This window comes from Vibrio sp. EJY3, assembly GCF_000241385.1.
GTDB lineage: Bacteria > Pseudomonadota > Gammaproteobacteria > Enterobacterales > Vibrionaceae > Vibrio > Vibrio natriegens.
This window is the reverse complement of the sequence record NC_016613.1, coordinates 1,557,129-2,018,501: the sequence shown is the minus strand read 5'-3', so window position 1 is coordinate 2,018,501 and position 461,373 is coordinate 1,557,129. Positions and strand designations below refer to the sequence as shown.

The window sequence follows — 461,373 nt, the reverse complement described above, 5'->3', positions numbered from 1 at the left end:
GTTCAAAGCAGAGCGTTTTGGCCGCATTTTTCATTGACTTTGTGTTGAGACACTCGATTTCAATCAGCCCAGTTCTCGAAAAGCATCGGCAATTAGTCGATGGCGGTTTCTCTAAGACTTCGAAACTTACCACTTATCGAGAGTAAGTTACCGCTTACAAAAGCTAGTACCTGCTCTTCGTTAAATCAATCCTGTGGGTAGTATACTGCGGCGTTAGACATCTCTCGCCGCATTGACCATTTCTACTATATCCCTAGTTCTATGTGGTGCGCAGGCCACAGCACGAAGCACCATATCATTGTTTCGGTCAAAGTTATCCTTTAAGCTGCCATAACGAATAGTTTGCCCCCGTGATTGACGACCTTTAAGAGTGCCTTAAGTCACAGTTAACCCAATCGGTCATTTGTAATCTGCGGCGGGAGCCGCTTCCCGTGAACGAGCACTGTTTACACAGTGCATTGGTCAATAATTGAATAGTTTTAATCAAACCAAAGTTTATAGTGCAATTTACCCCCTCTAGAGGGTAAGTCGGCTTTTACCCCCGATAGGGGGTAAAGAGGTTTCCTCCCACTAGTCCATATTTCTTATTAGATATAAATAAGCTTAAAAGTAAATATAAGTCATTGTTTTTAATGTAAATAGTGGTTGGCTGGGCAGTTTTTATTGGTTTTAATATACCTGAAAACTTTCTATCTCTACTTGCGTAAAGATTGAGTTAAATAAATGAAACAATAATAAAAATATTCGTGCGTATTTCGGTGATTGCGATCGCTCGTTTCCGCTATTTTTCAAGCAATTCGTCACCCTAGCGGTGAGAAGGAGGGTATCACTAGTAAATAAATGGAGTAAATATTATGAATTTCAATGTAATTCAAAAGAACAGAAAGTACTTTGCTGCGACAACAGACAATACCAGAATGGACAAGAAATTGACCGTCATACCTCACCAAATGCATTTGAATCAGATGAGCACTACTACTGGTTAGATATCGCAATGAGTGTTTGTTAACCCCGATTTCAGATAATAAGTGGGACATTCATGGAAAGGTGTAGAAGAGGAAGCCAACTGCTGAAAGTGGTACGCTTTTCTCGCCAAAGAAACAAGCAGTACTACCATGAATTATCAGCAGTTGACCGAGGGCAGAAGATACCAGATTTCTGCTCTTTTGGAACGGGGAATTTCGGTTTCTGAAATAGCTAAAACCGTTCAGTGCCATCGCTCTACGGTATATCGGGAGCTTAAACGCGGCAGCAAAGGCAGTCATTATTGCCCAAGCGAAGCTCAGGTATTCTCAATCAAAAAACGCACATCAGCGCGTAAATACAAAATCCCAAAGGAGCGTGTTGATTTTATCCGCCTCCTTCTAGAAGCAGATTGGAGTCCAGAGCAGATTTTCAGTGTATTAACTAGAGTCGGTGCCGCTGTCAGTCATGAGTGGATCTACCGATTTGTCGCGCAGGATAAACGCTTGGGAGGCGAGTTATATCGCAACTTGAGGCAAGGTCACAAGCGGTATCGTCGCGGTAGAAAAGAGAAAGCACCAGCGATCAAGAATGCTGTTTCTATCGATGATAGGCCAAGCATCGTTGACAGTAAGGAGCGATTGGGTGATTGGGAAATCGACAGCGTATTAGGCAAACATGGCACTGGTGCTATGGTGACCATTTTAGAGCGTAAAACACGATTTTACGTGGTCAAGAAAGTGCCATCGAAGTCAGCAGATGATATCACCCAAGCCACCATAGAGCTACTCATGCCTTACAAGGAACATGTCCATACCATCACGGCAGATAACGGGAGAGAGTTTGCAGGCCACGAAACCATCGCAAAGGCGTTGGAGGCTGATGTGTACTTTGCCCATCCTTATAGCTCTTGGGAGCGTGGAGCCAATGAGAATGCTAACGGGCTTTTAAGGCAATATGTGAAGAAAGGAACCGACTTAACAACGGTAACAGACAGCGATATTGAATTCGCTGTATCACGGATAAATTATCGACCGAAAAAGTGTTTAGACTTCAAGCAACCAGCGATTGTCTTTAAAGAAATGGCATTGGCTGCTTGATATTGGAGAGTGTCGCACTTCGCAGTTGAATTCGGGATTACTCAACTTAATAGTTAGAATGCAAGCAACCCCCCTTAAAGTCTAGACGTTGCTTGCATCTTTAGTTAGATCAAAGTATTACCTTGTGCAATCCAGCCTTTCCTTGACCACCAAAAATCAACCCACCATCATTTTTGATATAAAATGTGCCTTTCTCCTTTTTGTTCATTTGTATGGTAGTGTTGCCTTCAACGCTATGATTCAACACATTCGGTTTCTCATGATTTGCGGTCAGTTTAATCACATCAAAGCCGAATTAGTATGAAGTAAATATATCGTATCGTGATGACAATATCTTCTTTTCAAGAACACACCTCAGTACCAATATAATTACGGTCAGATATAGAATTAGAGTATAAGAAACAAGTTTAGGTTTAAAAGAATTTAGCAAAGATATAATCTGACAGCTATTTAGTGTAAACGTCGTAACTGTCAGATCAAGTCTGCATTAGTACTGATTGTCAGATAGCTCGTACATACTCTGGTTTTTTAGCTCCGACTTTAGTCAAACTAAATTGCCACAGATTTAGACTTCTGCTCCGGAATGCGCCCGCACAACTCAATAGGTAGTAGCGCCACATACGATAAAATCGCTCGTCATATTTTGAACTTAAAAACTCCCAATTTTTGTCGAAGTTATCATACCACGAGAGTAACGTTTTATCATAGTCTGGCCCAATGTTGTGCAAATCTTCAATATTGTACAATCCATTGATACCACTACCAATCTGAGCAATTGAGGGGATGACGCCATTTGGGAAGATATATTTATCAATCCATGGATCTGTCTCGTTTGATGAAGTTGGACTACCTATAGTGTGAACTAAGAATACTCCGTCATCGACAAGCATATCGTATGCTTTTTCGAAGTATTCTCGGTAGTTATCTGGGCCTACATGTTCCAACATACCAACCGATACAATGCGGTCATATTTTAATTCTGGGACGTACTCTCTATAATCCTCTAAAATAAAATTAATAGGGAGTTCTTGATTCTTAATTAATTCTTTTCCATAATTTGCCTGTTCCTGGGACAAAGTCAAACCATCGCAAATAACACCATAGTTCTGTGCAGCGTAAACCATAAAGCTACCCCACCCACAACCTATATCCAATACACGCATACCTTTTTTTAGACCCAGTTTTCGACACAATAAGTCAAGTTTGGCTTCTTGTGCGTCATCAAGTTTATCACTGTCTTTCCAGTATGCACATGTATATGTCATGCGCTGATCTAACATAGACGAATACAAGTCGTTACCAATATCGTAATGATAACTTACGTCTTTTTTCGATCTCTCAATGCTCTGAAAATTAAATGCTTTCTTTAGCTTTCCTGCCCCTACCTTTAGCCCTAACGAAATCTTTTGCAAGGAACCTAATTTCGATTCCACATCGGATGAAAGTAAACGAGAAATCATTTCAGCCATATCTTTACATTCCCACAAACCATCCATGTATGCTTCACCAAAAGCAAGTGACCCGCCTGTTAAAATTTTATCGTACAGAGATTTATCATTAACAATTAGGTCCCAACTTCTATTTCCATTTATTTTTATATCTGCAGAAGAAAGAATGCCTTCGAATAAATCATGATTGCTCATAACTTTTACCATTATTACATACCTTTGACTAAAGTTATTAACTAAATTGATTATTAAACTAATCGTTTAAGTGGGGTTATGGTTGAATTATTTCAAACAAATACAATGATATTTTTTACGTAGAGTAAGTTTTATTTATAACCATCGTGGTTTAAGTATTTTGATTGAATAAAGTCATATGAAGAGTTTTAATATAAACTCAGGTTGTTTTTTGATTAATATACCTGCCTAGGAGTTAAACTAAGGATTTTATTTTTTCAAAAATTACTATGAAAAAGTCTTTAGGAATAGTTTTCCACAAACTATAATTTAGCAAACTCTCTAATTGATAGGGCTTTGTCAGTTTTCTCCCATGAAAAAGTTTCTCTGCCAAAGTGACCGTATGCAGCAGTCTTTTTGTAGATAGGTTTTAATAAGTCCAACATCATTTGGATTCCGAATGGACGTAAATCGAAGAATTGACGGATAGCGCTAATGATGACCTTATGTGGTACCTTTTCTGTTCCAAAAGTTTCAACCATAATTGATGTTGGCTCGGAAACGCCAATGGCATACGAGAGCTGCACTTCACAGCGTTCGGCTAGACCAGCTGCGACAATATTTTTAGCTACATATCGGGCTGCATACGCTGCCGAGCGATCAACTTTTGATGGATCTTTGCCAGAAAAAGCGCCCCCGCCATGGCGTGCTGAACCACCATATGTGTCAACAATTATTTTTCTCCCTGTTAAACCACAATCGCCCATTGGCCCCCCGACAACGAATCGGCCAGTAGGGTTTATAAAATATTTAGTTTTATTATTCATCCACTCATTAGGTAAAATGGGTTTAATTATTTCATCCATAACGGCATCACGAAGAGATTCCGTTGATATTTCATCGCTATGTTGAGTGGATATTACAACAGTATCAATACCAATGATCTTTCCATGTTCATACTGAAAGGTAACTTGAGATTTAGCATCAGGGCGTAACCATGGTAATGAACCATTCTTTCTAACTTCAGCCTGGCGCTCCATCAATCTATGCGCGTATGTTATTGGTGCGGGCATCATTACATCAGTTTCATTCGTCGCATAGCCGAACATTATGCCTTGATCCCCAGCTCCTTGCTCTTGTAGAGATTCTTTGTCAACTCCTTGATTTATGTCTGGAGATTGTTTGCCAATCGTATTCAATACCGCACACGTATTTGCATCAAATCCCATATCTGAGTGTATATAACCTACATTGCGAATTGTATCTCGAGTAATGTCTTCGATATCAACCCATGCCGAGGTCGAAACTTCACCTCCAACCATTACCATACCCGTCTTAATGTAAGTCTCACAAGCTACGCGAGCTTTGGGATCTTGAGCTAAAATAGCGTCTAATATAGCATCCGATACTTGGTCTGCAATCTTATCAGGATGACCTTCTGAAACAGATTCAGAAGTAAATAAGTGTTTGTTCATATTGGTTTCTCGTGTAAGTTTTAAATTAGATATGATCTTAGTTATATGTTTATGCAAAATTATTTGTATGCATTTACTTCAACTAACTCTGCGATGTATCTTATATTTTCTTGTCATGTAATAAAGTGTTTAACTTTATTGTTTGTGTCTAAGTTATGTTGATCTAGCCATCACTCTATTATCGTTATTACTGGTAGTTTAATGCTATTTAATAGTGTATCTCACCTTAAAGAAATAATTCTATCTTGCAGTGCTCTGCACATTTACGAAGTGCTGAAAGACAAGAACGAATGAATTTTTACAAGTTGTATCAGTTGCTAAAAATAAAGTCCCTTAAGCTAATTATTTATAAAATATCTCTATCATCTTCATCCCACTCCCAAGTGATGTTAAAATCACCAATGCTCATAAGGATTGATCGTATGTAGAAGAAGATTGCAATGATGGCGAACAGACCTAAAATATAAATTACCAAGGTAACCTCGTACCGTCATAAAGTAAAAAAGAACCAGAATCAGTATCCGTACATTTATTTATTAGTTCAATCATAGACTTCACACTTTCATTTGGACTTATTTTAGCGTTTACTCCCCCCATGTCTGTTTGAACCCAACCTGGATGAATAGCTAATGCTTTAATTTTTTCGTCAGATAAATCGACAGATAGCGTTCTAATGACTTGATTTAGAGCAGCTTTAGATGCTCGGTAACTATATCTACCGCCTGATTGGTTGTCATCGATACTAGCCATAATCGAAGTCATTCCTACAATAGTTTTATGCTTACCAATTTTTAGGTTTTCAACTAAAGCTTGGGTAACAAGCACGGGTGAAATAGTATTCGTGATCATTACGTTCATCCATTCCATCATATTCATTGTTCCCAAGCTTTCACATCGATTACCATCTATTCCAGCATTATGAATTAAAATGTCAATTTCTTTGCCTCTAAAATAATCAGACAATTGATTAATTTGATCTTCTTTTTTTACATCAAGTCTATATAGAGTTATATTGTCATTTTTTTCTGCAATACTAATTAAGTCTAATGAATTTGCTCGATTTCTGTAACATGCAATAACCTGCCATCCTAGATTTGAATATTGGTTTACAAACTCTAAACCTAGACCTCTATTGGCACCGGTAATAAATACTGTAGGCATGAATATATCCTATTTTAAATAACTTAATCATAGTCATAGCAACTGTTAACTTGGCTACTATTCAAATATCTAGTAAGTTATAAACCTCAATCTGTGTTAATTTACGATGTGATTCGTTATGTTTGTATTTTATCCATATTAAGCTGGTAGTAAAATAGCATTTATAACAAAAGTAATTATCAGTAATGGCAATAATGTCGATATTTATTCTAGCTATATTATATGAATTGTTGTTACAGCTGTTATGTGTAAATTGGATGTGTTAACAAGTACTTATTTTTCCAAGTGAAGAACTTGCTGATCATACGAACCTGCTATGCACTCAAACTATTGACTGAACATCTTCAAGATAGGGCAGTAGTAATTTGAGATTTATAGTCGTTAAAATAAATTGGATATTGCTTGTGTATGCTCCACTATACACAATGATTATACCTGTTCCGTTGATTATCAAATCGAGTAGGTAGTGGTTTCTTCGTCCAGATTTGGTGTTTTATCCATAATATTTAACTCACTTAACCCAGTAATTGTTAGGAGCTAAATAACATTAGTATTGTTTTTATACTTAGTAATTGAAAAGCATATTGGCGAATCAATCTGAACATCAATTATTTTTTTTAGTGTTCTTAAAAATGAAAAACCCAGTCTTAGACTGGGTTTAAAGTGACGAACTATGTATGTTCTGTTCGATTCTTATTTGTAAGAGGCTACGTATTTTTCGTTGCGTTTGTCCAAACTTCCACTGAATCGTGTAAGTAATAGGGCAACAAAAACAACTACTGCTCCAATCCATGGTGTGTGCATTAGCCCAGCATTTGAAACTACCAGACCTCCGCCCCATGAACCAAGTGCGATACCAACGTTGAATGCTGCGATATTTAGACCTGAAGCAACATCAACTGCATCTGGAGTGTATTTTTCAGCCAGTTTTACTACGTAGACTTGAAGGCCAGGAACATTGCCAAAAGCAAACGCACCCCATACTAGAATGGTAATAACTGCTGCAGTTTGGTTTGTTGCTGCGACATTAAATACAAGAAGAACAACGATCAAGCCAATGAAAATTGCAGTTAGCGCTTTGATCGGTCCCATCTTGTCGGCCATTTTTCCGCCCCAAATATTACCGATTGCTACAGACACACCATAAACTAGCATAATCAGACTAATTGCATTCGACCCGAAGCCTGATACCTCTTCAAGGATTGGGGCCAAGAACGTAAATGCAGTGAAAGTACCACCGTAACCTAATGCAGTGATCGCATAAACCAATAGAAGTCGAGGTTGAGTCAATACTTTCAGTTGTGATGATAGTTTAGTTGCTGGTGGTTGCTTAAGATTACTTGGTACCAAAATAGCGCTGCCAATCAGAGCAATTAGGCCGAGAATCGCAACAATTAAAAATGTTGATTGCCAACCAAATGTTTGTCCGATCCACGTACCAAGAGGTACGCCAGTAACTAACGCAACAGTTAGACCAGTGAACATAATAGCAATTGCACTAGCTGCCTTTTCTTTAGAAACCAAACCAGTTGCGATTGTGGAGCCAATAGAAAAGAACACGCCGTGAGCTAAGCCTGTTAAAATTCGAGCAGTGACCAATGTGTTGTATCCTGGTGCTTGCCACGCTAATAGGTTACCAAGCACAAACAGGGCCATTACCGCTATTAATACATATTTTCGTTTCCAGTTGCCTGTCAGCGCAGTTAAAACGGGAGCACCAATCGCAACGCCAAGTGCGTATAGGCTAACTAAAAGACCCGCTGAAGGTAACGATACATTTAAGTCTGTTGCCATTGTAGGGATTAGCCCGACAATAACAAACTCTGTGGTTCCGATAGCAAAGGCGCTAAGCGTCAATGCTAATAATGCTAAAGGCATAATATTTCTCTCTCTTAATCAGTGGACGTTAATAACCGAAACAGTTTCAACGTTTCAGTGGTTGTAATTATTGATTAGAATTTAATTGTAAAAAATAGTGTTTATTACAAAATACTTTTGCTACATTTGAAGTAAATGGTTCAGGGGGGAATAGAGCATGTTAACTAGGTCAGATGAACTTGAGATTCTTATCACTGTCGTTGATAGTGGTGGATTTTCTTCAGCAGCAAACTCACTCGGGATTCAGGTGGCACGGGTTTCCAGGGCAGTAAGCAAAATTGAATCTCAATTGGGTATCACACTTCTGAATAGGACAACGCGAAGGGTAGAAGTTACAGAGGAAGGCCTTCAGTTTGTCGAGTCTGTTCGTAAAGGATTACGTCAAATTCAAGAAGCTGAGGAAGATATAATTACAAGAGGTGAGCTACCGAAAGGACGGCTCAGAGTAGACGCGGCTAGTCCCTTTGTTTTACATCAACTGGTTCCATTAATTCAGCCATTTAAGGAGGCTTATCCAGATATACAACTAGATTTAACCTCTAATGAAGGATTTGTTGATTTATTGGAAAAGAGAACTGATGTTGCGATTCGAATTGGGCAATTAGCCGATTCTACATTGCATGCAAAGCCGCTTGGTACTAGCCCATTATTTATCGTTGCATCTCCGAGTTACTTGTCAAGAAAAGGGTTTCCTCAATCAGTTAGCGACTTGAAACAGCATAGTTTGATTGGCTTTTCAGGACCTAAGGTTTTAAATGAATGGCCTCTTAGGGGGTTTGATATTGGAACTCCAGAACTAATATCTAGTAGTGGTGAAACCATAAGAAAACTAGTACTTGAAGGGAATGGGATTGCTTGCCTTTCAGGGTTTATGGTGAAACAAGACTTAGATTCGGGTCGACTCGTAGCATTACTAGAGTCAGAAAAAACTGTCAGCACAGGGAGAGAGCAGGTAAATGCGGTTTTCTACAAGTCATCTTCTTTATCTAAACGAATAACAGCATTTATAGATTTTATTCAGCCTAGACTTACATTGCGGTGAGTGAATTTTTGTTAAAATAACAAAAGAGTTTTTTTATTATTGGCATAATCCGAGCGGGTCGTATAGCATGATCGTAAGCATTAATTGCATATGCTCTAATTTGGTTGGCTAAAGAGATCTTCTTTCCACAACATAGTAAGGTATTGGATGTGAGTTTAAAAATATTTCAAGTACTGAACAAGAGGTTTCAAGGGGGATTACCAACTCGATTTTTGGGAGCAGGCAATTGAAACCTCCTATTGTTCATGCAATGTGCCGCAATTGATTTAGTTGGCACATTGTTTCAATCAGCTTATTGGAAGTGAGGGAGGACTTCGCGAGCAATTTCTTTTAACGCATTTTCAATAGGCTGGTGATTTCTTCTGAAGTGTAAACCGATATGGTCCACCCCGATATTTTTCATAGCCTCTAGCTCGGTAATCAATCCTTTCACACCAGTCTGAACTCCAAAATGATGCCTAATGATAGGGGCATTAGGATCATCAACTAAGTCGAGGTGAATGAAACTGATATAAGGTTTATCTCCTGCAACCTTACGCCAAAGCTTAACGCGATTTTCATGGTCTTGTGGTGTACCTGGGTACGCAAGCCAACCATCTACATTTGCGCCGATCCACTCAGGATTTTGTTGAGCTAATCCCGCTACATAGATAGGAATGTCTTTAAACTCGGGGAGCAACTGAAGCCCGTCTTTGAGTTTAGAGTTATTCGTATCTTTTAGTATTTCCAGACTGTTGCGAAATACTTCACTACGGTTGTTAAAATCCACATCAAATAGTGGATACTCGCTCGGGCGATCTCCACTAGCAACACCAAGAATTAAACGATTGTTGCTTAGTTCATTGATTGTTGCGGCTGCTTTTTTAACAATCCAAGGCTCTCGTAACGGCAGAACAATAGCAGCTGTACCTAATAAGATGTTATTGGTACATGCTGATAGATAACCTAGATAACTGAACGCTTCAAAAACTTGAGCAGCATCACCAAAATTTGGATCATAAATCGGAACATCTCTAATCCAAGCTGCTTTGAAACCAAGTTCATCTGCCAGCATGATCCGTTCTTTATGTTCAGTCATATCAGGAACGCCAAATGGTTTATGATGGAGTAAACGTTTTGTTTGGCCTTCTCGAGTCCAATCGTTATCTAAGGGTAGCTCTACTCCAATAGAAAAAGAAGTATTTAGATTTTTATGCATAATATTGCCTACCAGAAAATGTTAATATCATTTAGTGGTGAGATTTTGATCTCACTCAATGAAATTATTTCATCTTCAAAGTAAGAAAAAGTGCCTAAACGACAAAACAGTTTTGTATAAATAGGCTACACACTAAAGAAAATTGAAATTCTTGACCAATAGTTCTTCCTTTATAAAGTTAATAAACGAACTTATTCTTCTCGAGGTTCCTGCGTTTTTGTAATAAACGGCGTGGATAGGTTGTTTTACCTCACGCGAATACTCGCTAAGTACCTCCACTAAGTGGCCACATTCTCTATCTGAGTGTGTCATGAAGTCCGATAAACATGCGATGCCTGCTCCTTGAAGTGCGAGGCATCGAATAGTCTCACCATTGTCAGACCTAAGGCTGCTGTTAATTCTTAGCAACTTGTTGTTCTTATCCATAATTGGCCACTCTTTTAATGATTCAGGTTGGCTAAATCCTATCAGTTTGTGATCAAGTAATTGTTCTACCGATGATGGTGTTCCGAAATTGCTGAGGTATTCAGGGCTAGCGACCATTCTAATTCGACTATTTCCTATGAATGTCGCTCGTAACGTTGAGTCTTGTAGTTCGCCTATACGAAAAGCTATGTCAGTTTTCGTTCCTAAGAGGTCGATGTTTCCTTCACTGGAAGTTAGTTCAAGGTCTACATCTGGATAACGGGATTGATACTGTGCAATATGTGGAGTCAATGCATGCAATAAAAATGGAGTAGCAGCATTTATCCTTAGTAAACCTGAAGGATTAGATTTTTGACTTTGAAGTTGCGCTTCAGCAAGTTCCACTGCATCTAAGATCTCTCTTACTTTGTCAAGATAGATTGCTCCTTCATTCGTTACATCTAACTTACGAGTAGTCCTGTTTAGCAATGTTGTATCCAACTTGCTTTCTAGTCTTGATACTGTGCGACTGACGGCTGAAACAGTCATTGACATTAGTTTAGCCGCTGCACTAACTGAACCAGTATCAACGACGGCTACAAAGGTTTTCATTTCATCTAGAGTTGCTTTCATTGTTGATAATTTCTCAATATAGATTTGATTATTATTAACTTTACGGAAATCTTACAAACTCGTAAAGTAAATTTGAATTTTATATATCGAATAATATCAATGAGTTTAGGAGAGTTATATGAAAGTACCATCATTTGGAGTAGGAACGTTCCGTCTAGAAGGAGACGTTGTAAAAGACTCTATTAAGAATGCATTAGAAGTTGGTTATCGTGTCATTGACACTGCTCAAATTTACGGCAATGAGAAAGAGGTAGGAGAAGTTATCACACAAGCGAACTTAGGTCGTGATGAACTATTCATCACAACTAAGATCTGGGTAGATAATATGAATTCTGAGCGACTTATCCCTAGTTTGAAGGAAAGTTTGGACAAGCTTAATACTGATTATGTGGATTTAACTTTGATTCATTGGCCAGGTAGCAATAATGATGTAAAAGAATATATGACGTCATTACTTGAAGCAAAGAATATAGGGTTGACTCGTGAAATAGGGGTATCAAACTTTAACATAGACCTACTACAACAAGCTATGGATGCCGTAGGTAAAGAAAACATTGCTACAAACCAAATTGAACTTAGCCCATATTTACAAAATCGCAGCTTAGTTAAATTTATGCAGGAAAATAATATACAAGTTACATCTTATATGACACTAGCTTATGGTAAAGTTTTGGGAGATCCTGTTATTGGCGAAATCGCAGAAGAGGTTTCGGCTACACCGGCTCAGGTAGTACTCGCATGGGCATTATCTAAAGGTTACGCTGTCATTCCTTCCTCGACCAAGCGCCATAATTTGGCTAGCAATCTTGAAGCACTAAACCTTAAACTTACAGATGAAGCCATCTTCAGAATTGACTCACTGGAAAGAAATGGACGTGAAGTAAACCCTGAAGGACTTGCTCCGAAATGGAATGATTAATATGAAGTATATAGATGAAATCCCAGAATTCGCAGGTGGGTCATATCTTGTCGAGTATGAGGGATTATCTGCGATTAATACCTATAACGCCGACGCTTCTGTTGTCAGCTATGAAATTATTAGTGGTGCACTAAAGGGGACCAGTGGACAAGCAGCCTGCCAATGGAAGGTCCTAAAACAAGGGTTATATGCGATTTCATGGCAGGAAGAAAATGGAGCGACTGTCGTACATCTGGACAACTTCACTAGCGGTCAGTCTTCATCTTTCTTTACATCTAGTGATCTTGATTTTTATAGATTAGAAGGTCGCTTAAGTAAGCGTAACGGAAAATAAAAATAGGCAAATAATACAAGCTCGCTTGCTTTTAGCATTGCGAGCTTATCATATTGGTTCTATTTAAGTGAGTACGAATTGTCACCTAGATTAATAACATTGGAAATTACTGAATCTTATTTACTAGATTGTAGTTGTACTATGTTTTAATGTTATTAAAAAGCAATGGTTTGGAATATATTTAGATGATGTAGGCTCTGGTTTAACATCAATAACTAGTTTGTTTCGTCTACCGTTAACTCAAATTAAATTTTCTCGAGATTTAGTCGTCTAAGCTATAAGTTCGGCTTGTTTTGAGCTAATTTCTCTCTTATGTCGTTACAGTAAAAATAAGGGAGTTGAAAGGCTTTGTTGCGGAAATCGAAGGAACTAAATCAGAATATTACGATCAGATCAGGGACATTCATTCACTGACTTTGATTTCATGCCGAAGCCTCGCTACAAAACCACTAACTGGTGCAAGTACAATAACTCCTTGATCAACAGAGGTTCACTCACGTTTTGGATTGACGAAGAGGCCATAACTGAGTGGAAACAATCTAAACGTGGTAGACCAAGATTGTTTAGTGATCTCGCTATCACGACTGCTCTCATGGTAAAGCGCATTTTTTCCTTACCATTAAGGGCGCTACAAGGCTTTATCGACTCTGTTTTTAGATTGGCGAGCGTCCCATTGGTTTGTCCCCACTATACTTGCATCAGTCGCCGAGCTAAGGATGTAGAGATCAATTTCAAAGCCTCATCACGAGGCGCTATCCAACACCTGGCTATTGATGCCACTGGGCTCAAGGTATACGGTGAAGGCGAATGGAAAGTGAAAAAGCACGGAACCGATGGTAAGCGTCGAGTCTGGCGTAAACTCCATCTTGCTGTTGATACTGACACTCATGAAATTATTGCAGCTGAACTGACACTTTCAGGCGTGACAGATGCGGAAGTACTCCCAAATTTACTCAAACAAACACGCCGATCCATCAAGAAAATTTCGGGAGATGGCGCATACGATACAAGGGAGTGCCACAGGGCGATTAGGGTTAAGAAAGCGATACCTCTAATCCCTCCACGTGAAGGAGCCGCCTTCTGGGAAAAGGGGCATCCACGTAATCTGGCGGTTGGTTGCCAAAAGCTCTATGGTTCGAACAAAAAGTGGAAACGAAAGTATGGTTACCACAGGCGTTCATTGTCGGAGACCGCTATGTATCGCGTAAAACAGCTACTAGGCGCTTCACTCACGCTTCGAAATTACAACGCACAAGTTGGGGAAACATACGCCATGATCAAAGCACTCAACAAGCTAACAGGGATAGGTATGCCCGAAACCCAGTATATCGTTTAAAATACAAACGATTTAGCTAGTGTTCGTCTTATGATGTTGTACAACGATGCCGCGTTTAGAGTGATTAAAACTGCTGGAATCCGATCCTGGGTTATCAGTTAACCTAATGGGCGGTATTATCTCCTAGATATTCCAGTTCGAATTACGTATTCATCATCGAAAAGGCTATTTTAAACGAACTATATTTCTCTTCGTAGTACTGGATTATTGCGAATTTAACAAATGTTATTTGTTTTTATAGCTATGAATGTTGTTTTGTTCGTCTGTTAGTATGTCCTTAGTTAATGAAGGGGCTTATTATGTCTAAATCACTTTTTCAACCTATTCAACTCGGTCAGTTGACCTTAAAAAACCGAATAGTTATGCCACCGATGACTCGCTCTCGAGCGAGTCAACCTGGCGACGTCGCTAATGAAATGATGGCGACGTATTACGCTCAGAGAGCCAGTGCAGGTTTAATTGTCTCCGAAGGAACACAAATTTCCCCAAATGCAAAAGGCTATGCGTGGACGCCAGGTATTTACACACCTGAGCAGATTGAAGGCTGGCGTAAAGTAACTCAAGCAGTGCATGCAGAAAATGGCGCAATTTTTGCGCAGCTGTGGCATGTGGGTAGAGTCACTCACCCAGATAACATTGGTGGTGAGCAACCGATTTCGTCATCAGCGTTAAAAGCGGAAAACGTAAAAGTATTCGTTGATAATGGCAGTGATGAACCTGGTTTTGTTGACGTCGTCCAGCCTAGAGCAATGACAAAAGCGGATATTCAACAAGTCATCGCAGATTATCGTCAAGCGGCATTGAATGCCGTTGAGGCAGGCTTTGATGGTATTGAACTGCATGCGGCGAATGGTTATTTGATCAACCAATTCATAGACTCCGAAGCTAACAGCCGTACCGATGAATACGGTGGTAGCCTGGTAAATCGTCTTCGTTTTCTTGATGAAGTTGTTGCAGCATTAGTTGAAGCGATTGGCGCTGACCGTGTTGGGGTGCGTCTGGCTCCTCTGACCACCTTAAATGGTACGGTAGATTCGAACCCTATCGAAACTTATACCGCTGCCGCTGCGGTACTAAATAAGCACGGTATCGTTTATCTGCATATCGCTGAAGTCGATTGGGATGACGCCCCTGATACGCCAGTCTCTTTCAAACGTGCCTTACGTGAGGCTTATCAAGGCATTTTGATTTACGCAGGTCGTTATAATGCGGAAAAAGCGGAACAAGCTATTGATGACGGACTGGCTGATATGATCGGCTTTGGTCGCCCTTTTGTTGCGAATCCTGATCTTCCTGAACGTCTACTTCATGGTTACCCGTTCGCAGAGCACGATCCAAACACCTTGTTTGGTGGCGGTGAAAAAGGGCTTATTGATTACCCAACGTATAAAGCTTAAGGGGGAAGTATGTTTAAGGTATTTAAAGGTCACGGACTCGAGACTAGCAACCGTATCGCTATGGCGCCGATGACTCGTTCACGCACGTCTCAACCTGGTGATGTACCAAACGAGATGATGGCAACCTACTACCGTCAACGTGCTAGTGCTGGTTTGATTGTCACAGAAGGCGCACCTGTCTCAGCCGTTGGTCGGGGCTACTCTATGACGCCAGGCATTTATACTGAAGAACACATTGAAGGTTGGAGAAAAGTGACCCAAGCTGTTCATGAGGAAGGGAGTAAGATATTTATCCAACTCTGGCATGTTGGGCGTCGTAGTCATTCTGATATTTCAGGAACGCAACCCATTGCACCATCAGCGATCAAAATTCCAGATCAAGTATTCGGCCCACTACCTGAAGGCGGGTTTGGGATGGTAGAAACTGAGCAACCAAAAGCAATGAGTGCAGATGAAATCCAAGCTACCATTGCCGATTTTGTTCAAGCAGCAAGAAATGCTATTGAAGCGGGGTTCGATGGCGTTGAAGTACACGCTGCACATGGTTACTTGTTCGATACCTTTTTACGCTTAGAAAGCAACCAAAGAATTGATAAATATGGTGGCAGCCAAGAGAATCGTATGCGTTTTTTGGTTGATACATTACAAGCTCTTACTAACGAAATTGGTGGTGGGAAAGTTGCCGTTCGTTTGTCTCCTCATATCGGAGAAGGTTTTGCAGGAGATGACGCTGAAATTGTTCCACTGACGTTGGCATTATTGGAAAAACTGCAACCGATGAACCTTGCGTATGTGCATTTTTCAGAAAACATTTCGCGTTATGTAGAGGTGCCTGAAGGATTTCGTCAGCAGGTACGTCAGATTTACACTAATCCGATAATGGTTGCAGGAAAATTAACAAAGCAATCTGCACAACGCTTACTTGATAATCAGTATGCTGATTTCGTTGCCTTTGGTACCCCTTTTGTAACGAACCCAGATTTAGTCGCCCGTTTTGCTCATGATTTGCCACTGGCTGAGTTTGATGCCGATGCTAGGTTGACCTTATATGGTGGCGGAGAAGAGGGCTACATCGATTATCCTACTTATCAGGCCTAATATATCAGGCATCAAGTACAACTCCTCGGTGCCTTATGTTTTTCAATAAGCGAACGGAATTTAGATGGAACAATATCCAATTTGGCAATATCAAACAGAGAAGCATAGCCTTATTTTAGGTAAGGCAGAAAGCCCACAGTTAGCTGACAATGAAGTTTTAGTGCAAAACAAAGCCATTGGTATTAATCCTGTAGATTGGAAATTTATCAAAGCAAACCCTTTGAACTGGCCTAATGGTCATGTCCCTGGTGTTGATGGCGCAGGGGTTATTGTACAAGTCGGTGCAATGGTTGACACGGATTTAATTGGGCGTCGAGTGACGTATCATTGCTCACTAAAACGAAATGGCAGCTTTGCTGAGTGTACGGTTTTAAATGTTGAGCGAGTGATGATGCTGCCCGAGAACCTAACATTTGAACTTGCAGCAGCACTACCTTGTCCCATGCTCACTGCGTGGCAAGCATTTGAAAAAATTCCGTCAACCCGACAAAGAGAAGTGCTTGTTGTTGGTTTTGGGGCGGTTAATAATTTGCTATCTCAGATCCTTGTTAATGCTGGCTATGTCGTTGATGTTGTGTCAGCTAGTCTTAGCGAAGAGCGTGCAATAAAGCTAGGTTTTCGCCGAGTTTATAGAGAGCAATCACAAATTGACATGAAATACTTCGCTATTTTTGATGCGATCAGTGGACAAAATGCGGCCCATTTAGTGCCACTATTAAGAGCCAATGGACATATTGTTTGCATTCAAGACCGCATCCCTGAACCAATTGACCCTCCATTTACTCGCACTATTTCTTACCACGAAATAGCACTAGGAGCCTTACATGATTTTGGTGATAAAGAAGATTGGCATGTATTAATGCAAAACGGTGAAGCGTTACTTGAACGTATTTCAAAAGGTAGTGTTGAAGTTGGTTTACCAGTTACTTTTAAATTTGAACAATTGCTTGATGCATTGGAAAATAGCGAAGTTACTAAACAAAAAACGGTAATTATATTAAGCTGAGCGACATTGAGCACGTTATTTTTATGGGGCCATTTCGTTGGGTCCCTTCAAGTTTTGTGTTAGTTTAGTTAATGAATAGTGTAATTATCTCAATAAAACTAAATTAAGTTCTTATTATAAACGTCTTATTATCACTTTTTATTCTATGCTATATATTGCAAGTTAAATTGTCATATAAATCTTTTTTATAATCTAAAGAAGAGTTGGCTAATATCGAGGAATACATATGATTCGACACATTTTGCTTCTAAGGTTTAATCAATCAGCAGAACTACCAGAAATAAATAGGTTAAAGGATGTTTTTACTTCATTACCCAACAAGATCGAGGGCGTTCTCTCTGTTGAGTGGGGAGAAAATGATAGCCCTGAGGGCAAGAATCAAGGTTACACACATTCTGTTTTGATGACGTTCGTTGATGATAAAGGTCGTGAAAATTATCTATATCACCCAGAGCATGATGCTCTCAAAAAAGTGTTTCACCCATTACTTGATGAGATAGTTGTCTTTGACTTTACAGTCTAGTGCTTAAAAGTCAGCTATTTAAAATCAAAATTTCGCCTAATAAGGAGTCATGTCTGACCGGTGCTAACATCTAAAGTCATAAAAAAGAGAACCACTGTCCATTTGTTTTTAATGTTGTGTATTTTTTGCCGGATACGATTATCCGGCATTTTTTCAATTGGTGATGTAATGATTCATATATTAGTTAAATTGGTTGTAAAACAGGAAAGCGTGAGTGAGTTTTCCGATGCCCTAAAAAAACTAGTTACTGAGAGTAATAAAGAACTAGGAGCAATAAGATACGAAGCGTTTAAAGCAGATGAAGTGACATTTTTTATATTTGAGGAATGGGAATCTATTGAAGCATTGAGTGAACATGAATCTTTACCACACTTTTTGCAATTTGGTGAAATATCCAAAAAATGGTTGGATAACGTTGAACTGTATAAAGATGCATCACCTCTCAATTCTTTTTAGAAAGAATAATTTTAAACCATATATCTAACTGTATTAATTCCGACTAGATCTGACACTTCAATTTGAAAAGAAGAGAGTTACCCACTTTGATTAAAGGTGCTCAATCACTAATCAAAGACACAAAGAGGTAACTCTCATGTTTCATACTAGCAATCCAATCATCAGATACAAAGCGGGCCTTCTTAATCTTACAGAAGAACTCGGAAATGTATCTAGAGCCTGTAAGGTTATGGGAGTATCAAGAGACACTTTCTACCGTTATCAAGAGTTGGTTGAAACGGGTGGTATTGATGCTCTTATTCACCAGAGCCGAAGAACACCGAAGTTAAAGAACCGTGTTGATAATGAAAGTGAGCAAGCCGTTATCAAATACGCCATCGACTTTCCAGCTCATGGATAAGTCAGAACGAGTAATGAATTACGTAAACTGGGTGAGTTTATCTCTTCAAGTGGCGTAAGCTCAATCTGGCTTCGCAATGACCTGAAGAACTTCAAGAAACGTCTTATCGTACTGGAGAAACAGGTCGCTGAGAACGGTATTATCCTAACGGATGAGCAAGTCGCGGTTCTTGAGCGCAAGAAGCACGACGATGAGGCTTGGAAGCTTTGGAAGAAGCTCTGAAACATTACTGATAGCTTACTCCACTTCCCGAGAGGCTGAGCTTGAAATTGGAAACTATATGGTGTTTTATAATGAGCAGCGGAATCATCAAAGCTTACACTTACACTTAAATGCTCCCACTCCTGACAAAGTTTATTTCGGTAAACAAAGGTTCGCTGCATGCGCTAGATTAGTCACTTAAGATGTTTAGCTTATGTGTCTAACTTCTGGGTGTAGTGTTTCCCTCCAATATAGTTCTTGGCGCGTTGAGCTCCATTTTATGTTTTTGGCGAAAGGGGCTACAACAGCACAACTGTGCCGTTCAAAAATCACTAACGAAAGAACCTTACGAATCCCCTCATAATTTCTATATAAAACAATGAGTAGACGCGCATCGCTCATTCTGATCTAATGAATTTCGCCAAAAACACACCTGATTAAATGGATTTAATAGGGAATCCTAACGATGCGCGACATTCAAATTCTACAGCAAACTCTCGAGAATCAATGCCCTGACATTCACAAAAAACGACTGAGATCTCTGATGCTTGCAACCAAAACTGTACTCGACGGCTCTGATCTCACATTGACCAAAATTGGGCGCGCACTCGACACCGATACCACCGTAAAGCATGCGATTAAACGTATCGACCGATTGCTCGGTAATCGCAACCTACACCGTGAAAAAGACGCCATTTATAGGTGGCATGCGTCCTTTATTACCCGTGCCAACCCTTTTCCTGTGGTGCTCGTTGATTGGTCAGATGTTCGCGAGCAGCTACGTTATATGACATTGCGCGCTTCAGTCGCCGTTAAAGGTCGAGCCGTCACGCTTTATGAGCAGGCGTTTGAATACAAAAACTACAACTCTCCAAAGAGCCATCAATACTTTCTCGATAAGCTTTAAACGCTCCTGCCCGAAGGCTGCACTCCTATCATTGTCTCGGATGCTGGATTTAGAAATACATGGTTTCGGCAAGTCGCCAACAAAGGTTGGTTCTGGTTGGGACGCGTACGTGGCGAAGTCTCGATCAAGTGTGGTGATGCACCTTGGCAATGGAACAAGACCTTCTATCCTCAGGCAACTGACACGCCGCAGTTTTTAGGGGAAAGCCAATTAGCACGGCGTTCGCCGCTCACATGCTTTGCCTACTTATACAAGAGTCAACCTAAAGGCAGAAAACCCCATCGACACAACCGAACCTGCCAAAAGCATTCAGCAGGAAAAGTATTCCACAAAGGTGCAAAAGAGCCTTGGCTTCTAGTAACAAACATCCCCAATCAGGCATTGAATGGCGTTAAAATCACTCGCTTATACGCCAAAAGAATGCAGATTGAAGAGTCGTTTCGAGATCTAAAAAGCCCCGCTTACGGATTGGCACTGCGCCACAATCGAACTCGCTGTACGAATCGTATCGATATCCTGCTGCTCATGGCGCTAATGGCAGAAATCATCATGTGGTGGAATGGCTTAATCGCCATGCAAGCTCAATGGCACTATGACTTCCAAGCCAACACCACCAAACATCGCCGAGTACTATCCATCCCTAGACTGGGTAAAGAGGTACGTTGTCATCGGAGATACCAAATAAAAGGATCCCAATATCATTGGGCTATGTTGGAATATCAACGTCTCACACACACTTGTGGCTTAGGTGAATTATGAGGGGATCCGCCAGCGAAAGAACAACTCGTCCTAGTTTTTGCAGTTAAATCGTACTTTGTATTAGTTAAAGGCACGAGCTAACGTGCCGCTACCTTTGCATAAATACTTAATGGAATGAGTGCTGACAAAGGCAGATTCTCCTGCTTTTAGATATATTTGATCCTGCTGGTTGGAAATGGTCACTTTTCCTTCAATACAAAATAGAATCTCTGGACTGCGAACGAATTGTATGATGTTTTGATTTGCGACAGGTACAACTTCAAATCCAAAATCGTCAACAGGAATTGGGTAGCTTAATTTCCCGTTTTTATGGATGGGATCAAGTTTTATATGTGCTGGATCAATGGGTATAAACGTCGTATTTTCAATCAGCTCTGGCACATCTATGTACTTTGTGGTTAAGCCTGCGCGTAGCACGTTATCTGAGTTCGCCATAATCTCTAAGCCGGTGCCTTGAACATAGGCGTGTGGTGTTTCCGCATGCAAAAACATAGCTTCACCTGGTTCAAGCTCAATAGTGTTTAGCATCAATGGTGAAAACAAACCGATATCATCGGCATAGTACTGACGAAAATCTTTAATATAACCATAAGCCTCACGAGCCATCGCTGTTTTTGCTGGGCGCTCAAGACTCGTGTAAAGCTCTTCCAGTGCTTGTTGCTTGCGTTCACCTTCCAGAGACATAATTGCAGAAAAAAAGCCTTTGAGACCGTCACTGTTTGGAGACGCTCTTAATGCACTGATTTCTGCTCTAAGCGTTGTAATATTCGCGTGCTCAAACAAAGTTAAAATTTGTTCTATTGGCCTGAAACCATTCATCGCTTTGTAAAAGGTCAGCGCATAAACTAGCTCTGGCTTATGGTTTGGATCTTTGTAATTACGGTTTGCCGCGTTAAGCGGAATACCTTGTTCATTTTCACGAGCGAAACCCATTTCAGCTTTGCTTTTGCTTGGGTGAACCTGGATCGAGAGTGGCATTTCTGCGGCCAACACTTTAAACAAGAAAGGCAGCTCGCCAAATCTTTCCTTTGTATAGTTTCCCAACGATTGAACTTTGTTTTGGTTTATTACATCGGATAGCAATTCATGGGTTTCGGCTTTGCGCGAACATCCGTTTGGGTGTGCGCCCATCCAAATTTCAGCTTGGGGTGAGTTGTCAGGGTTTTCTATACCAAAAAGTTCTTTAATCGCATCACGACTGCCCCAAGAATAGTTTTGAATGGTATTCTCAAGCTTAAAAAATAAATTTTTCATAGTGCAATCCTCTTTAGATTAACGTTTTACCTAGTTTGAGAGTTGCGTTTCTCAACGACTGAACTTTAGCTTTGCTTATTACATCGGATAGCAGTTCATGAGTTTCGGCTAGTGAAAATACGTTTGGGTGTGCACCCATCCACGATTCTGCTTGCGGTGAATGTCTGGGGTGTCAATATCGAACAATTCTTGCAAGGAAGTAACGTTCCCCCATTTATTGCTATGAATGACGTTGCTCAGTTTATATATTGACATGCTAAGTCTCTCTATTTAAACGTTAGCCATTCAAGTTGAACGGCTAACGTTTGGTTTTATTACTCTACATCCAACAACCATTTTTGAGCTGGAGTTAAGCGGCTTGCAGTGTGTTCAGTTAACCACTTTTGCTGATCTTGTTGCGCTTCATCGTCTCGGTCGATATACAGACCGTGAAGAACACGGCGGCGCGTTCCTGCGTAATTAATTGTTCCGCCATGCCAGGTGTGAGCATTGAAAATCATCACGCTGCCAGCCGGGCACTCTAGATAGATTTCGTCAGGGTGTGCGCTTTCGACATCATATAAAACTTCTTCAGGTAGCTCTGGACGCAGATGAGTGCTAGGGATAATTCGTGGAGCGCCGTTTTCACGAGTTAGGTCATCAATCGCCCAAATAGAGTTAACTAAGTGAACCTTAGGAAAGTCGGGGCGCGGCTTTTTCCAATCAGCATGAAGGGGTTGATGACCACAGTCTGGATGAGCTTCCCGCGCGTTGAGGCTAGATATTTTAAACGCGCCACCAAAGATGTGTTTACAGGCTGCTAGAACAAGTGGGTGCGCCCATATCTTTTCCCACACCGTGCCTTTGTTGATTAGGTTAGCTACTCTTGTTACACCTTCTTCTTGGTGATGTTCAATCGCCAAGTTTTCGCCTTCTCGTTCAACGAGCATGTCGATAGTTCGGCGCATTTCTTCGAGCCAATCTTTATCGACTACGTTGTGAATTACCGTGAAACCTAGGGTGTCTAGCTCATGAATCATCTGTGGAGACAGTTCAAGATCTGCACCGAGCGCTTTTAAATGCGTTTGAGCGGTTTGTGTCATGTAGGGTACCTTTTAATATTATTTCTAGTGGTGACTTCAACAAACAAAATAATGGACATTGCGGGCTTTATAAGTAGGGGAATTGTTCGAAATACTGGATATTTGTTGACTGTTGAATAAAGTGTGATTTAGCACATATCCTTAAGATTATCGCTCGCATATCTTGTTGTAAGTTAATAACTACAATGCTTTAAGGCATAATCATCCTACGCTTGGGTGTAGTGACAATTCATACAGATAATCAATCATGCTAGACAAAACATATTTATTAGAAGCACTTGAATATTATGCCAACCAGACGGAAGCGATCAGCGATGTCTACTTTGCTGGCAATCTGCCGACACCTCCGCCTTTGGCTTATCAGGTTCACTTTCCTCGTGTAGAAATGGTGCTAGTGGGCGAGTTGGATATGGAAGTGGGCAATAGCATGGGCGTTGATACCCAGTACACGCTAAAACAGGGTGGCGTGTTGTACCTGCCTGCGGAAAGCTGGAATAAGCCTGTGTGGAATAAGCCTGTCGTGACGCTAACTGTTATGGCGGGTAAGCAGAGCTTTGGTATGAGTTTATTGAGTTGGGATGGTGAACAGTTTGACTCCGCGATTAAAGAGAGTGTCCTTCGTCGTGGCCCTCGTATTGGTACCTTTATCCTCAATGCTATTGAAGAGCTGATCAAGCAGCCTGAGAGTCAGGGTACTAAGCGTCTATTGGTTGGTTCACTGTTTAGCCATATTCTTGATCTGATTGAACGTCCAGTTGAGACGCCATCTAAAAGTCATGCGCTATTCGAGGCGGTGAGGGAACATCTTGAGCAACACTATCATGAGCCGTTAACGCGTGAATCGGTGGCTCAGCATTTTTATGTGTCGCCGAACTATTTGTCTCAGCTGTTTCAGAAAGAGGGGCAGCTTAAGTTCAACGAATATTTAAACCATGTCCGTTTAGAGCGTGCTAAGTACTTGTTGATTGAATACGATATGAAGGTCAAAGAGGTCGCGCATCGTTGCGGATTTAAGGATAGTAACTACTTTTGTCGAGTGTTTAGAAATCAAACTGCACGCTCACCATCGGAGTATCGCGCGCAGTATCTTAGCTCAAGCGCTACACGTGCAGATTAGAGGATAAGCTCTGCATTAGGTGGCGCGTTGCGTATTTTTTCAATCGCCTGAAGAACTTCGACGCTATTTTTTAAAAAATGCGCTATGGAACAACGTACAATTCGCGTTTGGCTGAATCGCTCGACACCGTCAATATTGATATCGGCAATAATGACCGCAACATCAGCTTCTGCGATATCAGACTCTTCAAGTTGGTTTTCGCTCCCCAGTGCTCCTTGAGTTTCAACTGAGATTTTATATCCCGCTTTCTTACAGGCTTTTTCTAGTGCTTCGGCAGCCATGTAGGTGTGTGCTACGCCACTGATGCACGCAGTAACTCCAACGATTTTCATAATGCGGTCTTTTATTAGTTATACCAATCGAGATAAATACCTGATTAGTATTATATGTTAATGCCCAACGATTGTAATATCATTGGGCATGCGATTGGTTTCAATTTGTGTGTTTTATAATCCAGTGACCAAAAACTAAGGACTAGATCACATTATAGTACGTCTAGCAACGTGGTATCTTTCCCATAAACACCTTCCCAATCAGCCACAAAGCCTGCGACACCAGAGTCTGTTAGTGGATGAACCAACAGTTGGTCAAACACGTCTGGTGCAATCGTAACTGAATGTGCACCTACTAGAGACAATTGATGCACTTGCTGCACGTTTTTAAATGATGCACCGAGAACTTTAGCGTCCAAGTTATAAGTGTCGATCAGTGCCACCATCTCAGCAGCAACATTCACACCATCGCTACAGATGTTGTCTAGACGGTTTACGTAAGGGGCTAGAAACTCCGCGCCGGCAACTGCTGCCATTAGCGCTTGCTGAGGAGAAAGGATAGCCGTTGCGGTAATACGGATGCCTTCTGCGTGGATAAGCTTCATCGCTTTGATGCCCTGAGGAGTTGCTGGCACTTTTACGATGATGTTGTTATCAAATGCCTTCAGAGTTTTAGCTTCTTCAAGCATTGTCTCTGCGTCTTTACCCATCACTTGGGCATGTAGCATACGTTCTTCACCAATACACTCACGGATATCCAAAAGGATCTCTTTGAGAGGGCGGTTCTCGTTAGCGATAATGGATGGGTTAGTCGTTACCCCAGCCAGTGGGTAAAGATCTACCGCTTTGCGAATTGCGTTAAGGTCTGCGGTATCTAGCATGTAAATCATGGTATTGCTCCTAAATTGGGCTAGGCTACGCCCCGCGTAGCCAAACAAACTTAAATAAAGTGGAATTCTTTCAGACACTTGGCAATGGCATCTTTACTTTCAGTAAAGACCACCCCTTGGTCGGCGAGTTTGCTTGTGTCTAAGCGTACATCGCGTGTTTTTGGTGCATCTGCTGCTTCTAACAGTTCATTTAGACGCTCTTGTTGGCCTAATTCTGTGAGAATATGCTCTGCAATCTCATAACGGCTTGCTGGGTTATGTGCACCTGTGTGGTAGGTACCGTATGGAATAGTGAAAATTTTCGGGAACTGTTCGATAAGCTCGTGAACGTAAGTTAGACCACGGAATTCATTGCGACGCTCTTGCATCACCTGTCCGTTAACTAGCGCTTGTAGTGTGTTCCAAACCACGTTCGGGTTGATGGTCGTGTTACGCTCAGGAAGGCCAAATAGCCAGGTAAAGCGCAGTACCCACATATCTTCGAGAATACTTGCTAGCTCCTTCTCTGCCTCTAGTTTGTTCTGACCGTATACGGTATCTGGCACTGGTTGGTCTAATTCGCTGTATGGACCTTTCTCTGGGTTACCGTTAAACACTTGCTCCGTGGAGATAAACACCAGCTTGGCACCATGCTCTTTACACGCTTTTGCTACGTTGATTGCGCCTTGAACATTAACCTTGTGTGCAACATCAGGATGCTTGTTACAGAAGTCTGTCACCGCAATCGCCGCAGCGTGGATCACGTAATCTGGTTGGAAGTCAGCAAAAGTAGCGACGACCGCTTGGTTGTCTGTGATATCGAGTTGTTCAACGTCTAGGCCAAGGATTTCAAACTCGCCTTGGTAGCGGTTGATAAAACGAGTACCGAAGAAGCCTTTTGCGCCAGTAATGAGTATTTTCTTAGTCATGTTTATCCTCCAATGATGACGTGGTAGCCTTGTGCCGCAACGTGTTGGCGTATGCTTTCCACCTCTGATTTACTCGGAACCGGAACGTCTTCGAGTAGATACTCCATCCCCAAGGTTTGGTATTTGTTTGCGCCATATTGATGAAATGGCAGTAAATGAATTTCGCTAAGATTGAACGGGCGTAAGAAGTTGATCACCCGGTCAGTGTTAATTAGGTCTAAGGTGTAACCTGGGATGAGGGGTAGGCGAGGGATGACGTTCGTCCCTTGCTCTACCAATTGGCGGAAGTTGTCTAAAACCAAGTCCAGATTAATCCCAATCACGGTTTTGGCCCGTTGTGGGTCCATGATTTTAAAGTCAAACAGCACTTCATCACACAACTGACCAATTCTGAGTAGTTGCTTGGTGTTGCCGTGCCCCGAGGTTTCAATCGCGGTTCTAAATCCCATCGCCTTCAGTTTACTGAGTAACTCGATAGCAAATTTAGGCTGAGTTAACACCTCACCACCTGATAAAGTAATGCCGCCATTTGAAGTGTTGAAGAACACGTCATCCTTGGTCACTTCAGCAACAACTTCATCTAAGGTCATATCTGTGCCTACTTGCTCCCAAGCGCCACTTGGACACTCATCAACATCCATAGAACAGGTTTCACAATCAATGCACTTGGACTCTCGCCGCAAGTATGTAGTGCGGTGCGAACGCGACTCAGGGTTAGCACACCATGGGCAGCTTAATGGGCAGCCTTTAAAGAACACTACGGTACGGATACCAGTGCCGTCGTGCAGCGAGTAGCGCTGGATATTGAATATCCGACCGCTGCTCGCTTGATCTTTTGGCGTTGAATTACAGTTCATGTGCGGTTCGGCGAATGATGTCATCTTGAATCTCTTTCGATAATTCAACAAAGAATGCGCTGTAGCCTGCAACTCGAACTACCAGCCCGGCGTAATCTTCAGGTTTTTGCTGCGCTTTCTTGAGCGTTTCCGCATTGAGCACATTGAACTGAACGTGTTGTAGTTTTAGCTTCATAAACGCGCGCAAGAAGTCGGACAGTTTGCTTAGCCCTGATTGACCTTCTAGGGTTGCAGGAGTGAACTTAACGTTGAGTAGGCTGCCGTTCGAAAGTAGGTAGTTGTCTAGCTTACTTACGGATTTCAGTACCGCTGTAGGGCCAAGTTGATCTTTACCCAACATAGGTGACAGGCCACCATCTGCGAGCTGTTCTCCGGCTAAACGGCCATCTGCAGTCGCGCCAACAACAGCACCTAGCGGTACGTGAGCTGAAACAGTGTAAGAGCCAGGTGTAAACTGACCACCGCGTGGGTTGTCATACTTCTCTACCTCTTTACAGAACAGGCGAAGAAGCTCAGAACCCATATTGTCGACCTCATCAATATCGTTGCCGTACTTCTCGTATTTGTTCATTAAGCGAGTGCGAATCTTGTCACCTTCAGGAACATCAAAGTTGGCGTTTAGAACGTCAATAAATTCAGCAAAGCTCAGACGTTGCTCTTCAAAAACAAAGCGTTTTAGTGCCTGTAGTGAATCTGATAGGTTGGCAATACCGATACCTTGCACGCCAGAGAAGTTATAGCGAGCGCCGCCGTAAGTGATGTCTTTGCCGTTCTCGATACAGTCGCTAATGAATGATGACAGTAGGGGAACTGGAGCCCAGTCACGGTGGCCAACATCACAGATGTTAGAGCCTTCAACCATGAGTTTTACGTAGTGCTTAATGTCAGTGCGAATTTGCTCAACCAAGTTATCAAAGCTGATATCTGGATTGTCTTGATTGCGCTGCATGGTGAGTTCCATCACTTTGAGCAGGTTGAACATCGCAATGTCATGCAGGCCGTAAGTCTTACCTGGGATAGATAATTCAACGCAACCAACTACCGAGTAATCACGCGAGTCTTCCAGTGAAACACCACGGTTCAAGAAGGCAGGAACGACGACTTCATCGTTGAAGATCTGCGGGATACCGGTACCCAATCGAATGGTTTCAGCGGTCTTCATTAGGAAGCCCCGGTCAATGAACTCATTAACGCGTACACCAAGGTTTGGTTGTGGCAGTTGTACGCTTTGATACGCGTCTAAACATAGGCTAGATAGTGGGTTAACCGCACTTTTACCTGTGTCAGTCAGTCCGCCAAGTAAGATGGTGTAACCGGTAGGGAAACCTGCGAAGAACTTAGCACTGCCAGAAGAGCGTAGCAGAACGATATCGTTGGTTTTAATCCATAGGCTTTCTAATAGCTCTTTTAGGAATGCCGGAGATTCTCCTGCATCAATAGATGCTTGATAGAACGGCATCATGTACTGGTCAAAGCGACCTAAAGATAGTGAACTTGCATTAGATTCGTATTGCAGAACAATGTTCATGTACCAAAATAGCTGACATGCCTCGTAGAAACATTGCGGCTTACTGGTAGCGATCTTCTGAGAAATATTAGCGATTTTGACGAGTTCTGCTTTGCGCTCTGCATCATCACACGCTTCTGCCATATTCTGTGCAAGATCAGCGTATCGGTAGATATGACGAATTGAGGCTTCTAGCAATAGCACCACAGATTGATAGAACTCATTGTCTGGGTTACTTAACGCTAGGCCTTGCATCTCATCCAGCAGTGAACCTAAGCCGTGCTCTAACAAGCGATCAAAGTCGATGATGATATGACCTTGGCCTTTATCTGTTTGGTTGACGCTAAAGATCTTTTGCGCCACGGCATCTTTAACTTCAGATGGGATTTGTGCGTTGATGAAATCTTTCATTGAGCGTTTTGACCAGTAAGCCAATAGCTCGTCACGGTAAACGGCTTTATCTTGTTCTGAGATAAAAAACTTATCTTGAGGGCGAGTAGCGAAGATATCGAGCTCTTTCTCAATCCAGTATGGGTCCATCTCTGGAGAGACAATACCTGCGCGCGCTTTCACTGTGCGGTTGCCGGCAATCAACTCATCTTCACGGATAGAAATTTCGACATTATCTAGAACATAAGCGGTGGCTTTTGCACGACGAATAAGCGTGTGTTCACCTTCAGTTGTTTTATGACTTTCTGTGTAAAGCAACGCGCGCTCGAGTGAGATTTCACGTTGTGATTCAAACAGTGCTGACTTGAGGCGTTCAATTCTTGGGGTGCTCATTTGCGTGGCTCCTTGCATTACCAGTAATACGGTTGTTGAGCGTTTTGGGGTTTTGAATATTTATAACGAAGTCACCGTGTGCGGATTTCTCAGCGGCGGTCACTTTGGTATCACTACTCGTTGGTGTTAGGCGTCCCCTCCAAGGAGGAGGGGAGTGAGCCTATAGAGGAAAGTGTTTAATGCTATCTTAAGCCGTTACATTTGCTAGATGAGCTTCAATCTTATCCATTACTGCTGCAGCTCGTTTAACCGCGTCGCTAACACCGATACTCACTACTGTTTTACCTTCAAAACGTTCGCTGTTTTTGATGTCGATGTCTTTAGTTAGGATAACAACGTCAGCGGCTTCAATGGCTGCAGCAGTCAGTTCGTTTTCGATACCGATAGAGCCTTGAGTTTCCACTTCACACGTCCAGCCTTTTGCTTTTGCTGCTGCGTCGATCGCTTCTGCTGCCATGTACGTATGTGCTACACCTGATGGGCATGCTGTTACTGCTACGATACTAGTCATAATTTGGTTCCTTAATATTCAGCCTGGAGAGCAAGGCGCTAAGTAAAAGAGAGCGCGCCTTGCAAGTTTTGATAGGGTTTGTCGATTAACCGATTTTGATATCTAGGTCTAAGTCGTCAGATTCTTCGTTTGTCTCTTCAAGCACCGGGCGACGTGCCTTTAGGAAATTAACCAATAGTGCAGTGACGATTGAGCCAACGGCTAAAGCTGCGATAAATCCGATGCGTCCATCAACAACTGGTAGAACAATTAGGCCGCCCCAAGCTGCGTAGCTTTCTACACCGATTACTGCTGCAGTTACTGCGCCAGCTGCGGTACCGATCATGATCGATGGGATAACACGTAGTGGGTCGCCAGCTGCGAACGGGATTGCGCCTTCAGTGATACCCATAGTACCCATTAGGATTGATGCGCGACCTGCTTCTTGCTCACTTGAGTCGTACAGTTTCTTGTTGATGAAGGTTGCTAAGCCCATACCGATAGAAGGAACCGCTACTGCGACTGAAGAGATACCCGCTACGTTGTAGATGCCTTCGCCGACACACAAGATAACGAATGCGTAAGCAACTTTGTTAACTGGACCACCCATATCGAAAGCGATCATACAACCCATGATGATAGCAAGTACCACGATGCTTTCATTCTGCATGCTCTTTAGGAAGTCAGTTAGCGATGCTGTTGCGGCACCAATTGGCTCACCAATACCCCATACAATAGCGCCTGCTGTGATGAAGGTACCAATGATTGGAATAACAAAGATCGGCATGATGGAGCGAGCAAACGCGGGTACTTTTATCTTCTTCAAGTAGAAGACGACGATACCACCGAGTAGACCAGCGAAGATCGCACCGAAGAAACCAGTGTTGTACATGTTAGCGCCAATAAAAGCGGCGATGGCAGAAGGTGCTAGCGCTGAACGGTCCGCGATGGAGTATCCGATGTAAGCCGCTAGGATTGGCACCATAAGTTGGAAACCAGCCACACCAATGAAGAATAGGTCGTGTAACCATGTCCCTTCTTCTGGAACGGCACCTTCACCATACATCATAACTGACGCAGCAAGTAGGATACCGCCAGCTACCACAAATGGGATCATATGAGATACACCAGTCATCAGATGTCTTCTGGTGTCCTTCAAAATTGTGATTAAATCATTCATAGACCTCTCCTTGGGTCAAATTGTAAGTATTGAATCTGTTTCACGTTGGTTTAGCTGCCCGGGTTTTGAATCTAATATAGTGAGCATTTGTGCTGTCTAGTTAGAGGATTTTTATGCTATTTACTGGATAATTGTTAGAGTGAAGGCAAAGTTTGATCTCCATCTACATTTTTGTCCAGATTAGCGCTAGATAGTCTGGTTATGGTTTTTGTTTATTAAAAACAATAATTTATTTGATTTGTTTCTGATTTTTCTATCATTTAAAGTGTTCTGGTTCACAAAATGGATAGTAAATTTGATTTCGTTCACACTTAATTCCTGATAATACAAAAATCCAGTAATTAGTATTTTTGTCCAATGGCTGGAGTGTGATGATTTGTTATTGTTGTTACATCAACTCGGGCCTATCGCCTAGCAGTACAAGGACAATATGTAATGAAAACTTTCTCTTTCTCTTGCGAACTACCAAACGGTGTTCACGCTCGTCCAGCGAGTCATGTCGAAGCGCTTTGTAACCAATTTTCTTCTGACATTACTTGGCAAAATAAACGCACAGGTATGAGTGGTAACGCGAAGAGCGTTCTCTCTCTTATTGGCACTGATACGCTTCTTGGTGATGAGTGTTTAATTACCATTGATGGCCAAGATGAAGAGTCTGCCATTAACCAGCTTAAACAGTTCATCGTTAATGAGTTCCCACACTGTGACGCACCGTTACAAAACAATGAGAGTGCTGACGATGCTGAACTAGCACCGCTACCGCGTAATTTCTCAAATCTAGAAGTGGCAAATGAGCGTGGCCGTGCAGTGAGTGAAGGTATTGGGCGCGGTACCCTTACTATTATGGGGGCGGTTAACTTCGACAGTCTAGATAACCTTCCACCTGCGTTAACGCTCAGTGAAGAGCAACTGCAAATGCAAAATGGGTTGGAGTCAGTGATTAAGTCGATTTCAATTCAACTCAAAGCTGCTGAACATACCGAAGGGGAAGTGCTAAAAGCTCACCTTTCAATCGCAAAAGACGAAGAGTTTCAGCAAACCATCACAGGTAACTTGAGTGAAGGTCAAAGCTGTGCAGATGCTATCATCTCAACCGCAAAACACTTTGGCGAGATGATGAAGAACTCGTCTAGCAACTACATGCGTGAGCGTGAGTTAGACATTCGCGATGTTTGCTATCAACTACTGCAAAGCATCTATGGCGACGAGCGATTTGCTAGCCAAACTCAGCTAAATGAGCCAACAGTATGTCTGGCTGATGATCTAACGCCAAGTCAGTTCCTTGAGCTAGACAAATCTCTGCTTAAAGGCTTGATTCTATCTCACGGCGGCAGCACTTCGCACACTGTCATCTTGGCGCGCTCTTTCGCTATCCCGACGATTGTTGGTTTAGATGCGGCTAAGTTAAGTGAGTTTATGGGTAAGCAGGTGATTGTGGATGGTCACTTAGGTGCGGTAGTGACAGATATTACTGAGCCTGTAGAGCGCTACTATGCTCAAGAGCAAAAAGTAAAAGAGATTGTGGCGACACGCCAAGCAAAATACCGTGACTTAGCTGCGACAACGGCCGATGGCAAAGTGTTAGAAGTAGCAGCGAACATTGCTCACTCAGTAGAAGCGCCACAAGCCTTTGCTCACGGGGCGGAAGCTGTAGGTCTGTTCCGTACTGAAATGCTCTATATGGACAGAACATCTGCACCAGACGAGAACGAGCTGTACAACATCTTCTGCCAAGCTTGTGAAGCGGCGAATGGCAAATCTATCATTATCCGCACCATTGATATTGGTGGCGATAAGCCAGTGGATTACCTCAATATCCCGGCTGAAAACAACCCATTCTTAGGCTACCGTGCGGTTCGTATCTACCCTGAGTTTATTGAGATGTTCAAAACTCAGCTGCGTGCCATCTTACGCGCATCGGCTCATGGTAACTTGAAGATTATGATTCCAATGATCTCGTCAATGGAAGAGATCCTTTGGGTGAAAGATGTACTAGCAGAAGCGCGCCAAGAGCTGCGCAAAGAAGAAGTTCCTTTTGCCGAGCGCGTGCCACTAGGCATAATGCTTGAAGTTCCTTCCGTCGCTTTCATTATCGACCAGTGCTGTGAAGAGATTGATTTCTTCTCAATTGGTTCAAACGACCTGACTCAGTACTTAATGGCGGTTGACCGCGACAACGCTAAGGTTGCCAAAAACTACAACAGCTTGAACCCTGCATTCTTGCGCACCCTTGATCATGTAGTACGTGAAGTACATCGCCATGGTAAGTGGATTGGCTTTTGTGGTGAGCTAGGTGCGAAAGGTTCAGTTCTGCCACTATTGGTTGGCTTAGGCTTGGATGAAATCAGTATGAGTGCGCCAAGTATTGCAGCAACTAAAGAGCGAATTTCTAAGCTAGATAGTCGTGAATGTCGCCAACTGCTTAACCGCGCAATGGAGTGTCGCACTGTTCAGGAAGTCGAGCATGTTCTTGCTCAGTTCCGCATGACTCAAACTGAGGCACCTATGGTGTCGAAAGACTGCATCAGCCTTGACCGAGAACTGCGTAGCAAAGAAGAAGTGATTAAGACGCTTGCCGACAACTTGTTTATTACTGGCCGTTGTCGTTACCCGAATAAATTGGCTGATGACTTATGGGCTCGCGAGGATGTGTTCTCTACTGGATTAGGGTTTGGTTTTGCGATTCCTCATACCAAGAGTGAGCATATTGAGCAGTCTGCAATCAGCGTGTGTCGTCTAGCGAAACCAATTGCTTGGGGCGATGAAGAAGCACAGTTCATCATCATGCTGACTCTGAATAAACACGCTGCTGGTGACCAGCATATGAAGATTTTCTCTAAACTTGCGCGCAAAATTATGCATGCAGACTTTAGGGAGCAGTTAATGACTGCAAGCAATGATACTCAAGTAGAAGCACTGTTGAAACAAGAGCTTGAGCTCGCATAAGTTACCCCCGTTTATGCTTTGGCTGTGGCGCTCTCCGGAGTCACAGCCTTTTTTATAAGGATCATTTGATGCAAACAATTAAAGTCGGTTTAGTTGGCTTCGGTATCTCGGGGCAGTGTTTTCAAGCGCCAATTATCAGCGATTGTCCACAGTACGACCTTAGGGCGGTTGTCTCTAGCAAAGAAGAGAAAGTTAAAGCTCAACTTCCTAATGCAGAGGTTTATCCTAACCTCGAAACCATGCTTGAACGCGCCGACATTGAACTTGTCGTGGTCTCGACTCCTAATCACTTACATGTGCCGCAGGCGATGGCATCACTGCAAGCGGGTAAGCATGTGGTGGTAGAGAAGCCGTTTTCCGTCTCATACCAAGAGGGTAAAGCGCTGCTAGATATTCAGGCTACCTCGGGCAAGGTACTGACGGTTTATCAAAGTCGTCGTTTTGATGGCGACTTTATCACTATCAAAAAGCTGATTAGTGAAGGCAAGCTCGAAGGTATTCATACCTTTTATTCCAGCTACAACCGATATCGACCAGAGGTCAAAGTTCGTTGGCGTGAACAAGACGTTCCTGGTGCGGGCATTCTTTATGACTTGGGCGCGCACTTAATCGATCAATCTATCGCGCTGTTTGGCACCCCTGATGAGGTAACAGGCATATTGCGCAATCAGAGGCCGGGAGCAGAGGCTGTCGACCACTTTCATTTAGTGCTCCACTATCCAGAGCGCGAAGTGATTGTCCATGGCAACTGCTTGAGCACGACAGAAGGGCCAAGATTTCAGATTTTTGCCAACAATGGCAGCTTGATTAAATATGGCATGGATAGCCAAGAGGATTTCCTGCGCGAGAAGAAAGGACCGAGCACTCTAGGTTGGGGTAGCGAAAGCGAAGATCTTTATGGTCAGTATACAGATGCAAACGGCGTTCATAGTCTTATTGCGACCGAACTCGGTTGTTATCAAAACTTCTATCATCAGTTGGCCGATGCTATTCGTCATGGTCATCCTGATCCCGTTCCCGCACAAGAAGCTTTGAGTGTTATTGCTGTGATCGAAGCGGCTTATTTAAGTGCTAAAGAGAAGCGTCGAGTCAAATTACAGGAGCTACTATGATTACCGATCTAAACCAACTATTGGCGCAAGAAGCTGAACTGCAGTTCGAAGCGTTTAACAACCAAACTGCCTGGGAACTGGGCAGCTTGATTAAAAGCCGTGCTGAGGCGAAGCAGGTTAACGTGGCTATTGAGATCGTCCGTAACGGCCATCGTTTGTTTAGTTTTGCCATGCCTGACACGGCTCGTGACAATCAATGTTGGATTGAGCGCAAGCGCAATGTGGTCGACCGTTACGAGCATAGCTCTTGGTATATGGGTCAATACTACAAGGCAAAAGGCAAAACCATTGATCAAGCATCCTTAGTGGATGCCAAAGAGTTTGCTCCCTACGGTGGTAGTTTTCCTTTGATTATTCGAGGTGTAGGTGTGGTTGGCTCTATCTCAGTATCTGGCCTTCCTCAGTATGAAGATCACAAGTTAGTGGTAGATACCATTACTGAGTATCTGGCAGGTGAAAGGGCGTAACTATGGACATATTACAAAGGGCACGTGATGTAATCGCCCAAGAAGCGGCTGCTATTGCTAGTATCGAAGTTGATGATAACTACGAGAAGGTGGTAAGGCTAATCTTAGAGTGTGACAGTAAAGTCATTTCCACTGGGATAGGTAAGGCGGGATTGATTGCAAAAAAGATGGCTGCGACGTTAAGTTCAACGGGTAGTCCGGCTGTGTTCCTCCACGCAGCGGAAGCCGCTCATGGTGATCTTGGCATCGTCAATAGCAACGATATCCTTATCGCCTGTTCAACCAGTGGTAAATCGCGTGAGGTGATTGAGATCTTAGAGTTGGCTCGCCACCTTGGCGTCCGACACATTGTTGGTATTACCTCGCATCCAGACTCAGAGCTTAGAGCGCATTGTGAATATGTGCTAAACATGGGGCAGCACAAAGAGGCGTGTCACCTAAACCTAGCACCTACAACCACAATCGCCGTGATGCTGGCGATTTGCGATGCGATTTCAGTGTCTGTTTCACAAGCAAAAGGGTTTACCAAAAAAGAGTACGGCCTTAGGCACCACGGCGGCTACTTAGGAAGAGCGTCGCGAACCAACAACAATTGATTGCGTGACATCTCAATATTGGCAAGATCGCACATTTCTCTAGTTTATCGAACATCTAACCTACATATCGCAGCGCGTTGATAACTTAAACTATTTACAAATCCATAACAATTCATGCTTTGGGGTGCTTGCCCCTTGAGGTTGAGATTCCTTAACCAAGTATATTCCATATAAGGAGGGCAATTTGAATCCGATAAAATGGGTTAGCGTGACTCTAAATCCTGCGATAGACCTGTCTGCTGAAGCGGAAGATTTTTCGGTTAATCAAGTTAATATCGTCAAAGAGCAGCACCGCTGCGCCGCCGGCAAAGGGATAAATGTCGCTAAGGTGATGTCAGATCTTGGTGCATCAGTCACTTTGACAGGGTTCCTTGGCCACAACAATCAAGAGTTGTTTGATGAGATGTTTGACGCTAGTGGGCTAGATGCGCAGTTTGTTAGCGTGGATGGGACCAACCGAACCAATATCAAAGTCCACGCTAGTAACGGAGAAACAACCGACATTAATTTTGGTGGCTTTTTCGTATTGCCTAATGATATCGAACGGCTTCATCGCAAGCTTTTAGAGCTGGCTAGCGACCATGACGGGTTTATTTTCGCCGGTAGCCTGCCTGAAAATATTGATGAAAGCGTAGTTACTAGTTGGATGCAAGAGCTAAAACATCTCGGCAAAAAGGTCGTTCTTGATAGCAGTAAAGCCATGCTCAAAGCGGGTGTTTCTGCCCAGCCCTGGTTGATTAAGCCTAACGAAGTAGAAGCCTCTGAACTTCTTGGCCGTGCAGTTGACTCAATCGAGGATGGCGTCACTGCCGCCCAAGAGTTAGTAGAGTTTGGTATTGATAATGTTCTAATTTCTATGGGTGAGAAAGGGGTAATTTGGGCGACTGAAACAAAAGTATTACTTTCGACGCCTCCGACGGTTGAACCTGTCAGCACCGTTGGGGCTGGTGACTCTGTGGTCGCGGCATTCTGTTGGGCGAGTCAGTTTGACAATCCACACAGGCAGATTGCGAGTGCGACAGCGATAGGAGCCTTGGCGGTATCTCAAGTGGGGGTTGGCGTTGCCTCGATTAATTTACTTGATGAAATGCTCAAGCAAGTTCTTGTACGGCAATACGTGTTGTAAATGACATATGGGGCCAAGTATGACATTAAGTGATCTTGCTAAGTTAGCTGGAGTGTCTAAAACGACGGCGAGTTATATATTAAGCGGCAAAGGTGACCAATATCGAATCAGTTTACCCACGCAGAACAAAGTATGGGCATTAGCTGAGCAGCATAACTATCGACCTCATATTACTGCTAGAGCGTTACGTGGCGGCCGAAGTCAACTGGTTGGCGTTGTATTACCTAACCTTTACGAGCCAAAGGCAATGACATGTTTGGCGAGAATAGAAAAACTCTCCCGAGAACTTGGGTATCGTCTTCTCGTCAGCTGCAGTGAATCCTCAGATACGAGTGCGGAAGATTTGTATCGCGATATGTTGCTGCACGTCGATGTTGCGGTCTGGATAACTCAAAAACAAAACGAGTTAGGCCTACAAACTGAGGTGCAAGTGCAATATCCAAGAGCAGACCAACAGACCATTAAGTTGATGGAAGCTACTATTCGTAAAAAGGAAAATAGCAGTGACTTCGCTATTCTAAAGCGGTCAATTGGATAGCATTATTCCTACTAACAGCTGTGTCACAGAACACAAATTAGTGTTCAAAAATACTATCGAGTGAAGATTTGTACTATTCCCGCAGGATGAATTTGTTGTTCAAATGGAAGTAGAAACAGTATTTAAATCATTATCATAAGTAGAGGTGAATTATGATCACAACGACAGTATTTCCTGGACGCTATGTTCAAGGTAAAGGTGCAAGAAAACTTCTTGGTGAAGAGCTTCAACGGTTTGGAGACAAAGGTTTGATCATTTGCGACCCGTTTGTGTATGACAATATCTTGCCCGAGTTTGAATTCCATTTAAGCCAAGTAGAGGTGGATATAGTCTCTTTTTCTGGAGAGTGTTGTGATCAAGAGATTTCTCGATTAGTCGATCGCTTAAAGAGCAGAGGTGGACAGTTTGTAGCGGGTCTTGGTGGCGGGAAAACCATTGATACAGCTAAAGCAGTCGCGCACTTTGCTGAAGTAGCGGTCGCTGTTGTACCTTCTCTCGCTGCCAGCGATGCGCCATGTAGCGCGCTTTCGGTTATTTATACACCGCAGGGTGAATTCGATCGTTATTTGATTCTGCCACAAAACCCTAACCTTGTTTTAATCGATAGTGAAGTTATTGCTAAAGCACCAACCCGCTTGCTCGTCGCTGGAATGGGCGATGCACTAGCAACGTGGTTTGAAGCCCAGTCATGTCAGCAAAGCTTTTCCACCAATATGACGGGACGACTAGGCTCGATGTCAGCGTATGCACTGGCTGAACTCTGTTACAACACTTTGCTTGAGTACGGTCAATTGGCCAAAGTATCCAATGATGAAGGGGTCGTAACGTTGGCACTTGAACGTGTGGTTGAAGCTAACACACTACTTAGCGGTTTGGGCTTTGAAAGCGGTGGTCTTGCTGCATCACACGCTATTCATAATGGTCTAACTGTCTTAGAGCCTACCCATCAATATTTGCATGGTGAAAAGGTTGCGTTTGGAGTTCTCACTTCACTGTTTCTAACCGGTAAAGATCCGCAGACTATCGCGAAGGTCTATCAGTTCTGCGAGATAGTTGGTTTGCCGACTACTTTAGCGGATATTGGCTTGGAGAGTGTTGAAGATGAGGATTTACTTCGCATTGCACAAGCAGCGTGTGCACAAGGTGAAACGATTCACAACGAACCTAACCCAATCAATGTGGATTCTGTTGTAGCGGCAATTAAGTCTGCCAACGCAGAAGGACGTCGGCGTAAAGCTAACCAATAAGAACAAAACACAATCGATATTCTAGCGGTATTAACTACTATTTAATCTATTCATCTTACTTGTGAACGAGATGAGGCTCTACTTTTAGCTGTCTCTTATACACAAGTCCCCAAGCCATGGCTTGGGGACATTCTTGAACTAATTCTATGTTTCATGATCTATATAGAACCGACCCTTCGGGCACAGAAGCAATTCGGTCAAGCCCACCTCAATAACCTAAGACGCAAAGACTCGTTGCTCTAGCAGCCTCACTTGCCGAGCAACCTGGCGTACCAGTCTCGAAACTCATAATCTACTCTGCTGATATGGAAGGGGCTTATCGCTTTATCCGTAATGAGCAAATCAAAACAGAAGATATTGCAGAAGCTGGCTTTTATGTCACAGTACAAGAGACTTTAGTGTAACAAACGTCAGGCTCCGAAACGAAGATGGCTTCAAATCGAGTCTAATAGTGATTAGTCGCACAATTATTGGAGGGCGTTCAGTATTGTTGTTTTCTTGCTGATACTGCTTTCTGAAATGGGGCTCTATGCTCAGAGGCAATCAGCGTGCCATTATTTCGAAAAAGATAGTTTAAACAGCTTTCCTGCAAGAAAGCTGTATCTCTAGTTCTAATGCGATGTTTGAGGCGTTCAAGGAACCTAATTTGGTATTGTGGTGTTACGTGTATTTCTCTCAATCAGGGTTTTAAAATCAAGAATTTTTCTCTGATTTCTGAGCTTAGTCATGGCTTGAGCGTCATCCACTACACAAATCCCAGCGGCGGTGTTTTGACAAAATTTCGAAGCGAGGCAGCGCACCTCTATGACGGCGGCTTTATCGCGACGATGCGCTTGTAAAGTCAGGAGCGATTTCGATTCGTCATAATCAATAAACTCGTAGTCGCGGAACAGTAAAGCAAAACTCACCGCCGCTGCTTCGACGTCTGTAGCGGGAACGGTGGCGTAATGGCTTCGGGTGATAGGAACGGAGTGAATTGAGAAATCCTCATTGAGTAACACCGATAAATTTGGGTGCATGTCAGCAATATGGCCTTGAATGTAGTCTCTGCGTATATCTTGATAAAATTTCTGGTATTGGAAGTACGAGAGCGTAATGCCGTGGTTAATATCCCATTTGTTATCTCGCAGTAAATCGCTAAAACAATAATCATCAATCTTCAACAGTTGCTTGAAGTTGTCAAATCCACCCAACGTCCGTTGGATTTGTTTTTGGCTCAACCCACGTTCGAGCAGGTCAGTTTCATTGAGATACGGTTCAGTGCGTAATATCGTGGTGACCAGTTCAATTAGACCGATGTCCACGGCACTGATGCCTTGCATCAGAAGCGGTGCAAAGTAGTCTGAGTGGGAGTAAGCCAGACCGTCATCGAGTGCAGAAATGACGCTGAGGCGTATTGGGTTAGTCATCATCATGGTTAAACTCCTAATTAAGAGAAAAGGGGACGTATCAGTATTGGGGTAGTGTAATAGCCTCGATAGGTCAGCCAGCGGAAGTAAAAACGAATGGCGTCGATACGCTGTTTTTGCTCTTTGTGGCATATGTTCGATTGGCAGAGTGCCTTACGATATTGGCGAATGTCTCGCGTCTGTATGTATAACCTTCCATTGCTGTTGGAGTGGTTGCCATCAACGAAGCGTAAAAACTGATGAAGGTAGTCTGCAATCTGATTGAGCCTGAATCGAGACATCCCTGAATGCTCGCGCTCTTCCATCAATTCATTTAACCAGCTGAAGTATGGAAAACGAATGTCCTCTTCTGCAATGCTCAAGTCGAGAGGGGGCAAAGTTGGGAAATCGTCTGTTGACGGTTTGTGTTTGTACGCACGAATCACAGGAAAATGTTTAGCCATTAAATGGATTTGCACTAATAATTGCTGACTCAATGACAGAAAGTCGGGAAGGTCATGGGGGATGTTTTGGAAAAAGCATTTAGCTTGTAAGAACACTGCTTTCGCTCTGCTTATTGCATGTTGCGGTTCATCTGTTTTCAGTGCCACAAAATAATGAGACCTAGTGTGGCCTGAGATTCTTAAGGATAATGGCGGAGTGATTTTGACTTGATAAATGCCATGCTGATTGGTGGAGATATGATGGGCGCGAAGCTGGTGGTGTTGTTTTATTCCGATGTTTTCATTTTGGTGAGTCACGGTTTGGCGTCCCTTTCGACGTAAACGGTGCAGTGTTTGCATTTCACCAAAGCGTGGATGTTCGCTGATGGGTTTCACTTCTAATTGGCTTAAGTGGGTTTGATGTAAGTGTGAATGCGACATGGAGACTATCCTTCTTAGCTGAATTTAGGGTGCAGAAACCTGCACCCTAAACTGGTTGAGGGTGTCATAAGTGACGGTGAGTTAATTAGTTGGAGCTAAGCCGTTTAGGCTCAGCAGTAATATCTCAGGTAGAGGTGGGTTATCACGCGCTCCGTCTACACTCGGTACGGTACTGTCCTGCAATGGAATAGTATTTACCTGTCGATTCGACGATAAATTCACTCCAGTACTGATGAATCTCATATCGCTCATTGAGATACAACGCACTGTTGTATGAGGCACGAGTAGAATTTGCATCCAAATGAGCAAGACACATTTCGATGGCATCCACTTTGAAGTTAGTGCTCTCGTTGAGGTAGGTGCTTGCGATGCCTCGGAACCCATGGCTGACTAAGCGTCCTTTTAACGTGGTGAGATTTAATGATGAATTCACTGCATATGGGCTAATGTGTGGAAACTTAGTGTTCTGTTTATCAGATGGGAATACATACGCTTGGTCCCCCGAAATGGGCCTCATAAACGCCAATAAGCCAAGCGTGTACTGGTTCAGAGGAACGAGATGCTCACGCCCACCTTTAGTGTAAAACTTAGGCACCGTCCAAAGCTTCAACTTAAAGTCAATGTCACACCATCGCATCGCGGCGAGTTCAAACGCACGTGTCATCGTGTGCAGTTGCATTTCAAACGCGCAGCGAGTGACTAATTTCATATTGTGGTTTGACATGGTAGTCATTACCTCTGCTAACTCATTGGGAGGGACAGCAGGCATATGCGTTACTTTTGGTTTAACAAACTCATGTTTGATATATGCTAAGCAGTTACTATTGATGTAGTTTCTATTAAGAGCAAAATACATGACTTGATTAACAAAAGTACAAGCGCGTTTTACGTTTTCTAGTTGTCCTTTTGCTTGAAGTGGTTTGATGACTTCAATTACGGCGGTTGTGGTAATAAAGCTCAGCGGTATGTGGCCTAGCTTTGGGTATAAATGACGCTTCAAGAACAAGCGCTTTCGATGACTTGTTCTCACCTTATTCATAATGCGCTTGATTTCTTCTTCACCAAAATCTGTACCATTAATTTCTGCTTCCTTTTGAGCTTCTTCAAGTAACTTATTGCGAGTAGTCGTCTCTTTTCCTTCGTCTCGTTCAAGCATAAGCTCGGCAACCGACTCAAAGGTAAGCTCACTGACAATGGCACCGTCAAGTTTTTGCTTATCACGATAGATTTTCGGGTCAATGTTATTTGCCATCTGTTCACGAAGCTCTTCTGCTATTTTTCGGACTTTGGCGAGTGTTAGGTTAGGGTATGAACCAAGCCCGATTTTCTTGCGTTTTTTGGTGTTAGATTCTGTATAGATAAATAACCAGTTCTTTGAGCCATTATTACGTACTCTTAAGTAGAGGTTTCCTCCATCCGATAGTGTGTATTCTTTATCATTTGGTTCTGCTTTTTTAATTTGTGTGTCTGATAATTTATAGATAGCAGCCATGCTGTTACCCTCCTTTTCTTGTGTATGTCCCCTGAACTTATCAATCGATTTAGGGGTACGCAAGGGGGTACTAGAGCTGTGAGATGTAGTGAGAAATAATGATTATGAAAGAGTGTTATTCTATTTTAAATCAAGTGGTTAAGTTGTTGTATGAGAGTTGTTGAGACCTAGTGAGTCGTGTTTGGAGATTCTCAAGAGGGATTCGCAACGCGTGGCATTTTTACAATGCGTTGTTTTTAGTGATTAAGGTGGTTTGCAGCGGCTTTGGTATTGCGTTGCTCACCCCTTAGCAGGGCGTTATACGCAAAAGGAGACTGAGAAATAATATGTCATATTTACAAGAATTAAATGAAGCAATTGAAAGGTCAAAAAGGTTAGGGATCGCTGATAAAACATTTACACCTACTACTAATAGATATTATTCAGATGATAGGCTTGAAAATCTTATTGGTACCCTTAGCCATAAATACGGAGGTTTAAGGCCCTCGCACTTAATTGGCAAATGTTTACAAGTTCACTTCGACATTTTAAATGATGTTAAAGATATTTTCGGTGCTGAACCGTTGTTTACATTAGGTTATATCTACAGCGGAGAGCAGTATTTTTTCCAGTTCGATGAAAATGATGTTACAACGTGGCTCAATGAAAACATCGATAAAAATAATGTAAAAATTCATGCGTGGATAACTTTACCAAGCCTAGAGATCCTAGATCTTACTTTTCCGTTAACTTATGCAAAAGTAGCTGGTTTGGAAGAAAGTCCGATTGCAATAACTAAGCATGCAGACGAGTTTACTGGTGGTATGAAGTATCATCCAGTAATTGTAGGTGAAGAAGCTTTATTTAAATTAGGCGTAGTTGAAGCTTTAACAATTTGCGTATAACAAACTGTTTAAGAGTGATTCGCAACGCTTGGCATTTTTGCTATGCGTTGCGTTTAGTGTTTAAGGTAGTATGCGGGAGCTTTGGCATTGCGTTGCTCACACCTTAACAGGGCGTTATATGCCATTCGAGATTCATCAGTTCGATGAAGAATGAAGTTAAGACCTATATCTCAAACTACATATATCGACTGGTATATTGTTGTTGCCTTCAAAACCATATGAAGTAATCAAGGGGAAAGCGCATGAGCGAACAAAAGTGTACAGAGTGTAATGGCAGTGGTGTTGGCTCTGCTAATAGTGGTACTCAACAAGAATTTGAAGATAGTGGTTTTAGCTACGAACCGCTTGAGTGTCAGCATTGTGGTGGCTCTGGAATCGAACCTTAGCATACTATCAACGTTTGCGATTTAGGAAACCTGAAATCAGGCATATAACAATCAATTTAAGAGGGATTCTCAACGCTTAGCATTTTTGCTTCAACTTCAATTTTAGTGTTTATGGCACAATATTTTAGGTTGGGTGGCTGCGTTGTTCACCCCTTAATTGGGCGTTAGTACTGGATTGGCATCAACGGTAAAATTTTCGGAGTTTATCGGTTTCTTTTCCTAGCTTTACACCTGGTCAAATGTGCCTTTCACGTTCTTTCCGGTGGCACTATATGAGTTGTGTTCGCGTTGACTTCACCGTTTACGGTTTCTAACTTTCGGGCTATTTCTTTGGTGTGGTTTCTTTGATGCTGGTAAATTTTCGTCAACACGGAGTTTCTTTGGCGCTGTCGTTTAGTTCTGAGGCCCGTATCCTTTGTTAATTTGAAAACGATGAAAATAGGTCAGTTAAGCAAGTTTTTCTTCTAGCCAACTTGCGATTTGAGAGTGAGTTCTAGTTTGGCAGTTTTCCCTTTAGCTTCAGCATTTTAAGCCATAAGTTTCGATATCTTGGCATGTGCCAAATGTGCACGGGCAGGGTACTAACAAGTTGCTTAAGAGTGATTCGTAACGCGTGGCATTTTTGGTATGCGGTGTCTTTAGTGATTAAGGTATCGTGCGGTAGCTTTTGTATTGCGTTACTCACACCTTAGCAAAGCGTTAGCCTTCGTAGGAGAAATTTCGTGGATAATATTCCAAATACTTTTTTAACAAGAGCATCGGATATTCTTGGTGATACTACATCGGGTTTGTCTGGTTCAAACATCGTCAAAGCATTTAGCGGTTATGCGTATGATTTTGATGTTGAAATTCCCCATAGTATCTACCCATTTGATGCGCCAAATAAGAGAAGCGCATTGTTAGATAACTTAAAGGTTTTTGAGCCAGAGCTGCAATACAAAATTATAAGAGAGCTTTGTGAGCACCCTAAGCTACCTCAACCTGTAGCCGAAGATATTAATAACCTAAAAATTCAACTTATCGCGCGCTACAGTAGTGTTTTCGGTAATGTAGTCGATACGACTCTGAATCAGCCATTAGTCGAAGAGGTTAAGTCGTTTCTGTCTGACTTCCCAACTAGTGAGACTGTTTATCTAACAGCACTAACAAAGTTCAACAACAACGTTTTTGAACGTAACTTACTTGATGATTTACGTTTGTCTTTGGAGCTTCTCCTAAAAGAGGTATTTGGCAATGAAAAGTCACTAGAAAACCAAGTCCCTTCAATCGGACAGTTTATTAGCTCTAAAGGTGGATCAAAGCACTTTTCTAATATGTTTAGAACTTTGGTGGATTACTATACGAAGTATCAGAATGCATTTGTTAAGCACAATGATGCGGTAGTAGAGGAAGAGGTTGAGTTTATCTTTGAGATGACATCCTCTTTCATGAAACATTTAATCAAGATGCACCACAAAGGCTAACAAGAAATTTAAGAGTGATTCACAACGCTCGGCGCTTTCACTTCAAGCAAGTTTAGTGTTTATGGCACAATGCGTTAGGTAAGGTGGTAGCGTTGTTCACACCTTAATTTGGCGTTAGCCCAATCCGGTAAAAATGGAGATTAAGAGACGAATGGAAGTTGTATTTGTAAGGCATGGAGTGCCTGACTACTCGTTATCTGACGAGCGAAAAATGAGCCAGCTTGAAAAAGATTATGCTCCTTTACACCGAGAGCACATCCATGAGTTGCAAGCTGTTGCTCAAGAAATTCAACTCGAGAAAGCAGAAGTTATCATCTCTTCTCCGTATACAAGAGCACTACAAACTGCCGAAATCATTAATCGTACACTCGGTTTAGAACTCTTTGTTGAACATGACCTACGAGAGTGGCGAGCGGACTTGGATGGTGGTTATGTAGATCTTCAAGAACGAGATCGCCGTTGGCATGAGTATCGCGCTTCGCTGAAAAATAATGCGGAGCCCAATAATGTTCCGTATGAGTCTTGGATAGCGCTTAGAAATCGTGCAGAAAATGTGTTATCGAGGTACACGCATTATTCTAAGGTAATCGTCGTTTCGCATTTTAATGTGTTTGAAAGTTTGGCTGGCTACCAAGACAACGGTATTGGTTGTGGAAGCTATAGTTCGCTAACGTTGGGCAAATTGGGCTAACAAACAATTTAAGAGTGATTCCCCACGTTTGGCATTTTTGGTTTAGGTCAAGTTTAGTGTTTACGGCGTTCAGTTTAAGTGTCGTGGTCGCGTGGCTCACACCTTAATTGGGCGTTAGGTGCTTGGAGAAAATCATGAACTCAAAGGAAGTCGTCCTAGCTTTTTGGGATGCGATGAAAACAAATGACTTTGCCAAAGCAAGCGAGTGGCTTAGCCCAGACTTTGAGGGTTTCTGGCCGCAGTCTGGTGAACTTATTATTGGCCGAGACAACTTTACGGCTATCAATTCCTATTACCCAGCGAATGGTATTTGGGAGTTTACAATTCACTCTGTAGTTTGCGACGGTGAAACAGTTGTCACTGATGTATCAATTACAGATAGTGTCCAAAAAGCACGAGCTATAACTTTTCATACCGTTGAAAATGGCTTAATAAGTAAGCAAAAAGAGTTCTGGCCAGACCCAATGGAAGCACAGGCATGGCGGGCAAAATGGGTCAGATTAGTGCAAGATTAAGCTACGCACCTAACAAACAATTTAAGAGTGATTCGGCACGCGTGGCATTTTTCGTATGCATTGGCTTTAGTGGTTAAGGTGGTATGCGGCAACATCGGTATTGCGTGCCTCACACCTTAATTGGGCGTTAGAAGCCAACGAAAATCCACTTTAAAGTTATAGTGACTATTTAATATGTTGATATATAATGATTTTATATCATTCTATTCAAAGTTTGATATAGCCTTCTTTGTTGATGTGTAAAGTATGTTTACATAATTAACGGTAATTATAATCAATGTTATAAAGTGGTAAGAAATTGGATTACAAAAATATTGTAGTTAAGACCATTCAACTTCAGTTCAATACTAGCTCAAGCCGTGCCGAACAAGTCGTTGATAATCTTGCAACCAATTATGCGGTGGCAAATGCTTTGCCAATTAGCGATTTCTGGGCGTCAAATGGAGCGGTTTTTAAAAGAAAATTCGAATCCTATTTTGCGAAAGCTCACGTTGCTGGGCTTAACAGTGGACACCAAGATCTAAATCAACAATTAGATGTTTTTGAGAAAACGATGATTTCTTTATTCTAATTGCTTCACGATTGATCGTAACTAAAGCCTTACTTTTGTAACAGTAAGGCTTCTAACAATCTGTTTAAGAGTGATTCGTAACGCTTGGCATTTTTGCTATGCGTTGCGTTTAGTGTTTAAGGTGGTATGCGGGAGCTTCGGCATTGCGTTGCTCACACCTTAACAGGGCGTTAGTACTGGATTGGCATCAAAGGTTAAAAGTTTCTGTGTTTATTGGTTTCTTTTCCCAGATTTACACCTGATCAAATTTGCCTCTCACGTTCGCTCCGGTGGCACTAGATGTAAAGTTTTCGCTTTGATTTCATCGTTTACGGTTTTTAACTTTGGGGTTATTTCTCTGGTGTTGTTTCTTTGGTGTAGAGAAATTTTAGGTAAAAATGTGGTTCTTTGTCGCTGCTGTTCAGGTTCGAAGCCCGAATCCTTTGCTAATTTGAAAGCGGTGAAATAGGGCTGTTAGGCATGTTTTTCTTCTAGCTAACTTACGTCTCGAAGTTAGTTTTAAGTTTGGCAGCTGTCCGTTTTGCTTACGTGTTTTAAACCATATTTTAGTGCTATATTTCAAAATCTTGGCATGTACCAAAGGCTTTCAGGGCAGCGTACTAACAAACAGTTCAAGTGGGATTCAGCACGCGTGGCATTTTTAGTATGCGGTGGTTTTGTGTTGAAGTGCAATGCGGCAGCTTAGGTATTGCGTGCTTCACCCCTTAACTGGGCGTTATGTGATTGGAGTGGAGTAACATGGAAAAATTAGCGCATGAAATTTGGATATTTAATGGTGAACCTGTTCAGTTCTTAGGTTTGCCTTTTTCCACTCGAATGACGGTTGTTAGACTTTCTAGTGGAGATCTATGGGTTCATAGTCCAATCAAATTATCTGAGTCAATTGCAGAGCAAATTGACAGTTTAGGTTCTGTTAAATATCTAATTGCCCCTAATCATCTACACCACTTGTTCTTATCTGAATGGATTGCGGCTTATCCAAACGCAGAAGTTTATGGGACAAAAGAGGTGATAAAAAAGCGTAGCGATATTTCTTTTCATACATCTCTGAATAACCCGCAAAGTTATGCTTGGGAGTCTGACATTGAACAAGAATTGTTTTCTGGTTCTCCGTTAATGGAAGAATGTGTGTTTTACCATAGCAGTTCAAGTACGTTAATTGTTACTGACCTGGTTGAGAACTTTTTAGGTAAAGACTTTAACTACTGGCAACGGGTTGTGGCGAAAGGTGTTGGTATACTTGCCCCTAATGGGAAAATGCCTTTGGATTGGCGTTTAAGCTTCATGTTTGGTAAAGCGGACGCTAGGAAACACCTCAATAGGTTGTTGTCTTGGAACCCGCAAATATTGGTTATGGCTCACGGTGAAATCGTCAATGAAAATGCAGACAAATTCTTACAGAAGTCTTTCAAATGGTTAGTATGAGAAACCTTTGAGAAAATCACATAACAAAGCATTTAAGAGGGATTCACAACGCTTGGCAGTTTTGGTTTGAATTAGCTTAAGTGTTTACAGCACAATGGTTTAGTTTGGGGGGAATGCGTTGTTCACCCCTTAATGCGGCGTTATGCTCCAGAAACCTCATAGAATCACGGTTCTCATGTTGGCTAAAAAGCGTGTGTCAAAAATTTGAATTGATCATAAAGGATTAACTAGAGTGTATTTTTCAAAAACAAACATTGTTTACTTAATCATTTTTTTGGTCGGGTTTGTATGTGTTTACACTTATGTAAATATAGCCAGTGACTGTGTCACGGAAATCAGTACAACAGAGTGGGTAGATGATGAGGGAGTAAAACATATGATAAGTTCGTCGCAAAGAGAATGTGATATTTTCTAACCAGTAACTGACGTTGTCTAAACACTAAGAAAGGACTAGCCCTTAACCCATTTCCAGCAAAAGATGCTAAAGGTTTTAAGAAGTACATAAATTCATCAGAAGACCTGAAGTTTCATGCAAGAAGTTAATCTTGTTTTATTGTTTTGGTTTTAGCGTCGGGAGCATAACAAGGCGTTTAAGACGGATTCTCAACGCTTGGCATTTCTAGTTTGAATCAATTTTAGTGTTTACGGCACAATAAGTTAAGTTCGGTGGTGGCGTTGTTCACCACTTAACGCGGCGTTAGTACTGGATGGGCATCAAAGGTTAAAAGTTTCGGTGTTTATTGGTTTCGCTTCTTCGCTTTACACCTGAACAATTGTGCCTTTCACGTTCTTTCCGGTGGCACTATATGAGTTGTGTTCGCGTTGATTTTATCGTTTACGGCTTCTAACTTTCGGGCTATTTCTTTGGTGTGGTTTCTTTGATGCTGGTAAATTTTCATCAACACTGAGTTTCTTTGGCGCTGCCGCATCAGTTTCGAAGCCCGTATCCTTTGTTAATTTGAAAACGGTGAAAATAGGTCAGTTAAGCAAGTTTTTCTTATCGCCAACTTGCGTTTTGAGATTGAGTTCTAGTTTAGCAGTTGTCCCTTTAGCTTCAGCGTTTTAAGCCAGGATTTTCGTGCTATATTTCAATATCTTGGCGCGTGCCAAAGGATTTAGGGGCAGCGTACTAACAAACAATTCAAGAGGGATTCGTAACGAGTGGCATTTTTACTATGCGTTAATTTTAGTGATTAAGGTGGTTTGCAGGGGCTTTGGTGTTGCGTTACTCACCCCTTAATTGGGCGTTAGGGCTTATCGGAACTATTAGCAGTAGAGTGAGAAATAAATATGACTGATATTCTGTCATCAATTAGTACAGCGTTGTCTTTGACATCAAGGCTTCGCGAAATAAGTAAAAGCATAGAAGATGCAGAGTTTAAAAACTTATTGGCTGATTTGAGCTTAGAGTTAGCTGATGCGAAATTGAAAATCGCTGACCTTACATCCGAAAATGCAGAGTTAAGGGAGCAAATTTCCTAGTTAACGAGTGCTACAGGTGAACTTTGCCCAAAATGTAATAAGCGCACCTACGAATTAATCTCATCTGCTCCGGATGAAGTTTTTGGGGACTTAGGTGCGGTAAAAAGAGTTTATAAGTGCTCTGGTTGTCAGTTCTCTGAATCAAAAGTAGTTTCGCCCTAACAAACTGTTTAAGAGTGATTCGCAACGCGTGGCATTTTCACTATGCGTTGCGTTTAGTGTTTAAGGAGGTATGCGGGAGCTTAGGCATTGCGTTGCTCACACCTTAACAGGGCGTTATGTTTCCGTGCCTTTGAGCTCCTAAACTTAATGAATATAGTTGTCTATACTTGTTTTCATGATGCTCAGATGATAACGAGGTTAGGACAAATGTATAAGAAACTATTAATAGCTTACTTACTATTTTTCACGTTCAGTGTAAATGCATTGAACAAAGAAGATATGTCCGCTGTTGAAAGCACTGTGAAAAATCTTTGCCAAATATCGGATGGCGGCACCTCCGAATCCATTCAAGTCGGGGGGGAGGGCGATGTTAAAGTCAGAGTAGGTGCACTAGGCTTGGGATCTGTTAAAGGTAGCGTAGATTTTACTAAGCGCGAATGGAATGGTGTTCAACAAGTACTAAGGGAGCATCAAGCTCAAGATAGTAAAGATTATCGTGCATGTGTTAGATCTTTAACCCCTATTTTCCTAGAAAAATATAAACCTGAGCCAATAGTCAAAACATATAATATCAAAGTTAAAACTTTTCCAACTCGAGCTAATCAAGTCTCTGGAGTGACTCTTGAATTGTATGTTAACGATGATTATATCGACGAGATCAGTAATCTGAGAGGTACGCAGCGCGTTACAATTGGCGAGCTGCCAAAAGGTGAGCATGAGTTCATATTTGCAAATGTTAATGGGTACTTTGTTGATGGATTTGGAAATTATCAGAGACACCCTCAATTTTCTGATATGGAGTGCAATGGTGAATTTTACGTGAATAGAAATAAGACTTATCAATTGCAGGTTTATGTAGATAATTTTGGTAACCTCCGCTGTGGGTTAGAGTAAAGAAACATAACAAACGCTTTAAGACGGATTCGCAACGCGTGGCATTTTCACTATGCGTTGATTTTTGTGTTTAAGATGGTTGTAGCAACATCGGTATTGCGTTGCTCACCACTTAAGCGGGCGTTAGCAATATTTGGAGAGTTAAATGGAAAAACGAAATTTGAAAGACGAACTGTTTAGGTTTGTCGAAACTACGAAAAAACATAAGAATGAGGTGATTTTAGAAGCAGAAAGGTTCCTTTCGAATAAGCAACCAGCAGATGAGACCAATATAGAGTGGGGAAATGGAGACCTAGTCTTTATGTATCTGAACGATGTTTCATCACCAGTTTTAGTGCTTGAAAATGGCAATGAAACAACAGTTTGTAAAGAGTTGTCTAATGTCCTTGAAGTTTTAGAAATATACTATGACATGTCTAGTACAGAATTATTATCAAGCAAGGTTAAGTTCTCTTTTCTAGCTAAAGACGATTTACTCAAACTACGTCAAAGTACAGAAGATATTATCGAGTACTTCTCACCTTTCCTAAATAGCAAACCAAATCACGACTACCTTGTGCTTAATGGTAAAAGAAACCAAGCATGGAGGGAGACTTGGCAATAATAATATTGCTAACAAACTGTTCAAGAGGGATTCGCAACGCGTGGCATTTTTACTATGCGTTGTTTTTAGTGATTAAGGTGGTATGCGGCGGCTTTGGTATTGCGTTGCTCACCCCTTAACAGGGCGTTAGTACTGGATTGGCATCAACGGTAAAAATTTCGGTGTTTATCGGTTTCGTTTCCTAACTTTACACCTGGTCAAATGTGCCTTTCACGTTCTTTCCGGTGGCACTATATGAGTTGTGTTCGCGTTGATTTTATCGTTAACGGTTTCTAACTTTCCGGCTATTTCTTTGTTGTGGTTTCTTTGATGCTGGTAAATTTTCGTCAACACTGAGTTTCTTTGGCGCAGCCGTTCAGTTCTAAAGCCCGTATCCTTTGTTAATTTGAAAACGGCGAAGATAGGGCCGTTAAGCAAGTTTTTCTTCTCGCCAACTTGCGTTTTGAGATTGAGTTCAAGTTTGGTAGTTGTCTGTTTGGCTTCAACGTTTTAAGCCAAAAGTTTCATGCTATATTTCAATACCTTGGAGTGTGCCAAAGGATTTAGGGGCAGTGTGCTAACAAACAATTCAAGAGGAATTCGTAACGCGTGGCATTTTTACTATGCGTCAGTTTTAGTGATTAAGGCGGTATGCGGCGGCTTTGGTATTGCGTTGCCACACCTTAACGCAGCGTTAGAAATTACATGGAGAATTTATTATGGATGCAAGGTATGTGGATTATTTCCAAGCCTATGCAAGTACACTGTCTGAATCTCAACTTGCTGAGATTGGAGAGTTAGAAACTACTTACTTTTGTGACGATGAATACAATACAAATGAGTGCGCTCGTCTTGTCTCTATTGGTCAAAAACGTGCAACTTGCAGCCTCAAAGAAGCGTACCGTATTGAAGGTGAGGAGTTTCCTAAAGTTGGGCAGTACCAAATCGTGCTTGACTGGGAAAAGAACCCGGTTTGCATAGTAAAAATAACTAATGTGGACTTTTGTCCCTTTGGACAGGTTAGTCGAGAATTCGCTGAATCTGAGGGGGAAGGAGATGGCACCTATGAGTGGTGGTATAAAGCACATAACGACTTCTTCACTAGAGACTGTAAATCAGCTTATGGTTTAGAATTCAACGACTCAACAGAGTTGGTTCTTGTAACGTTTGAGTTAGTGCACAAGTAATTTCTAACAAAGCGTTTAAGACGGATTCGCAACGCTCGGCGGTTTTGGTTTGATTTGGCTTTTGTGTTTACGGTGTAATAATTGAATTTTGTGGTAGCGTTGCTCATCCCTTAATTGGGCGTTAAGTGCAATCAGCGAGAGTTACATCAAAAAGTAGGTAAGTATGAGTATTAATATAAAGTGGGATGGTGATTGTCGTTTTAAAGTGTCAACTGAAGGAGGCTTTACGTTTAATGTTGACGCTACAAGTGAGAAAGCCCCTTGTCCAACAGAAGTTCTATTGTCGGCTTTAGGTTCATGTAGTGCTACGGATGTCGTCTTGTTACTACAAGATCAAGGTTTTGAAGTTAAAGGCCTAGAAAATACGGTTACTTTCGCCCTAACGGAATCAGAACCTCGTTTATATAAATCGGCAAACTTACACTTTACAGTAAATGGCAGCGGTTTTAAGGAATCTGACATTTTGCGAGCAGCTCAAGATGCGGTGGAAAAGCATTGTCATGTTTGTCTTATGCTGAGTCCCACGATCGATATCACTTTTTCAGCGGAAGTGGGCAAAAATTGCACTTAACAAAGCGTTTAAGAGTGATTCACAACGCTTGGCATTTTCAGTTTTAATCTGCTTTAGTGTTTCCAGCACAATAGCCTAGGTTAGGTGGTAGCGTGGTTCACACCTTAATTAGGCGTTATATTTAAGGAGTAAGTTTTGCCTCATTGTATTATTGAGCATTCATCATCTATCGAACCGGTAGACTTGAATCAGAAAGTGTTTCTGGGTGCTTTAGAGTCGAATTTGTTTGAGTCAGATGGTAGCGATATAAAGGTTAGAAGTATTGCATATGAAAACTATCAAACAGGCTCCGCTAAAGAAGACTTTATTCACGTAACTTTGCGTATTCTTTCTGGTCGTAATGAACAAGACAAGTTGCTTTTGTCTAATAGTGTCATGTCCAGGCTGAAATCAATCCAGTTGGTTAGTGCTTCATTAACAGTAGAGGTTGTCGATATAGACCGAAACAGTTATGCCAAGCAGATAGTTTAAATATAACAAACTGTTTAAGAGGGATTCGCAACGCGTGGCATTTTTACTATGCGTTGCTTTAAGTGAATGAGTTGGTTTGCCGCAGCTCAGGTATTGCGTCGTTCACCCCTAAATAGAACGTTATATTTCACAAGTTACCCTTAAAGCCTCGAATCTGATCAGTCCGTTGCTTTTGTCCATTACTTTTGGGAGGGAAAGTCTGTACAAATCGGCAGCAATGCAACCTACGACTGAATAGCTTGGTGATCAGAAATGTATGATGCCCATTTTGTCCGTAAATGGCACATTTCAAAAAAGAGGTTGTTACTCAACACGGCACCTTTTGTGATTAAAATCACTACAGACGGCCAGGATGATTTGATCTGCTTCGCGTTATCTTCATCAGAACTAATACAAGTTAATAAAACATTTATTGTTTCACCACAAGAGAAACGTTGTTTCAGGTTTCCTTTGTTCTTTTGTCAGAATAAATGTGGAGTTGAAGTTGAAGAAGTTCAAATTATCGGTAATTACCGCATCGGTGCTAGCCATTACTGGATGTAATGGAATAATCAAAGAAGTCGAAAGTCAACATGCTTCCGAAGTTCAATCTCAGGCAGCCAATGAGTTCGAGCTGGTGCGCCAGAATATGCTGAGTGGTTTTGTTGAGCGCCAAACCGACATAGCCGCTAAACAACAGAAATCAGTGTCGGAACTAGCGCAAGAGTATGCTGACAGCATGGCCGCGGATGGCAGTTGGGAAGATATTGAATATGCCGACGAAGATCCAACTGGTTGGCAAGCCGGAGATCACCTAAGACGCCTGCGGATGATCGGCGCCGCTTTCGTGCAATCAAATTATGCCGATTTGGCGGATGCCGCTATCCGTGGATTGACCTATTGGCATCAACAAGATTTCAAAACCGGTTGGTGGTGGGCAGACATTGGTCAGCCTCAATTCCTGGGTGAAGTTGCTCTGATGTTGGGTGACCTTCTGCCGATGGAGCAGCGCTTTCAAACCGCGATGATCATGTCAGATACTCCAGGAGTCCGTAAGAGTGATAATGCTGAGACAACTGGCGGTAACCGCAGTGACATCAACCTGGTCGTAATCTACCGCGGCCTGCTGATCCATAGCAAATCTCTGGTTGGCGCCGCAGTAAAAGACATGGAAAATACCGTCAAACTCACCAATGGCGAAGGCATCCAGGCGGATTACTCTTTCCACCAACACGGCGCTCAATTGTACAGCGCAGGCTATGGCGAAGTCTGGTTTGGCGCAACCTTGCGAGTCGCCTATATGGTCCGCGATACCGAATGGCGGTTTAGCCAAGAGAAGGCCGATATTCTCACCAACTTCTTCCTGGATGGCTGGCGCTGGATGAAGCGCGGCAGCCGTCTGGACTACAACACCTGGGGACGCGGTATCAGCCGTAGCAAACCAGAACTGACTCCTCTGGCTGAGTTACCGCCGTTAAAACCAAGCAATAATATCACCCAGATGGATATGGTGGCTGCATTAACTCCTCAACGTGCGGCTGAAGCGATGGCCTTTAAAGCGCACGTTACAGGTGCCAGACATGGCGAACCTTCGGGATTGAATGGCTTTAAACACTTCTGGCGCAGTGACTACTCCACCAAAATGGCCGATGGTCACTTCTTCGGCATTCGTATGAACTCCCAGCGAACCTACCCTAATGAAAGTGGTAACGGTGAAAACCTGTTGGGCTATTGGCTGGGCTTCGGCAGCACATTCCTGGAACAGCGCGGCGACGAATACCACAACATTTTCCCAGTATGGAACTGGAAGTTGGTGCCGGGCGTAACCGCGCCTGAATATGAAGGCTTGCCGGATGACTGGGGTAAGGTTGAACAGCCGGAAGTTGCTTTCGTGGGTGGCGTGTCTAACGGCAATTATGGCGTAACAACCATGGATATGAACCTGGATACCAGTCCAGCCAAAGGTGATGCATTCAACACTAAAGCGAAGAAATCATGGTTCAGCTTTAAAAACGAGATAGTTGCGTTAGGCGCAGGCATCTCTTCAACATCCGCTGAAAATGTGAACACTACTCTCAACCAGACCCTGCTCAACGGTAAGGTGACGGTTGATGGTCTGGAAGTTGAAAACGGTGTACGTGAGATCAGCTCTGCCAACTGGGTGCACCATGATGGCGTAGGTTATATATTCCCGCAAAACGGCGAACGCCACCTATCCAATCAGGCGCAGAAAGGTAACTGGAAACGGATCCGCAGTGGATCTTCCGCCAATGAAGTCTCTAAGGATGTCTTCACCCTGCATATCAGCCACGGTGTGAAGCCAAGTGACGCCGACTACCAGTACATTATTGTGCCTGAGCTGACCGCAGAGCAGACGGCGTCCTATCAGCAGATGATGCCAGTGACCGTACTGCAGAACAGCACCAGCGTGCAGGCCGTGCGTAATTCCGATCTTAAGATCACTGGTGTCGTTTTCCATCAGGCCGGCAGCGTAGTGATCAGCGACGATCTTACGGTTTCTGTAGATAAACCGAGCGTATTGTTGGTAGATGAAAGTGGCGCTGAACCGATTGTAACCTTATCCACTCCTGGTTTGTCTTACGCCGAAGTTAAGCTGACGCTGGACTCTAAAGCCAAGGGCGAAGCGGTAACTCGCATGGTGATGACACACGGCAAAACTGCGGAACAAGGTAACAGCGTAACCTTCCCGTTCTACCAAGGTGCGGAGAAGATAAACCAAGCTTTCAGGGATGAAATCAAGCAAGCAGAAGAAGAAGCAAGAGCCGCAGCTGAAGCCCAAGCCGCAGTTGTTGCCAAAGCGGAAGCTGCAGCCAAAGAGGCATCTGAAGCCCAAACAAAAGCTGATGCAGAAGCCAGAGCTAAGGCCAAGCAAGATCTGGCAGCTGGCGGACTAGAGCTGAAAGTGACTCAGGACGCTTATGTGCGCGGTGGTAATCAGGCTGACAAATTCGACGGTATTGCTTGGGGGTTCATGGGGGTAGAAAATCACTACAATAACCCGGCACTGGATCATATAAGTATTCTTCGCTTTGATACAAACGGCCTGATGGGCTTAAAAGCGACTTCCGCCAAATTAAAGTTGCATATCCGAGGTGTTGACACCCGTCCAGACAAAACTGGCGGTAACAAGGATACCCGCTTGCAGGCCTTTGCTGCAGACGCCGGCGACTGGGTTGAAAAAGAAAGCATCACTTGGAATACTTTACCTTCCACCGACGGTGCCACAGCATCTGGCATTACCACAGCCAGCCATGGTCAAAGCCAGAAATGGATTGAGCTGGATGTAACTGATATCGTCAACAAATTGGACAGCAAGCGTTCACTGGATCTGGTTCTGGTTAATATCGACGAGAAAGGTCAAGGCGGTTATGTCGGTTTATCTACCAAAGAGCACAGTGGCGGTAAATATACCCCTCAGCTGCTAATCCAAGGTGAATTGGAAGAGCCGGTGAAATAAGTTCTTAAGGAGGAACTGCCGAAGAGTGGAGTGAACAGAGCATCAGTCTGACAATTGATGCTCTGTCTTATGCAGCTGATACATCAGGGTCTTCGTATGGTGGCCTGCGGTCAAAAACATTCGCTGATATTACAAGCAGCTAAGTCGTAACAGGGCTGATGGCATAGTCTACTGGAATGGACGCGGCTGTGATGTTGATGTTTCAGGGGTACTCATTTTTGGGTTAAGTTTTGATAATGTAGCTATGCGGCGCTTTAACACAGTGGTTGCTTTTAAAGGTCAAATATGGATATTTACCCGGAAATAGAATTATCGAGAGAGCAGCATTCTGAGATTCAGTCTTTGCGAAACCAGTCGTTTCCTGAAGATCAAGTGGCACGCTCTTATTACAAGCAACTTCCTCACATGAGAGCCCTGAAATATAAAGGTAATCAACTTGTTGGTTACATGGGCTTAGACTATCGAGTGATAGCCGTGGGAGAAGAAACCTACAAAGTCTTAGGTGTGATCGATTTTTGTATCGACAGCGCTCATCAAGGTAAAGGTATTGGCTCTTCAATGTTATCTCAGCTTGCAGATTATGCTTCTACTAAAGATGTCGATTTCATAATCTTAATATCTGATCTGCATAGCTTTTATACACAAAATGGATATCAGCGTGTTGATACGCTCAGTTCATGGTTGCGACTATCTGAACACAGAAATTATGGTGTCGCAGTGGAGCGAGTGAATGATTTGTATATAAAGTCAATGAGTGGAAAAACTTGGGCAGTTGGACACATGGACTGGTTAGGATATATGTACTAGTTGTATTTAACGTGGCTGCAGCGGCTTCAGTATTGTTTTGGAGTTTAGAAACTGAGTTTCTTACAGGGAGTTTTATGTTTAGAGTTGTGTATGAGTGGCGTGTACCAATCGAGAAAATGGACGAGTTTCAAGATGCCTGGCGTTCGGCGACCGAATCAATCCACCATTCAGTAGAAGGTGCGCTCGGTAGCTTTATGCTCCATTCCTATGATAAGCCTGAAAAGGTTCTCACTGTTGCCAAATGGCAAACGCGCGAAAATTGGGAACGGTTCTGGGAAAATCGCAATCCAGAAAAAATGCAGAAGATGCGTGAAATTGCTGAACGTATCTCCGTTGAAGCATTCGACGAAATTGAAGATAGAACTAAATAGTGTCAGCGACACATTGAGAGTATTAAGCGTGCTAAAGAAACTATAGCTAATCATGGCAAGGCGTTTCAATAGGTTGTCTCAAGCACAGTAGAGGCGCAAAGGGGGTAACCTTTGAGCCTCTTGCGTTATTAAGCAAAGCCCAACAACTCGATAGTCGCTGTGCGTCACAATGATTAAATCCAGTGTCTATCTCTACTATTGCCCCCGACCATCAAACATCACCACAATGGTTTTGGTAATGATGCTCATATCCATACTGAGCCAAGACTTCATCGAGCATAGAGAAAGCGCGTAACTGTGGTCATAGCCGACTTTTCTTCGCACGTCATCAATGCAAGTATCGTAACCCTGATTGACTTGCGCTAATCCGGTAATGCCCGGCATCACGCCATAGGTTCTATCAGCGAAATAAGGGATCGCACTCTCCAGTTTGCTATAGAAACTAGGGCGTTCAGGTCGTGGACCTATCAGTGACATGTCACCTTTAACTACGTTAAAAAGTTGTGGGATTTCATCCAAACGAGTCTTACGTAAAAATCGTCCAACTGGCGTGATTCTTGGGTCATTTTCCGTCGCCCAAACGGCCCCTGTATGTTGTTCTGCATCCTGGTACATAGTGCGAAATTTAATGATTTCGAAAAACATCATTTTCTCTGGTGTAGATTTACCGACTCGAAGCTGTTTATAAAACACAGGGCCCGAAGAGGAGAGTTTGATTGCTATCGCGATAAAAGGCATTACTGGTGACAGAAGCAGTAAACCAAACAGCGCGCCGAACAAATCAAAGAGACGTTTTGCAAACCAAATTGAAATATGTGCGGATACGTTGCTCATAGTACATCTCCTTTTTGGCCTACACGAGACCACTTTCCTGATTCAAGACCAAATAGGTATCGCATACCACCGATGAAATTTGCGCAATGACCAGCAACGATGTAAAGCAGTAGCTTGCAGGCTTTGTGACAAAATATATGTGGTAGGTGATAAATCACAATCGCCAGTGAATAGATCGCGATTTGAGTGACCAGTGCAGCCATGAAAAATGGGTTGTCCATCATGGCGATAGAACTAACAAAACAAAATAGAAGTAGGTAAGGGGTCATGAGCCGTAACCCTTTGCCGGAAAAGAATGCAAATGCGACACCTCTGTACTTCGGTAAGAACATCTCACAAAGCTGGATTGCCTGCTGCATGTTGCCAGCAGAGATACGCAGTCTTCGGCTAAAGTCATCTTTCTCGTTGGTGGCTTCCATCTCCAGAGCAACCATCTCAGGCTCATATTCAGCAATATATCCCTGACGTACGATCGACATAGGAATTATAAAGTCATCATTGATTGTATTGGCACTCATAGATTCAAACAGGTGCGTGCGGAATAGGTAAAATGCGCCATGTGCTCCAAGCGTTGAGCCAAGTGAGGCTTCACGCATCTTAAGCTGACTTTGGTATTTCCAGTAACTGGCTTCCCCTGCATTACCCGGCTTAAACAATTGATAGTGTCCATTGACGACGCCGACTTTACTGTCCTGAAAATGTGTATTTGCAATCCATAGCGCATCAATGGAAATAAGGGCGGAAACGTCGCTCAAGGCCGTAATATCACTGGTGATGGTTTTCATCTGTTCATTTATCAGGGCAACTTTGCCACGATTGGTTTTAAATGCCCGGATTTCAAAATGTGTATCGGAACAAATTGCTTCTTGGATGGTTTGTTCTGCAATACTCACTGTCTTATCGGTACAGCCATCACATGCGATAATGACTTTGTACTTATTTTTTGGGTAATCAAGCGCAGATAGGTTGCGAATTTTGTCCGCTATCCACTGCTCTTCGTTGTAGGCAGGTACGAAGATAGTGATGGTTGAACATCCCCGATCGCTTTTGATACTTCTATATCCACGCGTTTTATGGCTGCGCGCTTTGTAAGGATGATTTTTAGAGTACCAAGACAGTAGAACAGGGTAGCCAACGTGGTGATAGATAACCAACACGAAACTGATAATAAACAGTGTGGTAAGTAGTAAATCAATCATGCGCTTTTCTCCTCAGCTAATATTTCGTATGCACGCATCATGTCCCTGATGTCGTTATGCTTTAAGACAAACTGTCTTGGGGATGCTTTTACTGGTTTGTTTAAGGCGGTTTTTACACTGGCGGCCAACTGTTGTGAGTTTTCACTTTCAAACAACACTCCGGTACTCGGGCAAAGGGTTTCTTTTGTTGCACCAACGTCGCTTGCTAAAGTGACAATGTCACATGCTTGAGCCTCTAAAGTTGAGAGCGGGAAACCTTCACGACGTGAGGGCAAACAGAATAAGTCCAGCGTTTGATAAAACCGCGTCATGTCATCAACTAGACCAAGAAAGGTTACTCGACTGCTTAACCCAAGTTGCTGCACTTGCTGATCTAATTTGATACGTTGGCTACCATCCCCAGCGATAACTAGCTGTATATGATTAGGGAGTAATGCCATCGCGTTGATCAAAATGTCGTGGCCTTTGACTTGTTCTAATCGACCTGCCGTACCAATAATGGTGCTTTGCACAGGCAGTCCAAAAAGCTGACGGGCAAGGTGCTTGGAGCCAGTGGCGAATTTCTCGCAGTCGATACCGTTTTTGATCACCCTGACATCCTGATAATCAAAATGTTGATGAATTCGTTGTTTTACCAGGAGTGCGTCGGCAACAACGCAGGGTTTAGCGATTTTTAGTGCCAGGTTTTGTAAAGCGCGGTGCTTTTGGTCTGATAGATGCCATGCATCGTGTTCGGTATGAATTCGAGCTTTTACCCCGGCCAAGCGAGCAGCAACGGAGCCGTAAAGAATCGGACCAATATGATGAGTATGAACAACGCTTGGCTTTAACGTGAAAAACAGTTTAACAAGTTGTATCAGCGTCTTAACGCTATAGCCTGACGGCTTGTTAAGAAAGATTAATTGGTTTTCAACCGACTTCAGTTTTGACCATTTCAATACTGCTTCTTGTTTTGTACCTTCCAAACTAACAATGAGTACTTTCTGGTGTGGGGACGAAAACGCCAGCATGTTGAGTGCGAGCGCCTCTAATCCACCAGGGGAAAGGTGCTGAACCACGTGAATAATCGTTTTGGACTTTGTGCTCATACTCGCTCCTAACGGATGTTTAGCTCTGAACTAGTAATAGCATTATGTGTGCCAGATTTATTATCTAATTAATACAATGGTTTACGAGTTTTTCGTCGTATTTCTCAAGCTGAAAGTCAATTTGAAAATCGTTATGATTAATACGGCTTTATTCTTGGGATGTGCGTGAGTACAGGCGCATGTGTAATGGCTTCGATCTCTTCTTTGCGTCTGATCGATGAATCAAACAGCTCGATCAATAACGCAACACCGGCACCTAAACCAATCCCTGCCACCAATCCCGCAATGACAAATACAATCGCCGGAAGATTCGCCGGGCGACTAGGGGTATAGGGAAGGTCAATAATTTTGACGCGTTTGTTTTGCTCGAAAACCCCTAAAGAACCAGTGAGCTGAGCCATTTCGTAACGTTGAATTAATTCATCATAGAGTTGACGCTTAATTTCAGCATTGCGAACTAAACGATGCATGGTTTTCGCGTTATCACCGAATCGATTGGCTTCTTGCTCCAGGCTGGAAATCATTTCTTTTAAACTCTTTGTTTCTTCTGTGAGCGATTCATAACGACCTCGCACGAGTTGCAAGCTTTGTAGCTGGGTGACGAGTAAAGGTTGAATCTCTCCAAGATCTTTTAATTTATTGCTGCTGGCAATATCCCAAAGCTGATCGCTACTGATATTAGGTTGCTCCATTTTCAATAATAAGGCGCGTTCATTTTCTAAACGGCGTAACTCGCGTTCTTTGCCTTGAACAGCACTATGACTCTCAGTGTATTTCGCTTTGAGAAGAGTCAGTTCGCTACGAATCTCGATGATCTGATCTTCAATTTTTCCGACCACGGGGTTGGTTTTAGATAGTTGTTGATCGAGAGAACCCAGGCTCTTTTCAACCCCAGCGAGTTCGGCTTTTTTCTCTGCGTAGCTTTGTTTCAGAGAGGCCAGGCGACCTAGCGACTGACTTTGCATTTCTGGCGTTACCGATGCAAAGCGATTCTTAAAATCAGCCAGTTCGTTTTCCGCAATGTCGAGTTCCTGTCTGCGTTTCTCAATATGAATAGCGAGAAATTCTGACGAGTCCTGAATGGATGAACGCTCTGGTGCGAGAAGCTGCTCGATAAAATGCTCACTGATAGACTCTAATAACTCTTTCATACCGTCCGGGCGGGGAGCGGTCAGTGAGATTTTAAGAAAGTCTTTGCCCGGTTGAGTGATCGTTAAACTGTTTGAAAGCTGATTGATGATGTAATCACGCTTGGCTGGTGGCATAGAGTCGTTAATAAGCTGATGCTCATTCGCCACCGCAGTAAGTACATGGCGACTTTTCAGTAGCGTACTCAAGGCATTTAGACGTTCTTTTAGCATGGTTGAGACCGCGATATCTTCCAGAAACGGATTCATCTTCGCGGTTTCCTGAATCAGCATTGACGTATGCGACACGTAGTTAGTCGGTGCAATTTTGCCAATAAAGTATCCAACGAATGGAAGGATAAGAATCGGTATGACAATCACATACCGTTGTCGCCATGCTGAATTGAGTATGACGATAAATCTCCGTTTTAGCTCGTTCATAATGACTCCAACATACAGTTCAATTTAAGCGTACGTGCATCCCAACTTTCGTTGATGACTGACTTTTGTCGCTCAGAGGTTGATTCACGATCTAACTGATTTAATGCCTCAGTGAATTGCTCGCAATCAGTTACGGTTGAAACCAAGGCTTTGTAAGGCGATAACGCGGGAAAAGGAGTAGTAATGACGGGACAGCCTGCCGCAAAGTATTCCAGCAATTTTAAAGGGCTGCATGAAGCAATTTGTCCGTTGGATTTAAACGGAAGTAAACTCACATCCCAATGTTGACTGTAACCGGGTAAGTCGCGATGTGGCTTAGGGCCAAGGTAGTGCACATTCGCCAGTTTCGGTAGCGGATAGTTTGGGAGTTCAATTGGGCCGATAAACACAAATTGCCAGCTAGGGTTCGCGAGGCAAACTTGCTCGATGAGTTCGTAATCTAGCCAGTTAGACAGGCTGCCATAAAACCCAGCAATCTTGTGATTTGGAGAAGGTAAATCCGTGGCACGCTGGCTTGGCTGACTAAAGAGTGAGGTATCTACGCCATGGGGAAAGTAGTGAGTTTTGGTCTGTGGAAATTTCGCTAGCAAGGGTGCACTGGCTGCGAGAATCAGGTCCGCGTGCTCCACGAGTTTGTCTTCGTGCTGTTTGACCACCTTATGATCGACACCGGCAAGCGATGAGAAATCGTCTCCGCAATAGTAAACCACCGATGACTCACCGAGAGTTCCACATAAATCGGCTGCAGTCGGAAGTGAAGTCCATAAAATTGGTTTGTGCAGCTGAAGCCTCTCGATAACGGGTTTCAGCTGAAGACGCATCAAGGTTTTGGCGATATAACGCGCGAATGCTGACTTAGGAGCAGGAAGTGTTTTAAGGTTGATCACCGTAATATTTACGTGATGCTCTCGCTGGTCGGTGTAACCACCTTTACTTTTACCCACAAGCTTACTGCAAGCACGTTTAACATCGTGCATATTTAACTTGGGTTGACGGAGTCCTATCGAGTTAACCCAAAGTACCTTGCGTTGTTTTGCTAACCGGGTAACCAGATGTTGTGTACTCGATGGTAAGCCACCAAAATCTTCACCAAAAACAATAAGATCTCGCATAGTGAACTCCTTAGTGATTAAGTGAACGTATCACTCTGGCAGGATTACCAGCAGCAACTACAAAAGCAGGCAGGTCTTTAGTGACCACACTACCAGCACCCACGATGGTCCCTTCGCCAATCGTGACATTGGGGCAAACCGTGACGTTTGTTCCTAGCCATACGTCCTTTGCAAGTACGATATCTCCAACATCGCATTCGAGATCGCCAAAGCCTTTCGCTCTTAAATCAGCGTCAAGTGAGTGGCCAGAATACCCAAACAGAAAGGCGCGACCGGCAATTCGAACATTGTCACCAATTTCAATTCGTCTCCCAATCGCAAAAGTACTCTGCCAACCGATATCGACGTTACTGCCAACAATCAGTTGTGGATCACTGGATTGGGGTCTGGCGCTAAACGTTGTTTGACCAGAGATGCGGCAATCGTCTCCAAGAGTGATGGAAAGTGGCCCGGAAACAAAAGGCACACCACCAAAGAGATAAAGTCCTGGACCATACTGAGAAAGTCGTCCTTTAAAGGCGGGGGTATGGATAAATACCCTAACCACGTTGCTCCAAATGGAGGTACTCGCTGAATAAACGGTGCGAACCGTCTTGTTCATCCACATCGGTGTAGGAAGATCACATGCACGAATCGATTTCAAAATGAGAAACAATTTGCGATATGAAGGGTTTTCGTGGTGTTGTAACCATACTTTGAAGTCATTTAACTGCTGAGCCAACATGATACTGCCCCTTATGTTGAGGTGATAAAGAGACTATTTCACGTTGCGTGCCAAAAAATAAATTGTTTAAAAACAGTAATATAAAAATTATTTGTTGAGTGTTTTTTTGGTATTCTCAATTTGAGAACGGATTTGAGTAATTCGGGAGATAGCGATACAAAGCGCTGCGAGGATATAAATCGGCCACGTGAAGCCTTGGGTTAGGAAAGTACCGGAAACCACAGTGCCAATTACACCCGCATACACCGCAAGCGCTGTTGCTGTGAGATAAGGGGAAACCGAGCCTTTTCGCTGATTTAAGATAGAAAGCGTTTGTCGGCTCGTTTTAATAAGCGAAATGATCATACCAATAAACACAGCCAGACCAAGAAACCCGGTCTCAGCCAACACGCCGAACCAAGTGCTGTGAACCGCGTGGTTGAGCCCGTCCCAATGTGAGCTGTAATAGTAGTAATTCGAATAGAAATTGTTTAAACCCACGCCACTAAACGGGTTCACCACCGCCATCTTAAACGCGGCTTCCCATGCATATAAGCGTCCCATGGCTGATGCGTCGATGCCGTCTTCTGCTGCGCCGCCTGACTGACGGTCGGAAATTCCGGCTACGGCAAACAGTCCCAGCAACCCAATCACAGCGATGAAGATCAATAGTGATTTTGAGCGAATCAGACGCAGGCCGAAAATACCAAATACAGCAACTGATCCCAAAAGCCCACCACGGCTTTGTGTCGCGATAACGGCTGCCATTGCCAGTACTAGCCCGGTAACACCAAGAATACGTGAGAAGCCTATACCTTTTGTGGTGGCAAAGCTGATCGCAAACGCCAGAGGAAACATTAATACCAGCGACAAATCATTCGGATCACCAAGCACAGAGCCCAACTGACGACCGATGGTGACTCTCGTGCCCTCAACTAAACCAATCCCCGAAGCCGAATTATACAAAGCAACTACGGCGATTAATCCACCCGCTAAGATAATCAAGGTTGCGATTTTTCGCACTGCATCTTCCGTATTCACCAACCAAGCGATGGCTAGAGTCATGATGATGATTTTCCAATAGATATTTTTAAAATAGGTTATGGCTACACCCGGGTTAGAGGACAAGACAATGCCTATGACAACAAGCCCCCAAAATAGGACGAGCCACGTCATACTCGGGTGCCAGAAAGTTTGTAGCTGGCGACTGATCAAGGTGTGCCAAATCAAAGCGCCAAGCGCTCCTAAAGAGAGGAGTAAAGGGATTTTTAATGAATAAAGTGCGGGTAAGGCTTCGTGAATTCGAAAGAAGGAAAACAGTACAAATAGACTCACCAACCAGAATGTCTGATTGAGCACAAACAATGCCGCAAGCGGTAAAAAGCAAAGCACAACGACAATGGCTGGATGAGGTATAACATACCAAACCATGGCTAGCGTAAACGTAACCAGCGTCATTATCATTATTGGCCTGGCGTGTTTGACACTATTCATAGTGAGCGACCCACGTAATGAGTTAACGTGTTTGAAAGACGTTTGACTGAAGCACCTGAAATCAACTGGAACCGAATGGCGAAAGCGATAACGCCTAACGGCTGAAGCAGCAGCATTAACGCGGACACCTCGATACTTTGATGATACCGACTGGTTAATAGAAACAGCACCGTTAACGTTATCAGCGCACAAATAGGACCGGTTTGATAATCCAGATAATGCGCACGTTGGCTAAACCAGATTGTGAATATGAATCGACTTAATTGCCCCGCGATCAACCCGTAAAGCATTGCTTCAATGCCGAGGTCAGCAGAAAGGATACAAATCACCATCGCCAATGCGGTGGAGGCGAGGTTAATGTACAAAAGCTGAGAGGTGTGCTTTTGGTAGAGAATGCCAAAGTTAGTCAACTCGACCAGCTCTTTGAATAGCATCATTGTTATGGTCATTCCAACCAAAGTGATAGCAGGCTGGTAAGAGTCCGGTAAAGAGAACGAAATAAAAAGCTGACTAAGCCATGCCACAGTGACAGAAATAACGCACAACAGCAGTATCCCTTGAGTCGTCACGCTAGCGACATGTTCACCTCCATTTTTGTCCATGGTTTCGAAACGTTTTGGCATCCACCACATATGAAAAGGTTGGATAAGAATACCGACGCCAAGCGCGAATTTAGCCGCAATCGCATACATGCCTAAGGTTTCTAAATCGGTTGCTCCCGCGATCAGCCACCTTTCTGCACCACTTAAACCAAATGCCACCACACCGGACAACATTAGTGGCGCAGAGTAGCGGATATAACGAATAAAGCGTTGTTTGTTACGTAGGGAAAATGGAAAGTTGATGAAAACGTGCAAAAACAAAAACTGGATAAAGGTACACACGATATTGAGGGCAAAAACGAGTGTCACGTCCGGTTTGTATGTCAGGACGACAACAAGTAAAGAAACCTGAGCTAATACGGTCACGACACATATCTTAAAGAACAAGCTTGCTTGATTATGCAATCTTAACCAGGCAAGGCTGATAGCAAGGGGCGCTTCGTAACACAAAACCAAAGCCATAAATAGGATTTGCTCACTGGTGAACGTCGAGAGCTTAAAAGGGACCAGGTAATAAATGAACAAGATAAACAAACTCAGACTGAAAGAAACAACGAGCGATGCACTGTACAGTTGAGAAGCTTTTCTTTTTCGCACCGTGAAGCGACTGATTGTGCCTATAAATCGATAAAGATTTTCGTGCATTGCAATGCCCACAATCAGACTAAAGAATACCGTTGTGATACTGAGCAACTCGAGATGGCCGATTTCTTGCGGTGACAAGTATTGAGCCATGAGAGGCAAAGTGAATAGTGACACACCTTTAATGAGGAACAGGCTGACAGCATATAAACTGATGTTTTTCAGATGGCTAACATTCATTGCAAAATTTCCTATTCAAACTGAATTAGTTGCATGCGTGAAGGGCGGATGTAACCACGTCACCATTAATGTGTTGTGCAAACTTTTGGTAGCAATGTTCAGCTTTATAGCGGGTCGCTATTTCTAACGCACGCTGGCTGCAACGATGAAATGCTTGTTGGTCGTTACTGGCGTAGAGCAGAGCATCACACAAAGAATCAGGGTTTCCCGGCTGATACTTAATACAGTTTTCATTGTGGGTCAGTGTCTTGTCCCAATATGCGCCATCTCGAGGAATGACAACGCACATACCCGCAGCCAGAGCCTCTAGAATTGATAAACCGAATGGCTCATTACAGCTGGTTGAAACAAAGATGTTGGATTGACTCCGGATATCATCCAAGTTTTCAGGGTCTTCATACCAGATGGTGTGGGAGAGTAAAACCGGAGCATTGGAGATTGGTAAACACGTATCGACGGGGCGAATGTAGCAAACATTGAGTACGACAGACTGACTAATAGCGGCTCGTTTGGATGCTTTTATTAACGTTTCCAGACCTTTCCATTTCAGCAGCGATGCAGCCCAAAAGTAAACTGGCGTGTTTTTTTGACATTCCTGTGGCCAACGAGATGCCGGAATGCCATTCACAAATGACTGATATTGAGATGAGTTTAAGTAACTTTCAGCCATTGCCGAGGCGTCTTTTATTTTGGTCGCGGCTTTAAGGTAAGTTTCTAGTGCCGTTTTGAGGCTACAACGGGTAGAAGGTAAGTAAAACACGGCGTTCGCTCTGGTAAGACAGAAGCCAATAGAGCGTGACAGCCCGACGTTGCCGTGGATAAACTGAACGACTTCAATATTAAGAACCATCTGTAACAAGTAGACTGGCATATCCATACCCGGCCCTGAAGCGCCGATGAACGTAGTAATGCCGCGACGCCCAATCAATGTCTTTAGCAATACCAGTAGGAGATACAGTTGGTTTAGCCAGTAGAGAATCCCATTGTGCTGACTCATTAACCAAGGAACTGGGGAAATGGAAATCAAAGTAACATTGTGTTTGGCGTAGAACTCTGTTTGCTTCCAGAATGCCGTGTCTACTGTTGCGACAATGAAATCATTGGACTCAACACGGCATACATTGAGCGCATCACTGGTTGCAATCTTAGATCCGCCTTTAAATGCGATAGGGTCAAAAATAAGCGTTTTCTTGTTTTGACTAGTCATGCTGGCCTCCAAACGACAAACGATTTACCACATAGGTTTTGAGGGGGGATAAAGTGCTTATTAGAGACCGATTGGCTACAAATGGCTGTTCCAATAAGTCTCTATAAAGAAGTTCTATTTTTCGGCAACTGACAGATAGATCATGATTTTGGGTAATGTGATCAAAACCGCTCATTCCATACTGTTCACATAGTTCAGGACTATTGATGAGTACGCGCATCGCTTTTGCTATTGGGCCAATGCCCTGATTCGGATACAGAACTCCAGTTTTACCATGGGTAATGAATTCAGGAATTCCACCTTCAAGCGGCGCGATAACCGGGATTTTAGCAAGGGCTGCTTCTGCTACAGCCAGCCCAAAGGCTTCACTGCGAGCACCACTGATAAAGGCATCACATCCCTTTAGCCATCCAACGACATTGGATTGTTCGCCAACAAAGTGAATACGATTGCTTAGGTGCAAACGACTGGCTTGCTGAACAAGCTTGTCCATTAAATCACCATCGCCAATGACAACGAGACTAACGTTAGGATACTCAAAAGCCACGTGACGCATTGCGGTTATGATCCGGTCTACACCTTTACGGTGAATCAGAGAGCCAACCGTCGCAAAAACAAAATCCTGCTCTGGAATGGACAACGCTTGCCTAACATCGACTTTTTGCTGCGCGGAGAGTGAGACGGTATCAATACCGTTGTGAATAACCGATATTTTTTCGTTAGGGTAACCATCTTTAGTCATGAATTCAGCGACGTACTGACTGACTGAAATAATATGCGGAGAAAGGTGCAGGCCAAGGGTCAGGCGGTCGCGTGCTGGGTAAGGGCAGTGGAGCTGGGTAACGACGGGCACTTTCTTCATGCGTGCAGCGGCTAACATCCACTGGCAGGGCGCACCACTATTAATGTGTACAAGGTCTATTTTTTCGCGTTCGATGATCTCGCAACCTTGCTTAGTCAGACCAAGCCAACCTGATACGTTGTATTTAGGTGGTTTCCAGCCAAGCAGCAGTGGAAAATGATTAAGCTGAGTTGGAACACGCATCAGCTCTAACTGTTTTGAGAGTTCACAACTATTGGTCCAAACGTAACAAGCGTAGTGATGGTGTTCCATGTACTTAATGAGATCGAGCAAACATTTCTCGCTGCCTCGAATCCAGTCATCGCCATAATGTACAAATAGAATCTTTCTCTTCATGCCAACCCCTCTCATCGCATTTGCATAGAACCGTTAATTGCACTTTTCGATAGGACTAACGCAAATGTGATGCCAAGAAGATGGTGGCTGTATGTTATTGTTTTTAAGGTGATTTATAGGAGGCTTGAGGTGGGGCTTTATTGTTTCTCAATTTGACAATCAGATTGAGAGCTATTGGGGAAGTAGAGTTTTATTATTTTTGGGATGACGGCAGATTGAGAATAGTGCTGTTCAACGCTATCGATCGCCTGTTTTTTTATCACAAATTGCTGGTGGGGGGCGAGGGACAGATAGGTGTTTAAAGCCTCATTCAATTGATTGACGTTGTCGACTAAGTACCCGTTGGTTTCGTGTTTAATAAGCTTCGACATATTGCCAACATTAAGTGAGACAACAGGGATACCTCTCGCCATCGCTTCGAGCGCTGTCATGGGTAAGCCTTCATAACGAGAGCAAATGATCAAAATGCCAATATGTTGCCAGATGGCGTCCATGTTGTTTTGGTGACCATGAAACCTGACGTTTGCCGGAGCGCCTTGTGTTAGCTCCGATTGCATGGCCCCCGAGCCATAAAGATCAAACCGTTGTGTCTGATTTAGGCGCGCCAAGTCAATAAATCGGTCGGGACCTTTCTCATGGCTTAGCCTGCCAACAAACGCGATTTGGTTTCCTGTTGAGGTAGACAGCGTCTTGGTATCAATAAAATTATTGAAACTTTCTGATTTGGTTATCAGCTTTTGGGTGATTCTTTCACTCACGGCGATTGAGTGATTTGACACAAACGTGGTGAACCGGTCGGCACAGTCATATAACCACACCTTACCCGTTGGAGTTTCTCCTGCGTGATACGTAGATATTTGGCGAACTCCGGTCATTATTCTTGCTAGCTTGCAAACTAAGCTTGCTTTATAGCCATGAGCGTGGAGAAGAGCGGGTTTTTGCTTTCGTACCTGGCTAATTAAGTCGCTAAAGTAATTCGTGCCTGTAGAGCTCAAAAACTGGACAGCAATGCCGCTTGATTCCAGCTTGTCTTTGAGCAATTGCGGTTTGGAATAAGAGCGCAGAAACATGACTTTGACAGGAATTTCAAAATGCTTGAGCCCATTTGCGAGCTCAAGCACATGTGTTTCAATGCCACCGAAAGTCAGGCTGTCGATGACTAGCCAGACTTCGTTACACGAGTTGTTGCTCATCTTCAGCTTCCCAGGCTTGCTTCTTACGGTATACCGTAGAAGGGCTAAGCTCTAAAAGTACCGCCGCGTTCAGCACGTTTCCGTCGCAGTAATCAATGGCTTGCTGTATTGCCTCACGTTCAATTTGCCACATTGGCCTTATCGCTACAGGTCTTTCAATTTGCGGCTCAGTAACCGCGTCGTGACTATTTTCAGGAGCCTCATTGATCACGACGGGTTGTGGAGTGATGACTGGCTCAGGTTTAGCTACGCTGTTTTGCTTTGGCGCACGGCTTGATGTGACCTGAGATGGCAAATGCTCAAGGCGCAAATGACTATCGTCATTAAGGACCACGATATTGCGAATAATGTTTTGAAGCTGACGGACGTTACCCGGCCACGCATAGCGTTTTAGCGTTGGCTCTGCATCTCGGTGGATCGCGTTAAACTTTTTGCCATCTTCTTTAGCGTACAGTTTAAGAAAGTGAGTCGCTAACGTCGTAATATCATTGCCGCGCTCGCGTAATGGTGGCATGTCAATAGGCACTACATGCACGCGGTAGTAGAGATCTTCTCTGAAACGGCCTTCTTCTACTTCAACAAGAGGATCTCGGTTCGTCGCGCAGATGATACGAATATCGACTTTCATTTCTTTATTTGCGCCTAGCGGGGTAAAGGTACCTGTTTGCAAAAATCTGAGTAATTTTTTTTGCATCTCAAGTTCCATCTCACACAGCTCATCAAGAAAAAGCGTACCACCGTTGGCCATTGAGGCCGCACCTTTTCGATCGGCAGTAGCGCCTGTAAATGCGCCCCTGACGTGACCAAAGATTTCACTCTCCATGAGATCTTTTGGAATCGCACCACAGTTAATAGCGATAAACGGTTTATCTTTACGCTTACTCTCACGGTGGATGGCTTCGGCGCACACTTCCTTACCCGTACCACTTTCACCGACAATAAAAACACTTGCTGTCGTGGGTGCCACTGAATCGATGATCTTGTACACACCTTGCATTGGAAGGCTAGATCCGATGAAGCCGTGGAATCGGTTTCGATCGAATTTGTTTTCTATGTCTTCGACAAGGTTCTCCAGTTTAACTTGTTGCAAGTGCAGAGCGATGGAGGTCTTTAGGCGATCAGCATTAATTGGTTTTTCCAGAAAGTCTTTCGCTCCTTTTTGCACAAGGCTAACCGCCAGATCTACTGAGCCATGCGCCGTGGCAATGACGACGGATGTCGGGACTTGGTTCTCGTTAATCCAATCCAGAATTTGCTCGCCATCCATGTCGGGCAGTCTAAAGTCCAGAATAACTAATTGGGGAACATTTCTTTCAATAAAGGCGATGGCTTCTTTACCTGTCTCTACATGAAACAGGTCATAGGGCTCGTGCTGTACATACTGTTTGTACAAAATAGCAAGAGAAGTTGAGTCTTCGATTAGTAGTACTTTTGGTTTCATTGGAGCTGTCCTCTCTTAAGCCTTTATAGTTGTGTTGGTTCAATAAACCCTTGCTGTTTCCTTTCCTCTAATGCTTTTAGTGACTCTGAGGCAACAACTTCAAGTTTTTGTTTGTAGCTGAAAGCCTGCTCTTGTTTGCCGTCTAAGCAAAGATGCTCGATTTTTCGCGCGAAATTGGACAAAGTTCTATTACCGAGTGCCAGAGCTGAACTACCTAGGGTATGCGCTTCGAACTCTAATGTTTCTTTGTCCTGAGACTCCATAGCCAGATATATTTTGGCTAAACGCTGCTGAGATTCTTCAAGATAATGCTCGATCAGTAATGGAATGACATCGGCACTGGTGTCTGCGATCATTTGCTGCAAAATCTGTTCGTCTACTAAATCCAAATTTACTGCTTCCTCACGTTGGTTCGATTGACCTACGTTGGTATTTGTATATGAATTCTGATGCTTAATCAAATGACAGGGGTCTGATTTTAGATCTTTGTTTTCCTCTTGGTCATCATTTAAGAATAGGTTAATTTTTTCAATTAGTTGTGACAGCCTTAGGGGTTTTGACAAGTAGTCGTTCATGCCCGATGCAAGAAACTTTTCTTTATCACCAGCCAGTGAGTGTGCTGTTAGGGCGATAATTGGGATATCACACGCCTTACTGTCATCAAGGCTCCGAATCGCTTTGCAGGCTTGCATGCCATCCATTTCAGGCATGGAGATATCCATAAAAATCAGGTCATATTGATATTCCTGGACCATGGAAACCGCTTGTTTGCCATTTTCGGCAATATCGATAGATAGACCAACCCGCTTGAACATTTCACGTATGACGAGCTGATTTGCTTTGTTATCTTCTGCGACCAGAATACGAGCGTTCGAACGAATCAATTCCTGACGGAGTGAATCAATATTTGGAGAGGTCAACAACTCATCGGCTACCGAGAGCGTGATGTCAAATGTGAATGTACTGCCTACGCCGGGTGTGCTCTCGACCGTGACGTCACCATCCATAAGGGTGCAGAGTCGGCGACAGATCGCGAGGCCAAGCCCCGAACCTTCTTTGCTGCGTGAATAGGTTTGGTCCGCCATCGTAAACTCATCAAACAAGTAATCAATCGAGCTATTTTTGATGCCAATACCTGTATCTTGGATTTGGCAGGTGATTTTCACTCGCCCTTGTTCCAACGCCTCCGACCCAACTTTAACCGTGACGCTGCCTTCGTGAGTAAACTTGATGGCATTGCCTATCAGGTTGAGCAGTATCTGTTTGACGCGGTTTTTGTCTCCGCTGACTTTGCTTGGAACAGTGCCCTCAATGTAGCAATGTAAAATAAGGTTTTGACTCTTGGCTGCGGGCAAAAATGAATTCACCACGCTTTCGACACACTGTCTGAAGTCGAAAGGTTTATCTTCCAAAATAAGCGTATTGGACTCCATACGAGTGAAATCAAGAATGTCATTAATGACGGAAAGGAGGAAGTTGCCCGATTCAGTAGCGGTTGCGACCAGCTTTCTTTGCTCGTTGGTGAGTTTGGTCTCTTCCAGGATATTTAATATGCCCAATACGCCATTCATTGGAGTGCGTATCTCATGGGACATGGAGGCGAGAAAGCGGCTTTTAGAGTCGTTTGCCAGTTCGGCACCTTCCCGTGCTGCAGTGAGGTTTTGGTAGTCTTGTTCTAACTTAGCCGACATCTCATCGAATGCTTTGGTGACTTCACCAAGCTCATCTTTGGAATAGTGTTTAAGTTGAAACCCTGGGCCTTTTTCCCGAAGTGTTTGAGCGGCAGAGGTTAAGCGGGTGAGATTTTTAGTCAGATAGGTTCCAAGGATAAAGGAGAAAAACGCCACCAATATAACTTCGATGGTTGCAATACTGATAATTGCTTGCTGCGCGTCAATGAGCATATTGCTGATAGGGTGTGTCTCAAACCCCATATCTACATACCCATAGATATTACCGTTACTTTCAATGGGGGTACGTAGATCGAAGATACCGTCTTTCACGTCTTTTAGAGTTTCATCACTGACCATTGAGCGTGCAAGTAGCGCTGGGTCTCCTGCAGTGGCCATTTGGTTGCCACCGCGTAACACACGAACGTAAGCGACATCTTCTAACTCGATGAACTCTTGAGCTAAGTCGTCCAACGTCGCTAAATCAGTAGAGAGTAGTGCGTCTTTCGCAGCATGAGTAAACATAACTGCACTTGAATGAGCTCTTTGGAGTAACTGCTTCTCGTTGGAATCTGAGAGAAAACTCATCGCATTAGCCACGAGAATGATGAGGGCCGTAATTTCGATGAGAGCTATGCCAAGAATTGTTTTAGAACGCAACGTCATTAAAGCCTCCGGTTAGTCCAGTACTTTGATATTGAGTGCTCTTACATCGTCCCAATCTGTATCGACAGCTGATTCAAATCCGTTGATATTTAATAATTTTAGGGACGTTCTCCCTTCGAGTGTTTGATCTATAGACTTGAGCGCTTGTTGGATCAATTTGACTTGGTTGTGAGTCATTCTCGGGTGATGGGCTATGGCATGTGGTGTGTACGGTTTTGTTGTCCAAATCGGTTCTAGCTGAGATTTAACCTCGTCAGGTAATGAGTTAAAGGTTCTCATCACACCGCCGCCTGCTGGGTAAAAACCTCTCGCCACAGACAAATACACCGAGTCATGTGATGTTACGTAGTCAGACTCAAATTCGACGTTAGCCTCTCTCAAGTCACTTTGCGTTAATACCGTTGCAGCAAAGGCAGCAGGAGAAGGGAAGGCGAGCCTTTGTCCTTGCAGCGCTTGTAAAGACTCAATATTGTTGGCTTTCCTTGCTACCAGAATTCCGCTTATTTTTTTATCCTTGGCTTTGGCGAAGGCCCGATAGCCCGGCTGTTTGCTGTAGACGGTGTAATGATATGGGTTCATGTAAGCGATATCGTATTCGCCCGCCGACAAACGCTTTTCATACTCCGGAATGTTAGGAGCCGTGCTAAAGGCAATGTCGTAACCGGTTTCTCTGCTTATTTCAGCAACGAGAGGCTCCCACTGCTCGGCAAGTCGACTGGCAGATTGCTGAGGGACAACGCCAAATGTAAGAGTTTCAGCAACGGTTACTGCCGAAAGTAACAGAGTCGAAAGGGCGATAAAGGTTTTTCTCATGGCAACTCCTAAGCAGACTGAGCAAGGAACTCGTTGGTAAGAATATTCTGCGACCACTTTTCTCGCCAACTTTTGGGGATAAAGCGGAGCCGATTCAGCTCGCGCACCATCTCCTGAGCCAGTGTTGCCTGGTCTTTTAAATTGAGTATCGAGCCTAACAAGGTGATTGAAGGCGAATCAATCAATTGCATGGCTTTTTCAAGTTGACTGGAAGACGTTTTGCCACCCATCACCACGAGTGCTGTCTGGTCACAAGCGCTCGCAACGACTTGTGCAGGAATATTTCCTCTATTGACTTGAAGCAGCGGTGACGTGTCGCAAATAACGCGGTCGTATTGGCGAAGCCATTGTTTGACCGCGGCTCTCAAATGTGAGGGATCTTTGTACGCCAGAACTGCTGATTGGTTGTTCGGCACGGTTAACCCGGTAAACATTTGTCGCGTTGAAGCGTGCGCGACCAAAGAACCAATCTGATTGTCGATATCTGTTGTGATATCAATGCATTCGAAAGCTGGGTGGAAGGTATTAAGATCCACCACCAAGGTACGGTGACCCGCGAGCAGATAACGCTCAGCCAGTGCAGCGACAACGGAAGTCACGCCATCGCCAGATTGACATGCGGTAATACATAGTGAGCGACTGTCACGCATTTCTGCTGCAAGATAGATTTGCTCTATTTCTGTATGAGTTGCAGGAATAATCATTACAGAGCTCCTATTAACACGATGGTTGTCGTTAGGCGCAGAATGTCTTCAAGACCCACGCGTGCTTTTTCGATGATACTTTCGTTTCGATCGGGCACATAGATGGTATCGCCAGCTCGTAGTACCGGAAGTTTGTAAATGTTGGCAGTTTTACTAAAGTCTACCAAGTCAAAGGTTCTTGCTTGTCCTTGGCAACAAGACATATTGACGATCGAGATCTTCTCTAAATAGGCTCGATCAGACGGACCGCCCGCTTCGGCAAGTAAGTCCAGCAAGGTCATGTTGTCGTCAAATACATATCGACCTGGATTATTGACTGCTCCTAGTACGCGTACTGTTGACTCCTTAGAACGATCCAACCAAATCTTATCTTTTTCAGGGATGTAGATGGTGTCGCCCATGGTGACATTTGGAAGTAAGCTTTCATCCCCAGTCTCAAAGTATAACGATAGGTTAAGCTTGCTTACTTTGGAATAGCTTTTGTCACGATGTGTGATACGAATGTTGTGGATATCCGCGTCTTTTGTTGGGCCATCAGCCGCAGACAAAATATCGAGGAAATGCATATCCTTAGTGAAACGGTAGCGGCCAGGGGCATTGACTTGTCCAAATACATAAATGGATGCATCTGAGCTTTGGCGAACCCATTGCGATTTGTTGTCGGAAGGATCTTGAGGTAGATCGTGTACACGTACAATCGCACCAGCACTGATGTTAGGTAATTCGCTGTTCGGCGCGCCTTTTAGAATGAAATCATCGAGATCGAATATGTGTAGCTGATTATCAGCGGCGACTACTTCAATTTTCGAGGTGTCCGCGCGAAGGGTTGGGCCACCGACATGAGATAGCAAGTCCATAAGATCCATTTCATCTGACCACTCAACACGTCCGGGGCGAACCACTTCTCCAATCACACTGACGGCGCGATTGGGCGCAATTTTCAGCCAAGACTTTTCGTTCATGTCTGTCTTCTCAGGAACGAAGATCGCATCTCCCGGGCCAATCTTAGGCGGGCTTTTACGGGTCAGACCTTCAGTGAACGCGGTTAAATCAAATTTGATCACCTGACCATTGGACTTAATCACTCGAATCTGACGTGATTCTGCGTAACGAGTCGGGCCACCTGCGTTAGCCAGAATATCCATAAACGACGCATTCTTCTTACCTTCATAGGCTCCAGGGCTTGCCACTTCACCCATAATGTAAACCACGTTCGCGCCTGCCTTGATCTCTTCTTCTTGTTTAGGAACGAAGATGGTGGTTCCCGGCGTTAGTGGCGGCAGCAATGAGATATCACCGCTATCGAGATAGGTTTTCAGGTTAAACAACTTAGGAGTATTGTCTGAAATGACACGTATTTGTTCGACAGAGGCATAGCGAGTAACGCCGCCAGCTCGCATAATGATGTCAACCAGATCGCTATTGGCTTTAAAGCTGAATGAACCCGGCGCGTTTACTTCACCAAACACTTTAATTGCTGTTCGGCCGTCGGCGCTGTCACCCGCGTTAGCGAGTTTGTTCGCATCGAACTCTTGCTCGATATTACCGACCAGTGGAGACGCAGGAACAAATATCGTATCAAGTGAGATCAGCTCAGGTAGCAGTGATTCATCACCTGTATCGAGAAACGTTTTGTAGTTAAAGGTGATCTTATCTTTGCCGCGTTTGATAAACAGACTGTTGAGCTGCGCGCCGGAGCGTAATCCGCCCGCTGCGTGAATGGCCATTTGGACATCAGAAGACTTAGATAAAGTGTATTCGCCCGGAGAGGTCACATACCCCTGTACCGAGACTAAAATTTGTTGCTCAGCGATATAGACAGATGCAGAGGATAGGTCTCGATACACTTTTTCCAGCGATTCTTTAACGACTTGTTCAAGCTGAGCTTCACTGTAACCCGCGACGTATAGCGCGCCAACTTCAGGCAGAGTGATGCGGCCACGCTTGTCGACTTGAAAGCCTTTATTTAACGATGACTCACCGGGTAAGTTGACCTGAATGAGATCGCCAATTTGTACTCGTTCTTCATTCGCGTGCGCCACAGAGAAAATTGAAGTAAGAAGAAATAGGGCAATTAGGTTAATCCATTTCATTGTAAGCCTCCCTGCAAACGCTGCTTGGTTTGTTCTTGAGTATCCACCACTTCGATGCTTACGCGGCGGTTGGTAAGACGAACACCTTCCGATTCACCCTCATAGAGTGGAAGCGTGTCGCCGACCGATTGTGTTTCTATACGTTTCGGATTGAGACCAAAAATGGTCAGGTAGCGCTTGACTTGATTCGCACGTCCCATGGCAAGTTCCTGGTTGTACTGACCATCACCTACAGAATCAGCGTGACCAGTAACTTTGAGGTTTAAACTTGGGTGCTCATTTAAGATGTTCGCGGATTGGGCTAGATGGCCCATGTACTTTGGATTTACTTCTGTGGAATTAAAAGCGAACTGATTATCGACGTTAAGCAAGCTATAAAGTTGATCAATCATAGCTAAGCGCTTCTGAAATGCGTTTTCATCCATAGGAGGTACACACTTGGTCTGTGAGGTCGCATAGTCCAGTTGAAGTTCTAGCTCATTAAGACGCTTGCGCTGAATAACAATGTCGTTGGCAGCATCAAGCAGTAAACCACCTTCAAGCTCTCTAGCGATTCGGTTTTGTTTCTCCAACGCTTGTATAACTGCAGCCGGGAAACACCAACGCGCGCCTTCGCTGATCAAAGAGTCTAATTGCAGCTTAGTCAGTTGCCAGTCAAACCGAAGTCCGTGCTCCGGACCGAGGGGCTCATCTGGCATCACGGGGGTGAAGTTTGATTGGATGTAGTTTTCCCCAAGACCACCACGGCCTTCCTCTGGGTAACTACTGCATCCAACCACGGCAGTCATAGATACAGCTAGGGCTATGTGTTTGAAAGAAAAGTTCATGCCAACGTCCTTTGTCAGTGATCGTTATTTAGTAAGTTCGAGAGTTAACTGGTATTGCTTGGTTAATACGCAACAGATTCATTATTTCGAGAGGTTGGCCTGAAGCGTTTTCAATACGCATGCTTCTCTGGTTCTCGATAAGCCGTTTATACAGGTACACGATCGCACCTACGCCTGATGAATCAAGAAACTGGACTCGGCTGAAGTCAATTTCTATTTCTCGAGTAGATGGCTCAGCCAAAATTTCATCAATGTGTGGCTGCGCCTGGCGGCTACCGTCTGCGTCAAGGTTCCCGTTGATTACCCATGTCACGATAGTGTCGTTTGTTTCAATTTTACGAAGTTCCATAATCGTATCCCCTGCTAGTGTTTACAGCAGGATTGCAGGGAGTGTGCCAAGATTTATGTATTTAAATATCAATGACTTAGGTAGTGGCTGGAAGGGGTTCTCAAAATGAGAAAATGGAAGTTTCAAAATGACAATCAGAAAACGACGCTTATTTATGGCATCAATCTTTGTGTAATAACGTAAGTATTAACTAATCAGCAAGCTAATGGCTTATGCTTCTTTATTTCGCGTTAATCTAGATGATATTTTCTTCAGTTATAATTCTAAAGGGTACTTTCCCATCTGTATAAGTATCTGGAGAATAGCCGTTTGATAAGTGGTTGAACATAATATCCAGCGACAGTTCTGCATGTCGTTGAGCATTTTGGTCTAGCGAGAAAGAAAGCGTATTATTTTTTAATAGCTCTTCGGTAGTATCGTAAAGCTCATGAGTGATAAAAGCACAAGAACCAGCCTTACCTCTACTTGATATCCAATTACCGATGGTTTTGTTTCCTGCTCCCGAATTATAAATACCGATGATGTCACTGTTATTTTGTTGACTCAAAATACGCTGGATGGTTTCTTTATCGTCATTACCATACAAAACATCGCTCAACGTAATATTATCTCGTTTTCTTATCGCATCTTGGAATCCCTTCATTCTTTGTATGTGAGCCTGATAGTCGAATCGCCCGCTCATAAGAAGGATTTTTCCTTGCTCTGGCAGCATTTTAGACATCAGTGAAGCGGCCGTTCTTCCTATCTGATACTGATCGATTCCCACATGGCATAACCTTTTGCTATCAGGCAAATCGGTAGCTAGTGTGATAACAGGGGTTCCCTTAGAATGGCATTTCTCAAGCGCTTGATAAATGGTGTCATTGTCATTTGCAAATACGATGATACCGTCATACTTATCGGCGCTGTTCTCTAGGTGATTAGCAAGCTTTTCGGGCTGACTCTCAGGTACTAAGCTGCAACGTAAGCGAAAATTACGATACTGGTGTCCTTGAGCAACTTTACTAAATTCTCGGGTTAAAGATTTGAAAAATTGTGAAGGGTTCTGACTGAGGATAAGTTCTATCCTCCAGGGAGCTTGGTATATTTCTGGCAGTGTACGTTTAATCCCCAACTCTCGAGCTGCATTTATCACTTTCTGAACCGTTTTTGGAGAGACGCCTCCGCGCTCGTTCAGAACTCTATCTACGGTAGCAATGCCTACCTGCGCTTTTTCTGCAATTACAGCAAAAGTTGATTTCTTCATAACTCTATAGTTTGTACACGACAGTGGTTTGGTGTATCAATGGGTATTACTCAACGAATATTCGGTTTCCCTAGCGCTGACAATACGCTAGGCATCGTTAAATTTCTAGAGATAACTCTTTGTCTTCGCTTATTAGAATAATTACTTCATTCTCGTTTATCTTAATCGTCAAGCTGAAGCTAAAGCGTGCTGATTAATAACAGAACAACAAGCTGGTTGGGTACGCAAATAAAAATTAAAAAGCAATGGCTACTTAATTTTAAACTAGATCACATTTCATTGATGAAAACCCATCAAAACATAAGTACCAAAAACGATATGTAATCGCTACTATTTTTGGGTCGCCGATTACTAAGTTTATTACTTAGTTAGCCACATTTAATATTTTAATTTAATAAATACGTGAAATTATAACGAGGTAGTGAACATGACCACCCAAATTAAATTTGCTTTAAATCACATGCTTTGTCCAAAAGTATCGGCAGAAGCTCTTATTGATTATGCAGTGCAGCTGGGACTGGATGCTATCGAATTACGTAATGACGTAAACGAGAATAGCTTGGTTTCTGTTGAGCAAGCTAAAGTTATTGGTGCTAAAGCAAAATCCGCAGGTGTTCGAATTCTAACTATTAATGCCGTATACCCGTTCAATGTATGGGATAACGAATTAAAAGAGAAAGCAGAAACGTTGGCTGATTTAGCCGCAGCATGTGGTGCGGAGGCGCTGGTTCTTTGCCCTTTGAATGACGGTAATCAACGTACGAAGGAACAAGTGAAAGAGTCTTTAACTCACCTCAAAACTATCTTAGATAAACACGGCATCAAAGGCTATGTTGAGCCCCTAGGTTTTCCTATTTCATCCCTTCGCACTAAAGCTGAAGCGGTGGAAGCGATTAAAGAGCTCGGTTTCGAAGATACGTTCAAGATCGTTCACGACACATTCCACCACAAGGGTGCATCAGAAACTGAACTTTTCCCACAGCAAACGGGTTTAGTTCATATCTCAGGTGTTGAAGATGAATCCATCACGTTTGATGAAATGTTAGACGCCCACCGTCTGATGATTAATGCTCAAGACCGTTTGGATAATGTTGGTCAAATCAAACAATTGCTTGACGCTGGTTACACAGGCTATTTCTCATTTGAACCATTCTCTGCGCCTGTTTGGGAACTTCCAGATCACGTTGAAGCAGCGAAAGAAAGTATTGAATTCATCCTTGAGCGTATTTAACCCATTATTAACTCGTTAATAGTGGACTCTATATTGGGAGGCCGTTAATGGACAAAAATAAAGTAAAACTTGGTGCAGCGCCGATTGCATGGACAAACGATGATCTACCAAGTTTAGGGGCAGAAAATACATTTGCACAGTGTGTTAGTGAAATGGCCCTGGCTGGATTCACTGGTAGTGAAGTGGGTTGTAAGTTCCCTAAAGATACCAAGGTACTAAAAGAAAAACTCGCGCTTCGTGGCATTCAGATTTGTAACGCTTGGTTTAGTACTTTCTTTGCAGCTGGTAAGGAAGATCAATCAATTACTGAATTTATTGCGCATATGGAATTCCTACATGAAATGGGCGCAAAGGTTATTGGTTGCTCGGAGCAAAGTGGCAGTATTCAGGGCACTGAAAAAGCTGTCTTTGAAGAAAAACCGCACTGGACTGACGAAGAGTGGCAACGTGTTGCTGATGGCTACAATAAAATTGCTGAGCTTGCAGCCGCAAAAGGCATGAAAGTTTGTCTGCATCATCATATGGGTACCGGTGTTCAAACTCCATCAGAGATAGACCGATTTATGGAGATGACGAACGATAATGTTGGCTTACTCCTAGATACGGGGCATATCTACTACTCAGAAGGTACACAAGCAGCGATCCTTGAAGTTTTAGATAAATATGTTGGTCGTATTCCACACGTCCACTTAAAAGACATTCGTAATGAAAAGCGTCAACAAGTCATCGATGAGCATCGCTGTTTTCTTGATGGCGTTCGTTTAGGTGCTTTCACTGTTCCTGGCGACGGTGTAATTGACTTTAAACCGATATTTGACGCGTTAGATAAAGCTGGATACGAAGGCTGGATGGTTATAGAAGCAGAGCAGGACCCTAGCGTTGCCGATCCACTAGAGTACGCACAAAAAGCGCGAAAATATATTCGAGAAGTTGCAGGAATTTAAAATCAATATAATGCATTTATTATAAATTAATTCCGAACTAATTATTTTTTAAATGTAACTATTAACTCTTTATTTTATTAAAAATTATAAACACTATTTAATTTGAATCTGTATTGGTTTTATTCATATAAAAATAAAACTCTACAATTCAGACGGCGGTTTATTACCTCTAAAATAAATGAAAATTAAAGGACGAATATCATGACTTTAAAAGTAGGTGTGATTGGTTTAGGTGCAATTGGTAAAGAACATGCAAAAAGGATTCATAACCTTCTACAAGGTGCAAAAGTTGTTGCTGCTACCGATGTGGATCCTGACGCAGTAAAAGCATTTTTGACCGAAGAGAATATTCCGGCTGAAGTTTACGCTAATGGTAAGGATCTGATCAACTCGTCAGACGTCGATGCGGTTGTTGTGACGTCTTGGGGACCGACGCACGAAGAGTTTGTTCTTGAGTCGATCAAAGCTGGAAAACCTGTGTTCTGTGAAAAACCACTCGCTGACACTGCTGCAGGTTGCAAACGTATTGTTGAAGCCGAAATGGCTGCTGGCAAAAAACTGGTACAGGTTGGTTTCATGCGTCGTTACGATGCGGGCTACAAATTGCTTAAAGCTGCAATTGCAAATGGTGAGCTCGGTGAGCCTTTGCTCGTACACTGTGCTCACAGAAACCCTGAAGTTCCAGAAGCTTACCATGGCGATATGCCTTTCTCGGATACATTTATCCATGAAATCGATGTATTGCGCTGGTTAGTGGGTGACGACTACAAATCTGTTCAGGTTATTAATCCAAAACGTACGAAATACACCCACGCGAAGCTACAGGATCCACTGATGGTGATCGTAGAAACTCGAAGTGGCATTCATATTGATGCTGAAATTTTTGTTAACTGTAAATACGGTTACGATATTCAATGCCAAGTCGTTGGTGAAGAGGGGATTGCTAATCTGCCAGAGCCAATGAGCCTCTTGACTCGTAAAGATGCGAAACTTTCTACGAACATTCTGACTGATTGGAAAGACCGCTTCTTTGAAGCGTATGACGTGGAGCTTCAAGACTGGATTGATGCAACTCACGCAGGTGAAGTAAATGGCCCTAATGCATGGGATGGTTACTTCGCAGCGGTTACTTCAGATGCATGTGCTGAAGCACGCGTTTCAGGCAAGGTTGTTGATATCGACATGCCGGAAACGCCAGAGTTCTACAAATAGTACTCAATAAAATAGTTACTGCACAGAGTGCTAGGCAGTCGGTTACTTTTGCGATTTGATCGTTACTTTCCGATAGTCTTGGACTCTTAATTTAGTCGAAATCCCTCAATAAATTTTGAGGGATTTTTGTTTAAAGAAGCCAAAGATTTCCGTTTCCCCTAGTTTTCTCCATTTGTAGCGCCTTAGCCGCGCAGAGTAAGGAGACAGCGTTTAGAGCATCAATTATACGCTTAATCACGGATAAGTTACCTGTAATTGGGGAACGAGAGCCTTAGAGCTAGTTTACACAATTCCTTTTGCACAAAGGTTTAATTGCATAAAAATGAAATAAATTATTCGAAAATTTTCATCTTGTGGGTGTTTTTGATACACGGATCCCCCGTTTTTTGTGTGATTGGTCTTTTGTTTTAGCACAATGGTTTATTTGTAGAGCGCGTAACTATTACCACAATCTCACTAGATATAGCCTGTGTTGAATGATGTTTAATGTCTTTATTGGACATTGTTATAAGGAAGATTGGTCTTAACTTTATGATAACTATAAGTTATTCAAAAATGATGGTTTACATCATTTTTGAATATGAAGTATTGATGGAATTGATGCCAAAGCTTGTTAATGAAATGTTATGAGAGTCTTGTCACGGTCTCATCACTGTTTATCGTTTAGATTTCTTTTTGTGAACTAATATTTTCACTTTTCTTAAAAAGTAAAATTTAAGTTTCATGTAATAAGAAGGTTGTGTTAGCAAAAAAACATCTGGTCAGAAGTAATTGTCATCAGCAGATAGAAACGCGATCGTTGTCGATATCTGTATGTATTGAGAATGGCTTCTCAGATTGTTAATTGAGCCGAATACAATAAAGAACGAGTTGCACTTAACCTTGAAATAAAGTGAGTGGAACGACCCTAATCTAATTTTAAAAAAATAAAGAGCTTGATCTTTCAAGGAGGATGTATGTCCGCAATAAGCGATATATCAAAGCCTGTGATATCACAAGAGTACAACGTTAGGTACGTATTATTAATTTGTAGTATTGCTGCACTGGGCGGTTTATTATTTGGTTATGATACTGCCGTTATTTCCGGTGCTATCGGACCGATAAAACAATATTTCCAACTCGACTCATTTGGTGTGGGGTGGGCAGTATCAAATGTCGCGATTGGCTGTATTATCGGTGCGCTTGCATCGGGTCGAATTGGTGCTAAATATGGTCGAAAACGTTCGCTAATTTTTGCGGCAATTCTATTCACAGTCTCTGCGGTAGGTTCGGCACTTGCTGACACCTTCTTTTGGTTCATTGTATTTCGTATGATCGGAGGACTGGCTGTCGGGCTAGCTTCTTCCATTTCGCCAATGTATATCTCGGAAGTGTCGCCAAAGATAGTTCGTGGTCGAGCGCTCAGCATGCAAAACTTCGCTATTGTTGGTGGCCAAGTGGTGATATTTGTCGTCAACTACTTAATTGCAAAAGGTATGGCTGAAACATGGCTAGTTGATACTGGTTGGAGGGTTATGCTCGGTTCGGAAGTGATTCCTTGTGTGTTATTTCTGGTGGCTTCCTTGATCATTCCTGAATCTCCGCGCTGGCTAGTGATGAAGGGTGAGATGGCTAAAGCCGAGAAAATCCTTGCTCGTATATTCAATCCAGAAAAAGCGAAAGAAAAGCTTGTTACTATTCAAGAATCAATTGTTGATGAAAGCGTGAGCAAGCAAGTCGCTAGCAAGCAGACAGTAGTGCGTGAGAAACACTTTTGGTTTTTTGTCTTTATCGCATCTGCAATTGCAATTTTTCAACAGGCCAGTGGCGTTAACGTCATGATGTACTTTGCCCCGGTTGTTTTAGAAAAAGTAACTGGAAATGCAGAAATTTCTTTATTCTTAACCATCTGGGTTGGTGTGATTCAACTTATTGGTACATCAATTGGTTCTTTATTAATGGATAAAGTGGGTCGCACTCCGCTTCTCAAGGCTGGTTCGATTGGCGCGACTATTGGCTTATTACTCACCTCGTACTTCATCTATCGATCAAGTGGTCTAGTGGGCGAAGAAGCCATTCAAATGGGCTACTGGACATTATTCGGGATGATGGTCTTTATGATTTGTTTCGCATTTTCATGGAGCTTGGGCGCGTGGATTGTCGTTTCTGAAATCTTCCCAAATAGAATGCGTTCGTTGGGTATGTCATTTGCTATCGGAAGCATGTGGGTAAGTAACTTCTTTATCGGCCTTTTGTTCCCATTTATGAACGATAACGCATGGTTAAATGAGCATTTTAATGGTGCATTCCCTATGTGGGTCTTTGCTTCGTGTATGGCGATGTCTTACTTCTTTATTGCTCGCTTCCTGCCAGAAACTAAGGGCGTTTCATTGGAAAAGATGGAAGAGCATATATTAGGCAGTAAAGCATAAGAAGGATTAACGTTTTTGAATACGTAGCGCTAAGGTTATTAAACTTTAGCGTTATTTGTTTTTTGAACATACTAAGCCTGTGATCTTTTGTATCGGTTAGGTCACTTGGAATGTGCGCCATTCTCATGATCAGACCAGTTGAGCGTAGGTAGGCGCTTGACTCAATATCGTTTCAAGGCTATTGAAAGGCTACCCTTGTAACCAACTCTTAATAAAAGATATTTCATGACGAATAAAGCAAAGAATAGAAGAGTAACAATAGCGGATCTTGCTATGCATGCGGGTGTTAGTACCGCAACGGTTGATAGGGTACTGAATCGACGCTCGACGGTAAGACGTAAAACTATAGAAAAAGTACTAGCTTCAGCCGAGGAGATTGGGTTCCGTGCAACCCGTCTGGTCGAAACTGCCTTAAATGACACCTATCTGGAAAAAAATCTCGCAGTAATACTTCTTTCCCAAAACCAGCATTTTTATAAACTGTTAGGCGAAAGCATTCAAAATGAGGTCTACGATAAGTTTCCACATTGTAAGCTGAAGATATTTTATCTGGACGACTTAAACCATCTGACTTACACCACACTGCTCAATCGAATATCAGACGCATACGACACCATTGCACTGGTTTCTCCTGAACACCCCCAGATTATAGAAGCCGTTGACAAGCTAGCTAGCAATGGCGTCAACATCATATCGTTACTTAGCCAATTAAATACAACGGAAGAGATACATCATTTAGGTATTAATCCCAATGTGATGGGGAGGCTTGCAGCCTGGTACATTCATCATATGGCTAATGATAATGGGGCAGTGGGTATTATTTCCGGAAGTAAAAGGTTCCATTGCCAATCTGGGTATATGAGTGGGTTTTACTCCTATTTTGAGGAACATGCTCCTGATACTGAAGTCATTGAATCGACAATGAGCCTTGAAAATTATTCGCTTGCTTTAGAGTCGGCAGAAGAGCTTCTCGTTTGTCATCCAAATCTTTCTGCTATTTATTGTGCTGGAGGGGGAAGTGAAGGTGTTATTGAAGCGCTAAAAAATCATCGTACTAAAAAGGAAATTTTTACTGTTTGTCATGAGCTCACAGATGTAACACGAGACGCTTTGGATGAAGGTTTAGTTCACACCGTATTATCAACGAGAAAAGAGCAGCTGATCGAGCAGTTGTTTAAAGTAGTTTATCAGTCAGAGGGTAATAACCAGTCGCCATTAAGTTTTGAACCTGTGGTTATAGATACTTACTGTCGAGAAAACATATAGTAAACCTAAAGTGAATTTCATGCCCTATATGTGCCGTTAATTCTAATCGCTTATTTTTAACGGCACGTTTTATCTATGATTAAAATGAAATATTAACCAATATACTTTTTCATATTATCAAAGCATTGTTGTGCAATATCATATAAGTCATATTCCCAGTGCTTCGGACTCAGTAGTTCTGCTGACCACATACCGTCATAACCCGTCGCTTTAACTGCATCCACCCAAGCTTGAATATCGATATCACCTTCTCCTGGCATGTAACCACGTTGGACGAGTTGATCCCAATCTTCGCCTTCATAGGGTAATCGGCCATCACAAAAGTGAACGCCATAGATGAGGTTCTTATCTAATTTCGCGATGTCTTCTGGTTTAGATCCCGTTGCCCATAAATGCCAAAAGTCGACCACCATACCTACGTTGTCACGGCCTAAGCGACGAATAACTTCAAGCCCCTGTTCTAGAGAGCGAAACTTAGTAAAGGCAATAACTTCTATTTGATATCGGACTCCATATTCTTTACCGATATCAGCGATGGAACCAATATTCTCGGTCAGAATATCCATGATTTGATCGTCCGGGAGGTGATCGATACCATTGAGGGCAAGAATTTGCACCGTTGGACAATCAAGTTCGGCTGCTGCTTGAGTTAACCTCCTTGCCTCTTCGAGCATTTGCGTACGTTCTTCGCCTTGATGACGCTCTACAGAAAGAAGGGCATTGATACACCCAGCACTTAAACCATAGCCATCAAGAACTTCCTTTAATTTTTTATTCGTTCCACCGTTATCTTGGTAGCTAATAAGCTTATCGCCCAGAATTTCTAAGCAATCATAACCAATATCATGTGCAATACGAGCATCCGTAATAACGTTACTACTTTTTGTAGAAATACCATGTAGAGCTTTTAACATAAGGGAGTCCTTGTATTGATGTCATACTATTAGTATATTTTTTGGAATTTAAATTTCAAATTAATTGATTTTAAATATTAAATTTCATGAAATAGTGTGAGCTAGAAGTAAGATAGAAGGGTGAAGAGACCAATTCCCTTGCAATGAACAGCAAAGTACCACGGGAAAACTCGTACCAACCTTCGTTTAGTTAATGAATTAGCTGAGTTTAATTGATAAGTAAAATCAGGTTCTTGGCCGATTAATAAATCCATCGAACAATCAACTACTGACTGAGTGTGGATGTTTAGTGCTCTGCTCTGACATTGTTTGGCACTTTCTCGCTTTCAACACAGACAATCATTTACATTGACTGGAATTTCATTTTTGCTTTAAAATGGAATAAAATTTCCACTCGAACTATGAATTGATATAGCCTGATCATCTTTTGTGTAAATCCCGAACTTCTCGACAACACGTTTTTATGGCTGGGGGGGTATTTGTTGCGATGGTTGATGGTTGCCTTGTTCATAAAGTACAGCTTATTCCAAGGAGGGAATATGATTGCAGCAACAAACGTGAAAGAACTGCAAAGGGACATATACGCAAAGTATGAAGGTTTGAGTCAACGCTTACAACAAGTTGCTAAGTATGTCGTTGAAAAACCGGAAAGTATCGCGTTCGATTCGGTGTCCGAAATAGCACGTAATGCGGAGGTTCCGCCATCGACGCTGACTCGGTTTGCGCACGCATTTCACTATCGTGGATTCAATGACATCAAAAAAGTGTTTCGTATTAATTTAGCTGAACAGACGGAGAGTTACACCGGCTATGCCCGGATTGGTGCGGGCTTAGATGATGATCAGAATATCGAGACTCCAGCGAATATTCTTGCTCAGTTAGCTAAGGCGAACATCAACTCCCTTGAAGACTTAAACGTGCAAATTGAGCACGACACACTCCAAGTAGCGGTTACGTTGCTTAATGAGGCGAATAATATATATGTGGTTGGCTTCGGGCAAAGCTTTGGCATGGCATCATACCTTGTTTACGCACTGAGACGTATTGACCGCCGTGTGTTTCTTGTTGATGGTTTGGGGGCAATTTATCTGCAGCAAATGCAGACGATACACAGAGGCGATGTGGTCGTCATCATCAGCAGTGAACCTTACTCTGACGAATCGGTAATGGTTAGTGAAGTCGTGGAAGAAAAAGGCGTAAAGAAGATAGCGATTACTGACAGCCAGGTAAGCCCTATAGCAACCAATAGCGATGCCTGTTTTGTGATTAAAGAGTCGCAGTTAGAAAAGTATCGGACTTTATCCGCAACCCAATGTTTGATTCAGTCACTTGTGGTTGCACTTATTTACAACACAAATGAAGAGACGCAGGTCGACGCTCTGGATATTTAATAGGGTGTAGCTGGTTCTCCATAAACGTAGAGGCGGTAATGACTTCAAATAAAAAAGCGGAACTGTATCTGTTTTCTGCCACCATATTAGCGGGGTTGGGGTGGTTGTTTTCTAAGCAGGCTGTTACGGAGTTACCACCACTCGCGTTTATTGGATTTCGGTTTGTTTGCGCCGCTGTGATTATTGCGCCATTCGGCATGAAGCAGCTGGTTCGTGGAGATCGCCAGCAGTTTGTCACAGCGGGATGGATAGGGCTGCTGCAAGGTTTGTCTTTATCTTTGTGGATTTATGCCGTCTCGGTCAGTGATGAACTGGGTGTGGGCGCATTTATCATGAGCCTTTCTATGCTATTTGTACCTATCTGGGGGTGGATGCTGTTCAAGCAGCGGCCAACACGCCCTTTTTGGGCTTCTCTTCCATTCGTCAGCGCGGGACTGTATTTTCTATCCCTCTCGGGGAGTTTCTCAATGTCTACAGGGGAACTGTTCTTTTTTATTTCGGCGGCTTTTGTGGCGTTACATTTCATTTGTAATAGTCATCACTCTCAAACTATTCCCGTGCTTTACCTCACTTGTGTTCAGTTCTTTACTGGTGGCTTATTGGCGATTCTTTTTTCTGCCTGTATAGAGTCTTGGCCCACTTCAATCAGTATGTGTACGTTTGGTTGGTTTGCCGCTAGTGTCATTCCGGCGACTTGTCTGCGCTTTTTCATTCAAATCAAAGGTCAGAGCGGGACAAATGCAACCAATGCTGCTTTGTTGATGACATTAGAGCCTCTATGGACCGTGTTGATCAGCGTTGTTTGGTTAAATGAAGTGATGTCGACCAATAAAATTCTGGGTATCGTACTTATTTTAACCGCGTTGATGGTTTATCGATGCTGGGACTTAGTACGAGTGAAGGTGAAGAGGCTGCGTGCTTTTTAAAAACAATCAGCGCCCGTGTGATTGGGCGCTAAGTGAGTTATACCGCTACGTGGTCATAAAGCGGAATGTTGGTTAACGCCGTCACTTCATCAATATAGAGGCGAACGTTTGGTGGGAACTCCACGCCTTTGATTACGGTAAGGTTTCTCAGAGTAGGGTAGAAATTAATGTCATCGTAACTGAGAACATTATCGCGACTTGAAGGTAGCGTAAGCCATTCCAGATTACGCAGAGCGTGGTTCAGTTGAATAAGAAACTCATTACTTTGCGCCATCGCCTGCTCAAATGACATTCCAATCATTTTCGATTTGTTGGTGGTAAACCAAGCTTTGGCGTCTGCACTACCAAACTCGGGCAAAGTGATTTCCATCCAGCGTGGATGTACAAGTGGACCTTCAACACCTTTGACTGCCTGATTAAAACGGTCGATATCAGTTTGATGTACAGCCTGTGATAATACAGGGTTGCCATCCCATTCATCTAAATATTTCACAATATCAAGGCTTTCTGCCATATAGCTACCATCTTCTTTTTCAAGTATGGGAACCATATTTGCGCCAACTTTGTCGATACGGGCATCCACATCGTGGTTTTGTAAATACACAAACTCGACAGGCATGTTCTTTAAGTTCGCGAGCATCATCGCCTTGATACAAAACGGGCAATGTTCAAAAACAAATAACTTCATCTTTCTCCTACCTATTGAAAATATTTAAAGGAATTAATATTCAATTATAGATTAAAATGAAATTATTTTTTCATTTGTTTTATCTATTTATTTGGGATCTCAACAACAAATAGCGAAACAACACAGGAAAAAAGGGAGGAGAGGTGGACGCTGGGCGTATCTCAATACACCCAGAATTTTTGAGCGGACTATGCTGCCGAATTGTTTTCGCTTTCCTGAAAAGCCAGTGAAACCGCTAACGTTTGGGCCAGGCATAGTGACGCCACCTGAGAGCGGAATGCATCTACCTTGCCTTCTTTCACGACAAAGCAGACATCACTGAAGGCTGCAAGTGGGCTGATTTGACTGTCGGTAAGAATGATCTGCTTTGTGCCTGTGTTTGCTAACGCATCACTCACATCAGTCGTATCTTGCGCGTACGGATAGAAACTGATCGCTACGACTACGTCGTTTTCGCGAATCATGTTGATTTGCTCTTTGAACATGCCACCAAGCCCATCAATAAGAAACGCACGTTTGTTCAGGTGACGGAATGCGTACGTTAAGTATGAAGAGATACTGAATGAGCGTCCAAGACCGATGACGTAAATATTGTCTGCTTCAGAGAGCAGTTTTACCGCTTTGTTGAGGCTGTCTTCGTCGATTTGAGTCGACAGTTGTTGTATTGCACTGGTATTGGCGCGTGCAAAAGCTTGCAGAATATCAATAGGACGCTCTGGTGGCTCTTCGTCGGCATCCATGCTTTTTGAAAGTTTCACTCGATCAGTGTAGCTAGATGTCTCTTCAAGTAAGTTTGTACGAAATAGTTGTTTCATTTCGTTAAAGCCACTATAGCCGAAAGCGCTGGCAAAACGAATCAATGTCGATGGAGGAACATCAGCTTGTTCAGCAATAACAGAAACAGTTTCAAACGCGACACTGCTTTTATTATCAAGTACATAAGCTGCAACTTGTTGAAGACGTTTACTTAAATCACCGTAGCGATTCCTGATTTGGTCTTGCAATTCACTTAGTGTGGTTGGTGCTGACATTATGTTCTCCATAGATTCATTCTGTGACTTGCTTTAAGTGTTTCATTTTAGCTTAAAAATGAAATCGTTCATATAGCTGTCATATCTGACAAATTCGATCTATTTCTCATTTACTTCTAATGAATCAATTCAAATCATCTTTGGTGCTAGCTGATAGTTTTTAGATAAGTTTCTTGATGACACAAACCTTGTTGGCATTCATTTGCTTTCAGATGATTTATCGAGGTTTTTCGATATTGGGCGTGAGTTAATTGTTTTGATTTCTCGCCGATACGATAAAAGGGAGCCACAAGGCTCCCTTTGTCATTTCGTTTTGTAATAAGAATTATCCGGTGAAAGAATGGATTAGCTTATCCCTTCAAGGAGCAATTTGGTTCCGGATAAGAGTAAGAAGCCGTAACACAGTTGGTAGATAGTTTGCTGAGGGACTTTATCCAGTAACCACACCCCCATTTTTACGCCTATTGGTGCCAATGGCATGAGAACCAAAGAAGTCAGTAAGTTGGTGCTGTCGAAGGTGCCAAGCAAAGTAAATGGCACCAGTTTAAACAGATTGATAATGGCAAACAGGACGGCCATCGTTGCGATTAATGTGGTTTTTTCGAGCCGTAGCGGGAGCAGGTAAAGACTGGCAGGGCCACCTCCAGCATGAATGGCGGTACTGGAAAAGCCACATAACGTACTCCAGAACCAGGCTGAAAACGTTCCTCCGGGTTTTGGTTGTTTGCGCTGAAACAGGTGCATAAAGAAGAACAGTACCGACAACAGTCCAACAATCAGCTTCACGCTAGACTCGGTCATACTTCCTAAATACAACGCTGCCAGAGCTACTCCGAGGGCCGATGCTGGCAACATGCGTTTTATCACCCGAACATCTGCAAAATGGCGGTGGTGTTTAACGGCAAAGAAATCCATAACACATAAGATCGGCAGCAGTATCGCAGCGGCTTGGGTTGGTGAGATGGTCCAAGCCATCAGTGGTACTGAAATGACACCTAATGCGCCACCGAGTCCCCCTTTACCGATTCCGTAAATGAGGACTGCGGGTATGGATACGATATAAAACCATGGGTCTGTGATGATCATTTCTTCGCTCCATGTAAAAAGCGCCCAGACGGGCGCTTTGGGGTTGCTAAGAACAGGTACTTAAGTCCAACAGAAAAAGCTCTCATACCTATCTAGCGTTTTTATTGGGAATTAACCACGCTGACGCCAAAGTGCAATCAGGTTGTGGTAGTTCTGCTTGATATTTTCGATCAGCGTTTCATCGTTAATGCTATTCGCCAGCCATTGACGTGATGGCTCACCAAATAGCGTACGACCAACCGCGAACCCTTTTACGATCTCTTTACCCGCAGTTGCATTAAAGCCTTTTTGTAGCTCTTCCTGAGGTGCATCTAGGCCTAGGATGACTACGCCACGGCAGAATGCATCGCGCTCTGTGACTACTGAGCTGACCGTGTCCCAGCTATCGGCTTCAAGAGCAGGCAGTTTCCACCAGTCTGGCTTGATACCCAGGTCGTAGAAACGCTCCAGAGCCTGAATGTAAAGTCTGTCTTCTTTCTTCACGCCAGCAGGCAGGATGACTTCCAGTAGCAACTCATGACCAGATTTACAACATGCCTGGTAGACTTCTTGAACCAGTTCTTCTTGCTCTGTACGGATATCTAGCTCGTCTTCTGGGCTGTAGAACACCAAACACTTCACCACGTGCTCAAGAGGCCAGTCAATTAATTGAGAACCGATGTTACCGTGCTCTAAGCGCAGTGGGCGTGAACCCGGTAACTCGATAGGACGGCCAATCCACCAACCTTGTCCTGTCACTTCATTGAGTACATCTTGGCCGAATGTGCTATCACACAGTAAGCCTGCTTTACCCGCTAAGTTCGCTTCTTGTGCGACTTGTTGGCTTGCTTTAAAGATAAGTTTTTTCAGTGTCTTGATTCGTGCAGTGTCTGTACCCGCTTCACGAGCCATGTCTTCAAGTTGGCTTCGGTGGTCAAATGCCATCACACATAACTCATCCCACTGAGGAGCTTTACGTGTCGTAACGCGGTGTAGGTGGTTGAGCTCTACATCCAGATCAGGGCGTTTCACATCAGCAGCGCGAGTGATGTAATTATCAAGTTCTAACTTAGTTGGCATTGCCGGAGCACAGCCGTGACGAGAAACCACCAATGCACCACAGGCGTTAGCGTATGCACATGCTTTTTCCCAGCCTTCGTCGTTTAGGTAGCCACGTAGCAAACCAGACATGAATGCATCGCCAGCGCCCAGAACGTTAAGCACGTCAACGCGAACGCCGTGAATTGTCAGACCATCATCAAGATCGTTTGGCACTTCTTCGCTGTAAACAGAGCAACCTAGTGCACCGCGTTTACAAACCAACTCAGCATCAGAAACTTTACGTACGGCTTTTAGTGCATCGATAGTGTTATCTGTACCACCACAAATATGGAACTCTTCTTCTGTGCCGACAATAACATCGAACAGGCCAAGTACTTCTTGCAGTTCTTGAGTCACTTTGTCTGAAGCGATGTAACGAGTTTCGCCATCACCCAATGAAGTCAGCCCCCAAAGTACTGGGCGGTAGTCGATGTCTAGCGCCGTTTTTACACCATTGCGACGAGCGTATTTCAATGCGGTAAGTACGGCTTCGCGCGTTTTTGGATTGGATAGGTGAGTACCAGTGATTGCCAGGCAGCGAGCAGACGCGATGTACTCTTCAGTAAAGTCATCTTTGCTGATTGCCATGTCAGCACAGTTTTCGCGGCAGAAGATCAGAGGGAAAGTATCTTCGTCTTTGATGCCCAGAATAACCAGACCCGTCAAACGCTCTTTGTCAGTGATCAAGTGACTAGTATCACAGCCAACACGCTCGAGTTCTTCACGTAGGAAACGGCCCATGTGCTCGTCACCAACGCGTGCAAGCATTGATGATTTCAATCCTTGTACTGCTGTGCCGTAAGCCACATTACCTGATGAGCCACCAAGGTACTTATTAAAAGATCCCATGTCTTCTAAACGAGCGCCGATCTGTTGACCGTAAAGATCAACCGCAATGCGGCCCATACAAATGACATCTAGCTTTTTCTCAATACTCACATTCTTCTCCTCAGAGCTTAAACTCTTACCGTCATCACTAGGATGGTTCCAATGCTAAAGTTTTTGTGTCTGCGTTAAGGCAATGCCCATATGCGTTTCACGTTTCAATAAAACCTTTATACGGAATATTTGTTTCATTTTCAATTTAAAGTGGGATATTTGATTCGTTTTGTGATCAAGTCGGAAAATAAATTTCAAATGTTATTGGAAGTTGAAAAAATGGATTCGTGCAGCTGAAAGATAGGGCTTAAGTGCTGGTGGCTCGTTCTAGCCAAGACGATATTTCGAACTACGACAAATAAAAAAGCCCGTCTCAGGAGTCACGCTGGACGGGCAAACCGCTCGATTAAACTTATTGTTAGTATTTATCCTGAGCTCAGGGTGAGGAAGTGAGTGAGACTTTATTTACCCCGAGCTCTGGATCGTTTAGTACTGACGCGCTTTTTTCAATTTCTCTAAGTTTTCCTGAGCATTAGCTTCAATCTCTGGTTTCGCAGCGACTTGAGCCGTACCACAGCGCCACCATGACTCGTAGTCGTTTGTCATGGTTTTCGGTAGCACTTTTATATCAATCAGGGTTGATACCGTTTGCTGTTTAGCATCAGCCAATGCGGCGATGAGCTCTTCTTCTGTATGCACTCGGTAGGCTTTACAGCCGTAACTCTCAGCGTTTTTTGCAAAATCAACAGGCACTAATCCACCGCTCATCTTGCCTGTTTTCGGGTCTTTGAAACGGTTTTCGGTGCCGAAGCTGCCCATTTTATGGTTCATCTGCAAGTTATTGATACAGCCAAATGCCGCGTTATCAAACAAGAGTACGTTGATTTTCACGCCTTCCTGAATCGATGTTTGTAGCTCTGAATGCAGCATCATATAGGAACCGTCACCGACCATGGTATAAACAGGTTGCTCTGGATTCGCAATTTTTGCACCAATCGAGGCGGCCACTTCGTAGCCCATGCATGAATAGCCATACTCCATGTGGTAAGTGTCCGGACGTTTTGGTCGCCAAACACGCTGCAGATCGCCAGGGAGTGAACCGGCTGCACCGACAATAATGGCATCAGGTTCAAGATGTTCATCTAGCAAGCCTAGTACGCGGGTTTGGGCTAAGTCGGTATTAAGTGCTTCACGGTATTCCGCCAACTCATCATCAAAGTGACCACCGATTTCCGGAACGAAACCTTCGCCTATTTGAACATTGAATAAGCGGGTTAGTTCTTTGTCCCAAGCTTGTTTAGCTGCTTTAATTTCGTCGCTGTAGCCACTTACATAGCCAAGTTGAGCTAACTTTTCACCGATTGCTTCGAGAGCGATATGGGCGTCAGCGACAACCGAAGTTGCATCTAATTTGCTTGCATCAAACTCAGAGACGTTGATGGTTAAGAAATCCACATCTGGGTTCTGGAATAGTGATTTAGAGCATGTGGTGAAATCGGTAAAGCGAGTACCCACACCAATGACTAAGTCTGTATCACGCGCAATTCGGTTAGCAGCAAGACAACCTGTGGTACCTACGCCACCCAAGTTAAGTTCGTGGTCGTGGACAATCGCACTCTTACCCGCTTGAGTTTCACCGAAAGGAATATTGTGTCGCTCAGCAAACTGACGGAATGCATCGTGTGCTTCTGAATAACGTACGCCACCACCACAAATAAGCATCGGTTTCTTCTTGCTCTTAATTAGAGCAACCGCGTCATCAATCATTGGGTTAGTCGCTGGACGACGTTCAATGCGGTGTACGCGTTTTTTGAAGAAGTACTCTGGGAAGTCGTAAGCTTCACCCTGCACATCTTGTGGTAAACAAATCGTGACTGCGCCAGTGTCGGCTGGATCCGTCAATACACGCATCGCGTTGACCATTGCAGACATCAGTTGCTCTGGGCGAGTAATGCGATCCCAGTAACGTGAAACGGGTTTGAAGCAGTCGTTGGTGCTGATTGATGCATCGTGATACTGCTCAACTTGCTGTAGAACAGGATCTGGCTGGCGAGTCGCGTAAGTATCTCCCGGTAGGAAAAGCACTGGGATGCGGTTCGCTGTTGCTGTCGCTGCTGCTGTTACCATGTTTGCTGCGCCAGGGCCGACAGAAGAGGTGACGGCATAGATCTTTTTGCGCTTATTTTGTTTCGCGTAACCCATCGCGATATGAGCCATACCTTGTTCGTTACAGCCCTGATATACCTCAAGTGAGCCAGCGTCTTCTTCTAGTGCTTGTCCCAGACCGACAACATTGCCATGACCAAAGATGGTAAAGATGCCATGAATAAACTTGTGTTCTATTCCATCGAACTCAACATACTGTTGATTCATAAACTTAACCAGCGCTTGTGCGGTTGTCATTTTAATCGTGTTCATAACCACTTTACTCCAGATAATTTAGTCGACAGCAGGTGAGACGAAACTTGTGACCTGATGCCTTGCTAGCATATTAAATCTAATGATTTAGATATTATGGAACATTTATTTCATTGCAATGTTTTTCTGAAATGTTGTTGGCTTTTGTGATCCTGATTAGATTGTGGCGTGTTGATTCACTAAAAACAAAATAATGGTGTGATGGATGATACTTTTTGCAAAATTGCGAAATTTTCATTTCATTAGATAAAAGAGAGTGAAAATTTAAATTTGCCAACTTCTTGACGTTAGAGCTTGTGAAAATTCGATCTCCTAAGGCATTAATAAAGTCGATTGAAGCCGTTAAAAAGTTACATTAAAAGCGACGACAATAGTGTCATGTATCAAGGCATCGATTTTTAATGAGATAGGTAACGTATAGGCGTGGTGGACATTGAGAAGCAAGCGATGATGTACATTGATAAGAATGTTTGGTGGAGCTGTGACGTATCAGAGAGACCACTTTGATGGAGAGTATGTAGCCGGAGGCTAACGCCCCCTCAGACGTAGAGGAGGCGTGTTTGGGTGGCTATGCCAACGCAGCTTTGCTGGTTGCTTTTACGTTACGCTTTGCGGGTTTCTTTTCGGCCTCTTTATCGGTCACGCCGTTTTCTGTCTCTGACTCGGTATAAGCGCGTCCGTAGAAAGAGTCTTTGAGAATGTCTCTTAACTCACCAATGAGTGGGTAGCGAGGGTTGGCACCAGTACATTGGTCATCAAACGCCTCTATCGCTAGCTGTTCGACCTTATTCAGGAAGTCGGCTTCATTAATCCCCGCCGCCTGAATAGACATTGGGATGTCCAGGTTAGCTTTTAGCTCATCCATCCATGCTAGTAGACGTTCAATCTTCTGAGCAGTGCGGTCACCAGCCTGGCTTAGGCCTAGGTGGTCAGCAACTTCAGCGTAACGACGACGTGCTTGTGGACGGTCGTATTGAGAGAACGCAGTTTGCTTAGTTGGGTTGTCGTTCGCGTTGTAACGTACAACGTTAGAGATAAGCAGTGCGTTAGCCAAACCGTGTGGTACGTGGAACTCAGCACCTAGTTTGTGCGCCATTGAGTGACAAACACCTAGGAATGCGTTCGCAAATGCCACTCCAGCGATAGTTGCTGCGTTGTGTACTTTCTCACGAGCGATTGGGTCGTTTGCACCGTTCGCGTAGCTAGATGGTAGGTACTCTTTTAGCATCTTAAGTGCTTGCAGAGCCTGACCGTCAGAGTATTCGTTCGCTAGAACAGATACGTAAGCTTCCAGAGCGTGAGTTACTGCATCGTAACCACCGAATGCGGTTAGCGACTTAGGCATGTTCATAACAAGGTTCGCATCAACGATAGCCATGTTAGGGGTTAGCTCGTAGTCCGCTAGTGGGTATTTAGCACCAGTCTTGTCGTCAGTAACAACCGCGAATGGAGTAACTTCTGAACCCGTACCTGAAGTTGTAGTGATACATACAAGCTCAGCTTTTTGACCCATTTTAGGGAACTTGTAGATACGTTTACGGATGTCCATAAAGCGCATTGCAAGTTCTTCGAAGTGCGTTTCTGGGTGCTCGTACATTACCCACATGATTTTCGCAGCATCCATTGGTGAACCACCGCCTAGAGCTAGGATCACGTCTGGTTGGTAGCTCGCCATTTGAGCAGCACCTTTCTCTACTACAGACAGCGTTGGGTCAGCTTCAACGTCGAAGAACGTTTGAACTTCCATACCTTGTGCTTTCAGTAGTTTCACTACGTCATCTGCGTAACCGTTGTTGAATAGGAAACGGTCAGTTACCAGGAATGCGCGTTTCTTACCTTCTAGGTCGCCAAGCGCGATTGGAAGGCTACCGCGACGGAAGTAGATTGACTTAGGTAGTTTATGCCACAACATGTTTTCAGCTCGCTTCGCAACAGTTTTCTTGTTGATTAGGTGTTTAGGACCTACGTTCTCAGAGATAGAGTTACCACCCCATGAACCACAACCTAGCGTTAGAGAAGGAGCAACGTTGAAGTTGTACAAGTCACCGATACCACCGTGAGTAGTCGGGATGTTGATTAGGATACGAGCCGTCTTCATCTTGTCACCGAAGTAACGGATGCGGTCAGCGTTAACGTCTTGGTTAGTGTACAGACCAGAAGTGTGGCCGATACCGCCGATTTCAACCATTGTTACCGCTTGAGCAACCGCGTCTTCGAAGTTGTCAGCACGGAACAGACCTAGTGTCGGAGACAGTTTCTCGTGAGCGAATGCGTCGTCGTAAGAAACTTTACCCAGACCTTCACCAACAAGCACTTTAGTGTCTGCAGGCACTTTAACGCCAGCCATTTCAGCGATAGCCGCTGCTGGTTGGCCAACGATTTTCGCGTTTAGTGCGCCGTCGATAAGCAGAACTTTACGAACTTTCTCTGCTTCAGCTTTGCTTAGTACGTAAGCTTTGTGCGTTGCGAAACGCTCTTTCACTTCGTCGTATACTTCGTCAACCACGATTGCAGCCTGCTCAGAAGCACACACTACGCCGTTATCGAATGTTTTAGACATTAGGATAGAAGCCACCGCACGTTTGATGTCAGCCGTTTCATCGATAACAACTGGAACGTTACCTGCACCTACACCGATTGCTGGCTTACCAGAAGAGTAAGCGGCTTTAACCATGCCTGGACCACCAGTTGCAAGGATAAGTGCGATGTCATCGTGTTTCATTAGAGCGTTTGAAAGCTCAACTGAAGGTTGGTCGATCCAACCAATGATGTCTTTTGGTGCGCCCGCTGCTACTGCTGCATCCAGAACAAGTTTCGCTGCATCGTTAGTAGAGTTTTTCGCACGTGGGTGTGGTGAGAAGATGATACCGTTACGAGTCTTCAGAGAGATTAGAGATTTGAAGATCGCAGTCGAAGTTGGGTTAGTGGTTGGTACGATACCGCAGATGATGCCTACAGGCTCAGCGATAGTCATCGTACCCAGGTTGTCATCCTCTTCCAGGATGCCACAAGTCTGTTCGTCTTTGTATTTGTTGTAGATAAACTCAGAAGCGAAGTGGTTCTTGATTACTTTATCTTCAACAATACCCATACCAGATTCTTCAACCGCTTGCTGCGCTAGAGGGATACGAGCTTGGTTAGCGGCAAGAGAAGCGGCACGGAAGATTTTGTCTACTTGCTCTTGAGAGTAAGTAGAGAACTCTTCTTGCGCTTTCTTAACGCGAGTGACGAGGGCATCTAGTTCTTTAATATTAGTGACTGGCATAGATTACTCCAATAATTTAAGGTTTCATTTCTAAAAATCATGTGACAGGCCTGAATTTAAATATTCAGACCTCGTTAACTCATTGTTTAATTCAGAAAAATAAATAATTAAAATAAGAAAGTTTCTGTTTGTTTAATTATTTTACCCATACGGAATTTGCCTTGTTTTCACAGAGGTTATGGGGTGATCAATATTCACGGTTTACAGGAAAACGAATGTACGAGTTTACTAAGCTTATGACGCCTTATCCTTTGAATGTAAAAAAGGATAGGGCTAAATAACGTTAAGTTTCATATTAACAATGACTTAAGGTTGTTTAAGGCCGTTGGCTTGTGAAAGTTCAGGCGCGCCTCGTGCTGAGTAGTCTGAGTTGCACACCTGTTTTCCCATTTACTTGTTCAATTATTTTTCGCTCTAGCTGTTTGTATAAGATGATGTGTAATATAAGGGCACATTATCTTCAGGAATATTATCCTCTGTTTTTCCAAAGGTGGATTATTTCGTGGTAATTTGATTTTATTTTGTTAATAAACGCTTGGTTATTAATATTTCCAGACAACCATTCTTTAGATGGCTCGCCAAATATAGTTCGGCCAACCATAAAACCTTTAATTAAATCGTGCCCAGTTGTTTGGTCAAAGCCTTTTTTAAGCTCTTCTACAGGGGCATCCAGACCGAGAATCACCACACCACGACAATATGGATCTTGTTCGATGATTAAGCTGTTCATCGTGTTCCATGAATCGCTTTCAAGCGCTGGTAATTTCCACCAATCTGGCTTAATGCCCAAAGAGTAGAAGCGGCTTACAGCTTCAATGTATAAGCGATCTTCTTTCACTACACTCTCGGGCAGGATGACTTCGAGTAGCAGTTCATGCCCAGACTTAAGACAGGCGTGGTACGCTTCTGCTATTTTCTTCTCTTGCAGAGTGCGCATGCTTTCATCGTCTTCCGGGCTGTAGAACACCAGGCATTTCACCACATGCTCTAAAGGCCAGTCGATCAGTTGCGATCCAATGTTGCCGTGTTCGAACTCTAGAGGGCGAGATCCAGGCATTTCGATTGGACGACCGATCCACCAATTGTCACCCGTTACGTCATTAAGCACATCCTGACCGAAGGTGCTATCACAAAGGAGTCCTGACTGACCTTTTAAACCGGCTTCTCTACTTACCTGACGACTCGCTTCGAGAATGAGCTTTTTCAGCGCTGGAATTTTTCCAACATCTGCACCGACTTCTTTCGCCATATCGACCAATTGGCTGCGATGATCGAACGCTAATATACATAATTCGTCCCATGCTCCTGTTTTACGTGTCGTTACTCGGTGCAAGTGGTTAAGCTGAGGATCTAAATCAGGGCGCTTAACATCGTTAGCGCGAGTTAAATAGTTGTCTAACTCGACTTTGGTTGGCATTGCGGGAGCACAGCCATGACGAGATACCACCAGTGCGCCACAAGCGTTGGCATAAGTGCACGCTTTTTCCCATCCTTCACCGTTGAGGTAGCCACGAAGAAGACCAGACATGAATGCGTCACCAGCGCCAAGCACGTTCAACACATCCACACGCACACCGTGTACAGTAATGCCTTCATCCAGTGTTTCTGGGATTGCATCCGTGTAGACAGAACAACCAAGAGCACCGCGTTTACAAACCAATTCTGCGTCAGAAACCTTACGTACGGCCTTGAGTGCTTCAACGGTATCTGTTGAGCCGCCACAAATGTGGAACTCTTCTTCTGTTCCGACAATTACATCGAATAACCCCAAAACGTCTTGCAGTTCTTCGGTCACTTTATCTGATGCGATAAAACGGGTTTCACCGTCACCCAGTGACGTTAGGCCCCACAGCACAGGACGATAATCAATATCAAGCGCGGTTTTAACTCCGTTACGGCGGGCATATTCAAGGGCAGTCAAGACGGCGTCGCGAGTTTTTGGGTTTGACAAGTGCGTACCAGTGATAGCGAGACAGCGCGCTGATGCGATGTACTCTTCTGTAAAATCCTCTTTGCTGATTGCCATGTCAGCGCAGTTTTCACGGTAAAAGATCAGTGGAAAGGTGTCTTCGTCTTTGATGCCTAAAATGACTAGGCCAGTAAGATGTTCTTTATCGGTAATAAGGTGGCTGGTGTCGCAACCCACTTTTTCCAGTTCTTCACGTAAGAAACGTCCCATATGTTCATCGCCAACGCGGGCAAGCATTGAAGATTTAAGGCCTTGAACGGCAGTTCCATAAGCAACGTTACCGGAAGACCCACCGAGATACTTGGCGAACGTGCCCATATCTTCTAAACGAGAGCCGACTTGTTGGCCGTAAAGGTCAACAGCGATTCGCCCCATACAAATCAGGTCTAATTTCTTTTCAGTTTTCACTTTGAGCCTCTCACGGTATCGCGTTAACAAGCGAACTGCTTTAAATTTGTGGAATTTTTATTTCATTACTGATTGTAAGTGAAATTAAACTCCTGTTGTGTGATGGGTGTTGAATTCACAAATTATATGATGAAATTTTTATTCCATATCGTACAAATAGGTTGGAGTAGAGATTGGTTCACTACTTTCTGCCAGCTAGGGAAGGGGACCAAATGAGCGCTGGAAACCCTCTTACGCAAAAATGGAGCAACTCGTATGAGCTACTCCATTCGATGTAATTTCATTCAGCGTGTTTGTTGGGCTTCGATATCTTAGCACCTAAACAACAGAGAATAGCAATTACTGGCTGATTGTTGCTTTCAAAGCGTCGATAGAGGTTTCAACACCAGCATCCACTGTCATGGTCAGGTCTTCCATCTCTAGTGATACATCACCGTTGTAGCCCATCATATGACATACTGAGAAAAACTCTTTCCACCACTGAAGATCTTGACCACAACCTACTGCAACGTAGTTCCAGGTACGGTCTGCACTGTCTTCAACTGGGCGTGGCTCTAACAGGCCATCAATGTCAGCTAGACCACGTTCGATACGAGCATCTTTGCCGTGTACGTGGTAGATACAGCCTTTTAGAGCGCGAGCTGCGGCAATCGGGTCAGCACCAAGAATGATCATGTGAGATGGGTCAAGGTTGATACCGATCATTGGGTCAACCGCGTTACGCAGTTTAAGCAGCGTTGACGCACTCCAAACCATAGTGCCAGGAAACTCTTCGATCGCGATTTGTTCTACGCCGCACTTCTTGCAGTGATCGACATATTCAGACCAAAACTTGATGGTAACTTCCCATTGGTACTCGTAAGCTGGTGCCATGAAATCAGGCCAAGATACTGTCGATGTGATCCAGTTTGGTGTTCTGTCTTCAGGAGAACCAGCAGGTAAACCAGCCATAGCAACAATTTTTTTCACGCCAAGTTTGCCAGCTAATGTTGCACACTCGTACATGCTCTTCGCGTATTGCTCGCCCGTTTCTGATGGCCAAAGCGGGTTACAAGATGTATTCAAAGCAGAAATACGCATACCACGTTTTTCTAGCTCAGCTTGGAACGCCTGAAGTTTGGTTTCATCGCCCAGAAGCTCTTGAGTGTTCACATGCTTACGCGCACCCCAGCCACCGGCTGTCATTTCTACAGCGTCAATACCCATTGACTTTACTTTATCTAACATGTCTGTGAATGAAAGATCTGCGTATACATCAGTACAAATTGCTAGTTGCATAGTATTAACCTCGATATTCTAAATTGTTCACTTTTGATTCAAAAACTGGATAAATCTCTTAGCACCTTTTTGCAACCGGGTGCAAAGTTGGTTAGTTTCGCATTTGTTGACCAAAAAGATTGATCAACGGTGCGATTAATGACACTTTGTATTATTTCGTGATTTTATATAGTCACAGAGTCATGATTATTTTAAAATCAATTTAAATCCTATAAAAATAAACTGTCAATATAATTGTTGAGCCAATGAAAGAAAATAAAGACAAAGTCACAAAAAATATCACTGCTCGTGATGTGGCAAAACTTGCAGGTGTATCAAAATGGACTGTTTCCCGAGCATTTACTCAGGGTTCTTCAATTTCTGAGTCTAGTTTAAATAAAGTGCTAAAAGCCGCTGAAGAACTTGGCTATAAGCCTAACTTACTTGCAAGAAGCCTAGCAAAAAATAAAACAAATATGGTCGCTATACTTATTTCAGAGTTAGGATCTCCGGTTGTTTTGACTGTTTTTGATGAACTCACATCAAAACTACAAAATAAGGGGTTAATTCCGATAGTTCTCAATATTCATTCTAAAAAAGACTATAAGAATGCCCTTACGTTAGCAGGTCAGTTGCAAGTCGACGGCATCATATTTCTTGGCACCGACTTACCTCAAGAAATCGTTGAAAAAAACATTGAGCATATTCCTCTCATTTCTCTGTATCGTCATTGTGATACGCCAAACGTTCACTCTGTCAGCACTGATGGCATATCAGCGGGTCAGCAAGTGGCCAATCTTTTCATGAAATTAGGTTATAAAAGAATGGCTTACATGTCTGGCCCAGAACAAAAATCAACAGGGCTGCTACGCTTTCAAGGTTTTAACAGTCGACTTTCTGAGTGTGATATACCACTCGAGCACAGATTTAATATCAAACACTATGCCAGAGACCTCGCATTTAATTGCCTTTCTGACTACATAAAAACAACCGATGTTAATCAGAGAGTTGACGCTATTTTTTGTGAGAATGATATTTTAGCCATAGGTGCTTTGGATGCATTACATCACCACAAAATTGATAACACTATTGCTATTGTAGGATTTGACGATATAGATCTAGCGTCATCCCCTAAATATAGCCTCACGACATTCAGGCAGGAACTTATACCTTTGGTTAGTAAATCTGTTGAACTACTTAATTCTGATATTAATAGTAACAACAAAATACTTATGCCTGGAACGCTAATAACACGTCAATCACATTTAATAAATCGACAATAATAATATTCTAATGGTACGGGACAAATAATATTGCCCCGTGCCTGGATAATAGTTAGAACTATTATATTATCGAAGTAAGAATTCTCTTTCTAAACGCTCTCTTGCCGCTGGTGCTTGCTCGTCCATCTTTTCTGGGAATCCAAAATAAGAGACACAAGCAATTGAATCACCACCGACTGCGAATTTCTTATTCGCAAAATCCATATCTCTTAGTGTTGAGAACATAGTATCGAAATCTACATCGCCTTCACCCATCGCTAAGTGCTGGTGGATAGCCACATCACTGCGACCTTGATTGTTCAACCAAGGTGGGTTAGCGATATAACGACAATCCAATGTTTGGTTGAAGGTATCAGCGAACAATACATGAGAAAGATCGTCACCTGCATACTCTAGCATTGAGCGAACGTCACCTTTGCCTTGATCATAGAAGAAACCGTGAGGCGCAGAGTATACGTACTTTAGATTGTCCGAACGGTAGGACTTAACCAGGTCACAGGTTTCATTATTCAGTTCACAGAAATCCCATGGATGCGATTGCACTTCGACACGAATGCCTTCTCTTTCAAATAGAGGTAGTAATTCATCCATAGAGCGGAACCACATTCCGTTACAGATTTCTTGTTGGTTTGGATCACCCGAAAGTTCTGTGTTGATTACTTCTACACCCATGTTAACGGCGATTTCTACGATTTTTTTCCAGTTTGCTACTGCATGTTTACGTTGTTCTTCTGTTGGGCCTGACCAACGATAAACAACGATAAAAGAAGAGAGTTCAACGCCAGCCTGACGTAGGGCAGTTTTGTATTCTCTTTCACACTCACGAGAAAATAGTGGGTGCTTGTAGAACGGGTTGATACGTGGATGAGGCGATTGCTCGATATACTTGTAACCCCAATCTGCAACTTTGTGCACCATATCCGGGATACTCATTTGTTTTGCTAGTACATCAACGTCGAATGCGATTTTCATAAAAACCTCCAAATAAAGTGTATATCAATCAACCTATTATTGATTTCACGTGTAATTATTAAGTCGTTATTAGTTAGTCTGGCAATTTGTCTCTCATCGATACATTCCTAAGTATGAGCGACAAATTGCCAGTGGGTTTATTGGACCTATTAAGCAGGTACGTCTACTTTTTTGGTCTGTTGGCGGTTCCAGTTAGTCATAACATGCTCTTCCATTCTCTCTAGTGCTACACCATTGGTTTCTGGTAGGTAGCGATTTACGAAGAAATAAGAAACAATCATGAAGAAAGCAAATACCCACATCGGGAATGCGCCACGGAACATCTCATTGAGAAGCGGGCTGTCATTCATTACCGGGAAGATTAGCCCAATCAGGAAGTTAGTTACCCAAAGGCCACCGATAGCAAATGACATACCTAAACCACGGTAGCGGTTAGGGAAGATTTCAGATACGACAATCCATGCACCTAGGCTCCATGAGAACGCAAAGCAAATCATGAATACCATCATGCCAAACAGTGTCCAGTAACCCATTTGGATAGCGGCTTCACCTTGCAAACCTGCAGATTGGTAAATGAAGTAAGACGTCAACAGCAGGCCAAACGTGGCACCCAATGAACCAATTTTTAGCAGTGGTTTGCGACCAACTTTGTCCATGAGCAGAGAACCGATTAGGGTACCCACTAGCTGAATCACACCGACCCAAATAGTCAAGAAGAGCGCGACCTGGCTGTTACCTGTTACTTTTTCAAGTACAACTGGTGCGAAGTACATCATTACGTTTACACCACTTGCCTGTTGGAAGATAACAATCATGGTTGCGATGAAAACGAAAACCCAAAAGCGGCGTTGTTTGTGAACTTGAAGCTTTTCAACTTGCGCTTTGTTTTCTGCTTCTTCGTGGATAGAGTTATGAATCGCGTTAATAACCGTAGGCGCATAAGCAGGGTTGAAGATTTTACCAGTGACTTCAAGCGCTTCTTTTTCGCGTCCTACAAGCACTAACCAACGAGGCGACTCAGGGATGAAGAATGATGCAAGAACAAACAACGCACATGGGATAGCTTCAGAACCAATCATGATACGCCAGCCTACATCAACCAGCCATTCGTGAGTCATACCTTGAGCAATTAAGAAGTTAACAACGAAGATAACCACTTGACCGAATACGATGGCAAAGTTTTGCGAACTTAACGCACGACCACGGATTTTCTTCGGTGAGACTTCTGACATGTACATCGGTGATACGGAAGAGGCAATACCAACCGCTAATCCGCCAATCATGCGATAAACGATAAACCAGAAGAACGTGTCAACAAGGGCTGCACCAATCGCTGAAATAGTAAATAAAATGGCGGATAAAATGAGGGCCTTTTTACGGCCGTATTTATCAGCGACCTTACCGGATAGGAACGCACCGATAATACAACCAATGGCAACGTTTGATACAGCCCAACCGACGCCGATAGAACTTAGTTCAAAGTAGGTGGCAATAGGGGTAATTGCACCAGAAATTACTGCGGTGTCATAACCTAGTAGCAGGCCACCAAGCGCTGCAACAGCACAGATGACGAGGATATAACGTAAATTATAACTTGTATCTACAGTTTGATTATTAGTGGACATGAATCCTCCTAAATGAATTTTATTTTTCTGTGTAGGGCAACAGAACTGCTTTGTTGCAACCGGGTGCAAATCCCTGCACCCGTATACACTGTAGGTATTACTCGATATAAATTGTTTAGATTTTGAATTTGTAACCTAATGATTTATAAATCATTGATTAGTTGTAGAATTCAGGTTTTTCTGGAAGTTCGATTTTCTCAATGCCACCAGAGTATTTTGCTTTCACACAAGCATCGATCGTTACTGATACGCAGTAGCCGTCCCATGACGTTGGGCCTGTTAGTTGGCCAGCACGAGCGCCATCAATCCATTCTTGGAATTCAACGTCGAAGGCGTCAAAGAAGCGGTCTTTCCAATCTACAAAAATTTCTTGTTGTAGTGTCGCGTTGGTACGAATCACAGTTGTCGCAGGATCAGGAAGGGCAGCAACACCTTTCTCACCGGTAATCTGACATTGAATATCGTAGCCATACTGACAGAATACGAAGCTCTGAACCGAGATATGAACACCAGATTTAGTACTTAGAATCATGATGTGTGGATCTTGTAACTCTGGCTCAGAAGAGATTTGAGTTTTACGAGGAAGAATAACCTGTGCTGTCGCGTAGTCTTCATCCAATAGCCAGCGTAGAACGTCTGCTTCATGAACGAATGAGTCAGTAATCGCCATGTCACCACTAAACCCTGGTGCTTCTGGTGCATGGTGCCAGGCATTTAGCGTTAATGGCTCCCCAATGATCTTTTGATCAAGTACGGATTTGAGCTGGCGGTATGATTTGTCGTAACGACGCATGAAGCCAACCTGAACAAGGCGCTTACCGCAAGCCATTTCAGCATCAATGATACGGCGACAGCCTTCTTCCGTTACTGCTAATGGCTTTTCACACATTACGTATTTACCAGCTTCGATTGCTGCTAGTACGAACTCTTCGTGCGTTGGGCCCCAAGATGCGACAACGATTGCATCGACCATATCGGAATTGATTAGGTCAACACCATTATCAAAAACTTCCGCTTCAATATTTTCTTGAGTCAGCCATGAGCGTACTTGGTCATTATTCACGTCAAATACCGCGGTCACATGAGCACCCGTGAGATAGTTCACACGTTTGATGTGCTCTTTACCGATAGCACCAACACCAATTACACCTACTTTTAGATCAGTAATGTTTAAAGACATGATATTCATCCTTAATTATGTTTTTGTGCGGATAGTGATTTTTTTGTTTCACCATTCAGACTTTGATTATTGAATTAGTAAGTAACTTACTCATTTACCGATAATCTGGAGGCTAATATAGCATTCGCGTTGCCAAGCAAATGTGAAGTAGAACTTAAAATGGAATATTTGTTTTGTTTTTTATTTAAAGTGAATGTTCTATTTCATTAAATCACTGACTTAAAAGTAGAGCGTATAGCTAGATATAACGGTGTCTGCCGCACCTAAACAGAGTAATGGGGTAAGGGTATTCTCTTCAATAAACCGCTTGTTCAAAATGTGATCTTAAGCTGAAAGGAGAGTAAGAAAATTCTGATTGTGTGGTCTCGCAAATAGTCACTCAGTTGCGCAATAAGGCTTGTTTTCTGGACATGACGGGTTTTCACAGTGAATTGATAGCAGCGAGAATATTGCTATTGATTCTAAATACAGCGTATATGGGACGCTATTTATCTATACCTACCCATGGTTGGCCTACATTATACAGGTACGATGGATCGGACGACGACCAGAAGCTAAGTGTTATCAGTCACCTGGTTGCCTTCAAGTTATCTTTCGATGTGAAAATTTCATTTCATAAAATGTGTTAATAGAGGCTGGGCATCATTTTGTGATCTATGTTCAGTTGTGAAGGGAAAAATCTTAAAGAAGACTCTACATAAGGGTATTAGCCGATCTTTATCATTGTTTTTGAAATCTTCATTTCATATTATGGGTTAAATTGAAATGTAAAGCCCATTTGGGAAGTGCACATTAATACGCATAAGGAACAGTTGAATGTCTAATCTACTATCGAAATATCAAGCGTCTCCATCTGACGGTTGTACTCAAAACATTACCCCAGAAAATGCTGATTGGGGATATGTTGGATTTAAAGCTTATGAGTTAAAAGCAGGTGAAAGCCTTTCTCTGCCAGCTTCAGAAGTAGAGACTTGCCTGGTATTGGTTGCTGGTAAGGCAACTGTGGTGACGGACTCGGCAACATACGAGAATATTGGTGATCGCATGTGTCCATTCGAGCGCAAAAAACCTTATGCAGTTTATGTGACACCAAGTGATAACTGTGAAGTGAAGGCATTGACAGATATTGAGCTGGCAGTATGTACCTCTCCAAGTAAAGGCACTTATCCTACTCGTTTGATTGCACCAGAAAATATCGATGCTGAAGCGAGAGGCGTTGGTAACAACAAACGCTATGTTCACAACATTCTTCCTGATTATGCCGAAGCAGACACATTGCTGGTTGTGGAAGTTTACACTGATGAAGGCTGCACAAGTTCCTTCCCGAGCCACAAACACGACACGGCAAACGAGCCAAATGAGACTTATCTTGAAGAGACGTATTATCACCGACTAAACCCAGAGCAAGGGTTTGTTCTACAACGTGTTTATACCGATGACCGCTCATTAGACGAGTGTATGGCTGCTTATAACAAAGATGTAGTGAAGGCACCGAAAGGGTATCACCCTGTAGCGACGATTGCGGGATACGATAGCTATTACCTCAATGTTATGGCCGGCCCTTCACGTAAGTGGTTATTTACTTGGGAAGAAGACCATAACTGGGTTAATGGCCCAGAGTATGCGGCAAAACATGATTAATCTGCGATAGAGCAGGGCGATTTTGTCTCGGCTCCAACTGAATCACAAAGAATAAGTTCGCCCCAGAAGCCATGATTTTCATGGCTTCTTTGCTCTTATCAATAATGAAAATACCCACCAACGATGGCTGAGTGAACACCTGCTCAGTACTCCCTTTTACTTTTAGAAGAAGACTGTTATGGATACGACAACTCGAATCATACCTGCGAGTAAACATATCGCGTTAGTTGCGCATGATAACTGTAAGGCTCAACTCCTGAAGTGGGTTGGCGCAAAACAAGAGCAACTGAAACCTCACACACTTTATGCCACTGGTACTACGGGGCATATGATCCAGAAGAATACCGACTTAACCATTATTAGCATGATTAGCGGTCCAATGGGTGGCGATCAGCAAATTGGAAGCCTCATATCTCAAGGGAGTCTGGATATGCTGATCTTCTTTTGGGACCCGCTAAACTCGGTGCCACATGACCCTGATGTTAAGGCGTTACTTCGTATTGCCAGTGTGTGGAATATTCCTGTTGCCACAAATCAAGCGACGGCGGATTTTTTGTTTGCATCTGAGTGTATTTCGGGAGAGGTGGAAATCGAAATTCCTGATTATGAAAAATATTTGAGTAACCGGACCTAGCCTTTTCCTCAGACCCTAAATAAGAACATCGGTTATAGGAAATGAATGAAATGGAAACAAAAAAGCAGAGTAAGAATACTCTGCTTTTAGGTATATGAAGGACTCAAGAATTCTATCGATACTGAGAGTGAGAGTAGTTTTACACCACGCCCATGGACGCGAAAATTAAAACAACACCAGTAGCAACGACAGGAATCGCCAGCGTACAGACAAAAATATCTTTGTACGAATCGCGGTGAGTCATGCCACAAATCCCAAGCAGTGTAATCACCGCGCCATTATGAGGGAGTGAATCTAATCCGCCGCAAGCTATCGCTGCAATACGGTGTAAAGACTCAAGACTAATCCCTAACTCCAGAGCTTTTTGAATATAAACCTGGCCAAGTGCATCCAACGCTATACTCAGGCCTCCTGAGGCTGACCCTGTGATACCTGCAAGTAAACTGGTCGACATCGCAAAGGATAAAAGTGGGGTTCCTGGTATCGAAAGTATCCCTTCTTTGACTAATTCAAAGGAGGAGAGCGATTTGATCACGTTACCAAACCCGACAGCGGCGGCGGTATTCATGATCGGCATGATGGAGCTTTCACCGCCTTCGTTAAGAGAAAAGCGTATGTCCTTCATGTATTTCTTAAACAATAACAGTGCGACGATAATGGCGGTGGTTAGCGCGATGATAAGGCTCCACATGCCATTTACTTTTTGCAGCGTAGTATCGTAGTTGGCAAGGTAACTGGTATCGACACTTGGGAAATAGAAAGTCACGATCAGAAAGTTTAAAACCAGCACGATAACGATCGGGATAAAGGCAATGGTCGCAGAAGGAATGTTGTTATTCTCTTCGCTATCGTCACACTCCGACTCATCGTGAATGCCATAACCTTCTCCGTTTGTTCGAGCAATAGCTTCACGGCGTTTAAGCCAAAGCATGCCCAAGCCAAACATGGCACCGGCACCAACTAATCCAAGCGCTGGCGCAGCGTATGCCGTGGTACCGAAAAAAGGCATCGCGATGGTATTTTGGATTTGTGGTGACCCTGGTAAAGCGGTCATCGTAAAAGTGAAGGAGCCTAGCGCAATCGTCCCTGGAATCAGACGTTTAGGCACATTGCTGTCTTTAAATATTTGAGCGGCAATAGGGTAGACTGCAAATACCACCACAAACATCGATACACCGCCGTAGGTCAACACCGATACGGCGAGCACCACGGCTAAGATCGCATTATTGCTCCCAACCTTATTCACAATGACTTTAGCGATTGACTTTGCTGCGCCAGAATCATCCATCACTTTGCCAAAAATCGCACCAAGCAAGAAGGCGGGAAAATAGAGTTTTACATAGTTTGCCGCGCTTAACATGAAGACTTCTGTATAACTGGCCATCATGTACGTTCCGGCAGAAAACAGAGCAGCAACTAATGCTAAAATAGGTGCTAACCAAATGACTGACATGCCTCGGTACGCGAGGTACATCAACAAAACTAACGACAGCAATATGCCCAATATTCCAACGTCCACGGTAATCTCCAATATGTAATCAAATGTTATTTCCAAAATATATATAAATTGAAACATTCATTTTATTTTAAATAAAGTGAAAGATTGAGTTCATGTAGGTAAATCATCCGATATATTGATCAAAGACAGTAAAACACTAGATAAGGCGTATTTGGACTGTTCATTCTTCACATAAAATGAAAAATTCATTTCAATAAGTTTGTTTCGAATGGTACGTTTAAGAGCAAGTATTTCATCTACTCTTAGAATTCACGACCAATGTAATGATTAAGGAAATAGAATGAGCGCAAGAATCGTATTACCAAGGATTATGCATGTAGGCAAAGGGGCATCACTTCAGGCTGCGGATGTAATGGCAAGCGTAGGTGCATCTCGACCGTTAATTGTCACCGATAAGATGATGGTTCAACTAGGTTATGTAGCAAAAGTTCAAGAGGCGCTAATTGCCCAGGGCATCGAGGCTTCCGTATTTTCTGATACGATTCCAGAGCCAACAGTAAGCTCAATCGAGGCAGGTGTACAAATGGTGCGTGAAGGAGGATTTGACTCCATTATTGCTATTGGTGGAGGAAGCCCAATCGACAGTGCTAAAGCTATCTCGATAGTTGGTAAATTTGGTGGGCAAGTAAGAGATTACAAATTCCCTCGTGATGTTAGCGAAGCCGGGCTTCCGATCATTGCCATTCCTACTACTGCCGGAACCGGCTCTGAGGTCACTCGCTTCACGGTGATTACAGACGATCTACATGACGAAAAAATGTTGTGTTCTGGCCTTGGATTTATGCCTATCGCTGCGCTGGTGGACTACGAACTAACTATGTCACTTCCTCCACGCGTCACTGCTGACTGTGGCCTGGATGCGCTGACTCATGCTATTGAAGCGTATGTTAGTCAAAAAGCGAACCAATTCTCAGATACTCAAGCTCTGATCGCGATGGAAAAAATTGGTAAGAGTATTCGTCAGGCTTATCACAATCCAAAAGATGAAGCCGCGCGCTCTGATATGATGTTTGGTGCGACGTTGGCTGGAGTGGCATTCTCTAATGCATCAGTGGCATTAGTGCATGGCATGAGCCGACCGATTGGTGCGTTTTTTCATGTTCCTCATGGCTTATCAAATGCAATGTTGCTACCTGCTATCACCGAGTTTTCCATTCCAAGCGCTGAGCAACGTTACGCAGAGTGTGCTCGCGCTATTGGTGTTGCTTCTATGTCTGACACCAATGCAATTGCATGTAAGAAGTTAGTCAATGAACTGCGTGCACTAAATACAGAGCTATCCGTTCCTACGCCGTCTCAATATGGCATTGATAAAGAGCGTTTCTTTGAGCTTCTATCAACCATGGCGCAACAAGCACTGGATTCTGGGTCACCAGGTAATAACCCTCGCGTTCCATCTTTAGAAGAAACCATCGAGCTTTACAAAACGGTTTGGAACGAAGGCGAATAGAATAGTCCGAAGTCGACAATCGATTACCGACTAAGCCATACTATTTCAAATCATGTAGCGCGCTCTTCCAAATTGCTTTCCAGCAGCTGAAGAGCGTGTCTATCACCCTAAGCCTGCTTACTCTTGCCTAACTTACACTCACTGCTTTGCCACTCAGTATTACTTCTCTTTACTCGTTGAGAAATGGTGCTTTCCTGCAATTTTGCCCACTTATAAACAAACTTTTCATTTCAAGCTCGCCCAATTACGTAATGTATTTTTCTTACAAGAAGGCATTCCGGCTTAATTTTTTGCTGTGCGCTTACACGGCCTGGCATTCTTTAGCTGAAAAAGTGCTTTGTTTTCGTTGTCCTGAACGCCATGAAACATAGCTTCGGCAGGCTTTAAATTGAATTGTCCAATAAATTCAATTGATTATGCTCTGGCGTGGAAATGTTTATTTTATTTGCCTGTAAATATAAAATATCTATTGCATTTTGTGTGAGCTGGATCTATATTTACTCCCGTTGATGTAGGAAACTTACAAACATTTGGAGAATAAATTATGTACGCAGCTATCGCATATAACACTTACCACATGGTTAAAGACGCTCGCGAGAATCAAGTCGCTTCAGAAGTCGAAGCCGTGAAGAAAGAGAAAAAGCGTTTTTCATTTAAAGCACTTTTCAACAAAGCAGTACTAGAACCACAAACAACTCAAACTGTATAAGGAATAACGATATGTACGGAGCAATCGCATACAACACTTACTACATGGTTAAAGACGCGCGCGAGAATCAAGCTGTCTCAGAAGTCGAAGCGGTGAAGACAGAGAAAAAGCGTTTTTCATTTATGGCTTTTTTCAAAAAAGCAGTACCTGAACCACAAGCAACCCAAATTTTATGAGGAGAATGATATGTACGGAGCAGTCGCTTACAACGCGTACTACATGGTAAAAGACGCGGAAGAAAACCCAGAAACCAATAGCATTAAGATGAACGCGGACCAAAAGCCTTTAGCGTTTCTTTTTAATGAATTTGTACAAAACAACATACCGATGTTGACCAAGAGTAACGGTAGTGAGTTGTATTTTCTGCTACTTCTGGTGACATCATTTACAGTGTTACATGGATAAAATTTAATAAAAACAGTTAATTAAATGATTTTTTAATTTAGAGGTATATAAAAAGCTTACCTCGTATGCTGTCAGTAGTTTAATAGATAAATAGGCAGTAATACTTCGCGGGAATAGTGGAAAGTTGAGTAGTCTACCCGACTAGGGTGTTAAGGCGAGTCTCAAAGCTGGTGGCACTATGACCAAAGGACAGCACAACAGTCAGGTGAACTAAAACGCCAATGTTAGTGTTGATGATGAACTTAAATTACCACCAGATAGAAGCAGCAGGGCAGAATAGTGGCACAGTCCACTATGAAATACTGGATGTACTTCGAGTAGAATCATAACGTATCTCACCCAAAAACATGACTCGCCAGAGTCTGTTCATTTCCAATTTAATCAAGGACGTTCCTGCTGTCAGTCATTGTAGCGAACACCAACCACTCACATTGAATTAAACGCTCTGACTTCAGTGTACAGATTCGACGAGTACAGCGTTTCAGTCGTTTGCGAACCCACACCTAAAAAGTGTCCTTATTTCAAAATACTTTCCGTGGTCCTTAAATATTACCCTTCACTCCCTTAGAGAAACCAACCTAGTTGTAAAGGACTTACTCTGTTTCTAGCTGACGTATGTTTCTTTTTGTGATCTGGCGTTTCAAAAGTGTAAATTAAATTTTTCATAAATATTGAAAATGAAAAATTAATTTCATAGAATGGTTTCGTTCGATAAGGAAAAGCAAACCTGACATCAATAAACGAAGCTCAATTTGACGTTAGAAACCGCTTTTTAAAACAGAAATAGCCATAAGTACAACGCGAAACAAGTCGCTCAGTCAGTCTAAAATAGGAGTTGGTCATGGAGACTATTCATAACTATATCGGTGGAAGCATTCAGGAAAGCCAAAGCGGCAAATTTGCTCCAGTTTTTAACCCAGCTACTGGTGAACAAATTCGCCAAGTCGTTCTTAGCTCAAAGAGTGAAACGGAACTGGCAATTGAATCTGCTGCTAAGGCATTTCCTGCATGGTCGAAAATGTCGCCATTAAAACGTGCTCGAATCCTATTTAAGTTCAAAGAGTTAATGGAAGCTAATATGGACAAGCTTGCCAAAACGATTTCTACTGAGCACGGAAAGGTTTACTCAGATGCAATGGGCGAGCTAACTCGAGGCCTGGAAGTGGTTGAGTTTGCTTGCGGCATTCCTCATCTTCAAAAAGGTGAGCATTCAGCTAACGTGGGTACTGGTGTTGATAGCCATTCACTGATGCAACCACTAGGCGTTTGTGCGGGCATTACTCCTTTTAACTTTCCTGCGATGGTTTCAATGTGGATGTTCCCTATTGCACTTGCGACTGGTAACACATTCGTTCTAAAACCGTCAGAAAAGGATCCAACAACTTCTTTGATTCTGGCTGAGCTACTTTCTGAAGCAGGTCTTCCTGACGGCGTGTTTAATGTAGTTAATGGCGATAAAGAGTCTGTAGATGTACTACTAACGGATCCACGTGTTCAAGCGGTTAGCTTTGTTGGCTCAACACCAATTGCTGAGTACATTTACTCAACGGCATCAGCACATGGTAAACGTTGTCAGGCTTTGGGCGGCGCTAAAAACCACTGTATCTTAATGCCAGATGCAGATTTGGATATGGCAACGAACGCGATTATCGGTGCAGCATTTGGTGCGGCTGGCGAGCGTTGTATGGCTCTTTCTGTGGCAGTAGTCGTTGGTGACGAAACAGCGGATCACCTTATCGATAAACTGCGTACCGGCGTTGATAAAATGACCATTGGCCCTGGCATTGTCGAAGGTAAAGAGAATGATATGGGGCCGGTGATTTCTCAAATTCACAAAGAGAAAATCATTGGTTACATCGACTCAGGTGTAGAGCAGGGGGCTGATCTGCTTATCGATGGTCGCTCTTTGAGTGTTGATGGTTTTGAAAATGGATATTTTGTGGGTCCAACGTTGTTCGACAATGTGTCACCAGAGATGACTATCTATAAAGAAGAGATCTTTGGCCCTGTGCTTGCGATTGTTCGTGTTCCGGACTTTGAAACGGCTATCCAACTGGTTAACCGTCATGAATATGGCAATGGTACGGCAATCTTCACCCGTGATGGTGAAACGGCTCGTCAGTTTAGTGAAAATGTCCAAGCTGGCATGGTAGGTATCAATATCCCAATCCCAGTACCAATGGCATTCCACAGCTTTGGTGGTTGGAAACGTTCTGTTTTTGGTCCATTAAATGTGCACGGTAATGACGGTGTTCGTTTCTACACAAGAATGAAAACAGTATCTAGCCGCTGGCCTGCAAGTGATGTTCGCCTAGAGCAACACTCAAGCTCATTTAATATGCCAACATTAGGCTAATCAAACCTTTTATCCGTTTTGGTAGGGCATGGTAGGGGCCCGGATGGGTTAGCGCGTGGCAGAGCGCGCTACCTTTTTTTCTTTTTGCTGGCGAATAGCCAGCTTTTTTATGCCATTAAGAATATTTCCAGGGTTTATAGATTCACTATAAAGGCTGGTTAATCTCCCGTTGCCCAAACCCAAACCTATGCCTGTTGTTGAACTAAGCAATTTTGCATCTCATCCCGCTATGACCGCATACTCTATTGTCCAACCTTGGAATGAGCAAGGTATCGACGCAGCTTGATTTTATTTGCTTATATGGCCGCTTGGGCTTCCCAATACATGATAAGTTCTGCTATTAATGTTAAAAGTAACAATACTTTGACATAGGATGGGTTCACACAGGGTGTCAGTTGTCTATTCTATCCGATGTGCCAGATTCAATTGATTATAATAACGTGATTTGCGGATATTTTGCTGCTGCAAATCCTTTCTTAATGTGGGGTTAAGCTTTGGCTGGGGATATGAAAGTGGCAAGAATTGTTATTGTAATCACCTTGCTGATGCATGGTGTGTTTTTCATTGCGCTAAAGAATGTATGGCTCCAAGGTAGCGATCGTCACATCATAATGTTCACTGCAGTATGGTTTTGTGGTTCCGTGATATCTTTAATCAGGCTGCGTAAGGCGATTAAAGTTCAGAGTCTTACTTCACATTTTGATAAAATCGGAAGTGCTGTTTTGTGCGTAATTACGCTTATTCCACTCGGTGTGGGAGCTTATTTATTCTCCTCGCTATGAATAGCGTCGATTTGAGGTGGTTTCTGGCAGCGCTCATTTTTAGATACATCAGAGGCATTTTCTCAAGAGTAGATAATGGAACTTCAGCAGATAAATGAAAAACAACTTCATCAATTGATCGCGGATACATCGGGTATAGACATTGAGTTTTGTAACGGTTCTATCCCGCCAAAGCATGTTTTCAATCGTTCAGTTCAACACGCTCAAAACGCGATGGCTGATATATGGTCATTACCTTACATGATGTTATCCCAAGATCATGTCGTTGGTTTTTGCGGCTTTAAAGATGCTCCCAACGCTGGTGAGGTGGAAATTGGATACAATGTAGCGCCACAACAACAAGGTCGTGGGTTGGCAAAGTCTGCCGTTAACCAACTTTGCAATTTAGCGTTCGGCTCTGGTGCCGTTGAAAACGTAGTTGCTTTGATTTCGTCAACGAATCTGGCTTCACGGAATGTTGTCAATGCTAATAATTTCGTGTTTACAGACATGGTGGTTGATGGTGATAACGAAGAGCTCGAAAAATGGGTGCTAAACAAATCGCTTTGGATATAACACGCGTGTGAAAGTGGCGCCCAAGGCATGGGTTTAACATAGCATTCCTATCTACGGTTTAATGGGTTAGGTGGTATGCTACTTCACCACTATCAAAAATAGATGAGCCAACTAAACCTATTGTTATGACACCGATAGAAAGCCAACCAATCGGCTTTTTCGCATATAGCATTGATAATATCGATGCCGTGGCCATAGCCAGAGTGGCAGTCGGGGTCGATGTCATTCGAAACCACCAGTCGATCGTACTTTAATTCTATTGCCACACTATTGGCGCTATAACTAAAGGCATTTCTTAACACATTTTGTATCACGACATGGGCCAGTATTTTATTCACCGATTTTGAATTGAGACTGTATTGAACCGACAGTATGTCAGCCTTGTCTGTTCTTAACTGTTGTAAGCAGTAGTCCAGACTTTCTTGCAACGACAACAATTCTACCTGTTCGGTTTTGGACTCTCGGCTAATAGAAAGAAAAGTGTGAATTAAGGCCTGCATATCTTTATTTGCACTTTCAATTCTACTCAACGCTGGCTGCGCTTTAGCAAGATCCGGTGAGTAGGCGATGACTTCCAATGCCCCCTGTATAATAGTGACTGGCGTTCTGAGCTCATGGCTGGCAAACCGGGTAAAGTTGTGCTCTCGCTCGACGAATGCTCGTATTCGCTGAAATGCGTTAGTAAAACTCCGACTCAACTGACCTAGCTCATCTTGCCTATCCAATACGGCAGGAGGTGAATCAGGGCTGGCACATTCAATATTTTTCTGCAGAGTGGTGATGGGCTTAACAATAATCCGGGTGATGTAAAGACTGGCAATGAGTCCTATGCCCATTAACGCCATTACACCGATAACAACATAGTATTTGAGCCTATTCTGATAAAGGCTTCTCTCTAGATCTTTCTCAGGGAAATAGAGCAGATAAAGCAAGCCATCGGAAAATGGAGAACTGACTACTTGCACGTGCACTTTCGGGTGTTCAATTTCGAATACCCCTTGTTCTGTTAAGCCTGACAAATAAAGTGGTAAGCCTTTATCCGACCCCACAAAGCTGGAAAACATCGGAGAATTAACTTTGACCAGACGACCTTTTTTGATGGAATCATCTAATAAGAAGCGCATTTGCTGATTCAACTTTTGATTGACCAGGCTGTCTGTGTGCAGTTGCGCGTTAATCCAAGCCATTAGTAAAAGGCTAAGGGTTAATAATAAGACCAGCCCCATAATCAAAGCGAAAACTCGGTTATAAAGCCGTTTTTGAAAATATTGACTAGTTAATCTCATTGAGGCGATAACCCTTTCCTCGTACGGTTTCCAGCAATCCTTCAGGCAGTACCTTTCTCAGCCGATAAATATGTGTTCTCAGAACACTACTGTCGATGGTCTCACCATGCCAAAGTTCGTATTCAAGATCTTGTTTATGTACGATACGAGGAGCGGACAGCAGTAGGGTTTTTAATAGTTTGAACAACAATGGGTCCAGCTTTAATCGGTTGTTTTGAAAGAAAGCTTGTTCTGTTTCGGTGGAAAGGGTTAAACCGGAAAAAGTGATCTCGTGACTTCTGCCACCTTTGGATCTTAATGTGAGAGCCTCGAGCCTTGCTAGTAACTCCTGCATAGCAAATGGTTTGACTAAGTAATCATCGCCACCTGCGGCGAAACCAGCCAGTTTATCTTCCAACGTATCGCAAGCGGTGAGAAACAAAATAGGCAGGTGTTCACGACCTTGTTCCCGTATTTTCCTGCACGTAGATAACCCATCTAAGCCAGGCATCATAACATCCAAGATCATTACATCGAATTGGTTCTCGGATAATAACTCGAGAGCTGCTTGTCCTGTGTAAGAAAAATCTACCGAGTGACCCATTATTTCAAGGTATTCACCAATATTCGCCGCGATTTGAATACTGTCTTCGACGATCAATACACGCATCCATCTCCTCCGAAAATCAAATGATGTGCATGGAAAAAGGCTACCTGTGGGGTTAACCATCAGGTAGCCACAGTTAGCCAACTATAGGTTAGTTAACGACAATCTCCCGACCTGCACGACCTGTGCTGGCTATCGAACGTATCTTCACGCCAGCTTTCACTGTTGGCTTGTTTGAATGATCGTAGTTTTGCCAGTTTGTGCCATTGACCGAGTATTGAACGGTAACACCAGGGAAGGCGTTATTAATCGACAGCTTTCCGTTGTTGTCGATTTTCGCTCCAGGTACCGGAAGGCGGTAGGCCACACCTGCGGCATCTAACTTCGCAAACTCTTTATAACCCAGAGTATTGGCAAATTCGGTCCAGTCGTTATCACGGTTTACTATTCGTTTACCCATATGGTCGGTGCCTTTATACCCTGAGGTATTGGTTCGATACGCTTTTTCAGCATCGTACTCTAGTTCCCAGTCCGCTTTTGACCATGCTCGCTCTGCAATGCCTAAAATGCGAGGGAAAACACGGTGATCCAACTGTTCATCAGTACGAACCATTTCCGTCCATACGTGGCCTTGCATGCCTTTAAAGCGCTTTCCATCCTGAAGGGCTACCGTGCTGGCAGGGATTTCGAATGGGTTATTGTCTCTGTCCGTCATGGTCTCCGCATTGGCTGGTAAGTTCTCCGGCATAAAATTAAAGACTTTTTGCGTATCGGTATAACGTCCTGCCCAATAGTTCCCCGGTTCTCTTGGGTCGGCTTCGTATGGGTGGTCAAAGTAGGTGACCTCAGGCAATGACAAGATAACGTTATAACCCGCATTGGCGAGGGAGTGGGCTTCATTGGCACCACCCCAGAATAGGGCTGACCAGGTATAGGCTGAAGCGTCACCAGCAAGCTTGGTTGGGTCCATATAACTGCCATGTTTTAATCCGTCATTCCATGCGGCGAGGTTTAGTTGTTTGGCTTCCAGGATATGGCTGATCCGTTCAATGAAATACCCACCAAGGTCGGCCACGTTATCGATATTATTGGTCGGATCGACAAACAGTGCTCGACACACCGGGGAATCAACCCAAGCTCCGTGGGTTTCATCAGCGCCGATATGATAGTCCACCAGAGGTTGCCCCGCGTTTTTATGTTGTTTAGCAATCTCTGATATGACTTTGTCCATGAAGACAAAGCTCGATTCCATACAAGGGTTAATCGTGTTGTCAGTGTAGTTTTGAACCGAGAAATACTCCGAGCCGTCATGTCTGTCAGTAAGTAGGTACATTTCAGCCGCAGCCATATCTCCAAGTTCCGCATATTTGTGATAGCGCGCTTCCATTGATTTTACGGCTGCTCGAGCATGGCCGGGCATATCCATAGACGGGATAACCTGAATATTACGTGCTGAAGCGAAGGCTAAGATCTCCGCATAATCGTCAACGCTGTAGTAGCCAGAGCCAGATGTGGTGTCATCCGGACCTGAGCCAACTTGTGGTAACAGGCACTGACGTTCGCTCAAATCATGACAACGTTGTGCGCCAACCTCGGTGAGCTCTGGCAAGCCGGGAATCTCCAAACGCCAACCTTCATCGTCTGCGAGATGGAAGTGAAATTTATTCATTTTGTATGCGGCCATTTGATCGAGTACTTTCTTGATCTCAGCCTTTGATTTGAAATTGCGAGCTACGTCCAAATGCATACCTCGATGTTCAAATCGTGGTGCATCGTAATCAATAGTGACTTCAGGAATAGTCTGGCTGCCGACTGTGACGAGCGCCGCTAATGACTGTACACCATAAAATGCACCTGCTGGGTCAGCCCCAACGACCCGGACTTCTTTTGGTGTCACCTTCAGGGTATAGGCTTCCTGCTTAGTCTTTCCTTTAAATGCCTTGTGTTTAGGGTCGACAGAAATTACAACGGGAATCCCTTTATTCGGAGTGACGCCAAGCTGGTTGAAGCGGTGTTCGAGCGCATCTAGCTGGTCTGCCGTCAGGCTATCTTCTTCTATTTTCAAATTTAGCCCAGCGCTGATGTTAACACTGCTGTTATGCACCTTTATATCGATAGGGGAAGGGATGATTTTGGCAGAGACAGATGATAAGCCGAGATCTTTTACTGCAAGGTTTCTTTCATATCGTGTTCCAGCGGTTGCCATGATGCTGCTGTCTTCTGGGTAACGTTGCCACATATTGGCGTCTTCCGGTGCGGTACTGATCAAATCCAGGTAACCGGACAAGTCGGCTAGGCCGTCTCCTTCCTGCGGAATAGTATTTGGAATAACTCGAGCTTCAGCTCCTTGTGCTGCCACGTAGTAGCGAGGCATGTAGTCAGAATCGACGATTTTCCAGTGCTCGGCGTCAAACTGAATTGCGACGGAATCACCTGGTTTCAGGCCTTTAAATTTGCTGGTTGGTACGAGTCGATGAAGATCGCCATTCACGTGCGTAATTTCGAATAAATCTGATTTTGTATCCAAAATACGGCGAAGGTTGGAGAAGTAGATTTCCCAGTCTCCACCAATCTCTTTTTTGCCTTTATTTGTCAGGGTGATCTCAGCGCGATAGCAATATCCTCCGGGACATTTCGCCTTGGTATCAGCTGGCTGATGTTCAATTGATGCGATGTGAACTTCAAGCGAAGAGGCGACAGTATCGACTACCGATTGTATTACTTCTGTCTTTTGTTGATTTTGTTCTGAAGAATAAGCATTACCTGCCAAAAGAGACAGTGAAATTGCAGTCGCAACGGCACTAATATTTACATTCATGTGGAATACCTTAAACGTCGTATAACCTTATTATTTAAAAACCACCAAATCGGAGTCACTATTCGCGCGTTCAAAAACCATCCGCTTGCTCAATACCATTCTTTAGATATTGATAAACAATATGCTTGTATGGTCATATAAAAAGTAAGGACAAACAAGAGCATAGTTTCTTAGCGACCCATAACCTGATCGCATCCTTTTAAATTCCATCGCCTGATCAAACAAATGTTCAGTCGATGTTATCAGCACATACGTGCTCACCGGAATATAAGACTAAGGTGTTCAAGGTGGTGGGAATGTCAAAAAGTCTGTCCTTTATGGATGATTTATCACAGGCTGCGGGGAATGCGACGGACTTCAAATGTTTCCAATTACTAAGTGATTAAGTAATTAAAAATAAACATTTGGTTTTATGATTTAAATCATCTGTTGTTGTTAGGAGCTATCACTTTTTTAATCCGGTCGAATATTTGGAATTTTGTAGTAGTGATTTTCTAACAACTTACTAGCATGTCGTTGATTTCAGGTTGCTAAAGATGGTTAGAAATGAATAAATCACAGTTTGAGCATTGGTCAAAAACGCGGACCAAAGGTTTCCTCCAATATGTATTCTTTAATAGCATCAGTATCTTATTCGTCGTCTTCGCTATTCGTTTTATCATGCATTCTATAAATGGTGATGAAGTGTCAATGATAGACTTTATTATCGAACAATCACTCGAGATGGTAGTCATTCTTTTAGTTCTACCCTTTTCATTTTGGTGCTCATGGGTCATTAAAGAGGCACGATATGAAAAAGAAAAAAGACAAAAAGTGAGCCGTAGTTGATGTTAACTCAAGTTTATGTTTTTAATTGGTATATTGATACTTTATCTGGAGAGTTATGAAGTACTTTCTGTTTTATGATGAGAAGTTGATGAAAATTTATGACTTCTCCAATGCTAAGTTTATCTTTATTGTATACGCGCTAATGTGTACTTGGTCTAGTTTGACGCATAATACGCTGCTATCTGTTTCTACTGCAATCGACCATTATTTTGATATTGATTTAAGTTCTATTTATTCATACGCTGAAGTGTGGACTGGCATTGATTATTTTTCATTGGTTGTATTAGCTCCTGTTATTGAGACAATTATTTTCCAAGTCATTATTCAAAATATTTCTCGTAAAATCACAAGCAGTCTATTTTTATCTGTACTCATTGCGAGCTTTTTATTTTCTCTAACTCACCTGACTAATAATATTGCAAACGCGGTAAATGCGTTAGGTCTGGGAGTAGCGTTTGCAGTGACTTACGAATACTTCCGAGTTAAATATGGGCATTGTTGGGCCACATTGGTTACTATTTTACTTCATGCTTTTTGGAACGCATCTTTGTCTTATTCATTTTATCCAGAAAAACTGATGGGTTCAGGCATGTAAGTTGTGAATATGTATTAGTTCGTTATTTTTCACATAGAAAAGCGAAGTTAGAATTAAAGAAGTTTAAAATTCTATGATCCCAATTTTAAGGTGTGCCATCTTTTAGAAGACCTTCATAGGGTTAATAAAGCGATTCACTACTATTAAAAAAACAGTAATACTCAACGAATATCTCAAAAAAGCTATCCACCACAAATGATACATTACTTAATTGATCTGTGTCAGGTTGCGACCCATTCGTAAATTTATAATTCCTCAATATCGCAAATCAAAATGTGTTGAGAACTATGCAGTATACACTCCATGAGTACCTAGATATCGACCGAATACAAACATTGCAAAACAACTTCAGTCAGTCAATGGAAATCGCATTGGTTGTCGTTGATGCCTATGGTGAACCGGTAACTAAACCTAGTGGCTTTTGTGATTATTGTGCTCAATCTCGAAAAGATCCACAAAAGCAAAAACGATGCTACGAGAGCGATGACGCTGGCGGTCGTGTCGCGATGCAAACTGGTAAACCTGTTGTTTATCGCTGTTATTGTGGTTTTGTAGAGTGTGCCGTTCCAATTATGGTTAACGGCCACTATCTGGGGGCGATGATTTCAGGTCAAGTCAGGGTTGAAGACTGCGACAAAAGCACAATACCCCATATTTTAGAGAACAACAAAATTTGGGAAGATAATGCTGAATTGACTGCGTTGTATGATAAATCAAAAAAGATGGGCTACGAGAGGTTTGTATCGACAGCAAATACCTTGTTTGATGTAGCATCTTACTTGGTAGAACAAGCTCACTCTCGTATTGTGCAAGATGAACTTCATAGAAAAGAGTTAGAGCTAAAAAATGAATTACAAAAGAGTATGGAAATGGAAAGAGCACTGCGAGAAGCAGAGTTTAAAGCACTTTCTTATCAAGTAAGACCACACTTTTTGTTTAATGTCCTCAATACTATTGGGCGGTTGGCATATTTGGAAGAAGCACAAAGAACTGAGGCGATGTTACATAATTTCTCAGATATGATGCGATATCTACTAAGAAAAAGCTCTCGCGGTGTTATAACATTAGGCAATGAAATAAACTATGTGAAGAATTACATGTCCATTCAAAAAGTAAGAATGGGCGATCGATTTGAGTACTCATGCGATATTCCTGAAAAATATTCAAGCATTCCTTGTCCTTTTTTGACTCTTCAGCCATTAGTTGAAAACTTTTTTAATTATGTTGTTGAGCCAAGGGATACTATTAGCCACCTCAACATTACCGCGTTTGATGATGGTCAGGATGTATATATAGAACTACAAGACAATGGTGATGGAATTAGTGATGGTAAAATCCAAGAAATCATTACTGGAGTGCAAAGTTCAAATAATGGAAGTATCGGAATTTACAATATAATAAACAGATCGGAAATGTTATATGGTGAAGGATATAAGCTAAAAATAACCAGCCCAAACAAACCGATGCTAGGGACTAAAATCACGCTTAAATTCCCTATGTCAAATCAATAAAAGAGAGCTCTTATGTATAATATAGTAATAGTTGAAGACGAACTAATTGAAATGGAGTCCATAGAGAGAATTGTATTACAATGTGTCAACAATGCCTTTATATATAAAGCATCAACAGGTAAAAAAGCAATAAAGTTAATTGATGAAATTAAAAATATTGATATGATTCTTGTTGATATAAATATACCACTACCAAATGGTAAAGAAGTCATAGAGTATTTACGTTCTAGACATAAAGAATCCAAAGTCATTGTCACCACAGCTAATGACGATTTTGACATGTTACATGATATGTTTCATTTGAAAATTCAAGACTACTTGTTAAAACCTGTCAGGAAAAACATTTTAATCGATACAATTAAAAAATCACTTGGTGTTGATGAAGACGTGATTGAAAAGTCCAAAGCACTAAAAGTTAATATAGAAAGTATTGTCGAAGAAAAAAATTATGCTATTTGGAATGATTTTGTATTAAATATCATCAATGAAAGTTATCTAAAGAATAAAGAAGATGTTGATGCCAGAGATGATGTAAAGTATTTCTTAGATACATTATGCATCTATCTTGACTCTTTAAGTGACGATTACTCAACCAGTTGCTCTAAGCTATATTCACTGTCAGAAGTAGTAAGTCGTTCTGGTTTACGTGAAGATCTATACCCACAGCTTATCTTTTCTTTGTTTAAAGTGGGTGATGTCATTTTCACAAACTCGTTCAAAAAACATCCCTCTAGTATCGACTTTATAAATAGAGCAAAATTTCATATTGAAAAAGACATATTCAATAATATTACCTTGGATGAAATTGCAGAAAAAACGTTTGTTAGTTCTTGCTATTTAAGTAGGGCATTTAAAAAGAACGAGAATGTAGGATTTTCTAATTACATAACAAAAAGAAAATTAGCAATTGCAAGTGCACTATTAAAATTTAGTAATATGAAAATAAATAAAATATCTTTAGAACTTGCGTGGAAAGACTCTAACTACTTTTGTCGAATATTTAAAAAAGAGATTGGTATATCGCCTTCTGATTACCGAGAAGCATAGTATGAGCAAAGATTAGACATAGCGTTAATTGTATTATTTTGCCCTAATTGGGAGGTCGGACAGCAAAAAAATCCACTATACGGGCAAGATAATTTATTTATCTATCTATATTATCAATAGAAATGAATGATAGTATGAAAGTATAGATGATGGAAAGCTACTTATTTAGTTCTGAGTCCGTTTCAGAAGGCCACCCTGATAAATTAGCCGATCAAGTATCTGATGCGATTCTAGATGCTTTTTTACTCCAAGACCCTTTTTCTAAAGTAGCATGCGAGTGTTTGATTAAATCAGGGGTTGTTATTATTGCAGGTGAGATAAATTCATCGGCAATAATTGATATAGAGCCTATTGTACGAAGTACCATCGTCGGTTGCGGTTACAATCATTCTTCAGTTGGATTTGATGGTAATACTTGTGGTGTTATCAATTTACTTGGCGTTCAATCGAGCAATATATCTGAAGGGATTCGCAGTACCAACTTTTCAGAATTAGGCGCGGGTGATCAAGGCATCACATTTGGCTATGCTTGCAATGAAACGTCAGAGTTAATGCCCGCTACGATTAGCTATTCACACAAGCTAATGAAAAGGCAAGCCTTATTAAGAAAGGAAAATACTTTGCCTTTTCTACTCCCCGATGCCAAAGCTCAAATTACGCTTGAATACAATCAAAACAGAATACAGCAAGCCCATACCATTTTACTCTCAACACAACATTCACCCTCCGTATCTTTAAAAGATCTGCGTGAGGCTGTGATTGAAGAAATTATCAAGCCAGTTATTCCAGCGGTATGGATAACATCTAAAACCCGGTTTTTAGTTAATCCTGCGGGGGAGTTTCTTATTGGAGGGCCAACTGCAGATTGTGGCTTAACAGGTAGAAAAATAATTGTAGATACCTACGGTGGTGCTGCTTGTCATGGTGGTGGTGCATTCTCAGGAAAAGACCCATCAAAAGTCGATCGCTCTGCTGCTTATATGGCGAGATACATCGCCAAAAACCTAGTTGCAGCAAAATTGGTTGAAAAATGTGAAATCCAGCTTGCCTGGGCGATTGGTATTTCTGAACCAATTTCGATGAAAATAAATACATTTGGTACAGAAACTGTACCAACTTCTCGCCTATATCAGCTTGTTAACGAACATTTTAATCTTCGTGTGTACGAAATGATTCAGCACTTAAATTTACTGGTTCCGCGCTATCGCAAAACGGCATGCTATGGCCATTTTGGCCGAGATATATTCCCTTGGGAAGATACGACAATATCAGAACGATTGCGAAGTGGGGCTTAAATAGCCTCGGAATAAACTTATTGAATATTAAGGAGAAAGGTATGTCTATTTCTGGCCAAAGTCTAGGCTTAATAGAAACGATAGGCTTAGCGACTGCAATCGAAGCTGCAGATGCAGCGATAAAATCAGCAAATGTCGAATTACTTGGCTACGAAGCGGCTAAAGGTAACGGCATGCACACGGTAAAACTTGTAGGTGATGTTGGTGCAGTTAAAGCCGCCGTTGATGCAGGTGTTGCGGCAGCGTCGCGCATAGGTGAGGTATATGCGTACAAGGTTTTGGCCCGAACTGCCGAAGGCCTGGAATCAGTTCTTTCTAGTGATGGAAATGTGGGTGCCAAAGCCCAAGATGCAGCTCAGGAGCCAATAAAACAAGGGGAAGAAGTTAAAGAAGAACCAACATTGGAGTCTAAAGACGTAAAGACGCCACTTGCAGAAACTACATCCAAAGCTAAAGCTGAGGATAAAGAAGTTGTTACTACGAAACCTCCCAAAGCTGAGACAACTACTACAAAAAAGGCGACTAAACCAACCACACCGCCAGCAAATAAAGTGACTTCTGTGCGTAACAAACCCAATTCAAGAACAAGCCGCCGCACTGCATCAAATTAATTCACTATTTTCGTTTAGGCCACCCCCGAAAGCGTAGAGATTATGTGATCGGGGTGAGCTGTATTAACCTTGCAAAAGTCTAGTTATAGAATTGACTACTTTGTTTTAAGTACGTAATTATCGGAAGTGAAGTGTTATACTAATTCCAAATTATACCTAACCAATAAATTCTCTTGTACATATCTAACATATTTCCCTAGTGACAGAATAACAAGCTTATAAAAAACGCTGTTCTAAGGCGCTATTTTTACTTTATATCCACATACATAATTAGCGTTATCATCATTAAATATAACGTTATTACCTATAACTTTATGCGAATTCGATGGGAATGGATAGGTATAAGAGGGAAGAAATTGGTCACGATTAGATTAACTATGCCCAAGTCTTAATGAGCGAATACTATTCGAAAGTACTCTATTTAAGACTCAGGCATTATTGAAGGGAAGCTAACTTTCTAACACTTTAATACTTCAACTAACTGATTCTGATTCTGTACATTGCACTTCATCCGATGGCTTAGCTACATATTGATCAATTAAATAGCGATAACCAGCACCACCAATGCACGCACCAATAAGTGGCGCAACGATAGGAACGATCATGTAGGGAATATCTCTTGCGCCAGTGAATGTCATTTCTCCCCATCCGGCTAAGAAAGTGAACAGTCGAGGTCCAAAGTCACGAGCTGGGTTCATGGCGAAGCCGGTTAACGGTGCCGCAGCTGCACCAATGACGGCCACTAGAATACCGATTAACAATGGTGCTAAAGCGCCTTTTGGTACACCGTTACCGTCATCAGTCAATGACAATATCAACGACATTAATGTGGCCGTTAGGATTATTTCAACTATTGCAGCATGAAACACAGTGATAGAAGGGTGAGGAAATGTGGTAAATATGCCAGCTAACGCGAGGCTCTCTTGAGATCCTCTAACGATATTATGCGCAGTTTCATAATCCGAAAATAGATTTTGATAAATAAAATAGCATACTGTTGCACCAAAAAATGCCCCTGCTACTTGTGAAATGATATATGGTAGAACTTTTCTTTTCTCAAAATTAGCAAATAAGCATAAGCCAATAGTCACCGCTGGATTTAAATGTGCGCCGGATATGCCTGCCGTTAAATAGACGGCTAAAGCAATACCTAAGCCCCAAACAATCGCGATCTCCCATAGTCCAAACTCAGCGCCTGCCAGTATTGTTGCACATAAGCATCCCGCACCAAAGAATATAAATAATCCAGTGCCAAAGAATTCAGCAATGCACTGGCCTCTTAGTTTTTTATCCATAATTAAACCTTAATTTTTAAATTAGTAGGTAGGGTTTTACCAAACATTTGTGTTTGAATTATCACCAATTCAGTATATCTATGGTTATGAGTAAAATATTGTCTATTTGTGTTTTTTTATATGATTAATTTGTTCTTTACTCTTATAGTTCTCTAACTTTTCACAACACTATATTTTTTTGTCTTTCTACTACTTTGAACAGCAAAATTATCCTAGACGTAGTCAACTTCTTATAATCTTACTTATATCGATTGGTGTTAAATTAACAATAGTTATAAGTTTAATAGAAAGTGAGAATTTAATGACTCGTCGATTTTTTTCCGTACCTGATGTGTACTTTGGTACAAACGCTATTTCGTCTTTAGATCGTTTAAATGATAAAAAAGTCGCTATTGTGACAGATGCTTTTATGGTTTCTTCGGGTAAGGCTCGCTCACTTATTAAAGAAATGCCTTATGCGACTGTTTCAGTGTTTGGTGAGGTGAAACCAGACCCAAACACAACCGTTGTTATTGCTGGCGTACAACAGCTTAAGTCATTTCAACCCGATGTCATTATTGCTTTAGGTGGCGGTTCTTCTTTAGATGCAGCAAAGGGCATTAAAGTAACTTTAGAAGAATTCTACCAAGGTAAGCCCATCGAGCTGATTGCAATTCCAACCACAAGCGGCTCTGGTTCTGAAGTAACTTCGTATGCGGTTATTTCAGATGCATCCAGTGGTAAAAAATATCCGCTTGTTTCTACTGATCTATTACCAGATGCCGCCATTTTGGATCCAGAATTAGTGCTAAGTGTTCCTCGCCCAGTTGCTGTGGATACCGGTATGGACGTATTAACTCACGCAATTGAAGCCGTTGTTTCTATTAACGCAAATGACTTTAGTGATGCGCTTGCTGAAAAAGCTATCTATTTGGTTGCGACTTATTTACCACAGGTTGTTAAAAATGAGACCGCGATTGAGCCTCGTGAACATATGCACAACGCATCATGTATGGCTGGTATGGCATTTAATGGATCAGGGCTGGGCTTAGTTCATGGAATGGCGCACGCGTTGGGAGGCGTTTTGCATATATCGCACGGCAAGATTAACGCTATGTTATTGCCGTTAATTATTGAATTTAATGGTGAGACTGAGAATACAGATATCTTAGAAAAATATCATAAGTGTGCTCGTCTAATGGATATTGAAGTCGATTCTCCCTCACATGCAGTAATAGCACTATCTGAGGCTATTCGTAACCTAAACCGACAGTTTCAAATTCCTTCATCCTTAACTGAACTTGGCAAAAATCGACATGAAATCGAGGGTGCAAGACGGGCAATTATTGATTCAACTTTGTCAGATGCTTGCACGGCAACCAATCCGAGAAAGCCGTCAGCAAGAGACATTGATAAGTTGCTCACAAAAATAATTGGCTAATCTGGATCGTTTTGTCACAGCAGATTTTTGTTAGCAAAAAAGTCCTCATTAAAGGCAAACAATATGGCTGATTACAAATTATTGTAAGACGAGTCGCTTCCTCTAAGAATGGTAAAACTAATATGGACGCAATTAAGGAACAGGCAGAGTTAATTACTCAGCAAATAATGAAAGAGTTATTTGGACAATCGGCTACTCAATCTCCGAACCAGGATGTGGCAGCGCAAAATATAAGTAATCAATTAGTAGTACCTATTGGTATTTCAAATCGGCATGTCCATTTGAGCAGAGAAGATATGGATGCGTTGTTTGGCGTTGGTTCAGAACTTACTCGTTTTAAAGCGGTAAAACAACCTGGGCAATATGCCGCTGAAGAAGTGGTTACGCTAAAAGGTCCTAAAGGTGAGCTACAACGTGTTCGAGTACTTGGCCCATTACGCAGTGAAACACAGGTAGAAATTTCTATTGCTGATGGTTTTGCGCTGGGTGTGAGAGCGCCCGTGAGAATGTCTGGGGATCTAGACAGCTCACCGAGCATTGAACTTATTGGTCCTAGAGGAAAGGTTATTAAGGATCATGGCGTGATCGTGGCTTGGCGACATATCCATATTTCACCACAAGATGCCGAATCCTTTGGCCTTAAAGATGGCATGGAAATCGATGTAGAAACTCAAGGTGATCGTGCCGGAATTCTGCGTAACGTTGTGGTTCGCGTGAGCAACGATGCGGTAATGGAAATGCATATTGACGTAGAAGAAGCGAATGCATTTGGCCTGAAAAATAAAGATTGCGTGACGCGCTACCTAGTGGGATAAGCCATGTCTGATTCAACTTCTTACAAACGACTAAAAAAACTCGCCAAATTGGTCAAGGACGAAAAGTGCTTGAAGAAAAAGGGGCCATTTAAAGTCGGTGTTGACCTTGGCACTGCTAATATTGCGATCGTGGTTGTCGATAGGAACAACAACCCGGTAGCGGGCGCGAGTTATCCATCTAAAGTTGTCAAAGATGGCATAGTGGTGGATTACATCACAGCGACTCAAGTGGTTTCGATGTTAAAGCAAAAGGTCGAACAAGGGCTAGGCTGCACATTAGGAAAGGCCGCTACAGCCATTCCTCCTGGTGTATCTGAAGGCAGCGTAAAAGTCATTGTGAATGTGGTTGAATCTGCAGGGTTTATTGTAACCAATATCGTCGATGAGCCGGTGGCAGCCGCTTGTGCATTAAATCTGGAAAGCGGAGCGGTGGTCGATGTTGGTGGTGGTACGACGGGGATGAGTATTTTAGATAAAGGTGACGTCATTTTTAGTGCTGATGAACCGACGGGTGGCTCTCATATGACATTAGTTTTATCGGGTGCGATGGGGCTTGAATATGATGAAGCTGAAACAATGAAGAAAGACTCACAGCATGAACAACAAGTATTTTCTGTCGTGCGTCCTGTCGTAGAAAAAATGGCTAGTTTGGTTTCGTTATGGCTTAAGACAAATTCTGCACAGCAACTGTGGCTCGTTGGTGGTGCAACCAGCTTCAGTCAATTTCCAGAAGTGTTTACAAAAGTGACGGGTATTGAGTCACTCTCCGTGCCTGAGCCATTGCTGGTTACTCCGTTAGGAATAGCAATGAAGGCGACGGAGTAAGCCGTTATGGAAATAAAAGACTTAACCGTCATGATCAGCCAGATTGTTGATGACATCCTAGAGAAAAAACGCCAACGCTCAAAAGTGATTCGAGTGATTTTAACCGGTAATGAACAGGAATCATTGCTCGATACGCTCAACTGCATTAAAGCGCTATATCGTTCAGGTTATGGTATTGCAGTGACGCTTTCCCATACCGCTAATAGCTCAGTTATCAAATCTGTATTTTTACGTTGGCAGCAAGAAGGGGATATTGAGTTCTCGATGGACTCATATTTACCTGATGACCGATCAGACGATTATTATGGTCTCTTTTTTCCAGCTATATCAATGAACAGCTTAACGAAGCTGGCGTTATGTATTCGAGATAATTTAGCAACGAGTTGGGCTTTTCACGCTTTATTAAATCGAAAGCCGATAACCGCAACATTAAATCATGAATGTCAAACTATTGTAGAAAAAGCCTCGGGTCCGTTAATTGAGCAATTTTCGACTTATTTAAATAAGGTAGAAGATTATGGCGTCCGTTTTATTGGCAAGCCTAATGTATCTTCTGTTGCGAGTCACTCATTAATAACGTTAAAAGACGTAAAATTACTGCCAGAACACCAACCTTTAATCATTGAAAAAAATACGATCATTACGCCGTCAGCTAAAGACGAAATTGCCCGTCGTCGTATCTTTATTGAAAGAATCAATTAAGGGGAAATCATTATGTATTTAGCAAAAGTCACCGGAGCGATTGTATCAACCACTAAACATGAATCATTGAATGGCAATAAGTTGCTCATTGTCACGCGTTTAGATGAACAAAACCAGCCAACAAGCGAAACGGAAATTGCCATTGACTGTGTCGGTGCCGGTAATAGTGACATTGTTGTCGTAACGACAGGAAGTTCCGCTCGTAATAGCAGTACGCACTCTAATTCTGTTACCGATGCGGCCATTGTTGGCATTGTTGATTCTTTAGAGCTGTAAGCGTGCGAAGAGAGGACCAAATATGAGCAATGCATTTTCAGAGAGTCAGAGCGCGCAAGCAATAAAACTCGGTGACAGTAGCAAAAATACTCACCTGACTCTGCAAGATATCATGCGACTCGGTCAATTTGCCTGTCAGGCCGCAGAAAGAGTGGGCATTGATATTGTTTTCAGTTTTGTCGACCAGGTTGGGGCCGAGCGGTATTTCTTTGTCATGGATGATGCGCTTCTGGTTAGCCATGAACTGGCAACACAAAAGGCCTGGACAGCCGTAGCATTAAAGGTGTCTACATCAGATTTGGCCGGGAAGATATTACCAGGTCAAAGTTTATACGGGTTACAAAATACGCCCAAAGTATGTTGTATCGGAGGTGGGGTGCCAATCTGGAAAGACACTCAGCTACTTGGGGCCATTGGTATTAGCGGCGGAACCGTAGAACAAGATTGTGCTATTGCTCAGGCAGCGATTTCACTTTTCACTCGATAATTAGCCGTGAGCTAAAAAATCACCGTATTTAACCCCCCATTGTTTTTCAAATTTATTCGCTCTTGAGGTAATCATGTTGTCAGAATCTCGTGTCTTAGTTATTAATTGTGGCTCATCTTCGATGAAATTCTCTGTTTTACCAACAGGGAAAGATGAGCCTGTTTTGTCGGGCATTGCAGAAAAATTAGGCTTGTCCGATGCGTTTATTTCAATCAAAGATTCTGAAGGAAACAAGACGCTCTTTGAATTACAACAAGGCACCCATGCCGCAGCACTAGAAAAACTATTTGCAACCATGACGAGCTTAGAACTGATGGACTCGTTATGCGCCATCGGCCACCGAGTTGCGCACGGTGGTAGTGAATTTAGTGACTCTGTTCTTGTTACAAATGAGGTCATTGAGCAAATAAACCAGTTGTCTGAGCTCGCTCCTCTGCATAACCCTGCAAACCTGGTTGGGATTAAAACAGCGATGTCGCTATTGCCGAATATTCCAAATATTGCGGTATTTGATACCGCTTTTCACCAAACGATGCCAGAAGATGCGTATACCTACGCGATTCCTCTTGAGCTTAGAGACGAGCATAAAGTGAGACGTTATGGTTTCCATGGTACCTCTCATCGTTTTATTGCTTTAGAAACTGTTAAGCGTCTGGAACTTGATGCAAATAATCACGGCATCATAGTAGCGCATCTTGGTAATGGTTCTTCTGTTTGTGCGGTGAAAAACGGGAACAGTGTCGATACATCAATGGGAATGACACCACTGGAAGGCCTAGCGATGGGCACGCGCTGCGGTGATTTGGACTTTGGTGCGGCGGTTTATATCGCGAATCGTACCGAACAATCATTGGATTCTGTGTATAGCTTAACCAATAGCCAGTCTGGTTTATTGGGGGTTTCTGGTCTTTCAAGTGACTGTCGTGAGTTGGAGCAGGCTCGCTTAGAAGGTAACGAACGAGCAGCGTTAGCCATAGATGTCCTCGTTCACCGTTTAGCGCGTCATATCGGTGGTCATTTAGCGTCGTTAGATCGTATTGATGCCTTGGTATTTACTGGTGGTATTGGTGAAAACTCAGTATTGATCAGAGAGCTTACGGTACAAAAACTCGCGGTATTTGGATTTAAATTAGATAAAGAGAAAAACGCGTCAACAACAAGAGGTAAATGGGGCGTTGTATCAACACAAGACTCACCCGCGATTGTTGTTTTGCCAACCAATGAAGAAAAAATGATTGCGCAAGATGCCGCAGACTTAGCCAAGCAACAGGTAAATGAAATGGTCAAAAAAATTGCTTAATCGTTGAGGCAATATGATGAAAGAACAACACAATATCAGCCAGTCGTATCTAGACCAGTATGATAAAAATACCATTGTTGAAAGAGTGAAAAATGCAGCGGTTGTCGGTGCCGGTGGCGCAGGGTTTCCCACCTATGTGAAACTGCAATCTGACGCGGAAATTTTCCTCGTCAATGCGGCAGAATGCGAACCGATGCTAAAAGTGGATCAGCAGTTGATGGTCGTAAAAGCGGCTGAAATGATCCGTGGACTCAGTTACGCGATGAAAGCCACTGGGGCGAAAGAGGGCGTGATCGCATTAAAAGCCAAATATCAAAAGGCGATCGATTCATTAACCCCTTTATTGGCGCCGAATATGCGTATCCATATTCTCAAAGATGTTTATCCAGCGGGGGATGAAGTCATCACCATTTGGATGGCAACTGGGCGGCGAGTTCCGCCTGCACAGCTACCGATCACTGTCGGCGTGATTGTAAATAATGTACAAACCCTGATTAACGTATGCCACGCGGTAGAGCATGAACAAGGCGTTTTCGAGCGCACACTTACGATTAATGGATGTGTGAAAAATCCAATGACCATCACTGTCCCTTTAGGTATCCGTTTTCAAGAACTGCTTGATTACGCAGGAGGGGTAACCGTTGATGATTTTGCGGTAATTAACGGTGGGCCAATGATGGGCGTATTAGTTGAAGATTTAAATCAATGCGTGACTAAAACGACCGGCGCACTCTTAGTGCTGCCGCGCGATCACATTTTAATTCAGCGCCGCCTGAAAACGGATGAGCAAATTCTCAACATGGCGAAAACGGTCTGTGAGCAGTGTTCACTCTGTACCGAGTTGTGTCCGCGTCACTTAATTGGCCATGAAATTGCACCGAACCTGGTGATCAGAGCTACGAATTATAAGGATTTGGCCAAGCCATCCACCTTCTTATCTGCATTAACGTGTTCAGAATGCAGCTTGTGTGAGGGTTACGCCTGTCCGGTCAATATATCTCCGATGCGAGTGAACAAAATATTGAAGCAGCAACTGCGAGCTCAGGGCTCTCGATATAGCGGTGAGCTAAGAGACGCTGATCCGATGGCAGAATACCGTTTGGTGCCGACGTCGCGCTTAGTTTCTCGACTGAATTTAACACCGTATTACCAAGATGCACCGATGCTTCCGTTTGACTTACCTTACGAGCAAGTCAAGGTCGCGATTAGCCAACATATTGGTGCCGCAGGTCATCCGATTGTAACGGCTGGCGATAAAGTGGAAGCCGGGCAAAAGCTTGTCGAAGCGAAGCCAGGTGCTTTGAGTTTAGGTGTGCATGCAAGTTGCAGTGGCACCGTGAGTTCGGTTGACGCTCAATATATTACTATTCAAAGGGGTAGATGATGAAAGATACCATTGGTTTGCTTGAACTGAGCAGCATTGCAAAAGGCGTCGAAGTCACAGATAGCATGTTAAAAAGTGCGAGTGTAGAAGTGTTGAGTTCGAAAACGATTTGCCCGGGTAAGTATATTGTCATGATTACCGGTGATGTGGGCGCTGTTCAACAAGCGATCGATCATGGTGAAATGTTATCTGGGCACTTAAAGGTGGACAGCTTTATTCTACCTAAAATCGATTCGAGTATCCTACCCGCGATTTCAGGAGTAACGCCAGTTGAAGCAAAGGGCTCGGTTGGAGTTGTCGAAACCTTTAGTGTCGCAGCCTGTATTGCAGCGGCAGATGAAGCGATGAAAGCGGCGAATGTGACGTTAGTTCGAGTGCATATGGCATTTGGCATTGGCGGTAAGTGTTATTTTGTCGTCAATGGTGACATTGGTGATGTTAATAATGCCGTCAAAGTCGGTTGTAAGAGTGCCGGAGATAAAGGGTTATTGGTACATAGTATGGTGGTGGCTAAGCCACATCCAGATATGTGGCAACATCTTATTTAGGGTTGTTACTGCTGACTGTTACCGTTTTGTCTATTTTATTTTTCGTCTCAATGAGAACGATAAAATATCATTGATCTGTTATTTATTTTTGACTTTCGGTCACTCTGAATTACTCTCGCCATTATTAACAGGACAAATTTGTCCTGTTTTTTATAGTCTGTAAATATTAAATCTAATTTTTATTGATAAGCTTGATCGTCGAGCGCCAATTTATTTCACTTATTTCCCATCACCACAGCGCAAAACCCAATTCATTTGATTACCTAACCTAACTCCTTCCTTTAATTAACGGTTTAATGTGAGATAGATCGCTGTAATTTATTGCTTTTATCTTCTTTGTTCAACAAAAGAATCCTCATTCGAGGCAAAACATTTTGTCTCAGTACTTTTATTATGAAATCGCTTAATGAATAAGGCAAAGCCTACAAGCTCTTATAGGGATACTTTGCCAGAAAAGTCATCATTTAAAAACTCGAGGTATTTATGCAACAAGAAGCTCTAGGTATGGTTGAAACAAAAGGTTTGGTTTCTGCAATTGAAGCTGCGGACACCATGGTTAAGTCAGCAAACGTAACACTAGTGGGCTACGAGAAAATTGGTTCAGGCCTAATCACAGTGATGGTTCGTGGTGATGTTGGTGCGGTCAAAGCGGCAACGGATGCTGGCTCTTCTGCTGCTAGCAAAGTAGGTGAACTTGTTTCTGTTCATGTTATTCCTCGCCCACATACTGAAGTTGAAAAAATCTTGCCAAAAACAGTTCAGTAATAGAACGGAAGGAAATTGACGATGAAAGATAATTTTGTTGAGCAGATTATTTCTGAGGTCATGAGCAAACAACAGCCAGCACAACAAGAACAAGCGACTCCTGCTGTGGCACATCTTGCCAGCTGTGGTTTGACTGAATTTGTTGGTTGTAGTGAGTTAGGTCGTACAATTGGCCTTGTTATTGCCAGCGTTGATAGTCAGTTGCATGAAGTGATGAATATCGATAAGAAATATCGATCGATCGGTATTGTCGGTGCGCGTACTGGTGCGGGTCCTCATATTTTTGCGGCAGACGAAGCAGTAAAAGCAACCAATAGTGAAGTTGTAGCGATTGAACTTGCGCGCGATACCGAAGGCGGTGGTGGTCATGGGTGTTTAATCATCTTTGGTGCCGATGATGTCTCTGATGTACGTCGTGCAGTCGAAGTGACGCTATCTGATATCAACCGCACCTTCGGTGATGTTTATGGAAACGCAGCAGGTCACCTAGAGTTTCAATACACTGCGCGAGCAAGCTTTGCACTAAACAAAGCATTTGGTGCGCCAATTGGCAAATCATTTGGTATGACTTGTGCCTCACCAGCAGCGATTGGCGTTGTTATTGCTGATGCTGCTGCGAAATCGGCTGTGATTGATCCAATAGGTTATTCAACGCCAGCCAAAGGCAGTTGCTTTAGTAATGAAGTGACGTTTACGTTTGCTGGTGACTCTGGTGCCGTTCGTCAGGCAGTTCTTACCGCTCGCGATGTGGGCCTACAGTTACTTGGCACTATGGACTCAGCACCGCTTCAGTCATCTACAACTCCTTACATTTAAATTTCAAGCGACACCTGAAATTCAATTTTGTTGTAAGGAGTAGGAAGAATGAATGAACAAGAAATTGCTCATGCCGTTGAAAATGTATTGAGCAAATATACAAACGTTACGGCGCAGAACGCAGAGCCAGTTTCATACAGTTCCAACGCCAGTTTAGAGAACATCGTTTCTCAAGCTTTGGCCGGCAATATGGTGAAACAGCCAGAAACTCAAACTGCACCCGATTTAAACAGCAATATTGAGAATATCGTTTCTCAAATACTGGCTGAAAATCAGGCTAAGCCTCAAAGTGTTCAATGTCAGAGTGCTAATCATGGCACGACAGAATACTTAGGGTGTTTTGCGTCAATGGAAGAGGCGATCAGCGCAGCTTCACATGCTCAAGTCCAATACCGTCATTGTACCATGGGCGATCGCGCTTCATTCGTGAAAGGTATTCGAGAAGTGTTCACTCAAGACGATGTTCTTGAAAAAATTTCTCGCATGGCTGTCGAAGAAACGGGCATGGGCAACTACGCTGATAAGCTAACTAAGAACCGGATTGCAGCAACCAAAACGCCAGGTATAGAAGATCTTACTACTTCAGCACTAAGTGGGGATTCAGGGCTAACACTCACTGAATTCTCTGCTTACGGCGTGATTGGTTCTATCACTCCAACGACGAACCCGACCGAGACCATTATTAACAACAGTATCGGTATGTTGGCGGCAGGCAACACAGTTGTTTACAGCCCGCATCCACGTTCACGTAATGTCTCGTTAGTGGCCGTTGACTTGATCAATAGAAAGCTTGCTGAGCTAGGCGCTCCGGCAAACTTGGTGGTTACGGTATTAGAGCCTTCGATTGATAACACAAATGCAATGATGAACGACCCTCGAGTCAATATGCTCGTTGCTACTGGTGGCCCGTCAATCGTGAAAACCGTGATGTCTACTGGTAAGAAAGCGATCGGTGCAGGTGCTGGTAACCCTCCTGCTGTGGTTGATGAGACTGCAAACATTGAGAAAGCAGCAAAAGACATTATTAACGGCTGTGCGTTCGACAACAACTTGCCGTGTATCGCTGAGAAAGAAGTCATTGTTGTCAATGAAGTCGCTGACTACTTGATTCATTGTATGAAGAAAAGTGGCGCCTATCTACTGTGTGACAAACAGAAGATTCAACAACTGCAATCGCTGGTTTTGAACGAAAAGGGGACAGGTCCAAATACTTCTTTCGTTGGTAAAGGCGCACGATACATCCTGGATAAATTGAATATTCAGGTTAGCGATGACATTAAAGTGATTTTAATCGAGACAGAAAGAAATCACCCATTTGTTGTACATGAACTCATGATGCCGATTCTGCCCGTTGTTCGAGTTGAAAACGTAGATGAAGCAATAGACTTGGCAATTAAAGTGGAGCATGGCAATCGCCATACCGCAATCATGCACTCTACCAACGTTGAGAAATTAAGCAAAATGGCACGTTTAATTCAAACCACAATTTTTGTGAAAAACGGTCCATCTTACTCAGGTATCGGTGTCGGTGGTGAGGGTCATACCACATTCACCATTGCAGGGCCAACGGGGGAAGGTATCACGTCAGCTCGTTCGTTTGCCCGCTACCGTCGATGTGTCATGGTTGAAGCGTTAAACATTCGTTAACTGATTGAATATTAATGTGATTAAGTTAAGAGATAGGCAATAGAACTATGAAAACACGCATAATTAACGCGCCAGGGCCAGATACTCTTGCCATGCTCAAACGCCGTGTGTCATCAGAATTTCGTCAGCGCTTGGGTCTGATCCGTATTGATGCGATTGGATTAATCATGTTGCCCATCCCTGATCTTTACTACTGTGCCGATTTGGCGAGTAAGTGTGCGGATGTCGCGGTGACGGAAATTACAGGTACATGCCCTCAGCACGTCACCGCACTTGCCGTCTTTGGGGAAGTTTCAGCGGTGAATGAAGCGATGCGCACTATTGAAGATGACTTGAGCAGCTTTTAATGGATTAACGATAAAGAAATAGGTGAAGGCATCAATGCGGAAAGCACATCCTTCAATATTGCGTAATTTCTTTCGTTTTTCGTTCACGAAGCAGAAGCAATATTTACTCAAATACAGAAATAGCCGCACGACAAAATAATTGAAGTCTGATCTCGTGATCAAACTGAATAATAATTACGGAGTAACATTATGTTAGAGAAAGGTTTTTCTAATCCAACTGATCGCGTTCTGCGCTTAAAACAAATGATTCTTGACGCTAAGCCGTACGTTGAATCTGAGCGTGCAGTTCTTGCAACTGAAGCTTATAAAGCGAATGAGCATCTTCCAGCGATCATGAGAAGAGCAAGAGTTGTTGAAAAGATTTTTACTGAACTACCTGTGACCATTCGTAAAGATGAATTGATTGTTGGTGCGGTAACGATTAACCCTCGTTCAACGGAAATTTGCCCAGAGTTCTCTTACGATTGGGTAGAAAAAGAATTCGAAACAATGGAACACCGCGTAGCGGATCCATTCATTATTGAGAAAAAAACAGCGCAAGAGCTACATGAAGCATTCAAATACTGGCCAGGTAAAACAACCAGTGAGCTTGCCGCATCTTACATGTCTGAAGAAACCCATGAAGCAATGGGGGCAGGCGTATTTAGCGTAGGTAACTACTTCTATGGTGGCGTTGGCCACGTTTGTGTCGATTACGGTAAAGTCTTGCGTGTGGGCTTCCGAGGAGTTATTGAGCAAGTCAAAGAAGCGTTATCTAAACTCGATCGCACAGAGCCAGATTTTATTAAAAAAGAACAGTTCTATCACGCGATAATCATCAGTTATGAAGCAGGGATTGTTTACGCACATCGTTACGCAGATGAAGCCGCTCGTCTAGCTCAAGTCGAATCTGATCCACAACGCAAACGCGAACTGGAACAAATCAGCCAAAACTGTCGTCGTGTACCTGAGCATGGTGCAACAACGTTCTGGGAAGCATGTCAAACCTTCTGGTTCCTGCAAAGCATGCTGCAAATTGAATCAAGCGGCCACTCTATCTCTCCAGGACGTTTTGACCAGTACATGTACCCATACCTAGAAGCAGACAAATCAATTGATCCAGTATTTGCTCAAGAGCTGGTGGATTGCTGCTGGATCAAACTCAACGACATCAACAAAACTCGTGATGAAGTCTCAGCGCAAGCATTCGCCGGTTACGCGGTATTCCAAAACCTATGTGTTGGTGGTCAAACTTCAGAGGGTAAAGACGCGACTAACGCACTAAGTTATATGTGTATGGAAGCGACCGCGCACGTGCAGTTGCCTGCACCTTCGTTTTCTATTCGTGTATGGCAGGGTACGCCGGATGAGTTCTTGTTCCGTGCCTGTGAAGTAGTTCGCCTTGGTCTTGGTGTACCTGCAATGTATAACGATGAAGTTATCATCCCGTCACTACAAAACCGTGGCGTGTCACTCGCCGACGCTCGTGATTACTGCATCATCGGTTGTGTAGAACCACAAGCACCACACCGCACTGAAGGTTGGCACGATGCCGCGTTCTTTAACCTAGCCAAAGTATTAGAAATCACGCTAAACAGTGGTCGAGCAGACAACAAACAAGTTGGCCCTGTGACCAAAGATATGACTCAGTTTACCGATATTGAAGACTTCTTTGATGCATTCACAGCGCAAGTTAAGTACTTCGTTCGCAAGTTGGTAGAAGCTTGTAATAGTGTCGATATTGCGCATGCTGAACGTTGCCCGCTGCCTTTCCTTTCTGCTCTTGTTGATGACTGTATTGGTCGCGGTAAGTCGCTGCAAGATGGTGGTGCAATTTATAACTATACAGGTCCTCAGGCGTTCGGTGTCGCAGATACTGGTGACTCTGTTTACGCCATGCAGAAGCAAGTCTTTGAAGACCGCAAGCTGACAATGACAGAGCTTAAGAATGCGTTAGATGCAAACTTTGGCTATGCAGAAGGCGGTTGCGCACCAGCGGCCGGTCGCATGTCATTAGATGAAAAAGACGTCTATAACGTTGTTCAGCAGATTATCGCGCAAAAAGGATCGCTAAGCCCTGAAGCCATCAAACAAGAAGTGCTTCGTCAGCTATCGAACGCACCTGCACAAGCTGCGCCAACGTCCGGTAACATTTCCCGTCATGAAGAAATTCGTCTTATCTTGGAAAGTACGCCTAGTTTTGGTAACGATATTGATGATGTTGATTATGTGGCTCGCCGTTGTGCATCTATTTACTGTGACGAAGTAGAGAAATACACCAATACTCGTGGTGGTCAGTTCCAGGCTGGTATCTACCCAGTATCTGCTAACGTTCTGTTTGGTAAGAATGTATCCGCATTGCCAGATGGTCGCTTAGCGACTAAGCCTTTGGCTGATGGTGTTTCTCCTCGTCAAGGTAAAGACGTTTCTGGGCCAACGGCTGCGGCGAACTCAGTAGCGAAACTGGATCACTTCACTGCTTCAAACGGTACCTTGTACAACCAAAAATTCCTGCCTTCTTCTTTGGCTGGCGAGAAAGGATTGCGTAACTTCAGCGGTTTAGTAAGAAACTACTTTGACCGTAAAGGCATGCACGTACAGTTTAACGTTATCGACCGAGAACGTTTACTAGACGCACAGAAAAACCCACACCTACACCAAGATTTGGTTGTGCGTGTTGCGGGTTACAGTGCTCAATTCGTGGTACTAGCTAAAGAAGTTCAGGACGACATTATTAGCCGTACAGAGCAGAAACTATAATACTCAAAATAAAAAATAGGTCGCAATTTAGCGGCCTATTTTTATCAAAAATAACGAGAAACTGTCATGAATAAAGTTGATTACACTGCTGAAGGGGTCTTGTTTAATATACAGCGATATTCGTTACATGATGGACCAGGAATTCGAACCATTTCTTTTTTTAAAGGATGTCCACTTTCTTGTAAATGGTGTAGCAACCCTGAATCACAACAAGCCAAGCCGGAACTGATTTTCAAAGCGAGCGATTGTGTTAGCTGTGGGAAATGCATTGATGTCTGTAAAGCTGGAGCGATTTCTCGCTCAAACCCACATTTTATAGACCGAGAAAAGTGTATTGAATGTGGCGCTTGTGTTGATGTTTGCCCAACTGGTGCGCTTGAAATCAAAGGAAAACGAATGAGTGTTGAGCAAGTGTTGCTTGAACTCAAAAAAGACGAAAACCTATTCCGTAGAGCAGGTGGCGGGATTACTTTGTCAGGTGGTGAACCATTAGCTCAACCTGAATTTGCGAGAGAGCTACTTAAAGGATGTAAAGAAAAAGGCTGGCATACCGCGATTGAAACTACAGGCCTTGGTTCGAAACAAGCCATAGAAGAAGTGTTCCCGTGGATTGACCTAGCGTTAGTCGATATCAAAGCCATTAATCCTCATGTTCATAAAGAGGGCACAGGTGTTGAGAATCGAATCATTCTGGAAAATATCCTGCGCATTTCATTTATTACCAAAGTAGTCGTACGTGTTCCTGTTATTCCAGGGTTTAATGACAACGAAGAAGAAATCCAGGCGATTGGTGAGTTCGCTCAACTCATGTCAAATGTCGATACCATTCATCTTCTTCCATACCATAATTTTGGTGAGAACAAATACTCTCTTTTAGGGCGTATTTACCCAATGGAAAATACGGCATCGAACCCGGATGAAAAAATCGAGCAATTAAAACGCAAAGTTGAATCCATGGGGTTTGCCTGTCACATCGGTGGTTAATACGACTCTCAATCGGAGGAAGCCGATTCGGTGCTTGCTCCGTATTCACCCTTTGAATTTTGGTTATATTAGCAAAATATAAAATACCATATTACGTGCTTCACACCTTAACAAAGCATCAATAGACATAAGAAAGTTGATATAGCAGAGTAGGTTAAGTTCAACAACACTCTAAAAAGGACATATAAATGTTTAGTCACGTTATGGTTGGCTCGAATGATATCGATAAATCCAAGCAATTTTATGACGCCATCTTAGCCGTTCTGGGCTACCAAGAAGGTGTCTTAGATCCACATGGACGCTGTTTCTATTTTCATCCTGAGGGGACTTTTGCTATCACCGCGCCAATCAATGGTGAAGCTGCAACTTCAGGAAATGGTATGACTATTGGCTTCAAAGTGGAAAGCCCAGAATTAGTCGAGTTGTGGCATAAAGCCGGCTTGGAGAGTGGTGGTGTTGACTGTGAAGATCCACCAGGTGTAAGAGCGGTTGGTCCACGCGAAATGTACCTTGCCTATCTACGTGATCCTGCGGGTAATAAGCTTTGCGCTACCCATATCATGGCTTAGGTAATATCACGTAAAAGTTAGTACTTAAATTGATATTCGCAACGTGTAGCGTTTAGGTGTACGTTGCGTTTTTTTTGTCTGGCGAAGATATCAGACAGGGAACAAGGGTTAACGCTGGTGAAGTTAAACAAAGGAACCTGTATAACGCGTGGTTAACCAGGCTCCGAAGGCTGCTTAGTTTTGAGCGAATTTAACTCGGATTTTGCTCTTGGCTACGCTAGTGTGATGAAGGTTTTCAAGTGCATTTTTCGCTTCATCTTTATCTGGCATTTCAACGAATGCGAAGCCTTTAGATTGCCCAGTTTCTTGGTCTAATACTAAGTTGCACTCAGTGACGGTGCCGTAGGCTGAAAAAAGAACACGAATTTCATGTTCGGTCGTGGTTCGCGCAAGATTGCGGACTAAAAGTTTCATATTGTTTCGCCTGTAGTAAGTTGTGACCATTGTCTCAGGTAAGTTCTGACAAACCAAGTAAAGAATTGTTGTCACTAAGGTAGAGCGAGCCTAAAAGCGTGTTTGCTGTGCAGTTTATTTATAAATTAGCCATTCTTAATCAATGCTAACGTAAATATTTCTTATAAAGTTCCGAAAGTCATATTAGATTTAAGGTATCATGCACAATTGACGAAATTGTAGTTACCCATGAATATACCGATTAAAAATACCTCTCCAGAAGCACCGTCTTGCTCAAACTGCAAAGCGTGTTGCTGCCGCCTCGAAGTCATGATCATTTCAGATACAGGTGTTCCAGAACAATTCATTTCCCGCGACCAGTATGGTGGTGAAACCATGATGAGACTGGATGATGGTTGGTGTGCGGCTTTAGACAGAGAAACGTACATGTGCTCAATATATGAAAACCGGCCCTGGATATGTCGCGAGTTCGAAATGGGGTCTTATGAGTGTATTGATGAGAGAGTAAAGTTTCTATAGTTTAGTTACGTCTTGATGATGCCGTGTTTTTGCGATGGGGCATCGTTCGAACCGTCACAACTCAATAAACCCGCGTACTTTATTTACTCTCTCCAACTGCTGTTAACCGTCTATCATTTGGTTCAGAATTTGAATACATTGATGGGTAACATCTTGGTTATTTCCACTTACATGCGCAGTGACAATCGCGCCTTCTTTTAAAATGCAAATGGCATTTAGCAACGTACTCTCCGTACTTTTTAGATGACTGGCGATGATTTGTCGGACTTCTTCTTTGTGATGCCCACAGAAACGTGCGATCTCACCATTCAAATCGCTGAATTCTGCCGAAGTGTTGATAAAAAAGCAGCCTCTGAAATTCCCTAAATCTTGTTCCTGATTGTTGAACCAGCTTGCTAATGCTGGAAATAGTCTATTTATCAATTCTTTATCTGACTTCGATCCTGCTAGTTTTTGATCTAGCCAGTTAGAAAACGTGTCGTGCCTTTGCTGCAAAGCGGCCAGCACCAGCGCTTCTTTACTTGAGAAGTGAGTGTAAAGTGTGCGCTTAGCCACGCCAGAGACACTCAAAATTTCATTGATGCCAATAGTGTTAATTCCGTTGGCATAAAAAAGCGATAACGCGGTATCAACTAATAACTGACGTTTTTTACTCATAAGGCTCCTCCCGTAAAAGTAGTTTGACAAAAGTAGACCGATTTGTCTATTTTAGTTTAGTAGACAGGTTGGTCTACTTTTATTCGGAGAATAGTATGAAGAATTTTGGTTTATCTGTTATCGCAGGCATTGGGGCATTTCTGGCAATAGGGTTGCTTTCATTTTTTGATTCCACAATGAGCGATGTAGCGCTGCTCATGGCGCCTTTTGGAGCGACGGCTGTACTGGTTTTTGGCGTACCCGAGAGTCCGTTGGCGCAGCCTAAAAATGTCATCTTTGGGCACTTAATTACTGCATTTGTAGGGGTGTTTTTTACTCAATATATTGGTGTTTCACCTCTGACTCTGGCACTGGCTACTGGGATTGCAGTGAGTCTGATGCTAGTGACGAAAACCACGCATCCGCCAGCAGGGGCAAATCCGTTGTTGATTATGCTGTCAGGGCAGGGATGGGCTTTCCTTATTACTCCTGTTTTACTGGGAGCCGTTCTTATTGTGTTAGTCGGAAAGAGTATGCAAGGGTTGCTCAAGCAATGGGTAAAAAGCTAAAGTGCTAACAATAGCTTATGTGCATGGAGGCACTATGAATATAGGGATATACATCTATGACGGGGCAGAGGTGCTGGATTTTTCCGGGCCTTTCGAAGTATTTAGTACAGCAAAGCGATTAGAGACAAGTGATTGGAATGTGTTTCTCGTCGCAGAAACTAAAAACACCGTTGTCGCAAGAGGTGGCTTCAACGTCTTACCTGACTATTCTATTCATGATCATCCCGATATTGATTTGTTGGTTGTTGTGGGCGGTGTACACACTGAGGAAATGACGAAGTTACCGGTATTGAACTGGATCAAATCGGTTGATCAAGGTGCAAGTCGGGTGGTATCGGTTTGTACCGGTGCATTTTTATTAGCCAGTGCCGGACCTCTCTCGGGCTTAACGGTCACAACCCACTGGGAAGACATACCTGATTTATCGCGTCGCTTTCCTGACCTAATGGTGATTGACGATCAACGCTGGGTCACATCAGGAAAATACACCACTTCTGGAGGCATCGCTGCCGGTATCGATATGAGCTTATATCTGGTTTCACAGCTACATAGTCGTGAGCTGGCCGATTTGGTCGCGCGTCAAATGGAGTATACGTGGCAGGAACGATCATAATTGAGCGATTGATGGTTCAAGTAAGGGAAGAAAAATGAAGACAGTAGGCATGGTAGGTGGAATGAGCTGGGAATCCACCGCCAGTTATTACAAAGCACTGAATGAAGGCGTGAAGTCAAGGTTAGGTGGCTTGCACTCAGCAAAAATCTGCTTATACAGTGTCGACTTTGACGAAATTGAAAAACTCCAGCATCAAGGGAAATGGTCAGAAACCGCTTTGATCCTTGCCGAAGCAGCCAAGTCAGTAGAACGTGGTGGCGCAGATTTTTTAATGATATGCACGAACACAATGCATAAAGTTGTACCAGAAATTGAGTCACAGATATCTATTCCAATTTTACATATTGCTGATGCGACCGCAGAGAGCCTGGTTCAAAACGGTGTCACTAAAGTTGGTCTGTTGGGAACGCGTTTTACAATGGAGCAAGATTTCTACAAGGGCAGGATCTCAGAGAAATTTGGCATAGACGTGGTTGTTCCTACTGCCGATGAGCAAACCGTCGTTCACGATATTATTTATCAAGAGCTTTGCCTGGGTGAAATAAAAACCGAGTCGCGAGACCGTTACTTGAAAATCATTGCCAATTTACACGCTCAGGGTGCTCAAGCGGTGATTCTGGGATGTACTGAAATTGCATTATTAGTGAAGCAAAGTGACACGGCGGTTCCTTTGTATGACACCACGGAAATTCATGCAGCGCATGGCGTTGAATGGGCATTAGGAAATTAAAAAATAAGGACAATTTATGGCTCTACCAAGTAATGAAGATATCTCACGTTTACACCGATACTTTGCCATTGAGAGTAACAATGAATTTTGGTCTCTGTCTGAGAGTTCAGCAAATGCAGAAGAGAAACAGAGACTATTAACCGTTGCGTTTTCATCACTATATCATTGGTCAGAAGTAGGCACCGATGAGAATAAACACCTCGCTCATTTAGCCGTTGCGCGAGCACTGTGCGTGAATGAATCGAAGTTAAGCCTTCAGTTCGCAAAAATTGCTTTTGACTATTTTGATGGAACAGGTGCGGATTGGATTCAGGCGTTTACCAATGCCGTCTTAAGTCATGCATTTCAGATTGCAGATGAACAAACCAATGCGCTGGAATGTTATGAACGAGCGCTTGCGTTTCAAGGGCTGCTATCTGAAGAGGATAAAGCAATCTTTGATGCTACATTCAATTTGATACCTGTCCCTGAAGCGTAAAAAGTAAACATCCAGAAGCGGGCTAAGAATCCGTTAGCGTGTTAGTCTGTTTCTCTAAATACCTCGTTATATGCTTAAAGGAAGTTGGCATGGAAATCATTACTGGGAACAGCTCAGAGATCATTCAAAAAGCACAAGCTATTCGTTATCAGGTGTTTACTGTTGAGCAGCAGATACCGAGAGAGTTAGACCTAGATGGATTAGATGAAGGTTCCATTCATGCATTGGTAGAGGACAAGGACGTTCTAGTTGCAACGGCACGATTAACGATAAAAGATGACGGCTCTTCCGTTATGGCCAGAGTTGCGGTTACAGAGCCTTATCGAGGAATGGAAATCGCGTCTAAAGTTGTCCAAGCGCTAATGGATTACGCTCGAAATGATGGGGTAAGCTCTATCGAAATTCACGCTCATGGTTATTTACGCAATTACTATGAGAAATTTGGTTTTGAGTTTATTCGAGAAGTTGAAATTGTTGGTGAACATCAGCTCATCGAAATGCAGTATCACATCAAAACGAATGCATAACGATTGAAGGTTGAATCGCTACGTACGGCGCGTTTTGTGTCTGAGCTTCTGTTTAAGGAGCTCTCATTTAAAAGGATTTTTTCATGGAGTTAGTTGTACCATCAGTAGAATTTGAGTCTTCCTTTGCGCATTTTTACGATGACTTTGCTCAACATGACGTTGAAAACTCAGAGTACTACCAAGAGGGTAAATCCAATTTCGTTCACTACGTTCAACGACTGACTGATGAAGCGAATGGCGTTAACCTGAGAGAAGGATACGTACCCTGTAGTCATTTCTGGCTCGTCAATTCAGACAAAGCCATTATTGGTGCGATTCGTGTCCGTCATAATATCAACAACGATTTTCTGACATTAGAAGCAGGCCATATTGGCTACGATATTGCGCCTTCCTATCGGTCTCAAGGTCATGGAAAGTACATGTTAAGGCTGGCTTTGCGTAAAGCCAAAGAGCTAGGCATTGAGCAAGCGTTAATCACTGCAGATGACGACAATTTCGCGTCACGAAAAGTTATCGAAGCCAACGGTGGTCAACTTGAGAATGTAGTAATGGGTAAGGTGTTTCCCAATCTTTTGGCCAGATATTGGGTGGCTTGTAAGTGACGGTGTCACTAGCTTTGGTGCATCGAAGCGTAAAGTCCATTAAGAGAAAAATAAATGAAGATGGAAACCAGCAGATTGATTCTGCGTCAGTGGAAAAGTGAAGATTTCCAGCCTTATGCTGAACTATGTTCAGACCCCCATGTGATGAGGTATTTTCTCTCAACACTTTCCCAGCAGGAAAGCTTTGAACAAGCGGAAAAAATTCAAAACCTTATTGCTGACATTGGCTGGGGATTTTGGGCGGTTGAACTCAAATCAACAGGCCAGTTTATAGGCTTTGTTGGGCTGCATCAGCAAGATGAGAACAGTGGTTTTCCCAATGCGCCGTTCATTGAAATCGGTTGGCGGTTGTCATCTGAGTTTTGGGGACAAGGCTACGCGCCTGAAGCCGCTAATAAAGCTTTAGAATTTGCTTTTAAAGAACTGGATGCGCCATCTGTTTATGCGTTTACTGCTTTACAAAATGAGCCTTCGCAGCGCGTTATGCTGAAGATTGGTATGGTCGATACAAAGCAAAACTTCAATCATCCTAAGGTTGAAAAAGGGCATCCACTGGAAAGACATTGCTTATACAAAATCTCGAAAGATACCTGATGTGGAATCGAACAGTGAGTGATGTGTCGTTAAATATTTTAATGGAACGGTTATTAGTCGTGAGCTTTCGATGTCACTTAAAACGGATTTAACGCTAGGAGGAAGGGTTGCTTGATTTAATTAAAAAGGTACTGCTCATTAACATGGTTGCCGCATTAACTGTGTTTGTTCTGTCGAAGTTTGTGCCATTCTTTGCAGCAACACAGCTCGTCGATTTTTTATTTTTTGTGGTCATCGTGATTTGGATCTTGGCGAAGCTTATGTGGGAGCCGGGTGTAGACAGTAAAGCATCCAGACTCGCCAATCCCAGAACTGATAAAGTCTACAAAATGGTCAAAGGCCATGATTTTGACAAAGAACAGCAGGAACAACGTCGACTTAATTATCAAACAGGGCTAGTGTTGTTTATCGCGGGCTTACCAGCATTTGTGACTTGTTTGGTGCTGCAGTTTTTTTGAGTAAGAGTTGTACGTCTCGCATTGCTCTAATTATTAGATGCTCACATGAAGAATACATTTTTGTTCATTCGGTCTGCGGCAGCTAGACGGTAAGCATTCAATAAACTATCACTTGGTGTGGTAACGAATCAGACCATTAGGAATCGAAATGAAGCAAAATATTGTCCATATAGCGTTAGTAGTGAAAGACTACGACGAAGCCATCGATTTTTACGTAAACAAGCTTCAATTCGAGCTTCTCGAAGACACATACCAGCCGGAAGAAGATAAACGCTGGGTCGTCGTAGCTCCACCTAATTCTCATGGCGTGGCATTGCTACTGGCAAGAGCTTCAAAACCAGAACAGCTCGATTTTATTGGCAATCAAGCGGGTGGGCGAGTATTCCTTTTCTTAAATACTGACGATTTTTGGCGTGATTACGAACGAATGAAATCCATAGGAATCAACTTTGTCCGTGAACCTAAAGAACAAGATTATGGCACCGTTGCCGTATTTGAAGATTTGTACGGAAACCTCTGGGATCTTCTTCAGTTGAACCCTGACCACCCAATGGCCAAGAGATAAATTTTGCCAGATTATTGATTGCGATTCGTCACTCGTGGCACTTCCGTTTTTATAGTGGTGCTTATTTCGTTTTGAAGAGCGTTACATCGTGTATCCTCTTCTGAAATAGACAGTAAGAGAGGAGTACAAAATGGAATCGAACACTATTAAAAATGTCGTTTTTGACATCGGAAATGTGGTTGTTCGCTGGGCGCCGCTAGAAATCGTTAGGTTAACGTTTGGAAACATCGACTCCGCAGAAGAAAAGGTGAAAAGTATTTTTCAGTCAGACACTTGGTTAGATCTGAACAAAGGCATTATTTCTGAAAGTGAAGCAAAACTTCAATATCAACAACTTCTTGGTTTCTCCGAACTTGATTGCGAGCGATTGTTTTATTACGTGAAGCAAACCCAGATTCTAATTTATGGCTCGGTCGAGCTGATCAGGCGAGTTAAAGCGGCTGGCTATTGCGTGTTTGCACTCACGGATAATGTGCATGAAATTGTCTCGTACTTGAAAGAGACTTATGCGTTTTGGAATCTCTTTGAAGGGGCCGCAGTCTCGGCTGAGCTAGGGTTATTAAAACCGCAACCAGAAATTTATCAGTCTTTGCTAACTCAGTACGCATTGAAGGCGTCAGAAACCGTGTTTATTGATGATATGCCATATAATGTCGAAGGCGCTGAAACGGTTGGCATGGCGGCGATTCAGTTTGAAAACGCCGGGCAGTGTGAGGCAGACTTGAAATCACTTGGGTTAAAGTTTTAATTTACAGAGAGTTAATGCCTAATAGAATTCACAAGGAAATGTAAAAACCACATCACAAGGAATTAAAGTGATCGATCATTTTGAAATAAAAGTCGTTGATTTTGAAAATTGCCGCGACTTCTACCAACATACACTGTCTCCACTTGGTATTGAGTTAAAGTGGGCAGATGACTTTGCTGCAGGCTTTGGCTTAACCACGGAACCAAACGTCAGGTTTCTAATTGAAAAGGGTGATAACAACGCGAAAAGCCACATCGCTTTTTCTGCTCTTAATAAAGAACAAGTTATCGAGTTTCATCAGGCAGGCTTAACTCATGGAGCAAGTTGTAATGGGAAACCTGGGTTGAGAAAAAAGTACGCGCCTAACTATTACGCCGCCTTTTTGTTAGATCCTGATGGCAACAATGTCGAAGCTGTGGTTTACCTTTAGTGTTTCGCTGGAGAAAGGAGAATTATGAACATTTCATTTCGGCCAACGGCTGATTTTTCTGAGTCAGCTGAGATCACTTTTAATAATATGCGTTCTTATTATAAGCATTATTCGGTTGACTGGGGTCAACAGCAGATATTGGAACACATCGTCAAACTGGAAAGTTGGGATATCTTGTTTGATGATGAGGTCGTTGGCGCAATCCGCCTGGAATATGATGATGGGCACTGCTACTTACGTGACCTTCAAGTCCGATCTTCATTTCAAAACAAGGGAATTGGCGCGGCAGCATTGGCTGAAACTGAAAGAATGGCGAACGAAGCAAAACTAGCTCTTATTCGGCTCAAAGTTTTCAAAATTAGTCCGGCTTACTACTTGTACCAGAGGAGCGGTTTTAAAGTGGAAAAAGAAGACGACAGGTTCTTTTACATGTCTCGGGCAACCTCTTGATACTCTATAGTTAATGCGTTTAATGATGATTTTGGTGACGAAATTGTCTTTAAACCACTAATCTGAGTAGTCAACGGGTAGTGCTCAAAAATAGCGGTGTTTAATAAGGCGTTAGTTAAATCGGTCTGAATATAAGGAGATATCATGGCTGGAGAAATTATCAAATCAGCGGCTGCTACGATACAGGTTGGTGTAGCAAGAGCAGATGGGAAGTTGTCTTTGACAGACACAGAGGTCATTTTTAAACCCTATAGTCAGAAACTTGCATTTGGCCCCTACATTTTAAAGCGTGATGAAATTGTTTCGGTAGAAAAGTGCATTGGAAAAGGGGCTGGTATCATGCCTGTTACTAGTGAAGCAATTCGCATTACGTTATCTGATCAACGTGCCTACGAGTTTATCATTGCAGAACCTGATCAGTGGCTGGCGGCATTGGGTGAACTAAACGTTGATTCTTAAAAAAGAAGTGAACACTAACGCGAAGGAAACATTGTGCCAGTAGAGTTTAGTTTGGGGTTCATTGCGATGGTAACCTCGGCGATCGCTGGGTTTATTGGGTTTGGTGGAGGGATGCTATTGATCGCCGTTCTACCCAGTTTTCTCAGCCCGAGTTTAATCATACCAATACATGGTGTGACACAGCTCGCCAGCAACTCATCGCGTATGTTCTTCTCGCTCGCTCATGTAAAGTGGTCGTTACTTCCCAAGTTTTTGGCTGGCTCTTTAATCGGTATGCTGGTATTTGGTTTTTTTCTATCGAAACTCTCTTTCGAGTATGTCCCTGTCGCAATCGGTTCGTATATCTTATTGAATCTTTGGAGTAAGCGATTTGCGCACTTTATACGTCGGTACGAAAGCTACTATCTGATTGGTTTTCTACAAACGGGATTGGGGCTTATAGTTGGTGCTGTGGGCCCTTTGTCACTCGCTGTACTGACCAAACAGTTGAAAACGAATGACGCTGTTATCGCAACGAGCTCTATGTTTTTGACCATCAGTCATTTGGCTAAGATCCCGGTATACGCTGCGGTTACAAGTGATCTCGTGTCTAACTTAAATGTTATTGTTTATATGGTGCTAGGGTCGATTCTCGGCTCGTTTATTGGTACAAAGGCGAGATTTAGCGCGGGCAATAAGAAAGTCATTCTGATAATCAAAACGTTACTCACCTTATTGGCGATTAGGATGTTACTAGCAGTTTTCCTATAAGATTAGCTACGCTGACTAATATCAGTGCTGGTTTAGCATGGCTAGCGAATAAGTCTACTTAATACGCAAAGGAAGGCAAATGACAGAAAAGGTGTTTTGGAACAATCCATATCAACCCGAGATTATTTCCGTCGTTACGCAAATTACAGGTAATAACGTTGAACTCTCTCATACCATTTTTTACGCAGAGTCGGGCGGGCAGGAAAGCGATGAAGGAACCATCGCTGGTATTCCTGTGGTTAAGGCTGAAAAATCAGGCTCGCGTATTATTTATACTCTTGAAACCAGACCAACTTTTGCCGTTGGCGATGAGGTTGTGACTGAGATTGATTGGCCTCGACGCTATGCGCTTATGAAGTTACATTTTGCGGCAGAGGTTGTGCTTGAGCTGTTTACGCAAAACTTTAACTCGATAACTAAGATTGGCGCGCATATTTCAGAAGACAAAAGTCGCATCGATTTTGAATGGCCGGAGAACATCGCTCCGCTTTTGCCCGCACTTCAGTACAAAGCCCAAGCTTTAATTGATTCTGACTCGATCATTACAAGTGAATTTTCTGACCAAACAAAAGAAAGGCGTTATTGGAAGGTAGAAGGTTTCGCTCAAGTCCCTTGTGGTGGTACGCATCTGAAACGAACGTCGGAAGTGGGTAAAATCGCTTTAAAGCGTAAAAACGTTGGCAAAGGAAAGGAGCGGGTAGAGATAACGTTAGTGAGGGAAGACACCTAGGTATTGCGTGCATTTTTAGCGTGACGTATTAACATAGCATCCAGATTTTAACAGAAAAGAGATAACTATGGCTTTCCCTCCTTGTCCAAACTGTCAATCCGAATACGTTTATCAAGACCAAAACCATCTCATTTGTCCTGAGTGTGCTTATGAATGGAATCCGTCTGAAGTTGAAGAAGCTTTTAGCGTCAATGATGCGAATGGCACATTGCTAGCAGAAGGGGACAAAATCACGTTGGCGAAAGATCTCAAGGTTAAAGGCAGTTCTCTTGTTTTAAAGATTGGCACTAAAGCCGTGATTAGACGCATCGTCGAAGGTAAAGATCATCAACTGGATTGCAAAGTAGATGGCGCTGGTGAAATGATGGTCACCGCGAAATTTGTCAAGAAAGCTTGAGTTTCATCATTTATTAAGCGTTATGGAGAATAACTGAATGGCAGGGATAACCGAATTAGATGAGTTGCTTAAATCACTACGCCCTAAGCTCATCGACTCTGAGTTTGTGTTTTGTACCGTTTCAGGTGAGCTTAAAAACTATTTGTCACTTAATCCTGTTGCGACCTTTACCGAAGCTGAAGGGCTCACTTTGGTGATCGAAAAATCGGCTGCGCTAGAAGCTGGTTTATCGTTTGAAGGCTCGTTTAAGCAAATTACACTGACGGTTCATTCAAGCCTCGAAGCCGTCGGACTAACCGCTGCGGTGGCCACAAAACTTGCTTCAAAAGGCATCAGTGCTAATGTCATTGCGGCCTATTACCACGATCATATCTTTGTACAATCTTCAAAAGCTGATGCTGCAATTGAAGCGTTGTGCGAGTTATCTGCGTAACGCTTCATTTCTTAATGCCAGTCCTTGTGAAAAAGAGAATGTGCCCTACAACCGAAGTACACCGTAGGGCACATGTTGTGGAGCTGGTAAGAGTTTAGTAAATATATCGTCGAAGTTCGTGCGGGTAGACGCGCATTCCATTTGAGGTGTTTTCGTAAACGGATTGTTCTTCGATATAAGACCAGATATAAGGCTCTGTACTTGTTTGAGCGGCGAGTTGTGAGATCACCGTATCTACATCGTGACCAGAGTAATCTTTGGGATGAACCAACATTTCCTTGATAGCTGACAACATAATAATTCCCTTTTATGTAATTAAATTACCATTTAGTATGATTAAAACGTAGTTTGGTTTTTTAATGTGATCAAGTTTGGATTAAGTTTTAATTTAAAATTCACTTTTGTAAATTAGAAACACACTTTGAGGCGCGACCTCACTCACGTTGCTTAAGGCACTCAATTTTTCATTGTCTAGTCATCCAGTGATGCGTGGTGAGTTCTGTATTTGTGGTGTGATAAAAGAAAACGGCGCAGTTAGCTAGCGCCGTTTTGATTAAGAACTCGTTGAGTTCTTTTTAGTCTAATCGTTCATTGAGTGTAGACGAGTTGACCTTCTTTGTATGTTTTTCATACCTCAGTGGTGTCTGTTTTTACTACTGAACAATCAGTTAATGTAACCACTACCAATAGCACGAAACGGCATGTCTAAATCAAGCTCGGGAACTTGCTGACCGACCCACGCAGGGAAAGTATTACTGTTTGGACCCGGAAATAGCGTGTATTCATTCGCGTAAGGATAGTGCTCTACGACGCGCTGAATTTTAGGAATGAGATTACGGGCTTTTTCACCTTGAATAGAGAGCACTTTTTCGGGACGAGCGCCATACCAGTAACGATCAGGTGTAGCTGTTTGATAGGTATAAAGTGCGGGTTGTCCGCGGCCGACACGCCACCCAACCACTTCATAGACGGTATATTCATTCGCATTCTCTGGCTTAATCGCTAGCCAGGTGTGTACTGCAAACCAGCCACGCCATCCAAAAGCATCCGCAGCATAGAATTCGATCACTGCTTGTTTAACATCAGTAGGATTAGGAGCAATGCCAGCAGGCTCGCGGCTGGCAGTTCGCCAGTCACCCTGAGTGCAGGCGCTAAGTAACATGCAAGCAATTAACACAATAGGTTTAATTAAAGAACTCACTTTAAGTTTATATTGCATGATGCACTCCTATTACGTCCCTTTGCTACTGATTTAGTAATACATTTCGATTTCGCTTTTTACCCTGCGGCGAGCTATTGTCCAACTCGTAACACTAATACGATTCTTCCTAAACATAAAACTACAACGATTTGACCCATTTTGTCACTGCTTGCGCAAAAACTAAATTCTCTTCCTACGTTAGGCAGAGGCATGCAAGTTTAAGTCTATGCGTTAGGAACTCGTGCTCAAATTGCCAATAATTGAAGTGGGTAGAACTCTGACAGGAGCATAAGGGCGGTGGCTGAACTCAATACTGTTTAGCCGTTGTGTGATGGGCTAGTGGGGGGGGGGGGGAAAAAACAAAGCCCCGCTATTTGTCAGCGGGGCTTTTGGTATTAAAGGTCAGTGATTATCCAATAACAAGGAAGAAAATTGCTGTTGCGATAATACCGATCAATGCGTAAGGGAACTGGGTTGTTGCGTGTTGCATTGAAGTACAGCCTGAACCTTGTGCAGAAAGTACGGTTGAGTCACTGAAGAAACATGAATGGCTACCCGCAGCAGATGCAGAAAGTAGAGCCGCAACCGTTAGGTGTAGTGGTACGCCTAGTTGCTCACCCAATGGCAGAACGATAGGCATTGCTACTGCGAATGTGCCCCAAGAAGATGCTGTCGCGAATACCAGACCACCGGTAATCAGGAAGATGATTGCAGGGAAGTAAGACGCGCTCAGGTATGGGCTAACTGTCTCGATAACGTATTGTGTTACACCTAACGAGTCGTTGACATTTTTCAGCATAAAGCCGCCGATTACTGTCGCAAGCGGTAGTAACATGACTTTAATGCCATCATAAACAGCTTCAAACATGTCGTTCATCGAGATGAGTCGTTGTAGACCGTAGAAGCAAACCGTGAAGATAATTGCTACGAATACACCAGCCAATAGGTCAATACCGAAGTACCAGCTTGCTGCAACCAGAACAACCATAGGCAGTAAGAAGTTAATCAGGCCCATTGTTGGATTCGTATGAGCCGCAATATCAGAGCCAAAATCTACATCGGTCGCGCCGTCAGGACGAACTTGACCATTCTTAGCTCGTTGTTCTGCTGCTTTCATCGCACCTAGATCTGGAATCTTTTCCATCGCAACCAACAGAACGATGGCTAACGTTACCCAGCCATAAGCCATGTATGGGATCGCTTCGATATAGGTTTGAATACCTTTACCTGTCTCAGCAACGCCATTTGACTCAAGAAGAGAGCTAAAGAAGATAGCCCAAGTCGAGATTGGTACAAGAATACAGATCGGTGCCGCCGTTGAGTCAACAAGGTACGATAGTTTTTCTCGAGAGATTTGGTAGCCATCGGTTACCTTCTTCATTGATGAAGAGATAGCAATCGCGTTTAAGTAATCGTCGATAAAGATGACAATACCGAGCAAAAACGTCATTACCATTGATTGTTTGCGACTCTTAACTTTTGTTACCAGCATATCTGAGAAGCTTAAGATACTGCCGCCTTTCTCAAGGATAGCTATCAGGCCGCCCATCAAGCCACATACCAGGATGATCCAAGCAATGGTTTCGTCCATCATCACCGTCATTGAGATATCAACGATTTGTTCTACCGCTTCAGTTGGGTTAAGTAATAGAACCCCGGCAATTGCGCCGCTAAACAGCGCTTCTACAGTTCGGTGCGTCGTTAACGCGAAGACTAAAACCAATGCGGTTGGAAGAAGGCTCATCCATCCGTAGGTTTGCCCCTCTTCGTGATTTAATCCGATCGTCGTAAATAGTACGAATGTCGCAACACAAATTAACGAGATAATCATATGTTGCATGTTGAATTTTAACGGCGCATCCATCGCCTTTGTTTGCGTAGTCATAAATTACATTTCCTTTGTTTATGCCGAGTGCAACATCCAGTCAATTTCCAGTGGCGTGATAGCGCGCTCAAATTCAGCGAGTTCACTGCGCTTGCAAGCTAAATACATATCGATAAAGTCCCTTGAAATGTATTGAGCCAGCTCACTGTGTTCCAACTGCTCTAGAGCTTCTGACATACGCACAGGTAAGTCAATCGCGTCGTCGCTTAAGGTTGATGGACATTGGTCTTTGGTATAGTTTTCGCTCGCTAATACCGCGGAAAGTACTACTGCAGCGAGGATGTAAGGGTTAACGTCAGCTCCCGCGATACGATGTTCGATGCGACGGTTTTTACTATCGCTGATAGGAACACGTAATGCGACACCACGATGGTTTTCGCCCCAGTCCGCTTTTGTCGGAACGTAAGCTCCAGGAACAAAGCGGCGGAAAGAGTTAACATTAGGACAAATTAATCCCATGGCATCTGATGTTTGTTCCAGCATCGCCGCCATAGTTTGATAAAAGAGGGGACTCGCTTCGCCATCTTGTTGGCTAAAGTGGTTGTTGCCAGCGCTATCCATCAAACTTAAGTGGATGTGCATACCATTACCAGCTTGTTCGCCGAAAGGCTTAGCCATAAAGGTTGCGTCGAATCCGTGCTGGTGTGCCACCTGACGGATCAGGCGCTTAGCGATGATGATTTCGTCACACGCACGAAGGACATCTTTTGAATGGTTAAAGTTGATTTCAAACTGGCCTGGAGCCGATTCCGAAAGAGCGCCTGAGGTATTTAAGCCCTGTTCCAATGCGATTTTGTTGAGATCCGATAAGAAGTCAGCATAGTCATCAAGCCCATCTAAGTCGTACACCTCGGTATCTTTCTCACGTGTTTTCTTAGTAGGGTTGATGGCGGTTAAAGGGGTGCCATTCTCACCGCGCTGTTTATCAATTAAGTAAAATTCCAGTTCCAGAGCAACACAAGGGTACTGATCTTTAGCTTTTAACTTCTCAAGCATCGAAGCGAGGATATTGCGAATGAACAAAGGATTTGGTCGTTTTCCTGAATCATCCATCATGCTCAGTAGCAATTGGCCAACTTGTTCTTTCGCGGTTGGCATCAATGTACCGCTGATCGGGAAACAAAGATTGTCCGGTTCGCCCAAGTCTTCGCCTAACCCTGCCGTTTCTACCACATTACCTTTCGTATCGAGCGTAATGGTTGAAAGAGGTAATGCGACACCTTTGTTAAGCTTTTCCAGAGCCTCTACCGGGATACGTTTGCCTCTTGGTGTTGCATTGATGTCGGTAAAGATGAGGTCGACGAACTCGATGTTGGGCCACTGTTGTTTAAAATTTTGAACTTCCTGTAGATACGATTCCATTTTTTTCTCCAATAGCCAGATGAGTAGAAATTAGAGATAGCTAAATTAACAATTAAATTACAAAGCGTTAATTAATGTGCGTGTTAATTCAGTTATATTTAATTTAAACAACCACTTATCTTGTGTTCTGACTTTTTAATGGGTTATTTTTGTGCTTTGTTGTTAACTATTTTGTAACAGTCGTTTTTGTTTTGTTCAATATAATGAGCATAAATATTCAATTTAATGGCCTAAAAAGTGCTCTGTGTCACATTGTGGCGATAATATCGAACGTCGATGTTGATAATTTTGTACACGGTTTGTAGTGTTGATGTTAAATAAATTGAACACGGATATGTTATGACAACGACACGCAAACCCATCATTGGCGTTGTTAGCTGCACCAAGGAGTTAGGTGGTTACCAAATTCAGGCAGTCAATGATTTTTACCTACGCGCAGTGAAAGACTTTGGTGGTCTACCTGTTATGTTAGCGCCGGATATGTCGAGTGATGAAGTCGACTCAATCCTGGAGCTTTGTGACGGTTTCTTGTTCCCGGGCAGCCACTCAAATGTTGCGCCGCATCGCTATAACGCTAGCCATACTGAGAATAAGAAAGACGAAGCGCGCGATGAATTGGCACTGAACCTGATTCGACACGCGGTAGATAAAGACATTCCTTGTCTTGGTATTTGTCGCGGTTTCCAGGAGATGAACGTTGCATTAGGTGGCACTCTTAACCCTGCGGTTCACGATTCTGGTTTTAATGATCACCGCGAAGCACCTGTTGATGATTTCGAACAGAAATACGCACCAGCTCATGCAGTACTAGTTCAAAAGGAGAGCTTATTTGAACAATGGTTAGTTGAAAATCATTGGGAAAATACGACCTTCTTTGAAGTCAATACGCTGCACAATCAAGGTGTTGATCAGCTAGCGCCACAGCTTAAAGTTGAAGCGAAAGCACCCGATGGTTTGATAGAAGCTTTTAGCCTTGCTGGGCAAAAATATTTCGTTGGCGTGCAGTGGCACCCAGAATGGAAAGCAAAAACCAATCATTTCTCACAAATTTTATTCAAAGAATTTATTATGGCGGCTTCTCTTTAATTTTTGGAGCCACATGAATGGACAATCAAGAGATTGGTAGAAATATTGTTCAGTTAAGAAAAAAACATGGATTGTCACAACGAGAATTAGCCGAGCGAGCGGGCATTACTCACAGTGCTATTTCATCGATTGAAAATGGCAAAGTGAGCCCTTCGGTTAGCTCGTTGCAAAAAATAGTGAACGTATTTTCTTTATCTCTGTCGGAGTTTTTCATTTTTGAACAAACTCAGAATGATGAAGTGAAAGTTGTCGTTACGCCAGAAGAGCTGGTCGAAATGGGCAGTGAAACCGTTTCGATGAAACTGGTGACTAACGGCACGAAAGAGCAGGTAATTGGATTCCTGATCGAAGAATATGCACCACACGGAACAACAGGTTCAGCTGAAATAAAACACGAAGGCGAAGAAATTGGCACGGTACTAGAGGGTGAAATCACTCTGGAATACAAAGGCCGTTCGTTCGTCATCAAAGAAGGCGAGTCGTACGTTATTGACACGACCCAGCCACACAGATTTACGAATCACACAGACAAGGCTTGTCGAATGATAAGCGCGCATACGCCAACCACATTCTAAGTGGTGCTTGCCTTGTGTGATAACAAGGAGAGCGTATGAAAACTCAAGAACAATGGATTGAACTTAAGAACAATCTAAACATCGAAAACAGGGCGTACATCAACGGTGAATACAGCGCAGCATTAAGTGGAAAAACGATCCCTGTCGTTAATCCAGCAACAGACGAAATATTTACCGAAATTGCTCGTTGTGAAAGTGAAGATGTCGATCTTGCGGTGTCATACGCTCGTAAAGCATTTCAATCAGGTCAGTGGAGTGAAAGCAGCCCTGCACATCGTAAAGCGATTCTAAAACAGTTCGCTGATCTGATAGACCAAAACCGTGAAGAGTTGGCTCTGCTTGAAACTCTGGATACCGGTAAACCTATTTCTCACAGCTTCTCTACAGATATCCCTGGCGCAGCTTCATCATTACGCTGGTACGCAGAAGCGATCGATAAAGTCTATGGCGAAGTCGCGCCAACAGAAAAAGATGTTCACGCGTTTATTTCTCACCAAGCGATTGGTGTTGTCGCGGCAGTTGTTCCATGGAACTTCCCACTTTGGCTAGCTTGCTGGAAGCTTGGTCCAGCTCTTGCGGCAGGCAACAGCGTGATCCTTAAGCCGTCAGAAAAGTCCTCACTCACTGCTATCTTCTTAGGTCAACTTGCAGAACAAGCTGGTTTGCCAAAGGGAGTGTTCCAGGTCATCACAGGTTTTGGTCATGAAGCGGGTGACGCGCTGGCAACACACCAAGATGTGGATTGTATCGCTTTCACTGGTTCTACGCGCATCGCTGGCCAGCTGATGGTTCGTTCTGGCGAAAGCAACCTGAAACGTGTCTTTGCAGAAGCTGGTGGTAAGAATGCCAACATCGTATTCGAAGATTGTGACGATTTAGACCGCGCGGCGGCTGAAACGGCAGCGGGTTGTTTCTATAACCAGGGTGAAGTGTGTGTGGCAGCAACGCGTCTGCTGATTCATGAAAGCATTAAAGAGCAGTTCATCGAAAAAGTGATCGAAGCGGCTAAAGCTTTTGCACCAAAAGATCCAATGGATCCTAGTTCTTCTATGGGTGCGCTTATCGACCAAGACCACAAATCAAAAGTGTTGGAATACATTACATTAGGCCAGTCTGAAGGCGCTATTTTGCGCTGTGGTGGCAATGTTGAAGGTCAAGGTGCGTTCGTCGAGCCAACTATTTTGGATAACGTGGACAATCAATACCGCGTTGCTCAAGAGGAAATCTTCGGACCAGTACTCTGTGTGATTCCATTCAAGGATGAAGCACAAGCTATCGAAATTGCCAACGACTCTAAGTACGGCCTGGGCGCGGCACTTTGGAGCAGCAACATCAACCGTGTTCACCGAGTCGCTAAACGACTACAAGCCGGCTCGGTATGGGTGAACAACTACAACGAAGGTGACATGACGGTTCCATTCGGTGGATTCAAAATGAGCGGAAATGGGCGAGATAAATCGCTGCACGCCATTGAGAAATTCACAGAGACCAAAACCACTTGGATTCGCCTTCACGCCTAAAAAGGCACACGTTCTAACCCAGCTGACGATTAATAAAGGAATATCACTATGAACAAGCATACGGATTCGTTCTACGCGCACTCTGTGCCAAACATGCCGGACTACCCACAACTTCAAGACAACATCGAGTGTGATGTGTGTGTGGTTGGCGCAGGCTTCTCTGGTCTTTCTTCTGCACTGCATCTCGCAGAAAAAGGTTTCAAAGTAGTTGTGCTGGAAAGTGCAAAAGTAGGTTTTGGAGCAACTGGTCGTAACGGTGGCCAGATCGTCAACAGTTACAGCCGAGATGTTGATGTTATTGAAAGCCGTTACGACCAACGCCAGGCAAAAGCACTGTGCGACATGATCTTTGAAGGTGGCGACATCATCCGTGGTCTGGTTGATAAATACGACATTGAATGTGATTTAAAACAAGGTGGCTTGTTCACGGCGCTGAATAAGAAACAGCTTAAAGGTCTTGAAGAGCATAAGAAAAACTGGGAACGCTACGGCAACGATCAGCTCACTCTGCTGGACGCAGGTGAAGTTGAAAAGGCCGTAGGTACGAAAGTTTATACTGGCGGTCTGCTGGACATGCGTGGTGGCCACATCCACCCGCTTAAACTGGCGTTAGGCGAAGCGGCGGCTTTTGTTTCTCTGGGTGGCCAAATTTTTGAACAGTCTGCTGTGCTATCGATTGATAAAGGTATTAATCCAGTAGTGAAAACGGCGCAAGGCAGCGTTAAGAGCAAATACGTTGTGTTGGCAGGTAACGCGTACCTGGGCGGCCTGGCACCGAATATCAGTAATAAAGCGATTCCTTGTGGCACACAGGTTATTGCTACGGAACCACTGAATGAAGAGCAGCTAAAGCAAGTACTGACCAGTGACTACTGTGTTGAAGACTGTAACTACCTGCTGGACTACTTCCGCTTAACAGCAGACAAGCGAATGCTTTTCGGAGGCGGCGTCGTTTACGGTGCTCGTGATCCAGAAAACGTAGAGTCGTTGATTCGTCCAAAACTAGAAAAAGTTTTCCCTCAGTTGAAGGGCATTAAGATTGATTATGCGTGGACAGGTAACTTCCTGCTGACTTATTCACGTATGCCTCAGTTCGGTTCATTTGCAGACAACATTTACTACCTACAAGGCTACAGTGGCCACGGTGTTACGTGTACACACCTTGCAGGTAAGCTTCTAGCTGAAGCTTTAACCGGACACGCGGAACGCTTTGATGCGTTTGCAGCACTAAAACACTACTCCTTCCCGGGTGGCCGTCACTTCCAAATTCCATTTACAGCAATGGGTGCGGCTTACTACAACTTACGTGACAAACTAGCGATTTAAGAGATAAGGAATATCCAATGAGCAAAGTAGTTAAATTTGCAGCTCTTCAACTAACTAAGAGCTGGGATCTGGAAGATAACCTAGAAAAAGCAAAAAAGGCGATTCGTGAAGCGGCACAAAATGGTGCGAATGTGATTCTTCCTCAGGAACTATTCGCAGCGCCTTACTTCTGCAAAAAACAAGAAGCGAAATACTTTGAATTAGCGGAAGAAACAGAGAATTGTCGCCTTATCAAAGAGATGAGTGCTTTGGCTAAAGAGCTGGGTGTGGTTATTCCTGTTAGCTATTTTGAAAAAGCGGGTAATACCTTTTTTAACTCGCTAGTGATGATCGATGCTGACGGCACGGTACTGGAAAACTACCGTAAATCTCACATCCCTGACGGCCCTGGCTACAGCGAAAAGTACTACTTTAGCCCTGGTGACACTGGCTTCAAAGTATGGCAAACCAAGTTTGGTAAATTTGGTGCGGGCATTTGCTGGGATCAATGGTTCCCAGAGCTAGCACGTAGTCTGGCTTTGCATGGTGCAGAAGCGATTTTCTACCCAACGGCAATCGGCTCTGAACCACAAGATCCAACATTGGACTCTCGTGACCACTGGCAGCGTACGATGCAAGGTCACTCTGCGGCAAACTTAGTGCCGGTAATCGCTTCAAACCGAGTCGGTACAGAAGTGGATGACGGCATTGAAACGACGTTCTACGGATCTTCTTTCATTACTGACCACACGGGTGCAAAAATTGCGGAAGCGCCACGTGAAGGCGAGACGATCATTTACGCAGAGATCGATCTAGAAGCAACAGCAAAAGCTCGTCACGCTTGGGGTCTGTTCCGCGACCGTCGTCCTGAGCTATACACAAGCGTTGGAAAGTTGGCTGTTTAAAGAGGCGTTACTATGAAGTTATCTACAACACCAGCACAAGATGGCTTCTATTTTCCGGCTGAATTTCAGCCGGTAAGTGAAGTCTGGCTAGCTTGGCCCGAAAGACGTGATAACTGGCGTGACGGTGCGGTTCCTGCTCAGGAGACGTTTGCCAGAATCGCCAACGCAATTGTCGACGTGACAAAAGTCAGTGTTGCAGTGTGTTCTCACAACTTTGACCGCGCGCGAAAGTTGCTTCATCCCGACGTTCGTTTGGTAGAAATTCCATTTAACGATGCGTGGATGCGAGATATTGGCCCAACGGTTGTTGTGAATCAAACGGGTGATCGCCGTGGTATTAGCTGGAAGTTCAATGCTTGGGGCGGAGAATACAACGGCCTGTATGAAAACTGGCAGCAAGATGATTTAGTTGCAGGTTCCGTGTGCGACATCATCGGTATTGATTACTACCGTGCCCCGTTTGTACTTGAAGGTGGCTCGATTCATACCGATGGAGAAGGGACGCTTTACACGACAGAAGAGTGCCTGCTTAGTCCGGGTCGTAACCCTCACTTGAGCAAAACGGAAATTGAAGAGCAGTTAAAAGTTTATCTAGGCATCGAAAAAGTCATTTGGGTTCCAAATGGTTTATTCAATGACGAAACGGATGGTCACGTGGATAACCTGCTGCATGTGATTGCACCGGGTAAAGTCGTGTTGAGTTGGACTGACGATCCTAGCGATCCGCAGTACGAGCTTTCCAGACAAGCTGAAAAAGCGCTGAAGTCGCAGCAAGACGCAAAGGGACGCGATATCGAGATTGTCCGTCTACCAATACCAGGGCCACTGCACTACAGTGAAGCTGAAGCCAATGGCATTGATGCGAGTGCAGGAATGAGCCGACAAGCAGGTGAGCGCCTCAGTGCGTCATACGCGAACTTCCTAATTGTGAACGACCATGTATTTTTGCCGATGCTCGACGAAGAAACGGATGCGATCGCAATCGAAATTTTGCAAAACGCGATGCCAGAGCATCAAATCATTGCTATACCGTCAAGAGAAGTGCTGCTTGGCGGTGGAAATATTCACTGCATTACACAGCAGATCCCAGCTTAAAAAGCGAAATACATCGCCACGACTTGCTTCGTTAATGTGGCGCTGTTGAAAAGCGGTTAAAAGGAATAACCATGGAACAGATTAAAAACAAAAGCCTTCTTTCGTTCATGGTGGCGAGTGAAGTGCAAGGTACAGCGGTAACCAACCCAGCCACGGGCGAAGTGCTTGGCTACGCGCCAGTGACGACTGAAACCGACATTCTGGACGGTATTGAACGCGCTAGCGTTGCACAAAAAGAATGGGCGGCGCTGCCAGCGAAAACTCGCTCTGGCTTACTTCATCGTTGGTACCAACTTCTGCTAGAAAATAAAGAAGATCTTGGCCGACTGATGACACTAGAGCAAGGCAAGCCGTTGGCAGAGGCTCAAGGCGAAGTCCTTTACGGTGCAAGCTTTATCGAATGGTTTGCAGAAGAAGCGAAACGTACTTACGGTGAAACCATTCCATCGCCAAGTGCAGATAAGCGTTTGGTGACCATCAAGCAGCCAATTGGTGTTGCGTGTGCCATCACGCCGTGGAACTTCCCAATCGCAATGATCACCCGTAAAGCGGGTCCGGCACTAGCGGCAGGTTGTACTTTTATCGTGAAACCGTCAGAAGCCACACCATTTTCTGCATTTGCAGTGGCTGAACTCGCTTATCAAGCGGGTATTCCAAGAGACGTACTTCAAGTTGTTCTTGGGGAAAGCTCTCGTCAGATTGGCGCGATTTTCACGTCACACCCACTGATCCGCAAGCTTTCGTTTACCGGTTCTACTCAAGTCGGCAGTGTTCTGATGCAGCAATGTGCGGGTGACGTAAAACGCACATCTATGGAGCTGGGTGGCAATGCACCATTCATCGTATTTGATGATGCAGATATCGATGCCGCAGTAACTGGTGCAATGGCGTCTAAATTCCGCAATGCTGGCCAAACGTGTGTTTGTGCGAACCGTTTCTACGTACACAGCAAAGTGTATGACGAGTTTGTCACTAAGTTTGATGCAGCGGTACAGCAGCTTAAAGTTGGCAATGGCCTGGAAGAGGGCGTGAATATCGGCCCGGTGATCAGCGAGTCAGCGAAGCAGGGCATCCAAGCGTTAATTGATGGTGCTATAGAGCAAGGTGCGAAGCCAGTCACTGAGCTTAAAGAGCTTGATGGCTTGTTCATGCAGCCAGTGGTGCTAAAAGATGTGACTCACGACATGAAGATTGTCTCTGAAGAAATCTTCGGCCCTGTCGCGCCAGTGATTCGCTTTGATACTGATGAACAGCTTATCGAAATGGCGAACGATACGATTTACGGCTTAGCATCGTACTTCTATAGCCAGAACATTCACCGTGTTTGGAAGATCGCAGAAGCGCTTGAATACGGCATGGTGGGTATTAACGAAGGCATGATCTCTACTGAAGTGGCTCCTTTCGGTGGTGTTAAACAGTCCGGCATCGGACGTGAAGGAGCAAAACAAGGTATCGATGAATACATGGACGTGAAATATCTCTGCTTTGGCGGTAACTAAGGATAAAAACAATGACTAACCAACAACTACACGAAAGAAGAAACCAGGTAATTGCTCAAGGTATGGGTGCGTTATACCCGCTTTACGTAGAGAAAGCAGAAAACGCGCATGTTTGGGATATTGAAGGTAACAAGTACATCGATTTCGCGGCGGGCATTGCGGTGACTAATACTGGTCATTCTCATAAGCGCATCAGCGAAGCGGTAAAAGCTCAGCTCGATAACTTCTCACACACTTGTGCGATGGTGACGCCTTACGCATCATTCGTCGAGCTGGCGGAAAAATTAACTGAACTTGCTCCGGGTGAGACTAAGAAGAAAGCCATCTTCCTGACAACAGGCGCAGAAGCGGTAGAAAACGCCGTGAAAGTAGCACGTGCCCACACTGGCCGTAGCGGCGTGATTGCGTTTAAAGGTGGCTTCCATGGTCGTACCAACATGACAATGGGTCTAACGGGTAAAGTCGCGCCATACAAAGCAGGCTTTGGTCCTTTCCCGAATGAAATCTACCACGCACCATACCCAAATGCGTTCCACGGCATCAGCGTTGAGCAAAGCCTACAAGCGATCGATGATCTGTTTGCTTGTGATATCGAGCCTTCACGCGTTGCAGCGATCATTTTTGAACCTGTACAAGGCGAGGGTGGTTTCTACAAAGCGCCTGAAGCGTTTGCACAAGGCTTGCGTGAGTTGTGTGACAAGCACGGTATCATGCTGATTGCCGATGAAATTCAAACAGGCTTCGCCCGTACGGGTAAAATGTTTGCGACCGAATACCTGGGTATTGAACCAGATCTAATGACGATGGCGAAAGGCATTGCGGGTGGCTTCCCAATCTCAGCTGTGGTTGGTAAAGCAGATGTCATGGACTCTGCACTTCCAGGTGGCTTAGGCGGCACGTATGCTGGCTCTCCACTAGGTTGTGTTGCTGGTCTGGAAGTACTGAAAATCATCGAAGAAGAAGACTTGTGTGCGAAAGCGATGGGCATTGGCGAAGTGGTTAATGCACGTATGACTGAGCTGCAAAAATCTGTACCTGCGATTGGTGAAATCCGTACCACTGGTGCAATGATGGCGATTGAATTTACTGATCCAGAAACTGGACAGCCTCTGCAAGACATGACTAAAGCGGTCATTGCTAAAGCGCAAGAGAACGGTCTCATTCTGCTTTCTTGTGGGGTAAAAGCGAACGTTATTCGTCTGCTTCCACCACTGACTATCGAGTCAGAAGTACTGAACGAAGGTTTAGACAAACTGGAAAAAATCATTCTTGAGCTGGCGTAGTACCCAGTAAACAAATCGAGCCTTAATTCAAAGAGGAAGTCAGCTGACTTCCTCTTTTTGATCAATCTGTACCGTCCTAAATAAGGTTGGTCATGCCTACTTGAAAAATTTCATCACAAGTTGCGGTAGTAGCGATACCAGAATCATACCCAACATCAAGCTATATTGAACAGGCGTGAAGCTTTCTCCAAGCAGTAACAAGCCAGATAAAATACCGGCAATCGGATTAATGATGTTGCCAAAGGTAAAGTCAACCACAGACATTCTTTGCAGAAGCCAGACATACATGGTGTAGCTTAATGCGGTATTAAGAATGATCACCCAGAGCAGCCCCAGGATGTTAGTAAGCGATGTATTTCGTACCGCACTTAAGTATGGCTCCGGATCGAGGCTAGCCATCACAGCGGAAACAATCGTCAGAATCACGCCACCAATGATCAACTGCCAAGTCAGGACCGTCCACCAATGCATTCTTGTACCGAGTGCTTTAGTAACGCTGCTGCCGATCACAATACACATAATGGCAGAAAGCATGGCAATCAAACCAACCGGATTCAGTGTGATGGTTGCCGGATTAAATAGCAGCCACGCGAGGGCAACCAAAGCAAGGCCTCGGCATACCTGTAACGCGTTAGGTCGGCGTTTATAGACCACCCAACTGTACAGCATCGCAAATACGGGTAATGAAACCATACCCACGCCTGAAATTGCCGCAGGCAGTGTGAGTGCCATGACAAAGACAAGGCAGAAGAACAGCGCGATGTTGATCGTGCCTAATACAAGCAGGGCTCTCCACTCGTGCTTTTTCGGCAATGTCGGCTTTATCGCGAGCAGCAGTAAGCCCGCAGGCAGCGCGCGCAGGACACCCAGCAGAATAGGAGGCCAATCTGGCACCGTATACTGCGTAACCGCATAAGTCGTGCCCCAGAAAAACGCCGGGATCATGGCGAGTAAAATGTTCATGTCAAATATCTTTACGTTAAGATAATTAAGTGCAAAGATACGCCTTAGGTTACTTTTTGTAAAGTATCTTCATGTTAAAGTATTTAGACAAGCCGCGTTGCTTTGGAGAGAAGTAAGAAATGGACGCAATTGATAGACTGGTAGAGCAGTGGTTTAAAGAAAAGCCAGAGCTCGACACGCAGCCGATGGCCATCATGGGGCGATTAATGAGAATTGCCAAACACATGGAGACTCGAGTCGCAGAGCTTCATAAGCAGTATGACCTTAAAATGGGTGAATTTGATGTACTGGCTACGTTGCGCCGAGCAGGAACGCCATACTGTTTGACGCCTTCTGCCTTGATCGAGTCAATGATGCTCACGTCCGGAGCGATGACCAACCGATTAGATAAGTTGGAAACGAAAGGTTTAATTGTCAGAGAACATAGTAAGGAAGATAGACGCAGTGTCACGGTTGAATTGACGGCTAAGGGTTTGATGCTTATCGATAAGTTGATTGTTGAACATGTTGAGGTTCAACGAGGCTTTATGCATGGCTTGTCTGATGAAGAAAAGTTAAAGCTTAATGAGGCGTTAAAGAACTTGTTGCCACAGTTTGAATAAAATCAATTGCGGGGTGTGGGATGCAAATCAAAGCGTTAGAAACGTACCTTAATACGTTTATGTGCGCGGAAAGCGACTTTCCGTTTGGATCTGAAGCTTTAGTCTTTAAGATCAAAGGGAAAATGTTCGCAATACTTGCCCAAAGAGAGGGTCGAGACTACGTCAGTGTAAAAGTAAAACCCGAGGATGGTGAAGTGCTGACTTCTCAGTTCACTGATATCACCCCGGGTTACCATTTGAATAAAAGACACTGGGTCACGGTGTATTTCAATGGAGATGTCGAGGATGGACTTATTCAGGATTTATGCGAACGTTCATACGAGCTTGTCATTGCTAAGTTGACGAAAGCTCAGCGTGCTTCGTTAGGTTTCGCGTAGTTAGAGCACAGATAAATCAGAGTATTGGCAGGAGAAAGTGACGGATATCTCGCTCTTATCACCATGACCGAATTGAATTATTAGCTCGTGTTTCAGAAAAACTCGCGCCTTTATTAAGTACAGGCTATATAAAAAGTATAAGGGCAAAGAGGGAAATGCTATGCGAGCACTATCTGACTGGCTTAAAGCCTATGGGGAAAGTCATCAAAACCCAATCAATCGAAGAATTCACGCGATTGCCGTGCCCGGTATTTATCTTTCTGTCGTTGGGTTAATTTGGTCAATTCCTCAATTGTCTATCCTAGGTTTTCAAATAAATTGGGTATGGTTAGCCGTCATTCCCGTTTGGATATTTTATTACCGGTTGTCTCTCAGTGTCTTCATGATGATGTTGGGCTATACATTAGCGTGTATTGGCTTAATCTGGTCATTGGAAGTACTCCAACTCCCGGTTCTGTATATCTCTTTGCTTATTTTTGGTGTTCTCTGGATGCTGCAATTCATCGGGCATAAAATAGAAGGAACCAAGCCTTCATTTTACGAAGACTTACAATTTCTTCTTATTGGCCCTGTCTGGGTGTTTAGAAAGCAATAACCACAACGCATCTGGTTAACCCTGCATGAGCAAAGGCTTGGGTTATATCTTGTTTTGTCACTAGTCTGCATCGCGTCATGCTCTCCATAACGTTGTCCAAAATATTTAGGCTGATCGGCTGGTTTGGACAGCAATGCCTTGTTATTCACACTATGCTTAAAGTGATGTGGCGCACTGAAACCAAGTGGTTATGTGCTGAGTGACAATGTCACGTATGGAGGGGAGATGTATAACCGCGAGCACAAATATAGTTACTGGAAAGAGGAACGTAAAAAAGGCAAATGGCACTACATCTTAAAGTCGTTTTTTATGATTTGTTGTGCGTTGCTGGTCGGTAAAGTAATTGGTTTATTCATTTTTGGCGACTTGCACTCCTTTATGGATATCATTGAACAGTTGCCAGCGGATTTATTTATCATGATGCTGGTGGGATTCCCTATTAGCGTATTAGGTTGGTATCACGAAGAGTCGAAATTTTTTAGAGCGTTAAGGCGAAAAGATAAGCAACTCAAACTGAAGCAGAAAAGTGCCAATCAACAGAAGCAAAACTAGAAAACAAAGTTGAGCATTAACGTATACATGTTGGCATTATCGTCTTCCGGCATTGATGAGAAGGTACCTAATCCATCACCAAACGCCTTAAAATATTGCCATTCTGCATTAAGAGATACGTTGTATGTAATGTCATATCTTAATCCCAACAGGTAGCTATCTCCGGTTTTATTTTCATGTTCATCGAAGATTTGCCCGTAGACAGTGTACGGTGTGAATTTGTTCCTATTATAACTGGCGGTGGCGTACCAAGTGGTTGAGATATCACTGGTTTGGGCTTCTGCCGCTAGAGTGAATCGATCTATTTCATACTTAGCCCCCAACGAATACAGGTCTATCTTTGAGTCATTTTCTGTAAGCGTTAAACGGTCGACCACAATAGTGCCAAGGCCTGGAACGTCTTGTTCGGCGTTCGAAAGAATGGTGGTTTGGTCGTAGTCTCCATTTAAATAAACAAAGTTCCAGCGATAGCGGTCACCACTTAGCGTCACATTGATGCCAACGACATCATTCACATCCACTTTAAGTTTTGTATTGCCATTAATGGTGATATTGCTATGGTCTTTGAAGCCTACAAATGGCATGGCAGTAATCATTGCTTTGTCATTGAGGTCATAAAGCCAACGAACTGAAAATCCATTATAGGCCGTGATACCGAGTAAACTGTCATACACTTCTGTGGGAGCACGAGCGGGCGTGAGCGCATGCCCGACGTAATAATACTCGGACGCTAAAAATAAGGGCAGCCTTAAACGGCCTGCGTAAATATCGTAGTTTTTGTACGTATAGGCAAGATACGCCCATTCGAGCTGCGGGTCACTCCAGTGATCTTGTGGCCTTTTTACCACTTGTACTGACGACCGCAATGCACCGGAGAAATAATCAAGCTGCACACCAAACGTTGTATCACAATCAAAGCAGCTTTCGTCTTTGATGAATCGGTTGATCAGTAACGGCGTGTCGTTATCTGATCTCGCCCAGGAGGCTGAACCAAACCCACTCAATGAGAGGTTATCTGTTATTTCAATGGTTGCTAAGCTCGGAAAAGCGATGCTGGTAAGTAGTATTGTGGTCAGATATTTTTTCATATCAATTCTCCGAGCTTACAACATATAGAATGTGGACGTTAGATGGCAGACTGTTTACAGGTGCGTAGCCAATTCGATTGGGTTGTTCTTGCATCCATGCCAATAGAGCATCGATACTTGGCTGTTCGATGACTTTGGGCGGGCGGGCTTTACCTGAGAACGACAAACTCGCCCAATGTGCGTTCATTTGGGCAAGATTTTTATTAAGAAGGTAGCGATAAAACTCTGTCCGTTCGGTTGACGTTTCTGGCCAGTCAGAAAGCTCTACTCGCTCTCCTTGTAACAGGCTTGTTTTACCTCTGTAGAGTTTTCTTGCCTTGTTTATTGTTAGCGCATCAAACTTTGAATTAAATGAAAAAATGGCGTAGTTATCAGCGGCGTACAAGGGTGTACTCAGGATCAGAAGATAAACCAGTATCAACGTGCTTGTCGCAAGCAACCAAGAGGAAGGGCGATAACGAGGACCGAGACTCATCATAAGCCGTTAACCTAAATCATCGTTTCGATTTGATGCAGTAGCTTTTCTTTTCTCACTGGTTTTGGCACATAGGCATCCATCCCTGAGTCAAAGCAACGCTGGATATCATCATCTACGACACTGGCGGTTAACGCGATGATGGGCGTTTTTTTAAGCCCGTTTTCCTTTTCAAAAGCACGAATTTGCCTTGTTGCTTCGAAACCGTCCATCACTGGCATCATGCAGTCCATCAATATGACGGAGAAATTGGAATCTTGTTGGAATTTTTCCACCGCTATCTGGCCATTTTCTGCAATTTCATATTGATAGCCTGCCTTATTCAACAGTAACGACGCCACTTTTTGATTGACTCGGTTGTCTTCTACCAGCAAAACTCGTTCTGTTTTCAGTGACAAAGCATTAATCGTTGGCTCACCCACACGTTGAGCAGGCAAAGGTGAGGTTTCGGTTACGTCTTTTACTTCTGGTATATGCTCGGCGCTCAAAGGTTTCTTAAAGCGAAGACCAAATGCTTTATCCAACTTCTCCTTTAACATGTCGGCTTTAAAGGGTTTTGGAATGTAGTCGTCCATTCCAACAGCTAAGCATTTTTGAATATCATCATCGACCACGCTCGCGGTGAGCGCGATGATCGGGATACGAAAAGGTCGTTGTTCACTGGCTTCAATTTGACGAATGTGTTCGGTGGCTTCAAAACCATCCATTACTGGCATCATACAATCCATCAGTATCAAGCTGTATTGGTGCTTTCTGAACATATCGACGGCTTCCACACCATTCTCGGCAATATCAAAGTTAAACCCCGCTTTAGTCAGGTGCAGGCCTGCTATCTTTTGATTAACGGTGTTGTCGTCCACAATCAAGACGTTCGGCAGTGTGGGGACGTGAAGGGGAGCAGAATGAAGTGAGTTAGGTTCTGAGAAACTTGCTTCACATCTTTCAAGTGCTGCGAGAAGGCGTTGGCCGAGTAGTGGTTGAGTGATAATGACGCTGACCACTTTGCCAAAATCAAATTGGTCACTATGCAAATGTTTAATTAAACAGATGCGAATGTTTTGGTTTTCAAGCCTGCGCATATAATCGGATGTTGTGATCGCCACATTGGGTGCACCCTCAGCATATACAATGATGATATTTTCATTGTCGTTAATCCAGGTTGGTAAGGCGCTGAGTTTATTGACCGACTGATGAATGTCGATCTGATAGACGCTCAACTCATCACGGAGTTTCATTTCCAATTCGGCGTCATCACACACAAGCCAAACCTGACTTTGGTTTAACGTATGGTGAGGAGTAAAATGTTGCTGAGCCACCGAGGCGGTCACTTCAAAGAAAAAGCGGCTTCCGCGTCCCTTCGCTGATTCCAGTTGTATCGTCCCTCCCATTAAATCGACAAGTTGAGTACTGATGGCGAGTCCCAGGCCTGTGCCTCCAAATTGTCGTGTTGTGGAGTTATCTTCTTGAGCGAAGGGAGCAAAAATAATTTGTTGCTGTTGCTCATCAATCCCAATGCCAGAGTCTTCAACGGCAAATTCAATGGTGGCGCAAGAGTCGGTGAGCGTCTTAGTGGTAACCGAAAGCCGTACAAAACCTTGTTCCGTAAACTTTACTGCGTTGGACATAAAGTTCATGATGACCTGGCGCAAACGGTGATCGTCAACCATGACATGGTATGGCGTATTTCGGCTGATATTGACTTTTACATCAATGCCTTTCTCTTTCGCTTTAGGGCATATGATGGAGGCGATGTCGTAAATTGACTCGCGAATACACGTTGAATGTGGACTAATTAAAAGCATACCAGACTCAATTTTAGAAAAATCCAGTACGTCATTGATAAGGCCCAGCAACAGTTGAGATGAGGTTTCTATCGTATCGACGTAGTCGCGTTGTACCGCGGTCAGAGGCGTATCTGACAAGACTTCGGAGATGCCTATGACACCATTTAACGGCGTTCGTATTTCGTGTGACATGTTAGCCAGAAAACTGCTTTTAGCTTTACTCGCTTCGATCGCCTCATCTTTTGCTTTTTCTGCGTCTTCTTTCGCTTGAGTTAATTTCAGTTTGGTTTGCTCGCGCTCAAAGCTGAGCTTATCGACTTCACGGGCAAACCTGCTGAGCTCATCTTTGCCTTTTATCAATTCGGATAGCGGTGAGTCTGAGTTATAACTCTCGCGAGCAAGGAATTCGAGGACGACATTTAAATTTCCGGTCACTTTACGAATAAGTCGGATCGTCAGGCTAATCACTAAGATAGTAACGAGCGAGATGGCAGCGATAAAGACTAAACGATGCTGAGTTGTTCTGGTAATCGACTGACTGATACTCGCTTGCAACTGCTGCTCAATTTTGTTGTCGATATCGTGGATGAGAGAGAGACGTTTGTTTAGCGCTTCCAACCCGTCAGAAATTTGTTGAGGGCTGAGCATCTGGAGTTCTTGTTCTTGAAGTAAACTGGTTCGAAACTCTTGGCTTATTCGAAACACATCGTCGGTAAAAGTATCAATGAGCAAGTTGACCTGCTTTTGGTTGGCGTTCAGTGTCACGAAGCGCTCAATCAATAGCTGCTGGTTCTGAACCAGTGACTTAATTTCGTCACGAATATCCGAGTCGTAGTGCTGATCTTTTTCAACTGACTGGATGAGAAAATGACTGAGTTGATGCTCTTTGGTCGACCAAAACATAAGCCATTCCAGCTGGAGAATCGAAGACAGATCGTTACTGGTTTCATGGCTGATATTATCAAAGTAGATTTGATCTAGGCTCAGAAGGATCTGTTCATAAAGATCCGTTCGCCATTCTATAGCGTCCAGTCGATCATCATTTTCTTTGGCAGACAGTAATGAGGCATTTGCTTCTTCAAAGCTCGTTAACAGACTAGAAATCTCGGAATTTGATCCGAAAATCGCAGGCGTCCATTTTTTAAGCTCAAGAGTGAGTCGCTGCGCTTCCTCGGATTTATCGCTAACTTCCGGATTATTAGGTAAGTCATAAAGGTATGAGACGATATCGATATAGTCAGTAAATCGTTGCGCTCTGTGTAATTCTTGGGCTTGGGTTGAAAGGCGGTGTAAGTGCTGGCCTGCCAGTATAAGCAATAGCATAATTGGCAAAAGAACTAAGCCAAATAGTTTTTGCTTTACAGACAAGTTATCCCAGGAAAAAATTCCGCTCACAGTACACTTCCATATTCAAAAAGTTGATATGAAAAGTGTAGTTTATCTAACTAAATAGTTAGGCTGGTAAACAGAACTCTGACTAAATAGAGAATAGAAGTGTGACAAGACTTCAAATAGACTCCCTATTAAAAACAGGGACTTTCAGACTGATTCATCTGATTTGTTACATTTGGTCGAGTTGTGTTCTGTACCTTTTTTCCAGAGCCTCGTTTCCAGCAACACGTTCTAGCTCAACCATAAGTTGTAATGAGGGCTTTTTTACCCCATACATTTGATTGAATCGCATTAAGCGAATTCTGGCATCGGTAAAGTCACCCGACTCAATTTCCAGCTTCGCGAGTTGCAGTATTGATTTTGGTCTGTGAGGATCGTGCTCAATAGCGCGAGTAAAGTAATATCTTGCTTTATCGTTGTCTTTGGATTTAAGAGAGCAGAACGCGGCGTTTTCATAGCTCGCGGGGATCAAATAGTAGTAGGGTTGCTCAATGGCTCGTGTAAACATCAGATCTGCTTTTTTATATTCTCCACGTTTACACAAAAACGTGCCGTAGTTGTTGAGCACGTTACCGTTTTTGGCATGTTGGTTGAGTGAACGTTTATACATTTCCTCGGCTTTTGACTCTTCGCCGACAGACTCGTAATAGTGCGCCATAGAAAGTTGTGCACGGTAGTAGTTAGGTGAGTGAGTAAGCGCTTGTCGCAAATTGTCATGAGCACGGATAGTGCTGCCACCTTCCAGATAACCCAAGCCGAGAGCGATACGGGACTCTGCCATAGCGATAGGGTCGGGCTTAACGATCGGAGAGCCGTCTTCTTTTACGGTAACGCATCCCAGCAGTGAAAATTGAGTCATCAGCAAAAGTGTGCCCAGCTTAATCGTTTTCATTTCTCGTCCCTGTATCCCTAAATCTCACAGCATGATAAGAATTGCGAGATAAAAACCTATTGACGAAAAATTACTATGCGAGCGGGTTTGCAAACTGATATGAAAAAGCCGCCATATGGCGGCTCGGTTCACAAAGTTAACGTATTGGATTAGTCATCTTTAGTGAAAGCAGACTCACTGAAATGGTCAAGATCGTACGGTGTTTGTTGGTAAACACAGTAATTTAGCCAGTTGGCGAACAGCAAGTGACCATGGCTTCTCCAGCTTGCACTCGGAACATTGTCTGGATTATTGTTCGGGTAGTAATTCACCGGAATTGCCGGCTCCATTCCTTCGCCCAAATCACGAATGTACTCATTGTGGAGAGTATGAGAGTCATATTCAGGGTGGCCCGTCACAAATACGTTTCGTTTGTCTTTGGTTGTCGCTAGGTAAACGCCAGCTACATCAGAAGTCGCTAAGATATCCAGATCCGTATGTTCCTCAAGGAAGTGAGGTGAAAAGTCTGCATAGCGAGAATGCGGAGCCAAAAACGTATCATCAAAGCCGCGTAATATTGGATGATACTGGTTATGAATTTGATGGTGGTAAACACCTGAAAGCTTCTCTTTACGCGTCTTTTTCGGCAGGTCATACAGTAACTTTAACCCGGCTTGAGCTGCCCAACATACGTAAAGGGTAGAGGTGACATGATCTTTAGCCCACTCCATGATTGTTTTTAAATGGTCCCAATAAAGTACATCTTCAAACTGTACTAGGCCAAGTGGCGCGCCTGTGATAATTAAGCCATCAAAGTTTTTATTTTTAACCATCTCAAATTGACGATAAAAATTGTCCAGATGTTCGGTAGGCGTATTTTTACTCGGGCGATCATCAATCCGCAATAATTCGACATTGACTTGCAAAGGACTGTTTGAAAGCAAACGCAAAAACTGCGTTTCAGTCTCAATTTTTTTAGGCATCAAATTCAGAATCAGTACTCGCAACGGACGTATTTCCTGACTAGCCGCTCGAGTCTCACTCATCACGAAGATGTTCTCTGTCCTTAGTATGTCAGTTGCTGGTAATTGATCTGGAATTCTAATTGGCACGACTTTCTCTCCCTAATTCTAGTCATCTAGACGTCTATACATCTAAAGCTAACTCAAATCGTTATAGATGTCGATACGAAATGTGACTTAAAACAAGTTTAATGCCTGCGCATTGATCTGAACAATAAATACATCTGCGCTTTTCGTGTCTGGTATACCTTCATGGCTGGCTAATTGTGACTAAATCAGAAGTTTTGATGAGACATCATTGAAACACAGTGAACTGTATTTGAAGGTCATTATGTGATCACGCTAATATGGCTTTGTTGACTGAGTAAGCAAAATTCGAGTCATGTAAAACTTATCCATCTCAAAATAATACTGTGGTTTGCAGTTTGAGATGAATCGTCATTGGAGGACACTATGTTCGGTATTTTTAAGCGAAAAACGAAAATCCAGAGCATCGCTCAAGAAGTTCCCAGTTTACTGCTCAGCATGTTTGGCGATAAAAGCACTTATGCTCCCGATGAAATTGATATTGCCTTGCTGCAACTTGGTTACGATAAGCAGAAAGATATCCACCATCACCAATATGCTTATGGCATGTTCAGTAGTGAATCGAGTTATCGACAGCTGGGTTTAATCGATGAGCTTGGAGACTACAGACACTTTCAGCGTGAGGTTGGAAAGATGCTACTCAATACTCCCGAGCCTATTGATATGCATATCTATTTTGTTATCTCTCAGGAGCATCACAAAGCGGCTAATACGCTACATTAATGCTTTCACTGTGTCGCGACTGTTTTCAATAGCGTGGCACAGTTTTCTAGCTTGTTTTTCCAACACATTTTTCTAACACCTTTCTTTATCGTCCTTTCGAAAGCGTATGCGCTGCATTTTCGGGTAGGAAAATTCTATTTATTCAAAAGTTCATGAAAGTATGTAGGTAATTTACTCTAACCAATGTTAACGTGCTCAAATCTTTTGTCGCCTTTACAATTTAATTCGAAGTCAGTTTGGGTTCCCTGTGTAGTGTGTCGAAGATCCATAAAATATCCGCGCTTTAACTTTTTTTGAAGTGCAAACAATGATAAACGTTTATGCAATTATCATTAACTTTAATTACTTATAGATGGGCACATCTGGCGATTCTTTCATGAACAAACAAAAAGAGCCTGTTTTCGAGGCTCGGTTCCTAATGCCTCGGTACTGGGGAACTCTACTCATCATCGGGGTGATGTATTTACTTAGCCTTCTTCCTTTCAAATTTCAGTTATTCCTGGGACGTAACATTGGCCGTTTGGCCATGCGATTAATGAAAAAGCGTCAGGTCACCATTCGTCGCAATTTAGAGCTCTGCTTCCCGAAGATGGACGAGAGCAAACGAGAGGCGATACTGAAGGCCAACATCGATAATTCTGGCATTGCACTGTTTGAGACAGCGATGGCTTGGTTCTGGTCGGATCGCAGGGTTAATAAACACGTAACGATAAAAGGGATGGAACACCTAGAAGCGTTAGAAAAGGACGGTAAAGGGGTGCTGATGCTTGCCGTTCATTCCATGAACTTAGAGCTCGGTGCACGTGCATTTGGTATTCAAAAATCTGGAATGGGTGTTTATCGACCGAATAACAACCCTTGTTTTGACTATTTTCAGTACAAGGGTCGCTCGCGTTCTAATCGTACTTTGATCGATCGTAAAAATGTTAGAGGAATGCTGGACGCTTTGAATTCCGGCAAGCGTGTTTGGTATGCGCCTGACCATGATTATGGAACCAGAAGATCGACCTTTGCGCCTTTGTTTGCTGTCAAAAACGCCTGTACCACAACAGGCACCAGTTTACTTGTCGATGCAACAGATTGTGCCATTGTGCCGTTTACCATGGTAAGAGGGGATGATGGCCATTACACATTAACGATCAGGGAGCCAGTTGACGGATTTCCCAAAGGTGATCCCCGAAATGCGGCGATTTTTATCAATAAAATTGTTGAAGAGTCGATTATGGCCAGCCCTAGTCAATACATGTGGTTACACCGTCGATTTAAAACCAGACCGCAAGGTGAAGATTGTTTGTACAATCCTCAGTTAATCCCTGCGATGAGTTAGTGAATCGTTTTTAGCTGTTAATGCTAAGTAGTGGTTTAACATTTTGAAGCCCCCAATAGTTCACGATTGTTGGGGGCTTTTTATTTGGATAAGTGAAACGATACGGGGATTGAGCCTCTTTTTTCTCGATAGGCTAGATCACAGAGGCCTGTCATTTCTAACCTGTTTAATCTGCTATTTTTTTCACATTCATTGGGTTGTATAGTGAATGTACTAAGCTTTTCTAACAATCCGTTTTTATCAAGCCAACACCAAGAATCGAGAACTATGCCCTATGTTTGACGAGTTAGCTTTTGCCGGGCTTCTGTTTAGTCCGTTGGTGGTTTTTATGCCTCTTGCTTTTTTACTGTCATGGAGTACGCGTTTTGTGCTGCATAAATCAGGCTTATACGCAAAACTGTGGAAGGCACCTTGGTTTGAAGTCAGCTTGTATGTCTGTTATCTCGCGTTGGTCATTTATCTATTTGGGAGCTAATCATCTATGGGAAAATTCGTTCGCATCTCCCTCACGCTTACGACTTTGGTTATTGCCGTTATTCTTGGCCATTGGATTTGGCAACATTATCTGTATTCGCCTTGGACCCGTGATGGACGAATAAGGGCTCACGTGATAACGATTGCTCCGGATGTTTCTGGTTGGGTTAATGATGTTGAGGTCAGCGACAATCAGGATGTCAAAAAAGGCGATGTTATTTTCACCGTTGACGATGCTCGCTATAAAGCGGCGATAGCCGAACTGGAAGCGCAGGTTGAAAATAAAAAATATGCATGGGAATTGGCAAAACATCAGTACTCACGTCGTGAGACATTAACCAATAAGCAATTGATTAGTGAAGAAACGGCGGAGAGCGCCCGTATCACTACGGAACTCGCCAAGTCCAATTACAAACTGGCGCAGGCCCAACTTGCCAGTGCCCAAATCAACTTAGATCGTACCGTTATCAAAGCGCCAGCGGATGGCAGCATCATCAATTTGACTCTTCGCGTTGGTAATTATGTCAGCCAGGGTAAATCCGTACTTTCATTAGTCAAAGCGAACTCTTTTTATGTGACGGGGTATTTTGAAGAAACAAAAATCCCACTTATCAAACTTGGCCAAAAGGCAAAGATCACCCTAATGAGTGGCGGTAAAGCATTAACCGGAACGGTTACGAGTATTGGTGACGCGATTGCTGACAGTAACACGACCGCTAACAGCCAATTGTTACCACAGGTTCAGCAGACCTTTAACTGGGTCCGTTTAGCGCAACGAATCCCGGTGGATATCCAATTGGATGATTACCCTGATGATCTAAATCTTAGTGCCGGGATGACCGTTTCTATTCATTTAGATGAGAACATGCAGTAACCATGCAAGCACTGTTTAATAGTCTAATTTTCCCTGACAAACAGGCGATAAAGTTTGCTATCAAGGGCGTGATTGCGATGGCTCTGTCTCTGTACATCGCCATGTTCCTGAATCTAGATCGACCGTATTGGGCGTTAATTGGTGCGGTATTTCTACAAATTCGTCCTGAGGGTGGTTTGGTTGTTGAAAAGGGCATGTACCAGATTATCGGCACACTGGTTGGCGGGTTTGTCGGTATCACGATTCTTCAATGGTTCGCACCTTACCCTGAAATAGCACTCGGCTTATTGGCGCTCTGGTTGGGCATCAACTCTGGGCTATCAGCAATGGTGCGCCGCCAGAATTTAGTCTACGCCTTTGCGATGGCTGGCATGACAGCGTGTTTAGTCTGTTTGCTTGTTATGATTCAGCCAGAGATTGCGAGCAGCCAGCGCGTTTTCGACATTGCTCAGGCCCGAATTAGTGAGATAGTCATTGGTGTTATCTGTGCAACTCTGGTCAGTAAACTGATTTGGCCAGTGAAAGTGAAAGATGGTCTGGTAGTCAACGCGAGGAACGTGATTAACCAGACGTTAGGCTATTTAGTCATTGAGCTGGATAAAAATGGTACTCACCAGGAGCGTCACCACACAATTGATAGCATACTCGAATCGGTGACGGCTCTGAGTGATGACTCCAGTGCAGTGAGCTTTGAAGGGCCGGAAGGTTTAGGCCAAAGCAGAGCTGCCAATGCGATTGGTAATAGCGTGTTGTCGCTATTGGCTCTGGTGCAGATATTCGGGCGTTTACAACGTCGCCATCCGGAGCTTGTCGGCGAGGTTCTTGAGCCAGTACTGGACTCGATGCGCACGAGCTTTACGCAAATGGCAGCCTCAAGAGATTATGATGAGTGCTACACTATTGTCCAGTCACTGCGCCGTAAGCAGATGGAATATGCCAATCAGGTTAGTGAGAAAACTCCGCTGCAAAAACGGTTACTTAAGATTGCTCTTGAGTTGAGTGCTGAGTTGATTGTTTTGTTGAAAGGTTATGCCAAGTTATCCAGCAAAGAGACGACCAATTTGAATGCACCGAGTTTCCAAAGCCATCGTGATCCGCTGGTCGGAATTTCTACTGGGCTTCGCAGTGTGTTGCTATTTCTGGTTGGTGCCGGGCTCTGGGTGGGGACGGGCTCATCCTCGGTCATGATGATTATGATACTGCCTGTGGTATTTTCTATTATGATGGCTCGCTTACCAATGGCTATTCTTACCACAGTGTTGAAGCGGTTACTGGTAGGTATTGTTATCGCCTTACCATTGGCCGTTTTTTATGCACTACCGTTAGTCGCGGCAAGCAGTAAAGATTTTGAGCTGCTAGTGCTCATACTGGCTGGTCCATATTTCTTAGGCTTGCTGGCGTTAGCGAACCGAGCAACCTTACCGTACGGTCTTGGTATCTGTATCCCGTTTACTACTTTCGTTATGCCGAGTACAGATATGACCCGGGCACTAACCATTAACACGACGATTAGTAATGGAATGGCCATTTTTGTTGGTGTAACGGTGCTTTACTGGATTTTCAAATTAGTCACAGGCCCAAGCTTGCCACTCATGCAGTCTCGTCTGATGAAAGCGACTCAACGTGATCTTATTGATATGGATAAGCACGCCGCGCCAGAGCAGTGGTTCAATGCGCGAATGGGGGATCGGTTATTAAGAATTTCGACTTATGATAAAGCACTCAGTTCAGAGAGAAACATTACAGACCTGGCGTTAACCGGATTAAATTTTGGTCATGTTTCCATGCGATTGCATCGTATTATTCGAAGAGTCGCAGATAATCAATTGGATTCATCTTTGAGATTCTGGCAGGAGGCGCTGGCGAATGCGTACCTTAGCGCTTTTCATGGTAAAGAAGACCCGAGGTTTCAGCTTGCCAATGAATCACTGTTGTCGAGACTGGATGAATTTGGTTTTTTGCAGGAACAGAAAGACATACTGACTGGTATGTGTGAACGCATTCAACTGACTCTAGAACGTAGCGCACAAGCCATCGCGGCAGAAAAAGCCTAAATAGAGATGTGTAAGGCAAAGGACATCATTGGATGTCCTTTGTTACTCAGGAGGACTTTTACTCTCAAATTACTACAGGACTGATTATGTGAACGCGATATCGGCGCAGATGATGTTGCAGGCTTTGTTGCCGTTAACTAGTCCGAAAGGTTAACGTCAGAACTGTACGGGCTTTATGCTTAATTCGTCGGCGTTTACCAATAACCTGTAAATCAGTTCCGTCGTTTCTGCAGGTTGGCTGATTTTTCGACAATACTCGATCACCGGCCCGCAGATTTCGTTTACTTCCAAACTACGACCACGTTCCATATCAACTTGCATGGAAGTTTTGATGTCGCCAAAATTGCTGATTAAATCAAACATTTCTTCTACATCAGCAGCGGATATTTTTACGCCAGCCACATTTGCAGCGCGAGCCGTTTCTTCCATCATGTTGCGAACGGTACGACTGAAAATAGGGTCTGTGGTTACAAAGCCTGTTTTTTGAGCCGTCAATGCGGTCAGAGGATTGACACCATTATTCAAAACGAGTTTTCGCCATAGCGCATAACGGACATCTTCATAAAGACGAGTCTGTATGCCAGCACCCTTAAAAACAGCTTCTAGTGTATGACAAAGTTCAGCCATTGTTGGATTACTTTCTGTATTCGGCCACGCGCCAAACTCGATTTGTCCCGCTCCTTGTACTTTTACATGTCCCGGACTTTCAATATGGCCACTGATATAATTTCCTAACCCACCAATTGTTCGTTCTCGTCCCACTTGCAGCTCAATGTGTTCCTCATTGGTTACTCCGTTTTGAATGGACAACACAGGCGTGTTTCCTTGTGCTAACCAAGGCTTCATTTCATCAAGCATTGAACTTGTTGCGCCACTTTTTGCGCCAAGGATTAACAAATCAAAATGGTTACAAGCGTAGCCTTGACATAAACCGGCCACGTCAGTGCTTTCAACCGAAGAATGATACTGAAAGTCAGGGTGCTCCAGATGCAGTCCATTAGTTTGTAATGCTTCTAAGTGCTCACCCCTTGCAACTAATACACATTCATGGCCAGCATCAATGAGTCGGGCTGCAAAATAACAACCGATGCCTCCTGCACCTAACATCGCAAATTTCATGGTATTTCCTTTTTGCTAACGCTGTTGTATTTGTAATTTCAGTATTTTTTCTGAATCGATTTTCATCCAGAGCATCGACCGCCAGAAAGCTCCGGCGTACGCCATTTTATTGGGGTGGAGAGTCAGTATTTGACTCAAGCCTAATGTAATTTCTGAGTTAGGTGCCCAGTAGGACACCTAACTACTGGCTCTTATAAATATCGATTGACCAAGTGATGTTTGAAGTGGGTTGGATTCAGAGTTTCACCCGTCGCTTGCTGCACTAACTCTTCAGTTGTGAAGAGACTGCCTTTGCTCCAGATATTATCTGACAGCCAAGTGAAGATAGGGCTTAAATCACCACTTTGGATAGCACCGTCAACGTCCACCGTTTTCTTCATCGCCGCCATGAACTGAGCCGCATACATCGCACCTAATGTGTAACTTGGGAAGTACCCGAATGCGCCATCGGTCCAGTGGATATCCTGCATGCAGCCGTTTTTGTAGTTGTCTTTGGTTGATAAGCCCAAGTAGGCCTGCATCTTTTGATCCCACAACTCAGGGACGTCGGTATGCTTGATTACACCATTCATCAAGTCACGTTCGATCTCGTAACGCAAGATAACGTGAGCAGGGTAGGTCATCTCATCGGCATCGACACGGATGAAGTCTTTCTTCACTCGCGTGTACAGCTTTTGGAAATTGTCTTGAGAGAATAACTTAGGATCGTGATCGGTGAAGTGAGCGCCAGCAAGACGTGCTAAGTGCTCAATAAACGCATTACTACGACCAATCTGCATCTCAAAGAACAAAGATTGAGATTCGTGAATTCCCATAGAACGAGCCTGACCAGACGGTAACCCAGCCAGAGATTTCGGCAAGCCTTGTTCATAGCGAGCATGACCTGTCTCGTGAACAATACCCATCAGAGATTGCACAAACTCGCTTTCATCATAGCGCGTGGTGATGCGAACATCAGTGGGAACGCCACCACAAAATGGGTGGACACTTTCGTCGAGTCGGCCATGTTCGAAATCGAATTGCAGAAGCTTCATCACATCCAAGCCCAGGGCTTTTTGTGTATCGCTCGAAAAGGTACCTTTAGGCTCAATGAAATTCTCAGCAGATTGCTTTTCAATCGCTTGGTTAATCATTTCTGGAAGCCAAGTTTTTACGTCGCTGAATAAAGCGTCTAATGATGCAGTGGTTGTACCCGGTTCATAAATATCAAGCATTGCATCATAAGCGGAAAGACCAGTAACTTCAGCACGGATTTGGGCTTCTTCCTGAGACAGTTTGACGACTTCTGCCCAGTTCTTTTCAAAACCTTGCCAATCATTTTCACCACGTTGAGTACGCCAGGCATGTTCACACTTAGAACCGGCTAGCGATTTTGCTTGCACCAGGTCTTCTGGCAGAACATTCGCTTGCTGCCAGTTACGTTTTAGCTCGCGAAGCGTCGCGCTATCTTGAGCATTTAGCGTCTCTTGCTCTGCCTGCGCAAACCAGTCTGTGAGTTGAGGTTGCGTTTGTAAGTTATGCATATGAACATACAACTCTGCCATGGCTTCTGAGCGAGCCTGACTGCCACCGTTTGGCATAACCGCCGCTTGGTCCCAGCCGCAGATCGCCGCGAGGTGTTGAAAGTTTGAGAGTTTTAATGAGTGTTTTTTGAGTTTTTCGAATGCGCTCATGTGCCGCCTTCCATGACTATAGAAAACAAAAGTTTACCAACCCTACAAAGGCTTACCAAGTGATTCACGCAGAAAGTTGGATTTATTCCAATTTGTTTTATCAACATTTGCGAAAGGATTTTACGGGTAAGCAATCAAAATTCATTGAAATGACAGCGTAAATATGACAATAAAGGAGAAGTTTCTCTCTTTGCTTGGTGGATGTAAGCTTGATACAAAATTTTGAAGCGTTTTTAATCGCTATAACCATACTGACGCTCACTCCGGGATTGGATACCGCGTTAGTCATTCGTAATTCGTCGCGGGGTGGATTTACTGATGGAGCGATCACTAGCCTTGGTATTTGCCTTGGGTTATTTGTTCACGCGACATTTTCCGCGATCGGTATTTCTGCGATTCTTGCCCAGTCTGCAGAATTGTTCCATATCGTTAAAATGGTCGGTGCGGCTTATCTTATCTACTTAGGCTTTACGACGCTGAAAGGGTTATGGAACAACACGGCAGCACCGCAAGATGCTTCTAGGGGAATTACCCGTCACGAATTCAGCTTCTCTCGTTCATTGAGAGAGGGATTTTTGTCTAATGTTTTAAACCCGAAAACTGCGGTTTTCTATCTCGCATTCTTACCACAGTTCATCAACCCAGAAGGCTCGGCATTTTTACAGTCGACCTTTATGGCGGCAATCCATTTTGTTATCGCCATGGTTTGGCAATGTGGTTTGGCTGGGGCGTTAACGTCGGCGAAAAACTTACTTAAAAGTGCACGTTTCATGAACTGGATGGAAGGCACGACTGGTGTAGTGCTGGTGGGGCTTGGCATTAAGTTGATGTTAGAAGACAAGTAGTCTTTATACAGATAAGTGAAAGAGCGACTGGTTAGTCGCTCTTTTTTATTCTGGTTACTGCATTTGTTCACTTTTTAGCTCAGCGAGCAGCTCATAAGAACGCAGTTTTTTCTCGTGATCAAAGATGATCGAGTGGGCAATGATTTCGTCCGCTTGAGTACGTTCTAACAGCGAGTTGAGTTTCTCCAATACAAGGGCTTTGTCACCGTGAATCGACTCTCTGAGCTGATGAGTGACCTGATGCTTTTCATGTGGTTGCCAGAGCTGATCCATGTCGGTAACAGGGGCAGGAATTTTACCTTGGCCACCGCGAATCAACTGCAAGAATTTCTGATATTCCGTCGTCGCTAAATAATTGGCCTCTTCAGTGGTCTCGGCAACGATCACATTTACGCCAATCATCACGTAAGGTTTATCAAGTTGTTCTGACGGTTGGAAATTCGTTCGATAAATGTCCAACGCGCGTAGCATTGCATCTGGTGCGAAGTGTGCAGCAAAGGCAAAGGGAAGTCCTTTAACGGCGGCAAGGTGCGCGCTATACGTACTTGAGCCCAGTAACCAAATTGGAACCGATGAATTTGCGCCAGGGCAGGCTTTTACAGGTTGGCCTTTGGAGACTGGCCCCATAAAGAACTGTAACTCTTCGAGCAATTCAGCGAAGTCCGGGTCCATTCTTTCTGGATCTCGACGCAGTGCATGCATGGTTGGGTAGTCGGTGCCTGGCGCTCGTCCTAGTCCGAGGTCAATACGCCCCGGATACAGAGCTTCTAATGTGCCAAACTGCTCTGCAATGACTAAAGGCGCGTGATTTGGAAGCATGACGCCACCAGAACCAAGACGAATGCTTTGAGTTTGAGCGCCAATATGACTCATCAGCACTGAAGTCGCTGCACTGGCTATGTCTGGCATGTTGTGATGCTCTGCCAGCCAAAAACGGTGGTAGCCCAGTTTTTCTGCATGTTGGGCTAGGGATACCGACTTTTTATAGGTTTCCGTATAGTTGGAGCCTTCTGCAACGGGCGCTAGATCTAAGATGGAGATTCGTGGGAATGGCATATGACCTCAGAGTTTCTTTCTTCGTTCATATAAAGTGGAGCCTCTGTTGCACGAAATAAACCCCTAATTCGTCAATGAAACGCAATCAGGTTATCACTAAGGAATATGGTTAGAAGAAAACCGCTTGGTAATCAATACAATCCGACTAGGAATCATGTTTCACCAGTTCAACACTCTCTAGCCAATGGAGCAGGTAATTGGTAAGTGCTTTTGGCTGTGCTAATGGTAAGTCGTGCGCATCACAATCAAAACGTACTATTTCGATTTGCCAGGCTTTAGCAATGGCTTCCCCACATCGGCTATCAACCAGTTTATCTGCTGTGCTGACGATAACTTGACTCGGACAAGCAGGTGGCGAACTTTGGCCTTTAAATTGCGCAGCCGCATACAGCTGGCGAATAGTATTGCTGAAACTGACGGGGTGTTGTCGAGCGAGCTTGATATGGTGCGCGAGAACGTCAGACTGATTGACACTGACTGGACTTGTCCATTTTAGAATCGATTGTTGGAAAGCATCGCTTCCTTTTAACCTAGAAACTGCGATGCTGAGCAGCGCATTGATGTTGATTCTGAGCCAAAACGGACTGTAACGAGAAAAACTCGGATTGATCAGGGTTAAGCTGGCAACTTGATCGGGTAGGGTATGTGCCCAGTGGCTGGCCAGCATGGACCCCATTGAAATGGCGACCAGATGATAACGTTCACACTGGCCAGGGAGTTGCTCGAGCATGGATGGGAGCATCTGTTCAATGTTCCGCGGGCTTAGTTCACGATATTTTTCTCCATTCCCAGGTACGTTAGGCGTGATGAGAATCAGCTCTGGTGAGATTTTTGTCAGTGCATTGAGCATACTTTGCCAATGACCACTCTCTCTTAACAACCCTCTCACTAAAACTATCGGTACCATAGCTTTTTTGCCTTATCTGTATATTTCTTTTCTACATTCGCATCCATGTTTGGTATCAAATCATTATTAAGCACCTGAATTAAATAGCTTAAAAAAGTGCTGTGACGGCGCTGAACACGTTTAATACGGTGGGATTTGGTTGGATGAAAAAGCTGACTAAATCGCAGCATTTGAATTGGGTTTTTCTTCACCCACAGCCATGATCCTAACTCTAGGGTCAGCGGCAAAAAATGATGCTCGGATTGCGCTTGATGTTGGATCAGCATCCAGTCCCAGAAATCACCATGAGTGGTGTATTGATGCCACTGAGGTTCAAACTGATAGAGTTCATAGTGCGGATAGCTTTTGCGGAATAGCCGGTAAAGTAAATAATACTGAGCTAGGTTGCTCGGAGGATTTGTATGATGGGCATAAGGAAACCACAGTCGATCGCGAGTACCAAATCCGCTATGAAGATCCAAAAGAATGGTGGTGCGAGACTGCTTTGTAATATCTAGAACGTAGCGTGACAACACCTGTAGTTCTTGTTCCATCTGGTTTGGATTTCCTCGATACCAAGGCAAGCATGAGCTAAAACGTTGTCCGGCATAAAGTTGGTAAACAGGGTTGTCACTATTGATCGGTGAATTACGCATTAAGTCCACGCCATTGTGATTTGCACGCTTTTTAAGTGCCACCCCCCAGGGGTTAACCACGGGCACCGCGATGATTCGCAAATTATTGAGTGACTCTTTAAGTTGCTCATCCCATTCCAACCTTCTTAGTAAACTCTTCAGAAAGGCGAGAATTATCTGGCTACCAATACGTTCAACACCATGAATAGCACCGGTAAAAATCAGACAAGGTGCATCGTTGTTGGTTGCGCCTAATTCAAGCGCATAAATCGGTAGCGATTTGTCTTTATAATAGATGTCGCCAAGAAGGTGTAGGCGTATATGCTGAGGGTATTGCTCCGCGAGTTGCTCTATGTGCTGTATTTCACGAGGAATGTGTCCAGTCATCTCGATGCTCAGATAGGGTTTGAAGTGATACCATTCAAAATAAAGATTTGATCATTATCGCCAGTTGACAACGTCGCACACTGCCTAATTGCACTTGCTGTTCGTATAATGATCCGCTGCACTAATCGATTTCCTATACGAAAAAGAAATCATCTATTTGTCCAGACTGGCATAAGTGTAGAACGGGTTGAATGTTGGTTTGGTGAAGTATTTGTTTCAGTCTGAGTAACTAGGAATAAAAAATGCGAAGCTGGTAGGCTTCGCATCATGTTACTAACGTTTCTAAATTGGCAAAGAACTATGCCGTCACTTTCTCGCCCATAGCCGATGTAACGTGCGCAAAGTATCTTTTGGTTTCTTCTACAACGACTTGGCGGAGCGCAATCAAACCGATCAAGTTCGGAATGGCCATCAGTCCATTTACGATGTCAGCCAGAATCCAAATCATGTCCAGATGCAGGAACGCGCCTGAAGCGACTAAACCAACAAAAATCAGTTTGTATGGCAGTACCGCTTTAGTGCCGAACAAGAACACGACACAACGTTCACCGTAGTAGTTCCAACCAAGAATGGTTGTAAAGGCGAAAAACATCAGACCAATTGATACCAGCATTGGACCAAAGGTGTCAGCATTTAAACCAACCGCAAAAGCGTGGGTCGTCATTGCTGCGCCAGAGAAGTCACTTTGCCATGCGCCAGTCAGGATAAGAGCAAGACCGGTCATAGTACAAATGATGATGGTATCGAAGAAGGTACCTGTCATGGAAATCAGACCTTGTTTGACACAAGAATCTGTTTTCGCTGCTGCCGCCGCCATTGGTGCACTACCCAAGCCAGATTCGTTTGAGAATACACCTCGAGCGATACCCGATTGGATAGCCAGCATGATGCTTGCGCCCAGGAAACCACCTGTTGCTGCAGTAGAAGTGAAGGCTGATACCAACACTAATTCAATAGCGTTCAGTAGTTGGTCTGCATTCATGATAATCACGCTTAGACACGCCAATACATAGAATACAGCCATGGTTGGTACAACTTTACCAGCGACCTTAGCAATCGATTTGATACCACCTAAAGTGACAAAAGCGACTAATAGAGTCAGGATGAAAGCAGATAGCTCACGGTTAGCACCGAAAGAAATTTCTGTCGCATCCAAAATCGCGTTCACTTGAGGAAAAGTACCGATACCAAAACAAGCCACACCTAAAGCAAATACAGCGAACATGATCGCCAGTGCTTTAGATCCTACACCATATTGTAGGTAGTACATCGGGCCACCGATCATTTGGCCTTTATCATCAACTTGGCGGTATTTTACTGCAAGTAGACACTCAGCGTATTTGGTTGCCATTCCGAATAGGGCAGCAAGCCACATCCAGAACAAGGCACCCGGGCCTCCAAGTTTAATTGCAGTAGCAACACCAACGATATTACCAGTACCGATAGTGGCTGAAAGTGCAGTACATAATGCTGCAAAGCTAGAAACGTCACCCTGTTTATCAGATGACTTATCTTTACTAAATACCATCACTAACGCGGTCGGTAGATGTTTAAACTGGATTAAGCCGAGGCTAAAAGTGAAGTAAACACCAGTACCCACAAGCAAAAGCAGTAGTGGTGGACCCCAGACAAAGTTATCGATGGTTTGAAGTAAAGATTGTAGGTCGTTCATGATTTCCCCTTAATAAAACAACTAATAAGGAGAAGAGGGAAAGGGCGAGATACAAGATCTCTAATAGAACAAAGCTATTTAAAAGACGGGAACGCCAAATAGTTAGGTTACAACTTTCCACTCCTCTGTCCTTTTGCCTGAGAGTTTCACCCTGTGCATGACACAGGACTTGCTCCTTCGGCGACCGATTAAACGGTTCTCTCCAGAGGTTCCTCCAACTACAGTCCCCGCTACCTAAGTAGCACCTGAAATAGTTAATTCTTCGGCAGGTTATGCTAATCAAAAATTAAATTTTGATTAATAACCACTCTCCTGCAGTCTTCATCGGAACAATTACCTTTGATTTATATAAAGTTTCTTAGATGTTACTAAAATGTTATATAATTCTCGGATAATCAGATAGTTAGCCTTTAGCTAACAGCGCGTAATTTACCAATTATGATATATAGGTCAAGTGTTTTTTCACAGTATTTATCCCTATGTACCCCAAAATGTACCCCAATCTGTACCTCAGTTGCTTGGGTTAAAAGCATAAAAAGCCTCACCGAATAGGTGGGGCAATATCATGATTTTTAGTTCACACTAGGGCTAAGATTTTGGTAGAAACTAACCATACGGGCATTTTCGAAGAACAAAAAAAATTTGCACTATAGGCTATCCAAGCAGATTGAAGCAGGACATGACAGTGTTCTGGTGTACAAGGCTTCCTGTCATCGGGAGCACCGCTTCTTGAGTCGGTACGTGAAGTTAGATGCCGAAGCTTTAGCAGCAAGGCTTTTTGATTAGGGTCGAAGCAACAATAGGAAGTTTCTGAATTCAAAAATCAGGTAAGTTTCTGATGCCAACATATAGATGTGGGGGAGGGGTATTCGTGTTTGGTCCATACGTCCCCATAACCGGACATCTGCGGCAACCAAGATGTTTTAATTAGCCATATCTAGTTTCGAATAAGGGCAGCCTTGTCAGGTTCAAGCCAAAAAACTTTATTTATCTTGCTTAAAAGTAATTTGCACTGAAGCCTATTTATGTCTTGTTGCTGCTAATTTGCCTTACCAAACGTTATCCGAAGAATTTTAACAATCCACCTTTCTAAATGATGCGTTGTTTTTCAGTCTAACTCCCTTTGTAGTGGTCAACTAAAATTGGCCACGGTTTTAGAGTTTCCCAATACAGTCGTTCAGCCTCTTTGGGTGTCAGCCCACCATTATGTTGATGTGGCCTGAGTTAGCTCAAATAGCCATTATTGATAGGTATTGCTAGATCGCTTAAGTCACAGCCTAGTTTTGGCGGTGCAGATCAATATGGGTTACTCCTAAAAAACACTCAATTTACTAATCGCAAGAACAAGTTGAGCTTGAGAGTGAGTCTCCGTTTTTTTCAAAACTGACTTGAGGTGACTTCGCATGGTCGAAATGGATACATGTTGTTTCTCAGCAATATCCACCAAGGGCAGTCCTTCCATTAGCCCCGATACCAGTCGTGTTTCCGCTTTCGATAAGTGGTATACCTTCTGGGCTCGTTTGGTATTTGACGCTTCATTCATTTTGACGGCCACTAAGATCCCTTTAAATGGAATAGGATTACTTCCAGACTCTTTGCTTATAAATGGTGAAATCTCGATTGTCATCCCTGGGTATTGACCAAGAGGAGGAGACACTATTGTTTTAGGGCACGATAAAGATGGGCTTAGACTAAGTAACCGAACAGCATCACGAAGTTCCGTTTGTAGTCGACAGTTTAACATTGCATGACTTGAATAGATCTTCCCATTAAAACTCTGCAGTAAAGGAAACTGCCTAACCAAAATTTCGAACTTAATATTTAAAAAAAGGACATTTCCCGCTTCATTTAGTAGTGCCAACGCATAACTGCTTTGATTCATCAGAGCCTGATAGCACTGCGTAATTTTTTTTTGCTCTCCTAGTTGTAACTGTATCTGTAACGCTCTCTTTAGGTGAGGAATCAAATTTTCGATTAATTCGAAGTTACTTTTGTTAAATGATTCTTGAACGCTGCTACGGTTGAAGGCTAAAACACCATAAAAATTCAGATCGTTAATCAGATTCACACCAAGCACATAACGCGTGTCAACCGGAACATAAACTTCGTTAAAATAATCACTCTTGACCAAGCGTTCTGACTCTATCAACATTTTGTCATCGAAGACCGCCCCCTCACTTTGAGCTAGACAGGGCAAATACAATGGATCTGATTCCATCGTAGTTGAGTGTTTGTTTGCCATCCATTCCAGATCTGACCGCATATTGGGCTCTCGGTCGCCAACAGATAACTGATATAGTGGTACCTGCTGATTGACTTTATCAACTAAAGTTATGAATGCTTTATTGCTGTCAAGAGGGACGCACAAGTCATGTAGCATATTGTGATAGTTGCCTGTACATGCGCTTTCATAAATCAACTGTATAATATCTTCGGGCCTTTTCATTCTTACAGTTACCTTGATTATCCAAACAAAGTAAACGCCACCAATACACTAACTGGGAACCACGCCAGATAGACAACTTCCTTAATTCAGCAAACGCCCACATTTACGTCATCTACAAACTCAAACCTCTATAGATACACTATCGATTGGGGCCAACTCAATCGCACAGGTTACCACCACTCTCACTGAGGAAGTTGCCATACCGTTGATATTGTCCGCTATTGATAATTTTAGCAGTAAGGAAAGGTATCCTCCAATTTCCCCCATTTGGGGGAAGGAATAGAACTCTTCAAAAGCTAGACTCTTTTCAGTGTTCATGTAACAGGAGAATAAAATTAGCAATAGTTATCATAAGCAAAAACATTACTGTTTATTTTAACTCTTATGAAACTCTATTTATTTGAGTTATCAAAGTAAGTTTTGCTTCCTAATAAATCGAGAGTTTGAGTAACGGAGGGTTCTATGAAATTCAAACACATAGCTATTTTTGTATCCTCGGCATTTCTATCCACCCATATAGCGTTCGCTGAACCAGTATGTATGGCTGATATTGAAGTTGTTATTGCTGAACTGAAATCACAACATTACTCGCTTTCTGAAACAGATCATTTAGCTGTCGAAAACTCAATTGGCGACTTGATGTATTTGTGTAAAGAGGGAAGTACAGATTCCTTCAATGAAAAGTTAAGTGAAGTAAAAGCTATTCTCGGTATTTAATAAGTAATTGATAAAAAGGAATATTGCTTTAAGGAATATTGCCATGAAGATATTAAGCAAAATTATGCTAATTGCCTGTACAGGGCTAATGGTTTTGGGGCTAGCTAATAATGCTTTTGCTAGCCATTTTAGAGGTGCACACTTTACTTGGGAGAAAGTTAGTGGTAATACCGTAACTTTTACAATTAATCAGGCATGGAGAGTAAATTCACTCTCTAGTAGCAGCAGAACCATACACTTTGGCGATGGCACTTCTGTTAATAATGTAGGTTCAATAGTAGCTCAACCAACCGATCTATTCGGCTCTCCATATGAAATTTGGAAAGGCACCGTCACCCATACATACCCAGGGCCAGGACCTTGGGTCGTAAGCTTAGAAAGTTGTTGCCGCATATTTGAGGTACAAAATTCAAGTTCCTCCTCTTTTATTGTTAGAACAGACGTTGATCTGACAGACAGCCAAAAAGGCTCTTCTATTTCATCACTTCCACCTATATTACAGATGGTACAAGGTCCGAATGTTATACCTCTCGCAGTGGCAGACCCAGATAGCGACGATATTACTTGTAGAATGGCTACGTCAAGCGAATCAGCTATTTACAATATACCAAGTGTATCTTCAGGGACTATGACGGTGTCTAATAGTTGTGTCCTATCTTGGGATGCTAGTACTGCACCCGATAAATCTAAGTGGGCGGTTCAAGTTATTTACGAGGAAGGGCTTAAAAAAACCGCACATGATTTTATTGTTGAAATCAATGGTAACTTAGTGGCTAATACACCTCCACAGTGTTCCATTACGAGCGGTATGATCAATAATGTCGTTGCTGTAGGGACTCCCATTACAATTGAAGTAACAGCCACTGATGCAGATGGAGATAATCTAACGGTTAATCACCTTGGCTTACCAGTGGGTGCAACTTTAACTCCTATAACGGGAACAACACAATCTTCACCAATGGTAGCCACTTTTAATTGGACTCCTACATCAGTTGGCCTGACTGCGGTCACGTTGCAGTTCACTGATGATAATAATGCTCAGTGTCAGTCATCATTTACTATTGATGCTTCGAATCAAGCGCCTACAGCCGATGCGGGGGCTGATGACAACGTGAATGAAGGCATTGGATATAAGCTTGACGGTACAGGTAGCTTCGATCCCGACGGTTCCCCATTAAGCTATCAATGGAATCAGATCGCTGGTCCTACAGTGTCTCTAGATGATGCTACGCTTGCACAACCTAGTTTCACCGCACCTTATGTCGTTTCCAATCAAACTGTAACATTTGAGCTTGTCGTATTTGATGGCGCCTTATACAGCTCGGCTGACACTGTTGATATAGTAATCTTGCAGCACAATAATGAGCCTATAGCGGATGCTGGAGATGATATTAATATTAAAGAAGGAGCTACAGCTGAACTTGATGGTACAAGTAGTTATGATATAGATGGACAAGCCATTACTGATTATAGCTGGATTCAGGTAGGTGGACCCTCTGTCGTCTTGGTAGGTCACAGTACAGCCAATCCCACATTTACAGTACCATTTAGTGTAGGTGCTACTTTAGTTTTCCAACTTCAAGTAAGTGACGGAATGGAATACAGTGAACTATCTTCGTTACCGGACTCTCATATCGACGGTGATGACCTTATTACGGTAACTGTAACCGAAAACAATGCTCCTGTTGCAGATGCTGGCCCTGACCAGTCTAAGAATGAAGGTACAGTTGTCACCTTGAACGCTACAGCAAGCTATGACCCTGACTCTGATGGACTCAGTTATCTTTGGGAACAGCAGTCAGGAACTCCTGTATCATTATCTGACAGCACTATTGCTCAACCAACCTTTGCTGCGCCGGCAACTACTGGTGGTGAGGCTCTAGAGTTTAAAGTAACAGTAACAGATGATGATTCTGTGAATCCTAAATCTTCAACTGATACTGTTGTTATAAATATTCTTGATGTGAATGCTCCTCCAAGCTGTGAACTGGCAGTAGCTACACCTAGCATGCTATGGCCACCGAACCATAAGATGCTCTCCGTAGAAATCGCAGGCGTCACAGATACAGACGATATTCACAATGACATAACTCTCCGTATCACCGGTGTTACTCAGGATGAACCTATTGAAGGAACGGGTGATGGAGATAGCTCTCCTGATGCTTCTATTCAGGTTGGAGTGATGACGGACGGAGCACTAATTCGCACAGAAAGAAGCGGTGAAGGAGATGGCCGAGTGTACACTATTAACTTTATCGCTGATGACGGATTTGAAAGTTGTACCGGTGCAGTAACAGTAGGTGTCCCACATAGCCGAAAATCTACACCAGTAGATAGTGGTCAAGTTTTTGATTCAACAGGAAACTAGTTGTTTACTCGATTCGAGTGAACTTAGGTACTAAAGTGAAGGTATACCTTGCCTCTTTTACACAAGCCCCGGACTCTTTGGTTCGGGGCTTTAATTCTCCCATTGAAATACAAACGTTATCTAAAAACTGTTTATGGAGTATACGTAAGGCTGTAATGTCTGAGCTGCTTAAGCCAAACTGAAATATAAATAATGCGGTTATATACTTATGGCAACTCAGGGAATTACTTAAAAACGTAATAAGGATCATAGATGAGCTAGGATAACCTGTCAGATCTAATAAAACCTTGAGTTAACAGTTACAGATTGCGTCCTGATCAATCCATATATGGCAATTGATAGCGGTAAGGGCACGTCCCTTCTAAGGATGTGGTCATAGGTTCGAATCCTATAGGGCGTGCCATTCCTCCTCTCAGCACAGTCTTCCTATCCAAATCCGTTAGGACTGTGCCATGTATTTAGTGAACAATCTCACAAAAACTCCACCACAAAACCTTAATTTAAACACTCCAATTCCGTCTTGTATAGACAGCTACGTTCAAATTCGAGCGCAATACCATAAAACTTACATTGGGACGTTAAAGTACCGATTAGAGCGAATCAGCCGCTACTTTTCTTCTTATTTAATCAAAGATCTCACCACAAGCCCTTATGCTAGGGATAACATCAACTCTTTCATTACTCATCGTCTATCTAGTGTTAAGCCAGGTACTGTTCGGAAAGATGCCGCTGCCCTGCAAGCAATGCTCAATTGGCTTCGTCGGGATATTGGCTTACAAATCCCAGATATTTTTAAACAGATACGGTTACCAAAAGATTACGGCGTCCGCCAATTCATTCCAACCCATGAACAAGTTCAGGCGGTTGTTGCCAGATTACCCTCGGAAGAACTACGCGACATTTGTATGTTGTTGAGCGAAACAGCCTGTCGCAGGAATGAAGTTCTGAAACTGCGAAGGTGTGATGTGTACCTTGAGCATCGATACATACAGTTATGGAACACAAAGAACGGGGAAGACCGTAAGGTTCCGCTTTCTACTATGGCAATGGCGATACTCGGTAAAAGGATGGAGTTAACCACGGACAGGGCACCAACATACCCTGTCTTCAGCGCATTACCTGAATACGTTAGTAAGAAGTTTCGCAAAGCAGCTGATGAAGAAGGGCTACATGATTTTGTCTTACATTCTCTCAGGCATTACAGGTTATCCAAACTTATAGAAGCAGGACATGACAGTGTGCTGGTGTCCAAAGTTTCTGGTCATCGTGATCATCGCGTATTGAGTAGGTACGTGAAGTTGGATGCTGAAGCTCTAGCGGCGAGGCTTTTTGATTAGGGTAGAAGCGACATTGGGAAGTTTCTGAGTTTAAAAATCAGATAAATTTCTGATGCCAATATATAGATGTGGGGGAGGGGGTGTAACGTTTTGGTCCACCCCCTATCTAACAACATATATACCACAATTTTTAAATTTATTATTTAGTCGATTAACAAACTTCAGGTTTTGTGGAATTTTTCCTGTTGTAAGACTGCAGTTTTCTAGGTCTTAGTTTCTCCTAAAACTGATTAAAAGGTTGATTTTTAAGCAAAAATAAGAAGTGCATGATAACTCTTTAACATATGATGATTTAGCTCTAAAATGGATAGATTTTACTTAAATAAATCGAAACCAATTAGAGAAAAGTTTATTTGATTGCTATATATGAATGACTGTTAACGTATGTACAGATAAATAATATCACCTTTAATATTCATGTGCGTTTTTCCTGTCACTTTATCGAGTAGTACATTGTTGAAATGAATATCAGCCCTTTTCCAACCATATTGGTTAAAATGAGGTTTAATATAATGATTTTCCATGATCATTATATTTTTAAATGCATTATTCTGTGTCATATGAAATAGATATTCACTTGTTTTTATTTCATCCATTGTTATCACTAACTGTTTAAAATGATGTGGTTGTTTTAAATAACCGTAAGTATCATTCTCTTCTAAAATACTTCCCGTGATTTCTCTGTCTCTATTGTAACTGTAATTGTACTCATGTACTTGGTATGAAAATGGAATAAACATTGATACAAGCAATAATACTCTTCTCACCGGTTTTTTGATAAGGAGTGCCATTACTGCGATGCCCAAAGGCAAAGTAATTCCAGTGCGTAATGGTATGTTTACACCAATTATAACAACACTAGCGTAGACAGAAAAAATGACCATAAGGTTTATTAGGCAATATTTTAAATGGTATCTCAGCGCCCAAACGAATACTCCTGTTATTGGTAAATAAAACCAAGCACTTAACTCCGATAGATACAGTATATTTTGTTTAAAGTTGCCAGCACTTTTTGTCAGATTTACCAACAATGAAGATAAATCTATCATCGGTGTTGGATTGCGCCATTCAGCGACCTGAATAAACATCGCATGATCGGCAACCGATGCGGTAGCAATATAAACAAATAATTGAGCAAACGCATAGCCCAATATATAGCCTAGGATCCAGACTACTACAAATTTAACGGCACTGCCCCAACTCTCTTGATCCAATTGACGCATAAACAGCAAAGGCACCAAAAAGTAGAAAGCTGGATATGTAGCAAACATCACTATACCAGCAATTAGCATGAGGCGATAACGAGAGTGGCGTTGATAATCCAGTGCAAATAGAGCCAATATGAAAGATGCTGGTAGCAGTGTCATTGGCCATTTAAATAACATAGTGAAATTGGGAATATTTAAAACCAGTAACCCAAAAATTACGGAGCACCATGTCTCACTGGTTGAAGCACGTCCAACTTGATAAGCAAAAATAAATAAAAAAAGATTACAGAGTGATGCTGCTATCACAGGAGGAATAGTTCTTAGCCAATCGAAAAAAATGAAATTAATCCATCGTCCTTCTGTTACAAGCTTTACGACATAATTAGGTATATAATTCAATGCATCATGAGCTACATTCCCGACCATAGAAATATGTAGGTTGAATACTGTCACGATAGCTAATAATCCTGCGACGGTCCAAGCAGTTAAATCTACTCTCGACATTTTAGATAGTGATGAAGAGATAGAAAAAGTAGACAAAACTTGAAGCATAAATAGTCCTTAAGTAAAAACAGCCCTGTACCCTATATAGTTAATTATTGAAGAGCATGTAATCCCCACAACCTGCGCTAAATATACATATACTCCGAGATAGTTTACGCAAACGTACAATATGCCTGTAGAAGTGATCATTGAAATCAGGTTAACAAGGAAGAAATATAAAAATTCTCCATCTTTTTTATCGGCGTGAAAAACAATATTACGGTTTAATATATAACTACTTATCATACCGATAGTATAGGATAGAATCGATGCTTTTATATAACTCACCGACCATTGAAGCAGTAACACAAAAGAAAGATAAGAAATAAATGTGTTGAACACACCAACAAATATAAAAAGGACTTTTTGTCTGAGGTCTGAAAAAATCAGATTATTCAGCAGGATCGTCGGTTTGTTCACTCTCAAAACCTAACCTCTTTTTAGTAATATAGAGTGGACGCCTTTTGGATTCGTTATATATCCTTGCAATATACTCTCCTAAAATTCCAATTGAAATTAATTGAACGCCGCCCATAAAAAGAATAGAGACATGAAGTGATGTCCAGCCTGAAACCCATTGCTCCGTTGCAAGTCGAATGTATATAGAATAAAGTACCATAAAAAAAGCGATACCTGCACATGCAAAGCCCATTATTATCGCCAGCTTTAGAGGTTTAACGGAAAATGACAAAATACCATCCATTGCAAGGTTGAGCATTTTCGTCAAGGGGTATTTAGATTCACCGGCAAAACGAGGAGAGCGCTCATAAGTAACAGAGGTTTGGTTGAAACCGACCCAACTTACCATGCCTCGAATAAAGCGCGCTCTTTCCGGCATCGCTATAAGTTGGTCTACAACTTCCCTGTCCATCAAACGGAAATCCCCTGTATCGAGTGGAATTGGAACTTCTGAAAGACGATTTAATAGTCGATAAAATATCTTAGCTGATGCAAGCTTGAACGCGGATTCCCCTTCTCTTCTAGCTCTGATACCGTATACAACGCTATATCCTGCCTGCCATTTCACAATCATATCTTTAATCACCCTTGGAGGATCCTGAAGATCAGCATCAATAACTACTACAGCATCTCCTCTACTGGCATCCAAACCAGCACTCACCGCTTGTTGGTGTCCAAAGTTGCGAGAAAGTGAGATTATATAGATATTGTCATGGTGTGTACTATGTTTAAGCAGCTTACTTTCCGTGTCATCAGAACTGCCATCATTCACAAAGATTATTTCAAAATGTGTCCCTGATATAAGATTGGTTACATCCAGTAACTCATTTACTGTATGGTCTATCACTTCACTTTCATTGAAGCAAGGAACTACCACAGAAACTAGTTTTCTCATACCTTTCCCTAATTGGCATGTTAGTCAATATGATCAACCCGGGGCTTTTTAGTTCGCTAATTGGTTAAAAATATAACAAACTAAACACATATTGAAGCATTGGAGAAGTATAGTCAATCAACAGGTAAATTAGTTGACAAAGTGAATGACCTCAATGCAAAAGAAGCTAAAGTTAATTTGTCTGAAACCTATCTTTTTAGGGGTATTTAACTAAATTAATTATGATCGGACTGACTGGATTTTAACCAACGCCACCAACACCCTACGACAGTGCGCTACAGTACGACTAAGTGAAACTGTTTGGATGGAAAATGAACAAAAATGGGCGTGATGATAAATATTTATTTTAAATTGAAGCTTCTGGTCTTATAGGTTATAGGGTGCCTTAAAGACGCTTTTTCAACTACGAATTATAAACTGCAAGCAAGATTGTCACTTTGAAAAATTGGATAAATTTCCAACTCCGATATATTGAGGTGGGGGAGAGGGTATTAGTGTTTGGTCCACCCGCCCCCCTGATTATTTTATAGCCCTTCTCGTCTCAAGATTTCCTTTATGTCTCTCGACATCTCTATCTGGCGAGCATGATATTGGTCAAACCGCTTTGTCTGTGCTTTCATATATGTTTCCATCTGTTGTTCTAATGCTTGATTGAAGTGCTCGACTGCAGAGGTTAACTGTTGCTGTGATGCCGTTATTTCGATTTTAAATTGGTCACTGTCCATATGGACTTCATGATGTGGTGGCGCAGCTGCACCTACTGCGAACGATGCGAATGGCATTGTCATAAATAAAATCGAAGGTAGTCTTCGTCGGTTGGAATGTTCCATAGAAAGCCTCCTAAAACGAGAAAACCCCGCCGAGGCGAGGTTTGTTGGGTACGTAGAAAGCAAAGGAAACTTGCGAGGAACCGTTACTTTCCACATTAGAAATTATGGCGCAATTCAATAGGAAGTCTATCTGGGTACAAAGTGATTTAGGGTGTGGTCACAACAAAAGTGTTGAAAATGGCGCTTTCGTTCTGATTTTAAAATGCGTTCATTTATGCATGTTTTATGCACTTCCTATTCACTCGTATTTAGTGACTAAACATCGGGAAATAGACGTTTCGTGAGACATTTCAAAATGGGTGAACGCGTTTGGTTCAGATTATCGTTATTATGTTAAATTTGGTGGTTTTTTGAACAATTTACGGTAGTGGGGAGGCATCCTCTGCATCTTTCGCAATATCCGCAAGAATAAAGGCGAGTGGGTTTTCTTGACTGCCGGACAGTTCGACTTGTTGGCTCGGGTTCCAATTGCTACGACTTCGACATTTAAGCCAAAATTCCATCGCTCGAACATCGGGTGGTAACTCTTCCTGATACTCAACCACTTGACCAGAGCTTAACACTTTCTGCTTAGTTACGGTCACACCCATCGCTCTATTGTATAGGCTGTAGGCCACTTCGGCATCCGCAGCCAGTTTCCCACGCTTTCTTGCTTCAGCGAACTCTGGATAAAGGCTGACCCAATGGAAGATTGTGTCTCTATGAACTTCAAAGAAATCCGCTAAGTCCTGGTCACGGGCACCCACCAAACAGAGCTTATAGGCTTGCTTGGCATAAGTCTGTCGATATTTATTGTTGTTTTGGTTTCCAATGGGGGCGCCCATACGGTCATCTCCTTATGTAATCAATTATTTATAATATTAGTAAATACTAAATTAGCTATAGCTTTATTAATAGTAAGTAATTGCGAAAAAGAAACAAGTCAATTATTGACAAGTACCTTACTTTCTCTTTTGGCTCTTGAGTGGTTGGCGGTGAAGTAGTAGCTTCGTACCTTGTTAATTATCTGAAAATAACGATATCGTGTATCGTTACTTTTTGGTTGTTTTCTTATTCAATAATTAAATGGGTTGATGTGACTTAGAAATGGATATTTTAACTTGTAGTCCTTTTGAGCTAGCAGAGCTGGTTGTTTACAATAACAACAAATCGCTGATGGACCGGTTCCCTGATCTTTCTTTTGATTTTGAACAGCAGGAGCAACTTGCGACTTACCTTGTCATGGGAGGCTTGGTGAGACGTGTTATCAAATGTCGCCGTTCTTTCACTGCGGTTCGAGGTAAGTTTGACTTTAATCACGAGATCGAAGATAGCGATTTGTTGGACTTTAAACCAGGGTTCTATGTAACGGATTCAACAAGCTTAGATATCGATAGTCGACACCCGCACCTTTATGATCACGATGGTAATGTACTGACAGTGGTTGAAGTGACGGATTATAAAAACTTACCATACGACACATTTAACAGAGTTGAGGAAGTGGTAAACTTGGGGTACGTGGTAGAAGGCGGTGCTTCAGAAGGTATGAAACTGTATCTAAACGACGTCGATAAGTTTCTAGGTGTTAAAACCACTTATACCAGCCGTGTTAGCGATCTTCGCAGTAAAAGTGTCGATGGGCTTGGTTCACTCCTTAATATGCTTCAAGAACAAGTTGGAGCAAATAGCTACCCAGAAGCTATTGAAGTAGCGATCGCACTTGGCAAAGAGCAGGATAAAGAAACAGCTTACCAAGAACAGTCGCCATTTTACGCAGCACTAAAAAGTGAATTGAGAAAAGCTGCCTTATGGGGTACCGATACAAAAAACCTTAATGAATTGGAAGCACAGATAAAACGCACTTATCCTGATCTTAAATCACGTCAACCGAGAGTAATCGCCCAAACGTTAATAGAGATTACTTAAATCAAGAAATAGAATGTGAATATATTTTAAAACCCGCCAGTTGTGCGGGTTTTTGTCTTTTTGGCCACATATTCCCATCTCGAATCATCCATAAAAAGTCTTGAAATATCCAATCTTATGTCGAGTTGTCAACACTTGAGCCTATATACAGCAAGGTGTTGAGCAAAGTTGTCAACACTGGCTTGTCAACTACTGGTATTGCTTGTCAACTCTCTTTCTTGCCAATATCTGCCCGTCCGGACAATACGTGTTTTAACAACGAAGGGAGTGAAATGGCAGTATCTCTAAAAACGGAGAAAGATATCAAACGAACAGTACGTTACCGCACTTCAGATATTGAAGTTTGTTTAGGCGATGCGGTAGATAGCGAAACAAATAAGGAAGTTTAAATGGATTTAAGTACTGGAAAAACAATTACTAAGACCAAGGGGTTGAGCGCTTTGGCTTATGCGGAACTTCTGGAGAAAGTGCGTAGCCCAGAGAAGTTGCCGATGACGGTTCTTCAGTATCAAGAAATGTCGTCCCAGAGCCGCGGAGAACTGAAAAAAGAGCAACAGTACTTTATTACTAGCCCTGCTCGTTCCCGTAGCGACAACGCAGTTAAACGTGCGGGCTTGACAGCAATTGTACTGGATTTAGATGAACCAGAACTGGACATCAACGGTGTAGCGAAGGTGTTGCTCAATGTAAATATTAAGCGATTCTGTATTTATTCTTCATTGAGTCATACGGAGTCAAAACCACGCTTTCGTGCCGTAATTCCATTGGCTGAAAATTCGCAATCTGAACGTTGGTCTATCGTAGCGAGTTACCTGAACGATGTGCTTTTCTTAGATTCTGATCATTGTAGTAAAACGTTGGCACAAGCTTGGTTGCTTCCAGTTGTAACCGTCGACGGTGATTACGAACACTTAATTGTGGACGAAGGTACATCATTGAACATCGTGGACGATAGTCATCCTCTAGTTGCTGACGCCTTGGATTTTTACTCATTAAAGCTTGCATCGGAGACTGCGCAACCGGCTTCATCAAGAGCCTTTCATCTCGGGGAGGGTGAGTTGAGCCCGGTTGAAGCTTACAACCAAAAGTTCGCGATTCGTGCTTTGATGGTGAGTTATGGCTATAAGTTCACCTCTAAATTACGTGCTATCCACCCGCATAGCCAGAGTGGCTCAGCGGGAGTTTACCTTTTCCCTGACAGCGAGCGTGCTTTTTCACACCATGGATCGGATGTTCTCCATGGAAAGTCGTTCGACGCATTTGATCTGTTTGTACAGTATGAGCACCACGGTGACTTCAGAGTGGCATTAATTGAAGCGGGGAATACCATTTATACCAATGAAGGCATTAGCATCAACGAACACAATCGCTTGTTGTTTAAGAATAAAAAGCAGTATGCGGCAATACCTGAAGTAACAAAGGAATTATTGTTTGGTAAATCAGAACCAGAGGATTCTCCACAGCCGAAAGAATGTGAAGCCAAATACGATATAGCGCCACCTCCTGAACACTGCATGTCGTTTACTGGGGTAGGCAAAGATATCTTTGATTTCATTATGAAGTCGGCTATTTATCAACAGCCTACATTCGCCTTGGCCGCTACTCTTATGACTTTATCAATGCTAAGTGGTGGACGCCTTACAGGCACACAAACACGTGTACGAGCAAACATGATGTTTATTTGTACGGGGGAATCTGGTTGTGGTAAGCAACATCACATCAACAAGGTTGAAGAAATCCTACGACTAGCAAATAAAAACTTTGGTCTAAAGGTCCAGAATAAGTTCGCGAGTGGTCCGGCGTTTTGGAACTTTTTGAGCGACGTTAGCCAAGAGGTACTGTTGCTTGCAGATGAGTGTGGGTTCTTGTTTAACGCTATTAAGAATAATAAGGGCGATTACATGGCTCAGCTATACGATTGTTTCTTACAGGGATATTCTGCGAGTAGTTCTGTAATGAAGCCGACCGTATACGCTGACCGTGAACGTAACAGCGATAAGCTTATCGAGTTTCCTCATATTTGCATGATGGGATTTACCACGCCTAGTACCTTAGGTGACGCATTAACGCATGAAGATTCAGCCACGGGCCTATTGCCTCGTCTTACTCTGTTTCCAGCGGTTTTTGATGTTCCAGAGAAGCAAGGTTTTCGTCACGTGAAGTTTCAGCAGGAAGCTATTGAGGGGCTTTTGATGCTCGATAAATTTACGAATTGGCGCGGTAACTTGCCTTACAAACGTAAATTTCCTCTACACGTGCCAACAACTAAAGAAGCGGAAGCTTTACTAGACGAATTCGGTTATCAGAATCGCGAGGCCATGCGTTCAGCTGAGAGTATGGAGCGCAGCCTGTTAAATCGTGCAGAAGAAAATGCTCGTCGTTTAGCTTTGATTTATTGGATGGATTGCATTCCGCCCACGGACGGTGCAGGCAAGTTTGAGCAAGAAAACATGATTCAGGTAGTGCATGTGCAAAAGGCAATTGACCTTGTTAAGTGGTCGAATGCATACATGTCGGAGTTTATGAGTTCACAGGCAGGTGCAACGGCTACCAGCAAAGAAGTTGACCGCATTGTATCAATGATTAGCCAAGCTAAGCACTACGGTGAGGCACGAAAGGGGACCCTCTTTGACCGACACCGTGAGGCTTTGATGAAAGGTTACATGCCGCATGCTGTTCTTGTTTATCTTTCGAAGAAATCGTCCAAACATCTTATGGAGTTGTTGGAGACTGCGAATGCGATGGAGGCTATCGGTAAAGTCACCGACCCCGAAACTCACAAACATTATTACGTTGCGTTGAAAAATTTTCAAACGGGAGAACAAAGGGAACAAGAGGGAATGCTCTCAGCCTAAGTGGTGACTTAGGTGAACCACTTAGGTTCAAAACACATGCGTTCCCCTGTTCTTAGTAAATATATTACCCATTAGTAAATTAACGAACGATGTTAATGATTCTCGGATTAAATATTTTCCGGGGTATATAGGGGGAATAAGGGAACATAACACTAAATAACCCTGTAAGTACCGAATTTAAAGGCCTGAGGCATTCTCTTAATGTAAAGAGAACAGACGGGAACACGGGGAATATGACATAGGATGTTAACATGAAATATTTAATTTATCGCAATTTGGATGGCGATTACGTTTATGTTGAAGGAAACCTAACTTTAAAGTACGAAATCAACTTGACTGGCATGACATATGATTATTCAGGGAGACTGGATGCCACAGAACTATTTGAATTATGGCTAGAAGCAGCTCGTAAAAAATATCCGGATGGTATCGTGAAAATTGAGTGGCTATTAACTATGGAGGGGGAGTCTGAACCAGAATTGATCCCCGCGGAGGAATTAGAAAGTGGGATGTGTTTCCCTACGGCTTCTATTCACCCAGTGAGTCAATTAACTGGGTTGATAACTGATTGGGAAACAATGCCAATAGAACCCCAAAGATGGGCTGACGATACTCTAGAAGGACTAGGTTTTATTGAGTATGTTACTGGTTGGCAACCGAGTTTCCTGCAAACTCAGGTTCGTATTGACTTCTTGATTGAGGCGGCGAAGAAAAAATCAGAGGAAGTACAGTAAGGAATAATAGGCTTGCTCTCAAATGGGCAAGCCTTTTTTGTTCGTGTAAGTCTCGAAAAAAATATAAATATTGTCTGATAGTTATGTAGCCCAGTTATGGAAGTGAACGGTTTAGGGACGTAACACTAATCCGTTGACATCGGATTAGAAAGGTATTTTGGATGCCGTATTCGTTTATATGGAGTTGGAATGTCCATTAAGACTGAAAATACTTTCTCGTGCTGTTGTCCCATAGTTAGGTATGAAATTCACAATATGAAATCCGCGTCTATAACACGTATCTGGACAAAACCTTGCTAGTCACTTTGATAAATTAGAAGTTTACAAATAACTTAGGTATTGAAAAGTCGCTGTCTGGTTTTCGTTGTACAGTTCAGTTGTAACTGAGTTCAATGATATGTGGTTAAAATATCGGCATTATGATGCGCTTACACTAGAGGTTCTTTTAAATGCTAAAAACGCGAAGAAAACAAAATTTACTGGAGGGAAAAACGCAAAGATCAATGAGAAAATGGCACCTAGCTTTCCTTTGTTAACTTTACTTTTTCCTAAACGATAACCGACGATTACATTAAATAACAGGTACAGCAAGAACAATGGAATTATGATGAAAGAGATCGGAAACATAGTTGCCTCTTAAATTAATAAATTATTATTACTCAATCTAGAGCATATCAATTACAATCACAATATAAAAATTTAACAATAAAGTCACACGAAAATGCAAAGCGAGACAATCTCGATATGAGTCGTTCGATATTTGAATCTAGAAACCTATTTTTAAGCCAACCTTCGTTGTGTTGCGCAAACTCACTTCGGGGCAGAAATGTGCCATTGTCTCGATTTAAAACTATTCAAAGTGACCTTAAGTGTGTTAATTACCGAACAACCTTTCCAACCTTGGTCTAAACGCATTAACTAATCCATTGACCGTTTCCTGGAAAAATAAAGCGGTAGTATCGTCCTGGGTAGGTGGCCAGTTTCCTTCTACTGTTTGCGTTCTCTGAATTCTCCGTTTATTGTCGTCCCACACAACAGCGAATGGTAATTCTTTCTCAATATCAACTTTTTCCTCGATTAGTGCTTCGTACAGATCTCTACCTTGTGAGGTATTAGCGAATCGAATGAAGCATCCAACACTTTTTACTGATTTATCAAAATAGGTCGTAATCCAAGAAACTGAACCTGATGGTGGGAGAGAAAATGCAATGTTTCCGATAGAGACTGGTTTCGGCATCGGTTGTTCAGGGTCATCTAGTGCCAATGAGTCAAGGAATCTTGTCCAGAAATCAAAGTACTGTTGACGCCATGGTTCTACATTTTTTTCAGTGTTTTCATCGACTGTTGGAGGCTCTGTATAATCTAGTGCCCTGTCTATTATCTGGGTTTTTAGAAGTGTTCTTGGCTGAATTACATAAAGGTCTTTGTGCTGGTGTTTGTAAACTGCAGTCTCAACCATGGCCAGAACGAAGCGTAGATTACCTGCCTCTTGGAGGAACTGAACGATAGCATTAGCATCTCTTTTTATCCCGTCGCCTGCTATGATTAACATAAAGTCACCGCGACTGAGAGAATGGCTTACACCATCCACAAATAGAGCCTCATCGACATCCGGAAATCGTTCTGTGACTAGCTTGTAGGGCGCATTACCTTTAATCCCTGTTCTCCTACTCACTTCACGTTGCAAGTCAGCAAAACTCCATTGCGCGAGTTCTTTAGCGTAATCTAATATTTGCCCGATAACTTTACGGCGGGCTTCTGGATTCCGCCAAAGCTTCGTCTCTACTATTACTAATCGTCCTTGTGGCGTTACATACACGATATCAATTGGTCCTGCACCTGTGTTCATCTCCATACAAAGAGGGCAGACAGTCTGATAAGCAGGATCAATTTCCCCAAAGGGCAGAGATTGCGGGTTTTCAAATAACCTTTGTTGCAGCCAATACTCGGTAAATCCTCTTTCAAAAGAGATTCGCTTTAGGTGCTCGGTTTGGCCTTCTTCATTAAAAATAAACGGGGTCGAATACATTCCGCACATCCTCCATGACTGCTACCGATATATCACGTTAGCTTCCTATACTGATAGGTGGCTATTAATCAATCATGCTCATAATGGTGTATTGAAAGGTTGTGGTCAAATAACAGTCAGTGTAACTGCTAGCGCTTCAGCAAAAAGCGTTTGAAGTTGATGGCAATTATCTCTAATTCTAGTAGGCCGAGTTACCACTAGGTTAAAGGGATCTGGTTGGATGATATGGAGAATGTGCACTCGTTTTACGCACTATCAATGTCCAAAAACTAAGACTATATGCTTCATTTTTAAGCGTGGATTGGTTGAAAGCTCAGGCACAGTCCTGTACGATTCATCCCGCGTGACTGTGCTCACGGTAGAAAGCGCCCTTAGCTCAGCTGGATAGAGCACGTCCCTTCTAAGCATGTGTTCGCTCTGGACTCATCTTTAATACCACAATCGACATAAGCTTGTTTCCGATTCGAAATCCAGCTTCTCTATGATTTCCTGTAACAGCTTAGGCTTATAGTCCTTACCGTATCGACCATATGTCATTGTTTCATCTGTATGTCCTAGTACGTAAGAGGCAGGACTGTACTCAACACCCATCTGTTTGAATTCATTGGCTACAGTGTGTCGGAAGGAGTGGAATGTCTTTTTATAACGTTCATCCTTGTTTAGAACTTTATCACGCTGAATACTGAACCACTTAGAAGGGTACTTACCGTAACCATCCTCTGGTAAGTATTTGAGAGTAGGGAACACTAGCCCTAAAGGTAGGCTTTTAACGTAGTCAATAAAACCTAGCTTAATCAGTTTACGGTGTATCGGTATATTCCTAAACGCTGCTTTGATTTTGAGCTTCTGATCTGGTCTGTCTGCGTTGATAGAGATACACCACACACCATCTATTTGCTTGATGTTGTCGGTATATAACTGACACAATTCATTAATTCTAGCTCCCGTATACAAACCCAGTAACGGTATCCAGTAGTGCCAAGCTTCTTTGGGCGTGGTTTTGTATGGTTCTATATTGAATAGCTTTTTAATGTCTGAACGTGTGAAAACTTTCCTTTCTTCACTGGCTTTGATTTCTTTGCGTACTTGCAACTTAGTGAACGGGTTTTTATCGGACTTCTCATTTAATACCAGCCAGTCAAAGAATCCGCTAACCACTTTCAACGTGTCGTTAATCGTGTGAATACCGATAGGATTATCACCAAAAGCAATAATTTGTTTAATCGTTTTCCCTTTGTAACGTGAGTTGTTGTTGATATTGGGCGGTAGTTGCACAAGCTGGTGTTTAAACGATAAGGCATCATCACGGGTGAATGAGTTAATCCCTTTGTTTTTAACAATGCGCAGTAGCAGCTCAAGTCTAGATCTGTATCGAGCTAAGGCTTTTGCGGAGACTCTATCTACTGTTTTAGCTGCCATGAATAATTCAATACAGTCAGATAGTTTCGAGTCTTTCCTCTTGGGTTGCTGCTTAGGATTTAATTGTGGTTGTTCAGCTACAACTATATTAGTTACAACAGGAGTCTGTGACAATGTAATGTATTGGAGTTGAAAGAATTCTCTATCGTAATTGGCTGTGTGTTTAGTCGCTAAGATAGTAGCTTCACGAAGGTTGGTTGTATGAAGTGAGAAACGAATTCTTTTCTCATTTTTGTAGTGTTGTTGAAGGTGAGAAGGGATTCTTCTCTGATAGTAAAACGTAGTATTTCGTTTGGTGAGATTTCTCATTAAATGTACCCCAAATTGTGGGTCACATCTAAGAAAGTCAATAATATCAGGTAGGTAACTCTAGATTCTCATGGCTCCAGAGGTTCCTCCAACTACAGTCCCCGCTACCTAAGTAGCACCTGAAATAGTTAATTCTTCGGCAGGTTATGCTAATCAAAAATTAAATTTTGATTAATAACCACTCTCCTGCAGTCTTCATCGGAACAATTACCTAAAATGATTCATAAACTTAGCAAATGTTACTAAATTGTTAAAAAGTTTCAGGTAATCAGATAGTTAGCTTTCGCTAACGCAGGTAATCTATCAAAAGTGTGATGTAGGTTTCAAGTTGTTTTTGAGTGAAAAGCACAATTTGTACCCCAGTTTGTATGCCAACTTAAACTTGGTTTGAGCACAGTTCAGCAAGTCTTAAGTAGTCACCTTAACAAGCAACAAACCGTACTTGGTTTCGTTAATTAATTGATAATTAACCCTAGAGAGGCAGAAAAACTGCCAACTGAAGAATCCCACCCGGCTATTACATAGATTGCTCAAAAGAAATTATGGACAATTTATTCCATAATGATTGGCCAAAATGGCTCTGTTTCTGTTACCTCGTGATAGGTAATATGCACCGCATCGGTAACGCAATAAGGAATTATAAATGTCACATCCAATCATCCAAGATTTGAATCGTCGCTACACAGCGAAAAAATACGACGCAAGTAAGCGTATTTCGCCACAAGATATGGATGTAATCAAAGAAGCGATCCGTTTGTCAGCATCTTCGATCAACTCACAGCCATGGAAGTTCATCGTGATTGAGAGCGATGAAGCGAAGCAACGTTTTCACGATACTTTCGCGAACATGCACCAGTTTAATCAACCGCACGCGAAAGAAGCGTCACACATCATTTTGTTTGCGCACAACCCGAAGTTTACCAAAGATGATTATCGCAAAGTCGTCGATGTGGAAGTTTCTTCAGGTCACTTACCAGCAGAGATGTATGACAACATGCTCAATGGAGCATTCGGATTTGCAGAGTCGCAAACCAATGAACTTGGCTTTAATGGTCACTGGACTAAAGCGCAAACCTACATTGCCCTAGGTAATACTCTGCATGTGTTGGCACGCCTTGGCATTGCTTCAACACCAATGGAGGGCGTCGATCCTGAAATGATCGGCAAAATCTTCGAGAAAGAGCTTGATGGCTACGTATGTGAGTTTGCACTGGCGATGGGGTACCATCTTGAAGGCGAAGACTACAACTACGGTTTACCTAAATCTCGCCTTGCAGCAGAAGATGTTCTGGTTACCCTGTAATTAATAAAACAAGATAGAATCACTAAGCCACCCGAGTCATTCAGCTTGGGTGGTTTTTTTATCTTCATTTAGCGGAGTTTTGGCCTCGATATACTCAAGCCAGCGTGGTGGGTTGCCTATGTATGCCTCTACTGCGCTTATAAACGCTTGAACCAGCCGAGTTTGTTTACGGTGCGGATAGAGGGCGTAAATAGCCTTATCCTGCGTGACAATGTTGTGCTTGGGAAGCAGTTGTACCAATCCAAGCTCAGAGAGTGGTTGCGACAGGTTTGAGGCATCAAGACGCGCATAACCGACGCCATCTCTGACCGCTTCAATCAGGGTGCGCACATCATTAACCCGATAGCGTCCTTGCATCTTATACTCTTGATAATCCTCGCCATTGGCAGTTTCACTGATAGTAAAAGTATCCAAAGTGACATCATTATTGCTGTAGATCACCGCAGGCAGAGCGTTGAGTTCTTTCGGCGAGGCTGGCAAACCATACTCTTTAACAAAGCGGTTTGCAGCCACTAAGATAAAGTGAGATTTGGCTATAGTCTTGGCGATCAGGCTTGAGTCGGACAACTTACTAAAGCGAAAGGCGAGATCGTAATGATCAGAGATAATGTAAGATTTTCTGTCGTCCAACGAATGGTGGATCTGCACATCGGGGTGGGCGCGCATAAACTCGGTGATCACTGGCCGTAAATATTGATGACCAAAATAACTGGGCGACGTGATACGCAGGACCCCTTTGGGTTTTTCCTGATAGGCATCTGCGGAGAGTTGGATCTCTTGCAAGGTGTTGCGCAGAGTTAGTCCGTAACGGAAGATCTCCTCACCGGCTGAGGTCATCGAAAATGAGCGCGTAGAGCGATTCAGTAACTGCACGCCCAGATCGCTCTCAAGACGCTTGATCTGTTTAGAGAGCGAGGAGTTATCCATCTCATTGAGCGCTGCCGCTTTGGAAAACGAGCCTTGCTGTACGACATCGACAAACAGCAGAATTTGGTTGGAGTTGACCATGATGTTCCTATCAAATCAGGGGGAGTAAAAGCTAGAAAATAACAGTTCATTAGAACCAGATCATAGCTCGTATTTTGTGGAGCTAGCCACTTCCCGAAGCTAGTTCGAAACTGGGTACAAACCAGTTAGGCTTCTCTTAGCGTCTTGTTATGTTACCGTTTAAACCTAATATGTTCAGCGCTGCCGATGCCTTCCTTATCATTTGCACAATATGACTCTGAGTTATTCCATCTCTCTTTATTCATTCTGATTAAGTCACGATATAGCTCCTGGAGCAAGATACTCATGACAGGCGATGTTGCATTCTCTTCATCCTTTCACTTGGTTTTTATTTGTTGCGAAAAAGTAATGGGGATGTGGATTCATTACATTAAGGTAACATTTTGCAACCACTATCGAGTTCTGTGATAACGCTTCATTTTGTTACATCATAACACTACGTATTCATTTCCAATGCATTGAATGGATTAGCATATCGCCTTAGCATAAAAATAGACCTCGGTATCAAAATTATGCCTAGGTCTCAAAATTACGACAACTAATGGATTAGGAAAGTAAATGGAAAGTCTTAGTTTTAAAGCTAGGTTAGCTAGTTGTATAGTCGCGCTATCTTGTTGTTCAACAACAGCATTAGCGAATCAAATAGACGGTGATGGTCGTGTAAAAGATCGCTATATCATTGAGTTTAAAGGTAAGTCACTTGCTGATGTTACCGATGCAAATGAAAGCTCTCACCTAGAAGATATACAGGAAGAACAAAACGCTTTTCGTAGCCAAGCGAAGAAAAAGAAACTTAATTTTAAAGAGCATTCCAAATTTAACCGATTGGTTAATGGTGTTTCGATTGAAGCAGATTCTGAAACGATTAAAGCAATAGAACAGTTTTCAATGGTAAAGGCTATTCACCCTGAATACGTTTACTTCTCAGGCGAAGAAATCGAAGAAGCAGTACCTGATGCTACTCGTGAAACCATAACAGTAACTAACCTTACGGGTGTTCCAGAGGCTCATGCTGCAGGTTTTACCGGTAAAGGTATTACTGCCTGTGTGGTTGATTCTGGTATTGATGCCGAACATCCGGCATTCGCTGGTAAAATTTTAGGTGGTTATGACTTTGCCGAGGGTGATTCTGATTACTCAGACTCCGGCTACCACGGTACCCACGTCGCAGGTATTCTTGCTGGTAATGGCCCAAATATGGTGGGTGTAGCGCCTGATGCTAAATTACGTATTTATAAAGTATTTGGTGGTGAAAACAGTGGCTATACATCAACAATTTTGAACGCGCTAGAGCAAGCCGTTGCTGATGATTGTGATGTTGTTAACATGAGTTTAGGTTCAATCCGTGGTGGGGTGATTCAAAAGTCTATTTTACCGAAAGCGGTTGATAAACTAGCGGTAAAAGATATAGCGCCGGTCGTATCTATTGGTAATGCGTCTGCAGGTCCTTTCCTTCCTGCAGCGCCCGCAATTGCTAAAAAGTCAACAGCGGTAGCCTCTGCTATTGGTAGTTACTATGATGCGGCGTTAGCGTTCAAAATAGATGATTTAAAAGTACCATTTGTTATTGCGAATAATTCATCTGTCCCTCTAGGTGGCAGCAGTGAAGTGATTAACTATGGCGCATTTGACTGTGATGTTGAACCGGTTGGCCCTTTTGAAGGCAAAACAGTATTAGTTAAAAAGCCGAAAGGATCCATCCCTTATTCATGTACCTCTAAACAGGCTGCTTTGTTGGAAAGAGAAGGCGCAGGGGCAATTATTTGGTGGGATGAACCGCTGTATGATACAGACTTTTGGTTGTATCGTTGGGCCAGCAATATGATTCCATATAAACAAAACCTATCGATTCCTGTAGCGAAGATCAGACCAATTGATGTTCCGGCCTTAGAGGCCAAAATTGAAGCCGGAGAAACAACAGTTATTTGGGGTGACTATGTATCTATAGATAACCCGTATGCAAATACTCCTTCAATTACATCTACTTGGGGTCCAACACACGAGTTAGACTTCAAGCCGGAAGTAATGGCTCCGGGAGAAAGAATTTATTCTGCGATGCCAAGCCAGTATGCGCATTACGGCTTTTTAACTGGGACATCAATGGCTTCACCCCATGTAGCTGGTATTACAGCGTTAATGAAGTCAGCAAACTCTAAACTTAAGCCTGGCGATATTCGCAACATCCTTATGAATACTGCACAGCCACAAGTCATTGGTTGGACTGGCGAAGTTGGACCTGCATCAACAGCATTGCAAGGCGCTGGTATGGTAAACGCTATTCAAGCATTAACCACCGAAGTTACTGCGTTACCTGCTAAATTTGCTATCGGTGATTTGAACGGTCATAGTTTTGATGGGTCAATTGAGCTAAATAACGACTCTGATCAAACATTAACGTTCAATGTTCGTCATGAAGCAGCATTAACCGCAGCGCCACCTATGACTCAGCGATGGATTGCAAGGAAAGAAGCGGCTGAAGTAACGTTTAACGTTGATCAAATTGAAGTATCTGCAAGTGGTAACGGTACAGTCTATTTTAGTATTACAGAGCCTACCGACGTGCCAGAGGGTTCAGTGATTTCAGGTTGGATCGTATTTGATGCAGTTGAGACGGGCCAAATCATTCGTGTTCCTTATTTAGGTTTAAAAGGCGACTATCACGCCTTACCTATAGAAAATGAGACATTGACTGAAATTAACCCAAGTATGAGCTCATTCTTTACACGTCCAGAAGCAATACCGAACTGTAGTGGCCCTGTTTGGACGCAATCGCCATGTTGTAACCAAACCGAAATTGCAGGTTCTTGTGGTCCTTCATATGGTCCGGGTGTACCTGTCACTTTAGACTTTACTAACGACAGTGCAAAAGACGATACGGTGTTCATGGGGATATCACAAGCCTTCCCTATGTTGCGAAAATTTAAAGCACAAGTGCTAAACAACAAAGGTAAGGTTATTGCTCCTCTGGGTTGGCGTAATATGCCTGAAGGCGTGACGATGGAAGATGTTCAGTACATGGTGCGTACTAGTGGTGCAGGTACTGGATTAGAATTCGGTTTCTGGGATGGTAAACTCGCTGATGGCACCGATGCTCCAGCGGGAGAATACATAATCAAGCTGGAATTCCATAAGTTACTTGGTGAAAACGACATGTCACCAGACATTGAAACTTGGGAATCACATCCAATTACATTGACAAGGTAATTTCCTTTACGCCGTGTATACGCCCGCGAATTAGCGGGCGTTTTTATTAATGAGCCCAAGAAAAAGGGTCGTGACTCACAAGTGGATCGACCAATAGAACTCACGCTCGTTAAATGTTCCGATAACCTTTTCATGCATCTTGACTGACTTTGAACACCCAATGCGGATTTATTTTTCAAATAATTATTTGCCAAGAGCGTGCGTAATCATGGCTAGCTAATCGTTTTGCGTTATACACCGTATAAACTTCACTATTTTGCAGCGTAATGTCGACCAGATGTTCCATAGCGTCAGGTAATGGTTATTCTGTGACTCTAGGTAAGTAGTTCAATTAAGAGCACAAAATTGATCAAAACACCCGCACTCACCTTAAAATCTACGCTATGTTGACGTTGAGGAATATAGAAATAGGTTACAATAAACTTTTGTGAAACTGTCTATGGATTTAGACGAAGTCACAATCGGACAAGGAGGCTGTATGACCAGATTGTTAGCCATAGTGGTTTTGATCGTGTTTGCATTCGTGCTATTTCGTTATCGAACCAATGAAAAAGTCCAAAAAGCGACCATCATTATTTTGATAGGCGCATTCCTGATTTACACCGCATCAATAATGGTCGCGGAACTGATTCGCTAGCAAAATAACAAGATTCCTTGGAGTAATATACGGTGAGTTCTCAGAATAACATTGAAGAACATGAAGACGTGGTTGTGATAGAGCAGCGTGACAAGCGTACTCAAATTTATATCGCAATTGCAGCGGTCTTGGGCATTGCCTTGGGTGGCTTAGTCGGCTCCATTTTAACTGCGAACAAATGGGAATCGGCGTATCAAAGTTTAGAAGAGAAATATCAGGTACTTGCTCAGGATAAAACTCAGCTGGTATCGCAAGTGCAAGTTCGCGAAGCGGGCTTAGAAAAAGAAGTCGAGGACAAAGTAGCGGCTCTTCTTGCGGCAAAAGAAGCGGAGCATCAAAAAGAGCTGAAAGCGCTACAGTCACAACTTACCGAAGTCGAGAAGGTAAACTTGTCTCTTGAATCTCAGGTTAAGCAACAGAACGACAAGATTAGTACCACTAAATCAGAAAACGAAAAATTGACTCGCCAGAGTGGTATACAAGCGACAATGCTGGAACGTTCGCGCGAAGTTTTCCAAAAAGAGCTAAAAGTCTCACAAGAATTAGAATCTTTAGAAAAAGAGCGTGAAAGTTTACTGCCGAAAATTAGTAAGCTAAAGAAAGAGTGCGATGTGTACTTAGAAGGCAAGTCTTGGGATGTAAAATCTGATGTGTGCAACAAACATGACGAAGCCACATCACGCTTAAGCCAGGTTGATCAGCTGATTGAAGTCCACAAAATGGATTTAAAGCAGATCAAAGAAATGAGTGAAGACATGGGACTCTAATTAGTCTGACTATCGCTTCACATAAGCATAAACAAAAAGGAGCACCAATAAGTGCTCCTTTTTTCGTACTCTTGTTTGTTTAAAAAGCTAAATACGTGACGCGTCGTAGCCAGACGCCAGCAGTAGCTCTCTTTCGCGTTTAATCAATTGCGCACGATCTTCGATTAATTCGTTTAACGCTAGGGAAGGTTTACCCGCGAATGTTTTGAATTCAGCGAACGTTGTCGCCTTGGCAATTTCATCGATCATACCGCTGATGACGTTACGAGCTTCACACGGGTTATCAACGGTTTTGAAATATTCAACTTGTTGTGCTGCTGCTTTCATTTCTGTCAGTAGTTCAAGAGGACTACTATCCTTTGCCACTGCCATGTAGTTATCAAGCACGCGTTTTGCGTACAGTAGTTCGGTTAGTGGGATATCTCGTCCGCTTTCGATTAGGGACTCGCTAAGGATCATACTTGAGCTCATTGCCATTCCTTTTTTGTCTTCTACACAGCTGTTGGTTTTCACTTGAGTCTAATTTATTGAAGTCCCAATGGGAATGGTTGAATGGAAATTAAAATGATATTTTTAGTCTTTTTTGGTGAATAATAATTCATTTTGGGGTTGAAGACTAAAAATGTGGTTTTTCCGCTACGAACTTTACATTCGATGTCGAAAAGCTAAGGATCTTTTACAAGTAGAAAGAGGAGCTCAAATGGCTCCTCTTTTAATCAGTATTAACCCCCAATCTTCTTCTTATTGAGATGAGTACCAATCATGTTTATACGCTTTTGAAGCGAATAGCGCATTGGCTTTCGCTCTTTCAACAATGGCTTCTTCAACATCCAAAGGTTGCATTGTTTTGTTTTCAAAGTCGTATGACAAAGTAGTCACTTTTTCTCCAGGAGAGAACACGACCAAGTTATCACGCGTTAAGTAACCAAAGTTTTTGTCGTACTGCATCATAGCGCGTTCGTCTTCTCGTGCTAACGGCTTGGTCAGATCGCGTCCAATCATCGGGCTTTTGGCATCCACGCCAATCAGCGAAAGCAGTGTTGGTGGCATGTCGATGTTGTTAGAAATCCGATCGTCTTTGCGAGGCTCAATCCCTTTACCGATGATCAATGCAGGGATGTGGAAGTGTTTGACCGGCACTAAGTTAGCGCCTGATACACGAGCATCATGGTCGGCAATCACGATAAATATGGTGTCATCCCAGTAGCCAGATTTCTTTGCTTTTTCAAAGAAGGTGCCAAGCGCGTAATCTGAATACTTCACGGCATTGTTACGTGTCATGTAGTTCTCATCATACTGCTCAATTTTACCTTGAGGGTATTCGTACGGGCTATGGTTACTTGATGTGAACACTAAGCTGAAAAATGGTTTGTCATCCTTAGACAGCCGCTCGAACTCTTCATCCGCTTTGTTATAAAGGTCTTCGTCACTTACGCCCCATGATCCAACGAAGCCGGGGTTTCGGTAATCTTTTTCTTCAACAATTTGTTCAAAACCATTCCCAAAGAAGAAGGTCTTCATGTTGTCGAAGTTTGCCTCACCGCCATAGATAAACTGTGTGTGATAACCTTGATTTTTCAACAAATCAGCAATGGTAAAGAAGCCGGTTTGGCTTTTGCTCAGTTTCACAACCGAACGTGAAGGGGATGGTGGAAAACCAGTCGTTACCGCTTCAATGCCTCGTACTGATCGTGTCCCCGTGGCGTACATTTGGGTAAATAACCAGCCTTCCTCTGTTAATTTGTCCAGATTTGGTGTCAATGGCAGGCCACCTAAAGAGCCCACAAACTGCGTACCCAAACTTTCTTGCAACAGGATAACTAAATTTTTAGGTTTTCCTTTGTAAGTCGCAGAGTTGTGATTCATTGTTGGCAAGAGTTCAGGGTTAAAATCCGACTTCTTAGACGATTCGCGAACGATCTCCAACATTTTTTGGCTATCCATCTTGCCGTAAAACTGCTCAGCACTCTTTTCCGATTTCATGTTATTGACGGCGAACAACAGAGAATATGAAGAGTTGAGGGTCAGGTCGTTCAATAGAGGGTCGCTAGAGAAGGCTACCATCGCTGGGTTAAGAGGACGGTGACCCAAAGAAGAGCGCGCGCCTGCGACACCAATCAGTACAACCAAAATCGCCAACAAAGGACGCCACTTCCAGTGGATCTGCTGTGCAGAATCAGTCAGTTTTTTACTCCATTTCCAACCTAAAATAAGAGTAATAGCCGTACCAGCGGCACCAATGAACAGTTCTAGCTTATAGCCTGTCCAGAGCATGCTCATGACTTCTTTAGGATAAATTAAGTACTCGATGAACAGGCGGTTAGGGCGCAGGTCATACTCCTGAATAAACGGAGCGGTTGCCAATTCCATGTAGACCAAAATCCATAGGCCAGCGACCATCCATAGGCGCAGTATCCACTTCCAGCCATTGCCTATTTTTCCCTTCAAAGGCAGTAGTGCAGACAGCAGAGCAGGGAGAATAAATAACCAGCACAATGTAGCGAAATCTACGCGAACACCTTGGCCAAGAATATAAATGAGATCTTGAAATGATTCGATTCGGTCTGATTGCCAAAAGAGTAACAGAATTCGTGAAAGTGATAAGAAAGCGAGTGAAAACAAGGAAAAAACAGCAATTGGCTGTAGTGGCCCAAAAACGGGTCTATTAAAAGTACTTCTCATATTTACTTATTTGATAGATTTAAAAGTTGTGCGACGCAGTTTTTATCACGGGTGGCGTGAAATAAACGTGAAACATAACCGTAATCTATATGTGAAAGGAGAAGTATCTGAGTTTTTATTCGGGAATGCGACGAGCCTCACTGATAGTTGGGTCAATAACCGCGCAAGCTATGCGCAACTTGGCGCGGTTGGTTTGTTTGTTAGGTATTGGGGAAAGCGATCACAAACGTATTCATCCCGTTTTCCCGAGGCGCAATCTCAATCGTGGCATTGTGCAGTAATGCAATGTCTTTGCAAATTGACATACCGAGACCAGCACCATCGCCGGTTTCTGAGTGACCACGATAAAATTGCTCAAAAATTCTCTCACGAGTTTCTTGTGGAATTTCTGGCCCTGTATCCGACACAGACACTTTGATGGCATTCTTATTCTGGGTCACTTGCACCTGAATTTCGCTATTCTCACCGGAATATCGAATGGCGTTATCTATCAGGTTTCGGAACAGGACACCGAGCAACATCGGATCTCCGGACACCTGAACATCCAGAGAGGAGAGGCTGATGTCTTGCTCTTGTCTCAATGCCAGCGGAGCCAGATCGGCGACCACCGTTTGTAGCAGAGGAGTAAGCTCAATAGTGTTAAATACACGTTCCGAGAGACTGTCTACTTTGGCTAAAGTGAGAAGCTGATGAATAAGCCGGTCGGTTCGTTCTATGCCTTTGAGGATGTTTTCCAGATCACCGCGCAGCTGTTCCGGATCATTACTCTGAAGCGCATTTTCAGCGTTTAAGCGGAGTATAGTGAGCGGCGTTTTCAACTCGTGAGCGGCGGCGCGAGTAAAGCGTTTTTCACGTTGCCATGCCTGTTCCAGCTCAGACAGAAGGGAGTTTAGTGCATTTACCAAAGGGTCTAGTTCTACCGTGTGGTCCGTTACGTGAATTCGATCTAATCGATGTACATTTCTTTGCGTGATAGCACTACGAAGCTCATTGATGGGGCGAAAGTAGCGTTGAATCAACCAAATCAACAAAAGCAATAATGTTGGGATCAGCAAGATCTGTTCAATCAATGTCGACAGAGCAATTTCACGAATGATCTCTTGTCTTATTTTTTGTTTTTCAGCTACCACGACATATTCATTGTTATGGGTAGTATGAGGGAAGGAGAGTTGGAAGGTTCTCCACGCTGTGCTGTTTACTTTAATGTCAAAGTAGCCGTTGTTATTTGATGAAGACGAAAGCGGAGGCAGGCTGGGGGACGAACTCCAAATGAGTTCATCGTCCCTGAAAAACTGAAACACGAGGTTTTGTTCGTAGGGGTGTCCGAACTTGGTTGCTTCATCCCCATCGGCTTTTGCTAACTGCTTGATATTTTGCATCCATTGCTGGAACAACTCTTTATGATTGGCAAGAGTGCTCTCTTCTTTCGATACAGAAAGGGTGAGAAACATCAGTTTCGCGGATTGTCCAAGCCTTGCGTCATAAACCTCTTCCACTTCATGCTTGGCGGATTCAAAACTGAAATAAAGTGATATCAGGAGTAAGGTCGAGACCAGCAAGCCAACAGAGACGGTAAGCTTACGTTTTAAAGAGTAGGGCCTGCTATTTTTCAAGAATGTACCCCACACCACGAATGTTTTTAATCGCTACGTTTGGCGCTTTTTTACGTAAGTTGTGTATGTGTACTTCTATCGCGTTGTCACTCGCGCCTTCATCCCAGCCATGCAGAGATTGTTGCAGCTGCTCTTTACTTTGTACCCGACCAGCGTTGGTGATCAAACTCGTTAGAATTTTAAACTCATTGCGGGTCAGTTTGAGAGGCACGCCGTCATAACGAATGTTCTGTTCAGATAATGACAGGGATAACAATCCAACTTGAATAAGCTCATCGGCGCTGCCTGATTGACGTCGAATGACCACGCGCAACCGCGCAAGTAGTTCTTCCAGTGCAAATGGTTTGCCCAGGTAATCGTCCGCACCACTATCCAGACCCTGAACACGATCGCGGATATCATCTCGTGCCGTGAGTATCATGACTGGTAGTTTAAATCCGCCTTTTCGAATGTTACGTAGCACCTCTAATCCATCAATATCGGGTAAAGTGAGGTCTAAAATCACGGCAGTAAACGCTTCAGTTTTAAGTGCGCTAGTCACACCCGCCCCTTTTTCTAACCAGTCCACGGTGTATCCATGGCGACTAAGTGAAGTCACCATGGATTGGCCGAGTAGTTTGTCATCTTCTACCAGCAATAAGCGCATAAATTATTTTAGTCTCCCTAGCGTTGCTTCGATTTCTTGTCTTCTGCCTTTATCAGCTAAAGGACGGTCAGGGCGAGGAGAGGCTTGCATCGCGTGAGTCAGATACACTTTCGCTTCTTGATCTCTTCCTTCCTCGGCAAGGAAATCACCATAAAAATAGTTAGGATCGATGCCGTTTGGGTTGATCTCTAAAGCTTTTTTCAACATTTGTTCAGCTTTATCGTCATCACCAAACCCAATTGGCCACCCCGGGACTTTATAATACAGCGAACCCAGGCTGGTGTATGCTGATCCATCAAGAGTTTGTGGTGAAGTTTTAATGACTTGTTCTAGCAAAGACTTCGCTTCTTTCGCTAGAGACAGGGCACCCAATCCACCTTTAGCTCCCGCAAGAGACGCTTTATTGATAGCCAGCCAAACCGTCAGCTCTGGGTTGCCCGGTTCTCTGTCTAAGTAAATGCTGGTTTTTGCAATTGCGCGATTAAAACAATTTTCCTTTTCATCACCGCTAGGTGTGCTGTACTGACATTCTGCCCATTTCTTTTGCACATCTTGGAGTGGGGTGTTTCCTGCCAACGCCGCAGTTGAAGCTAACGCTGAACATACAGTTAAAGTGCATAGTAGTTTTTTAGTATTCATCGTTTCTGTCCTTCTTAATGGCTGGCGCGGTTTACAAATTGATGGATGGTGTCTTGCTGTTTTCTAATCGCGGATGACACGATGTTCGGCAGCAGTTGATTAATGCGTGCAAAAAGCTTTTCTGGCCAGCCGATCCATTTAGCTGAAATCTCTTTTTCCAGCATGGTGACGACATGCTCGGCCACCACCTGTGGTGAATCGGTTTTGTTTCCTAATTTCTGGTTCAGTTCATTAACGGTGTCGCTGTTTAATGATGTCTCGGTGGCTCTAGGCGCTAGGTACAAAGCCCGTATTCCAGTCGCAAACAATTCACGATCCAGTGCCTCAGTGAAACGGTGCAGGCCCGCTTTTGCCGCGCAATAGGAGGTATAACCTGGATAACCAATGGAGCCGAATGTGGAACCAATGTTTAGGATAACGCCTGGTTGCTTCAGCCAGGATAGTGCAGACTGACAAAGCAGCATGGGTGCGACCAAGTTGAGTTGAATATCCGCTTCAATCTGTGTCGGACGTTTTTGACTTAATAAAGAGAAGTCGTTACATCCGGCGTTATTGATTAACGCGTCCACCTTTTGTTTTTGTCGGGCTAGTTCACGTACGGCATTCAGTCCATCGGTAGTGGTAATGTCAGCGACTAACACGTCGTGGGATTCTGGATTGACTAGCGAAGCTTTAAGCGCGATCAGTTTTTCTTCATTTCTTGCAACTAAAATCAATGTCGCACCGCGATTGGCTAACTCGGTTGCAATAGACTGACCAATCCCGCCTGTTGCGCCAGTGAGTAGAATTTTACTGTCTTTGATGTTCATTATTTACCTCACGCGGCTTGCTGATTCGAGTAAGATGGCAATGCTCGAAGCATCTGGCCATAAAGAGAAAACACCATGTTTGCTGAGTCGATGATGACTTGCTGATCTTCCTCTTTGGTGATTTTGTTCATCAGTGACTCAAAAAACTGCAGGTGATCCTGATCCAACACGCTATGAGAAACGAGATAGGTCATTGCAGAAGGAGGAAGGCCCAGCACAGACTGGATTTTTTCTGCCATCTGCCCGCCGATGCCAACACTTGTACCCTCAAGAACCCAAACCATGCCAAAGAGGGCTAACGGGTTATTTCGATCGATGTTGTGGTAAAGGTAAGACACCATCAACTCGATTGCTTGTCCGACTCGGCCTTCGTCCTGATTGTTACGCACAGCGTCAGCGTTACCGCCACAGGCTTGGATATCATTGAGAATCCATTCTTGGTGGCCTTTCTCTTCCTCAATATATTCAGCAATGGCTTCACGAACCCATTCATATTCAGAAGATAGTATGCCTCCACAAGCCATCAGCAGTGGCACGGTGTGTTTAACGTGATGATAAGCCTGGGTAAGAAAGGCGATATACATCTGCTTAGAAATTTGACCTTGTTGCACGTCACCAATTACTGGTGCGCTAAGCATAACTTGTTGAGCTGCTGAAGTTTGTTGTTTTAGTTGTTCGAAAAAAAGGGTCATAACCTTCTCCTTAAGATGCGATGGGCTGCGGTAAAGGCAGGTCAAGTTTTTGAACCTTTTGACCTTGCAGCATGAATTCTGGATTTGTATTCGTGATTAGTTGATTAACACTGTGTTCGATTTCACTGCGTTTAAGTTTGCCGTTTTCGGTGTACCAACTTGCGATGGCTCGAGGATTATTGATGACCAGCAAAGTCTGGATTCGCGCGTAATCAGGCAGCGTGCTGTTTAACGCGGAAATTTTTTCTATCAGGTTATCGCTGGTGGCGACAATGGCGCACAATGCAAGCCGTCCGTCACCAGTGACAATGAGCGGAACATTAGGCAGAAATGCCAAGGCTTCAGATTCAATCCACTCAGGTGACACATTTCGTCCGTAAGCGGTGACGATAAGGTTCTTTTTACGACCAGATAAGGTGACAAACCCTTGTTTATCGAGCTGAGCTAAGTCGCCCGTTGCTAGCCATTCTTGACTAAAAGGTTCATTCAAATAGCCCAGTGCGATGTTGCCTTTAACATGCAGTTCGCCATCGTCTGCGATACGGATTTGTGTGTGCGGCAGTGGTTTTCCACACGTCCCCGCTTTGAAAGACAAAGGCGTGTTTAAACAAACGACCGAGCCACATTCCGATAAGCCGTAGCCTTCAAATGCGGGAATGTTCAGCGCGTGAGCTGCGTTAATCAGAGATGACGACACTCTTGCGCCTCCAACGGCGACAAATTTCAGCGAAGCAGCAAGAGCTGGCTGCTGTCTGACAATATGGATAAGCGCGAGCAACAGCGCAGGAGTGAGTACTAAGCTGTCTGGCTTAATTTCCGCTAACACTTTGGCAAATAACCCCGCGTCGAACTGACTGGAGCCCAACAAACCGGTTTTTTCGCCGGGCAGAATATGGGAAGTCGCGCCCAATAAAAGTGGTACATAAATCCCTGTGATGTTTTCCAGCAATGTCGATAAAGGAAGTAAAACCAAATGTGATTTGGCTAAACCGTCAACACTTTTTGCTAGCGATTGAGCCACTGCACAGAGATGTTCATTACTTAAACAGACACCTTTTGGCTGACCTGTTGAACCCGAGGTAAAGGTGATTTTCCCCGTTCCTGCTATATAAGAAGTGGAACCTTGAACGGCTATGCGTGAGACATTCAAGCCAGAGACTTTGGTGCTAGTATTTTGGTTCGCTTGAGGCTCTATAGATGCTGGCAGTGAAACTTGTTGCCAGTCGCCAATCAGTGCGTCGACGCGAGACTCTTTTAACGTGTGCGCGACTTGTGCGTTAGAAAAAAAAGTAGGTATAGGGACAACGACGATATTCGCTGCCATTGCCGCTAAATCGATAATTGCCCAGTTCACGCTGTTTTCAGCACGTAGCGCTAGTGCTTCTATATTCAGAGCCTTCAGCGCTTCAGCAGTCTGTTCTATTTCCTCCAGCAGTTCAGCATACGTAAATTGAACGCTTTGTCCCTGTTCATCGGTACCAACAAGTGCAATTTGATTGGGTTTTGTATTAGCCCACTGGTTAAGAGTATCGAAAAGAATATTCATATTTTACCTACGCTTGTTTGCTTTTGCGTTCGTGAACTAAACGAAGACGCTCTAACCCTTTGACCAGGTTTCCAGCGAGCACACGCGGTTGATGATCGTAGTAAGACCCCCAAGTCGACAGTGAATCCGGAACCTTGTTTGGATCGGCTTGAGCAAGGGTTTGTGGTTCTAATCCAAGACGAGCCATCATGGCGTGAAGAGGATCTGTTGCGGTGAAAATGCACCACTCAAAGCCAAGATCGACCAGCATTTGAGCGATCAGGTAAAAGTGCAGGGCAGACATGCCTTTCGCAAATGAGGCAAGGTGTCCAAACTCAACCAGATTGGAGCGCTTTACGTCACACTGAAAAACGGTAGAGACAAGGTTTTGCGCTTCGTCCTCTAAATATTGTTCGAGAAATAGAGGCTCTTGCTCTGCAATACGAAACCCACAAACTGAAATAATTTTGTCGTTATCGATGAGCGTTAAATACGCAGGCATGAAAACTTTAAGTTCGGCAAAAAATGCTTCTTGATAACGAAGAGAAACATGCTCGATCACATCATGCCAAAGAGGATGAGTAGGGATTACGATGTCTAAAGTAAAACCCTGAATAGAAGTCTGTTCATGTTTTTTCATTAGCGCTTCCATTTGTTGTTTAGTCACCAACAAAATAAAACGCGAAACTTAAGAAACTCTTAAGGAATGAAATTTAACTGAATTTTATCTTAGAAATGCAGTTTCAGTAGCTTAGAAGAAGTCGGGAGTGACATGTTTAGGCTGGAAAGGTCAAAAAATAAGAGCCAGTTGGATCAACCAATGGCTCTTATCATCGTGATTTGTGCTGTTACATCGCACTCTAAAAGTCGTTATCTGATGGTTTACATCGCTGCTTTCTTAGCTTCGGCTACCCAGCCATCGAACATTTTTTGGTGCGCTTTAATCCAGCCGTTAACATGAGACTCGATATCCGCGGTACTGTTTTTACCTTGGCTCATCATCATGTTTTGTGCACTTACGTCATTAATGTTGAGCTTCATGATTTCAAACAGCTTCGCTGCCGCTGGGTTTTTCTCAGTAAACTCTTTATTCGCAACGATGCGCATAGAGTTCATTTCGAAACCGTAGTTCTTACCGTTTGGCAGGGTAGTGTCGATATCGTTACGCTCACCAGGTAGTGAAGAGAATGGTACTTCTAACCAAACGACGTCTTTACCCGGGACCAAAACACCACTTACCCAGTATGGCGTCCAAGTGTAGTAAAGGATTGGGTCGCCTTTCTTGTAGCGAGAAATTGTGTCTGCGATGATCGCGGCATAGTTACCTTGGTTATGCGTGACGGTGTCACGAAGTTTGAAAGCATCCATCTGGTGTTCAACCACCATTTCACAACCCCAACCTGGGTTACAGCCAGTTAAATCGGCTTTACCGTCACCATTGGCATCAAACAGTTTCGCCAGTTTTGGATCTTTCAATTGGCCAATATTGGTAATGCCATATTTTTCTGCGGTTTTTTTGTCGATCAAGTAGCCTTGGGCCGCGCCGCTAACGTACTGGCCTTTGCGATAGAACTTATCGTCACCACCAGACATGGTGTACTTGTCGGCGTGAAGAGGGAACCAGCCAACGGCTAGAAACGTCGCGTCGCCTTTAGCAATGGAAGTGTAGCCAACGTTGTAGTCTACTTCTTTGGTTGGCTGAACGTCGTAGCCAAGTTCTTCCAACGCACGATTTACGATTAACGTTTGAAACGTCTCTTCCGCTACGGTTGACTGTACTGGTTGAACAGTCACACCTTCACCTGGTAGATCGGCTGCAATACCACTTGTCGAAAAAGCAATGGTACTTAGTGCCCCAATAGAAAGGGTTGTCTTCCATGAACTATTCATTCGTTTTTCTCCTAAGTTTTTTATCGTCTTGGTTCGTTTTCAGTTTTAACAGGTATGAAACAGGACCCGTGTGATACCAGCGCAGTTTGGTATTACCTGCGTTTAAGCCTAATACCTGAGTTATTCGGTCTAAAAGAATCGCAAGGATTACGATACCGATACCACCAACGGCCGCTAGACCCATATCAAGTCGCCCGATACCACGTAACACCATTTGACCCAAGCCTCCGACAGCGATCATGGAGGCGATAACCACCATAGAGAGCGAAAGCATCAGAGTTTGGTTTACACCCGCCATGATGGTTGGGAGTGCCAAAGGTAATTGGATGCGATAAAGCATTTGTTTTTTGCTTGCGCCGAACGAATGACCAGCTTCGATCAGTTCTTCCGGTACTTGTTGAATGCCCAGAATGGTCAAACGAACAACGGGCGGAAGTGCGAAAATAATCGTAACCACAACACCAGGAACATTACCGATACCAAACAGCATAACGATAGGTACCAGATAAACGAACGCAGGTGTCGTTTGCATGGCATCTAAGATCGGCCTGACAAATTTTGCCGCGGTGTCACTTCTTGCAAGCCATATCCCTAAAGGTAGCCCGATCAACAGACAGAAAAACACGGCTGTTAAGACCAGTGACAGTGTGGTCATCGCTTGAGACCATGCGCCAATCAATCCAATGAATATGAGGGATAGAGCGGTCGAGACGCCCAGTTTGAAGTTTGAGAATTGCCACGCGAGTAGAAACAGAACCAGTACCATAATTGGTGCTGGCGTTGACACAAGTGTGGTTTCAAATGAGGTCAGAATAAAGTCGATTGGAACTCGAATCGCCTGAAAAACCGGACGGCCGTGATCCACTAACCAGTTTAACCCTGTTTCTACCCAGTCATCGAGGGGAAGTACTGGTTCCTCAAATGGGTGCATGATATCAAAAGGTGCATGTTCAACTGTTTCTGAGCTGAGCCAGTCATTGCTGGTGGCTGCGTCCGAAGTTTGACCCCAGGGATCATCTTGCGCAGGAGCAGGCTGAGCCCACGGATCGTTATTTGTTTCTTCTGATGACATTGCCTTACTCCTTGTCTAGTGTTTGAAGAAGACGTGATTTCGTCACAACGCCAAAGTAAGTCCCTTGTTCATCGACAACGGGTACTGCATAAGGAACGTCAGCAACCACGCCTAAAATATCGTTAATCGACTGGTGTGGTTGGAGCGTGACATCGTTCTCTAACTGTGCGCTGGCTAAGGAGCGATTTTCTTTGTGCGCTGAGCGTAATGACTCGAGCGAAACAATGCCGGAGTAGCGGCTGGATTTGTCGATGACAATACCGTATTCACGATCATGGTCCATGAGTATCTGCATTGCAGATCCCGGACCGTCGTTATCCGATTTTTTAAACACGGCTGCTGGCTTTTTACGAGCGATATCTTTAACCGTCAAAACACTGGCTATGTTTACGCCGCGGAAGAAGGCTTCTACATAGTCGTTAGCGGGGTTGTGAAGGATTTCATCCGGTGTACCAACTTGAACAACTGCACCATTTTGCATTATCGCAATTCGATCACCGATTCGCATCGCTTCGTCAAGATCGTGAGAAATGAACACGATTGTTCGCTTATCGTCATTCTGTAAACGGATAAGCTCGTCTTGCATTTCAGTTCGAATAAGCGGGTCGAGGGCTGAGAATGCTTCGTCCATCAGAAGAATGTCAGGGTCACAGGCAAGTGCTCTTGCTAAGCCTACACGTTGCTTCATACCGCCTGACAGTTCATCTGGAAATGACTCAGCGTAAGTATCTAACCCTACGCGCTCTAGCGCAGACAGAGCGCTGGCTCGTCTTTTCTCTACATTAACTCCGGACAGCTCAAGACCAAAGGCGGCGTTTTCAATCACCGTCATATGTGGCATCAGTGCGAAGCTTTGGAAAACCATTGAGATGTTATTACGACGGACTTCTCTTAGTTCGTCTTCAGAGATGTGGGCAATGTCTTTACCTTTAAGGAAAACACTCCCTTTGGTTGGTTCAATCAATCTGTTTAGGAGGCGGACAAGAGTGGATTTACCTGAGCCTGATAGGCCCATAATGACGAAGATTTCCCCTTCATTGATAGATAGAGAAACATCGTTTACACCGACAGTTAACCCAGTTTGCTCAAAGATGTTGTCTTTATCGACACCTTTGTCGATAAGTGAGAAAGCACGCTCTGGGTTCTCACCAAACACTTTATAAAGTCCCTTAACTTCCAGTATGGGGTCCATGTAATCGTCCTTTTTTGTGTTCAACGTTTTGTACTCTAATTAATTTTTGAAAAAATATCAACGAACTAGGGTTGTGTGTGATCTTGGTTCCAGCTGGTTTTGGGTGCTTTCTTTGATATTTCCAATAACAATTAAATTGTTTAATAACAGTTAGTTATGTTTAGTGTGGTCTAGATTTTTTGGGCCTAAGACACGGCGCTAAATTAATCTTGAACTTTATTAGACATATTTGTGTACAGGTGTTGTGTGCATTTTAATCAAGATGAGCCCGCTTTGCTTAAGAAATAGAGATTAGAGGTCAAATGTTTAGATAACAAATGGCTGTCTTGTTGTTTTGATTTTTGATGGATTGGTTAGGAAAATGCTAGAGAAAATTGTTTGAAACTTAGATTGGTTGATTAGACAGTAAGGCATTTGAGCGCTTTCATACATGGAAGCGGCAAAACAGTGCGTCTCTAACCGTTGATGGGCTTTAGGTTATCCCGAAAAATAGAGTGTACGCGATATATTATTTTCTAATTTATAATCCCCCGCGCTATTAACAGCTTCTGAATAAGATTAGAACTCAAATATTTTAATATATGGTTAAATGACTATAAAGTGTGATTGGTATCACATTTATCAGGTTATAATCCGCGAATATTTGATTTTTGGTGGCGAGGGATGCCCATAATAATAGCGAATTTAATTAGACCTCAAAGGATATGAATTTTCACATGATCACATCAGCACCTTGGGTCCTCTATCCAGAAATTAAAGAGGAAACAAGAACCAAATGGATTTTTCGTGAACCTAAGATTTCTGACGGTGACGACATTTACAGCTTAATTGCAGACTGTCCGCCGTTGGATATGAATTCTTCTTATTGCAATTTCCTTCAGTCAACACATTTCAGCAAGACCAGTATTCTGGTTGAGTGCAATAACGATATCGCTGGTTTCATATCGGGTTATCAGAAACCAGACGAACAAGAAGTGTTATTTGTCTGGCAGGTTGCAGTGTCACCTCGTTACAGAGGACACGGTTTAGCGTTTCGCATGTTAAAAGAGCTTCTGACCAGAGAAGGTCTAAGTGACGTGAAGATGGTAGAAACGACTATCACGGAAGACAACAAAGCTTCTTGGGCTTTATTCAAAAAGTTAGATGCGATGAACGGCAATTCAGGCCAAGTAAGCACATTTTTGGATGAAAAAGCTCACTTTAAAGGCAAACACGATACAGAGTACTTGTATCGAATTCCCCTAAAATAATCCCCTAACAATAGGAATTAAAAAACGGTCTCATCATGGATATTTTCAAAAAGCAGGAATCCAACGTACGCTCATATTCAAACAACTTTCCAGTCGTATTTCGTAAAGCGAAAGGCTGCTGGCTGGAAACAGAACAGGGCGAACGCTATTTAGACTTCCTTGCTGGAGCGGGATCTCTAAATTACGGCCATAACAACCCTGTACTTAAGCAAGCATTACTTGAGTACATTGAAATGGACGGTATTACACATGGTCTAGACATGCATTCAGAAGCGAAAGCAACGTTTCTTGAAGCGCTAGACAACTACATTCTTAAGCCAAGAAAACTGGACTACAAAGTTCAGTTCACTGGGCCTACTGGTACTAACGCCGTTGAGGCAGCACTTAAGCTGGCTAAAAAAGTAACGGGCCGCAGCAGCATCGTCGCTTTCACCAATGGTTTCCACGGCTGTACAGCAGGCGCATTGGCGGCAACTGGCAACCAGCATCATAGACAAGGCAATGGTTCTAGCCTTCACAACGTGTCTCGTATTCCTTTCGAAGGTTACGCAGGCGTGGATGGTTTGGCTCTGTTTGAAACCATGCTTAACGACAACTCAGCTGGTATGGACAAGCCTGCCGCTGTACTTCTTGAAACAGTACAGGGTGAGGGTGGCTTGAATGTCGCTTCAAACGAGTGGTTACAACGTCTAAGCAAAATTTGTAAAGCAAACGACATTCTTATGATTGTCGATGATATTCAGGCTGGTTGTGGACGTACGGGTACGTTCTTTAGTTTTGAGCCATCAGGCATTCAGCCAGACATCGTAACCTTGTCGAAATCTATTGGTGGTTACGGTTTACCAATGGCGGTTGTGCTTCTGAAACCAGAGCTTGACCAATGGAAACCAGGTGAGCACAACGGTACATTCCGTGGCAACAACCACGCATTTATTACTGCCGCTAAAGCGCTGGAAATCTACTGGGCTAACGAAGACTTTGAAACGCACATCAAGCAGTGTTCAGAGCTTGTAAGCAGCGTTATTGAGCGTTGTGTACGTCGATTCCCACAAATGTTCGTGAAGCAAAAAGGTCGCGGCATGATGGTGGGTATCGAGTGTAACAGTGGTGACCTGGCATCAGAAATTGCTAAATCGTGTTTTGACAGCGGCATGGTCATCGAGACTGCTGGTCCTGACGACGAAGTGGTTAAATTCTTCTGTCCTTTAACCATCAGCGAATCAGAGCTCGATCAAGGACTAAGCATTTTTGAAAACGCAGTAGAAACTATCGCTGCAAAACACTTCAAACAAGCATCTTAATAAGGAAAATTTATAATGATCGTTAGAACACTCGAAGAGTGTCGCAACAGTGAGCGACGTGTAGTTTCAGATACTTGGGAAAGTGTCCGTATGTTGTTGAAAGACGACAAGATGGGCTTCTCTTTCCATATCACAACTATCTACGAAGATACGGAAACGCACATCCACTACAAAAACCACTTAGAGTCTGTTTTCTGTATGAGTGGTGAAGGTGAGATTGAAGTGGTAGGCGGTGAAACCTACCCAATCAAACCGGGTACTTTGTACATTCTGGATAAAAACGACGAGCACTACCTAAGAGCATATAAAAATAAAGAAATGGTAATGGCGTGCGTATTCAACCCACCTATCACAGGTGCGGAAGTACACGACGAGAACGGCGTGTACCCTCTTGTTGACTAAAACTAAATAGTCACTGTGAGGTGGGTTTCCACCTCACATTTCAATTCTCTCTTCTTTATTTTTTAAGTTACCAATCAAAAAAGGCTTAACATGACTTTTACCGTAGAAAAAATCGGCGGTACTTCAATGACAGCATTTGATGCTGTTCTAGACAATATTATTCTTCGTCCCAAGACACCATACAACCGAGTATTTGTTGTATCGGCTTACGGTGGTATGACTGACGCGCTATTAGAATGTAAAAAAACCAGCAAAGCGGGCGTATACCAACTGGTTGCTAAGCGTGATGACTCGTGGGAAGAAGCGTTGGCATACGTAGAAAATCGTATGTTGCTGACAAACGAGAATATTTTCGCCGATCCAATGAATCGAATGCGAGCGGATAAGTTTATTCGTTCACGCATTTCAGAAGCGAAAAACTGTATCGCTAATATTTTAGAAACGTGCCAGTACGGCCAGTTTTCACTGCGTCACTACTTGCCTCAAATCCGTGAGTTTCTTTCTTCAATTGGTGAAGCGCACAGTGCTTATAACACCGCGTTGAAACTGAAAAACATGGGCATTAACGCTAAGTTTGTCGACTTGTCAGGTTGGGATACAACCGAGCCGAAGAGTCTTGATGAATCAATCAGCGAAGCTTTTGCGGATATCGATGTATCAAAAGAACTGCCTATCGTGACGGGTTATGCATATTGTAAAGAAGGTCTTATGCATACGTATGACCGAGGCTACAGTGAGATGACTTTCAGCCGAGTTGCTTCGATCACGAAAGCGAATTTAGCGATAATCCACAAGGAATATCACTTAAGTTCTGCTGACCCACGTGTTGTTGGTCCTGAGAAAGTATTGCCAATTGGCAGCACGAACTACGATGTGGCTGACCAGCTGGCTAACCTGGGAATGGAAGCTATCCACCCTAACGCAGCAGCGGGTTTGCGTGAAAGTGGTATCGAACTGCAAATTAAAAACACATTTGAACCTGAACATGAAGGTACTTTGATTTCTTCTGGTTACCGTCCAGAGGAAGACAAAGTGGAGATCATCGCGGGTAAGCAGAAAGTGTTTGCGTTGCATCTGTTTGACCAAGCGATGGTTGGTAAAGTAGATAACGTGAGTTACGAGCTGATGGAAATCATCTCAGATGCACACGTGACATTGGTTGGTAAAGAAATGAACGCCAACTCGATTACTTACTACCTGGGTGGTAATGCAGACAGCTTAAACAAAGTTCTGTATAAAGCGGAAAAATGTTACCCGAAAGCATCAATTAAAGGCCGTATGGTAGCGTTGATCTCAGCGATTGGTTCTCAGATTGACACCAACAAAACCTTGGCGAAAGGTGTATTGGCACTGATGAATAGTGGTGTTACGCCAGTAGCTCTGCACTCATCATTACGTAATGTGAACGTTCAATTCGTTGTGGGTGATAAAGAGTATCAGCGAGCGATTTGTGCACTGCATGATGAGTTTTTCGAGCCAGTAGAAAACGCTGAATCAATAGAAGATGTTGCGTAAGTCAATTACACAACAAGACGTGATACAAAGGGAGCCTTTTTAGGCTCCTTTGTTGTTTGTGGTTTTACTGTGTTTATTTCGGCAATGAAAAGCGGCTTATTTGGACGATAACACACGGGCTTTGTGCTGTATGCGTATGCTTATCCGTTCTTTAGCTTACACTTTCTGTCACGACAGGATTTGAGTGGCGTCTGGCTATCCAATACACGATACCGCCCCAGAACACAGTTAGCAGCCAAAGGGCAGTCCAGTGTTTAGCCACTTGTTGCCATGTTGCGCCCATTTGATTTAAGGCGAGAAAGCCCTTAATCGCCCAAGTGCTCGGGCTTAAATCAGCAATCCAAAGCAGGGGAGCCGGAATGGTTTCTACTGGCCAAATGAATCCGGCAAGGAAGATAAGTGGCATTGAGCTGACCAAAACGACTAAGGTGACCAGTTCTCTGCGTGGTAAAAGGTAACCGAGCCAAAAACCCAAACCACAGCAGCTCAACAGAAACGGAACCATCAAGGAAAGCAGTTCAGTTGCCTGAGCGATGTGATTAACGCTTAACCTTTCAAAGCTGGCACCAAAATAATACGTACTAAGCAGGAAATAAATCGCGACAAAGATAAGCGTCCTTACTAGCAGTAATGAAGGCGTTGTTACTTGTGACCAGTAACCTCGACCATGTCGCTGTGATCCCGTTTGTAATCCAACCGCCATGATCAACGTTTGTTGTAGAATCAGAACGAACACCGCAGGTACTACGTATTCGATATAACCCATGGTGGGGTTAAAGGTCGGTTTCATATTTAGTTTTATCGCCGAGTAGTTGTGGCTGGCCATACTCAAAGGCACACCTTCAATCACCAGCTTACTGACTTTTACCTGCGCACCTAGCGTCCCGCCAGCTTGTGCCAAACCTTCTACGACTGTGCCATACACCAAAAAGTAAGAAGCGTCCGCAGCATAGGCAAGAGTTGGGCTTTTACCTAGCATCAAATCTTTATAGAAGTGCTCAGGAATGACTAAAAAACCGGTGATATCGCGGTTCAAAAAGGCTTGTTTGGCGTCTTCGATGGTATGTAATCTGGATACAATTTTTACCTGAGGTGTCGCATCCACCATACGCTCCAATTTCAGGCTGGTCTGGCTGCCATCTAAATTGACGACGGCTATCGGCTGCTCTCGAGGGGTTTGCTGAGTATAGGGCAGTGGGTATAGGAATGAATAAAATATCACACCACCGAAGACGGTTAGTGTGACGACCGGGTTGGTAAAAACTGAGCGAATTTCCGCTTTAATCAGTTGCCAGAGTGTCATGCGCTCTCCTGATTATGATTAAGGCTTGTGGCATTTCGGTGTTTGTGGATTAACGCAGCAGTGAGTAGCAACGGTACGGTGTAACCGATCATTGTCCAAAGTGAACTCAGTGATTGAGCTGCTGACGCTCCGTAGCTTGCCTGACCTACTTGAACTTCAATGTAATGGCTGATTGGCAATAGCGAACGCCAAGCCGTAGCAAGCGTGCTCATGTCTGTGACTGGGAAAGTAATGCCCATAAAGGCAAAACTTGGCGCGGTAAACGCACCAGCGAAACTCATCGCGCGAGCGGGATCCATAGACAGAAAGAAAAACAGAGCACCCATAATAATACAGGCGATAGCCGTTACCAGCTGTGCCAGTAATATAACTACTACGCTGCCTTCCATTGGCCAGTTAAGCAGAGCATAAAACCAGTAGAGGTATAGAGCACCTTGGATCATAAATACTGGAATGTAATGGCTTAGAATCGACGCCAGTCGTAAGCAAGGTCTTTCGCCGAGAAACTCGAACCTATTTTTACCGCCATAGATACGAAAATGAGCAGCAAGAATTAAAATCGTACTTACTACGATGCAAATCTGCCAGATAGCGGGCACAATAGCCGTAACCAGAAACTGTGCATAGTTGGTATTGCGATTAAAAAGCGCAGTAATTTGTGTCGAAACAGGCACGGCCTGCCCGATAGCGGCAAGCGAAGTGGTATTGCCTTTGGCGAGATTACCCATGGTTTGCACCTGAGCATCAAAATAGCCTTGCGCTTGTGCAACGGCCGAGTTTATTAACTTCGCTACCAGAATATATTGGCTGTTGAAGAAAACAGACAGCTGAGGCTGACGGTGCTGAAGTATGTCCTGATCAAACTTTGGCGGGATCACGGCATAAGCGTAAATGTCACCTTCGATCATGGCATTTTTCGCATCGGTGGTACTGGCGTAATGGTAATCCACGGACAAAGTCGAAGAAGCATCTAAGGACTGGATCAGCTTACGTGAAAGCTGCGAGTGCTGCATGTCCACGATACCTATGGGCAAATCGCGCGCGATACCAGCAGAGAAGACTCCCCAAATCGTCAGAGCAAGTAAAATGGGCACCCAAGTAAGGCAGGATGCCAACCATTTATCGCGTCGTACTATATGGCGTTGTGAAATCTGAATCGTCATAACGTTAACCTAAGGCAGTGTTCAGAGTTCAACCACAACACTCATGCCCATACGCAAGTCAGACTCTTGCTGGACTGGCCTCGCTTCGACTTCAAAAGTACGTAAATCAAATCCTTGAGCCGCATCCGTTGCACGCCAAGTCGCGAAGTCGCCCATTACCGCAACATGTGTGACTTTAAATTCTACTTTCTTATCCAAAGCGGGTAAGTAAGCCTGAAAGGTTGCCCCTTCATTGAAATACTTCAGAAGATCTTCACGCACATTCAGCGTTGCCCACGCGTCTTGTGTATCAATAACCGTAACGACAGGAAAACCTTGTGGTGCAAGTTCTCCACTTTGCAGTAGAACCTGAGACACTTCGCCATTAAACCAGCTGTGTATTTGGGTGTCTTTGGCGTAAGCTTCTACTTCAGCAACCGCGCCAGACGCCATGCGTGCTTTTTCTGCCGCTGCGACTTTGGTTTCACTGCGAGCGCCTTCTTTCGCCATCTCATACATTTGGAAAGCCGCGCTTTCTGTGTATTTAGCTGCCTGCCATTGAGTTAATGCCTCGTCGCGTTTCTGTTCAGCAACGACACCATCTCGGTACAGGTTATTAACTCGGTTATAGGTTTTTTCCATGAGATTAGCAGCGGCTTGCGCTTTTAACCATTGATCTTTAGCGGCTTGGATCTGCTGTTCACGAGCCCCTTTTTCAGCCTCTTGGGCCAAGGCATCTGCCGCTTTCTCACCCGCTTTGGCTTGCTCTAATTTTGCTGCGATTTCTGGACTGTGAAGCGTGAAAATTAGCTGGCCTTTTTCAACATCATCTCCTTTACGGACCATGACTTGATCAATACGCCCCGGTACCTTTGAGGAAATGCTGTATTGCTGTGCCTCAATCATGCCTTGCAGACGAACCGGCTCTGGCTGATAAGCCTGATAAAACTGAAAGCCAACCCAAGCGGTAACACCTACAGCGCAAAGTGATAATAAAATGGGTTTTAATGATTTTGCTGCCATGGTTTATCGCACCTCTTTAGACGGTAAAGCTGGGGTATAGGCGGTGTTTTTATATTGTTGGAAACTATCGATTTCGCTACTTAATGCCAATAACTTGGTTAAAGAGATCAGATAGCGGAATCTCGCTGCCGAACGTTGCGTTTCTATATTGGCGACATAGAGCTGCGCATCAACAACATCGAGCGAAGAAGACAGGCCTTGGGTAAACGCTTTTTCACGCAGAAGCAGATTTTCGTTTGCAAGTGCGATACTGGATTCTAGCCCTTGCACTTCATCAATCGCTTGTTGAGCTTCCAGATAGGTTTTCTGAACCAATAGTGATAAGTCTTGTTTCGCCTGAGATTTCAATGCGTCGACTTGCGAAACCATACTTTGTGCCGCTTTGGTCTTTTCACTTCGGCCAGTTGATTCTATCAATGGGACACTCACGCCAACGCCGACCAACCAATCGGGTTTCATTTGGCTTGCGAGAGAGTCGTCTTCATATAAGGTGTAGTCACCGTATAAAAAGACTTCGGGATAGTACTTGCCTTTTTCCGCTTTGATTAAACTTCGAGCTTGTTTGTCTTTAGCATCGAGAAGATCCAAACCAGGGTAGGTGATTAATGTCTGCTCAATAAAGGCATTGAGTGGAGGAAGGCTCGTGTTGATAAATAACGTTTCTGCTGGCTCAACAGATTGCTCTTGGGCGAGAATTTTTCCCAACGCGGCTTCAGCAATGGTGAGATCACTCAAGGCTTTACGAGTTTCAACCGAGGCTTTATCTAATGACGCTTCAGCTTGCAAGCGTTCTACTCGGGCAATTTGTCCTTGCTCTTCCAGCTTAATCGCGAAGTCGCGGTGTTTTCTCAGCCCTTTTTCTACGGCTTGACGAGTCGCCAGCACTTCTTTTGCCAGCACAACTGAAAAATAGTACTTCGACAGATCTTCAAAACGCGCTTGTTGTTCCATCGCGAGTTGGCTTTTTGCTTCGTCGGTTTTCCCTTCGGCGGCAGTCTGCGCGGCAGAAATACGACCGCCAGTAAAAATAGGCCAGATCGCGCGAATAGAAGAAGAGAAAATATCACGCTCAGTAATGGTCGACGTGGTGTTCGCTAGCGTACCCAGAATGTTTTGAAAGGCAGGCGGAACCGCAATCTCAGCACCTGTGCTGTCGAAAATCTGCTTGCCAGAAAGGGTGATGTCGGTATCTAAGCGAGTGTAGTTTGCGCCAAGAGAAACTTGCGGCAAATTAAGGTTGCCTGTTGCTTTCTCCTGATATTGATAACTTTCAACATTTGAGCGTTGTGCTTTCAGAGAATAGTTGTTTTCTAATAGCAATTGCCATGCACTATCTAGGGTAATAGGAGTGGAATGACAGGCGAAAGAAATCGAGCTACTGATGAGAGTAAGTACCCAAAACTTTCCAGTTTGTTTCATAGTGGCTGCTTTGTTATAGAGTATTAGCTCTAATATAGAGGAATAATCGTTCGATGTTAAGTGGTTAAAGCGAGAAAAGCGGGCTACAACGGCGTCCGGTTAATGCTTACCAGACGCCAACTTAGTATAACTTTATTTTTGGTACGGGCAGTGGAACTCTGCTCTCCACTCTAACTGGCGAGAGCCACACATTGTATTCAATAGATCCTTTCCACTCATCTGAGGGAATGACAGCAGCACTTTAAGTTCTGACGCGCTACCTCCATTTTTCTCATAAGCACGGACATGCGTGAAAGTTGAATACATATTTTCTGACAACATGGCCTTATTAAGACAAATTCCAAAATTATCACGTTCCATTTTTAAGTGTTCCTTCTAACTATAAATACACCTCTGTTTATGGTTTTTTAGTACTCAGAGGGTGTCTAACTATTTGTCATATCGCAGTATTTCTTTTTATGAGTTTTTTATTCGAATTTACTGACAATGATGTTGAGCTCTTTATAGACTTCCGGTTTCACTGCTTTATAAGTGAGAGGCTCTGTTCGGCCTCCCTGACTAAAAATTATACGCTTGAAAACCTAAGGGCGCTTTAAAAATCGCCTAAATTGGCGTGATCGAATTCATGTTTTCGAGTAAGTGCTATGTATGCTGTTGAATATAAGGTGATTCCCCATTTTTTGGTGAATGATTGTCTTTAACGCTTTCATGCCGTCTATTATTTGAGCACAAACTTTGCTGTTTGTTTGTGTTGTTCACAGATTTGCTATCTGATAACAGCCTGACTGTTAACTCAATGTTAACTTATGTGGCTTGGAAGGTGTTGATGAGGAGTAAATAATGAGTTGGAGCACCATTAGCTTTCGTAAGCGAATGCTCATTATTATGACACTTTCTGGTCTCATTGAGTTACTGCTCCTTGTCGCTGCAGGGGTTACGTACCTGAAAGTCAATCAAGAGCAGGAAATGGGTGAGAAAGCGCTCGGTATCGCTCAGTTTTTAGCAAACTCCGAGATCGTGCGTGAAATCATTGAGAGTGATGATCCACAACGTTATCAAGAACGTTTTCGCGAGCTGACTCAAGCTATCGGTGCGGCATTTATTGTCATTGGCGACCGAAATGGGGTACGTGTGATTCACCCTATCGATGAGCGGATAGGAAAGCCAATGAAAGGCGGTGATAACCAACGAGCGCTCGATGAAGGTAAGTCATATATATCAACAGCGAAGGGCTCATTGGGTTATTCCATTCGAGGCAAAGCCGCAATTTTTGACGATAAAGGCCAAGTCATTGGGGTCGTGTCGGTAGGTTATTTGCTCGAGCGGTTACAAGATCGCATCGAGCCTTTCTTAACCTTCTTAATTCTGATGGTAATTATCGTGGTTATCGCAAATGCGGTGGTTTCTAACTATGCCTCAAGAAAGTTTCAACGTGCCATCCTGGGCTTTGAACCTGAAGAAATTGGCCGCTTGTATGGTGAGCTCGAAGTCACGATGGGGACCATTAAAGAAGGGATATTAAGCATTGATTCTCAAGGTGTCCTTCGTTCAATAAACCGCAGCGCGTGTCAGATATTAGGAATCGACAGAGAAACGGCACTCAATAAACCGTTAACAGACACATTACGTGATAGCGATTTATATACCGTGCTTGAAACGGGTCAAGAAGATCACGACATTGAAATTTACCTCAACCACAAACGCTTAATTGCCAATCGTTCCCCAATATACGTTGATGGAAAAGTCGTGGGTGCGGTATCCAGTTTTCGCTTACGTGACGAGATCAGTGAGCTAACAGAACAGTTATCTCAGACAAAGGAATACGCGGAACTGTTACGTTCGCAGACGCATGAGCATAGAAACAAGCTCAACACCATTAGCGGGCTTGTCCAAATGGGGGAGCTTGATGCGGTGCAAAAACTGATAGGCCAAGAAACCGCACATTATCAAGCGATGATCGAGTTTTTGCGGGACACGATAAAAGATCCTCTGATTGCGGGTATGTTGTTGGGAAAAACAGAACGTGCTCGTGAGCTTGGTTTAAATCTGGTTGTGGAAGAAGGGAGCCGCTTAGAGCCGCTACCTGAATGGTTGAACGCAGAGGATTTGGTGACCATTTTGGGTAACTTAATTGACAACGCTTTTGATGCGACGTTATCGACGATTCGTGAAGAGTCGACGGTGGCGATTGAACGACGTGACATCGAGGTATCGCTGAGTGACTACGGTAACGAAGTGATCATGGAAGTCAGCGATCAGGGCTGTGGGCTGCCAGAAAACATTGAACCACAAACACTTTTCAAAAAGGGCATTTCAACAAAAGCACTCCATAATCGCGGTGTGGGGTTGCACTTGGTCAATCAACTCGCCACACGCTATCACGGTCATGTTGAGATGCTGCCGAATACGCAATATGGAACGAGAATAACCGTATATTTGCCTAAGGAAGAACAAATATGAAGACGGCAACGCGTGTCATGATCATCGAAGATGATCTCGCTATTGCAGAACTCCACCATAAATACCTCAGCCAATTGTCGGGCTTAGAGGTGGTGGGCATAGCCACAACGCGAATGGAAGCAGAAATGCAATTGGAGATACTCAACCCCGATTTACTGCTGATGGATGTGTATCTACCCGATGGGACAGGGCTGGAGATCCTCAATACGTTACGTGCTAAAAATCAAACTTGCGACGTCATTCTGATTACCGCTGCAAGGGATGTTGATACGCTGCAAACAGCCATGCGTGGTGGAGTTGTCGACTACCTGCTTAAGCCAATTATGTTTCCGAGGTTAGAGGTAGCACTGAAAAAATATCTTGCGCAGCGTGAGCGTTTTGATGTCGCTGGCAGCCTGGATCAGAGTCAGGTTGATAAGATGTTTCAGTCGAACAATATTTCTGAAACAGGCGCAAAACGTCTGCCAAAAGGCATCGATAGTGTGACGCTGGATAAAATCCGAGACTTGTTCCCGGGTGAAGAAATGCTCACTGCGGATGAGGCCGGAGAAAAAATCGGAGCCAGTCGAACCACGGCAAGACGATATCTGGAATACTTAATTAGCTCTGGTGAATTAGAGGCGGATTTAAATTACGGTACGGTAGGGCGTCCTGAGCGCTGTTATAAGAAAGTGACAAGGTAACCTATTCTGGCCAGTTAGATCTTCAAAAACGGTGGCATTGAAGCCACCGTTTTTTATTTCAAAGTTGAAACCTTGCCAGCGAACTAAAACTTGTACTCTAACTTGGCTTCAACAGAGCGCTCTGCGCCAAACCAGCAGTTACTTTTGTCGTAGCAAGAGTAGTACTCTTTATCAAACAGGTTGGATGCAGACAGCGTAACCGCGGCACCTTCAAGTGATTTAGACACAGAAGAGAAGTCGTAGCTTGCCGATACATCTACCAGCGTATAATCCGCAACTTGCTCACTATTCTGTGCGTCCATTTGCGATTCTCCAACATAGCGAACGCCTGCGCTGGTTTGTAGTCCGGACAACGCGCCTTCAAAGTAGTAATTCGCCCAAAGCGATGCCATTTGCTCTGGCACCCAGACGGGAGATTTACCTTCTTGACCGTAAAAACTGTCTTCGGTGATCTCCATGTCAATGTAGGTGTAATTAAGCGTTACGTCTGCTTGTGGCGTTGCCTGCCATTTTGCCTCTAACTCGGCACCTTGAGAGACGACTTCACCCGCTTGATAATTTGGTGCATAAGGGTTGTTCGGGTCGTTCAAGATGGTATTTTTCTTGGTGATATGAAAGAGCGCTAAGTTGCCCGAAATATCACTTCCCCATGGTGCATATTTAAAGCCCAGCTCCCATTGATGCCCTGTTGAAGGCTCAAATGCATTGCCATTCGCATCTGCTCCGGCAATCGGTTCGAAACTTTCGGAGTAGGTCAGGTAAGGTGACATTCCGAAATCAAGTTCGTATAGACCGCCAACACGGAACGAAACATTGGTGTCATCCAGCTTTTCTTTGCTGTTAGAGATAGAACCAAGGTAATCGCTGGTGGTATCCGTATCCGACTCGTACTTATCCCAACGTAGACCAGCAATCATTACTAGTTTGTCGTAACGCGCTTGGTTCTGGAAATAGACACCAATCTGCTTGGTCTGAATATCGAGGTTTTGTTGATACTGGAAATTCAGAGTATTCCTATCAATTTGATTGTGGTCAGGATTAAAAATGTCCTGTGTCAGGGAGTAATCGAGCGTATCTTTGTACTTCACATCCGAGTCTAAGTATTGATAGTCCAAACCAAAAAGCAGGTTATGTTCCCAGTTGCCAGCCTTGATAAAGCCTGACAACTGGTTGTCGACAACAAATGACATTGATTCTTCATCGGTGAGGTAGGCGTTACGTCCAACGGTGCGGTTATCAGCAGCGAGGGCACTGTTATAGGTGTTTTCCTGATACGCGTTCGCTGTCATGTAGCGAGCATTTTGCAAAAACTGCCAGCTATGGTTGAAGTCATGCTGAATTTTATATCCCACCATAAGAACTTCACGTTCGTATGTGTTCCAGTTTTCATCGCCTAAATAAGTGTTCGGAGACATTGAACCGAGTGGGTTATTCGAAGCTGAACCCGCTGCTGGCACTGTGGTATATATTCCCGCAGAAGGATCGTTTTGATAGTAGACATTTACATTCACCAGCGTGTTCTCGGTCGCTTGCCAGTTGAATGAAGGAGCGAGAACGTAGCGCTCATCCTCTGAAGTCTCGGCCTGTCCGTCCTGCTGTTTTGCCAAGCCGACCAAGCGATAATCCACGTCAGAGTCGCCTAATTGTCCAGTTGTGTCGAAACTCACCTCTTTTAGATGATTAGAACCAGTTCTTATGGCGAGACTATTTTCAGGTTCAGACTGTGGCGTTTTAGCAATGATATTCACCATGCCACCTGGCGGGATGTTTCCGTACAGAACCGACGTTGGTCCTTTGAAAACCTCAATCTGCTCCAATGCCACGGCATCAATTTGTGGCTGAAGATTCCAGCCATTAAAGAGTAGGGGAAGACCATCGTAAAAATTGGTGTAGTTGATGAAACCACGAATATTAAACAGATCGAGGCGAGAAACGGCCCCGCCGCGCAGTTCAGTATTGACACCGGACGCGTAACGCAACGCCTCACTGATGGTACTCACACCACGTACATCCATTTCTTCTTTGGTAAGGATGGTTATTGCCTGAGGCGTTTCTTCTGGCGCTAACGCCGTTTTTGTTGCGGTATTGCGGTAGGTTTCACCAAGTACGGTGATGGTCTCGTATTGTGATTGGCTTTCATCGGCGATGACAGAGCCAGAGACAAGTGCAGAAACAACGGCAGCGAGGGCTGAGCGTTGAAATCGGGCTGGGCATTTCATATCTATTCCACTACTTTTTATTTGATAATGATTGTTATTTGTATTTTATAGGCAGGGGAAAGAGAAAAGTTAACAATTTGGTGCAAAGATAGTGTTGTCACTGAGTGTTGCAGCAAATCTTTACTTTGAATCTGAGGGTTTTACCGGGAGCCAGTATTGCATTTGAGCGTCTTCACTTTCAGGTTGGTAGTCTCGGGGATAAATTTCCAGTTCGTATCCGTCGATACCACGGTAGTTTGAGTTCGGCAGCCAGTGAAGGATGAACCATTCCAGGGTCTGCGCTAACTTGGAAGCTTTGCCATTGTGAGTGATAACGGCGTAGCTTTGTTGCGGGACAAACAAAGAATCCAACGGAGAAAAAGTCTCATCACTGCTGTTGAATACTTGATCATTTTCGAATGGGTACCCCGCCCAATATTCCAGTTGAGAACAACTTGCATGAGCATTCGTCACGTCAATGACGCCAAGACAAGCATCTTGATAGAGATGCTCTTTGACTGAAAAAAGACGGTCCCATAGTTTGGGCACGATCCATTGAAAATCTGGCTCGGAGGAGAACAGGCCATTGATGGACTGGTGAACACCTCTTAGGAAAAACGCCGGTTTTGTTTCAATTCTTACATCGGCAAAGTGAGCATCTAGTCTTGAAGCTTCGGGGGCAAACACCAAACTCAGAGGCTGCCTAAGGCCAGACAACTGCTGTTTTTGGCGATACTCTCTGGGGCTTACAGAGAACATTTGTTTGAAAGCTCGGCTAAAGGCATTTTCTGAAGTAAAGCCGAGATCCATCGCGATATCCAGCGAGCGTTCAGAACTACTGACCAGACGCTCGGCGGCGTAGCTTAATTTTAGTTCTCTAACGTAATGAGCCACTGACATTCCAGTGTGTTGCTGAAAAACTCGTTGTAATTGCCATCGGGACCAACAACTTTGCTGCGAAAGGTGATCAACATTCAGAGGCATTTCCAAATTGTTATGGATGTAATCAAGCACATTCTGAATACGGTTTATGGGGTGTGTGCGGGTTACGCCAGCATTCATTGCGTTATCGTTGTAGGTAGACATGCGCCATATTATCTATTATTGAGAATGATTATCAACAATGATTAAAGGTAAATGATAAGTGTCATGATCAAAGTAACTACTGCTTTGATTATTAAAAGAATAATTTTTACCCGTTTTTGAGTTTTTACTCAAATTGTGGGTGATTCTGGCTGGAGATTTTTTATATTTAAAATACAATGAGTTAACCGTTTTTCTGCAACTTATTTAAACGTTTGCACTGGCAAGTGTTGATGTAAATCAAATTGTCGTAGACAATACTGCACCGTGTCGGACTCTCCTTAACCTAAGTGACGGAGGGCTCCTTGACCTAAATGACCTCAGCAAGTCGTGCTTTGAAGTGGTAAACGAGCATCACTTATTGAGGTTCTTTGGGCCTAATTTGACTTACCTATCAACGTAATAGGTAAGAGCAATTTTCTATTTTGAAGTGCCATTGATAGGGTAGGCAAATCCTTGAGCCATATCCTGGCACACAATAAGTACCTCGTTTTTAAGGGAAAGATGATGGTAATACCAGAAAACAGCAGCATCGTTATTTTTGGTGCTTCAGGCGACCTTACATACCGTAAGTTAATTCCTGCTTTATACCACCTTTATGCGAATAAGCAGCTTCCAGATAACTTTGCGATTCTGGGCGTAAGTCGAACTGAATACAGTGATGAATCTTATCGTGAAAAGCTGAAGAAATCGCTTCAGGAGATGGAAAAAACAGAGCCAGAAACGCTTAATGCATTTATTAACCATCTGCACTACCAAGCAATCAATACCTCTGACACCCAAGATTACGGCAAGTTGGTGACTCGATTAGATCAACTAGCCATCGAATACAAGCTAGAGCAGCGTAATACGCTTTTCTATCTAGCGACCCCTCCAAGCTTATACAGCGTGATCCCGGCAAGTCTTGCAGCGCATGGTCTAAACAGCGAAGAAGATGGCTGGAAACGTCTGATCATCGAAAAGCCTTTCGGCTACGATCTAGAATCCGCCCGTATTCTGGACAAAGAAATCCACGAGCATTTCCAAGAGCATCAAATCTACCGAATCGACCATTACTTAGGTAAAGAAACGGTTCAAAACCTGCTTGTTTTCCGTTTCTCAAATGCGATGTTTGAGCCTCTGTGGAACCGTAACTTCATTGATTACGTCGAAATCACAGGTGCGGAATTCCTGGGTGTAGAAGAGCGTGGTGGTTACTACGATAACTCTGGCGCAGTGCGTGATATGTTCCAAAACCACTTGCTACAAGTATTAGCGATGGTTGGTATGGAGCCGCCAGCACAAATCAATGCTGATTCGATGCGTGATGAAGTCGTAAAAGTACTTCAGTGTTTGAAACCTCTGGATGAAGAAGCGCTTCGTAATGACCTTGTTCTAGGTCAGTACACGGCATCTGATGTTCGTGGTCAGCACCTACTGGGCTACCGTGAAGAAAACGGCGTCGCTGATGACTCTCGTACCGAGACTTACATCGGCCTGAAAGCACACATCAACAACTGGCGCTGGAACGGTGTTCCTTTCTACGTGCGCACAGGTAAACGCCTGCCAACGCGCGTAACAGAAGTGGTTATCCACTTTAAAGCGACGCCACACCCAGTATTTGGCCAAAATGCACCAGAAAACAAACTGATCATCCGTATTCAGCCAGACGAAGGCATCCAGATGAGTTTCGGTTTGAAAGAACCAGGTGCAGGCTTTAAGGCCAAAGAAGTGAAGATGAACTTCCACTACACTTCTCTAGAAGAAACACAAATGCTGACGGCTTACGAGCGTTTGCTGCTTGACTCACTAAACGGTGACGCGACATTGTTTGCGCGTAGTGACGCAGTTGAAGCATGCTGGCAGTACGTGCAGCCAATTCTGGACTTCAAACAAGACCCGCAATCACTCTTTGGATACGCATGTGGTACGTGGGGCCCTAAAGAGTCGGATGACTTGCTACAGCGCGATGACCGTGCTTGGCGTTTCCCATGTAAAAACTTAACAGATACGGACTACTGTGAACTATGATCAACCATAAGATCTATCAAACAGCAGAACAGGTAGTAGAAAGCCTAGCAAACGACATGAAAGCGTTTAGCGAAATGGGCCGACCTGTTCACATCTCGCTTTCAGGTGGCAGCACGCCAAAAATGCTGTTTAAACTTCTAGCATCGGATGCTTACGCGACGTCAGTTCAATGGCAAAACCTACACTTCTGGTGGGGTGATGAACGTTGTGTTGCTCCTGACGATGCAGAGAGTAACTATGGCGAAGCGAACGCACTTCTTTTTAGCCAGGTAAACTTACCTGCTGAGAACATCCACCGCATCCGTGGTGAAGATGATCCACAAGCTGAAGCTGAGCGATTTGCAAAAGAAATGCTGGATGCGATCCCATCTCTACACGGTGCACCAGTATTTGATTGGATTTTGCTTGGCGTTGGTGCGGACGGTCACACGGCATCTCTGTTCCCAGGTCAAACCAACTATGACGACACAAACTTGTCTGTCATTGCATCGCATCCTGAATCTGGTCAGCTTCGCGTGTCGAAAACAGCGCGCGTTCTAGAAGCAGCAAAACGCATCAGTTACTTGGTACTTGGCGCAGGTAAAGCGGATATCGTTGAAGAGATTAACAACTCACCTGCAGAAGAATTGCCATATCCGGCAGCGAAGGTCCAGTCAAAAGCTGGCCTGACTGAGTGGTATTTAGATTTAGACGCAGCAGCAAAAATTGCTAAATAAGCTGCTCGTCAATAGAACACAATTGGAGAGAAACAATGAAAGGTGATATCGGTGTAATTGGCCTTGCGGTAATGGGTCAGAACCTTATCCTAAACATGAACGACCACGGCTTTAAAGTTGTGGCTCACAACCGTACTGCAGCTAAAGTAGACGAGTTTCTGGAAGGCCCAGCAAAAGGCACTAACATCGTTGGCGCATACTCTCTTGAAGAGCTAGTAGAAAAGCTAGAAGCACCACGTAAAGTAATGCTGATGGTTCGTGCAGGTGACGTTGTAGATAAGTTCATCGACGCGCTAGTTCCTCTGCTAGACAAAGGCGACATCATCATCGACGGTGGTAACACTAACTACCCAGATACAAACCGTCGCGTTGCAGCACTACGTGAAAAAGGCATCCACTTCATCGGTACTGGTGTATCTGGTGGCGAAGAAGGCGCACGTTTTGGTCCATCTATCATGCCTGGTGGCGCACCAGAAGCTTGGGAAGCGGTTAAGCCTATCTTCCAAGGTATCTCTGCGAAAACTGACGCTGGCGAGCCTTGCTGTGACTGGGTTGGTAACGATGGTGCAGGTCACTTCGTTAAGATGGTTCACAACGGTATCGAATACGGCGACATGCAGCTGATCACTGAAGCTTACCAGTTCATGAAAGACGGTCTTGGTATGTCTGCAGACGAGATGCAAGCTGTATTTGCTGACTGGAACAAAACTGAGCTAGACAGCTACCTGGTAGAAATCACAGCTGACATCCTTGGCTACAAAGATGAAGACGGCGAAGCGCTAGTTGAGAAGATCCTGGACACGGCTGGCCAAAAAGGTACAGGTAAATGGACGGGTATCAACGCACTAGACCTAGGTATTCCTCTAACGCTTATCTCTGAGTCTGTATTCTCTCGTTGCCTGTCTGCACTGAAAGACCAACGTGTTGAAGCTGAAAAACTATTCGGCAAGACAATCACTCCAGTTGAAGGCGACAAGCAAGAGTGGGTTGACGCACTACGTCAAGCGCTTCTAGCGTCTAAGATCATCTCTTACGCTCAAGGCTTTATGCTAATGCGCGAAGCGTCTAACGAAAACGGCTGGGACCTAAACTACGGTAACGTTGCTCTTATGTGGCGTGGTGGTTGTATCATCCGTTCTGCGTTCCTAGGCAACATCCGTGATGCATACGAAGCGAACCCAGATCTAGCGTTCCTAGGCTCTGATGATTACTTCAAAGGCATCCTACAAAACAGCCTGGTAGCGTGGCGTAAAGTGGCAGCTAAGTCTCTAGAAGCAGGCATCCCAATGCCATGTACGACTTCTGCGCTAACTTTCCTAGACGGTTACACAACAGCTCGTCTACCTGCTAACCTGCTTCAAGCTCAACGTGACTACTTCGGTGCTCACACTTACGAGCGTATCGACCGTGAACGTGGCGAATTCTTCCACACTAACTGGACTGGTACAGGCGGTGACACAGCGTCTACAACTTACGACGTTTAATACGTTTTAAGTACACCACACTATCTAAATGGATGCCCAAGTGGCATCCATTTTGTGTTGGAAAAACCAAGGCGAGAGTCTTCAGGCACTCTTTCCTTTAGTGTGACGTTTAGGGTGGAGAAATTTATCTTTTAAGTACAGGATTACGCTGATAACCAGAGCTGCAGCGGAGACCGTAAATAACGCATACATGCTCAGAATCCAAGCGAGTGTGGCGGTCAAAAACGCAATAAAAGAAAACATTCTGCTAAATGACATCACATGACCTAGCTTGTTACTTTTCATAACGCCTCCCAAATTTTAGTGGGTAGAGTCAAGAGAGCTCTCACTTCATGGTGATTGTCTCCATTTCTTTGCTTTAGCGCCTAAAAAAACAGCTAAATATTTCTCAAAAAAGGTTGAATGTTGAACCTGTAGACAAAATTTTCATTGAAATGAAGAGATATGCAGGGCAAGTGTACTTTCAATCCAGAGAAAAACTCATCCTTTACGTCTGGGAGTTGAGGCATGTTTTTTTCTTTTTGAGACAATAAGTTGCTGCCAAGCAAGTAATAAGAACCGTTATCACGCCAGCTGTTATTAGTGCTATTACTCTGACAGTCGTATTAGGTAAGCCCTTGAACTACGCCCGGAATATCCTCGTAAATGGAGGATGTGTCACTTTTAAATACAAACTATCTTCAACATCAGCCACAAGCCGCCAGAGAAACCCGTTTTCACTGATTCTCTTTTTAAAGGCTTTAAGGTAACAATCACAACTCATTGAGGTTCTCAAGATGACTCTTAACAAGTACTTTGTTTTCAACCCTGCCAAATTGGAGCAGGACACTCAAAAGAACAATAAAGTGGTATCTGAAAAGGAAACTCAACGTCAGGCATTGGTTAAACAGGCACAACAAGCTGGCGGACTCTAACGCCAACAATAAAAAGAAAGAGCACCCATTGCGGGTGCTCTTCAAAACGCCTTCATAGCCATCATTAACGATGATTGATTACTTAATCATTCCCATGCTCTTCAGTTTCCGATAAATCGTATTCCGGCTCACACCGAGCATACGAGATGTCTTACTGATGTTCCCTTGATTGGCCTGGTAGGTTTTTACCAGTTTGTCTTCGACTGTAGTACGTATATCCGTAGTCGGTTCTGCGCTTGCCTGTTGTTGCATCTGGCTAAGTTTCTTAGATAAGTGAGTTGGGACATGAGCAAGCTCTAACACCGCCTCACCTTGTGCCATTAGTGCAGAAACTTTAATCAGGCTATCGAGCTCTCGCAAGTTACCCGGCCACGAATATGAGAGCAGCAGAGATAATAGGTGAGGGCATAAGTGTTGATTTGGTTCCGCATGTCGGCGGTGAAGACTTTCAATCAGCTTCTGCTTGTCTTGTCGCTCTTCCAATCTAGGCAACTCGATGATCAACCCATTCAGGCGATAATATAAATCTTGTCGGAACTCGCCCTGTTCAACCAAGGCTTCAAGATCTTTGTGTGTTGCCGCAATAATCTGAGTATCAACCTGAACGCTTTGATTGGACCCAACAGGAAGTACGGTTTTGTCCTGAAGTACATGTAATAGGCGGCTTTGTGCAGCGATTGGTAAGTCAGCAATTTCATCGAGAAATAGTGTACCTTTGTGCGCTTGACGGATCTTACCCTGATAGCCTTTGCTGTTTGCCCCGGTAAAGGCTCCCGCAACATAGCCAAACAACTCGGATTCAATGAGATCTTTAGGCAGTGCGCCACAGTTGACTGCTACCAGAGGGCCGCTTTTTCGCTGGCTATTTTTATGCAGTGCTTTCACAAACTCGTTTTTACCGACGCCAGTTTCACCCAGTATCAATAAACTGATGTCTTTATCGATAACGCGGTTTGCTTGTTGCCAACAGTGTTCAACTTTCGAGTCGCCAAAATGAAGATCATTGGAGGCACTTAAGGAGCGGGACTGAATTTTTGTTTTTGAGAGTGGTGCCGTTTTGAATACGATAGGTTGGTCTGAGTTCTGATGCGCTAAAATCTCTTCTAATGATTGACCCACCACTGTGCTTCGGTCGAGTAACTGAGAGGCAACTTGGTTGTGTGCCAAAATTTCACCTGCTTCGTCGGCGATAATTATGCCTTGCCAGCCGCTGTTTAATAGATTCTTGTCGCAGGCTAAATCGACCCGAATATGACCACTTGGAATCTGATTTAGCATCTGGTTTTCGACCAACTGAACCATATTCTGCACTAACACTTGAGTGGACAGATCATGCTTTTCCTGTTCGCTGGTGATGTCTAAGACCCCGAGTAGCCTGCCTAGATGGTCGAAAATAGGATTTGCAGAGCAACTGATGAAACGATGGTGTTGGATAAAGTGTTGATCCCCAATTACCGAGACTGGTTTAGCTTCAACTAAAGCAGTGCCGATGGCGTTTGTACCTTTCAGCTTTTCCTGCCAACAGGCACCTGAGCTAAGGGCAATTTCAGTCAGCTTCTCTCTAAATCTTGGTTTTCCCCAGCTACCAATGATCACGCCATCTGCATCCGTAAGAATCAGCCGACTATTGCTGTGTGCGAAAATTTGGTTAAACAGAGGCAGCGCAAATTGCTTAACTGCATCTAGCAGAAAATTCAATTGGTGACGTCTGTCCTTAAGTGTCGCCGAGTTGACACGGACATCTTCAGGGAGTCGGCGCTGTTTTAGACCCGCTTGTTCACTTCTAAGCCAAGAAGTCGAAAGCCAATTGTTATCCGTAATAGGTTGAATTTCCATGACTGTACCATTTTGTCACAGTGAGCATGTACCATTTTGGAACACTTGAACACTGGTGTTCACACCATACATCTATTCAAACAACACTCACTTAATTTGTTATCGCTTGGTAATCATAGTGTTACATTTAATTAACAACAAGTATGTCTTACTTGGCCTGTGACTTGCGTATTACTCTTCGTTAACAGTGACTATGACACTGTCAGAAAAACAAAGTGTTTCAAACACTAACTGAACGAGAAACAAAAGGAAGAGTTATGATTTACGCACAACCAGGTAGTGAAAATGCCATCGTGAACTTCAAATCACATTACGACAACTTCATCGGTGGAGAGTGGGTGAAACCGACCGGAGGAGAGTACTTCGACAATATCTCTCCAATTAACGGAAAGCCGTATTGTAAAGTGGCTCGTTCTGGTGAAGCTGATATCAATTTAGCATTGGATGCGGCACACAACATCAGAGAAAAGTGGGCGAAAACCAGCGCTGCAGAGCGTTCTAATCTTCTTTTAAAAATTGCAGATCGTCTTGAACAGCACATTGAAGAGCTAGCGTTGGTCGAGACATGGGAAAACGGTAAACCGATCCGTGAAACACTGGCAGCAGACATCCCACTTGTTGTCGACCATTTCCGTTACTTTGCGGGTTGTATTCGAGCTCAGGAAGGCAGCGCCGCTGAAATTGATGAGACAACGGCAGCGTACCACTTTCCAGAACCGATCGGTGTGGTAGGTCAGATCATTCCTTGGAATTTCCCAATCTTGATGGCGGCATGGAAACTTGCGCCAGCGTTAGCAGCAGGATGCTGTGTGGTACTCAAACCTGCAGAGCAAACGCCAACGTCGATTTTGGTTCTGATGGAAAAAATCGCTGATTTACTTCCACCAGGCGTAGTGAACGTGGTAAATGGTTATGGCTCAGAGGCGGGTCAGGCACTGGCAACCAGTAATCGCATCGCTAAACTGGCATTTACAGGTTCAACGCAAGTCGGCAACCACATTCTAAAATGTGCAGCCGATAACCTGATTCCTTCTACCGTTGAGTTGGGTGGTAAATCACCAAACATCTACTTCCCAGATGTGTTTGATCATGAAGATGAGTTTGTCGACAAATGTATCGAAGGGACACTGTTGGGCTTCTTTAACCAAGGCGAAGTATGTACCTGTCCATCACGTGTGTTGGTTCATGAGTCGATCTATGACAAGTTTGTCGCTAAAGTGGCCGAACGAGCGAAGTTAATCAAGCAAGGCAACCCGTTAGATACAGAGACTCAAGTTGGCGCACAAGCTTCACAAGAACAGTTCGATAAGATTCTGAGCTACCTAGAAATTGGCCGTCAAGAGGGCGCGCGAGTTGTCTTTGGCGGTGATGCTGCGAAACAAGAGGGTGATCTGGAGCAAGGCTACTACATTCAACCAACGCTATTGGAAGGTCACAACAAGATGCGCGTTTTCCAGGAAGAGATTTTTGGACCTGTTATCGCGATTACGACTTTCAAAGACGAAGCTGAAGCACTTGCGATTGCTAACGATACTGAGTACGGCTTAGGTGCAGGTGTTTGGACGCGTGATCAAAACCTAGCTTACCGTATGGGTCGTAACATTGAAGCGGGCCGCGTTTGGATCAACTGTTACCATGCGTACCCAGCTCACGCAGCGTTCGGTGGTTACAAGAAGTCGGGTATTGGACGTGAAACGCACAAGATGATGTTGGGTCATTACCAAAACACCAAGAACTTACTGATTAGCTACAGCGTCGATCCACTAGGGTTCTTCTAATTAGCTTCTTCTAATCAGAAAATGCTCCAGTAACTAAGAAAAAGCAGTATTAACTCAAGCCCCGTACATTCGGGGCTTTTTGTTATCAATTAATAAATTTGTTGTATACAAACATGTAAACGAATTTTATATGCTGTGAACTCATGCATAATCAATCGATTAACGCTTGCTATACTTGAACCGTCACAAACAAAAGGAAAAAGGATGTTCAATGTTAAAGTTTAAGCAAGTTGCAATAACCGCATCTCTTGCGGCACTGAGTGCGAGCTTCTCTGTCGCTGCTGAAGACACCTTCGTAACGATTGGTACGGGTGGGGTAACCGGGGTTTACTATCCAACGGGTGGTGCAATCTGTCGTCTTGTGAACAAGTCACGTGCTGACCATGGAATTCGTTGTTCTGTTGAAAGTACTGGTGGTTCTATTTACAACATTAATACGATCCGTTCCGGTGAATTAGATTTGGGTATCGCTCAGTCAGACTGGCAATATCATGCTTACAACGGTACCAGCCAATTTGCGGATGCAGGCCCTTTCAAAGAACTACGCGCGGTATTCTCTGTTCACCCAGAACCATTCACTGTCGTTGCACGTAAAGATGCCAATATTAATTCGTTTGATGATTTGAAAGGCAAACGTGTGAATATTGGTAACCCTGGTTCAGGACAGCGCGGTACGATGGAAGTTCTGATGAAAGAGTACGGCTGGACAAACGATGACTTCAAACTGGTTTCTGAGCTGAAAGCCTCTGAGCAGTCTAAAGCACTCTGTGATAACAAGATTGATGCGATGGTTTATACCGTTGGTCACCCAAGTGGTGCGATAAAAGAGGCGACCACTTCATGTGATAGCAATATTGTAGAGATTGAAGGCGAACACGTTGCTAAGCTGATTGCCGATAATAGTTTCTATCGTGTCGCAACGGTTCCAGGTGGTATGTACCGTGGAACTGAAAAAGATGCTCACACATTTGGTGTGGGTGCTACGTTTGTCTCTTCAACAGCAGTACCAGAAGATGTGGTCTACAACGTTGTGAAAGCGGTGTTTGAAAACTTTGATGATTTCCGCCGTCTTCATCCTGCATTCGCTAATCTGAAGAAAGAAGAAATGGTGAAGGATGGTCTTTCAGCACCACTTCATCCAGGTGCATTGAAGTACTACAAAGAAGTTGGATTGATTAAATAAAGTCCATACTTACAATACACAGAGCGCCATCGATTTGATGGCGCTTTTTTGTTTGAGAGGGACGGGTAGATTATGCGTAGATATCAATGAAAAAGTAGACGGTGATTGCAGTTGAAAAAAGTGCCACAAAATTGCGAACGTGATTCGGATTCAGTTGACGTGACACGCGGGCTGCGAGGTAGCCGCCCACTAACGTACCTGCCATGACGATGCTGCCTTTGCTCCAGTCGATAGAGCCATTCGCGACAAAAACAACGATAGCGACCAGTGAAACAGAGGTCGATACAAGCAGCTTCAATCCGTTCATTAAATTGATGTCCTGATGACCTGCGATCACCAGGTAACTCAGTACAATCACACCTAATCCCGCATTAAAAAATCCACCGTACGCAGCGACCCCAACTAAAAGAATGCCTAATGCGATTGCACCTAAAATACCGGCGTGTTTATGGTCTTTGGTTAAGGCTTTTATTGCCCTAGTTAAACGTGAGCCAAAGATAAACAGTAAGGTGGCAAACAATAATAGCCAGGGAATCGCTTCCAAAAACACGGACTCAGGAATATTCAGTAACAGGTAGGCACCAATGCCACCACCGATAAGGCTTAAGCTGATGGTAAACAGCAACTCTTGCTTATTCTTGAGGATCTCTTCTCTAAAGCCTATTGCACCACTAATGTAGCCAGCACAAGAGGCATAGGTGTTGGTGGCATTTGCGATGACGGGAGGAACACCAACTGCCATCAGCGCAGGAAAAGTGACAAAACTGCCACCTCCGGCAATAGAATTCATGATTCCTCCAATCACTCCGGCAGCGAATAACAACGTCAGTTCCAGCAGCATAAGTCTTCCTTGATTTTTGTTTTTATGTTTTATTTTTAAGGCGTTAACCCTACTGAACTTGATGCAAGAAAGATAGTAGCGAAAGGTCAAAGAAAAAAGCCACCGAGCTGGTGGCTTTTAGGAGTCAATCATGGGTATAAACTTTATTGTTCAACTTTGACTGGTTGAGCTCGTAGTTTCTGGAACAGTTTTACAAACAGTGGGCTGCCTAGTACCAGTACTGCCAATACCGTAAAGGTTAGAGTAATAGGACGTTCCCACAAGAAGCTCAACTCACCATCAGAAATCATCAATGCTCTGCGCAAGTTCTCTTCCATTAAACCGCCAAGGATGAAGCCAAGCAGTAACGGAGCAAGTGGGAAGTTTGCTAATCGGAGTGCGATAGCAGCCATCGCCACTAGTAGCATCACAAATACATCCATGGTATTGAACGAAACCAGGTATACGCCCGTGATTGAGAAGAACAAAATCATCGGAAGTAGTACTGTTCTTGGTACCGCCAGTAGTTTCGAGATATACGGAATCAGTGGCAAGTTCAGAATAACCAGTACGATGTTGCCAAAGTACATAGAGATAATCACTGACCAGAATACATCCGGGTGTTCCACAAACAGGCGAGGACCTGGCTGAATGCCGTAGGCGATCAATGCGCCTAGCATAATAGCGGTGGTACCTGAACCTGGGATACCCAATGTCAACAGTGGTACAAATGAGCCGCTTGATGCTGCGTTGTTCGCAGATTCTGGTGCTACCAGACCACGGATGCTGCCTTTACCAAACTCTTCCTTCTTGTCTTTTGGTGCCAGATTACGTTCCAAGCCGTAGCTTAGGAATGCGGCAATCGTTGCGCCTGCACCCGGAAGTACGCCAGTAAAGAAACCTAGAATCGAAGAGCGAATAGAAACAGGTGCCACTTCTTTAATTTCTTCTTTGGTAACTTTCATCGAGCCGATGTTACTTAGTTTGTCTTGCTCTTCGTTACTCGTATCTGCAGAAGGTTTTAGAATACCCATCAACGTTTCGCCTAGCGCAAAGGTCGCCATGGCAAGTAACAAGAAGCTAAAGCCATCCATCAAGTCTGTTAGTCCGAACGTAAAGCGTTCTACGCCCACGCCTTTATCGATACCGACTGTAGACAGCATCAAGCCAAGAATAGTCATCATCCAGGCTTTAATTACCTGACCTTTACCAGCGAATGCCGCTACCGCAGACAAGCCAAGAAGCATCAAGGCGAAGTAGTCTGAGGATTGGAAACTTAGCGACACACTTGCTAATGCAGGAGCCGCAACCAACAACATGATCGCCGATAGTGTACCGCCAGTGAAAGAAGAGTAAGCAGCTAGTGCTAATGCTTTACCCGCCTGACCTTTTTGCGCCATTGGGTAACCGTCAAATGCCGTTACCACCGTTGAAGAACAGCCCGGTGCGTTAATCAGAATTGAAGACGTAGAGCCGCCAAATACCGCACCGTAGTAAACGCCAGCCATCAAAATCAAACCAGAAGAAGGTTCGAGACCGTAAGTGATTGGGATCATCAACGCGATAGCTGAAATAGGCCCAAGACCTGGTAGCATCCCGATAAACGTACCAACGAAACAGCCAACAATCACCATCATGATGTTCATTGGCATTACCGCAGTGGATAAACCTTGTAAAATTCCATCTAACATAACTCTTTCCTTTCTTTGGTTACCAGATGGTAAAAATCAAACCAGGCTCAAGGTAGATATCTAAACCCTGAGTCAGCAATAAATAAAAGGCGATAACAAACGGGAAAGAAGCGCCAAATAAAATCGGCTTACGTCTTTCACCAAGTAAGTAAAAGCCTGCTAGAAGGAAGAAACCGGTTGCCAACACAAATCCCAGATAAGTTAGGCCAACGCCATATAGTGCCATTAACACTAAAAATGAGATCAGCAGCTTCCAGTTGAACGTCAACACAGCACCACTTTTCGTATCCGGCTGGCCGGTGACTAACAGTAAAAGTGCTAAACCGATACCGATGTACGTCAGAATTGTCGGCAATGTGCGAGCGGTGAACGGTTCATATTCATCTCCAGGAAACAATGCGATTTGAGAAGTTTGGAAACCGTAGCCCAGACAGAAAAGTAAAAAGATCATCGCACCGACGCGATCGCGGCAGAGCAAGTTTTCTTTGGTAAAAAAATTGGTTGAACGAGACATCTTCAACTCCTAACGAAGGTAGAAAAGACCGTATATGGGCGTTAATGAGCAAGGTGATTCATTAACAATTAAGCATTTCGCTGCTAGCCGATCCGCTTATCAATCTATAAACAAAGGAGTGTGTATGCCGAAATAATTGTCGACAATGCCCATACACGGTGAAACTTAGAGTGCAAATACAGGTGGGGCTAATACCAAATCAGGTTTCATTACTGGCTTGGTATTGGAGAAATAGCCCCGTTTACTGCTACTGAAGGAAACCTAATTCGCGCATTAGATCACCCATTTGCTTCTCTTGATCTTCAAGGAACGCGAAGAAATCTTTATCCGCTTTATAGTTGTCGATCCAGCCATTACGGTCACGAACGACTTGCCATTCATCCGTTTTGTACATCTTGGTAAATGCAGAATTCCATTCGTCGATTTTCTCTTGGCTGGTTCCTGGTGCAGCGAAGAAACCACGCCAGTTAGCAAAGACAGTTTCATTGCCGTATTCAGTCAGAGTTGGAATGTTTGGCGCTGCATCTAATCGCTTAGGAGCAGTAATAGCCAGCACTTTAACTTGTCCAGATTTAGACATTTCAAGTACTTCGCCTAAGCCAGTTGAAAGGAGTTGAGTTTCGCCAGAAAGTAGCGCAGCCATCGCTTTGCCGCCCGCATCGTAGCCGATGTAACGGACTTTACGTGCGTCAAAACCTTCGCCTTTAAATGCGGCCGCAATAACCAGGTGGTCCATTGAACCACGAGCTGAGCCGCCAGCGATCTTCACTTTACGTGGGTTTTCTTCAAACGCTTTTACTGCATCTTCCCAAGAGTTATATGGCGAGTCTGCAGACGCAACAATAGCACCGTAGTCTGCAACAGTTGCAGCAACAGGGGTTAGGTCACGGAAGGATTGTGGGAAAATACCGCTAAGAGATCGTACTACGATTGGTGTTGAGTTCACCATTAGCGTGTCTTCTTGGCGATCCGCCGTTTCAATCAAGTGAGCAATGGCTTTACCGCCGCCGCCACCAGATAGGTTTTGAAATGATACGGTTTCAACGATGTCTGATTTGATTAAAACATCACCCGTACCGCGTGCTGTCATATCCCAGCCGCCACCGGCACCACCAGGAATGAGGAAATGCACTTTTTCTATATCGGCAGCAAAAGCGTTAAATGAAAATGAAGCTGCGATGATAGATGCGGCGAGCGTTGGTTTGATTACCTTTAACATGTTCACGTTCCTTATGTGAGTGACTCTATTCTGTTGATGAGTCTTATTGTTGTTTCAGCATTGAATCTGAACTTTGTTGAAAGGTTAATTAAGTGTTAACGACATGTCTGCAAAAGGTAGATAAAGAGAATATTGGGCATAGTGGGGATTTTGTTCATAAAGTTCACGCCAGAACACGCGAAGTGAACAGAAACCAACCATAATAAACGCACCAAAATAGCAAAGGAGTGAAATGATGAGAGGGACATGTTTATGTGGTGCAATTGAAGTTATTGCAGAACCAAATAATGAAGTCAGCTTATGTCATTGTTCCATGTGCCGAAAATGGACGAGTGGGGCATTTCATGCGGTGCACTGTGGCTCAGACGTCACATTTAAAGGCTCGGAACCTAAGCGTTATCAGTCTTCTGAGTGGGCAGTAAGAGGTTTCTGTGGCGAGTGTGGCTCGAACCTGTTCTACCATTTGCTGTCCAGCAATGAGTACATCTTATCTGCGGGATTGTTCGACAACCCCAATTTTAATCTGACCTTGGAAATCTTTACCGACGAAAAACCGGGGTATTACGAACTCCATCCGGATTCCAAAACGATGACCGGACAACAAGTCTTTGAGCAATTTGAGCCCAAAGAATGACGCTGTAACTCAATAACTGTTTATCTACCCGCATGATTGTTATTAATAATCAGATAGATAACATCGAAGTAATTGTCGACAATTAAGATTTTCGTATGACAATTTTACCTATCATCCCGCTTATATTTCGTTTATATCCGATTTTTTAATAAGACCTTAGTCTAAATTGTCGACAATTTACTTGATTGTCGACACTTTGATCGTTTATTTTATATTTAGGTTAAGGAATTGTAGACATTTCGGTGTCATTGATGTGAGTGCCTGAATATGAACTCTGAGTTAAAAGCTCGTTATAAAGTGATAGCTTCTGAGAAAGAACACACCAAGTCTGAAACACTGACGGAGTCTTTGATAGAAGTTATCGTAAACGGTGATGTTGCGCCGGGGAGTAAAATCTCAGAGCCAGAGCTTGCCAGGAAATATCAAGTCAGCCGAGGGCCTTTACGTGAAGCGCTGATGCGTCTGGAAGGTTTGGGTCTGATTGAACGTATCCCTCATGTTGGAGCGAGAGTCACGACCTTTTCTCCAGAAAAGCTTATCGAACTTTACTCGGTACGAGAAGCGCTAGAAGGGATGGCAGCAAGGCTTGCGGCTCGCCATATTACACAAGAAGAGCTATTGAGCTTAGAAATGCTATTGTCGACACATTCGAAGCATATCGACCAGGTAGAAGGCTCTTCTTACTTCCACCAGCATGGTGACTTTGATTTCCACTATCGCATTATTCAGGCAAGCCGAAATAGCAAGTTGATTACTTTGTTGTGTGATGAGTTGTACCACTTACTGCGCATGTATCGTTATCAGTCACCACGTTCGCAATCTCGTCCAAACGAAGCACTTAACGAACACAAATATATTTTGGAAGCCATTCGTAATCGCGATGAAGAACTTGCAGAAATGTTAATGAGACGACACATCTCTGGGAGTCGAAAACTCATCCAATCGCAGATTATTCATACAGAAACTGAAAGTTTAGATAAAGACTAGAAGGAATTCGTCATGAGCTTAACACCGGGGGCGAAGTTCAGACTCGCCATTGAACAAAACAATCCGCTACAAATTGTCGGTACCGTTAACCCATACTGCGCCATGATGGCGAAAAACCTGGGGCATCAAGCGATTTACTTGTCTGGTGGCGGCATTGCAAATGCTTCATACGGTTTGCCAGACCTAGGCATCACCACACTCAATGACGTGTTGGTAGACGTTAACCGCATTACAAACGCATGTGATTTGCCATTGTTGGTGGATATCGATACGGGTTTTGGTGGTGCATTCAATATCGCTCGCACGATCAAACAAATGGAAAAAGCAGGCGCGGCTGCAGTACACATGGAAGATCAGGTAGCGCAGAAACGTTGTGGTCACCGTCCAAACAAAGCGATTGTTAGCCAGCAAGAAATGGTAGACCGTGTTAAAGCGGCGGTTGATGCGCGTAACGACGAAAGTTTCGTGATTATGGCTCGTACAGATGCCCTTGCGGTTGAAGGTATGGACAGCGCGATTGAACGAGCGATTGCTTGCGTGGAAGCGGGCGCGGACATGATTTTCCCAGAAGCGATGAACAAACTGGATCAATACCTACAGTTCTCAAATGCGCTTGAACAAGCAACGGGCAAGCATGTTCCGATTCTGGCGAACATTACCGAGTTCGGTGCAACGCCACTTTACGGATGTGATGAGTTGGCAAAAGCGAAAGTGGACATGGTGCTTTACCCACTCAGTGCTTTCCGTGCCATGAACAAAGCCGCAGAAACGGTTTACAAGCACCTGCTAGAAGTAGGCAATCAGGAAGCGCTGGTTGATTCTATGCAGACACGTAAAGAGCTATACCAGCACCTGAATTACCACGAATACGAAGACAAACTTGACCAGCTGTTCTCAGAAGGGAAATAGCGGGGAAGTAAAGAATAAACGGAAGCCCAAGAAAAGATAATCGGAATTTATCAAATCCAATAACGTGAAAATTGTCTGGTGAATAAAAACGCTCCAAAGAGAGCAAAGCCAGATAGAAAAGGAGTTCAAACAATGCCTCAAACTGAAGCAAAGAAAGCAGAGTTAGGTGGCGCAGGCCTACGTGGTCAAAGCGCTGGAAGCACAGCTTTATGTACTGTCGGTAAAACGGGAACAGGTCTTACTTATCGCGGCTACGATATTACTGACCTTGCCAATAATGCTCAATTTGAAGAAGTGGCGCACCTGCTGTTACGTGGTCACTTACCAAATCAACAAGAACTCGATGCTTACAAGACGCACCTGTTAAGTCTTCGTGGTTTGCCAACTGAGCTTAAACAAGCTCTTGAACTGATTCCTGCGACTGCGCACCCAATGGACGTAATGCGTACAGGTTGTTCAATGTTGGGTAACTTAGAGCAGGAAATGAGCTTTGATGAGCAGCTGCAATCAACGGAGCGTATGCTCGCGCTATTCCCTGCAATGATCTGTTACTGGTACCGCTTTAGTCATGACGGTGTACGTATCGACACTGAAGATCAGACTCAAGACAGCATCGGTGGTTACTTCCTGAAACTGTTGACTGGTAAAGAGCCAACGGAACTGCACAAACAGGTTATGCACTGCTCATTGATCCTTTACGCAGAGCATGAGTTTAATGCGTCAACATTTGCTGCACGCGTTTGTGCATCAACATTGTCAGACATCCACTCTTGTATTACTGCGGCAATCGGTACGCTTCGTGGTCCACTTCACGGCGGCGCAAACGAAGCGGCGATGGAAATGATTGAAGATTGGCAGACTCCAGATGAAGCAGAAGCGAACATCATGCAAATGCTTGCTAACAAAGACAAGATCATGGGCTTTGGTCATGCGATTTATCGCGAGAGTGACCCTCGCAACGCGTTGATCAAGCGCTGGTCAGAAGAGCTTTCTAAGCAAGTGGGTGACACACACCTATATGCGGTATCTGAGCGTGTTGAATCAGTGATGAAGCGTGAGAAAGGCCTGTTCTGTAATGCGGACTTCTTCCATGCATCGGCTTACCACTTTATGGACATTCCGACCAAACTGTTCACTCCGATATTCGTGATGAGCCGTTTAACGGGGTGGGCTGCACACGTGTATGAGCAACGAGCGAACAACCGCATTATTCGCCCAAGCGCAGATTATACAGGTCCAGACCATCAGGAATGGGTGCCTATCGAAAAACGCTAGCGCGTTACTCCTTCCTCTATGCGATTCTCTCCACATGGGGGAAGGAGTATTTCTCATCACAAAGGTGACTAGAACGACTACTACATCTCAAAAACAGTTCTCCAATCAAGTCTCCAAACAACTTTTCTAGAGTAACGTTTCTAGAGTGATGGGGAGAAGGCCAAGATGTACAGATTGAATGGAAGCAAACCATGAGCACAAATATTAATACCCAATATCGTAAGTCGCTTCCGGGGACTCAACTTGATTACTTTGATGCCCGCGAAGCCGTAAATACTATTTCTCCTGGAGCCTATGAAACGCTCCCTTATACCTCACGCGTTCTTGCCGAGCAGCTTGTACGACGCTGCGATCCAAACGTTTTAACCGACAGCCTTAAACAGCTTATTGAGCGTAAGCGTGATCTCGATTTCCCTTGGTACCCAGCACGTGTCGTATGTCACGACATCTTAGGCCAGACGGCTCTGGTTGACTTGGCTGGTCTTCGCGATGCGATCGCCGATCAGGGCGGTGACCCTGCAAAAGTAAACCCAGTGGTTGAAACACAGCTTATTGTTGACCACTCACTTGCGGTAGAACACGCAGGGTTTGAGCCGGACGCATTTGAGAAAAACCGTGCGATTGAAGAGCGCCGAAATGAAGACCGATTCCACTTTATTGAGTGGTGTAAAACCGCATTTGAAAACGTCAGCGTAATCCCAGCTGGTAACGGCATCATGCACCAAATCAACCTGGAAAAAATGTCTCCAGTGGTGCAGGCGAAGCAGGGCATTGCTTACCCGGATACCTGTGTAGGTACTGACAGTCACACGCCTCACGTTGATGCGCTTGGTGTTATCGCGATTGGTGTAGGTGGTCTGGAAGCAGAAACTGTAATGCTTGGCCGTCCATCGATGATGCGTCTGCCAGATATCGTTGGTGTAAAACTGACGGGTAAACGTCAACCGGGCATTACCGCAACGGATATCGTTTTGGCGATTACCGAGTTCCTGCGTAATGAGCGCGTTGTTTCTTCTTACCTTGAATTCTTTGGCGAAGGTGCACGAGACCTGACAATCGGTGACCGCGCAACCATCTCCAACATGACGCCAGAATACGGCGCAACAGCAGGTATGTTCTACATTGACGAACAGACCATCAACTACCTGAAACTGACTGGTCGTGATGAACAGCAAGTCGACTTAGTTGAGAAATACGCGAAACAAACCGGCCTTTGGGCAGATGATCTTGATACTGCAGTTTACGAGCGTGTACTTGAGTTCGATTTGTCATCAGTAAGCCGTAACATGGCTGGCCCTTCGAACCCTCACCGCCGTTTGCCTACTTCTGAGCTGGCACAACGTGGCATTTCTGGTGCTTGGGAAGAGAAAGAGGGTGAGTTGCCAGATGGCGCGGTGATCATCGCTGCGATCACATCGTGTACTAACACCAGTAACCCACGAAACGTCGTCGCTGCTGGCCTTGTCGCGAAGAAAGCCAATGAGCTTGGCCTTGTACGTAAACCTTGGGTGAAGTCATCATTTGCTCCAGGTTCGAAGGTTGCACGTCTTTACCTGGAAGAAGCAGACTTACTACCAGAATTAGAGAAGCTTGGCTTTGGTATTGTCGGTTACGCATGTACGACTTGTAACGGTATGAGCGGTGCGTTGGATCCAAAAATTCAACAAGAGATCATCGATCGCGATTTGTACGCGACAGCGGTACTGTCTGGTAACCGTAACTTTGATGGCCGAATCCACCCTTACGCGAAGCAAGCTTTCTTGGCTTCACCACCATTGGTTGTCGCTTATGCGTTAGCGGGTACTATTCGTTTTGATATCGAGCGTGATGCACTGGGTACTGACCAAAATGGTAACCCAATTCACTTAAATGATTTGTGGCCAAGCGACGAAGAGATCGACGCAGTTGTTGGTCAACACGTTAAACCAGAGCAGTTTAACCAAGTTTACATCCAGATGTTCAAACTGGATGACGCGGCGCAAAACTCGAATCCGCTATACGATTGGCGTCCGATGAGCACTTACATTCGTCGTCCTCCTTACTGGGAAGGTGCACTAGCGGGTGAAAGAACGCTGTCTGGCATGCGTCCTTTAGCGGTTCTTGGTGACAACATCACGACCGACCACCTATCGCCATCGAATGCGATCATGGCGAGCAGTGCGGCAGGTGAATACCTAGCGAAAATGGGCGTTCCTGAAGAGGACTTTAACTCTTACGCAACCCACCGTGGCGACCACTTAACGGCGCAACGTGCGACCTTTGCTAACCCGAAACTGTTCAACGAAATGGTGAAAGAAAACGGCGAAGTGGTACAGGGTTCTCTAGCTCGAATTGAGCCAGAAGGTCAGGTTGTTCGCATGTGGGAAGCAATTGAAACTTACATGAATCGTAAGCAACCACTGATTGTGGTAGCTGGCGCGGATTACGGTCAGGGTTCATCTCGTGACTGGGCTGCAAAAGGCGTTCGATTGGCAGGGGTAGAAGCAATCGTTGCTGAAGGCTTTGAGCGTATCCACCGCACTAACTTGGTTGGTATGGGCGTACTGCCACTGCAATTCAAACCAGGCGTTAACCGCAATACGCTAGAACTGGATGGTACGGAACTTTACGACGTAGTTGGCGAGATTAAGCCGGGCGCTGATTTAGCCTTGGTTATCACACGCAGCAACGGCGAAAAAGTCGACGTTCCTGTTACCTGTCGCTTAGACACCGCTGATGAAGTTCACGTGTATAACGCGGGTGGCGTACTGCAGCGTTTCGCGCAAGATTTCTTGGCGCAATAAGGAGTGGTTATGGAAAACAATACTCCGAATCAAATGAGCCAAATCAAAGTGCCGGCGACGTATATGCGTGGCGGCACGAGTAAAGGGGTCTTTTTCAACCTCGAAGATTTGCCTCAAGAAGCGCAAGTGGCTGGAGCCGCACGTGACAATCTGTTGTTACGTGTTATCGGCAGCCCGGATCCTTATGCGAAGCAAATCGACGGTATGGGTGGCGCAACCTCCAGTACTAGTAAAACAGTGATTGTTTCACGCAGCAGCCAAGACGATCATGACGTTGACTACTTATTTGGCCAAGTGTCGATCGATAAGCCATTCGTAGACTGGAGTGGTAACTGCGGCAATTTGTCTGCGGCAGTCGGTCCTTTCGCCATTCATGCTGGCTTGATTCCACAAGATCGCATTCCTGAAAATGGAATCGTAACTGTGCGCGTTTGGCAGGTGAACATCAGCAAAACCATCTTGATCCACGTGCCAATCGTCAATGGTTTCGTGCAAGAAACCGGCGAGTTTGAACTCGATGGCGTGACATTCCCAGCGGCGGAAATTCAAGTGGACTTTGTTGATCCGGCAGACGGCGAAGGCAGCATGTTCCCTACGGGTAATTTAGTCGATGATTTGGTGGTGCCTGATGTGGGCACCTTCAATGCCACGTTTATCAACGCAGGTATTCCGACCATTTTCATTGATGCTGAATCGATTGGATATCAGGGCACTGAGCTACAAGATGATATCAACAACGATGACACTGCATTGGCAATGTTTGAATCGATCCGTGCGCATGGCGCGTTAAAAATGGGTCTGATTTCTGAACTAGACGAAGCTCAGACACGCCAGCACACGCCTAAGATTGCCTTTGTATCGAAGCCGAAAAGCTACCTGTCTTCAAGCGGCAAAGCGGTGAATGATTCGGATATCGATGTGCTTGTCCGCGCCTTGTCGATGGGCAAACTTCACCATGCGATGATGGGAACAGCAGCCGTTGCTATCGCTTCAGCAGCGTGTGTTCCGGGAACGCTGGTTAACCTAGCAGCTGGTGGCGGTGAAAAAGAGTCGGTGACTTTTGGCCACCCATCAGGAACGTTAAAAGTTGGGGCACAAGCGAAGCAAACTGAACAGGGCTGGGTGGTGCAAAAAGCCATCATGAGCCGAAGTGCGAGAATACTGATGGAGGGATTTGTGCGTGTACCCTCCAATGTCTTTGAATAGAGAAGCAATGTCAGGACATACTGGAGGAAGCAATATGTCTTCATACGAAAAAGAATATTTATGGGCGAAAAACGAACCGGAGAGTTTTTGGCGCGCTCAAGCGGAGAATATCGACTGGTTCGAATCTCCAAAGACCATCTTGAATACTGATGAAAACGGTATTGAGCGTTGGTTCCCAGATGGCGTGATGAACACGTCTTGGTTAGCACTGGATTACCATTGTGAACAAGGTAGAGGTGATACCGCCGCTCTGATTTATGATTCACCAGTGACAGGGAATAAAAAGACCTATACCTACACTGAGCTGCGCGATCAGGTCGCGAAAGTTGCCGGTATGTTGTCTGCTCAAGGTGTTGAAAAAGGCGACCGAGTCGTTATTTACATGCCGATGATCCCAGAAGCAGCAATGGCGATGCTTGCGTGTGCACGTTTAGGCGCGATTCACTCAGTGGTGTTTGGTGGCTTTGCACCAAATGAGCTGGCAGTGCGTATTGAAGATGCCGAGCCTAAAGTTATCATGACGGCATCGTGTGGTATCGAAATCAGCAAAATCATTCCATACAAGCCAATGGTTGATAAAGCCATCATGGATAGCCGTTGGAAACCAGAGAAAGTGTTTGTTTTCCAGCGTCCGGAATGTGAAGCCGAGCTAAACCAAGAGAGAGATCTGGATTGGCAGCAAGAGTACAGCCAAGCACTTCCACACGCTTGTGTATCAGTACTGGCGACAGATCCGCTCTACATCCTTTACACATCAGGTACTACGGGTAAACCGAAAGGCGTGGTTCGTGACAACGGTGGCCATGCGGTAGCGCTGAAGTACTCAATGAGTGCCATTTACAATATTCCACAGGGTGGCGTGTTCTGGGCTGCATCTGATGTTGGCTGGGTAGTAGGGCACTCTTACATTGTTTACGCACCATTGATTCATGGCTGTACAACGATACTGTTTGAAGGCAAACCGGTTAGAACGCCTAATCCGGGCGCTTTCTGGCGGGTATGTGATGAGTACAAAGTAGATGCCTTGTTCTCTGCACCTACCGCATTCCGCGCGATTAAGAAAGAAGACCCAGAAGGTGAGTTTTTAAAACATTACGATTTGTCTAACTTAAAAACCATCTTTATGGCTGGTGAGCGTTTGGACCCTCCAACTCTTGAATGGGTGCAAAGCAAAGCCGACAAACCGGTTATCGATCACTGGTGGCAAACGGAAACGGGCTGGGCTATCGCGGGTAACCCAACAGGTATTGAAATGATGCCAGTTAAAGCCGGATCTTCGACAAAGCCAATTCCGGGTTATCAAGTTGAAATTCTTGATGAACTTGGTGAGCCAGTGAAAGCTAATCAGCAAGGTTTTGTTGCGCTAAAACGTCCGTTACCGCCAAGCTGTTTACCAACCGTATGGCGTAACCATGATCGTTTTGAGACAGGTTATCTGAGCCAGTTCCCTGGCTACTATGTGTCGGGTGACGGTGGTTATCTCGACGAAGACGGCTACCTATTCATCATGGGACGTATTGATGATGTTATTAACGTCGCTGGTCACCGTCTCTCTACTGGTGAGATGGAGGAAATCGTTGGTGGTCACCCGGCCATCGCAGAATGTGCTGTAGTTGGCATTCACGATGATCTGAAAGGGCAGCTTCCACTTGGTTTTGTGGTACTGAAAGACGGCGTCAAAGTTGATGAGCTGGATCTGGAAGGCGAGTTGGTCGGAAAAGTACGTAGTGAGATCGGTGCGGTTGCCTGCTTTAAGCATGCGCTGGTCGTTGATCGCTTACCGAAAACGCGTTCAGGGAAAATCTTACGTCGAACCATTCGCCAAATTGCTGATGGTGAGAAGTACACGGTTCCATCAACCATTGACGATCCAACCAGTCTGAGTGAAATCGAACGTGTTCTTCGTCGATAGCGTTTAATCTATTCCACGTTTAATGTTTTGCCCCTGCAATCCCAGCAGGGGCTTTTTTCTTTCCGGTGGGTGGTAATTTCAATATGGTCGCAGTAAGAATAACCAAATGATGACTTTATTGATCCTAGTGACTTGCTATCCCTCTACTTTGGTCACAAACTACAAAGGTTCAAATTTTAGTAAGCTTTTTTATGAGTGCATTTGTAATTAAATCGGCGTGTTTTGACGACATCTCTATTCTCAATGATCTTATGTTCGACTTGCATGATGAGCATCATGTTCAATCACCGGAACTGTTTAAAACGGCAGAAGAAATTGAAGAAGAGAAAAGCATCGGACGCTATATAGATAACCCAGAATGTCTGGTTTATGTCGCTGCAAAGGACCATGAAATTATAGGGTTTGTTTCTGGGCACTTCTGTGAGTTAATTTCTGTCGTCAGTAAGCCTGTGATGATGGGCAGTGTTGATGAACTGTACGTGTTGCCTGAGTTCAGAAAGCAAGGGGTCGCAAAAGCACTGCTTGATAGAATTGAATCCACTTTTATTAATTATGGCGCGAAGCAGATGTTTGTCGAAGTATGGAACTTTAATCAACAAGCGTTAGCGCTCTATGAAAAGCAGGGATTTGGTCACCACATTCATTGCTTAAGAAAACCCATTGCTTAAGAATACCGCTGATCATGCCTGATAAGGGCCGGTGACTCTGATTGAATCCGAACGGCCTTATTTCGGAGAACAACATCCAAATGCATTTAGTTGCATTTTATGGAGGATGGTGCATTTCCAAAACATTTCTAGCAATTATTCATTTTAAACAAATGCGCCTAATCTCAGTTGCAGAACTGAGAATTTAAACATGGAGCAGAAATTTTCCTGACATGAACCCATATAACTGTCAAAATTGCCATCGCAATTACGCATTATGTCCGGGTAATGTCAGCGTTAGATTAATTTTTTATCTCTAACTTCCCCGGTCTTATGTATCATACGCATAAGGCATCACTAAGTTTTTCAAAATCTATCAGTATTGCTGCCTTCACACGTCGGTTATTATTAAAGGTTACATTTTGTGTTGAGACAGTTATTTTTCCTCACTCTTTACTGCGTATTACTGGGTAGTTCCCCCGCTATTGCAGCGTCGTCGTCTTCAGAGTCAGTAAAAGGCGCACTATGTGTTGTGCGAGCAGATGATAAATTGGTATTGATTCACGAGATCCTAACCAATCGAATTTCTTTGCCCGGAGGCACAATAATTGAAGGCGAACAACCAAGAGCCGCTGCTCAAAGGGAAACTTGGGAAGAAACCGGATTAGTCGTAACGGTGGGCAAAGAGTTAGGCCGCACTGAGACGGCCGTTTTCTTTGACTGTGTGTCAGATTCGGAGATCATTTCTTACTCAATGATCAATTCGATGGGGGGAAATGAGCTACCAATTTGGTTTGCGCCACATTATGGTGTCGAAATTGCTTCAGCAATGTTGCTAATACCAGAACAGCTTCCCGTTTCTACTTATCGTTATCCCGCACAGTGGCAAACGGTCGTTGGTTATTTCAACGATGCGACGCATCAACCAGTGCATTACATTAATCATTTGATTGAGTCTGCACCATCGTTTCGTCAGATCGAACTGGATTGGATGATGGAGTTACAAAACTGGGTCGGCTCGTTGTCAGCAACCAGTTTTCAGACAGCTTCTCAGGCTGCCGAAATGATTTTAGAGCTCACGGCACCAACCATTTTACTGTTTTTGTTCCCGTTCGTGATGATGCGATTTGGTAGCCGGTTTGTTTTTCGACTATTTTTCGCAATTTCAGTAACGTCAGTGATGATAATTGTCGCGCAGCAGGGATTTTCATTACCAAGACCGCATGTTTATATGCCAGTGGTCGAGCTTACACACAGCTTCGGTTTCAGTTTTCCAAGCTTGCCTATCGCAGTGTGGTGCTGTGTGCTCACTTTTCTATTCCACAAAAACGGTAACTTTGGCGTTAATGGCTCAACGGGGCTGATTATTGGTATGACGCTGCTTGTGGTGCTGGCTAAATTCTTCCTTGGTACGGCTTTTATCTTGGATATGTTGCTGGGGGCGTTGTTGGGTATTTTGGTCGCTTGGCATATTCTGCGTTTGGAAGTAAACCCGGAGATACACGTTGATCAGTTGCTCACCTCGAAAGGAGTGTGGTTGGCTATGACGGTATTTACGGCGGTGATTTGTGTTGTTTGGCCGTTACCAGTATTTGGCAACTGGCTCGCTATTCTTATGGCGGCCTCTGTGATCGTTTTGACGTTTGATAAATCCCAAGTGCAGTTAAGTACCAGACAGGCCGTTTTTGTTATTTTGGCTTTGATATTGGCACAGCAGTTGTACCTGTATTCAGCAACGAGCGTATCGTACAGCGGCTTTTGGTCACTGGTATTTATCACGCTGCAATACCCAATGTTGATGCTGTTATTCACGCTTCTGGTAAGAAAATTGACTCAAGGCAAGCGTTTGAAAAGCAGAGTACTGGACGTCGAATAGGGCTCACTTGCAACCAGATACAATTAAGCCTCACATATTTGTGAGGCTTTTTCGTTGTTCTATTTGAATGGTTTTTCAAATTGTACGAGTTAGTACTTCACTTGATAGTTCAGAACAAACGTTCTTCCGCGGCCTTTGTAATCGTAGGCTGCTGATTCGTAATGAGACGAATACACAATTTGAGCGCGCTGACCCCAGATGGTGGTGTAATCTTTATCGAACAGGTTTTGAATACCAAAGCCTAGGCTACCAACGGGAAGTTGATAGTTACCGACGAGATCAAACACGGTGTAGCCATTGAGTTCATTTTTATCGTCATCTTTGTAGTCAAACATGGTTTGGCTTTGGACTTTTACTGATAGCTCCGAGTCAACCCAACCCGCCCACGCGTTCGCTTTTGAGGTACTCGCTTCACCTGCGGTAAAGTCTTGCCAGCCGTCGTCACCTTTGACTTCTGAGATGACATAATGACCCGATGCTCCGAGCTGAATATTGTCATTCATCCAGTAAGACGCCATCGCTTCCAGGCCGTAGACACGCTTCTTGTCATCAATTTCATCGATGAGCATGGTTGTCTTGTTATATGTCACTGACTTATCAGACTGTGAGTAATAAGCGGCGGTTTGTACATGCAGATCACCAGTATCTAGGCGGTAACCAAGTTCAAAGCTGTTGGTTTTAATGCCCGACATCTTAGATTTATTTACGTTGATACTATCGTTAAGCTGCCAGTGATCGCCAACAAGGGTGTAGTCTCCTTGTCCATAGTACTTAGCCGGGTCTGCTAGGTCGAAGCCTTGAGAGAAGTTCGCCCAAATTTGCGAATCGCTATCTAAATGATAAACCGTACCCAAGTTAAATAGGCTAACACTGTAGTCGGTTTCACCGCCCGGAACGGCATCAGCGGAAGTACCATTACCTGCTGCTATTTTCTTCTGTTGGCTGTAGCCAATAAAATCGTCAATCTCGTTTGATATGTATTGGTAACGAATACCGCCTTCAACGGTCCAGTCATCAGTGATTGCATAATCAGTTTGCAAAAATCCGGCAATGGAACTGACTTCGATACCAGGATATCGGCCAACTTTCGCGTAAGTTTTGTTGATCAGATTGCCCGAATTGTTAGCGATGGTTGGATCGTAGAGCGCTTGATTGCTGTCGAGTTTATCCTGATAAGCGTCGATGCCATAAACGATGTTTAGTCGGTCAAAGCTTTTCGCCAGCGCCGCTTTTAACGAAACAACATCGGTAATTTGTTGACCAGAAGATTGATAATAAGGGGTGTAAGTTTGGTCTTCTTTACGGTAGGAAGCTTCTGCAATCAGCTGATGTCCGAGAAACTGCTCGTCGACGTAAGAAGCGCTGAGCATCATACGTTCGGTTCCATGTTCGCGGTCTGAATCAAAGCCTTTTCGCACATCAACAAAATCGCCACCGACAATGTACAGACCATAAGGCGAATCTTGTTGGCTGTCATAGTATTGTGCCAAAAGATTCAGTTTCTTTGTCTCAGAAATATTAACGCCAGCGGTTGTTAGAAAATCAACGGTTTTATTAAACTGTAACGAGCCCTGTGAAATGTCCGGAGTCACAATGTCGCCATTAGCATCAAAGTAGCCTTGCGTTTCACTGTACATAACAGAAGCGCGGGCTTGAACCTTTTCACTGCCACCAGAGATGGCTTGACCTATTTTATAATCAAAATCTTCGCCGGAGTTAAAGCCTGATGATCCGCCAACGAAGGATTCAAACTCAATGTCTTCGCTCTGGGCTTTTTTCGTTATGATGTTAATCACGCCACCTGAAGCGCCAGCACCATACAAAGAGGTTGCCCCCGAAAGAACTTCAATGCGATCAATATTAAATGGATCAATGGAATCTAAATATCGACTGATTTGTCGGGATGATTGTAAAGAGACACCGTCAATCATGACGAGCATCTTACGTCCCCGAAGGTTTTGGCCGTAATTGGTTCTTGCACCGCTGCTTACATCTAGCGATGGAATGGTTGACGCCAGGATCTCACCAAGCGATTTCCCTCCACGATATTCTTGTTCGATCTGTTCGGAGTCGATATACCAAACTGTGCCCGGAATATCACTGATCGCTTTAGGGGTGCGGCTTGAAACAATCACCACTTTTTCATCAGTGACGTATTCTTCTGCTTGAGCTGCCAACACTGTACTTGCAGCGGCTACGGCAAGTGCAACAGTGGAAATCTTTAAACTTCCTTTTTTATTGTTCATTTTCTTCTCTATGTTTATCAACAAAAGGACTCTTAAATCCTCTGATAGGGTCGCTGACCTTTGATTTTGTTTTAATTAAATAAGCCTTCGTCTGTCACTGGTAAATGAAAGACAAAGCAACTTAGATTGCTACAAGTCGGGCAGATTCGATGTGGTGTTAGCGGTTCATTGAACGTCGTCAAACCGCGTAATTTTACTGCGACAACTCTTTATTCTAAATAAGAATCATTATTATTGTATTTTTGATGCAAAAATACAATATGCAAGTGCAACTTTTGTTTACGCCAGCGTTGGTTGAGTGTTTTCAGTGCGAAGCGTTGAAAAAAATAGGAATGAACAAGCAAAGCTATGGGATGAGTAAAAGAGCCTGTACACAGTTAGTCAGGCTCTCGGAATGTTGAGCTAGTGGAAAAATGGAAGGTTGGAGCGAGTAGGACCCAGGTGTAGAACTCGAAGTCCAGCTAAATGAGTTTGTGGGCAATGTTGTTTAATAGGATCTCTCGCTGCGCACGAGGTACATTCATCACATCTTGATAGGTTCGTTTCATAACGCGAATGTCATTTTCCAGCAATTGAGCGAGTTTTGTTGCGGCTTGAGCGTTATTTCCCTTTAACAACAGTTCAATGATCTCGACGCGTCGTTGGCAAGAGGTAGTCACAGAGGATTGAATATGCATGGATACCAGATCGGTGGCTTTGCGCAGACGGTTGTGTTGCTGCATGATGCCCAACAAAAAACGATTACCCGAGCAAGCGGTGAGTAGTTCGTGAAACTCTGCGCTTAAATTAAATAGCTGGCTTGCCGTTACGGATTGTGGTTCGGCGATGGCTTTTAGGTGACGGTCCAGTAGAGCTTCAAGTTTATCGCGACCCAGCTTCCAGCTTGGTTCGAGCAGACCTGCGGGTTCGAATATAAGGCGGCATCGATAGCTTTCTGTATGCCTGTCGAGTGTATTCAGCACACCTTCAAGTTGCCACTTGTAGCCTGGACTTCGGTGGAGGATCGCGTCACTTTCCAGCAGTCGCAGAACATTTTGTATCTCACCTCGGTTGGCGTCATAACGCACTTGAAGCTCTTTCTCTGATATAGGGCACTCCAGCTCACCAAAAAACAGATCCATAAGTACTCGAAGATAAAGTTTCTCTTCACGGGATTGCTGATTGGTGTTTTGTCCCATCTCCGCAATATTTTCAGCGTCGATGAGTAGCACAAAACCTTTGTTAGGAACCGCTTTGGTGATGCCTTGATCGGCCATATATTTAAGCACGGCGCGGATTGGTGTTCTTGATACGTCGAACTGCAACGCTAAAGACGATTCATTCAGACTATAACCAGTCAGCGCGTTGTCTGCCTTTAGTTTTGCGATAACTTTGAATAATAAGTCTTGTTGGAGTCGTGTGATTGCTGTCGTGCCCATAGAGTGAAAACGCGGTTGGTACATTTGTCTTCATGGTAAACACAAACGCATTTGATTGCTATAAATTGTGTTTTCGCAGCATAAATACAAAGCTTCAAAGCAGTGACATGACGATAATAGTGAACTGAACATTATCGTTATTCCGACCTTTGGCATGAGAATACTCAACGTTACACGTAACGACAGGTGAAATGTACGGAATGATATAGTAGGTTGAGTTACGCTACTCTCTGGTTTTACTCAATCCTATGCCATGGTCACGGAGGACATTGTTTTATGGCTGATATTTGCTGGACCCAGTTTCGCCACACGCTTCATCAATTTCCGGAGTTATCCAATCAGGAAACCGAAACCGCGCAGCGCATTATGGAACAATTCCGCCATTTTGTACCGGATAAAGTCGTCACCGGCCTTGGTGGAAGTGGTTTGGCTTTTATTTACCAAGGCAATAAACCGGGACCGACGACACTGATTCGTTGCGAACTGGATGCGCTACCGATTGATGAGACGAATACCTTCGATTATCGCTCTGTTCACCACGGTGTTTCTCATAAATGTGGACACGATGGGCATATGGCGATTGTATCCTCGTTGGGGGAGATACTTAATCAAAACCGTCCTGCCAGTGGGAGAGTGATTCTTGCTTTTCAACCTGCGGAAGAAACGGGAGAAGGGGCGATCAACATGGTGAATGACCCGAAGTTTACCGATATGATGCCCGACTATGCGTTTGCTCTGCACAACTACCCCGGTCTGCCTCTCGGACACGTCGCCGTAAAATCCGGCCCGTTTAACTGCGCCTCGCGGGGAATGATCATTCGTTTGCAGGGCAAAACTTCACACGCGGCACACCCGGAAAATGGTGTAAGTCCAGCTATGGCGATGTGTAATATTATATCGCAACTGAATACTCTGCCCGAATCTCTTAGCGAGCGCTGCTGGGTAACAGTGATTCACGCAAAATTAGGGGAAGTCGCGTTTGGCACGGCTCCTGGGGAAGCGGTCGTGATGGCGACACTGCGTAGTGAAAGTAATCAGACGATGCAAGCCTTAGTCGAAGCAGCAAGCGCATTGGCCGAGCAAAATGCAGACAGCTATGGATTAAATTGGTCACTGGAATGGCAGGATGTATTTCAGGCCAGCGTGAACTCGCAGCAGGGTTGTGAGCTCGTCGTGCAGGCTTGCCGCGATACTGGAACGGCGTATACTTTGCTTGATGAGCCAATGCGTTGGTCAGAAGATTTCGGTCAGTTTACCCAAGTCGCGAAACAAGGAGCCATGTTTGTATTAGGTTCAGGTCGAGAGAGTCCGCAGCTGCATAACCCTGATTATGATTTTCCTGATGAGCTGACCCCTGTCGGACGAGCGATTTTCTTCAGCCTGATAGAAAGGATTAATGGGTTCTAGGTACTGCACTCGAACGTTTTTATGATCAAACGAAGTGACTTTGTCCATGCATCTAGTGTGAATATCGGTAATTAAGCGTGTTAGGAAACTCAGACACGCTTCTGTCCGTCGTTTGAGTCGGCGAGCTTTACCTGAGAGTGTCAAGATTACTGTAAACTTAGAAAGGTATCATTCTCAAAATGGTAATTTTCTTAACAAATATTATTTGTGCAATTAAATCGAGTAAATATATAGACTTATTTGGTTAGACAAGCTAGTTTAAACAGAATAGTGCAACCAATTGCTTAGTGTTTTATATGAACAAACGCAGCCATTTATTAGTCTTTTCCTCTAATATTGTCACCTTACTGGCGATCAATGTTTGCATTGCGTCAATTTTAGTAATGACTAATGTATATGGGCCTCATGCTACTAATGAGAAAATTTATTGGTTGCTATTGATCTATGTAATTACCGGCGTACGTTATTGGGTTCATTATGGTATTTCTAACGACAACCAATATAAATTAGACTTTCATTTTATTGGTGTCACTGTCTCAGCAATTGCATGGGCTGCATACCCTTATATATTTCATCAAACAATGACATTAGAAGAAGTCATGTTCACATTAGTCATTTTTTGTGGGATGTCGGGCGGTAGCGTCACATTACTCTCTGTTGATCGGCGTTCCGCTCTGGTGTACGTAGCAATTACCATCTTTCCATACAGCTTTATATTACTTACTGGAAACGATGTTACGCTAAGAAACTTTGGGGTAATGGGGATCGTTTATGGAATTGCACTATGTTTGACAGCCATAAGAAGTGCCAATTTTGTTTACGCATCAATCGATAATCAAACTAAAATTGAAAGCTTAGTATCGAGCCTTGAAAATGAGGTTGACTCTAGGACCAGTAGAATACTTACATTAGAACGTCGTGATATGCTTTCCGGGTTATATAACCGAAATAATTTCGCCCCAGCGATTGCTATAAAACGCATTAATAAAAACAATCCTGCACTACTCAATAGCTTTATACATGTTGATATAGAAAATCTGCATCTTATTAACGATAACTATGGTCATGAGTATGGTGACTTTATTATTTCGGAAGTTGGTGAGATATTATTAAATAATGATAAACTTCACGGTTCAATTTCTGCCCGGTATGGGAGTGATGAATTTATTATACACACTTACGTTTTTTCAAAAGTAGAACTAGAAAAATTTATTAGTAATTTAAAGAAACAGATAACCGTGTATTTTCAGTCAGGAAGTATTCGTGTTAAACCGGACTATCATATTGGCTATTACATTTGTGATGATAGCGTCCCAATCAATACTGCGATCAGAAATGCGTATTTAGCGGTTAGTCATGGAAAAAGAAATAACCTACGTGTTAGTTGTTTTGGCAAGAATATACAAGAGAGTTATGAACGAAAAGAGTATCTGTGTGAAGCTATAAAAAAAGCGATTAACGATAATAGTTTTTATATGCAATATCAGCCAATAGCAAGCGTCAGAGACGATAAAATACACTCTTTTGAAGCATTAGTTAGGTGGGATTTAAAAGGGCAACGAGTCTCGCCTGACGAATTTATAAAGGTGGCTGAAGAGTATGGATTGATAATAGATCTTGGGCGGTTAGTGTTAAAAATGGCTATTGAAGCGTTAGCTGCTGTCAACAAGATGCATCCGTACATTTCCATATCAATCAATGTTTCGGTTATTCAGTTCGAAGATGAAACCTTCTTGGATAGTTTAAAACTGTTCATTTCTCAGTATTCGGTAAACCCAAACAATGTTCATTTGGAAATCACAGAAACCGCAATGATTACGAATATTGAGAAGCTAACTCAAAGTATTTTAAGTGCAAAAGAGATCGGTGTGATGATTTCAGTCGATGACTTTGGAACGGGTTTCTCTTCTATTTCCGTGCTTAGAAATTTAAAAATAGATTATATAAAAATCGACAAGTCATACATTGATAACATTTGTCTGCATGAAAAAGAACAAAGCATAGTCTCTGCGGTGACTAAGATGGCTCATACGATCGGTACTAAGGTGATCGCAGAGGGTATTGAATCACAAGAGCAGTTAAATTCGATAGCACAAAACGACATTGATTTTTACCAAGGCTATCTGTACAGCAAGCCCGTATCGTATCAAGAAATGCTCTCGTATTGCCAAGACCCCCAAAAGCAAGCTAGCGAATCTTTCCTTTCATGGACGAGTTCACCTTACACGAGTTGATAGGTCAGGATGAAGACTAGATGAGCACCATGAAGAGAATTGCTGTTATTGGGTCCCGTGGTTCAGGAAAACCCACATTTTTATCCCTGCATTGCTCACCCTTAACGCAGCAATGAAATAATCAAATTTTGAAGTCTGTCGTAACATCTAGATTATCCTTTCAGGCGAATGACTTGATGGCCTTAAAATTCCAATGACATATAGTTAGTGGGGTTTTTATGGAAAAGGCAGAATTCATCCGGTTGCACTTGATTGAAAAAGGTGTTCCCGTGGACTTAACTAAACCAACAATATTTGTTTGGCCAAAATACAAAGACCTCTCGAAAAAGCCACTAGTATTCCAGTCGCTAGTAAAAGTGTTTTTAATGGATAGCTTACTTTTGGGGCCATTATGGGGAGCGTTCATGTGGGCATTCTCTTGGCATAAACAGCCTGAACATTGGAGGTTCTATCTTATTGGCTTCGCCTTGTTTGGTATTTTAATGGGATTTATCACCATATTTAGAATTATCAAGGCTAGAAAGAGTTTGGGTGAAAACAACTGGGAAAACTGGTGTAAGCGAAACTACGAGTAACGCACTGTGCCAGGCGTTTAAGATGATTTCTAACGCTTGGTATCTTCAATTCTAAGTGGTGTTAGCTTGCTCGCAAACAGTAGTACCAAAAGTATGCTTCTAGAAATAATGGTCTGTTATTGTTGCAGAATTTATCTGCATGGTATCAGGGATGTCGATTCTCAACATTATTCTCGTTAGTAGTTTCTTATTGAATTTGTCTATAGATTGGTTTGAGCTGGAAAGTGCGAGAACCTCGTGCTTGTGGGTTTCATTTCTTGTTTCATGCACGTTTATTCTTGACGAAATGACCTGGCTGCAATCAGGCACTTACAAATGTGCTGAATGGATAAAAACCTTTTTTATTGCCTATATAACCTGTGAGGTGACTTTGGTGATCAATATGATTTACAGGTTGGCGAATAAATATAGTGTAACCTCAATGTCTTGGTATACTCCATGTTTATTGCTAGCTGGTTACTCACTCTACCAAAAGGTATACAAAGGTTAGAGTTTGCGTTGCGTACGTCTTCGCAAAGTATTGTGTTCGAGAGGAATTTGAATGTTCAGGGAAACAACGAAGGCTGATTTTGAGTTATTTTGGCCAACCTTTTCAGCCGTTATTCGCGCTCAGGAAACCTACGCGTTTGATCCAGAAATGACGATGGAAGAGGCTTACCACATCTGGTGTGAAGTTCCGTTGAAGTCGTACGTTTATGTAGAAAACGACGTGATTTTAGGTTCCTACTACCTGAAGCCTAATGCAATGGGGCCAAGTAATCATATTTGTAATTGCGGATATATGGTTGCAAGCGAAGCGAGAGGGAAAGGTATCGCGCGCAAGATGTGTGAGCATTCGCAACAGCTAGCCGAAGAACTTGGTTTTGAAGCGATGCAATTCAATAGCGTTGTCTCGACGAATGAAGTCGCGGTTAATCTCTGGCAAAAACTTGGCTTCAGTATAATTGGTACGATACCTAAAGCCTACAGACATGGTCGTTTGGGGTATGTGGACAGTTTAGTTATGTACAAATGGCTCAGACCATAACAATCAGGGCTAAGCATGAATCCTGAGTTATTGGGAAGTAGGGTGACGTTAAGGACAATCACAGCGCACGATGCAGACGATCTGTTTGAAATCTATGGTGATTCTCAAACAATGGAGTTTGCTTCCGATGCTGTTTTTACATCGCAAGACATGATTCAGCAAATGTTGGAGAGCGTCGCCCGTTTAGAGAAGTCAGGTGAATCATTAGAATGGGCAATTGCCGATAAAAGCACCAATAAAGTGATTGGTACTTGCGGCTTACATACTTTTAGTGATTGTGGTCAAGCATGTGAGGTAGGTTGTTTACTTAATTCGGATTACTGGCGGCAAGGCTATATGTCTGAAGCACTCAGTGTATTGTTTTTACATGCCAAATCGCTGGGAATTACAAAGTTATATGCAGATATAGATGCTGGTAACTTTCGTTCTCAGGCGTTGTTTAAGAAGCTGGGTTTCAATGCTCAGAATGGCCAGTTTCAACGCACCATTTAGTCAGCTAAGTCTGCGTTTAAGCAGACCAGAAAGCGGCTGAAGGAATTTAAAAGAGTCGCAAGGCTGATGAGCGTATAGATGAAGCAAAGCCTCGTATGGCAAATCCGAGGCTTCCTATATCATTGTTTAAACCAGTTAGCCTGATTATACAAATTCAAGCGAGCGAACCACTTTACACGGATTACCTACGGCCACACTGTTTGCTGGGATAGACTTGTTTACAACGCTTCCAGCACCAATTGTACTGCCTTTTCCTATTGTGACTCCAGGCAGAATAATGCAGCCTCCACCAATCCAGACGTCATCTTCTATGGTAATGGGTTTCGCGTGTCCAATATGTTCTTTACGTTCGCGAGGGTCTAGCGGGTGAATGGCCGTATAAATTTGCACATTGGGCGCAATAAAAACGTTGTCACCAATCGTCGTTGGACAACAATCTAACAGCACAAAGTTATAGTTAATAAAAACGTTGTTCCCAAGCGTTGTGTTGATGCCATAGTCAACTCTTAAGCCTTTCTCTATATGCACGTTTTCTCCCACGTGCTTAAAAATACTTTTGATAACCTGTGTTTTTTCTTCCGTCTGACGAGAACTTAGCTGGTTGAAGTGATCCGTTTTATCTCTGGTTTGATAGCGTATTTCTACTAGTTCAGGGTCGTTAATTAAGTACGGCTCCCCAGCCACCATTTTTTCGTAGTCCGTCATTCACATAGCCTCGTGATAAATTATTTAAGACAGTATAGAGAAGGCTTCAGAACTCAGACATGAACTAAATGGCTGTAAATATGTAGCATTTCGCTCATTTAAAAGGGGTAATAATCAAGAAGAGGCGAGTAAGTTTATTTCAGAAAGAGAATAATTAGCGTGTTCAACAGCTAATAATCGCGCTTCTTATCGATAGAACTATAATTAGCCAATATAAAACAGTATAGGTATGGCTATTATGGCAATTCGAAGGATACATTCCGTAATTCTATTGATGACTATCTTTATCTCTCCTGTGGCTACGTCAAGTGATATGGGGGATGACAACAAGGCGAAAGGAAAGTACTTGGTAACAATAGGTGGTTGTAACGATTGTCATACCGCTGGTTATGCACCGAGTGGTGGAGCCATACCCGAGTCTCAATGGCTACTTGGCGAACAGCTCGGTTTTCGAGGGCCATGGGGAACCACTTACCCTATAAACTTGCGAGAGTACATTGGTAATTTGAGTGAATCAGAATGGGTAGCCACAGCAAAAGAGCTCAAAACCAGGCCTCCAATGCCTTGGTGGATTTTAAATACCATGACAGAAGATGACTTACGCGCTGTCTACCAATACGTTAAGAGTTTAGGCAGTGTAAAAAATACGGTTCCATCGTTTGTGCCTCCTGAAGAGGAACCGAATCCACCATATATTCAATGGCCACAGCCACCAGAGTAAAGCCGCTCGATAAATTATCACGTACAGTTATCCGACGCTCGGTATAACAAGATTAAAAAACGGCACCCTTAGATTGAGTGCCGTTTGTTATTTGGACTGAAATGTTAAAGCTGAGTTTATTAAGCGTTCAGAACAAACTTTTCGATAGCTCTTGCCACACCATGGTCATCGTTACTTGCCGTAATGTAGTCGGCGATCTTTTTGGTTTCTTCCATAGCGTTTTCCATCGCGATGCCTAAGCCCGCAAATTCCAACATATGATGATCGTTTTCTGCGTCACCCATACAAATCACTTCTTCCGGTTTAATAGATAAGTGCTCAGCAATCGCAGCAATACCAATGCCTTTATTGCTTAATGGGTTAAGGAATTCCAGGAAGTATGCCGCGCTCTGAACGACGGTAAATTTGTCACGCATTTCCGACGGCAATGCAGCAATGACTTCGGTTAACTTGCTTGGCTCTGCAACCATCATCGCTTTGATAATTGGGTGGTCATCTTCCAGAGATTCAAAGCACATTTCGGTGACATTAAGACCGTTAATTTTTGCTTCAATATCGGTGTAAGGGTTGTTTTCGTTCGTGATCAACCCGTGAACCTGACTAAACGCATGCACATAAGCGCCGAGTTCTTTTGCTTTTTGAGCGACCAACTTCGCTGCTTTACCGTCAATGATTTGCTGGTGGATGATTTCATTTGTGCCAATGTTTTTCACCATTGAACCGTTGTAGTAGAGAACGAAATCTTTGTCTGAACGAATGTCCAGCTCATCTAACTTATCTTGCATGCCATCGATTGGACGGCCAGAGGCCAAAACAACGGTTACGCCAGCCTCTCGAGCTTTGGCGATCGCTTGTTTGTTCTCATCTGAAATTACTTTTTCGCTGTTTAACAACGTGCCGTCCATGTCTAGGGCGATCAGTTTATACATGTTACTTACCTTAAAATTCAAAATTGCGGCGTGATTTTATTAACAACCTTTTATTAACAACCACTAAAACGCGTCCTGCCTATGAAACTACAAAATGGTCTATTTTAACAATTAATTTTTGGTTTGAATTGACCTAGACACAGCTCTCCATTAAGGTCTTCGCCTCGAAGTATTATGAGTGAGTGAGTTCTACGTTGTATAAGCTAAATGAGATGTTTGAAACCATCCAAGGAGAAGGGGTCTTTACTGGCGTTCCTGCTGTTTTTGTTCGTCTTCAAGAATGCCCGGTTGGGTGTTCATGGTGTGACACGAAACAGACCTGGGAGGCGGCAGAAGAGGACCAACGTTCGATTGGTGATATTCTGATAAAGACGGAAGATTCTCCGACGTGGTGTGTTGCAACGGCAGAAGACATCGTAGAGCAATATAAGAAGCAAGGTTTCAACGCAAAGCATATCGTTATTACTGGTGGTGAGCCGTGTATTTACGATTTACGCCCGTTAGCACAAGCGTTTGAAGACATGGGTTGCCAGTGCCAGATTGAGACCAGCGGGACGTCAGAAGTCGTGACGACAGAGAAAACCTGGGTGACAGTGTCACCAAAAGTGGCAATGAAAGGTAAATTACCCGTGCTGAAAAGCGCATTGGAAAGAGCGAATGAAATCAAGCATCCGGTAGGGACTCAGAAAGATATCGACCATCTTGATGAGCTATTAGCGTCTGCTGAGATTAAACAGCAGACGATCATTGCTCTGCAGCCGATTAGCCAGAAGCCTCGCGCAACTCAATTGTGTATTGATACCTGTGTTGCTCGCAATTGGCGTTTGTCGATTCAAACTCATAAATACCTAAGTATTGCTTAAGCTCGGAGAGTAACATGAAAAAAGCCGTCGTTGTTTTTAGTGGAGGGCAGGATTCGACTACCTGTCTTGTTCAGGCACTGAAAGAATTTGATGAAGTACACGCGATCACTTTTGACTATGGTCAGCGTCACAAACTCGAGATCGAGGTAGCTCAACAGGTAGCGAAAGACTTGGGTGTTGCAGCGCATAAAGTGATGGATGTGGGCTTGTTAAACGAACTGGCTATTAGCTCTCTGACTCGTGATGACATTCCTGTCTCGCATGAACTGCAAGAAAATGGCCTGCCGAACTCGTTCGTTCCTGGGCGCAACATTCTGTTTTTAACACTAGCGGGCATTTATGCCTATCAGATTGGTGCAGAGACAGTTATCACTGGCGTTTGTGAAACCGACTTTAGTGGCTATCCTGACTGTCGTGACGACTTCGTGAAAGCAATGAATGCCGCTTTGGTAAAAGGTATGGATCGTGAGTTGACGATTAAAACTCCATTGATGTGGCTGAACAAAGCGGAAACCTGGGCGCTAGCTGACCAGTATGATGCGCTGCAACTGGTTCGCGAAAATACGCTTACTTGTTACAACGGCATCATCGGCGATGGTTGTGGTGATTGTCCATCCTGTGATCTGCGTAAAGCAGGTTTAGAGGACTACCTGAATAACAAAGACGCGGTTATGCAGTCATTGGTTGAAAAACAAAATTCCGAAGCTTGATACATGAGGGATAACTCCAGTGAGACTGGTATTATCCCTTACTCAGGTTGATAGGCTGGTCGTAAGCATCGACAAGCACATTGCTGCCGCCGCTTTTTGCCTGAGATAGCGCTTGGTCTAAAATCGAATAAAGTTCATCAAAATGAGTTAATGGATTTGATGTCGCGAGATAGGCCAAGCTTGCTGTCACAACGACTTCTTCATTTTTTTCTGTTTTGATGCTTAGTTCTGATATCGTTTTGTGTAGACTCTGAATTCGGAATGGGACATCTATTTCATCAACATTCTTAAGTAGCAGAACAAACTCTTCACCACTTAAGCGCCCAATAAAGTCATCTTTGTTCAACTTCGTGCTGATTTTCTGACAAACCTGCTTGAGTACCAAGTCTCCTGCCGGATGTCCGTAAGCATCGTTAATTGACTTAAAGTTATCTAAATCGACCAACGCGAGGACATAGCGTAATTCTCCGTCTGTTTTTGTTGCCTGTCTCTTTATCGTTTCAATACTGGTGGAACGATTCAAAGCGCTGGTCAAACTATCTAAACGCGCCTTTTTCCTAGCCTGTCGCTGCACGACAAGTGTCAGTATGAGTAAAACCACCAAACAGAAAACAATAAAGTTATAGATGGTTTTTTGTTCTGTAAGTTTCTCAAATTCAGTTTGTTTTAGATTGCGCTCAATGTTTAAGCGAGCAAGATTAAGATCGTACTCATACTCATTTTTGGTGAGGTCCAGAGCTTCCATCGCTTTCATGTTTTTTGAATCACGATTTGCCAACTCTAATGTTGAATACGCTTCGTAATGTAACAAAGCGGCTTGAAAGTTATTCAGGGCCTGATAAGCCTTAGAAAGCAGCAGTTGCGCCTTGGCTTGCAGTAATGGCCGTGAATTGTCCGTCGATAATCTTAGCGCGGAATTAGCGTGCTCAATCGCAGTCTTTGCATCCAAACTTTTCAGGTATGCAAAACCTGCGGCTAAGTGCGCTTCGGTTTGAAGATGGTTGTTTTCGTACCGTTCACCAAGCCCCAAAGCTTGATTAACATACTTGAGCGCCTCTTCCACATTGCCAGATTCGGCTTCAGCTGATGAAAGGCCAAGATAAACTAAACCTTGACCGTATGGATACTCAAAATGCTCTAAGATAGTGAGTGAGTTTTTATAGTGTGTAATGGCTTTATCAAAGTCTTTAGCTTTAGCATACATGGCAGCAAGGCTGTGCTCGACCTGTGCTACTTCGACTGGTGTGCCATCTTGTTGACGAGCAAGCAGGGCCTGTATTAGATATTGTTCAGATTGCTCAAACTGCCCGAGCTCTGCCAATAAATTACCAACATCGTTATAGACTCCAGACGGGTCGCTCTGATAGGGCATATTTGCAAGAAGTCGGCGGTATACGCTTATCGATTTTTCATAATCGCCACGAAAATTGTAGTTATTGGCGATGACGCGAAGCGAGAGATCTTTCGGGAAGTTCTCCTGATGCTTATTATCAAAATGGCTTTCTAACGATGAGCAGAAAAAATGCGCTTTGTGGTAACGCCCTTGTTGATTCAAGGTGTAACAAAGTTGGTAATTCATCAGGGCTTCACCCTCGATGCTAGCACTTTGTTTCATCTTATTTCTTAGCGAGATAAAGCTCTTTACCGACGCATCATAGCTGCCTTGTCTTCGCTCATTTAAAGCGAGAATGTATTCGGCTTCGAGCGTGGCAAACGCATTGTTTCGCCCTTGGCTATTCCCATAATAGGGCTGTTTCATGTTAGACATGTATTCATAAATCAAACCACTTACATACAGCTTCTCACTGTCATATTTTGCGGTGTGATAGCGGCTTTGAAGCAGGCTGAGCGCTGACTTGGCATTGGTTTTTAATGTGGCCTGATAAACAGAATGCCACTGGGTAACATTCTGATTTTGTTGGCTGTAGTGAGGGTGACTATAGGCCGGACTACAAAAAAGCAAGAGGCAGAGCAGGAGATACAGCGTGCGCATATTATGATGTTATCGATATTACTTTTGTATGGATAGATTACTCATTATCTACTGAGTTGTATGAATCAGTGAAGTATGTAAAGGCGAAAAGAGTGACAAAAACTATGCGCTTTGTCGATATTTGGAGTGAAAGTTATAAAAATACCAAATTAAAAGACCCCAGCTTTGTGGGCTGAGGTCTCATCAATTAGTCTACATAAAGTTTTGCTAGATCTTGTGGTTCCATTTCTTTGCCTTCTAACTGCGCGTTCCAGTTAGTGCCAACAAGAACACCATCTTCAGCAAGAGTAAGAAGCCAATCTTCTACAAAAATATCCAAAGGAATTTCCAGGACATCGAAATCAGCCCACTCTTCAACGTTATGTGCTTCTGCATCTTCTTTCGATGACCAGAAAGGCATAACTTCACTATTTTCGAATTCAGTCGAATCGCAGGATAGCCAACCTTCTTCGTTACGCAGACCCCAAACTAACTGGTTTTCTTTAGTTTCGGACACGAAAAGGTCAAGGTTTTCTTGGATATCTGATGTAAGTTTGCTCATTTCAAAACTCTCATTGTTATGACGTAGCTAGGTTAACATTAAAGGGAGGATTCCTAAAGCATAATACGGTTTGCATCGTTGCTAAAAGGAAAGGAGCCGAAGCTCCTTTGTTTAATTTAATGGTGGCAATATTCAGGTTAATTCTTTGGTAGCGTCGTAAAGACTGTCCACTCTTTTTTTACTTCGCCTTTATACCCGATCACGGTTGCCGTCACTCGTCGGTTTTGAGCATGACTTACTTCATCGGTTCCTGATGTTGCCAGAACAGTATCTCCGTACCCGACGATAGTCACTCTTTCAGGGCTTATTCCGTTACTCAGCAGCTTGCTTCTAACGTTATTTGCGCGTCGTTTAGAAAGGTCCAGGTTGTGTTCTGGAGTACCTGTACGGCTCGCGTAACCCTGAATTTCAATAGAGGTCTCAGGATACTCTTTCAAAAAATTAGACAACTCGTATATCTGCTGCGAAAACACAGGGTTGATGACATCTGAATCATTGGCAAACAGAACTCGAAGCTGCATTTTCTCTGATGAATTTTCATATTCACCACAACCATCGTTGTCTATGTCAGAACCTTCTGGTGTACCCGGACACAAATCCCTTTCGTTGATCACACCGTCACTATCATCATCAAGGTGATCGGCACTCTGCTCAGCAATAGGTGTATCCATGTATTCATATTCGTCACCGTTTTCATCTGGTGAAGAACTACACGCAGCCACTGCGAATGATAGTGCAATAATAGTTATGTATTTCATAATTAGTACTCCACCTTATCTAGCCATTCTTGTGGAACTTCGACTCTCAATGCACTGAGAAGCTGACCTGTTGCGTTCATTACTCGATATTTTGCAAACTGTTCTGCATATTTTGCGTCAAGGTAGTCTTTACGCGCTTCAAACAGTTCATTCTGTGTGTTCAAGACATCAAGAAGGGTTCGTTGACCTATCTTGTATTGCTTTTCGTAGGCAATCACCGTTTCAGAAGCAGAATCTACGTGATCCGACAAAAACTCTTTTTGTTGGAGTGTTAAATCCAGCGCTGTCCAAGAAAGTTTTAACCCTTCCTCCACATTTCGGTACGCACTTTCTCGTAAATCTTTCGCTTTGTTAAGTTGGTAAGCGAAACTGTCTGCGTTAGCGACATCACTGCCGCCGTTAAACAAGTTATAACGAAGTCGAAGCATAGCTAAGGTTTCATCGCTTCGGCCTTTTAGACCATCCGCATCATCTCGCCATGTTTGCGATGCTTCTATCGAAATTGTTGGGTAGTACACACCTTTTGATTGTTTGTACTGGAACTTCGCTGAGTCGACATCTGCAAGAGCTACTTGAATTACAGGATGGAGTTCGTATGCCGTATTTACCGCCTCATCCACCGTGTAAGGAAGGAAGTTTTCATCAGCTCTAGGAAAGATTAACCCTTGAGGTGATTGTCCGACTAAGCGTGTAAACATCGTATGGGTGTCGTACAGGTTATTTTGTGCTGCGGCAAGGTTACCGTGTGCTTTAGCGATACGAGCTTCCACTTGGGTTAAATCAGCGGTTGACCCAATGCCAGACGTGACGCGCTTTGAAATGTCTGAATAGATATCTTTGTGAACCGCAAGGTTGTCTTCTGATAGTTTCAATACTTCATAGGCTTTTACGGCATCTAAGTAAACTTTTGCGACCTCAAGTGCCTTGTCTGACGCATCAGCTAAGAGTTGGAACCTTACCGATTCTGCATCGGCAGCTGTTCGGTCAATGTCATTCAGCGTCGCACTGCCGTCCCAAATCAATTGGGTCAACGTGACCGACGCTTCTTTTCTGGTGTAGTCTGTGTCGCCGCGAGCTACCTCGTCTGACGGGTCCAGACCTTCGTAACCAATCCCCGCATCCAAATCAATAGATGGTAGGTAAGCACCTGTAGAAGCATCATTTACGTACCGCTTACTCGTAAATTCGTTGAATGCACTTTTAATATCTGGGTTGTTTTGTAACGTCAATGTCACTGCTTGCTCTAACGTTTGACCGAAAACGGGTATAGACACCATTAAGCTGCAACAACAGGCGTATTTGAGTCGGTTCCATTTCACGGTAATTCTCCTAAAAATCGTGATTCTTTTTGTTGTTTTATCTCATTGGTGAGACAGAACACCACAATTAACAGTGTTTGAGTTAGGAATAGATCAACCTACTGTTAAACCAAGGCTTTTGATTAGAAAACCCACGGATTTACCTGTATAAACCGTGGCGCATAGGTCAATAGTTGCTTAACCAACCAATAGGCCAAAACAGGAAAAAAGCTTGAATTTTGAACATCATAACGGTCCGAAGACAGTGCATTTACCCGCTTTTAGAAAACCCCGCCCCTTGAGTTGAAAAGCTTCGTAAGCACCAAACATACAACGAAAAATATGATGATTTTGTCTAAACTATAGTCGTAAATTAAAAGGTGACAAACTTTTGGATTAGTTTGAATTGGGGCGAGGTAGGTATGGATCGAGTAACTTTGAGCTCTTTAATGGGCAACATAGTCGTGATCGGGCTTGATGGGAATATAAGAACCCTTGCAAAAGGAGAGTCTCCAAAGCCTGGTGAATTAATAATCGAAGAGGTTTCAGATACTTCGGAGCTAGTTGTTGAGCAAGTTACACCGCAAGGCAGCTCGATCAATGTGACGGATGACATTACCGCCCTGATTGAAGCCATCGGGCAGGGGCAGGACCCAACACAGCTTGGCGAAGAGTTTGATACCGCAGCTGGTGGGGTTAACGGCTCAAGCCCTCAAACTACAGGGGCGATTAACCGAACTGGTACTGAAGTACTAGCTAGTACTAATTTTGAGACAGTTGGCATAAATGGAACAGGATTTTCTAGTACTCAAGTTCAGACTCTGCTGGACATTTTCCAACCTCAAGCACCTGCTCCTCAAGTAACGCCACTGCCTGCAGAGGTCGTCGTTCAAGAAATATCCAGCCCAACAGTCAATGAAGGTGACCAAGTCGTTTTTGACGTCACTTTAGATCAGGCAACCGAAGCCATTACGGATATTGAAATGACTTTGGGTGATGGCTCAGCAGTCGGCGGCTCTGCTGGTGAAGAGGGAACTGACTACGTAAATACCACCGTAATCGTCACATTATCAGATGGTACGACTCAAGAAATCCAAGTCAATGAAGACGGGACGTTCACAGTTTCTCTCCCAATCGGAGAGCAGTCTTTCACGGTCAGTTTAGATACGGTTGATGATGATATTTATGAAGGTCCAGAAACCTTTACCTTGACTGGCACAACCGCAGACCAAACGACGCCTGTTTCTGGTACTGCAACTGTTTTGGATGACGGAACCGGTCCGGGAACGGACCCAGATGATGATCGTCCAAGCGTATCGATTTCGGATGCAGGTATTGTCGATGAAGGCGATATCGCTTCTTTTACGGTGTCTTTGAGTAATGCCTCGGAAGACGCGGTACAGGTTCAACTCACTCTAAATCCAGGGGAAACCGAAGCGGGCGATTTGGGTACCTTAGAATACAATACCGGCTCTGGCTGGGTGAGTGTGCCCGTCGATGGCATGGTGACCGTACCAGCCGGCATGACCGAGTTTGAAGTACGTATTGCTTCAATTCAAGATGAGGTTTACGAAGGCGCGGAAGACTTCAGCGTGACCGTAATCGGCATTGGTGCCGTTCAGGGCAGCGACACTGGTCTGGCAACCATCGTCGATGATGGCAGTGGCCCTGAGCCGGACCCAGACGATGACCGCCCAAGCGTATCGATTTCAGATGCGGGTATTGTCGATGAAGGCGATATCGCTTCCTTCACAGTGTCCTTGAGTAATGCCTCGGAAGACGCGGTACAGGTTCAACTCACTCTAAATCCAGGGGAAACCGAAGCGGGCGATTTGGGTACCTTAGAATACAATACCGGCTCCGGCTGGGTGAGTGTGCCCGTCGATGGCGTGGTGACCGTACCAGCAGGCATGACCGAGTTTGATGTGCGTGTTGCCTCCGTTCAGGATGAGGTTTATGAAGGCGCGGAAGACTTCAGTGTGACCGTGACTGGCATTGATGTCGTTCAGGGCAGCGACACTGGCCTGGCAACCATCGTCGATGATGGCAGTGGCCCTGAGCCGGATCCAGACGATGACCGTCCAAGCGTATCGATTTCAGATGCGGGTATTGTCGATGAAGGCGACATCGCTTCCTTTACGGTGTCCTTGAGTAATGCGTCTGAAGCCGCAGTACAGGTTCAACTCACTCTAAATCCAGGGGAAACCGAAGCGGGCGATTTGGGTACCTTCGAATACAATACCGGCTCTGGCTGGGTGAGTGTGCCTGTCGATGGCATGGTGATCGTACCAGCCAGCATGACCGAGTTTGATGTGCGTGTTGCCTCCGTTCAGGATGAGGTTTACGAGGGCGCGGAAGACTTCAGCGTGACCGTAACCGGCATTGGTGCCGTTCAGGGCAGCGACACTGGCCTGGCAACCATCGTCGATGATGGCAGTGGTCCTGAGCCGGATCCAGACGATGACCGTCCAAGCGTATCGATCTCCGATGCAGGTACGATTGACGAAGGTAGCACTGCGACCTTTACCGTGACGTTAAGCAATGCGTCTGAAGATGCGGTCCAGGTTCAGTTGGCATTAAACCCAGATGAGACCGAAGTCGGCGATTTGGGTATCCTGGAATACAACACTGGTTCAGGATGGGTAGAAGTGCCAGCAGGTGGCCTAGTCACCGTACCGGCGGGCATGACGGAATTTGATGTGCGCATTGGCACTACGTCAGATGATGTGTATGAGGGACCTGAAGACTTCAGTGTGACCGTGACTGGCATAGGAGTCGTTCAGGGGCAAGACACAGGAACCGCGACTATTGTAGACGATGGCACCTTAATCGATGATGACCGTCCAAGTGTCTCTATCGTTGAAGACAGCGTGGGTGTGAACGAAGGCACTGACGCGGTGTATACCGTTAAGTTATCCGCAGCGGCTGATATCGATGTGACCGTCAGGTTGAACACCTCAACCGACGGCAGCAACACAGCGGAAGCGGACGACATTGGTAGCTTTGTAGTGACCTTAGCCGATGGCGTGACCGTGGTGAGTGCCAACAGTGACGGTACCTACACCATTCCAGCGGGTCAAACCGAGCTGAAAGTGACCGTGCCAACCACAGATGATGACGTTTACGAAGGGGATGAAACCTTCACCGTGGCGGTACAAGGCGACACGGGCGTTGTCGGCAGTGACAGTGCGCTGGGCATTATTTACGACGGTGGTAACGGTCCTGGTCCTAACCCGGATGACGACCGTCCAAGTGTTTATATCGTAGAAAATAGCGTGGGTGTAAATGAAGGCACTGACGCTGTTTATACGGTCAGGTTATCGGCAGCGGCAGACATTGACGTGACGGTAAGATTGAACACGTCAACAGGAGGAGCTAATACTGCTGAGCCTGGCGACATCGGCGCTATTAAGGTTACATTGTTGGATGGAACAGTAGTGACCGCCAACAGTGATGGTACGTACACCATTCCAGCGGGTCAAACCGATCTCAAATTGTTTGTACCAACCACGGACGACGATGTGTATGAAGGTGATGAAACCTTCACGGTTGCAGTCCAAGGTGCTACAGGAGTACTTGGTACCGACACTGCACTGGGCATTATTTACGACGGTGGTAACGGCCCTGGTCCTAACCCTGATGATGATCGTCCAAGCGTCTCTATCTCAGATGCTGGTACCGTAGATGAGGGGACCACCGCGACCTTTACTGTGTCATTGAGCAATCCTTCGGAAGGTGCAGTTCAAGTGCAGTTGGTATTAAACCTAGACGAAACAGAAGTGGGTGACCTTGGCACGCTTGAATACTACACTGGTTCGAGCTGGGAGGAAGTACCTGGGGATGGCATCGTGACCGTTCCGGCGGGGATGACGGAATTTGATGTGCGTATTGCGACCATCGATGATGAAGTATACGAAGGACCAGAAGACTTCAGTGTTACCGTGAATGGTTTGGGCGCAGTGCAGGGCACCGATACTGGTCTGGCGACCATCGTGGATGATGGCACTAAAACGGACGACGATCGTCCAACTGTGTCTATCTCGGATGCAGGTACCATTGATGAAGGTAATTTCGCTACATTTACCGTGTCATTAAGTAATGCTTCAGAAGCGGCGGTGCAGGTTCAGTTGACACTAAACCCGGATGAAACAGTAGCAGGTGACCTTGGCACGCTAGAATACAATACCGGTTCAGGTTGGGTTGCCGTGCCTGTCGGTGGTGTCGTGACGGTGCCAGCGGGCATGACTGAATTTGACCTACGTATCGAGTCTATCGATGACGGTGTATATGAAGGTCCGGAAGATTTCAGCGTAACCGTAACTGGCTTAGGCCCAGTACAAGGCAGTGACACAGGTCTAGCGACTATCGTGGACAACTCACCGCCAACAGCTCGTGATTTCATCATCTCTCTCAATGTTGAAGAAGGTATGTTCCCTGTTCAGGATGTGGAGTTTGATGGACTAACAAGCGCCAATGAACAGCGAGTTGAAGACCTCGAAGATGATGCCAATGGTGCAAATGATGCCGATCTTGAAATTGTTATAACTTCATTACCTGAACATGGAGAGCTTTATTATCTGGACAATGGTGTAGAAGTCATCATTGATCAGGACTTTTTAAATGATCCGAATAACAAGTTGTATGAAAATACAGATATTAAGTACCGTCTGACTGATGACTTCTTTGATGAGCAGAGCTTTGATTCCGCTGATCTCCTTGAAGATCAAGGGAAAGATATCTTGGTTGGTTCTTATACACCACCTAACTCGAACTTAACCTTCACTGGAGGGCAGATAATCACCATTGGTAACAGCATCATCTTTGATTCAGACGCTCAGATCTCAGTCGATTTTGCAAATCAACAGGTCGGGTTAGTTGTTATTTCTCCTAGTGAAACGGGTCAGGGTGATGAAATCAGTACTGGTGAGTATATTACGCTAGAGCTGGATGAGGATTTATCAGCAAACGAAGCGAAACTGAATTTAGCGAGTCTGAATGACCGTTTCAATAGTGGTGCTGCATGGTTAACGGCGTACATCTTCCTAAATGGTGCTCTTGTTGATGTGCAGCAGTTTTACTCAACTGATATTACTTATACAAGTAATCATGAAGGTTTTATCACAGTTGATATGGCGAATGGTAGCTTTGATGAAATTCGACTTACTCCAGAAACCAACAGTTCAAGTGATAAAGCGGGCTTCACCTTAGTTGGGACTGAAATTACCAGCTTTACTGATGTGAACGATGACTTTACTTATCAGGCAATCGATACTGATGGTGCGCTAAGTAACGAAGCAACCGTATCTGTTGACTTCAATAACGTCACTGCTGAGTCTGTCGCAACGGCTGATTACAATACTCAATCGCTCACATTGACCGCGGCGGCAGATGCCGAGTCCAACGTCATTATGGGTGACGAGCAAGACAATGAGTTAGTCGGCACCAGCGGTAATGATATTTTAATCGGTGGTTTAGGCGATGATATCTTGACGGGCGGTGAAGGTGACGACGTCTTCAAATGGACAGAAATGAAGTCTGCTACGGACACCGTTACTGACTTTGAAACCGGCGATCAGCTTGATTTTGCTGATTTGTTTGAAGATGTGAGTCAGAGTGACATCTCGCTATTGCTTGATGACTTAGGTTCTGGCGATTACAGCGGACAAGTTGACGATATTAGTATCACCGTGACGGAAAGAGGTCCTAATTCAACCTTGATGATTCATAAAGGTGGTATGGATTTAGAGGTTAATTTTGACGGTGCTTCTGCGGCAGATATCGCGAATAGCTTGATTAGTAATCTGGAACATTTACGAGAATAGATGTCTTTAAGTAAGAAAAAACGGAGCGAAAGCTCCGTTTTTTATTTGATACTTGAATGAGGTCTAAAGCACTTTACAAGCAAAGCCTTTCAGATAGAAACCTTCAGGGTAGGCCGTGTCAGTTGGGTGGTCTGCCGCTTGTTCAAAACGCTCAACAAACTTAACTTGGCGATTCGCATCAACTGCTGCATCCGCGATGATTTTTTGGAACAGGACTTGGTCCATTAAGCCAGAGCACGAGTAAGTAAGCAGAGTGCCACCAGGCTTTAGGATTTGCATCGCCAGCATGTTGATGTCTTTATAACCGCGACATGCACCATTCAGTTGCGCTTTGCTCTCGGCAAACTTTGGTGGGTCCATAATCACCACATCAAATTGAGTACCTTGATCGCGGTACTCGCGCAGCAACTTAAACACGTCTGCGTTTAGGAAAACAGCGCGCTTCTTAGAAATGTCGAACTCGTTCAGTTCGGCGTTAAATTTTGCTGTATCCAGAGCTGGTTGAGAAACGTCTGCGTTGATAACACGTTTTGCTCCGCCTTTAAGTGCATAAAGACCAAAGCCGCCGGTATAAGAGAAGCAGTTTAGGACTTCTTTATCCTTCATGTATTTCATCGCTTGCTGACGACTGTCGCGTTGGTCCAGGTAGAAGCCGGTTTTATGGCCACCAACGATATCGACACTGATTTTGACGCCGTTCTCTTCGATTACCACAGATTTTGGTGGCTCTTCACCATGTAAAACGCCTGTGGTTTCTTTCAAGCCTTCTTTTTTACGTACCGCCACATCAGAACGTTCGTAAACGTTACAGTCTGGGAAGCACTCAACAAGCGCGTCTACGATTGCCTGTTTGTTGTACTCTGCGCCAGCACTTAATAACTGACAGACGAAGAAGTTCTGGTAACGGTCGATAGTCACGCCTGGTAAGCCGTCAGACTCTGCCGCAACTAAGCGGTAGCCGGTTAGTCCATCACGTTCGATAACGTCTTCACGTAGAAGCTGTGCATCTTTAAAACGTTTGACGAAAAACGCTTTGTTAATGTCCTCTTTTTCAAAGCTCCAAATACGAGCACGGATTTGAGATTCCGGAGAATATGCCGCTTTTGCTAACCATTTACCGTCGTGAGTGAATACATCAACCGTTTCGCCAAGCGCGGGTTCGCCCTCAACTTTATTGATGCCTCGAGAGAAGATCCATGGGTGCTTACGCTTAACCGATTTCTCACGACCTTTAACCAAATAGATAGCAGCTGTCATTTCTTTAGCTCTTGTTGAATTTTGAAAGGGGCGTATTGTCCGGGATGTTGCTGGTAAAAGCAATAACCATTGGGAATCAGTTGGTTTTATTGCGAGTTACGGTGTCACTCTTGGGGTTGTTGCTTAAAATCAAGCCCACTTTATTTGAAATTTAGGTGAATGAGAGACTTATCAATCCCGCCAGTCGGATTTTCTTCCATAATTGATTTAAAAACCCGCTACGCTTATTGAAAGGCTTGATGGGTCTGCAATAACCATTATAAGAAGCGAAATAACGATGAATCTAAAGTGTGAAAAGTATGTAGTAAAAGGTCTTGTTCAAGGAGTGGGGTTTCGGTATCAAACCTCACATCAGGGATTGAAGCTGGGTCTGACTGGCTACGCTAAAAACCTAAATAATGGCGATGTGGAAGTGGTTGCCTGCGGCACTGAAACACAAATTGATGAGTTTACTGAGTGGTTGAAAGAGGGGCCACGGACGGCAACTGTCGAAAGCGTATCGCATGAAAACGCTTCATATAAACCATACCGCGGCTTCAAAATTTTATGATTAAAGGCATTTCGCTGGTTTCGGGAGTCCAGCCAGTTTGGTTGCCTGCTTTGCAGGGCCTTTTTTGAATAGCTTGAACAGGTATTTGCTGTTGCCTTTTTCTGGTCCGTGCGCTTTTTCCATCGCCTTAACCAACATTCTTACTGCTGGGGAGGTGTTGAACTCTTCATAAAAGTCGCGAACAAAGTGGACGACTTCTAAGTGCGCTTCGGTTAGCTCAATGCCTTCTTCTTCTGCCAATAACTCAATCATACCTTCTTCCCATTGAGTATGGTCCAACAAGTAACCCTGAGCATCGGTTTCAATTTCTTTGCCGTTGTAAACGAACATAACGTTCTATCCGTTAAGTTATCTTTGATGTTTATAGATTAGCGTACAGGTGTGGAACTTCTCAACTAAATAATCACACCATGCGTTCAAGCGCAGTAAAAGCAACCAAATTATGATGTAGGTTGCTTTTTATTTATTTATTCAAAAATTTAGCTATTCATTCACCGTGTTAGAAAATCTTCGGGGTAAATACAGTTGCCTTTGCATAAATATGCGTTAATTGATCGTTTTTACAGCTGCGCTTACATTTATAAAGAGGAGGATACTAGCGATTTCTTTTGAAATTGAGTGAGTTATAGCGTTGTACTGACTCTGATTGAGTATTATCTTTGATGAGCTTAATTGAATAATGATGACAGGGAGTCAGTCATGTCGAAACAAAGGTACGTTGAAATTAATGACAGCGTGAAATCAACTTGGTTTATAGAAAGAATTTGGCAGCTAGCAGAATCGTTGCCAGTAGAAGAGATTCCAATCGATCAAATCAATGGTCCAGATGAAGTGACATGGTTCAATGTTAACGGGCCACTACCAACGTGTCGTGAAATTGCCTTGCATTGTAAGCGCATAAACGAAGCTGATTTGTCGTATCCAGTCATATTGACCAGCGATTATAGAGTGTTTGATCGTATGCACCGAATCGCTAAAAAGATCATGATGGGTGAGCAGACTATTCAAGTAAGGCGCTTTAGGCAAAACCCTGAAGCGGATGAAGTCGTCGATCTCGAACTAGAGCAAGTGTAAAAGCAATATATGAACAAACAAAAAGCCCGAGGTGTGTACCCTCGGGCTTTTTTAATTCTATTCAATCTGACTGATTAGTCGTCGTTCATGATGCCTAGAATGCTTAGTAGGCTGATGAAGATGTTGTAGATTGATACGTATAGTGTCACTGTCGCAGAGATGTAGTTCGTTTCACCGCCACGGATGATGCCTTGAGTCGTCATCAGAATCGCCATGGTTGAGAACACGATGAACAAGCTGCTCATTGCCAAGTGTAGAATCGTTGACTGAATGAAGATGCTTGCAATCATACCAACCACAAGTACCACAAACAGAGACAACATCAGGCCGCCCATCATAGATAGGTCACGCTTAGTTGTTAGCGCGTATGCTGAGGCTGCCATAAACGATATAGCCGTACCACCTAGAGCGGTCAGTACAACGTCACCCATACCTGCACCGATGTACATGTTTAGGATTGGACCAATTGTGTAGCCCAAGAAACCTGTGAACAGGAAGGTGAACACCAATCCAAGGCTGTTGTTACGGTTCTTTTCTGTTAGGAAAAGCAGACCATAGAAACCAACCAACATAAGGATGATGCCCGGACGTGGTAGGTTAAACGCCATTGATACGCCAGCAACCACAGCTGACCATAGAAGCGTCATCGACAGTAGGGCGTAAGTATTACGCAATACTTTGTTCGTTTGTAGAGCACTTTCTTGTGTTGAAGTGCGGGTAAACATTGGACTGTTCATATTCTTCCTCGATAAGAGACTTTCTTATAAGTACATTTATGGGGTTGAAAGTTCAAAAAATCAAGCCCTAACCATGTATCGCTATGACAAAATAATAATAGAAATAAGACGTTATGTATGTGATAACTTGTAACACAATATTACTGCCAGATATAGCGAACGTAGATAACGTTACCATAACTGACGACGTATTGAAAAAGGCACTGTTCCTATTGAAATCAGTGCCTTTTAAGAGTGTCTCTAGCGCAAAATATTAATGGTGTAAAATTTGCGATAGGAAGTTTTGAGTACGATCCGATTGCGGGTTCTCGAAGAAATCTTTCGGATTATTTTCTTCGATGATTTCACCGGCATCCATAAAGATCACCCGGTCAGCCACTTCTTTCGCAAAACCCATCTCGTGCGTTACACACAACATGGTCATGCCTTCTTCTGCCAGCTCAACCATAACATCCAGCACCTCACGCACCATTTCTGGGTCGAGTGCGGATGTTGGTTCGTCAAACAACATCACTTTTGGATTCATGCACAAAGAACGAGCGATTGCCACACGTTGTTGTTGGCCACCAGAGAGCTGACCCGGGTATTTATCCGCTTGGTCAGGGATCTTAACGCGCTGAAGATACTTCATCGCAATGGCTTCAGCTTCGTCTTTCGGCATTTTCTTAACCCAAATAGGCGCAAGCGTGCAGTTTTCCAACACGGTCAGGTGAGGGAAGAGGTTGAAGTGCTGAAAACACATGCCAACTTCACGACGAACCGCTTCGATGTTTTTCAAGTCTTCCGTCAGTTCGGTTCCCGAAACAAAGATTTCACCTGCCTGATGCTCTTCCAATCGGTTAATACAGCGAATCATGGTCGATTTTCCTGAACCCGAAGGCCCACAGATAACGATCTTTTCACCTTTTTTCACGTTTAAGTTGATGTTTTTCAGTACGTGAAACTCACCGTACCACTTGTTCATGTCCTTCAACTGGATCATATAGTTTTGTTGTTGCGTCATAATACGTCCTTGATCTTAATGAGTTATCGTTTGTGACCGGTATGAAGTTTGTTTTCGAGCCATATCGAATAGCGAGACATGCCGAAACAAAATACCCAAAACACTAACGCGACAAATACATAACTTTCCGTCGCAAAGCCGAGCCACTCAGGGTCGGTGTTTGCTGCTTGCCCAATGCCCAGTACGTCAAACATACCGATGATCAGTACCAGACTGGTATCTTTAAACAGACCGATGAAGGTATTCACGATAGAAGGAATCGTGATCTTCAGAGCCTGAGGTAAAATAATTAACCCTGTTTTCTTCCAGTAGCTTAAACCAAGCGCATCTGCTGCTTCGTATTGCCCTTTTGGAATCGCTTGTAAACCACCTCGAATCACCTCTGCCATATAGGCTGCGGCAAACATCACCACACCGATCAGTGCACGGATGAGTTTATCTGTCTCTGAACCTTCCGACATAAACAGTGGCAACATTACCGACGCCATGAATAAGACGGTGATTAGCGGCACACCACGCCATACTTCGATGTAGACAGTACACATGCTGCGAATAATTGGCATTTCAGAGCGACGGCCCAGAGCTAAGACAATACCAATCGGTAACGAGACAACGATACCCACAAGCGCGATGATTAAGGTAACAAGTAATCCACCCCATTTATGAGTGTCGACCACCTCCAGTCCAAACACACCGCCGTACAGTAGACCGGCAACTAGGAATGGATAAACATTGACTAAAAATAGCCAAATCCACATGCGTTTTGGAGTTTTCTCATAAGCAACAAGCGCAGTCAGGATCGCTAGCGAGATATAAAACAGGCGAGGGCGCCACAGTTCAGCCTCTGGGTAGAAGCCGTACATGAACTGATCCCAGCGTACGCTGATGAACACCCAGCACGCGCCTTCTCGGCTACATGCATCACGTGTCGTTCCTACCCAATCCGCGTTGATGAACGCCCAATCGACGATGTTCCACAAAGCAGTAAATGCTAAGTAGGCGAGAATAATGGTAACAATAGAGTTTACTGGTCCATTAAACAGGTTTTTACGCATCCAACCTACCGCACCTACAGTGTTTGATGGCGGTGGGAGATCAGGCTGAAATTGATGTGTACTCATATTATCTCTCCACCAGTGCTACTTTACGGTTGTACAGGTTCATTAACGCGGAAGTAATCAAACTTAACGCTAAGTAAACGCCCATTGTCATCGCGATGATCTCAATGGCTTGGCCTGTCTGGTTTAGGGTCGTGCCCGCAAACACAGACACAAGATCCGGATAGCCGATAGCCATTGCCAATGACGAGTTTTTGGTTAAGTTCAAATATTGACTGGTTAATGGAGGAATAATGATTCGCAGAGCTTGAGGAATGACCACAAGTTTTAGCGTTTTGGTACGCGGTAGACCAAGAGACATCGCCGCTTCAGTTTGACCATGGCTCACAGCGTTAATACCAGAACGCACGATTTCTGCGATAAATGTTGCGGTATAAACACTCAGCGCGACCAACAGAGCCGCAAGCTCAGGAATAATGCTGATGCCGCCTTGGAAGTTAAAGCCTTTTAGGGCTGGGTATTCCAGAGAGATAGGCATACCAACAAGGAAATAAACGACCAAAGGTAAGCCAACGACTAATCCTAAAGCAATTCGTCCCATCGGAGTTTGCTGGCCAGTCAGGCGCTGTTTGTTCTTCGCCCAAATAGAGATGGAGATAGTCGCAACCAGCCCGATAATAAACGCGGCGATAACAACACTACTGCCGTTTTCCAATATTGGAGCAGGGAGGTAGAGCCCTCGAACGTTTAAGAAGATAGCTTCGCCAAGGCTGATACTTTGTCTTGCTGAAGGCAATGCCTGCAAAACGGCGAAATACCAAAAGAAGATTTGTAGAAGAAGAGGGATATTTCGAAATGTCTCAATATATACCGCTGCTAAGCGGCTAACTAACCAGTTAGAAGAAAGACGAGCAATACCCATGGTAAAACCAATCACAGTTGCCAGGATAATACCCAACACTGAAACCAGCGCGGTGTTTAGTAAACCAATGACAAAAGTTCTGCCATAAGAATAGGTTTCGTTATATTCAATCAGCGTAAGGCCAATACCGAAGCCTGCTTCCTGATTAAGAAAATCAAAACCCGTAGCAATGCCTCGAGCATCTAAGTTATTTAGCGCGTTGTTTATGATGGTATAAAAGAAAAATACCAATGCAGCTACAGCAATGATCTGAAAAAGAGCGGAACGAAAAGCGGGATTATAAAATAGGCTTTTATTTCCACTTGGTTTGGACATCGTACTTAGCGATGCATCTTTAGTCGGTTCCATACAGCGTTAACCTCAAACCTTAGTTATAGATATCACTCTGCAGGAGTAAGGGCTTGTTACTGGCCGTTAAATCTGGTGCACCGGCAATGACAGACCATAAGCGTTGGTTGAACGCTATCAATCCTATTTATTACTGGGCTCAGCTATCACCAGAGGTGAGTTTCCTTACTCATCCAGATTAATAGACAACGAAAAAGGGCGGATTAACCGCCCTAAATAATCGTTTCTATCGGATAGGTGATGCGTACATGAAGCCACCGTCGTTCCATAGTGCGTTCACACCACGAGAAATATCAAGAGGTGAACCTTTACCAACAGTGCGCTCGAAGCTCTCACCATAGTTACCTACTTGCTTAACGATTTGGTAGCCCCAGTCGTCACGGATACCCAGACCTTTACCCTGAGGACCGTCTACACCAAGGATACGCTTGACGTTTGGATCTTCAGATTTCAACATCTCATCCGCATTCTTAGAAGTGATGCCGTACTCTTCCGCGTTAATCATCGCAGATAGGGTCCACTTGGCAATATTAAACCACTGGTCATCACCCTGACGTACAACAGGACCTAGAGGCTCTTTTGAAATGATTTCAGGAAGAACTGCTGCTGATGAAGGGTCTTGAAGGTTTAAACGCAGCGCGTATAGACCAGATTGGTCCGTTGTTAACACGTCACATCGACCAGAATCGAAACCTTTCGACGTTTGAGCTGCTGTATCAAATACCACAGGCTTGTAGCTCATGCCGTTATTACGGAAGTAATCCGCAAGGTTTAGCTCGGTCGTCGTACCTGATTGAACACAAACAGATGCGCCATCAAGCTCCTTAGCACTTGATAGGCCAAGATCTTTCTTCACCATGAAACCTTGGCCATCGTAGTAGTTTACGCCAACGAAGTTCAGGCCAAGAGCTGTATCACGGTGTAGTGTCCAGGTGGTGTTACGCGAAAGAACATCGATTTCACCAGATTGGAGTGCAGTGAAACGCTCTTTTGCAGTTAGAGGAACGTACTTCACTTTCGTTTTGTCCCCAAGAACGGCAGCAGCCAGTGCTTGGCAATATTCTACGTCGATACCTTCCCATTCACCTTTTGAGTTAGGGTTTGAGAAGCCCGGAAGACCAGTACTTACACCACAAGTAAGAAAACCTTGTTTTGTTACTTTGTCCAAAGTAGAGTCTGCAGCTTGTGCTGATGTTGCCATCATTGCAGTAGAAGCCGCTACGACGGAAGCAAGAATTGTTAGTTTATTTGCCATTTGTGTCCTTCCTGTATGATCCATGTTAAATCAATGTGACTTAAAATTAGCGTGTCCAATTTTGTGTTGTGTTATGTCCTACGTGATTGATTTTCGAAGAAACGGTATTCGAGCAACCAATCAAATATAAGCGTAGAAAAGGATCTGTGAATTCTCAAATATATAATTTAAATGGAATTTTAAGAGAACCTACAAAATTCCTCAGGTTTTAGAATGACGAAATGTTAATTGTTTGTAAATAGTGCAACTGGTATTCAAGATGGTGCATCAGAACATTCAACGAACAAGCGGGCGCAAATAGAGAATAAAACGTCGTTATTAAAACTGTCATTAGCTGACCTCAGTGATGTTCAGTTAAAATTCGAACAAAAATTATTTGTGTCAACGAAACAAGGTGATGACCATGCCCCATTTTTGGTAGCATGGTTTTTAATAGTTAATTAGTGTAATCAAAGGTTGAGATGCGATATTTTCCTCTGTTCTTAGACTTAATCAATAAACCAGTTCTCGTTGTTGGCGGCGGTGAAGTCGCGAGCCGAAAAGTTGAGGCCTTAATAAAGGCAGGGGCGGATGTCACAGTGGTTTCGCCTACCTTAGTTGACTATCTCGCTAAGTTGGCGAAGGAGAATCAACTACATTGGATTCAGCGTTTCTATTCAAGTGACCTTGTCACAAAAGGCTTTATTCAGGTTTGGGCGACAACGGACAATCCAGATTTGAATCATCAGGTTTACAAAGATGCTAAAGCACTGGGCATTTTAGTGAATGTGGTCGATGACAAACCTTACTGCGACTTCATTACCCCTTCGATGATCAATCGTGGACGTATTCAGATAGCCATTTCGAGTGGTGGGGCGTCACCCGTTTTGATTCGTAATATTCGTGAAAAGTTAGAAATGATTCTTCCACAGAACATGGGTCTGATGGCTGACTTTGCAAACTCAAAACGTAACTCGATTAAAGAAGCGTTACCAAGTGTCGATTTGCGTCGTAAATTTTGGGAGCAATTCTTTTCGAATCCTGACGTTGAAAATGCGCGTGACAATAGAGATTTAGAAACCATCTACAAAGCGACCATGGCATCGCCTCTTGATGAAAAGGGCAACTGCACTTGGATTCATGTGGGTAAAGACGTTGAAATGTTGCCAATTAAAGCGGTTCGTTACATGCAGCAAGCTGAACTGGCGTTGTACTCGACGAAGTGTAAATCAGACGCGATGGAGCTGGTGAGAAGAGACGCCGAGAGAGAAGCGTTTTCAAACGCCGCACAGTTATCAGATATGCTTGCGAAGGCAAAACAAGACAACTTACGCGTCTGTGTATTTATTCCTGAAGGAACCAGTGAATTCATGTTGCTACAGGGACAAGATCTCGTGATCTAGAACTCGACCTAGAATATACAAAAACGCCGACGATGATTCGTCGGCGTTTTTCGTTTATTGCGCTAATGATTAATCGCGGAAGTTATTGAACTGGAAAGGTAGTCCTAGTTCTGCTTCACGAATAGCTGCCATGGTCGCTTGTAGGTCATCACGCTTTTTACCCGTGACGCGCACTTTATCGCCTTGGATTGAAGCTTGTACTTTCAGCTTCGCATCTTTAATTAGCTTAACCACCTTTTTAGCCGTCGGCGTATCAATACCCTGGCGGAATACGATGTTCTGATGCCAGTTTTTGCCAGTCACTTCTGGTGTTTGAGAGTCCATAGCATTTGCATCGACATTACGTTTTGCTAGGTGACCACGTAAAATGTCGCGCATTTGTTTCAGCTGAAATTCGCCTTCAGCAGACATTTTTACATTTTCTTCTACTAGCTCAAAGCTCGCATTAACATTGCGGAAATCGAAACGAGTAGATAGTTCACGGTTAGCGTTATCAACGGCGTTACGTAGTTCAACCGTATCGATTTCTGAAATAATATCAAACGATGGCATGAAGATTCCTTGATTATCTTGTTATTAATTACTTAGTGGATTTTACAGCGTCAGCCAGCATATCTAACATTGTCACTGTATCTTCCCAACTCAGACAAGGGTCGGTAATTGATTGACCGTATGTCAGGTTATTGATGTCTGTCATTGGCTGATTACCTTCAATGATGAAGCTCTCTGCCATAATACCTGCAACGCGTGTGCTGCCAGACTTAATCTGTTGGCAGATATCTTTCGCGACATCAAGCTGCTTTCTGTGTTGTTTTTGGCAGTTAGCATGGCTGAAATCGACGATTAGGCGTTGCGGTAAGTCAAACTCGGCCAGCGCGTCACAAGTTTGTTTAACTGAAGCTTCGTCAAAGTTTGGACCTTTTTCGCCGCCACGTAAAATAATATGACCGAATGGGTTGCCACTTGTGCGATAAACCGTCATACGACCATGCTTATCTGGAGAGTAGAAGTAGTGTGACGCTTTAGATGCACGAATTGCATCAATCGCGATTTTCACATTACCGTTGGTACCATTTTTAAAGCCGACCGGGCACGAGAGTGCAGATGCCATTTCTCGGTGAATTTGAGACTCAGTGGTACGTGCGCCGATAGCGCCCCAAGTGATCAGATCCGCAATGTATTGACCGGTAATCATATCAAGAAACTCAGTAGCGGTGGCAAGACCAAGCTTGTTGATATCCAGTAGCAGTTTACGCGCTTTATGAAGGCCTGCTTCTAACGCATAAGAACCGTCAAGGTTTGGATCGGTAATTAAGCCTTTCCAACCCACAACTGTACGCGGTTTTTCAAAGTAAGTACGCATGACAATAAATAGCTCGTCTTTGTACTTATCCTGGATTGCGCTCAGACGCGTAGCGTAGTCGATCGCGGCTTCTGTGTCATGGACAGAGCAAGGGCCAACGATCGCAAGAAGACGCTTATCTTCACCCGTTAAGATTTTTTCAATCTGACGTCGAGATTGAGCAATACGGTCTGCAACGTCATCCGTAATAGGATATTCACTACCTAGCTCCGCTGGGGTAGGCATTGGACCCAAAGGCTGGGTTCTCAATTCATCTGTTTTTATAGGCATCTTATAGCTTTATTCTCTGTTGCGAAGGGGTAAAGATAACGGAATTACTGGCAGGAATAAACTGTTTCACGGGATTCTTCGTCTCTAAATCCCAAATAGCGTGAAACGCTTATAAGGTTGTTACTCTTTTATAACAACCTGAAAGCATAATATCACGAGATAGTTACGTAACGATTCACCACCAGTCACGGCGGTGTTGAACACAGTGGCAAAAACAGCAAGCGCTCTCAATACTTTAATTATCGATAAAGTCAGGTGAAATTAGCCTGTGTAGAAACGATAGTCTGTCTGGGTGACGCTGTCACCTTTTGATGTGTTTATGACGAATAATTTAGTAGGTAGATCAAGTTTAGTTAACAACTTTTTGACATTAAAACGAGCGTTTGATTAACTGGCTGAGTTAGGTTGGTAAGGAGACCAAAATGTTATCTGCAGTACGTCGCGCAAACCTTTACTTGAAAGTATTCGGTTTCACTAAAGTTCCATTAATCTGGCTTTGTCGTCCAAAAATCATAGATATCGACGATAAGCATGTAGAAGTAAAAATTCCTCTGCGCAAAAGAACCAAAAACCACCTTAACAGCATGTATTTCGGTGCGTTAGCGGTTGGCGCTGATGTGGCGGGGGCTTTTTTGGCGATGAGTAAAGCTCAGGAGAAAGGTGAGCCGATTTCTTTGGCTTTTAAAGGCGTGAAGGCGGAGTTTTTAAAACGACCAGAAGCTGATGTTCATTTTATCTGTGATGATGGTCCTTTAATCGACGAGATGCTGGACTACACGCTGGAGACTGGTGAGCGTATCAATCGTGATGTAAAAATTACGGCACTTTGTCCGTCTCTTCATGGCGATGAGCCAATGGCAGAGTTTTACCTGACGCTTTCCATTAAAAAAGCAGCACAACAAAAAAAGAAGGCTGCTTAATCGTTAACTATTTTCGTTAGCTCAATTCGATTTTCTCAATCGATACTATCTTCGACCGGTTCAATACCACTTTCCAACGGTAGTACACGGGTTCATCAGTGTGGTTGTCTTCTTTGACGATCACATTGATGAGGTGACGTTTCTCAACCGATTCTTTGGTGACTTGCCCTTCATTTAGGTGGTACACGCGGTTTGACCCTTTGTCCATTAATCGAATAATGGGTCTTAAGCTAATGTTTAGGGTTTGTCGCGTTTGCTCATAGCCACTTAAAAACATCGATGTCGCCATTTCCGTCTTTTCTTGGTAGTGAAGAATCTGCTCTTCTCGCTGAACGACGCGTTTTTTACGTATCTGTTGAATCTTGTCCGGTAGGCTAGAAAGCGTTCTATAGTCAAGCCACTCTAACTTTTTACCAACGATTTTCTTAGTGGTCGGGTCAATGTACTTCTTACGCCATTTGGGCTTACCTTTACGTATCCAGCGCCACATGGCATCGCGAAGATCATCTTTAAAAATTTCGCGTAGGGCATAGATGAAGGACATGGCGATAATGAAGGATGCCGAAATTTCGCCCAGATAATCACGCGCGAGGATCACAGTTGATGTTACGACAACCATCACCAAACCGGTTGCGATACCTTTTATCGCACGTTTAACGTTTTTCCCCATTGAAACCGTTTGTTCACGCAGGACAACTGGGTGCTCGATAAGACGTCTCAACAGGCGCATTTTATTGGAGAGTCGCGTCACTTCATCGGTGACTTTGGGTGAGTTATATTTATTTAACTTACGATGCGCTTGCTCTTTTTCACACAGGGTAATCAAACGCTTCTTGATCGTGCTGTAATCGCCTTCTCGCGGCAAATGAGCGACGAGTGACAAGAATTTTTGCTCTGTGTACCACGACAAATAGTTGTCGATGTTAACGTAATAACGTTTGAGGTTCTCCTCAAAAGGAATACCACGACGAAGGCGTTTTAAAATCGCGATAGCCAATTCGATAACTTCATCAACTTCATCTTCCGTGACGGAGTTACTTTCTAGCTTATTCAAACTGGCAACGGCTTTGTCTAAGGCGATGACGTATTGATAAGCGAACAAACTCAAACTGACACGGTACTGTTGATTCGAGAGGCGTCCTCGCTTAGCCAGTCGGCTGTGAACCAAAGGAAGTAGAATCTCCTTACTGTAGTAGGAGCGCTGTTGTGTGATAGAGGTGTAATAGAATTCTGATTCACTGATGATGTCGGCACTTAAGCCAAGCTCACCAGGGACAAAGAAGTAAATATCAAGGTCGACACTTTTACTTTTTGCTAGCTCATGGCTGATTTTTAATGTGATTGAATCTTGTTTATCAACGGTGACCAAAAAAAGCTCCTGACTTTGCTAAAGCATTCTTACCCCGAAAATTGTGCGGTTCATATAAGTACCAGATTGCTAAGAGAATGATTGGGGTAGACAATAACAGCATAACAGAGCGATATGCTTTTCTCTCTGATTTTCTTGTTAATTTAGGTATAATTCCAAGTAAATTTAAAAAGAGACAAAATCAATGATTAAAATTGGTCAAATTAACAGCCTAGAAGTCATTAAAAAGGCGGATTTTGGCGTATTTCTGGATGGTGATGATTACGGTTCTGTTTTGCTGCCAAACAAGCATGTCCCAGAGGGCACAGAAATTGGTGATAAAATCGACGTATTTTTATACTTTGATTCAGAAAGCCAACTGGCTGCGACCATTGAAACACCAGTCGCTCAAGTGGGCGAATGGGGCCTGATGAAGATCGAAGGTGTCAACAAGACAGGTGCGTTTGTTAATTGGGGTATCAAAGATAAAGATTTGCTCATTCCATTTAGCGAGCAGCGCACGCGTTTTTCTGCTGGTCAAACGATCTTAGTTTACGTGTACACCGATAAAGCGTCGGGTCGAATTGTTGGTACGACGAAGTTCAACAAATGGTTGGATAAAACACCAGCTAACTACGAAATAAACGAGCAAGTCGATCTGATCATTGCTGAGCGCAGTCAGCTTGGTTACAAAGCGATCGTAAACGGTAAACACTGGGGTATGATTTTCCCTTCAGATGTTTTCGGCAAACTGTATATTGGCAAAAAGCTGAAAGGTTTTATTAAGCAAATCCGTGAAGACGGCAAAATTGATCTGGCGTTACAAAAAGTGGGTGTCGCTAAGATGGATGACCTTTCTTGCAAGATCATTGAGCAGTTAGAGAAAAAGGGCGGTTTTCTTCCTCTTAACGATAAATCTTCTCCAGAAGCGATTTTTGAAGCATTTCGCACCAGTAAAGGCACGTACAAAAAAACCATTGGTGGTCTGTACAAGCAAGGTAAAATCGTTATCGAAAAAGACGGTATTCGCCTGGCATAGCGAGACGGCAGGGTACTTAAATATAACGTTTAGAAATGAGAGAAAAAAAGCGGCCCAAACGCTTCCATTTTTTGGGCCTAGGGGAAATGGCTCCGAGGAGCCTACGCTAAAACCTTTTTAATCGCTTATTTTTGAGTGTTTGTTTGTGCAGCTATATAAGATGCAGTAATAATGCTCTGAGTTAATATATTTAGTTTAGTACAGGCCACTCGGAACGCTAGAGCGTGGCAGTGCATTAATACTCTTAATAAAAAAAGCCATCGTGTTTACGATGGCTTTTCTTTTATTTTTCGTTTAGTTGTGACGAGATAAAAAATATTAAAATAAGTTTTTATCTCGTACTAATTCTCTGGGTAGGCCGTTTTTAATACGATTGCTGACCCATTTACCTAAGCCAATGATGGCCCCCTGATATTTGACAAACACTTCGCCTTTGCCAGTCTTTGCACCCTCAGGAATAGTTTGTGGGCGAACGTCACGTCCCATATACCACTCGCGAGCTTCATCTATTGTCAGCTCGATAGCATTGGTTTCTTTACCTGTGGCCAGAGCGGTCGCAACCTGATGCTGCCAACGGTAACCGTTTTTGTGTGCTTCAGCGATTTTTATCCCCATCCGCGAGAAACGCAGCTCACCAATCATTGGCTCAAGTGCATTAGGGAATAACCAAACGTCCTTATCGCGTAGCCAAACCGCACCGTCATCTGGAAGCTCAACGTCCAATGCTTTGTGAAGCTGATTAGCAATCTCAGCAGACTCTTTTTTCGATGCTTTGGTAAATGGGAATTTACCCATGCGCTTTTTCACCTTTGGCGCTTCCACCGAAGCGTGCTTACGAATGCGGGCGACGAAGAAACCTTCACAGTCGTAAACCTGAGGGAAGATATGTAAAAAGCCATCTTCGGTAAGAGCGGCCTTCGCATCTTCAAATAAATTTTCCAGGCTCTCAAACTCAACAGCGTCACCAAAAGTGTTTTTTAAATGATGACAGACTTGCTGGTTTTCTTCTGTGCTTAAAGTGCAGGTGGAATAAACCAGGACACCACCGGGTTTCAATGCGTGAAAGGCACTTTCAATTAAATCTTTCTGCGTATCCGCAATGTCTAAAACTGATTGTTGTGACCAGTTTTTCATTGCGTCTTCGTCTTTACGAAGAGTACCTTCGCCAGAGCACGGTGCATCCAGTAAAACCGCATCGAATTGTTCAGGTAGCCAGCCTCCGAATACTCGGCCATCAAAGTTACTGAGCGCAGCGTTACGGACACCGCAACGTTCAATGTTGGCATGCAGAACTTTTACACGGCTTGCAGCGTACTCATTCGCAACGAGGACGCCTTCATTGTTCATTAGCGCTGCGATCTGTGTCGTTTTTGATCCCGGAGCCGCTGCGGTATCAAGAATAGCATGATAAGCCTCATTGTTCATGAATAGGGCAGACACTGGCATCATCGAGCTTGCTTCCTGAATGTAGAATAATCCAGACATGTGCTCTGCAGTATTTCCTAACGGTACTTGTGACTCATCTGCATCAATCCAAAAACCACTCTCGCACCAAGGTACAGGTGAAAGTTTCCAGCCTTTTTCTTCTGCTCGTTGGATAAACGCTTCGACACTTATCTTTAGTGTGTTGACGCGAATACTTTTACGTAATGGCTTTTGACAGGAAGAAACAAAGTCTTCCATGTTAAGGCCAGCAGGCAGGATGGTTTGGATTTTTTCCAGAAACGCGTCTGGGATGTATACATTAGGATGCAATGTGGAATCTCGTTTGCAGAATTTGCCGCAAATAATATACGAAAGTCGCGCAGAAACGAATAGCCACCGAACGTGGGGGATTAAAAAAGAGCAGCCAGTGCTGCTCTTTTGTTGCCTTACAACTATGGCACAGGAATGTTAGCTATGGCTTAGGAATTGCTGTTCGCCATTGCAGCCAACTCTCTTCTGCCTGAGGGTAGAGGAAGAAGGTTTGGCCATTTTTAGCAGCAGGCAGAATTTGCGATTGTTCCGGTGTCGAAAAGGCGATTCCGCCACGGACAATACTATCAATGGTTCCCGCTTTGATATTGGCACCAGTAAGACCTATCGAGACATCGACGCCTGATACGTTCCAGAACACACTGTTCTGGCGCACAAGGTAGGCATACTCCGGTTTTAGTTTGATTGTTGTGACAATACGATCGGCGAATTCGCCCAAGCGAACATCGGTCACCTGACCAACTTCCATTTGACGATACAAAATTGGCGTTCCAGCTTGTACTGAACCGCGTTGTTCACTTTGAAGTGTGAACATCACACCATGGACTTGATCAAATTGTTTCTCTAATTTGAAACTAAAAGCACCGTTACCTTTACCTGGTTTCACACTGATCGATTTCGAAACCAACGCGCCAAGGTTTTTCACCCCGCCAAGGCCAATTTCTGGCTCAGTAAGCCAAAAGCGAGAACCTTCGACGGCAATGTCAGATACGTACTCAGGTAAAATACGCGCCGTTACTTCGACCAAATTGCGTCTGAAGTCTGGCACAACAAGGGTCACTTCACCCACAGTCACACCTTGGTAAGTGATAGGCATGCCTTTCACCACTTCTTGAGTGCCATCGGTTGTCAGAGATATAACACGACCGAATTTGCGTGCGGTTTTTTGATCCTCATAGAGCTTCCAGCGGTCACCGATTTTGTTTTCAACGCCGGGAACAGAATCAAAGGCGATGCCACCTTGGATGAGCGATTTTAAAGGATGAGCTTTAACACTCAGGCCTGCTAGGGATGCATCAATCTCAATACCTGAACGGTTCCAGAAAACCGTTTGAGAGGTCAAAAGGTGAGCAAAGCGATTTTCAATGCTCACCTGTATAACCACGCCGCCATCAACCAAATGAAAATCCGAGACGCTACCCACCGGTAGATTGCGGTAGAGTAGAGGACTGCCTTTTGAAACCGAAGGTAATTCAGGCGCAAATAGGGTAAGAACTTGAGAACCGCGGCGGTTGTTTTGCGCCAGTTCTGCTAACGATTCACTTTGGAACAGTTGATATTCGTTCTGAATACTCGCTGCGCCTGCGCTGACAAAACTGATAGAGCCTGTCAGTAGTTGTTTGGCAGGTGGTACGGTAACGCTTAGCCCAGACTCGGTCAGCTCAGCCGAAGCACTGCCTGTGACGTAGAATCGGTTGTTCGATTTGAGCAAGTGCTTGTATTCATGGTCAATGAGTACATCCATATAGACTTCATGTTGCGCTTGCTGGCCTTCCTCGACTAACCCAACTTTAATGATTGAGCCAACTACAATGCCTTTGTAGAGCACATTTGCGCCACTGTCTAAGCCAAATGAATTATCAGAAGTTAGCCTAATCGCTATCGATTTTTCTTGTTGCTGATTGAATACATTTTTACGGATAGCGGTGAACTGACGAGAGCGTTCGCCTTCACCGGGAACAATCGTTAGGTAGTTACCGCGCACCAGGTTGGCGATATTTTCGACGCCGGAAAGGGAAACCTTAGCCTCTTCCAGAACAAATCGAGTTCCGGTTGTCAGCATGTCACTGAATGCAGGCTGTACAGCTGCCGAGGCGATGATGACTTCACGGCCTTCAGAAAGGTTTAAGTCGGTCACCTGACCAATTTCGAGTCCGCGATACATGATAGGAGCACCTTCAGCACTCACTTTGTTGTCATCAGGTAGTACAATTTTAACGGCAATTCCTCGTCCCGCAGTTTTCAAATCTTTGTATAAACGGAACTGAGTATTTTCACCGACAGGTTCACCGTCATCAGGCGAATCCACGGCGATAGCGCCACCAATAAGGGCACTCATACTCTCTAAGCGAACGTCGACACCACCAAAGCCAATGTTTGCTCCAATGCCGCTTACGTTCCAGAAACGACTGCGATCGTTAATGATGTGACGGTATTGTTCCTGAATGTTTGCCTGAATGGTGATGGATTTAGCATCATCATCCAACTGATAGCTGTATACCGCGCCAATAGGGATCTTCTTATAAACGATTTGAGACCCAATCGAGACGCCACCCAAATCCCGGCTCGTCAGTTTAATGTTCAAACCTTGAGTCACACGTAGGTCCGTGGGAACAGTGTCGAGGGCATGAAAAACGGTTTCTAACTCGTCACTGTCGCCTGGTTGAATAGAAATGTAGTTACCGGAAACGAGCGCGTCCAAGCCGGAGATACCACTGAGGCTGGCGGTTGGTTTCACAAGCCAAAAACGGGTGTTCTCATTCAGCAGTTTGATGGCTTCCGGGTAGATGTCGGCGTCAACGTAGATGCTGCCCAAATCTTCGGTCAGATTAATATCGCGAACCATACCGATTTCCATACCTTGATAACGGATGGTGGTTCTTCCTGCCACTAAGCCTGCTGCATCGGAAAAGTAGATCTGAATGCGCTGACCAGCATCGTGAATCGATTTCACCACCAGCCAGCCGGCTAAAACCATTGTCAAAATCGGCAGCAGCCACAGGGGAGATATGCCTTTACTCCTCTTAATGTCTGGCACGTATGACGTTTGAGAACTGTTCTGATCACTCATTCATTGACTCTTTTTCTGATTGTTTTTGGGGCTGGTCCCAGATTAACCTTGGGTCGATACTGTCTGCTGCTAGCATAGTAAACACCACGACTAAACCGAAGGCTACTGCGCCAAGCCCCGGTGTGAAGTCGAGTATCTGACCACGATCGATCAAGGTCATCATGATAGAAATAACAAACAAATCCATGACAGACCACTTACCGATCCATTTTACTGCGAAGTAAATCATCATTCTTTGCCGCCTGAATACGTTACGTCTGAATTTGATGCACAGCATGATGTAGGCAAGGCTGAGAATTTTGACCACGGGCACAACAATACTGGCGACAAAAATAATTGCCGCAATGCCGTACATACCGCTGTTTATCAAAGACGCAACGCCGGAAAAAATTGTGTCTTCAAGGCGCTGGCCATTGGTTATCAAAATTGAAATAGGGATCAGGTTAGCCGGGAAAATCGCCACGGTTGCGGCAATCAGGTAAGCCCATGTTTTTTGAATTGAATGCGGCTTACGATGGTAAAGCTCGTGCTGGCAGCGGTGACATGAGTCATTTTCAGGTTGCGACAAGTGACATTCATGACAATGCACATCTTTGTGTTCAAACTGGTAAGTGGCCTCTGGTTGCCACACTTCCCAGTAGCGACGCACGCTGATTCGGGAAACCAGAAGTACAGTAAATATCTGCAATAAACCGAGGCCAATTAAACCTGGTCCAACAAAAATGTCCGAATAATCCTGTAGTTTGAAGCAGGCTACGGCGATACTGACCAAAAATACATCCAGCATTACCCAATGTTTAAGGTGCTGGATCAGCCAAAGAGAAACACGCAGCCCATTAAACCAACGCTTATGGATTGAAATATGGGCCGTGACGACAGAAACACAAACGGTAAGTGGCGCGATAGAGCTACAGAAAAGGATCAGTAGCGAAAGAAGCACGAAGCCTTCTTCCATCAAGGTAATCATTCCCGACGGTAAGGTTGCCGGAATCATAACGCCAAACAGCCTGATACTGATGAAATTAAAAAAGTGGGACGGAATAAATAAAAGAATGCACGTCACAGCGATGGCTAAATTGCCCGACAAACTGTGCTGTCCACCACGATACAATTGTGTACCGCAACGAGGGCAGTAGGCATGTCTACCTTGAGGCAACTCGACAATATCGACAGGAAGTTCGCAACCCTGACACAAGCGGACTCGGTTAGGTTTCATGGCGTGCTTAGACAGAGAGGCCATCACAACGACCTCTCTGAACAGAATGTTTTAAGCGTGGGACTGAATGCCACCATATAAGGTTTGATATAAGCCTTCCTGCTCAACTAACTCTCCATGGGTGCCGGTTTGTGTTACTTTTCCGTCTTCAAGCACATAGATCAAATCGGCTTGTTTCACAGCAGACAGACGATGCGCAACAATTAAGGTTGTCCGGCCCCGCAAGAATTCTGTCAACGCCTTGTGCAGAGCAGCTTCTGTCGCTGTATCTAACGCAGACGTTGCTTCATCCAAAATAACAAATTGAGGGTTACTCAATACCATTCTGGCTATCGCGAGGCGCTGACGTTGTCCGCCTGATAATCGAATACCATTGCGGCCAATTTGTGTATCTAACCCGTGGTTTAACTGAGAAATGACATCTTGTAGCTGAGCGACATCTAACGCACGCCATAATGACATTTCATCGAAGTTACCACCGAGAGTCAGATTATGCCTTAAGGTATCGTTAAATAATATAGGTTGCTGTAATACCACGGCAATTTTATCACGAATCACGTCAAAGCCTATATCCTGCGTGAGCTCATCATTGTAACGAACGTGTCCGGAATTTTGCTGATATACGCCAATCAGTAGCTGAATCAATGTCGACTTACCACCGCCACTTGCGCCGACCAAAGCCACTTTCTTACCTGCAGGAATATGCAAAGAGAGGTTGTCCAGCACATTGTGCTCACTGTTGTAAGAGAAATTGACGTTCTCTACTTTCACATCCACTTCGCGATCATCGGTGAAAGGGTTCACTTTTGACGGCGGTCGATGTTCTTCTTCCAGCAGAAGCAGATCGTTAATGCGTTTTAATGCTGCTTTGGCACTGTACCAGGAGAACTGGATACCAAGCAGCTCCTGAACAGGGGACAACATAAACCACAAATAGCCAAACACCGCAAAAATTTGGCCAATGGTCAGGTCACTAAACAGCACCATCAACATGGCCACTGCGCGGAATAACTCAAAACCAATTAAGAACAGTAAGAAAGATACACGACCTGCCGCTTCAGATTGCCAGGCGTATTTGTCTGCATCGACACGAACTTGATCGGCACTGTCTTTCAACTGCTGAAGAAATTCTCTCTCTTTATTGGCGGCACGAAGCTGATAAATACCATCTAACGTTTCGACCAGGCGCGTTTGAAACAGCTCAAACGAATGGTTTTCTTTGCGCTTCAGGTGCTTGACCATGCTACCGAGTTTACGAGAGAAATAGATAACGACAGGGTTAACCAGCAAGATAAATAAACCTAATCGCCAGTCTAGCCAAAGAAGAACGATTGCAGTTCCTATAACGGTCAGTAAACTAACGACAAACTTCGCCAGAGTAGAGCCGATGAACTGGTCAATGGTTTCAATATCAGTGATCAAGTGAGCGTTGATACCGCCACTGCCTTTCGTCTCGTACTGGCGAATACTGATTCGGCCTAGTTTGTCGATCATCTTGCTGCGCATTTCGAAGGTAATCGTCTTCGATACCAGCGTGAATTGACGGCTTTGAACGATGTTGAGCGCTTGACTGGCTGCGCGCATAAGCACGACCAAAAACAGCGTAAAGAAAATATAGCCAGTAGGCGTGTGCCACGCTGCTGGAAGAACAGCATTCATTGCAGCTATGCCATTGGCGGGTTGATCCAATAAGACTTCATCCACCATCAGTGGCATAAGAAGAGGGATTGGAACACTAATCAAAGTTGCCAAAACAGCAATCAAGTTCGCTAGAATTAGCTTGGACTTGTGCTTTTTTACTTGTGTTATCAACCAAGAACGGCTAATAGTGTCATCTTTCTTAATCATTGTAATTGAGAATAAGTCCTATTATAAGGTAGGTCAGCATTTTAGCGTTAACCCATAAGAATGGAAGCGTTATAAATTAGTAGGAAGTTAATATGAACATAGAACAGTATCAAAGACTAACCAAGCAAGCCGCAGCACTCATTGAGTCAGAGCCAGATTTTATTGCCAACTTGGCAAACCTGAGCTCACTTCTATTTATGGAACTAGAAGATCTCAACTGGGCAGGCTTTTACCTTACTAAAGGGGACGAACTGGTTCTAGGTCCGTTCCAAGGTAAGCCAGCTTGTGTTCGCATCCCGATGGGGCGTGGAGTCTGTGGTACCGCAGCAAAAACTAACACCATACAAAGAGTATACGACGTACATGCGTTTGAAGGCCATATTGCTTGTGATGCGGCAAGTAATTCTGAAATTGTGATTCCGTTTACGATTAACGGAAAAGTAGCCGGAGTGTTAGATATCGATAGCCCAAGTATTGGCCGATTCAATGAAACGGATGAAGCAGGGCTTACTCATTTTATGTCTGAAGTAGAAAAGCTGCTTAATTCACACGCGAACAACGCATAAATTCGTCCACGAGTGTGGTTTTTCGTTGGCATCTCACTATAATACGAGAATATTTTTTCTTAATGCTCTGCGGAAAGCCGCTCAAACCAGGAACCCTCATGACTGAAAAGTTAAAAAACAGCAAAGAAGTTATCGCATATATTGCTGAATGTTTCCCTAAGTGCTTTACTTTAGAAGGTGAAGCAAAACCTCTGAAAATTGGTATTTTTCAAGATCTTGCGGAACGTCTAAATGAAGACGAAAAAGTAAGCAAAACTCAGCTTCGTGCAGCGTTAAGACAGTACACTTCATCATGGCGTTACCTACATGGTGTAAAACCAGGTGCGGTACGTGTAGATTTAGACGGCAACCCATGTGGTGAGCTAGAAGAAGAACACGTAGAACACGCTAAAGCAACACTTGCAGAAAGCAAAGCGAAAGTTCAAGCTCGTCGTAAAGAACAAGCACAGAAAGCTCGTGAAGAGGGTAAGGCGAAAGCAAAACCAGCGGCTAAAAAGCCTCAACAGCCTCGTCGTACTAATAAACCTAAAGCACAGAAACCAACTCAGCCTGTAGAAACACGCGCGCTAAACGCTGACGAAATCACCGTAGGCAACGCAGTAAATGTGAACATGGGCAAAGGTAACATGGCAGCGACCATTGTTGAAATCAATAAGGATGATGTACGTGTTCAACTTGCTAACGGCCTACAAATGGTTGTAAAAGCGGAGCACTTGCGCGCATAAGGGAGATACTCCTACGCATGAATTGCCGTTCAAAAGTGACCCTGATCGCTGCTAGCTTATTGCTAGCAGCGTCAGCTCAGGCTCTAGAAGCCAAACTACACAAAGATGACTTGCCAGTGCTCACTCCTGAAGTTCAGCACGAAACGGCCAGCAAGAGAGTCACCTCTCGATTCACCCGCTCTCATTACAAGCATTTCAGTCTTGATGACGATTTCTCTAAAGCGATTTTTGAACGCTATGTAGAAATGCTTGATTATAATCGAAATATTTTCACTCAAGCTGATATAGACGCCTTCAAAGATTGGTCTGTAGAGCTGGATGATCAGCTTAAAGCTGGCAATAACCAGATCGCATTCGATGTCTATAATCTGTCTATGCAAAAACGTTTTGAACGTTTTGCTTATGCGTTGACCTTGCTCGACAACGAAATCAAATTTGATAACGATGATCAAATCGAACTTGATCGTTCAGAAGCAGCATGGCCAAAAAATGAGTCGGAAATTAATGAGTTATGGCGAAAACGTGTTAAGTATGACGCACTCAATCTGAAACTGACTGGCAAAGAGTGGCCAGAGATAAAAGAAGTTTTAGAGAAGCGTTATAACAACGCGATGAAGCGAATCACTCAAACCAATAACGAAGACGCATTCCAGCTCTACATGAATGCCTTCGCAAGACAAGTCGATCCTCATACTAGCTACCTTTCTCCACGCAACGCAGAACAGTTCCAGTCAGAAATGAACCTTTCACTGGAAGGTATTGGTGCCGTTTTGCAAATGACGGATGATTACACTGTTATTCGTTCACTCGTGGTTGGCGGCCCAGCTTCAAAGAGCAAACAGCTTGGTGAAGGTGACCGCATTATTGGTGTTGGTCAAGATGGCGAAGAGATTGTCGACATTATTGGCTGGCGTTTAGACGATGTGGTTCAGTTAATCAAAGGGCCAAAAGGCACCAAGGTTAACCTTCAGATATTGCCAGAAGGCGCTGGAGCCAAGAGTTACATTGTCACAATTGTTCGTGACAAAGTACGTTTGGAAGACCGAGCTGTTAAGTCAGAAGTGATCGAGAAGAACGGCAAGAAAATTGGCGTTTTGGAAGTACCGAGTTTTTACGTCGGTTTGTCTAACGATACGGACAAATTGCTGGCGGAATTTAAAACCAAGAATGTGGACGGCGTGATTGTCGACTTGCGTAACAACGGTGGCGGTGCTTTAACAGAAGCAACGGCGCTGACGGGACTATTCATCAAAGAAGGTCCGGTCGTACAAGTTCGCGATAGCTATGGTCGAATCAAGGTCAATGCGGATACTGATGGACAAATCAGTTACGATGGTCCTTTAACGGTGCTGATTAACCGTTATAGTGCGTCTGCTTCGGAAATCTTTGCCGCAGCGATGCAAGATTATAACCGCGCTATCATTCTTGGTGAGAACTCGTTTGGTAAGGGTACTGTCCAGCAGCACCGCTCGTTGAACCATATCTATGACCTTTTTGATAAAGAGCTAGGATATGTTCAATACACAATTCAGAAGTTCTACCGTATTGATGGTGGTAGTACTCAGAATCGTGGGGTAGCGCCGGATATTGCTTATCCAACGCCAATCGAAGCTTCTGAAACCGGTGAAAGTGTCGAAGAGAACGCGCTACCTTGGGATAGCATCGATAAAGCGAGTTACACAATGTATCCGGACAACGATACGTTGGTAGCGAGTTTAACAAAGCTGCATAACAAGCGCATCGCGGATGAAATGGAATTCCGATTCATCAACGAAGACATTGAGAAATATCGTCAAGATAAAGACAACAACTTTTTGTCGCTCAATGAAAAAGTGCGCAAAGCGGAGCAAGATTCTGAAGACAAGCTTCGTCTGGAGCGCATCAATGAACGTCAGGCATTACTAGGCAAAAAGGCATTTAAGTCGTTAGATGATGTGCCTAAAGACTACGAAGCCCCAGACGTTTATCTCGATGAATCTGTCTCAATTATGATTGATATGTTGAAACCAACTGATCAGTCATAACGACTAAACATTCAATACTACAAGAGCGAGTCCTTATGACTCGCTCTTTTTTTCTATCTTTTTATCTTCATTTCCCAGCCATATTGAGATAAATATGCGCTTTTTTTGTACTAACAATTTACGTGATGAATCTCAAATATTTCGCGAAACAGATGACTAAAGCCTAAGCTAAAAGAAAACGATAAGGATGCCGATATGAAATGGTTCTTTATTTTACTTAGTTTTTTTTGCTTTAGCGCGTACAGCGCCGACAACGCTCGTGAAGAAGAATTAAGTCACTTTGACACCCCGTTTTTAATCGGGGATTGGTATTTGCTGAATCAGAACTCAGGAGAGTCTGCGGAAAACTTTCGCGCCATCAAACTGTCTTTAGGTTCTGACTATATGTTCTCTATTGATATCCAGAAAAAGGACTATTCCGTTGATCATTGGGAAGGGATGTACAATGTCAACGAAGATACGATTGTTCTTGGCCTGAATACGGATGAGCCCCAAATCTATGCGTACCGGAATAACCACAACACGCTTGATCTTAATGGTGTCACCTTCACCAAGGGTCTATCGAATGCGCTGGCAGGCATTTGGTCTAGCTCTCACGTCTCTGGAGATGGCCTTGCCGCAAGTAAGATCAGCCACATGGACTTGATTCTCCAACCCGATTTCGTTTTTCTATTCCGCGTTTCTAATGAGGCCGGGAAAGAATCAGTGAAACAGGGTGTCTTTTATACCGAGGATGAGTACTTAGTTCTTTTGTATGAAAACGGCGAGCATGGAACCACTTATAAACTCAACAAAAACGAATTGACGATAGAAGACTCAAATGGTGATATGTACGCGGTTTTAAATAGAGTTACACAATAACAACTATCTATAATTCTTCACCGTGATGTAACCCTAGTGAATGCAAGTAATGTTGTATAAATGTTAACCATAAAGTAGAGCTAGTACACTATTAGCTCTATTTTTTGGTGTAAAGGCTTGTATTTTGATACCACAAGCACTACTAATAGCTTATATAGTGATACCACTTCAATATTTTAGTCATTAAAGAAGTGGTTTTTTATTCTTCGACAGACAAGGATTTATGGACATGTCCCAAGCTCCTCAAGCTAAATATCGTAAAGATTATCAAGCGCCATCTCATACTATTACCGACATTGATCTCACGTTTGATCTATTCGATAACGACACTATCGTTACTGCGGTATCGAAAGTCATTCAAAAGGGTGAACTCACAACATTGGAGTTAGATGGCGAAGGGCTGGAGCTTCGTTCTGTCAAAGTGAATGGAGAAGACTGGGCTCATCATGAAGTGAAAGAAGCCTCTCTGGTTCTTTCTGATCTACCAGCTGAATTTGAACTTGAGATCATTACTAAGATTGATCCTGAAGCGAATACGGCACTTGAAGGTTTATACAAATCTGGTGGTGCTTTCTGTACACAGTGTGAAGCCGAAGGTTTCCGTCGCATCACGTACTACCTGGATCGCCCAGACGTATTGGCAAAATACACGACGAAAGTGATTGCCGATAAAGGGACATACCCTTACTTGCTGAGCAACGGTAACCGTATTGCAGAAGGCGACGCAGAGAATGGCCGCCACTGGGTACAATGGCAAGACCCACACCCGAAACCAGCGTACTTATTTGCACTGGTTGCTGGTGATTTTGATGTACTGCGCGACAACTACACCACTATGTCTGGTCGCAATGTCGAGCTAGAGATCTTTGTTGATAAAGGTAACTTGGATCGTGCGCCGCATGCCATGACGTCACTGATCAATTCAATGAAGTGGGACGAAGAACGCTTTGGCCTGGAGTATGACCTAGACATTTATATGATCGTGGCCGTTGATTTCTTCAATATGGGCGCGATGGAAAACAAAGGTCTGAACATCTTTAACTCTAAGTTCGTTCTAGCCAACGACCAAACGGCGACTGACCGCGATTATCTGGGAATTGAAGCCGTAATTGGTCATGAGTACTTCCATAACTGGACGGGTAACCGCGTGACTTGTCGCGATTGGTTCCAGTTAAGTCTAAAAGAAGGCTTAACAGTTTTCCGTGATCAGGAATTTTCGTCAGATCTTGGCTCTCGCGCGGTTAACCGTATCGATAATGTTCGTATTATCCGTGGTCCTCAGTTTGCTGAAGATTCGAGCCCGATGTCGCACCCAATTCGTCCAGATAAAGTTATCGAAATGAATAACTTTTACACGCTCACTGTTTATGAGAAAGGCAGTGAAGTCATTCGCATGTATCACACATTGCTAGGCGAGGAAGGTTTCCAAAAAGGCATGAAGCTTTACTTTGAGCGTCATGATGGCACAGCTGCAACATGTGAAGATTTTGTATCGGCGATGGAAGATGCTACAGGCGTTGACCTACAACAATTCCGCTTATGGTACAGCCAGTCGGGTACACCAACATTGCGCGTGAACAGCGAGTACAATGCTGACGCGAAAACTTACGCGCTAACCGTTGAGCAGTTTACCGAGTCAACGCATGACCAATCGGAAAAACAAGCGCTGCATATTCCATTTGATATTGAATTGTACGACGACAAAGGTCAGGTAATTCCATTGATTATCAATGGTGAGTCTGTTCACAATGTTCTAGACATCAAACAAGACAAACAGACTTTCGTGTTTGAAAATGTCGATGTTAAACCAGTACCATCATTGCTACGCGAGTTCTCCGCACCAGTAAAACTGGAATACGGTTATAGCGATGAAGAACTGATCTTCCTGATGAAACATGCCACGAACGATTTTGCACGCTGGGATGCAAGCCAAATGTTGCTGGCGAAATACATCCGTCAAAACGTCGTGAACGTTCAAGCGGGCAAGGAAGTTAAACTTTCTGAAGAGTTGATCGACGCGTTCCGTGGCGTATTGCTTGATGCCAACCTGGAACCAGCGTTCATCGCACAGGTGTTATCATTGCCTTCTATCAATGAAATTACCGGTTGGTACCAACAGATTGATATCGATGCGGTTGATACCGTACTCAATAGCATTACACTGTCACTTTCTAAAGAATTAGAAGATGAACTAAGTGCAACCTACCATACGTTGAAGCAAGCGGATTACTCTATCGAGCATGATGCTATTGGTAAGCGTGCGTTGCGCAATCAGTGCCTTCAGTTCCTTGCGCATACTGAAAATGGCAACCAACTTGTTCAGGAGCAATATGCATCTGCAAACAACATGACAGATACCATTGCTGCGATGACGGCTGCCAATAATGCACAGCTTGAATGTCGTGAAACGTTGATGGCGGATTACAGCGATAAGTGGAAACACGATGGTTTGGTTATGGACAAATGGTTTGTACTGCAAGGTAGCAATCCAGCTGAAGATGCGCTTGAAAAAGTAAAAGCAACCATGTCACACGAAGCGTTCAGTTTGAAAAACCCGAACCGTATTCGTAGCTTGATCGGTTCGTTCTTGAGTGCAAACCCAGTGCATTTCCATGATAAGTCAGGTTCAGGATATCTGTTTGCGGGTGAGATTCTGCGTCAGTTGAATGACACCAACCCGCAAGTGGCATCTCGTCTGATTGATCCGCTACTTAAGTTCCGTAAATACGATGAAAGTCGCCAGGCGCTGATTCGTGCAGAACTTGAAAAACTTAAAGCGATGGATAATCTTGCCAAAGACTTGTTTGAAAAAGTCACCAAGGCACTAGACGAATAGTCATCAAACGAATAGGGTGGTCTGAGTGACCACCCTTTTTTTTATTAACGTTTTACCTAATGAAGTACTACTATTTCTCACTCAACATTCCATATCAGACATTTCGTTCACATTATTCTGGTGTTTCAAACACGATCCAAGTTGTGACTCACAACGGTTTAAGACTTCAGTTATCAGCGGCTAAATTCAGACCATTTCTTACTCAATTGGGCATTAGAGGGCAGTTTAGGCTAACAACTGACCAAAATAACAAGTTTATTAAGTTGGAAACTCTGTGAGGTAAGATATTTCTAGATGTTTAAATAGGTATCTTAGTCACAGAATCAGACATTTCACCTCATACCACTACTAATAGTTGTTAAACATTTGTAATTATCCTTTTACAATGGGTCGTATGCATTACCAATGCTTAGTTTCAGGGAAGTTATCCCTTTGCTAAGTCCCCCTACAAAACAACAATTATTCTGTGGAGTGTGAATATGACCGCGCGTGAAAATGTAGTGCCGGTTCTGCTTGAAAAAGTTTACCAACTGATTCAAGACAAACTCGAGCTTTCTCACCAGACGCTTGTAACAAAACTTGCTCAACACTTATTTAGTAATATTTCCGATGACGACCTGGTCCAGCGAAATGAATCCGATCTCTATGGTGCCGTAATTAGCCTTTGGCATCATATCAACGAAAAAAAACCTGAAGATGTTTCTGTACAAGTCTTCAACCCGACCGTCAGCCGTCAAGGTTGGCAATCGACTCACACAATCGTAGAAGTTGTTGTTCCAGATAGCCCGTTCTTAGTGGACTCAATCAAGATGGCCTTAGCTCGTCTAGATTTGGTGTCTCATCTTATGTTGAACAATCCAACTCAACTTCAACGAGATGAGAAGGGCCACGTTATCGATGTAAACGGTGAAGGTGGTGTCCTTCAGTCTTTGTTCCATATCGAAGTTGACCGTCTTACCAGTAAAGAAGAGATGCAGGCACTTAAAGCTGAGCTATTAGACATCCTTTCTGATACGCGCCTTGTGGTAAGCGACTGGAAAAAGATGGTCGACAAGCTGAAAGTCGTTACAGATCAACTTGAGCAGAATAAAGAACGCGTAACGATCCAAAAGGATCGTATGGATGAGACCATTGCATTTTTGCGTTGGCTAGGTGAGCACAACTTCACCTTCATGGGTTACAAAGAATATGACCTTGTTGAAAACAATGGCGATACAGAACTAAACCCTGTGAAAGAGAAAGGTTTGGGTTTGTTTGCGGACGACAAGCGAGTTCGCAGCGTGAAACTGTCCGAACTGTCTGATTCAGCAAGACTAGAAGCGAAAAAGCCATACGCGCTGATCATGACAAAAGGCAATCGACCATGTCGTATTCACCGTCCTGCTTACACTGACTATATTGGCATCAAGAAGTTTGATGAAAATGGCAAAGTGATTGGTGAGCACCGTTTCACTGGCCTTTACACGTCGGCGGTATACAACCAAGCGGTTCAAAGCATTCCTCTGATTCGTGAAAAAGTGGATCGTATCCTAACTGCAAGTGGTTACCGTCACGGATCATACTCATACAAAGCACTGCACAATATTTTAGAAAACTACCCACGTGATGAGCTGCTTCAAGCAAACGAAGAAGAGTTGCTGGAAGTCGGCATGGGCGTGGTGCAAATGCAAGATCGCGACTTGATTCGTCTGTTTGTACGTAAAGACCCGTTTGGCCGCTTCTTTAGCTGCATGGTCTATGTAACAAAAGATCGTTACAACACAGAATTGCGTCGCCAGACTCAACGTATTTTCAAACAATACTTTGGCTGCGAGCAAGAAGTTGAATTCACAACTTACTTCTCAGAAAGTCCTTTGGCCAGAACGCATTACATTGTTCGTGTAGACAATAACAACATTGACGTAGACGTGAAAAAGATCGAGCAAAACCTAATGGAAGTTTCCACCTCTTGGGACGACAGACTTAAAGAATCCATCATCGCTAACTTTGGTGAAAGCAAAGGTCTTCCACTTTCAAAAGAGTACATGAGTTCATTCCCGCGTTCATACAAAGAAGATATGATGCCTAGCTCTGCAGTTGCAGATATTGAACGTTTGGAAGCATTAAGCGACGACAACAAACTGGGCATGTTGTTCTACCGTCCTCAAGAAGAAGCGGCAGATTCAAAAGCGGTACGTTTGAAACTTTACCACCGAGACGAGCCGATCCACCTTTCTGACGTAATGCCAATGTTAGAAAACTTGGGTCTACGCGTGATCGGTGAATCTCCATATGAGATCGAGAAAACCAACGGTCAGACATTCTGGATCCTAGATTTCTCAATGTTGCATAAGAGCGAGAAAACGGTAGATCTTCGCGAAGCGCGTGATCGATTCCAACAAGCATTTGCAGCGATTTGGTCTGGTAACCTAGAGAGTGATGGCTTTAACCGATTGGTACTAGGTGCTTCTCTGACTGGCCGTGAAATCTCAATTCTTCGTGCTTACGCGCGCTACATGCGTCAAGTTGGCTTCCCATTCAGTCAACAATACATTGAAGATACGCTAAGCCACTACCCAGATTTAGCAACAGGTCTAGTTAACCTGTTTACCAAGCGTTTCGATCCTAAGCACAAAGGTAGCGAGAAAGGTCAGAATGATCTTATCAAGAAACTGACTGAGCAATTGGATCGTGTAGAAAGCTTGGATGACGACCGTATCATCCGTCGTTACATGGAAATGATCATGGCGACGCTACGCACCAACTACTACCAAACAGACGAGAACAAACTGCCTAAGCCTTGGTTGTCATTGAAGATGAAACCGAGTGAAATCCCAGAGATTCCGCAACCGGTACCGGCATTTGAGATCTTCGTTTACGCACCGGACATCGAAGGTGTTCACTTGCGTGGTGGTAAAGTAGCACGTGGTGGCTTGCGCTGGTCAGATCGCCAAGAAGATTTCCGTACAGAGATTCTTGGCCTGGTTAAAGCTCAACAAGTTAAGAACACTGTTATCGTTCCTGTTGGTGCGAAAGGTGGTTTCGTTTGTAAACGTCAACCATCTCTGACTACACGTGATGAGATCTTCGCGGAAGGTCAACGTTGTTACAAACGCTTTATCCGCGCATTGCTTGATGTATCAGACAACATCATTGAAGGCGAAGTAGCGCATCCGCAAAATGTTGTACGTCACGATGAAGACGACCCATATTTGGTTGTTGCTGCAGATAAAGGCACTGCAACATTCTCAGACTTAGCGAACTCAGTCTCTGACGAATACAACTTCTGGCTGGGTGATGCATTTGCTTCTGGTGGTTCTAACGGTTACGACCACAAAGCAATGGGTATCACAGCAAAAGGTGGTTGGGAGTCAGTAAAACGTCACTTCCGTGAAATGGGCATTGATTGTCAAACGACTGACTTTACTGCTATCGGTGTTGGTGACATGGCAGGGGACGTGTTTGGTAACGGTATGCTGCTATCTAAGCACATTCGTCTACAAGCTGCGTTTAACCACATGCACATCTTCATTGATCCAAATCCAGATTCAGCGTCAAGCTGGGAAGAGCGTAACCGCTTGTTTAATCTGCCAAGATCAAGCTGGGAAGATTACAACAAAGAGTTGATCTCCGACGGTGGTGGCATCTTCTCTCGCCGTGCGAAATCGATCCAGTTAACACCTGAAATTCAGAAAATGTTGGGTACTAAGAAAGCTTCTATGGCACCAAACGATCTGATTAAAATGATCCTGAAAATGAAAGTGGATCTTCTATGGAATGGTGGTATCGGTACGTACGTTAAAGCTTCTAACGAGACGCATACTGACGTTGGTGACCGTGCAAACGACATGCTACGTATCGACGGTCGTGATCTGAGAGCGAAGGTTGTAGGTGAAGGCGGTAACTTGGGTATGACTCAACAAGGTCGTATCGAATACGCACTTAACGGTGGCCGCGTGAACACCGACTTCGTTGATAACGTAGGTGGCGTTGACTGTTCGGATAACGAAGTCAACATCAAGATCTTCCTGAATGGTTTGGTTTCAAACGGTGATCTGACTGTTAAACAACGTAACCAAATCCTAGAGTCGATGGAAGATGAAGTCGGTGAAATCGTTCTTGATGATGCTTACTGCCAATCAGAGTCAATTTCTGTTACTGAGCAGCAGGGTGTTGGTATCGTTAAAGAACAGATTCGCTTCATCCATACTATGGAGAAAGCGGGGTTCCTGGATCGTGCGCTTGAATACATCCCTGATGACGAAACGCTTCTAGAGCGTGAAAAGCAGGGCTTGGGTCTGACACGTCCAGAGCTTTCTGTTCTGGTTGCTTACGGCAAAATGGTATTGAAGCAGCAGCTTGTTACGGACGAAATCGCAAATGACGAGTTCCATGCGAAGCAGCTAGTTGCTTACTTCCCAAGTGAGTTACGCCGTAACTATAAAGATCAGATGGTCAACCACCCGCTACGTGCAGAAATTATCGCGACAGCGCTGGCGAACCAAATGGTTAATGAGATGGGTTGTAACTTCGTCACTCGCTTGCAAGAAGAGACGGGTGCAAGTGTTGTTGATATCGCCAATGCATACAGTGCAGCACGTGAAATCTTCGAACTAGAATCGATTCTAAAACAGACTCGTGAGCTGGATAACGTAGCGACAGCGCAAGCACAGTACGAAATCATGTTCTATGTTCGTCGTGCTCTACGCCGAATCGCTCGTTGGCTACTGCGTAATCGTAGCGGCAAATACACCGTGGGCGAATTGATCAATCTTTACAAACAAGATGTGAACGTTATCAGCGAAACGCTTGATAGCATGCTTGTTGAGTCAGAAGTTGAAGAACACAACGAACTCGCACAAGTTTGGATGGACAGAGGGGTTGAAGAGAAACTGGCTCATCAAGTTGCTCGCCTATCAAGTCTGCAATCTGCACTGGATATTTCTGCAGTGGCAAGTGAAACAGGCAAAACGGTTGAGCAAGCGTCTAAGTTGTACTTCAACTTAGGGGATCGTCTGTCTCTGCACTGGTTCTTGAAGCAAATCAACAACCAAGCTGTAGACAACAACTGGCAAGCGTTGGCTCGCGCAGCGTTCCGTGAAGACTTAGATTGGCAGCAACGTCAGCTAACCGCTCAGGTACTAAATTGCAACTGCGCATCAGAAGAGTTTGATGTGATAGAAGCACTTGATAACTGGATGGAATCTAATGAACCTTCACTGCAACGTTGGGAAAGTATCCTAAACGAGTTTAAAGTTGGCTCTGTCCATGAGTTTGCAAAATTCTCGGTTGCGCTACGTGAATTGGTATTGCTTAACTTAAACTGCTCACCAAGCGAGTAGGAGAGTTAGCGTTTTAGACAAAGCCTCGTAGAAATACGGGGCTTTTTTGTACCTAAATACCAGGTCTTACCGAGATTTAAGTGACGCTGTCACTATGGTTTTAACTTTATATGTACTGAAATCGATTGCTTTTTCATAAATAATTATGATTTTTGTACTCAAATAATGAATTTAAATGACTGTTTTTAAATGATAATTAATTTTGAGAAATATGATTTTACTTAATTCGTTCATTTTCATTGAATTACGATTAAAAACAGTAAATAATATTGACCCGTTTACACGGGGCTTTTTTCTTTCGGAGGCACAATGCTTTACCGTCTAGCCAGAACTGGCTTTTTCCAACTTGATGCCGAAAAGGCACATGATCTTGCAATTAAGAATTTCCAACGCTTTAACGGCACACCTCTCGATCTTTTCTATCGTCAACAATTACCAAATCGTCCAGTAGAGTGCATGGGGCTAACGTTCCGTAACCCTGTCGGTCTCGCTGCTGGTTTAGACAAAAACGGCGAATGTATTGAAGCGTTTGATGCGATGGGTTTTGGTTTCGTTGAAGTCGGTACCGTAACACCACGTCCACAACCTGGTAATGATAAACCACGTCTGTTCCGTCTAGTGGAAGCAGAGGGCATCATCAACCGTATGGGCTTTAACAACCTAGGTGTTGATCACTTGGTTGAGAATGTGAAGAAAGCAAAGTTCGACTGTGTACTTGGTATCAATATCGGCAAAAACAAAGATACGCCGATTGAGAAAGGGGCAGAAGACTACCTGATTTGTATGGAAAAAGTATACGAATACGCAGGTTACATTGCGGTGAATATCTCTTCTCCAAACACGCCAGGATTACGTTCGCTTCAATACGGCGAGGCATTGGATGAGTTGCTTGCTGAGTTGAAAGCAAAACAATCTGAGCTAGCAGAAAAGCACGATAAATACGTACCGTTGGCACTGAAGATCGCACCAGACTTGAGTGATGACGAAATCGTTCAGATTTGCGAATCACTAATTAAAAACAACATCGATGGTGTGATTGCGACGAACACAACATTGGATAGAACCGTTGTTGAAGGTATGAAACACGCGAATGAAGCGGGTGGCTTAAGTGGCCGTCCGGTACAGTCCCGTTCTACTGAGGTGGTTCGTAAACTTCACGAAGCGCTTGGCGACAAACTTCCGATCATTGGTGTGGGTGGTATCGATTCTTATGTTGCGGCAAAAGAGAAGATGATGGCCGGAGCACAGTTGGTCCAAGTCTATACAGGTTTTATTTACCACGGTCCAGGTTTAGTACGCGATATTGTTAAAAATCTTTAAAATAATTTAACAACTCGCTGAGTTTACATTAGTTATTACAAAAAAAGAGGATCTTGTTTCCTCTTTTTTTTTGTCCGTTCATTTGTAGAATTTAAAAATCATGAGTAGGTAATTAAGCGTCTTACCTCTTTACCACTGATTTAACTAGTCAAGAGAGAACGGAACAATGCTTAAACCCAGCGACAAATGGAATTGGTATTATGACGAGCATAAAGCTTGTTTAATGCTGGATTTAGGGGAGGAAATGATTTTCCAAACCAATCTATCCCGAAAGCTGCTAGTCAACTGCGCCTTCTCAAACAACGAATTTACTGTCGATGATGCTAGTGCGTTTCAGACCTTTAATGAACGTATTCGCTGTCTCGATATCAGTGAATACCGTCAAGCAGAGCTAACCCTATACTGCGTAGCTGCTAAACGCTTCCATAAGCCAGTACAACCTAAAAGTTGGTTTTTCGATGCTCAGTCTTCTGGATATGAGCCAGAAGAAGGGGATATGGTCTTCCTGACGAACCAATACTCTGAAGGTGTCTTCATTGTACTTGAGCCTGGAGAAACCTCTAGCTTGTGCCTTTACGTGGGACAAGAAGAGTTTGTGCTTGATGGAAGCAAGTCTCTGCCATTTGGCCAACCGATTAAAGTGATGCACGACCGTATGGCGTGTGCAAGCCACCTGTTTGTGATGGCACCCATGGCCATGGTTGGATAACCTGATTTAATTTCTTTATTTCGTTCCTTTGTTTGCCTTAATCGACCGCTTCAGGTCGATTTTTTTTATCCGAACACTTCACTCTTTTCACATAAATACCTCTGCAACTGTACATTTTTCGCGCACTTAATCATGAGGTAGGTCACTTTTATTCCACTTTCTTTAACTTAGTTTCTCTTAATGTTAGGCAACTCGGCGCTTAACATTTACCTATTTATTCCCCTATATCAGAAAAATGTAATTAAATAACAACCATATTTTAGTGTTGGTATAGACCAAGGTTGATGTAAATAAGTATTCACTATCTCTGTGTGAATAGCATCTTGGTTAAAAGGAGGACGACGTGAAAGTTGATTAAAATGCAAAATGTAGGAACTTTCAGATCACTTAACTGGTGAGTGTTTGTGCTAACGGAAGGGAAAATACCTTTAAAAACGAGGCATTGATCGTAAAGTCAGGTATAATTGAAGCCATTTTTTATCAGCGAAAGAACACTATGAATCAATATCTCGCGGTAACTTCAAATGGCATGGAAAATTTGCTTGTTGAAGAACTGACTAAACTAGGCATCGAAAATGCGAAACCAGTACAGGCAGGCGTAAAATTTAAAGCGACAAACGAACAAGTTTATCGCTGTTGTTTGTGGAGCCGTTTGGCGTCTCGATTTGTACGTGTTTTATCTGAATTCACCTGTAACGATGATATGGACTTGTACCTTTCTACAATGGCCATTAACTGGGTGAACCAATTCCATAGTTCAAAGCGTTTCGTTGTCGACTTTAACGGTACAAACCGTGAAATCCGCAATAGCCAATACGGTGCGATGAAAGTAAAAGATGGCATCGTCGATTGCTTTGAAAAGAAAGGATTACCACGTCCAAATATCAGCAAAGAGCGTCCGGATATCCGTGTTCACGTTCGCTTGCACAAAGACAAAGCACTGCTTGGTGTGGATATGGTGGGTAGTGGACTTCATCAGCGTGGCTATCGTCCGGAATCAGGCCGTGCACCTCTTCGTGAAACATTAGCTTCTGCGATCATCATGCGTTGTGGTTGGGATGGCCATCAGCCTTTACTCGACCCAATGTGTGGTTCGGGCACGCTACTTATCGAAGCCGCGATGATGGCAGCCAATATGGCGCCTGGTGTTAAGCGTAAGCAATGGGGCTTTGAGTCGCTAGAAGACTTCGAACCTGAGCTATGGGCAGAGATTAAATCTGAGGCCAATGTTCAGGCTCGTCGTGGTGTCAAAAAAGTTGACGCAAAGTTTTTTGGCTTTGATAACGACCCTAAAGTATTGAAAGTCGCTCAAGATAACGCTCGCAGAGCAGGTGTTGAAGAGCTGATCGAATTTGCACAAGGTGACGCGGCAACCATCACTCGTCCAGCAGGGTTTGAGCATGGCGTTATTGTTTCTAACCCTCCGTATGGTGAGCGTTTAGGTACAGAGCCTGGTTTGATTGCGCTATACACCGCATTTGGAGGGCAGCTTAAATCTGAGTTCGGTGGCTGCAAAGCGTCGATTTTCTCTAGCTCTGATGAATTGCTTAGCTGTCTTCGCATGCGTGCGGATAAACAGTTCAAGTTAAACAATGGTGCGTTACAGTGTCACCAGAAGAATTACAGCATTGCAGAACGCAGTGTTGATGAAGTGAAAGGCGCGGATACCAATGTACAAATCGCACCTGACTTCTCTAACCGCCTGAAGAAGAACATGGGTAAGATTGGTAAGTGGGCTCGTAAAGAAGAGTTAGACTGCTACCGAATCTACGATGCCGATCTTCCTGAATACAATGTCGCGATTGATGTATATGGCGATCAAATCGTTATTCAAGAGTACGCTGCACCTAAGAACATCCCAGAAGAAAAAGCCAAACGTCGTTTAACCGACATCATCCGTGCAACTATTCAGGTAACGGGTGTGGAAGCGAACAAAGTCGTACTTAAAGTTCGTGAGAAACAAAAAGGCCGAAATCAATACCAGAAACTGGGACAAGTCTCTGAAACGCTGGAAGTTCATGAGTATGGTGTGAAGCTGATCGTAAATCTTCACGACTACCTTGATACGGGTCTTTTCCTTGATCATAAAATCACTCGTCGTCGCATTGGTGAAATGGCAAAAGGGAAAGATTTCTTAAACCTGTTTGCTTATACAGGTAGCGCTACGGTTCACGCAGCCGTCGGTGGTGCTCGTTCAACCACGACAGTTGATATGTCTAACACCTACCTGAACTGGGCGAAAGACAATATGCAGCTTAACGGTTGTGTAGGGCGCCAGCATCGCTATGAGCAAGCGGATTGTCTGCAGTGGTTAGAAAATGCAAAAGGCGAGTACGATCTTATCTTTATTGATCCACCGACGTTCTCGAACTCTAAGCGTATGGAAACGTCGTTCGATGTTCAGCGTGACCACATTAAATTGATGAAAAACTTGAAGCGTCTGCTGAGAAGTGAAGGCACTATCGTGTTCTCAAACAACAAGCGTCACTTCAAGATGGATGAAGAAGCGTTGGCTGAATTGGGTCTGAAGGCTCAAAACATCTCTTCTCAAACGCTGCCGCTGGATTTTGCTCGTAACAAACACATTCATAACTGCTGGTTGGTTACACACGCAGAGTAAAAAAGGATTTTGATGTGCTGACATTGTATAGCACAGAGGGCTGCCATCTCTGTGAGATGGCATTCTCTCTAATAACTGAGGTCGGTCTGGCAGAACAGACTGATATCGTCGACATAGCGTTCGATGATGAACTATTTTCTCGTTACGGCGTCACGATACCCGTACTCAAATATCAAGATTCTGAGCTGAACTGGCCGTTTGACTCAGAGCAACTTACAAATTGGTTGGAAAATAATGGCATTACTTACCATTCATAATGCGCAGTTGGCATTTGGCGATCATCCGTTACTCGACCATGCAGAATTTGCCTTACAAGAAAACGAACGAGTGTGTTTAGTAGGGCGAAATGGTGCCGGTAAGTCCACGTTGATGAAAGTGCTTGCTGGCGACATTGTACTGGATGACGGAAAAATCCAGATCACTCAGGACGTCGTCGTCTCTCGTTTAGAGCAAGATCCACCACGTAACCAGGAAGGCACCGTTTACGAATACGTATCGGGTGGCTTAGCCGAAGTCGGTGAACAGCTGAAGATCTATCACGATCTTCTTGATCTTGTCGCTCAGGACCCAAGTGAAAAGCACATTAATCGCTTATCTAAAGTTCAGGAGCAACTTGATCATTCCAATGCATGGCGCTTTGATGATCGCGTTAACAATGTTCTAAGTGCGCTGAAACTGAGCCCAGAAACAAAGCTGACGGATTTATCTGGTGGTTGGCAACGTAAAGCTGCATTGGCGCGTGCACTTGTGTGTGATCCTGATGTACTGCTTCTGGACGAACCAACTAACCACCTTGATGTAACAACTATCGAATGGTTAGAGAACTTCCTGAAAGACTTTAAAGGTTCGATCATCTTTATTTCTCACGACCGTGCTTTCATTAAGTCGATGGCAACACGTATCGTGGATCTCGACCGTGGTCAGCTTGCTTCATTTCCGGGTGATTACGAAGGCTACCTGACAGAAAAAGAAGAGATGCTTCGTGTTGAAGATATGCAGAATGCAGAATTCGACAAGAAACTTGCTCAAGAAGAGGTATGGATTCGTCAGGGCATTAAAGCACGTCGTACTCGTAATGAAGGCCGTGTGCGCGCACTGAAGAAACTTCGTGAAGAGCGCCGTGACCGCCGCGATGTGCAGGGTAAAGTTAACCTGAATATCGATGATGCCTCTCGCTCCGGTAAAATTGTCTTTGAAGCTGAAAACGTATCCTTTGCTTATGAAGGCAAAAAAATCGTTGATAACTTCAGCTTCAATATTATGCGTGGCGATCGAATCGCACTAATTGGTCCAAACGGCTGCGGTAAGAGTACGGTACTTAAGTTACTTTTAGGCCAGTTAGAAGCACAGTCAGGACGTCTGCATTGTGGCACTAAGCTTGAAGTTGCATACTTTGACCAGTACCGTGAGGTATTAGACCCAGAGAAATCTGTGATTGATAACCTGGCTGATGGTAAGCAAGAAGTCATGGTTGGCGGTCGTCAGCGCCATGCTCTGAGTTACCTGCAAGATTTCTTATTTGCACCAAAACGAGCAAGAACACCAGTTAAAGCGCTTTCCGGCGGTGAAAAAAACCGTCTATTATTAGCGCGTATCTTGCTGAAACCAAACAACTTACTTATTCTTGACGAACCAACCAACGATTTGGATATCGAAACGTTGGAACTTTTAGAAGAAATGCTTGCCAACTATCAGGGTACGTTACTGTTAGTAAGCCACGACCGTGAGTTTGTTGATAATACGGTGACAACAAGTTGGATCTTCGAAGGAAATGGAGTCATCGAAGAATTTGTTGGTGGTTATCACGATGCAAGACAGCAACGTGAGCAGGTACTGGCCGCTCGTCAGTCGGCTGAAAAAGCAGCGAGTAAAGAAAAAGTGGTTGAGGAAACTCCCAAAACACCTCAGCCTAAGAACAACTCGAAGAAATTATCATATAAGCTGCAAAGAGAACTAGAAGCTCTTCCAGCTAAACTAGAACAATTAGAGTCGGATATTGAGACGCTGCAAGAACAAGTGAATGATCCGGAATTTTTCGCTAAATCTGTAGAACAAACTCAACCGGTATTGGAACAGCTTGCTGCTCTTGAGCAGGAGTTGGAAATCGCATTCGAGAGATGGGAAGAACTCGAAGCAATGCAACAGGATAGTTAAGAATTCAATGAATTGTAGTCACAAATTCAAACTAACCGCCATCGCGATGATGGTAGGTTCATCAATGAGTGCAAACGCTGCATTGTATCAAGTTATCGAAGTTTCACCTGAGGTAAACGGTGACGTTGTCGATTTTGAATCGGCTTATGGTGTCGCGATTCAGCAGGGTGATGTTGAGGATGCCTCTACAGGCTCTCCATTTGCTCTAGGGTGTTTTGATTCAACAGCAAACTGTACAGATGATCAATTTAAGCTGGCCGTAGAGAGCCGTACAACGCCATTATCGGCAGGTCAGGCAGTCGACGGTATTAGCTATCGTGAAGAAGTACCATTTGGAATGGACTCTCGATTTGCTTACGTAGACGATCGTGATGATTTTGAAAGTTACTGTTATTACAACCTTGGCTACAACACCTGCGAGACATGGTCTGCGGTAAACATTGTGCCTTGGGAGAATGAACGCTACAAAGACTTTACCTCTAATGCTTTGGCATTTGTCGAAGGTGATAGCGCGGCGTACACAAATGAGTACAACAACGTTATTAATAGCTTAACGTCAACCGGTGAAGCAGTTGGTAACCAAAGCGTAATCAGTGCAGATGATTCATCTACGCTGGAAACGCGTAACACAGTGGTTGCTCCGGTTACTCCAAATATCGTTACCGAAGAAGATCAAGCGGCTGTTGTTGAAAGCCATGCGTGGAAAACTGATGGTACTTTCACATCGGGTAGTGTTTCGCGTACAGCAAGCAACAATAATGGTACTCACCATACCTCTAAAGCTGCTATCTGGGACCAGAACGGTAATGTTTCAGAGCTATCGTGGCCAAGTAATACGTCAAGCGACAACAATCGTCTGGCTCAAGGTAGCATGCGTGATTTCATCGTTGATGGAGCGACTGTGTACGGCGTTGGTTACAACACGTATTCTGACAACAACTATATGAACGCGACCGTGTTTGTGGGCACGCTAGAGTCTGAAACATCGATCGAAAACGTTACTTGGTCGAACAAAGTGGTAACTGGCGCACGTCAGAGAGAAGACGGTGATACCATTCACTCGAACTCACGTCTGACAGCCGTCAACTCAAATTTTGTTGGTATCGGTGAGGCAAAACGCAGTATCCCGACAGCGGGTGCGTACCCTAATCGTTTGTTTATCGTACCTGATGTTCGTTCTGACTCTCTAAGCGCTGTGTACCCAACTTCTGGCATCTTCTTTAATGGAGCTGGCGGTAAAATGGGTGGCATCAACGCTTACAACGAAATTGTCGGCCAGATAGACGCTGACTCTACGCGTGAAGATGACGGTAAACCACGTCGTAAGCGCGGATTCATTTACCCATATAGCGCAGATGGTGCAGCAAGCGAACGTGCTGAATCACTATTCGGTGGTAAGGCATGGCTTCTAGATTCACTGACTAACGGTGGTGACTACTCTGACGCGAACAACCAATTCCGTATCATCGATGCAACAGACATCAACGATGCAGGTGTGATATCAGCTACTGCATTGAAGTGTTCTGGCGGCTATAACTCTGCAGCGCACAATGCTTCTTGTGATGTTACCGAAGAAGTCGTTGCGGTTAAACTAATGCCTATTCCTGATCAAACACAGGACGACATCGTTTCTCGAAACGTGGAAGAAGAAAGTGCGACACGCGAAGGTGCCGGACTTGGTTGGTTAGCTTTGACCATGCTTGGCTTGTTTGGGTTCCGTAGAAAATAGTTAAAAAATTTTAATACAAGCACAGACTCACAGATTTGAGTCTGTGCTTTTTTTATGCCTTGAGAAAATTCCAAAGTTGATCGATTCTTGTAGTTGGAGTCATAAAAACTCCATTAAAGTTTCACAAAAACAGAAGCAATTTTTCAAATGGATCTGTATGAGGAATTACCTATGAAGAGACAAAAGCGTGATCGCCTAGAACGAGCTCAATCTCAAGGCTATAAAGCTGGGTTGAATGGAAGGTCCCAAGAGGCTTGCCCATATCAACAAGTTGATGCTCGGTCGTATTGGTTAGGTGGTTGGCGTGATGCCAGAGATGAAAAAAACTCTGGTCTCTATAAATAATAACTCCCACATACAATAGAAGGATTTGAAAGGGCTCTTAAAAGAGCCTTTTCTGCATTCTGAGCAAAAGAAAATTGACAGGGATGGGTCTCGCGAAGTGCAACAAAAAGCATGAGATACAAAAAAGGCTCCAACCGGAGCCCTTTAAGAAATAGCAGAAAATCTTAGCTTAGAAGCTAGAAGTGTCCTGGAACAAACCAACTTTAAGATCTTTCGCTACGTAGATTTCTTTACCGTCTACTAATACACGGCCATCCGCCAGACCCATAACAAGCTTACGGTTTACGACGCGCTTCATGTGGATTTCGTAGGTTACTTTTTTCGCTGTTGGCAGGATCTGACCTGTGAATTTCACTTCACCCACACCCAGAGCACGGCCTTTACCTTCACCGCCAATCCAGCCTAGGTAGAAGCCAACAAGCTGCCACATAGCATCTAGGCCAAGACAACCTGGCATTACCGGGTCACCAGGGAAGTGGCAATCAAAGAACCAAAGATCTGGAGTAATATCCAATTCCGCTAGAATTAAGCCTTTACCAAAGTCACCTTCCGTTTCTGACATTTTGGTAATACGATCCATCATAAGCATGTTTGGCGCAGGCAGTTGTGGGCGACCTGGGCCGAAAAGCTCACCTTGGCTCGAAGCTAGAAGATCATCACGATTATAAGAATCACGTTTGTTTTGCATTATCAATCACTCCAATTTTTGACAGATGCATCTTAGTGAACACGTGTACGCTAAACAACTCCGATCAGTACTAAACAAACCAGTTTTTGATACGCTGCACAAATCCTTCCGTGTGTTCATGTCTTTCAAAGTTTTCAATACGTTCAGCAATTTTTCCAATAATGCTGTCGTCTTCACCACGGAATGGTTTACCCATCAAGATAGGAATGGCTTCATCGACAGTCGATACTGACCAAATGTTGAACTCTCCATTCTGAATGCTTTCTATGACGCTTTTATGTAGGGCTAAGTGCTTAAGATTCGTCTCAGGTAGGATCACACCCTGACGCCCGGTAAAGCCTTGATGCTTACAAACCTGATAGAAGCCTTCGATTTTTTCATTCAGACCACCAACGGCTTGCACGCGACCAAATTGGTCCACGGCACCCGTGACGGCGATCTGTTGGTCCACCGCACATTCAGACAATGCACTTACTAAACAGCATAGTTCAGCAAGCGAGGCGCTATCGCCATCAACTTCACTATAAGACTGTTCAAACACAATAGAAGCGGCGTAGGGTAATGGTTCATCAAAGTTTAGCGCAGAACTCAAAAACGCCTGCATGATCATCATACCTTTGGCGTGCAAGTTGCCGCCGAGTTCAGCTTTACGCTCAACGTCCGAGACATCACCGTCACCAAAGTGAATCACACAGGAAATACGCGCAGGCTCGCCATAAGACACAGGGTGGCCCGCCATATCAATAACCGTTAAGCCATTAATCTGTCCAACTTGTTCACCGGTTGTTTCAATGATCACTTGACCATCAAGTATGTCGTACACGGCACGTTGTGGCAGGTAAGATTCACGGTAGTATTTATCGTCAATCGCATTGTCTATTGCCTTGAAGTCAATTACTTCTGAATTACAGTGTTGGCTGGCAAGTGTTAAAAGCTGACAATGCCACATTACGCCAAGGGGAAGATAATGCTGGTCTTCCATTTCACGCATACCAGCGAGCATAAGTCTTCGATAAGCGTCTTTATCCAAACTTGGCAGGTTGTACTCCGCACACACCCAATTCACAAAACCCAGATAGGAAGATAAATTGTCCTGAGATAAGTGGATGTCTTCTTCAACCTCGGTATACATACAAAGGCCTGATGAGAAATCCTCATCGACATATTCAAGTTCTGCTAACTGGCTTCTGTCACCCGTTACAATGAGCTTTACGTCGTATGTGTTTGAAGTAACGGCAGGCACTGCAACGCGCGTAGGGCTCATGTTCATTGGAACAAATGGTTGCTTTTGAATGGCCGCTTTAATACTTGGCCAGTAGCCAGGGTTTGCCAGAATCAAATTAGCAGGAACCATGAGGTAACCGCCATGCGCTTGAGCAATGAGTCCCTGTTCTAACGTCACTTCGCCATTCTCAGCGATACTGTAACGATCAAATAAATGTTTCGCGTCGAGCGATTCGGTTGTCACTACTGGCGAAGAAGCACTTTGTTCGACCGCCTTACTGATAAATCCACGGTATATTGAATTATCAACGCAATTAATCAGTAGGATACGGGTAAGGCCACCAATGTTTGTGAAGCGAGAGATTGTGGCGGACATTCGAGGTTGTAGATCAAAAAATGTCTTCTTTGGTAATGTCGAAGCGGACTTCAATAATGCTTCGTATTCATCGAACGAAGGCGTAACGTCTTGCCAGTTAAGTTGGTTCATTAAAATTCATCATCATTTAATTTGGCGCCATTATAGCGAAACCGCCAATAACTCCCTAGTCCCAATTTCTACAATAACAATTCGGTACGGGTTAGCTTGCTCAAGACTTAGACAAATGAGTGATCAGCATCGATACTTCATAGAGATTTGTTTGCTGATCTTAAATAACTGGGTTACGCTGTCACTAGGTGAGAAATATGGGTCGGAAAGGATGAAATATCAGCAACTTGAAAATTTGGAATGTGGGTGGAAGTGGAACTATCTGATCAAGAAGTGGAAGGATGGAGAGGCGATAACGCGTCACATTGACTCCAGTGAAGCAGATGCCGCAGTCGCTGAGCTACGACGTCTTGAGCACGAACCTACACAAGTACTGGCATGGATAGATAACCACATGTCAGAAGAGCTTGAGAATAAGCTAAAGCAAGCAATTCGAGCTAAACGCAAACGCCATTTCAATGCTGAACAAGTTCATACTAAGAAGAAGTCCATCGATTTGGATTACCGGGTTTGGGAAAAGCTGTCCAGCCGAGCGAACGAACTAGGCTGTACACTCTCTGATGCGATTGAATACCTGCTTTCCGAAGCATCAAGAAGTGAAAAAGCAAGCCAGAAGGTAACGTCAATTAAAGAAGACTTAAGTAAGCTGCTATCCAGTTAAGGAGTATTAAATGTTATACGTAATATTGATTGCTGCTGTTGTTATCTTTTGGCTGATTGCTGTTGACCGACCAGTGCTTAAGGTGTCGTTTGACGATGGCCATATCACGAAAGTAAAAGGCCACATGCCGCCGTCTTTTAAACACAACTTAGAAGACATTAGCGAACATAATCCGTTCACTGGAGAGATGAAAGTTTATAATCAGCGTACCGGTATGCGATTGGTCTTTTCTAAAGCGGTACCGAAGAAAACCCAACAACGAATTCGAAATGTTTTCCCTCATCAAGGCTTTAAAACAGCCAAAGGCAAAAAGCGCGCTTAGTCTACATATCAATTACTTCTTCACGTTAAATGGGACGCAAAATAGCGTCCCATTTTTGTATTTAAAACGTAGAAAACTAACATAACCCCAAATCTATCAATTATTTATATGGGGTTCTGTATGCGCTACGTTGTCACGTTATTAGCCTTTGTACTTTTTAGCTCTCCGACGTTTGCGGATGATTCACAAACCAATCCGGTAGCGAAAAAGATTAAAAATAAACTTCAGCGAAAAGTCACTAAACAGTTCGATGATTATCAGGGCTATTGCGATGTCATGATAGAAATGGAACACAAGGGAAGTAAAGCATCCATTAAGCGAGTATCAGGGACAGGTGACCAAGTTGTGTGCCGATACGTGAAATCCAATTTAAAAATCGGTCAGCGCTTTAGATACAAGGTTCCCGAGAAGTATATCCGACTCCACATTACAACGAACTAGCCAGTGGTTTGAATGGAATGTTAGTGACACTGTCATGTTTTCTGAACCGCCCTGAATGGCATTCAAGCTCTTATCGAGCAATGATTTTTTTAACTTCGTTTTAGTACAAGGATTTATAGAGTGTTTGAAATCGTTATAGTAATTATTTTATTCCTAGTGTTGATTGTTCTCTCATCCAAGAAAGCAAGTAAGAAACAACGCAAAGAGCAGGTTAAGCCTTTTATTGGTTCAAGTGGTAGTGCTATGGATGCACCTCAAACCAAATGCATGCGTGTTCCACACAAAAAGCATGTCTACTTAAGCTCTAAGACCGAGCGAAACTTCTATAACGTTCTACAAGAAATATTACCTTCGGACTGCGTTGTACATTGTCAGGTTTCATTGATGACGCTAGTGCAGCCGGTTAACTTTAAAGACAATTCTAGAACCTGGGCTAAGCGCATGGATTACGTCATTACAGACAGAAATACCAAGGTTCTCGCGGTTATAGAATTGGATGATTCATCCCACAGACAAAAAAGGCGTCAAGAACGCGACCACTATGTGAATTCAGCTTTAGAAGGGCATCACAAGTTGATCAGGTTTGATGCTATTGGCAAATATAATCCAATAGATGTTGCTAAAGTCATCGAAAGAGAGACGGACATAAAGTGTAATTCCTTAATGGGTCTAGTTCAGACTAGTTAATTTGTCGTGTTAGGTTAAAAACAAAACGGAGTCATTTTGTGTTGGCTCTAAAGCTTAACAGCAATAATGAAAGCGTATAAGAAACCTTGCGACATACTTCGTAACCCTAAAAATGACGGTTTACACAAGGTGCCAGCTACTCATAACATAGACAAGTCGATTGGCCTCGACTGGCTTACACATTTGAGTCGTAATGACTACTCAAATATGAAGCCAACACTAAAGCCGAACCTTAGCGATGGGGTTCGGCTTTTAGTTTTGGATCTGATTATCAAAAAGCACCAAATGAAATGCGTGACTGTCTTGTTGAGTCTCAAACGGTTTATAAACGAGAAGTTTGTGACGAATACTCGCAAGCTGTATTATTCTACCTGTTGATTAACGATAACGCTTTGGATCTTCTGGGGAAGTATGCAGTTAACCTTAACCGAGTTTAAACAATCTCATTTTAAACAGCTGGTGGAATGGATTAAGACCGATGAGTTGAATTACTTATGGGGCGGACCAGCATACACTTTTCCATTGACTCAAACACAAATCAAACGACACTGTGCTCAAGCTGAAGTGCACCCTTATCTTGTCACCATGAATAGCGACAATGTAGGGTTTATCGAACTGTACAAAGTAACAGAAGATCATTATCGGATCTGTCGAGTTTTTATAAGCGAAGAGTTTCGTGGGCAAGGGCTCGCAAAGAAGATGATGACGCTAGTGATTGATAAAGCGCGAAATGACTTGTCTGCCGAAATACTGAGTTTAGCGGTCTTTGAACATAATACGGCGGCTAGGAAGTGTTATGAATCTCTTGGTTTTAAGACGTTAACGGTTGAATCCGGTACCAGATACTTTAACGGCAAGTCGTGGAAGCTGTTACGCATGGAAAAACAATTTTAGTGTCTTTCGGCTGCCATGCACTTATCTCAAGCTTGGGCTTGCCCATTGAGTATTACCATTAGCCATTCACTATCTACCTTAAGAACCTGACCAATCACGGAGCGAGAAATGGAATTTGTTCCCGTAAACATCGAACAGCAATTAGATTTATGTTTAGCCTTTCGTAGAGATGCTTATGCAGTCAGTTATGGCAGTCTTGATGGTTTTAATACTGAAGATACGACAGCGTGGTTTGGGAGATTAGCGTCTTTGCCGGACGCTGGTTTTTATCATGCAATCAAGAATGAAGAAACCATTGGTCAAATCGAGTTTAGGAAAGACTTGATGGATGATGAAGGCGTAAAATATGGCTACATAAACCTTTTTTACTTAAAACCGGAGTTTCGTGGCCAAGGTTTGGGTAGCGAGTTGCAAGACTTCATATTTTCACAATTAAAATCTGCCAAATGCAAGTATGTCCAGTTAAGGTATTTACCAGCCAATAGCCAAGGTGTTGCGTTCTATCGTAAACATGGCTGGAAAGACGTTGGTGAGATGGATACACGAGGGCAACTGGCTCAAAAACGCATACCTGAATAGGAGATAGTCATGATCGATTTTGAAAACTCATCGGTGTTTAAGCTAAAACCGATTGAAGAATCGAAGGTGAGAGAAGATTTCTACAAGTTTCTGATTGATGGCGAAGAAATCATTGCCGCTTTCAAAAGTATCCGTGATCAAGTGGTTTTCACCAACAAACGAGTTATTGCTGCGAACGTTCAGGGGATTACAGGTTCAAAAGTGGACTATACATCATTGCCGTACAGCAAGGTAAACGCGTTCTCTGTTGAAACGTCCGGCACATTGGATCTGGATTGTGAGATCGAGCTTTACCTCAGCGAGGTTGGTAAAGTGCTGTTTGAGATTAAAGGATCTTTCGATCTGGTCACTTTCAATAAACACATCAGCCAATGTGTGATGGGCTAACAAGTTAGCTTTATAGATTCACTACGCACGGCATTTTGAAGCGTTACACTCAACTTTATGGTAGCTGGTGGCGCTCAAGATAAAAGTAGGGCGTATGGAGCATTGTAAACAAAAAGCAAGTAGGGAGCCGATACCTTGGGCATGTCGATTGACTTCGACTGGCTTCAACATCCATATAGTGTTTTCTCTTTCAAGCACGAAGCCAAAAACAAAGCCGAACCTTAGCGATGGGGTTCGGCTTTTTGTCTTAACAGTGTTACCGATATGCATTAGTCTGTATATGTGAGTTAAATGCTGAGACCTATCAATGAAAAATACTTATTATGAATTATTCGCACATAATTTGAAGAACCAAGATTTTCCACCCATCGTTGCATTAACTGGCGGTTGGGGGGTTGGAAAAACCTACTATATCACTAATGAATTAATGCCAGCTCTTATTGATGATGAGGCATTGCCGAATAAGGTTGAATATATTTCATTGACTGGCGTGTCCAAGCTTAGTGATTTTAAAGACAAGCTAATCTCAAAAACCTACTTTACAAATTCTAATGACATTGGGCACGCCAAGGGCTTGCTTAGAGGGACGCTAGCATTCATACAAACAGCAACAAAGGGAACAGACGAAGCTGCTGCATCCTCCGCCTTGAATGCAATAGTTAAGGGAGCTAGCGGAGCTATAAGGGAATCTGTTTTAAGTAGAGTTGAAAATGTAATCTTTGTTATAGATGACTTAGAAAGAGTGAGTGATAAAAAAGTCATAAACCAAATTTTAGGGGAGTGCTTAGACCTATCATTAAATAATCACGTTAAATTCATAATTGTATTTAATGAAGATAAGACTAAAGGAAACATTCAAGGTTCAGATAAGTTTTTTTCAGCAAAAATAGTTTATTCTAAAAGCTATGATGACTTAATAAAATTGCTCTTAATTAAATATTCGAATTTAAATAATTACGAAGATGGCATTAAAATCAAAATAAAAGAAAAAGGTTTAACCAACATAAGAGTTTTAATGAGGTTGTTTGGTAAGTTAAGTTCAATATATGAAAGTATTAGTTCGAACCCACAATTTGATATAAATTTAAGTATGGATTCAATAATCCCAAGCGCTATTGAAATTGCTTATCTCCATTACATAGAAGGTCTGACAGCAACAAAAATAAAAAGCGCGAAGTCTGAAAACCTCAAAAAAGACAACTTTAAAACAACCAGAGCTCTAAATGATTCAACAGAGGCGTTAATTGACTTCATCTGCAATGAGACCGTATGTATAGTAGAGCTTAGTGATCTAGGATACTTACCTGAGAACCATGATGCTGTTGACAAGTTGATTTTCGAAACCCCTTACAATATTGAGAAAGAAGTATTCATATCTAGTATAACTAAGTTAGAGCATTACATCTCAGAGCCTGGAGAAAAAAAATCTCTCGTTAAATGGTTTAAAGCTTGTGAACGGTATATGTATCTTTGTGAGATGAGTTACATAAATGACAACCTAAACATTGAGTTAAAATTAAAAAATTACCTTGAACAACAAGAGCTCACAAGAGATTCCTATACTGTAGGGTATCGTAGATTATCATTTAACAATCAATTTATTTTAAATGAATATGCTATTTTTGAAAAAGAAATCAATGATAAAAAGGAACAAGAGCAATTAACTACTTTGTATAGTAAGGCTGAATCATCATGGGAGTTGGCTGACTTAGACTTTTATAATCTTTATAAAACATCATCACTAATAACGAAAGAGTCTGCATCTAAGTGGTTTAACATGATTACAAATTGGAAAGAATCAGATATAGGATTATTTGCCACGTTCATACATTCAAGATATAACGACTTTAATTCTGAATCCTTCAATAAGGATATCGAAGGATTACATGAGCTAAACACTAAAATAAAACAGGACACAAAAGACATGGAAGCTGGGCAAAGGTTAGGAGCACTTAAAACATTAATGCATAACTTGGAAATAGCACACCAACAGCTCACTAAAAAATGGCCATGACTTGTAGTTCTATCTTTTTTTACTGGGTACCTATTCGGCGGCTGCCACGAAACGGTAAGACGTTTTCTTTTGCAGGATAGACCTTAGGTTGGCTGATGTGACCATACATTTCGCCAAACTAAAGATGTTCGTCACGCAAAGCTTTCCAATTCCTTCGTGCTGAACTCACGACGGTGTGGTGACAATGGCGCGTTTCTCTCTGATTTTAAACCTAGACTAACGACGGCCATCGCGTAATCAAACCAACGCCACTTGGCTCTTCAGCAAAAAAAGAGTAGGGAAGTCATACAATTAACTTCACAAGTCGTCAATAAACATCCTGACAATTATAAGTATTAGTGACCGTGTAACGTAATATTATCGAGATTCTCGTAAGCCTCAGATAGATGTGGGCTCTGCATATGGTGAGTATTCTTAGTGTACTTTTTTCAGCTATATTTATCTTGAATATCACATTTAACAAGATGGGCTAGACAATGAAACTAGCATATTACGTAAGCAATATAGCTCAAGATAATAGCGACCACGAGGTCCATAATAGTGGTGACCATGAAGTCCATAACTCGGGTTGTCCTCATTTTGATAGAATCCAATCCAAGACTTATTTAGGCTTATTTGATAATTGTGCGGAAGCAGTCATTGAAGCGAAGAAAAAATACGACCAGTCAAATGGTTGTTATTGGTGCTGTAACGAGTGCCACATGTCACACTAGTTAGGAACGGGAACTTTCTACAAAAAAATCGCGCACGCACATCCTGCTGGTAAGCTCACAATAGAAATGAAGGCGACATTTGAGAAACACCAAGAGCCATACGCAGCAGGAACTTGGTGCAAGTGTCGCCGTCAATAACTCTGGATTAGAGTTAAAGCGCTTTGAGTTCATGAGAAGCAGCAGACAGCATTTCACTGATCGCCAGCAAGTCAGGAATGTTGAGAGCGTATCTACACAATGGAACGCTATAAAATCAGAGCGTAAGAAAGTACGGCTCAATTAGAATGCTCAGGCGAATTAGTAGCAGAACTTCAAGAACGCCAACTTGAACTGATAAACCGAGCGAACTTTGGTTCAGGATCTTGTTAGCTCAAAATGTTGCAGGCAAGCAATAGAAAATCAATCCAGCTATTCGGTTACTTGAATGAACAAGATGAATAAGCAAGATCCCGAGCCAATGTGTATGGTGTCGAACGTAACGAAAGAATCAGTGTAAGAACTTAATCGGCGTCTTAGATTTAAAGCTGATGACTGGTTTTTAAAAAATTGGACGTTGTGGTGAAGTTGAATTCATGGCCCAGGCAAGACAGCGGATAAAACCTTTAAAGAGGCAAAAGCCAAATACGGTGTAATTAAGCTGACATCAGCACTGTTAATCTTTTAATCCTTTAGTGCGCATTATGTATAAAGGGGTTAATAGCAGCTTAGACTGGTGCACCCGACTGTAAGGCACTGACTAATCTAGGGTTTTTGTATTTATCTTCAAGCAAATTGTACACTACATCTTGATCATCAAGCCCTAGAAGGTCAGCGATTCTAAAAGCCATTTCCCAATCAAGAACACTGCGACCATTGCGGTAATTACTAATTCTACTTGCGCCAACGTCCAAAAACTTAGCTAACTGATAGTCAGAGGTAAGCTCTAACTGGATTTTCAGTTCGTCTAAAAGCACATTTGTATAATTAGTCATGTTCCCGCATTCCTTCACTGTGTTGTTAAATTTTAGTGGATAGTCCCGCGTCTTTCACTATTGCAAGCATCTTGCAACCGAAAAAAGATTTCCTTAACGTTGTTTTTGAGACAGGAAATCAACAGCTTGCGGAGGCTAGACCGTGGAACGTATCGTTACCAACCCAATTCACTTACCTTGCCCTGATATGGCAGGGTGTGCAAACCCAGACCCAGATAAAACAGCCAAATCTCTACGTAAAATTGCTTTACTGCGTGAAAAGTTTGCCGAGCAGTTCCCTAAGAAAAAGCGCAGCTACATCCCAGCACGTTTTCGTCAGGGGGTGTCAGAATGAATTTAAGTATCTGGAAATCAAAGCGCAATAAATCACAATTTGTTGCATCACTCGACAATGGCACACACCTTTACTTTGACGCTTTCGAACTGGAAACCGTCGAGGCGTCATTGTGGCTTTACCAAGGCACCACGTTAGTGGCATGTATCCGAGCAACCAGCGATATCATGCCAAAAGTAACGGACTACGCTCGCCGCATGGCAACCATGGGCGCCCAAAACTACGGTGAGCCGCTAAACGAAATCCGCAAGCAAGATGAAGCGCCCCAAGTGGGCGCGGATTCTTCTGTTGAGGTAACAGCATGATTGAGAGAAAACTAAGAAATCCAACGGACAAATATACCTTTGGAGACTTCGGCGGCTCATCCATGTATCACCCTGATGGTTATAAGGTTCCAGACGATGAACCAATATTAATTTTTAGAGCCAAGGATTTAGGTGTCTTAGCTGCTATTGCTGCCTATTTAGATATGCTTATTGAACAAGAGCCCTCCGGCACCATAAGAAGTCATTTGGAGTCGATGATTCAGGTTACAGAAGCCATATTGAGCTATCAGCAGCTTACATCCGTGAAGTCAGTAACTTGTTCGCAAAAAGCTCACCATTCTACTATTAAGCAGTTGAATGGTGATGTTCAAGAAGCGCTTGTAAATGCTCGTCATATTTTGTGTGATGTTTATGGTGTTGAGGCTGCGTAATGAAGTACTTATACCAACCGCAACCACCGCGCCAGTTTACCGGCCAACTAAGCCCGCAGGATGTGGGCTTTATAACGGCGTTAGCCCAAGACGTCACCATCACTGAAAAGAATATCGCCGCTATCGAAAGCGGTTTTTTTAGCACTCCAAACCATGATTGGATGGAAAGTGAACTAAAAAAGCTCAAATCGTTTGACCAAATTCACCACTTACGCACCTTAGAAAGTGCTGAACTCGGGCGCGAAGCGCTGGACGAAGTCCAGAAAAGACTAGGCTCGTCAAAGGGCGCAAAAGTCGGACACGGAAAAAGAAAGCAGATAGAGCGATTTATTACCCGTTCCCGCCGTTTGCCGCCGCGTCATAAAACGGAATCGTTTTGTGGCGACAACGTGACCGATGAATATCGAGAGCGTCCAGAATCGCAGACAGGCTGGATTCTGAATGAAAACAAGCGCCTAGAATGGCAACCAATTGGCAAAAGTCGTGCGTATTTGATGCAGCGTGGCTGGGCTAACCAAGTCAAAATGCAGGTAAAATTCCACCCAAGCCCGTCTGATGCACCTGCGCCGCAAAGTGGCGAGCGTTTTACCGAAAAACTGACACCACGTGCTGTTAAGAAAATCTTTGAGTCGGGCGCCTATGTTGCCGCGTGTCATGGTGGTTTCAGTACCTTCCTGACGTTGACCTTTAGCCCTGAGCAGCGTGAACGCATCTTTGGCGGTGAAGCCATTACCGAAGATGGGCTGCGTTATTGCCCAATCCAAACCACCATTGGCGCCGAAGTATCCCGTTTTCTGGATGGACTGAAAAAGATGTACCAGCGCGGTTTTGAATATTCCGCCAAAGCCACTGACCAACTGGCACTGGATGGCGACAAGGTCAAAATTGACGGCAGAATTGGACGCCCGCTTAAAGCCACTTGGAAAGACGACCAAGGCATTAAGCACGTGAAAGAGATTCACGGCGCAACCAAGAAACCGTTCGATTTCCATTACATCTGGGTTGCCGAATCGCCAGCTAACGACGATGGCGAACCCAATCCCCATGTGCATGTGCTGTTGAATTGGCGCATTGAACAGCATCACTTTGCGGGTTGGGCGCAGCGTATCGAGCAGCTTTGGGGTAATGGCATGGCGCACTTGGAGAAAATTAAATTCGGTGAAGCGGCGGCAGGTTATCTGATAAAAGCCGTTGGCTATGCCGCTAAGGGTGACAATGCCGACCAAGGCTTAATCAAGGGCAACCGCTATAACATTGCTCGTTGCAGTCGCGCACCCGATTGGGAGGTACTCAGTTCGTTCGACGTCGACAACATGACAGGCATCATCAAAGAGTGTGGCTATCGTTTGGAGCAATGGCGCAAGCCGATGCAGCGCGAGATTAGGCGCAAAGAAACCAAGAAAGCCGACGCCATTCGCGCCATTGACATCAATCGAAAGTCGGGCAAACACGACGCGGTGCAAAAGCTCAACCACCTAATCAAAAAGCTCGACCATGAAGCCCGCCAGATTCGTGAAAGAATCAAGAGTCGCGGCACGTTCGCCAGTAGCCTAAACCAGTTTTCGATTGTATTTGAGGGTGAAAAACACCGACGCAACGCGGGAATGTTTTTGCTGTGGGCTTGCGGTGCGCGGGGCTGGTCAATGAAAGCCTCACACGAAACCAAAGGCAATGACTTTGATTTGTTGCGCGACGATGCCCGTTGGATGTTTGAAGAAGAATTTCAATACTTCCATTTACGGCAAGCCGACTGGAAAAGCCAACTTAGCCAAGACATACCACCGGAACCCGATTTTCACACCATAAAAAGCAATGACATGGCAACGTATCATGATTATTGCCGTTACACCCATTAAGCCTATTTAGGCGCTTGCTTGCGAAACGATTTCAGCAAACAAACTAAGGAATGTGAATGAGCAACATCGACAAAATCACCAACGAAATGGAAGCCGAAGTGAAGCGCAGCAAGGGCGGTATTTTCTGGCGTCTGCTATTGGTCTGGATGAAGGAAGTCAACAAGCAAATCCAGAACAAGCCCGCGTCTAACGACGAACTGGCGGAGGTGTAAACATGGAAATGCTATCTCTGAAAGAATGCCAACAGGCACTTGCCGCGCTCGATGCTGCCGACAAGCTCAACGCCAGTGTTGAGAAGGAACTCAGCCAGTTTAAACAAATGGACACCAACGCCATTATCAAACGAGCCAGCAAAATGCTCATGACGGGCAATTTTAGCCTTGAAGCGTTCGGCTTGAATCCAACCTTATTTCAGCAAATCGAACAGTTAACCAAGCTCAACAACAAGGCGCGGGACAAATACCGCGCTTGTGTCGTGGCGAACATTGAGCAGTTAAACCAAGTTGAGGTCAGTGCCAATGAGTAAACATCCAAATCCAGTTCGCGGGCACGTTTCGTGCCCCGTGTGTCAGAGTCATTCCACCGTTCACCGAGTGGGTGAAGGCAAGCTGATTGCCGAAGGGGAACCAACTAAGAACGGGCGCAATTTGGGGCTGCTTTATTACAAGTGTCCCGACTGCGGCAACAGCCCAATGAGCAAAAGCATTAACGCGTATTTGGAATCCAACATGGTCGAATCGGTTGAACAGCTAAATTCGGGTGACCCTGTCACGATTGAGGCGGAAATACCAGCGGTTGAACCAACGCCCGACATCGTTGAAAGCCTTGATACACCTGACTTGCCCGTAATTGAATCAAGCGAATTACCAAGCGTTGAAGTCAGTACCACAACCGTTGAAACTGAGCCGCCAGCACCCGTTAATAAGCGCGCATTTCCGGTTAAAAAGGTACTCGCTGGGGTGGCATTAGTGACCTTGTTGGTGTGGGCAATTCGTCAACTGATACCAACCAAGAAACCAACCGAACAGGGAGAACCCGCTAATGCAGGATGATTACGAAAACCAACCCGATTTGGACGATTGGGGCGACTTTTCCAGCGTGTTAACCGACCTCGAACAAACCGAAGTCAGTGTGCTAAGTAATGCGCCTACTACCGCCGCCAACGACGACGAATACAAGCCAGCGGGCGAAATGTTCGAAGGGGCGTTGTCGGTGCTGTTTACCATTGCCGAGCAAGCCACGACCATCATTTCAGGCGTTGAGTTTGAGTTTGATGAAAAAGGCAAAGCCGCTGTGATTGATGCGGCGTTACCTGTGCTGCAAAAACACGGTGACGCGGTAACGTCAATGTTTGGTGACTACATGGAAGAAGCGGTGCTCGGTCTGGCGGTGCTGTCGCTGATTTACAGCGCCAAGAAAAGCATGGCGCAGCAAAAAGCCTTACTCGAATTAGAGGAGAAAAAACCACGTGAGCAGCAAGAAAAAACCGCCGCTTAGGTTTCCCAATCCGGTTAATTCGAATCCGTCCCATGATGCCGAACACGTGGTGTATGTGGCGGGCACCGGAGGCGGCAAAACCTCGGCGGTGAAACATCTGGGTTTGGTGCCCAAAGCGGCGCAAGTGGCGTTCTTTGACCCATACCGAAACTATGCAGGAAGTAAGTTTCGCGGGCAATTGTGCCTTGAAACCAGTTCGCGGATGGCGTTCGTCAAAGCCTTAGTGATGGCACGTAAACGGGGCAAATCGTTCAAGCTGGCGTATGTGCCAAGACAAGGCGCTTGCTCTGATGAATTGGAGTTTTTCAGCGCGGCGGTGTGGGCGGTCGGCAATGGCAATGCAGACCGTCTGCATGTGGTGATTGAAGAACTCGCAAGCTGCGTGGAAACGTCCGGTAAGCTCAAAGGCAAAGCGGGCGAACTGTGGCGCGGTGGTCGTCAGTATGGCTTGGTGCTGCATTCCATCTTCCAGCGCGGGCAGGAAGTACCCAAGACCGTCACCGAGCAATCACCCGTTTGGTGGATTGGCGCCGTGAACTCAATGGCTGACGCCCGCTGGCTGGCAGACAAAAAGGGCTTGTGTGTCGATACCTTGGCGGAGCTGAAATCCGCCAAGTACAACAAAGCCGCGATAGGCAAACCCATTGCCGAATATATGCTGGTTCGTGATGGCATTGGCAACGTCGAGAACGCCGCTTTCAACTGTCTGACCGGACACCTCCAACGCTAATTTCAACGCCCCTCCAACCTATAGGTTAACGCTTTAACCTATAGGTTTCCCTCGCTTCCAAACCTTGCCGATTCGTCGTTTCATGAAGTCACTTTTCAACCGTGTGCAACCGAAAGGAACAACATGAAACAACAACATAAAAACCTAGCGATGGCGCTTATCCTCACGCTTATTGTGATTGCCGCTATCAACAACATCGGCGCATTGTCTTCAGTGCGCGAGACCCTTAACGGCGACAAAGGATGGTTCTAAATGGAAGCCCTAAAACAGCCTTTTAACCCTCGTCCACGCGAACTTGACCCAGTTGAAGGTGTGAACTGGGGCAACCAAGCCACGCTGCGTTTGGTGTCTGGTCCTACGTATCAGAATATCGAACTGGTTACCGACATTGCCGACCCGAAAGACATTGAGCGCATCACCGTGAAAGTGAACGGGCGCGAAATCGTCAACGTCACCGCGCAAGACTTGATTGACTTGCAAGAGCACAAAAAAGAGTACGTGCAGAAAGGTCGCTACGTGCTGAACTTCTCGGATATGTCGATGCGTACCAAGCTGGGTATCCGTACAGGTGAGCTGGTTACGCTGCAAGGCGAAATCTGGTTTATGTACATCCAGCTTAAAGCGAAAGCGGCAGGTACGACGGCGCCAATGATTCGTGCTCGTGCCCATACCACGGCAGCGCAAGCCCAACGCGTGTATATGCCGCGCATCTACTCGCAAACGTGGTTTGCTGCGTCCAGTGGTCGCACACCGTTTGATTTTGCTGAGCGCAGCGCGACGCTGTCTCTGAAACGTATTCACCTGAAAGACGAAACCATTGAACGTGTTCGTGTGCTGCGTGATGAACGTGAAGAACTCAACGTGAACAAAGCCGATAACGCTTTCGACTTGGCGTCGGCTGGTCGTGAGCAAAACCAAGGCTTTTTCTCGGTGGATTTCACACGCTGTGGCTTTGGCAGTGAAGCACGTTTGCCAACGGCGGCGATGAAACAACTGTCGTTTGAAGTGGAAAAAACCGCAGCGGGCAGCATTCCGGTGCTGATTGAAGCCATCGAACAAGTGTCTGTGCCAACCGCGCAGTAAGGGGGCGTTATGGTGATGGCGCAAAAGGGATGGGGCTCTATCTGGGATGGTTTCTTGGAAACAGGCGGTGAACTACTGACGGATGTGACCGACATTGGCACCGATTGGCTCAGTAACAAGCTGCAACACGAAGCCGACCGCGTCGAGTCCAGCAATCCCGATAAGCAGCGCGAGCACAATAACGACTACCAGCAACCAACGGGTGAGCCTGTGAATACCTCCGCATTGGCGGGGGTAACCACCACGCATCTGATGTTGGGTGCGGTGTTGTTAGTGGTGCTGTTGCTGTTGGTTTTCTACGTCGCTAAGGGGAAAAAGTAATGCCGTTGTTTATTCCATTTCTATTTGTGGGAGGACTGGGCATCTGGGCGGGCATCAAAATCAGTGGCGGCTTTGACCGCATGGGTTGGGTGCTCGGCTTACTTCTGGTGTGTTACGTGCTCTACAAGAAAGGGTTCAAATTATGATTGGCGGGCTTTTAGGTAATTCCGGTTCGTTGCCCATCAGTGCGAACAGTGGTCCCGCAACCAGCGGCGCCAGTGGTGATTCGGGTGGTTCTCTGAAAGTGGGCAACATCAACATGGGCGGCGGTGGCATGAGTCCAACCATGCTGATGGTGCTCGCGTTAATTGTGGTGGTGTGGCTATGGAAAAAGAAGTAGTTGAAATCGTCACCCATTCGGCACGTGCGCTGGGCGAGTTAAAGCCCGCGTTTCGTGCTGTCCCTGAGGGTGAATATCAGGAACTGTGTCAGGCGGTCAAAGAAGGACGCGTGAGCATCTATCGCTTTAAAGGTGAAAACCATCATCTTGTCGTTGCGGGTGAGCGTGAAGGTGACCATTACTACATCTGGGCGGCGGCTGGTCGTGGCTTGGTGGCGGGCAGTCGCCACCTGTTCAAAACCGCCAAGGAAGCGGGCATCAAAACCATGGAAGCGGAAACCGCCTTTGGTGGCGTGGCTCGTATGTTACAGACGCTGAATGTCGCCAATAAACCCAAGGGCGAATTCATCCAGCTAGATTTGGGAGCGTTATAGATGGGTAAGTCTAAATCTAAGTCGACCAATAACAGCACCACGACCAACAACAGCGGTCAGAACGCCATCAGTGGTGACAACCTTGGGGTGGCAATCTCGGGCATTAACGACTCGACCATTAACGCCACCATGACCGACCACGGCGCCATTGATGCCGCGTTTGAGTTTGGCGGGGAACTGCTCGACAACAATGAACGCGTCACGATGCAAGCCATGACCACCACTCAAGATGTGGCGGAAACCGCCATTGATGAAGTAGCGGAATTTGCGGGCAACTCGCTGGCGACCTACGCCTCAACCAACAGTGAAAACCTCAACATGCTGGCAGGGCTGGCGGGCAACCAAGCGGCGCAGAACTCTAAGAATCTGCAATCCATGATGGACTTAGCCAAGTTCAAACAAGATGGCGGTCAGGTTGAAACCAGCAAATTAACGGTGCTGTTGTCGATTGTTCTGGTGTTGGTACTGGGCTTTGTAATGGTGAAAAAACGATGAATGCACAAATGGTCGCGGGGCAATCCATCCCGCTTACGCCAGACGGTAACTGGCTCTATGTGAAATCGGCACAAGCTGAAATCGAAATTTACCGCCAACTGACGGGTGAGCATGTGAAGTTGAGCCAGTCGTCAGTGTTTAACGTCGGTGAAGGGAAAAGCCTTGGACGTTTGATCATCATCAGCCGTTCTGACAACGAAATTGAACTTCAGTTTGGTTATGGCTCGTTTACGCCTCCGGTAGAAGGTCAGGGCGTGGTCGTGCAATCCCTGCCGAGCATCACCGTTGAGCAACTGCCTGATGTGGTCGTGAAAGAACTGCCAGCGGTGCAGATTGCTGCCAATCAACAACTGGCGGTGAGTCATTTGCCGCCGCTTCACCTCGTGTCACTGCCGCCAATTGATTTCAATGGGGTGCAGAACGTCAACATCAAAGCGTTGCCCGCTGTGACGCTTGAAGCCTCGCAAGTGGTGCGCGTAGCGGAAGAAGTCAGCGAAAACTTAGTAACCGAAGCGGTGAGCGTGTTCCCGCACAACATCGCCGCCAACGCACAGCGCAAAGCCATCACCATCAAAGCATCCAAAGCCAATGTGGAATCGGTGTTTGTCGATGCCTTTGAGTTGGAAGCGGGTGAACGTATCGAAATTGGCTCGACCGCCGCCATGACCATCACAGGCGCAGCGGGCGACAAAATCACATTAATGGAGATTTAACGCATGGGAGAAGTACGCGAAAACCTGCCGAACGGCAACCCACGCAACAAGATTGAATACTTGGCAGATTGCATCGACCTTGCCACCGAAGCCGCGCAGAAAGGAGCGGCATCCTCGGCACCGCGTCCGGCAAACCTGCTGAAAAACGCCGCCTTTCTTGGTGTGCATGACTACAGCGTGAGCAATCGCTGGGCTACTAACATGGGCTATCGTGCTGCGGGCGGAATGAACGTTTACTCAAGCACCGGAACACCTGCTGCGCCGTTCTGGGGTGTGGAAGTGGTACCGAACTCCAACAAAATGCCTGTATGGGGCGCGTATCAGGTTGTGGGTGACTATGTCGAAGACCAAGACGACATTGATTTCTCTGAACTGATGGGCGGCTTTGCGGCAGCGTGGGGCAACGGTTCGAAACAGGTGGTCTTCCAAGTGTTTGACCCGCAAATGTTCTATTTGGTGAATCACAGCGGGCATGAAGGCAACGACTATCGCTGTTACCTGCGTTTTATCAGTGGTGGTGCCACGGACAAAATTCGCTTTGGTATTGTCGAGCTCAACCGTGATGGTAAGGCGACAAGAATCGTCGTAAGCAAAACCATTCAAGAATCGGCAGTGCAGCAACACCGTGAAGAATGGCTGTCTATCCCTCGTTTTCAAATGAATTCAGAGATTGGCGGTCAGCGTTACGCGTTCTTTGTTGAACGTCTGGAACACACCGACAACGGTTACACGGTGTTAACGGGAGCGGGTGTCTATTGGGGTAAAGAAGGTGAACGCCCTGAACTGGCGAACACCGAGCAACACGACCAAGGCGGATTTTACACCTTGCCCGTGACGGTACCCGCTAACGGGGAATTCAGCTTTGAACTGCCCAATTTCCCAATGCGCTATGAGCCAGAGCAGCACCTCATTTTTGCCATTACGGACGCGGAAAATCGTCTGGCACAAATCGAGAGCCATACGTCGACGTTTACCGTTTCGGGGACGACCGTTACCGTCAGCGGCGCCAGTGGCGATTTTACCTCGCCATGCAAGCTGGAAGTCTATTACAGCCAGTGTGTGAACATCGGGTTCTATCAAATGGTGTAGCCATGCAAATAGTCATTCTTGCCATCATCATCTTAGGAATTGGAGCGTTTACCATGACGACACCGACCTCAAGCGTTCGCGGGATACGCATCAACAACCCGCTTAACATTCGCATTGCGTCGAATCCGTGGAAAGGCAAAGTGTCACCCTCGCGTGACACCGATTTTGAAACCTTCAGGGCGCCAGAATGGGGCTTTCGTGCAGGGGCAATTTTGCTGCGTAACTACCAGCTACGCCATGAACTGTATACGTTAAGTGAAATCATCAACCGCTTTGCACCGCCACACGAAAACCACACAGGCAATTACGCTCGCTTTGTGGCTGGGCAAGTCAGCGTTGGCATTGACGAACGGATTGATTTGGTGAACAACCAGCGGCTGTTGGTCGATGTGCTTCACGCCATGAGCATCATGGAAGTCGGGCGCCACTACAGCAAAAACACCGTCGCTAAAGGCGTGAAACTGATTTAAACGTCAATGAAAACGTCAACGGTATCGTCAATTGACGTTTCATTATGCTAAGGAAATTTATTATGTTTGAACGTTCTACATGGAAAGGCATTGCGTTGCTCGGCTCGGTGATTGCGGCGGCAACGGGCTACGGGCATTTGTTCAGTGTCGAAGTCACCGAAACAGGCTTGAACCTTGGCGGCGCCGTGGGTTTGGCAATTCCTGCCGTCATTGGCGCTTATGAATCATTACCAGACCACTGGAAGCCAAATAAAAGTGCAGGGGGCTGGCATGGAAAGCGCCCTAGCTAACGCCTTATCCGGTCTGGGCTTTTCATCTGAGTCTATTGTGATGTTTGCCCTGATGGGGATGAATCTTAAGTATCAAATCGCCATCAACAAACAGCTTACCCAAGGGCTGCAAGACGTCCGAGAAAGTGTTTTGGTTCTAACCGCACGAAGCAAGAATGAAAGCTGACAGCTAATGTTGAGAACAGCGTCGAAAGGGCGCTGATTGTGGGTTACAAAGCGAGTAAGGAGCCGATACCGTGGGCATGTCGATTGACCTCGACTGGCTTCAACATCCATATAGTGTTTTCTCTTTCAAGCACGAAGCCAAAAACAAAGCCGAACCTTAGCGATGGGGTTCGGCTTTTTTGTAAGGGGTAAATTTATCACCTAAAACCTATCTAACTCACTGATTTATTGTCTATACTTGATGATGTTTATAAAAATAGATCGGGGTCGTTATGAGTCTTTCTGCGGATTTGTACACTATATATAAAGAAAAAATCGATGAGTTCCTCCAAAATTGGAAAGGTACAATTCACGCTTTAATAAAGGAAAACTTGTCTTATTGTATAAATCAGGCTTTTGATGAAGTGGGAATAAAAGCAGGGTATCAACTAGAAAACGAAGTAATTAAAAACAAGTTTAAACACTGTCTTAATGAGTTACTATCGCATGTGGTTTTGAAAAAACTATCATGTGTCGACGGGTTTACCAATAAAGACCAAATTGCCAACAATGCTATCAACCTAATTATATCTAAAATTATAAATACAGATCTCTTCATTGAAGTGATAATTTATCAATATTTTCCTTTGGAATATGAAGCTGAAGATTGTTACCGTTTCAATTATATAAGATGAAATGTAATCATTAAAAATAACTTCCAGCGAGACTGTCGGTTAGCTAAAGGAATAGTCTAATATAATCAAAGTTATAGTTATTATGTGGAGTAAGTTCGTGAATAAATGCCCTATATGTTCTAAATTTCGCAATCTCGATATTCATCTTTTTGAACTAGCTGCTTATTGTGAGAGTCTAGACAATACGATTTCTTATAATACCGACGAAGGGGTTGTTAATGTTCATACTCAAACTATTGGTGAGTGGCTCAAGTTAGCGGCTCAACTTGAGAATGTAAAAATAAACACTTGGAAGTTCGCTGATGATTCAGGGTGCTATTGTCGACCAGCTGCTGATATCTATGACTCTGATATGAAATATTCTTCTTCATATTCAACTGCTCTTACGCGGTTTATTTTTGTATCGAATGCATTAGAGGAAATGTATCGATACGTCGTTCCGTTTTACAATAAAAGCGAGACGGTGAAAAATAAAAATCTCCGTAAACCCAGTATGCAAACGACAGCTTTAATTGATATATGCGATGAATCTGAATTACCACAACATTTTCACCATAAAGTCGACAGCTTAACTAAGTCTATTCAAATGTGCTCAAGTATTCGAAATAAACCACTAACGGGGATGAAAGGGGTTAAACCTTCCGACTATAGCTATGGGCTTCATTTAATAAGGAATATTCGGAATTATGTTGCTCATGGAGTTTTTCCCATAGCTAACAATCCCGAGTTGGATTTAGATTTTGAACAATTTGAGGCGCTTAATGCTGTGTTACTCAACGCCTGCAGAGCTATTTGTTTCTATATTCAGGTCCTTTTAAATAAGTACAATCAAGGTATGCAGTCTTATGACCATGATCAGGCCGCGAGTGGTGTAGGTAAAGAGTTCGACTATTTTCGTAAACACTGCACACCTGAACTAGCCTTAAATTTGCATTTGATGGGAGGTTTTAGTTTCCAAGACCCATTTGGAGATTTGAAATCTATTACTTAATGAGTTTACTTTTAGTTGGTATCCACTCGGCGGCTTTCATGCGACGGCCGCCACGAAACGGTAAGACGTTTTCCTTTGCGGAATAGACCTTGGGTTGTCCAATGTGTCCGTACATTTCCACGAACTGACGATGCTCGTCACGCCAATACACAAAGCTTTCCAATTCCTTAGGGCTGAACTCACGACCAGATGGTGTGATGAGAATGGCGCGTTTCTCACAGACTTTAAATCCAGCCCAACGAAGGTCGTTAGGTAAATAGCCAAGTGATTTGATGAGCAGCAGTTTTTCTGCCATCGGATTGAGTGGAACGGTGCCATCAAGCCAACGGGTAATCGTCGGTTTGGACACGTGAAAATAATCAGCGCCTTGCTTAATAGAGTTAAACTCACGCCAAAAGAGTGTGCGGAATGATTCGTGAAACATGACAACGCTCGCAGTTTGGATAACAGAGTAAAATTATTTTTCTTATCGTTTTTGCCGATACAGACCGCAACATTATGTGGCGGTGATGGTTTTCGGCGTTTTTCGTAGATTGTGCAAAACAAGCATTACGAATAGTACAAGTAACTTGAAGTACGTAAACTGACAGAAGAAAAAATTACAATTGAGTTATCAGAGACTTATGAAAAAAATCGTCGGTTAGTAGCAAATTTTAAATCCTAGCTCGAATTAGTCCTTTAGTGCGCATTATGTATATTATGTTAAATAAAGGATAACGCTACGCCAAATCTAGACTGATTTAACCTCCTATCCCTCTCTTATTTCAATTTCATCCAGGGTTTTGAGGCTTTCATTAAACATAATGGCTATTTACCATAAAATACTTAATATAGATCTTAATAATCTATCGATTGTTAAGATCTATATTAAGGCTAATCATTTTCTACAAACACTTGAATGGCTTCATAGATGTCTTGTCTACGGACTGGTTTGGAAATGAAGCTGTCCATACCGGCTTCTAAGCATTTGTCACGGTCACTTTCTAAAGCGTGTGCTGTTAATGCGATGATTGGAATCGTGATGCCTTTCTCTCGGATCAAGCGCGTTGCGGTAATGCCGTCCATGACTGGCATCGATACATCCATAAGTATAATGTCGATTGAGTCGCTGTTATCTTCCAGAAATGCCAGTGCTTCTTCGCCATGGCTTGAGATGTGAACGTTATGTCCTAACTTGTTGAGAATTAATTTAATCACGAGCTGGTTTGAATGCGTATCTTCAACCACAAGTAAATTTAATGCTTTGACTGGGCTGTTTGCTTCAATTTTTACAGGACGATTCTGATGAAGCCTGGTCAATACCGGAATCTTTATAGTGAATGACGAGCCCACGTGTTCTTTACTATCAACTATGATGGTTCCGCGCATCATCTCCACTAAATGTTTGGTGATGGCCAGGCCTAATCCTGTTCCTCCGAAACGTCTGGTTATCGATCTGTCACCTTGATGAAAAGCCGTGAATAAACGAGCTTGTTTGGCTTTTGATATACCAATGCCCGTGTCAGAGACGGAAATTATTAACTCGTCTTTCTGCTCCAAAACCGAAACGCTCACTGTACCGCTGTCAGTGAATTTAATCGCGTTACCGATAAGATTAAATAAGACCTGAGATAACCTGGTCGAATCAATCCAATACTGTTTGTCTGGCGGTATGCGGCAATCAAGGTTGAAGTTGAGGTTTTTACTGATAGCTATTTGTTTTTGCTGGGAAATAACAAACGTCACAGCGTCACTTAAATTGGTCCACTGTTCATGTAACTGAAAGCTACCCGACTCGATTTTAGAGAGATCCAGGATGTCACTTATGATGGCGAGAAGCAGTTCCGCAGAGCTCTCCATTTGACACAGCGCTTCGAACTGCTCGTTGGATAATGTTGATTGCCTTAGTATATCAAGCATACCCAGAACGGAATTAAGCGGCGTTCGGATTTCATGGCTCATCATGGCCAGAAACTCGGACTTAGATTGGTTTGCGAGTTCAGCTTCTTCGCGTGCTTTAGCTAGCTCTGTTGTACGTACATCAACGATACGTTGTAACTTCTCTTTGGTCTCGATGTCTATTACCGCTCGTTCTATTAGAGGGCGAAAGCGTCGAAGTGTTTCTTTGTTTTCAATACTGAAGTGCCCTTTTTGTGCTCCAATTAATAGGATTATATTTTGAGTCACTTCAGAGCGAATGCCAGTCAGAATGACAGAGTTTACGTGGTTCTTGACGAATATATTTAAGTTAGAGAACTCGCCCAACCTTAATGGTTCGAACAGTAATATACATTCACCATTTAGCGCCCGCTCCATGGTGTTACCGTGTAACCAATTAACCGTATCGAATACGCTGTTCGTTGATATTAACGTTTTGAATGATTGCCTGTTATCGTCACGAGTAATAACGATAAAGTCTTCAAAGTTAATGTATTTTTTTAAGACCGTATTTAAGCCAGAGAAGATTTCATTGCGGTTTTTGGCTTCGCTCATGGCTGATATTGCCGAAAGAATGGCTTTGTTCTCGTCAGCGAGCAATTTTTCTCTATGCTTGGCTTGTTGTAACTCAACCAACGCTTCCTGCAAAGCTTCTTGCTGGTAGGTCTCTAAATATTTATCTTTCATAAGGCTTATGGAATATCGCTGATGAGATCATTAGGTTCCCATGTCCATTTTCGCCACCAATAAATCTTCCTTGTTCGCCAAAGGTAAATGGGCATATAAATGGCAGGTGTTCCAGTTCTTGGTTGATTTGTTCACAAACGCTGTTCATGTCTTGCTTCAAGTGCAACATGGGCCCTGCGCAAAAGATGTTGATGACGCCAATTTTACGAGACTCTTCTAGTTTTTGGTTGAAGGCGATATTCACAACTTTTGCCGCTCTGGCAAGCAGGTGTTCCCGACTCCCTTTCATTAAAGTGATCTCTTCTCCTTCGTCAATATCGGTAAAGAGTTCGATGCCTCCATCGGCGGTTTCTCTTATTGGGTGAGATAGTTTGTAGTAAGGCCGATCGTACAAATGACCTGCGACTCTTCCGATTGGGTATGCGCTGGAGTTAGTGAATAGCAGGTTGTCCTTACCTGTTTGATTTTGCTGGTGATTGGTCCATTGTCTATAGCGCTCTAGTGCAGGCTCACCGTCAATTTCTAACAGACAACGTCCTTCGGTTTTAGTGGCAATACCTTTGATGTTGGTCGAGGTGTGTCCAGCACTAAAAGCGATATCTACATGTTGTGAGGAATAGAATAGAGTGAGGCTCACGCCTGATTGTTGTTGGCCTTGCGCGGTAATAATGGACCAGTTTCCTTTAATATTATTATCGGCTGCCGAACCACCAATAATCGGTACTAGTGTGCCAAACCTTTGATCGATAGATTCGATTATTGATTCTTCTCTGCCAGGCGTCGCGTGGAGAAGGATTAAGTCAGGTATTTCCCCTACTCGATCGGCATCTTCAAGTGCCATATCCAACGCGTGCATGACGCCCTCGTTTTGAGTGCAGTGAGAAATGCCAGTACCGTATGCATGTGGGCCGTGATCGTAAATAGCCAATGCCGCGATAACTGGCCCGGAATGAAAACCTTGGTCTGTCATTACCGCTTGGCAAGAACTGGCTCCATGGAAAGGCGTATCAGGAAAATTCTTGAGCAGAGCTGTACGTATTAGCTCAGAGTCATACTCTTCTGTGTAATAACAGATGACGTATGCTGGGTTCTTTTGAGTCAACTCAGAACGCAGCTTTTTAACGGCTGAATGTTCATCTGTGATATGAGTAAAAACTGATTGGCACTGCATACGCTTTTAATATTGTTCATGACACTGTTGTTATACCACTCCTACCGATTTTCACTAAGTAAGAAGGTTTAATTTTCTTAAACAAATTCCAATTATCGCGGCTGATCTCCAATTTATAAATGCACTAAGACAATATTTTGATTTACGCTAAGCTTAATAACTTTGCTTGGTGAAATAGACTTCCATTCAATATTTTGATTAATGTCCTTTACATTAATAAATTCACCTGATTGATCTAGATCAATTTTCAGAGTGCTACTTTCTAGCGTTTCGATTGAAATTCCCTTTGAGTCACGATTAATTGTGATTCTTTCCCCCGATATTGTTAATTCACATCGCTCTTTTTGTGAGCAGTCGATGCTTTTGGGCGTCTCGTGGGTAAAGGTTCGCCATAAAAATGCGCCAACTAAAACACTGAGCATGATTAAGATTTGTGCGAGTCTCGCCTTTGTTAACTTTTGTGCCGGCATAAATACCAATATCCTTGTTACAAACTTCAAACTTTTTAAATAAAAAATGTGTTCCCGAGCTTCATTAAGGTTACTACCCTGTCATTGAATTGTTAATTCAAGTATAGTGTCGAGCTGAAAATGCCACTTTTTATTAAAGTCAGCAATGGAAATAAAGTGATGATAACACTTGAATTCTAGAGTTTACTTGGGTGGTGTTACGACGCAAGTCGTGTTGGAAGTAAAAGTGTAGTTAATTAGAAATTGGAAGCATGCATAATGAGCCAAGTAAAGCAGCTTGAACAAAACTACAACTATACAGTCGTTCGCCAATTTACCCTTGTGACCATTTTATGGGGCATAGTTGGTATGGCTGGTGGTGTTTTGATTGCCGCTCAATTAGTTTGGCCACAGCTAAACTTTGATACGCCGTGGTTGACGTACAGTCGTTTACGTCCGCTGCATACTAATGCGGTAATTTTTGCGTTTGGTACCAGTGCTCTGTTCGCAACATCTTATTATGTTGTTCAGCGTACTTGTCAAACACGTCTTTTTGGTGGCCCACTCGTTGCCTTCACCTTTTGGGGTTGGCAATTAATCATCTTAGCCGCAGCAATTACTCTACCACAGGGGATGACCACCTCTAAAGAGTACGCTGAGCTAGAATGGCCTATTGATATCGCAATCGCGATTGTATGGGTTTCGTACGCAGTGGTGTTCTTCGGAACATTGGTAAAACGTAAGACCTCCCACATTTATGTGGCGAACTGGTTCTTCGGCGCGTTTATCATCACCGTAGCAGTACTTCACATCGTGAACAGCATGGCAGTTCCTGTTTCCTTGACTAAATCGTACTCGATTTATTCTGGAGCAGTGGATGCGATGGTTCAATGGTGGTATGGACACAATGCGGTAGGTTTCCTACTGACCGCTGGTTTCCTAGGTATGATGTACTACTTCGTCCCTAAACAAGCTGAACGTCCTGTTTATTCTTACCGTTTATCTATCGTTCACTTCTGGGCATTGATCTCTCTATACATTTGGGCTGGTCCTCACCACCTTCACTATACTGCTCTACCTGACTGGACTCAGTCTTTGGGTATGGTGATGTCATTGGTTCTATTTGCTCCATCTTGGGGTGGTATGATCAACGGTATCATGACGCTGTCTGGTGCTTGGCATAAACTTCGTTATGACCCTATCCTACGTTTCCTAATTGTGTCGTTGTCTTTCTACGGTATGTCTACCTTCGAAGGCCCAATGATGGCAATCAAGACAGTAAACGCACTTTCTCACTACACCGACTGGACCATTGGTCACGTTCACTCTGGTGCTTTGGGTTGGGTTGCTATGGTGTCTATCGGTTCAGTTTACCACTTGGTACCTCGCCTGTTCGGCCAAGAGCGTATGTACTCAGTTGGTTTGGTTAACGTGCATTTCTGGTTAGCAACAATCGGTACGGTTCTATACATCGTAGCGATGTGGATCTCTGGTGTTATGCAAGGCCTAATGTGGCGCGCAGTTAACTCTGACGGTACTCTGACTTACAGCTTTGTTGAGTCGGTACAAGCGTCATACCCATTCTATTTTGTACGTTTCCTAGGTGGTTTAATCTTCCTATCAGGTATGATTCTAATGGCATACAACACGTACAAAACAGTGACTGCACCTAAAGAGAGCCTTAAGGCTATCCCACATCCGGCATAAGGAGATTTAAAGAATGAGTAATAATTCTAATAATCGCCATGAATTCCTAGAACGTAATGTCGGTTTGTTGGCTATTTTTATTGTTTTTGCTATCAGTTGGGGCGCGCTTGTTGAAATCACGCCTCTGATTTTCCAAAAACAAACTACTGAGCCTGTAGAAAACCTACGCGCTTACACACCTCTTGAATTGGAAGGTCGTGATCTATACATCCGTGAAGGTTGTAGCGTTTGTCACAGCCAGATGGTACGTCCTTTCCGTTCAGAAACTGAGCGTTACGGTCACTACTCTGTCGCTGGTGAAAGCGTTTGGGAACACCCTTTCCTTTGGGGTTCTAAGCGTACTGGTCCAGATCTGGCTCGTGTAGGTGGTCGTTATTCTGACGAGTGGCACCGTGTTCACCTAATTGATCCACGTGAACTTGTTCCAGAATCAAACATGCCTGGTTTCCCATGGTTAGCTGAAAACGTCTTAGACGGCAGTTTGACACAGAAGAAACTTGAGTTGTTCCGTGATCAGTTCGGTGTTCCATACACTGATGAACAGATCGCGAATGCGACTAAAGAAGTAGAAGGTAAAACAGAGATGGATGCAATCATCGCTTACCTTCAGTCTCTTGGTCATGCAATGAAGTAAGGGGGACGTATGGATTTCGGTACGATTCATAGTGTTTATACCGTTGTGCTCTTCGCCAGTTTTATCGGCATTGTATGGTGGGCATTTAGCAAGAAACGTAAATCGCGTTTCGAAGAAGATGCTTACCTGGTCTTTGCTGACGAAGAACAAGCGACCCCACATAACCAAGGAGTGAAGAAGTAATGACTACATTCTGGAGTCTCTGGATTATCGTGATTACTATCGGTACGCTAGTAGGCTGTGCAATCCTCCTGACTTGGTGCGCCAAAGATAAAATGGGCGTCGAGGAAGGGGCTGACATGGGCCACGAGTACGATGGTATTCGCGAGCTAAACAACCCGCTACCTAAGTGGTGGACTTACCTTTTTGTGAGTACTTTCGTGTTTTCTGCGGTGTACCTTGCTCTGTTCCCGGGTTTAGGAAGCTTTAAAGGCTTTTTGAACTGGGAGAGCTCGGCTCAAGAAGTACGTTCACTTGAGGAATCAAAACAAGCCATCGCTGCGGCACAAGAGAACAAACAACTTAACCAATACGCTAAAGAGCTTGATGATGCGGATGCTTACTTTGGTGAAGCTTTCCGTAAGCTAGCACACAACGAAAACGGCTTACGCCCTGTTCCGGAAATTGCTAACGATCCTGAAGCGCTTAAAGTTGGTCAACGTTTGTTCTTACAAAACTGTTCACAATGTCACGGCTCAGATGCACGTGGTCAGCAAGGTTTCCCTAACCTGACTGATAACGCATGGCTGTATGGCGGTGAACCGCAAGCAATCGTAACAACCATCATGCATGGTCGTGTTGGCCAAATGCCAGCATGGAAAGATGCGCTTGGTGAAGAAGGCGTTCAAGAAGTGGTTAGCTACGCGCTTAGCCTTTCTGGTCGTAAAGTGAATGCTCGTGAAGCAGCAGCAGGTAAAGCACGCTTTGTTGTATGTGCGGCGTGTCACGGTACAGATGGTAAAGGTAACCCAGCAGTGGGTGCGCCTGACCTGACTGACCAAGACTGGTTGTTTGGTGATTCACGTGCAGCAGTTACTGAAACTGTTATGAATGGCCGTTCTGGTGTCATGCCTGCCTGGAAAGATATTCTAGGTGAAGACAAGATCCAGTTGGTTGCATCATATGTCTGGAGCTTAAGCAACTCCGAGAGTAAATAACCAAGATATTCAGTAACATTGCAATAACAGCCCCTTTCATAGGGGCTGTCTTTCCTTTAAATTTAAAGCCTCCTATTTTTTCATTTAGCTGTTGAGAACTTTTTTATGGTAAAGCCTTGGTATAAACAATTTTGGCCGTGGTTCCTGATTATCCTTCCTCTTATTGTTATTGGCTGGACAATCGTGACAGTGGTTATCTTCTCAAATAACTCTGTTTCTTTAGTTGCCGAGGATTACTATAAAAAAGGTAAAGGGATTAACATCGACATCAGTAAAATGAATGTCGCTCGTGACCTGAATCTTAACGCGCATATTTCGTCTAATAGCAACACGGTTGTTATTCACTTTGATAAAGGCGAGTTGGCGCACTACCCAGCTTTAACCGCCACGTTTACTCATCGCACACTTCCTGATCGCGACTTTTCGAAGTTAATTACTGCGGACGCTTCTGGTAATTACCGATTAACGCCAGACGAAGATATCCTTGGTCCTTGGTTCATTGAGCTACAACCACACGACAAGCAATGGATGATTCAAGGTAAAGTTGAGTTTCCTGCCGCTGACACTGTTTTGATGAAGTAATCCTATGTGTAAATCCTGTTATCACTGCGGTGAAGATGTACCAGCCAACACGGATTTTAAGGTAGAAATACTTGGTGAAGTCCGTGATATGTGCTGCCCTGGGTGTCAGACGGTGGCACAAACGATCATTGATAGTGGTCTCGTCTCCTATTACCAGTACCGCACAGCGCCAGCTGAAAAAGCAGATCTCGTACCAGAGCAACTTCAAGCGCTAATTCACTACGATAATGAAGATGTCCAGTCTGAGTTTGTACGTAATCACGACAATGTTTCTGAAGTGACACTCTCCCTGGATGGTGTCTCTTGCGCAGCTTGTGCATGGTTGATCGAAAAACAAGTCTCCAACACCAAAGGTTTGGTTTCTATTCGCGTTAATACAACGACAAACCGCGCTTTACTTGCTTGGGATAAAACGCAAGTTCGTTTGAGTGAGTTGCTTGCCGCGATTCATAAGTTGGGCTACAAGGCCGCACCATTTGAAGCGGACGTTCAAGAAGCCTCTTATCATCAAATGATGAAGCAATACCTTTACCGTTTAGGTATTGCAGGCCTTGCAACCATGCAGGTTATGATGCTTGCAGTGGCGTTGTATCTGGAAGTTTTTGGTGACCTGGAACCAGAGTTTAAAAACTACTTTCGCTGGGTCAGCCTGATATTCGCCACACCTGTGCTTCTCTACTCTGCACTTCCTTTCTATCTCAATGCCTGGCGAAGCATCAAAGGACGCACATTGGGTATGGATGTGCCCGTCTCGATCGCCCTCATTTTTGCCTATGTCGCCAGCCTGGTCGCCACGTTTACCGAGCAAGGAGAAGTCTTTTTCGAATCGATTTCGATGTTTACTTTCTTCCTTCTTGTAGGACGTTTCCTCGAGATGCGTGCTCGTCGTAAAGCAGCAGCGGCAAGTGGTAATCTACTTAAGTTGATTCCAGCTATTGCGACGACTTTAGATGGCGAGCAAATCCCAGTAAAGACACTGAAAATTGGAGACCGCATTCGCGTTCTGCCTGGTGAGCATATTCCAGCCGACGGTAAAGTCATTTCTGGTCGTATTCATATCGATGAATCCATGCTAACCGGTGAGTCAGTTCATGTGGTTAAGAAAGAAGGCGATGCTGTTTTCGCAGGAACGCTTAACGGCGATGAATCGTTTGAACTTGAAGTGACGAGCTCTAAAGCGGACTCCGTCATTTCAAACATTGTACGCCTGCAAGATGAAGCTCAGCATTCAAAACCAAAAATTGCAGAAATCGCTGATGTGGTAGCGCGTTACTTTGTTGGTGCGATACTGATTATTTCGGCAGGTACTTGGTTGTATTGGCACCAAACTAAACCTGATGATGCGTTCTGGATCATGCTGTCAGTGTTGGTAGCGACCTGCCCTTGTGCACTGTCTTTGGCAACACCAACAGCGTTGACTTGTGCGACGTCAAGAATGGGTAACTTCGGTATTTTACTGCGGAAGGGCCACGTTTTTGAAACATTATGCAAAGTGAATCACCTTGTCGTCGATAAAACTGGAACCCTGACAAAAGGTGATATCGAAATCAGCCGTACGAGCGTTTTTGGTGAAATTTCCGAGTCTGAAAGTCTCGCACTAGCCGCTGCACTGGAAGCTCATGCTAACCACCCTATTGCCCGTTCATTTGCGCAGTACTCGAAAGAAGATGTGGTTGTGTCAGAGGTGAAAAACGTTATTGGCTCTGGTATCGAAGGCTTATGGAACGGTAAAGACGTGAAAATCGGCAGCGCCGCGTTTGTCGTCAATGAAGGCTGTGATGAAAGTAACGCAGTGTATTTGTCGGTCAACGGAGAACATGCCGCGACGTTTTATTATCGCGACCCAATTCGTAAAGAAAGTCAGGCCTTTATCCAGCGTTTTGCCGAAGCAGGTATCAAGACCACATTACTTACTGGCGATTCAATACAAAATGCTCAGCCTGTTGCGGATGAAATCGGTATCGACCATGTGATCGCATCTGCAAAACCAGAAGACAAACTCGCGTATCTTAAGAGCCTGGATAGTGATGACATTACCATGATGGTTGGTGATGGTATCAACGATGCGCCGACACTGGCTGGCGCTCACCTGTCGGTAGCGATGGGCGGTGGTACAGACGTAGCAAAAGCATCCGCTGATATGACGCTACTGGGTGATAATCTGGAGAAATTATTAGAAGCTCGTTTGCTTGCGCTTCGTACAAGAAAAATCATCCGAGAAAACTTGGCTTGGTCTTTGGGCTACAACCTGTTAATTTTGCCGCTGGCGGTTGCGGGATTAGTTGCACCGTATGTTGCCGTTGTCGGGATGTCTGCAAGCTCAATTATCGTGGTATCCAACTCGTTGCGACTTCTAAAAGAGAAATAAATAGAGAAAGCTAACATGGAAAGCATATATATCTTAATTCCCATTGCCATTGTTCTGGTATGCGTTGCTGTCGCTATTTTCCTTTGGGCTGTCCGCAGTGATCAGTTTGAAGATCTCGAGCGTCAAGGTCACAACATTCTTCTTGATGAAGAAGACAAATCAGACAATAAGAAATCGTAACTTTCTCTATGAATCCTGATTTTATTGGAGCATTAATGATCGGACTCGTTGGGTCCGGTCACTGTATGGGCATGTGTGGTGGCATTGCATCTCTCCTCTCACTGGGCTCGTCACATGACAAAAGTTCCCCCCTCATTCCACTGTTCTACAACATGGGTCGATTATCCAGCTACGCCTTGTTTGGTGCACTTATCGGTGGCGCTATTTCTGGATTGAGTGAATTAAGCGGATTGGCGCACTCTCTCGCGTGGCTTCGCTTAGTCGCAGCAATATTTATGATTTTAGTCGCTCTTTATGTGGCTAAATGGTGGCAAGGTCTACTAGTTGTAGAAAAACTCGGTCAGAGCCTTTGGAAGTTTATATCGCCTGCTGGAAAGAGCCTGTTACCGTTAAAAAGCGCAATTCATGCACTGCCGTTCGGTTTTGTTTGGGGATGGCTACCATGTGGCTTGGTTTATTCGGCATTGACGTGGTCTGCTGTTTCCGGAAGTGCAGTAAACGGTGGTTTGATCATGCTCGCCTTTGGCGTGGGGACCCTTCCTTCGATGCTTGCTGTGAGTTACGGGGCAAGCTACTTTCAGAAACTACAAAAATCATTAATATTTAGAAACATCTCTGCATTAATTCTTATTAGTTATGGAACGTATACTGCTGCGGGTGCCATGCAAATGCTTGGTTTCATATAACTTGAAAGTCTATACCCACAATATTTTTGCTATCCTTTAGGATTAAGCAGTGCTAAAATATTGATGTATATCAAATAGTGAAAGGTTGTTATGATTTCTGAAAAACCTGCAACAAAGCGTGTCCAATCAGGTGGTTGTGCAATTCACTGCCAAGATTGTAGCATCAGTCAGTTGTGTATCCCATTCACTCTGAATGAATCTGAACTTGATCAGCTTGACCAAATCATTGAGCGTAAAAAGCCGATTCAAAAAGGCCAAGAGCTATTCAAAGCGGGCGATGAGCTTAAGTCTTTGTACGCTATCCGTTCTGGCACAATCAAGAGCTATACAATCACTGAACAAGGCGACGAGCAAATCACGGCGTTTCACTTAGCTGGTGACCTCGTGGGCTTTGACGCGATTACTGGTGACTGCCACCCAAGTTTTGCCCAAGCGTTAGAAACGTCGATGGTTTGTGAAATTCCTTACGAAATTCTAGATGACTTGTCAGGTAAGATGCCTAAACTACGTCAGCAAATTATGCGTTTGATGAGTAACGAAATCAAAGGCGATCAGGAGATGATCCTGCTGCTTTCTAAGAAAAACGCTGAAGAGCGTCTGGCTGCATTCCTGTACAACCTATCAACACGCTTTTCTCAACGTGGCTTTAGTCCTAGAGAGTTCCGCCTAACGATGACTCGTGGTGATATTGGTAACTACCTTGGTCTGACCGTTGAAACGATCAGCCGTCTGTTGGGACGTTTCCAAAAATCTGAGATCTTAAGTGTAAAAGGTAAATATATCACTATCTTAGATCACGATGCGCTAATGGAACTTGCAGGCGTCACAACAGAGTAACCTCTCCTATTACTTGATGTGGCTTTTAGCTGAGCCACATCATGTTTCTCGCAAAATCCCTTCAAAAGTCCTCAAAATCTTCTTCAAACTGAGCTACATTAAAAATATACAGTGAGTACTCCAATATACTGATTTACTTTATATTCAGTAATTGGTCTTGCAATAAAAGTGGGCTTAGATATGAGTATATACAGTAAGATTCTAGTTGTTGCTAACATCAATAGTGATGATCAGCCGGCACTCGCAAGAGCAGTTCAATTAGCTCAAAAAAGCGTATCAAGAAGCCGAATTACTTTCTTTTTATCCATCTATGATTTTTCCTATGACATGACTTCAATGTTATCGGTGGATGAACGAGATGCGATGCGCCGGGGCGTTATCCATCAGCGTGAGCAGTGGATGCGGAAAATTGCTCAGCCATATTTAGACGACAGCTTTGACTTTGACGTGTGTGTGGTTTGGCACAATCGCCCTTACGAAGCCATCATAGGTGAAGTGTTTGCAGGCAGTCACGATCTGTTGATCAAGGGCACTCGAAAGCATGATGTCTTAGAGTCTGTGATTTTCACACCTACAGACTGGCATTTGTTGCGCAAGTGCCCTATCCCGGTACTGCTTATCAAAAATGCGGACTGGCCGGAGCACGCTAATATTCTGGCTTCTGTTCACATTGGCTCTGAAAACGAAACGCACATTGACTTAAATGACTCGATGGTTGAACGTTTGAAAGAGATGTCCGGCCGTTTGAATGCCGAACCGTTCCTTGTTAACGCGTATCCGGTGACGCCAGCGAATATCACCATCGAGCTACCAGAATTTGATCCAACAACGTACACAGATGCCGTTCGTGGCCATCACCTAACCGCGATGAAAGCCCTTCGACAAAAACATGGGCTGAATGAAGAGCAAACCATCGTTGAGCAAGGATTGCCTGAAGATGTTATCCCTGCGGCTGCGGAGCGTTTAAATGCGGCGATGGTTATTTTGGGAACCACAGGGCGTACAGGGCTTTCAGCCGTCTTTATTGGTAATACGGCTGAGCATGTGATTGATAAGATCAACTGTGATGTTCTCGCATTGAAACCAAAAGGTTACATCAGCCCACTGGATCCAAACGAGGCGACTTAATCTAGCCATTCAATAGCTATCAAAAATCCCCCATTTAGGGGGATTTTTATTCATCGGGTACAAAACTAAAAAAGGAAGGCACTGCGGCCTTCCTTTTCTTAATTTATTTCAATCAGATGTTTGTCACATCAATGAACATAGATTCATCAATGTTCGTTGAAGAGACTACCGCTTCATTGAACTCGTACTCTTCACGGTTACCTTCGCGATCGAGTGGAAGGTTAACAAAGTCAAACAACTCTTTATCAGCCAATTGGCTTGGGCTTACGTTCTGAATTGATTTGAAAATCGCTTCGACGCGTCCAGGAGTCTTCTTATCCCATTCAATCAACATTGCTTTGATCGATTGGCGTTGCAAGTTCTCTTGAGAACCACACAAGTTACAAGGAATGATTGGGAAATCTTTGTGCTCTGCGTATTTGATTAAATCTTTTTCACGGCAGTACGTCAGTGGACGGATAACCACATTTCGACCATCATCCGATCGCAGCTTTGGAGGCATCGCCTTTAGACGCGAACCATGGAACATGTTTAGGAACATGGTTTCAACGATGTCATCCATGTGGTGACCTAAAGCAAGCTTAGTCGCACCAATTTTCTCAGCAAACGAATAAAGTGTACCGCGACGCAGACGTGAACACAGGCCACACGTCGTCTTACCTTCTGGCACTTTTTCTTTTACAACAGAGTAAGTATCCTTGTCTACGATGTAGTAAGGGATATCAAGCGTTTCGAAATACTCTGGAAGAATATGTTCTGGGAAGCCTGGCTGTTTCTGATCGAGGTTTACTGCAACCACTTCAAACTTAATTGGAGCAGCTTTTTGAAGATTCAGCAGGATATCCAGCATCGCAAATGAATCTTTACCACCACTTATACATGCCATGACAACATCACCATCTTCAATCATGTTGTATTCGGTAATGGCATTTCCAACATTTCTTCTCAGGCGTTTCTGAAGCTTGTTGAATTCAAGGGTTTCTTTTCTTGTATCTTTCTGGTTCATTGCGAGCTCTCACATCGCCGATAAAATCGACGGTAGGACTTCCTAAGGTGGTTTTCTATGGGGCGTGGATTATACGGTCTTTTTACTTAGGATTAAATATTTGTCTTAATTGAGAACGGATAAATCCAATGTTTTGTTTACCCTAAAACGAAAAAAGCCGCTGTTGCGGCTCTTCAATAAGATGGATACGGCTTATTTTGCCTTCGGTAGATAAGGCAGAACTCGCATGGTTGGCTCTGGCAGCGTCATCGTCCCATCCTCACCGATCTCGCTCAAAGCAACTTGTACTTTGCCATTTACAATTGGCTTTTCTGTTCCATTAGAGAATGAAATCGTGCTATCCAGGCCATTGCTGAATTCCATCGTCACGCCTTGCACATCAGGAGTAAACCAGCCAGCAAACATGCCGCCTAAGTCTTCTAACATACTTTGCATCTGAGGCATTAATGGCGCTAACTGTTCATAGGATACGTTACCCTGTAATGGCTCTTTCGTCATAACAACCAATGAGTAATCGCAGCGAGTGTCTATAGGAGTCTGAACGAAGACTAAAGGATTCGCCGATTTTAGGTTTTTATCGATTGGAAGCGGAAGTTCTTTGGAGGCTGGAATAACAAATTCTTCGTAGTGCTCTTCTTTTTCCATCCAGGCTTTTTCAATGTTACACAGCTGCTTAGTATCTGCGTTAACGAAAAATACGCCGACTTTTACATCGTCGTGGCCTTCCTTGTTGTTATTCTTTAACTGAGTGTAAAGCTTCGAATAGGTAAACATGTATTCTTGAGCTTGTGTTGCAGGTGCCGCTAACATTAGCGCCGCTGTACCCAGTAGACTTAGGCTTAACTTTTTCATTTGAACCGTTGATTTATTTTAGTTTGTGTCATTGTGTTCGTGCTCAATATTGGTTTGAGCAATGCTGAGCATCCTTATAACACCTTTACCGCGTTAAGTTACGTGATTAGTAACAAAACGAGAGGTTCCCCACGCAGATTCTTATTCAAGTTGAATCGTAGCTTGTGCTTCTGATAGGCCATTTCTCGTGGGTTTGGTGTTGATATAAAAATGGCGACTCTTTGTAAGCCGCCATTGATTGTCATTGAAATGATACTTTACGCATCGAAGACCTGAGATTTGCCGTCGTGATCATTATCATTGTTTTTCTCTTTCGCGACTATCTTAAGCTTTATACCAAACATCTCACGGTAAAGTATGCCCTTCATGTGGAAGAAGAATGGCAGCACCAAAATAAGCCCGATGCCGTAGAACATGGCTGCAATAATAAACATGAACATCACGCCAAGATACAGGATGGCGACGACGAAAATCTTTTTGTTTACTGCTCGTAGTGAGAGTAATAACGATTGCATAGGCGGCACGCGTTTCTCACAAATAAGTAAGATAGAGTGACTGAACGCCAGAGAAAGGTATAACGATAACGGAGCTAGAAGCATTCCCACGAGCCCTTGAAGAGTCAGACTCATTAACGTTGCCAGAATAACCGGAACTGTGAATTGTAACCCTTTACCCACGTGACGAAGTTTTGTTTTTAGCCCTGCTACGTGACTCATTGCCATTAAACTGATGCCTGCGTAAATCGGAGCGCTGATCACTTCATAGCTAAAGTTTGAGATATAAACAGCAGACACAATGTCGGTTGAAAAAGAATCTGGGTTTTGTATTGCATCCAAAATGACACTTGGGTCACCCAGTTGTAGCTGCAATGCGATATAGAAAATGCCTACCTGAACCAAAAGCAAGACGATAATCGCAGGAGAAAATGACAAAAAGTGTTGAATGGTGGCGCGCCATGCTTCGCTAAAAACCGCTCCGGCTTTCAGCTCGTAGTTGCCAGACAAAGCTCGCTCTACACTTCCTCCAAGGTTGAAATCGTTCTCAAAGTCGTTGTTCATATATTATCCAAGATTCACTTGTGAAATTTTTACTGGGATACCAGTCAATTAGTGTGTCCGACATTATAAAGAATTCTAGCCACGTCTAAAATCATAACTCGCGCTCAATTCTTGCAATATCCATTATTTGGTTGATAATTGGCCACTACAAGGTCATGAAATTGAAAACAATTGTTGCAGAGTTGTAACCCTTATAAACGCTGTTGAAATTCGGACGAATCTTTTAAAAACAGTATGGTAAGGAATGATGACTTTTGCCCGTAAAATTTTTTCTGATTCGAGACTAAAAAATGCTTTGATTTCACAATTTTGGTGATTATGATGCGCGCCTCAAAAGTGAATGGCTAAAGTCACATCAATTGGCGTAAACCCAAATTTGAACGTGGGAGAAATACAGACGTTGAACGCTAAACAGCAAGCAGGAAATCCAGTTATTCGTTTATCTGGCATTAGTAAGAGTTTTGATGGTAAGGAAATCATCAGCAATTTAAATCTGGATGTTAATCATGGTGAGTTTCTAACGATTCTTGGTCCATCAGGTTGTGGTAAAACAACCGTTTTGCGCATGGTCGCGGGCTTTGAGGCGGTAGATAACGGTCAAATTATTTTGGATAACCAAGATGTTACTCAGGTTCCTGCTGAACAACGACACGTCAACACCGTATTCCAAAGTTACGCACTATTTCCACATATGACTGTTTATGAAAACGTTGCGTTTGGTCTTCGTATGCAAAAAACGCCTGCAGCAGAGATTGAACCGCGAGTCATGGAAGCGTTACGTATGGTGCGTCTTGAAAAAATGGCTCAGCGTAAACCGCATCAACTTTCAGGTGGCCAGCAACAGCGTATTGCCATCGCTCGTGCGGTAGTGAACAAGCCAAAAGTATTGTTGCTTGATGAATCGCTTTCTGCACTGGATTACAAATTGCGTAAGCAAATGCAGATTGAGCTTAAACAATTGCAGCGCCAGCTAGGCATCACCTTTATCTTTGTGACGCACGATCAGGAAGAAGCGCTATCAATGTCAGACCGCATCATCGTAATGCGTGACGGTGTCATTGAGCAAGATGGTTCTCCACGTGAAATTTACGAAGAGCCTAAAAACCTGTTTGTTGCGCGCTTTATCGGCGAGATCAACGTATTCAATGCAACCATGTTAGAGCGTATCGATGAAAAACGCATTCGCGCTGACATTGAAGGTGTTGAGTCAGTGGTTTATTACGACGACGAAGCACAAGCTGGCGATAAACTCCAAGTTCTACTCCGCCCTGAAGACTTACGTATCGAAGAGATCAAAGAGTCGGAAGAAAAAGGCATTGTTGGTCACGTGACGGAACGTACCTATAAAGGTATGACGCTAGATTCTGTTATCGAACTCGATTCAGGCATGCGTGTAATGGTAAGCGAATTCTTTAACGAAGATGATCCTGATGTGGACCACTCACTCGGCCAGAAAGTCGCTATTACTTGGGTTGAGAGCTGGGAGGTTGTCCTCAATGATAACCAAGAAGATTAATCTTCAGAACGCAATCATTACCCTAATTGTTGGTTGGCTGACACTGTTTGTGTTGGTGCCAAACTTGATGATTATCGGTACGAGTTTCTTAACGCGTGACGAAGCGAACCTAATCGAGCTCACCTTTACATTGGATAACTACGTTCGTCTGTTGGATCCGCTGTATGCGAAAGTGCTCATGCACTCTTTCTACATGGCGATCATTGCGACGTTGTTGTGTTTAGTGATTGGTTACCCATTTGCGTATATCGTCGCGAAAATGCCAGAGAAATGGCGTCCGTTTATGCTGTTTTTGGTGATTGTACCCTTCTGGACGAACTCGTTGATCCGTACATACGGCTTAAAGATTGTTTTGGGTACTCAAGGCATTTTGAATAAGTCGCTGATGGCGATGGAAATCATCGATAAGCCACTGCGACTCATGTATACCGAAACAGCAGTCATGATTGGTCTCGTGTACATCTTGCTTCCATTTATGATTCTGCCGCTTTACTCGGCAATTGAGAAGCTGGACAACACCTACATCGAAGCTGCGAAAGATTTGGGCGCGAACAAGTTTCAGACGATTACCAAAGTTATTTTGCCTTTGACGATGCCTGGCATCATCGGTGGCTGTTTGTTGGTGCTTCTTCCTGCGCTTGGCATGTTCTATATCTCTGACCTTCTGGGCGGCGCGAAGAACCTGCTGATTGGTAACGTAATCAAGAGCCAGGTGCTGAATGCACGTGATTGGCCATTTGGTGCTGCGACCAGTATTGCGCTCACCATTGCCATGGCGATTATGCTATACGCCTACTATAGAGCAGGTAAGTTATTGAATAAGAAAGTGGAGCTAGACTAATGGGACGCACAGTTAGATTTAGCTTTATGGCACTGGTTTACGCATTTTTGTATTTGCCAATCATCGTGCTTATTGTGAACTCATTTAATGCGAATAAATTTGGCATGAAATGGGGTGGATTTACCACTAAGTGGTACGAAACCTTAATTAACAACGACAGCCTGATGCAGGCGGCGTGGCACTCGTTAAATGTTGCCGTATTTTCTGCAACAGCTGCTACTATTATTGGTAGTTTGACGGCAGTTGCCCTATTCCGCTATTCCTTTAAAGGGAAAGGCGCAGTAAACGGCATGCTGTTTGTTGTAATGATGTCACCAGACATCGTGATGGCAATTTCATTGTTGGCGCTGTTTTTAGTACTGGGTGCACAGCTTGGTTTCTTTACACTGTTGATTGCGCACATCACCTTCTGTTTACCATTTGTTGTGGTAACGGTTTATAGCCGCTTGAACGGCTTTGATGTGAAAATGTTGGAAGCAGCAAAAGACCTTGGTGCAAGTGAATGGATTATCTTGAAGAAGATCATCCTTCCCCTGGCGAAACCAGCGGTTGCAGCAGGTTGGTTATTAAGCTTTACCCTGTCTTTGGACGATGTGATCATCAGTTCGTTTGTGACAGGCCCAACCTACGAAATCTTACCATTGAAAATTTACTCAATGGTGAAAGTGGGTATTTCACCGGAAGTGAATGCCCTGGCAACGGTTATGTTGATTGTTTCTTTGGTACTTGTGGTGATTTCTCAGTTGCTTGCAAGAGAAAAAGTAAAGTAAAATCAATACCCGTTAACATCACGAAACAGAATGGTTACATGCCATTCTGTTTTTCTATCTATCGTCCAAAATAGTTTGGACAACGTTTGGTTTGGAGCTAACGTCAATGAAAAAATGGGCTACTTTATTAGCTGGTAGTGCATGTGCGCTTTCTCTGTTCTCAGGTTCAGTGGCAGCGGACGATAATGAATTGGTATTTATGAACTGGGGTCCTTACATCAACAGTAATCTCCTGGAACAATTTACCAAAGAAACTGGTATCAAAGTGATCTACTCAACTTATGAGTCGAACGAAACTTTGTATGCAAAGCTAAAAACTCATAACGAAGGTTATGACTTAGTGGTACCTTCTACTTACTTCGTAGCGAAAATGCGCGATGAAGGTATGCTACAAAAGATCGATAAATCTAAGTTGAAAAACTTCGGCAACCTTGACCAGAACTACCTGGACAAGCCATTCGATCCTAAGAATGACTACTCTATTCCTCACGTTGTTGCAATTACTGGTCTAGCTGTCAATACCGACATGTACGATCCAAACGACTTCCAAAGCTGGGCTGACCTATGGAAGCCAGAGCTTGAAGGTCAAGTGATGCTAATGGACGACACGCGTGAAGTATTCCACATTGCACTGCGTAAACTAGGTTATTCAGGTAACTCAACGGATCCAAAACAGATCGACGAAGCGTATGCAGAGCTACAAAAGCTGATGCCTAACGTGCTTCTATTTAACTCTGACAACCCAGGTGCACCATACATGTCCGGTGAAGTTGGTGTTGGCATGCTTTGGAACGGCAGCGCAGCAGCAGCTCAAAACGAAGGTCTAAACCTTAAACTGGTATTCCCGAAAGAAGGCGGTATTGGTTGGGTTGACAACTTCGCTATCTCTTCTGGTGCGAAAAACGTAGAAGCGGCGCACAAGATGATCGACTTCCTATTGCGTCCTGAAATCGCAGAGCAGATTTCTCGTGACACAGGTTACCTGACCGCAGTGAAAGCGTCGAACGAGAAGTTTAAAGACGTTGCTCCTCTGTTCCCTTCACAAGAAGACCTTGACCGTGTTGAATGGCAAGACTCTGTGGGCGATCTGACAGTGAAATACGAAGGTTACTTCCTTAAGCTAAAAGCTGGCCAGTAATCGAATTTGCCGCAGGCAAATTGACCAAAATGAAAATAGGCAGCAATGGCTGCCTATTTTTATAATTGACTGATATAATTATACCTTGCTACGTCTATTTGGTTCGACTCGTTTCATCTCAATGGAGTGAGAGGCATTGAATTTCATAGACAGAATTGTACTTAATGCAATTTGGTTCAACTTAATCATTACCGCTAGTATTGATTTGTCCAATCGCTAAACAAAACGGAAAACAAATGAAAAGTAAATTCTACGCAAGCGCTCTATGTGCAGCGACTCTGTTCGCTACTCCAGCAATAGCGGCTGATCAAGAACTCTACTTCTACAACTGGTCTGAATACATTCCAAACGAAGTTCTTGAAGACTTTACAAAAGAAACAGGAATCAAGGTGCTTTACTCGACTTACGAGTCTAACGAAAGCATGTACGCGAAGTTAAAAACACAAGGTTCTGGTTACGACTTGGTAGTACCGTCTACCTATTTCGTATCTAAAATGCGCAAAGAAGGCATGCTTCAAGAGATTGACAAAGAGAAGTTATCCCATTTTGCCGACATCGATCCTAACTTCTTAAACAAACCTTTTGATCCAAATAACAACTACTCTATCCCTTATATCTGGGGTGCGACAGGCATTGGTATCAATGCGGATATGCTGGATAAGTCATCCGTCACAAAATGGGACGACTTCTGGGATAGCAAGTGGGAAGGTCAATTAATGCTGATGGACGATTCTCGTGAAGTTTTCCATATCGCATTGACAAAACTTGGTTACTCACCAAATACGACAAACCCTGATGAAATCAAAGCTGCTTACGAAGAGCTGCAAAAATTGATGCCAAATGTGTTGGTGTTTAACTCTGATTTCCCTGCTAACCCATACCTAGCGGGTGAAGTTTCTCTTGGCATGCTGTGGAATGGTTCTGCTTACATGGCACGTGAGGAAGGCGCGAACATTGATATCATCTGGCCAGAAAAAGGCACAATCTTCTGGATGGACAGTCTTGCGATTCCTGCGGGTGCTAAAAACGTGGAAGCCGCACATAAGATGATCGACTTCCTGCTGCGTCCAGAGAATGCGGCTAAGATTGCACTGGAGATTGGTTACCCTACTCCAGTTAAGACGGCGTTTGACCTACTTCCAAAAGAATTTGTTAACGACCAAAGCATCTTCCCTCCGCAAGAAGTGATGGACAGCGGTACTTGGCAAGATGAAGTTGGTGAAGCGAGTGTGATGTACGATGAGTACTTCCAAAAGCTAAAAGTAAACAACTAATACCAGTCAAAGTATAAAGAAAAAAGCGGCCAACTAAATTGGCCGCTTTTATTGTTTTTGAAGGCTTTATTTTGCTTCTAAAGATAAAATTTCATTCACCAACTTTGGTACTTCGATACTTGCCTTGCCGTATCGTTTCTCTTCGAACTCACTTTCTATTGCACTTGGCTCCAGATTAATCTCGATAGTATGTGCGCCGTGCATTTTTGCATCGTGGACAAATCCAGCCGCAGGATACACCACACCAGATGTACCAATAGAAATAAACAAGTCAGCTTGTTCTAATGCTTCGTAAATATCACCCATGCGCAGAGGCATTTCGCCAAACCAAACAATGTGAGGGCGCATTTGGGACGGAATTTGACAACAGTGGCAAAGCTCACCAGTTTCGATATCCTCAGTGTGTTCTATCACCTGATGCGATTCGCTACAGCGGGCTTTGAGCAGTTCACCATGCATGTGGATGACATTGTGGCTTCCGCCTCTTTCATGCAAATTATCGATATTCTGCGTAATGACGGTCACTTTGCCATCCAGCTCTGCCTCAAGGCGACCTAAAGCGAGATGCGCGGCGTTTGGCTGTATCGCCTCGTCCTGTAGCTTTTTACGACGTTGATTATAAAATGCCTGAACAAGGTCGGGATCTCGCTCAAATCCTTCAGGGGTTGCCACGTCTTCAATACGGTGGTTCTCCCAAAGGCCATCTTGAGCTCGAAATGTTTGAATGCCGGACTCTGCTGAGATACCTGCCCCAGTAAGTACTACAATGTTTCTATACGGGAAATTCATAACTGATCCTTGTTGTTCTTTTTCATTAGCTTAACACTGAAACAATATCAGCTGTAGTAATATGGATTAGACAATGGTAGTAATGAACAATAATAAAATGATATTTTGAGAGGAAAAGCAATGAGACACGTATCTCTGGCTCTTGTCTTACTTACGACTCTAGCGGGCTGTCAATTGACCAATGTTGAAGGTGAAATTGATGATGTGAGAGTGAGCGTTGGTACCAATGATCATGACAGACACGATGGTCATGGTAAATTCTGCCCTCCGGGTCAGGCAAAAAAAGGAAATTGCTAGAACGTATTGAAACGCTCGTCACCGAGAAGAACAATACCTCTATAAAAAGAGCGGCGTAATGCCGCTCTTTTGCATTTTGTTAATCTTCGTTAGTTGAAGAGATTTTGTGGATAGCTAAGTCGGCACCATTAAATTCATCTTCTTCAGACAATCTAATGCCCGTAACTGCGTTAATTGCGCCATAGACAGCCAACGCACCTAATACAGCAATAGAAATACCTAATACGGTTCCCATAAGCTGAACAACAAGGCTAACACCACCTAACCCGCCTAACGCTGTTTGTCCAAAGATGCCCGCAGCAATGCCGCCCCATGCGCCACAAATGCCGTGAAGAGGCCAAACACCCAACACATCGTCAATCTTGGTTTTGTTTTGTAGATGTGTGAACAGGTAAACAAAGAGCACGCCCGCAATCGCACCCGTCACCAGCGCACCGATTGGATGCATAAGGTCAGAGCCCGCACACACGGCAACTAATCCAGCCAGAGGGCCGTTATGGATAAAGCCCGGGTCATTTTTGCCCGCGATAAGTGATGCAATAATGCCACCAACCATGGCCATCAATGAGTTCATTGCGACCAGACCGCTGATTCCAGAAATAGCTTGAGCCGACATTACGTTAAAGCCGAACCAACCCACACATAGAATCCAGGCACCAAGCGCTAAGAATGGAATGTTTGATGGTGCAAAGTTGGTATGTTTGCCTGCGCGAATACGCCCTTTACGCATACCTAAGAAAATGACGGCAACGAGAGCAATCCAGCCACCCACTCCGTGGACAACGACTGAACCTGCGAAGTCATGGAATCCATAGCCAAAACTTGCTTCAAACCAATCTTGGATACCAAAATTACCGTTCCAAATGATGCCTTCAAACAGCGGATAAACGATACCTACCGTGAAAAATGTCGCAATGAGGATAGGATAAAAACGCGCGCGCTCGGCGATTCCGCCAGAGACAATCGCTGGTATAGCGGCAGCAAACGTTAGCAAGAAAAAGAATTTAACAAGCTCATATCCATTACCTTGAGACAGTGTCTGCGCATCGGCAAAGAAAGTACCGCCATACGCGATCCAATAGCCAATAAAGAAGTAGGCTATGGCGGAAACACCAAAATCGGCCAAAATTTTAACCAACGCATTAACTTGGTTCTTTTGACGTACGGTCCCTACCTCAAGAAAAGCAAAACCTGAATGCATCAGAAATACCATGATGGCGCCAAGCAATAAAAATAAGGTGTCGGAACTTTGGGTCAGGGTTTGTACAGCTCCGTATACCTGACTTACAGTTTGAGTCATTCTCGTTACACTCCATGCAGCAATATAAATAATCGCACCAAGCAGGTGCTTAAAAAATTATCAATTCACAAAAATGGTGAATTTATTATGTTTGTACACTGCTTAGGCAAAATGTGTTCCAGACTGTTTAAACTAGCTTGCATTGTTATGCGGTCAAACATTAAGCCTATGAATAATATTAATATTTATAAATTTTAAAGAGTTTTAAGTGTAAGGTTTGGTCAATGCAGAAACGAAAAAAAGCGCACCAAATTAGTACAAATGTACCGATTTGGTGCGCACCATTAGATGGAACAATAATTAATCAATAAGGAATTTAGTTGGAGGTTACGGTTTGTTTACTGGGTTCCGGCTCAGAAAGCTCCTTTCTATCCTCAGATATTAGATTATTTAACCATTTACGTTGTAACACTCGATAGATGGCTAGCCCGGCTTTTACCACTTCTTCCGTCATAGAGATCAGATAAACCAAATACAGAGGCCATAGCCATTGCAAAGCACTAAGGTACACCAATGGAATACCTATACACCACATACAGAAAAGGTTAAATAACGCTGCAAACTTGATATCACCACCACTGCGTAATACACCAATGACTGCCACTGTATTAAACACTTTAATACACAGTGCTGATGCGAGAACGGCTAACACATAAATTGCATTTGTTAGGGTTTGTTCGTTCAGCTTAGCAAACAGCGGCACAATTTCCTCTCTCAGTAAATAAAGGACAATACCGACCAACACAGCAACGCCAGTGCCCAGCCATAAAAACACTTTTGATTGTGACCATGCCTGATGATATCGGTTTGCGCCCAACTCATGCCCGAGCATGGTCGAACACGCTAAAGCAAAGCCAAGGAAAAACGCGTATAGGCAATTTTCGAGTGGGCTCAAGAGGCTCATTATCGCCAAAGCTTCAACGCCCATTTGGCCGTAGATAAAAGCATAAACTAAAGTACCTAAAGCCCAGCCTCCATCATGCAACATCACGGGAATAGCGATGGCAGCAAACAGCCTAATGTTCTTGCGACTAAGCGCATTTTCAACATCGTTCTGTGTTGGTATCAGCCATTGTTTTTTCCTCCAGATGAGCCCCACAATACATACAGTTTGCAGAAATCGCGCGATGGTTGTTCCCCAAGCACTGCCTGCAACACCAAGCTCTGGGAACCCTAAGTTGCCAAAAATTAACAACCAATTTAGTGCAATATTCAGAGCTACTGAGATTAGGCTAATTATGGTGGGTGTTTTACTATCTCCTGTTGCGCGAAGCGCTGCTTCAATGGGCACGACCAAACACGTGAAGAACAATGATACCCCGGTTATCTGCATGTATTCCGCGCTCAGCAATACCAACGGGGCGTCTTCACTCGCCAAGTGCAAAAACAGTCTGGGATGGATGCTATAGAGCGCGATAAATGGCAACGATATCAGTGTTGCAGCCATAACGGCTTGTACAACACAACGACGGATCCCTGCTTCGTCTCCACTACCATAATACTGTGCTGCCAGTACATTCACGCCACCTGTGATTCCAAGGATCAATACCAGATTAAAATAGAAAATCCGGTTGCTGAGTCCTACCGCAGCCACTTCAGTCTCCCCGAGTTGACCGACCATCATGATATCGACCAGGCCTAATACCGCGTACAGCAACAGCTGTAACGCAAATGGTAAAGCAATGGAAAAAAGTCTGGGAAAAAAGGTGCTATCGTAAAGTGATTTTGATCTCATATCATTGCCTGCGGCCCTGAGAACGGGCTAATCAAAATAGAGAATCCCACTATAAGAAGTACGCCACTATCAGGAAATAGGATAAACTCGCATCAGGATGGGAAAAACTATCAGGGGAAGGGAAAATCAAGGTATGACAACAACATGGCGAGACTGTTTAGAAGTAGACGACGCTACCGAAGAGCGATTTATAAGCCCTGAAAATGTATTGCCGTTGGCCAAAAATGACGTGCACTTATGTGGAGTTATGAAGGCTAAGCAGCACTATCGTGTCTGCCGTACACGGCCTGGTTTTCATGTTTTTCTTTATACTATTCATGGGCAAGCGCGCTTGTTTACTCCCAATAACACACTTTCCATAGAAGCTAATACGTTAAGTCTGGTACCCGCTGATAGCATATGTGGATATGAACTGGTGGGTGATGAATGGGAATGTGCTTGGCTAAGTGTCGATAATACCAGGCAGTGGCAAACACTTTCTGGGAGTGCTCCCGAAGTGATGCACTGTGAACAAGCTTTGTCTGTTTATCACTTGATGCATTTGTTGCATCATGAACTCAAAGCCATTCACGTAAATGATGGTAGTGTAGGAAGTTGTGGCCAACTTTTGGTGGATTTGATCCGTAGATCCTTGCAGCAAAGAGCCGTCGTAGATCCAATAGAAGTAAAACTTAGACAACTGTTTAGTGAGGTTGAAAATCAGCTGCATTATCCTTGGTCTATCGAGGAGCTGGCAGCGCGAGTGCACTATTCGCCACCACACTTTCACAGAATATGTTTGAAATATTTTGAGCAGAGTCCAAAGCAGTATCTACTTGCGCTAAGAATGACCCGAGCTCGTCAACTGCTACAGGGTCAGCACCTTAGTATTAAGCAAGTAGCACATAGCCTTGGTTATTTTGATGTCAGTTATTTTTCCAATCGGTTTAAAAAACATTTTGGCGTGGCACCAGGTGCCGTGCAGCGGAATGCAAATTACAGCGAGTCAGCCTCTGCAATAGGCTCTGAGGCCTGATTGCTAAGGCTGTTGCTCTTGAAGTCAGGGGCCGATAGTTGCTTTATCACCTTGCATGGAGAGCCTACCGCTACTACGTTAGCCGGAATATCTTTGTTTACCACACTGCCCGCACCAATCACCGTGTTATCACCTATGGTTACCCCAGCCAACACAATGGCACCAGCACCAATCCAAACTCGGTTACCAATATGAATCGGCTCGCCGCAAGAGATAGGAGCAACCCGGTTTTCAGCCAATATAGGATGGCCAGCGGCACATAACTGAACTCTTGGTCCTATCAGCACATTGTCACCAATATGCACCTCGGCAATATCGGTTACCACTAAGCCATAGTTAACAAATCCACCTTGACCGAAAAAGATTTTTTCACCTAAATCACAGTGGAATGGTGGCACAATTTCATTGTTGTGATAACGGCCGAGCAACTGACCGAATAGTTGATGGCGTTTTTCTTTTTCCCTGGGATGAGTGTGATTAATCTGCCACAGTAGATCCTGTGCTTTATCAACTCTCGCCTGAAATGATGCGTTATATGGTTCTAACGTACTGAAATCATCCACTGTTGTGTGCATAACAACCTCCCTTGATACGACAAGAACTAGCTCAACTAGCCAACGTTTTTATTATAAGTAGAATCAAACGGACTGACTGTTGGATAAACTCGCATGACTTTGCAGGAAACTATCATTCTAGCGTTAAAAAGAAGTTTAACGTGAATGTTGGTTGGCAACAGTTTGAGTTAACCGTAGTGATATTTTCATCGTACTGTTGGGAGTGGGATAAGGTTTAGAATGAAATGAAAATCTTCACACTGATTTATAATATTAGCGTCATTCCTACTCTTAATAAGAATGACGCTAAGCAGACCTACAAGTTAGGACCTGTAGAAGGTCTGTGCGGCTTGTTATTACGTAATTGATGCATGCCTTGAAGCATCCGCCACAGCCACACGCCTATCGCTACAACGGCGAACACACTGCCAATGTATGGAATAACATACGCGATATTATCTAGCATTGTGCTACGCACCCAATAGTCACTGACCCCTTTTAACACACCATTTGTGGTGGCAACGGTCACGATTAAGACAACAAAGAACGTGAGGTACAGGAAGAAAGTACGAATTAGCCCGTAGTAATGCGAGATAACCACATCACTGTCTTCGCCTTTGTCCAAACGATAACCAGCATAAATAATAGCGACAACGCCTGAGATCAAAAACGTAAACGGGGTAAAACAACTCAGGATGTACGCAACCCAAATCCCGTTATGATGTTTGTTCATTCGCTTTCGCTCCTTTATCTGTTGCTTTAACCTCGTCTGATTCTCCCATTGCCTCTTGAGATTTGACTTCTTCGTACCAGAGATCGTGGTGCTCTTTCGCCCATGTTTCGTCAACCTCACCCGTTACCATGCCTTCCAGTGCGCCTTCCATACCGAACAAGCCGATATAGATGTGGAAAACAAAGCCACAGATAAGAATGAGCGCCGATACTGCGTGAATCAGGTTAGACAACTCCATATCACGGCGAGTTTGATCAAAGATAGGGAAATCCAAAACCAGACCACTTGCTGCAGCTATAGCACCAACAAAAATGAGCAACCAGTAAACCGCTTTCTCACCACCGTTTGAGAAACCTGCTGATGGATGAGTGCCTTTGTGTTTACCAACCATCCCGCCCATTTTCATGAACCAACGTACGTCTGTCATGTTCGGGATCGATTTACGCCACCATTTCAGCAGAATTAACATCAGCAAGATAAAGAACAACGGCCCCATGTAGTTGTGGTATTGCTTCGCCAGCATAACGATGAAACCCCAGAACTCACTAGGGACGTAAGGTTTCAAGAAGTGTTTGCCGTAAACAAGCATCAACCCACTGAACGCCAGGGTTAAAAAGGTAAACGCCATGCTCCAGTGCAGTGCACGATCGAGTCGAGACCAGCGCTTAATCTTTTTGCCTGTACGAGGCTTACTTAGCATCAGAGGCCCGACAAAGACATAAGCCAATACAACCATCGCGATACTACCGAAAATAGCGATAGCACCGGCTGGAGACATCCACTTTTCTTTCAGGATGTACCAGGTTTCGCCCGGCTTACTGATTAGCACGCCATGCTCAGGTGATTGAGACGTGGTGTAACCTGACTCACCCTGCCTGATCTGACGCCAATAATCCGCCCCTGCGAGTTGTGTCATTTCCTGCTGCACGACTTTGGAAGATTGCTCTTCTGCGGACGCTGGCATAGCAAAAGTCAGCAGTAATGCTGTCATGGCTGACAGCATTACCAGAGACGCACGTTTTAGAGTGTTTAACATGTGTCTCTCCTTACTTAGCTTTTTGTTGCGTCGTAAGAAAGATCATTTCCGTCTGTCCAACCTGCATTCTTAGCGCCGCGCTCTACAACACGCTGACGGAAAATATCAGATACTTTCTCTGCATCACCGGCCAACAATGCTTTCGTTGAACATAATGACGCACACATCGGCAGTTTGCCTTCTGCAATACGGTTCGCACCATATTTCTGACGTTCTTCAACCGAACCAGGTTCTGTCTCGGGACCGCCAGCACAGAAGGTACATTTGTCCATTTTGCCACGCTCACCAAATGCTTCTTGTTTTGGGAACTGAGGCGCACCAAACGGACATGCAAACAGACAGTAACCACAACCGATACACAGATCTTTGTTGTGAAGTACGATGCCATCTTCTGTGTGCTCAAAGCAGTCTGCAGGACACACCGCCATACAAGGCGCGTCGGTACAGTGCATACAAGCGACAGAAATCGAGTTTTCACCTGCCTCGCCGTCATTAAGTGTTACGACGCGGCGGCGCTGAATACCCCATTCGAGCGCATCGTCATTTTCGTTCTTACATGCAGTAACACAGCCGTTACACTCGATACAGCGTTTGGTGTCACATAGGAATTTCATTCGTGCCATTGTCGGACTCCTTACGCTTTACGAATGTTACATAGGGTTACTTTGGTTTCCTGCATCAGGGTAACCGGATCGTAACCGTAGGTGGTTGCTGTGTTGGCAGACTCACCGCTTACATACGGTTGTGTACCTTCAGGATATTTAGGGCGAAGATCTTCACCTTCAAACTCACCACCAAAGTGGAACGGAATAAATGCCAGTCCCGGTTTCACACGACGAGTGACCATCGCTTTCACCTTGATTCGGCCTTTCTCCGCACCTTCAACCCAAACATCATCACCATCTTTAAAGCCAAGATCGTTAGCGTCTTTCGGGTTTACTTCTACGAACATTTCTTGCTGAAGCTCCGCCAACCACGGGTTTGAACGAGTTTCATCACCGCCGCCTTCGTATTCAACCAAGCGACCAGAAGTCAGAACAATCGGGTACTCGCCAGATTTGTCTTGGTCCTGAATCGATTTATATAACGTTGGAACACGGAAAATCGCGTCTTTGTCTTCCCAGGTTGGGTAATCCGTTACAAGGTCACGTCTAGGTGTATAGAGCGGTTCACGGTGCAACGGTACGCGGTCTGGGAATGTCCAAACAATCGCACGCGCTTTTGCGTTACCAAATGGGATACAACCGTGCGCGATAGCAACACGCTGAATACCGCCAGACAGGTCGGTTTTCCAGTTTTTACCTTCTGCTGCGACTTTCTCTTCAGCTGTCAGGTCATCCCACCATCCTAGTTGTTTTAGCAACTTGTCGGTAAATTCCGGATAACCATCTTTGATCTCACTGCCTTTCGAGTAGCTGTCTTCAGCTAGCAGGTTTTTACCTTCAAATTCCACACCAAAGCGTGTACGGAAGTTACCACCACCTTCGGCAACGGTTTTAGAAGTATCGTAAAGGATATGAGTGCCCGGGTGCCCCATCTCTGGCGTACCCCAACATGGCCAAGGTAGACCGTAGGTTTCACCATTAATTGGTCCGCCCTCTGCTTCAAGCGTGGTTTTATGGAATGTGTGCCAGTTTTGTTGGTGCGCTTTTAGACGCTCCGGACTCTGACCTGTGTAACCGATGGTCCACATACCTTTGTTGAATTCACGAGTCAGGTCTTCAATCAAAGGCTGGTTATTTTCTACACGAATGTTTTTGAAAAGCAGATCGTCGAAGCCAAGCTTTTTCGACAACAGGTACATGATTTCGTGGTCAGGCTTTGACTCAAACAAAGGCTCAACAACTTGATCGCGCCACTGCAAAGAGCGGTTAGAAGCCGTAACACTGCCGTAAGTTTCGAATTGGGTAGTCGCAGGAAGCAGGTAAACACCATCAGTGCGATCGTTCATTACCGCCGCTACGGTTGGGTATGGGTCAACGATGACCATCATATCCAGTTTCTGCATCGCCTTCTTCATCTCAACACCACGTGTTTGAGAGTTTACAGCGTGTCCCCAGTAGAACATGGCGCGAATGTTTTCTCGCTGACGAATGTTGTCTTTGTCTTCTAACACACCATCGATCCAACGCGATACCGGAATACCAGCACTGTGCATTGGTTTTTGACCGCCATACTCGTTGTCATCAAAACGGGCTTTGATCCACTCGTAATCGATGTCCCAAACTTTTGACCAGTGACGCCAAGACCCTTCAGAAAGGCCATAATAGCCTGGTAGTGTATCGGCTAGGACACCAAGGTCTGTTGCGCCCTGAACGTTATCGTGACCACGGAAAATGTTGGCACCGCCGCCTGATTTACCAATGTTACCAAGCGCAAGCTCTAGTACACAGTAAGCGCGAGTGTTGTTGTTACCTGTGGTGTGCTGAGTACCACCCATACACCATACAACACAGCCCGGACGGTTTTCAGATAGTAGTTTTGCAGTCTGGTAAACGTCTTCTTCGCTTACGCCTGATACGCGTTCAACTTCTGCTGGTGTCCATTTTGCGACTTCAGCACGGATTTCATCCATACCAAATACACGCTGACGGATAAATTCTTTATCTTCCCATTGGTTTTCAAACACGTGCCACAATACACCCCAAATGAAAGCGACGTCTGAACCTGGGCGAAGAGATACATAGTGATCGGATTTTGCAGCAGTACGAGTACGACGAGGATCGGCCACTACGATCTTACAGTTGTTTTTCTCTTTGGCGATCAGAATGTGTTGCATCGCAACTGGGTGTGCTTCTGCAGGGTTAGAGCCAATGAACAGCATAGACTTACAGTTATGCATGTCATTGAAAGAGTTCGTCATTGCACCGTAGCCCCAGGTGTTTGCTACCCCTGCTACCGTGGTTGAGTGACAAATACGCGCTTGGTGGTCAACGTTATTGGTACCCCAAAGCGATGCCATTTTACGGAATAGGTACGCTTGTTCGTTGCTGTGCTTTGCACTGCCTAAGAAGTAAACAGAGTCTGGGCCGGATTCTTTACGGATATCCAATACCTTGGTGCCGATTTCTTCAATTGCTTCGTCCCAAGACAGCTTTTTCCACTTACCGTTTTCAAGCTTCATTGGGTATTTTAGGCGACGTTCACCATGGCCATGTTCACGCAGCGCAGCCCCTTTCGCACAGTGTCCACCAGCGTTAAATGGGTGATCAAAAGCAGGTTCCTGACCGGTCCAAACTCCATTTTGAACTTCAGCGTAAATACCACAGCCTACCGAACAGTGAGAACAGATGGTGCGTTTCACTTCTGTTTTCGCTTCTGGGTCGACAGTTTTCGCTTCCGCTTTTTTCATCATGCCCGGAGCAAACAGACTTGCACCGACAACAGCGCCACCAGCAGCAAATGAGGTGTTTTTCATAAATGCACGGCGCGAAATGCCAAGTTGGTTCGTTTCTTTGCTCACACTGTCGGAGCGTTTGACAAGTTTCATCTCTTACCTCCTAAAGTGTGTCGTAGTAATCACGAATGTGTTGAGTTTCACGGTACCCTTTCTTCTTTACGTCTTTTTCAGAAGACTCAACGGTTTCCGACGCGTTTGCCACTTTCGTGGTTCCTGCGACGACGGCACCAGCAACGGCAGCGGTTGTGAAGCCTTTCAATAGCTCCCTGCGGCTTGAGTTTATTTCTTTATTATCTTTCATCATTGCTTCCTTACCTTCCGGTAGATCTTTGGAGGATCATGCCTCTCTATCGATATGACTTTGTACTGCTTGATTACTCATAATCAGTGACGTTTTTCACATCAATTTTTAATTTGGCTTTACTGCTCTTTGTATTCTCGCTAAATCGAACCTGTTCAAGCGTTAGAAACGCGTTGCAAAGCTGAGCGGCTGGTTTATAAAAGTTTGCACTTTCTGCATTTTCTAACTGGCGAGTGAATGCGCTAAACCAAGGGGCGAGATGTTTGTTAAACACGGCTTGTTGCAAGCCCTCTTCTTCGTCAGTCAGCATGGCCATGACTTCACAAAGTGCTGAAATGTGATCTTCGGGTTCTTTCACGTTTTCAGCGCGCTCTATGCCCAGTAAATCTAAATCGTGACGAATATCCGCTAGCGGCTTTTCCATCATTGAGCCTGTGCGGTGCCACGATCCAAATGGAACGACTTCACCACGACCAATACCGATAAAGAGATCTTGATATTCATCTTCAAGCGTTTCTCGTTCCGCTTTTTCAGCCGCTAGCTGAAGCGCAATCCATGCTTGCTGCATTGCACTTGCCGAAGGTTCCACTTCCAGAGACTTAAGAAACTCAAGCATCTCTTCTGTTGGCGCACTGCGAAAAAGCGCAGATAAAATCAGGTATATTTCTGTTCTCAGTGTTTGTTCTTGCTGTTTTTCCACTGTGAGCTCCTAATACTTGAGTTGTTTCATTGGATCAGAGGCCATCGACTCAAACATATCGACCACGCGGCAGTCTTCACACATGGCGATACGGTTAATTGCGGCTTCATCAGTAAAATGAGAATGTCCACGTAGCTTGTTTTGCAACATGTCGATCATGGATTGAGGTGCGAAAGGTTTGTGGCAACGAAGACACTCAGCCGCTTTCTCTTGGTGAATGACGACTGCTTTCTGACGTTCTTCTTTCACCCAGTTCATGCGAGGCGTTAGCGTAAGTACATTTTCTGGACACGCTTTTTCACATAAGCCACATTGAACACAATCTTGTTCAACAAATTTAAGAGACGGAGACTGACCATCGGTATGCAGTGCGCGAGTCGGACACACAGCGACACAGCTCATGCATAAGGTACAATCTTTACTTTCACAAGAAACCGAGCCATAAGGCGCATTACCTGGTAATTCAACGGTATTATCGACAGGAATACGCGAGGCAGATAACGCATCTAGCGCGGTAAACAGGCGCTGACGTTTATTGCCTTGTAGTTCTCCTACCGCTAAATCGAAGGAATCTGTACACAATGTCGGTGCGCCTTCACGCAGAGATTCCAAATACAAGATATCGATGGTTTCTTTTGCAATGCCAAGTTGATCAAGCAATTCATGTGCTATACCGACTTCACTATTAAGTACGCGCAAAATGGTTGGCGGCATAAAACGTGAAGCAGCAAACAGAACCTGAGTCGCTCCGTTCACAAGCGCTGCAAACCAAGTATCAATACCAACAGATGGCAACTCTTCAACCACAATAGGAATGACATTATCTGGAAGCGCTTTTAAAGCCATGACGTTGTAGGTTTCATGGCGTGAACTACAAATCAGTACGATAGGATCAACGCCACCTGCTTTTTCGTAATTCGCTAACGTACGTTCGATGAACTTTTGCGTATCTTCTGGATTTGGGAGTGCGTAATGAATCGCTTCTGTAGGACATGCGGTTGCACAAGTCCCGACACCCTGACACAGGTATGGGTTAATCTCGATACGATGTCCTGTTTTAGGACTACCCTCACTGGATAGTGCGCCTGCTGGACAGGCATCAACACAACGCTCACAACCTTTTACGCCTCGAGAACTGTGCGCGCACAAGTCGGTATCTAAACGGAAAAACTTCGGTTTATCAAACGTCCCCATTAACGTCGGGATTTCTTCCAGCGCTTCTGCGAGTTTCGGATAGCCGCGACCGACTGGATAATAACCCGGAGCTGGCACTTCCTCAGACATACAGCTGTTAAGGCAAAGATCGAGAACGACGTCGAAACAATCTGTATTAATCGCTACTTTAGCGAGATTGTTTGTCGAACCATTGTTTTCAATAATTACTTCAAATGTACCCAGGAAGCCAGACACCTGAACAGAGTTCGCATAATAAAGCGCACTGTGAGTTCCCTTTTCTCCGTCAGTAGACAGCAACGTAAGGCTGTTCATTTGTGATAATTGAGCTGCGGCACTTTCAATGATCGCCGTCGGACCGACAATTAAAGTGTTACCGCCACTTTCGTAGCTCACCGTCGGTGGGATCAGGTTTGTCAACTCGATGGTATTTTCAAAAGCATATAGCCTTGCTTTACCGTTACTGGAAGTCGTTTGTTCTAATAGTTGTTTCAACATTGCTCGTTTCCATTTATCAACATGGATAATCTTCCATCTTTCATTGTAGTTAGCGCGGTAGATTCTGCTGATTAACTTATAATTAAGCTGTTTTGTATGGAGCATCAGAGCCCATAGCAAAATTCAGAAAACCGATAGCGTTACAAGAAGATTGGTAATACCACTCAATTAGCAAGCGTCATGCCAATTTTAATATTCAACATATTCAATGAGTTACTTTATTTCTAGCTGATTTTATCTAATAAAAAAGCCGGATGAGACAATATGTCCCACCCGGCCAGTTGAGTGTTTAGTCAAAATGTACCTATTTTGAGTGTGGTATATTTTGTCCTACTTGTTCTGATAGCGATTCTGACTCTAAAGTGCCATTCTTATTCACTACTGTGTATTTATCCAGTCCAGATTCGTTTTGAGCAGGTTCGACGATTTCTTGCTCATTTTCATCAGCATCTGAAGCCTCTGTTTGAACCACAGCCAGCTCATTATTTTCAATGGTTGCGTCGTCTTCAGTTTTATCTTTCACCCAGTCTCGCAGTGTTTCTGCTACACCTTCCGAAAGTGACTTCAAATTGCTGTAGTCGTCATCGTAATCGTCTAACCCGTCACGGACATTGAACTCTTCTGATAGAAACAACTTACGTAACGCGGCTTTTTTCACGCTTTCTGATGCTTCTGAAACCAATAGGTTTGCAATCGACATCTCTTCCGGCTTTTGCTCGTCAACGTTGGCAGCCGTTTCACTTACTTCAGACGACGCGTTCTCTTCAGGTAGAGGCTTATCAGCAATGCGATCAGCGGAAGGATTTGCGTCTGCCTCGGTATTTGTCACGTCACTTAGTTCGGCATCTTCATGCGTGTTTTGAGATTCTTCTAACTTACGTTTTGACCAACGGCTTAAAAAATCATGACTAGTTGCCATTTGCTCTACCCGCTCCTTTGCGCTTCTTACCTTTCAACTCTAGCATCTCTCCATGGCGTCCAATAAAGGCCTCCATCCAGGCTTGCACAGGTAATGGCATGTTGTTCGATAACACTAAATTGTCCCCATCCATATATCGAGCCGCGACGGCTTGAGAGGCGGTGAGAAGCTGTATCGCTGGCTTCTCATTGGAGTCGAGGTTATCCATTACAAGAAAGAGTTTTGGGTTTTGCGAGCTTAGGTTAAATCGGTAATCCGTGCGTTCATCTCGGTGTAATTGGAGAAGACAAACATCAGTGGTGTCTTTATCAGGCGTCAGTACAAACTGTGTTAGTTGCCATTGGGTTGTTACCCAGGCACCTGTAATAATTTCATGTTCAACCAGTTCTACGCCGATAGGCCATGAATCTTCGGTTTTCTCATATATATTTTCTAAATCTTTGTTAATGTCCGACATAACTCACCCAACTTGCTTCATTTGGTTTGATTGGCGAAAAGGACATTCTGGCCCACGCTCTCAAACCACGTTAGGTATACGTAGCAATAAACGCGCCAAATCAACCACTGTAATACTAGACAAGATACAGATATAAATACCAAATTAGTCGAAACTCAATGGGTTGTATGTGTCATTCCTGCGAACTCTCAGTTTTTATATTAAGTAGCGTGAATCTCTCGCATTTTTTCCGTCAACCGCTATGTTGGAATGAGATTTGCTATTCAACCTCGTGTTAAAAAGAACAATCCTTGTGAGCAAGTAGCTCCTTCACTGAACAGGACAAGACTGTGGTAAAACCAAATATTATTAAAACCAGTGAAAATCCCCTGCAGACTATCGAAGTCGATGTGTACGATGAATACGGTGAAAAGCTGACGAAACAGATTGCCTGCGAGCGACCTCTTACCGTAATGCTGAACTGGAAAGAAATTGTAACGCTGATGACGATAGGATCCCGTCCAGATGCGCTAGTTTTAGGCTATTTAAAGAATCAAAGCTTCTTATCTGATCCGGAAGCGATAGAGTCTGTCATAATCGATTGGGAAACCCATTCTGCCGCAGTGATAACCAAAGAAAACATCGAGCATTTAGAAGGTGCGTTGAAAAAGAAAACCGTTACCTCGGGTTGTGGTCAAGGCACCATGTACGGCAATGTGATGAAGCAATTGGAGAACTATCAGGTTCCGCAAGTACCGCTTAAGCAGTCAGAAATCTATGCCACGCTTGAAGCGCTGACTCATTACAACGATACATACCGAAAAGCAGGTGCGGTTCATGGATGCGCAATTTGTAAAGGGAACCAAGTGTTGTCGTTTGTGGAAGATGTAGGCCGTCACAATGCCGTGGATACGCTCGCCGGAGAGATGTGGTTAAATCAAGAAACTGGCGATGACAAAATATTTTATACAACCGGACGTCTTACATCTGAGATGGTGATTAAAGTCGCTCAAATGGGCATCCCTGTTCTTCTTTCTCGTTCTGGTGTAACCCAGATGGGGTTAGATCTCGCCAGACAATACGGTATTACTACGATCGCGCGAGCCAAAGGGTTACGTTTTCAGGTATTTACTGGCGCGGAAAAAATTGATTTTGATGTAAAAGGTACCCAAAAGGAATAATTTGCAAAAGCAAAGTTTGGTGTAAACTTAAATTAATCGCAGCCAATATGGGGTTGGCTATTTTGATGACTCCTATTTTACTGCGATTAGTATCGCTAATACCGTTTATTCACAAAGGATGTGAACTATGGACAATGACCAGCTTTGGAACTTTTTGCTCACGCCAAGTGGCATCATGGTTTCGATGATAATTACATTCGGTGTTGTTGGGATTTATGCTTACCTAACCGGTCAATTTAAGGATTAGACATCCAAACGAGAAAAAGACCTCAATGTGAGGTCTTTTCAGTTTTTAAAGATTCGCTTTAGACGTTGTATTAACCGTCGATACCACGTGATTTAAGGAACTCAGAGTAAGTGCCTTTGAAGTCTGTGATTTTGCCGTCACGAATTTCAAGAATACGAGTAGCCAACGAGTCAACGAATACACGGTCGTGAGATACGAAGAACAAAGTACCTTTGTACTGCTCAAGTGCCGTGTTAAGTGATTCAATGGATTCCATATCCATGTGGTTGGTTGGTTCATCCATTAGCAGCATGTTTGGTTTGTGCATCATTAGCTTACCAAGCAACATACGGCCTTGCTCACCACCTGATAGCACTTTTACCGACTTCTTGATGTCGTCCTGGCCAAATAGCATACGACCCAAGAAGCTGCGTACGACTTGCTCGTCATCGCCTTCCTGACGCCATTGACCCATCCAGTCTGTCAAGTTTAAGTCTTCTGCAAAATCATGTGCGTGGTCTTGCGCGTAGTAACCAATGTTTGAGTTCTCAGACCATTTGTACGTACCCGTACGTGGTTCCAGAACGCCAGCCAAAGTATTCAACAGCGTAGTTTTACCGACACCGTTCTCACCAATAATGGCGACGCGCTCACCCACTTCAAAGATTGCATCGAAGTTTGCGAACAGGTCATCTTCAAAACCTTGGCTTAGGTTTTCAACAATCAGAGCGTTACGGAATAGCTCTTTAGACTGTTCAAAACGAATGAATGGGTTTTGACGGCTAGACGCTTTAACTTCATCCAGTTTGATCTTATCAATCTGCTTCGCGCGTGATGTTGCCTGTTTTGCTTTCGATGCGTTTGCAGAGAAACGCGCAACGAAGGTTTGAAGTTCAGCGATTTGCGCTTTCTTCTTCGCGTTGTCGTTGAGTAGACGTTCACGAGCTTGCGAAGCCGCGGTCATGTACTCGTCGTAGTTACCTGGGTAAACACGTAGCTCACCGTAATCCAAGTCAGCCATGTGAGTACAAACTGAATTTAGGAAGTGACGGTCGTGCGAGATGATGATCATTGTGCAGTTACGCGCGTTTAGCGTGTCTTCCAACCAACGGATAGTGTCCATGTCCAAGTTGTTGGTTGGTTCGTCAAGTAGCATGATATCTGGGTCTGCAAACAGAACCTGAGCAAGAAGCACACGCAGTTTCCAGCCAGGTGCAACTTCGCTCATCAGACCAAAGTGTTGCTCCATTGGAATACCTACAGCAAGAAGAAGCTCTCCAGCTTTCGCTTCCGCCATGTAACCGTCCATTTCTGCAAACTGAACTTCAAGGTCAGCTACTTTCATGCCGTCTTCTTCACTCATCTCTGCAAGAGAGTAAATGCGGTCACGTTCTTTCTTAACTTCCCATAGCTCTTTGTGGCCCATGATTACCGTATCAATAACCGTGAACTCTTCGTACGCAAATTGATCCTGGTTTAGCTTTGCAACACGCTCGTTCGGGTCGTAGCTTACGTTACCACTGGTTTGCTCAAGCTCGCCGCTGAGGATTTTCATAAAGGTTGATTTACCACAACCGTTAGCGCCAATTAAGCCGTAGCGGTTACCTTCGCCGAACTTAACTGAGATGTTTTCGAATAGCGGCTTAGCGCCGAATTGTTGAGTAATATTCGCTGTGGAGATCAAAACCTTTACCTTAGCAATTTGAGTGTATTTATAAAAACCGGGCAACGGTACTTGTTAAGGCTACACACTGCAAGTTTTGTTTTTATTAATTATTCAGAAAACCTTTATTTGATGGATATCACATTAAATATCCAAGCCAGATTAAGCGATATTGGTGACCTCCAGCATTAACTCAGCTTTTTTCGGCAGATAAATACTGAACACGCTGCCTTTGCCCCACTCGGACTCCACTTTTAGCTCCCCGCCCGTTTGGCTAAGAATACTTTGCGACACAGACAGCCCCAAACCCGTGCCATCTCGTTTGGTGGTGTAGAACGGCGAGAAAATACGACTCACGTTTTCTGGCTTGATTCCACAGCCTTCGTCGGCAACATGGATAACGGTACCTTTTACTAAGCCATTTTCCAGCCAGTCTTCACTCGTGACGATCAATTTACCTTGACCGTTCATGGCGTGGATGGCGTTCATCTGTAAGTTAACCAATATCTGCAACAGGTGATGGCGATTAATTTCAACCGGGGTATGAGCTTGCAAATCAGCAACAAATTCAATGTCGCGCTTTTTGCTCCCTGTTTTAACCAGCGTGATACTTTCGTCGATGATCGGATTAACATGCTGCCAAGTGATCTCATCCTGAACTCCGCCCTGGCGACTGTATTGCAACAAACTGCGGGTAATGTTTCTGATGCGATCGATTTGAGCGTGAATGGCGTCAATTTCTTCTTGAACCCGATTCGCGTCGTCGCCAAGCTCAAAATGAATGAGTTCGATATTACCGAGGATCACCGCCGTTGGGTTATTAATTTCATGGGCGATACCCGCGGTAAGCTCTCCCAGTGCAGAAAGCTTTTCATGCACGACCAGCTTATCTCGGGTTTGATTGAGTAACTGAATGTGCAGTTCCAGCTCTTGGGTTTTCTCTCGCAAACTCGCTGTACGTTCTTGAACTTTACACTCTAACTGCGCTGCGGAATTCTTCAGTTCTATCTTGCGCTCTTGCAGTGCGTCCAACATGTTATCGAATTGCTTAGCCAGTTGTGCCAGTTCATGGTCGTCATTCAGCCCCAAAGGACCAATGCGCTTTTCTTTGCCCAGTTGAACCAGTTTTACCACCTTGTGAATACGTTCTATTGGACGGAATAAATCACGCGAACCTCGATACACCATCACGCCAGACACAAGCAGTAACATCAAGGTCATCAGGCTGACTTCCGCAATGTTCGTCACATACGCTTTGACAAACGGCCACATTAAATACCCGGTATATAGCATGCCAATGACATTATCATACTGGTCTTTAATGGGCTGATAAGCGGTGATATACCAAGCATCGTAAACGAAAGCCCGACCGACCCACATTTCACCCCGGGACAGTACTTGCTCTGAAACTTCGTTGCTCACTTTCGTACCAATGGCCCTGCCAAGGCGATGATCACTGTCCAGCGGGACGTTGGTGCTTACGCGCAGGTCAGACAAAAACAGGGTCAGGGTGCCAACTGGTCGTAATCGGTCATTTACGTTGGGGTAAATAAGGTCGCGGATTTGGTCTACCAGCACGGTACTGTTGTTGAGGAGTAATCCTCCGTCCAAGAAGCCAATTAAATCGTTCGCGCGACTATAAACAGGGATGACTGTACGGCTTACTAAACCTCGGGTTTCTGTTCCACTGCCTTGGCTCACAATCGGAACCTCTGCCCGTTTAGCCAGATCGGGATCAAGTTGTTCAAGCTCTTGTTTGTTCAATATATCGAAGAATGACTCCCGCTTAGTCAAATCCATAAAGCGGAATTTGTTTTCAACGGAGTTCACGTGTTGGAAAGAGAGAAAATCTAACCCGTAACGATGCTTCTGGGTGGAGACCCAGGCCTGCAGTTCTTCCGGTGGCGTATTTTGATTGATGCGGTTGTGAAAGTCATAAGAATCTGCGAACGCCCTAACGTAGTTGGCTTGCTTTTGTTGCAACAGCTCGACACTATTTTCTGCAACCCCCAAGCGCTCAGAAACATCAAGCAACGTATTCTGCCACGTGTATTGAATAGACCAATAAATGGTGATGGCAATCAACGCGAGCAGCGTCACGAAGATAGGTGCTGATGTGAGAATTAACAGGCGGTAACGCACCATACTTTTAAATCGGTGCGTCCACTTAGACAATCCTTTGTGCTGCTGCCACTTAGTTGGCATATTCCTCATCCTCTGCGTCCCACTCTTTGTACTTACGCTCTAACGTTTTGCGTGCCACGCCTAAATCACGTGCTGCCGCCGATTTGTTACCATCGTGCAGGGTAACAACCTGTTGAATATGCGCTTTTTCTACTTCTTTAAGAGTCCAGCTATTGGGATAACCGTCACCTAAAAACTCATTACTTTCCTTGAGCGTTGGAAGCTCGGCGGTATGTGAAACGGTCATAGAAACATTTGGCAAGGCGTGAGAGCCGTTTACTTCTCGCCAATGATGAGCAGGCGGCTTACCTAATAAGATGCAACGCTCAATCAGGTTTTTTAACTCACGAATGTTACCTGGCCAATCGTACTCGCTCATTGCTTCCATATCTTCATGTGCCCACTTCGGCGCGGGCATTCCTAGCTCGCGAGTTAGCATGTTGCTGAAGAAAGGGATGAGTTCAAAGAGATCACCTTTACGTTCACGAAGTGGACACACTTCAATCTTGAGAACGTTAAGGCGGTAATACAAATCGCTACGGAAGTTGCCCTGATTCACTTCCTCCTGCAAATTTCGGTTAGTCGCAGCCACGACACGGACATCGATGCTAATTTCTTTCTCTGAGCCAACCGGTCGGATTGTTCGTTGCTCTAACACTCGTAAAAGTGATGCTTGCATCGATAATGGCATTTCACCGATTTCATCAAGGAAAAGGGTTCCGCCATTAGCCACTCGAAATAAACCTTCACGTGATTTTTTCGCACCGGTGAACGCGCCGGAAGTGTGGCCAAAAAGCTCACTTTCTAATAACTCAGGCGCGATTGCTGCGCAGTTGACGGGAACGAATGGACCACTTCTATCACTGGCCTGGTGAATACCGCGAGCAACCAGTTCTTTCCCCGTACCGGACTCGCCTTCAATTAATACTGACGCACGTGATGGTGCAAACTGAGTTATCAATAACTTAAGTTGACGGGTTTTCTCTGAACCACCTATGATTTCTGAGCTGTTGTAGCGTTGATAATCCCGTTTCATCGCATATTGCATACGCTCATTCAATCGACGCTCCATACAGCGGGTCACCGATTTAAGCATTTGATCGAGATTAAAAGGTTTGAGAATAAAATCTGAAGCCCCAAGCTGGAGAGCTCGAATCGCGGTTTCAAGATCAGCATAACCGGTCATGAATATCACATCTGCTCTTTTTTCATCATCGGTAAAGGCTTCTTCCCACTCAATTCCTGAGCGGCCGGGCAAATTAATGTCGAGTAAAATCAGATCGTAATGACGAGAGCTTCTCAGTTGCTCTGCTTCTTCAATGCAGCCAGCCGTATCAACCTGGGAAAAGAGTTTACCCAAGGCTTTTTTCAGAATGGCTTGCATGCCAGGCTCGTCATCAACGACCAGAACAGAAAACGCGTTGAATTGTTGCTTTGTACTAATATGGGATTGCGCAGACATATTTACCCCAGATGGTTTCAGGTGGGACAGAGTGTACCAACACGACAGGGGTACCCTCCTCAATAACTGAGACATTTTGTACCAATGGGAGAATTTATGCAAACAAGTCTATGAAATGGCGCATAAATAGAACAATTTTAGGTTGAATATTGTTGGCATCTTGTTTGCTATAAGGGGTATCCAAGTCGCCAATATGTTGGGCTCTTAGAGTCTGCCACTCAAGGAAGGCTTGTGATTTGAGCAATCAAGATCGTTCAGGAACTTCTCACACGTTAAACGTAAAAGAAACCGAAACATCATTGGAAAGGAAACAAATAAAAATGAAAAAAATTGCGCTAACCTTGGCAGCAACGTCAATCACACTAGTAAGTTACTCTGCTTTTTCCGCTCAAGATGGCGAACACATTCGCTTAGCAACCACGACCAGCACGTACCATTCAGGACTGCTGGATTACCTACTACCAGAATTCGAAAAAGAGACAGGCTATAAAGTCGACATCATCGCTGCAGGTACCGGCAAAGCGCTCAAAATGGGTGAAAATGGCGATGTGGATTTGGTAATGACACACGCGCCTAAAGCAGAAGGCCTATTCGTAGAAAAAGGGTACGGCGTTCAACCGCGTAAGCTAATGTACAACGATTTTGTGGTTGTTGGTCCTAAAGCCGATCCAGCTGAAATCAAAGATGATGAAAGCGTTCTTGATGTGTTTAAAGAAATCGCAAGCAAAGACGCAACCTTTATTTCTCGTGGTGACGATTCAGGCACACACAAGAAAGAAATGGGCTTTTGGGCGCAAACAAAAATTGAACCAAACTTTGGTGGTTACCGCAGCGTAGGCCAAGGTATGGGCCCTACTCTGAACATGGCGTCAGAGATGCAAGGCTACACGATGACAGACCGCGGTACTTGGCTGGCATATGAAAACAAACTGGATCTGGAAATTCTGTTCCAGGGTGATGAAATGCTATTTAACCCTTATCAGGTGATCTTAGTTAACCCTGAACGTTACCCAACTATTAATCACAAAGGCGCGCAAGTATTCAGTGATTGGTTGGTTAACCAACACGGTCAGGAATTAATTAACAGCTTCCGCCTTAACGGAAAACAGCTGTTTGTAGCGAACGCGGACAGTAAATAACGCACTATGAATCTTGCTGAAACAACACTAGAAGCGCTCCAGCTACTGGTGAATTTCGATGCAGAGCTTTGGGAGATCGTTGCGGTCTCCTTTAGCGTTTCTATTACGGCAATATCGTTAGTGGTATTGCCGGCAATTTTGATGTCTTTTGTGCTCGCTTACACCGATTTTCGTGGTAAGTGGTTTTTACTGTCTATCATCAATACACTTCAAGCAGTACCAACGGTTGTTATCGGCCTCTTGCTCTACATGCTGTTGTCGAGAGCTGGCCCTTGGGGCGGGTGGGAAATGCTGTTTACGCAGAAAGCGATGATATTCGGTCAAATGCTGATCTGTTTCCCGGTGTTAGTCTCGATGATGCACGGTGCATTGCAATCGAGCGATCGCCGTATGATAGAGACATCGCTTACCTTAGGTGTATCCCTTCCTCGCGTTGCATCGACAATGATTTGGGAAACGCGATTCCCGTTACTCGCAGCGGTCATTGCAGGCTTTTCGCGAATCGTTACAGAAGTCGGCTGTTCGATGATGGTTGGTGGCAACATTATGGGCGTGACACGCAATATACCAACAGCGATCGCAATGGAAAGTAGTAAAGGTGCTTTTGCGCAAGGTGTTGCATTAGGAATTGTATTACTATCCTTAGCATTAGCATTAAACTTCTTCCTGTCGAGTATGAGAGGCAAAGGCTATCTTAGAACATGACGCTAATGATCGACTCGTTTTCTATTCTCTGTAGAGGCGTACTATGACTATAAAAATTACCGCCGAACAATTGTCCATGCGCTTTAAAGAGCGCGTGCTCTTTCACATTCCCGAGTTAACGATTGGACCAAACGATGCGATTTATCTTAAAGGCGATAACGGCGTCGGAAAAACAACACTGCTGAAAATTCTAGCCGGTCTTTTGAAAGCATCAACCGGCACTGTAGCCGCACCTAAAGATACCTGGCTAAAAAAACTGACCCGCCGAAATGGTCGTGTCGATGTTATTTACCTCCATCAATCTCCTTACCTATTTGACGGCAGCGTTTACGAAAACGTTGTGTATGGCGTGAAATATCAGCAGGACAACGCAAAAGATAAGCGAGCGCAAGTTATCAACGCGCTACGCATGGTAGGTTTGGAAACCTTAGCCGACGAACATATCTCTGTATTGTCAGGTGGCGAAAAGCAGCGTGTTGCCATGGCGAGAGCATGGATCTTAAAACCGTCGATTTTATTGATGGATGAGCCAAGTGCTTCACTAGACGCCGAATCGATCGAGCGATTAGTCGTAATGGCCAAAGATCTTTTAGATCGTGGCTCTAGTATCGTGATCACGAGCCATCAAACCAACACGCTAACCGATTTATGTAAAAAACAGTGGTGGATTAAAAACAAGACTTTGGTAGAGTCACCTCTGTTATATGTCATACCAAAAGAAAACTCCCAAGAGAATGCATATGCTTCAACCAACACAAACTAGTTGGGTCATCTTAGCTGGCGGTCAAGCCAGTCGCATGGGTGGAAAAGATAAAGGCCTGATAGAGCTAAATCAGAAACCACTCATCAAACACGTCATAGAACGTCTATCACCGCAAACACCAAGCATTTTAATCAATGCCAATCGAAACCAAGACGCCTACCGTCAGTTTGGTTTCGTCTTCAGTGATCAATTCAAAGATTACCCTGGGCCGATGGGTGGCATTCATGCCGGATTAATGCACGCGCAAACGGATTGGGTCGGGTTTGTTCCATGTGACAGTCCACAGATTAATACTGACTTAGTTGAGCGCTTTTGTCAGGCAGTCGAAGACGATACTGACATTTTGGTCGCGCACGATGGTGATCACCAGCAACCAGTTTTCACTATGTACCATAAGCGCGTACTGCCAAAACTGACGGCATTTTTAGAGCGTGGCGATCGAAAAATCATTTTGCTTTATAAAGAATGTCACACCAGCTACGTTGATTTCAGTGACTCACCAAACTGTTTCGTCAACTTAAACACTCCGGAAGAACTGGCGCAATTTGGACAATTAGAATCATGAAACACACGCTAAATATCCCTATTCTTGGTTTTGCCGCTTACTCAGGTACTGGTAAAACTACGTTGCTAGAAGCACTGTTACCAAAACTGACCGAAGCTGGTTTACGTATTGGCATGTTGAAACACGCGCACCACAACTTTGACGTCGATAAGCCAGGTAAAGACAGCTATCGTTTACGTAAGGCTGGCGCTTCACAAATGTTGATCGCATCCCGAAATCGTTTTGCTTTGATGACAGAAACTCCGGATGCTGAGGCAGAGTTCGAATACCTGTTGACTCGTTTTGATGAAGACAAGTTAGATGTCGTTCTGGTTGAAGGTTGTAAAAACATCGCCTTTCCAAAAATCGAACTTCACCGAGAAGAAGTCGGCAAACCTTGGCTTTACCCTTCTGATGAAAACATCATTGCGATTGCCTCCGACAGTGGTGAATTAGATTCCGAATTACCACAAATGAGCATAAACGATCTGGACGCTATCGCGGAGTTTGTTCTTCAGTATGTCAACGCAGCGAAACAGCCGAAATCGAAAGAAAAAGAAGCCGCGTGCTGTGACACCTTATCCCCTGCTTTCCTATCTGTGGAGCAAGGGCGAGAGAAAATTCTCTCTTTAGTGCCTTCCTTGACTGACATTGAACTATGCGATGTTGAACGTAGTTACGGTCGAGTATTGGCTGATGACATCGTTTCTCCTGTTAACGTGCCTCAATACACAAACTCGGCAATGGATGGTTATGCTATTCGCAGTGACGACCTTGAGCGAGAGAGTTATCAAGTGATGGCAGAAGTCCTTGCTGGCCATGCTTACGATAAACCGTTGCAGATGGGGCAAGCGGTTAAAATCATGACTGGTGCGCCTACCCCAATTAATGCTAGTACTGTGGTGATGCGCGAACAAGCTATACAAACTGGTGACAAGGTAACGTTTAATACTTCAGGCATAAAAGCGGGTCAGAACGTTCGTCAAGCTGGTGAAGATCTTGAAATTGGCAGTAACGTCTTTACCTCTGGTACTCGCCTCGCCTCTCCGGAAATGGGGATGATCGCCTCTCTTGGTTTCGGGCAAACAAGTGTCTTTCGTAAACTCAAAGTCGCAATCTTCTCAACGGGTGACGAAGTGCAAGCGCCAGGCACCGAGCAGAAGCCTAATTCAATCTTCGACTCAAACCGATTTACCATTATGGGTATGCTTGAACAGCTCGGGTGTGAAATTTTGGATTTTGGTATTCTGGAAGACAATGAACAACAGATGATCGAAGCATTGGAGCAAGCATCCCAGCAAGCAGACATGGTAATGACATCTGGTGGCGTGTCTGTTGGTGACGCGGACTACATTAAGTTAGCTCTGGAAAAGTTGGGACAAATTGACTTTTGGCGTATCAACATGCGCCCTGGTCGCCCACTTGCGTTTGGCCAAATTAACAGTAAGCCGTTTTTTGGTTTACCGGGTAACCCTGTTGCCGTAATGGTGTCGTTCATCAACTTCGTTGAGCCAGCAATCCGAAAAATGCAGGGAGAACAAGGCTGGCAACCATTAAAAGTCAACGCGATAGCAACGGAAAACTTACGCTCTCGTCAAGGCAGAACTGAGTTTAGCCGCGGATTCTATCAGCTAGACGAAACCGGACGCCTCACCGTTCGCACGACGGGTAAGCAAGGCTCCGGTATTTTGCGTTCGATGAGTGAAGCGAATTGTCTAATCGAAATATCCCCTGCTATCGATACAGTTAAAGTGGGAGAAAACGTGACAATCATCCCTCTTCAAGGCAGAATCTAGCCCCAATAGGTTACTAGCAACGATTTTATAAAGGTCAGCTGTGCTGGCCTTTCGTTTTTAGTGGAGTTTGAGGTTGGTACTCCATATCAAATATCCATCACTGCTTACGGTAGGTATGGCTCAATTTCACTGAAAGCATTAACACACTATTCGAGAGATTATTATGGCTCGCACCATTCTTTACACATACAAGAACGAAGACAAAGAACTGACGTTCTCTTACCAGCAACATCGCAATATTCATGAAGCCGTTGCTGAAGCAGAAGGTATTGATATTTCTGAGTTCCTAAAAATGGAACAGCAAATCGAAGCGATTTCTGATACCAAAGCCGTTCGAAACTATCGTGATAACCACTTTAAAAAACTTGGTTTTACTAAAATCACTCTGGCCCAAAAGGAAAACTTGGGCGTTGGTAAAAAGAATAAATAGTTTTTACCAAATAGCAAAAGCTCGCGATTAAACGCGAGCTTTTTTGTATCCGCTTGGATTTTTTCGAGTTTAGAGCTGAGGCGCAACAACCACAAACTTACTCGTCCCTGCAATTGGCGCATACCAGTCATTGCCTCGGACATAATAGGTAGCACCATCCACCGTTACTCTCACTACACCACTTGGGAGTGTATTCACAACCTGACCCGATAGACTGCTGCTTATGGAATTGACTTGCTGTGACGAGGATACAGGTGGCTGCTCAACATAAATGTACTGGTCGCCACTTTGCTTGTAATAAGCGTTATCGATAATCGCATACGTAATTCCCGCAATCGCTAAAATTGCGGCCGTAGAAGGCAATCCGCTATGATGATACGAACGATGTGACGGAGCCTTATAGCTCGGTCTATGGTCTGGCTTTACAACAACAACTTTGCTCGGAGGTTGATGGTCATGACCATGTCCCGGCGCTTGCTTCGCAAAGGATGGGGCCACCATAGTCATCAGTACCAACGCAATGGCACCGTTACGAAATGTTGAAACGTTAAACATAGTCATCCCCGTTAATTAATCCCTAAGATTTAAAGAAATCTTACCAGAGGCTAGTTCAAGTGACGTAAATGAAGTGTAAAGCTCGGTAAAGACGGTTTCCAGACAAAGTCTACGCAAACAAAAAGCCCTGTTGCATAATTAGCAACAGGGCTTTTATTCAATTCTAAATGTTAAACCGAGCTAACTATTTACTTGATGTTTAAGAATGCTGCGCCGCGAACACCACCCGAATCACCATGTTTTGCTTTGATGATTTTTGGACATTTCGCTACGGAAAGCAGGTGTTTTGGAATACGTTTCGGCATCTCTTCGTAAATAAGATCGAAGTTAGAAAGACCACCGCCCAGTACGACGACATTTGGATCTGTTGCGGTAAAGATGTTGCCCAAACAAATCGCCAGAAGTTCCATAAAGCGCTCAACGTGTTCAACTGCTGAAGCTTCACCTTCGCCATACGCTTTGATGATATCGATCGCTTTTTTCTGCTCGCCGAAGTAATGCGCATAAATTAGCTCAAAACCGCGACCGGATAGGTAGCTATCAAGACAACCTTTCTTGCCACACCCGCAACCAAGTAATGGCGCATTGTCACCCAAGTGGAACCATGCATCGATAGGAAGACGCATATGGCCAACTTCTCCCGCTACGTGGTTACGACCTGAGAAAACTTTACCTTCGTAAATAAAGCCGCCACCAAAACCGGTACCCAAGATTAAACCCAATACAGATGGCTCACCTTGTAGATCTTCATCCCAAGCTTCTGAAAGTGCGAAACAGTTTGCGTCGTTTTCGATCTTCACAGAGCGACCGATTTTCGCTTCTAGATCTGCACGTAGTGGTTTGCCTTTCGCAGCGGGTACATTTACTGTCAATACGGTTGCATCATCAGCATCTTCCATTCCCGGAAGACCCAGGCCAATGGTACCTTCGCAGCCAAACTCAGCGTCGTACTTACTAATAAGATCAGCGATAGTGTCAACCAATAGTTCATAGTTATCAGTTGGTGTTGGTACACGCTCAGTTGCTACACGCTCAAGCTTTTCGTTAAATGCACCAAACTCAATCTTTGTGCCACCGACATCAAAGCCATAATACATGCAATTCTCTCCTAAAAAGTGCTAACAGGACTCCCAAAAATTTGGTGGAGTCAAAAAGATAAACTTCAGGCATTATCCATATCTATACGCCTACAAACCGTGACCAAATCCAGATTTATCCTCTCACTCAAGCCAGTTGAACAACAAGCGATCAACAAAAACTCATTCCTTAGAGTCAGTTCTCAGTTTTTGCCCACGCTTTGAAACGATGTAGATGCGGACGGCTGGGATCCGTTTTGACCCGTGTTTTGGTCAACATGTAGGTTTCTCTAAAAGCTTCGAACCACAATTGGAGACACTCTGAAGCTTGGTGCTCACCTGCCTGTTTAAGCACTAAAGTGGCAACTTCAGCCGTAGAGAGATGCTGCTCGTTCTCAGAACGTCGCATAATGTATTCAGAGAGTGTTTCTGGTTGTATCGATAATACCGGTAACGATTGTAGATAGTCAGAACGGCGGAAAATCTTTCTCGCTTCACGCCAACTGCCATCAATAAAAATCAACAGCCATTTCTTGTTGCTGCTTTCCGGTGTTCTTAAGAGCTCAGGGCTCAGGCTGTCCATTAATCGTGAAGTGTCATCGACATAATCCTCCGGGAATATGATCACCGGCTGATATTCATCACTTTTTAAAAGCGAGAGCATCTCATTGGAAGGTTCCGTTCGGTTCCATTGGTATACGTAGGTTTCCTCAATGGTATCGGCAATCAGGCGACCCGTATTGCTCGGCTTAAACACTTCGTTTTCCGATACAATCAACATACAAGCGAGATTGGATTTGATATTTGGCTGTAGTTCACACAGGCAGTGCTCTTGTGAGACCTGACAATATTGGCAGCGAATAACTTTGCAGCCTCGCGCGTTAAAAGTCTTTGTCGAGATAGACTGACGGTGCTGATATAAACGGTGAAAAGCGTGAATTCTCATGAGTAGCAATGCCAAATAAAAAGTAGAGCGCGATTCTACTGGCATAACCGCTTAGCCTCAAGGTAAGGTATAGATACCGAAAGAAATTGGCACTGAATTTGGTCTGTTCAGACAGAATCGATAATTGAGAGGAACTTCTTTGACAGAAACTGCATTTAACGACCCCTCTTGGATAAGGCTCGGTTGCTTTGTCGGTGTGTTGCTGCTTTGCACGTTATGGGAAAACGTATTACCAAGAAAAGTATTGACGGTGTCTCGCGCTTTTCGTTGGGTCAACAACCTCTCACTCGTCGCGCTCAACAGTGTTGTTATCGCGTTAGTCATGCCTATCGTGGCATTCCAGGCTGCCGTTATTGCTAGCGAGCATCAGTGGGGGCTATTCCAATTACTGTCGTTTCCTGATTGGTTAAACGTACTACTCTCTATCATCCTGCTCGATTTTATTATTTATGTGCAGCACGTTATCTTCCACCGTGTCCCTGTATTGTGGAAGCTTCATCGGATGCACCATGCTGATTTGGATATTGATGTGACGACGGGAGCCCGCTTCCACCCAATTGAGATTTTGATTTCCATGGTGATTAAAATTGGTGCCGTATTTATGCTCGGTGTTTCTCCAATCGCCATTGTTATGTTTGAAATTATTCTCAACGCGAGTGCTATGTTCAATCACAGTAATGCGAAGCTTGCGTTACCTGTAGATGCATGGCTGCGGAAAGCGATTGTTACTCCGGATATGCATCGCGTCCATCACTCCGTCATTCCGAGAGAAACGCATTCTAACTTTGGGTTCTTTTTGTCTGTGTGGGATCGAATGTTTTCGACGTACCGAGCTCAACCAGAACTTGGGCATGAGCATGTTGTCATTGGTTTACCTGACATCAGAGACAAACAGGAGCAGAGGCTGGATAAGCTTCTTACCCAACCATTCCGCTATCATGTTAAGACAAAAAATAACATTGATTTGGAATGACACTGGTTTTTCTTGGTCATTCCCTTACAAACTGATTGTGACGATATTACCGGAAAATCTGGCGCGACTGTCGATTCTTACGAGCGTTCCAAAGCCATATAGATACGCCCATAGCAAAACCTAAAAATAGCGTCTTCATCTGTAAAGCGGTGTTGTTATCTAATATTTCCAACGAGTAATGTGCGTGAGAGTTAAAAATCACATTGGTGAACAAGATTACCAACATCAATACCAGACCAGCCCTGCGGTATCGAATCAAAAGGTAAACTGCCAACAGGTCGAAAATGCCCAATATACTCCAGTAGATATTTAACCAACGCGGTGCAAAATCATAAGGTAATAAACCATCGGCAATGTTGTCGTAAATGTGTACAGCACCGCCAATCGTCAAAAAAAGGCATAAGAGAAACACTACGAATTTATCCATCATCGTTTCCTTATTTTAGTGAATAGCGAAGAGCATATAGAACTAATCGAACAATTTATAATTTTGTGGCAATTTTTGGGACCGACCATGCCCTAATGCGTGACCAGTAATTGGAAATGTATTCGGTTACGAACATGCTGCTACTGCAAGGATAGTTACATGTTATCAAATTCGCACGCTGCGAGCGCATGTATCTCCAAATAACTTTGGCATGGGAGGCTTAGTAAGTATGCTTGGGATACGAAACGGGAACAAAAAGGCCAAGGACGTCGATAGACCCGGCCTTGGCTTGTCGTCGGTTTACTTATGATTTACAAGTCATACTTATGAAGCATAGCTTGTTGATGGCCAGCAATGTCTGCCACTTGTTCCGAGCTTTCGACCATTGATTCTAGTCGTAGCTTTGTTTGCTCGCCTTGTTCCGATATTTGTGCGATTGATTGTGACACATCAGCGGTTGCCCGCTCCTGCTCTTCTGTCGCGACAGAGATCTGTTCAACACGTTCTTGAATAAGTTTAACGGCGTTATTGATGTCGGAAAATACCAATTTAACTTCATGACTCGATTCTAGTGCATGCGTCATTTCTTCCCGGGAATCGCTCACGGCTTGTCGAGAACGCTCTGCCGCCGTCGTCAACTCGTTCATCATTGCCCGAATATTGGTGGTTTGTTGCGACGTATCGCTGGCGAGTTTACGCACTTCATCTGCTACCACCGCAAAACCACGCCCTTGCTCACCTGCACGCGCCGCTTCAATCGCAGCATTCAAGGCCAACAAGTTAGTGTTATCAGCAATACCACTGATCATATCGACCATTTCGCGAATCTGTTTCACGCGCTCATCGAGCTCCAGTATGGACTGTTCATTCATAGTAAATGACGTCTCTAGTGCCTCCAGTCTAGCGCGATTTAGTTCAACAACTTCAACCCCTTTTTCGGTTTGTGTTGTCGCCACAAGAGTATCTTCGGCTGAAGCGTTCGTCACCATGGCTATTTCTCGTATCGAGGCTTCCAACTGTGTAATGGTCGTGACCATACTCACCAAGGCTTCATTTTGTTTACTGAGTCCTTCGTTAGTCTGCTCTGCGGCGGTATGGCTGATTTCCGCCGTTTGATAAAGCGTCTCACAATTTCGCGTCACCGTAGAGATGGAGTCATAGGTGGAATCAATGACCAGATTCAGTTTACGCGCCACCTCTTTCAGTTCTTCAGGCCCCACCTCATCGACTTTCTCTCGGAAATCGTGTTCAGTCAGTGCAGATAATCGGCTAAGGACCGATTGTAGTCCTCGATTCGTCCAGCTTCTCAAACCAACCAAAGTTGCGAAAATAATGATTGAGATGACCACTGCGGCGATAATGACCATTAAGCTAACGGTTTCTATCGTCGTATTTACTACGTTTTCTCTCTCATTAATCAAATCAGAAGCTGCGAGTGAAACCTGATCAAGTAACAGCATCGTCTCGTCAGCGAGCTGGGAGGCTTGTTTAAATTCCGCCCTTTGTTGTTCGCTTTGTTCCAGTTTAGCAAGAATCAAATGCAGAATACCTTTGTCAGTAAAGCCTGCTTTTACCATCTCATAAGGCGCGGTTAGACTGGCATAGTCACTGACTTCAGGGTGCAGTGCTTGGAAATCGGAGTATGCGAGGTTAATCCCTGCGATTCGGTTTCGCATTTCACGGTATTCTTTTTCCGCTTTTGCGAGGTCAGTATGCGTCAGCATCATTAAAAAGGTGCTTTCCATCGAACTTGCTGAAGCAATAAATCGATTGGCGGCGTCACTTGATTGAGGATTGTCTGCACTCAAAAAAGAGCTGATGCGGTTCATTTCTGGGCCGATAGAGCTTAGACCGTAGCGAAACCCACCAACCGCAGAATTGATATCCGTTTGAATCTGGATCACTGCCTTCTGCTTTAGCAATATCGCTTGAGTGATGTTGTGCAAGTTTTCGATTTTGGTTTTTAATTCATTTGAAAGCGAAACCGCAACGCCAGAGGTTTTTTCCGTTAAGCCCTCAGATTGAATAGCTAACGCTTCTATTTGTGATTCAATTATAGGGAGTTCTTTAGGTTCGGTAACTTGCATGCCATGGTTTAGCAATTTAACGATCTCGAGAACATTTCTGGTTAACTTGGCGTTGGCCATTGCCATAGGTAATGCTTTTTGAGACAGATCTTCAAATTGTTCTCCGATCTGTCCCATTCCTTTGAAACTTGAAGCAGAAAGAGCTATAACAAGTGCAATGATAGTTAAAAATGTTGCACTGATCGTCTGAATCAGTGAGAGTGAAAAGCGTGAGCGTTTGCGCGTTGCCATAATCAATTTTTATTCTTTCTTAGGTTTGAACGGTTTTACTGCGTGTCCATCACATAAAGTTGATAAAACCGTGATAAGCGTTCAATAGTATGGATTGATTGTGACAATAATATTTCATGTATTAATCACTTGAATGGTAGGTGGATGATTTGCGTCGTATTTATTTCTCTTTGATAATCAGCACACTTATGACAGCTTGTTCGTCGGGTCCTGAGCCAGCAGAGCACGCCGTGGCTGTGACAGTTCCCCCTGCGAAAACTTTGGCTAGCAAACCGGAGTTACTGCAGTTTTATAACGAGTGGCACGGCACTCCGTACCGCTTGGGTGGGACACAAAAGTCAGGTATTGATTGTTCTGCCTTTGTGCAAAAAGCCTTTGTGGAAGCGTATCAACTTGCTTTACCAAGGACAACAAGGCAGCAATCTAAACAAGGCGTAGAATTAGGATGGAATGAAGCCAAGCAAGGGGACCTTGTCTTTTTTAAGACCAGAAGAACAACATATCATGTTGGTATCTATTTGGGTAACAAGCAGTTTATGCACGCGTCCACATCGAAAGGCGTCATTATTTCTCGGATTGACAACCCCTATTGGGCATCAAAATTTTGGCAAATCAGAAGGGTGACATTGTAACGCCACGAGCGTTTTGAACGATAAGAATTCACGATTCAAACAACATAAGCCTCTAGTCGTAAATCGCCACTGCGTTATCAAAAAGATTTTTCACCAATGCGACGTACTCTTCCAGAAAAGTAATCTGTTCATTGGTCGCCTTCTTACCCCAGACTCCAGCGAGGACTTCACCCAAGTCTTCTACTACGGCATCCGCTTCTTTTAACAACTTAAAACGCACACTGGAATGAAGTTCAGGGTTTTGCTCGAAAATCATCATGATATTTGATGCCACCATATCGGTAACCACATCTTCGATACTTTCTGAACCTGTATCACCACGCTCGGTGGTAAAGATATCAAGGTTTAGCGACAAGTGTTCGATAAGAGCAAGGTAACCATCCGTTTCAACAACCACTGTATTTCTCCGTTAACGTCAAGACTAGAATGCTGGGTGCACAATTGTATCAATAGTAAGACATTACTAAGAAATTTCACTAACTTATGTCATAGAAATGCGTATTTACGAGCCAAATGGACAGCTAGTAACCAACAACATAGAAACTCGTCTCGATTTAGTCGTCACCAAATACACAACTTTGGTTTCGTCCGCTTTCTTTTGCACGATACAAAGCGGAGTCTGCACTTTTTAACCATTGTATATGGCTTTCAAAGTGAGGCTTATATTCGCATACGCCGATACTGACGGTGTAGTTAATCAGAGAATCTTCAACTTTCACGGTCTCTTGTTCTACGCGTTTACGTAGCCGCTCTGCAAAATAACTAGCCTGTTCCTGATTGGTATTTTTTAACAACACTGTGAACTCTTCCCCGCCAAAACGACCACAAATGTCGCTGCTTCGGGCTGTTTTCCTTAACAGAGCTGACGTTCGACGAATCACTTCATCCCCAACAGGGTGACCATAGTTATCATTAACTTGTTTAAAGTGGTCAATATCGAAAATAACCAGGGAACATGACCCATCAACGACTTTTATTTGCGTAAATTCTTCTTTGAGTGATTGTTCCCAATAAGCGCGATTAAACAAACCGGTAAGACCGTCTTTACGACTGATTTCTGAAAGGTGTTGATTGGTTTCTTTAAGATAAATACGGCTTCGTGCCGTTTCAGACACATCGTTTATTTGGATAGCGATATGGCTTATCTCTCCGGAAAGCGAGCGCAGCGGCGTGATCACGATATCCTGATACATAAAGGTGCTGCTGTTCGATACCGGAGAGAAGTTAGTAAACTTAAAAAGGTACGGACGATTTTCCCAACTAGAAAATGAACGAGTTTCCAAGTCGGCTGATGTATTTAATTTTGTCTCGAGCCAAGCTCTAGGCAGGTCTTCAAAGTGGTCGAATAGACTCTCACCGAGAATTTCTTGCGACAATACACCGCTGTAGGATTGCATAAAGCTGTTCCACACGCAGACCTTATACTGGCGATCCAGCACAATAAGGCCAGAGTCCATTGTGTCTAAGATTTGCGTGACCCAGTGAAAGTCAGCCATGTCCAGCGTAATTTCGGACATCAGATTAACTCCATGATTTCATAAATGATTTCTACAGATGGTTTGTCTATCAGAAAGAGCACTTCACATTCAAAGTCCAGTGATTCCGCCATGTATGTATATTCAATCGTAAAAAGCTCCCCTTTTTGACCTTGCTGCTCACTATAAGTCGGTAAGGTTTCGATGATACTCGGCTGTCGAAGCGAGAACTGCTTATCTAACTGGCAACCTAACGACGTTAAGAACGAAGACACTAACAAGTTAGAGATATTAAGAATGATCTCGTTATAGCTGGTGAACTCCAGTTGAAAGCCTAGCCGCTCTCCTATCTGGTCGATGTGTTTACCTCTGAGGCAAACTAATGCTTCACCATGAATACCACCACCAACAAACCGTTGTGCGACCGCAATCGAACCGTCACGACGAATGACATCAACCAGCGTCATATGGAGCTCTCCATATGTTAGTGGCCCAACGTGAGGTACAGGCAACTGAATAAACTCGCGTAAATGATCGGCCATGATGGCGGCCCCTTTTCCTAGGGCAACATTCGCGACTTCTCGAAACTTCGCAAGCGAGGAAAGATCATCGAATACTTGCTGTTTAGGACTGAGCTCTACGGTAGGCTTAAATGCGTATTGCATTCCCAGTTGCTCATACAGCGGGGCCACTTGCTCTTCAGACAATGGTTTTGCAATAAATGCTTTTGCACCTAATTCAATGCAGCGCTGTTGGGCTTCTTGTTGGACATCGCCAGAGATGATCACTATCTGGGTGTTGTAGCGGCTTACTGGTAAGAATTTTAGAACTTCGAAACCGTCCATAATCGGCATCGTGAGATCGAGGAACATAATGTCAATATTTTGTTCCGCCAGAATCTTCAGTGCTTCATACCCATCTTGGGCTTCGATCAGCTGCATTGATGAACTTTGCACGATTGTTCTTATAATCAGTTTTCTTGCGATTGCTGAGTCATCACATATCAGTACTTTCATGCTATCAATGGAACCAAAGTCAAAAAAATTATAATACATGTTGTGTGGGTATATAACCATCTGCTAGGACGACAAATCATAAACTTATGAGCGATATGATTCACACTTATGCAAATTTCGTCAGCAGATTCATAAATTTATTGTTCAAGTATGCGCAGCAACGCGCCAATTTCTCGTCGTTTATCCTAAACTATTGGTGGTCAAACAGATTCGCGAGGTTTTGTATGTGGCAAGCAATATCGCAACAGCTTTCTGATACGCTGTTATTTGAATATCAAATCAACGAAAAAGTTCGCCTTTCTGGTGGAGATATCAATGAAAGCTATATGATCAATGATGGCGAGCAACGCTATTTCGTTAAAATAAACGATCGTGATTTTTTGTCTAAGTTCCAAGTAGAGGCCGAAAGCCTGCATCTGTTACGTGAAACTTCAACCGTATTTGTTCCAGAGGTCGTACTGGTCGGCAAAACAAAAAATAACTCTTTCTTAATTCTTAACTACCTCCCAACTAAACCGTTAGAAGATGCGCAAAACAGCTTCTTGTTTGGCCAACAGCTTGCTCAATTACACCAATGGGGAGAACAAAAAGAGTTTGGATTTGATACCGACAACTATTTGGGTTCAACCCTACAACCTAACCAGTGGCACAAGAAGTGGTGCATGTTCTTTGCAGAGCAGCGCATAGGATGGCAATTACAATTACTGAAAGAAAAAGGCGTAACTTTGGTCGATATTGAGGACTTTGTTAACGTCGTGAAACAGCTTTTGTCTAATCACACGCCTGAGCCATCGTTACTGCATGGTGACTTATGGAATGGTAATGCTGCCGTGACACCTGTCGGACCTATTTGCTATGACCCGGCATGCTACTGGGGCGACAGAGAGTGCGACATTGCGATGACTGAGCTTTTTGGTGGGTTCAGGCCTGAATTTTATCAAGGATATGAATCAGTTATGCCATTATTGCCTGGATACCAGGAACGTAAAGAGATTTATAATCTCTACCATGTTCTTAACCATTGCAACCTGTTTGGTGGGCATTATTTAGAGCAAGCTCAGCTAACAATTAACAAAATTATTTCTGTCTGATTTGAAATACTTAAAACGTTGCATAATGTAAATTTACGAGTGATATCACTCTGAAAATTGCCCCCAGATTCAGTGTTGAGTTTGGGGTCAAGTTTTGTACTTATTTCGATTCAAATAGCAACAACTACACTTAATATTTAAGTATCTCTCGATGTTGGGACAAAGTAAGTGATAGGGCTGAGCTTCCAGAATAAATTGTTTTAAAAGCCCTGCAATACGAGGAGTTGTTGTATGAAAAACTATACTGAAAGACACGTAAAGTGTCCGCATTGTGGGCACTCAATAGGAATCACTTTAGACGCTAGTAATGGTGACCAAGAGTTTTATGATGACTGCCCTGCATGTTGTCATGCCATTCATCTCAACATGCATGTGGATGAACTGAACGACAAAGTAGAGCTGTTTATTGACGATAACTACGAATAAACTAAAACGTAAAAAGGAGCAATAACGCTCCTTTTTTAGATCACGGCAAATATCTCTGATATTTAAATTTGTTTCGCTGCCAGCACACGCTCGACCGTGTCGACAATAGCCTGAGTTTGTGGATCGAACTCAATATTGACACGTTCAGTCACTTTCCTACCGCCAAACAGAGTTCTCTGCAACGTCTCAGGGATCAGATGTACAGAGAAACGATTGTCTTCTACCTCGCCAATTGTTAGCGAACAACCATCGATACCAATATACCCTTTGGCCAATACGTATTTCATTGAATCTTGAGGCAACTCGAACCAGATGGTTCGGTTATTTGGCGTGTCAATGACATCAACAATGGTAGCCATCAAACTAATATGACCAGACATATTGTGACCACCAATTTCATCACCAAATTTAGCCGCTCGTTCGATATTGACGTTATCGCCCTCACTGAGAAAACCCAGATTGGTTAATGCTAGTGTCGCCTGCATCAAATCAAAACTAATGTGCTTCCCGTCGATTTGAGTGACGGTCAGACAACAACCATTATGTGCGACGGAAGCCCCAATCTCTAACCCATCAAGAAGGGAGCCAACTAACTCGATCACATGAGTTTGAAAACGCTCTTTCTTTTCGATCTTCACGACTTTTGCCGTGCCCTGTACTATTCCAGTAAACATTGTTTATACCTACTTATCTGATCTCTACTAAAACAACGCTCGAGAGATATTTATTTCTACGCGTTTACCTTTCTTCTATCGGACTACTATAAACTGTTTTCAAGTTAATATGCAGTTAAAGGTATGGCATATAAAGATACAATTGTTTATCATTTGCGCGGAGGCTCTCTGAGACATTTTTCCACCTTATCATGGTTAAGATCAACCACTAGGTCAGTCCATCACATCTTTTGTTCTCGAGCTCTCTCATTCTTTCAATTTCAATCTCTCTTTGCGCCCTGGAGTATTTCGTGCAGCACTATAAAGAAGAAGCGTCGAGTCTTATAAAATTGGCTACCCCTGTATTGATAGCTTCCGTCGCTCAGACAGGCATGGGGTTTGTGGACACGGTAATGGCAGGGGGCGTAAGTGCTACTGACATGGCAGCGGTGTCTGTTGCTTCAAGTATTTGGCTTCCATCGATTTTATTTGGCATTGGCTTGTTAATGGCGTTGGTACCTGTTGTTGCACAACTTAACGGCTCTGGTCGTCGGGTAAAAATACCTTTCGAGATTCAGCAAGGCATCGCCATGGCGCTATTCGTTAGCATCCCTATTATTGTGGTGCTCTTACAAACTCAGTTTATTCTTGGGTTTATGGATATAGAAGCGCTGATGGCTGAAAAAACCATAGGCTATATTCACGCTGTCATTTTAGCGGTGCCGGCTTTTCTCCTGTTTCAGGCTTTGAGAAGTTTTACCGATGGGATGTCACTCACTAAACCAGCAATGGTGATCGGTTTTATTGGTTTATTGCTCAACATTCCATTGAACTGGATTTTCGTTTACGGCAAGTTTGGTGCGCCAGAGCTTGGTGGCGTTGGTTGTGGCGTCGCAACAACTATCGTTTACTGGATTATGTTTGCGCTGCTCTTATTTTATGTGGTTACGTCGGAACGACTAAAGAACATCAATATCTTTGCTGAATTCCACCCACCACAACTGAAAGCGCAAATTCGTCTGTTTAAGCTCGGCTTTCCTGTAGCTGCCGCGCTATTTTTTGAGGTAACGCTGTTTGCTGTCGTTGCACTTCTGGTGTCCCCTCTTGGTCCAATTATTGTTGCAGCTCACCAGGTCGCGATTAACTTTTCGACTCTTGTGTTCATGCTGCCAATGAGTATTGGTGCCGCTGTTAGTATTCGAGTCGGGCATAAACTTGGAGAAGAAAGTGTAGCAGGCGCCCGAGTGGCATCGCGTGTTGGTATCATGGTTGGTACTGCAATGACAGTCGTAACGGCATTTCTAACGGTAGTATTCCGTGAATTTGTCGCAGAGTTATATACCAGCAACCAAGAAGTTATCAAACTGGCGATGGAACTATTGTTACTCGCTGCGATATATCAGTTTACGGATGCCGTACAAGTGATCGCTGCGGGTGCATTGCGTGGGTATAAAGACATGCGAGCTATCTTTAATCGAACTTTCGTTGCTTATTGGATTTGCGGTTTACCAATGGGTTACATCCTTGGCCGTACCAACTGGATCGTCGAGCCGATGGGCGCGCAAGGTTTCTGGATCGGCTTTATTGTTGGCCTGTCGTCTGCCGCTCTGTTGCTTGGCGTCCGGTTACGTTGGATGCACCACCAAAAGCCAGAGGTTCAATTGAACTTTTCGGTACAATAATCTCCTGTAAAAGCCAGCAATCGCTGGCTTTTTTGATCGAACCGAACCTTAGTCAGGTATACTTTTATACCAAACCAACTCAGTGATCAGAAAGGAACAGTGTGCGTCTAACCCTATTGTTCTCAATAACATTGCTTTCAGGTTGTACCGACTTATTCAACCCTGAACAAGCGCTGCTGGATAAATACCATCAACGCTTGGCGAATGTATTGGACGTTTCAAGCGTTGAGATAACTTCCCTGCCCGCCATCACCATTCCTCCTCGACGAGCGCTTTTTCAGCCATTACCCAGACTGACACTCGGACTGTTGGAAAGCTACCAACTTCGTCAGTGTGGCTTGTTTAATCTTTTGGCAGACAAAAACTCGCAACTAGGTAAAGTACAGGATGCCTTTCACGATTTAGACTACCAGACATCGTTACTCAGGACTTTGAATTCATGCCTGAATGACTTTCCAATTAGTGATGACGAACGACAGACTCTAACTCTATTGTACGGTCAGAAATGGAGTCACCTGCATACTCACTTTGATAACCTGTTGTTTGCCAGTGAGGCGATGCAAAAACAACTCACAGCCTCTGATTGGCTATCTGTCGATCAAAAAAACCAAATTGCGATGGTGAGCGAAGCTTTTAACCTCTTAGGTAATATGTATGAAACGCCTAACAAGACTATCTCTCGATTACCGGATATTCATATAGTGCAATACCAGGAAGTGCTGGAGAAGTCTCGCCTTATGGGTCGACTTTACTACTCTCTCGTAAACGCTTCCCATTGGCTAAATGAAACCACCCAATTGCTCGACACAAACCAAAGTAAGATTATTTGCGGCAAGAATCGAGATATCACAACGTTTCGTTACTTAAATAACGTTTTTCAATCCATTTACGTGAAAGAAGTACAACCATATCTGGCCTATTTGGACAGTACATACCAACGCTTGGACAATGGCGTTAACTTAATCGAAAAAAGAATAGACCTTCATGGCGAGTCATACGGACTGATAGATGCTCACAACACGTTCAGAAAAAGAACCCTGGAGCACATACAGTTCTGGCAGGGTCTTTTTAAGCGTTGTGGTGTGACAGTGGGAAACGTCGATAAGTAAGAATCTACCGAGGCTACTCTTTAGAACGCTCACGCAAAAATCTGGCAAATTTAGGTTTTCCGTTATGAGTAAACCCGTTGTACCTAAATGTGATAATCGAGCCTAATTGTGGTGGGTTCCGGCGCAACTCGTCTGTAAACCCACTACCAATATAAAACTCTGTACCATCAGGCATACGAACCAGAATCGCGCCCATCATTCCCAACAAGCGACCAGTTCCAGGCTTATGTCCGATCACTTGTGCTTCTGTATCGGCAAAACGTTTTAACTTAAGTAAATCACTGCCCCGGCCCGCTTGGTAACGACTAGACACCTTGCGTAACATGACACCTTCCCCATCAGCTAACGCGATTTTGTCTAATTGGCTAAATAAGTGCTCTTCATCTTGAATAGTCATATGCTCGACGTACTTAATGTGTGGCTCGTCCAGCTCATACACCAAGTTTTGGATATTGTAATAGCGCTTCCGATAGTCACCCGCAGAGTAAGGCATATCAAACAACATAAAATCTACTTTCTTCCACGCGCTGTCGACCGGTGTTTTGTCCAGAACCGTTTGCTGGACCAAATGAAAATTACCTCGCCCGGCCCAAAGTTCACCATCCAGAGGGTAATCTGGCAATGGTGCTGTAAACCACTTAGGAGCGTGTATCCGGTTTCCATTACGTGTTACAAGGTGTTGCCCCGTCCAGTAGGCACGAATACCATCCAATTTTTCACTGTACCAGTATTGCGATACATCAATCCCATCTTGATAGGTTTCTGCTAGCGAGACTAAAGGCGCGACAGTTGGATGGGCTTGAACGTGCGTGGATGCCATAATGGCGAGTGCGATCAATGTCATTTTTATGGGCATAGGGAGGAACCTTGTTCAAAAAATCTCCCATATTGAAGCGCAACTTTCTTCGATAACCTATTTGTCAGTAATTATTCTTCGACTCACAACAATGATTGTCAGTAAGACTCTGCAAATTTAAGACTGATCTTTAGACAAGGTTTGATTGTTGCTTGTGCTTAATCCTGCCACTGGTGTCGCATCTTCTCGATCGTTGCCGTTGGGACATCGTGAATGCTCTGATATTCACCATCACACACTTTTATCTCGACCTCGATACCCTTCTTTTTACAGTAATCCAGATACCGCTTCATTTCCCAAAGGCGTACAAAAGTATTGCTGACTATGACGGTTTTACCTTGGTTTAACCATCTCCGCGCTTGACGGAAACACCACTCATGAGCTTGAGGAAGTTGCTGTGGATTGAAGTGGTATTCCCCACTTTCTTTTTCAAAGTACATGTCCGCTTCAAAATGTTTCGCATCGAGCATTGGTACCAGCTGTTTAGCCAGCGTTGTTTTTCCAGATCCCGGAAGACCACGAATTAGAATGAGTTTATTGATAGACATGATTTGACAATTTTGAAATTGACGACGCACAAACTCTAAATGAATTTATTAAAAAGGAAAGAACAAATAAAAATGCCGAGCTTACAAAGCTCGGCATTGAAATCGTGTGTTTCAGATAGACTATTTGTATGCAGGTAGTTCGGTTCTTAAACCCTTAACCAAGCTGACACACATTACCAACAAAACTAATGTAAACGGCAAGCCTGTTGCGACAACGCCAGACTGTAGTGCCTGCAAGGCTTCTTTACCGCCTATCCAAAGCATAACCGCCGCGATTGCCCCTTCAATACATGCCCAGAAAATTCGCTGAGGTACTGGAGCATCAATTTTACCGCCAGCTGTAATGCTATCGATGACCAAAGAACCGGAATCCGACGACGTTACAAAGAACACCAAAATCAGACCGATAGAAAGAATCGAAATTACCGAGCTGTATGGCAGTTGGTCATACACATGGAACAGAGTCAGAGAAATGTCCGTAAGGCCATTTGTCCCCAGCTCACCCACTTTGTTCACGACCTGATCAAGAGCAATACCACCAAAGATAGCCATCCAGATAAGTGTAACCACTGTTGGAATGATAATAACTGCACAGATGAATTCTCGTACTGTACGACCTTTCGATACTCGTGCGATAAACATACCGACGAATGGCGACCAAGAAACCCACCATGCCCAGTAGAATACAGTCCAACCTTGCATCCAAGTTTCATCTTCTCGACCGTGAGGATTACTCAGAGGAATGATGTACTCTATATACGCTTTGGTTGTATCAAAAATTGACGTAAAGGCGGTGTCGAAGCTGATGAAGGTAATGAAAATAAGCAATGCAAAAGCGACCACCATGTTGACATTACTAAGCACCTTAACACCACCATCGATGCCACGAACGACCGAAAGTACCGCAATGAAAGTCACAAAGGCGATCACGATCATTTGAGTGCCGATACCACCATCAAGACCAAATACATGGTTGATACCACTTGTCGCTTGCTGAGCACCCAAACCCAATGAAGTCGCCAGACCAAACAGCGTCGAAAGCACCGCCAGGATGTCGATGACATGACCTAACCAACCCCATGCACGGTCACCAAAAATTGGGTAAAAAGCAGAACGTAGTGACAGTGGTAAGCCCTTGTTAAATGCAAAGAAGGCAAGAGCTAGTGCAACAAGGGCGTAGATACCCCAACCATGAACACCCCAGTGAAACATGGTCGCAGCCATTGCCAATGATTTCGCTTCGTCAGAGTATGGTTCCGCATTTAATGGCATTCCCCACCAATCAGTGAAGTACGCGGTTGGCTCTGCAACACTCCAGAACAGAAGACCAATACCCATACCTGCAGCAAATAGCATGGATAACCAAGATACTCTTGAATGATCAGGTGTTGCGTCTTTGCCACCTAAGCGAATTTTCCCCAGCGGCGATAACAGTAAAACAACGGCGAATAATACGAAGAAGTTCGCTGACCACATGAAAAACGCATCAAATTGCTCAATGATTCCGTTTTTAACACCGTTCAAAGCATCTCGAGCGGTATTAGGGTCAACTAAAAGCAATGAAATAAGACATAAAACAATAAGACCGGCACTGATTCCGAAAACAGGATTGTGAACGTCAAATCCCCACTTTTGTACGTTATCCTGCCCTACCTGATAATCTGTTGTCTCGATACTATATTTTTTAAATGAAGCTTTATCCATAAATACAAATTTAACGTTAATTTGAAACGCTCCTCAAATGAGAAGAACTTCAATACGCCCTCCAATAATTTGAGCTCTAAAGTTTTTAATCGCAACGAATATTAACATTAGTCACAAAAATATGCAAAAGCGATGCTTTTATTGCATTTAAAAGACAGATTATTTTCAATGACAGCAAAATAAACACTATGATGTCTAATGATTATCTCTGGCTTTAATAACCATTGCTCTCATATTGTGGGTGGGCGTTAAACAAAAAAGTGGCCCTCGCTGAATCGCAAGTGACCACTCTATGGCTGTTTTATGGCTGGCGCAAAAACTAAGAAATGAATTTGCCTGGGTGAGGTGTTTATAAGAAATGGAAAGTAACGTTGCCGGTAAAGCTACTAACTGAATCGCTGTCGCCATCGATATCAACACCAAAAGCCTGGTAACTTGCACCAACTGAGATGTTATCTAGCAAAAAGTACTCTGCACCGACACCATACATATAAGAGACGCCATCATCTTTATCGATAGCACTTAATGAACCTTTATAGTCAACGTTAAAAGCATTGATGCCACCCTTGGCATAAATATGGAACGGGCCAAAATCGATGCTTGGCTTAACCGCTAAATAGAGTGAAGAGAAATCCCCATCGCCTTTGGTTCCATCCACATTCAGTCCAACTTTGCCATGGTTAAAGTAACCCGCTTCGATACCGATTAGCGGCAAAATCCCCGTACCGACGTGTAAGCCGTAGGTTGTATCACTTTCGCCTTCAATATCAGATTGACCGATTTGTCCGCCAGCATATAGCCACGAATCCGCGAACGCAGACGTTGAACACAACGCCAAAGCCAATATCGAGAGTTTTGTTTTCATAGTCATACCATCCTTTGTAAGTCTGCGTGATTTCACGCTCCTAGCTCATAGTTTAATGATCACTATATATTGGAAGGTATAGAGAAATTAAGATCAAAGAATGAATAATTTATATTCAATTCGTTGTAGTGTGATATCAATTCAGACAGAGAGGCAAGTCGAAGTCACTATCAGAAACAAAAACACCGGCTTAAAGCCGGTGTTTTATAACTCTCGGATATGTCGAAAATTATAGGAAGTGCAAAGATGCATTCACAGAGAACGTACCGATATCGTCTTTATCTGCTGTGTAGTTCATGTAGCTTGCGCCCACAGAAAGTGGACCAAAGATGAAGTATTCAGCACCAACACCGTACATTAGATCGAAGTCGTCATCGTCGCTACCGCCTTTCACTTCTTTGTCCCATTGGTGGATACCACCTTTTGCGTAAATGTGCAGTGGGCCGAAATCGATGCTTGGCTTTAGCGCTGCGTAGTAAGAGGTAAGTTTTGTATCGCGACCATCAACGTTAAATTCACCGTGTTGAGTCACACCAGCTTCAATACCGATAATTGGAAGAATACCTGTACCTACGTGCACTGAGTATGATGTATCCGTCTCGCCTTTGTAATCAGACTGACCTACAGATGCGCCACCGTAAATCCAAGAATCTGCCATTGCCGCAGAAGATGCGCTAAGTAGTGCCACTGCTAATAGAGTTTTTTTCATCATTTACCTTTTACTCTTTTCATTCCTACGTCTTCTCAATCTGACGTAGACACTGCAAATACAAGGGAGGCAAACTATTGCCTCCCTAGAACTAAAAACAACACATTTATCAAATACTAGCAATTACTATACCAGTAACCGCACGAGCGTTGATATAAATAACTGTCACGATGGTACTTTACGCTAACAAGCATCAATCGCGTTTTTGACTCGTTTGTCAGAAACCGGATACGGAGTGCCTAATTGCTGAGCAAAGTAACTCACACGTAGTTCTTCTAGCATCCAACGCACTTCTTTTACGTTTTCTGGAATAGCCATGCCTTTTGGAATCTTATTCAATAACTCTTTGTAGTCCTTGGTTACTGACTCGATTTTCAACATATGCAGGCGATCTTTATTCGGATCGATTGGCAACTTCTCCATACGGCGTTCAATTGCACGCATGTAACGGAGAATGTCTGGTAGACGTTTCCAGCCACACTCAGTAGCAAAGCCTTTGAAGATCAAACCCTCGATTTGAGCTTTGATGTCTGACAGTGCAAACGCCATGGTAAAGTCGATCTTACCTTTCAACTTCTTATTGATGTTAAAGGCGGTCGTCAAAATGGTTTCAACTTGCTTAGCAATTTCAACCACGGTATCGCCGAGTTCGGCACGAACGTGTTCTTTCAACTTTTCAAATTGTTCTGGTTCCCAAACTAATCCGCCCTGCTCTTCGATAAGCTTATCGACACCACAAGCTATACAGTCATCAATCAGATCCAGTACTTTACCGTACGGGTTAAAGTACAAGCCCAGTTTTGATTTGTTCGGCAAGTTGGCGTGCAAGTATTTAATAGGCGACGGTACATTCAACAAAATTAAACGACGCTGACCAGCACGCATCGCCGAGATTTGCTCGTATTCTGTCTCGTATAGTTTGATTTCAACGCTATCTTTGGTATCGACAAGGGCTGGGTACGCTTTCACATCATAACCGCCGCGTTTTTGTTGATACACTTTTGGCAGTTCGCCAAAGCTCCACGTATGCAAGCCCTGCTGCTCGATATCATCGTCAGCTACTTTTGAAAGCGTTTCCTGAACTTTCTCTTTCAGGCTTTCTTTCAGCTCATGAAGGTCTTTGTTTTCCTTTAGCTTACGATTGCGATGATCAACGGCGCGGAATGTCACTTTCAAGTGTTCCGGTACCTGATCCAGCTTCCAGTCTTCACGCAGTACTTCTACGCCCGTCATGCGGCGTAACTCTTTCTCAAGTGAATCAAGAAGTGGCGCTTCCATTGGCGTCGAACGAGCTAAGAAAGCGTCAGCGTAATTTGGCGCGGGCACAAAGTTCTTACGAATGGTTTTTGGCAACGACTTAATCAGGCTCACCACTAGTTCATGGCGCAGGCCTGGGATCTGCCAGTCAAAGCCGGCTTGTTCCACCTGGTTAAGGATTGGTAGTGGTAGATGAACCGTTACACCGTCACTATCATCGCCTGGTTCAAACTGATAGCTAAGCTTGAGTTTTAAACCATTTTGGTGCCAGAAGTTCGGGTAATCTAAGTCAGTAACATGGCTGGCATCGCCCTTGAAAAGCATCTCTTTTTCAAAGTTGAGCAGTTCCTTGTTTTCTTTCGACGCTTTTTTCCACCATGAATCAAAGTGTTTACCAGAAACCACTTCGGTACCGACGCGTTGGTCGTAGAAATCAAATAGCTCATCGTCATCGACCAAAATATCGCGACGACGAGATTTATGTTCCAGCTCTTCGACTTCTTGCAATAATTTTCGGTTTTGCTTGAAGAACGCGTGTTTGGTTTCCCACTCGCCTTCAACTAACGCACTGCGAATGAAGATTTCACGACTGATAGATGCATCGATGTTCCCATAATTCACCAGACGTTTAGGGACGATTGGCACTCCATACAGCATGACTTTTTCGTACGCCATAACCGCAGCTCGTTTCTTCGACCAGTGCGGTTCGCTGTAGCTGCGTTTAATTAAGTGCTTGGCTAATGGCTCAATCCATTCAGGCTGAATTTTTGCAATAATTCGACCCCAAAGTTTTGAGGTTTCTACCAACTCCGCTGACATGATCCATTTAGGCTGCTTCTTAAACAAGCCAGACGCTGGGAAGATATGGAAACGGGCATTACGCGCACCCTGATACTCATTCTTCTCCTGATCTTTCATACCGATGTGAGATAACAGGCCAACCAGAATTGCGCTGTGCACACCATGATATGACGCAGGCTCGTCATTGAGCTTAAATTCCATTTCACGCATGGATTGGTGAATTTGGAAATAAACGTCTTGCCACTCGCGAACACGCAAGTAGTTCAAGTAATCTTGCTTACACTGTTTACGGAACTGATTACCCGTCAGCGCTTTTTGCTGCTTCTGAATGTAATCCCAAAGATTTACTAACGTCAGGAAGTCAGACTCTTCATGGAAAAAGCGACGGTGCTTATCGTCTGAAGATTGTTGTTTGTCCGATGGGCGCTCACGTGGGTCTTGGATCGACAACGCGGCTGCAATCACCATCAATTCTTTTAACGCACCGTACTTTGGTGCTTCTAACACCATGCGCGCTAAACGCGGGTCGATTGGTAATCGTGCCAGTTGGCGACCAGTTGGGGTGAGGCGTTTTTTCGGATCTTTTGCATCTGAATTAATCGCACCCAACTCTTCTAGCAGGCGTACACCATCTTGAATGTTGCGTTTGTCTGGCGCTTCAACAAATGGGAACGCTTGAATATCGCCTAAACCAAGAGCCGTCATTTGCAGGATTACCGACGCTAGGTTGGTACGCAGAATTTCTGGATCGGTAAACTCTGGGCGTGACTCGAAATCTTCCTCTGAGTAGAGGCGAATACAGATACCCTCTTCCACACGACCACAACGACCTTTACGCTGGTTCGCACTTGCCTGAGAAACAGGCTCAATTGGAAGACGCTGTACTTTAGTTCGGTAACTGTATCGACTGATACGCGCGGTACCTGGGTCAATCACATATTTGATGCCCGGAACGGTTAACGACGTTTCCGCTACGTTGGTTGCCAATACAATACGGCGCCCAGCGTGTGGTTGGAATATCTTGTTCTGTTCACCAGCCGACAAACGCGCATACAAAGGTACAATCTCTGTACTCTTAAGATTACGTTTAGAAAGCGCATCTGCCGTATCACGAATTTCACGTTCACCGTTCATGAAGATCAGAATATCGCCCAAACCTTCATCACACAGCTCATCGACGGCTTCGAAGATACCTTCTAGCTGGTCACGATCGTTATCCTCATCGCCGCTTAACGGACGGTAACGCGTTTCTACTGGGTAAGTACGACCAGACACCTCAATAATTGGGGCATCGTTGAAGTGCTTGGAAAAACGTTCCGGATCGATGGTTGCCGACGTAATGATGACTTTTAAATCTGGACGACGTGGCAGAAGTTCTTTTAGGTAGCCCAAAATAAAATCGATGTTCAGGCTACGCTCGTGCGCTTCATCGATGATAATGGTGTCATATTGATTCAAGAAACGGTCATGCTGAATTTCTGCCAGCAAAATACCGTCCGTCATCAATTTAATCTGAGTGTTCTCTGAGATTTGATCGTTAAATCGAACTTTATAACCAACAAATTCACCGAGCTTAGTTTCCATCTCTTCCGCGATGCGATTTGCTACGGAACGCGCAGCAAGACGACGAGGCTGAGTATGACCTATCAGGCCAAATTTACCACGACCAAGCTCTGCACAAATTTTTGGTATCTGCGTGGTTTTACCCGAACCCGTTTCACCAGCGATAATAACCACTTGGTTTTCATCAATCGCCTTTGCAATGTCGTCTTTCTTTTGACTAACAGGTAGGATCGCAGGATATTCGATTTTTGGCTGATAACTGCCACGTTGTTCGACTTCCATCATCGATTTAGCAATGTCTAAAGCGATTTCATCAAACACGACATTACGCGATGCATCTTTCTTAATTTTACTTGCGCCAGAAATACGTTTACTTAAGCGAAAACGGTCGCGCATCATGCACTGACTAAGTGCTTTGCGTAGCGAGGCGGCATTGTTCACTTGAGCATGAGGCGCTTGAACTTTCTTTGCTCCATTTTCTGGCGCAGATTGCGCTTCAGCGGAGGTTTTCTTTGTAGGCTGTGACGAAGTCAAAGCGTTTCCTATTCTTTTCATTACATAAAACTGCGCGAATTGTATCACAACAGGGCCAAGACAAGACAACTGAAAGCTTATTCAATTTTTTCGAACAACTTAAGCAAACAAGTCGGGTTTAGAACCTCAGCCCATTGCTTATAATGCATCACATAGTCGAAAGCACTTATTTAAGGAATAACCATTATGTCTCGTGTACTAGCTCTAAAATCAAGCATCCTTGGCGACAACTCACAATCAAACAAGTTGGTTGAAGAGTTCATCAAAAACGTAGCTCAAGACAAACTAACGGTTCGTGATTTAGCGGCGAACCCACTGCCAGTGCTTGATCTTACCGTAGCGACTGCACTACGCTCGACAGGTGACCTTTCTCAGGAACAACAGCAAGTTGTTGAGCTGTCAGACTCGCTTATCGAAGAAGTGAAAGCAGCGGATACGCTAGTCATTGCAGCGCCAATGTATAACTTCACGATTCCAACTCAGCTTAAAAACTGGATTGACTTGATTGCTCGTGCAGGTGTGACATTTAAATACACAGAAAATGGCGTTCAAGGTCTGTTTGAAAACAAAAAAGCGATTGTTGTAACGACTCGTGGCGGTATTCACAAAGATGCTCCGACAGACAACATCACGCCTTACCTACGTACGGTACTTGGTTTTGTTGGTATCGCTGATGTGGAGTTTGTTTACGCTGAAGCCCTAAACATGGGTGAAGATGCGGCAGCAAAAGGTATCACTGAAGCTCAGAGCCAACTAGCGACGCTAGCGTAAGCTTGATTCAATTAGCATGAATACAAAAGGGATGGCTCAAATAGCCATTCCTTTTCCATTATTCACTTCATATTTGCGAATAGAAGCATTCCAGTATTTACCACAGTGTTGGGTTATTAGTCTTTTGTTTGATCTTCATCTGCGGTCTTCTCTATGTTTTCTAGCGCGTTCTTATAGAGTTGCTCTAATACTTCTTCAGCCTCCTGAACCATACGCTCGACCATTGCATCAAACGCAACATCGCTGGGTATCTCTATTTCCTCACCCACACGCACTTCTATTGAGTCAACGTAAAGCACTAACCATCCGTCGCCTTCCATATGCCCTTCTCCGTTAACCACAAAGAATCGCTTGGCGAACTCATCATTAGTGCAATTTGTTCCCTCAATCTGAATGTTATATGAAGAATCAATGCTCATCGTGCTAATGCCATCAAATTTATCGGATGCATTGCAAATGGCTTTAACCTTTGCGCGATAAACAAATTTCAGCTGGGATAATAGTGTATTAGTTTTCATCTCACTGAGAATGGGTGATATTTTTCGCGGTGACAAATCCGACCTTTTGATCTCGTTGCAAAATGGAAAGACATTCAAGCCCCAACCATAAATGCCAGAAGTGAGGCATGCCGGAGCCATTTCACGTATTTTCTATAAAATTGGTCGATAAAAAAGCAATCATTCGTTAATTGAAACTTTACGCTTATGTTCTTTCTAAATGGGCCGTTACAATGTGAAATGTTGTCATATACGTGACAGAATAAATCTTATGCTTTGATAAATTGGCATTGAATCTCGTTGAAATAGAATGAATTACCTAACGAGTTGTGCCAGTTATGTCGCTAGCCCTAACGATAACGAATAAAAAGTGAAAGTATCAGAACTCATTTCCATCCTTAATAATTTGCCGACCAACACTGACCCAGATATTGTTATGGGAGAAGAGTGGCTGCCGGAAAGATTGGTGGAAACACAACTCGACGGCAATCTGTTATTTTTGAGCTTCGACAATGCACCAGAAGAATGTCAGGCAGAAGAAGGTCGGGGTTTCGTTGACCATGAAATTGACTTAATTCGAACTCGATTACGACAGGTTCTGGACGAAGACAGTGATAACGATTCGAAGACAGAAGCGATGCTAGGTTTGTTTCTTGCGGGTCACGAATTGAGTAGCGCTCAAGTAGTAGAAATATTAGAAGAATCAGACAAATAAGGAACCAGTTTGGCTGCAGCATTAGACAAAACCCAACATCCTCATCTTCCTCTTATCATTGCGGGCCCTATTCTCCGCAAAGTGACCGCATCAGAAGTGAATATTTGGCTGGTCACGACCAAGCCATTAGAAGGGTTTATCGAAATAAACGATGCAAACTCTGCGACTTCGTTTCACTCAGAGGACTTTGAAAAGCTCACTCAACTTCAGGTTGGTGAGCAAGCTTGGGTTTGTTTACTGTCATTAAAAGCTGACTTCCCTACTCATCAGTCACTTCGATATCAGCTCCACACGCAAGACGGTCTGCTAACAGAGCTACTGCCTCACTTGTGTTATGAGCACGACAACCATATGCATAAGGGCATTGAATTTTTAATCAGTGAAAAAGCCGATTATGTCCTTCATGGTTCTTGCCGCAACCCACAACATTTTAGTGACGATGCTTTAGTTGCAGCCGATGCAAAGGTGGCTCAGCAAAGCGTAGAATCTCGCCCAGACATGCTCATCATGAGCGGTGATCAGGTTTATGTTGATCATGTAGCTGGACCAACCTTAGATGCAATTGAACAAGTAATCGAGTTACTGGGATTGCCGGATGAGCAATTTCAACAAGCACCAATCACCGACACCAAAGCGCTTTATCAACACGCTGCGTGTTTTTATGGCCGCGACCAGTTGCTACCGCATTACGTCGATGACGGTAGCCTGCTCAGTCAGTTTTTTCCTCACCGTGGCACCCCTATTTTCAGCTCTAAAGAGTGTGAAAATCACCTGATCAGTTTTGCCGAATGTTTTGCCATGTACCTCTTGGTTTGGTCGCCGACGCTTTGGCACCTCATCAAACGTGACCGATTACTGGAGAATCAATTCCTTGTCGGAGGCAACACGCTAGCGCCCAACTGGCAACAAAAATGGCGTGAGGAAAAAGCGCAAATAGATAAATTTGTCAGCGGATTAGACCGCGTACAGCGCCTTCTTGCGCACCTTCCGACTTACATGATATTTGATGATCACGATGTGACGGACGACTGGAACTTAACCATTGGCTGGGAACAAGCGGCATACACCAACCTTTTTGCAAAACGAATAATCGGAAATAGCCTGATCGCCTATTGGTTTTGTCAGGGCTGGGGAAACGCACCGGAAAAGTTCGATGACGCGTTTATGGTTCACATAAAAGATTTTCTTGAGCAACGCACTGCCAAAGCTCAAGATGACCTGATTCAGTACCTCTATCGCTTCGAGAACTGGCATTACACGATTCCGACCTCCCCCAAAGTCGTGGTTTTGGATACCCGAACTCGTCGCTGGCGGTCAGAATCTAAAATGAACAAGCCGTCTGGCTTGATGGACTGGGAAGCGTTAATTGAGTTTCATCAAGAACTGGTTCACGAAGATAAAGTGATCATCGTTTCTGCAGCGCCGATGTTCGGTGTGAAATTTATAGAATCGCTGCAACGCGTGTTTACCATGTTTGGTAAGCCACTATTGGTGGATGCCGAAAACTGGATGGCGCATCCCGGCAGTGCGAATACGCTCGTCAGTATTTTCACTCATACTAAGACACCGACTAACTTTGTGATTTTGTCAGGGGATGTCCATTACTCTTTTGCTTACGACATCAAATTACGCTTTCGAAAAAGCAGCCCGAACATCTATCAAATCACCTGTAGCGGTATTAAGAATCAATTTCCGACAAGACTACTCACTATTTGTGATGCGCTGGATAGAATGCTTTACAGCCCCCGCTCGCCACTAAACTGGTTCACCAAGCGTAAGCGACTCAAAATTTATAAGCGTGCGCCAAGTAGTCATAACTTTTATCGTTTGGTTAACCACAGTGCGATCGGAGAATTACATCTCGATGATGACGGTAAGCCTAGTAAAATCAGTATACTTACCGCAGATAACCAAGAAGTTCATTTCCCACCGACGAGAATAGAAAATTGATCACCTTGATTGATAGCGTCGTATTCTAAATGTAAAGAATTCGTAATTTCAGGTTTCACCCCTTGAGATTTAAGTCACATATAACCATGTTTAAAAGATAGTTATCAGTTTGGTGTTTACTATGTTCAATTCTCTTACATCTCTATTTAAACAGCTTCTCGATGGCGAGGATCTGGCACAGACTCATACCGTGTCTCCCAACATGGCGATTGCATGCTTACTTTGTGAAGTGTCTGGCGCTGACCATCAAGTGGATGAAAAAGAGCTAGAAACAAAACATTCTCTTTTAATGAAGTTGCTTTCGCTGAGCGCTGCAGAGGCTACACAATTACTGGAAAAAGCGGCACAAACAACAAAAGAGTCCGCGTCATTGTATGACTTCACTTCTCAACTAAGAGAGTTAACTCAAGAAACGCGTTACAACTTGATAAAGAGTATGTGGGAAGTGGCGTATTCTGACGGGAAAATTGACCCGCTTGAAGATGCAGTCATCCGTAAGACGGCAGAATTGCTCTATGTCGACCACAAAGACTTTATCCGCGCCAAACTGCAATCACAGTAGTGTCACCACCTACTCGTCACCCAATAAAAAAACGCGCTGAAGATCAGCGCGTTTTTATTTTATAGAAGCCAACGTGTTGTTATTAAGACTGGTCAAGATTTGAATTTGTTTGACAAGGCTGAGATTAGACAAACTCCATGACAGAAAAACACAAGTTGGATTAAAGATTCATTACAAACCCACAACTAAAGCATAGTCAGTGCGAGTTTGGCTAGGTTATACGCATCAACATAACCAGAGTGTTGGCGGCCTTCCCATTCAATCCCTTTCGCTTCTTGGGCAGCGCGATGACCAATGCGCTTTTCTTTGAGACGGTTTTGAATACGGTAAAGTGTCGCTAGGTTAATGAACTCGGTAAATGGCGCTTCGATGCCCTTTTGTTTGCACTCATCAAGTAAAATCGTGTCATCTCGCCCCCATGAGGCGTAAATTTTGTTGCGGCCGCCGAAGTTCTTAACCATAGACTTCAACACTTCTTCAAGTGGTCGACCTTGTTTCTCGATTTTACGTGGTGTAATCCCCGTTAGCTCGGCGCAGAACAACGAGACTTCATCTTGTTCAGGCTTAACGTAGTACTGAGCACGTTTAACGATCTCACCTTTGGACAAATCTATTTCAGCCAACCCGACTTCGATGATCTCGCCAGTACGGCCAACGCCATTCTCGTTCCAGCAACACATTTCTAAATCGAAGCAGACGATACGGTTATGGTTCATAGTTTGTCTTGATTCCTAACATAGATTTTAAAGCGAGAGATTCTACCTCAATGACAGGTAAAACTCGAATGCGCTTGCCGATTTAATCACCGATTGCACTGGGTTAACGCTATTTTATAAAGTGATTCGACAAATTTAGGTTCTTATACTGCTGTATGAACACGATGTATAACGTCGGTGAAAACCGAGGCAAGGTGTCATTAATTGCGGAAATATCGTACTTCTGGCATGCCATGGCCTTTAAAGCGTGTTCCAATCGTTGGTTTTTCGCGCTAATCGTGCGGTAAATTTACGAATTATTACAGCGTTAAGCCTTGAATATGCTAAAATCCGACATCATTTTAGTGTCTAAACTTGGTGCAAGATCGCAAAGACGATCAATTTAATAAACACATTGAGCCTATGCACCAATGAATCAATAGAAAGAGAAAAAACGTCATGAACATTGATTTGAACCTAATTCCTCAAACGTTCGATATGCTTCACGCTGGTCTTGCTGCTTCGAGCGTATTGCTTTTGCTGGTTGCTGTATCACGTAAATCGAAAGTGATTGAGAAAGTAGTAGAAAAGCCGGTTGAGAAAATCGTCGAGGTTGAAAAACCTGTCGAGAAGATCGTAGAAGTTGAAAAAGTCGTTGAAGTAGAAAAAGTGGTTGAAAAGGTTGTTGAAGTTGAATCAAAACTGGCAACTGCTTCTACTGACTCTGCAATGCAACTGCTTTCTATTATGCAGCAAGAAGCTCGCCTAATTGACTTCCTACAAGAAGACTTAACGTCATTCTCAGATGAAGAAGTTGGCGCTGCCGCTCGCGTTATCCACACTGGTGGTAAAAAAGTATTAAGCGATTACGTAACGCTTGCACACGTACGTAACGAAGACGAAGAAACCCGCATTACGGTTGAAGAAAACTTTAACCCACAAGAAATTCGCCTAACTGGCAATGTTACAGGCAGTGCACCATTCCACGGAACATTGGTTCACAAGGGCTGGAAGGCTACATCAATGAACTTGCCTAAACTGGCTGAAAATTACGATGCATCAGTCATCGCTCCAGCCGAGGTTGAGCTGTAATGGAACACATGAACCAAGAAAACATTTCTCAAGAAGAAAACATCCAAGAGACGCCAGAGCAACAGTCTCCTAAATTTAGCGTTGGTATCGACTTAGGTACGACACACTGTGTGATGTCTTTTGTCGATACTCACGATGAAGATGCTCGTGTAGAAGTTATGCCGATTCCACAATTGACGGCACCTGGCACAGTAGAAACTCGCAGCCAACTTGGCTCGTTCCTGTACCAACCTCACGAACACGAAATGAATCCGCAATCACGCGTGCTGCCGTGGTCTAGCGAGCCTAAAGCACTGGTTGGTGCGATTGCTCGTAATCTGGGTTCAAAAACGCCAATTCGCTTGATTGCCAGCGCTAAATCTTGGCTTTGTCATGGCGGCGTAAACCGTCGTGATGCATTCCTGCCAGCTGGTAGCCCTGAAGAAGTCGAAAAAGTATCCCCTCTTCGTGCAACCGAGTTGTACCTTGAGCATCTAAAAGAGGCCTGGAACCACACTCACCCTAATCACAAGCTTGCTGAGCAAGATGTGACAATTACCGTTCCTGCATCGTTCGACCCAGCGGCACGTGACCTGACGGCAGAAGCTGCGCGCAATGTTGGTTTTGTTCATCTGACACTACTAGAAGAGCCTCAGGCTGCGCTTTACAACTGGATCGACAACAGTAACGACAAATGGCGTGACGAAGTCGAAGTCGGCGACATCGTTCTGGTCGTTGATATCGGTGGTGGTACAACCGACCTATCTTTGGTGGAAGTAACCGAAGATGACGGTAACCTGTCACTTAGCCGTATTGCCGTCGGTGAGCACATTCTGCTTGGCGGTGACAACATGGACCTTGCCCTTGCGTACCGCTTGAAAATGAAGCTTGCGCAAGAAGGTAAAGATCTACAACCGTGGCAAGTTCAGGCAATGACACACGCTTGCCGTGATGCCAAAGAAGCGCTTCTGAACGACAGCGAGCTGCAATCTGTGCCAATCGTTGTTCCTAGCCGTGGTTCTAAACTGCTTGGCGCAACGCTTAAGACCGAACTGACTCAAGAAGAAGTACAGCAAACGCTGGTTGATGGTTTCTTCCCACAAGTTGCGATTACTGATCACCCTGTTCAACGTAACCGTGGCGCACTGACGCAGATGGGCCTGACTTATGCTCAGGATGCAGGCATCACACGTCACATTGCTGCCTTCTTGTCTAAGCAAGCAAACGCTCAAGGTGGTGGTGAATCTGCTCCAGCTCAAGACTACAACCCATTTGCGAACATGCCGGGTATGCCAGGCGCTGAAGTTGCTCAATCAGCAGATTTCATCAAACCAACCGCGATTCTGTTTAACGGTGGTGTACTGAAATCAACGCTATTGGCCTCTCGCTTAGAAGACACCATTAACGAATGGTTGCTTGAAGCAGATGCAGAAATGGCGAAACGTCTGACTGGCGTTGATCTCGATCTTGCGGTAGCAAGCGGTGCGGCTTACTACGGCTCAGTTCGTCGTGGTCAGGGCGTTCGTATTCGCGGTGGTATCGCTTCGGCTTACTACGTAGGTATCGAAAGCGCAATGCCAGCGATTCCTGGAATGGCGCCTCCAATGGAAGCCCTATGTGTGGCACCATTTGGTATGGAAGAAGGCTCAAGTGTTGACGTACCAAGCCAAGAGTTTGGTTTGGTTATCGGCCAACCAGTAAACTTCCAGTTCTTTGGTTCGACAGTACGTCGTGATGACCTAGCAGGTACTCATCTTGATCACTGGGCACCAGAAGAGCTTGAAGAGTTACCAGAAATTCAAGTAACGCTACCAGTATCCGAAGGTCGTCGTGAGGGCGAAGTGGTTCCTGTCACTCTGGCATCTCGCGTGACAGAACTTGGTACGCTTTACCTGGAAGCAATTGCCGCCGATAACGGTCAAAAATGGCACGTTGAGTTCGATGTGCGTGAAGACGCAAAAAGTGACTCAAACGAAGAAGAATAAATAGAAATCAAACGGCATCCAATCGGGTGCCGTTTTTAAATACACGAAGGTTTGTATGGCATCTCCTCGTTTTCTAGTTGGTATTGACCTTGGCACGACAAATACTGTGGTCGCCTATTGTGAAATCACCGACAACCTTGAACAATCCGAAGTATCCCTATTTGATATCGACCAATTAATTGGTCCTGGTGAAGTGGTTCGTAAACCGCTGCTACCCTCTTTCCGTTACCACCCGGCTCAGGGACAAATTTCCCCGTCTGACTTAACCCTGCCTTGGGAAAATCAGCCTGTTTCTGGCGACATTAAAAATGTCATCGTCGGTGAATGGGCACGTGAACTAGGCGCGAAAGTCGAAGGACGTCAGGTTTCGAGCGCGAAAAGCTGGCTCTCCCATCAAGCGGTCGACCGTAGCTCAGACATTCTTCCTTGGGCTGGCGCACAAGACGTTGATAAAGTCTCACCCGTAATTGCCAGCGCAAGTTATCTAAATCACATCCGTCAGGCATGGAACTATCGTCATCCGAGTAACAAGCTGGAAGACCAAGATGTCGTGGTTACCGTCCCTGCATCGTTCGATGAAACGGCACGTAAACTCACCCTTGAAGCAGCCGATCTAGCCGGATTGAAGAAAATCGTCCTACTCGAAGAGCCACAAGCGGTATGTTACGACTGGTATGCACGCCATCAACAAACGGCGGCCGATGAACTCAAAGACCTACCGCTGATCCTTGTCTGTGACGTGGGTGGTGGTACTACCGACTTAAGCTTGATTGAGGCTAAGTTCAAACAAAGTAATGACAGCGAGAGTGAGCTGGCCCTTGACCGAATAGGCGTTGGCGAACACCTCATGCTGGGCGGTGACAACCTCGACTTGGCACTAGCGCACCTCGCAGAAAGCCGCTTCAATCAGAACAAAAAGCTGACAGCTGCAAGCCTAACAAAACTGATTCAGCAAACCCGAAAAGCGAAAGAAAACCTGCTTTCTTCAAACGCCCCTGAAGAAGTTAAAATCACCATGCTGGGTAGCGGCTCAAAACTACTTGGTGGCACCAAGAGCATTGCGCTGAGTAAACAAGAAGTACACCAAATTGCCCTGGATGGCTTCTTCCCCCTTTCTGAATTTAATGAAGTACCCGACAAACGACGCAGTGCCGTTGTCGAGTTTGGGTTGCCGTACGTCGCAGATCCTGCAGTAAGTAAACACGTAGCCGAGTTCCTAACTCAGCATCAGCAAGTGTCGCGATCTGCACTTGGCATAGAAGACGAAAAACAAAACGCGATTCCGGTCGGCTTACTACTCAATGGTGGTGTGTTTAACAGTGACCTTGTCACAGAGCGTGTCACTACCCTACTCTCTGACTGGCGCGGCGCTCCTGTCACGGTTTTGGATAACCCTCATCCTGATTGGTCTGTCGCACTTGGCGCCGTTGCCTTTGGTAAAGCACGACGTGGAGCCCAGCTAAAAATCGGTGGTGGTGCCGCTCGTTCTTACTTCCTGCACCTGCAAGAGAAAAACAAAATGGGCAAAGCCCTTTGTTTGCTAGCAAAAGGGACGGAAGAAGGCCATGAGATTCGCTTAAGTGGCCGTCGATTCTCGCTTACACTTGGCGAGCCGGTTCGATTTAATCTTCTTACCTCAACCCACGATACTCTGACCAACAACACTGCGATTCAAAATGGTGTGATGGTTGACGTTGATCCTGACTTATTTGTTCCACTTCCGCCGTACATCACCACATTAGAAGGCGAAGGTGCTGAGCTGCACGCAAATCAAAAAGAGCGTGTCGAGGTACAACTCGCTTGCCAGTTAACGGAAGTGGGCACACTCAAAATGGAATGTGTCAGCGCAGAAGACGACACTAAACGTTGGGCGCTAGAGTTTGAAGTACGTAACAAACAAGCAGACGACAACGAAGACGTACAACTTCATCCAAAGTTGAATGAGTGTAAGGAGCTGGTGGCTCGTCTTTACAGCGGTAATAAGAAAAGCGCCGACAGCAAAGAGATCAAAACGTTAGCGAAAGATCTTGAGAAGAAACTGGGTAAGCGTGATGAATGGGACTTCACAACGCTTCGTCAGCTATTCGATGCATTTGCTCAAGGCAGAAAACGCCGCCGTCGTTCAGAGCAACATGAAAAGAACTGGCTTCGACTTGCGGGCTTTGCACTGCGCCCGGGGTTTGGTGATCCAACCGATTCTTGGCGTATCGAACAAATTTGGGGACTTTACCAACAAAACATTCAGTTTAAAAACCATCAAGGATGGACAGACTGGTGGGTATTCTGGCGTCGTATTGCTGGTGGCTTAAACCAGGAACAGCAAGAAACGATTTTGGCTGACATTGCGAAATATCTGCACCCAGGCGCAATGAAGAATCCACAATCCGCCAAAGCTGCGCAAGACATGGGCTACGAGTCAATGGTTCGGCTGTCAGCGTCGTTGGAAAATCTGGAAGTCGAAGATAAAGTGCTTTTGGCAACGTGGTTCCTGAGTAAAGCCATTAACCAAAATCAATTCCAACAAGCACACTGGTGGGCAATGGGCCGACTTGCATCTCGTACTCCGCTATACGGCAGCCAGCACAATGTTATTCCCCGTGAGCAAGCAGAGCAGTGGCTTCCAAAACTGTTAGATCAAAACTGGCAAAAAGAACCAATGATCGCGTTTGCGGCTGTCATGATTTGTCGTAAAACAGGAGACCGCCTGTTCGACATCTCAGATGACTATCGCGAGCAGGTTCTGGCGAAGCTGAAACAAAGTAAAGTACCTGAGTCTTGGATCTCTTTGGTTGAAGAAGTGAAAGAACTTTCTGATAGTGAATCGAAGCGTGTGTTCGGTGATGCACTCCCAAGTGGTTTAACGCTGGTTCATCACTAAGCTTTTTCTCCATAGAAATGCTAAAAAAATGCACAAAGCCCTTCGTTGAAGGGCTTTGTTTTATCTGATTTCTCTACAAACAACGGGTTAATTCAACTCTGTCGTAATCACCACATCACGCGTTTCGTTATCCATGTCACTGATGCCGACCACTGAGACTTCGCGATCCGAAAGTGTCTCAATCAAGCTGTCTTCTAATCCGCCATCAGCTAACCAAGTATAAAATTTCTCTGCGATGCGCTCCGAACCTTCTCCAACAAACGTTAATGTGACCTTCTTCATTTGTGACACTCCATCAATTTACGATTCAGCAACTTAAGCGTAGTATGTTTGGCAAACATCGACATCTACTAAGGCTAACTTCTTTTATGACCATTGAAAAATTTGACGCGATTTACCAACGCGCCGCCGAACGTAAAGGCGGTAAAGACCAACTTGAAGCCCTGCTTACTCACCCGTTAAGTAAAACAGAGTTAGCCGCTATTCCTGATGACCGTTGGTTAGCTGCATTTTCAATGAAAGTATTTCAAAGTGGCATTTCATGGAGTGTGGTACGAAAAAAATGGCCAAACTTTGAAGAGGTCTTTTTTGGTTTCAAAATCGAGCCATTACTTATGCTTTCTGACGAACAGTGGGAAACAAAAGCGACAGACGAACGTATCATTCGCCACCTGACAAAAGTGATGTCAATTCCCGCTAACGCTCGCATGATTCATGAAGCGAGCATTGAATACGGCTCATTCGGTAAAATGGTGGCAGATTGGCCTCAAGAGAACATCACCGAACTTTGGGCTTATTTAAAAAAACACGGCAAACGCTTGGGCGGAAATACCGGGCCATATACCTTACGCCAAATGGGTGCAGACACATTTATCATCTCGAACGATGTAGAGGCTTACCTGCGCAACTGCAAGATCATTGAAGGTGGAAAAGACACCAAGAAATCCCTGGACGCAGCCAATAAAGCCTTTATAGAGTGGCAAAAAGAGAGTGGCCGAAGCCTCACAGAAATCAGCCAAATCATCGCATTTAGCACGGGTGATAATAGAGTATAGTTTTCATCATGCAAAAAGCCCCAAGTAATGTTGGGGCTTCATGACTAGTTGAAATAGGCGTTTTGTTAGTTACGATTTCAAAGATTAATTTTGTTATTATACTTCTTTGGACACCATCGCAGTTGGCGGTTTAATGGTGATTGCGTTAGCTCCTAACTCTTCAGGGAAGTCTTCTTTCACCATCTTGAATAGTGACGCAACCATAATCACCATCACTGGTAACATAGGCAGAGCAACCACTAGAGTTGATGTTTGCGCTGCTTTCAAGCCACCCACTGATAGCAAACCTACCCCGACTATCGCTAGGCTCAATGTCCAAAACATTCGATTCAACCGAGTCGGTTCTTCTTCCATGCCAAGTTTTTTCGACGTCACCATTGCCAATGTGTATGCCGATGAGTCTACCGTCGTAGCCAAAAAGACAAAACACAACGCGACAAACACAGGTAATACAACTGTGCTGTATGGTAACGCTTTTACAATCGCCGTTACTGCCGCCGGGATACCGCCTTCCGCTAAGATTTGCGAAATTTGCATACTTGCGGAGTGTTCTAAATTAAGCGCATACCCACCCCATACTGCGAAGAAAACGCACGTACCTGCGGAACCCCAAAGTACACCATTTAGAATAAATTCTCTGATGGTTCGCCCTTTGGAAATCTTAGCAACGAATATACCCATCATCGGAGCGTATGCTACCCACCAAGCCCAGTAGAAAATCGTCCAGCTTCCTGGGAAACTGCTGTGTCTAATTGGCGATGTCCATGTGTTAATTCGGAAGAAGTTGTCCAAGAACAAGCCTAAACTATTTGAACCTAACTGTAAGATGAATAAAGTTGGCCCCACTAAAAATACGAATAACAACAATAACATCGCGAGGCCCATATTAATGTTAGACAGGATCTGGATACCTTTTCCTAAACCTTTATATACAGACCAACCGATCATCAATATCCAAACTGCAAGTACCCCTAACTGAAGCCCAAATGAGTCACCCCAACCAAACGATTCACCTAGTAGTTCTGTAACTAAAGGAACGGATAGTCCTAGTGAAGTCCCTACAGCACCAACAATCGAAAGAATAACGATGATATCAACCAATCGACCTATCGGACCGTCAACACTTTTACCTAGCAATGGACGACATGCTTCGCTGAAACGCATGACTGGGATTCGGCGAACATAGAAGATATAGGCCATCGGTACTGCAGGCAGAAGGTAGATAGACCAAGGCACTATGCCCCAGTGCAAAAATGGATACATTGCTCCCCATTCTATTGCTTCTGCAGTGCCCTTACTTATATTCAAAGGCGGTGAATCCATTATGTATATAGGCTCGATAAAAGCCCAGTTACATAATGAAATGCCTATTCCGGCACAAAACAACATCGCAATCCACGATGTTTTACTAAAATCAGGCTCATCTTCTGCCCTGCCTAATTTAATGTTGCCGATTCGTGTTAAAGCCATAATCAGCATAGCGAAGAAACATAGCAGACCGATCATCAGATAGAGCCACCCAAAGTTAGATGTCGTCCAATTGAATAGTGTTGAAATAATAGCTTCCCCTTTCTCTGGCGCTATTGCCAAAAAAAAGCAGCTACTTAAAACAATAATTACAGCGGGAATAAACAAGCTGTAATCAATATTAGCTCGCGATGTAGTACTCACATTTACTCTCCTTAGTATTACCTATAGATGTCAACTAGCAGGTAACACTATTTACATATTACCCACCAATGTCAACCCAGAACGAATTTTGAGTTAACATTCTATAAACACACACTTAACACAAATCACATAGGTAAATTCACTTGAAATACAATCAATTATTTGAAATTCACGCCGTAAGATAAAGAGGAATTTAAAATTATCACCAGAAAAATATTTATCATTGTTAATATAATGTGATCCAAATCATGGTTTAAAGTTTGTGCAAAATCAGAACTTGCTATACATTTCTGTCAACCAACAGTTAACAGAGGGAAGTGAGCTATGAAATTTACAACAACAATAAAAAAAGAACACCACGAAGACATTGATAACGCATGGACCATTCCAGCCCGTTACTACACGAGTGAAGAAGTATTTGAGACAGAAAAAGAAGTCATTTTTGCCAATTCATGGATATGCGTTGCCCATTCCAGTGAAGTCCGAGAAAAAAATGCATTTATCAAACGCGAAATGATTGGAGAGAGCTTAGTTATTGTTCGCGGGAGAGATGACATTCTTCGCGGATTCTACAACGTCTGCCCTCACCGCGGTCATCAGTTGATCTCAGAGGAATCAGGAAAAGCGAAAAATGTTATCACCTGCCCTTACCACGCATGGGCGTTTAAATTGGATGGCGAATTGGTACACGCAACTAACTGCGAGAACGTAAACAATTTCGATAAGGATTTGGCAAGCCTAGTACCATTTCATGTAACGGAATACGCTGGCTTTATTTTTGTCAATCTAAGCAATGATCCAAAGCCTATCAGTGAACAATTGCCTGGTTTAGAAGAACAAGTGTTCAAAGCTTGTCCGTCGGTCAAGGAGCTAAAACGTGCAGCCCGCTTCGTTAGCCAGACGCCAGCGAACTGGAAATCTATCGTAGACAACTATATTGAATGCTACCACTGCCCTACCAACCATGTCAGCTTCGCTGACTCGGTAGATGTGGGCCAATACGAACACGAGTTTAAGACGAACTGGTCAGTACAGGTCGGTAAAGCTAAACCTTCGGATTCATCATACCAATTCGATGAATCTCTGATGGATCCTAAATTCTTCGGTTTCTGGTTATGGCCTTGCACAATGTTCAACATGCCTCCAGGCGGAGACTTTATGACTGTCATTTACGAGTTCCCTGTCAGTGCTGGTGAAACTCTGCAGTTCTACGATATCTATTTCTTGAATGATGTTCTTACTGATGATCAAAAACGTTTGGTCGATTGGTATGAGAACGTATTCCGACCTGAAGATCTGCGTTTGGTTGAGAGCGTTCAAAAAGGCCTCACATCTCGTGGCTATCGTGGTCAAGGTCGAGTCATGGCTGATAAAACTCGCTCAGGTTTAAGTGAGCATGGTATTGCTTTCTTCCACAAATTGGTCGCAGACGCGCATCTTGGAGAAAAATAATGAGCTTTAACCAACATTTGCAGGACACTGAACTATTCAAACAAGCCGCTTTTATCAATGGCTCATGGATTAACTCAGATGAAGACATTGTGGTGACGAATCCAGCCACCGGAAAAAAAATAGGTACTGTTCCGAAGCTATCAGAATCGGCGGTGATTGATAGTATCGAAATGGCTGAGCAAGCAATGGAAAAGTGGAAGTCACTAACGGCAAAGCAAAGAAGTAAAACCTTAATGAAATGGTTTTACCTTATCGAGCAACACTGTGACGACCTTGCATACATCATGACGTGTGAACAAGGAAAACCGTTGGCGGAAGCTGTGGGAGAAATTCACTACGCGGCCTCTTTTATCGAGTGGTTCGCCGAAGAAGGTAAACGTATTTATGGCGATGTGATTCCGCAAACGGTCGCGTCAAACCGGTTAATGACCATAAAACAGGCTATCGGAGTGTGTGGGGCTATCACACCATGGAATTTCCCAGCGGCAATGATCACTCGTAAAGCCGCACCAGCTCTGGCTGCTGGATGCAGCATTGTGGTTAAGCCAGCAACTGAAACACCTTTCACCGCATTGGCGTTGGCTGAGCTTTCACGACGTGCTGGCATTCCAGCTGGCGTATTCAACGTTGTTACTGGTGATTCACGAGCTATTGGTAAACAGTTAACCACTCACCCGAGTATTGCTAAGTTCTCGTTTACAGGTTCAACCCCCATTGGTCGTACTTTACTTGAACAGTGTGCCAGCACCGTTAAAAAGACTTCTATGGAACTTGGCGGCAATGCTCCGTTTATTGTCTTCGAGGATGCAGATCTTGATGACGCTGCCGATGGTGCACTGGTAGCTAAGTTTCGTAACGGCGGCCAAACCTGTGTATGTGTGAATCGTATTTATGTACACGAATCCGTACATGACAAATTTGCAGATAAACTGTTAGACCGAGTCAATGCACTACGAGTTGGAAATGGTTTAGAAAGTGACACCAATATCGGCCCAATGATCACAACTAAAGCGGTTGATGACATCAACTCACTGGTTAAGGATGCACTAGAGAAAGGCGCATCTCTTGCTAACAATCATCATTCACTTCCAGAAGGAGAAAGGTACATCGCTCCGTTAGTACTGACCAACGTCACCGATGAGATGAACATCGTCCATGAGGAGATCTTTGGTCCCGTTGCAACAATTATTAAGTTTAGTGATGAAGACGAAGTTCTCGTCAAAGCGAACGATACCATTTTCGGTCTTGCATCTTACGTTTATACCAACAATATCAACCGCATCTATCGTGTATGCGAGAAGTTGGAATACGGAATGGTCGGGGTAAATACCGGATTAATCTCGAACGAAGTTGCGCCGTTTGGTGGTGTAAAGCAATCTGGTTTAGGCAAAGAAGGCTCTAAATACGGCATCGAAGATTATCTAGAAACCAAATATATCTGTATTAACACGAAGTGAGGTTAACCATGTCGCATCAGATTGAAGTAAAAGTGACAGGTGTAGAACAGTTGACTGATCAGGTGAAGTCTTTCACTTTTACAGCACTAAAAGAAAACCAACTCCCGCCTTTCAGTGCGGGAGCCCATATTGGCGTGCAGATCGACCCAGACACAAAGCGAGCTTATTCGTTAACCAGTTCTCCTGCTAACACGGAAGAATATTCAATCGCAGTCCAGCTTGAGCAAAGCTCCAAAGGTGGCTCTAAGCGGATGCACGAATCAGTTCAGGTTGGCGATGTTCTGCAAATTGAGCCGCCAAATAACTTCTTTGAGTTAAGTGAAGATAATAATGCTAAACACATTTTTATCGCCGGCGGTATAGGGATAACTCCATTCATCTCTTACATTCACCAGCTAGAAAACAGTGGATTGAATTACGAGCTTCATTACTGTTTCCGTCATCGCACATCAGCTGCATTTCTGGATTTTTTACAACAGAAACTGGGAGAGCGACTGGTTACTCATGAAAGTGATAGTGGCGAACGCCTGGATATTAAAAAGCTGGCGGAACAAAACGACATAGATACCCATTTCTACGTTTGTGGTCCCAACTCACTTATTGACGATACGATAAACTTTACCTCTGCTTATGTCGGAGAAAGCAACGTACATTATGAAAAATTTACGGATCAAGCAGAAGAAGGCGAATCCTTCGAGGTTTACTGCGAAAAATCTGACATCACGCTACAGATCGCCGAAGATCAATCGATCATTCAGGTATTAGAAGCGGATAAACGGATTAAAGTCGATTGTTTGTGTCGCAATGGTGTCTGTGGAACCTGTGAAACCGCCATTTTACAGGGTGAAGCGGACCATCGTGACTCCTATCTGACAGACGAAGAACGTGAAGAGCAGAAGACCATGTTGATTTGCGTTTCTCGTGCTAAGTCGAAAAGAATTGTGCTGGATTTGTAAGACACAACCCAAATCTAAAACACTTGCTCAAACCAAAATAGAAAATGAAAACGGAGCTTTCAATGAAAGAGTTTAACATTGCGACGATCCCTGGCGATGGCATCGGGCAAGAAGTCATCCCTGTTGGTGTAGAGGCGCTGCAAGTTGCATGCGCGAAATATGGTATTAAGCTGAACTTCACTGAGTTCGACTGGTCTTGCGAAACCTACCACAAAACAGGAAAGATGATGCCTGATGATGGTATTGAGCAACTTAAAGCATTTGATGCCATTTACCTTGGCGCTGTCGGCTACCCAGGCGTACCCGACCATATCTCACTTTGGGGGCTGCTACTCCCTATTCGTCGCGAGTTCGAACAATACGTAAACCTTCGCCCTGTTCGCCTCTTTGAAGGGGTGACTTGCCCTCTTGCTGGTAAACAACCAGGGGATATTGACTTTTATGTTGTGCGTGAAAACGTTGAAGGTGAATATTCGAATATCGGTGGCATTCAATTTGAAGGCACGGATGATGAAATTGTCGTTCAACAAAGTATCTTCACTCGCAAGGGAACCGACCGGATCCTACGCTATGCTTTCGAACTGGCTAGCAGTCGCCCGAGAAAGCAACTCGCGTCAGCCACCAAGTCCAATGGCCTATTCCATTCCATGCCATACTGGGATGCGCGTGTAGAAGCCATGTCGGAAAACTACCCTCAAGTAGGTGTTGAGAAGTACCACATTGATATTTTTACGGCGAATCTGGTTAAAAAGCCTGAGCATTACGATGTCATCGTCGGCTCAAATTTATTTGGAGATATTCTGTCGGATCTCGGCCCAGCGTGTACTGGTACAATTGCGATCGCGCCTTCTGCCAACATTAATCCAGAAAAAAACTTCCCTTCTATGTTCGAGCCAGTACACGGTTCAGCTCCGGATATCGCAGGGAAAGGGATTGCAAACCCTATTGGTACAGTATGGGCTGGCGCGATGATGATGCAGCACCTGGGTTGCGATGAAGTCCATGATATTTTGCTAAAAGCGATTGAAGAGTTGCTTCGTCAAGGTGAATGTTTGACACCGGATATGGGCGGAAATGCGACGACCATCTCAATGGGACAAACGCTTGTAGACATACTTCATCATATAAATGAGTAACTAAGGTGTTAGAGCAGTGTTATAATCACTGCTCTTTTTCATTACAGGGTTACTCAAATGACGACTGGGTTCGCAACCAGATTGAATCATCTACTCGAATCAACCACCGTTACACAAAGCGCAATCGCCAGACAAAGTGGCGTATCGCGTGCTGCAGTTCATAAGTGGACTAAAGGTGGCCAGATAGACGACAACAATCTCGAAAAACTCAGTGAGATCTTTAATGTCGACCCGGTTTGGCTGAAATACGGTGTACATACTGGCGATGTTTCTAATCAGTCGGATCATGACGGCAGCATCGATATGGTACACCTGAACCATAATGATGCTGAGGTTGTCTCTTGGGAATGGGACATTAAAACCAACCGCGTAACCTATTCAGAAAACGTAAAAAGTATCTATGGCGTTTCCATCAATACAAACGAAGACTTTTTTGGTCTGCTCGATCCCGCATCGCGAGAAGAAATGAATAAGGCTTATGAGCGATTAATTCAACATGGTGGTGCTCACGAAATTGATTTTCGTATTTCAACGGATGACGGTCCAAGGTGGATAACCTCGCGTGCCACGAGTATTCGCGAAAATAATACAACAACAAAAATTGTTGGAATTAGTTTGGACAACACCGTCAGAAAGCGTAACGAAATCAACGCAGCTCAGTTTGAAACCTTGTTCAAATTTCTGCTTAATCGATGCAGTAATATTACCCTGTTTACTGACCAACACGGCACTATCGTACATTCAAACATCCCATCAACCAACGCGAACTATCTACCGATCAAAGTAGAATTAGAGCGATTAATTTACCGCAACATCGATTTAATCAATCAAAGCATACAAAACCATCAAGATGAAAAAGATGGAAGCATCGTTTCGATAGACGGAGCTGACTACAACGTAAGTCGCGCCGGACACTTTCTAGTAATAGTTTGTCCTCAAGACCTATTCAATATTCAAGAATAATGTAACTTTAAAGCTTTCATACTCTTACCTAAGGCAAAGCGCCAAAACCACCCTATTAACATGAATTTCACATAATTTTGTTACATTGGCGGGTTGCAGTAATAAAGTGAGAAATTCGATAGAGCATATATTCAAAATCAATACAAAATATCGTATTTATGTTTGCTCAATATTTGTGCTTGTAAACTTTTTATTTCGCCCAATAATGGTTCCATAATAATTTCAATCAGTTAAGTTGGGAGGCGGAATGAGAATTTTCTGGCAGCTACGTTGGTATTTCAAACAGAAATGGAAACACTACGTTGGCTCTATTTTACTATTGGCACTGATCTCTGTCCTCCAACTGATACCGCCAAAAGCGGTAGGCGTGATTGTTGATGGTGTCGTCGATAACACTTTAGAAACAAGCACGTTAATTATGTGGTTGTTAGGTCTTACCGCAATATTCGTTACGATCTACGTATGCAGAATATTGTGGCGTATATGGCTGTTTGGCGCGAGTTGGGAGTTAGGAACCATCCTTCGTAACAAGCTTTACCGCCACCTTTCAACTCAACCACCGCGCTTTTTTGAACGTTACAAAACTGGCGACTTAATGGCTCGCGGTACCAATGATGTCAGAAACATTGTAATGACAGCTGGCGAAGGTGTGCTTACCGCCGCAGATTCGTTAATTACAGGTATTGCCGTTCTTATCGTGATGGTGACTCAAGTTAGCTGGAAATTAACGGTTATGGCGCTTTTGCCTATGCCGTTTCTTGCCATCGTCATTTTCTATATTGTGCGTATCCTTCACCAACGTTTCCGCATAGCGCAAGAAGCTTTTTCTACAATGTCAGATATGACTCAAGAGTCATTGAACGGTGTTCGTATGCTGCGTGCGTTCGGCCTAGAGAAGCAAGAGCAACAACGTTTCGAAGATGTAGTGGACGACACAGGCGCGAAGAATATCGAAGTTGCGCGTGTGGATGCGCGTTTTGACCCAGCTATCCAACTGACGATTGGCCTCTCCTTTTTACTTAGCGTCGCTGCAGGTGCGTACCTCGTCGATAAGGGTGAGATCTCTCTTGGTGACTTAACCGCTTTCACCATGTATCTAGGCCTTATGATTTGGCCAATGTTGGCGTTTGCTTTCCTATTCAACATTTTGGAACGTGGTTCGGCGGCATGGAATCGTCTGCAAGAGATCTTTGATG

General features: G+C 43.9%; 416 protein-coding genes, 6 pseudogenes and 1 riboswitch (1 of these 423 cut by a window edge). Of the genes and pseudogenes, 247 read left to right on the top strand and 175 right to left on the bottom strand.

Going from position 1 to position 461,373, the window contains the following annotated elements:
* The first annotated feature begins 854 nt into the window (after positions 1–854).
* Entirely contained in the window at positions 855–986 is a 132-nt protein-coding gene (locus VEJY3_RS26075; protein ID WP_258164892.1) for a hypothetical protein, read from the top strand.
* Between the two features lie 129 nt (positions 987–1,115).
* Complete coding sequence (locus tag VEJY3_RS09170; protein ID WP_014232181.1) at positions 1,116–2,063, top strand: IS30 family transposase; 948 nt, start codon at positions 1,116–1,118, stop codon at positions 2,061–2,063.
* Between the two features lie 500 nt (positions 2,064–2,563).
* On the opposite strand, the gene cfa is transcribed toward VEJY3_RS09170, so the two are convergent.
* From cfa to VEJY3_RS09150, 4 genes are all read right to left on the bottom strand, one after another.
* Complete coding sequence (cfa, locus tag VEJY3_RS09165) at positions 2,564–3,706, bottom strand: cyclopropane fatty acyl phospholipid synthase (protein WP_041170346.1); 1,143 nt, start codon at positions 3,704–3,706, stop codon at positions 2,564–2,566.
* 302 nt (positions 3,707–4,008) lie between these two features.
* Complete coding sequence (gene metK / locus VEJY3_RS09160; RefSeq protein WP_014232179.1) at positions 4,009–5,160, bottom strand: methionine adenosyltransferase; 1,152 nt, start codon at positions 5,158–5,160, stop codon at positions 4,009–4,011.
* A gap of 468 nt (positions 5,161–5,628) precedes the next feature.
* Positions 5,629–6,321, bottom strand: coding sequence for an SDR family oxidoreductase (locus VEJY3_RS09155; protein ID WP_014232178.1), 693 nt, complete (start codon positions 6,319–6,321; stop codon positions 5,629–5,631).
* Positions 6,322–7,014: 693 nt separating this feature from the next.
* Entirely contained in the window at positions 7,015–8,199 is a 1,185-nt protein-coding gene (locus VEJY3_RS09150; RefSeq protein ID WP_014232177.1) for an MFS transporter, read from the bottom strand.
* 157 nt (positions 8,200–8,356) lie between these two features.
* Here VEJY3_RS09150 and VEJY3_RS09145 point away from each other — a divergent pair, with 157 nt between their 5' ends.
* Positions 8,357–9,241: a LysR family transcriptional regulator gene (locus VEJY3_RS09145; RefSeq protein WP_014232176.1), complete on the top strand. Its 885-nt coding sequence runs from the start codon at positions 8,357–8,359 to the stop codon at positions 9,239–9,241.
* 292 nt (positions 9,242–9,533) lie between these two features.
* Here VEJY3_RS09145 and VEJY3_RS09140 read toward each other — a convergent pair whose 3' ends face one another.
* A complete protein-coding gene (locus VEJY3_RS09140) occupies positions 9,534–10,439 on the bottom strand; it encodes a TIGR03571 family LLM class oxidoreductase (protein ID WP_014232175.1) in 906 nt (301 codons plus the stop codon).
* A 132-nt stretch (positions 10,440–10,571) separates the two neighbouring features.
* On the bottom strand, positions 10,572–11,477 hold the full coding sequence (locus VEJY3_RS09135; protein ID WP_014232174.1) for a LysR family transcriptional regulator: 906 nt from the start codon (positions 11,475–11,477) through the stop codon (positions 10,572–10,574).
* Between the two features lie 118 nt (positions 11,478–11,595).
* Here VEJY3_RS09135 and dkgB point away from each other — a divergent pair, with 118 nt between their 5' ends.
* The 11 genes and pseudogenes from dkgB to VEJY3_RS24480 all read left to right on the top strand — a co-directional run bounded on the left by dkgB (position 11,596) and on the right by VEJY3_RS24480 (position 20,813).
* On the top strand, positions 11,596–12,396 hold the full coding sequence (gene dkgB / locus VEJY3_RS09130; protein ID WP_014232173.1) for a 2,5-didehydrogluconate reductase DkgB: 801 nt from the start codon (positions 11,596–11,598) through the stop codon (positions 12,394–12,396).
* A 1-nt stretch (position 12,397) separates the two neighbouring features.
* Positions 12,398–12,730 carry a hypothetical protein gene (locus tag VEJY3_RS09125; RefSeq protein ID WP_041170234.1) on the top strand — a complete coding sequence of 111 codons (333 nt, stop codon included), beginning with the start codon at positions 12,398–12,400 and terminating at the stop codon, positions 12,728–12,730.
* A gap of 424 nt (positions 12,731–13,154) precedes the next feature.
* Positions 13,155–14,066 carry an IS5 family transposase gene (locus VEJY3_RS09120; RefSeq protein ID WP_014232171.1) on the top strand — a complete coding sequence of 304 codons (912 nt, stop codon included), beginning with the start codon at positions 13,155–13,157 and terminating at the stop codon, positions 14,064–14,066.
* Positions 14,067–14,365: 299 nt separating this feature from the next.
* Positions 14,366–15,463, top strand: a complete 1,098-nt coding sequence (locus VEJY3_RS09115) for an alkene reductase (RefSeq protein ID WP_014232170.1) — start codon at positions 14,366–14,368, stop codon at positions 15,461–15,463.
* Between the two features lie 9 nt (positions 15,464–15,472).
* Positions 15,473–16,561, top strand: coding sequence for an alkene reductase (locus tag VEJY3_RS09110; protein WP_014232169.1), 1,089 nt, complete (start codon positions 15,473–15,475; stop codon positions 16,559–16,561).
* Positions 16,562–16,625: 64 nt separating this feature from the next.
* Complete coding sequence (locus VEJY3_RS09105) at positions 16,626–17,567, top strand: alcohol dehydrogenase catalytic domain-containing protein (RefSeq protein WP_014232168.1); 942 nt, start codon at positions 16,626–16,628, stop codon at positions 17,565–17,567.
* 226 nt (positions 17,568–17,793) lie between these two features.
* Positions 17,794–18,090: a Dabb family protein gene (locus VEJY3_RS09100; protein ID WP_014232167.1), complete on the top strand. Its 297-nt coding sequence runs from the start codon at positions 17,794–17,796 to the stop codon at positions 18,088–18,090.
* A 168-nt stretch (positions 18,091–18,258) separates the two neighbouring features.
* Entirely contained in the window at positions 18,259–18,546 is a 288-nt protein-coding gene (locus VEJY3_RS09095; RefSeq protein ID WP_014232166.1) for a putative quinol monooxygenase, read from the top strand.
* Positions 18,547–18,682: 136 nt separating this feature from the next.
* Positions 18,683–19,144, top strand: a pseudogene (locus tag VEJY3_RS09090) (helix-turn-helix domain-containing protein); the annotation flags it as partial.
* Between the two features lie 22 nt (positions 19,145–19,166).
* A pseudogene (locus tag VEJY3_RS26180) lies at positions 19,167–19,349 on the top strand (hypothetical protein); the annotation flags it as partial.
* 264 nt (positions 19,350–19,613) lie between these two features.
* Positions 19,614–20,813: pseudogene (locus VEJY3_RS24480) on the top strand (IS4 family transposase).
* Positions 20,814–20,873: 60 nt separating this feature from the next.
* Here the strand turns inward: VEJY3_RS24480 and manA are convergent.
* From manA to VEJY3_RS09070, 3 genes are all read right to left on the bottom strand, one after another.
* Positions 20,874–22,067: a mannose-6-phosphate isomerase, class I gene (gene manA, locus VEJY3_RS09075; RefSeq protein ID WP_014232164.1), complete on the bottom strand. Its 1,194-nt coding sequence runs from the start codon at positions 22,065–22,067 to the stop codon at positions 20,874–20,876.
* 13 nt (positions 22,068–22,080) lie between these two features.
* A complete protein-coding gene (locus VEJY3_RS25965) occupies positions 22,081–22,206 on the bottom strand; it encodes a hypothetical protein (protein ID WP_148263128.1) in 126 nt (41 codons plus the stop codon).
* 175 nt (positions 22,207–22,381) lie between these two features.
* Positions 22,382–23,149: a phytanoyl-CoA dioxygenase family protein gene (locus VEJY3_RS09070; RefSeq protein ID WP_014232163.1), complete on the bottom strand. Its 768-nt coding sequence runs from the start codon at positions 23,147–23,149 to the stop codon at positions 22,382–22,384.
* 247 nt (positions 23,150–23,396) lie between these two features.
* Between VEJY3_RS09070 and VEJY3_RS09065 the strand changes: the two genes are divergently transcribed.
* Complete coding sequence (locus VEJY3_RS09065; protein ID WP_014232162.1) at positions 23,397–24,266, top strand: AraC family transcriptional regulator; 870 nt, start codon at positions 23,397–23,399, stop codon at positions 24,264–24,266.
* Here VEJY3_RS09065 and VEJY3_RS09060 read toward each other — a convergent pair.
* The 7 genes from VEJY3_RS09060 to VEJY3_RS09030 form a co-directional block, all read right to left on the bottom strand.
* The gene (locus tag VEJY3_RS09060; RefSeq protein ID WP_014232161.1) at positions 24,263–24,598 is read right to left on the bottom strand and encodes a PTS fructose transporter subunit IIB; all 336 of its coding nucleotides are present in this window, start codon (positions 24,596–24,598) and stop codon (positions 24,263–24,265) included. The two genes, VEJY3_RS09065 and VEJY3_RS09060, sit on opposite strands and share 4 nt — an antisense overlap.
* Positions 24,599–24,750: 152 nt before the next feature.
* Positions 24,751–25,428, bottom strand: a complete 678-nt coding sequence (locus tag VEJY3_RS09055) for a transaldolase family protein (protein ID WP_014232160.1) — start codon at positions 25,426–25,428, stop codon at positions 24,751–24,753.
* Positions 25,429–25,478: 50 nt separating this feature from the next.
* Positions 25,479–26,336, bottom strand: a complete 858-nt coding sequence (locus VEJY3_RS09050) for an NAD(P)-dependent oxidoreductase (protein ID WP_014232159.1) — start codon at positions 26,334–26,336, stop codon at positions 25,479–25,481.
* Between the two features lie 2 nt (positions 26,337–26,338).
* Positions 26,339–27,217: a [formate-C-acetyltransferase]-activating enzyme gene (locus VEJY3_RS09045; protein WP_014232158.1), complete on the bottom strand. Its 879-nt coding sequence runs from the start codon at positions 27,215–27,217 to the stop codon at positions 26,339–26,341.
* On the bottom strand, positions 27,183–29,483 hold the full coding sequence (locus tag VEJY3_RS09040) for a formate C-acetyltransferase (protein ID WP_014232157.1): 2,301 nt from the start codon (positions 29,481–29,483) through the stop codon (positions 27,183–27,185). Before VEJY3_RS09040 ends, VEJY3_RS09045 begins: the two co-directional genes overlap by 35 nt.
* A gap of 187 nt (positions 29,484–29,670) precedes the next feature.
* Positions 29,671–29,994: a PTS fructose-like transporter subunit IIB gene (locus tag VEJY3_RS09035; protein WP_014232156.1), complete on the bottom strand. Its 324-nt coding sequence runs from the start codon at positions 29,992–29,994 to the stop codon at positions 29,671–29,673.
* Between the two features lie 85 nt (positions 29,995–30,079).
* Positions 30,080–31,153, bottom strand: a complete 1,074-nt coding sequence (locus VEJY3_RS09030; protein WP_014232155.1) for a PTS fructose transporter subunit EIIC — start codon at positions 31,151–31,153, stop codon at positions 30,080–30,082.
* Positions 31,154–31,588: 435 nt separating this feature from the next.
* Between VEJY3_RS09030 and ptsP the strand changes: the two genes are divergently transcribed.
* The 8 genes and pseudogenes from ptsP to VEJY3_RS24695 form a co-directional block, all read left to right on the top strand.
* Positions 31,589–34,099: a phosphoenolpyruvate--protein phosphotransferase gene (gene ptsP, locus VEJY3_RS09025; protein WP_014232154.1), complete on the top strand. Its 2,511-nt coding sequence runs from the start codon at positions 31,589–31,591 to the stop codon at positions 34,097–34,099.
* Between the two features lie 68 nt (positions 34,100–34,167).
* Positions 34,168–35,211, top strand: a complete 1,044-nt coding sequence (locus VEJY3_RS09020; protein ID WP_014232153.1) for an oxidoreductase — start codon at positions 34,168–34,170, stop codon at positions 35,209–35,211.
* A complete protein-coding gene (locus tag VEJY3_RS09015) occupies positions 35,208–35,678 on the top strand; it encodes a heme-degrading domain-containing protein (protein WP_014232152.1) in 471 nt (156 codons plus the stop codon). The genes VEJY3_RS09020 and VEJY3_RS09015 overlap by 4 nt, the downstream gene beginning before the upstream one ends.
* A gap of 2 nt (positions 35,679–35,680) precedes the next feature.
* A complete protein-coding gene (locus tag VEJY3_RS09010; RefSeq protein ID WP_014232151.1) occupies positions 35,681–36,274 on the top strand; it encodes an SIS domain-containing protein in 594 nt (197 codons plus the stop codon).
* Between the two features lie 184 nt (positions 36,275–36,458).
* Positions 36,459–37,400, top strand: coding sequence for a 1-phosphofructokinase (pfkB, locus tag VEJY3_RS09005; RefSeq protein ID WP_014232150.1), 942 nt, complete (start codon positions 36,459–36,461; stop codon positions 37,398–37,400).
* A 19-nt stretch (positions 37,401–37,419) separates the two neighbouring features.
* Positions 37,420–37,938 (top strand): LacI family DNA-binding transcriptional regulator, encoded by a 519-nt coding sequence (locus VEJY3_RS09000; RefSeq protein ID WP_014232149.1) that lies wholly within the window; start codon positions 37,420–37,422, stop codon positions 37,936–37,938.
* A gap of 152 nt (positions 37,939–38,090) precedes the next feature.
* A complete protein-coding gene (locus VEJY3_RS08995) occupies positions 38,091–39,185 on the top strand; it encodes a glycerol dehydrogenase (protein ID WP_014232148.1) in 1,095 nt (364 codons plus the stop codon).
* 153 nt (positions 39,186–39,338) lie between these two features.
* A pseudogene (locus tag VEJY3_RS24695) lies at positions 39,339–39,577 on the top strand (transposase DNA-binding-containing protein); the annotation flags it as partial.
* Positions 39,578–39,826: 249 nt separating this feature from the next.
* Here VEJY3_RS24695 and VEJY3_RS08990 read toward each other — a convergent pair.
* The 3 genes from VEJY3_RS08990 to VEJY3_RS08980 form a co-directional block, all read right to left on the bottom strand.
* Positions 39,827–40,600 carry a hypothetical protein gene (locus tag VEJY3_RS08990; RefSeq protein WP_014232147.1) on the bottom strand — a complete coding sequence of 258 codons (774 nt, stop codon included), beginning with the start codon at positions 40,598–40,600 and terminating at the stop codon, positions 39,827–39,829.
* A 14-nt stretch (positions 40,601–40,614) separates the two neighbouring features.
* On the bottom strand, positions 40,615–41,457 hold the full coding sequence (locus VEJY3_RS08985) for a hypothetical protein (RefSeq protein ID WP_014232146.1): 843 nt from the start codon (positions 41,455–41,457) through the stop codon (positions 40,615–40,617).
* Positions 41,458–41,599: 142 nt separating this feature from the next.
* Positions 41,600–42,949 carry an integrase arm-type DNA-binding domain-containing protein gene (locus tag VEJY3_RS08980; protein WP_014232145.1) on the bottom strand — a complete coding sequence of 450 codons (1,350 nt, stop codon included), beginning with the start codon at positions 42,947–42,949 and terminating at the stop codon, positions 41,600–41,602.
* Positions 42,950–43,275: 326 nt separating this feature from the next.
* Between VEJY3_RS08980 and VEJY3_RS08975 the strand changes: the two genes are divergently transcribed.
* The 16 genes from VEJY3_RS08975 (at position 43,276) to VEJY3_RS08900 (ending at position 58,869) form a co-directional block, all read left to right on the top strand.
* Positions 43,276–43,833 (top strand): hypothetical protein, encoded by a 558-nt coding sequence (locus tag VEJY3_RS08975; protein WP_014232143.1) that lies wholly within the window; start codon positions 43,276–43,278, stop codon positions 43,831–43,833.
* Positions 43,834–44,075: 242 nt separating this feature from the next.
* Entirely contained in the window at positions 44,076–44,219 is a 144-nt protein-coding gene (locus VEJY3_RS25835) for a hypothetical protein (RefSeq protein WP_014232142.1), read from the top strand.
* A 722-nt stretch (positions 44,220–44,941) separates the two neighbouring features.
* Positions 44,942–45,682: a hypothetical protein gene (locus VEJY3_RS08970; RefSeq protein WP_014232140.1), complete on the top strand. Its 741-nt coding sequence runs from the start codon at positions 44,942–44,944 to the stop codon at positions 45,680–45,682.
* 151 nt (positions 45,683–45,833) lie between these two features.
* Positions 45,834–46,373, top strand: coding sequence for a histidine phosphatase family protein (locus tag VEJY3_RS08965; RefSeq protein WP_014232139.1), 540 nt, complete (start codon positions 45,834–45,836; stop codon positions 46,371–46,373).
* 134 nt (positions 46,374–46,507) lie between these two features.
* Positions 46,508–46,888 (top strand): nuclear transport factor 2 family protein, encoded by a 381-nt coding sequence (locus tag VEJY3_RS08960; RefSeq protein WP_014232138.1) that lies wholly within the window; start codon positions 46,508–46,510, stop codon positions 46,886–46,888.
* Positions 46,889–47,186: 298 nt separating this feature from the next.
* Entirely contained in the window at positions 47,187–47,459 is a 273-nt protein-coding gene (locus VEJY3_RS08955; protein ID WP_014232137.1) for a hypothetical protein, read from the top strand.
* 738 nt (positions 47,460–48,197) lie between these two features.
* A complete protein-coding gene (locus tag VEJY3_RS08950) occupies positions 48,198–48,884 on the top strand; it encodes a DUF4336 domain-containing protein (protein ID WP_014232136.1) in 687 nt (228 codons plus the stop codon).
* A gap of 1,290 nt (positions 48,885–50,174) precedes the next feature.
* On the top strand, positions 50,175–50,366 hold the full coding sequence (locus VEJY3_RS08945; protein ID WP_014232134.1) for a hypothetical protein: 192 nt from the start codon (positions 50,175–50,177) through the stop codon (positions 50,364–50,366).
* Positions 50,367–50,735: 369 nt separating this feature from the next.
* Positions 50,736–51,422 (top strand): hypothetical protein, encoded by a 687-nt coding sequence (locus VEJY3_RS24475; RefSeq protein ID WP_014232132.1) that lies wholly within the window; start codon positions 50,736–50,738, stop codon positions 51,420–51,422.
* A gap of 145 nt (positions 51,423–51,567) precedes the next feature.
* A complete protein-coding gene (locus VEJY3_RS08935; RefSeq protein WP_014232131.1) occupies positions 51,568–52,026 on the top strand; it encodes a hypothetical protein in 459 nt (152 codons plus the stop codon).
* Positions 52,027–52,724: 698 nt separating this feature from the next.
* Positions 52,725–53,192: an ASCH domain-containing protein gene (locus tag VEJY3_RS08930; protein ID WP_014232129.1), complete on the top strand. Its 468-nt coding sequence runs from the start codon at positions 52,725–52,727 to the stop codon at positions 53,190–53,192.
* A gap of 163 nt (positions 53,193–53,355) precedes the next feature.
* Entirely contained in the window at positions 53,356–53,763 is a 408-nt protein-coding gene (locus VEJY3_RS08925) for an OsmC family protein (protein ID WP_014232128.1), read from the top strand.
* 135 nt (positions 53,764–53,898) lie between these two features.
* Positions 53,899–54,234 (top strand): 5-carboxymethyl-2-hydroxymuconate Delta-isomerase, encoded by a 336-nt coding sequence (locus VEJY3_RS08920; RefSeq protein WP_014232127.1) that lies wholly within the window; start codon positions 53,899–53,901, stop codon positions 54,232–54,234.
* A 484-nt stretch (positions 54,235–54,718) separates the two neighbouring features.
* A complete protein-coding gene (locus tag VEJY3_RS08910; RefSeq protein ID WP_237708162.1) occupies positions 54,719–57,691 on the top strand; it encodes a polysaccharide lyase family 8 super-sandwich domain-containing protein in 2,973 nt (990 codons plus the stop codon).
* Positions 57,692–57,976: 285 nt separating this feature from the next.
* Positions 57,977–58,498 (top strand): GNAT family N-acetyltransferase, encoded by a 522-nt coding sequence (locus VEJY3_RS08905; RefSeq protein WP_014232124.1) that lies wholly within the window; start codon positions 57,977–57,979, stop codon positions 58,496–58,498.
* A gap of 74 nt (positions 58,499–58,572) precedes the next feature.
* Positions 58,573–58,869 carry an antibiotic biosynthesis monooxygenase gene (locus VEJY3_RS08900; RefSeq protein WP_041170233.1) on the top strand — a complete coding sequence of 99 codons (297 nt, stop codon included), beginning with the start codon at positions 58,573–58,575 and terminating at the stop codon, positions 58,867–58,869.
* Positions 58,870–59,064: 195 nt separating this feature from the next.
* Here VEJY3_RS08900 and VEJY3_RS08895 read toward each other — a convergent pair whose 3' ends face one another.
* From VEJY3_RS08895 to VEJY3_RS08805, 19 genes are all read right to left on the bottom strand, one after another.
* The gene (locus VEJY3_RS08895; protein ID WP_014232122.1) at positions 59,065–59,703 is read right to left on the bottom strand and encodes a sugar transferase; all 639 of its coding nucleotides are present in this window, start codon (positions 59,701–59,703) and stop codon (positions 59,065–59,067) included.
* On the bottom strand, positions 59,700–60,902 hold the full coding sequence (locus tag VEJY3_RS08890) for a glycosyltransferase family 2 protein (RefSeq protein ID WP_014232121.1): 1,203 nt from the start codon (positions 60,900–60,902) through the stop codon (positions 59,700–59,702). Before VEJY3_RS08890 ends, VEJY3_RS08895 begins: the two co-directional genes overlap by 4 nt.
* A complete protein-coding gene (locus VEJY3_RS08885; RefSeq protein ID WP_014232120.1) occupies positions 60,899–61,990 on the bottom strand; it encodes a glycosyltransferase in 1,092 nt (363 codons plus the stop codon). The genes VEJY3_RS08890 and VEJY3_RS08885 overlap by 4 nt, the downstream gene beginning before the upstream one ends.
* Before the next feature lie 137 nt (positions 61,991–62,127).
* The gene (locus VEJY3_RS08880) at positions 62,128–63,558 is read right to left on the bottom strand and encodes a chain-length determining protein (RefSeq protein WP_014232119.1); all 1,431 of its coding nucleotides are present in this window, start codon (positions 63,556–63,558) and stop codon (positions 62,128–62,130) included.
* The gene (locus VEJY3_RS08875) at positions 63,555–64,670 is read right to left on the bottom strand and encodes a glycosyltransferase (RefSeq protein ID WP_014232118.1); all 1,116 of its coding nucleotides are present in this window, start codon (positions 64,668–64,670) and stop codon (positions 63,555–63,557) included. The genes VEJY3_RS08880 and VEJY3_RS08875 overlap by 4 nt, the downstream gene beginning before the upstream one ends.
* A gap of 10 nt (positions 64,671–64,680) precedes the next feature.
* Positions 64,681–65,394, bottom strand: a complete 714-nt coding sequence (locus tag VEJY3_RS08870) for an acyltransferase (protein ID WP_014232117.1) — start codon at positions 65,392–65,394, stop codon at positions 64,681–64,683.
* Between the two features lie 87 nt (positions 65,395–65,481).
* Positions 65,482–66,867: an O-antigen ligase family protein gene (locus tag VEJY3_RS08865; RefSeq protein WP_041170232.1), complete on the bottom strand. Its 1,386-nt coding sequence runs from the start codon at positions 66,865–66,867 to the stop codon at positions 65,482–65,484.
* A complete protein-coding gene (locus tag VEJY3_RS08860; protein WP_014232115.1) occupies positions 66,864–68,291 on the bottom strand; it encodes a lipopolysaccharide biosynthesis protein in 1,428 nt (475 codons plus the stop codon). Before VEJY3_RS08860 ends, VEJY3_RS08865 begins: the two co-directional genes overlap by 4 nt.
* A 25-nt stretch (positions 68,292–68,316) precedes the next feature.
* Positions 68,317–69,498 carry a glycosyltransferase family 4 protein gene (locus VEJY3_RS08855; protein WP_014232114.1) on the bottom strand — a complete coding sequence of 394 codons (1,182 nt, stop codon included), beginning with the start codon at positions 69,496–69,498 and terminating at the stop codon, positions 68,317–68,319.
* Positions 69,491–70,696, bottom strand: coding sequence for a glycosyltransferase (locus tag VEJY3_RS08850; RefSeq protein ID WP_014232113.1), 1,206 nt, complete (start codon positions 70,694–70,696; stop codon positions 69,491–69,493). The genes VEJY3_RS08855 and VEJY3_RS08850 overlap by 8 nt, the downstream gene beginning before the upstream one ends.
* 137 nt (positions 70,697–70,833) lie before the next feature.
* The gene (locus tag VEJY3_RS08845; RefSeq protein ID WP_014232112.1) at positions 70,834–71,889 is read right to left on the bottom strand and encodes a glycosyltransferase family 4 protein; all 1,056 of its coding nucleotides are present in this window, start codon (positions 71,887–71,889) and stop codon (positions 70,834–70,836) included.
* The gene (locus VEJY3_RS08840; RefSeq protein ID WP_014232111.1) at positions 71,870–73,330 is read right to left on the bottom strand and encodes a sigma-54 dependent transcriptional regulator; all 1,461 of its coding nucleotides are present in this window, start codon (positions 73,328–73,330) and stop codon (positions 71,870–71,872) included. The genes VEJY3_RS08845 and VEJY3_RS08840 overlap by 20 nt, the downstream gene beginning before the upstream one ends.
* 23 nt (positions 73,331–73,353) lie before the next feature.
* Positions 73,354–75,666 carry a response regulator gene (locus tag VEJY3_RS08835; RefSeq protein WP_014232110.1) on the bottom strand — a complete coding sequence of 771 codons (2,313 nt, stop codon included), beginning with the start codon at positions 75,664–75,666 and terminating at the stop codon, positions 73,354–73,356.
* Positions 75,667–75,678: 12 nt separating this feature from the next.
* Complete coding sequence (locus VEJY3_RS08830; protein WP_014232109.1) at positions 75,679–76,479, bottom strand: phosphate/phosphite/phosphonate ABC transporter substrate-binding protein; 801 nt, start codon at positions 76,477–76,479, stop codon at positions 75,679–75,681.
* Between the two features lie 8 nt (positions 76,480–76,487).
* Positions 76,488–77,183: a chromosome partitioning ATPase gene (locus VEJY3_RS08825; protein WP_014232108.1), complete on the bottom strand. Its 696-nt coding sequence runs from the start codon at positions 77,181–77,183 to the stop codon at positions 76,488–76,490.
* A complete protein-coding gene (locus VEJY3_RS08820) occupies positions 77,183–79,276 on the bottom strand; it encodes an SLBB domain-containing protein (RefSeq protein WP_014232107.1) in 2,094 nt (697 codons plus the stop codon). Before VEJY3_RS08820 ends, VEJY3_RS08825 begins: the two co-directional genes overlap by 1 nt.
* A complete protein-coding gene (locus tag VEJY3_RS08815) occupies positions 79,273–80,103 on the bottom strand; it encodes an OmpA family protein (RefSeq protein WP_014232106.1) in 831 nt (276 codons plus the stop codon). Before VEJY3_RS08815 ends, VEJY3_RS08820 begins: the two co-directional genes overlap by 4 nt.
* Before the next feature lie 28 nt (positions 80,104–80,131).
* Complete coding sequence (locus tag VEJY3_RS08810) at positions 80,132–80,452, bottom strand: STAS domain-containing protein (protein WP_014232105.1); 321 nt, start codon at positions 80,450–80,452, stop codon at positions 80,132–80,134.
* Positions 80,453–80,687: 235 nt separating this feature from the next.
* The gene (locus VEJY3_RS08805; protein WP_014232104.1) at positions 80,688–81,698 is read right to left on the bottom strand and encodes a LacI family DNA-binding transcriptional regulator; all 1,011 of its coding nucleotides are present in this window, start codon (positions 81,696–81,698) and stop codon (positions 80,688–80,690) included.
* Positions 81,699–82,125: 427 nt separating this feature from the next.
* Between VEJY3_RS08805 and VEJY3_RS08800 the strand changes: the two genes are divergently transcribed.
* From VEJY3_RS08800 to VEJY3_RS08780, 5 genes are all read left to right on the top strand, one after another.
* Positions 82,126–82,929, top strand: a complete 804-nt coding sequence (locus VEJY3_RS08800; protein WP_014232103.1) for a TIM barrel protein — start codon at positions 82,126–82,128, stop codon at positions 82,927–82,929.
* A 47-nt stretch (positions 82,930–82,976) separates the two neighbouring features.
* Complete coding sequence (gene iolE / locus VEJY3_RS08795) at positions 82,977–83,873, top strand: myo-inosose-2 dehydratase (protein WP_014232102.1); 897 nt, start codon at positions 82,977–82,979, stop codon at positions 83,871–83,873.
* A 201-nt stretch (positions 83,874–84,074) separates the two neighbouring features.
* Entirely contained in the window at positions 84,075–85,085 is a 1,011-nt protein-coding gene (locus VEJY3_RS08790) for a Gfo/Idh/MocA family protein (protein WP_014232101.1), read from the top strand.
* A 956-nt stretch (positions 85,086–86,041) separates the two neighbouring features.
* The gene (locus tag VEJY3_RS08785) at positions 86,042–87,496 is read left to right on the top strand and encodes a sugar porter family MFS transporter (protein WP_014232100.1); all 1,455 of its coding nucleotides are present in this window, start codon (positions 86,042–86,044) and stop codon (positions 87,494–87,496) included.
* A 225-nt stretch (positions 87,497–87,721) separates the two neighbouring features.
* Complete coding sequence (locus VEJY3_RS08780) at positions 87,722–88,762, top strand: LacI family DNA-binding transcriptional regulator (RefSeq protein ID WP_014232099.1); 1,041 nt, start codon at positions 87,722–87,724, stop codon at positions 88,760–88,762.
* Between the two features lie 92 nt (positions 88,763–88,854).
* On the opposite strand, the gene VEJY3_RS08775 is transcribed toward VEJY3_RS08780, so the two are convergent.
* Complete coding sequence (locus VEJY3_RS08775; protein ID WP_014232098.1) at positions 88,855–89,676, bottom strand: sugar phosphate isomerase/epimerase; 822 nt, start codon at positions 89,674–89,676, stop codon at positions 88,855–88,857.
* Positions 89,677–90,215: 539 nt separating this feature from the next.
* Between VEJY3_RS08775 and VEJY3_RS08770 the strand changes: the two genes are divergently transcribed.
* Entirely contained in the window at positions 90,216–91,067 is an 852-nt protein-coding gene (locus VEJY3_RS08770; RefSeq protein ID WP_014232097.1) for a MurR/RpiR family transcriptional regulator, read from the top strand.
* A 38-nt stretch (positions 91,068–91,105) separates the two neighbouring features.
* Positions 91,106–91,993 (top strand): DMT family transporter, encoded by an 888-nt coding sequence (locus VEJY3_RS08765; protein WP_014232096.1) that lies wholly within the window; start codon positions 91,106–91,108, stop codon positions 91,991–91,993.
* 37 nt (positions 91,994–92,030) lie between these two features.
* Here the strand turns inward: VEJY3_RS08765 and grxB are convergent, their stop codons facing one another.
* From grxB to VEJY3_RS08725, 8 genes are all read right to left on the bottom strand, one after another.
* Positions 92,031–92,681, bottom strand: a complete 651-nt coding sequence (gene grxB / locus VEJY3_RS08760; RefSeq protein ID WP_014232095.1) for a glutaredoxin 2 — start codon at positions 92,679–92,681, stop codon at positions 92,031–92,033.
* A 188-nt stretch (positions 92,682–92,869) separates the two neighbouring features.
* Positions 92,870–93,712 (bottom strand): MurR/RpiR family transcriptional regulator, encoded by an 843-nt coding sequence (locus VEJY3_RS08755; RefSeq protein WP_014232094.1) that lies wholly within the window; start codon positions 93,710–93,712, stop codon positions 92,870–92,872.
* 345 nt (positions 93,713–94,057) lie between these two features.
* Entirely contained in the window at positions 94,058–94,798 is a 741-nt protein-coding gene (locus VEJY3_RS08750; protein WP_014232093.1) for a sulfite exporter TauE/SafE family protein, read from the bottom strand.
* A 111-nt stretch (positions 94,799–94,909) separates the two neighbouring features.
* Positions 94,910–96,784, bottom strand: a complete 1,875-nt coding sequence (gene iolC / locus VEJY3_RS08745; RefSeq protein ID WP_041170340.1) for a 5-dehydro-2-deoxygluconokinase — start codon at positions 96,782–96,784, stop codon at positions 94,910–94,912.
* A gap of 459 nt (positions 96,785–97,243) precedes the next feature.
* Positions 97,244–99,175: a 3D-(3,5/4)-trihydroxycyclohexane-1,2-dione acylhydrolase (decyclizing) gene (gene iolD / locus VEJY3_RS08740; RefSeq protein ID WP_014232091.1), complete on the bottom strand. Its 1,932-nt coding sequence runs from the start codon at positions 99,173–99,175 to the stop codon at positions 97,244–97,246.
* A 568-nt stretch (positions 99,176–99,743) separates the two neighbouring features.
* Positions 99,744–102,440 (bottom strand): bifunctional acetaldehyde-CoA/alcohol dehydrogenase, encoded by a 2,697-nt coding sequence (gene adhE / locus VEJY3_RS08735; RefSeq protein ID WP_014232090.1) that lies wholly within the window; start codon positions 102,438–102,440, stop codon positions 99,744–99,746.
* A gap of 469 nt (positions 102,441–102,909) precedes the next feature.
* Entirely contained in the window at positions 102,910–104,784 is a 1,875-nt protein-coding gene (iolC, locus tag VEJY3_RS08730) for a 5-dehydro-2-deoxygluconokinase (RefSeq protein ID WP_041170339.1), read from the bottom strand.
* Between the two features lie 372 nt (positions 104,785–105,156).
* Positions 105,157–106,095 carry a sugar phosphate isomerase/epimerase gene (locus VEJY3_RS08725; protein WP_014232088.1) on the bottom strand — a complete coding sequence of 313 codons (939 nt, stop codon included), beginning with the start codon at positions 106,093–106,095 and terminating at the stop codon, positions 105,157–105,159.
* Between the two features lie 245 nt (positions 106,096–106,340).
* Here VEJY3_RS08725 and VEJY3_RS08720 point away from each other — a divergent pair, with 245 nt between their 5' ends.
* Positions 106,341–107,357: a LacI family DNA-binding transcriptional regulator gene (locus VEJY3_RS08720; RefSeq protein WP_014232087.1), complete on the top strand. Its 1,017-nt coding sequence runs from the start codon at positions 106,341–106,343 to the stop codon at positions 107,355–107,357.
* Between the two features lie 66 nt (positions 107,358–107,423).
* Here VEJY3_RS08720 and VEJY3_RS08715 read toward each other — a convergent pair whose 3' ends face one another.
* The 3 genes from VEJY3_RS08715 to VEJY3_RS08705 form a co-directional block, all read right to left on the bottom strand.
* Positions 107,424–108,329, bottom strand: coding sequence for a sugar phosphate isomerase/epimerase (locus tag VEJY3_RS08715; RefSeq protein ID WP_014232086.1), 906 nt, complete (start codon positions 108,327–108,329; stop codon positions 107,424–107,426).
* Between the two features lie 149 nt (positions 108,330–108,478).
* Positions 108,479–109,954 (bottom strand): sugar porter family MFS transporter, encoded by a 1,476-nt coding sequence (locus VEJY3_RS08710; RefSeq protein WP_014232085.1) that lies wholly within the window; start codon positions 109,952–109,954, stop codon positions 108,479–108,481.
* Positions 109,955–110,111: 157 nt separating this feature from the next.
* The gene (locus tag VEJY3_RS08705) at positions 110,112–111,134 is read right to left on the bottom strand and encodes a Gfo/Idh/MocA family protein (RefSeq protein WP_014232084.1); all 1,023 of its coding nucleotides are present in this window, start codon (positions 111,132–111,134) and stop codon (positions 110,112–110,114) included.
* 816 nt (positions 111,135–111,950) lie between these two features.
* On the opposite strand from VEJY3_RS08705, the gene iolB reads away from it, so the two are divergent.
* Together iolB and VEJY3_RS08695 are read left to right on the top strand one after the other, a co-directional pair.
* Positions 111,951–112,775, top strand: a complete 825-nt coding sequence (gene iolB, locus VEJY3_RS08700; protein ID WP_014232083.1) for a 5-deoxy-glucuronate isomerase — start codon at positions 111,951–111,953, stop codon at positions 112,773–112,775.
* Positions 112,776–112,953: 178 nt separating this feature from the next.
* The gene (locus VEJY3_RS08695) at positions 112,954–113,409 is read left to right on the top strand and encodes a methylglyoxal synthase (RefSeq protein ID WP_014232082.1); all 456 of its coding nucleotides are present in this window, start codon (positions 112,954–112,956) and stop codon (positions 113,407–113,409) included.
* A gap of 139 nt (positions 113,410–113,548) precedes the next feature.
* Here the strand turns inward: VEJY3_RS08695 and VEJY3_RS08690 are convergent, their stop codons facing one another.
* The gene (locus VEJY3_RS08690) at positions 113,549–114,928 is read right to left on the bottom strand and encodes a GntP family permease (protein ID WP_014232081.1); all 1,380 of its coding nucleotides are present in this window, start codon (positions 114,926–114,928) and stop codon (positions 113,549–113,551) included.
* Between the two features lie 280 nt (positions 114,929–115,208).
* On the opposite strand from VEJY3_RS08690, the gene VEJY3_RS08685 reads away from it, so the two are divergent.
* The 6 genes from VEJY3_RS08685 (at position 115,209) to VEJY3_RS08665 (ending at position 121,185) form a co-directional block, all read left to right on the top strand.
* The gene (locus tag VEJY3_RS08685) at positions 115,209–116,378 is read left to right on the top strand and encodes an iron-containing alcohol dehydrogenase (RefSeq protein WP_014232080.1); all 1,170 of its coding nucleotides are present in this window, start codon (positions 115,209–115,211) and stop codon (positions 116,376–116,378) included.
* A gap of 544 nt (positions 116,379–116,922) precedes the next feature.
* Positions 116,923–117,087, top strand: a complete 165-nt coding sequence (locus tag VEJY3_RS25830) for a hypothetical protein (RefSeq protein WP_162889686.1) — start codon at positions 116,923–116,925, stop codon at positions 117,085–117,087.
* 11 nt (positions 117,088–117,098) lie between these two features.
* Positions 117,099–117,263: a hypothetical protein gene (locus tag VEJY3_RS25825; protein WP_020336440.1), complete on the top strand. Its 165-nt coding sequence runs from the start codon at positions 117,099–117,101 to the stop codon at positions 117,261–117,263.
* Between the two features lie 10 nt (positions 117,264–117,273).
* Positions 117,274–117,492, top strand: a complete 219-nt coding sequence (locus tag VEJY3_RS08680; protein ID WP_014232079.1) for a hypothetical protein — start codon at positions 117,274–117,276, stop codon at positions 117,490–117,492.
* Positions 117,493–118,333: 841 nt separating this feature from the next.
* The gene (locus tag VEJY3_RS08675; protein WP_014232078.1) at positions 118,334–119,848 is read left to right on the top strand and encodes a CoA-acylating methylmalonate-semialdehyde dehydrogenase; all 1,515 of its coding nucleotides are present in this window, start codon (positions 118,334–118,336) and stop codon (positions 119,846–119,848) included.
* Between the two features lie 857 nt (positions 119,849–120,705).
* Positions 120,706–121,185, top strand: a complete 480-nt coding sequence (locus VEJY3_RS08665) for a GNAT family N-acetyltransferase (protein WP_014232076.1) — start codon at positions 120,706–120,708, stop codon at positions 121,183–121,185.
* A 92-nt stretch (positions 121,186–121,277) separates the two neighbouring features.
* On the opposite strand, the gene VEJY3_RS08660 is transcribed toward VEJY3_RS08665, so the two are convergent.
* From VEJY3_RS08660 to VEJY3_RS08650, 3 genes are all read right to left on the bottom strand, one after another.
* Positions 121,278–122,471 (bottom strand): HAMP domain-containing sensor histidine kinase, encoded by a 1,194-nt coding sequence (locus tag VEJY3_RS08660; RefSeq protein WP_014232075.1) that lies wholly within the window; start codon positions 122,469–122,471, stop codon positions 121,278–121,280.
* Entirely contained in the window at positions 122,458–123,120 is a 663-nt protein-coding gene (locus VEJY3_RS08655; RefSeq protein ID WP_014232074.1) for a response regulator transcription factor, read from the bottom strand. The genes VEJY3_RS08660 and VEJY3_RS08655 overlap by 14 nt, the downstream gene beginning before the upstream one ends.
* Before the next feature lie 88 nt (positions 123,121–123,208).
* Entirely contained in the window at positions 123,209–125,875 is a 2,667-nt protein-coding gene (locus VEJY3_RS08650) for a beta-N-acetylhexosaminidase (protein WP_014232073.1), read from the bottom strand.
* A 916-nt stretch (positions 125,876–126,791) separates the two neighbouring features.
* Here VEJY3_RS08650 and VEJY3_RS08640 point away from each other — a divergent pair.
* The 5 genes and pseudogenes from VEJY3_RS08640 to VEJY3_RS25950 all read left to right on the top strand — a co-directional run.
* Positions 126,792–127,298 carry a CPBP family intramembrane glutamic endopeptidase gene (locus VEJY3_RS08640; RefSeq protein WP_237708161.1) on the top strand — a complete coding sequence of 169 codons (507 nt, stop codon included), beginning with the start codon at positions 126,792–126,794 and terminating at the stop codon, positions 127,296–127,298.
* Between the two features lie 359 nt (positions 127,299–127,657).
* Positions 127,658–128,809, top strand: a complete 1,152-nt coding sequence (locus tag VEJY3_RS08635) for a PocR ligand-binding domain-containing protein (RefSeq protein ID WP_269465672.1) — start codon at positions 127,658–127,660, stop codon at positions 128,807–128,809.
* A gap of 12 nt (positions 128,810–128,821) precedes the next feature.
* Positions 128,822–129,856 (top strand): response regulator, encoded by a 1,035-nt coding sequence (locus tag VEJY3_RS08630; protein WP_014232069.1) that lies wholly within the window; start codon positions 128,822–128,824, stop codon positions 129,854–129,856.
* 149 nt (positions 129,857–130,005) lie between these two features.
* A complete protein-coding gene (gene metK, locus VEJY3_RS08625; RefSeq protein WP_014232068.1) occupies positions 130,006–131,151 on the top strand; it encodes a methionine adenosyltransferase in 1,146 nt (381 codons plus the stop codon).
* A gap of 41 nt (positions 131,152–131,192) precedes the next feature.
* Positions 131,193–131,465: pseudogene (locus VEJY3_RS25950) on the top strand (BMC domain-containing protein); the annotation flags it as partial.
* Positions 131,466–132,235: 770 nt separating this feature from the next.
* Here the strand turns inward: VEJY3_RS25950 and VEJY3_RS08615 are convergent.
* A complete protein-coding gene (locus VEJY3_RS08615) occupies positions 132,236–133,057 on the bottom strand; it encodes an MIP/aquaporin family protein (RefSeq protein ID WP_014232066.1) in 822 nt (273 codons plus the stop codon).
* A gap of 301 nt (positions 133,058–133,358) precedes the next feature.
* Between VEJY3_RS08615 and VEJY3_RS08610 the strand changes: the two genes are divergently transcribed.
* From VEJY3_RS08610 to VEJY3_RS08535, 16 genes are all read left to right on the top strand, one after another.
* Positions 133,359–134,477 carry a 1-propanol dehydrogenase PduQ gene (locus VEJY3_RS08610; protein WP_014232065.1) on the top strand — a complete coding sequence of 373 codons (1,119 nt, stop codon included), beginning with the start codon at positions 133,359–133,361 and terminating at the stop codon, positions 134,475–134,477.
* Positions 134,478–134,599: 122 nt separating this feature from the next.
* Positions 134,600–135,292, top strand: coding sequence for a phosphate propanoyltransferase (gene pduL, locus VEJY3_RS08605; protein ID WP_014232064.1), 693 nt, complete (start codon positions 134,600–134,602; stop codon positions 135,290–135,292).
* Between the two features lie 3 nt (positions 135,293–135,295).
* A complete protein-coding gene (gene eutJ / locus VEJY3_RS08600; RefSeq protein WP_014232063.1) occupies positions 135,296–136,117 on the top strand; it encodes an ethanolamine utilization protein EutJ in 822 nt (273 codons plus the stop codon).
* Positions 136,118–136,123: 6 nt separating this feature from the next.
* Positions 136,124–136,819: a hypothetical protein gene (locus VEJY3_RS08595; protein WP_014232062.1), complete on the top strand. Its 696-nt coding sequence runs from the start codon at positions 136,124–136,126 to the stop codon at positions 136,817–136,819.
* 12 nt (positions 136,820–136,831) lie between these two features.
* Complete coding sequence (locus VEJY3_RS08590; protein WP_014232061.1) at positions 136,832–137,095, top strand: EutN/CcmL family microcompartment protein; 264 nt, start codon at positions 136,832–136,834, stop codon at positions 137,093–137,095.
* 22 nt (positions 137,096–137,117) lie between these two features.
* A complete protein-coding gene (locus VEJY3_RS08585; RefSeq protein WP_014232060.1) occupies positions 137,118–137,582 on the top strand; it encodes a heme-binding protein in 465 nt (154 codons plus the stop codon).
* Positions 137,583–137,655: 73 nt separating this feature from the next.
* Positions 137,656–138,882, top strand: coding sequence for a propionate kinase (gene tdcD, locus VEJY3_RS08580; RefSeq protein WP_014232059.1), 1,227 nt, complete (start codon positions 137,656–137,658; stop codon positions 138,880–138,882).
* Between the two features lie 13 nt (positions 138,883–138,895).
* On the top strand, positions 138,896–140,266 hold the full coding sequence (locus VEJY3_RS08575) for a 4Fe-4S dicluster domain-containing protein (protein WP_308507396.1): 1,371 nt from the start codon (positions 138,896–138,898) through the stop codon (positions 140,264–140,266).
* The gene (locus VEJY3_RS08570; RefSeq protein ID WP_014232057.1) at positions 140,266–140,814 is read left to right on the top strand and encodes a BMC domain-containing protein; all 549 of its coding nucleotides are present in this window, start codon (positions 140,266–140,268) and stop codon (positions 140,812–140,814) included. The genes VEJY3_RS08575 and VEJY3_RS08570 overlap by 1 nt, the downstream gene beginning before the upstream one ends.
* Positions 140,815–141,297: 483 nt before the next feature.
* Positions 141,298–141,579: a propanediol utilization system shell hexameric protein GrpH gene (gene grpH, locus VEJY3_RS08565; protein ID WP_014232056.1), complete on the top strand. Its 282-nt coding sequence runs from the start codon at positions 141,298–141,300 to the stop codon at positions 141,577–141,579.
* A 21-nt stretch (positions 141,580–141,600) separates the two neighbouring features.
* The gene (pduB, locus tag VEJY3_RS08560) at positions 141,601–142,395 is read left to right on the top strand and encodes a propanediol utilization microcompartment protein PduB (protein WP_014232055.1); all 795 of its coding nucleotides are present in this window, start codon (positions 141,601–141,603) and stop codon (positions 142,393–142,395) included.
* Positions 142,396–142,443: 48 nt separating this feature from the next.
* Positions 142,444–144,042 carry an aldehyde dehydrogenase family protein gene (locus VEJY3_RS08555; RefSeq protein ID WP_014232054.1) on the top strand — a complete coding sequence of 533 codons (1,599 nt, stop codon included), beginning with the start codon at positions 142,444–142,446 and terminating at the stop codon, positions 144,040–144,042.
* A 47-nt stretch (positions 144,043–144,089) separates the two neighbouring features.
* Complete coding sequence (locus tag VEJY3_RS08550) at positions 144,090–144,389, top strand: BMC domain-containing protein (RefSeq protein ID WP_014232053.1); 300 nt, start codon at positions 144,090–144,092, stop codon at positions 144,387–144,389.
* Between the two features lie 189 nt (positions 144,390–144,578).
* The gene (gene grpM, locus VEJY3_RS08545; RefSeq protein WP_014232052.1) at positions 144,579–147,128 is read left to right on the top strand and encodes a glycyl radical diol dehydratase GrpM; all 2,550 of its coding nucleotides are present in this window, start codon (positions 144,579–144,581) and stop codon (positions 147,126–147,128) included.
* A 66-nt stretch (positions 147,129–147,194) separates the two neighbouring features.
* Positions 147,195–148,112: a glycyl-radical enzyme activating protein gene (locus tag VEJY3_RS08540; RefSeq protein WP_014232051.1), complete on the top strand. Its 918-nt coding sequence runs from the start codon at positions 147,195–147,197 to the stop codon at positions 148,110–148,112.
* A 188-nt stretch (positions 148,113–148,300) separates the two neighbouring features.
* A complete protein-coding gene (locus VEJY3_RS08535) occupies positions 148,301–148,681 on the top strand; it encodes a VOC family protein (protein WP_014232050.1) in 381 nt (126 codons plus the stop codon).
* 174 nt (positions 148,682–148,855) lie between these two features.
* Here VEJY3_RS08535 and VEJY3_RS08530 read toward each other — a convergent pair whose 3' ends face one another.
* Complete coding sequence (locus tag VEJY3_RS08530; RefSeq protein ID WP_014232049.1) at positions 148,856–149,095, bottom strand: RNA-binding protein; 240 nt, start codon at positions 149,093–149,095, stop codon at positions 148,856–148,858.
* Positions 149,096–149,323: 228 nt separating this feature from the next.
* Here VEJY3_RS08530 and VEJY3_RS24635 point away from each other — a divergent pair, with 228 nt between their 5' ends.
* Positions 149,324–149,614 carry a YkgJ family cysteine cluster protein gene (locus VEJY3_RS24635; protein WP_014232048.1) on the top strand — a complete coding sequence of 97 codons (291 nt, stop codon included), beginning with the start codon at positions 149,324–149,326 and terminating at the stop codon, positions 149,612–149,614.
* A gap of 102 nt (positions 149,615–149,716) precedes the next feature.
* On the opposite strand, the gene VEJY3_RS08525 is transcribed toward VEJY3_RS24635, so the two are convergent.
* Complete coding sequence (locus tag VEJY3_RS08525) at positions 149,717–150,271, bottom strand: TetR/AcrR family transcriptional regulator (RefSeq protein ID WP_014232047.1); 555 nt, start codon at positions 150,269–150,271, stop codon at positions 149,717–149,719.
* A gap of 95 nt (positions 150,272–150,366) precedes the next feature.
* Here VEJY3_RS08525 and VEJY3_RS08520 point away from each other — a divergent pair, with 95 nt between their 5' ends.
* The 17 genes from VEJY3_RS08520 to VEJY3_RS08440 all read left to right on the top strand — a co-directional run bounded on the left by VEJY3_RS08520 (position 150,367) and on the right by VEJY3_RS08440 (position 159,783).
* Positions 150,367–150,819 (top strand): HPP family protein, encoded by a 453-nt coding sequence (locus tag VEJY3_RS08520; RefSeq protein ID WP_014232046.1) that lies wholly within the window; start codon positions 150,367–150,369, stop codon positions 150,817–150,819.
* A 34-nt stretch (positions 150,820–150,853) separates the two neighbouring features.
* On the top strand, positions 150,854–151,432 hold the full coding sequence (locus VEJY3_RS08515; protein ID WP_014232045.1) for a DJ-1/PfpI family protein: 579 nt from the start codon (positions 150,854–150,856) through the stop codon (positions 151,430–151,432).
* Positions 151,433–151,466: 34 nt separating this feature from the next.
* A complete protein-coding gene (locus VEJY3_RS08510) occupies positions 151,467–152,162 on the top strand; it encodes an aspartate/glutamate racemase family protein (RefSeq protein WP_014232044.1) in 696 nt (231 codons plus the stop codon).
* A gap of 16 nt (positions 152,163–152,178) precedes the next feature.
* On the top strand, positions 152,179–152,640 hold the full coding sequence (locus VEJY3_RS08505) for a hypothetical protein (protein ID WP_014232043.1): 462 nt from the start codon (positions 152,179–152,181) through the stop codon (positions 152,638–152,640).
* A gap of 89 nt (positions 152,641–152,729) precedes the next feature.
* The gene (locus VEJY3_RS08500) at positions 152,730–153,167 is read left to right on the top strand and encodes a GNAT family N-acetyltransferase (protein ID WP_014232042.1); all 438 of its coding nucleotides are present in this window, start codon (positions 152,730–152,732) and stop codon (positions 153,165–153,167) included.
* Between the two features lie 83 nt (positions 153,168–153,250).
* Entirely contained in the window at positions 153,251–153,769 is a 519-nt protein-coding gene (locus VEJY3_RS08495; RefSeq protein WP_014232041.1) for a GNAT family N-acetyltransferase, read from the top strand.
* Positions 153,770–153,823: 54 nt separating this feature from the next.
* On the top strand, positions 153,824–154,363 hold the full coding sequence (locus tag VEJY3_RS08490; RefSeq protein WP_014232040.1) for a GNAT family N-acetyltransferase: 540 nt from the start codon (positions 153,824–153,826) through the stop codon (positions 154,361–154,363).
* Positions 154,364–154,470: 107 nt separating this feature from the next.
* A complete protein-coding gene (locus VEJY3_RS08485) occupies positions 154,471–154,821 on the top strand; it encodes a hypothetical protein (protein WP_014232039.1) in 351 nt (116 codons plus the stop codon).
* Between the two features lie 148 nt (positions 154,822–154,969).
* Entirely contained in the window at positions 154,970–155,386 is a 417-nt protein-coding gene (locus VEJY3_RS08480; protein WP_014232038.1) for a VOC family protein, read from the top strand.
* A gap of 130 nt (positions 155,387–155,516) precedes the next feature.
* On the top strand, positions 155,517–156,134 hold the full coding sequence (locus VEJY3_RS08475) for an HAD family phosphatase (RefSeq protein ID WP_014232037.1): 618 nt from the start codon (positions 155,517–155,519) through the stop codon (positions 156,132–156,134).
* Between the two features lie 67 nt (positions 156,135–156,201).
* On the top strand, positions 156,202–156,564 hold the full coding sequence (locus tag VEJY3_RS08470; RefSeq protein ID WP_014232036.1) for a VOC family protein: 363 nt from the start codon (positions 156,202–156,204) through the stop codon (positions 156,562–156,564).
* 24 nt (positions 156,565–156,588) lie between these two features.
* Complete coding sequence (locus VEJY3_RS08465) at positions 156,589–157,014, top strand: GNAT family N-acetyltransferase (RefSeq protein ID WP_014232035.1); 426 nt, start codon at positions 156,589–156,591, stop codon at positions 157,012–157,014.
* A 144-nt stretch (positions 157,015–157,158) separates the two neighbouring features.
* A complete protein-coding gene (locus tag VEJY3_RS08460) occupies positions 157,159–157,473 on the top strand; it encodes a hypothetical protein (RefSeq protein WP_014232034.1) in 315 nt (104 codons plus the stop codon).
* 33 nt (positions 157,474–157,506) lie between these two features.
* Positions 157,507–158,223, top strand: a complete 717-nt coding sequence (locus VEJY3_RS08455) for a TSUP family transporter (protein ID WP_014232033.1) — start codon at positions 157,507–157,509, stop codon at positions 158,221–158,223.
* A 79-nt stretch (positions 158,224–158,302) separates the two neighbouring features.
* Positions 158,303–158,953 (top strand): alanyl-tRNA editing protein, encoded by a 651-nt coding sequence (locus VEJY3_RS08450; protein ID WP_014232032.1) that lies wholly within the window; start codon positions 158,303–158,305, stop codon positions 158,951–158,953.
* A 67-nt stretch (positions 158,954–159,020) separates the two neighbouring features.
* Positions 159,021–159,350 (top strand): zinc ribbon domain-containing protein YjdM, encoded by a 330-nt coding sequence (locus VEJY3_RS08445; protein ID WP_014232031.1) that lies wholly within the window; start codon positions 159,021–159,023, stop codon positions 159,348–159,350.
* 37 nt (positions 159,351–159,387) lie between these two features.
* On the top strand, positions 159,388–159,783 hold the full coding sequence (locus tag VEJY3_RS08440; protein ID WP_014232030.1) for an ACT domain-containing protein: 396 nt from the start codon (positions 159,388–159,390) through the stop codon (positions 159,781–159,783).
* A 94-nt stretch (positions 159,784–159,877) separates the two neighbouring features.
* Here the strand turns inward: VEJY3_RS08440 and VEJY3_RS08435 are convergent, their stop codons facing one another.
* The 4 genes from VEJY3_RS08435 to VEJY3_RS08420 all read right to left on the bottom strand — a co-directional run bounded on the left by VEJY3_RS08435 (position 159,878) and on the right by VEJY3_RS08420 (position 164,231).
* Complete coding sequence (locus tag VEJY3_RS08435; protein WP_014232029.1) at positions 159,878–160,078, bottom strand: hypothetical protein; 201 nt, start codon at positions 160,076–160,078, stop codon at positions 159,878–159,880.
* A 369-nt stretch (positions 160,079–160,447) separates the two neighbouring features.
* Positions 160,448–161,002, bottom strand: a complete 555-nt coding sequence (locus tag VEJY3_RS08430; RefSeq protein ID WP_014232028.1) for a DUF3750 domain-containing protein — start codon at positions 161,000–161,002, stop codon at positions 160,448–160,450.
* A gap of 391 nt (positions 161,003–161,393) precedes the next feature.
* Positions 161,394–162,869, bottom strand: coding sequence for a Na+/H+ antiporter NhaC family protein (locus VEJY3_RS08425; protein WP_014232027.1), 1,476 nt, complete (start codon positions 162,867–162,869; stop codon positions 161,394–161,396).
* An 18-nt stretch (positions 162,870–162,887) separates the two neighbouring features.
* Entirely contained in the window at positions 162,888–164,231 is a 1,344-nt protein-coding gene (locus VEJY3_RS08420; RefSeq protein ID WP_014232026.1) for a glutamine synthetase family protein, read from the bottom strand.
* Positions 164,232–164,570: 339 nt separating this feature from the next.
* On the opposite strand from VEJY3_RS08420, the gene VEJY3_RS08415 reads away from it, so the two are divergent.
* From VEJY3_RS08415 to gabT, 8 genes are all read left to right on the top strand, one after another.
* A complete protein-coding gene (locus VEJY3_RS08415; RefSeq protein WP_014232025.1) occupies positions 164,571–165,317 on the top strand; it encodes a gamma-glutamyl-gamma-aminobutyrate hydrolase family protein in 747 nt (248 codons plus the stop codon).
* Between the two features lie 17 nt (positions 165,318–165,334).
* Positions 165,335–165,892, top strand: a complete 558-nt coding sequence (puuR, locus tag VEJY3_RS08410) for an HTH-type transcriptional regulator PuuR (RefSeq protein WP_014232024.1) — start codon at positions 165,335–165,337, stop codon at positions 165,890–165,892.
* Positions 165,893–165,927: 35 nt separating this feature from the next.
* Positions 165,928–167,412, top strand: a complete 1,485-nt coding sequence (locus tag VEJY3_RS08405) for an aldehyde dehydrogenase (protein ID WP_014232023.1) — start codon at positions 165,928–165,930, stop codon at positions 167,410–167,412.
* A gap of 48 nt (positions 167,413–167,460) precedes the next feature.
* Positions 167,461–168,738, top strand: coding sequence for an FAD-binding oxidoreductase (locus VEJY3_RS08400; RefSeq protein WP_014232022.1), 1,278 nt, complete (start codon positions 167,461–167,463; stop codon positions 168,736–168,738).
* 17 nt (positions 168,739–168,755) lie between these two features.
* A complete protein-coding gene (gene aguB, locus VEJY3_RS08395; RefSeq protein WP_014232021.1) occupies positions 168,756–169,622 on the top strand; it encodes an N-carbamoylputrescine amidase in 867 nt (288 codons plus the stop codon).
* Between the two features lie 12 nt (positions 169,623–169,634).
* Complete coding sequence (gene aguA / locus VEJY3_RS08390; RefSeq protein ID WP_014232020.1) at positions 169,635–170,717, top strand: agmatine deiminase; 1,083 nt, start codon at positions 169,635–169,637, stop codon at positions 170,715–170,717.
* Between the two features lie 71 nt (positions 170,718–170,788).
* Entirely contained in the window at positions 170,789–172,216 is a 1,428-nt protein-coding gene (locus VEJY3_RS08385; protein WP_014232019.1) for an NAD-dependent succinate-semialdehyde dehydrogenase, read from the top strand.
* 11 nt (positions 172,217–172,227) lie between these two features.
* Entirely contained in the window at positions 172,228–173,499 is a 1,272-nt protein-coding gene (gene gabT, locus VEJY3_RS08380) for a 4-aminobutyrate--2-oxoglutarate transaminase (RefSeq protein ID WP_014232018.1), read from the top strand.
* A gap of 96 nt (positions 173,500–173,595) precedes the next feature.
* Here gabT and VEJY3_RS08375 read toward each other — a convergent pair whose 3' ends face one another.
* The gene (locus VEJY3_RS08375) at positions 173,596–174,462 is read right to left on the bottom strand and encodes a DMT family transporter (protein WP_014232017.1); all 867 of its coding nucleotides are present in this window, start codon (positions 174,460–174,462) and stop codon (positions 173,596–173,598) included.
* Between the two features lie 119 nt (positions 174,463–174,581).
* On the opposite strand from VEJY3_RS08375, the gene VEJY3_RS08370 reads away from it, so the two are divergent.
* The 4 genes from VEJY3_RS08370 to VEJY3_RS08355 all read left to right on the top strand — a co-directional run bounded on the left by VEJY3_RS08370 (position 174,582) and on the right by VEJY3_RS08355 (position 176,588).
* Positions 174,582–175,064, top strand: coding sequence for a MarR family winged helix-turn-helix transcriptional regulator (locus VEJY3_RS08370; RefSeq protein ID WP_014232016.1), 483 nt, complete (start codon positions 174,582–174,584; stop codon positions 175,062–175,064).
* A 20-nt stretch (positions 175,065–175,084) separates the two neighbouring features.
* Positions 175,085–175,441: an MmcQ/YjbR family DNA-binding protein gene (locus tag VEJY3_RS08365; protein ID WP_014232015.1), complete on the top strand. Its 357-nt coding sequence runs from the start codon at positions 175,085–175,087 to the stop codon at positions 175,439–175,441.
* Positions 175,442–175,601: 160 nt separating this feature from the next.
* On the top strand, positions 175,602–176,036 hold the full coding sequence (locus VEJY3_RS08360) for a DUF962 domain-containing protein (RefSeq protein ID WP_014232014.1): 435 nt from the start codon (positions 175,602–175,604) through the stop codon (positions 176,034–176,036).
* 225 nt (positions 176,037–176,261) lie between these two features.
* Entirely contained in the window at positions 176,262–176,588 is a 327-nt protein-coding gene (locus VEJY3_RS08355; protein ID WP_014232013.1) for a hypothetical protein, read from the top strand.
* Here VEJY3_RS08355 and VEJY3_RS08350 read toward each other — a convergent pair.
* The 5 genes from VEJY3_RS08350 to metA all read right to left on the bottom strand — a co-directional run bounded on the left by VEJY3_RS08350 (position 176,585) and on the right by metA (position 183,310).
* Positions 176,585–177,676, bottom strand: a complete 1,092-nt coding sequence (locus tag VEJY3_RS08350) for a porin (protein WP_014232012.1) — start codon at positions 177,674–177,676, stop codon at positions 176,585–176,587. The genes VEJY3_RS08355 and VEJY3_RS08350 overlap by 4 nt on opposite strands.
* A 1-nt stretch (position 177,677) precedes the next feature.
* Positions 177,678–178,154 (bottom strand): hypothetical protein, encoded by a 477-nt coding sequence (locus tag VEJY3_RS08345; RefSeq protein ID WP_014232011.1) that lies wholly within the window; start codon positions 178,152–178,154, stop codon positions 177,678–177,680.
* Between the two features lie 11 nt (positions 178,155–178,165).
* Complete coding sequence (locus VEJY3_RS08340; RefSeq protein ID WP_014232010.1) at positions 178,166–181,330, bottom strand: response regulator; 3,165 nt, start codon at positions 181,328–181,330, stop codon at positions 178,166–178,168.
* A gap of 166 nt (positions 181,331–181,496) precedes the next feature.
* Positions 181,497–182,219, bottom strand: a complete 723-nt coding sequence (gene pilW / locus VEJY3_RS08335; RefSeq protein ID WP_014232009.1) for a type IV pilus biogenesis/stability protein PilW — start codon at positions 182,217–182,219, stop codon at positions 181,497–181,499.
* A gap of 149 nt (positions 182,220–182,368) precedes the next feature.
* On the bottom strand, positions 182,369–183,310 hold the full coding sequence (gene metA / locus VEJY3_RS08330; RefSeq protein WP_014232008.1) for a homoserine O-succinyltransferase: 942 nt from the start codon (positions 183,308–183,310) through the stop codon (positions 182,369–182,371).
* A 363-nt stretch (positions 183,311–183,673) separates the two neighbouring features.
* Here metA and VEJY3_RS08325 point away from each other — a divergent pair, with 363 nt between their 5' ends.
* The 5 genes from VEJY3_RS08325 to VEJY3_RS08305 all read left to right on the top strand — a co-directional run bounded on the left by VEJY3_RS08325 (position 183,674) and on the right by VEJY3_RS08305 (position 188,759).
* On the top strand, positions 183,674–184,030 hold the full coding sequence (locus tag VEJY3_RS08325; protein ID WP_014232007.1) for a hypothetical protein: 357 nt from the start codon (positions 183,674–183,676) through the stop codon (positions 184,028–184,030).
* Positions 184,031–184,406: 376 nt separating this feature from the next.
* Entirely contained in the window at positions 184,407–185,357 is a 951-nt protein-coding gene (locus VEJY3_RS08320; protein WP_014232006.1) for an LpxL/LpxP family Kdo(2)-lipid IV(A) lauroyl/palmitoleoyl acyltransferase, read from the top strand.
* Between the two features lie 274 nt (positions 185,358–185,631).
* Positions 185,632–185,832, top strand: coding sequence for a DUF1656 domain-containing protein (locus VEJY3_RS08315; protein WP_014232005.1), 201 nt, complete (start codon positions 185,632–185,634; stop codon positions 185,830–185,832).
* Positions 185,833–185,838: 6 nt separating this feature from the next.
* Positions 185,839–186,705 carry an HlyD family secretion protein gene (locus tag VEJY3_RS08310; protein WP_014232004.1) on the top strand — a complete coding sequence of 289 codons (867 nt, stop codon included), beginning with the start codon at positions 185,839–185,841 and terminating at the stop codon, positions 186,703–186,705.
* A 2-nt stretch (positions 186,706–186,707) separates the two neighbouring features.
* Positions 186,708–188,759, top strand: coding sequence for an FUSC family protein (locus VEJY3_RS08305; protein ID WP_014232003.1), 2,052 nt, complete (start codon positions 186,708–186,710; stop codon positions 188,757–188,759).
* Positions 188,760–188,915: 156 nt separating this feature from the next.
* Here the strand turns inward: VEJY3_RS08305 and VEJY3_RS08300 are convergent, their stop codons facing one another.
* Both VEJY3_RS08300 and VEJY3_RS08295 read right to left on the bottom strand, forming a co-directional pair.
* Complete coding sequence (locus tag VEJY3_RS08300; RefSeq protein ID WP_014232002.1) at positions 188,916–189,878, bottom strand: ketopantoate reductase family protein; 963 nt, start codon at positions 189,876–189,878, stop codon at positions 188,916–188,918.
* Between the two features lie 191 nt (positions 189,879–190,069).
* On the bottom strand, positions 190,070–191,551 hold the full coding sequence (locus VEJY3_RS08295; protein ID WP_014232001.1) for a carboxypeptidase M32: 1,482 nt from the start codon (positions 191,549–191,551) through the stop codon (positions 190,070–190,072).
* 209 nt (positions 191,552–191,760) lie between these two features.
* On the opposite strand from VEJY3_RS08295, the gene VEJY3_RS08290 reads away from it, so the two are divergent.
* Positions 191,761–192,396: a LysE family translocator gene (locus tag VEJY3_RS08290; RefSeq protein WP_041170336.1), complete on the top strand. Its 636-nt coding sequence runs from the start codon at positions 191,761–191,763 to the stop codon at positions 192,394–192,396.
* Positions 192,397–192,450: 54 nt separating this feature from the next.
* Here VEJY3_RS08290 and VEJY3_RS08285 read toward each other — a convergent pair whose 3' ends face one another.
* From VEJY3_RS08285 to VEJY3_RS08265, 5 genes are all read right to left on the bottom strand, one after another.
* The gene (locus VEJY3_RS08285) at positions 192,451–193,452 is read right to left on the bottom strand and encodes an LLM class flavin-dependent oxidoreductase (protein ID WP_014231999.1); all 1,002 of its coding nucleotides are present in this window, start codon (positions 193,450–193,452) and stop codon (positions 192,451–192,453) included.
* Between the two features lie 145 nt (positions 193,453–193,597).
* On the bottom strand, positions 193,598–194,359 hold the full coding sequence (locus VEJY3_RS08280; protein WP_014231998.1) for an alpha/beta fold hydrolase: 762 nt from the start codon (positions 194,357–194,359) through the stop codon (positions 193,598–193,600).
* Positions 194,347–195,360 carry a DUF2817 domain-containing protein gene (locus VEJY3_RS08275; protein ID WP_014231997.1) on the bottom strand — a complete coding sequence of 338 codons (1,014 nt, stop codon included), beginning with the start codon at positions 195,358–195,360 and terminating at the stop codon, positions 194,347–194,349. Before VEJY3_RS08275 ends, VEJY3_RS08280 begins: the two co-directional genes overlap by 13 nt.
* Positions 195,361–195,658: 298 nt before the next feature.
* The gene (locus VEJY3_RS08270; protein ID WP_014231996.1) at positions 195,659–197,032 is read right to left on the bottom strand and encodes a sodium:alanine symporter family protein; all 1,374 of its coding nucleotides are present in this window, start codon (positions 197,030–197,032) and stop codon (positions 195,659–195,661) included.
* 115 nt (positions 197,033–197,147) lie between these two features.
* A riboswitch (glycine riboswitch) is annotated at positions 197,148–197,248 on the bottom strand.
* A 1,096-nt stretch (positions 197,249–198,344) separates the two neighbouring features.
* Positions 198,345–199,478 (bottom strand): helix-turn-helix transcriptional regulator, encoded by a 1,134-nt coding sequence (locus VEJY3_RS08265; RefSeq protein WP_014231995.1) that lies wholly within the window; start codon positions 199,476–199,478, stop codon positions 198,345–198,347.
* Between the two features lie 462 nt (positions 199,479–199,940).
* On the opposite strand from VEJY3_RS08265, the gene VEJY3_RS08260 reads away from it, so the two are divergent.
* The 3 genes from VEJY3_RS08260 to VEJY3_RS08250 all read left to right on the top strand — a co-directional run bounded on the left by VEJY3_RS08260 (position 199,941) and on the right by VEJY3_RS08250 (position 203,900).
* The gene (locus VEJY3_RS08260) at positions 199,941–200,195 is read left to right on the top strand and encodes a hypothetical protein (protein WP_014231994.1); all 255 of its coding nucleotides are present in this window, start codon (positions 199,941–199,943) and stop codon (positions 200,193–200,195) included.
* Positions 200,196–200,238: 43 nt separating this feature from the next.
* Entirely contained in the window at positions 200,239–202,563 is a 2,325-nt protein-coding gene (locus tag VEJY3_RS24470) for a PKD domain-containing protein (RefSeq protein ID WP_014231993.1), read from the top strand.
* Positions 202,564–203,015: 452 nt separating this feature from the next.
* Positions 203,016–203,900, top strand: a complete 885-nt coding sequence (locus VEJY3_RS08250) for a site-specific integrase (RefSeq protein WP_014231992.1) — start codon at positions 203,016–203,018, stop codon at positions 203,898–203,900.
* A 377-nt stretch (positions 203,901–204,277) separates the two neighbouring features.
* On the opposite strand, the gene VEJY3_RS08245 is transcribed toward VEJY3_RS08250, so the two are convergent.
* From VEJY3_RS08245 to VEJY3_RS08230, 5 genes are all read right to left on the bottom strand, one after another.
* Positions 204,278–205,660: a hypothetical protein gene (locus VEJY3_RS08245; protein WP_014231991.1), complete on the bottom strand. Its 1,383-nt coding sequence runs from the start codon at positions 205,658–205,660 to the stop codon at positions 204,278–204,280.
* Positions 205,661–205,669: 9 nt separating this feature from the next.
* Positions 205,670–205,960, bottom strand: a complete 291-nt coding sequence (locus VEJY3_RS26175; protein WP_374953214.1) for a GtrA family protein — start codon at positions 205,958–205,960, stop codon at positions 205,670–205,672.
* Positions 205,961–206,042: 82 nt separating this feature from the next.
* On the bottom strand, positions 206,043–207,005 hold the full coding sequence (locus VEJY3_RS08240) for a glycosyltransferase family 2 protein (RefSeq protein WP_014231990.1): 963 nt from the start codon (positions 207,003–207,005) through the stop codon (positions 206,043–206,045).
* Positions 207,006–207,529: 524 nt separating this feature from the next.
* On the bottom strand, positions 207,530–207,835 hold the full coding sequence (locus tag VEJY3_RS08235) for a hypothetical protein (RefSeq protein ID WP_014231989.1): 306 nt from the start codon (positions 207,833–207,835) through the stop codon (positions 207,530–207,532).
* 359 nt (positions 207,836–208,194) lie between these two features.
* Positions 208,195–208,659: a hypothetical protein gene (locus VEJY3_RS08230; RefSeq protein WP_014231988.1), complete on the bottom strand. Its 465-nt coding sequence runs from the start codon at positions 208,657–208,659 to the stop codon at positions 208,195–208,197.
* Positions 208,660–208,921: 262 nt separating this feature from the next.
* On the opposite strand from VEJY3_RS08230, the gene VEJY3_RS08225 reads away from it, so the two are divergent.
* From VEJY3_RS08225 to VEJY3_RS08215, 3 genes are all read left to right on the top strand, one after another.
* Positions 208,922–209,740: a hypothetical protein gene (locus VEJY3_RS08225; protein WP_014231987.1), complete on the top strand. Its 819-nt coding sequence runs from the start codon at positions 208,922–208,924 to the stop codon at positions 209,738–209,740.
* 389 nt (positions 209,741–210,129) lie between these two features.
* Complete coding sequence (locus VEJY3_RS08220) at positions 210,130–212,595, top strand: DUF3987 domain-containing protein (protein WP_014231986.1); 2,466 nt, start codon at positions 210,130–210,132, stop codon at positions 212,593–212,595.
* A 251-nt stretch (positions 212,596–212,846) separates the two neighbouring features.
* The gene (locus VEJY3_RS08215; protein WP_014231985.1) at positions 212,847–213,329 is read left to right on the top strand and encodes a hypothetical protein; all 483 of its coding nucleotides are present in this window, start codon (positions 212,847–212,849) and stop codon (positions 213,327–213,329) included.
* Positions 213,330–214,203: 874 nt separating this feature from the next.
* Here VEJY3_RS08215 and VEJY3_RS08205 read toward each other — a convergent pair.
* From VEJY3_RS08205 to VEJY3_RS26170, 3 genes and pseudogenes are all read right to left on the bottom strand, one after another.
* The gene (locus tag VEJY3_RS08205; RefSeq protein WP_014231983.1) at positions 214,204–215,358 is read right to left on the bottom strand and encodes a DUF4268 domain-containing protein; all 1,155 of its coding nucleotides are present in this window, start codon (positions 215,356–215,358) and stop codon (positions 214,204–214,206) included.
* A gap of 429 nt (positions 215,359–215,787) precedes the next feature.
* Positions 215,788–216,777, bottom strand: a complete 990-nt coding sequence (locus tag VEJY3_RS08200; RefSeq protein WP_158308256.1) for a site-specific integrase — start codon at positions 216,775–216,777, stop codon at positions 215,788–215,790.
* 186 nt (positions 216,778–216,963) lie between these two features.
* A pseudogene (locus VEJY3_RS26170) lies at positions 216,964–217,086 on the bottom strand (DUF6538 domain-containing protein); the annotation flags it as partial.
* Between the two features lie 643 nt (positions 217,087–217,729).
* Here VEJY3_RS26170 and VEJY3_RS08195 point away from each other — a divergent pair.
* Positions 217,730–218,389, top strand: a complete 660-nt coding sequence (locus VEJY3_RS08195) for a nitroreductase family protein (RefSeq protein ID WP_014231981.1) — start codon at positions 217,730–217,732, stop codon at positions 218,387–218,389.
* Between the two features lie 36 nt (positions 218,390–218,425).
* Here VEJY3_RS08195 and VEJY3_RS08190 read toward each other — a convergent pair whose 3' ends face one another.
* A complete protein-coding gene (locus VEJY3_RS08190; RefSeq protein ID WP_014231980.1) occupies positions 218,426–219,397 on the bottom strand; it encodes a LysR family transcriptional regulator in 972 nt (323 codons plus the stop codon).
* A gap of 558 nt (positions 219,398–219,955) precedes the next feature.
* On the opposite strand from VEJY3_RS08190, the gene VEJY3_RS08185 reads away from it, so the two are divergent.
* The 3 genes from VEJY3_RS08185 to VEJY3_RS08175 all read left to right on the top strand — a co-directional run bounded on the left by VEJY3_RS08185 (position 219,956) and on the right by VEJY3_RS08175 (position 224,005).
* On the top strand, positions 219,956–222,601 hold the full coding sequence (locus tag VEJY3_RS08185; protein ID WP_014231979.1) for a S8 family serine peptidase: 2,646 nt from the start codon (positions 219,956–219,958) through the stop codon (positions 222,599–222,601).
* Between the two features lie 478 nt (positions 222,602–223,079).
* Positions 223,080–223,238 carry a hypothetical protein gene (locus VEJY3_RS25820; RefSeq protein WP_014231978.1) on the top strand — a complete coding sequence of 53 codons (159 nt, stop codon included), beginning with the start codon at positions 223,080–223,082 and terminating at the stop codon, positions 223,236–223,238.
* Between the two features lie 32 nt (positions 223,239–223,270).
* Complete coding sequence (locus VEJY3_RS08175) at positions 223,271–224,005, top strand: hypothetical protein (RefSeq protein WP_014231977.1); 735 nt, start codon at positions 223,271–223,273, stop codon at positions 224,003–224,005.
* 87 nt (positions 224,006–224,092) lie between these two features.
* On the opposite strand, the gene VEJY3_RS08170 is transcribed toward VEJY3_RS08175, so the two are convergent.
* The 12 genes from VEJY3_RS08170 to proV all read right to left on the bottom strand — a co-directional run bounded on the left by VEJY3_RS08170 (position 224,093) and on the right by proV (position 236,765).
* Complete coding sequence (locus VEJY3_RS08170) at positions 224,093–224,476, bottom strand: hypothetical protein (RefSeq protein WP_014231976.1); 384 nt, start codon at positions 224,474–224,476, stop codon at positions 224,093–224,095.
* Positions 224,477–224,746: 270 nt separating this feature from the next.
* Positions 224,747–226,687 (bottom strand): LTA synthase family protein, encoded by a 1,941-nt coding sequence (locus tag VEJY3_RS08165; protein ID WP_020336368.1) that lies wholly within the window; start codon positions 226,685–226,687, stop codon positions 224,747–224,749.
* Between the two features lie 200 nt (positions 226,688–226,887).
* Positions 226,888–228,300, bottom strand: a complete 1,413-nt coding sequence (locus VEJY3_RS08160; RefSeq protein ID WP_014231974.1) for a HAMP domain-containing sensor histidine kinase — start codon at positions 228,298–228,300, stop codon at positions 226,888–226,890.
* Complete coding sequence (locus tag VEJY3_RS08155) at positions 228,290–228,946, bottom strand: response regulator (protein ID WP_014231973.1); 657 nt, start codon at positions 228,944–228,946, stop codon at positions 228,290–228,292. The genes VEJY3_RS08160 and VEJY3_RS08155 overlap by 11 nt, the downstream gene beginning before the upstream one ends.
* A gap of 3 nt (positions 228,947–228,949) precedes the next feature.
* A complete protein-coding gene (locus VEJY3_RS08150) occupies positions 228,950–229,585 on the bottom strand; it encodes a hypothetical protein (protein ID WP_014231972.1) in 636 nt (211 codons plus the stop codon).
* 14 nt (positions 229,586–229,599) lie between these two features.
* Positions 229,600–230,394, bottom strand: a complete 795-nt coding sequence (locus VEJY3_RS08145) for an SDR family oxidoreductase (protein ID WP_014231971.1) — start codon at positions 230,392–230,394, stop codon at positions 229,600–229,602.
* Positions 230,395–230,402: 8 nt separating this feature from the next.
* Positions 230,403–231,086 (bottom strand): TenA family transcriptional regulator, encoded by a 684-nt coding sequence (locus tag VEJY3_RS08140; RefSeq protein ID WP_014231970.1) that lies wholly within the window; start codon positions 231,084–231,086, stop codon positions 230,403–230,405.
* 10 nt (positions 231,087–231,096) lie between these two features.
* Positions 231,097–232,632 (bottom strand): AMP-binding protein, encoded by a 1,536-nt coding sequence (locus tag VEJY3_RS08135; protein WP_014231969.1) that lies wholly within the window; start codon positions 232,630–232,632, stop codon positions 231,097–231,099.
* A 7-nt stretch (positions 232,633–232,639) separates the two neighbouring features.
* Positions 232,640–233,251: a thermostable hemolysin gene (locus tag VEJY3_RS08130; protein WP_014231968.1), complete on the bottom strand. Its 612-nt coding sequence runs from the start codon at positions 233,249–233,251 to the stop codon at positions 232,640–232,642.
* Positions 233,252–233,493: 242 nt separating this feature from the next.
* Positions 233,494–234,501, bottom strand: coding sequence for a glycine betaine/L-proline ABC transporter substrate-binding protein ProX (proX, locus tag VEJY3_RS08125; RefSeq protein WP_014231967.1), 1,008 nt, complete (start codon positions 234,499–234,501; stop codon positions 233,494–233,496).
* Positions 234,494–235,573 (bottom strand): glycine betaine/L-proline ABC transporter permease ProW, encoded by a 1,080-nt coding sequence (proW, locus tag VEJY3_RS08120; RefSeq protein ID WP_014231966.1) that lies wholly within the window; start codon positions 235,571–235,573, stop codon positions 234,494–234,496. The genes proX and proW overlap by 8 nt, the downstream gene beginning before the upstream one ends.
* A gap of 4 nt (positions 235,574–235,577) precedes the next feature.
* Positions 235,578–236,765 carry a glycine betaine/L-proline ABC transporter ATP-binding protein ProV gene (proV, locus tag VEJY3_RS08115; RefSeq protein WP_014231965.1) on the bottom strand — a complete coding sequence of 396 codons (1,188 nt, stop codon included), beginning with the start codon at positions 236,763–236,765 and terminating at the stop codon, positions 235,578–235,580.
* Positions 236,766–237,481: 716 nt separating this feature from the next.
* On the opposite strand from proV, the gene ectA reads away from it, so the two are divergent.
* From ectA to VEJY3_RS08095, 4 genes are all read left to right on the top strand, one after another.
* On the top strand, positions 237,482–238,015 hold the full coding sequence (ectA, locus tag VEJY3_RS08110) for a diaminobutyrate acetyltransferase (protein ID WP_014231964.1): 534 nt from the start codon (positions 237,482–237,484) through the stop codon (positions 238,013–238,015).
* A gap of 35 nt (positions 238,016–238,050) precedes the next feature.
* On the top strand, positions 238,051–239,316 hold the full coding sequence (gene ectB / locus VEJY3_RS08105) for a diaminobutyrate--2-oxoglutarate transaminase (RefSeq protein ID WP_014231963.1): 1,266 nt from the start codon (positions 238,051–238,053) through the stop codon (positions 239,314–239,316).
* 15 nt (positions 239,317–239,331) lie between these two features.
* Entirely contained in the window at positions 239,332–239,718 is a 387-nt protein-coding gene (locus VEJY3_RS08100) for an ectoine synthase (RefSeq protein WP_014231962.1), read from the top strand.
* A gap of 90 nt (positions 239,719–239,808) precedes the next feature.
* Complete coding sequence (locus tag VEJY3_RS08095; protein ID WP_014231961.1) at positions 239,809–241,233, top strand: aspartate kinase; 1,425 nt, start codon at positions 239,809–239,811, stop codon at positions 241,231–241,233.
* 151 nt (positions 241,234–241,384) lie between these two features.
* On the opposite strand, the gene VEJY3_RS08090 is transcribed toward VEJY3_RS08095, so the two are convergent.
* From VEJY3_RS08090 to VEJY3_RS08070, 5 genes are all read right to left on the bottom strand, one after another.
* On the bottom strand, positions 241,385–242,536 hold the full coding sequence (locus VEJY3_RS08090) for an ABC transporter permease (RefSeq protein WP_014231960.1): 1,152 nt from the start codon (positions 242,534–242,536) through the stop codon (positions 241,385–241,387).
* Positions 242,533–243,699: an ABC transporter permease gene (locus VEJY3_RS08085; protein WP_014231959.1), complete on the bottom strand. Its 1,167-nt coding sequence runs from the start codon at positions 243,697–243,699 to the stop codon at positions 242,533–242,535. The genes VEJY3_RS08090 and VEJY3_RS08085 overlap by 4 nt, the downstream gene beginning before the upstream one ends.
* A 21-nt stretch (positions 243,700–243,720) precedes the next feature.
* On the bottom strand, positions 243,721–244,701 hold the full coding sequence (locus VEJY3_RS08080; protein ID WP_014231958.1) for an HlyD family secretion protein: 981 nt from the start codon (positions 244,699–244,701) through the stop codon (positions 243,721–243,723).
* 3 nt (positions 244,702–244,704) lie between these two features.
* Positions 244,705–246,120, bottom strand: a complete 1,416-nt coding sequence (locus VEJY3_RS08075) for a TolC family protein (protein WP_014231957.1) — start codon at positions 246,118–246,120, stop codon at positions 244,705–244,707.
* Positions 246,121–246,252: 132 nt separating this feature from the next.
* Positions 246,253–246,480 (bottom strand): hypothetical protein, encoded by a 228-nt coding sequence (locus VEJY3_RS08070; protein WP_014231956.1) that lies wholly within the window; start codon positions 246,478–246,480, stop codon positions 246,253–246,255.
* 480 nt (positions 246,481–246,960) lie between these two features.
* Here VEJY3_RS08070 and VEJY3_RS08065 point away from each other — a divergent pair, with 480 nt between their 5' ends.
* Both VEJY3_RS08065 and VEJY3_RS08060 read left to right on the top strand, forming a co-directional pair.
* On the top strand, positions 246,961–248,580 hold the full coding sequence (locus VEJY3_RS08065; protein WP_014231955.1) for a sensor histidine kinase: 1,620 nt from the start codon (positions 246,961–246,963) through the stop codon (positions 248,578–248,580).
* On the top strand, positions 248,577–249,263 hold the full coding sequence (locus VEJY3_RS08060) for a response regulator (protein ID WP_014231954.1): 687 nt from the start codon (positions 248,577–248,579) through the stop codon (positions 249,261–249,263). The genes VEJY3_RS08065 and VEJY3_RS08060 overlap by 4 nt, the downstream gene beginning before the upstream one ends.
* An 83-nt stretch (positions 249,264–249,346) precedes the next feature.
* Here VEJY3_RS08060 and VEJY3_RS08055 read toward each other — a convergent pair whose 3' ends face one another.
* Together VEJY3_RS08055 and VEJY3_RS08050 are read right to left on the bottom strand one after the other, a co-directional pair.
* The gene (locus VEJY3_RS08055) at positions 249,347–251,482 is read right to left on the bottom strand and encodes a TonB-dependent siderophore receptor (protein WP_014231953.1); all 2,136 of its coding nucleotides are present in this window, start codon (positions 251,480–251,482) and stop codon (positions 249,347–249,349) included.
* A 120-nt stretch (positions 251,483–251,602) separates the two neighbouring features.
* Positions 251,603–252,523 (bottom strand): AraC family transcriptional regulator, encoded by a 921-nt coding sequence (locus tag VEJY3_RS08050; protein ID WP_041170333.1) that lies wholly within the window; start codon positions 252,521–252,523, stop codon positions 251,603–251,605.
* Positions 252,524–253,051: 528 nt separating this feature from the next.
* On the opposite strand from VEJY3_RS08050, the gene zwf reads away from it, so the two are divergent.
* The 3 genes from zwf to gnd are packed head-to-tail and all read left to right on the top strand — an operon-like array spanning position 253,052 to position 256,754.
* Complete coding sequence (gene zwf, locus VEJY3_RS08045; RefSeq protein ID WP_014231951.1) at positions 253,052–254,554, top strand: glucose-6-phosphate dehydrogenase; 1,503 nt, start codon at positions 253,052–253,054, stop codon at positions 254,552–254,554.
* Positions 254,551–255,270, top strand: a complete 720-nt coding sequence (pgl, locus tag VEJY3_RS08040; RefSeq protein ID WP_014231950.1) for a 6-phosphogluconolactonase — start codon at positions 254,551–254,553, stop codon at positions 255,268–255,270. The genes zwf and pgl overlap by 4 nt, the downstream gene beginning before the upstream one ends.
* A gap of 35 nt (positions 255,271–255,305) precedes the next feature.
* Entirely contained in the window at positions 255,306–256,754 is a 1,449-nt protein-coding gene (gene gnd, locus VEJY3_RS08035) for a decarboxylating NADP(+)-dependent phosphogluconate dehydrogenase (protein WP_014231949.1), read from the top strand.
* Positions 256,755–256,835: 81 nt separating this feature from the next.
* Here the strand turns inward: gnd and VEJY3_RS08030 are convergent, their stop codons facing one another.
* Positions 256,836–257,039 carry a hypothetical protein gene (locus VEJY3_RS08030; RefSeq protein ID WP_014231948.1) on the bottom strand — a complete coding sequence of 68 codons (204 nt, stop codon included), beginning with the start codon at positions 257,037–257,039 and terminating at the stop codon, positions 256,836–256,838.
* A 491-nt stretch (positions 257,040–257,530) separates the two neighbouring features.
* On the opposite strand from VEJY3_RS08030, the gene VEJY3_RS25815 reads away from it, so the two are divergent.
* On the top strand, positions 257,531–257,668 hold the full coding sequence (locus VEJY3_RS25815) for a hypothetical protein (protein WP_014231947.1): 138 nt from the start codon (positions 257,531–257,533) through the stop codon (positions 257,666–257,668).
* A gap of 78 nt (positions 257,669–257,746) precedes the next feature.
* On the opposite strand, the gene VEJY3_RS08025 is transcribed toward VEJY3_RS25815, so the two are convergent.
* Positions 257,747–259,504 (bottom strand): sigma-54-dependent Fis family transcriptional regulator, encoded by a 1,758-nt coding sequence (locus tag VEJY3_RS08025; protein ID WP_014231946.1) that lies wholly within the window; start codon positions 259,502–259,504, stop codon positions 257,747–257,749.
* Positions 259,505–259,761: 257 nt separating this feature from the next.
* On the opposite strand from VEJY3_RS08025, the gene VEJY3_RS08020 reads away from it, so the two are divergent.
* Both VEJY3_RS08020 and VEJY3_RS08015 read left to right on the top strand, forming a co-directional pair.
* Positions 259,762–261,282, top strand: a complete 1,521-nt coding sequence (locus VEJY3_RS08020) for an aldehyde dehydrogenase family protein (RefSeq protein WP_014231945.1) — start codon at positions 259,762–259,764, stop codon at positions 261,280–261,282.
* Between the two features lie 211 nt (positions 261,283–261,493).
* Complete coding sequence (locus tag VEJY3_RS08015) at positions 261,494–262,465, top strand: TAXI family TRAP transporter solute-binding subunit (protein WP_014231944.1); 972 nt, start codon at positions 261,494–261,496, stop codon at positions 262,463–262,465.
* A gap of 70 nt (positions 262,466–262,535) precedes the next feature.
* Here the strand turns inward: VEJY3_RS08015 and VEJY3_RS08010 are convergent, their stop codons facing one another.
* The 4 genes from VEJY3_RS08010 to VEJY3_RS07995 form a co-directional block, all read right to left on the bottom strand.
* On the bottom strand, positions 262,536–263,306 hold the full coding sequence (locus VEJY3_RS08010) for a sulfite exporter TauE/SafE family protein (protein WP_014231943.1): 771 nt from the start codon (positions 263,304–263,306) through the stop codon (positions 262,536–262,538).
* A gap of 143 nt (positions 263,307–263,449) precedes the next feature.
* The gene (locus VEJY3_RS08005) at positions 263,450–264,976 is read right to left on the bottom strand and encodes a tripartite tricarboxylate transporter permease (protein WP_014231942.1); all 1,527 of its coding nucleotides are present in this window, start codon (positions 264,974–264,976) and stop codon (positions 263,450–263,452) included.
* Between the two features lie 19 nt (positions 264,977–264,995).
* Complete coding sequence (locus VEJY3_RS08000) at positions 264,996–265,490, bottom strand: tripartite tricarboxylate transporter TctB family protein (protein WP_014231941.1); 495 nt, start codon at positions 265,488–265,490, stop codon at positions 264,996–264,998.
* Positions 265,491–265,737: 247 nt separating this feature from the next.
* The gene (locus tag VEJY3_RS07995; protein WP_014231940.1) at positions 265,738–266,709 is read right to left on the bottom strand and encodes a tripartite tricarboxylate transporter substrate binding protein; all 972 of its coding nucleotides are present in this window, start codon (positions 266,707–266,709) and stop codon (positions 265,738–265,740) included.
* 235 nt (positions 266,710–266,944) lie between these two features.
* On the opposite strand from VEJY3_RS07995, the gene VEJY3_RS07990 reads away from it, so the two are divergent.
* The 9 genes from VEJY3_RS07990 (at position 266,945) to VEJY3_RS07950 (ending at position 278,938) form a co-directional block, all read left to right on the top strand.
* A complete protein-coding gene (locus VEJY3_RS07990) occupies positions 266,945–267,343 on the top strand; it encodes a GFA family protein (protein WP_014231939.1) in 399 nt (132 codons plus the stop codon).
* A 267-nt stretch (positions 267,344–267,610) separates the two neighbouring features.
* Complete coding sequence (locus VEJY3_RS07985) at positions 267,611–268,330, top strand: GntR family transcriptional regulator (RefSeq protein ID WP_014231938.1); 720 nt, start codon at positions 267,611–267,613, stop codon at positions 268,328–268,330.
* Between the two features lie 12 nt (positions 268,331–268,342).
* Positions 268,343–269,239 carry a methylisocitrate lyase gene (gene prpB / locus VEJY3_RS07980; RefSeq protein WP_014231937.1) on the top strand — a complete coding sequence of 299 codons (897 nt, stop codon included), beginning with the start codon at positions 268,343–268,345 and terminating at the stop codon, positions 269,237–269,239.
* Between the two features lie 132 nt (positions 269,240–269,371).
* The gene (gene prpC, locus VEJY3_RS07975) at positions 269,372–270,514 is read left to right on the top strand and encodes a 2-methylcitrate synthase (RefSeq protein WP_014231936.1); all 1,143 of its coding nucleotides are present in this window, start codon (positions 269,372–269,374) and stop codon (positions 270,512–270,514) included.
* A gap of 191 nt (positions 270,515–270,705) precedes the next feature.
* The gene (acnD, locus tag VEJY3_RS07970) at positions 270,706–273,297 is read left to right on the top strand and encodes a Fe/S-dependent 2-methylisocitrate dehydratase AcnD (protein WP_014231935.1); all 2,592 of its coding nucleotides are present in this window, start codon (positions 270,706–270,708) and stop codon (positions 273,295–273,297) included.
* Positions 273,298–273,306: 9 nt separating this feature from the next.
* Complete coding sequence (prpF, locus tag VEJY3_RS07965) at positions 273,307–274,503, top strand: 2-methylaconitate cis-trans isomerase PrpF (protein ID WP_014231934.1); 1,197 nt, start codon at positions 273,307–273,309, stop codon at positions 274,501–274,503.
* Between the two features lie 34 nt (positions 274,504–274,537).
* Positions 274,538–276,415, top strand: coding sequence for a propionyl-CoA synthetase (locus VEJY3_RS07960; RefSeq protein ID WP_014231933.1), 1,878 nt, complete (start codon positions 274,538–274,540; stop codon positions 276,413–276,415).
* A gap of 191 nt (positions 276,416–276,606) precedes the next feature.
* Entirely contained in the window at positions 276,607–277,083 is a 477-nt protein-coding gene (locus VEJY3_RS07955) for a GNAT family N-acetyltransferase (RefSeq protein WP_014231932.1), read from the top strand.
* Positions 277,084–277,486: 403 nt separating this feature from the next.
* Positions 277,487–278,938 (top strand): bifunctional NUDIX hydrolase/phosphatase PAP2 family protein, encoded by a 1,452-nt coding sequence (locus VEJY3_RS07950; RefSeq protein ID WP_041170231.1) that lies wholly within the window; start codon positions 277,487–277,489, stop codon positions 278,936–278,938.
* Between the two features lie 89 nt (positions 278,939–279,027).
* On the opposite strand, the gene VEJY3_RS07945 is transcribed toward VEJY3_RS07950, so the two are convergent.
* On the bottom strand, positions 279,028–281,184 hold the full coding sequence (locus tag VEJY3_RS07945; RefSeq protein WP_014231930.1) for a TonB-dependent receptor: 2,157 nt from the start codon (positions 281,182–281,184) through the stop codon (positions 279,028–279,030).
* Positions 281,185–281,645: 461 nt separating this feature from the next.
* The gene (locus VEJY3_RS07940) at positions 281,646–282,602 is read right to left on the bottom strand and encodes an FCD domain-containing protein (protein WP_041170332.1); all 957 of its coding nucleotides are present in this window, start codon (positions 282,600–282,602) and stop codon (positions 281,646–281,648) included.
* A 276-nt stretch (positions 282,603–282,878) separates the two neighbouring features.
* Between VEJY3_RS07940 and VEJY3_RS07935 the strand changes: the two genes are divergently transcribed.
* The 5 genes from VEJY3_RS07935 (at position 282,879) to VEJY3_RS07910 (ending at position 288,337) form a co-directional block, all read left to right on the top strand.
* Positions 282,879–284,009 (top strand): amidohydrolase, encoded by a 1,131-nt coding sequence (locus VEJY3_RS07935; RefSeq protein ID WP_014231928.1) that lies wholly within the window; start codon positions 282,879–282,881, stop codon positions 284,007–284,009.
* A gap of 296 nt (positions 284,010–284,305) precedes the next feature.
* Positions 284,306–286,243: a bifunctional diguanylate cyclase/phosphodiesterase gene (locus VEJY3_RS07930; RefSeq protein WP_014231927.1), complete on the top strand. Its 1,938-nt coding sequence runs from the start codon at positions 284,306–284,308 to the stop codon at positions 286,241–286,243.
* Between the two features lie 218 nt (positions 286,244–286,461).
* Positions 286,462–286,818 (top strand): DUF6404 family protein, encoded by a 357-nt coding sequence (locus VEJY3_RS07925; RefSeq protein ID WP_014231926.1) that lies wholly within the window; start codon positions 286,462–286,464, stop codon positions 286,816–286,818.
* 541 nt (positions 286,819–287,359) lie between these two features.
* Complete coding sequence (locus VEJY3_RS07915) at positions 287,360–287,845, top strand: GNAT family N-acetyltransferase (protein WP_014231925.1); 486 nt, start codon at positions 287,360–287,362, stop codon at positions 287,843–287,845.
* Between the two features lie 15 nt (positions 287,846–287,860).
* Positions 287,861–288,337, top strand: a complete 477-nt coding sequence (locus VEJY3_RS07910) for a GNAT family N-acetyltransferase (protein WP_041170229.1) — start codon at positions 287,861–287,863, stop codon at positions 288,335–288,337.
* Between the two features lie 144 nt (positions 288,338–288,481).
* On the opposite strand, the gene VEJY3_RS07905 is transcribed toward VEJY3_RS07910, so the two are convergent.
* Positions 288,482–289,042: a sugar O-acetyltransferase gene (locus VEJY3_RS07905; protein ID WP_014231923.1), complete on the bottom strand. Its 561-nt coding sequence runs from the start codon at positions 289,040–289,042 to the stop codon at positions 288,482–288,484.
* Positions 289,043–289,280: 238 nt separating this feature from the next.
* Here VEJY3_RS07905 and VEJY3_RS07900 point away from each other — a divergent pair, with 238 nt between their 5' ends.
* Positions 289,281–289,763 carry a c-type cytochrome gene (locus VEJY3_RS07900; RefSeq protein WP_020336323.1) on the top strand — a complete coding sequence of 161 codons (483 nt, stop codon included), beginning with the start codon at positions 289,281–289,283 and terminating at the stop codon, positions 289,761–289,763.
* 119 nt (positions 289,764–289,882) lie between these two features.
* Here VEJY3_RS07900 and VEJY3_RS07895 read toward each other — a convergent pair whose 3' ends face one another.
* Positions 289,883–290,692, bottom strand: coding sequence for a Cof-type HAD-IIB family hydrolase (locus VEJY3_RS07895; RefSeq protein WP_014231921.1), 810 nt, complete (start codon positions 290,690–290,692; stop codon positions 289,883–289,885).
* Between the two features lie 212 nt (positions 290,693–290,904).
* Here VEJY3_RS07895 and queE point away from each other — a divergent pair, with 212 nt between their 5' ends.
* Positions 290,905–291,555, top strand: coding sequence for a 7-carboxy-7-deazaguanine synthase QueE (gene queE, locus VEJY3_RS07890; protein WP_014231920.1), 651 nt, complete (start codon positions 290,905–290,907; stop codon positions 291,553–291,555).
* Positions 291,556–291,569: 14 nt separating this feature from the next.
* Positions 291,570–292,265, top strand: a complete 696-nt coding sequence (queC, locus tag VEJY3_RS07885; protein WP_014231919.1) for a 7-cyano-7-deazaguanine synthase QueC — start codon at positions 291,570–291,572, stop codon at positions 292,263–292,265.
* Positions 292,266–292,296: 31 nt separating this feature from the next.
* Here the strand turns inward: queC and VEJY3_RS07880 are convergent, their stop codons facing one another.
* From VEJY3_RS07880 to VEJY3_RS07865, 4 genes are all read right to left on the bottom strand, one after another.
* On the bottom strand, positions 292,297–294,258 hold the full coding sequence (locus VEJY3_RS07880) for a tetratricopeptide repeat-containing diguanylate cyclase (RefSeq protein ID WP_014231918.1): 1,962 nt from the start codon (positions 294,256–294,258) through the stop codon (positions 292,297–292,299).
* A gap of 187 nt (positions 294,259–294,445) precedes the next feature.
* The gene (locus VEJY3_RS07875; RefSeq protein WP_014231917.1) at positions 294,446–294,799 is read right to left on the bottom strand and encodes a DUF2750 domain-containing protein; all 354 of its coding nucleotides are present in this window, start codon (positions 294,797–294,799) and stop codon (positions 294,446–294,448) included.
* 137 nt (positions 294,800–294,936) lie between these two features.
* Positions 294,937–295,557: an OmpA family protein gene (locus VEJY3_RS07870; protein WP_014231916.1), complete on the bottom strand. Its 621-nt coding sequence runs from the start codon at positions 295,555–295,557 to the stop codon at positions 294,937–294,939.
* A gap of 2 nt (positions 295,558–295,559) precedes the next feature.
* On the bottom strand, positions 295,560–296,876 hold the full coding sequence (locus VEJY3_RS07865) for a TolC family outer membrane protein (protein ID WP_014231915.1): 1,317 nt from the start codon (positions 296,874–296,876) through the stop codon (positions 295,560–295,562).
* 401 nt (positions 296,877–297,277) lie between these two features.
* On the opposite strand from VEJY3_RS07865, the gene VEJY3_RS07860 reads away from it, so the two are divergent.
* On the top strand, positions 297,278–302,677 hold the full coding sequence (locus VEJY3_RS07860; RefSeq protein WP_041170228.1) for a Calx-beta domain-containing protein: 5,400 nt from the start codon (positions 297,278–297,280) through the stop codon (positions 302,675–302,677).
* A gap of 63 nt (positions 302,678–302,740) precedes the next feature.
* Here VEJY3_RS07860 and VEJY3_RS07855 read toward each other — a convergent pair whose 3' ends face one another.
* Positions 302,741–303,934 (bottom strand): class I SAM-dependent methyltransferase, encoded by a 1,194-nt coding sequence (locus VEJY3_RS07855; protein ID WP_014231914.1) that lies wholly within the window; start codon positions 303,932–303,934, stop codon positions 302,741–302,743.
* A 277-nt stretch (positions 303,935–304,211) separates the two neighbouring features.
* Here VEJY3_RS07855 and yccX point away from each other — a divergent pair, with 277 nt between their 5' ends.
* Positions 304,212–304,484, top strand: a complete 273-nt coding sequence (gene yccX / locus VEJY3_RS07850; RefSeq protein WP_014231913.1) for an acylphosphatase — start codon at positions 304,212–304,214, stop codon at positions 304,482–304,484.
* On the opposite strand, the gene VEJY3_RS07845 is transcribed toward yccX, so the two are convergent.
* Complete coding sequence (locus VEJY3_RS07845) at positions 304,485–304,814, bottom strand: TusE/DsrC/DsvC family sulfur relay protein (protein ID WP_014231912.1); 330 nt, start codon at positions 304,812–304,814, stop codon at positions 304,485–304,487.
* A 369-nt stretch (positions 304,815–305,183) separates the two neighbouring features.
* Between VEJY3_RS07845 and VEJY3_RS07840 the strand changes: the two genes are divergently transcribed.
* Positions 305,184–305,558, top strand: coding sequence for a hypothetical protein (locus tag VEJY3_RS07840; protein ID WP_014231911.1), 375 nt, complete (start codon positions 305,184–305,186; stop codon positions 305,556–305,558).
* 74 nt (positions 305,559–305,632) lie between these two features.
* Here the strand turns inward: VEJY3_RS07840 and VEJY3_RS07835 are convergent, their stop codons facing one another.
* From VEJY3_RS07835 to VEJY3_RS07820, 4 genes are all read right to left on the bottom strand, one after another.
* The gene (locus VEJY3_RS07835; protein WP_014231910.1) at positions 305,633–306,295 is read right to left on the bottom strand and encodes a Bax inhibitor-1/YccA family protein; all 663 of its coding nucleotides are present in this window, start codon (positions 306,293–306,295) and stop codon (positions 305,633–305,635) included.
* A 253-nt stretch (positions 306,296–306,548) separates the two neighbouring features.
* Positions 306,549–307,298, bottom strand: a complete 750-nt coding sequence (locus VEJY3_RS07830) for an amino acid ABC transporter ATP-binding protein (RefSeq protein ID WP_020333316.1) — start codon at positions 307,296–307,298, stop codon at positions 306,549–306,551.
* Positions 307,299–307,321: 23 nt separating this feature from the next.
* Positions 307,322–308,419, bottom strand: a complete 1,098-nt coding sequence (locus tag VEJY3_RS07825; protein ID WP_014231908.1) for an amino acid ABC transporter permease — start codon at positions 308,417–308,419, stop codon at positions 307,322–307,324.
* A 1-nt stretch (position 308,420) separates the two neighbouring features.
* On the bottom strand, positions 308,421–309,626 hold the full coding sequence (locus VEJY3_RS07820; RefSeq protein WP_014231907.1) for an amino acid ABC transporter permease: 1,206 nt from the start codon (positions 309,624–309,626) through the stop codon (positions 308,421–308,423).
* 53 nt (positions 309,627–309,679) lie between these two features.
* Here VEJY3_RS07820 and VEJY3_RS26070 point away from each other — a divergent pair, with 53 nt between their 5' ends.
* Positions 309,680–309,808: a hypothetical protein gene (locus VEJY3_RS26070; RefSeq protein ID WP_257739719.1), complete on the top strand. Its 129-nt coding sequence runs from the start codon at positions 309,680–309,682 to the stop codon at positions 309,806–309,808.
* Between the two features lie 44 nt (positions 309,809–309,852).
* Here the strand turns inward: VEJY3_RS26070 and VEJY3_RS07815 are convergent, their stop codons facing one another.
* Positions 309,853–310,881: an amino acid ABC transporter substrate-binding protein gene (locus VEJY3_RS07815; protein WP_014231906.1), complete on the bottom strand. Its 1,029-nt coding sequence runs from the start codon at positions 310,879–310,881 to the stop codon at positions 309,853–309,855.
* Between the two features lie 461 nt (positions 310,882–311,342).
* On the opposite strand from VEJY3_RS07815, the gene VEJY3_RS07805 reads away from it, so the two are divergent.
* Positions 311,343–312,263 carry a bifunctional precorrin-2 dehydrogenase/sirohydrochlorin ferrochelatase gene (locus tag VEJY3_RS07805; protein WP_014231904.1) on the top strand — a complete coding sequence of 307 codons (921 nt, stop codon included), beginning with the start codon at positions 311,343–311,345 and terminating at the stop codon, positions 312,261–312,263.
* Positions 312,264–312,332: 69 nt separating this feature from the next.
* Here the strand turns inward: VEJY3_RS07805 and VEJY3_RS07800 are convergent, their stop codons facing one another.
* Together VEJY3_RS07800 and VEJY3_RS07795 are read right to left on the bottom strand one after the other, a co-directional pair.
* Positions 312,333–312,815 carry a YajQ family cyclic di-GMP-binding protein gene (locus VEJY3_RS07800; RefSeq protein ID WP_014231903.1) on the bottom strand — a complete coding sequence of 161 codons (483 nt, stop codon included), beginning with the start codon at positions 312,813–312,815 and terminating at the stop codon, positions 312,333–312,335.
* Between the two features lie 28 nt (positions 312,816–312,843).
* Positions 312,844–313,896: a 3-deoxy-7-phosphoheptulonate synthase gene (locus VEJY3_RS07795; protein ID WP_014231902.1), complete on the bottom strand. Its 1,053-nt coding sequence runs from the start codon at positions 313,894–313,896 to the stop codon at positions 312,844–312,846.
* Between the two features lie 422 nt (positions 313,897–314,318).
* On the opposite strand from VEJY3_RS07795, the gene VEJY3_RS07790 reads away from it, so the two are divergent.
* A complete protein-coding gene (locus VEJY3_RS07790; RefSeq protein ID WP_014231901.1) occupies positions 314,319–314,816 on the top strand; it encodes a PaaI family thioesterase in 498 nt (165 codons plus the stop codon).
* 16 nt (positions 314,817–314,832) lie between these two features.
* Here the strand turns inward: VEJY3_RS07790 and VEJY3_RS07785 are convergent, their stop codons facing one another.
* A complete protein-coding gene (locus VEJY3_RS07785; protein WP_014231900.1) occupies positions 314,833–316,185 on the bottom strand; it encodes a hypothetical protein in 1,353 nt (450 codons plus the stop codon).
* Between the two features lie 184 nt (positions 316,186–316,369).
* Between VEJY3_RS07785 and VEJY3_RS07780 the strand changes: the two genes are divergently transcribed.
* Complete coding sequence (locus tag VEJY3_RS07780) at positions 316,370–317,203, top strand: S1 RNA-binding domain-containing protein (RefSeq protein ID WP_014231899.1); 834 nt, start codon at positions 316,370–316,372, stop codon at positions 317,201–317,203.
* Positions 317,204–317,521: 318 nt separating this feature from the next.
* Here the strand turns inward: VEJY3_RS07780 and rsmF are convergent, their stop codons facing one another.
* The 4 genes from rsmF to VEJY3_RS07760 all read right to left on the bottom strand — a co-directional run bounded on the left by rsmF (position 317,522) and on the right by VEJY3_RS07760 (position 324,813).
* Positions 317,522–318,958: a 16S rRNA (cytosine(1407)-C(5))-methyltransferase RsmF gene (rsmF, locus tag VEJY3_RS07775; RefSeq protein ID WP_014231898.1), complete on the bottom strand. Its 1,437-nt coding sequence runs from the start codon at positions 318,956–318,958 to the stop codon at positions 317,522–317,524.
* 142 nt (positions 318,959–319,100) lie between these two features.
* A complete protein-coding gene (locus VEJY3_RS07770) occupies positions 319,101–321,749 on the bottom strand; it encodes an MlaD family protein (RefSeq protein WP_014231897.1) in 2,649 nt (882 codons plus the stop codon).
* On the bottom strand, positions 321,742–322,989 hold the full coding sequence (locus tag VEJY3_RS07765; protein WP_014231896.1) for a paraquat-inducible protein A: 1,248 nt from the start codon (positions 322,987–322,989) through the stop codon (positions 321,742–321,744). Before VEJY3_RS07765 ends, VEJY3_RS07770 begins: the two co-directional genes overlap by 8 nt.
* A gap of 27 nt (positions 322,990–323,016) precedes the next feature.
* Positions 323,017–324,813 carry an ABC transporter ATP-binding protein gene (locus VEJY3_RS07760; RefSeq protein WP_014231895.1) on the bottom strand — a complete coding sequence of 599 codons (1,797 nt, stop codon included), beginning with the start codon at positions 324,811–324,813 and terminating at the stop codon, positions 323,017–323,019.
* Between the two features lie 92 nt (positions 324,814–324,905).
* On the opposite strand from VEJY3_RS07760, the gene VEJY3_RS07755 reads away from it, so the two are divergent.
* The 14 genes from VEJY3_RS07755 to rmf all read left to right on the top strand — a co-directional run bounded on the left by VEJY3_RS07755 (position 324,906) and on the right by rmf (position 346,023).
* A complete protein-coding gene (locus VEJY3_RS07755) occupies positions 324,906–325,379 on the top strand; it encodes a GAF domain-containing protein (protein WP_014231894.1) in 474 nt (157 codons plus the stop codon).
* Between the two features lie 98 nt (positions 325,380–325,477).
* Complete coding sequence (proQ, locus tag VEJY3_RS07750) at positions 325,478–326,104, top strand: RNA chaperone ProQ (protein ID WP_014231893.1); 627 nt, start codon at positions 325,478–325,480, stop codon at positions 326,102–326,104.
* A 17-nt stretch (positions 326,105–326,121) separates the two neighbouring features.
* Entirely contained in the window at positions 326,122–328,128 is a 2,007-nt protein-coding gene (gene prc / locus VEJY3_RS07745) for a carboxy terminal-processing peptidase (RefSeq protein ID WP_014231892.1), read from the top strand.
* A 195-nt stretch (positions 328,129–328,323) separates the two neighbouring features.
* The gene (locus VEJY3_RS07740) at positions 328,324–328,989 is read left to right on the top strand and encodes a hypothetical protein (protein WP_014231891.1); all 666 of its coding nucleotides are present in this window, start codon (positions 328,324–328,326) and stop codon (positions 328,987–328,989) included.
* A gap of 229 nt (positions 328,990–329,218) precedes the next feature.
* Positions 329,219–331,825: an aminopeptidase N gene (gene pepN / locus VEJY3_RS07735; RefSeq protein ID WP_014231890.1), complete on the top strand. Its 2,607-nt coding sequence runs from the start codon at positions 329,219–329,221 to the stop codon at positions 331,823–331,825.
* Between the two features lie 59 nt (positions 331,826–331,884).
* Entirely contained in the window at positions 331,885–332,103 is a 219-nt protein-coding gene (locus tag VEJY3_RS24625) for a DUF2835 domain-containing protein (protein WP_014231889.1), read from the top strand.
* A gap of 201 nt (positions 332,104–332,304) precedes the next feature.
* The gene (locus tag VEJY3_RS07730) at positions 332,305–337,146 is read left to right on the top strand and encodes an NAD-glutamate dehydrogenase (RefSeq protein ID WP_014231888.1); all 4,842 of its coding nucleotides are present in this window, start codon (positions 332,305–332,307) and stop codon (positions 337,144–337,146) included.
* Between the two features lie 309 nt (positions 337,147–337,455).
* A complete protein-coding gene (gene pyrD / locus VEJY3_RS07725; RefSeq protein WP_014231887.1) occupies positions 337,456–338,466 on the top strand; it encodes a quinone-dependent dihydroorotate dehydrogenase in 1,011 nt (336 codons plus the stop codon).
* Positions 338,467–338,632: 166 nt separating this feature from the next.
* Positions 338,633–339,175, top strand: coding sequence for a cell division protein ZapC (locus tag VEJY3_RS07720; RefSeq protein ID WP_014231886.1), 543 nt, complete (start codon positions 338,633–338,635; stop codon positions 339,173–339,175).
* Positions 339,176–339,671: 496 nt separating this feature from the next.
* Complete coding sequence (rlmKL, locus tag VEJY3_RS07715) at positions 339,672–341,795, top strand: bifunctional 23S rRNA (guanine(2069)-N(7))-methyltransferase RlmK/23S rRNA (guanine(2445)-N(2))-methyltransferase RlmL (protein WP_014231885.1); 2,124 nt, start codon at positions 339,672–339,674, stop codon at positions 341,793–341,795.
* A 14-nt stretch (positions 341,796–341,809) separates the two neighbouring features.
* Positions 341,810–342,052: a glutaredoxin family protein gene (locus VEJY3_RS07710; RefSeq protein ID WP_014231884.1), complete on the top strand. Its 243-nt coding sequence runs from the start codon at positions 341,810–341,812 to the stop codon at positions 342,050–342,052.
* Positions 342,030–343,949 carry an ABC transporter ATP-binding protein gene (locus VEJY3_RS07705; RefSeq protein ID WP_014231883.1) on the top strand — a complete coding sequence of 640 codons (1,920 nt, stop codon included), beginning with the start codon at positions 342,030–342,032 and terminating at the stop codon, positions 343,947–343,949. Before VEJY3_RS07710 ends, VEJY3_RS07705 begins: the two co-directional genes overlap by 23 nt.
* A gap of 7 nt (positions 343,950–343,956) precedes the next feature.
* Positions 343,957–345,678: a DUF3466 family protein gene (locus tag VEJY3_RS07700; protein ID WP_014231882.1), complete on the top strand. Its 1,722-nt coding sequence runs from the start codon at positions 343,957–343,959 to the stop codon at positions 345,676–345,678.
* A gap of 171 nt (positions 345,679–345,849) precedes the next feature.
* Positions 345,850–346,023: a ribosome modulation factor gene (rmf, locus tag VEJY3_RS07695; protein WP_014231881.1), complete on the top strand. Its 174-nt coding sequence runs from the start codon at positions 345,850–345,852 to the stop codon at positions 346,021–346,023.
* 169 nt (positions 346,024–346,192) lie between these two features.
* On the opposite strand, the gene fabA is transcribed toward rmf, so the two are convergent.
* Both fabA and VEJY3_RS07685 read right to left on the bottom strand, forming a co-directional pair.
* Complete coding sequence (gene fabA, locus VEJY3_RS07690) at positions 346,193–346,711, bottom strand: bifunctional 3-hydroxydecanoyl-ACP dehydratase/trans-2-decenoyl-ACP isomerase (protein WP_014231880.1); 519 nt, start codon at positions 346,709–346,711, stop codon at positions 346,193–346,195.
* Positions 346,712–346,781: 70 nt separating this feature from the next.
* Positions 346,782–348,422 carry a Lon protease family protein gene (locus VEJY3_RS07685; RefSeq protein WP_014231879.1) on the bottom strand — a complete coding sequence of 547 codons (1,641 nt, stop codon included), beginning with the start codon at positions 348,420–348,422 and terminating at the stop codon, positions 346,782–346,784.
* Positions 348,423–348,633: 211 nt separating this feature from the next.
* On the opposite strand from VEJY3_RS07685, the gene matP reads away from it, so the two are divergent.
* From matP to VEJY3_RS07640, 8 genes are all read left to right on the top strand, one after another.
* Positions 348,634–349,083, top strand: a complete 450-nt coding sequence (gene matP, locus VEJY3_RS07680; protein ID WP_014231878.1) for a macrodomain Ter protein MatP — start codon at positions 348,634–348,636, stop codon at positions 349,081–349,083.
* Positions 349,084–349,093: 10 nt separating this feature from the next.
* A complete protein-coding gene (locus tag VEJY3_RS07675; protein ID WP_014231877.1) occupies positions 349,094–349,405 on the top strand; it encodes a DUF3634 family protein in 312 nt (103 codons plus the stop codon).
* Positions 349,406–349,525: 120 nt separating this feature from the next.
* Positions 349,526–349,846, top strand: coding sequence for a hypothetical protein (locus VEJY3_RS07670; protein ID WP_014231876.1), 321 nt, complete (start codon positions 349,526–349,528; stop codon positions 349,844–349,846).
* 120 nt (positions 349,847–349,966) lie between these two features.
* The gene (locus tag VEJY3_RS07665; protein ID WP_014231875.1) at positions 349,967–350,533 is read left to right on the top strand and encodes a DUF2726 domain-containing protein; all 567 of its coding nucleotides are present in this window, start codon (positions 349,967–349,969) and stop codon (positions 350,531–350,533) included.
* Positions 350,534–350,944: 411 nt separating this feature from the next.
* On the top strand, positions 350,945–351,427 hold the full coding sequence (locus VEJY3_RS07655) for a GNAT family N-acetyltransferase (protein WP_014231873.1): 483 nt from the start codon (positions 350,945–350,947) through the stop codon (positions 351,425–351,427).
* A gap of 108 nt (positions 351,428–351,535) precedes the next feature.
* Positions 351,536–352,006 carry an N-acetyltransferase gene (locus VEJY3_RS07650; RefSeq protein ID WP_014231872.1) on the top strand — a complete coding sequence of 157 codons (471 nt, stop codon included), beginning with the start codon at positions 351,536–351,538 and terminating at the stop codon, positions 352,004–352,006.
* A 9-nt stretch (positions 352,007–352,015) separates the two neighbouring features.
* The gene (locus VEJY3_RS07645) at positions 352,016–352,393 is read left to right on the top strand and encodes a PH domain-containing protein (protein ID WP_014231871.1); all 378 of its coding nucleotides are present in this window, start codon (positions 352,016–352,018) and stop codon (positions 352,391–352,393) included.
* A gap of 307 nt (positions 352,394–352,700) precedes the next feature.
* Positions 352,701–354,407: a P-loop NTPase fold protein gene (locus tag VEJY3_RS07640; protein WP_014231870.1), complete on the top strand. Its 1,707-nt coding sequence runs from the start codon at positions 352,701–352,703 to the stop codon at positions 354,405–354,407.
* Between the two features lie 1,417 nt (positions 354,408–355,824).
* On the opposite strand, the gene VEJY3_RS07635 is transcribed toward VEJY3_RS07640, so the two are convergent.
* A complete protein-coding gene (locus VEJY3_RS07635) occupies positions 355,825–356,091 on the bottom strand; it encodes a helix-turn-helix domain-containing protein (RefSeq protein ID WP_014231869.1) in 267 nt (88 codons plus the stop codon).
* A gap of 142 nt (positions 356,092–356,233) precedes the next feature.
* Between VEJY3_RS07635 and VEJY3_RS07630 the strand changes: the two genes are divergently transcribed.
* The 23 genes from VEJY3_RS07630 to VEJY3_RS07530 all read left to right on the top strand — a co-directional run bounded on the left by VEJY3_RS07630 (position 356,234) and on the right by VEJY3_RS07530 (position 368,210).
* Complete coding sequence (locus VEJY3_RS07630) at positions 356,234–356,425, top strand: hypothetical protein (RefSeq protein WP_014231868.1); 192 nt, start codon at positions 356,234–356,236, stop codon at positions 356,423–356,425.
* Entirely contained in the window at positions 356,422–356,730 is a 309-nt protein-coding gene (locus tag VEJY3_RS07625) for a hypothetical protein (RefSeq protein WP_014231867.1), read from the top strand. The genes VEJY3_RS07630 and VEJY3_RS07625 overlap by 4 nt, the downstream gene beginning before the upstream one ends.
* Positions 356,727–357,122 (top strand): hypothetical protein, encoded by a 396-nt coding sequence (locus tag VEJY3_RS07620; RefSeq protein WP_014231866.1) that lies wholly within the window; start codon positions 356,727–356,729, stop codon positions 357,120–357,122. Before VEJY3_RS07625 ends, VEJY3_RS07620 begins: the two co-directional genes overlap by 4 nt.
* Positions 357,122–358,978, top strand: coding sequence for a hypothetical protein (locus VEJY3_RS07615; RefSeq protein WP_014231865.1), 1,857 nt, complete (start codon positions 357,122–357,124; stop codon positions 358,976–358,978). Before VEJY3_RS07620 ends, VEJY3_RS07615 begins: the two co-directional genes overlap by 1 nt.
* Positions 358,979–359,034: 56 nt before the next feature.
* The gene (locus VEJY3_RS25810) at positions 359,035–359,190 is read left to right on the top strand and encodes a hypothetical protein (protein ID WP_014231864.1); all 156 of its coding nucleotides are present in this window, start codon (positions 359,035–359,037) and stop codon (positions 359,188–359,190) included.
* 2 nt (positions 359,191–359,192) lie between these two features.
* Positions 359,193–359,504 carry a hypothetical protein gene (locus VEJY3_RS07610; RefSeq protein ID WP_014231863.1) on the top strand — a complete coding sequence of 104 codons (312 nt, stop codon included), beginning with the start codon at positions 359,193–359,195 and terminating at the stop codon, positions 359,502–359,504.
* Positions 359,497–360,030 (top strand): hypothetical protein, encoded by a 534-nt coding sequence (locus VEJY3_RS07605; RefSeq protein ID WP_041170227.1) that lies wholly within the window; start codon positions 359,497–359,499, stop codon positions 360,028–360,030. The genes VEJY3_RS07610 and VEJY3_RS07605 overlap by 8 nt, the downstream gene beginning before the upstream one ends.
* Complete coding sequence (locus VEJY3_RS07600) at positions 360,020–360,475, top strand: hypothetical protein (protein WP_014231861.1); 456 nt, start codon at positions 360,020–360,022, stop codon at positions 360,473–360,475. The genes VEJY3_RS07605 and VEJY3_RS07600 overlap by 11 nt, the downstream gene beginning before the upstream one ends.
* Positions 360,447–361,205 carry a hypothetical protein gene (locus VEJY3_RS07595; protein ID WP_041170226.1) on the top strand — a complete coding sequence of 253 codons (759 nt, stop codon included), beginning with the start codon at positions 360,447–360,449 and terminating at the stop codon, positions 361,203–361,205. The genes VEJY3_RS07600 and VEJY3_RS07595 overlap by 29 nt, the downstream gene beginning before the upstream one ends.
* Positions 361,206–361,328: 123 nt before the next feature.
* On the top strand, positions 361,329–361,457 hold the full coding sequence (locus VEJY3_RS26065) for a hypothetical protein (protein ID WP_031849150.1): 129 nt from the start codon (positions 361,329–361,331) through the stop codon (positions 361,455–361,457).
* Positions 361,458–362,288, top strand: a complete 831-nt coding sequence (locus VEJY3_RS07585; protein ID WP_014231859.1) for a major capsid protein P2 — start codon at positions 361,458–361,460, stop codon at positions 362,286–362,288.
* A gap of 9 nt (positions 362,289–362,297) precedes the next feature.
* Positions 362,298–362,609, top strand: a complete 312-nt coding sequence (locus tag VEJY3_RS07580; protein ID WP_014231858.1) for a hypothetical protein — start codon at positions 362,298–362,300, stop codon at positions 362,607–362,609.
* Complete coding sequence (locus VEJY3_RS25805) at positions 362,609–362,755, top strand: hypothetical protein (RefSeq protein WP_014231857.1); 147 nt, start codon at positions 362,609–362,611, stop codon at positions 362,753–362,755. The genes VEJY3_RS07580 and VEJY3_RS25805 overlap by 1 nt, the downstream gene beginning before the upstream one ends.
* Positions 362,752–362,949, top strand: a complete 198-nt coding sequence (locus VEJY3_RS07575) for a hypothetical protein (protein ID WP_014231856.1) — start codon at positions 362,752–362,754, stop codon at positions 362,947–362,949. Before VEJY3_RS25805 ends, VEJY3_RS07575 begins: the two co-directional genes overlap by 4 nt.
* Entirely contained in the window at positions 362,934–363,323 is a 390-nt protein-coding gene (locus VEJY3_RS07570; protein ID WP_014231855.1) for a hypothetical protein, read from the top strand. Before VEJY3_RS07575 ends, VEJY3_RS07570 begins: the two co-directional genes overlap by 16 nt.
* The gene (locus tag VEJY3_RS25500) at positions 363,324–363,818 is read left to right on the top strand and encodes a hypothetical protein (RefSeq protein ID WP_014231854.1); all 495 of its coding nucleotides are present in this window, start codon (positions 363,324–363,326) and stop codon (positions 363,816–363,818) included.
* On the top strand, positions 363,815–364,531 hold the full coding sequence (locus VEJY3_RS07560) for a hypothetical protein (RefSeq protein WP_014231853.1): 717 nt from the start codon (positions 363,815–363,817) through the stop codon (positions 364,529–364,531). The genes VEJY3_RS25500 and VEJY3_RS07560 overlap by 4 nt, the downstream gene beginning before the upstream one ends.
* A 3-nt stretch (positions 364,532–364,534) precedes the next feature.
* Positions 364,535–365,620 (top strand): hypothetical protein, encoded by a 1,086-nt coding sequence (locus VEJY3_RS07555; protein WP_014231852.1) that lies wholly within the window; start codon positions 364,535–364,537, stop codon positions 365,618–365,620.
* 2 nt (positions 365,621–365,622) lie between these two features.
* A complete protein-coding gene (locus tag VEJY3_RS07550) occupies positions 365,623–366,090 on the top strand; it encodes a hypothetical protein (protein WP_014231851.1) in 468 nt (155 codons plus the stop codon).
* Between the two features lie 62 nt (positions 366,091–366,152).
* Entirely contained in the window at positions 366,153–366,380 is a 228-nt protein-coding gene (locus tag VEJY3_RS07545; RefSeq protein WP_014231850.1) for a hypothetical protein, read from the top strand.
* Complete coding sequence (locus tag VEJY3_RS07540) at positions 366,361–366,546, top strand: hypothetical protein (RefSeq protein WP_014231849.1); 186 nt, start codon at positions 366,361–366,363, stop codon at positions 366,544–366,546. The genes VEJY3_RS07545 and VEJY3_RS07540 overlap by 20 nt, the downstream gene beginning before the upstream one ends.
* A gap of 271 nt (positions 366,547–366,817) precedes the next feature.
* Positions 366,818–367,219 carry a hypothetical protein gene (locus VEJY3_RS07535; RefSeq protein WP_014231848.1) on the top strand — a complete coding sequence of 134 codons (402 nt, stop codon included), beginning with the start codon at positions 366,818–366,820 and terminating at the stop codon, positions 367,217–367,219.
* Between the two features lie 97 nt (positions 367,220–367,316).
* Entirely contained in the window at positions 367,317–368,210 is an 894-nt protein-coding gene (locus tag VEJY3_RS07530) for a hypothetical protein (RefSeq protein WP_014231847.1), read from the top strand.
* Here the strand turns inward: VEJY3_RS07530 and VEJY3_RS07525 are convergent.
* From VEJY3_RS07525 to VEJY3_RS07510, 4 genes are all read right to left on the bottom strand, one after another.
* The gene (locus VEJY3_RS07525; RefSeq protein ID WP_014231846.1) at positions 368,203–368,634 is read right to left on the bottom strand and encodes a DUF3653 domain-containing protein; all 432 of its coding nucleotides are present in this window, start codon (positions 368,632–368,634) and stop codon (positions 368,203–368,205) included. The two genes, VEJY3_RS07530 and VEJY3_RS07525, sit on opposite strands and share 8 nt — an antisense overlap.
* A 449-nt stretch (positions 368,635–369,083) precedes the next feature.
* On the bottom strand, positions 369,084–370,814 hold the full coding sequence (locus VEJY3_RS07520; RefSeq protein WP_014231845.1) for an ATP-binding protein: 1,731 nt from the start codon (positions 370,812–370,814) through the stop codon (positions 369,084–369,086).
* Positions 370,804–371,985 carry an FIST signal transduction protein gene (locus VEJY3_RS07515; protein ID WP_014231844.1) on the bottom strand — a complete coding sequence of 394 codons (1,182 nt, stop codon included), beginning with the start codon at positions 371,983–371,985 and terminating at the stop codon, positions 370,804–370,806. Before VEJY3_RS07515 ends, VEJY3_RS07520 begins: the two co-directional genes overlap by 11 nt.
* Before the next feature lie 113 nt (positions 371,986–372,098).
* Entirely contained in the window at positions 372,099–372,455 is a 357-nt protein-coding gene (locus VEJY3_RS07510) for a hypothetical protein (protein WP_014231843.1), read from the bottom strand.
* Between the two features lie 258 nt (positions 372,456–372,713).
* On the opposite strand from VEJY3_RS07510, the gene ccoN reads away from it, so the two are divergent.
* The 10 genes from ccoN (at position 372,714) to uspE (ending at position 381,713) form a co-directional block, all read left to right on the top strand.
* Positions 372,714–374,141, top strand: coding sequence for a cytochrome-c oxidase, cbb3-type subunit I (gene ccoN, locus VEJY3_RS07505; protein WP_014231842.1), 1,428 nt, complete (start codon positions 372,714–372,716; stop codon positions 374,139–374,141).
* A gap of 13 nt (positions 374,142–374,154) precedes the next feature.
* Positions 374,155–374,775, top strand: coding sequence for a cytochrome-c oxidase, cbb3-type subunit II (ccoO, locus tag VEJY3_RS07500; RefSeq protein WP_014231841.1), 621 nt, complete (start codon positions 374,155–374,157; stop codon positions 374,773–374,775).
* A 9-nt stretch (positions 374,776–374,784) separates the two neighbouring features.
* Positions 374,785–374,958 carry a CcoQ/FixQ family Cbb3-type cytochrome c oxidase assembly chaperone gene (locus VEJY3_RS07495; RefSeq protein ID WP_014231840.1) on the top strand — a complete coding sequence of 58 codons (174 nt, stop codon included), beginning with the start codon at positions 374,785–374,787 and terminating at the stop codon, positions 374,956–374,958.
* Positions 374,958–375,932 carry a cytochrome-c oxidase, cbb3-type subunit III gene (gene ccoP, locus VEJY3_RS07490; RefSeq protein WP_014231839.1) on the top strand — a complete coding sequence of 325 codons (975 nt, stop codon included), beginning with the start codon at positions 374,958–374,960 and terminating at the stop codon, positions 375,930–375,932. Before VEJY3_RS07495 ends, ccoP begins: the two co-directional genes overlap by 1 nt.
* A gap of 105 nt (positions 375,933–376,037) precedes the next feature.
* Entirely contained in the window at positions 376,038–376,514 is a 477-nt protein-coding gene (locus VEJY3_RS07485) for a FixH family protein (RefSeq protein ID WP_014231838.1), read from the top strand.
* Positions 376,515–376,518: 4 nt separating this feature from the next.
* Positions 376,519–378,882, top strand: coding sequence for a heavy metal translocating P-type ATPase metal-binding domain-containing protein (locus VEJY3_RS07480; RefSeq protein WP_014231837.1), 2,364 nt, complete (start codon positions 376,519–376,521; stop codon positions 378,880–378,882).
* A 15-nt stretch (positions 378,883–378,897) separates the two neighbouring features.
* Positions 378,898–379,062: a cbb3-type cytochrome oxidase assembly protein CcoS gene (gene ccoS, locus VEJY3_RS07475; protein WP_014231836.1), complete on the top strand. Its 165-nt coding sequence runs from the start codon at positions 378,898–378,900 to the stop codon at positions 379,060–379,062.
* An 8-nt stretch (positions 379,063–379,070) separates the two neighbouring features.
* Positions 379,071–379,748 carry a sulfite exporter TauE/SafE family protein gene (locus VEJY3_RS07470; RefSeq protein WP_014231835.1) on the top strand — a complete coding sequence of 226 codons (678 nt, stop codon included), beginning with the start codon at positions 379,071–379,073 and terminating at the stop codon, positions 379,746–379,748.
* A gap of 90 nt (positions 379,749–379,838) precedes the next feature.
* Complete coding sequence (locus VEJY3_RS07465; protein ID WP_014231834.1) at positions 379,839–380,585, top strand: FNR family transcription factor; 747 nt, start codon at positions 379,839–379,841, stop codon at positions 380,583–380,585.
* A 180-nt stretch (positions 380,586–380,765) separates the two neighbouring features.
* Positions 380,766–381,713 carry a universal stress protein UspE gene (gene uspE, locus VEJY3_RS07460; RefSeq protein WP_014231833.1) on the top strand — a complete coding sequence of 316 codons (948 nt, stop codon included), beginning with the start codon at positions 380,766–380,768 and terminating at the stop codon, positions 381,711–381,713.
* Positions 381,714–381,825: 112 nt separating this feature from the next.
* Here the strand turns inward: uspE and ttcA are convergent, their stop codons facing one another.
* From ttcA to VEJY3_RS07445, 3 genes are all read right to left on the bottom strand, one after another.
* On the bottom strand, positions 381,826–382,719 hold the full coding sequence (gene ttcA / locus VEJY3_RS07455; RefSeq protein WP_014231832.1) for a tRNA 2-thiocytidine(32) synthetase TtcA: 894 nt from the start codon (positions 382,717–382,719) through the stop codon (positions 381,826–381,828).
* Positions 382,720–382,911: 192 nt separating this feature from the next.
* The gene (locus VEJY3_RS07450; protein ID WP_014231831.1) at positions 382,912–383,571 is read right to left on the bottom strand and encodes a DUF2987 domain-containing protein; all 660 of its coding nucleotides are present in this window, start codon (positions 383,569–383,571) and stop codon (positions 382,912–382,914) included.
* A 257-nt stretch (positions 383,572–383,828) separates the two neighbouring features.
* Complete coding sequence (locus VEJY3_RS07445; protein ID WP_014231830.1) at positions 383,829–384,629, bottom strand: hypothetical protein; 801 nt, start codon at positions 384,627–384,629, stop codon at positions 383,829–383,831.
* 340 nt (positions 384,630–384,969) lie between these two features.
* Here VEJY3_RS07445 and potA point away from each other — a divergent pair, with 340 nt between their 5' ends.
* From potA to VEJY3_RS07420, 5 genes are all read left to right on the top strand, one after another.
* On the top strand, positions 384,970–386,145 hold the full coding sequence (gene potA / locus VEJY3_RS07440) for a spermidine/putrescine ABC transporter ATP-binding protein PotA (protein WP_162470574.1): 1,176 nt from the start codon (positions 384,970–384,972) through the stop codon (positions 386,143–386,145).
* Positions 386,126–386,986: a spermidine/putrescine ABC transporter permease PotB gene (gene potB, locus VEJY3_RS07435; protein WP_014231828.1), complete on the top strand. Its 861-nt coding sequence runs from the start codon at positions 386,126–386,128 to the stop codon at positions 386,984–386,986. The genes potA and potB overlap by 20 nt, the downstream gene beginning before the upstream one ends.
* Complete coding sequence (potC, locus tag VEJY3_RS07430) at positions 386,986–387,756, top strand: spermidine/putrescine ABC transporter permease PotC (RefSeq protein ID WP_014231827.1); 771 nt, start codon at positions 386,986–386,988, stop codon at positions 387,754–387,756. Before potB ends, potC begins: the two co-directional genes overlap by 1 nt.
* A gap of 106 nt (positions 387,757–387,862) precedes the next feature.
* Positions 387,863–388,894 (top strand): extracellular solute-binding protein, encoded by a 1,032-nt coding sequence (locus tag VEJY3_RS07425; RefSeq protein WP_014231826.1) that lies wholly within the window; start codon positions 387,863–387,865, stop codon positions 388,892–388,894.
* 236 nt (positions 388,895–389,130) lie between these two features.
* Entirely contained in the window at positions 389,131–390,168 is a 1,038-nt protein-coding gene (locus VEJY3_RS07420) for an extracellular solute-binding protein (protein WP_014231825.1), read from the top strand.
* A gap of 66 nt (positions 390,169–390,234) precedes the next feature.
* Here VEJY3_RS07420 and cobB read toward each other — a convergent pair whose 3' ends face one another.
* A complete protein-coding gene (gene cobB / locus VEJY3_RS07415) occupies positions 390,235–390,957 on the bottom strand; it encodes a Sir2 family NAD+-dependent deacetylase (RefSeq protein WP_014231824.1) in 723 nt (240 codons plus the stop codon).
* A gap of 120 nt (positions 390,958–391,077) precedes the next feature.
* Here cobB and VEJY3_RS25800 point away from each other — a divergent pair, with 120 nt between their 5' ends.
* Entirely contained in the window at positions 391,078–391,254 is a 177-nt protein-coding gene (locus VEJY3_RS25800) for a hypothetical protein (protein WP_014231823.1), read from the top strand.
* 79 nt (positions 391,255–391,333) lie between these two features.
* Here VEJY3_RS25800 and VEJY3_RS07410 read toward each other — a convergent pair whose 3' ends face one another.
* Together VEJY3_RS07410 and VEJY3_RS07405 are read right to left on the bottom strand one after the other, a co-directional pair.
* Positions 391,334–392,554 carry an ammonium transporter gene (locus tag VEJY3_RS07410; RefSeq protein ID WP_014231822.1) on the bottom strand — a complete coding sequence of 407 codons (1,221 nt, stop codon included), beginning with the start codon at positions 392,552–392,554 and terminating at the stop codon, positions 391,334–391,336.
* Between the two features lie 316 nt (positions 392,555–392,870).
* The gene (locus VEJY3_RS07405) at positions 392,871–394,289 is read right to left on the bottom strand and encodes an MATE family efflux transporter (RefSeq protein WP_014231821.1); all 1,419 of its coding nucleotides are present in this window, start codon (positions 394,287–394,289) and stop codon (positions 392,871–392,873) included.
* Positions 394,290–394,386: 97 nt separating this feature from the next.
* Here VEJY3_RS07405 and VEJY3_RS07400 point away from each other — a divergent pair, with 97 nt between their 5' ends.
* Positions 394,387–395,304 carry an AraC family transcriptional regulator gene (locus VEJY3_RS07400; protein ID WP_041170224.1) on the top strand — a complete coding sequence of 306 codons (918 nt, stop codon included), beginning with the start codon at positions 394,387–394,389 and terminating at the stop codon, positions 395,302–395,304.
* On the opposite strand, the gene VEJY3_RS07395 is transcribed toward VEJY3_RS07400, so the two are convergent.
* The 10 genes from VEJY3_RS07395 to VEJY3_RS07350 form a co-directional block, all read right to left on the bottom strand.
* Positions 395,265–395,879, bottom strand: a complete 615-nt coding sequence (locus tag VEJY3_RS07395; protein WP_014231818.1) for a sugar O-acetyltransferase — start codon at positions 395,877–395,879, stop codon at positions 395,265–395,267. The two genes, VEJY3_RS07400 and VEJY3_RS07395, sit on opposite strands and share 40 nt — an antisense overlap.
* Positions 395,880–396,174: 295 nt before the next feature.
* On the bottom strand, positions 396,175–396,591 hold the full coding sequence (locus VEJY3_RS07390) for a hypothetical protein (RefSeq protein WP_014231817.1): 417 nt from the start codon (positions 396,589–396,591) through the stop codon (positions 396,175–396,177).
* Positions 396,575–397,627 carry a formate dehydrogenase subunit gamma gene (locus VEJY3_RS07385; protein WP_014231816.1) on the bottom strand — a complete coding sequence of 351 codons (1,053 nt, stop codon included), beginning with the start codon at positions 397,625–397,627 and terminating at the stop codon, positions 396,575–396,577. Before VEJY3_RS07385 ends, VEJY3_RS07390 begins: the two co-directional genes overlap by 17 nt.
* 14 nt (positions 397,628–397,641) lie before the next feature.
* On the bottom strand, positions 397,642–398,250 hold the full coding sequence (gene fdh3B / locus VEJY3_RS07380; RefSeq protein ID WP_014231815.1) for a formate dehydrogenase FDH3 subunit beta: 609 nt from the start codon (positions 398,248–398,250) through the stop codon (positions 397,642–397,644).
* An 11-nt stretch (positions 398,251–398,261) separates the two neighbouring features.
* Complete coding sequence (locus tag VEJY3_RS07375) at positions 398,262–401,117, bottom strand: formate dehydrogenase subunit alpha (protein WP_014231814.1); 2,856 nt, start codon at positions 401,115–401,117, stop codon at positions 398,262–398,264.
* 10 nt (positions 401,118–401,127) lie between these two features.
* Positions 401,128–401,328: a transcriptional initiation protein Tat gene (locus VEJY3_RS07370; protein WP_020333268.1), complete on the bottom strand. Its 201-nt coding sequence runs from the start codon at positions 401,326–401,328 to the stop codon at positions 401,128–401,130.
* 73 nt (positions 401,329–401,401) lie between these two features.
* Positions 401,402–402,028, bottom strand: coding sequence for a molecular chaperone (locus VEJY3_RS07365; protein WP_014231812.1), 627 nt, complete (start codon positions 402,026–402,028; stop codon positions 401,402–401,404).
* Between the two features lie 9 nt (positions 402,029–402,037).
* A complete protein-coding gene (locus VEJY3_RS07360; protein ID WP_014231811.1) occupies positions 402,038–403,699 on the bottom strand; it encodes a 4Fe-4S dicluster domain-containing protein in 1,662 nt (553 codons plus the stop codon).
* Between the two features lie 304 nt (positions 403,700–404,003).
* Entirely contained in the window at positions 404,004–404,618 is a 615-nt protein-coding gene (locus tag VEJY3_RS07355; protein ID WP_014231810.1) for a DUF3306 domain-containing protein, read from the bottom strand.
* A complete protein-coding gene (locus VEJY3_RS07350) occupies positions 404,608–405,075 on the bottom strand; it encodes a DUF3305 domain-containing protein (RefSeq protein ID WP_014231809.1) in 468 nt (155 codons plus the stop codon). Before VEJY3_RS07350 ends, VEJY3_RS07355 begins: the two co-directional genes overlap by 11 nt.
* 329 nt (positions 405,076–405,404) lie before the next feature.
* Between VEJY3_RS07350 and VEJY3_RS07345 the strand changes: the two genes are divergently transcribed.
* The gene (locus VEJY3_RS07345) at positions 405,405–406,235 is read left to right on the top strand and encodes a formate dehydrogenase accessory sulfurtransferase FdhD (RefSeq protein ID WP_014231808.1); all 831 of its coding nucleotides are present in this window, start codon (positions 405,405–405,407) and stop codon (positions 406,233–406,235) included.
* Between the two features lie 317 nt (positions 406,236–406,552).
* Here the strand turns inward: VEJY3_RS07345 and VEJY3_RS07335 are convergent, their stop codons facing one another.
* From VEJY3_RS07335 to VEJY3_RS07325, 3 genes are all read right to left on the bottom strand, one after another.
* Complete coding sequence (locus VEJY3_RS07335; protein WP_014231806.1) at positions 406,553–408,145, bottom strand: ABC-F family ATPase; 1,593 nt, start codon at positions 408,143–408,145, stop codon at positions 406,553–406,555.
* 141 nt (positions 408,146–408,286) lie between these two features.
* Complete coding sequence (locus VEJY3_RS07330; RefSeq protein ID WP_014231805.1) at positions 408,287–410,329, bottom strand: cache domain-containing protein; 2,043 nt, start codon at positions 410,327–410,329, stop codon at positions 408,287–408,289.
* Positions 410,319–411,770 (bottom strand): sigma-54 dependent transcriptional regulator, encoded by a 1,452-nt coding sequence (locus VEJY3_RS07325; RefSeq protein WP_014231804.1) that lies wholly within the window; start codon positions 411,768–411,770, stop codon positions 410,319–410,321. The genes VEJY3_RS07330 and VEJY3_RS07325 overlap by 11 nt, the downstream gene beginning before the upstream one ends.
* A gap of 320 nt (positions 411,771–412,090) precedes the next feature.
* On the opposite strand from VEJY3_RS07325, the gene VEJY3_RS07320 reads away from it, so the two are divergent.
* The 6 genes from VEJY3_RS07320 (at position 412,091) to VEJY3_RS07295 (ending at position 417,147) form a co-directional block, all read left to right on the top strand.
* Complete coding sequence (locus tag VEJY3_RS07320) at positions 412,091–412,909, top strand: substrate-binding domain-containing protein (RefSeq protein WP_014231803.1); 819 nt, start codon at positions 412,091–412,093, stop codon at positions 412,907–412,909.
* 6 nt (positions 412,910–412,915) lie between these two features.
* A complete protein-coding gene (locus tag VEJY3_RS07315) occupies positions 412,916–413,614 on the top strand; it encodes an ABC transporter permease (RefSeq protein ID WP_014231802.1) in 699 nt (232 codons plus the stop codon).
* Positions 413,615–413,657: 43 nt separating this feature from the next.
* Entirely contained in the window at positions 413,658–414,377 is a 720-nt protein-coding gene (locus VEJY3_RS07310) for an energy-coupling factor ABC transporter ATP-binding protein (RefSeq protein ID WP_014231801.1), read from the top strand.
* On the top strand, positions 414,355–414,942 hold the full coding sequence (gene mobA / locus VEJY3_RS07305) for a molybdenum cofactor guanylyltransferase MobA (RefSeq protein WP_014231800.1): 588 nt from the start codon (positions 414,355–414,357) through the stop codon (positions 414,940–414,942). Before VEJY3_RS07310 ends, mobA begins: the two co-directional genes overlap by 23 nt.
* A complete protein-coding gene (locus VEJY3_RS07300; protein ID WP_014231799.1) occupies positions 414,939–416,717 on the top strand; it encodes a bifunctional molybdopterin-guanine dinucleotide biosynthesis adaptor protein MobB/molybdopterin molybdotransferase MoeA in 1,779 nt (592 codons plus the stop codon). The genes mobA and VEJY3_RS07300 overlap by 4 nt, the downstream gene beginning before the upstream one ends.
* A 163-nt stretch (positions 416,718–416,880) precedes the next feature.
* Complete coding sequence (locus VEJY3_RS07295; protein WP_014231798.1) at positions 416,881–417,147, top strand: DUF2960 domain-containing protein; 267 nt, start codon at positions 416,881–416,883, stop codon at positions 417,145–417,147.
* A 69-nt stretch (positions 417,148–417,216) separates the two neighbouring features.
* Here VEJY3_RS07295 and VEJY3_RS07290 read toward each other — a convergent pair whose 3' ends face one another.
* The 3 genes from VEJY3_RS07290 to VEJY3_RS07280 all read right to left on the bottom strand — a co-directional run bounded on the left by VEJY3_RS07290 (position 417,217) and on the right by VEJY3_RS07280 (position 419,724).
* Positions 417,217–417,702 (bottom strand): DUF6515 family protein, encoded by a 486-nt coding sequence (locus VEJY3_RS07290; protein ID WP_041170331.1) that lies wholly within the window; start codon positions 417,700–417,702, stop codon positions 417,217–417,219.
* A 188-nt stretch (positions 417,703–417,890) separates the two neighbouring features.
* A complete protein-coding gene (gene nagK / locus VEJY3_RS07285; protein ID WP_014231796.1) occupies positions 417,891–418,799 on the bottom strand; it encodes an N-acetylglucosamine kinase in 909 nt (302 codons plus the stop codon).
* Between the two features lie 175 nt (positions 418,800–418,974).
* A complete protein-coding gene (locus VEJY3_RS07280; protein ID WP_041170330.1) occupies positions 418,975–419,724 on the bottom strand; it encodes a tRNA-uridine aminocarboxypropyltransferase in 750 nt (249 codons plus the stop codon).
* A 139-nt stretch (positions 419,725–419,863) separates the two neighbouring features.
* Between VEJY3_RS07280 and VEJY3_RS07275 the strand changes: the two genes are divergently transcribed.
* A complete protein-coding gene (locus tag VEJY3_RS07275; protein ID WP_041170223.1) occupies positions 419,864–420,697 on the top strand; it encodes a sterol desaturase family protein in 834 nt (277 codons plus the stop codon).
* 46 nt (positions 420,698–420,743) lie between these two features.
* On the opposite strand, the gene VEJY3_RS07270 is transcribed toward VEJY3_RS07275, so the two are convergent.
* A complete protein-coding gene (locus VEJY3_RS07270; RefSeq protein WP_014231793.1) occupies positions 420,744–421,124 on the bottom strand; it encodes a hypothetical protein in 381 nt (126 codons plus the stop codon).
* 311 nt (positions 421,125–421,435) lie between these two features.
* Positions 421,436–423,442 carry a methyl-accepting chemotaxis protein gene (locus VEJY3_RS07265; RefSeq protein WP_014231792.1) on the bottom strand — a complete coding sequence of 669 codons (2,007 nt, stop codon included), beginning with the start codon at positions 423,440–423,442 and terminating at the stop codon, positions 421,436–421,438.
* Between the two features lie 140 nt (positions 423,443–423,582).
* Here VEJY3_RS07265 and VEJY3_RS07260 point away from each other — a divergent pair, with 140 nt between their 5' ends.
* The gene (locus VEJY3_RS07260) at positions 423,583–424,074 is read left to right on the top strand and encodes an NlpC/P60 family protein (protein WP_014231791.1); all 492 of its coding nucleotides are present in this window, start codon (positions 423,583–423,585) and stop codon (positions 424,072–424,074) included.
* 52 nt (positions 424,075–424,126) lie between these two features.
* Here VEJY3_RS07260 and VEJY3_RS07255 read toward each other — a convergent pair whose 3' ends face one another.
* The 3 genes from VEJY3_RS07255 to VEJY3_RS07245 all read right to left on the bottom strand — a co-directional run bounded on the left by VEJY3_RS07255 (position 424,127) and on the right by VEJY3_RS07245 (position 426,565).
* Entirely contained in the window at positions 424,127–424,471 is a 345-nt protein-coding gene (locus tag VEJY3_RS07255) for a DUF3802 family protein (RefSeq protein ID WP_014231790.1), read from the bottom strand.
* A 157-nt stretch (positions 424,472–424,628) separates the two neighbouring features.
* On the bottom strand, positions 424,629–425,591 hold the full coding sequence (locus VEJY3_RS07250; RefSeq protein WP_014231789.1) for a GGDEF domain-containing protein: 963 nt from the start codon (positions 425,589–425,591) through the stop codon (positions 424,629–424,631).
* On the bottom strand, positions 425,591–426,565 hold the full coding sequence (locus tag VEJY3_RS07245; RefSeq protein WP_041170329.1) for a response regulator: 975 nt from the start codon (positions 426,563–426,565) through the stop codon (positions 425,591–425,593). The genes VEJY3_RS07250 and VEJY3_RS07245 overlap by 1 nt, the downstream gene beginning before the upstream one ends.
* A gap of 224 nt (positions 426,566–426,789) precedes the next feature.
* On the opposite strand from VEJY3_RS07245, the gene VEJY3_RS07240 reads away from it, so the two are divergent.
* Together VEJY3_RS07240 and VEJY3_RS07235 are read left to right on the top strand one after the other, a co-directional pair.
* A complete protein-coding gene (locus VEJY3_RS07240; protein ID WP_014231787.1) occupies positions 426,790–427,656 on the top strand; it encodes a fructosamine kinase family protein in 867 nt (288 codons plus the stop codon).
* A 231-nt stretch (positions 427,657–427,887) separates the two neighbouring features.
* The gene (locus VEJY3_RS07235; protein ID WP_014231786.1) at positions 427,888–428,082 is read left to right on the top strand and encodes a CPXCG motif-containing cysteine-rich protein; all 195 of its coding nucleotides are present in this window, start codon (positions 427,888–427,890) and stop codon (positions 428,080–428,082) included.
* A gap of 62 nt (positions 428,083–428,144) precedes the next feature.
* Here VEJY3_RS07235 and VEJY3_RS07230 read toward each other — a convergent pair whose 3' ends face one another.
* On the bottom strand, positions 428,145–428,756 hold the full coding sequence (locus VEJY3_RS07230; RefSeq protein WP_014231785.1) for a riboflavin synthase: 612 nt from the start codon (positions 428,754–428,756) through the stop codon (positions 428,145–428,147).
* A gap of 290 nt (positions 428,757–429,046) precedes the next feature.
* Between VEJY3_RS07230 and VEJY3_RS07225 the strand changes: the two genes are divergently transcribed.
* Entirely contained in the window at positions 429,047–430,417 is a 1,371-nt protein-coding gene (locus VEJY3_RS07225; protein WP_014231784.1) for an MATE family efflux transporter, read from the top strand.
* A gap of 101 nt (positions 430,418–430,518) precedes the next feature.
* A complete protein-coding gene (locus VEJY3_RS07220) occupies positions 430,519–431,526 on the top strand; it encodes a DUF3080 domain-containing protein (protein ID WP_014231783.1) in 1,008 nt (335 codons plus the stop codon).
* 13 nt (positions 431,527–431,539) lie between these two features.
* On the opposite strand, the gene VEJY3_RS07215 is transcribed toward VEJY3_RS07220, so the two are convergent.
* The 6 genes from VEJY3_RS07215 to hrpA form a co-directional block, all read right to left on the bottom strand.
* A complete protein-coding gene (locus VEJY3_RS07215) occupies positions 431,540–432,382 on the bottom strand; it encodes a DNA ligase (RefSeq protein WP_014231782.1) in 843 nt (280 codons plus the stop codon).
* Positions 432,383–432,540: 158 nt separating this feature from the next.
* Positions 432,541–432,930: an ATP-binding protein gene (locus VEJY3_RS07210; RefSeq protein ID WP_014231781.1), complete on the bottom strand. Its 390-nt coding sequence runs from the start codon at positions 432,928–432,930 to the stop codon at positions 432,541–432,543.
* Between the two features lie 120 nt (positions 432,931–433,050).
* Positions 433,051–434,634 carry a BCCT family transporter gene (locus tag VEJY3_RS07205; RefSeq protein ID WP_014231780.1) on the bottom strand — a complete coding sequence of 528 codons (1,584 nt, stop codon included), beginning with the start codon at positions 434,632–434,634 and terminating at the stop codon, positions 433,051–433,053.
* Positions 434,635–434,983: 349 nt separating this feature from the next.
* Positions 434,984–435,499 carry a porin family protein gene (locus tag VEJY3_RS07200; RefSeq protein ID WP_014231779.1) on the bottom strand — a complete coding sequence of 172 codons (516 nt, stop codon included), beginning with the start codon at positions 435,497–435,499 and terminating at the stop codon, positions 434,984–434,986.
* Positions 435,500–435,728: 229 nt separating this feature from the next.
* Complete coding sequence (locus VEJY3_RS07195) at positions 435,729–436,208, bottom strand: porin family protein (RefSeq protein ID WP_014231778.1); 480 nt, start codon at positions 436,206–436,208, stop codon at positions 435,729–435,731.
* A gap of 183 nt (positions 436,209–436,391) precedes the next feature.
* A complete protein-coding gene (hrpA, locus tag VEJY3_RS07190; protein WP_193387277.1) occupies positions 436,392–440,363 on the bottom strand; it encodes an ATP-dependent RNA helicase HrpA in 3,972 nt (1,323 codons plus the stop codon).
* 186 nt (positions 440,364–440,549) lie between these two features.
* On the opposite strand from hrpA, the gene VEJY3_RS07185 reads away from it, so the two are divergent.
* A complete protein-coding gene (locus VEJY3_RS07185) occupies positions 440,550–441,134 on the top strand; it encodes an FMN-dependent NADH-azoreductase (RefSeq protein WP_014231776.1) in 585 nt (194 codons plus the stop codon).
* A 116-nt stretch (positions 441,135–441,250) separates the two neighbouring features.
* On the opposite strand, the gene VEJY3_RS07180 is transcribed toward VEJY3_RS07185, so the two are convergent.
* Positions 441,251–441,553: a hypothetical protein gene (locus VEJY3_RS07180; RefSeq protein WP_237708174.1), complete on the bottom strand. Its 303-nt coding sequence runs from the start codon at positions 441,551–441,553 to the stop codon at positions 441,251–441,253.
* 448 nt (positions 441,554–442,001) lie between these two features.
* Here VEJY3_RS07180 and VEJY3_RS07175 point away from each other — a divergent pair, with 448 nt between their 5' ends.
* The 3 genes from VEJY3_RS07175 (at position 442,002) to VEJY3_RS07165 (ending at position 444,858) form a co-directional block, all read left to right on the top strand.
* Positions 442,002–442,346 carry a hypothetical protein gene (locus VEJY3_RS07175; RefSeq protein WP_014231774.1) on the top strand — a complete coding sequence of 115 codons (345 nt, stop codon included), beginning with the start codon at positions 442,002–442,004 and terminating at the stop codon, positions 442,344–442,346.
* Positions 442,347–442,355: 9 nt separating this feature from the next.
* Positions 442,356–444,296 (top strand): alkaline phosphatase D family protein, encoded by a 1,941-nt coding sequence (locus VEJY3_RS07170; protein ID WP_014231773.1) that lies wholly within the window; start codon positions 442,356–442,358, stop codon positions 444,294–444,296.
* Positions 444,297–444,417: 121 nt separating this feature from the next.
* On the top strand, positions 444,418–444,858 hold the full coding sequence (locus VEJY3_RS07165; RefSeq protein WP_014231772.1) for a TerB family tellurite resistance protein: 441 nt from the start codon (positions 444,418–444,420) through the stop codon (positions 444,856–444,858).
* A 185-nt stretch (positions 444,859–445,043) separates the two neighbouring features.
* On the opposite strand, the gene VEJY3_RS07160 is transcribed toward VEJY3_RS07165, so the two are convergent.
* Positions 445,044–445,574 carry a 3'-5' exonuclease gene (locus tag VEJY3_RS07160; protein ID WP_014231771.1) on the bottom strand — a complete coding sequence of 177 codons (531 nt, stop codon included), beginning with the start codon at positions 445,572–445,574 and terminating at the stop codon, positions 445,044–445,046.
* 438 nt (positions 445,575–446,012) lie between these two features.
* Here VEJY3_RS07160 and VEJY3_RS07155 point away from each other — a divergent pair, with 438 nt between their 5' ends.
* Genes VEJY3_RS07155 through VEJY3_RS07145 form a run of 3 tightly spaced genes read left to right on the top strand, consistent with a single transcriptional unit; the run spans position 446,013 to position 451,487 of the window.
* Entirely contained in the window at positions 446,013–446,645 is a 633-nt protein-coding gene (locus tag VEJY3_RS07155; RefSeq protein WP_014231770.1) for a DUF2760 domain-containing protein, read from the top strand.
* Positions 446,645–448,609, top strand: a complete 1,965-nt coding sequence (locus VEJY3_RS07150; protein WP_014231769.1) for an Hsp70 family protein — start codon at positions 446,645–446,647, stop codon at positions 448,607–448,609. The genes VEJY3_RS07155 and VEJY3_RS07150 overlap by 1 nt, the downstream gene beginning before the upstream one ends.
* A 55-nt stretch (positions 448,610–448,664) precedes the next feature.
* A complete protein-coding gene (locus VEJY3_RS07145; protein ID WP_014231768.1) occupies positions 448,665–451,487 on the top strand; it encodes an Hsp70 family protein in 2,823 nt (940 codons plus the stop codon).
* 87 nt (positions 451,488–451,574) lie between these two features.
* Here the strand turns inward: VEJY3_RS07145 and VEJY3_RS07140 are convergent, their stop codons facing one another.
* Positions 451,575–451,769, bottom strand: a complete 195-nt coding sequence (locus VEJY3_RS07140; protein WP_014231767.1) for a hypothetical protein — start codon at positions 451,767–451,769, stop codon at positions 451,575–451,577.
* Between the two features lie 86 nt (positions 451,770–451,855).
* Here VEJY3_RS07140 and VEJY3_RS07135 point away from each other — a divergent pair, with 86 nt between their 5' ends.
* Complete coding sequence (locus VEJY3_RS07135) at positions 451,856–452,542, top strand: DNA-3-methyladenine glycosylase I (RefSeq protein ID WP_014231766.1); 687 nt, start codon at positions 451,856–451,858, stop codon at positions 452,540–452,542.
* A gap of 96 nt (positions 452,543–452,638) precedes the next feature.
* Here VEJY3_RS07135 and VEJY3_RS07130 read toward each other — a convergent pair whose 3' ends face one another.
* Positions 452,639–454,213 carry a BCCT family transporter gene (locus tag VEJY3_RS07130; protein ID WP_014231765.1) on the bottom strand — a complete coding sequence of 525 codons (1,575 nt, stop codon included), beginning with the start codon at positions 454,211–454,213 and terminating at the stop codon, positions 452,639–452,641.
* Positions 454,214–454,537: 324 nt separating this feature from the next.
* Here VEJY3_RS07130 and VEJY3_RS07125 point away from each other — a divergent pair, with 324 nt between their 5' ends.
* The 6 genes from VEJY3_RS07125 to VEJY3_RS07100 all read left to right on the top strand — a co-directional run.
* Positions 454,538–455,665: an aromatic ring-hydroxylating dioxygenase subunit alpha gene (locus VEJY3_RS07125; protein ID WP_014231764.1), complete on the top strand. Its 1,128-nt coding sequence runs from the start codon at positions 454,538–454,540 to the stop codon at positions 455,663–455,665.
* The gene (locus VEJY3_RS07120; RefSeq protein WP_014231763.1) at positions 455,665–457,122 is read left to right on the top strand and encodes an NAD-dependent succinate-semialdehyde dehydrogenase; all 1,458 of its coding nucleotides are present in this window, start codon (positions 455,665–455,667) and stop codon (positions 457,120–457,122) included. Before VEJY3_RS07125 ends, VEJY3_RS07120 begins: the two co-directional genes overlap by 1 nt.
* Before the next feature lie 8 nt (positions 457,123–457,130).
* The gene (locus VEJY3_RS07115; RefSeq protein ID WP_014231762.1) at positions 457,131–458,078 is read left to right on the top strand and encodes a PDR/VanB family oxidoreductase; all 948 of its coding nucleotides are present in this window, start codon (positions 457,131–457,133) and stop codon (positions 458,076–458,078) included.
* 62 nt (positions 458,079–458,140) lie between these two features.
* On the top strand, positions 458,141–459,214 hold the full coding sequence (locus tag VEJY3_RS07110) for a tartrate dehydrogenase (protein ID WP_014231761.1): 1,074 nt from the start codon (positions 458,141–458,143) through the stop codon (positions 459,212–459,214).
* A 57-nt stretch (positions 459,215–459,271) separates the two neighbouring features.
* Entirely contained in the window at positions 459,272–460,177 is a 906-nt protein-coding gene (locus VEJY3_RS07105) for a helix-turn-helix domain-containing protein (protein ID WP_014231760.1), read from the top strand.
* 247 nt (positions 460,178–460,424) lie between these two features.
* Positions 460,425–461,373: the 5' portion of an ABC transporter transmembrane domain-containing protein gene (locus tag VEJY3_RS07100; protein ID WP_014231759.1), read on the top strand. It continues 794 nt past the right edge of the window; only the first 949 of its 1,743 coding nucleotides appear in the window; the start codon lies at positions 460,425–460,427; its stop codon lies beyond the right edge, outside the window.

Excerpts from the sequence above, each read along its gene's own strand:
- VEJY3_RS26075 (WP_258164892.1), top strand. The coding sequence starts at position 855 with ATGAATTTCAATGTAATTCAAAAGAACAGAAAGTACTTTGCTGCGACA.
- VEJY3_RS09170 (WP_014232181.1), top strand. The coding sequence starts at position 1,116 with ATGAATTATCAGCAGTTGACCGAGGGCAGAAGATACCAGATTTCTGCT.
- cfa (WP_041170346.1), bottom strand. The coding sequence starts at position 3,706 with ATGAGCAATCATGATTTATTCGAAGGCATTCTTTCTTCTGCAGATATA.
- metK (WP_014232179.1), bottom strand. The coding sequence starts at position 5,160 with ATGAACAAACACTTATTTACTTCTGAATCTGTTTCAGAAGGTCATCCT.
- VEJY3_RS09155 (WP_014232178.1), bottom strand. The coding sequence starts at position 6,321 with ATGCCTACAGTATTTATTACCGGTGCCAATAGAGGTCTAGGTTTAGAG.
- VEJY3_RS09150 (WP_014232177.1), bottom strand. The coding sequence starts at position 8,199 with ATGCCTTTAGCATTATTAGCATTGACGCTTAGCGCCTTTGCTATCGGA.
- VEJY3_RS09145 (WP_014232176.1), top strand. The coding sequence starts at position 8,357 with ATGTTAACTAGGTCAGATGAACTTGAGATTCTTATCACTGTCGTTGAT.
- VEJY3_RS09140 (WP_014232175.1), bottom strand. The coding sequence starts at position 10,439 with ATGCATAAAAATCTAAATACTTCTTTTTCTATTGGAGTAGAGCTACCC.
- VEJY3_RS09135 (WP_014232174.1), bottom strand. The coding sequence starts at position 11,477 with ATGAAAGCAACTCTAGATGAAATGAAAACCTTTGTAGCCGTCGTTGAT.
- dkgB (WP_014232173.1), top strand. The coding sequence starts at position 11,596 with ATGAAAGTACCATCATTTGGAGTAGGAACGTTCCGTCTAGAAGGAGAC.
- VEJY3_RS09125 (WP_041170234.1), top strand. The coding sequence starts at position 12,398 with ATGAAGTATATAGATGAAATCCCAGAATTCGCAGGTGGGTCATATCTT.
- VEJY3_RS09120 (WP_014232171.1), top strand. The coding sequence starts at position 13,155 with ATGCCGAAGCCTCGCTACAAAACCACTAACTGGTGCAAGTACAATAAC.
- VEJY3_RS09115 (WP_014232170.1), top strand. The coding sequence starts at position 14,366 with ATGTCTAAATCACTTTTTCAACCTATTCAACTCGGTCAGTTGACCTTA.
- VEJY3_RS09110 (WP_014232169.1), top strand. The coding sequence starts at position 15,473 with ATGTTTAAGGTATTTAAAGGTCACGGACTCGAGACTAGCAACCGTATC.
- VEJY3_RS09105 (WP_014232168.1), top strand. The coding sequence starts at position 16,626 with ATGGAACAATATCCAATTTGGCAATATCAAACAGAGAAGCATAGCCTT.
- VEJY3_RS09100 (WP_014232167.1), top strand. The coding sequence starts at position 17,794 with ATGATTCGACACATTTTGCTTCTAAGGTTTAATCAATCAGCAGAACTA.
- VEJY3_RS09095 (WP_014232166.1), top strand. The coding sequence starts at position 18,259 with ATGATTCATATATTAGTTAAATTGGTTGTAAAACAGGAAAGCGTGAGT.
- manA (WP_014232164.1), bottom strand. The coding sequence starts at position 22,067 with ATGAAAAATTTATTTTTTAAGCTTGAGAATACCATTCAAAACTATTCT.
- VEJY3_RS25965 (WP_148263128.1), bottom strand. The coding sequence starts at position 22,206 with ATGGGTGCACACCCAAACGTATTTTCACTAGCCGAAACTCATGAACTG.
- VEJY3_RS09070 (WP_014232163.1), bottom strand. The coding sequence starts at position 23,149 with ATGACACAAACCGCTCAAACGCATTTAAAAGCGCTCGGTGCAGATCTT.
- VEJY3_RS09065 (WP_014232162.1), top strand. The coding sequence starts at position 23,397 with ATGCTAGACAAAACATATTTATTAGAAGCACTTGAATATTATGCCAAC.
- VEJY3_RS09060 (WP_014232161.1), bottom strand. The coding sequence starts at position 24,598 with ATGAAAATCGTTGGAGTTACTGCGTGCATCAGTGGCGTAGCACACACC.
- VEJY3_RS09055 (WP_014232160.1), bottom strand. The coding sequence starts at position 25,428 with ATGATTTACATGCTAGATACCGCAGACCTTAACGCAATTCGCAAAGCG.
- VEJY3_RS09050 (WP_014232159.1), bottom strand. The coding sequence starts at position 26,336 with ATGACTAAGAAAATACTCATTACTGGCGCAAAAGGCTTCTTCGGTACT.
- VEJY3_RS09045 (WP_014232158.1), bottom strand. The coding sequence starts at position 27,217 with ATGACATCATTCGCCGAACCGCACATGAACTGTAATTCAACGCCAAAA.
- VEJY3_RS09040 (WP_014232157.1), bottom strand. The coding sequence starts at position 29,483 with ATGAGCACCCCAAGAATTGAACGCCTCAAGTCAGCACTGTTTGAATCA.
- VEJY3_RS09035 (WP_014232156.1), bottom strand. The coding sequence starts at position 29,994 with ATGACTAGTATCGTAGCAGTAACAGCATGCCCATCAGGTGTAGCACAT.
- VEJY3_RS09030 (WP_014232155.1), bottom strand. The coding sequence starts at position 31,153 with ATGAATGATTTAATCACAATTTTGAAGGACACCAGAAGACATCTGATG.
- ptsP (WP_014232154.1), top strand. The coding sequence starts at position 31,589 with ATGAAAACTTTCTCTTTCTCTTGCGAACTACCAAACGGTGTTCACGCT.
- VEJY3_RS09020 (WP_014232153.1), top strand. The coding sequence starts at position 34,168 with ATGCAAACAATTAAAGTCGGTTTAGTTGGCTTCGGTATCTCGGGGCAG.
- VEJY3_RS09015 (WP_014232152.1), top strand. The coding sequence starts at position 35,208 with ATGATTACCGATCTAAACCAACTATTGGCGCAAGAAGCTGAACTGCAG.
- VEJY3_RS09010 (WP_014232151.1), top strand. The coding sequence starts at position 35,681 with ATGGACATATTACAAAGGGCACGTGATGTAATCGCCCAAGAAGCGGCT.
- VEJY3_RS09000 (WP_014232149.1), top strand. The coding sequence starts at position 37,420 with ATGACATTAAGTGATCTTGCTAAGTTAGCTGGAGTGTCTAAAACGACG.
- VEJY3_RS08995 (WP_014232148.1), top strand. The coding sequence starts at position 38,091 with ATGATCACAACGACAGTATTTCCTGGACGCTATGTTCAAGGTAAAGGT.
- VEJY3_RS08990 (WP_014232147.1), bottom strand. The coding sequence starts at position 40,600 with ATGATGATGACTAACCCAATACGCCTCAGCGTCATTTCTGCACTCGAT.
- VEJY3_RS08985 (WP_014232146.1), bottom strand. The coding sequence starts at position 41,457 with ATGTCGCATTCACACTTACATCAAACCCACTTAAGCCAATTAGAAGTG.
- VEJY3_RS08980 (WP_014232145.1), bottom strand. The coding sequence starts at position 42,949 with ATGGCTGCTATCTATAAATTATCAGACACACAAATTAAAAAAGCAGAA.
- VEJY3_RS08975 (WP_014232143.1), top strand. The coding sequence starts at position 43,276 with ATGTCATATTTACAAGAATTAAATGAAGCAATTGAAAGGTCAAAAAGG.
- VEJY3_RS25835 (WP_014232142.1), top strand. The coding sequence starts at position 44,076 with ATGAGCGAACAAAAGTGTACAGAGTGTAATGGCAGTGGTGTTGGCTCT.
- VEJY3_RS08965 (WP_014232139.1), top strand. The coding sequence starts at position 45,834 with ATGGAAGTTGTATTTGTAAGGCATGGAGTGCCTGACTACTCGTTATCT.
- VEJY3_RS08960 (WP_014232138.1), top strand. The coding sequence starts at position 46,508 with ATGAACTCAAAGGAAGTCGTCCTAGCTTTTTGGGATGCGATGAAAACA.
- VEJY3_RS08950 (WP_014232136.1), top strand. The coding sequence starts at position 48,198 with ATGGAAAAATTAGCGCATGAAATTTGGATATTTAATGGTGAACCTGTT.
- VEJY3_RS08945 (WP_014232134.1), top strand. The coding sequence starts at position 50,175 with ATGACTGATATTCTGTCATCAATTAGTACAGCGTTGTCTTTGACATCA.
- VEJY3_RS24475 (WP_014232132.1), top strand. The coding sequence starts at position 50,736 with ATGTATAAGAAACTATTAATAGCTTACTTACTATTTTTCACGTTCAGT.
- VEJY3_RS08935 (WP_014232131.1), top strand. The coding sequence starts at position 51,568 with ATGGAAAAACGAAATTTGAAAGACGAACTGTTTAGGTTTGTCGAAACT.
- VEJY3_RS08930 (WP_014232129.1), top strand. The coding sequence starts at position 52,725 with ATGGATGCAAGGTATGTGGATTATTTCCAAGCCTATGCAAGTACACTG.
- VEJY3_RS08925 (WP_014232128.1), top strand. The coding sequence starts at position 53,356 with ATGAGTATTAATATAAAGTGGGATGGTGATTGTCGTTTTAAAGTGTCA.
- VEJY3_RS08905 (WP_014232124.1), top strand. The coding sequence starts at position 57,977 with ATGGATATTTACCCGGAAATAGAATTATCGAGAGAGCAGCATTCTGAG.
- VEJY3_RS08900 (WP_041170233.1), top strand. The coding sequence starts at position 58,573 with ATGTTTAGAGTTGTGTATGAGTGGCGTGTACCAATCGAGAAAATGGAC.
- VEJY3_RS08895 (WP_014232122.1), bottom strand. The coding sequence starts at position 59,703 with ATGAGCAACGTATCCGCACATATTTCAATTTGGTTTGCAAAACGTCTC.
- VEJY3_RS08890 (WP_014232121.1), bottom strand. The coding sequence starts at position 60,902 with ATGATTGATTTACTACTTACCACACTGTTTATTATCAGTTTCGTGTTG.
- VEJY3_RS08885 (WP_014232120.1), bottom strand. The coding sequence starts at position 61,990 with ATGAGCACAAAGTCCAAAACGATTATTCACGTGGTTCAGCACCTTTCC.
- VEJY3_RS08880 (WP_014232119.1), bottom strand. The coding sequence starts at position 63,558 with ATGAACGAGCTAAAACGGAGATTTATCGTCATACTCAATTCAGCATGG.
- VEJY3_RS08875 (WP_014232118.1), bottom strand. The coding sequence starts at position 64,670 with ATGCGAGATCTTATTGTTTTTGGTGAAGATTTTGGTGGCTTACCATCG.
- VEJY3_RS08870 (WP_014232117.1), bottom strand. The coding sequence starts at position 65,394 with ATGTTGGCTCAGCAGTTAAATGACTTCAAAGTATGGTTACAACACCAC.
- VEJY3_RS08865 (WP_041170232.1), bottom strand. The coding sequence starts at position 66,867 with ATGAATAGTGTCAAACACGCCAGGCCAATAATGATAATGACGCTGGTT.
- VEJY3_RS08860 (WP_014232115.1), bottom strand. The coding sequence starts at position 68,291 with ATGAATGTTAGCCATCTGAAAAACATCAGTTTATATGCTGTCAGCCTG.
- VEJY3_RS08855 (WP_014232114.1), bottom strand. The coding sequence starts at position 69,498 with ATGACTAGTCAAAACAAGAAAACGCTTATTTTTGACCCTATCGCATTT.
- VEJY3_RS08850 (WP_014232113.1), bottom strand. The coding sequence starts at position 70,696 with ATGAAGAGAAAGATTCTATTTGTACATTATGGCGATGACTGGATTCGA.
- VEJY3_RS08845 (WP_014232112.1), bottom strand. The coding sequence starts at position 71,889 with ATGAGCAACAACTCGTGTAACGAAGTCTGGCTAGTCATCGACAGCCTG.
- VEJY3_RS08840 (WP_014232111.1), bottom strand. The coding sequence starts at position 73,330 with ATGAAACCAAAAGTACTACTAATCGAAGACTCAACTTCTCTTGCTATT.
- VEJY3_RS08835 (WP_014232110.1), bottom strand. The coding sequence starts at position 75,666 with ATGACGTTGCGTTCTAAAACAATTCTTGGCATAGCTCTCATCGAAATT.
- VEJY3_RS08830 (WP_014232109.1), bottom strand. The coding sequence starts at position 76,479 with ATGAGAAAAACCTTTATCGCCCTTTCGACTCTGTTACTTTCGGCAGTA.
- VEJY3_RS08825 (WP_014232108.1), bottom strand. The coding sequence starts at position 77,183 with ATGATTATTCCTGCAACTCATACAGAAATAGAGCAAATCTATCTTGCA.
- VEJY3_RS08820 (WP_014232107.1), bottom strand. The coding sequence starts at position 79,276 with ATGAAATGGATTAACCTAATTGCCCTATTTCTTCTTACTTCAATTTTC.
- VEJY3_RS08815 (WP_014232106.1), bottom strand. The coding sequence starts at position 80,103 with ATGAACTTTTCTTTCAAACACATAGCCCTAGCTGTATCTATGACTGCC.
- VEJY3_RS08810 (WP_014232105.1), bottom strand. The coding sequence starts at position 80,452 with ATGGAACTTCGTAAAATTGAAACAAACGACACTATCGTGACATGGGTA.
- VEJY3_RS08805 (WP_014232104.1), bottom strand. The coding sequence starts at position 81,698 with ATGAAGAAATCAACTTTTGCTGTAATTGCAGAAAAAGCGCAGGTAGGC.
- VEJY3_RS08800 (WP_014232103.1), top strand. The coding sequence starts at position 82,126 with ATGACCACCCAAATTAAATTTGCTTTAAATCACATGCTTTGTCCAAAA.
- iolE (WP_014232102.1), top strand. The coding sequence starts at position 82,977 with ATGGACAAAAATAAAGTAAAACTTGGTGCAGCGCCGATTGCATGGACA.
- VEJY3_RS08790 (WP_014232101.1), top strand. The coding sequence starts at position 84,075 with ATGACTTTAAAAGTAGGTGTGATTGGTTTAGGTGCAATTGGTAAAGAA.
- VEJY3_RS08785 (WP_014232100.1), top strand. The coding sequence starts at position 86,042 with ATGTCCGCAATAAGCGATATATCAAAGCCTGTGATATCACAAGAGTAC.
- VEJY3_RS08780 (WP_014232099.1), top strand. The coding sequence starts at position 87,722 with ATGACGAATAAAGCAAAGAATAGAAGAGTAACAATAGCGGATCTTGCT.
- VEJY3_RS08775 (WP_014232098.1), bottom strand. The coding sequence starts at position 89,676 with ATGTTAAAAGCTCTACATGGTATTTCTACAAAAAGTAGTAACGTTATT.
- VEJY3_RS08770 (WP_014232097.1), top strand. The coding sequence starts at position 90,216 with ATGATTGCAGCAACAAACGTGAAAGAACTGCAAAGGGACATATACGCA.
- VEJY3_RS08765 (WP_014232096.1), top strand. The coding sequence starts at position 91,106 with ATGACTTCAAATAAAAAAGCGGAACTGTATCTGTTTTCTGCCACCATA.
- grxB (WP_014232095.1), bottom strand. The coding sequence starts at position 92,681 with ATGAAGTTATTTGTTTTTGAACATTGCCCGTTTTGTATCAAGGCGATG.
- VEJY3_RS08755 (WP_014232094.1), bottom strand. The coding sequence starts at position 93,712 with ATGTCAGCACCAACCACACTAAGTGAATTGCAAGACCAAATCAGGAAT.
- VEJY3_RS08750 (WP_014232093.1), bottom strand. The coding sequence starts at position 94,798 with ATGATCATCACAGACCCATGGTTTTATATCGTATCCATACCCGCAGTC.
- iolC (WP_041170340.1), bottom strand. The coding sequence starts at position 96,784 with ATGGGCCGCATTGCGGTTGATCTTTACGGTCAACAGATCGGCGCTCGT.
- iolD (WP_014232091.1), bottom strand. The coding sequence starts at position 99,175 with ATGAACACGATTAAAATGACAACCGCACAAGCGCTGGTTAAGTTTATG.
- adhE (WP_014232090.1), bottom strand. The coding sequence starts at position 102,440 with ATGCCAGTCACTAATATTAAAGAACTAGATGCCCTCGTCACTCGCGTT.
- iolC (WP_041170339.1), bottom strand. The coding sequence starts at position 104,784 with ATGGGGCGAATCGCTGTTGACCTTTACGGCCAACAAGTCGGCTCTCGT.
- VEJY3_RS08725 (WP_014232088.1), bottom strand. The coding sequence starts at position 106,095 with ATGCAACTAGCAATTTGTACTGATGTATACGCAGATCTTTCATTCACA.
- VEJY3_RS08720 (WP_014232087.1), top strand. The coding sequence starts at position 106,341 with ATGAAAGAAAATAAAGACAAAGTCACAAAAAATATCACTGCTCGTGAT.
- VEJY3_RS08715 (WP_014232086.1), bottom strand. The coding sequence starts at position 108,329 with ATGAAAATCGCATTCGACGTTGATGTACTAGCAAAACAAATGAGTATC.
- VEJY3_RS08710 (WP_014232085.1), bottom strand. The coding sequence starts at position 109,954 with ATGTCCACTAATAATCAAACTGTAGATACAAGTTATAATTTACGTTAT.
- VEJY3_RS08705 (WP_014232084.1), bottom strand. The coding sequence starts at position 111,134 with ATGTCTTTAAACATTACTGATCTAAAAGTAGGTGTAATTGGTGTTGGT.
- iolB (WP_014232083.1), top strand. The coding sequence starts at position 111,951 with ATGTCTAATCTACTATCGAAATATCAAGCGTCTCCATCTGACGGTTGT.
- VEJY3_RS08695 (WP_014232082.1), top strand. The coding sequence starts at position 112,954 with ATGGATACGACAACTCGAATCATACCTGCGAGTAAACATATCGCGTTA.
- VEJY3_RS08685 (WP_014232080.1), top strand. The coding sequence starts at position 115,209 with ATGAGCGCAAGAATCGTATTACCAAGGATTATGCATGTAGGCAAAGGG.
- VEJY3_RS25830 (WP_162889686.1), top strand. The coding sequence starts at position 116,923 with ATGTACGCAGCTATCGCATATAACACTTACCACATGGTTAAAGACGCT.
- VEJY3_RS25825 (WP_020336440.1), top strand. The coding sequence starts at position 117,099 with ATGTACGGAGCAATCGCATACAACACTTACTACATGGTTAAAGACGCG.
- VEJY3_RS08680 (WP_014232079.1), top strand. The coding sequence starts at position 117,274 with ATGTACGGAGCAGTCGCTTACAACGCGTACTACATGGTAAAAGACGCG.
- VEJY3_RS08675 (WP_014232078.1), top strand. The coding sequence starts at position 118,334 with ATGGAGACTATTCATAACTATATCGGTGGAAGCATTCAGGAAAGCCAA.
- VEJY3_RS08665 (WP_014232076.1), top strand. The coding sequence starts at position 120,706 with ATGGAACTTCAGCAGATAAATGAAAAACAACTTCATCAATTGATCGCG.
- VEJY3_RS08660 (WP_014232075.1), bottom strand. The coding sequence starts at position 122,471 with ATGAGATTAACTAGTCAATATTTTCAAAAACGGCTTTATAACCGAGTT.
- VEJY3_RS08655 (WP_014232074.1), bottom strand. The coding sequence starts at position 123,120 with ATGCGTGTATTGATCGTCGAAGACAGTATTCAAATCGCGGCGAATATT.
- VEJY3_RS08650 (WP_014232073.1), bottom strand. The coding sequence starts at position 125,875 with ATGAATGTAAATATTAGTGCCGTTGCGACTGCAATTTCACTGTCTCTT.
- VEJY3_RS08640 (WP_237708161.1), top strand. The coding sequence starts at position 126,792 with ATGAAAATTTATGACTTCTCCAATGCTAAGTTTATCTTTATTGTATAC.
- VEJY3_RS08635 (WP_269465672.1), top strand. The coding sequence starts at position 127,658 with ATGGAAATCGCATTGGTTGTCGTTGATGCCTATGGTGAACCGGTAACT.
- VEJY3_RS08630 (WP_014232069.1), top strand. The coding sequence starts at position 128,822 with ATGTATAATATAGTAATAGTTGAAGACGAACTAATTGAAATGGAGTCC.
- metK (WP_014232068.1), top strand. The coding sequence starts at position 130,006 with ATGGAAAGCTACTTATTTAGTTCTGAGTCCGTTTCAGAAGGCCACCCT.
- VEJY3_RS08615 (WP_014232066.1), bottom strand. The coding sequence starts at position 133,057 with ATGGATAAAAAACTAAGAGGCCAGTGCATTGCTGAATTCTTTGGCACT.
- VEJY3_RS08610 (WP_014232065.1), top strand. The coding sequence starts at position 133,359 with ATGACTCGTCGATTTTTTTCCGTACCTGATGTGTACTTTGGTACAAAC.
- pduL (WP_014232064.1), top strand. The coding sequence starts at position 134,600 with ATGGACGCAATTAAGGAACAGGCAGAGTTAATTACTCAGCAAATAATG.
- eutJ (WP_014232063.1), top strand. The coding sequence starts at position 135,296 with ATGTCTGATTCAACTTCTTACAAACGACTAAAAAAACTCGCCAAATTG.
- VEJY3_RS08595 (WP_014232062.1), top strand. The coding sequence starts at position 136,124 with ATGGAAATAAAAGACTTAACCGTCATGATCAGCCAGATTGTTGATGAC.
- VEJY3_RS08590 (WP_014232061.1), top strand. The coding sequence starts at position 136,832 with ATGTATTTAGCAAAAGTCACCGGAGCGATTGTATCAACCACTAAACAT.
- VEJY3_RS08585 (WP_014232060.1), top strand. The coding sequence starts at position 137,118 with ATGAGCAATGCATTTTCAGAGAGTCAGAGCGCGCAAGCAATAAAACTC.
- tdcD (WP_014232059.1), top strand. The coding sequence starts at position 137,656 with ATGTTGTCAGAATCTCGTGTCTTAGTTATTAATTGTGGCTCATCTTCG.
- VEJY3_RS08575 (WP_308507396.1), top strand. The coding sequence starts at position 138,896 with ATGATGAAAGAACAACACAATATCAGCCAGTCGTATCTAGACCAGTAT.
- VEJY3_RS08570 (WP_014232057.1), top strand. The coding sequence starts at position 140,266 with ATGAAAGATACCATTGGTTTGCTTGAACTGAGCAGCATTGCAAAAGGC.
- grpH (WP_014232056.1), top strand. The coding sequence starts at position 141,298 with ATGCAACAAGAAGCTCTAGGTATGGTTGAAACAAAAGGTTTGGTTTCT.
- pduB (WP_014232055.1), top strand. The coding sequence starts at position 141,601 with ATGAAAGATAATTTTGTTGAGCAGATTATTTCTGAGGTCATGAGCAAA.
- VEJY3_RS08555 (WP_014232054.1), top strand. The coding sequence starts at position 142,444 with ATGAATGAACAAGAAATTGCTCATGCCGTTGAAAATGTATTGAGCAAA.
- VEJY3_RS08550 (WP_014232053.1), top strand. The coding sequence starts at position 144,090 with ATGAAAACACGCATAATTAACGCGCCAGGGCCAGATACTCTTGCCATG.
- grpM (WP_014232052.1), top strand. The coding sequence starts at position 144,579 with ATGTTAGAGAAAGGTTTTTCTAATCCAACTGATCGCGTTCTGCGCTTA.
- VEJY3_RS08540 (WP_014232051.1), top strand. The coding sequence starts at position 147,195 with ATGAATAAAGTTGATTACACTGCTGAAGGGGTCTTGTTTAATATACAG.
- VEJY3_RS08535 (WP_014232050.1), top strand. The coding sequence starts at position 148,301 with ATGTTTAGTCACGTTATGGTTGGCTCGAATGATATCGATAAATCCAAG.
- VEJY3_RS08530 (WP_014232049.1), bottom strand. The coding sequence starts at position 149,095 with ATGAAACTTTTAGTCCGCAATCTTGCGCGAACCACGACCGAACATGAA.
- VEJY3_RS24635 (WP_014232048.1), top strand. The coding sequence starts at position 149,324 with ATGAATATACCGATTAAAAATACCTCTCCAGAAGCACCGTCTTGCTCA.
- VEJY3_RS08525 (WP_014232047.1), bottom strand. The coding sequence starts at position 150,271 with ATGAGTAAAAAACGTCAGTTATTAGTTGATACCGCGTTATCGCTTTTT.
- VEJY3_RS08520 (WP_014232046.1), top strand. The coding sequence starts at position 150,367 with ATGAAGAATTTTGGTTTATCTGTTATCGCAGGCATTGGGGCATTTCTG.
- VEJY3_RS08515 (WP_014232045.1), top strand. The coding sequence starts at position 150,854 with ATGAATATAGGGATATACATCTATGACGGGGCAGAGGTGCTGGATTTT.
- VEJY3_RS08510 (WP_014232044.1), top strand. The coding sequence starts at position 151,467 with ATGAAGACAGTAGGCATGGTAGGTGGAATGAGCTGGGAATCCACCGCC.
- VEJY3_RS08505 (WP_014232043.1), top strand. The coding sequence starts at position 152,179 with ATGGCTCTACCAAGTAATGAAGATATCTCACGTTTACACCGATACTTT.
- VEJY3_RS08500 (WP_014232042.1), top strand. The coding sequence starts at position 152,730 with ATGGAAATCATTACTGGGAACAGCTCAGAGATCATTCAAAAAGCACAA.
- VEJY3_RS08495 (WP_014232041.1), top strand. The coding sequence starts at position 153,251 with ATGGAGTTAGTTGTACCATCAGTAGAATTTGAGTCTTCCTTTGCGCAT.
- VEJY3_RS08490 (WP_014232040.1), top strand. The coding sequence starts at position 153,824 with ATGAAGATGGAAACCAGCAGATTGATTCTGCGTCAGTGGAAAAGTGAA.
- VEJY3_RS08480 (WP_014232038.1), top strand. The coding sequence starts at position 154,970 with ATGAAGCAAAATATTGTCCATATAGCGTTAGTAGTGAAAGACTACGAC.
- VEJY3_RS08475 (WP_014232037.1), top strand. The coding sequence starts at position 155,517 with ATGGAATCGAACACTATTAAAAATGTCGTTTTTGACATCGGAAATGTG.
- VEJY3_RS08465 (WP_014232035.1), top strand. The coding sequence starts at position 156,589 with ATGAACATTTCATTTCGGCCAACGGCTGATTTTTCTGAGTCAGCTGAG.
- VEJY3_RS08460 (WP_014232034.1), top strand. The coding sequence starts at position 157,159 with ATGGCTGGAGAAATTATCAAATCAGCGGCTGCTACGATACAGGTTGGT.
- VEJY3_RS08450 (WP_014232032.1), top strand. The coding sequence starts at position 158,303 with ATGACAGAAAAGGTGTTTTGGAACAATCCATATCAACCCGAGATTATT.
- VEJY3_RS08445 (WP_014232031.1), top strand. The coding sequence starts at position 159,021 with ATGGCTTTCCCTCCTTGTCCAAACTGTCAATCCGAATACGTTTATCAA.
- VEJY3_RS08440 (WP_014232030.1), top strand. The coding sequence starts at position 159,388 with ATGGCAGGGATAACCGAATTAGATGAGTTGCTTAAATCACTACGCCCT.
- VEJY3_RS08435 (WP_014232029.1), bottom strand. The coding sequence starts at position 160,078 with ATGTTGTCAGCTATCAAGGAAATGTTGGTTCATCCCAAAGATTACTCT.
- VEJY3_RS08430 (WP_014232028.1), bottom strand. The coding sequence starts at position 161,002 with ATGCAATATAAACTTAAAGTGAGTTCTTTAATTAAACCTATTGTGTTA.
- VEJY3_RS08425 (WP_014232027.1), bottom strand. The coding sequence starts at position 162,869 with ATGACTACGCAAACAAAGGCGATGGATGCGCCGTTAAAATTCAACATG.
- VEJY3_RS08420 (WP_014232026.1), bottom strand. The coding sequence starts at position 164,231 with ATGGAATCGTATCTACAGGAAGTTCAAAATTTTAAACAACAGTGGCCC.
- VEJY3_RS08415 (WP_014232025.1), top strand. The coding sequence starts at position 164,571 with ATGACAACGACACGCAAACCCATCATTGGCGTTGTTAGCTGCACCAAG.
- puuR (WP_014232024.1), top strand. The coding sequence starts at position 165,335 with ATGGACAATCAAGAGATTGGTAGAAATATTGTTCAGTTAAGAAAAAAA.
- VEJY3_RS08405 (WP_014232023.1), top strand. The coding sequence starts at position 165,928 with ATGAAAACTCAAGAACAATGGATTGAACTTAAGAACAATCTAAACATC.
- VEJY3_RS08400 (WP_014232022.1), top strand. The coding sequence starts at position 167,461 with ATGAACAAGCATACGGATTCGTTCTACGCGCACTCTGTGCCAAACATG.
- aguB (WP_014232021.1), top strand. The coding sequence starts at position 168,756 with ATGAGCAAAGTAGTTAAATTTGCAGCTCTTCAACTAACTAAGAGCTGG.
- aguA (WP_014232020.1), top strand. The coding sequence starts at position 169,635 with ATGAAGTTATCTACAACACCAGCACAAGATGGCTTCTATTTTCCGGCT.
- VEJY3_RS08385 (WP_014232019.1), top strand. The coding sequence starts at position 170,789 with ATGGAACAGATTAAAAACAAAAGCCTTCTTTCGTTCATGGTGGCGAGT.
- gabT (WP_014232018.1), top strand. The coding sequence starts at position 172,228 with ATGACTAACCAACAACTACACGAAAGAAGAAACCAGGTAATTGCTCAA.
- VEJY3_RS08375 (WP_014232017.1), bottom strand. The coding sequence starts at position 174,462 with ATGAACATTTTACTCGCCATGATCCCGGCGTTTTTCTGGGGCACGACT.
- VEJY3_RS08370 (WP_014232016.1), top strand. The coding sequence starts at position 174,582 with ATGGACGCAATTGATAGACTGGTAGAGCAGTGGTTTAAAGAAAAGCCA.
- VEJY3_RS08365 (WP_014232015.1), top strand. The coding sequence starts at position 175,085 with ATGCAAATCAAAGCGTTAGAAACGTACCTTAATACGTTTATGTGCGCG.
- VEJY3_RS08360 (WP_014232014.1), top strand. The coding sequence starts at position 175,602 with ATGCGAGCACTATCTGACTGGCTTAAAGCCTATGGGGAAAGTCATCAA.
- VEJY3_RS08355 (WP_014232013.1), top strand. The coding sequence starts at position 176,262 with ATGTATAACCGCGAGCACAAATATAGTTACTGGAAAGAGGAACGTAAA.
- VEJY3_RS08350 (WP_014232012.1), bottom strand. The coding sequence starts at position 177,676 with ATGAAAAAATATCTGACCACAATACTACTTACCAGCATCGCTTTTCCG.
- VEJY3_RS08345 (WP_014232011.1), bottom strand. The coding sequence starts at position 178,154 with ATGATGAGTCTCGGTCCTCGTTATCGCCCTTCCTCTTGGTTGCTTGCG.
- pilW (WP_014232009.1), bottom strand. The coding sequence starts at position 182,219 with ATGAAAACGATTAAGCTGGGCACACTTTTGCTGATGACTCAATTTTCA.
- VEJY3_RS08325 (WP_014232007.1), top strand. The coding sequence starts at position 183,674 with ATGTTCGGTATTTTTAAGCGAAAAACGAAAATCCAGAGCATCGCTCAA.
- VEJY3_RS08320 (WP_014232006.1), top strand. The coding sequence starts at position 184,407 with ATGAACAAACAAAAAGAGCCTGTTTTCGAGGCTCGGTTCCTAATGCCT.
- VEJY3_RS08315 (WP_014232005.1), top strand. The coding sequence starts at position 185,632 with ATGTTTGACGAGTTAGCTTTTGCCGGGCTTCTGTTTAGTCCGTTGGTG.
- VEJY3_RS08310 (WP_014232004.1), top strand. The coding sequence starts at position 185,839 with ATGGGAAAATTCGTTCGCATCTCCCTCACGCTTACGACTTTGGTTATT.
- VEJY3_RS08305 (WP_014232003.1), top strand. The coding sequence starts at position 186,708 with ATGCAAGCACTGTTTAATAGTCTAATTTTCCCTGACAAACAGGCGATA.
- VEJY3_RS08300 (WP_014232002.1), bottom strand. The coding sequence starts at position 189,878 with ATGAAATTTGCGATGTTAGGTGCAGGAGGCATCGGTTGTTATTTTGCA.
- VEJY3_RS08295 (WP_014232001.1), bottom strand. The coding sequence starts at position 191,551 with ATGAGCGCATTCGAAAAACTCAAAAAACACTCATTAAAACTCTCAAAC.
- VEJY3_RS08285 (WP_014231999.1), bottom strand. The coding sequence starts at position 193,452 with ATGCCATTCCCACGAATCTCCATCTTAGATCTAGCGCCCGTTGCAGAA.
- VEJY3_RS08280 (WP_014231998.1), bottom strand. The coding sequence starts at position 194,359 with ATGGTACCGATAGTTTTAGTGAGAGGGTTGTTAAGAGAGAGTGGTCAT.
- VEJY3_RS08275 (WP_014231997.1), bottom strand. The coding sequence starts at position 195,360 with ATGACTGGACACATTCCTCGTGAAATACAGCACATAGAGCAACTCGCG.
- VEJY3_RS08270 (WP_014231996.1), bottom strand. The coding sequence starts at position 197,032 with ATGAACGACCTACAATCTTTACTTCAAACCATCGATAACTTTGTCTGG.
- VEJY3_RS08265 (WP_014231995.1), bottom strand. The coding sequence starts at position 199,478 with ATGAAAAGGCCCGAAGATATTATACAGTTGATTTATGAAAGCGCATGT.
- VEJY3_RS08260 (WP_014231994.1), top strand. The coding sequence starts at position 199,941 with ATGAAATTCAAACACATAGCTATTTTTGTATCCTCGGCATTTCTATCC.
- VEJY3_RS24470 (WP_014231993.1), top strand. The coding sequence starts at position 200,239 with ATGAAGATATTAAGCAAAATTATGCTAATTGCCTGTACAGGGCTAATG.
- VEJY3_RS08250 (WP_014231992.1), top strand. The coding sequence starts at position 203,016 with ATGTATTTAGTGAACAATCTCACAAAAACTCCACCACAAAACCTTAAT.
- VEJY3_RS08245 (WP_014231991.1), bottom strand. The coding sequence starts at position 205,660 with ATGCTTCAAGTTTTGTCTACTTTTTCTATCTCTTCATCACTATCTAAA.
- VEJY3_RS08240 (WP_014231990.1), bottom strand. The coding sequence starts at position 207,005 with ATGAGAAAACTAGTTTCTGTGGTAGTTCCTTGCTTCAATGAAAGTGAA.
- VEJY3_RS08235 (WP_014231989.1), bottom strand. The coding sequence starts at position 207,835 with ATGGAACATTCCAACCGACGAAGACTACCTTCGATTTTATTTATGACA.
- VEJY3_RS08230 (WP_014231988.1), bottom strand. The coding sequence starts at position 208,659 with ATGGGCGCCCCCATTGGAAACCAAAACAACAATAAATATCGACAGACT.
- VEJY3_RS08225 (WP_014231987.1), top strand. The coding sequence starts at position 208,922 with ATGGATATTTTAACTTGTAGTCCTTTTGAGCTAGCAGAGCTGGTTGTT.
- VEJY3_RS08220 (WP_014231986.1), top strand. The coding sequence starts at position 210,130 with ATGGATTTAAGTACTGGAAAAACAATTACTAAGACCAAGGGGTTGAGC.
- VEJY3_RS08215 (WP_014231985.1), top strand. The coding sequence starts at position 212,847 with ATGAAATATTTAATTTATCGCAATTTGGATGGCGATTACGTTTATGTT.
- VEJY3_RS08205 (WP_014231983.1), bottom strand. The coding sequence starts at position 215,358 with ATGTATTCGACCCCGTTTATTTTTAATGAAGAAGGCCAAACCGAGCAC.
- VEJY3_RS08200 (WP_158308256.1), bottom strand. The coding sequence starts at position 216,777 with ATGGCAGCTAAAACAGTAGATAGAGTCTCCGCAAAAGCCTTAGCTCGA.
- VEJY3_RS08195 (WP_014231981.1), top strand. The coding sequence starts at position 217,730 with ATGTCACATCCAATCATCCAAGATTTGAATCGTCGCTACACAGCGAAA.
- VEJY3_RS08190 (WP_014231980.1), bottom strand. The coding sequence starts at position 219,397 with ATGGTCAACTCCAACCAAATTCTGCTGTTTGTCGATGTCGTACAGCAA.
- VEJY3_RS08185 (WP_014231979.1), top strand. The coding sequence starts at position 219,956 with ATGGAAAGTCTTAGTTTTAAAGCTAGGTTAGCTAGTTGTATAGTCGCG.
- VEJY3_RS25820 (WP_014231978.1), top strand. The coding sequence starts at position 223,080 with ATGACCAGATTGTTAGCCATAGTGGTTTTGATCGTGTTTGCATTCGTG.
- VEJY3_RS08170 (WP_014231976.1), bottom strand. The coding sequence starts at position 224,476 with ATGAGCTCAAGTATGATCCTTAGCGAGTCCCTAATCGAAAGCGGACGA.
- VEJY3_RS08165 (WP_020336368.1), bottom strand. The coding sequence starts at position 226,687 with ATGAGAAGTACTTTTAATAGACCCGTTTTTGGGCCACTACAGCCAATT.
- VEJY3_RS08155 (WP_014231973.1), bottom strand. The coding sequence starts at position 228,946 with ATGCGCTTATTGCTGGTAGAAGATGACAAACTACTCGGCCAATCCATG.
- VEJY3_RS08150 (WP_014231972.1), bottom strand. The coding sequence starts at position 229,585 with ATGAATACTAAAAAACTACTATGCACTTTAACTGTATGTTCAGCGTTA.
- VEJY3_RS08145 (WP_014231971.1), bottom strand. The coding sequence starts at position 230,394 with ATGAACATCAAAGACAGTAAAATTCTACTCACTGGCGCAACAGGCGGG.
- VEJY3_RS08140 (WP_014231970.1), bottom strand. The coding sequence starts at position 231,086 with ATGACCCTTTTTTTCGAACAACTAAAACAACAAACTTCAGCAGCTCAA.
- VEJY3_RS08135 (WP_014231969.1), bottom strand. The coding sequence starts at position 232,632 with ATGAATATTCTTTTCGATACTCTTAACCAGTGGGCTAATACAAAACCC.
- VEJY3_RS08130 (WP_014231968.1), bottom strand. The coding sequence starts at position 233,251 with ATGAAAAAACATGAACAGACTTCTATTCAGGGTTTTACTTTAGACATC.
- proX (WP_014231967.1), bottom strand. The coding sequence starts at position 234,501 with ATGAATAGTTCATGGAAGACAACCCTTTCTATTGGGGCACTAAGTACC.
- proW (WP_014231966.1), bottom strand. The coding sequence starts at position 235,573 with ATGTCATCAGAAGAAACAAATAACGATCCGTGGGCTCAGCCTGCTCCT.
- proV (WP_014231965.1), bottom strand. The coding sequence starts at position 236,765 with ATGGACCCCATACTGGAAGTTAAGGGACTTTATAAAGTGTTTGGTGAG.
- ectA (WP_014231964.1), top strand. The coding sequence starts at position 237,482 with ATGATCACATCAGCACCTTGGGTCCTCTATCCAGAAATTAAAGAGGAA.
- ectB (WP_014231963.1), top strand. The coding sequence starts at position 238,051 with ATGGATATTTTCAAAAAGCAGGAATCCAACGTACGCTCATATTCAAAC.
- VEJY3_RS08100 (WP_014231962.1), top strand. The coding sequence starts at position 239,332 with ATGATCGTTAGAACACTCGAAGAGTGTCGCAACAGTGAGCGACGTGTA.
- VEJY3_RS08095 (WP_014231961.1), top strand. The coding sequence starts at position 239,809 with ATGACTTTTACCGTAGAAAAAATCGGCGGTACTTCAATGACAGCATTT.
- VEJY3_RS08090 (WP_014231960.1), bottom strand. The coding sequence starts at position 242,536 with ATGACACTCTGGCAACTGATTAAAGCGGAAATTCGCTCAGTTTTTACC.
- VEJY3_RS08085 (WP_014231959.1), bottom strand. The coding sequence starts at position 243,699 with ATGACGATTCAGATTTCACAACGCCATATAGTACGACGCGATAAATGG.
- VEJY3_RS08080 (WP_014231958.1), bottom strand. The coding sequence starts at position 244,701 with ATGGCAGCAAAATCATTAAAACCCATTTTATTATCACTTTGCGCTGTA.
- VEJY3_RS08075 (WP_014231957.1), bottom strand. The coding sequence starts at position 246,120 with ATGAAACAAACTGGAAAGTTTTGGGTACTTACTCTCATCAGTAGCTCG.
- VEJY3_RS08070 (WP_014231956.1), bottom strand. The coding sequence starts at position 246,480 with ATGGAACGTGATAATTTTGGAATTTGTCTTAATAAGGCCATGTTGTCA.
- VEJY3_RS08065 (WP_014231955.1), top strand. The coding sequence starts at position 246,961 with ATGAGTTGGAGCACCATTAGCTTTCGTAAGCGAATGCTCATTATTATG.
- VEJY3_RS08060 (WP_014231954.1), top strand. The coding sequence starts at position 248,577 with ATGAAGACGGCAACGCGTGTCATGATCATCGAAGATGATCTCGCTATT.
- VEJY3_RS08055 (WP_014231953.1), bottom strand. The coding sequence starts at position 251,482 with ATGAAATGCCCAGCCCGATTTCAACGCTCAGCCCTCGCTGCCGTTGTT.
- VEJY3_RS08050 (WP_041170333.1), bottom strand. The coding sequence starts at position 252,523 with ATGAATGCTGGCGTAACCCGCACACACCCCATAAACCGTATTCAGAAT.
- zwf (WP_014231951.1), top strand. The coding sequence starts at position 253,052 with ATGGTAATACCAGAAAACAGCAGCATCGTTATTTTTGGTGCTTCAGGC.
- pgl (WP_014231950.1), top strand. The coding sequence starts at position 254,551 with ATGATCAACCATAAGATCTATCAAACAGCAGAACAGGTAGTAGAAAGC.
- gnd (WP_014231949.1), top strand. The coding sequence starts at position 255,306 with ATGAAAGGTGATATCGGTGTAATTGGCCTTGCGGTAATGGGTCAGAAC.
- VEJY3_RS08030 (WP_014231948.1), bottom strand. The coding sequence starts at position 257,039 with ATGAAAAGTAACAAGCTAGGTCATGTGATGTCATTTAGCAGAATGTTT.
- VEJY3_RS25815 (WP_014231947.1), top strand. The coding sequence starts at position 257,531 with ATGACTCTTAACAAGTACTTTGTTTTCAACCCTGCCAAATTGGAGCAG.
- VEJY3_RS08025 (WP_014231946.1), bottom strand. The coding sequence starts at position 259,504 with ATGGAAATTCAACCTATTACGGATAACAATTGGCTTTCGACTTCTTGG.
- VEJY3_RS08020 (WP_014231945.1), top strand. The coding sequence starts at position 259,762 with ATGATTTACGCACAACCAGGTAGTGAAAATGCCATCGTGAACTTCAAA.
- VEJY3_RS08015 (WP_014231944.1), top strand. The coding sequence starts at position 261,494 with ATGTTAAAGTTTAAGCAAGTTGCAATAACCGCATCTCTTGCGGCACTG.
- VEJY3_RS08010 (WP_014231943.1), bottom strand. The coding sequence starts at position 263,306 with ATGCTGCTGGAACTGACGTTGTTATTCGCTGCCGGAGTGATTGGAGGA.
- VEJY3_RS08005 (WP_014231942.1), bottom strand. The coding sequence starts at position 264,976 with ATGTTAGATGGAATTTTACAAGGTTTATCCACTGCGGTAATGCCAATG.
- VEJY3_RS08000 (WP_014231941.1), bottom strand. The coding sequence starts at position 265,490 with ATGTCTCGTTCAACCAATTTTTTTACCAAAGAAAACTTGCTCTGCCGC.
- VEJY3_RS07995 (WP_014231940.1), bottom strand. The coding sequence starts at position 266,709 with ATGTTAAAGGTAATCAAACCAACGCTCGCCGCATCTATCATCGCAGCT.
- VEJY3_RS07990 (WP_014231939.1), top strand. The coding sequence starts at position 266,945 with ATGAGAGGGACATGTTTATGTGGTGCAATTGAAGTTATTGCAGAACCA.
- VEJY3_RS07985 (WP_014231938.1), top strand. The coding sequence starts at position 267,611 with ATGAACTCTGAGTTAAAAGCTCGTTATAAAGTGATAGCTTCTGAGAAA.
- prpB (WP_014231937.1), top strand. The coding sequence starts at position 268,343 with ATGAGCTTAACACCGGGGGCGAAGTTCAGACTCGCCATTGAACAAAAC.
- prpC (WP_014231936.1), top strand. The coding sequence starts at position 269,372 with ATGCCTCAAACTGAAGCAAAGAAAGCAGAGTTAGGTGGCGCAGGCCTA.
- acnD (WP_014231935.1), top strand. The coding sequence starts at position 270,706 with ATGAGCACAAATATTAATACCCAATATCGTAAGTCGCTTCCGGGGACT.
- prpF (WP_014231934.1), top strand. The coding sequence starts at position 273,307 with ATGGAAAACAATACTCCGAATCAAATGAGCCAAATCAAAGTGCCGGCG.
- VEJY3_RS07960 (WP_014231933.1), top strand. The coding sequence starts at position 274,538 with ATGTCTTCATACGAAAAAGAATATTTATGGGCGAAAAACGAACCGGAG.
- VEJY3_RS07955 (WP_014231932.1), top strand. The coding sequence starts at position 276,607 with ATGAGTGCATTTGTAATTAAATCGGCGTGTTTTGACGACATCTCTATT.
- VEJY3_RS07945 (WP_014231930.1), bottom strand. The coding sequence starts at position 281,184 with ATGAACAATAAAAAAGGAAGTTTAAAGATTTCCACTGTTGCACTTGCC.
- VEJY3_RS07940 (WP_041170332.1), bottom strand. The coding sequence starts at position 282,602 with ATGGGCACGACAGCAATCACACGACTCCAACAAGACTTATTATTCAAA.
- VEJY3_RS07935 (WP_014231928.1), top strand. The coding sequence starts at position 282,879 with ATGGCTGATATTTGCTGGACCCAGTTTCGCCACACGCTTCATCAATTT.
- VEJY3_RS07930 (WP_014231927.1), top strand. The coding sequence starts at position 284,306 with ATGAACAAACGCAGCCATTTATTAGTCTTTTCCTCTAATATTGTCACC.
- VEJY3_RS07925 (WP_014231926.1), top strand. The coding sequence starts at position 286,462 with ATGGAAAAGGCAGAATTCATCCGGTTGCACTTGATTGAAAAAGGTGTT.
- VEJY3_RS07915 (WP_014231925.1), top strand. The coding sequence starts at position 287,360 with ATGTTCAGGGAAACAACGAAGGCTGATTTTGAGTTATTTTGGCCAACC.
- VEJY3_RS07910 (WP_041170229.1), top strand. The coding sequence starts at position 287,861 with ATGAATCCTGAGTTATTGGGAAGTAGGGTGACGTTAAGGACAATCACA.
- VEJY3_RS07905 (WP_014231923.1), bottom strand. The coding sequence starts at position 289,042 with ATGACGGACTACGAAAAAATGGTGGCTGGGGAGCCGTACTTAATTAAC.
- VEJY3_RS07900 (WP_020336323.1), top strand. The coding sequence starts at position 289,281 with ATGGCAATTCGAAGGATACATTCCGTAATTCTATTGATGACTATCTTT.
- VEJY3_RS07895 (WP_014231921.1), bottom strand. The coding sequence starts at position 290,692 with ATGTATAAACTGATCGCCCTAGACATGGACGGCACGTTGTTAAACAGC.
- queE (WP_014231920.1), top strand. The coding sequence starts at position 290,905 with ATGTTTGAAACCATCCAAGGAGAAGGGGTCTTTACTGGCGTTCCTGCT.
- queC (WP_014231919.1), top strand. The coding sequence starts at position 291,570 with ATGAAAAAAGCCGTCGTTGTTTTTAGTGGAGGGCAGGATTCGACTACC.
- VEJY3_RS07880 (WP_014231918.1), bottom strand. The coding sequence starts at position 294,258 with ATGCGCACGCTGTATCTCCTGCTCTGCCTCTTGCTTTTTTGTAGTCCG.
- VEJY3_RS07875 (WP_014231917.1), bottom strand. The coding sequence starts at position 294,799 with ATGAGCAAACTTACATCAGATATCCAAGAAAACCTTGACCTTTTCGTG.
- VEJY3_RS07870 (WP_014231916.1), bottom strand. The coding sequence starts at position 295,557 with ATGAAATACATAACTATTATTGCACTATCATTCGCAGTGGCTGCGTGT.
- VEJY3_RS07860 (WP_041170228.1), top strand. The coding sequence starts at position 297,278 with ATGGATCGAGTAACTTTGAGCTCTTTAATGGGCAACATAGTCGTGATC.
- VEJY3_RS07855 (WP_014231914.1), bottom strand. The coding sequence starts at position 303,934 with ATGACAGCTGCTATCTATTTGGTTAAAGGTCGTGAGAAATCGGTTAAG.
- yccX (WP_014231913.1), top strand. The coding sequence starts at position 304,212 with ATGAATCTAAAGTGTGAAAAGTATGTAGTAAAAGGTCTTGTTCAAGGA.
- VEJY3_RS07845 (WP_014231912.1), bottom strand. The coding sequence starts at position 304,814 with ATGTTCGTTTACAACGGCAAAGAAATTGAAACCGATGCTCAGGGTTAC.
- VEJY3_RS07840 (WP_014231911.1), top strand. The coding sequence starts at position 305,184 with ATGTCGAAACAAAGGTACGTTGAAATTAATGACAGCGTGAAATCAACT.
- VEJY3_RS07835 (WP_014231910.1), bottom strand. The coding sequence starts at position 306,295 with ATGAACAGTCCAATGTTTACCCGCACTTCAACACAAGAAAGTGCTCTA.
- VEJY3_RS07830 (WP_020333316.1), bottom strand. The coding sequence starts at position 307,298 with ATGACGCAACAACAAAACTATATGATCCAGTTGAAGGACATGAACAAG.
- VEJY3_RS07825 (WP_014231908.1), bottom strand. The coding sequence starts at position 308,419 with ATGAGTACACATCAATTTCAGCCTGATCTCCCACCGCCATCAAACACT.
- VEJY3_RS07820 (WP_014231907.1), bottom strand. The coding sequence starts at position 309,626 with ATGGAACCGACTAAAGATGCATCGCTAAGTACGATGTCCAAACCAAGT.
- VEJY3_RS07815 (WP_014231906.1), bottom strand. The coding sequence starts at position 310,881 with ATGGCAAATAAACTAACAATTCTTGCTTCCGTCGTAGCGGCTTCTACT.
- VEJY3_RS07805 (WP_014231904.1), top strand. The coding sequence starts at position 311,343 with ATGCGATATTTTCCTCTGTTCTTAGACTTAATCAATAAACCAGTTCTC.
- VEJY3_RS07800 (WP_014231903.1), bottom strand. The coding sequence starts at position 312,815 with ATGCCATCGTTTGATATTATTTCAGAAATCGATACGGTTGAACTACGT.
- VEJY3_RS07795 (WP_014231902.1), bottom strand. The coding sequence starts at position 313,896 with ATGCCTATAAAAACAGATGAATTGAGAACCCAGCCTTTGGGTCCAATG.
- VEJY3_RS07790 (WP_014231901.1), top strand. The coding sequence starts at position 314,319 with ATGTTATCTGCAGTACGTCGCGCAAACCTTTACTTGAAAGTATTCGGT.
- VEJY3_RS07780 (WP_014231899.1), top strand. The coding sequence starts at position 316,370 with ATGATTAAAATTGGTCAAATTAACAGCCTAGAAGTCATTAAAAAGGCG.
- VEJY3_RS07770 (WP_014231897.1), bottom strand. The coding sequence starts at position 321,749 with ATGAGTGATCAGAACAGTTCTCAAACGTCATACGTGCCAGACATTAAG.
- VEJY3_RS07765 (WP_014231896.1), bottom strand. The coding sequence starts at position 322,989 with ATGGCCTCTCTGTCTAAGCACGCCATGAAACCTAACCGAGTCCGCTTG.
- VEJY3_RS07760 (WP_014231895.1), bottom strand. The coding sequence starts at position 324,813 with ATGATTAAGAAAGATGACACTATTAGCCGTTCTTGGTTGATAACACAA.
- VEJY3_RS07755 (WP_014231894.1), top strand. The coding sequence starts at position 324,906 with ATGAACATAGAACAGTATCAAAGACTAACCAAGCAAGCCGCAGCACTC.
- proQ (WP_014231893.1), top strand. The coding sequence starts at position 325,478 with ATGACTGAAAAGTTAAAAAACAGCAAAGAAGTTATCGCATATATTGCT.
- prc (WP_014231892.1), top strand. The coding sequence starts at position 326,122 with ATGAATTGCCGTTCAAAAGTGACCCTGATCGCTGCTAGCTTATTGCTA.
- VEJY3_RS07740 (WP_014231891.1), top strand. The coding sequence starts at position 328,324 with ATGAAATGGTTCTTTATTTTACTTAGTTTTTTTTGCTTTAGCGCGTAC.
- pepN (WP_014231890.1), top strand. The coding sequence starts at position 329,219 with ATGTCCCAAGCTCCTCAAGCTAAATATCGTAAAGATTATCAAGCGCCA.
- VEJY3_RS24625 (WP_014231889.1), top strand. The coding sequence starts at position 331,885 with ATGAAGTACTACTATTTCTCACTCAACATTCCATATCAGACATTTCGT.
- VEJY3_RS07730 (WP_014231888.1), top strand. The coding sequence starts at position 332,305 with ATGACCGCGCGTGAAAATGTAGTGCCGGTTCTGCTTGAAAAAGTTTAC.
- pyrD (WP_014231887.1), top strand. The coding sequence starts at position 337,456 with ATGCTTTACCGTCTAGCCAGAACTGGCTTTTTCCAACTTGATGCCGAA.
- VEJY3_RS07720 (WP_014231886.1), top strand. The coding sequence starts at position 338,633 with ATGCTTAAACCCAGCGACAAATGGAATTGGTATTATGACGAGCATAAA.
- rlmKL (WP_014231885.1), top strand. The coding sequence starts at position 339,672 with ATGAATCAATATCTCGCGGTAACTTCAAATGGCATGGAAAATTTGCTT.
- VEJY3_RS07705 (WP_014231883.1), top strand. The coding sequence starts at position 342,030 with ATGGCATTACTTACCATTCATAATGCGCAGTTGGCATTTGGCGATCAT.
- VEJY3_RS07700 (WP_014231882.1), top strand. The coding sequence starts at position 343,957 with ATGAATTGTAGTCACAAATTCAAACTAACCGCCATCGCGATGATGGTA.
- rmf (WP_014231881.1), top strand. The coding sequence starts at position 345,850 with ATGAAGAGACAAAAGCGTGATCGCCTAGAACGAGCTCAATCTCAAGGC.
- fabA (WP_014231880.1), bottom strand. The coding sequence starts at position 346,711 with ATGCAAAACAAACGTGATTCTTATAATCGTGATGATCTTCTAGCTTCG.
- VEJY3_RS07685 (WP_014231879.1), bottom strand. The coding sequence starts at position 348,422 with ATGAACCAACTTAACTGGCAAGACGTTACGCCTTCGTTCGATGAATAC.
- matP (WP_014231878.1), top strand. The coding sequence starts at position 348,634 with ATGAAATATCAGCAACTTGAAAATTTGGAATGTGGGTGGAAGTGGAAC.
- VEJY3_RS07675 (WP_014231877.1), top strand. The coding sequence starts at position 349,094 with ATGTTATACGTAATATTGATTGCTGCTGTTGTTATCTTTTGGCTGATT.
- VEJY3_RS07670 (WP_014231876.1), top strand. The coding sequence starts at position 349,526 with ATGCGCTACGTTGTCACGTTATTAGCCTTTGTACTTTTTAGCTCTCCG.
- VEJY3_RS07655 (WP_014231873.1), top strand. The coding sequence starts at position 350,945 with ATGCAGTTAACCTTAACCGAGTTTAAACAATCTCATTTTAAACAGCTG.
- VEJY3_RS07650 (WP_014231872.1), top strand. The coding sequence starts at position 351,536 with ATGGAATTTGTTCCCGTAAACATCGAACAGCAATTAGATTTATGTTTA.
- VEJY3_RS07645 (WP_014231871.1), top strand. The coding sequence starts at position 352,016 with ATGATCGATTTTGAAAACTCATCGGTGTTTAAGCTAAAACCGATTGAA.
- VEJY3_RS07640 (WP_014231870.1), top strand. The coding sequence starts at position 352,701 with ATGAAAAATACTTATTATGAATTATTCGCACATAATTTGAAGAACCAA.
- VEJY3_RS07635 (WP_014231869.1), bottom strand. The coding sequence starts at position 356,091 with ATGACTAATTATACAAATGTGCTTTTAGACGAACTGAAAATCCAGTTA.
- VEJY3_RS07625 (WP_014231867.1), top strand. The coding sequence starts at position 356,422 with ATGAATTTAAGTATCTGGAAATCAAAGCGCAATAAATCACAATTTGTT.
- VEJY3_RS07620 (WP_014231866.1), top strand. The coding sequence starts at position 356,727 with ATGATTGAGAGAAAACTAAGAAATCCAACGGACAAATATACCTTTGGA.
- VEJY3_RS07615 (WP_014231865.1), top strand. The coding sequence starts at position 357,122 with ATGAAGTACTTATACCAACCGCAACCACCGCGCCAGTTTACCGGCCAA.
- VEJY3_RS25810 (WP_014231864.1), top strand. The coding sequence starts at position 359,035 with ATGAGCAACATCGACAAAATCACCAACGAAATGGAAGCCGAAGTGAAG.
- VEJY3_RS07610 (WP_014231863.1), top strand. The coding sequence starts at position 359,193 with ATGGAAATGCTATCTCTGAAAGAATGCCAACAGGCACTTGCCGCGCTC.
- VEJY3_RS07605 (WP_041170227.1), top strand. The coding sequence starts at position 359,497 with ATGAGTAAACATCCAAATCCAGTTCGCGGGCACGTTTCGTGCCCCGTG.
- VEJY3_RS07600 (WP_014231861.1), top strand. The coding sequence starts at position 360,020 with ATGCAGGATGATTACGAAAACCAACCCGATTTGGACGATTGGGGCGAC.
- VEJY3_RS26065 (WP_031849150.1), top strand. The coding sequence starts at position 361,329 with ATGAAACAACAACATAAAAACCTAGCGATGGCGCTTATCCTCACGCTT.
- VEJY3_RS07585 (WP_014231859.1), top strand. The coding sequence starts at position 361,458 with ATGGAAGCCCTAAAACAGCCTTTTAACCCTCGTCCACGCGAACTTGAC.
- VEJY3_RS07580 (WP_014231858.1), top strand. The coding sequence starts at position 362,298 with ATGGTGATGGCGCAAAAGGGATGGGGCTCTATCTGGGATGGTTTCTTG.
- VEJY3_RS25805 (WP_014231857.1), top strand. The coding sequence starts at position 362,609 with ATGCCGTTGTTTATTCCATTTCTATTTGTGGGAGGACTGGGCATCTGG.
- VEJY3_RS07575 (WP_014231856.1), top strand. The coding sequence starts at position 362,752 with ATGATTGGCGGGCTTTTAGGTAATTCCGGTTCGTTGCCCATCAGTGCG.
- VEJY3_RS07570 (WP_014231855.1), top strand. The coding sequence starts at position 362,934 with ATGGAAAAAGAAGTAGTTGAAATCGTCACCCATTCGGCACGTGCGCTG.
- VEJY3_RS25500 (WP_014231854.1), top strand. The coding sequence starts at position 363,324 with ATGGGTAAGTCTAAATCTAAGTCGACCAATAACAGCACCACGACCAAC.
- VEJY3_RS07560 (WP_014231853.1), top strand. The coding sequence starts at position 363,815 with ATGAATGCACAAATGGTCGCGGGGCAATCCATCCCGCTTACGCCAGAC.
- VEJY3_RS07555 (WP_014231852.1), top strand. The coding sequence starts at position 364,535 with ATGGGAGAAGTACGCGAAAACCTGCCGAACGGCAACCCACGCAACAAG.
- VEJY3_RS07550 (WP_014231851.1), top strand. The coding sequence starts at position 365,623 with ATGCAAATAGTCATTCTTGCCATCATCATCTTAGGAATTGGAGCGTTT.
- VEJY3_RS07545 (WP_014231850.1), top strand. The coding sequence starts at position 366,153 with ATGTTTGAACGTTCTACATGGAAAGGCATTGCGTTGCTCGGCTCGGTG.
- VEJY3_RS07540 (WP_014231849.1), top strand. The coding sequence starts at position 366,361 with ATGGAAAGCGCCCTAGCTAACGCCTTATCCGGTCTGGGCTTTTCATCT.
- VEJY3_RS07535 (WP_014231848.1), top strand. The coding sequence starts at position 366,818 with ATGAGTCTTTCTGCGGATTTGTACACTATATATAAAGAAAAAATCGAT.
- VEJY3_RS07525 (WP_014231846.1), bottom strand. The coding sequence starts at position 368,634 with ATGTTTCACGAATCATTCCGCACACTCTTTTGGCGTGAGTTTAACTCT.
- VEJY3_RS07520 (WP_014231845.1), bottom strand. The coding sequence starts at position 370,814 with ATGAAAGATAAATATTTAGAGACCTACCAGCAAGAAGCTTTGCAGGAA.
- VEJY3_RS07515 (WP_014231844.1), bottom strand. The coding sequence starts at position 371,985 with ATGCAGTGCCAATCAGTTTTTACTCATATCACAGATGAACATTCAGCC.
- VEJY3_RS07510 (WP_014231843.1), bottom strand. The coding sequence starts at position 372,455 with ATGCCGGCACAAAAGTTAACAAAGGCGAGACTCGCACAAATCTTAATC.
- ccoN (WP_014231842.1), top strand. The coding sequence starts at position 372,714 with ATGAGCCAAGTAAAGCAGCTTGAACAAAACTACAACTATACAGTCGTT.
- ccoO (WP_014231841.1), top strand. The coding sequence starts at position 374,155 with ATGAGTAATAATTCTAATAATCGCCATGAATTCCTAGAACGTAATGTC.
- VEJY3_RS07495 (WP_014231840.1), top strand. The coding sequence starts at position 374,785 with ATGGATTTCGGTACGATTCATAGTGTTTATACCGTTGTGCTCTTCGCC.
- ccoP (WP_014231839.1), top strand. The coding sequence starts at position 374,958 with ATGACTACATTCTGGAGTCTCTGGATTATCGTGATTACTATCGGTACG.
- VEJY3_RS07485 (WP_014231838.1), top strand. The coding sequence starts at position 376,038 with ATGGTAAAGCCTTGGTATAAACAATTTTGGCCGTGGTTCCTGATTATC.
- VEJY3_RS07480 (WP_014231837.1), top strand. The coding sequence starts at position 376,519 with ATGTGTAAATCCTGTTATCACTGCGGTGAAGATGTACCAGCCAACACG.
- ccoS (WP_014231836.1), top strand. The coding sequence starts at position 378,898 with ATGGAAAGCATATATATCTTAATTCCCATTGCCATTGTTCTGGTATGC.
- VEJY3_RS07470 (WP_014231835.1), top strand. The coding sequence starts at position 379,071 with ATGAATCCTGATTTTATTGGAGCATTAATGATCGGACTCGTTGGGTCC.
- VEJY3_RS07465 (WP_014231834.1), top strand. The coding sequence starts at position 379,839 with ATGATTTCTGAAAAACCTGCAACAAAGCGTGTCCAATCAGGTGGTTGT.
- uspE (WP_014231833.1), top strand. The coding sequence starts at position 380,766 with ATGAGTATATACAGTAAGATTCTAGTTGTTGCTAACATCAATAGTGAT.
- ttcA (WP_014231832.1), bottom strand. The coding sequence starts at position 382,719 with ATGAACCAGAAAGATACAAGAAAAGAAACCCTTGAATTCAACAAGCTT.
- VEJY3_RS07450 (WP_014231831.1), bottom strand. The coding sequence starts at position 383,571 with ATGAAAAAGTTAAGCCTAAGTCTACTGGGTACAGCGGCGCTAATGTTA.
- VEJY3_RS07445 (WP_014231830.1), bottom strand. The coding sequence starts at position 384,629 with ATGAACAACGACTTTGAGAACGATTTCAACCTTGGAGGAAGTGTAGAG.
- potA (WP_162470574.1), top strand. The coding sequence starts at position 384,970 with ATGGCTAAAGTCACATCAATTGGCGTAAACCCAAATTTGAACGTGGGA.
- potB (WP_014231828.1), top strand. The coding sequence starts at position 386,126 with ATGATAACCAAGAAGATTAATCTTCAGAACGCAATCATTACCCTAATT.
- potC (WP_014231827.1), top strand. The coding sequence starts at position 386,986 with ATGGGACGCACAGTTAGATTTAGCTTTATGGCACTGGTTTACGCATTT.
- VEJY3_RS07425 (WP_014231826.1), top strand. The coding sequence starts at position 387,863 with ATGAAAAAATGGGCTACTTTATTAGCTGGTAGTGCATGTGCGCTTTCT.
- VEJY3_RS07420 (WP_014231825.1), top strand. The coding sequence starts at position 389,131 with ATGAAAAGTAAATTCTACGCAAGCGCTCTATGTGCAGCGACTCTGTTC.
- cobB (WP_014231824.1), bottom strand. The coding sequence starts at position 390,957 with ATGAATTTCCCGTATAGAAACATTGTAGTACTTACTGGGGCAGGTATC.
- VEJY3_RS25800 (WP_014231823.1), top strand. The coding sequence starts at position 391,078 with ATGAGACACGTATCTCTGGCTCTTGTCTTACTTACGACTCTAGCGGGC.
- VEJY3_RS07410 (WP_014231822.1), bottom strand. The coding sequence starts at position 392,554 with ATGACTCAAACTGTAAGTCAGGTATACGGAGCTGTACAAACCCTGACC.
- VEJY3_RS07405 (WP_014231821.1), bottom strand. The coding sequence starts at position 394,289 with ATGAGATCAAAATCACTTTACGATAGCACCTTTTTTCCCAGACTTTTT.
- VEJY3_RS07400 (WP_041170224.1), top strand. The coding sequence starts at position 394,387 with ATGGGAAAAACTATCAGGGGAAGGGAAAATCAAGGTATGACAACAACA.
- VEJY3_RS07395 (WP_014231818.1), bottom strand. The coding sequence starts at position 395,879 with ATGCACACAACAGTGGATGATTTCAGTACGTTAGAACCATATAACGCA.
- VEJY3_RS07390 (WP_014231817.1), bottom strand. The coding sequence starts at position 396,591 with ATGAACAAACATCATAACGGGATTTGGGTTGCGTACATCCTGAGTTGT.
- VEJY3_RS07385 (WP_014231816.1), bottom strand. The coding sequence starts at position 397,627 with ATGTTAAACACTCTAAAACGTGCGTCTCTGGTAATGCTGTCAGCCATG.
- fdh3B (WP_014231815.1), bottom strand. The coding sequence starts at position 398,250 with ATGGCACGAATGAAATTCCTATGTGACACCAAACGCTGTATCGAGTGT.
- VEJY3_RS07375 (WP_014231814.1), bottom strand. The coding sequence starts at position 401,117 with ATGAAACTTGTCAAACGCTCCGACAGTGTGAGCAAAGAAACGAACCAA.
- VEJY3_RS07370 (WP_020333268.1), bottom strand. The coding sequence starts at position 401,328 with ATGAAAGATAATAAAGAAATAAACTCAAGCCGCAGGGAGCTATTGAAA.
- VEJY3_RS07360 (WP_014231811.1), bottom strand. The coding sequence starts at position 403,699 with ATGTTGAAACAACTATTAGAACAAACGACTTCCAGTAACGGTAAAGCA.
- VEJY3_RS07355 (WP_014231810.1), bottom strand. The coding sequence starts at position 404,618 with ATGGCAACTAGTCATGATTTTTTAAGCCGTTGGTCAAAACGTAAGTTA.
- VEJY3_RS07350 (WP_014231809.1), bottom strand. The coding sequence starts at position 405,075 with ATGTCGGACATTAACAAAGATTTAGAAAATATATATGAGAAAACCGAA.
- VEJY3_RS07330 (WP_014231805.1), bottom strand. The coding sequence starts at position 410,329 with ATGCCAACTAAGTGGCAGCAGCACAAAGGATTGTCTAAGTGGACGCAC.
- VEJY3_RS07325 (WP_014231804.1), bottom strand. The coding sequence starts at position 411,770 with ATGTCTGCGCAATCCCATATTAGTACAAAGCAACAATTCAACGCGTTT.
- VEJY3_RS07320 (WP_014231803.1), top strand. The coding sequence starts at position 412,091 with ATGAAAAAAATTGCGCTAACCTTGGCAGCAACGTCAATCACACTAGTA.
- VEJY3_RS07315 (WP_014231802.1), top strand. The coding sequence starts at position 412,916 with ATGAATCTTGCTGAAACAACACTAGAAGCGCTCCAGCTACTGGTGAAT.
- VEJY3_RS07310 (WP_014231801.1), top strand. The coding sequence starts at position 413,658 with ATGACTATAAAAATTACCGCCGAACAATTGTCCATGCGCTTTAAAGAG.
- mobA (WP_014231800.1), top strand. The coding sequence starts at position 414,355 with ATGCTTCAACCAACACAAACTAGTTGGGTCATCTTAGCTGGCGGTCAA.
- VEJY3_RS07300 (WP_014231799.1), top strand. The coding sequence starts at position 414,939 with ATGAAACACACGCTAAATATCCCTATTCTTGGTTTTGCCGCTTACTCA.
- VEJY3_RS07295 (WP_014231798.1), top strand. The coding sequence starts at position 416,881 with ATGGCTCGCACCATTCTTTACACATACAAGAACGAAGACAAAGAACTG.
- VEJY3_RS07290 (WP_041170331.1), bottom strand. The coding sequence starts at position 417,702 with ATGTTTAACGTTTCAACATTTCGTAACGGTGCCATTGCGTTGGTACTG.
- nagK (WP_014231796.1), bottom strand. The coding sequence starts at position 418,799 with ATGTATTATGGCTTTGATGTCGGTGGCACAAAGATTGAGTTTGGTGCA.
- VEJY3_RS07280 (WP_041170330.1), bottom strand. The coding sequence starts at position 419,724 with ATGAGAATTCACGCTTTTCACCGTTTATATCAGCACCGTCAGTCTATC.
- VEJY3_RS07270 (WP_014231793.1), bottom strand. The coding sequence starts at position 421,124 with ATGGATAAATTCGTAGTGTTTCTCTTATGCCTTTTTTTGACGATTGGC.
- VEJY3_RS07265 (WP_014231792.1), bottom strand. The coding sequence starts at position 423,442 with ATGGCAACGCGCAAACGCTCACGCTTTTCACTCTCACTGATTCAGACG.
- VEJY3_RS07250 (WP_014231789.1), bottom strand. The coding sequence starts at position 425,591 with ATGTCCGAAATTACGCTGGACATGGCTGACTTTCACTGGGTCACGCAA.
- VEJY3_RS07245 (WP_041170329.1), bottom strand. The coding sequence starts at position 426,565 with ATGAAAGTACTGATATGTGATGACTCAGCAATCGCAAGAAAACTGATT.
- VEJY3_RS07240 (WP_014231787.1), top strand. The coding sequence starts at position 426,790 with ATGTGGCAAGCAATATCGCAACAGCTTTCTGATACGCTGTTATTTGAA.
- VEJY3_RS07235 (WP_014231786.1), top strand. The coding sequence starts at position 427,888 with ATGAAAAACTATACTGAAAGACACGTAAAGTGTCCGCATTGTGGGCAC.
- VEJY3_RS07230 (WP_014231785.1), bottom strand. The coding sequence starts at position 428,756 with ATGTTTACTGGAATAGTACAGGGCACGGCAAAAGTCGTGAAGATCGAA.
- VEJY3_RS07215 (WP_014231782.1), bottom strand. The coding sequence starts at position 432,382 with ATGCCCATAAAAATGACATTGATCGCACTCGCCATTATGGCATCCACG.
- VEJY3_RS07210 (WP_014231781.1), bottom strand. The coding sequence starts at position 432,930 with ATGTCTATCAATAAACTCATTCTAATTCGTGGTCTTCCGGGATCTGGA.
- VEJY3_RS07205 (WP_014231780.1), bottom strand. The coding sequence starts at position 434,634 with ATGGATAAAGCTTCATTTAAAAAATATAGTATCGAGACAACAGATTAT.
- VEJY3_RS07200 (WP_014231779.1), bottom strand. The coding sequence starts at position 435,499 with ATGAAAACAAAACTCTCGATATTGGCTTTGGCGTTGTGTTCAACGTCT.
- VEJY3_RS07195 (WP_014231778.1), bottom strand. The coding sequence starts at position 436,208 with ATGAAAAAAACTCTATTAGCAGTGGCACTACTTAGCGCATCTTCTGCG.
- VEJY3_RS07185 (WP_014231776.1), top strand. The coding sequence starts at position 440,550 with ATGTCTCGTGTACTAGCTCTAAAATCAAGCATCCTTGGCGACAACTCA.
- VEJY3_RS07180 (WP_237708174.1), bottom strand. The coding sequence starts at position 441,553 with ATGAGCATTGATTCTTCATATAACATTCAGATTGAGGGAACAAATTGC.
- VEJY3_RS07165 (WP_014231772.1), top strand. The coding sequence starts at position 444,418 with ATGTTCAATTCTCTTACATCTCTATTTAAACAGCTTCTCGATGGCGAG.
- VEJY3_RS07160 (WP_014231771.1), bottom strand. The coding sequence starts at position 445,574 with ATGAACCATAACCGTATCGTCTGCTTCGATTTAGAAATGTGTTGCTGG.
- VEJY3_RS07155 (WP_014231770.1), top strand. The coding sequence starts at position 446,013 with ATGAACATTGATTTGAACCTAATTCCTCAAACGTTCGATATGCTTCAC.
- VEJY3_RS07150 (WP_014231769.1), top strand. The coding sequence starts at position 446,645 with ATGGAACACATGAACCAAGAAAACATTTCTCAAGAAGAAAACATCCAA.
- VEJY3_RS07145 (WP_014231768.1), top strand. The coding sequence starts at position 448,665 with ATGGCATCTCCTCGTTTTCTAGTTGGTATTGACCTTGGCACGACAAAT.
- VEJY3_RS07140 (WP_014231767.1), bottom strand. The coding sequence starts at position 451,769 with ATGAAGAAGGTCACATTAACGTTTGTTGGAGAAGGTTCGGAGCGCATC.
- VEJY3_RS07135 (WP_014231766.1), top strand. The coding sequence starts at position 451,856 with ATGACCATTGAAAAATTTGACGCGATTTACCAACGCGCCGCCGAACGT.
- VEJY3_RS07125 (WP_014231764.1), top strand. The coding sequence starts at position 454,538 with ATGAAATTTACAACAACAATAAAAAAAGAACACCACGAAGACATTGAT.
- VEJY3_RS07120 (WP_014231763.1), top strand. The coding sequence starts at position 455,665 with ATGAGCTTTAACCAACATTTGCAGGACACTGAACTATTCAAACAAGCC.
- VEJY3_RS07115 (WP_014231762.1), top strand. The coding sequence starts at position 457,131 with ATGTCGCATCAGATTGAAGTAAAAGTGACAGGTGTAGAACAGTTGACT.
- VEJY3_RS07110 (WP_014231761.1), top strand. The coding sequence starts at position 458,141 with ATGAAAGAGTTTAACATTGCGACGATCCCTGGCGATGGCATCGGGCAA.
- VEJY3_RS07105 (WP_014231760.1), top strand. The coding sequence starts at position 459,272 with ATGACGACTGGGTTCGCAACCAGATTGAATCATCTACTCGAATCAACC.